Here is a 452,419-nt window from a genome sequence, read left to right as displayed (position 1 = left end):
AACAAATCACCACCCAGCAGGGTACCACCGCGAACACGGTACTTTTTTTCAAAACTCAGCATGGCCATGGTAGGGTCCTCCTGCTTCAGTGGATGAACAGGTGCTGCATTGAACGGGGCTCAATGGCAGCACCTGGACGGCAAGTCCTGGATCAGGACTTGGGCGCGGCGAGCGAAGCCACAGCAGTCGGCAGCGGCGAGTTTTGCGCCGATGCAGCGACTGGCTTTTTCGCGCCGTCGAGCCAGTTGAATTTGTTGGTGCTGAGCAAGATGAGGTGAATCATCGCGGCCAGGCCAAACAAGAAAATACCCTGCAGCACCATGGCACGCAAAGGGTCGTAAAGTCGCCAAATTCTCCACATGGTGAATCTCCTAAATGATGTGGGACATGAAGGTGTACACCGCAGCTTTCACCCCCTGACTCATGCTCTTGGCATCTTCTGCACCAGGCAGCAGATCGCGCCAGTGAACGCCGACCAGTTTGGCCAGTACGACGACCACAAACAGGCATCCGAATCCGATGAGGAAAATGGACCAGTAAGCGGGAGACTCATCCGCACGCGAATGGGCCTCGTTGAGGTGGGTTGTGTTGGGCATGACAGTGACTCCGTCAATCTATGGATGAAAAAACAGGCTCTGAATCAGAACCAGGGACGCCACGCCCAGACCAGGATGTGGGCCAGAACAGCAACTGCTGTAAAGCCTACGGTGCCTTGCATCCAGTAATGGTGGAACTCCTGGGCTTCCTCATCGGTGAGTCCGGAAATTGATGTCTTGGTGGACATGTTTGCTCCTTTTAAAGAGGCCTTGCGACCCGGGTTGCGCACAGCCCGCGCAGATGGGCATCCGCAGCCAAAGGCCACGACATCGGATCAGCGGCACCGCACGCGGCGGCACCTGCTGGTGTATTGGTTGGAGCGCGACTCATGCCGCTACCCCCAAGCCCAGTTCGCGGCTGGCCGCGTTCACATGGGCTTCGGTCACCTCGCTGTGGCCCTGGGCGTGCGAGAGTTGTTCGGCTTGGTCGCGCAATCGCTTGGCAGCGGAGATCTGCACCAGCACGGGCTGGCTTTGCACCACATCGCGCAGGCGCTGCTGGGCCTGGTCTTGCCAGCTGGCATTCGGAGCAACCACGCCACGCGCTTGTGTGGCTTCGACTTTGTCCATGTCGGTGCCCAACGGCAAGATGTGGAACAGCGCATCAAACAGCGCATTGCACACCTCCTGGATCACGTAGCTCGCACCGCTGTAGCCCATGAAGGGCGTGCCGGTGTGGCGGCGGATGATCGCGCCGGGAAAGGACGCGGGAATGAAAGCCGCGCGCATCGGGCTGCCGCCTGAGATTTCACTCAGGTACATGCGCTCGTTGTAGCTGCCGAACATGATCAGCGGCGTCTGGGTCTTGACCAGTTCACGCACGGTGGCGTTGTCGGTCTTGTTGCCTGCGGTGCGCGACACGCTGAAGCGGCAAGGCAAGCCCATTTCGTTTTCGAGGAAGTTTTTCAGGCCCCGTGAATAGGTCTCGCCCGCCACCACCGCAAAGCTGGCGGTGGCAAAAAAGTCTTGGGTAACCGAGCGCCACAGGTCCCACATGGGCTTCAAGGTGGTGTGCTTTTCACGCTCGATGAAGGGCTCGGGGTCCAGGTGCAACAACTCACCCAACTTGCGCAGGAAGTTGGTGGTGCTGTGCAAACCAATGGGCGCTTGCAAATAGGGACGCTCCAGCGCCTCACACAGCATGCGGCCAAATTCTCGGTACATGCAGATGTTCACATCGGCCTCAACCAAGCGCGACACATCGGCCAGGTGGCTGGTCAACGGGAAGACCATGTTGACGTCTGCGCCGATGCCTTGGACCAGACGGCGAATTTCGGCCAGGTCGCTCGGGCTGTTGAAGGTGCCGTAGCAAGGGCCAATGATGTTGACACGGGGCTTTTCGCCCACAGGACGTTCTTCAAAGGGTTTACGCGCAGGCACTTTGCGCAGGCCATATTCGCTCCACAGCCAGTACATGGCGCGGTTGGCGCATTGCCACTGGTCTTCGTCGATGGTGCGCGGCAAAAAGCGGGCGATGTTGGTGCCTTCGGGTGTAACGCCGCCACCGATCATCTCGGCAATCGAGCCGGTCACCACCACAGCAGGCAGTTCGGGGTCGAGCGTGGCGTGGGCGCGTTTCATCGCGCCTTCGGTGCCTTCGCGGCCCAATTGCTCTTCGGCCAGGCCCGTCACCACAATCGGCAACTCATGGGGTGGCAAGGCATCGGTGTAATGCAACACCGAAGTCACGGGCAGGTTTTCACAACCCACCGGGCCGTCGATCACCACTTGCAAACCCTTGATGGCGGTGAACACATACACCGCGCCCCAGTAACCGCCTGCGCGGTCGTGGTCAAGGATGAGTGGCGACTTGGGCTTGGCCACCGTGCTGGGAGGGGGAGACACCTGGTTCATGAGCCCATCTCCTCGGCTTTGCGCTTCTTCAAAAGCTTTTCAATCTGGCGGCGGGTTTCGGCCTTGAACTCGGGGCGGTCTTTGGGCACCGACTCCCACACGCCTGCAGCGTGACCTGCACCCACATCGCCAAAGAAATCTTTCATGGCGTCAAAGCGGGCCTGGTTGCCCATGGCCGCTTGCACCACTTGCACCAGCGAACCTGCTCCAGCGACACCCATCAAGGGACGTGCCGAAATCAGGTTGGTGAAGTACAGCGAAGGCACGCTGTTTTGCTTGGCGATTTGCACCACTGGGGTGGTGCCGATGGCCAGCTGCGGCCGGTATTCGTACATGGCGTTGAGATCTTGCTCCAGCGAGGCGCGCATTTGCACCTGCACGCCTTTGGCCTTGAGCCATTCGATGTCGTGCGCGTTCCACTCGGTGGCGGGACAGGCCGAGCCCACATAGCGCAGGTCGGCACCGCATTCGATCAGCAAGCGGCCTACCAACAGTTCCGAGCCTTCGTAGCCGCTCAAGGTGATGCGGCCAGAAATCGGCTTTTGCATCAACAGGCCACGCATTTGCGTGAGGGCCTGGTTGCGCGCCAGATCGATCTGCGACTGGGCGATGCCTGCGGCCTGGCCGATGTTTTGCAACCAGTCTTGTGTGCCTTCAAGGCCCACAGGGGCCGAACCCACCACAGGGCGGCCAGCGGCTTTGAACTCGCGCACGCTGGCGGTGTAGAACGGGTGGATGGCGGCGGCCACGCTGCAGTCGAGTGCGGCATACAACTCGCGCCATTCGCGGGTGGGTACCACTGGGCCTGCGGCCAAGCCCATGGGGGCCAGCATTTGGCCAATGATGACCGGGTCCGCCGGGAACATCTCGCCCAGCAGCGCCACCGTCGGTTTATCGCCCCGGCCTGCGCGGGGTGCGGCCACCGGGCCGCTCATGATTTCTTCGCGGGCGTATTTGAGCATCGCCCCGGCCAGTACGTCTTTGGCTTCGGCATGGGTGGGCACGCCAAAACCAGGCACGTCGATGCCGATGATGCGCACACCATTGATCTCTTTCGGCAAGAGCTGCAGCGGCACGCCGCTGGCGGTGGGCACACACAGGTTGATGATGACAACGGTGTCGACCTTCTCCGGATCGGCCTCGGCATGCACCGCATCGCGGATGTCTTCAAACAACTTGCCCGTGACCAGCGACTCCGAGTTGAATGGCACATAACCCACGCTGCGGCGCGCACCGTAAAAATGCGAGGTGAACGTGAGTCCGTACACGCAGCAGGCCGAGCCCGACAAAATGGTGGCGGTGCGCTTCATGCGCAAACCCACGCGCAGCGAGCCAAACGCTGGGCACATGCTTTGCGGCTGGTCGTGCGGGCCGGCATCGGGCTGGCGCGGGTAGTCGCGGGCGTATTGGTCGAGCACTTCGGATTTGCCCGCCTCTTTGGCGGCGGCCACCATGGCATCGGTGCCGGCGTGACAACCCAGGCCATCGCCTTGCAGGCCTGCGGGGTTCGCAGCTTGAGGGCTGGGGTGAATCGGGATGGTGCGTGTCATGGCTGTTACCTGTGGTGTGTCGGTGGCTGCGATCAAGCAGCGTCGTAGACGACTTCCAGCGAAGGCTTGATGTCTTCGTTTTTGCCCACCATGTCGAACACGGTGGCAGGTTCGAGGACCACGTTGCGACCGACCACGTCGGCGCTGAACAGACCCAGCAATTGGTCTTGTGTTTGGGGCTTGGGGCGCTGAGGCGGAGCCTCGGCCACGTTCTTGGCCAGTTCGGCAAACAGCGGGCCCCACTCGCCGTCAGGCCGGCCGATGATTTCGTAGCTGGCACTCTTGCGGCGGATGTCTTCGTTGGCCGGGATCGCGGCCAGCACAGGAATGCCGGCGTTGGTGGCAAAGGCCTGGGCTTCGCCCGTGCCGTCGTCCTTGTTGATGACCATGCCCGCAACACCGACGTTGCCGCCCAGCTTGCGGAAGTATTCGACTGCGCTGCACACGTTGTTGGCGACATACAGCGACTGCAAATCGTTGCTGGCGACGACGATGACTTTTTGGCACATGTCGCGGGCAATGGGCAGGCCAAAACCGCCGCACACCACGTCGCCCAAAAAGTCGAGCAACACGTAGTCAAAGCCCCAATCGTGGAAGCCCAGTTTTTCGAGGGTTTCAAAGCCGTGGATGATGCCGCGACCGCCGCAGCCGCGACCGACTTCAGGGCCACCGAGTTCCATGGCGAACACGCCATCGCGCTTGAAGCAGACATCGCCAATGCTCACGGCCTGGCCGGAGAGTTTGAGGCGGGATGAGGTTTCGATGATGGTGGGGCAAGCTTTGCCACCAAACAGCAAACTGGTGGTGTCGCTCTTGGGGTCGCAGCCAATCAGCAGCACTTTTTTGCCCTGCTGGGCCATCATGTAAGACAGGTTGGCGAGCGTGAAGCTTTTGCCAATGCCGCCTTTGCCGTAGATGGCAATGATTTGCGTCTCCTTGGTCACTTCGCTGGTGCTGACCGCGTCGGGTTCGACGTCGGCCTCGCGGCGCAACACTTCGACAAATTTGATGGGCTGGGTGGTCGCGGTATCTGTGTTCATGAGGAGGCACTCCAATCAAGGATCATCTTGAGACAGCTCGCATCTCCGAAGGCGGTCTCGTAGGCAGAACCAGCATGCGTCGATGGCTGGGTGTGGGTGATCAAACCGTCGAGCGACAAGCGGCCGGTGTGCACCAGCTCGTTGACGGCCAACAAGTCGGGGCGCTTCCACTCGGCGGCGATGCGCAGGCGCGCCTCGCGCATGAAGGCCGGGGCGTAAGCGAAAGACAGGTCGTGTTTGTAGAAACCGGCCAACACCAGCTCGCCACCGGGGCGCAGGCGTTGGATCAGGCTGTTGAGCAAGCTGCCATCGCCGCTCACGTCGTAAATCGTGCCGTAGTCGCGACGTGGGTCGTCTTGCGGTTGGATGACGGTGTAACCCTCAGCCCCGGCAGAGCGCTCGGCTTGGGTTTCCCACACAGTGGGTGCGGGCAGTCCTGCGGCCACCGTCAGGCGCGCTAGCAAACGGCCCATGACGCCATGGCCAATGATGAGCTCAGGTGGGGCAAACGGGTCTTGCTGCCCCCCTCCCGACACCGCGTGGTAAGCCGTGGCGGCCAGTGCCAGCAGCACCGATTGCGCACCCAGGTGTTCGGCCACAGGCACCACTTTTTGCTCGGTCACTACCAAGCGCGAAGCGGCACCGCCAAACAGGCTTTTGACGCCGGTAAAGCAGTTGGCCCCGGGGACAAAGACGCGCTGACCAGCCTGCACGCCGGTGTCTGAGGCGGCACGGACCACGCGGCCCACCGTTTCGTAACCGGGCACCAGCGGATAGCCCATACCTGGAAAGGGCGGCATGCTGCCGTCCCAAAGCATGCGCTCGGTGCCGGTGCTGATGCCACTGAATTCCACGGCTACTTCGAGCTGACCCGCCTGCAAATCGGGCAAATCCAGGGCCTGCAAGCTCAATTGCTTGGGGCTGTTGAAGACTACGGCTTGGGATTTCATGCTTGTATTCTTTGCTTTACATCATCATATGTCAAAGTTAATTGACACTATTCTGAGAAACCAAGGGTAAACACTGAGACTTACGCCCCACGAGGATGCGTGCGTGGATCGGCATGGCGTTGGGCACCAGCTCCACATGGGTGAAACCAGCCTCTTGCATCATGGTTTGCAGCTCTTGCGGGGTGCGAAGCCGCCCAGCACCCATGGCCAAGAGGTAAAAATGGAAGTACGCATCGACCGACGCACCAGGCTGACCGGCCTCCTCATCAGGCTGGGCCATGGGCTCGGCCAGGAGCATGGCCCCGCCCACCGGCAAGGCGGCATGGGCTTTTTGCAAAATCTGTCGCACCACCGCATCGGGGTGATCGTGCGCCACGCGCACCAGGGTGATCAGGTCGGCCCCCTCGGGCAAAGGGTCATCCAGGAAGCTTCCGGGGTGCAGACTCACACGGTCAGTCAAACCCTTGGCCTGCAGGCTCTCACGCGCCAGCGACAAAACAGGGGGCAGATCGAACATCTTGAACTGCAGGTGGGGTGCATGCGCGGCCAATTCGCTCACAAAGCGGCCCTTGCCCGCGCCCACATCGAGCACGCAACGGTGTTCGTCAAAAAAGTAGGAAGACAAGATCTCTTGGACCACAAAGCCTTGCGAGGCGGCCATGAGTTGCGAGTAGCGGGTGAATTTGTCCACCTCTGGTGCAGGCATGACCACAGCAGGTTTTTCGTGGGCATAGGGCCAGTACTCGGCCATGCCGCCGCTCCAGGCGTTGTTCAAAAACTGCACCGGGTCCTGCATGTCCTGGTAGAGCAGGTGGTTGTGCTCGATCATCTGGGCGATGCCCTCGTGCTGCGCCAAGGGCACACCCAAGGGACCCAAGCCAAAACGGCCTTGGCTGCGGTGCTCGAGCAACCCCAGCGCCACGGCAGAGAGCAGCAAGCGCTGCAACACCGCAGGCGCCAAGCCGGTGCGCTGTGCCAATTGGGTCAAGTCGGCCGGGGCTTGGTGCAAAGCGCGAAACAGGTCCAAGCGCACGCAACCCAACAGAACTTGGCTGTGCACAAAGCCTGCCATCAAATCGAACAACTTGCGGGTACGACGCTGCGTGAGCCAACGCGTGAATGGGTTGCCCAGTGACCAGCGGTACAGGCCGGGATGCGCGTACCAGCGCTCCAGTCGGGCTTGCCACGCATCCTTGAAGGAGGTGGCAGAAGAAGAAGGGGCCTGCAGGGCGGCCAGATCCAGCGGTTGGGACATCGGGGTTCCTTGGCTTTTTTCGGTCTGAGCGCTCAATGCGAGGCACTGACGCGGCGCGTGGCCACCTCAGGATGGGACTTGAAATAACCGTCGCACAAGGCCTTGGGCACCAAACGCTCGGCTTCGAGTTGCACCAACTGGCGCAACATGTCGCGGCATGAGCAAGGCGGAATCGAAGAAGCGGCTTGGTCAATCAGGTGGTCAAAGTGGGCAATGGCCCCCTCCAGTCCCAGCGCCTGGGCCGAGCTGGGGCGGGCATGCAGGGCGTCTTGCCCCGCAGGCTTGCCCAAAGTTGCGGCATCGGCGATCACGTCGCGGATGTCATCGGCCACTTGGTAGGCCTCACCCAAATATTGCCCCAAAGGCGCCCAGGGCTCGGGCTCATACCCGCAGCTGAGCGCGCCCGCACAAGTGGCCGAAACAAACAAAGCCCCGGTTTTGGCGCGTTGGTATTGACCGAGGTCGGCGCTGGTCTCGCACTCCCAGGCTTGCCCTGCCACGATGCCGTGGGGCAGACCCACACCCGTGGTCATGTTGTCCATCAGCGCGATCAATCGATCGGGACGCTGCGCGCCCGCTTGCAGAAGGACGCGGTAGGCCATGACGATCAAGCCGTCCCCCGCCAGCAACGCCAGCGGCTCGCTGAAGGCTTTGTGCACTGTGGGGCGGCCGCGCCGGGTGTCGGCGTTGTCAAAGGCCGGCATGTCGTCGTGCACCAATGAGGCGCAATGCATCAACTCCAGCGCCACGGCAGCAGCGTTGGTGAGCTGGGGCGCATCGTCACCACAAGCCGTGGCCACGGCCATGCAAAGCTGCGGGCGAATGCGGGCACCCCCCGAAAACACCGCATGCCGCATGGCGGCCACCAACCGGGAAGGCGCGCCCAAGCCAGCGGCTTGCTCAAAATGGGAGCTCAAAGCTTGTTCAGTGCGTATCAACAGACTCATGGGATCTCCGACAGGGAAGACTTGTCAACACAAGCTGACATGCATGAGTGTCAATATAACCCGATAATCAATACTGTCAACCTTTATTGACACACCAACACTTGGAAGGTGAAGCCATGGGAATTTGGTTGGAACTGGGCATTTTTGGCTTGGTCTTCGTGTTTGCCTTTTGGCAAATGCACGACGTGCGCAAGGCGCAGGAACTGACCCGCCAGCAGCGAGCAAGAGAAAAAGCGGCGCAAGAGGCCACGGATCAGGAGAAATTAGGCGATCTGGCGACAGGCGAGACCGACAATAAGTCGTGAGTCACAGGCCTGGACGTGTTGGTTTTGGGGCGCGCACATGCCCATCGACCACGGGGTGGGCTACCGTGCAGCGGTCTTAAGACGCTTATCCGGCGTTGAACTGGAGCGCAGCCAGGCTGGCGTAGAGCCCGCCTTTGGCTTGCAGTTCGGCGTGGGTGCCCTGCTCCATCAGACGCCCGCGCTCCAGCACCCAGATCACATCGGCGCGCTGCACCGTGGCCAGACGGTGAGCGATCACCAAAGTGGTACGACCGACCATGGCTTTATCCAGCGCCGCCTGCACCATCTTCTCGCTTTGCGCATCGAGCGCGCTGGTGGCTTCGTCCAGCAGCAAGAGTGGCGGGTTCTTCAAAATGGCCCGCGCAATCGCGATGCGTTGGCGCTGCCCACCGGACAAACGCACACCTCGGTCGCCCAAATACGTGTCAAACCCCTCAGGCAGCTCGCGGATGAACTCTTGCGCGTAAGCCGCTTCAGCAGCGGCATGCACGTCTTCCAGACTGGCATCAGGACGGCCGTAGCGGATGTTCTCGATCACCGTACCCGAAAAAATCACCGGTTCCTGCGGCACGATGGCCATGCGATTGCGCAAGTCGTGCAGGCCCATTTGGTCGATCGGCACACCGTCCAGCACGATGCGGCCCGACTGCGGGTCGTGAAAGCGCATCAGCAAATCGAACAAGGTGGTTTTGCCCGCGCCGCTCGGTCCGACAACGGCCACTGTCTGACCCGGATGAATCTGTCCACTGAGTTGATCCAGCGCCCAGGTGTCGGGGCGCGAGGGGTAATGAAAGCGCACCGATTCCAGCTGCAAAGACGAGCCGCCGTGTGGCCAAGGCGCTTGTTGCGGCTTGGGGGCGATCTTCAGATTCGACTCGGTGTGCAGCAACTCCATCAGGCGCTCGGTCGCGCCCGCTGCGCGCAACAAGTCGCCATAGACCTCGCCCAGCACCGCAAAAGCGCTGGCCAGCAAGATGACATAAAAGACCGTCTCGCCCAATTGGCCTGCTGTGCTGGTGCCCGCGCGCACAGCCAGTGTGCCCATGTACAAGCCCCAGAGCAAGACGGCGCTCGACGCCATGATGATGAAGCCCACCAGCACCGCGCGTGCGCGGATGCGGCCCAGAGCCGTGCCCAGAGCACGGGCTGTTGATTCCACGAAGCGGCGGGTTTCGCGGCCCTCGGCGGTGTAGCTTTGCACCACGCTGATGGCGTTGAGCACTTCGGAAGCGATCGCGCTCGAATCGGCCACCCGGTCTTGGTTGGCCCTCGACAGGCGGCGCACACGTCGGCCCAAGTAGACGCTCGGAAAAATCACCGCCGCCAGAACCGCCACCACCTGCAGCATCAGCACCGGGTTGGTCCAGACCAGCATGATCAAGGCTCCCGCACCCATGACCAGGTTGCGCAAGCCCATCGAGAAGGAAGAACCCACCACGGTTTGCACCAAGGTGGTGTCGTTGGTCAGGCGAGAGAGCACCTCGCCCGATTGCGTGGTTTCAAAAAATGCCGGGCTTTGCTTGAGCACATGGCCATAAACCGCGTTGCGCAGGTCGCCGGTGATGCGCTCACCCAGCCAACTCACCGTGTAATAGCGCCCCGCGGAGAACACCGCCAAAGCCGCTGCCACAATAAAGAGCTGCAAAAAATTGCCCGACAGCTGATCGGCCGTGGCGCCACTGGCCAGCCCTTGGTCAATCAACTGGCGCAAGACCCAAGGAAAAGCCAGCGTGGTGCCTGCCGCCAGCAGCAAAAACACAGCAGCAAAGCCCATGGCCACGCGATAAGGCTTTAAGAATGGAGCGAGACCGGTGAGTGATTTGGGGGTGGTGGCCATGTCAACAAAGGAAAAAACAGTCACATCAAGCATAACGTCAAAAGCAGTGCATCCATTTCGGCTGTTTTGGAGACGACAATCGGCTTTTGAAGAGAAACATTTCCCCATGAGCACCTTGCCCCCTTGCCCTCAATGCCATGACGAGTTCAGCTACGAAGATGGCAACCTGTTGATCTGCCCCAGTTGCGGCCATGAATGGAACCCCAGCGAGATGGCTGCCGCTGAAACGGCCAAAGTCTGGAAAGACGCCCACGGCAACGTGCTGCAGGACGGCGACAGCGTGACCTTGGTCAAGGATCTCAAGATCAAGGGCTCGTCTGCCGTGGTCAAGGTGGGCACCAAGGTCAAAAATATCCGATTGATCGAAGGTGACCACGACATCGACTGCAAAGTGGAGGGGTTCGGACCCATGCAGCTGAAAACCGAATTCGTCAAAAAAGCCTGATCCAGCGATGAGCGACGACAACCAGCTGTATTTGCCGGAAAGTTTCACAGCACTTTACGTGCCGCCGGGCAAAATAAAGCCCAGCATGGGCCACTGCGAGATGGCTGAGCGCTACGAGCTGTGCGAAGACCTCGCCAACTTGCTGACCGAAAAAGCCGCCAACATGCAGTTCACCCTGGGCATCACCGAGGAGCTGGTGTTGCAACAATGCGAGTTAGGCCTGCTCACCGAGCCATCCGTGGTGGCGCCTGTCGAAGCGCGCTGGGTGGTGTGCCGCTTGGCCGAACTGCTCAACTGGCCGATGGACCAACTGCTGCAAGCACCGCCACCCGGAAAGCCTGTCGCCTAAGTCCTGACAAAGCCCTAGCCCAAAGTCATGATGCACCCATGACCCCACCCTCAAACGATCTGCAGCGCCTGCTGACTGCACCCATCTTGCCCACACTGCTGCGCTTGTCTGCACCCAATGTGTTGGCGATGGTCATGACGGTGTTGGTGGGGATTGCCGAAACTTATTACGTGGGCCGCTTGGGCACAGCCCCTCTGGCGGCCATGGCGCTGGTCTTTCCGTTTGCCATGCTCACCCAAATGATGTCCGCCGGTGCCATGGGCGGTGGGGTGTCAGCGGCTATCAGCCGCGCATTGGGCGCCTCCGATCTGCCGCGTGCGCAAACCTTGTTGCAGCATGCCTTGTTGATTGGTGTGGGTTGTGGGTTGATTTACAGCGCCATCTTTTTAGTCTGGGGGCCAGGGCTTTACCAACTTTTGGGCGGGCGAGCGGCCGTTTTGCAAGAAGCCGTGGCCTATGCCCAAGTGCTGTTCAGTGGGGCTTTGTGGGTTTGGCTCATCAACACCTTGGCCTCGGTGCTGCGCGGCACCGGCAACATGCGCACACCCTCTATCGCGTTGATTGTCACGTCGGCCCTTCAAATCATTCTGGGCGGCGTGCTGTGCTTGGGTGCAGGGCCTGTGCCTGCCATGGGCATGGTGGGGGTAGCCTGGGGCCACATCATCGCCACGGCAGCCGGCGTGGCTTATTTCCTCTGGTACCTGATCACAGGTCAAGGGCGACTGACGATCAAGCTGCAGGCTTTTGAGATGCAAAGGTACGTGTTCGCCGACATCCTCAAAGTGGGCGCGATGGCCTGCTTATCTCCCGTGCAATCGGTGCTGGCGATTTTGATTTTTACCGGCTTACTGGCCCAACTGGGCACCGAAGCCTTGGCCGGTTACGGCATCGGTCAGCGCCTGGAGTTTTTGCTCATCCCCATCGCTTTTGGCATTGGTGTGGCCTCGGTGCCCATGGTGGGCATGGCCGTAGGCGCAGGCAAGGTGGATCGAGCACGGCGCGTGGCCTGGGTGGCCGGTGGCGTATCGGCTTTCAATTTGGCTTTGATTGGTGGCGTGGTCACGCTGGCCCCTGACCTGTGGGCGCGGCTGTTCACACAAGACGAGGTGGTGCTGGGTTTTGCTAGGCAATACCTGGTGACCGCTGGGCCAGCATTTCCATTTTTTGGTTTGGGTCTGACCTTGTACTTTGCTTCCCAAGGCGCTGGGCAGGTCATCGGACCGGTACTGGCGGGGACGGTGCGCCTGGTGCTGGTGGCGGGGGTGGGTTACTGGCTCACCCAGCACCAAGGTACAGCCGAACACTTTTATGGGCTGGTGGCCGTGGCCATGGTGCTTTATGGGGTGGTCACCGCAGCAGCCGTCAAAGTCACTCCTTGGGGTCGCCGCTGACGCAGCCCCATCGACCCACCCTTTGAGAGCGACGCCCTAGACGCAATGGGACGTGAAGACTAAAGCCTATCTGGCAACGATCAGACCGCTTTGTCCAGCCCCAATAAACGCACCGCATTGTCCTTCAAGATACCCGGCATCACCTCGGGCTTGAAGCCGGCAACCTCAAAGTCTTTCATCCAGCGCTCGGGCGTGATCAGTGGGTAATCGCTGCCAAACAGGACGCGGTCTTTGAGCAAGGTGTTGGCGTATTGCACCAATTGCTTAGGAAAGTACTTGGGACTCCAACCGGACAGATCGAGCCAGACATTGGGCTTGTGCGTGGCCAAGCTGAGCGCTTCGTCCTGCCATGGAAAGCTGGGATGCGCCATGACGATCTGGATATCGGGCCAGTCGATCGCCACATCTTCGAGCAGCATGGGATTGCTGTTTTGCAAGCGCAGGCCTCCGCCGCAACGCATGCCCGAGCCGATGCCACTGTGTCCGGTGTGAAAGATGGCGGGCAATTTGTAGTGGTTGATCACCTCGTAAATCGGCCATGCCATGCGGTCATAGGGCAAAAAGCCTTGCACCGTGGGGTGAAACTTGAAACCCTTGATGCCTTCTTCCTTGATCAAACGCTCGGCCTCGCGTGCGCCCATCTTGCCTTTGTGCGGATCGATGCTGGCGAAGGCAATCATCATGTCGCTGTTGTCGCGTGCGGCCTTGGCGATCTCTTCGTTTGGGATCCGGCGGCGGCCCAGTTGTGATTCGCTGTCCACCGTGAACATGACCAAGCCGATCTTGCGCTCGCGGTAATAGGCCACAGTCTCGTCGATGGTCGGGCGGCGGTTGCTGCCAAAGAACTTGTCAGCGGCGCGGTCGTATTCCTCGCCGTAATTGTCAAAAGGGTTCCAGCAGCTCACTTCGGCATGGGTGTGGATGTCAATCGCAATCAAGTCTTCGTGTTTCATGGTGTGTGTCTCTCCAGTGCAGTGTGTTGACGATAGCCGATGCTGCTCCAAAGGACAGTCACTTTCAGCCATTGGGCGCTTCTTGTAGGACGAACTAGGGTAACTACCAAGAAGAAAAGGGCAAATGCCTGCCCACAATATCGTTATCAATAATAACCTTCTTGACCTTTGGGTCAAGTCATTTGAGAGTCTCATCCGATGTCCCAGCAAAGCAATCCCATCCTTGACCGTGCCGCAGCAAATGGTGTTTCTCTGGAGATGCAAGGCGCTGTGGCTGTGGTGCGCCTGTGCCGCCCTGCCAAACGCAATGCGCTGAACGACGGACTGATCGAAGCGCTGCGCGATGTCTTCCAAAACTTGCCCCCCGAGGCGGGCGCGGCGGTCATTCATGGCGAAGGCGACCACTTCTGCGCAGGCCTCGATCTATCGGAATTGAAGGAGCGCGACGCCGGTGAAGGCATCCACCACTCCCGCAGCTGGCATGTGGCCCTGAACGCGGTTGAGCAAGGTCGTGTGCCCGTGGTCGCGGCGCTGCACGGCGCGGTGGTCGGTGGCGGTCTGGAACTGGCCAGCGCCTCGCACATCCGTGTGGCCGACGAAAGCACTTTTTACGCGCTCCCCGAAGGCACACGCGGCATCTTTGTGGGTGGCGGCGGTTCGGTACGCGTGCCCAAACTGATCGGCGCCGCCCGCATGACCGACATGATGCTGACAGGCCGTGTCTACAACGCGCAAGACGGCGAGCGCGTGGGCTTTGCCCAATACCTGGTGCCCGCCGGCACCGCTTTGACCAAAGCGATTGAGCTTGCCGCCCGCATTGCGACCAATGCACCCCTGACCAACTTTGCCTTGACGCACGCCCTGCCCCGCATAGCCGAACAACCTGCGGACCATGGCCTGTTCACCGAAGCGCTGATGGCCTCCATTGCCCAATCAGCTCCTGAAGCCAAGGCACGTGTCCGTGCCTTCCTGGAAGGCAAAGCGGCCAAGGTTCAAAAGAGCTGAGTCAGCATTCAAAGAAGAACAACGGAAACAAGCATGAACGCCCCTAAATTCCGCTCCCTGAAGTTCGGCGTGACCCGCGTCACGCTGCGCGATGGCGTGCCCGGCACGCATTACCTCAAAGCCGATCAGGAACTGCAGCCCTTTGCCGAGCGCATGACCGACCGCCTGCAACACTGGGCGAAAACCAAGCCAGACCACACATTCATGGCGCGCCGTGTCAAGCAAGCCGATGGCAGCACCGGCGACTGGAAACACATCACCTACGCGCAAGCCTGGCAGACTGCTCGCAGCATTGCGCAAGGCCTGATCAACCGAGGTCTGAACGCCGAGCGTCCCGTGGTCATCTTGAGCGAGAACAGCCTGGAACACGCCCTGCTGGCCTTGGGTGCCATGGTTGCGGGTGTGCCTTTTGTGCCCACCTCGCCGCCCTACTCGCTGGTCAGCGTCGACTACGACAAGCTCAAGCATGTGCTCAAAACCGTCACGCCGGGCATGGTGTTCGCCACCGATGCGCGCTACGCCAAAGCCATTGCCGCCACGGTGAGTGAGGACATGGAAGTGGTGATGTGTGATGGCGCTGTAGAGGGCCGCCAAGTCACAACCTTCGAGAGCCTGTGCGCCACCACCGCCACGCCTGCGGTGGACGCCGCCATTGCCGCCACCGGCCCCGACACCATCGTCAAGTTTTTGTTCACCAGCGGATCCACCAAGCTGCCCAAGGCGGTCATCAACACCCAGCGCCTGTGGTGCGCCAACCAGCAGCAGATGGCCCAGTCTATGCCCGTGCTGGCCGAAAAAGAACTGGTGCTGGTCGATTGGCTGCCCTGGAACCATACCTTCGGCGGCAACCACAACGTGGGCATGACGATCTACCACGGCGGCACGCTGTACATCGACGACGGCAAGCCCACACCTGCACTTATTGGCGAGACCTTGCGCAACCTGCGCGAGATTGCGCCCACGGTGTACTTCAACGTGCCCACCGGCTTTGAAGCGATCGCCCACGCGATGAAAACCGACGATCTGCTGCGCAAGACCTTGTTGTCGCGTGTGCAGATGTTCTTCTACGCCGGAGCCGCATTAGCCCAACCGATTTGGGACAGCCTGTACGAATCGCAAGAGCGCGAAGTTGGCGAACGCATCGTCATGGGCACGGGCTTGGGTATGACCGAATCCGGCCCGTTTGGCATCTTCGTGACCAACCCCTTTGTGCAAGCCGGTGACTTGGGCGTGCCTACACCCGGTCTGGAACTCAAGCTGGTGGACATGCAGGGTAAAACCGAGGTGCGCTACCGCGGCCCCAACATCACGCCTGGCTACTGGCGCAACCCGGAAGAAACCGCAGGATCGTTTGACGAAGAAGGCTTTTTCAAGACGGGCGACGCGGTCAAGTGGATCGATGAAACCGATGTGCATTTGGGCCTGAAGTTCGACGGCCGCATTGCCGAAGACTTCAAACTGGCCACGGGCACGTTTGTGAGTGTGGGACCCTTGCGCGGCAAGATCATTGCAGCCGGTGCCCCCTACATTCAGGATGCAGTACTGACTGGCATCAATATGAAAGAAGTCGGCGCGATGATCTTCCCAACACCCGCTGTACGTGCCCTCAGCGGCCTCCCCGCCGATATACCGCTGTCCGAGGTACTCGCTTCTGCCCCGGTACTGGCCAAGTTCCAGGAGATCGTCAACGAACTGGCAAAAACTGGCACAGGCAGCGCCAACCGCATTGCACGCCTGTGCCTGCTGAGCGAGCCGCCAACGATCGACAAAGGCGAGATCACCGACAAGGGCTCAATCAACCAGCGCTCGGTGCTCACCCACCGCGCAGACACCGTGGCAGCTTTGCACGCAGACACGCTGCACTACATCGTCAAACCCCAGGTTTGAATCGAAAGAAAGAATATTGATGGCTTCCAAAGGATTTTTCAACGCGTTTGCCGATGTGTGGATGCACGAAGGCGTGCGCACGCCCATGGTCGATTACTGCGGCGCACTGGGCCACATCTCGCCCACGGACCTCGGCATCAAAGCCGCCCGCGAAGCTTTGAAGCGCGCAGGCATTGCCCCCACCGAAATCGGCTCGGTGATCACCGGCAACATGGCGCCCGGAGACTTTGACCAGTTCTTTTTGCCCCGCCACATTGGCTTGTATGCCGGTGTGCCTCAGGACGTTCCCGCCATCATGACCCAGCGCATTTGCGGGACCGGCTTTGAGCTGTTCCGCCAAGCGGGCGAGCAGATCGAAGCGGGCGTTTGCGAGGCCGCGCTGGTGGTCGGCACCGAGAGCATGACACGCAACCCGATTGCCGCCTTTGACCACCGCACCGGCTTCAAATTGGGCGCGCCGGTGGGCTTCAAGGACTACATGTGGGAAGCCCTGAAAGACCCGGCCGCCGGCATCAACATGATCCAGACCGCCGAGAACTTGGCCAAAAAGTACAACATCACCCGTGAAGAGGTGGACCAGTTCGCGTCTGACTCGTTTGCCAAGGCCGTAGCCGCGCAAGCAGCGGGTTTCCACGCGGGCGAGATCGTGCCCGTGATCACCGAGAAGTTTGAACTCGACGGCTACAAAGCTCGTGGCATCAAGCTTCAAGGCAAGGTGACCGAAGTGTCTGCCGACACGCACCCCCGCATCTCGCCGCCTGAAGTGCTGGCCAAGCTCAAGTCCGTGTACGAAGGCGGCGTGCAGACCGGTGGCAACAGCTCGGCACTGGTCGATGCGGCAGCGGCCTGCGTGGTGACTTCTGGCGCATATGCCAAAACGACCAACAAAAAGCCGCTGGCCCGCGTGGTGGCGTCAGCCGCCGTGGGCGTGCCGCCCGAAATCATGGGCATTGGCCCAGCGCCAGCCATTCGCTTGCTGCTCGAGCGCACAGGCCTCAAGTTGTCCGACATTGGTCGCTTTGAGATCAACGAAGCGCAAGGCGCACAAACACTGGCCGTGGGCCGCGAGCTGGGCTTGGACTTGTCCAAGCTCAACGTCAACGGCGGCGCGATTGCGCTGGGTCACCCCTTGGCTGCCACTGGCGTGCGCCTGACCATCACACTGGCGCGTGAACTCCAGCGCTCGGGGCTGCGCTATGGCATCTCCAGCGCGTGCGTGGGTGGTGGCCAGGGCATTGCGCTGCTGATCGAGAACCCTGAAGGCCATTGAGCCGCTCCTACAAAACAAAAAGGAACTGACATGAACATCCAAGGACAAGCAGCTCTGGTCACCGGCGGTGGCTCCGGTTTGGGCGAGGCCACGGCCCGCGAATTGGCCCGTCTGGGCGCGAAGGTTGCGGTGCTCGACCTCAACATGGCCAACGCCGAGCGCGTGGCAGCCGACATTGGTGGCGTTGCGGTGCACTGCAATGTGAGCGATCCGGACAGCATGCAGCATGCCATCGAGACCGCTGCTGCCGTGCACGGCCCGGCCCGCATCCTGATGCAAATTGCGGGCATTGGCACCGCCAAACGTGTGGTCGGCAAAGACGGCAAGGCAGCGCCACTTGAAGAGTTTGCCAAGGTGATCAACGTCAACCTGATCGGCACCTACAACGCGGCGCGTTTGTTTGCCGAGGCCTGCAGCAAGTTGGACCCGATGGAAAAGGATGGTGAGAATGATGGCGCCCGTGGCGTCATGGTCTTCACCGCCTCGGTCGCAGCATTTGACGGGCAGGTTGGCCAGCAAGCCTACAGCGCCTCCAAGGCCGGTGTGGTCGGCATGACACTGCCCATGGCCCGCGACTTAGCGCAACACGGGATTCGTGTCTGCACCATCGCCCCCGGTCTGTTCTCGACGCCCTTGCTCAAGGGATTGCCCGAACCCGTGCAGCAATCACTGGCCGCCAGCATCCCCTTCCCGGCTCGTCTGGGCAAGCCCAGCGAATTTGCCGAACTCGCTTGCCACATCGTCAACAACGACCACCTGAACGGCGAAGTCATTCGTCTGGACGGCGCACTGCGCATGGCCCCCCGTTAAGAGATCCCCATGAGCAAAACAGTTGTCTACGAAGTACAAGTGATGTTCGGTGACTGCGATCCCGCAGGCATCGTGTTCTTCCCCAACTTCTCCAAATGGATGGACGCTTCATCGCTGAACTTCTTCGTCAAGTGCGGCGTGCTGCCTTGGCGCGAGCTGGTCAAGACGCGCGGCATCATCGGCACGCCGCTCTTGGAGATCAACACCAAGTTCATCCGCCCCGCCACCTATGGCGAAACCATTCAGGTGCACACCAGTGTTCAAGAGTGGCGAGACAAGGTTTTTGTACACAAGCACGTCGTGATGCGCGGCGACACGGTGCTGTGTGAAGGCACCGAGGTGCGTGCCTTTTGCATCAAGCACCCCGAAGACCCGGACCGCATCAAGGCCATTCCGGTGCCCGAGGACATCAAGGCTTTGTGCAGCTGATCGCAGGCGCTCCACCATGTACTACGAACCCGGTGTCACCCCCCATGGCTTGCCGCACGACCCGTTCAAGTCGTGCGTGATTCCGCGCCCGATCGGTTGGATCTCGACTGTAGACGCACAAGGCCGCCACAACCTGGCGCCTTACAGCCAGTTCCAGAACGTGACCTTTGATCCGCCCATCGTCATGTTCAGCGCCAACCAGACCACCCAAGGCGAGCGCAAGGACTCGGTGCGCAACGCCGAACAAACGGGTGAGTTCGTCTGGAACATGGCCACCTATACGCTGCGCGATGCGGTCAACATCTCGGCCGAAGAAGTGCCTCATGGCGTGGACGAGTTCGAGCGCGCAGGCCTCACCAAACTGCCCAGCCGTTTGGTCAAGCCCATGCGCGTCAAGGGCTCGCCCATCCAGTTCGAGTGCGTGTACTTGAACAGCCTGCGCTTTCCCGGCAAGCCCCCCATGGGCACAGCCGATGTGGTGTTTGGCCGCGTGGTGGCCATCCACATCGACGACGAAGTCATCAACGGCCAAGGCCTGATCGATGTGCTCAAAATCCAACCCCTGGCGCGCATGGGTTACTACGACTACACCTTTGTCGAAAACCAATTTCAGATGGTCATCCCAGGCAACAGCAAAGCTTTGCTCGCCGGACTGGAAGGCTCGGCAGACAAAGCCGCGAAGTCCTCTCAGCCATAAAAAATCCGCCCCATCAACCCCTTTCTTCAACCCGTTTTTTAACCACCCCAAAGAGGAGACAAGCATGACCAACCGTCGTGAATTCATTCAATCCACCATCGGTGCTGCCGTTCTGGGCAGCACCGCTTTCCAGCAAGCTTGGGCGCAAAGCGGCTTGCCCATTGAGCAAGTCAAAGTGCTCTACGGCTTCCCCCCTGGCAGCTCGGGCGACATCTGCGCGCGTCGCGTGGCAGAAAAATTTGGCGGCACACCCTACAGCAAGAACGCCGGCATCATTGACAGCAAGCCAGGCGCTGGCGGCCAGATTGCCCTGAACTTGCTGAAAAGCGCACCGGCCGACGGCTCGGTGTTGGCTATGACGCCGTTCTCGGCCATCTCGCTGTACCCCCACATCTTCAAAAACCTGCAATACAAGCCTTTTGAAGACTTCACCCCTGTGGGCACCGCCTCCATGATTCACCACGGTTTCGCCGTGGGTCCCATGGTGCCCGCCAGCGTCAAAAACGTGAAAGACTTCATCGCCTGGGCCAAAGCCAACCCCGCACAAGCCAGTTACGGCTCGCCCGCTGCAGGCTCCACGCCTCACTTCATCGGCGCGTTGCTCGGCCTGAATCAGAACTTCGAGTTCAAACATGTGCCCTACCGCGGCTCGGTGCCCGGTGTGACCGATGTGGTCGGCGGCCAGATTGCCTGCATGTTCACCCCACACGGCGACTTCATCGCCAACCACAAAGCCGGCAAGATGCGCATCTTGGCCACCTCGGGCAAAACCCGTTCGCCTTTTGTACCTGACGTGGCCACCTTTGCCGAGCAAGGCTTCCCCGAGTTGACCGTGGAAGAGTGGTTCGGTTTTTACGCGCCCGCCAAAACACCCGCCAACGTGATCCAAGCGGCCAACACGGCGATCAATGCTGCCCTGAAGGACAAGGGCGTGCAAGACGCTTTGACCGTGGTCGGTCTGATTCCGTTTGGCGGCTCTGCCGCTGACCAACTCAAGAGCTCCCAAGTGGAACTCGAGCGCTGGGGTCCGCTGATCAAGCGCATCGGCTTCAGCGTCGACTCCTGATCCAGCACACGGATACCGTGTTGTCCGGCGCCGCTTGACGGTAGCGCCGGATTTTTTCCATTGAGCACAAGACATTCATGAACGCCTACCAACCCCGCACCGACGACATGCAGTTTCTGCTGTCCCGCGTCTTGAACGCACCTGCTCAACTGCAATCTCTGCCCGCATTTGCCGAGGTGGACGCGGACCTGATGCAGCAAGTGCTGGATGAAGCGGGCAAGTTTGTGGGTGAAGTGATCGCCCCACTCAACCGCGACGGTGACGAAATCGGTGCCCAATGGAAAGACGGCGCGGTCACCATGCCGCCCGGTTTCAAAGCGGCCTACCAATCCTTTTGGCAGTCGGGCTGGCCTGCGTTGGCCTCCAGCACCGAAGACGGCGGCCAGGGCCTGCCCAGCGTGCTCGAAGCCATGCTCTATGAAATGCTTTCGGCTGCTAACCACGGCTGGACCATGGCACCCGGCCTGTTGCACGGTGCTTACGAGTGCATCAAGCACCACGCCAGCGATGAGCTGAAAGCACAGTATTTAGAGAAAGTGGCCACCGGCGAATGGCTGGCCACCATGTGCCTGACCGAGCCCCACGCCGGCTCTGACTTGGGCTTAGCCCGTACCAAAGCCGTGCCCCTGCCTGACGGGAACTACGCCGTCAGTGGCACCAAAATTTTCATCTCGGGCGGTGAACACGATCTGAGCGACAACATCGTGCACTTGGTGTTGGCACGCCTGCCCGATGCACCACCCGGCCCCAAAGGCCTGTCGCTGTTTTTGGTCCCCAAGTTTTACCCCGACGGCTCCCGCAGCCGTGTGCATTGCGACCGCATCGAAGAAAAAATGGGCCTGCACGGCAGCCCCACCTGCGTGATGCGTTTTGACGAAGCGGTCTCTTCCATAGTGGGCGAGCCCGGTAAGGGCTTGGGCGCGATGTTCGTGATGATGAATGCAGCCCGCCTGCATGTGGCTTTGCAAGGCATTGGCCTGCTGGACGCTGCTTGGCAGAAGGCCGATGCCTATGCACAAGAGCGCCGCCAGATGCGTGCCCCGGGCAAAGGTAAAACCGCCGGAGAAGCCGACCTGATTGGTGAGCACCCCGCCATGCGCCGCATTCTGGATACGCAGCGAGCCTGGGTCGATGCAGGTCGCGTGCTGGCTTACCGCACCGCGCTCGAACTCGATCTGATCAAACACAGTGCCGATGCCAACACCCAAGCCGCCGCACAGCGCTGGTGTGCGCTCGTCACGCCGGTCATGAAATCGGTGTTCACCCATCAGGCCTTTCACGGCGGCAGCGACTGTCTGCAGGTGTTCGGTGGCCACGGCTATGTGCGCGAATGGGGGATTGAGCAAATTGTGCGCGACGCCCGCGTGGCCATGATTTACGAAGGCACCAACGAGATTCAGGCCATTGATCTCTTGGTGCGCAAGGTGCTGGCCGATGGCGGCACCGGCATGAACGCGCTGCTGGACACCATCGCAGCGGACCTGCCCAAGTCAGCCCAAGCCAGCACACCCGCCCAAGCCCGCATCCAGACTCTGCGCGCCGTCACACAGCAAATTGTGCAGGCTGCGCCCAAAGACGCGGCGCTCGCCTACCGCGTGGCCGACGACTATTTGCGTGCCGTGGCGCTGGTGTTGATGGACTGGGCCTGGCTGCGCATCGAAGCAGGTGTGGACGCCGACACGCCCAACGCCGACACCCGCTGGCATGCTCCAGCCCAAGCCCTTCGCAGCTGGGCGCTGCCCGAGTTCCAGATGCGCAGCTTCATCATCGTGCAGCAGTGCGTGGCGGCATAATCGCGCCGAAACCACCGCGCCCACATGCGAACCCAACCGACAACGAAGACTCCTAGGCCAAAGGCCACCGAGACCGGCACATCTCTGCCCGATGCACCGGCCCAGCCCATGAGCGCCAAGACTCGCCGCGAGAGGCCGGCGTCCCCAAAGTCCACGACGCATGCGGTGGACACGGTGGACACGGCTTACCTGCAAACCCTGATGGGCTACAACGCCCGCCGTGCCGCGCTGAGCATCATCGAGCTGTTTCTGGAGCGCCTGGCCCCTTATGGTTTGAAGCCGGTGGATTTTTCGGTCATGTCCACCATCTGTCACAACCCGGGCGTGACCTCGCGCCAGTTGTGCGCCACGCTCAACCTCTTACCCCCCAACCTGGTGGGCCTGATCCAGTCACTGGAGTCACGCGGCCTGATCGAACGCAAACCGCACCCACATGACGGCCGCGCCGTGGGGCTGCACGCCACCCCCAAAGGTCATGACTTGATGGTGCAAGCCGAGCAAACGGCCACCGAGCTGGAAATCGAAAAAACAGCCAAGCTCACGCCGGCCCAGCGCAAAACACTGCTGGCTTTGCTGCAAAAAATTTACCTTTGAAATCTCTGTGCGAAAGTGCGGACTCGGCCTGATCAACCCCTTCTCAACGTCCTGTAGCCCACTCGGCCAGGAAAATGTCAATACGGCGATTTCGGGCCCGGCCTGATTCGGTGCTGTTGTCAGCGATCGGCTCGTGAGAACCGCGTCCATCGATACTCATTCGGCTGCTGTTCACCCCGCGTGACACCAAGTAATCGCGGGCACTTTGCGCCCGGTTCACCGAAAGGGGGTTGTTGACAGCATCGCTGCCCGTGCTGTCTGTATGCCCCACGATCCGCACCTCCATACTGGGTTGTTGGCTCAAGCCTTGTGCAAACTGGTCCAAAATTGGACGTAAATTTGACCGGATTTCAGTTCGACCTGAATCGAACGAGATATCACTGGGAATGCTGAGTTTGAGCTGATTGTCAGCGGTCTGCGTCACCACTGTGCCGGTTCCGGCGGTGGCTTGCTCCATGGCCCGCTTCTTGTCCTCCATGCTTTTGGACCAGACATAGCCGCCCAAGGCGCCCAAGCCAGCCCCAATGGCGGTGGACTTGGTGTCACGGCCCAATATTTGTCCGGCCACTGCACCAATCACGGCTCCTGTACCAGCCCCCTTTTGCTCTGACGTCATCGTTGAACATCCGGTGAGCAAGATGGCCAATGCGCAGGTCAAGGTGCCCACTGATTTGAATGAAGTCATCATGTTCATCTGGAAAATCCTTTCAATCGAGACGAACCACTCTAAGATCAAACTCGGCCCATGAACGTGCTGCAACGCACACATTTGTGCCCCATTTCATCCCCCCTTAACGGCTTCATCAATACGCCTGTTCGCGACAGCCAACCATCGTCAAGTTCTGGCAAGATCAAAAGAACTGATTTGGACACCTCCATCATGAACACCTCTGCATTGCCCCTTCTCTCTGAAAACGCCCTGTTGATCGGCCGACTCTGGCAACCCAACATCGGTCCGATCCTGGTCGCGGTCACGCCAGACAAAGTGCTGGATCTGTCCAGCCTGGCGCTCACCTGCAGCGAGTTGCTTGAACAAGACCATGTGGCAAACCGCGTCAGGCAATGCATCAGCTCAGGTCAGGCCAGCCCTCTGGCCAACACAGCAGCCGTGATGACCAACAGCAACGGAGCATCACGTGACCAAACCAAGCCCTGGTTTTTGGCACCGTGCGACCTGCAAGCGGTCAAGGCAGCAGGCGTGACCTTTGTCGCGAGCATGCTCGAACGCGTGATCGAAGAACAAGCTCGGGGAGACGCCAGCCGCGCGGAAGCCGTGCGCCAGGCGGTGGTGGCGGTCATTGGCGACAACCTGCGCAGCGTGGTGCCTGGCTCGCCCGAATCGGCTCGCCTCAAGGAGGTGTTGCTGGCTCAGGGCATGTGGTCGCAATACTTGGAGGTAGGCATTGGCCCGGACGCTGAAATCTTCACCAAGGCGCAACCCATGAGCGCGGTCGGCCCAGGGGCACTGGTTGGCCTGCACCCGGGCAGCCGGTGGAACAACCCCGAACCCGAAATCGTGCTGGCGGCCAATTCACGCGGCGAAGTGGTCGGTGCCACCTTGGGCAACGACGTGAACCTTCGCGACTTTGAGGGCCGAAGCGCCTTGCTGCTGGGCAAAGCCAAAGACAATAACGCCAGCTGCGCCATCGGCCCCTTCATCCGTCTGTTTGACGACCACTTCAACATTGATGATGTGCGCGAGTGTGATTTGAGCCTGAAAGTGCAAGGTCCCGAGGGCTTTGTGATGCAAGGCAGCAGCGCCCTGAGCCAGATCAGCCGCGACCCACTCGATTTGGTGGGTCAGGCCATGGGCAAGTACCACCAGTACCCGGACGGCATGCTGCTGTTTTTGGGCACCATGTTCGCCCCCACCCAAGACCGCCATGGTCCCGGCCAGGGCTTCACCCATGTGGTCGGCGATGTGGTCAGCATTTCCACCCCGAAGCTGGGCACCTTGGTCAACCAAGTCACCACCTCGGATCAGGCGCCGGCGTGGACCTATGGTGTGGGCGCACTGATGCACGATCTGGCCAAACGCCAAGTAAGTAATTGAAGCTTGGCGGGGCTGGCATAATTTTGAGTTTTCCACACCCCGGAGACCCACCAACGGCACCGGGCACTCTCAAACAGGATGTCCCTCATGAACACCACCCCCTCCGGCCTGCAATACGAAGACACCGTTGTCGGCGAAGGCGAAGTCGCCACAGCGGGCCAAGACGTTACCGTGCACTACACAGGCTGGCTATACAAGGACGGCCAACAAGGCGCCAAGTTCGATTCGAGCCGCGACCGCCGCGACCCCTTCGTATTCGGCTTGGGTGCAGGCATGGTCATCAAGGGCTGGGACGAAGGCGTGGCGGGCATGAAGGTGGGCGGTCAGCGCACCCTGATCATCCCGGCGGAATTGGGCTATGGCGCACGCGGCGCTGGCGGCGTGATCCCGCCCAATGCCACTTTGAAATTTGACGTTGAGTTGTTGGCTGTCGAATAACGCCCAGCGATGGCGTTGACTGTAGCCACCAGGCGACTCACGCCCATCGCGCTCACAGCTTGCGTCTGGATGGGCTTGAGCTCTGCATGGGCCCAAGCACCTCACATTGAACCCATTCCGAGGCCCAAAGCCTTGCCGGTCACGTCAACTCTGGCACGCAGTCTGGCCGCGTGGGATAAGGAGCAAGCTCAATTGGCCAAGGAATGTGCCAAAGACGTGGCGCAAATCAAGGCCCGCGAGAAAAATTCACCCGTCGCAGTGGAGTTCAATCTTCGCTACGAAGTGCTGCTTGATTCTTCGCGAATCTACGCCGTGGCCAGTCTGTTGAACATTTATTGCGGTGGTCCCTATCCTTCATTTGCCGAAAATGCGGTGGTATTTGACCTCACGACCGGCAAGCGATACGACCCGTTGAGGCTTTACGCCATTTCACGCAAAGGTCGCTATGGCGAGGAATTTCGTCCGGCCATTCGCAAAATGATCCGAGAGGCCTTGATCGCAGAGCGAAAGCCGATCAAAAAAGACGACGACTGCATACCCGTACTCCAGCAAGACGACATCCAGTTGATCGAAAAAGACACGATTGGGCTGGGTGTCCAGGGTTTGCACGTGATGTACGCAGGCGCCCATGTGGTCCGGGCCTGCTATGGGAACGTGGTGCTGCCCTATGAGCGCCTCCAGAAATTTCTGAACACCAAAGAAGCCAAAAGAATCCATTGGGTGCACTGAATTTTCAGAGAACCCCTCTTGAAAACAGGGATTGGCACCCCCAACTGCTTTAAATCATTGAAAAACGTCAAAAAATGTCTGAAACTTCCCAACCTATTCCCCAAGGCAACCCCGCCGAAGAGCCGTCAACAGCCGCTGAGTCAGTCCAGTCACTCGACCCTTTGGCCGATGCCCAAGCCGAGCTGGCCAACCTGAAGGCGCAAAACGCCGATCTGGCCGACCAGTACCTGCGCGCCCAGGCGGATGTGCAAAACGCCCGCCGCCGGGCCGACGACGAAATCGCCAAGGCTCGCAAATTTGCCGTGGAGGGTTTTGCAGACAGCCTTCTACCCGTGCTCGACAGCCTGGAAGCAGGTTTAGCCATCCCCAATGTGACGCTTGAGCAAATTCGCGAAGGCTCTGAGGCGACGCTGCGCCAGCTCAAAAGCGCACTGGAGCGCAACAAAGTGGTCGAAATTGCCCCCCCTGCGGGCACCAAGTTCGACCCGCACCACCACCAAGCGATCAGCGTGGTGCCTGCCGAGCAGGAACCCAACACCGTGGTCAGCGTGTTGCAAAAGGGTTATTCCATTGCCGACCGGGTGCTGCGCCCAGCTTTGGTGACGGTGACCGCCCCTAAATAAAACCTTTTTGGCGCAAGGGGACTTGAAAAACGTCCCAGCCGCCTCAACTGCCAAACATTGCACTTTTAACCAATTTCGGAGTATCAAAATGGGAAGAATCATCGGTATTGACTTGGGCACCACCAACTCGTGCGTGGCCATCATGGAAGGCAACACGACCAAAGTGATCGAAAACGCTGAAGGCGCTCGCACCACCCCGTCGATCATTGCGTACCAAGAAGACGGTGAAATCTTGGTCGGCGCATCCGCCAAGCGCCAAGCGGTCACCAACCCACGTAACACTTTGTACGCGGTCAAGCGCCTGATCGGCCGCAAGTTCGCCGAAAAAGAAGTCCAAAAAGACATCGACCTGATGCCTTACACCATCGCCAAAGCCGACAACGGCGACGCCTGGGTGGAAGTGCGCGGCAACAAATTGGCCCCGCCACAGATCAGCGCTGAAATTCTGCGCAAGATGAAGAAAACCGCCGAAGACTACCTCGGCGAAGAAGTGACCGAGGCCGTGATCACGGTGCCCGCTTACTTCAACGACGCACAGCGCCAAGCCACCAAAGACGCTGGTCGCATTGCCGGTTTGGACGTCAAGCGCATCATCAACGAGCCCACTGCTGCAGCCTTGGCTTTTGGCTTGGACAAGCAAGAAAAGGGCGACCGCAAGATCGCCGTGTATGACTTGGGTGGCGGCACATTCGACGTGTCCATCATCGAAATCGCGGACGTGGATGGCGAGAAGCAGTTCGAAGTGTTGTCCACCAACGGCGACACCTTCTTGGGCGGTGAAGACTTTGACCAGCGCATCATTGACCACATCATCACCGAGTTCAAGAAAGAATCCGGCGTGGATCTGGCCAAAGACGTTTTGGCCCTGCAGCGCCTGAAAGAAGCCGCTGAAAAGGCCAAGATCGAGTTGTCCAGCTCTGCGGCCACCGACGTCAATTTGCCGTACATCACGGCCGATGCCACAGGCCCAAAGCACCTGAACATCAAGCTGACCCGCGCCAAGCTGGAGCAGTTGGTGGAAGAGCTGATCGAGCGCACCATCGCCCCTTGCCGCATGGCCATCAAGGACGCGGGCGTGTCGGTCGGCGAGATCGACGACATCATCTTGGTCGGCGGCATGTCCCGCATGCCCAAGGTGCAAGAAAAGGTCAAAGAGTTCTTCGGCAAGGAGCCACGCAAGGACGTGAACCCTGACGAAGCCGTGGCCGTGGGCGCTGCGATTCAAGGTCAAGTGTTGTCTGGCGACCGCACCGACGTGTTGTTGCTCGACGTGACCCCCCTGTCTTTGGGCATCGAGACCATGGGTGGCGTGATGACCAAGATGATCACCAAGAACACGACCATCCCAACCAAGTTTGCACAGACCTTCTCGACTGCCGAAGACAACCAGCCGGCTGTGACGATCAAAGTGTTCCAGGGTGAGCGCGAAATTGCCAGCGGCAACAAGGCGCTGGGCGAGTTCAACCTGGAAGGCATTCCACCCGCAGCTCGCGGCACGCCCCAGATCGAAGTGTCTTTTGACATCGACGCCAACGGCATCTTGCATGTGGGTGCCAAAGACAAAGGCACAGGCAAAGAGAACAAGATCACGATCAAGGCCAACTCCGGTCTGTCCGAAGCCGAAATTCAGCAGATGGTGAAAGACGCTGAGCTGAACGCCGACGAAGACAAGAAAAAGCTGGAACTGGTGCAAGCGCGCAACGCTGGTGAAGCGGCTGTGCACAGCGTGAAAAAGAGCCTGACCGAGCACGGCGACAAAATCGAAGCGGCAGAAAAAGAAGCCATCGAAGCTGCCGCCAAGGAATTGGAAGAAGTTTTGAAGGGCGAAGACAAAGACGCCATCGAAGCCAAAACCGAAGCCCTGATGACCGCCAGCCAAAAGCTGGGCGAAAAGGTCTATGCCGACATGCAAGCGCAGCAAGCCGCTGCGGGTGCTGCCGCCGGCGGTGCAGAAGCCAAGCCACAAGACGACAATGTGGTGGACGCTGAAGTCAAGGAAGTCAAAAAGGGCTAACACCCCACTCTCTGCGGCCTGGCCGCAGTCCCGCCGCGCAAGCTGATTCAGATGCCTGAATCGCCTTCGCGGCGTTCTTGTTCTAACGGTTGGATTTGCCCCATGGCGACAAAACGAGATTTTTACGAAGTGCTGGGCGTTGCCAAAAACGCCTCGGACGAGGACATCAAAAAGGCTTATCGCAAACTGGCGATGAAGTACCACCCTGACCGCAACCAGGGTGAAGACGCCAAAGCGAAAGAAGCCGAGGGCAAATTCAAGGAGGTCAAAGAGGCCTACGAAATGCTGTCGGACGCACAAAAACGCGCGGCTTACGACCAGCACGGCCATGCCGGGGTTGACCCGAATATGCGCGGCGGTGCCGAGGGCTTTGGTGGCTTTGGTGATGCGTTTGGCGACATCTTCGGCGACATTTTTGGCGGCCAGGGACGTGGCGGTCGTGGCGGTGGACGCCAAGTCTTCCGTGGCGCTGACCTGAGCTATGCGATGGAAATCTCGCTCGAAGAAGCGGCCAACGGCAAGGACTCGCAGCTGCGTATCCCCAGCTGGGACGAATGCGACACCTGCCACGGCTCCGGGGCCAAACCGGGCACCAGCGCCAAAGCCTGCGGCACTTGCCACGGCCAAGGCCAAGTGCAAATGCGCCAAGGCTTTTTCAGCGTGCAGCAAACCTGCCCGCACTGCCGAGGCACGGGCAAGATCATCCCCGACCCTTGCGGCACTTGCCACGGGCAAGGCAAGGTCAAGAAACAAAAAACACTGGAAGTCAAAATTCCAGCCGGCATCGACGACGGCATGCGCATTCGCAGCGCGGGCAATGGCGAGCCGGGTACCAATGGCGGGCCACCGGGCGACTTGTTCATCGAGATCCGCCTGAAAAAGCACGACATCTTTGAGCGCGATGGTGACGACTTGCATTGCGCAGTGCCAATCAGCTTTTCCAAAGCGGCATTGGGTGGCGAGATCGAAGTGCCCACGCTGGGCGGCAAAGCGGCCATCGACATCCCCGAAGGCACCCAAACCGGCAAGCAGTTCCGCTTGCGTGGCAAGGGCATCAAGGGCGTGCGAGGCAGCTACCCGGGCGACCTGTATTGCCACATCACGGTGGAAACGCCGGTCAAGCTCACCGAGCACCAGAAAAAGTTGCTCAAGGAGTTTGAGGAGTCGCTCTCCAAAGGCGGTGGCAAACACCAGCCCAGTGGAGAGAGCTGGACCGACAAGCTCAAAGGCTTCTTCGGGGCTTGAATCTGCTTTAACCCGCTTGGCCGTGCGAGAGGAGCTGCGGTGGGTTCCTCATGGCGGGTACGCAAAAATCGTCACCCGCCGCAGCTCCTCTTCCACTTTGGTGGTTGTTTGACTCTGATCAATCTGGAGGCTTGGTTTTCGGCGCAGCATCTCACGCATGAGCGCCACCATCACCTTCCTCGGAGGAGCCGACACCGTCACCGGCTCCAAATACCTGCTCGAACACAACCAGAAACGTTTGCTGGTCGATTGCGGCTTGTTTCAGGGTTACAAACAACTGCGCCTGCGCAACTGGAATCCACTGCCTGCCAACCCCGCGCACATCGATGCCGTGGTGCTGACGCATGCGCACCTAGACCACAGCGGGTACTTGCCTTTGCTGGTCAAAAACGGTTTTCGAGGCCGGGTGCACGCCACTTCGGCCACCTGTGATCTGGCCAGCATCTTGCTACCCGACAGCGGGCACATCCAGGAAGAAGATGCGTTTTTTGCAAACCGACACGGCTTTTCCAAACATGCTCCGGCACTGCCGCTGTACACCAAGCAAGAGGCCATTCAGAGCCTCAAACAATTGCACGCAGAGCATCAAGGTCAGTGGTTTGAGCCGATTCGCGGCTGGAAGGCCCGTTTTCAGCCTGCAGGGCACATTCTGGGTGCGGCCAGTTTGCTGCTTGATGTGGCTGGGCGACGCATCCTCTTTTCTGGCGATTTGGGTCGCCCCGATGACCCGCTCATGAACCCACCCGAGCCGCCGCCACAGGCCGACACGGTCTTGATCGAATCCACTTATGGCGACCGTCAACACCCCAAGGAAAAGTTGTTTGAGGAACTCGGGCCGCTCCTGAAAAAATTGGCTGCGCGCGGCGGCGTTGCCGTGGTGCCGGTGTTTGCCGTGGGGCGGGCGCAGGCTGTGCTGCACACCATTGCGCAGCTCAAGGCTGCAGGAGAGATTCCCAAAGGCCTGCCGATTTTTCTGGACAGCCCGATGGCGATCCACACCACCGCTCTGTTTGAGCGCCACCCCGGGGAACACCGCCTGAACGCACAGGAAGTTCGCAACATGGACCATGTGGCCACCATGCTCGAAACACCGGAGCAGTCCAAATCACTGTTGCACCGGCATGGCCCCATGGTGATCTTGGCGGCCAGCGGCATGGCCACGGGTGGACGTGTGCTGCACCACCTGGCGCAATACGCGGGCGACCACCGCAACATGATCATCTTGACGGGTTATCAGGCACCAGGCACACGCGGGGCAGCCTTGGCCAGTGGCCGCAACACCATCCGCATCCATGCGCAGGATGTGGCGGTGCGGGCAGAAGTGGCACAAATTGAATCGGCCTCGGCCCATGCCGACGCCAACCAGCTGCTGAGTTGGCTGCACAAAATGCCCAGCGCTCCTGGGCAGGTGTATGTGGTGCACGGTGAGCGAGAAGCGTCCGACATGCTGCGCCAGCGCATCGAGCACGAGATCAAATGGCGCGCCCTGGTGCCCGAGCAGGGTTCAGTCTGGCCCCTTTGAAATCACTCAGAGAAAACGGTCGAGCAGCTTGCGCGAATGTTTGTCCATGGCCGCCAAGTCACGGATCATGAACTGCACCCCATTGGCGTCGTTGATCAGCAGCACTGTGCCCGTCAAACGCCGGATGTCTTCTTCACCCTTGAGCAAAAACTGCGTGCTGCCCCGGTCGGTGAGAACCGACCAAGTGCTGGGCGTGGCAAAACTGCTGACATCGGTTAATTGAAGGATCTCGGGCAAAAACTCCCGCTCGTTCAGGGCTTGAATGACCTGCGAATACAAAGCTGGCGCCAGCTGGTTCAGGGCATCGATCCAAAAGATCTCGTGACCATCGGCATCCATCAGCGCCACCCCTTCGTCAGGGGCAGACACCGGATAAGCCCGCAAGGCGGTCACCGAGGTATGGCGTGTGCCATCGGGCATCTGCAGCACCCAGCGGCCAAAGGCATCACGTTGCAAATCAAAGGGGTTCATGCGCTCACCTTCTTGTCCTCGTCGCTGCCACCCAACACCGCCTCAGCCTCGGCCTGCCTCTGCTGCGCTTCGTACAAGCGCCAGTAAGCACCTTGGGCTTCGATGAGCGCATCGTGCGTGCCCTCTTCCACCACCACACCTTTGTCCATGACCACCAGTCGATCGGCTTTGCGTAATGTGGACAAACGGTGCGCGATGGCGATGGTGGTGCGGCCACGAACCAAGTTATCCAGCGCACGCTGAATTTCTTTTTCAGTCTCGGTGTCCACCGCCGAGGTGGCCTCATCCAGAATGAGGATTCGCGGGTTGATCAGCAAGGCTCGGGCGATCGAGATACGCTGTCGCTCGCCCCCCGACAAACCCTGGCCTCGCTCACCCACCAGCGAGTCATAGCCTTGCGGCATGCGCAGGATGAACTCATGGGCATGCGCCGCGCGGGCAGCTGCCACAATTTCTTCGCGGGTCGCCTCAGGCTTGCCATAAGCGATGTTGTCGGCAATCGTGCCAAAGAACAAAAACGGCTCTTGCAGTACCAGGCCAATCTGGCGGCGGTAGTCAGCCACTTTGAGCTGGCGGATGTCTGTGCCATCGAGCTCGATGACGCCATCACACAGGTCATAAAAGCGGCAGATCAGGTTGACCAGCGTGCTCTTGCCCGATCCACTGTGGCCGACCAAACCGATCATCTGGCCTGGTTGGATGTCGAGGTTGAGCTGGCGAATCACCGCGCGGTTGCCATAGCGAAAGCCCGCATCACGCACCGTGATACGGCCTTGCACCTGAGACGGCAAAGCCACAGGGTTCACCGCTTCTGGAACGCTGGAGACGTGATCGAGAATGTCAAAAATCCGCTTGGCCCCCGCTGCTGCTTTTTGGGTGTTCGAGACAATCCGGCTCATGGCATCTAGTCGGCTGTAAAAGCGTCCGATGTAGGCCAAAAATGCGGTCAATACACCGACTGTGATCTGGTCATCCGACACCAGCCAAATGCCAAACCCCCAGACCACCAGCAAGCCAATTTCGGTCATCAGCGTCACGGTGGGCGAGAACAGCGACCAGACGCGGTTGAGCCGGTCGTTGACCTGCAAGTTGTGCTTGTTGGCGTCCTTGAAACGCTGGGCTTCGCGGTCTTCCTGCGCAAAGGCTTTAACCACTCGGATGCCGGGGATGGTGTCGGTCAGCACATTGGTCACCTCGGCCCAGACGCGGTCGATTTTCTCGAATCCGGTACGTAATTTTTCGCGCACCACATGAATCAACCAGCCAATGAAGGGTAGCGGCAACAAAGTCACCAACGCCAAGGTCGGGTTGATGGTGAACAAGATGATGGCCGTCATCAAAATCATCAGCACGTCGGTGGCAAAGTCCAGCAGGTGCAGTGACAAGAACACGTTGATGCGGTCGGTTTCACTGCCGATGCGTGCGATCAAATCACCCGTGCGACGCCCACCAAAATACTCCAGCGAGAGCTTGAGCAAATGTTCATAGGTGGTGGTGCGCAAATCGGAGCCGATACGCTCGGACACCAAGGCCAGGATGTAGGTCTTGGCCCAGCCCAGACCCCAGGCCAGCAGTGCCGAACCGAGCAAACCCAGCAAATAAAGCGATACCAGGCCAGGATCAATGGCCTTGCCGTTTTGGTAGGGGATGAGAATGTCATCCATCAAGGGCATGGTCAGATAAGGCGGCACCAAGGTGGCGGCAGTGGCCGCCAAGGTGAGTAAAAAGCCGGCCAAAAGCGAGCGTTGGTAGGGACGGGCAAAGCGCCAAAGCTTGAACAGTGTCCAAGTCGAAGGGGGGGCCAGATCCTCCCGGCCGCAGCTGGGGCAGTCTTCGTCTTCTTCGCTCATGACCGTCTGACAGACCGGACAGACAGAACCTGACAGCACGCTTTGAAGGGGGTTTCCCTGTTCGGCGTTGCCCCATTGGGCCAATTGGCTTTCGAACTGTGCAACCCATCGGGCCACAGCGGCCTGCAAGCCCAGGGTGAAACGCCACACCGCCAACTGACCTGCGGCATTGCTCATGGTCAAACAGCCCACGCCGGCATGGTCCGTGAGTTTCAGGACCAAACCCGGCTGCAAAGCCCAGCTGGACCAGTTTTTTTCGCCTTCGAGCCGGGATAAGACCCGCCGATCGGTCAAAATGATGGCACTTTTGGCAAATCGTAAGCTGCTGTCAAGGTCAACCTCCAGCCAGGCTGTTGCGTTTTCATCAGGTTGCAGACAAGAATGGACTTCAACCTGCCAAGCGTCAGGCAAAACCTGACGGGATACAGTGGCCAAAGAAGAAGTTGATGTCATTGAAAGATGAACCGGAAGCGACTCGAACGACCAAGGCGGCCGACGAGACAAAAAATACAACCATTGATGTCGCCCACGACTGCACCCGAACTGCCCATGTGTTTACAAAAATCCAGAGCAATCTACCAGCGCCATGATGGGCGGGTCATTGTATAGCCGACCTTTTCACGCATGAACGCCAAAAACATCCAATTTCTGCGCATGACCCATTTGCGCGGGCCCAACATCTGGACCTATCGTCCTGTCATGGAGGCGCTGGTCGACATCGGCGACCTGGAAGACGCCCCATCCAACACCTTGCCAGGCTTCAACGAACGTCTGACGGCCATGTTGCCGGGTCTCATCGAGCACCGCTGCAGCGTCGGTGAACGTGGCGGCTTTTTGCAGCGATTGGCGCAAGGCACTTGGGCAGGTCATGTGCTTGAACACGTGGCACTGGAACTGCAAACCCAGGCCGGTATGCAAACCGGCTTTGGCAAAGCCCGAGAAGCCGGTCCCCGGGGCGTCTACAAAGTTGTCATCCGCACCCGCCATGACGCCGTCAGCCGCAGTGCACTCGAAACCGCGCGCGACCTGATTTTGGCCGCCATTGAAGGCCACCCCTTTGACGTGCAGGCTGAAATCAACCGTCTCAAGCAGATGGTCGACAGCCTGTGCATTGGCCCCAGCACGGCCAGCATCGTGGACGCGGCGGGCGAAAGAGGCATTCCCGCTATCCGTCTGAACGATGGCAACCTGGTGCAACTGGGCCACGGCGCACAACAGCGCAGAATTTGGACAGCTGAAACCGACCGCACCAGCGCCATCGCAGAAGGCATTTCCAAAGACAAGGACCTGACCAAGCAACTGCTCAGCATGTGTGGCGTGCCCGTGCCCTCCGGCCAAATCGTGGACAGCCCAGCTGCTGCCTGGGCTGCTGCGCAGGACATTGGTTTGCCCGTGTGCGTTAAACCTACCGATGGCAACCATGCCCGTGGCGTTTCTCTGGAACTTTCCAAACAAGAGGACATCGAAGCCGCCTACGACATTGCCTTGGCAGAAGGCAGCGAAGTCATAGTAGAAAGCTTCATAAGGGGCGAAGAACACCGCCTGCTGGTGGTCGGCGACCATGTGGCAGCCGCCAACAAAGGAGAAACTGCCAGCGTGGTGGGCGATGGCGTCCACACCGTAGCCGAGCTCATCGAGTTGCAGATCAACTCAGACCCTCGCCGTGGCGAAGAAGAAGACTTTCCACTCGACACCATTCGACTTGACGAGCACACCACTTCGGTGCTGGAACTCAAACGCCAGGGCCTGACGGCCGACAGCGTGCCCGATAAAGGCCGCACCGTATTGATCATGCGCACAGGCAACATGGCCCTCGATGTGACCGATGAAGTTCACCCCGAAGTCGCTGCGCAAGCTGTGTTGGCCGCACGCGTAGTGGGCCTGGACATCGCCGGTGTCGATCTGGTGGCACAAAACATCTCCCAGCCATTGGCCGCTCAAGGGGGTGCCATTGTCGAAGTCAATGCTGGCCCCGGTTTGCTGATGCACCTCAAACCGGCTGTGGGGCAACCCCGTCCAGTGGGCCAAGCGATTGCCAACCATTTGTTCAAGACTGCTGAGACCGGCCGCATTCCGGTGGTGGGCCTGATGGGCGACGGCGACACCACCCGCCCGGCCAGACTGGTCGCTTGGCTGCTGCACCTCAAAGGTCTCTACACAGGCTTGGCCTGTGCGGATGGCTTATTCATGAACCAGCGCCAGCTGCAAAGCCAGGGTGGCATGGATTGGGACAACGCCCAACGTCTTTTGATCAGCCGCTCTGTTCAAACGGCCGTGTTCGAGAGCGATGTTCGGCATCTGTTGGCCGAAGGTTTGCCCTACGACCGCTGCCAGGTCGGCGTCGTCACACGCATGCCCAAGGCCCAAGGTCTGGATAACCTGTATCCAGGCAGTGACGAAAAAATGCCCACTTACGTGCGCACGCAAATCGACGTGGTCTTGCCCCATGGCACCGCTGTTCTCAATGCAGGCGATGCGCAAGTCGCGGAGCTCTCCAGTTACTGCGATGGCAGCGTGATCTTCTATGCCGACGACGAAAACAACACGACACTTGCAACGCACCGGGCCGAAGGCGGCCGCGTGGCATTCTGGCGTGACGGACAACTGGTCCTGAGCGAAGGTCAGCGCGAGTCGTTGGTGCTGTCGGCAAAACGTCCCGCCGTGGCACGTGTGTTGCAAGACGGCAAGCTGAGCACCAACGACATATTGATCGCCGCCAGCGTGGCATGGGCTTTGGACATCAGCACGGACTTGATTCGTGCCGGCGTCAAAAGCTTCGGCCAGAATACCTCTCACTAACACCCGACGAGCCCTTCGGCCTTACCGCATCACTGGAATACTGGTTCATGGAAGTGTCAAGAATTCGCGCACTGCGCGGCCCCAATTTGTGGAGCCGTCACACGGCCATTGAAGCCATCGTGACCTGCTCCGAGGCTGAACGAAGCCTGGCTGCCAATCACCCCATCGAACAGCGCCTTCGCCGTATCTTTCCTGAAGTCGGCCCCATCGAGGGCACCCGCCCGGGGCAAGCTCCTTCCATGGCGCATGCACTCGAAAAAGTGACCTTGGCCTTGCAAGCCCACGCGGGATGCCCTGTGACCTTCAGCCGGACCACGGCCACAGAAGAAACTGGCGTTTACCAAGTCGTGGTGCAGTACTCTGAAGAGTCCGTGGGACGCCTTGCGCTTGAGCTGGCAGAGCAGCTGTGCAATGCAGCCATGGCTTCACACGGCTTTGACTTGGAAAACGCGCTGTCTCAACTTCACGAACTGGACGAAGATGTTCGCTTAGGGCCCTCCACAGGCTCGATCGTGGACGCGGCAGTGGCTCGCGGAATTCCATTCCGACGCCTGACCGATGGCAGTTTGGTGCAGTTTGGCTGGGGCTCTCAGCAGCGACGCATCCAAGCAGCAGAGATCGATTCCACCAGTGCGATCGCCGAATCCATTGCGCAAGACAAAGATCTGACCAAAAAACTGCTGCATTCGGCGGGTGTGCCCGTTCCTTTGGGCCGTCCGGCTAAGTCCCCAGACGAAGCCTGGGCCATCGCACTGGACATCGGTCTGCCCGTAGTGGTCAAACCACAGGACGGCAACCAAGGCAAAGGCGTCACGGTCAACATCACCGAACGCACGGCTTTCGACAATGCCTATGCCACGGCGGTCCGATATGGCACCGTCATGGTTGAAAAGTTCTTGCCTGGCCACGATTACCGCCTGCTGGTGGTGGGCAACAAGCTGATCGCTGCAGCCCGCCGTGAGCCTCCGCTGGTGGTCGGTGACGGCAAGCACACGGTGCGTCAGCTGGTGGACCTGGTGAACGCCGACCCCCGCCGCGGGACGGGTCACTCCACCTCGCTGACCAAAATCCGTTTCGATGACATCGCCATTGGTCGTCTGCACGCCCAAGACCTGGAGCCCGAATCGGTTCCCGAAAAAGGCCGCCGCGTGATTTTGCGCAACAACGCCAACCTGTCGACTGGCGGCAGTGCTACGGATGTGACCGACGACGTCCATCCCGAAGTGGCCTCGCGGGTCGTGGAAGCAGCCCAAATGGTGGGCCTTGATATTTGCGGTGTGGATGTGGTCTGCGAATCCGTGCTGCGCCCCTTGGAAGAGCAAAACGGCGGCATCGTGGAAGTCAATGCAGCCCCGGGTTTGCGCATGCACATCAGCCCGTCTTACGGCAAGGGCCGTGACGTGGGCAATGCTGTGATCGACCAAATGTTTCCGGGCGGTGCCACTGGCCGCATTCCCGTGATTGCGGTCACCGGCACCAACGGCAAAACCACCACTGTTCGCCTGACGGCGCATCTGCTCAAGGCCCAAGGGCTGCGCGTCGGCATGACCAACACCGATGGCGTTTACGTCAATGGCCGCCAAACCGACTCGGGCGACTGCAGTGGCCCGCGCAGTGCCCGCAACGTGCTGATGCACCCCGATGTGGACGCGGCCGTATTTGAGACCGCCCGTGGTGGTCTGCTGCGCGAGGGTCTGGCCTTTGACCGCTGCAACGTGGCCATCGTGACCAATTTGGGCGGCGGTGACCACCTCGGCCTGAACTACATCACGACACTGGAAGATCTCTCCGTCCTCAAACGGGTGATCGTTCTCAACGTGGCTCAAAACGGCATGGCTGTGCTCAATGCCGCCGATCCGGCAGTGGCCTTCATGGCACCCCACTGCCCTGGCGATGTCACCTTTTTCGCACTCGATGGCAACCAGCCCGTACTGGCCACACACCGCGCCCAAGGCAAACGTGTGGTGTTCACCGAAGACGGCCACATCGTGGCCCAAAAAGGCAAACAAGTCTTCCGTATTCCGCTGTCCCAAGTGCCGATCACGCGTCAAGGCCAAATCGGCTTCCAGACCGAAAACGTCATGGCATCCATCGGCGCGGCCTGGGCTGTTGGCGTGCCATGGGAGGCCATCGCCCAAGGCGTGGCCACGTTCATCAGCGACATCCAGGGCGTGCCAGGCCGCTTCAATGTGTTTGACTACCGTGGTGCCACCCTCATTGCCGATTACGGCCACAATCCGGATGCCATACAGGCTCTGGTTCAAGCGGTGGACAACATGCCCGCCAAAAAACGCCTAGTGGTCATCAGCGGCGCAGGCGATCGGCGCGACCAAGACATCCGCGATCAGACCAAAATTCTGGGCCAAGCCTTTGATGAAGTCTTGCTCTACCAAGACGCCTGCCAGCGCGGCCGAGAAGACGGCGAAGTGATTGCTTTGCTGCGCGAAGGCTTGCAAGGCGCTGCGCGCACCACGCACGTCCAAGACATACAGGGCGAGTTCAACGCCATCGACACAGCGCTCTCACGTCTGTCACCCGGCGACTTGTGTCTGATCTTGATCGACCAGGTAGAGGAGGCATTGGCCTACATCACCGAGAAAGTCACAGCCTCAAGGGCCTGACTTGCCCTCCACCATCCTCAAGCCATGGGGTTAATGAAGAGGGCCAAAGCCACACTGGCCTTGAACACCCCTGCCCAAAGCCACCACCGCCACAAAGTCGGTGTGTGGCGCTCTACCAGCCGATAGAGCAGCCCCCCACACAGCAGTGACAACATCAGTGAGGTCAACATGCCCAGCGCGTTGGCCCACAAGGACTCAGGCCACAGCGCCGAGACCCCTGAACTCACAGCCAGGCTGACCCCAAAATGGATCAGGAAAACCGAATAAGACACCTTGGACAACCACTGCACCATCTGGAGCGCTCTTGAAAAACGCAGCGCCTCACCCGTGAACCAACGGACGGGTACAGCGATCAGAAAACAGGCGATGACCCAAGCCACCGCCAAGCGCCAGCGCGGCTCTAGCCACCAGGCCACCCCGCCCAACACCAACACCAATGCCCACACAAGCCACTGCTGGCCCGGGCCCAGCGGCAAACTGATGCGCCGCCTGGCCTCCCAAGCCAGCAGCCCCAGACCATAAGAACCAAAGAAATACACCCCGTAGTCATCCAAATCAGGGTGCAGGTTCCACCACCACAAGGATGCGCAGGTCAAGCCCAACCAAATGGCCCAACGCCAAGCCTGCACCGAAAATTGCGACTGTTGAGGGCCCAAGACCTTGACCACCGTCAGGCTGAGCAAGGTCATCACATACAGCTGCAAGTCAATGGCCACATACCAAATGCCCGCCGATAAGGCCTCCAAGTCCAACACGTGCTGTAAGAGCACGATGTGCGCTAAAGCCTGGCCCCAATCAGGGGGCGCAGACAAACTGGCATGCTCAAAATCGGGACGCACCCATTCAGTGACCAGCACTGTGAAGCTCAGCGCAGCCAGCAAGGGAATGGCCAGGCGCAAATAGCGCTGCCAAACCAGCTTCAAGGCCTCTGACAATTCCAGCGACGCGTATCGCGCCAAACTGCCTGCCGTGAGAAAACCCGCACACACAAAGAAGAACTGCACCGCCAAACGGCCGTGATCGTAAAGCCAGTTCACGATAGCCGGCCAGGCAACGGCGACCACATCCGACATGGGTCCGTAAAACGCCATGTGGTGCAACACGATCAACAAACAGCCAGCGGCCTTGATCGCATCGATCAAAAAAGAACGCCCCGAAGGGCGCTGTACTGTGATGGACAAGAGCGGCTCAGGCAACGGCCATCAAAGGGCCAGGCGTGCACGGGCCGCTTGGTACTGGGCCTTGAACTGGGCCACCAGATCGGCTGTGCTTTGCACCGACTGGATCGCACCAATACCCTGGCCGCAGCCCCAGATGTCTTTCCAGGCTTTTTTGGCGTCACCACCAAAGTTCATCTTGCTCGGATCGGACTCGGGCAGGTTCTCGGGGTCCAGACCCGCTGCACGGATGGAAGGCGCCAAGTAATTGCCGTGCACACCGGTGAACAGGTTGCTATAGACGATGTCGTCCGAGTTGCTGTCCACGATGGCTTGTTTGTACTCCTCGGCAGCACGAGCTTCAGTCGTGGCAATGAAAGCCGAGCCGATGTAGGCGAAATCCGCGCCCATGGCTTGGGCCGCCAAAATCGCATCACCCGTGGCAATCGAGCCCGACAAAGCCACCGGGCCGTCGAACCACTGGCGGATTTCCTGAATCAAGGCAAAGGGGCTTTTGACGCCAGCATGGCCGCCCGCACCTGCGGCCACGGCGATCAGGCCGTCTGCGCCCTTTTCGATGGCTTTATGCGCGTGCTTGTTGTTGATGATGTCGTGCAACACCACACCGCCGTAGCTGTGGGCTGCAGCATTGATTTCTTCGCGAGCACCCAGCGAGGTGATGATGATCGGCACCTTGTACTTAACGCACATGGCCATGTCGTGCTCGAGGCGGTCGTTGCTCTTGTGCACGATCTGATTGATGGCAAACGGTGCAGCCGGCTTGTCCGGATTGGCCTTGTTGTAGGCGGCCAGGGCTTCGGTAATTTCAATCAACCACTCTTCGAGTTGCGCTGCAGGGCGGGCGTTCAAAGCGGGCATGGAACCGACGATACCGGCCTTGCACTGCTCAATCACCAGCTTGGGGTTGCTGATGATGAACAGTGGCGAAGCGATGGCGGGGAAAGGTAAATTCGCGAGAACTGGGGGCAATTTAGACATAGGGTCTCCTCAGAATTATTGTTGGAATCAATTTCAGAAAGCGTCGAGCGCCATGGCCGTCACGCTGCCTGCGCCTTCAACGATACTGTCGCGCACGCCGGGAGCTTTGGACAGGATATGGTCGGCGTAGAAACGCGCGGTGGTGACTTTAGCGGCCATGAAGGCGGCATCTTGGGCTTGCGCTTCGGGTGTAAGGGCAACCAACAAGGCTCGGCCCATTTGCCAGCCAGCCATCAGATTACCGGCCAGCATGAGGTAAGGCACGCTGCCTGCGAACACGTCGTTGGGGTGAGCCTTGGTATTGCCCGCCACAAACTCGACAACGTCCACAAAGGCTTCGCGGGCGGCTTTGAGGCGTTTGGCCACAGCCTGTGCATCGGCATTGCCAGAAGCCGCCAGTTCACTTTCGGTCTGGGCCACTTGCCCAGCCAAGGCCTTGGCGGTCTGGCCACCGTCGCGGGCTGTCTTACGACCGACCAAGTCGTTGGCCTGGATGGCGGTGGTGCCTTCATAGATGGTCAGGATCTTGGCATCGCGGTAATACTGCGCAGCGCCCGTTTCTTCGATGAAGCCCATGCCGCCGTGCACCTGAACGCCCAAGCTGGTGACTTCCAGGCTCATCTCGGTGCTGTAGCCCTTGACCAGTGGCACCATGAATTCATAAAACGCTGCGTTTTGCTTGCGCACTTCGGCGTCAGGGTGGTGGTGCGAGGCGTCGTAGGCCGCAGCGGCGGTGGCCGCCATGGCACGGCAGCCTTCGGTGTAAGCGCGCATGGTCATCAGCATGCGACGCACGTCGGGGTGATGAATGATGGGGCCAGCGGCGGGCAAACTGCCGTCCACTGGACGGCTTTGCACGCGGTCACGGGCGTACTGCACGGCACGCTGGTAAGAGCGCTCGGCAATCGCGATGCCCTGCACACCCACGGCGTAGCGGGCGGCGTTCATCATGATGAACATGTATTCGAGGCCACGGTTTTCCTGACCCACCAAGAAACCTACACCACCACCGTTGTCACCGAACTGCAGCACCGCTGTGGGGCTGGCCTTAATGCCCATCTTGTGCTCGATGCTCACGCAGTGCACATCGTTGCGCGCGCCCAAAGAGCCATCACCATTGACCATGAACTTGGGCACCACAAAGAGGCTGATGCCTTTGACGCCTTCGGGTGCGCCCACCACACGGGCCAGCACCAGGTGCACGATGTTCTCGGCCATATCGTGCTCACCGTAAGTGATGTAGATCTTGGTGCCGAAGATTTTGTAAGTGCCATCGGGTTGGGGTTCGGCGCGTGTTCGCACGGCAGCCAAGTCTGATCCCGCTTGTGGCTCGGTCAGGTTCATGGTGCCGGTCCACTGGCCGGAGATCAACTTTTCCAAATAAGTGGCTTTGAGTTCGTCGGAGCCTGCAGTCAGCAACGCTTCGATCGCGCCGTCGGTGAGCAAGGGGCACAGGGCAAATGCCATGTTGGCCGAGTTGAGCATTTCGCCGCAAGCCGCGCCAATGGTTTTGGGCAAGCCCTGGCCGCCAAAGTCGGCCGGGTGCTGCAGGCCTTGCCAGCCACCTTCGGCGTATTGCTGGTACGCCTCTTTGAAGCCAGGCGTGGTGGTCACACCGCTACCATTGTGGAAGGATGGGTTTTTGTCGCCCTCCCAGTTCAAGGGCGAGATTACATCTTGGTTGAGCTTGGCGCATTCCTCCAGCACCGCTTGCGCGGTTTCCAAACCGGCGTCTTCAAAGCCGGGGATCTGCGCGATCTGGTCGATGCGCGCCAGATGCTCGATGTTGAAAAGCATGTCCTTGATGGGGGCGATGTAGCTCATGTCTTGTCTCCGATGCAGGGGCCGAGGAAGTAGGGGTCGGGTACAAAAAAGACCTCTCTCGGAGGCCTTTTTTGTTGTCGTCAAATCATCACAGTGCGTTGGTCAATTCAGGCACAGCGGCAAACAAATCGGCCTCGAGGCCAAAGTCTGCCACGCTGAAGATCGGGGCTTCAGGGTCCTTGTTGATCGCCACGATCACCTTGGAGTCCTTCATGCCTGCCAAGTGCTGGATAGCACCCGAGATGCCGCAAGCGACATACAACTGAGGCGCAACGATCTTGCCGGTCTGGCCCACTTGCAGGTCGTTGGCGGCGTAACCGGCATCCACGGCGGCGCGGCTGGCACCGATGGCGGCGCCCAGCTTGTCGGCCAGCGGTGTCATCACTTCATTGAACTTCTCCGAACTGCCCAAAGCGCGGCCACCAGAGACGATGATCTTGGCGGCGGTCAGCTCAGGGCGATCGTTCTTGGCGATTTCGCTGCGTGTGAAGCTGCTCTTGCCGCTGTCGGCCTGGGCGGTTGCACTTTCTACGACTGCTGCGCCACCGGTGACGGCTGCGGCGTCAAAGCCGGTGGTGCGCACAGTGATGACTTTCGTGCCGTCGGTGCTTTGCACCGTGGCCATCGCATTACCGGCATAGATGGGGCGCTCGAAAGTGTCAGCCGAGATGACTTGTGTAACATCGCTGATCTGACCGACGTCAAGCTTGGCAGCCACACGAGGAGCCACGTTTTTGCCCGCAGCGGTGGCTGGGAACAGGATGTGGCTGTAGTTGGCGGCGATGGCCAACACTTGCGCGGCAACGTTTTCGGCCAGGCCATGGGCCAGTGCTTCGCTGTCGGCATGGATGACTTTCGTCACACCAGCAATTTGAGCGGCGGCTTGCGCAGCGGCAGCGGCATGGAGGCCAGCCACCAGCACATGCACTTCACCACCGCATGCAGCAGCAGCGGTCACAGTGTTCAGGGTGGCCCCTTTGATGGAAGCGTTGTCGTGTTCTGCAATAACAAGGGAGGTCATGTTCTTAAGTCCTTAGATCACTTTGGCCACGTTCTTGAGCTTGTCCACCAGAGTGGCGACATCGGGCACCTTGATGCCCGCGCTGCGCTTGGCAGGTTCTGCCACTTTGAGGGTCTTGATACGTGGGGTCACATCGACACCCAGGTCTTCCGGCTTGAAGGTGTCCAACTGCTTTTTCTTGGCCTTCATGATGTTGGGCAAGGTCACGTAACGCGGCTCGTTCAGACGCAAGTCGGTGGTCACCACCGCAGGCAAACTGATGCTCAGCACTTCCAGGCCGCCATCGATCTCACGGGTCACTTGGGCTTTGCCATCCACGATTTCGACCTTGGAGGCGAAAGTGGCTTGAGGCAGGTCGGCCAAAGCGGCCAGCATCTGGCCAGTTTGGTTGCAGTCGTCGTCAATGGCTTGTTTGCCCAAGATGATCAGACCGGGTTGCTCTTTGTCCACCAAAGCCTTGAGCAGCTTGGCCACCGCCAAGGGCTGCAGGTCCATGTCAGCGGGGGTCTCGACCAGAATGCCTCGGTCGGCACCAATGGCCATGGCTGTGCGCAAGGTTTCTTGGCACTGGGCAACACCGCAAGAGACTGCGATCACTTCGGTGGCGAAGCCCTTTTCTTTCAGGCGCACGGCTTCTTCGACGGCGATCTCGTCAAAGGGGTTCATGCTCATTTTGACGTTGGCGATGTCCACGCCCGAACCATCGGACTTGACACGAACCTTGACGTTGTAGTCCACCACCCGTTTGACGGGAACGAGAATTTTCATGAAAGCTTCTCCATTGATATCAAAACCCAAGCACCTTGAAACGCCGTGATGTCGTTGACGTTACGTAAACGTCAATTGTGCATCAAAACCGCCAAACAGGCGCATCATAGGACCGAAAAAAGCACGACCGTTCGTATTTTAGACCGGTTTTTTGAAAACCTCACTGATTAGATGTATATCCTACCCCCGGGAATTCACCGACCAATCGGTAGGCAAATCAGGGTTAACATCGATTTTCATGAAGATCGTTCGATATTACGATTATGTTTTGTAACCAAATCAATGGAGCAATTGGATGAAGAAGACTTTGATTTCCGTGGCTGCAGCAGCCTTGGCCAGCTTCACTGGCTTGGCCCAGGCACAAACCGTTTTGACTGTTTCCAGCTGGGTTCCGCCCACACACGGTCTGTCGATGTCACAAAAAGAATGGTGCGACGACCTGGCGACCAAAACATCCAACCGTGTGCGTTGCAACATCCTTCCTCGCGCTGTCACCCCTGCACCCGGCACTTTTGACGCGGTCAAAAACGGTTTGGTCGACGTGTCCTTCACGGTTCACGGCTACACCCCCGGACGTTTTGTCCTGTCGCAAATGGCCGAATTCCCATTTTTGGGCGACCGCGCAGAGCCTTTGTCGGTGGCTTTCCACCGCATTGCCAGCAAGTACCCTGAGTTCACGGCCGAACACCAAGGCGTCAAGGTTTTGGGCTTTTTCACCCACGGACCTGGCATCGTTTTCAATAGGCGGATTCAAGTACGAGGTGCAACAAAGATGAACCCGGTGATGGGTGGCTGAGGATGTCAAGGCATCATGGCCACTCAAACCGCCAAGTCCAAGTTGCCAGATGTACAAGCACCTCAGCCGAGAAGAACGATACCAAATTCACAGCCTTTTGAAAGCCAAACAGACCATTAGCGAGATTGCCCGATCCCTGGGCAGGAACCGCAGCACCATCAGCCGCGAACTCAGCCGTGGTCGTGGCCAGCGTGGCTACCGCGCCGAACAAGCCTGCGCCAAGGCGTCTGAGCGAGCACAGCGCAGCCGTAATGCCCGCCGTGTAGATTCCAAGGTCTGGTCCGATGTGGATTTCTACCTGGGCATTCAATGGAGCCCCGAGCAGATTGCAGGCAAGGTGGCGGTCAGCCATGAGAGCGTCTATTTGCATGTCTATGCGAACAAGGCTGCCGGTGGTGATTTACACACGCACCTGCGCAGCCAAAAGCCCCGGCGCAAACGCCACCTGTGCGGGCGTGACAGGCGTGGCCAGATCCCGAACCGCCGCCCGATCAGCGAGAGACCAAGTCACATTGAAGATCGCAAGCAAGTGGGCCACTGGGAGGGAGATACCGTCATTGGCGCGGCTCACAAACAAGCCATCGTGACACTGGTAGAACGCAAGAGTGGCTTTGCTGTGCTGGCCAAAGTGCCCAACAAGTCTGCCGATTTGGTGGGCCGGGCCATTGAAGCCAAGCTCAAGCCCGTGAACTCACGGGTGAAGACCTTGACGGTGGACAACGGCAAGGAGTTTGCCGATCACCAGGCCATCGATCAGGCCCTTGGCATCCAGACTTACTTTGCCGATCCGTATTGCAGCTGGCAGCGCGGCAGCAACGAGAACTTCAATGGTTTGCTGCGCCAATACATTCCCAAAAAGCGGCGCATGGAAACTGTCACCGATGAGGAGTTGACTATGATCGAAAACAGATTGAATCACCGGCCCAGAAAGCGGCTCGGATTCAAGACGCCATACGAGGTGTTTCACGCCTCGTTGAACCGTGTTGCACTTCGTCCTTGAATCCACCATACCAAAAAACCCATCACCCGCGTGGAAGACCTCTCGGGCTTGAAGTTCCGAGTGGGCGGCGGCATGGTCAACGAAATCTCCAAGACACTGGACATGAACGTGACACTCAAGCCCGCGCCAGAATCTTATGAACTGTTGTCGAGCGGCGTGATGGATGGCACTTTGTTCCCTGCCGAGTCCACTGACTCGTTCAAGATCGACAAGATCATCAAGCACGCCACCCAGTTCCCGGGTGGCCTCTACAACACCAGCTTCGTCTTCATGATGAACCCGGCTAAATACAACAGCCTCTCGGCTATTGACAAAAAAATTGTGGACGAGTTGTCTGGTGAGGCCGTCGCGCAACGCTTTGGTAAAGCCTGGGACCGCGTGGACGATCTGGCTTTGACCAACATGCAGAAAAATGGCGTGAAGGTCATCAAGGCAGACAAAAGCTTTGTCAGTGGAGTCACCATTCGCGTCAACAAACTCGAGCGAGACTGGGCCCAAGCTGCCAAGGCCAAAGGTCTGAAGGATCCCTCGGGCACTTTGTCTGAATTCCGTGCTGAAATTGCCAAGTTGCAAAAGTAAAAATAAACCATTTGCACCTTGGTCAAATCACCAAGCGTGGTGAAACAACGGTACCTGCCAAAGCGCAGGTACCGTTTTTTTTAGGAGTGTTGTTTGAAAAAGTCTCTTGAAATCATCTGTGGAACTTTGGCAGGCTTAGCATTATTGGCCATCATGTTGCTGACGTTTCTGGACGTATCGGGCCGAAAATTGCTGTCTCACTCCATCACAGGGTCTTTGGAATTGACCGAATTGTTGATGGTGGTGGTTATTTTTGGTGCACTCCCCTTGGTCTCACTCAAAGGCGAGCACGTTGTATTTGACTCCCTAGACGCCATGTGGCCCGCTTGGTTCAAGCGCTTTCAGCGTGCATTGGTGGACCTCGTTTGCGCGGCTTTGCTAATGGGACTGGCCTACTTGATGTGGAACACAGGGGGTGAATTCGCGGTCACCGGAGAAACAACGGCTCAACTGAAAATCACCAAAGCCCCCTTCATTCAAGGCATGGGTTTGCTTTGCGGGCTGACCGCTTTGGTTCACCTGGTCATAGCATTCTGGCCATCTGACGAAGAATCGTCTGAAGGAGGCACACTGTGACCGAAGCACTGCTTGGATTCCTTGCCATCTTTGTGCTGGCCCTCATGCGCATGCCTCTGGCCTTTTCAATGGGCTTGGTAGGCATCGTGGGCATCGGGCTCACGCGAGGCTGGATGCCCGCACTGGCCAGTACCGCACAAGTTGTTCATGAGACCGGTTTTGCCTACACCCTGTCGGTGATTCCTTTGTTCATCCTCATGGGCAACTTCGTCGCCCGCGCAGGTTTGGCACATGAACTCTTTCATGCCGCCTACACCTTCATCGGCCACCGCAGAGGCGGCCTGGCACATGCCACCATTGCGGCTTGTGCTGGTTTTGGTGCCATTTGTGGCTCGTCCATTGCCACGGCCGCCACCATGAGCAAGGTGGCCTACCCGTCCATGAAAAAGATCGGGTACAGCGATGCCCTGTCCACGGGCGTGATTGCGGCAGGCGGAACGCTGGGCATCATGATTCCACCGTCCACCATCATGGTGATCTACGGCATCATCACCGAAACACACATTGGCAAACTGTTTGCGGCAGGCGTCATTCCGGGCATCCTGACAGCCATCTTGATGATGGTCGCCGTGGTCATCATGACCTCACGCGACCCTGAACATGCTCCCCCGGGTGAGAAATTCACCTGGACCCAGAGGTGGGCTGCTTTGCGCGGCATCTGGGGCGTTTTGCTGTTGGTGTTCGTGGTGCTGGGTGGCATTTATGGCGGATTCTTCACTGCCACAGAAGGTGCAGGCATGGGCGCGATGGGCGCGTTCCTTTTTGCCTTGGCACGCAAAGCGCTGAACAAAGAAGTACTGTTTCAAGTCCTCATCGAATCGGCCAGAACGACCGCCATGCTGTTTACTTTGCTGATCGCGGCGACTATTTTTGCAAATTTCGTGAACTACACCAGCTTGCCATTTGAGTTGAAGGACTGGATCACTGGCCTGGGTTTGTCGCCCATCATGATCGTGGGCGCCATGATGTTGATCTATGTGTTGCTGGGCACGGTGATGGAAGAACTCACCATGGTCTTGCTGACCATCCCCTTGTTCTTCCCGATCGTGGTGCAACTGGGTTTTGACCCCGTGTGGTTTGGCGTGTTGATCGTGATGGTCATCCAAATTGGGCTGATCTCGCCACCGGTAGGTATGAACTTGTTTGTGCTCAACACCTTGCTGCCCAAGGTCGGCTTGGGCACCATCTTCCGCGGCGTGTGGCCGCTGGTGCTGGTGCTGGTGATCACGCTGGGCATCTTGCTGGCTTTCCCAAGTTTGAGCTTGTGGCTGCCCTCCATGATGGACTGAGCACTCTGAGCATCAAACCCAAAAGGCACACCGCAGGGTGTGCTTTTTTTATGCCGACATGTGAACCACCCGTTGCGGAAACGGAATCTCGACGCCATGCGCCTGCAGCGTTTTGAGAATCGCCAGATGGATGTCTGACTTGAGATTCAGAGGCCCAGATCCTGAGTCATCAAACCAGTAGTTCACGGTGAACTCCAACCCATTGACGCCATAGGCCGACAAAGCCACCAAGGGCGCCGGTTCGGCCAACACTTTGGGGTGCGCCTGACAGGCCTGGAGCAGCCAGGCCATGACCTCATCCACAGGGGTGTTGTAGGCCACCGTCACGGTGGTCGACTGCGCGATCTTGGAATCGGACAGCGACAAGTTTTCTACCCGCTGGGTGATCAACATTTCATTGGGCACGATCGACTCGCGCCCGTTCGGCGACCGGATGACGGTGTAACGCGCCTTGATGTCGGTGATGCGGCCTTCAAAACCATCCACCTTGACGTTGTCCCCAATGCGCATGCTGCGCTCAGCCAGGATCACAAAACCGCTGACATAGTTGGCCGCGAGCTTTTGCAAGCCAAAGCCGATGCCCACGCCAACCGCGCCACCCAACACCGACAAAGCGGTCAAATCGATGCCCACCGATGACAGCGCCAAAAGCAGGCCCACAAACATGAGCAAGGCCCGCACCGTGTTGCTGATCACTTTGCGCAAAGACAAATCGCTGCCCGTGGCGGACTTGAGCAAGCGTGACTCCAAGGCCGCAGAAATCCAAAGGGTCACGATCAACACCAAGCCTGCGGTCAAAGCACCTTCTAGCAATGTGCGCACCGACAACATGGAGCCGCCCACCTTCCAGCGGATCTGGTCCAACTCATCCAGAATCAAGGGCAATACACCCGTGACCCAGAACACCACCGCCAACCAGGCGATCCAAGAAATCGTGCGCTCCAACACCCGCACAAACGGCGCTTCATTGAATGCCACCTGCAAGACTTTGACCCCCAAGCGGATCATGGCAAGCGAGATGCACACGGGTAACAAAATACCGAACATCGGGCTTGGCTGCGCATCGGTCAACAAGGTACGCGCCACAAAGGTCAATCCGAGCAAAAGGCTTGGAAACAAGACCCCATCGATCAAGCGCTTGCCCAGCAAAACCGACAAGGCCTGCTCTGCGAAAGCTTTTCGAATGGCCCAAACAATGCCCCAGGAAAGCACAATGCAAACGGCAAAAGCCAGCAGCACTTGAAGCGACTCGGCGCGGGCCAAGGCGCTCAACCAGGCCAAAGGGTCGGCAATGTTCAAAGATTTCAAACCCGCCATGAAGGTGTCCTTTTGTCGATGAAGGCCTGAACACCTTCCTGAGCCACGGAATCCATCATGTTGCAGGCCATGGTTTGGCCAGCCAATTGGTAGGCCGCTTCGATTCCCATTTCGCGCTGCTGATAAAACAAAGCTTTACCCAAACGCACGGCCTCACGCGGCTTGGACAAAATAGCTTGGACCAAGTCGTCCACCTGCGCATCCAATTCGGCAGCTGTGCACACCCGATTCACCAGCCCACGGCTTTTGGCCTCTGCGGCCGAGATAAACCCACCCGTCAGCAGCATCTCCATGGCCTGTTTGGCGTGCATGTTGCGCACCAGCGGCACGCTGGGCGTGGCACAAAACAAGCCCACATCGATGCCGTTCACACCAAAAGTGGCGCTGTCTGTTGACACCGCCAAATCGCACTGCGCCACCAACTGGCAACCTGCCGCCGTGGCCAGTCCCTGCACACGGGCAATCACAGGCACAGGCAGCTTTTGGATGCTCAGCATCATGCGGCTGCACTGGGCAAAGAGTTGCTGGTAGTAAGCCAGCTCAGGCTGGGCGCGCATTTCCTTGAGGTTATGTCCAGCGCAAAAGGCCTTGCCCGCAGCGCCCAGCACCACCACCCGGGCTTGCGCGTCTTGCGCCACTGCGTTCAGCGCTTGCTGCAGTGCGGTCAACATCGCCTCGCTCAGGGCATTGAAGCTGGCGGGGCTGTTCAACGTCAAGCGGTGCACACCACGCGCATCGCGCTCGTGCAGCAGCAAGTCTTGGGCATGGGGGGTGTTTGAATCGGTCATGGCTTCGATTGTGCCAAACCCTCACCACAAACCGATTTAAACGTCGGCCAGTACGCGCAAGTGCGCTTCCACACTGCGCCCCAGCGCACTCAAGTTGTAGCCGCCTTCCAGACAGCTGACGATGCGTCCTTTGGCGTGGCGCAGCGCCACCTCTTTGATGCGATGGGTAATCCAGGCGTAGTCTTGCTCGACCAGCCCCATCTGACCCATATCGTCTTCGCGGTGGGCGTCAAAACCTGCGCTGATGAAAATCAGCTCAGGCTTGTGCGCCTCCAAGCGCGGCAACCACATCATGTCCACCAACTCGCGGATGTCCATGCCCCGGGTGTAGGCTGGCACCGGCAAATTGACCAAGTTGGCCGCAGTCGATGTGGAGCCACCTTCCGGGTAAAAAGGGTGCTGAAAAAAGCTCACCATCAAGATGCGCTCGTCACCCGCCACGATGTCCTCGGTGCCATTGCCGTGGTGCACATCAAAGTCCACAATGGCGACCCTTTTGAGGCCATGGCGCTCGAGCGCATACTTGGCGGCAATGGCCACGTTGTTGAAAAAACAAAAACCCATGGCCTTGTCGCGGCAAGCGTGGTGCCCTGGTGGACGCACAGCGCAAAAAGCATTCTCCAGCTCGCCCGCCAGCACGGCGTCTGTGGCGTCGATGGCCGCGCCTGCCGAGAGCAAGGCCGCATCCCAAGTGTGGGCATTGATCATCGTGTCGGGGTCCAAAGAGGTGTGCGTTGGGCCGCCTGCGGCCATGTCCTCACGCAAAGCATCGCCCAAGCCACGCAAGGCCGCCACATGCATGCGCCCATGGGCCAGTTCAATGTCAGACAAGGACGCAGGCCTTGGCTCCCGACGCTGCAAAGCCATGTCCACGCCACTGATCAGCAAGCGGTCTTCGATGGCCCCAAGCCGCTCCGGGCATTCAGGGTGCCCTGCCCCCATCTCGTGTTTCCAGCAGGTGGGGTGTGTGAAATAACCTGTCGCGCCCATACGCCTTGTCTTCCTGCGAGGTCAGCAACTTGTCAGTGCTGTTGGTTTTATTGATGTCTGCAAAGCTCTGGGTTTCAGCTTATCACGCCAAACCGTCGCCACATCGGATCGAGCGGGACGGCTCCATTAAACTGGGCACAGCATGATTTCTCACCCACTTACCTCCAACGCGCACCCGCAGCCGCCCCTTCAAGCAGTTTTGACCTGTCTGATTTGCCTCATGCTGTCCCTGGCGTGGCATGGATCAGCCCAAGCGCAGGGGGCCAAGGCACCTGCCGACAGGCATGGACAACACACAGCCCAAAAACACAAAAAGAAAAACAGCAAGACGGCGTCCGTTCGCCATCAACGTGCGCCCAAAGCTGCAGCGGCTTCCGGCATCCCGCTGAATCAAAATCCCGAGCTGAGCGACTGGGCACAGGAAGCCGCCACGCGTCTACAACTTGACCCAGACTGGGTTGAAAAGACCCTTGCCCGGGCTCAACGCCTACCCTTGGTGGAGAAACTGGTACTGCCCCCCGCCAGCCCTGCGGCCAAGGACTGGGGCGCTTACCGAGCCCGCTTCATCGAACCCGTACGCATCGAGGCCGGACAGCGGTTCTGGCGTCAACACCAATCCACCCTGGCGCGGGCCGAGCGCGATTACGGCGTGCCAGCCGCCATCATTGTCGGCATCATTGGCGTGGAGACGCTCTACGGTAAAAACACCGGCAACTTCCGCGTGTTGGACGCACTGGGCACGCTGGCCTTTCATTTCCCCCAAGCCCATCCCAGAGCGGCAGAGCGCCAAGCCTTTTTTCGGACCGAGTTGGAGCAGTTTTTGTTGTTGACCTTTCGTAGCGGAGCAGACCCGCTGACCATCCGGGGCAGCTACGCCGGGGCCATGGGCCTGCCCCAGTTCATGCCCTCCAGCTGGGCCAAATTTGCAGTGGATTTTGATGGCGATGGCCGCATCGACCTGTTCGGCAGCACTGCAGACGCCATCGGCTCGGTGGCCAATTACTTCAAAGCATTCCAGTGGCGCGCTGGCATGCCCACACATTACCCCGTCACATTGACCCCGGGCCAGACCGATATGGACGCCCTGATGGCCCCCGACATCCTGCCCACCTTCAGCGTGGCCAGCTTTATGGCCAAAGGAGCAGCACTTGAAGGGGCGGCGCTCACGCACCCCGGTCCATTGGCACTGATCGAGCTACGAAACGGCCACAACGCACCAAGCTATGTGGCCGGCACCGAAAACTTTTACGCCATCACCCGTTATAACTGGTCCAGCTACTACGCCATGGCGGTGATCGAGCTGGCCGATGCGGTGGCACGAGAAGTAAAAAGCAAGCCTTAAGGGGTCATCACGCATGAACCCCCTGAACCCGAAAAAACTGCTCTTGACCAAGTGGACTGCGGTCAAGCCTGTGGCCAAGCAAAAGCACTATTTGGTCAGCCGAGTGATCCAGCCTGTCCTGCCCACCGATCCGATAGAAACCGTGGAAATCGAGGCGGTGATTTCAAAGGGCACCCAAGTGATCGCTTGGCGTGACTTACAAGACGACAGCGTGTGGCGGCAGGGTTGGGTTTGAATTTATGCAACCCCGTGCGCCTTCATCGCCTTGCCCACCTCCAGCGCTCCCTGCTCCGAACCTGAGCGCGGCACCGTCTCGCCTTGACGGTCCGTGACCTGAGTCATAGAGGCCAGCAGGCGCTCGGCGGTGTCAGGACCGGTGCCCAGGTGCACACCTTGTGTCAGCGTGATGTGGGCCACCTCAAAGCTGCCGGCGCCTGCGCAAATGATGGTGCGGTTGGGCGCATCGTCGCTGGCCATGACCAGCATGGCGGGCACCACGGCGCTGGGGTCCAGGGCTTGCAAAACAGCTTCGGGCATGAGGCCTTCGGTCATGCGGGTGGCGGCCGTTGGGGCCAGGCAGTTGACGCGGATATTGTTTTTTTCGCCCTCGATCGACAGGGTTTGCATCAGGCCCGCCAGTGCCATCTTGGCCGCACCGTAATTGGCCTGGCCAAAGTTGCCATACAGACCGCTGGATGAGGTGGTCATCACCACTCGGCCGTAGTTTTGCGCCTGCATGATGGGCCAGACGGCCTTGGTGCAGTGCACTGCACCCATGACGTGCACATCCATCACCAGCTTGAAGTCGGCCAGCTCCATCTTGGCAAAGCTTTTGTCGCGCAGGATGCCCGCGTTGTTGACCAAAATGTCCACCCGGCCCCAAGCATCCACCGCTTGTTGGACCATGGCCTTGACCGCCTCGAGGTCGGTGACCGATGCACCGTTGGCCATGGCCTCCCCACCCGCTGCGCGAATTTCATCGACCACGGCCTGCGCCGCCGACACCGAGCCGCCTACACCGTGCACATCACCGCCCAGGTCATTGACCAGCACTTTGGCCCCGCGTGCAGCCAGCGCCAGCGCGTGTTGTTTGCCCAAACCGCCGCCCGCGCCTGTCACGATGGCCACGCGGCCTTTGAAATCGATGCTCATGTGTTCTTCCTTGATTGAATGCGTGTGAATGGGTGACAGGGGGTGGCAGCACCTTCTGATAATCTGACCGCTGTCTGAAACCTTGCCCGACTTTAAAACAAGCAGCCCCGAAGCTGTGTTGCACGATTGACACCTGAGCCATGGAACTGAACCACGACATCATCACGACCCCGCCACTGGACTCCGCATCGGTGGTCTTGCTCCGCGACAGTGAACAAGGTCTGCAAGTGCTGCTGCTCAGGCGGCACCAAGCCTCTAATGTGCTGGGCGGTGCCCATGTGTTTCCGGGTGGAAAACTCGACCTAGCCGACCAAAGCCCCGCTTTGTTGGCCAAACTCAGTCAGGACGTGTCCACCTTGCACCAGCGACTGGCCGAGCCCGATTTGAGCAAAGAGCGTGCAGCAGGCTTGTTTGTGGCGGCCATTCGCGAGGCGTTTGAGGAATGCCGCATTTTGCTGGGCCAAACCAATACAGAAACGCCCGACCTGGACGCCCTGCAAAGCGCCTTGGCCAGTGGCCAAACCTGGTCGCAGGCTTTTCAGAACCTGTCGCTTCGCCTGCGCACCGATGCGCTGGTGCCCTGGACCCGCTGGATCACGCCCCGACAGGCCTCGGTGACCCACAAACGCTTTGACACACGTTTCTTCATGGCACGCGTGCCTGAAGGCCAAACCGCCGAACACGACAACCACGAGACGACCGAAACCCTGTGGATCACGCCGCGCGAGGCACTGATTCGGTATTGGGACCGCCATATCGAGTTAGCCCCGCCACAAATCATGGGGCTGGTGCAATTGGCCCGTCATACGGACACCCACAGTGCGCTGGCCGAGGCCCAGAGCCGACAGCCCCCCGTGGTGGAGCCCGAACCCTTCGAACAAGACGGCATCCGGACCATTTGTTACCCCGGTGACCCACGGCACTCGGTACAAGAAGCAGCCTTCCCCGGCCCAAGTCGCTTGATGTTCAAAAACAAACGCTTTGAGCCGGAAATGGGCTTAGCCGGATTGCTTGATTAAAATCCAGAGTATTACAATTTGTAACCTTTATGGATAAGTGTCTGCCTGTATGAACCAAGCTGCTGCCCCCACCTATCTTTCCGTCGCACGGGCCATGGAGTTCATTGGCGATATGAATGGGGTTTTGGCGCTTCTGAACACCTTGCACCAGACTTTGGGTGAGGATTTGCCCAAAATCCAAGCGATGCTGGAAAAAGACGACATGCACGGCGTCAACCGCCTGCTGCACCAGCTCAAAGGCTTCACACCAGTGTTTTGCGTGGACAGACTGGTGGAGCAGGTCGTCAGCGTGGAAAGCCTGAGCAAGCATGGCGATTCGGCCGAAATCCGCGCCGCCTACAGCCGCCTGGCGCCTCAACTGGAACAGCTGCGCACCGAAGTAGCCACTCACCTGAGCCTGAACCCTCAGGCCTGAGCGGCCAGCCACTGGTCGATCTTGGCCGGTTCGTGCAACAAACGCAGCTGATCGAAGGCATCTTGGGCCTCAGGGTACACCCGGCGCAAATAATTGAGCCATTGCTTGAGTCGCCCAGCCCGGTGGCGCGGCGCCACCCGCAGGGCAATGCCCTGCCAGAACAAGCGCATCAAACCCACGATCTGCGTCCAACTCACGGCAACTCGATCAGCGCCACTTGAAAGGGCGTCATGCTGCGCGATCGCCAAAGCCAGGCCCGGATCGGCCACCATGCCGCGGCCGATCATCAAGCGATCACAACCAGTCACCTCGCGGCAACGCAAAGCATCTGCCAACGTCCAAATTTCGCCATTGGCCACCATGGGCATGCGCACATGCTGGCGCAAGTCGGCAATGCGGTCCCAATACGCAGGTGGCCGGTAGCCATGGGCCTTGGTGCGCGCGTGCACCACCAAATCGCTGGCCCCGGCGGCTTCGATGGCCAAGGCACACTCTTCGGCGCGGCTGTCATCGTTGTAGCCCAGCCGCATCTTGGCCGACACCGGAATCTGCAAGGGCACCGCCCGGCGCACCGCCGCCACGATCTGCCCGACCAACTCCGGCTCGTCCAACAACACCGCACCGCCCCGGTGCTGGTTCACCGTCTTGGCAGGACAGCCAAAATTCAAATCAATGCCTGCGGGTTCCAGCTGGGCCAAGGCCGCAGCGTTCGCCGCCAAATAATCGGGGTCAGAACCCAATAACTGCACCCTGACCGGTACGCCCGCAACGGTGCGGCTTTTATTGAGTAATTCCGGCGCCACGCGAATGAATGCGCGTCGCGGCAGCACGGTATTGGTCACACGGATGAACTCTGACACGCACAAATCCACCCCACCCACCCGCGTGAGCATGTCGCGCAGAGTGTGATCCAGCAGCCCCTCCATGGGAGCCAGCAGGATGCGCGCCCCAACAGGCTGCTGGAGCATCAGCCCAGCTTGCGCTTGAGGCGCACTTCTTCCACTTTCACTCCGCCCAAGGGCACGGTGCGCGCGGTATTCATTTCGCGCTTGAAGCCAGCCAGGTCATGAAAGCGCAAAGTTTGCTCGTGCAGCAAAGGCAGCCAAACCGTGACGTCGGTGCAATCTTCGTCTTGCAGGCCTTCACGGGCTGCATCCCACAGGGCCAGACCAATGCCCTGACCAATGCGCTCGGGCGCTGCATAAATGGCCCAGATCTCGCCTGTGGTGTTTTTGGACTTGGGGTCGCGCGAGCGGTCAAAGCCCACAAAACCCACGATCTCACGGCCATCCACCGCCACCATGACTTGCGGCTCACCGTACTCGATGGCCTCTTTCCAGAACGACACGCGTTTGGGCATGGGCGTGGCGTCCCAATGGGTATCGGGCACCTGGCCCGCGTAGGCGGCGCGGCAGGCGCTGACATGCAACGCAGCCACAGCAGGCGCGTCTTGGAGGGTGGCAAATCGGACTTGAATATCGGACATGGCTTGAACAAATGAAGAAAAACAACGCCTCGGGGCCACTGGGCTTTAGGCGCAAAACCCAACATTGTCGCCGCATCGGTTATCTTCAGTGGATGAGGACGTTTCCAAGCAATCAGAATTACACCATTCCCCGGTCACCCGCACCCCTGGATCACCCCCCAACAACCCGCTTGCACCAACCCAAGGTCTGGTGGATTGAGGGTCTGTTCAAAGGCCTACTTTGGGCCGCAGCCGCCTTGTGTGCAAGCCCTTTGAGCGCACAAGCCCCGAACCCCAAGCGTTTTGCTGACGACATGGCCGAGCGCACCCGCGCCTGCACCGCCTGTCATGGCGAGCAAGGCCGTGCCGGTCCGGACGGTTATTACCCGCGCCTAGCGGGAAAACCGGCCGGTTACCTGCACAACCAGCTGCGCAATTTCGCGCAAGGTCGTCGCCATTATGAGCTGATGGCCCGCCTGGTCGACCCTCTGACCGACGCCTATTTGGGCGAGATGGCCCAGTACTTTGCCGACCTGAAACTGCCCTACCCCGCCCCCACCGCGAACAACGCCATCACACCCGAGCGCTTGGCCAAAGGCCAGCAACTGGTGACACAAGGCGACGCCACACGCGGCCTGCCCGCTTGCACCCAATGCCATGGTGTGCGACTGACCGGGGTGCAGCCCAATGTGCCTGGGCTGCTGGGCTTGCCACTGGACTATTTGAACGCCCAACTCGGCGCCTGGCAAACCGCGCAGCGCCGCGCCCATGCGCCTGACTGCATGGCCGAAATCGTCAAGCGCATGCCAGCACAGGACCTCATCGCGGTGTCGAGCTGGCTTGCCCGCCAGCCGCTGCCTGCTGACACCCGGCCCGCCGATCGCCCCCCAGCTGGCCCTGCTTTGCCTGAAGCTTTGCGCTGCGGCAGTGCACCGGAGTTGTCGGCTACCGCCGCCAAACCCCTGAACGGGGGCAAACCATGAAGCACTCCATACAAGGCATGCATCCGGTCAAACGCCTGGGCTGGGTCACACTGATCAGCTTGGCTGTGCTGGCCATGGGGGTGGTGTGGGACAACTGGGGCGACCTGGTTCTGCCCACCCCAACCACGGCCACCGAGGCAGCGCAGACGCCACAAGCCAGCTCAGCCCAAATCGAACAAGGCCGCTACCTGGCCCTGGCGGGTAACTGCATGGCCTGCCACACCACACGCGGCAGCGCCCCCTTTGCAGGCGGTCGGCGCATCGACACACCCTTTGGCGGTGTGTACAGCAGCAACCTCACGCCAGACCCCGAGACGGGCCTGGGGCGATGGACCGCGCAAGACTTCTGGCAAGCCATGCACCGTGGCCGCTCCCAAAACGGGCGTTTGCTGACCCCGGCTTTCCCCTACAACCACACCAGCGTCATCACCCGCCAAGACAGCGACGCGATCTTTGCTTGGCTGAACACCCTGGCCCCAGTGGTGCAGGCCCAGCCGGCTCACACACTGGTCTGGCCTGTGGGCACGCAACCCGCTCTGGCCGTATGGCGCAGCCTGTTTTTTGAACCCAGTCCGTTTCAAGCCGACAAATCGCAAAGCGTTGAATGGAACCGGGGGGCCTATTTGGTGCAAGGCTTGGGCCACTGCGCAGCCTGCCACAGCCCACGGAACACACTGGGCGCAAGCGGTGCGGTCAACGACTTGTCGGGCGGCCTCATGCCTGTAGCCAACTGGTACGCCCCCGATCTGACCCGTGACAGCGAAAGCGGCATGGCCAGCACACCCTTGCCCGAGATCGTGCGCCTGCTGCGCACTGGTGCGTCCAATTCAGCGCAAACCAGCGGCCCCATGGGTGAAGTGGTGCAGCACAGCCTGCAGCACCTCAACGAAAGCGACTTGCAAGCCATGGCGGTGTATTTGCAGTCACGCGCCCAAAGCACACCCCAACCAGCCGCTGCCAATGCGGAACCCGCCCGCATCAGCTTGCAAGTGGCCACACTGGGAAATGCTGTTTACGAGCGCCAATGCCTGCAGTGCCACGGCGAGCAAGGTGCGGGCGTCAAAACCGCATCGGGTGAGGTGGCTTACCCGGCCTTGGCGGGCAACCGCGCTGTGCTGCTGAAGGACCCCACCAACCTGGTGCAGCTGGTGCTCTACGGCGGCTACGGCCCCGCCACCGAAGGTCACCCCCGACCTTTTGGCATGCCGCCTGCAGTGCTGGACCTGCAAGACCGCGACATCGCGGCTGTGCTGACGCATCTGCGCACCCGCTGGGGCAATCAGGCCAGCGAGGTCACGCCTTTGCAAGTCAACCGGATCAGGGCAGCGCAAGGCGGTTGAAGTTCTAAAGCCTGTCATCTGCGGCACCCACTGAACATGATCATGCCGCTAGTATTTCGGCCATGCCTCAAAACCTCTACATCCTCACAGGCGCTTCACGTGGCATGGGTCTGGCCATGGCCGAGCAGTTGCTGCAAAAAGGCAACACCCTGCTTTGCATCTCGCGCCACGCCAATCCAGATCTGACCGCTGCCGCCCAAAAGGCCGATGCGACACTCACACAATGGACCCACGATCTGGCCGATGGTGAAGGCGCCAGCGTTCGCCTGCGCGAATGGCTGCACAACCAAAAACCTGCCCATTTCGCCAGCGCCAGCCTGATCAACAACGCGGGCGTCATCCCGCCCATCGCCCCGCTGCGCCAGTCCCAACCCGCCGACCTGGCCTTGGCCCTGCGCGTGGGCCTGGAAGCGCCCATGGCCTTGAGTGCCGCATTTTTGGGGGCCACGGAAAATTGGCCCCTGCCCCGCAAAGTGCTCAACATTTCATCAGGCTTGGGCCGCTTCCCCATGGCCTCGCAAGCGGGCTACTGCGCCGCCAAAGCAGGCATGGACCACTTTACCCGCTGCTTGGCGCTGGACGAGGCCCTTCACGCCAACGGTGCCAAGGTCTGCTCGCTCGCCCCCGGCGTGATCGACACCGACATGCAGGTGCAGCTGCGCGGTGCTGCAGGCGAGGCCTTTCCGGACCAATCGAAGTTTTTGCAACTCAAAGCGCAAGGCCAACTCAGCTCGCCAGCACAGGCAGCCGAACAGGTTCTGCGCTTTTTGGCCCGGCCCGACTTCGGGCGCGAACCCGTGGCCGACGTGCGGGGCTGAAAGGCCCAGGCTCATCTCATCGAACCCACTCGTCCCTTGTCAGGCCGCTGTAGCCATTGCGCTTGACACTGATTGGCGTTGCAACCCACCCCTATTTGTCAATTTTTTAAATCTGGAGATCTCCCATGAGCCGTGAAGTTGTTGTTGTCAGCGGTGTGCGCACCGCCATTGGTACCTTTGGCGGCAGCCTCAAGGACATCGCGCCCACCGAGCTGGCCGCGCAAGTCGTGCGCGAAGCCCTGTCCCGCGCAGGCACCTCAGGCCAAGACGTTGGCCATGTGGTGTTTGGCCATGTGGTCAACACCGAACCCAAAGACATGTATTTGTCACGCGTGGCGGCCATCAACGGCGGCTGCGCCGAAGGCACGCCCGCCTTCAACGTGAACCGCCTGTGCGGCTCGGGCCTGCAGGCCATCGTCAGCGCCAGCCAGTCCATCTTGCTGGGTGATTGCGACATCGCCATTGGTGGCGGCGCTGAAAACATGAGCCGCGCGCCATACGCCAGTCTGGCCACCCGTTTTGGCGCACGCATGGGCGACACCAAGATGATCGACATGATGATTGGTGCACTGCACGACCCCTTCCACAACATCCACATGGGCGTGACCGCCGAAAACGTGGCCGCCAAGTACGGCATCACCCGCGAGATGCAAGATGCCTTGGCCCTGGAAAGTCACAACCGCGCCGAGCGTGCCACCACCGAAGGCCGCTTCAAAGACCAGATCATGCCGGTCATGCTGAAAAGCAAAAAAGGCGACGTGGCCTACACCACCGACGAGCACTTCCGCCCTGGCTGCAAGCTCGAAGACATGGCCAAACTCAAGCCCGTTTTCCTGAAAGAAAACGGCACCGTGACCGCGGGCAACGCCTCGGGCATCAACGATGCGGCGGCTGCTGTGGTGCTGATGGAAGCCGGTGCTGCAAAGGCGCGTGGCGCCAAGCCCATGGCCCGCCTGGTGGGTTACGCCCACACTGGGCTGGACCCCAAGATCATGGGCGTGGGCCCGATCTCGGCCACACACGCGGTGCTCAAGAAAACCGGCCTGACGGTCAACGACCTGGACGTGATCGAGGCCAACGAAGCCTTTGCCGCCCAAGCCTGCGCCGTGACCCGCGAACTGGGTCTAGACCCCGCCAAGGTCAACCCCAATGGCTCGGGCATTTCGCTGGGCCACCCCATCGGCGCGACAGGTGCATTGATCACCGTAAAGGCTCTGTATGAGCTGCAGCGAGTGAATGGCCGCTACGCGCTGGTGACCATGTGCATCGGTGGCGGTCAGGGCATCGCGGCGATTTTTGAGCGCATGTGATGTTTCTCGGCTGATCAGAATGAAAAATGGGCATCCAGAGATGCCCATTTTTTTGGCGTGAAAAAGCCTGATGGATCAGGACTTGACCGCCGCCGTGACCACCACCTCGATCAAATAGGCCGGATTGGCCAGTGCTGCCTGAACCGTGGCTCGCGGTGGTGCACTGCCTGCCACCACCCAAGCGTCCCACACCTCGTTCATGGCGGCGATGTCGGTGATGTCTTTGAGGTAAATCTGGGTGCGCAAGATGCGGGTTTTGTCGCTGCCCGCCTCGGCCAGGCGCAGATCGATCTGCCGCAACACATCGGCCGTTTGGCTCCGGATGTCGCTTGCATCGCATTCGGGCACCATGCCTGCCAAGTACACCACGCCATTAAAAACAGCCGCCTCGCTGTAACGGGCCGCCACGTGCAGCCTCTGAAGGTCTTGGTTCATGCTTTTTTCTGGCCCAGTTTGGATTCGGTGCCCGCCAAGAGGCGTTGGATGTTTTCACGGTGACGCCATACCAGCAGCAAAGCCATGACAGCCAGGCTCAAGACTTCGGACGACGTCGCCTGCCAGGCCACGCCGTTGCCAAACAGGTAAAAAACGGGCGCGAACACCGCCGCCACCATGGAGGCAAGTGACACGTAGCGGCTGAAATACAAAACGATGGCAAAGCTAAGCACCGTGGCCAACGCCAACATGCCATTCACACCAATGACCACACCCACCGCCGTGGCCACACCCTTGCCACCCACAAAACCGAAAAACACCGGGTACAGGTGACCCAAAAATGCGGCCAGGCCCGCCAAGGCCGCAATGTCAGGGCCCAGACCGTGTTCGGGCCCCCAAGCCAACACCATCGCCACCGGCAGCCAGCCTTTGAAGGCGTCCAAAAACAAAGTCAAGATCGCAGCCTTTTTGCTGCCCGAGCGCAGCACATTGGTGGCGCCGGGGTTTTTGCTGCCGTAACTGCGAGGGTCGTTCAGGCCCATCAAACGGCTCACGATCACCGCAAAACTGAGCGAGCCCAACAAATAACTGGCCAACACCACGGCCACTGGAATCAAGGCATCCATCCACATCTCCCTATTTCTTGTTCGGGCGTCATTCTGCCAGTGCACAGTTCACGGGCTTGGCGTCCAGCAGTTGCACACACACCTGCGGGTCGATGCCCACCAGATAACCGCGCCTGCCGCCGTTGATGCAAATGCGCGGCAAAGCCAGGATTGTTTCTTCGATGAAGACCGGCATGGCCCTGCGTGTGGCAAAGGGCGAGGTGCCGCCGACCAGGTAACCGCTGTGGCGGTTGGCAACCTCCGGGGCGCAGGGCTCGACCGACTTCAAACCAATCTGCCGCGCCAGGTTTTTGGTCGACACCTTGCGGTTGCCGTGCATCAGCACCACCAGCGGTTTGGCATCCTGGTCTTGCATGATCAAGGTCTTAACCACACTGAAAGGGTCCATGCCCAACACCTGGGCGCTGTGCTGTGCGCCCCCGTGCTCTAGGTAATCGTAGGGGTGCTCGGTGAAACTCACACCCTGCTGGCGTAAGAGCGCCGTGGCCGGGGTTTCGCTGACTTTGTCTTTCTTGGCCATAGGCCTGGATCACAAGGCCGGATCGCGCATTTCCCACCGAATGGCGTCTATCGCTTTGAGCACTTCGGGCGACAACTCGGTCGACCAGGCTGCCAGGTCTTCGTTCAGTTGCGCAAGAGAGGTCACGCCGATGATGGTGCTGGCAACGCTCCAGCGGTGGTAGCAAAACGCAAGCGCCATCTGGGTAGGGGTCATGCCGTTGTCGCGGGCCAGCTGGTTGTAGCGGCGTGCGGCAGCCAAGGCTTCAGGGCGGCCCCAACGCTGCTTGCGCATGGAGTCATAACGGGCAATGCGGCCCCCATCGGGCACCAGAGGACCAGTCAAATCGTCATGGTCGTATTTGCCCGTGAGCAAGCCAAAGGCCAGCGGTGAATAAGCCAACATCGACACGTTCAGACGATAGCAAGTTTCGTCCAGCCCGTTGTCGTAGGTACGGCTCACCAGCGCATAGGGGTTTTGCACCGTGGCCACACGAGGCAGGCCATGCTGCTCGGCCAAACGCACAAACTCGTGCACGCCGTAAGGCGTTTCGTTGGACAACCCGATGTAACGCACCTTGCCTGCTTTCACCAATTTGGCCAAGGCTTCGAGCTGCTCGTGGATCGAGGTCACCGATTTATCTTTGGTGGGGTCAAAGTAGGTCATACCAAAAACCGGCACATGGCGCTCTGGCCAATGGATTTGGTACAGATCAATCACATCGGTTTGCAGACGGCGCAGGCTGGCATCACAGGAGTTCAGGATGTCTTGCCCAGTCATGCCTGAGCCTTCACGAATCCAGGGCATGCCCCGCGATGGCCCCGCCACCTTTGTGGCCAGCACCAGCTTTTCGCGGGCACCAGGGTTTTTGGCGAACCAGTTTCCAATGAAGGTCTCAGTTGCACCACAGGTATCGGCCGAAGCGGGCACGGCGTACATCTCGGCGGTATCGATGAAATTGATGCCCGCTTGCAGCGAGCGGTCCAGGATGGCGTGTGAATCGGCTTCACTCACCTGTTGGCCGAAGGTCATGGTGCCCAGGCAAATCGGGGTCACTTGCAGGTCGGATTGACCGAGTTGAACGAGTTTCATGGTGTGTCCTGTGTTGAATTCAAGCGCGCTGATGATCCTTGGACGGGTAATCAAGGCAATTGGTGGATTTTGTCACGCGTCAGCGTGCCTTGGACTGCAGCGCTGTCGCGCGCGCTTCTTCCTGCAGCCGAAGCACCCGCCGCTGCACCTTGCCGGTGGTGGTCATGGGCAGTTGGTCGATGAATTCGATCTCTTTGGGGTATTCGTAAGGTGCCAGCAAACCCTTCACATGGGCCTGCAGTTCGCGGCGCACCTCGTCGTCAAAGCTGGCCTGGCCCGCTCCGCTGGGCCTGCGGGTCAGCCAATCAGGCGACAGCACCACATAGGCCTTGACCACAGCACCCCGTTCGGCATCGGGCTTGGGCACCACCGCGGCGTTCTGTACGGCCGGGTGTTTGACCAGGCAGTTTTCGATCTCGCCGGGTCCGATGCGGTAACCCGCAGCCTTGAACATGTCGTCGGTCCGACCTTGGTACCAAAGGTAGCCGTCCTCGTCGCAGACTGCCATGTCGCCCGTGCGGCACCAGTCGCCGCTGTATTTGGCCTTTGTGGCCTTGTCGTTGTTCCAGTAGCCCAAAAAGAACACCGGGTCGGGATGACCGTGCACATCGAAGCGGTTCACTGCCACTTCACCGGGTGTGCCTGGCGGGCACAGCTGACCCGCCTCGTCGATGACCGCCACTTGGTGGCCGGGATAGCCCTTGCCCATGCTGCCGGGCCTGGCAGGCCACAAACGGGCGCAGTTGCCCACCACGTAATTGATCTCGGTTTGGCCAAACATTTCGTTCACCGTCACGCCCATTTGCGCTTGGCAGTAGCCAAAAACAGCGTCACCCACCGCCTCGCCCGCGCTCATCATGGCTTGGAGCTTGAGGCGGTAGCGGCCCCTCACCTCGGGTACAGCCTTCATCATGGCTTTGAGCGCGGTGGGGAACAAAAAGGTGTGCGTCACACCGTGGCTCTGCATGATCTCGAAAGCCGCTTCGGGGGAAAACCGCCCATTGAAAGCCACGATGGGCCGTCCAAAGTAAAGGCTGGGCAGCAAAGCGTCCATCAACCCGCCAGTCCAGGCCCAGTCGGCCGGTGACCAAAACACCGCTTTGGACGGGCGACTGGCATCCGCCGGATCAAAGCCAAACCAGTTTTGGCTGCACACAAACCCCGTGAGATTCCCGATCAGCGCCCGGTGCGGGATAAGCGCGCCCTTGGGGTTGCCGGTTGTGCCGCTTGTGTAGATCAACACCGCCGGGTCTTCGGCCAGGGTGCTCACGGCTTTGAAGGATTCGGCCTGGCAGGTCACTGCTTGCGCGTAATCTAAATCGGCCAGCGCTCCGGCCGCCCCCACACCGATCAGGCTTTGCAAGCCCGGGCAGTCGGGCCTGGCCTGCTGCAAGGCCTGGACCGTAGATTCGTCGCACACGGCCACACGGGCCTGGCTGTCGTTGATGCGAAAGGACAGCGCCTCCGGCCCGAACAGCATCGACAGCGGCATGGCCACCGCGCCCATTTGCAGCACCGCCATGTAGGCCACGGCTGTTTCAAAACGCTGGGGCAAGACAATCGCCACCCGATCACCGCGTTGCACGCCCTGCGCCTGCAAGACCCGGCTCAGGCGGTTGGCGGCGGTTTGCAGCTGGCCAAAAGTCCAACTGCGCCCCAAGCCCTGACCCGCCACATGCTCGCGGATGGCGATACGCCTGGCCGTGGCAGGCTTCGCCGCCCACTGGCCACAGCAAGCCTGTGCCATGTTGAAGCGCTGGGGCACTTTCCAGCCAAAGCCCTGGTGAATGGCGTGATAACGGTCGTAGGGGTCTGTATTGCCTTGGGCTGGGTTAGGGGCTTGGCGGTCCTGGTTGCGACTGACGCTCATCGTTTGTCTCCTTATGATCGAAAGTATGTACCAAGTTTTACGCGAATCTCAAAGCCACTGGGTGCCGCTGCGCGGCTGCCGTTACCACGTTCGACAATGGGGCACTGCCACACCGGGGGCCACACCACTGGTGTTGGCGCATGGTTGGATGGACGTGGCCGCCTCGTACCAATTCATGGTCGATGCCTTCAGCGAGGCTTTTGTCAGTCAGCGCCCCATCATCGCCATGGACTGGCGCGGCTACGGCCTGACCGAGACCCCGCCCACCGACAGCTACTGGTTCCCAGATTACCTGGCCGATCTGGACGCCCTGCTGGACACCCTCTACCCAGACCAGCCTGTCGACCTGGTGGGCCACAGCATGGGCGGCAACGTGGTCATGATGTACGCGGGCAGCCGCCCCGAGCGCATCCGCCGCCTGGTCAACCTCGAAGGCTTTGGCATGGCGGCTACCCAGCCTGTCCAAGCTCCCACCCGCATGGCCCAGTGGCTCGATGAGCTCAAAGCCCAACGTGGAGGGGACAACACGCTCAAGTCTTACCCGGACGCCGCGGGTGTGGCGGCCCGTCTGATGAAGACCAACGCTCGCCTCGGCCAAGACAAAGCCGACTGGCTGGCCCAAAACTGGGCCCAACCGGGCCCGGATGGCCAGTGGCGCATCCTGGGCGACTCGGCGCACAAGGTCATCAACCCGTATCTGTTCCACATTGAAGAGGCTTTGGCCATGTACCGCCGCATCAGCGCCCCGGTTCTGGTGGTGGAAGCTTCAGACGACTCGCTCAGTCAGTGGTGGAAAGGCAAATACACCTTGGCCGAGTTTCACGAGCGCCTGAAATCCTTGCCCGCCCTGCAACAAGCGGTGATACAGGACGCCGGACACATGCTGCACCACGACCAACCACAGGCCTTGGCGACCCTGCTTGAAAAGTTCATGGCCTGAGAGGCCCTAAAATCAGTTCGTTTTAGTTTTGACGACTGTTGGCCATGAACCTCATTTCCCTGACCCGCTTTGGCTTGGCTGCTGCCTTGTCGGTGCTGTTTTCTTCGGCGTATGCAGATTCAGCCAGCCGTTACTGCCCCGACTTTTTGGCTGTGAAAGGCGCACCTGAACCCACCCACAAGGGTGAATTCACGTTCTCGCCATACACCCACCACTTCAGCAACAACCCTGAACACAAAAAAGTGGTCCTGGTGGCGATTGACGAGCAACTACCCGGCGACCGCCTGTGCGGCATCAGCTTTTTTAGCAACTCGTTTGGACAACCGTCTGTGTACGTTTATGCCGGTCAGCAGTTCAACAACTTGTGGGGTATGCCCAAGCTTTACGCCAAAGTGACGGGCGGGATCATGTATGGCTATGTGTCCCCTTATGAGAACAAGGTTCCCCTCAACCACAACGGTTTTTCCCCGGCCATCATCCCGGCGGTGGGCTACAAACTGACCCCTCACGATTCGGTGCAGCTCAAGTTTTTGGGCACTGCCGCCCTCATGTTCTCTTACGGGCGTCAGTTTTAAGCCCCAACACAAGCGGGCGTGACGCCAACTCATGAGAAAATGTCCGGTTTACTGAACCGGATACTTTCCCCATGGACGCAGAACGCATCAACCAAATCGGCGCATCCCTCACAGACCTGACCGCTCGTACCCACGAGTTACGGGGGTATCTTTGACTACGATGCCAAATCTGAACGGCTGAGAACCGTCAACGCATCGCTCGAAGATCCTTCGGTCTGGAACGACCCCAAAAAAGCCCAAGAACTGGGCAAAGAGAAAAAAGCCCTCGACGGCGTGGTGGTGACCATCACCAACCTGACCAGCGAATTGGCCGACAACCTTGAACTCTTCGAAATGAGCAAGGAAGAAGGCGACGATGCGGGCCTGCAAACGATCGAAACTGAAGCCGCCAAACTGGCCAAGCTGGTGGAAGACCTCGAATTTCGCCGCATGTTCCGCCACGAGGCCGATCCGCTCAACTGCTTTGTCGACATCCAGGCTGGTGCAGGTGGCACAGAAGCTTGCGACTGGGCCAGCATGTTGCTGCGCCAGTACATCAAGTACGCCGAACGCAAAGGCTTCAAGGCTACGGTGGAAGACGAAACCCCGGGGGACACCGCAGGCATCAAGGGGGCAACCATCAAAATCGAAGGCGAATACGCGTTTGGCTTGCTTCGAACCGAAACCGGCGTGCACCGATTGGTGCGCAAGAGCCCATTCGACTCGTCGGGCGGCCGTCACACGTCTTTTGCATCTTTGTTTGTGTACCCCGAGATCGACGACTCGATCGAGATCAACATCAACCCGTCAGACGTGCGCACCGACACTTTCCGAGCCAGCGGCGCGGGCGGTCAGCACATCAACAAGACCGACTCGGCCGTGCGCCTGACGCACATCCCCACGGGTATCGTGGTGCAGTGCCAGGATGGGCGCAGCCAGCACAGCAACCGCGATGTTGCTTGGCAACGCCTGCGCTCACGCCTTTACGACTTCGAGATGCGCAAGCGTCTGGAAGAGCAGCAAAAGCTGGAAGACACCAAGACCGATGTGGGCTGGGGTCACCAGATTCGCAGCTATGTGCTGGACAACAGCCGCATCAAGGATTTGCGCACCAACGTCGAAATTTCGGCCACCCAAAAGGTGCTCGATGGCGACCTCGATGCGTTCATCGAAGCCTCACTGAAACAAGGCCTCTGAGCTGCTCAGACCTCAACGAAAACGGAGTTAGTGATGCGTGAAGGACAACCCACCGCGATTCACCGGGAGGCTTATGCCGCCCCGGCGTTCTGGATCGACACGGTCGATCTGACCTTTGATCTGGACCCGAACAAAACCCGCGTGCTGAACAAAATGCGCTTGCGCCGCAACCCCGACGTGGTGGCCCAGCCGCTGCGCCTGGATGGCGAAGACCTCAATTTGGCCCGCGTGTTGGTCAACGGCGGCGGCACCTCGTTCAAGATGGACGGCAATCAGCTGGTTCTGGAGAATTTGCCAGAAGGCCACGAGCCCTTCGATCTGGAAATCTTCACCACCTGTAACCCCGAAAAAAACACCCAGTTGATGGGCTTGTACGTCAGCCAGGGCACCTTCTTCACCCAGTGTGAGGCCGAGGGTTTTAGACGCATCACCTACTTCCTGGATCGTCCGGATGTGATGGCCAGCTACACCGTCACGCTGCGCGCTGACAAAGCCAAATACCCGGTGCTGCTCTCCAACGGCAACCTGGTGGAGCAAGGCGCATTGGAAGATGGACGTCACTTTGCCAAGTGGGTCGATCCGCACAAAAAACCCTGTTACCTGTTTGCCCTGGTGGCCGGTCAGCTGGTCGCACGCGAGCAACGCATCGTCAGCCGCAGTGGCACCGAGCATTTGCTGCAAGTCTTTGTGCGCCCCGGCGACCTGGACAAGACCGAGCACGCGATGAACTCCCTCATGGCCAGCGTGGCTTGGGACGAAGCGCGCTTTGGCCTGCCGCTGGACCTGGAGCGCTTCATGATCGTCGCCACCAGCGACTTCAACATGGGCGCGATGGAAAACAAAGGCCTGAATATCTTCAACACCAAATACGTGTTGGCGAACCCGGCCACCGCCACCGACATGGACTTCGGCAACATCGAAAGTGTTGTCGGCCACGAGTACTTCCACAACTGGACTGGTAACCGCATCACCTGCCGAGACTGGTTCCAGCTCTCGCTCAAAGAGGGCCTCACGGTCTTTCGCGACCAGGAGTTCAGCCAGGACATGGCGGGCGACACCAGCGCCCGTGCAGTCAAACGCATCGAAGATGTGCGCGTGCTGCGCACGGTGCAGTTTGCCGAGGACGCCGGCCCCATGGCCCACCCGGTACGCCCCGACAGCTATGTGGAAATCAACAACTTCTACACCGTCACCATCTACGAAAAAGGCTCCGAAGTCGTTCGCATGATGCAGACCCTGGTGGCCACGCCCTCTGACAGCTTAGGTCGCGACGGTTTTGCCAAGGGCATGAAGCTCTACTTTGAGCGCCATGACGGCCAGGCCGTGACCTGCGACGACTTTGCACAAGCCATTGCCGATGCCAACCCCGGCTCAGCGCTCGCCAACAACCTGAGCACTTTCAAGCACTGGTACAGCCAAGCGGGCACGCCGCGACTGCAAGCCACAGGCCAATACAACTCGGCCGAACGCAGCTACACCCTGACCCTCAGCCAAAGCTGCCCCGCGACCCCCGACCAGGATCGCAAAGCACCCTTCGTGATCCCGGTCACGCTGGGTCTGGTAAGTCGCGACGGCCATGCACTGTCCCTGCAAGTGGCCGGCTCTGCCGAAAGCGCGCTGCAGCAAACCCTGGTGCTGACCGAGGCCAGCGCCAGCTACACATTTGCCAACATCGACAGCGAGCCTGTTCCTTCATTGCTGCGAGGTTTCAGCGCCCCAGTGGTGCTCGAAGACGGGCTCAACACCGATGACCTGCTGATCTTGCTGGCCCACGACAGCGACCCCTTCAACCAATGGGAAGCAGGCCAGCGCCTGATGCTGCAAAGTGCACTCGAAGCCATTCAGCAAAACAAGGATCTGACGGGTATTCCCGTTTTGTCAGAGGAACTGGTGGCTGCTTTGCGCAACGTGCTGCGCCACCCCACACTGGACGCGGCCTTCAAGGATTTAGCGCTCACCCTGCCGTCTGAAAACTACATCGCCGACCAGCTCGACGTGGTCGACCCACAGCGCGTGCACTTCCTGCGCGAAACCATGCGCGTGCAATTGGCCACCGCCCTGCAAGCTGACTGGCAGTGGGCTTGGGATGCGCACAAACACAATGGGGCTTATTCCCCTGATGCCAAGTCCAGCGGGCGCCGTGCCCTCGCAGGCATGGCCATGACCATGCTGTGCGTGGCCGCCGTTCAAAGCGGCGACGCGGTGATGCCCGGCCGTGTTTACCAGCAGTTCAAGGATGCAGGCAACATGACCGACCGCTTCAACGCCTTGTCGGCGCTGGTCGTCAGCGGCCATGCCTTGGCACAAGATGCCTTGGACTTGTTCCACAAAATGTTCCAGCAAGAAGCCTTGGTAATCGACAAGTGGTTTGCCCTGCAAGCCGGTGCACCTGACCGAGCAGGCGACGTGTTGCCGCGTGTACGCCAACTCATGCAACATGCCGACTTCAGCCTGCGCAACCCCAACCGCGCTCGCAGCCTGATCTTCAGCTACTGCAGTGCCAACCCGGCAGGTTTCCACCGCGCCGACGCGGCAGGTTATGTGTACTGGAGCGAGCAGGTTCTGGCGCTCGACGCCATCAATCCGCAAGTGGCGGCACGCCTGGCTCGCGCCATGGACCGCTGGAGCCGATTGGCTGAGCCCTACCGCAGCGCCGCTCGCGTGGCGATCGAGCGCGTGGCGGCCAAGTCAGACCTCTCGAACGACGTGCGAGAAGTCATCGGCCGCGCCCTGAGCAGCACCTGAACCCAAGGAACGAACATGAGCAGCAAAATTTCCCTGTCCCGCTATTTGGTGGAGCAGCAACGCGACAAAGGCCACATTCCGGCTGACTTGCGCTTGCTGCTCGAAGTGGTGGCCCGCGCCTGCAAAAGCATCAGCCACGCTGTGAACAAAGGCGCGTTGGGTGGCGTACTGGGCACGGCCGAAAGCGAGAACGTGCAAGGCGAAGTGCAAAAGAAGTTGGACATCATCGCCAACGAGGTGCTGCTTGAAGCCAACGAATGGGGCGGACACCTCGCGGCCATGGCCTCTGAAGAGATGGACAGCATCTACCTGGTGCCCAACCGCTACCCGCAAGGCGAATACCTGCTGCTGTTTGATCCTTTGGATGGTTCGTCCAACATCGACGTCAACGTCAGCATCGGCACCATCTTCAGCGTGCTCAAAAAGACGGAGGGTGAGCAGGGCGTCACCGAAAAAGACTTTTTGCAACCTGGCAAACAGCAAGTGGCGGCTGGCTACTGCGTCTACGGCCCGCAAACCACTTTGGTACTCACCGTGGGCGACGGCGTGGCCATGTTCACCTTGGACCGCGAGCAAGGCTCCTTCGTGCTGACACAAGAAAATGTGCAAGTGCCCGCCGACACCAAAGAATTTGCCATCAACATGAGCAATATGCGCCACTGGGACGAGCCCGTGCGCCGCTACATCGATGAATGCCTGCAGGGCAAGGAAGGCCTGCGTGGCAAGGACTTCAACATGCGCTGGATCGCCAGCATGGTGGCCGACGTGCACCGCATCCTGACCCGTGGCGGCGTCTTCATGTACCCCTGGGACAAGCGCGAACCGCACAAACCCGGCAAGCTGCGCCTGTTGTACGAGGCCAACCCCATGAGCTGGCTGATCGAGCAAGCCGGTGGCGCAGCCACCAATGGCAAAGAACGTATTCTCGATTTACAACCCACCCAATTGCACGAGCGCGTGAGTGTGGTGCTGGGCTCCAAAAATGAAGTCGATCGCGTGACTCAATACCACGCCAAAGCTTAATCCTGGCCCTGCAGCTTTGCTGCTGCATGTCAGCCATCAAAAAGCCCCTGACACGCGAGTGTCAGGGGCTTTTTGACTTTCATGACCGCAAGCCATTGGCTTGCGTGGTGAATCATTCGTCGCTGTCTGGCGGAAAGCCATCGCCAACAGGCGCAGGAGCTGTAGCCGCCACAGACTCGGAAACCACGGCACGCAGGGTTTCACGCAACATTTTCTTCTCGGGCAAGCTCAATGCGCGTGCCAAGCGCTGGCGCATGCGCAGCAAGAGCTGGCGATCGACTTCCTGTGGAACGCCGCGGCTGACCTGCAGGGCATCACGCAGGTCTTCGCGCAGGTCTTCGGGCTCATCCGACCACCAGGCCGTAATGACTTCTTGCATCGACTTGCGCAGCTCTTCCACATCTTCCACGGCCAACCCCATGCCGGTCGGCAGCTTGCCTTGAAGCATGTCGGCCAGCGCCTGGGTGTTCACCACCACACGGCGATCGGCCTGAGCCAGCAATCGTGCCCAACCCGGATCGGTGCGCACCATTTGGGGCATATTGCGGGCTGATTCATCGGCCAGCAGGTGAACACTTAGACCGCTGAGTTGGGCCTCGTCGATAGTGGCCAAAAAACGTTCGTCGTCGCTGGCCACCAGCACATGGTCGCAGGCATGGTGCTCGGCCAGTTGCTTGAGGTCATGGCCCAAGGAGCGCAGCAAGGATGCACCACCGTCCGCATCATGGGTTTGCACCAAACGTACGATTTGATCGTCGATGATCAGCCCGTCAGAGCGGTCGCTGTACCAGTAGATGCGTCGCAAATCGACATCGAGTCCGGCATGCGCCAACGCTTGGGACAACAAATTGAGCAGGCCTTGGCGATTCACCGAATCGCCTGTGGTCCCCACAGCGCCCTGCTGGGCCATCCAGATCAGGAAACGGCCATCGATCAATGCCATACAGGTGCCGGATCGGTGCTCGCCAAAACGGCGATCAGACGGGGGATTTTGAGAAAAATAGTCACGCTTCATGGTGTCAACCTATATCGATAAAAAATAGCGCTGCTAAAAAGTGCAGCGTGAACCATTCTAAATGGCGGCGGTCTCTGTCTCGGTTATAAATGCCCTCTGTGTCCAGTCCTATATCTTTTGATCCCCGCAATGTTCCGGTTTGGCGTATCGACCACGATATGCCAGCTGTGCCGTCGGCCCATTTGTTGCCCGATGCCCTGCGAACCCGGTTTGAGCAACCTCCAGTCTGGCAACCCGAGGTCGAGCGGGAGACCTCCTTTTCCGCACGCGAACCCACTCCAGCTGCGGTGCTGGTGCCCATCGTCATGCGTGGGCCCAATTTTTCGCAGTCGACCGTATTGCTCACCCAGCGGGCAAACCACATGTCGACGCACTCCGGCCAAATCGCCTTTCCTGGCGGCAAAGTCGACCCGCAGGACACCAGCCGGCGTGCTACAGCCCTGCGTGAGGCCCATGAGGAGGTGGGTTTGGACTCCCGGCATGTGCAAGTGATTGGGGAATTGCCGGTGTATGTCACCGGCACCTCTTTTTGGGTCACTCCCGTCATTGCCTTGGTCAGTCCGGAGTTTGAGTTGAGACCCAACGCGGATGAGGTTCAGGATGTTTTCGAAGTCCCGCTTGATTTTTTGATGAATCCGGCCAACCACCGTCGCCATACCGTCGAGTGGCAAGGTGCCCGGCGTCAATGGTTTTCCATGCCTTACGAAGAGACCCGAACGGCGCCCAACGGTGACAGCGACTTGGTCGAGCGTTTCATTTGGGGTGCGACAGCCGCTATGCTTCGTAACTTCTACCGTTTTTTGGTCGTCAACCCCTCCCGATGAGGACGCCATGAGTTTTTTTGCAATCCTGTTGGCGCTGGTGCTGGAGCAGGCTCATCCATTGAACCCTGTGAATGCGATTTACACCGCCATCAAGCGTTGGGTCGCTTGGGTTGCCCGCACATTTGACGCGGGCGTGCGGCATCAGGCCTGGGTCACTTGGGGCATCACAGTGATCGGCCCGGCGCTTTTGACCATGCTTGTTCACTGGGCGCTCGAATGGGGACTGGGTTGGCTGTTTGCCATGGTCTGGAACGTGGCTTTGCTCTACATCACACTGGGCTTTCGCCAGTTCAGTCATCACTTCACCGCGATCCGCGAGGCCCTGGAGAACGGCGATGAAACCCAAGCCCGAGAACTTTTGGCGCAATGGCAACAGGTTCAAGTGGGTCAAATACCACGCAGCGAGATCGTGCGTCATGTGATCGAATTCTCGATGATCGCAGCCCACCGGCATGTTTTCGGGGTGTTCTTTTGGTATGCGGTCCTGTCCATCATTGGCTTGGGACCCGTGGGCGCTGTGGTTTACCGCCTCACTGAACTGGCGCAGCGCCGTTGGCAAGAACCCACCACAGATGGTTCCGTGGTGAGTGAGGCCTTGCGCTCCGTGGCCTTGCGGGCGTGGCAGGCCATGGATTGGTTGCCCTCGCGCATGACTGCTCTGGGGTTTGCCATTGTGGGCAGCTTTGAAGACGCTATGGATGGTTGGCGCAACCATGCACAAAACTTCCCGGAGGATAACGACGGTGTGATCCTAGCCGCCACGGCAGGTGCCATCAACATCCGCTTGGGCGGTGCCGCCTTGCAGGCAGCCAACGAGGAAGACGAACGCAGGGAAATGACAGGAGGCAGCAGCACACCAGGACGCATTCCCGAAGTGGCCCATTTCGCCCAGGTGGTGGGCTTGGTGTGGCGCACGGTGATCATGTGGCTGGTGCTGGTGGCCTTGTTGACGATGGCCAATTTGGTAGGCTGAGAGAGCACGGAGCACACCCAACCGTTCACCAGCGCTGCTGGCCCAACTCCTCAAAAAGCTGCGCGTAAATACGGTGACGGCGCACACTGATGGTGCCAGGGCGCTCAGCGGTTTCAACTTGCGCCAATACGGCGCAACCGGGTTCGTGCAAATGGGTGCAGTTGTAGAACTTGCAGCCACCCAAATGCTTTCGCAAATCGGGCATGCAGTCTGCCAAGCGGGTGGGCTCAATGTGGTGCAAGCCAAATTCTTGAAAGCCGGGTGAGTCGATCAAGGCCGTGCGTACAGCGCCAGTTTGAGCACCCTCTTGAGCAAGCCCGTCGAGTGCAGGCACCCAGTACCAACGCGTACTGGTCGTGGTGTGCTTGCCCGAGTTCAGCGCCTGCGAAATTTCCCCCGTCTCCACCTGCGCATCGGGCACCAAGCGGTTGATCAGTGTGCTTTTGCCGCTGCCCGACGGGCCCAGCACCAAGGTGGTCAGGCCTTGCAAATGCGCGCACAAAGCGGCCACGCCATCGTCGGCCACCGGGCTGCGTGGGCTCAGGCTGATGGGCATGACGCTGTAACCCATGGCGCGGTAGGGTGCCAGCCGTTCCCAGGCCTGCGCAAAGGGCTGGGCGAGGTCGCTTTTGTTGAGCGCGATGATGGGTGTGATGCGCTCGGCCTCGGCCGCCACCAAGGCGCGTGAGAGCTGGCTTTCCGAATACTCGGGGTCGGCCGCGATCAAGATCAGCACGCGGTCCAAATTGGCTGCAAAGGATTTGGTGCGGATTTCGTCTTGCCTGTAAAACAGGTTGCGGCGCTCCTGCAGCTTTTCGATGCTGCCCTCGTCACCTGCAATTTGCCACAGCACCTGATCGCCCACCACCACTTGGTTTTTCTTGCCCCGTGGGTGGCAAATCAGGCGCCGACCTTCGGGGGTCTCCACCAAACAATGGCGGCCATAGGTGGCCACCACCAAGCCCGGCTCCAAATCGTTGGCTTGGGGCAAGGCGGGTCGAGCTTTGGGTTTATTCATGCCGCTTCATGCCGGTAACAAGGCATCGGTTTGTGTGGCCGCTTCAAAATCCAATCGGCTCAAGCCGCGCACATCGTGCGTGTTCCAGCGCAACACACAACGTTTGTAGGTCAGCAACAGTTCCGGGTGGTGGTTGAGCTTTTCAGATAACCAGCCCACGCTGTTGACGAAGAGCAAAGCGTGTGAGTGCTGGGCAAATTCGAAGGTCTTTTCAATGGCGATGTTGTCGCCATCGCCCGACAATCGCCAGCCTGGAATCTGGCCCAGCGCCATGATCACCTCGGTGGGCTTGAGGGCCCTGACTTCTGGCGTGCTCATGCGGTTTTCATCCTCAGCAAACGCTCACTGGCGGGGGGGTGCGAGTAATAAAACTTCACATACCAAGGATCGGGCGTTAGGGTCGAGGCGTTATCTTGGTACAGCTTGAGCAGGGCCGAGGACAAGTCCTTACCTGGCGTTTGAGACACGGCATAGGCATCGGCCTCGAACTCTTGCTGGCGTGAGCGCCACGAGGACACGGGCGCAAAGAACAGCGTGAACACGGGCGTGACCAGCATGAACAGAACCAGCGCCAGCGCGTCGTTGCTGCCCGACAAATTGGGCATCACACCCAAGCCCGTGTAAAACCATACCTGCTGCGCCAGCCAACCGAGAAGGGCCAGACCCGCCAGCGTCATGGCAAAACTGGTCGCCATCATTTTGACAATATGCTTGTGCTTGAAATGACCCAACTCATGGGCCAGCACCGCTTCCATTTCAGCCGGGCTCAGTTGCTTGAGCAGGGTGTCAAAAAACACCACACGCTTGCTCGCCCCAAACCCTGTAAAAAACGCATTGGAATGCGCCGAGCGGCGGCTGCCATCCATCACAAAAAAACCTTTGGCGGTGAAACCTGCACGTTGCATCAGGCGCTGCACACGAGCCTTGAGCGACTCATCTTCCAGGGGCGTGAATTTATTGAACAAGGGCATGATCACATTGGGGGCAATCGCCATCAAAAACAGTTGCCAAACCACCAACACGCCCCAGGCCCACAGCCACCACCAAGCGCCTCCGGCTTGCATGAGCCAAAGCACCACCCACAAAAGCGGTAAGCCCAGCGCAAGGCCCAAGACCAACCCTTTGGCCATGTCCCCAAGCCACAAGGCAGGCGTGATTTTGTTGAAGCCAAAGCGTTGCTCCACGCCAAAGGTTTGCATCAGCGACAAGGGCATTCCGATGAGCCCCCCGACCAGCATGAAGCCCAACACCAGCGAGATTTGCTGCGGCATGCCCTGTCCCATCCAGCCTAGCAGCACCTGATTGAGCGCATCAAGCCCACCCAACAGAGTCCAGCCCAGCAGCACCGCGGCTTCCAGGGCGATGTCGATTTGCGACAGTCTTGCTTTGGCCAAGGTGTAGTCGGCCGCTTTTTGGTGGTCCGCCAAGGCCATGGTATCGGCGTAAGCCGCAGGCACGGCGCTGCGGTGGCGGGCCACATGCCGCACCTGGCGGGCGTTCAGCCAGAACTTGAGAGCCACATGGGCCAGCAAGGCCACCACCAGAGTCAGGGTCAAAGTCAGGGATGCATTCATGCCGCCATTGTAGGAGCCGCACCTTCTGTGCCGGTGGGAGGCCTTGATTCATGCCCGTGACAGAGGGGCTCCTGGCATCGGCGACAATCTATGCATGTCTGATGCCCATACCCACACCCCTGCTCATGAAGCTGCAGAGCTGCCCAAATCCGACCAGAACCTGGTCTGGATCGATTGCGAAATGACGGGACTGGACCCCGAAAAAGAACGCTTGCTGGAGATCGCCGTCATCGTGACGGGGCCCCACCTAACGCCCCGCATCGAAGGGCCTGTGCTGGTGATTCACCAAACCGACGAACTGCTCAACCAAATGGACAAGTGGAACAAGGGCACCCACGGCAAAAGTGGGCTGATCGACAAGGTCAAGGCCTCCACCACCAGCGAGGCTGATGCCGAAGAACAGATCCTGGCCTTTCTGAAAAAGTACGTACCCAAGAGTGCGTCCCCGCTGTGCGGCAACACCATCAGCCAGGACCGCCGCTTTCTGGTCAAGTTCATGCCCAAGCTGGAAGCGTTCTTCCACTACCGCAATCTGGACGTGAGCACCCTCAAAGAGCTGTCGCGTCGCTGGAAGCCTGAGGTCTACGCCAACTTCAAGAAGCAGCAAAAGCACACGGCCCTTGCCGATGTGCACGAATCCATCGACGAACTGGCGCATTACCGCGAGCATTTCATCCGTTTGTGATTTTTCAGGGAAAACCCTAGCGTTTTTTCTTTGGCCGTGCCATAATCGTAAGCTTGCTGCATTTCAGGTGTGGCAATTCATACATCTCCCTTCATGCCTTGACCCAACGATAGGGTCACTCTCAGCGGCCAGGCTCCAAGCCCAGCGCCACTCGCGAGCACCGTTTGATGGTTGATGTTTTTTCAACCTTGCGGTGCCTGCGGCCATCAGCAACAGTTTTCTGTTAGCGGCCGTTGTTCCGTGCGAGTTTTATACATACACATGACTGACACTTTGAACACAGTGCAGGACGACTTGTCGCCTGCCGAAATCACATCCACCCCCGCTGCGACCAACCTGGCCACTGAAATCATGGTCGCCGCAGCGGCCGAAATCACCTCCGATAAAGCGGCTGAAGTCACGACCGAATCAGCCGAAGAAGTTGAAACCATCGCCGACGTGCCCAACGGTTTCGTCGAGCTGGGCCTGGCCCCAGAACTGGTGCAAGCCGTGGCCGATCTGGGTTACACCCAGCCCACCGCTGTGCAATTGCGCGCCATTCCTCTGGCTCTGCCTACTGCTGGCGGCTCCAAAGATGGCAAGTCCAATGGCTACACCGACCTGATGGTCTCCAGCCAGACCGGTAGCGGCAAAACCGCCGCCTTCTTGCTGCCCGTGCTGCACACACTGATCCAGCAAATGGCCGAACAAGAAGCTGCTGAACGCGCCGAGTTCGATCAAGCCTGCGCCGACGCTGCCGCCAAGGGCGAGCCAGCACCTAAACGCTCCAAGCGCAAAGACCCCACAAACCCCCGCAACTTCAAGGCACCGACACCCGGCGCATTGATTCTGTGTCCCACACGTGAATTGGCCCAACAGGTGGCGCAAGACGCCATCGAGTTGGTCAAGCACACCCGTGGCCTGCGCGTGGCCAACGTGGTCGGCGGCATCCCTTACCAGCTGCAAATTGCCAAGCTGCAAAACGCCAACTTGGTGGTGGCCACGCCTGGCCGTTTGCTCGACCTGCAGCGCTCCATGCAAATCAAGCTGGACAAGGTTCAGTTTTTGGTGGTGGACGAAGCCGACCGCATGCTCGACCTGGGCTTCTCGGACGACTTGGCCGACATCAACGACATGACCAGCCAGCGCCGCCAGACCATGATGTTCAGTGCCACCTTTGCGCCGCGCATTCAACAACTGGCCATGCGCGTGATGCACGACGGTGGTTCTTCGGTTCAGAAAATCCAGATCGACAACCCCCAAGAAAAGCACAACAACATCAAACAGGTGCTGTTCTGGGCCGACAACGCCCAACACAAGCGCCAGATGCTCGACCACTGGTTGCGTGACGCCACGATCGACCAGGCCATCGTGTTCTCCAGCACCCAAATCGAGTGCGACGGCTTGGCCGCTGACCTGCAGCAAGACGGTTTCTCGGCTGTGGCCTTGCACGGCGCTTTGAGCCAAGGCATGCGCAACCGCCGCCTGATGGCGCTGCGCAATGGCCAAGTGCAAATTTTGGTCGCTACCGACGTGGCTGCGCGCGGCATCGACGTGCCCACCATCACCCACGTCTTCAACTTCGGCTTGCCGATGAAGGCCGAAGACTACACCCACCGCATTGGCCGCACAGGCCGCGCAGGCCGCGATGGCTTGGCCGTGACCTTTGCCGAAATGCGCGACCGCCGCAAGATTGGTGACATCGAGTCCTACACACGCCAGCCTTTCAAAGCCGAAGTGATTCCAGGCCTGGAGCCCAAAGCCCGCATGCCTGAAGCTCGCAAGCCCATGGGCCGTGGCGGTGACCGTTTCGGTGGCGAGCGCAACTACGCCAATGCAGGCGGTGGCTTCCGCGGTGGCCGTCCAGCTCCAGGTGGCCGCGACTTCGGCGGCAACCGTGATCGCGATGGCGGTGGTTTTGACAACCGCGCTCCACGTGGCAACTTCCGCGAAGAGCAGCCACGCTTCGAACAACGCGCCGAACCCCGTTTCGAACGCAAAGAAGGTGGACGTTTTGACGCCCCTCGTGGTGACCACCGTGGTGGTGACCGCTTTGAACAGCGTGGCGCACCTGCGCACCCATGGGACAAAGGCGACAGCCGCCCTGCCCCACGTCAAGATGGACGCCAGGACGGTCCTCGTCAAGGTGGCCGCTGGGAAGACCGTGGCGGCGACAACCGCAACGCAGCACGCCCCGCCCCTCGCGGCGCTGCTGGCGACAAGTTCGCCCGTGGCCCCAAGCAGTTTGGCGCCAGCAACTTCAAGCCCCACGCCGCAGGCGAAGGCCCTGCAGGCAAGCGTGGCGGCACTCGCGTGCTGAAAATCACGCGCGGTTGATCGTTTTCCTGGGTTCAACCCAGGACTTCAAGATCTCATTCGAAGGTCTTGCCCTCACCGGCAAGGCCTTTTTTTATGGCCGAGCGGAACGGATGCACGTTTTGAAGCGCCCATAAAAAAACCGCCCTGGGCGCAAACCCGGGCGGTTTTTTCGTATGGCCGAAAAGGCTTTACGCTTTGGCAGCGGGTGCTGCTTTGCGCTGAGGCAACTTTTCTTTGATACGTGCCGACTTGCCGCTGCGGTCACGCAGGTAGTACAGCTTGGCGCGGCGAACATCACCACGACGCTTGACTTCAATGCTGGCGATCACGGGGCTGTAGGTTTGGAACGTACGTTCCACGCCTTCGCCACTGGAGATCTTGCGCACGGTGAAGCCGCTGTTCAGACCACGGTTACGCTTGGCGATCACAACACCTTCGTAGGCCTGGACACGCTTGCGCGCGCCTTCCACCACGTTGACGCTGACGATCACGGTGTCGCCGGGGGCAAATTCAGGAATCACTTTACCCAAACGGGCAATTTCTTCCTGCTCAAGAGTTTGAATCAAATTCATTTTTTGAACTCCGTCCGATCATGCCTCGCTACACAAGGGGCGTTCTGTGCTGTAAAGGCCATGCTGGTGCATGACTGAGCCAGATCGCGGCGGGTAAAGGATCGAAAAGCCCTTGATTATAGCTTTTTCGGCCCCGTATCGCTGCTGACTTCGGACGAGCCATGCGCCAGCTGCTTCAAGAAGGTTTCGTCATGCCGACTCAGCTTGCCCGAAAGACGGGCTTGGTCCAACAATTCGGGTCGGTGCTTCGCAGTCAGACTCAGGCTCTGGTCACGACGCCAGCGCGCAATGTGCGCATGGTGACCCGACATCAATTCAGGCGGTACAGCCTGGCCCTGCCAAACCTCGGGGCGGGTGTAATGCGGGCTGTCCAGCAAGCCATCCAGCGCAGGATTGAAACTGTCCAACTGGTGGCTACCCTCATCGCCCAACACACCCGGTTGCAATCGGGCCACCGCATCTAGCAAGGCCATGGCGGCGATTTCACCGCCCGAGAGCACAAAGTCGCCCAAACTGATTTCCTGGTCCACATACCGGTCGATAAAGCGTTGGTCCACACCCTCATAGCGCCCACACAACAACACAGCACCCGCGCTGGCCGACCATTGCTCAACAGAGCCGTGGTTCATCGTCTGCCCAATCGGAGAAAACAGCACCAAAGGTGCTGGCGCCGTTTCCTGACGCTCAGCCCGAATGGCCGTGAGGCATTTGAACAAGGGCTCGGCCAACATGACCATGCCAGGACCACCGCCAAACGAGCGGTCGTCGACACGGCGGTAATTGCCTTCGGCATGGTCGCGGGGGTTCCACAAACGCACGTCGACCAACCCGCTTTCGTAGGCACGACGCGTGATGCCACTGGTCAAGAGCGGCGCAAACAGCTCGGGAAACAGGGTAATGATGTCAAAGCGCATGGGGCGGGCCCTCCACGGCCGGGGCGGCTCAGTAGTCGGGCTGCCAGTCGACCGTGATGCGCTTGCCTGGCAAGTCAACACCGTCGATGAAAGCTGCCACAAACGGGATCATGCGCTCGACAGGCTTGCCGCCTTCAGCTTCGGCAGCAGCTTCGATGACGAGAACGGTTTGCGGCCCGGTGGACATGAGGTCGCGCACCTGGCCCAGATCCACACCTTCGCGGTTGAACACCTGCAGGCCCATCAAATCAACCCAGTAATACTCGCCATCGGCGGCAGCCGGGAAGCTGGAGCGTGGCACAAAAATTCGGCCACCACGCAAGGATTCGGATGCGTTGCGATCATCAATGCCTTGGGCACGCGCCACCACGGTGTCGGAATGGTCTTTGACTTCGAGGATATTGAGCAGCAAAGGCTCGCGCCAGGCCTGTTGAGCAGAGGCTGCAGCCTCTTGGCCACGCTGGGGTTTCATGGGCCGATCGGGCGGCAACAGAAACCAGCTTTTGGCAGAAAAAAGCGCCTCGGGCGAGGCGCTGTGGGGCAAGACCTTGAACCAGCCTTTGATGCCCCATGCATCGGTGATGCGCCCGATTTCGATGGCGTCAGCCGGCAGTGCGGCTGTTTCCAAAGGCGGACGCATGACCTCAGCGAACCAATCAGGCAGCGGCTTTGCCGGCTTGACGGATCAGGCGTTCCACGGTGGGGGAAGCTTGGGCGCCAACGCCCTTCCAGTAGGTCAGGCGGTCTTGGGCAATGCGCAGACCTTCTTCGCCGCCTTTGGCTGTGGGGTTGTAGAAACCGATACGCTCGAGGAAGCGACCATCGCGACGCACGCGCTTGTCAGCAACGACGATGTTGAAGAAAGGACGTGCTTTAGAGCCGCCGCGGTTCAGACGAATAACAACCATGATTTATCCTTGGGTGGTTGGGTATCTTGGGAACAATTGCCCAGATGCCCGGTATCCTTCAGCGTTTGAGACACGCAACTGGCCACCCGGCCAGTGACACACTGAAAAGCCCACCATTATACAACGGGAGCCTTGCCTTGCCTCTGATACGCCCCAGCCGCGACGAAGATGTCGCCGCCATCACGGCCATTTACCGCCACCACGTCCTGACCGGCACCGGAACATTCGAGATTGATCCGCCCTCCGAGGCAGACATGGCCAGCCGGCGCGCCGATGTGCTGTCCAAGGGCTTGCCTTACCTGGTGGTCGAAGACGAAGGTCGCGTGATCGGTTTTGCCTATTGCAACTGGTTCAAGCCCCGCCCCGCTTACCGCTTTTCCGCCGAAGATTCTATTTATATGGCACCCGACGCCAACCGCAAGGGGATGGGCCGCGCCTTGCTGGCCGAGTTGTGCGCACAGGCCGAACGCGCAGGCGTACGCAAATTCCTGGCTGTGATCGGTGACTCGGCCAATGCCGGGTCCATCGGTGTACACACCGCCTTGGGCTTCAGCCACGTCGGCGTGCTCAAGTCCTGCGGCTGGAAATTCGACCGCTGGCTCGATGTCGTGATGATGGAAAAGCCTTTGGGCGCAGGTGACAGCAGCCCTCCGCAATAATCGCTCCATGAAAAACAAAACACTGGCGACTTGGTTGGCTTTCTGGACAGGCCCATTGGGTCTGCACCGTTTCTACTTGTACGGCTTGACGGACATGCTGGCCTGGCTGCTGCCCATCCCCACGGCGCTGGGTTTTTATGGCTTGGAGCGTGTGCAGCAGTTTGGCCAGGACGACACGCTCAGCTGGATGTTGATTCCTTTGCTGGGCTTCACCATCGCCGGCTGCGCCCTGAATGCCATCATTTATGGCCTGACGCCCATCGAAAAATGGAACGCCAAATTCAACCCTCAAGCCGATGCGCTGACGCCATCGGGTCGCACGCAATGGGGCACGATCATTGGCATCGTTGTGGCCTTGCTGCTGGGCACCACCGTCTTGATGTCCAGTCTGGTCTTCAGCTTCCAGCGCTACTTTGAGTACCAGATCGAAGCGGCCCGACTGATAAGCCAATAAAAAATGCCGCCCAACTGTTGCAGTTGGGCGGCATACATTGGGTCAAGCAAAAGGTCCCCGAATTCAACCGGCGGGTCACGCCATCAGTCGAAAATTTGAAAACTGAGCCAGTATGCGATCGCTGCCACAAAGGCGCTGGCCGGAATGGTCAGCACCCAGGCCCAAACAATATTGCCCGCCACACCCCATCGCACGGCGCTGGCACGCTGGGTAGAGCCCACGCCCACAATGGCACCGGTGATGGTGTGCGTGGTCGAGACCGGAATCCCCAGTGTAGTGGCCAAAAACAGCGTCATGGCTCCACCCGTTTCGGCGCAAAAGCCGCCTACCGGCTTGAGCTTGGTGATTTTCTGGCCCATCGTCTTGACAATGCGCCAGCCGCCAAACATGGTGCCCAAACCAATCGCGAGGTAACAGCTGACGATGACCCACCCCGGAGGCGAAGCGTCGGCCGTGGTGGCGTAGCCGGTCGCGATCAACAGCAACCAGATGATGCCGATGGTTTTTTGCGCATCGTTGCCGCCATGCCCCAGGCTGTAGGCCCCAGCCGACACCAACTGCAAGCGGCGGAACCATTTATCCACTCTCGATGGCCTGGAGCGTCTGAAAAGATGAGCGACCGCCACCATCATCAGGGAGCCCAGCAAAAAGCCGAGCAAAGGGGATACAAAAATAAAGGCCACGGTTTTCATGATGCCCGTCGAGATCAGGGCTCCGGCCCCAGCTTTAGCGATCACAGCACCCACAATCCCGCCAATCAAGGCATGCGAGGAGCTGCTGGGGATGCCGTAATACCAAGTGATCACGTTCCAGGTGATGGCCCCCACAAGTGCACCAAACACTACATGGGTATCGACTACGCCGGGCTGAACAATTCCTTTGCCCACTGTGGCGGCCACACTCAGGTGGAAGACAAAAATGGCAATGAAGTTGAAGAAGGCAGCAAACACCACGGCCTGCCCCGGTTTGAGCACGCCCGTGGACACCACGGTCGCGATCGAATTGGCGGCATCGTGGAAGCCGTTCATGAAGTCGAAAATGAGCGCCAGGGCGACCAGCAAGATCACCACCCACAAGGCGGCTTGTACGGTTTCCATGTTCAGGATTCCCCGTTCGGATCAGGAGTTTTCGAGGACGATGCCCTCGATTTGGTTGGCCACGTCTTCACACTTGTCGGTGATGGTTTCCAGTAGCTCGTAAATCGCCTTGAGCTTGATGATTTCGCGGACATCGGGTTCGTCACGGAACAATTTGCTCATCGCGCTGCGCATCACTCGGTCGGCATCGGACTCCAGGCGATCGATTTCTTCGCAGGTCTTCAAGGCCGCCTCGGCCACAGAGGGTTCGCCAATTTTGGCCAACAACTTGACTGCGTCCTGCACGCGCTCACAGCACTTGACCGACAAATCGGTCAGACGGGTGATTTCTTCGGTCATGTGACGCACGTCATACAGCGCCATGGTTTCGGCCGAGTCTTGAATCAAGTCGGCCACGTCATCCATCAAGTTGATGAGCGCGTGGATTTGCTCACGGTCAATCGGGGTGATGAAGGTGGTGTGGATCAGGCGGTTCACTTCCTGGGTCACGCGATCCGCGGCGTGCTCGGCGTTATCCACATCCCGGTTGTACTTTTCACGCAAGTGAACATCGTTGTAATTGGCCACCAAGTTGGAGAAGGCCCGAGCCGCTTCGACAATGCGGTCCGCGTGTTGATTAAAAAGTTCGAAGAAGTTACCTTCTTTGGGCAGCAATTTGCCAAACAGCATGGGAAAGCTCCTGATAACGGTACAAAGTCAAATGTGACAACGGTATGACAGTAACGAGTTTAACCGTACGAAATCTAGGAATTAAGGTCCAAGGCCTCAGGGGCTTCTGAAAATGAAATAGACCGCGCCCACCATGCACAAAGCCGCCCAGAGATAGTCCAGTTTGAAGGGCTCTTTGAGGTAAAAAATCGCAAAGGGTACAAACACAGTCAAGGTGATGACCTCTTGCATGATCTTGAGTTGCGCCACGCTGAATTGCGTGTAACCGATTCGGTTGGCTGGCACCTGGAACATGTATTCGAACAAGGCAATGCCCCAACTGACCAAGGCAGCGGCATACCACGGGGCGGTGGACATGTTGCGCAGGTGCCCATACCAGGCAAAGGTCATGAACACGTTGCTGGCCAGCAAGAGCAAGATGGTCTGCAGCGACACGGGCAAGCTGGTGAGAAAAGTCATCGACACTCCAAAGGCAAACGCTCGATGGCCTGGTCCGCCACGCGGGCAAGGTCTTCAGGGCCAACACGCTGCGGCCACACATCGGCCAAGGGAACCAGCACAAAAGCCCGCTCACGCCAGCGCGGATGGGGCACGGTCAGGCGGGGGCTGTGGATGCAGGCATCGCCGTAAAACAGCAGATCCAGGTCCAGGCTGCGCGGTGCGTTCACATAGGGACGCACACGGCCCGCCCGGTGCTCGATGGCTTGCAAAGCGTCCAGCACATCGGGTGCGGTTAAACCTGTGTCGATGCGGGCCACCGCGTTGATGAAGTCAGGCCCTTGGGCCTCATGGGGCGCTGTGCGGTAAAGCGCGGAACGGCCTGTGACTTGAATCTCTGGCCAACAGGCCAGTGCCTCAAAGGCCTGCAGCACAGCCGTGCGGGCGTCCCCCAGGTTAGCCCCCAAGGCCACATAAGCGGTGACGGGGTCTCTCAAGATCGCCCCTTGCTGTTCATTCAGATCACAGATTCAGGCGGCACTGCCGCCGTCGCCCGCCTGATCACCTGCAGCGCCGGGTTTGCGGCGACGACGGCGGCGTTTTTTGGCAGCCCCCTCATCGGCGCCTTCGGCCTCTGGTGAAGGGCGACTCTCGGCTGGCGCGGGTGAGCCCTCGGGTCGGGGGGCACGGCGCACGCGGGGCTTGGCCGCTTGCGAGGCCTGCTGCTCGACCTTGGCCGCTTGCACCAAGTCCTCACGCTCTGAATCGCTGGCCATGCTGAACTCTTGCCACCAGTCGGCCAAACGAATGTCCACTTCTTCGATGTCAGCACGCAATCGCAAAAAGTCAAAGCCTGCACGAAAACGTGGCTGCTCGACCAGGCCAAAGGGTGTGCTGCCCACGCGCTTTTCAAAGCGCGGCTGCATCATCCAGATCTCGCGCATGTCAGCCGCCAGCTTGCCGCGACCAGACACGTCGCCGATGCGTGCATCAAACACCTCGTCGATCGCGTCCTGCAAAGCCGGGTGCGGGTGTTCCTTGCGCGCCAAGCGTTTGGCCCAGCCTTCGCGCACGTCGGCCCACAACACACAGGCCAACAAGAAACTCGGAGCGACCGGCTTGCCCTCGCCCACGCGGCGGTCGGTATCGGCCAGCGCCACTTGCACAAAGGCGCTGTCCGCCCGCTCCACCACCACATCCAGCAAGGGGTAAATGCCGGTGGCCAAACCCAGCTTTTTCAGCTGCTCAATGGACGCCAGGGCGTGTCCGGTTTGCAGCAGCTTGAGCATCTCGTCAAACAAACGGCTTTGCGGCACATCGGCCAACAAGGTGGCCGACTGCGTCAGGGGCTTGGCGGTTTTGGCCTCCAGCTTGAACCCCAGCGGGCTGAGCTTGGCGGCAAAACGCACCGCGCGGATGATGCGTACCGGGTCTTCGCGGTAACGTGCCACCGGGTCGCCGATCATGCGCAACACACGCTTTTTCGAATCCTGAATGCCGCCGTGGTAGTCCACCACGATCTGCGACTCGGGGTCGTAGTACATGGCGTTCACGGTGAAGTCACGGCGCGTGGCGTCTTCGTCTTGCGGACCCCAAACGTTGTCGCGCAGCACACGGCCCGAGGAGTCCACGGCGTGTTGCATGCCTTCGAGCTGGCGTTTGCTGGTGCGCTCGTTGCCTTTGACCTGCTCTGCGGCCACGTTGTCCAGGTGCGCCCGGAAAGTGGACACCTCAATCACCTCGTTGTCGCGCCCTCGGCCGTAAACCACGTGCACGATGCGAAAGCGCCGCCCGATGATGAAAGCGCGTCGAAACAGGCCCTTGACCTGCTCGGGCGTGGCGTTGGTCGCCACATCAAAGTCTTTGGGGCGCAGGCCCAGCAGCAGGTCGCGCACAGCGCCGCCCACGATGTAGGCCTCAAACCCGGCTTGCTGCAAAGTGCGCGTCACATGGATCGCGCGTTCGTCCACCAAGTTGGGGTCGATGCCGTGCACCGATGCGGACACCTCGGTACGGCGGCCAAAGTGGGGCTTGCTGCTTTTGGGCGTTTTGCCCATCAGCTTGTCGATGAATTGTTTGATCATTCTTGAAAGAGGTCGAGGATGCGCCAGCCACGCTCTGTGGCCAGTTGACGCAACCGAGCGTCAGGGTTCGTTGCCACCGGATGGTGGGCTTTTTCCAGAAGCGGCAAGTCGTTCATGGAGTCCGAGTAGAACGTCATTTCCACGTCGCCCCAGCCCAAGCCTTTTTGGTTCAACCAATGCGCGACCCGAGTGACTTTACCCTCCCGAAAGGACGGTGTGCCCCGGATCTCGCCCGTGATCCAGCCACTGGCATCGCGTTCGAGGTCAACTGCGATCAACTCGCTCACGCCGAAGGCCTGGGCAATCGGGCGGGTCACAAACTCGTTGGTGGCGGTCACGATCAGGACCGTGTCGCCCGCGTGTTGGTGTGATCGTACCAGCGCCAGCGCCTCGGGCGTGATGCGCGGGCGGATCACTTCGTCCATATACCGGGCATGGGCCTGCGCCGCCTCGGTAGCACCACGTTCACGCGCGGCGCGGGTGGCAAAGCGCACGTAGTCATGAATATCGAGCGTGCCCGCTTGGTAGTGGGCATAAAACTCGTCGTTGCGCTGGCTGAACACCGCCGGGTCGGTCCAACCCATTTCGGTCGTGAACACCCCCCAGGTGTGGTCAGAGTCCAACGGCAGCAAGGTGTGGTCCAGGTCGAACAGGGCGAGTTTCATTCGTTCTCCAGCATCGCCCGCACCAAAGGGATGGTCAGGGCGCGTTGTGTTTGCAGTGCGTAGTGGTCCAAGTGATCCAGCAGCTGCATCAGGCTGCCCAAATCACGCGAAAAGCGCTTGAGCATGTAAGACATGACTTCGTCGCTCAAAAACAAGCCCCGGGCATCGGCTTCTTGGCGCAGCACGGCGCGGCGTTCGGGTTCGCCCAACACCTGCAGGGCGTCGATGTGGCCCCAGCCCAGGCGGCTGCGCAAATCGTCGCGCAGCTTCAGATCGGCCGGAGGCAAAGCCCCGGCGGCCAACACCCAGCGCGGTGTGCCACTGCGGGGCGTCAAGGCGTTGACAAACCAGTTGAAGGCGGTGTGCTGCTGCTCGGCGTTGTACAAGTGCACATCGTCCATCAGCACGGCGGCCCAATCGTCGTTGAACTCGGGCGGGTCCATGCTGTGGGCGTCCATCCAGCCCACCTGTGCGCCCTGCTCTTGCAGCGCATGGTGCACTGCGTGAAGTAAATGGGTTTTGCCCGAACCGCTCTCCCCCCACAAATAACTGGGCACAGGCGATCGACTGGACGAGGCCGTCCACAAACGCAGGTGGTTCAAGGCGGCTGCGTTGGGGCCAGCAAAAAAATTATCCAACGTGGGGATTGAGGCCAAGCCAATGTCCAAAGCCAGTTGCTTCATGCCTGATCGGGTCCTTGTTCCACCGCACCCGAGCCACTTTTACGGTACAGATCACTTTGCAGGTATTGCACACGCAAACGGCGCAAGCCCACCAACAAGACTGCACTGGCAGGCAAGGCGATCAGCACACCCACAAAACCCAGCACTTGGCCAAAAACCATCAGAGCCAAAATGACAGCCAGCGGGTGCAAGCCGATGCGCTCCCCCACCAAACGGGGCGTCAGCACAAAGCTCTCAATCAACTGACCTAAACCATAAACCACGGCCACCATGAGCAGGGCTTGCGATGGCGCCAACTGCAGCAAACCGGCCAACAGCGCCAGCACCAGGCCCAAACCAAAGCCCAGATAAGGCACAAACACAGCCAGCCCAGTGAACACCCCTATGGGCAGCGCAAGATCCAGACCGAACAAACTCAGGCCCAGCGAATAAAACACGGCCAACGCCAGCATCACCAACATCTGGCCACGCAGGTACTCGCCCAAGACCTCATCGCAATCACGCATGAAGCCATCAAATCGCTCACGCCAGGCCGGCGGCACCAGCTCGAGCACGCTGTTGACCAGCCGGGTCCAGTCATAAAGCATGTAGAACAATGCCACGGGCACCAGCACCGCATAACCTGCAAAGGCCAACGCCACGCTGCCACCGAGTTTGAGCGAGGACATGAGTGGAGCCCACCAGTCTTCGCGGTTCGCGCTCAGGTAAGCCACCAGTTGTTTTTTCAGGTCACCCAGATCCAGCGAGACATTCAGTCCCAGCTGGGCCAACAAGGGGTTGACGGCATCACCGAGGCGGTCAAGCAACAAGGGCAATTGCTGCTGCAACAAAGGCCATTCACGCACCAAAATTGGCACCAGCAACAAAAACAACCCCAAAAGGGCCAGCAGGGCCAGCGCCTCCACCAGCACCACGGCCAAAGCGCGCGGCAAACGCCCTCCGACAACACTCTCCAGCCTGAGCACCAAGGGGTGCAAAACATAGGCCATCACCGCCGCAATCACGAATGGCGCCAGCACCGGTGCAAGCAGCCAAAAAACAAGCACGGCAACCAAGGCCACGCCAAGCCAGGCAGCCAGTCGGGTCATCAAAAATGGAAGGGGGGCTTGCATGCGGTCTCTTGTTTTGCCGGGGTCAGGCCCAAGCGCTCAGGGCTAACCCTTAAAATAAGCCTTGATTTTAGTCTGCCAGCCCGTTTATTGGCCCTTATTCCTGTTCACACGCCCCATTCGGGCCAAAACCATGACTCAAACCCCTCTTTCCTACAAAGACGCTGGCGTCGACATCGTTGCGGGAGACGCGCTGGTCGAGCGCATCAAACCCCTGGCCAAGAAAACCATGCGCGAAGGCGTGCTGGCAGGTATCGGCGGTTTTGGTGCCCTGTTTGAAGTGCCCAAACGCTACAAAGAGCCCGTGCTGGTGAGCGGCACAGACGGCGTAGGCACCAAGCTCAAGCTGGCGTTTGAATGGAACATGCATGACAACGTAGGCATTGACCTGGTTGCCATGAGCGTCAACGACGTGCTGGTACAAGGCGCCGAGCCCCTGTTCTTCCTAGACTACTTTGCCTGCGGCAAGCTGGACGTGGACACGGCAGCAGCCGTGGTCGGCGGCATTGCCAAAGGCTGCGAGCTGTCGGGCTGCGCGCTGATTGGCGGCGAAACCGCCGAAATGCCCGGCATGTATCCCGCTGGCGAATACGACTTGGCAGGATTTGCGGTCGGTGCGGTCGAAAAATCGAAAATCCTCACCGGTCAGAACGTGAAAGCGGGTGATGTGGTGCTGGGCCTAGCGTCCAGCGGCGTGCACTCAAACGGTTTCAGTCTGGTGCGCAAATGTATCGAGCGCGCGGGCAGCAACGCTCCCGCCACGCTTGACGGCAAACCCTTCAAGCAAGCCTTGATGGAGCCCACCCGCCTTTACGTGCTCAATGTGTTGGCCGCATTGGCTGCTCACCCCATCAAGGCTCTGGCCCACATCACTGGCGGCGGCTTGCTCGAAAACATCCCCCGCGTGCTGCCCGACGGCCTGGCCGCCCACCTGCAAAAAGGCAGCTGGCCACAAACCGAGTTGTTTGCTTGGCTACAGGCCACTGCGGGCATTGACGACATCGAAATGAACCGCACCTTCAACAACGGCATAGGCATGGTGGTGGTCATTGATGCAGCCGAAGCCGAAGGCTGCGCGGCTACTCTGCGCGCTGCCGGGGAGCAGGTATTCACCATTGGCCGCATCGCGGCCCAAGGCGAAGGCGCTCAGGTGGTGGTGGCTTAAACAAGCTTTCAGTCCTTGATGCCTGCGACCGCTCGCTCTGGGTACCACCAGACCCCAGTGGCTCCAACGGTGGACATGGCATCAAAGGGCGGACAGCTCGGTCACCCGATTTTTCAGCGCCAAAGTGTCGGGCGCAGAAGGTTCAGCTTCCAGATACACCTGCAAATCTTGCAGCGCCTCATGCACATGCCCTAATTCGGCATGCACCAAGCCCCGGTCTCGCCTTTCGGTCCAGACCTCTGGCAATAAAACCACCAAGCGATCGAGCACTTGCAGCATGCGCGGCCAGTCCTCTTGTGATCGGAAGATTTCTTTCAGGTTGCGCAGCATTCTGGCCAACACATCCCGTGCCGGGCAAGCTTGCAAATACAAACCCAAGGGGGTTTCACCTTCGTCCAGATCTGCTGAAGCTGTCTGGTCAACAGGAGCTCGAAAAGGGCTCAATCTTTCTGACAAACTGTCCAGTCCCAAAGATACGCCCGTGAGCGGGTCCAGCACCACCAAACCATCTGTCAGTGTCACTTTGACCAAAAAGTGCCCCGGGAAGGAAATACCCTGCGCGTTCAGTCCAATGGCCTGGGCCAATTCGAGCCAAACCACCGCCAAAGAAATCGGGATGCCCCTGCGTGTTCTCAGGACCTCATTCAAGTAGCTGTTTTCGGGGGCGTAGAAATCATTGGCATTGGCCCCAAAACCCAAGTCTTGGTAGAAGACTTGGGTCAAAATGGCCAGTTGAGTGAGGTCGTCCGCATCCTCGGGTATCCGCGACTGAACCCTGCGCAACAAGCGGGCCACATCGTCCAGTACGTGTTGGACATCCAAACTGGGCTCTTCGTCCTGCGCCAAACTGGCAGCCGCCTCCAGCAAGGGGAAATGTTCATCGCTTTGCACGAGACTGGCAAAGTAACTGAGCGGGGTGGGCGATGACAAATTCAACAGCATGTCTGTTCCGGATACCCGTCAGCGTTTGAGAAAGGCTTTGAGCCGCAGTCCTGTGGCCCACAAAACCCCGAAATAAAGGACAGCCGAGCCCAGCAAAACAAGCCCCATCCAGCCGATGCGCAGCCAGGCCTCTTGTCGCATGGCCACCCAAGGCAAATGGTTCGCAGCGAACCACAGCAAGCCTGTCAACAAGCCCGTAGCTAAGAGCACCTGAAAGCCAAAGCGCCACCAACCGGGCTGCGGCTTGTAACTGCCCCGGCGCAGCAGGCCCACCAGTAGCCACAAGGCATTGACCAGCGCGCCCAAGCCAATGGACAGTGCCAGCCCAGCATGGGCCAGATAAGGCACCAACAGGACGTTGAAAATTTGGGTGAGCACCAGCACCACCACCGCGATGCGCACAGGGGTGCGGATGTCCTGACTGGCGTAGTACCCAGGGGCCAAGACCTTGATGGCCACCAGGCCCAGCAAGCCTACGCCGTAGCCCGTCAGGGCCAAAGTGGTTTGCTGTACATCACGGTCGGTAAAAGCACCATAGTGGTAGAGCACCGACACGAGCGGCTGCGAAAACACCAGCAAAGCTGCAGCACAAGGCAAAGCCAGCAGCAACACCAAACGCAAACCCCAGTCAAGCATGGCGGCATAACGCTCGCTGTCGCCCGTGGCTTTGGCCGCCGCCAGCTGCGGCATCAGCACCACGCCCAGCGCCACACCCAAGATCGCCGTTGGAAACTCCATCAATCGGTCGGCATAGGTCAACCAACTCACACTGCCCGGGGCCAAGTGCGAAGCGATCTGCGTGTTGATGAGCAAGGAAATTTGGGCCACACCCACGCCCAGCAAGGCCGGGCCCATCAGGCGCAGGATGTTCAAGGTGGCGGGGTTGGTCCAGGCTCTCTTCACGGCGCGGAGCCCCAAGCCCAAGCGGGGCAACAAACCCAACCGGGCCAAGGCCGGAATCTGCACCGCCAATTGCAAGGCGCCGCCCACCATCACACCCACAGGCAAGGCATAAATGGCCTCCACACCCTGCTTGGCCAACCAGGGCGACAACAACCAGGCTGCGGCGATCACACTCACGTTCAGCAGCACGGGCGTGGCCGCAGGCACGGCAAAACGCTTCCAGGTGTTCAAAATACCAGCCGACAAGGCCACCATGGACATGAAGGCGATGTAGGGGAACATCCAACGTGTCATATGGACCGCTGTGCCGTAACCCCGAGCGTCTTGCTGCAAGCCACTGGCCAGAGCCCACACCAACCAGGGGGAGGCCAGCACACCCAATACCGATAAAGCCAGCACCGACCAAGCCAAGGCTGTGGCCACGCTGTCGATCACTTCCTTGGTGGCCTCGTCGCCATGCTGGGCACGACTGGCAGCCAGCACCGGCACAAAGGCCTGACTGAACGCCCCCTCGGCAAAAAGGCGTCGAAACAGGTTAGGAATACGAAAAGCAACATTGAAGGCATCGGTCAAGGCGCTGGCCCCGAACATGGAGGCGATGAGCAACTCGCGCACCAAACCCGTGACCCGGGAGGCCAGGGTAAAAATCGACACGACAGAAGCAGATCTAAGGAGGCTCACAGTGAGCGAGTGTAGCGGCCACTGCCTTGCACGCAGGCAATGCCATGGCTGCGTGACGGATTGAAACTTAGCCCCAAGCTGGCGGTCTCCCGAAAGCGTCAAGCGCCGTTTTCGGGTCTGCTAGAATATTGGGTTCGCTGGACATCATCCTCAGACACTGAAAGAACTTATATATGGCATCCGCTAAACCCAAAAAGAAAAACCCCCGTCTTGCTTCCGGCCGTAAACGCGTCCGCCAAGACATCAAAATCAACGCTGCGAACTCTTCGCTGCGCTCCAAATACCGCACAGCTGTGAAAAACGTCGAAAAAGCCGTTGCAGCCGGCGACAAGACCAAAGCCACAGAGTTGTTTGCCAAGATGCAAGCCGTGGTGGACATCATTGCCGACAAGGGCATCTTCCACAAAAACAAGGCCGCTCGTGACAAAAGCCGCCTGAGCGCCAAAGTCAAGACTTTGGCTCTCGCCGCAGCCTGATCCGCTCCACCAGATCAACAGCCCGGCGAGGCTTAGTCCTCGCTGCCGTTTGAAACGGGTGCGCTGTCCGCGAAAACTGAACCGCCTTGGTGCAAACCAACGGCGGTTTTTTCATGGCTGGATCAAAAGTAGCTGAGTTTGAGATGTCGCCGGTTTCCTCATGGCTCGCTTCGCTCGCAAAAATCGGCATCTGGCAATACCCCAAACTCAGCTGGGTCCATCAGGGCATCTATCCTCCCAAGAACTCGGACCCCATAAAAAACCGCCCAAAGGCGGTTGTTTCTGCGGTCTTATTTTTTTAGGGGAAGGTCGGGCAACAAACAGGCTTCAGCCACTTGCAGGCCATTGTCGCGCGCGAAGTTCATCACGAAGTCCCAGGCCATGACATCGTGATCACGCAAGTCACGGTGCACGATCACGCATTTCACGTTACCCATGGTGGTCGGGATACACCAAGGCGAATAACTCAAGTGGCTGCCCGGAACAGCGCCGCCGGGGCGAAATTGGCTCATCACGCCTGCCAAACGTTCAGCCCAATCGCTGGGCCTGAATGTCTTTCCGTCCTCGGTGATGCCCTGGATGAAGACTTCTTTGGCAGTGTTGGAGACCATCGGATAGAAGGGGTGAAGTGAACACCAAAAGCACCGGGATCACCACTGCTTTCGTTAGACAGGTATTGTATCTTATATAAGACTTGTGGCTTGCGACAACTTGCATCTCCCAGTCGCACAAAGCCTCTAAAATAATCCCTCAACGGCCCTTTACCATTGGGCCGATTTTTATTTCAGGAGTTTACGCATGTCCGCTTTCATTGAAGCCGCCTCACCGCACACCATGAACACCTATGGCCGACTGCCGATCGCACTCAGCCATGGTCAGGGTTGCCGAGTCTGGGACATCAATGGCAAGCCATACCTCGATGCCCTCGCTGGCATCGCTGTGAACACCTTGGGCCACAACCATCCCGATCTGGTGCCTGCGTTGCAAGACCAGCTGGGCAAGATGATCCACAGCTGCAACTACTTCCATGTGCCCAACGCTGAAGTGCTGGCAGCCAAACTGGTTGAACTGTCGGGCATGACCAATGTGTTCTTCTGCTGCACGGGCCTTGAGGCCAACGAAGCTGCCATCAAGCTGGCGCGCAAGTTCGGTCACGACAAGGGCATCGACAAACCCGAGATCGTGGTTTACGAAAAAGCCTTTCATGGCCGCAGCATCGCCACACTGAGCGCCACCGCCAACGAGAAACTGAAAAAAGGCTTCGGCCCCATGCTCGAAGGCTTTGTGCGTGTGCCGGTCAACGACATTGAGGCCCTGAAAAAAGCGACCGAAGGCAACCCGAATGTGGTGGCCGTGTTCATGGAAACCATTCAAGGCGAAGGCGGTATCAACCCGATGCGCATCGAATACCTCAAGCAAGTGCGCGCCCTGTGCGACCAAAAAGACTGGCTGATGATGATCGACGAGGTTCAGTGTGGCATGGGCCGCACGGGCAAGTGGTTTGCACACCAGTGGGCAGGCATCGTGCCCGACGTCATGCCGCTGGCTAAGGGCCTGGGCTCGGGCGTGCCGATTGGCGCGGTGGTGGCAGGTCCCAAGGCCGCCCAGATATTTCAGCCCGGCAACCACGGCACCACCTTTGGCGGTAACCCACTGGCCATGCGCGCTGGTGTGGAGACCATTCGCATCATGGAAAAAGACGGATTGATGGCAAATGCCGCGCGCGTAGGTGACCATCTGCGCGCTGCACTTGAAAAAGCACTGGCGGGTGTTCACGGCGTGAAAGAAGTGCGCGGCCAAGGCCTGATGTTGGGCATTGAACTGGACCGCCCTTGCGGTGCCATTTGGACACGAGCCGCCGAAGCCGGTCTTTTGCTGAGCGTGACGGCCGACAGTGTGATCCGGTTGGTCCCGCCACTGGTCATGACCGAAGCCGAAGCCGACGAAGTGGTCGCCATTTTGGCGCCCCTGATCAAGACTTTTTTGGCAGAAACCCCATGAGCCTGACCCCACCTGTGCCCGTGCGGCACTACCTGCAGTTCACCGACCTCACGGCAGACGAGTACGCGCATGTGTTTGCACGCGCCGCCGAGATCAAGCGCAAGTTCAAGGCCTACGAAAAATACCATCCACTGGCCGATCGCACGCTGGCGATGATTTTCGAAAAAGCCAGCACCCGCACCCGCGTGAGCTTTGAGGCCGGCATGTACCAACTCGGCGGCTCGGTGGTGCACCTGACCACCGGCGACAGCCAGCTGGGCCGCTCCGAGCCCATCGAAGACAGCGCCCGCGTGATCAGCCGCATGACCGACATCGTCATGATCCGCACCTATGGCCAAGACAAGATTGAGCGCTTTGCCTCGCATTCGCGTGTGCCCGTCATCAACGGCCTGACCAACGAATTTCACCCTTGCCAGATCTTGGCCGACATCTTCACCTACATCGAGCACCGGGGCTCCATTCAGGGGAAAACTGTGGCTTGGGTCGGCGACGGTAACAACATGGCCAACACCTGGCTGCAAGCCGCCGAGTTGCTGGGCTTTACGGTGCACTTGAGCACGCCCAGTGGCTACGAGGTGGACCAGGCCGTGGCTGGTTTGCGCAGTGCCGACAGTTACAAAATCTTCAAAGACCCCGAAGACGCCTGCCGAGGTGCAGACCTGGTCACCACCGACGTGTGGACCAGCATGGGCTTTGAGGCTGAAAACGAAGCACGCAAGAAAGCCTTTGCCGACTGGTGCGTGGACGAAGCCATGATGCAAGTGGCCCAGCCCGACGCCCTGTTCATGCACTGCCTGCCCGCGCACCGTGGCGAGGAAGTCAGCGCCGAAGTCATCGACGGCCCGCAATCTGTCGTGTGGGACGAAGCCGAAAACCGCATGCATGTGCAAAAGGCACTCATGGAGTTTTTGCTCTTGGGCCGCGTGAACGCCTGACATGTCCGCCTGCACCACCTGCGGCGCTTGCTGCGTGAGCTTCCGGGTGGACTTTTCCGTGTACGAGTACGAAGAAGGCGGCGGCGATGTGCCCGCCGGGCTGGCCTCGCCCATCACCGAGCACACCTGCCGCATGCGCGGCACCGACCACAGCCCACCCCGCTGCGCCGCGCTCTATGGCAAAACCGGCGAAAAAGCCATTTGTGGCATTTACGAATGGCGGCCCTCGCCCTGCCGCGAGTTTGAAGAAGGCAGCCCCGCCTGCGAACAAGCGCGTCGCCGCCAAGGCCTGCCCGCACTGAACGCCTGAAGTCTTTTTGATGGGTGTTGGAAATAACCGACACCACGGTTTTTTGTGGGGTGCTACCTTCGCACACCATGAAAAAACTTTGGGATATTTCTCCGCCTGTTGACGCGCACAGCCCTGTGTTTCCGGGGGACACGCCTTACACCCAGCAATGGGCCGCCACGCTGTCGGACACCTGCCCCGTCAACGTGAGCGCCATCACGATGTCGCCGCATGTGGGCGCACACGCCGATGCGCCACTGCATTACGACCCGCAAGGCGCCTCCGTGGGCGCACTCGACCTGCTGCCTTTTTTGGGCCGCTGCCGCGTGATCCATGCGCTCAACGCCAGCTCGCTCATCACCCTTGCGCACTTACAGCACGCCCTGACCCATCTGCCCCCACGGGTGCTGGTGCGCACATACCGTCAGTTTCCGCTGACGCTTTTCGACACCCAGCTCACCGGCTTTGACCCCGCCTGCGTGCAACACCTGGCCGATCTGGGCGTGTTGCTGATCGGCACCGACAGCGCCAGCATTGACCCGGCTAACAGCAAGCAGCTGCCCAGCCACCAAGTCATACGCCAACGCGGCATGCGCGTGCTGGAAAACCTGCTGCTCGACGACGTGCCCGAAGGCGATTACGAGCTGATCGCCCTGCCCCTCAAACTCATGACTGCCGACGCCAGCCCGGTGCGTGCGGTCTTGCGCGAACTTTGAAAAACCATTCAGGAACAAACTGCCATGATGAACCTCACCCCCACCCTGCAAGACTGCGAACTGCTGGACGCGCAAGACCCGCTGCGCGCATTGCGCGACCAATTTGACCTGCCCCAAGGCGTGATTTATCTGGACGGCAACTCGCTGGGCGTGATGCCCAAAACCGCCCCAGCCCGAGTGGCTCATGCCGTCACCCACGAATGGGGGCAAGACCTGATCAAAAGCTGGAACAGCGCAGGCTGGTTCACCCTGCCCCAGCGCGTGGGCGACAAAATCGCCCGCGTCATCGGCGCTCAGCCCGGCGAAGTGGTGGCCGCCGACAGCACCTCCATCAACCTTTTCAAAGTGCTGGCCGCCGCGCTGCACATTGCCGCCGCCGACCACCCACATAAAAAGAAGATCGTCAGCGAACGCAGCAACTTCCCCACCGACCTCTACATCGCCGAAGCCCTGTGCAAAGAACGTGGTTTCACGCTGCAGCTGGTCGAGGCCGACGAAATCGCTGCCGCCCTGCAAGCCGATGTGGCTGTGCTGATGCTCACCCATGTGAACTACCGCACCGGCGCCATGCACGACATGCAAGCCGTCACCGCGCAGGCCCATGCCCAAGGCATCCTCACCGTGTGGGACCTGGCGCACAGCGCGGGCGCTGTGCCCGTTGACCTCAACGGTTCAGAGGCCGACTTTGCGGTGGGCTGTGGCTACAAATACTTGAACGGTGGACCCGGCGCACCCGCCTTTGTGTGGGTGCACCCCAAGCACACCGACCGCTTCTGGCAACCGCTGGCCGGGTGGTGGGGCCATGCAGCCCCCTTTGCGTTCACGCCCGATTACCAACCCGCCAAAGGCATCACCCGCTACCAGTGCGGCACTCAACCCATCCTGAGCCTGACGGCGTTCGACTGCGGCATGGACGCTTTTTTGAGCGCCGAAGCGCTGGGCGGCATGGCCGCGCTGCGCCAAAAATCATTGGCGCTCACGGGGCTCTTCATGCAGCTGGTGCGCACGCGCTTGCACGGCCACGGCTTTGGCATCGCTACACCGGCCGAAGAAGCCCTGCGCGGCTCGCAAGTGAGCCTGACCCGCGCGGACGGTGCCTACGCCATCGTGCAAGCCTTGATCGCACGCGGCGTGATTGGTGACTTCCGTGCGGGCGATGGCGGCTTGCACGCCGATATCTTGCGCTTTGGCTTCACACCGCTGTACATCGGCTATGCCGACGTCTGGCAGGCCGCCGAGCACCTGTGCCAGGTCATGCAAAGCGGCGAATGGCAAGACGCCCGCTTTGCCCAGAAAAACGCCGTGACCTGAAAGGCCTGAGATGAGTTCCTGCCCTTTCTCCTCCAACACAGCCAGCGCAAGCACAGCGGCCGGCGAGCGCATCGTGCACGAAGAAAAAGCCCAGCTCGACTTTGACGGTCGCATGAGCTACGGCGACTACTTGCAGCTCGACGCCATCTTGAATGCGCAACAACCGCTGTCGCCCGACCACAACGAGATGCTGTTCATCGTGCAACACCAAACCAGCGAACTCTGGATGAAGCTGATGCTGCACGAGCTGCAAGCGGCCATGCACAACATTGCGGCCGACGAACTGCCCGATGCGTTCAAGAAGCTCGCCCGCGTCAGCAAGATCATGGAGCAGTTGGTGCACGCCTGGGACGTGCTGGCCACCATGACGCCGCCCGAGTACAGCGCCATACGCCCCTATCTGGCTCAGTCCAGCGGCTTTCAGAGTTGGCAATACCGCTGCATCGAGTTTTCGATGGGCAACAAAAACGCCGCCATGCTGCAGCCCCACGCGCACCGCCCCGACCTCTCGGCCATCGTGCAGGCCGCCTACGAAGCACCGTCGTTGTACGACCAATGCTTGCGCCTATTGCAGCGGCATGGCCTAGATGTGCCGGGCACCCACACCGAGCGCGACTGGCGTCAGCCCTACCCGGCCAGCGCGGCGGTCGAAAACGCCTGGCTCGTGGTCTACCGCGACCCCAAACAACACTGGGACCTGTACCAACTGGGCGAGGAGCTCACCGATCTGGAAGACGCTTTTCGCTTGTGGCGCTTTCGGCATGTGACCACGGTGGAGCGCGTGATCGGCTTCAAGCGCGGCACAGGCGGCACCGGCGGCGTGAGCTATTTGCGCAAGATGCTCGACACCGTACTGTTCCCCGAAATTTGGACACTGCGCACACAACTGTGAACTGACTCACGCGGGGCAGTTCCTCGGGTGACCCACAGGGCAAGCCATTTGCACTAACATGCCTGATTCCCTCACTGGAGAGACACCGTGGAACTGAACATCAACGGCCAAAGCCGCACCTCGACCGCCGACCCGAGCATGCCCTTGCTCTGGGTGCTGCGCGATGAATTGAACCTCACCGGCACCAAATTCGGCTGCGGCATCGCCGCTTGCGGGGCTTGCACAGTCCATGTCGACGGCCAGCCCGTGCGCTCTTGCGTGATGCCGGTGTCTGCTGTTGCATCTCAAAAGATCAAAACCATCGAGTCCTTGGGCTCTGCAGAAAAACCCCACCCGCTGCAAGCGGCCTGGATTGCCGAACAAGTGCCCCAATGCGGTTACTGCCAAAGCGGCATGTTGATGGCAGCGGCCGCCCTGCTCGACAAAAACCCCAACCCCAGCGACGCCGACATTGACGCCGCCATGACCAATCTGTGCCGCTGCGGCACTTACCAGCGCGTGCGCGCCGCCATCCACCGCGCGGCTGACCAAATGAAGAAAGGCGGTGCCGCATGAAACGCCGCACCTGGTTACTCAGCGCGCTCGGCGCGACCGGCGCTTTGGTCGTCGGCTGGGGCGTGATGCCCGCTCGCTCGCGTTTGGGCTCACCCGAACTCATGCTCAAAACCCAAGGCGATGTCGCTTTGAACGGCTGGATCAAGATCGCTGCCGACGGCGCCGTGGTGCTGGCCATGCCCCGCAGCGAAATGGGCCAAGGCGTGCACACGGCGCTGGCCATGTTGGTGGCCGAAGAGCTGGACATGCCACTGAGCCGCGTGCGTCTGGAGCAAGCCGGGGCCGACACCATTTACGGCAACGTGGCCATGCTGGTGGCCAGCTTGCCGTTTCACCCGCTGGACAGCGAAGGCGAGCATAAACCCGTCAAGATCAAGATGGGCGAATGGCTGGTGGGCAAAGTCGCCCGCGAACTGGGCCTCAACGCCACCGGCGGCTCGTCTTCGATCACCGACCTGTGGGACCCTTTGCGCATGGCAGCTGCCACGGCGCGCGCCAGTCTGGTGCAGGCCGCATCGGCCGCATGGAAAGTACCCGCCAGCGAAATCACCGTGGCCCAGGGTGTGATGCAACACGCTTCGGGTCAATCGGCACACTACGGCCAGATGGTGAGCGCTGCTTCGGGCAGCACGCCCTCGGGCATCCAAACCAAATCGCGCGAAAAGTGGCAGCTCATCGGTCAAGCCGCGCTGCGCACCGACATCCCCTCCAAAGTCACAGGTCAAGCCACTTTCGGTCTGGACGTGCGTCTGCCCGGCATGCTGTTTGCCGCTGTGCAGATGTGCCCCATGCTGGGCGGCAGCGCTGCGTCCATGGACACCAAAGACGCCTTGGCGTTGAAAGGCGTGTCCAAAGTTGTGCCACTGGACGCCTGGGGCGGCGGCACGGCAGGCTTGGCCGTGGTGGGGCAAACCACCTGGCACGCACGCCAAGGTGTGCAGGCCGTCAAAGTGAAGTGGCAGGCCCCTGCCACGGGCGCAGTAGACACCCAGCGCATCCAGGCCGACTTGCTCAAGGCCCTGAACGAAGACAGCGGCTTCACATTCCACGAACAAGGCGTGCCCACCCAAGCCGAAAAAGCTGCCGCCAGCCGCATCGACGCGCTGTACCAAGCGCCCTATCTGGCCCACGCCACGATGGAGCCGATGAACTGCACGGCGCAAGTCAAAGATGGCAAGGTCGAGATTTGGGTGCCCACGCAAGTGCCGCAAATGGCCCGCGACATGGCCGCCAAAGTGGCCAAGATCGACAAAGACCAAGTCACCGTCCACGTCACCCAACTGGGCGGTGGTTTCGGTCGTCGCCTCGACGTCGACTTTATCGGCCAAGCCGTGCAAGTGGCGATGGCCTGCGGGGGCCAGCCCGTGCAGCTGAGCTGGTCGCGCGAAGAAGACATGAAACACGACTTTTACCGCCCCATGCACCTGGCCAAGTTCCAGGCTTCGCTGGACGACAAAGGCGAAGTCACCAGTTTGCGCATCAAGTCGGCCGGTGACGCCATCACCCCGCGCTGGATGGCGCGTGCAGCGCCCCACTTGTCGGGCCCCATCGACATGCCCGACAAAACCGCGTCCGAAGGCCTGTTCGATTTGCCCTACGGTTTTGCCAGCCAGCACATGAGCCATGTGGCCACGAAGTCTGGTGTACCCGTGGGTTTTTGGCGCTCGGTGGGCCATTCGCACAACGCCTTCTTTTCGGAAAGCTTCATCGACGAGCTGGCTCTGGCCACGAAACAAGACCCGCTGGCCTTCCGCTTGAAACTGCTGAAAGACGCACCGCGTTACGCCGCTGTTCTGCAGTTGGCGGCGGACAAAGCGGCTTGGGGAACGCCACTGCCCGCAGGCCGTGCGCGCGGCATCGCCTTGCACGAATCGTTTGGCTCCATCGTGGCGCAAGTGGCCGAAGTGTCCCTTGCCAACGGCCAGATCCGCGTGCACCGCGTGGTCTGCGCGATTGACTGCGGCACCGTGGTCAACCCCGGCACCGTGGCCCAGCAAATGGAAAGCAGCGTGGTCTACGGTTTGAGCGCAGCACTCTTCGGCAAGATCGACATCGTGGGCGGCGTGGTGCAACAAAGCAACTTCTCTGACGCCCCCATGCTCTCGCTCAGCCAGACCCCGGTGGTGGAAACCCACATCGTGTCCAGCACCCGCCACCCCGCAGGTGTGGGAGAACCGGCGGTGCCGCCATTGGCCCCTGCCGTGAGCAATGCACTTTTTGCCCTCACGGGCAAACGGCAGCGGGCTTTGCCGCTGACCGCCTGAGCTCAGCCCCCTCGCAAGGCCTTGAGGATTTTTTGGCCGCCACGGCCATTGGCCTCATGGCCCAGGCGCTGCTGCTCGGCGCGGATTGCCTGGCGCGATGCGTCGCCCAGCATGCCGTCGATGGGGCCGATGTCGTGGCCGCGCATCGTGAGCAAGCCTTGCAACTCGCGCCGCTCGGCGCGTGACAAGCCTGCGTCGTCGGTCGGCCAAGGCGTGGCAAATGGGCCACCGCCGCGCAAACGGTCGCTCAAGTGGGCAATCGCCAGTCCGTAACTTTCGGCGGCGTTGTAGCTGTAGAGCGCATCAAAGTTGCGCGTCACCAAAAACGCCGGGCCGTTGGCACCGGCCAGCGTCAGCAAGCCCACATTGCCCAAACTTTCTGGCAAGGCAGCGCCATCGATGCGGCGCACGCCACGGGCGGTCCATTCAGCCACCGGGCGCTTGCTGCGGCGGCCCTCGCCTGCCAACGAGATGCCTGCAGGCAACTTGACCTCAATGCCCCAAGGCAGGCCGCGTTGCCAGCCTGCTCGGGCCAAAAAGTTGGCGGTCGAGCCCAGCGCGTCCACACTGCTGTCCATCAGGTCGGCACGGCCATCGCCGTCAAAGTCCACCGCCAAGCGTTCGAAGGTGGTGGGCATGAACTGGGTGTGGCCAAAGGCCCCTGCCCACGAGCCCACCAAGCGCTCGGGCGCGATGTGCCCGGCTTGCAAAATGCGCAGCGCCGCAAAAAATTCGCCTCTGAAATAGCTTTGCCGCCGCCCGTGGCAAGACAGCGTGCCCAGCGCCTGCACCAGCGGGTATTTGCCAAAGGTCTGGCCAAAATTGCTCTCCACACCCCACACCGCGACCACCGTGACCGGGTCCACACCAAATCGCTCTTCGGCACGCTCCAGCGCCTGACGATGTTGGGCCAAACGCGCCGCACCATCGGCCGCGCGTTCTTCGTCCACCAGCGCCGACATGTAGTCCCAAATGGCGGTGCGAAATTCAGGCTGAAAATTCAGCTTCTCAATCACGCTGAAGTCCGCCTGCAGGCCTGCCGTATGACGCGCCCAGGTGGCGTCGCTCACCTTGCCCATGCGGGCAGCCGGGCGCAGCTCGGCCATGCAGGCCGACAAATCGGTGCTTTGCGCCCAAGCTGTGGGGGTGAGCCATGCGCTGGCCAGCATCGCGCTCATGGCGGCAGCCCGCACCAAGACCGTGATACGAGGGTTGGATGCACGTGGAGTCATGAAGAAAAGTCCCTGAAATTTGGTAGGCGTCTGAATGCGCGCCAGCGAATGTACAGCGTAAAAAGCACGGACAACAAAGGATGGAGATTCACCGATCCAGGGGTGCTCCGCCCCTATACAACCAAGGCACGTCCATCAAGCGCTCGCCCATCAGGCGCATCGACAAATTGCGCCCCCAAGCCACGGGGCCAGAGGCATGGAAGATGCGGCCGTTGCGAATCGCACGCGCCTGCACTCTCGCATTGCGCGCCCAGCGTTGCTCGGCATAGGCCTGCAAGCACTCGGGCACACTGCCAGTCTCTGCGCTCAGACATTGCCCCAAGACCTGCGCGTCTTCAATGGCCATGCCTGCGCCTTGGGCCAAATAGGGCCGCATGGGGTGCGCTGCATCGCCCAGCAAAGCCACGCATCCCTGAGCCATTTGGCTGGCAGCGCTCAAGGGCTCTCGGTCGTGCAGCGCCCATTGCCGCCAGGCGGGCACCGACGCCAACCGTTCGTGCAAATCAGCGCCCACCGCGCCCATGGCCTGCATGAGCGATTGGGTATGCCCAGCGTTGTCCCAAGCCTCGGCCTGCGTGGGTTTTTCGCCATGCACGATGGCCACCAGGTTGAGCCACTGCCCGCTGCGCACCGGGTAATGCACCACATGCAGTCGGGGGCCCATCCACACGGTCACTTGGTCGCTGCGCAATTGCGCAGGCAAATCGGCCTGGGCCACAAGCGCCCGATACGCCAGGTGCCCAGTAAAGCGGGCCGGAGCATCGCCCAACATTTGTTGACGCACCGCGCTCCACACGCCGTCTGCCCCAATCAAGGCGCTGGCCTTCAGGCTGAGGCCTTGCGCCGTGTTCACTCGCAAACCCGCTTCGCTGTCCTGCCAGCCTTGCACGGTCTGCCCCAGCAGCAGATCCACCCCAGCGTTCTGGGCTGCCCGGTGCAACAAGCCCTGCAAATCGGCCCGGTGGATGGTGGCGTAAGGCGCGCCATAAGTGGCATGCGCCCGCTGCCCCAAAGTCAGCGTGCCCAGCACCTGCCCGGTTTGGGCATCACGCGCTTGCAGCTTCCCAGGAAAAGCCGCCACCTCCGCCAGCGCCGCCCCCAAACCCCAGGCTTGCAAAATGCGCGTCACATTTGGCCCGATCTGGATGCCCGCGCCCACCTCGCTCAGCTGCGCTGCGCGCTCGATCAGCTGCACCGGCACGCCGCGCTGCGCACATGCCACTGCTGCCGCCAGCCCGCCAATACCGCCGCCCGCAATCACCACCTGTTTGTGCTCTTGGCTGTTCATGATGGGATTGTGCGGTAAGCCCAAGTTCCAAATCTCAAGCACTTGATCGAAGGCGGGTGGTGGTCGCGTTTGAAGTGGCCACGCACCGCGCTGTTTCAACGTCCATTCAGTGGATAAGACGGATCGTTGTAACCCGGCGTCGATGGATGGCCAGGCGCCACCAAGCTGTTGACCAAGGCTTCGTCTTCGGCGGTGATCTCTACATCCAGTGCCCCCGCATAGTCTTGCCACTGCGCCAGTGTGCGCGGCCCCGCAATGACAGCGCTGACATGGCGGTTGGTCAGCACCCAGGCGGTGGCAAAGTGCGCCAGCGACACGCCCTTGCGATCGCAATGCTGACGCAGCGTTTGCGCAATCTCCAGTGACTCTTCACGGAACTCGGTTTCCAAAATGCGCTTGTCACCCCGGGCGACGCGGCTGCCCTCTGCGGGTGTCTGCCCCGGGGCATATTTGCCCGTGAGAACCCCGCGCGCAATCGGGCTGTAGGGCACCACGCCCAGGCCGTAATGACCGCAAGCTTCCAGAATTTCCACCTCGGGCAAGCGGTTGAGCAGGTTGTAATAAGGCTGGCAGACCACGGGGCCGGGCATGTTCATCTGACGCGCCATGTTGACCATCTCTGCGATGCGCCAGCCTCTGAAATTGGACACGCCCCAGTAGCGGATCTTGCCGTCGCGCAGCAGGGCCTCGATGGCCCGCAAAGGCTCTTCCAAGTTCATGCCGTTGTAGTCGCGGTGCAGGTAATAAATGTCCAAGTGGTCGGTGTCCAGGCGTCTGAGGCTGTCCTCGCAAGCCCGCAACATCCAGCTGCGCGAGTACTGGCTTTCGTTGGGCGAAGACGACATGGCATTGCCCACCTTGCTGGCCAGCACCCAGCGGTGGCGTTGACCCTTGAGCACTTGGCCTACGATCTCTTCGGATTTGCCCAGCGTGTAAACGTCGGCGGTGTCGATGAAGTTGCAACCTTTTTCTTGCGCATCGGCCACGATGCTGCGTGCGTCTTCCAGCGGCGTCTGGTCACCAAACATCATGGTACCCAAGCACAGGCGAGACACTTTCAGGGGGCTTTTGCCCAAGGTGGTGAGTTTCATGTGGAGGTCTCCGAAAAAACAGGGAAAGCGAAACGCCCAGGGACTCTTGTCGCTTGGCTTAACGCACATGTTAGCCAAGCACTTGGCTTCACACTGTCCAAAACGGACACAGAAAAGCCCGGGCTATTGGGCCCGGGCTTGTGGGGCGACAGAGGCGTGGGGTCAGGTCACGGGCACAAACTGGTAGCCATTGCCCGAAGGCGTGATGGTGCCAAAGGCGGGGAAGGGAAAGTGGAAACCCCCGGCCATCATTTTTTCCTTGACCAACATGTCAAAGATGCGGCGGCGGCTTTGGCGGGCCATCTCGGGGTTCATGTCAAAAAGCACCGCCCAGTCGGGGTTGCGCGCAAACAAGGATGGGACGTTGGTGATGTCGGCCACATAGGCAAACGACTGGCCCTCGGATTTCACAGTGAACAGGGTGTGGCCCGGGGTGTGGCCAAAAGCCGCCACCGATTGGACACCAGGCGCGACCGCGCTGCCTGGCTCAAACTTGACCAATTGGTCTGAAGACAGGTTTCCCAGCGCCCGTTTGACCGCCGCAAAAGCGCCTTGCATGGGCGCAGGCGCGGCCGCGATGCGGGCCTCGTCCGTCCAGAATGCGTGTTCGGGCGCCGGCACATGCACGCGGGCATTGGGATAAACCAAGTTGCCGTTTTTGAAACGCAAACCATTGATGTGGTCGCCATGAAAGTGACTCAACACCACGTTGTTGATGTCTTCAGGCTTGAAGCCCGCAGCAGCCAAATTGCCCAGCAGTTTGCCGGTCGTGGGAGGACCGTTGTCGGCAAAGCCGGTGTCAAACAAATAGCGCTGGTTGCCATTGACCAGCAGGAACGGGGTGAAAGGAATGTCGATGTAATCGGTGGGCAGATTTTGTGTGGCCAACAGCGCCTTGATTTGGTCGAGCGGCACAGCGGGCACAAACTCCTGACCCAAAGGACGGCGTAATGCGCCATCGTTCAGGGCAATGATTTCCATAGTGCCAAGCTTCATACGCTTGAATCCCACCGAGGGCAATTCGGGCGCGCCGAACTGGGGGGTGTTTTGCGACCAGACGGAAGAAAAGGTCAGTGCGGTAGCACCGGCAATGCCTGTACCCAAAAAATGACGGCGGTTGAACATCTCGGTGTCTCCTGAAAAAATGAATTCTTAGAATACGCGGGCCGCCCTGTCCCATGACCCAAACTCCCATTGCCCACGATAGACGAAGGGGTATTGCAGCTCGCGACCTGGCGTAAAAAAGCCCCGCCAGCTTTCGCTGACGGGGCTCAAATCCACACAAGGAGGATCAGGCGGTCACACCCTTCGCATTCTCCACGTACTCGTCAATCTGGTTGAAGTTGAGGTACTTGTAGATCGCAGCGCCATCTTTGTTCACGATGCCCATGGCTTCGTGGTACTCGGCGACAGTGGGGATGTGGCCCAGCTTGGACGCAATGGCTGCCAACTCGGCACTGGCCAAAAACACGTTGGTGTTCTTGCCCAAGCGGTTGGGGAAGTTGCGGGTCGAGGTGGAGACCACGGTTGCACCTTCGCGCACTTGGGCTTGGTTGCCCATGCACAGCGAGCAGCCGGGCATCTCGGTGCGGGCACCGGCGGCGCCAAAGTTGGCGTAATGGCCTTCCTTGATCAGCTCGCTCTCGTCCATCTTGGTCGGTGGGGCGACCCACAGCTTGACGGGGATGTCGCGGCTGCCGCCGAGCAGCTTGGCGGCTGCGCGGAAGTGGCCAATGTTGGTCATGCACGAACCAATAAACGCTTCGTCGATCTTGGTGCCCGCCACGTCGGACAAGAACTTCGCATCGTCCGGGTCATTGGGGCAGCACAGGATCGGCTCTTTGATCTCGTTCATGTCGATTTCAATGACATGCGCGTACTCAGCGTCTTTGTCGGCTTCGAGCAGGTTGGGCGCGGCCAACCAAGCTTCGACTTTCTCGATGCGGCGCGCCAGCGTGCGGGCGTCGGCGTAACCGTCGGCGATCATGTTCTTCATGAGCACCACGTTGGACTTCAGGTATTCCTCGACCGGCTCTTTGTTGAGCTTGATCGTGCAACCGGCGGCCGAACGCTCGGCGGACGCGTCGGACAACTCAAACGCTTGCTCAACCTTCAGGTTAGGCAGGCCTTCGATTTCCAAAATACGGCCCGAGAACTCGTTGATCTTGCCGGACTTGGCCACGGTGAGCAGGCCCTTCTTGATGGCGTACAGCGGAATCGCGTGCACCAAATCACGCAGGGTCACGCCGGGTTGCATCTCGCCTTTGAAGCGGACCAACACGGACTCGGGCATGTCCAAAGGCATGACGCCCGTGGCCGCACCAAAGGCGACCAAGCCCGAACCTGCGGGGAAGGAAATGCCGATGGGGAAGCGGGTGTGCGAATCGCCACCGGTGCCCACGGTGTCGGGCAAGAGCAAGCGGTTGAGCCAGCTGTGGATCACGCCGTCACCGGGACGCAAGGCCACGCCGCCACGGTTGCTGATGAAAGCAGGCAATTCGCGGTGCGTCTTCACGTCCACCGACTTGGGGTAAGCGGCGGTGTGGCAGAAGGACTGCATCACCATGTCGGCGCTGAAGCCCAAGCAAGCCAAGTCTTTCAACTCGTCGCGGGTCATCGGGCCGGTGGTGTCTTGTGAACCCACGGTGGTCATCTTGGGTTCGCAGTACGTGCCGGGGCGAACGCCTTGGCCTTCGGGCAAACCGACCGCACGACCGACCATCTTTTGGGCCAGTGTGAAGCCGGCTTTGGTTGCCACGGGTGGCGTAGGCAGGCGGAACACGGTGGACGCAGGCAAGCCCAAGAACTCACGCGCCTTGGCGGTGAGCGAGCGGCCGATGATCAGGTTGATGCGGCCGCCGGCGCGCACTTCGTCAAACAGCACATCGCTCTTGAGTTTGAACTCGGTCACGGTGGCGCCGTTTTTCAGGATCTTGCCGTCGTAGGGCAGGATGTCGATCACGTCGCCCATTTCCAGCTTGGACACATCGACTTCGATCGGCAACGCGCCGGAGTCTTCTTGGGTGTTGAAGAAGATGGGGGCGATCTTGCCGCCCAAGGTCACACCACCGAAGCGCTTGTTGGGCACAAATGGGATGTCTTGGCCGGTGGCCCAGATCACGCTGTTGGTGGCCGATTTGCGGCTGGAGCCGGTGCCGACCACGTCGCCCACATAAGCGACCAAGTGACCGTTTTTCTTCAGGTCTTCGATGAACTGCATCGGGCCGCGCTTGCCGTCTTCTTCGGGCTTGAACGCTGCGCCTTCGCGGGTGTTCTTGAGCATGGCCAAGTAGTGCAGAGGGATGTCGGGGCGGCTCCAGGCGTCGGGCGCAGGCGACAAGTCGTCGGTGTTGGTCTCGCCGGGCACCTTGAAGACGGTGACGGTGATCTTTTTCTCGACTTCGGGGCGGGTGGTGAACCACTCGGCCTCGGCCCAGCTTTGCATGACTTCTTTGGCCTTGGCGTTACCGGCCTTGGCTTTTTCAGCGACGTCGTTGAAGAAGTCGAACATCAGCAAGGTTTTCTTCAGGGCTTCAGCGGCCACGGCGGCGACTTCGGCGCTGTCGAGCAACTCGATCAAGGGGTGCACGTTGTAGCCGCCCACCATGGTGCCGAGCAGCTCGGTGGCTTTGGACTTGGAAATCAGGGCAACGCTCAAGTCACCGTGAGCCACTGCCGCCAAGAAAGAGGCCTTGACCTTGGCGGCGTCGTCCACGCCCGGTGGCACGCGGTGCGTGAGCAGGTCCATCAAGAAGGCGTCTTCGCCTGCGGGCGGGTTCTTGATCAGCTCGATCAAATCGGCCACTTGCTTGGCATCAAGAGGCAGAGGCGGGATGCCCAATGCAGCGCGTTCGGCTGCGTGTTCACGGTACGCTTTCAACATGGTTTTTTCTCCGGTCAGTCAAAGTTTCAAGATTTATCGCCCCATGCCGGTCGTGTCGATCAGGCTGGGCGGGGGGTTGGTTTTCATGTTCTCGGCAAAGGCGATCTGCTCGGCATTGGCACACTCATCGGCCAGTCGACGACCTTTGTTCTGGTCCATCAGCATGGACTTGTTGGCCAGTTGAAGCCAGACAGCGCCTGCCTTGCGGTCTTCCAAACGGATAGCGCCCGTGGTGGTGACCACGGGGTGCATGCGGTAGCGAAAACCTTTACCGTGCAAATAGAAGTAGCCCGGCTGCGACGCATCGGCTTCCAGACGGACACTGGCACCCAACTCGCAAGGCAATTGACCTTTGTGCACCCGATCGGCGATGGCCAATTCATCGGGCCCCATCACGGCGTCAGGCTCACTTCGCGCAGCTTCCTGCACCTTGGATTTTTGAGGTGCTTTGGTCGAAGTCTTTGGCTTGGCTTGTGGGGTTTTGGATGAGGCCACTGGCGCTTGAGACCACACAGGAAAAGTCAACACCGACACCAACAGGGCAAGCGCTATTTTTCTCATCTCGATTTCCTTTGCACGAATGGTCTTCATCATGAAACAGATCATGCTGGCTTGCCAGCACCCGAAAAGAAAAGCTGAACGGCGCAAGGCAAACGGCAACCGGTCTGGTGTGCACGTTCGATCAATTGCCAGAAGAACCGGTAGCTGGCCCGGTCGTGCAGTTGACCTGCATGGCTGATGGGAGCCCATTGGGCAGCCTGGGCGGCCAAAATGATTTCGCTGGCCTGCTCTATTTGCGCCTCACTCGGCGCCATGGCCTTCAAGATCGGTCGAATCTGGTCGGGGTGAATGCTCCACATGCGGGTGTAACCCAGCTCGCGGGCGGCTTTTTGGGCAGCCATGCGGATCGCATCGAGATTTTTGAATTCGGTCACCACACAGTGCGAGGGAACTTTGCCGTGGGCATGGCAAGCACTGGCAATGTCAAGCTTGGCGCGCAGCACCAAGGGGTGTGTGAACTGCCCCTCAATGCCCATGCCCTCAGCAGGAATAGCCCCGCCATGCGCAGACACAAAGTCCATCAGGCCAAAGCTAATCGACTGCACACGCGGATGCGCTGCAATGTCAAAGGCACGGTGCACAGCAGCAGGGGACTCGATCAGCACATGCAAAGGCAGATCTTGGGCGCCAGCGTGGAGCAAGGCCTGCTCGGCCATTTGCACATCGGCGACAGACTCGACCTTGGGCACCATGATGTGCGTCAAGCGCTTAGCCGCTCGGCCTGCAATGGTGGCCATATCGACCTGAAAACTGGGGTGATCAACAGGGTGCACCCGCACACCCACTCGGGCTTCAGGTGCAGAACCAAGGGCCAACTCAGTGACCAACGCGGCATGATCTGACTCGCCGCCCACAGGTGCGCCGTCTTCACAGTCGAGGGTCACATCAAAGACACAAGCGCCAAACTCTTGCGTCATGTCAGCTTGCAACTGCAAGCTTTTGCGCATCCTCGCGTCGACACCGCTGTAATGGTCACAAACCGGCAGCTGAAAGCTTCCGGCCTGAGCTCCCAACAGAACGTCGCGAGGATGGCTCACTTGGACTTCTCAGCCTGAATCAGATCAGGTGCGCCACGCCAGCTTGCTCGTCGGTCAACTCTTTCAGAGTCTTGTCGATGCAGCCTTGGCTGAACGCGTCGATTTCCAGACCTTCAACCACTTTGTACTGGCCGTTTTCGCAGGTGACGGGGAAGCCGAACATGACATCTTTAGGAATGCCGTACCAGCCTTGCGATGGGATACCCATGGTGACCCACTTGCCGTTGGTGCCCAGGGCCCAGTCGCGCATGTGGTCGATGGCGGCGTTGGCTGCCGATGCAGCCGAAGACAGACCACGGGCCTCGATGATGGCCGCGCCACGCTTGCCCACAGTGGGCAAGAACACGTTGGCGTTCCACTCTTGGTCGTTGATCATGGCCTTGACCGACTCGCCCTTGATGGTGGCGAAACGGTAGTCGGCGTACATGGTGGGCGAGTGGTTGCCCCACACGCACAGTTTTTCGATGTCAGCCACGGCCTTGCCAGTCTTGGCTGCGATTTGCGACGCGGCGCGGTTGTGGTCCAGACGCAGCATGGCGGTGAAGTTGCCGGGTTTGAGGTCCGGTGCGGCCTTCATGGCGATGTAAGCGTTGGTGTTGGCGGGGTTGCCCACAACCAGCACTTTGACGTCGCGCGAAGCGACAGCGTTCAGGGCCTTGCCCTGTGCAGTGAAGATGGCGCCATTGATGGCGAGCAACTCAGCACGCTCCATGCCAGGGCCGCGTGGACGCGAACCGACGAGCAGTGCGTAGTCCACGTCTTTGAACGCGGTCATTGGGTCGCCATGGGCTTCCATGCCCACCAACAATGGGAATGCGCAGTCTTCGAGCTCCATCATCACGCCCTTGAGCGCTTTTTGTGGGCCTTCGACAGGCACTTCGAGCAATTGCAGGATGACGGGCTGGTCTTTGCCCAGCATTTCGCCAGAGGCGATGCGGAACAACAATGCGTAACCAATTTGACCTGCTGCGCCGGTAACGGCAACGCGGACGGGCTTTTTGCTCATGGTGGAAAACTCCGAAGTGTTGAAAACAAGCGTTGCGGTCCGCTGCCAACATCCATGTCGGCAAGGCCGTCCGGCGCACCGGACCCGCGCTGGCGGTCTTTGTTCAAACAAATCCACAAGTGCAAGCAAACAGCTTTCGAGTGTACCCGCGAAAACCCTGATTCGTCAATTTGTCTTATGTCTTATATAAGATATGATGGCGCTCCTGACATGCACCTGACCCGCATGCCCTGCCCGTCCTCATGAACCACTCATTGCCATCGACCGACGCCCCCGCTGCTGCCGCCGAATCCCCGGCCGCCACCCCCGCGTTCAGCCCGCTTTACCAGCAAATCAAGGGCTTGATCCTGCAAAGCCTGCAGGCCAGCGAATGGAAGCCTGGAGAATCCATTCCCAGTGAGATGGAACTGGCCGCACGTTACCGGGTCAGCCAAGGCACCGTGCGCAAAGCCATTGACGAGCTGGCCAGCGGCCACCTGCTCATTCGCAAGCAAGGCAAAGGCACATTTGTCGCCACCCACGCCGAACACCAGGTGCAGTACCGATTTTTGAAACTGGTGCCCGATCAGGGCGACTTGAACACCGAAGGCCCCGCCCAGCGGGAGATCATCGACTGCAAACGCTTACGTGCCTCGGCCGAGATCGCCCGAGCCTTGGCTTTGCGATCTGGCGACACTGTTTTGCAAGTCAGAAGGGTTCTTTCGTTTGCAAAAGTTCCCACCATCCTCGAAGACCTGTGGTTGCCCGGCACCCCATTCAAGGGGCTCACGGCTGAGCGCCTGGCCGACTACCACGGCCCCATGTACGCCTTGTTTGAAACCGAGTTCGGCGTGCGCATGGTCAGGGCAGAAGAAAAGATCCGGGCCGTGTTACCCGACAAGGCTCAAAGGGAATTGCTGCAACTGCCTCCCAACACGCCTTTGCTCAGTGTGGAGCGCATTGCTTACACCTACAACAACACCCCGATGGAGCTGCGGCGCGGCTTCTACCGCACCGACACCCACCATTACCACAATGATTTGAACTGACCTGAGCTCACCTGCGACGTCTTGTAGAAGACTGTCGCTGAAATGCTCACGTCAGTTTGGTGCGTTGCAATAGAATCCGGTGGTTAGCCTCACATGTCAAGAACGCGTTACACCCAGAAAGTACCCAAATGACCGAACTCGCCCGCAAGCGGCCTGAATTCCGCAACATCAACGCCCTGAAAGACTTGCCTTCGTACCGCCTGCCGGCTGCTGGCATCGTCTCCATCCTGCACCGCATCAGCGGTTTCTTGATGTTTTTGCTCATGCCCCTGTTCATCTGGCTTTTTGACAACTCCATCACCTCCGAAATTTCGTTTGCCAAGCTCTCTGCCGCTTTTGGCATTGGCATCGGTTTTGTGCCCGGCTGGTTCTTCAAGTTGTTGGCCCTGGCCCTGATCTGGGCTTACTTGCACCACTTCATCGCCGGTGTGCGCCACATCTATATGGATGCTTTCCATGCCGTGACCAAAGAATTCGGCAAGTCCTCTGCCGTGGCCACCTTGGTTCTGAGCCTGGGCTTGACCGCCGTGCTGGGTGCCAAGCTGTTTGGCCTGTACTGATTTCTCCGCCTCTCACTCAAAACAACAAGGAAACTGACCTATGTCGTCCGTGAATTACGGCTCAAAACGCATCGTGACCGGTGCTGGCTACGGCTTTCGTGATTGGCTGGCCCAACGTGTGACCGCTGTCCTGATGGCCCTTTTCACCGTGGTCTTGCTGGCCCAGGTGATCTTCACCTCCGGCCCCATCGGCTACGAAGAGTGGGCAGGCATTTTTGCCTCCCAGTGGATGAAGGTCCTGACCTTCTCCGTGATCATTGCCTTGCTTTACCACGTCTGGGTGGGCATGCGTGACATCTGGATGGACTACATCAAGCCACTGGCCTTGCGCCTGGCCTTGCACGTCTTCACCCTCGTCTGGCTGGTCGGCTGTGCCGGCTGGGCTGTTCAGGCCCTGTGGCGCCTGTGATGCGTCAGCCCTCGCCTGTCATTGCGCTGAAACCACACCAACCAAGATAAACCATGAGCTATACCAAAGACAAAGTTACCACCCGCAAGTTTGACGTCGTGATCGTCGGCGCCGGTGGTTCGGGCATGCGCGCCTCGCTGCAACTGGCCCGTGCTGGCCTCAATGTGGCTGTCCTGTCCAAAGTGTTCCCGACACGTTCACACACCGTGGCAGCCCAAGGCGGCATCGGCGCCTCACTGGGCAACATGTCCGACGACAACTGGCACTACCACTTCTACGACACCATCAAGGGCTCCGACTGGCTCGGTGACCAAGATGCGATCGAATTCATGTGCCGCGAAGCACCCAAGGTCGTCTATGACCTGGAGCACATGGGCATGCCGTTTGACCGCAACCCCGACGGCACGATTTACCAGCGCCCCTTTGGCGGCCACACCGCCAACTACGGCGAAAAGCCTGTTCAACGCGCTTGCGCTGCGGCTGACCGCACCGGTCACGCCATGCTGCACACCCTGTACCAGCAAAACGTCGCGGCCAAAACCAGCTTCTTCGTCGAGTGGATGGCCCTTGACCTGATCCGCGACGCCGAAGGCGACGTGGTGGGCGTGACCGCACTGGAGATGGAAACCGGCGACCTGCACGTCTTGCATGCCAAGACCGTGCTGATGGCCACCGGCGGCGCAGGCCGCATTTATGCCGCTTCAACCAACGCTTTCATCAACACCGGTGATGGCCTGGGCATGGCAGCGCGCGCTGGTATTCCTTTGGAAGACATGGAGTTCTGGCAATTCCACCCCACCGGCGTGGCTGGAGCTGGCGTGCTATTGACCGAAGGCTGCCGTGGCGAAGGCGCCATCTTGCTCAACAGCAATGGCGAGCGCTTCATGGAGCGCTATGCGCCCACCTTGAAAGACTTGGCACCGCGTGACTTCGTGTCCCGCTGCATGGACCAGGAAATCAAGGAAGGCCGTGGCTGCGGTCCCAACAAAGACCATGTGCTGCTCAAGCTGGACCACTTGGGATCTGAAACCATCCACAAGCGTCTGCCCTCGGTGTACGAAATCGGCGTCAACTTCGCCAACGTCGACATCACCAAAGAGCCAATCCCGGTGGTGCCCACCATCCACTACCAGATGGGCGGCATCCCCACCAACATCAACGGCCAAGTCGTGACGCAAAACGCCACCGACCACAACGCCGTGGTCAACGGTTTGTATGCCGTGGGCGAATGCTCTTGCGTGTCGGTGCATGGCGCCAACCGCCTGGGCACCAACTCGCTGCTCGACTTGTTGGTATTCGGCCGCGCAGCTGGCAACCACATCGTCGACTTCGCCTCCAAGACCAAGTCGCACAAGCCATTGCCCGCTGATGCCGCTGATTACACATTGGGTCGACTGAACAAGCTTGAAGGCCGTGGTGGTGAATACGCCCAAGACGTGGCCAACGACATGCGTGCAGCGATGCAGCAACACGCTGGCGTTTTCCGCACTCAGGCCTCCATGGACGAAGGCGTGCAAAAGATCGCCGCCATCCGCGAGCGCGTCAATGCCATCGGCTTGAAGGACACCTCCAAAGTGTTCAACACCGCCCGCATCGAAGCCCTGGAAGTGGACAACCTGATCGAGAGCGCGCAAGCGACCATGGTGTCTGCTGCTGCACGCCGCGAGTGCCGCGGTGCCCACACTGTGAGCGACTACGAGCGCCCAGTGGATGACGCCGTGGCCCCATTGGGTCGCGACGACGCCAACTGGATGAAGCACACCCTGTGGCACAGCGCTTCCAACAGCCTGACCTACAAGCCCGTCAAGCTCAAGCCCCTCACCGTGGATTCCGTGCCACCCAAGGTTCGTACTTTCTAAAGACAGTCTGGACCGCTCACCTTCAGTGGCGGTCCATCACCCGAATACACCAGGAGTTCTTTCATGACCCTACGCACTTTTCAGATCTACCGCTACGATCCCGATAAGGACGCCAAGCCTTACATGCAAACCATCCAGGTCGAACTGGACGGTAACGAACGCATGCTGCTCGACGCTCTGATGAAGCTCAAGGCCGTGGACCCCAGCATCTCTTTCCGCCGCTCTTGCCGCGAAGGCGTGTGCGGTTCGGACGCGATGAACATCAACGGCAAAAACGGTCTGGCGTGTCTCACCAACATGAACACCTTGCCCGGCACCATCGTGTTGAAACCCCTGCCCGGACTGCCCGTGATCCGCGACGTGATCGTGGACATGACCCAGTTCTTCAAGCAATACCACTCGATCAAGCCCTACCTGATCAACAGCACCATCCCACCCGAGACAGAGCGCCTGCAAAGCCCGGAAGAGCGTGACGAGCTGAACGGTCTGTACGAGTGCATCTTGTGCGCCAGCTGCTCGACCAGCTGCCCCAGCTTCTGGTGGAACCCCGATAAGTTCGTGGGCCCCGCCGGTTTGCTGCAGGCCTACCGCTTCATCGCCGACAGCCGCGACGAAGCCACCGCAGAGCGACTGGACAACCTGGAAGACCCCTACCGTCTGTTCCGCTGCCACACCATCATGAACTGCGTCGATGTCTGCCCCAAGGGTCTGAACCCCACCAAGGCGATTGGCAAGATCAAAGAGATGATGATTCGCCGCGCTGTCTGATGACCGTCACCCCCATCCTGGAAGACGCGTCACTGGTCGGCGCAGACCGTCAAGCGCCTTTGAGCGAGCGGTCGCTGAGCAAGCTGCGCTGGCGCAGCCGACGCGGATTGCTCGAGAACGATTTGTTCATCGAGCGCTTTTTCAACCGTCATGCCACAGACCTGACCGTTGGACAAGCCCGGGGCATGTATGTGCTGATGGACCTGTCAGACAACGATCTCATGGACTTGCTGCTGCGCCGCACGGAACTGCAGACCGAGATCAGCACAGAAGAAGTGCGCGAAGTCCTGAACATGCTGAGAGCCTGAGCCTGCCAAGGCTCAAAACCGGAAACCAAGAGGAAACCCACCATGAAACTCGCCGATAACAAAGCCACCCTGTCGTTCTCCAATGGCAGCCCCAGCATCGAGATGCCCGTTTACTCTGGCAACATCGGTCCAGACGTGATCGACATCCGCAAGCTGTACGGCCAAAGCGGCATGTTCACCTACGACCCGGGTTTCCTGTCCACTGCTTCGTGCCAATCGGCCATCACTTACATCGATGGCGACAAAGGCGAATTGCTTTACCGTGGCTACCCCATTGAGCAGTTGGCCAACAAGGCCGACTACCTCGACACCTGCTACCTGCTGCTGAACGGCGAATTGCCCGTGGGCCAGCAAAGCAAGGACTTCCACAAGCTGGTCAACCAGCACACCATGGTCAACGAGCAGATGCAGTTTTTCCTGCGCGGCTTCCGTCGTGACGCTCACCCCATGGCTGTTCTGACTGGCCTGATCGGCGCTTTGTCTGCCTTCTATCACGACAGCACCGACATCAATAACCCAGAGCACCGCCACATTGCAGCGATCCGCCTGATCGCCAAGATGCCTACCCTGGTGGCCATGGCCTACAAATACGGTGTGGGTCAGCCTTACATGTACCCACGCAACGACCTGTCCTACGCTGGCAACTTCCTGCGCATGATGTTTGGCACGCCTTGCGAAGACTACAAGGTCAACCCCGTGCTCGAGCGCGCCATGGACCGCATCTTCACGTTGCACGCTGACCACGAGCAAAACGCTTCGACCTCCACCGTGCGTCTGTGCGGCTCGTCCGGCACCAACCCGTTTGCAGCCATTGCTGCCGGTGTGGCTTGCTTGTGGGGCCCTGCCCACGGCGGCGCCAACGAGGCTTGCCTGAACATGCTGGAAGACATCCAGAAAATGGGCGGCATCGCCAAAGTCGGCGAGTTCATGGAGAAGGTCAAGGACAAGAACTCCGGCGTCAAGCTGATGGGCTTCGGTCACCGCGTCTACAAGAACTACGACCCCCGCGCCAAGTTGATGCAAGAAACTTGCGACGAAGTATTAAAGGAACTCGGCCTGGAAAATGATCCTTTGTTCAAGCTGGCCAAGGCCCTGGAAAAGATCGCACTGGAAGACGATTACTTCGTCAGCCGCAAGCTCTACCCCAACGTGGACTTCTACTCCGGCATCGTGCAACGCGCCATCGGCATTCCCGTGAACCTGTTCACCGGCGTGTTCGCACTGGCCCGCACCGTCGGCTGGATCGCCCAGTTGAACGAAATGATCAGCGATCCCGAGTACAAAATCGGTCGCCCTCGTCAGCTGTTCACCGGCTCTCCACGCCGCGATGTGCAGCGTTGATCGGTTGACAACCGAACACGGAAAGCCCGCCTTGTGCGGGCTTTTTTCATGAGGAAAACCACCACTTGGGCGGTTGGAGCCCAGGGCTGTCAGGCCGATTTTCTGGCGCGAAGCGACTGATGAGGCCTGATAGCCACAGGCCCCGGCCGTTGAAGTCCCCCCAGAGACCCCTGGACCAGGACAGACAGCCCTGAATCAGCCTGCTCTCCGCATAAAATGGCAGGCTGCACAGCAAGGAAGCACCATGGCACGCACGCTCTACGACAAGATCTGGGACGAACACGTCGTCCACACCGAAGAAGACGGCACATCCGTCCTCTACATTGACCGCCACTTGGTGCACGAAGTCACCAGCCCACAAGCGTTTGAGGGTCTGCGCCAAGCCGGCCGTAAAGTCTGGCGCGTCAGCTCCATCGTGGCCACGGCCGACCACAACACCCCCACCACCGGCTGGGAGTTAGGCTACGACGGCATCACCGACCCCATCAGCAAAGAGCAAATCACCACGCTCGACGCGAACATGAAGGAAACCGGCTCAGCTGCCTTTTTCCCCTTCCTGTCCAAACGCCAGGGCATCGTGCACGTCATTGGCCCTGAAAACGGCGCCACTCTGCCCGGTATGACCGTCGTTTGCGGCGACTCACACACCTCCACCCACGGCGCGTTTGGCGCCCTGGCCCACGGCATCGGCACCTCCGAAGTCGAGCACGTCATGGCCACGCAAACCCTCTTGGCAAAAAAAGCCAAGAACATGCTGATCAAAGTCGAGGGCAACCTGGCCAAAGGCATCACCGGCAAAGACATCGTGCTGGCCATCATCGGAAAAATCGGCACGGCTGGCGGCACCGGCTACACCATCGAATTTGCAGGCTCGGCGATCCGAAGCCTCTCTATGGAAGGCCGCATGACGGTCTGCAACATGGCCATCGAAGGCGGCGCACGTGCGGGCCTGGTCGCGGTCGACGAGAAAACCATCGAGTATGTCAAAGGCCGTTTGCTCTCGCCCACGGGTGTGGAGTGGGACCAGGCCGTAGCCTACTGGAAGACCCTGCAGTCCGACCCCGGTGCGCACTTTGACGCCGTGGTAGAGCTGGACGCCAGCGCCATCGTGCCCCAAGTCACTTGGGGCACATCGCCCGAAATGGTGCTGGGCATTGACGGCCAAACGCCCGACCCCGACAAAGAAAAAGACGACGTCAAACGCGACGCCATTGAGCGCGCCCTGACCTATATGGGCTTGCAGCCCGGTAAGGCACTGGCCGACATCACCATCGACAAGGTCTTCATCGGCTCGTGCACCAACAGCCGCATCGAAGACATGCGCGAAGCCGCTGCCGTCGTCAAAAAACTTGGCCAAAAAGTGGCCAAGAACGTCAAGCTGGCGATGGTCGTGCCTGGTTCGGGTCTGGTCAAAGTGCAAGCCGAACAAGAAGGCCTGCATGAGATCTTCAAGGCCGCAGGCTTTGAGTGGCGCGAGCCCGGCTGCTCCATGTGCTTGGCCATGAACGCTGACAGGCTGGAACCAGGCGAGCGTTGCGCATCGACGTCCAACCGCAACTTCGAAGGGCGTCAGGGAGCGGGTGGCCGCACCCACTTGGTCAGCCCCGCCATGGCCGCAGCTGCAGCCATCCACGGCCACTTTGTTGACATCCGCAAATTCGCCTGAAGCGACCGAGGAATCACACCATGCAGAAATTCACTCTCCTCAAAGGCATCGTGGCCCCGATGGACCGCGCCAACGTGGACACCGATGCCATCATCCCCAAGCAATTCCTCAAATCGATCCGCAAGACCGGCTTTGGCCCCAACCTGTTCGATGAATGGCGCTACCTGGATGTCGGCCAGCCCGGCGTGCCCGAGTCCGACCGCAAACCCAACCCCGACTTCGTGCTGAACCAGCCGCGCTACAAAGGCGCCAAAGTCCTGCTGGCGCGCAAGAACTTCGGTTGCGGGTCTTCCCGTGAACACGCCCCTTGGGCCATCGACCAATATGGCTTCCGTTGCGTGATCGCACCCAGCTTTGCCGACATCTTCTTCAACAACTGCTTCAAAAACGGCCTGCTGCCCATCGTGCTGCCAGAAGCCGCCGTGGACCTGCTGTTCAGCGAAGTGGCCGCCTTCCCCGGTTACGAACTCACGGTGGACCTAGAGCGTCAAGTGGTAGTTCGCCCCCAAGGTGAAGAGATCCCGTTTGAGGTGCAGGCTTTTCGCAAGTACTGCTTGCTCAATGGTTTGGACGACATCGGCCTGACCCTGCGCCATGCCGACAAGATCAAGGCTTTTGAGGCCGAGCGCTTGGCCACCAAGCCCTGGCTCGCGCACACCGCTGTCAACGCATAAGAAGACCACAGGAACACCCATGAAAATCGCAGTCCTCCCCGGTGATGGTATCGGCACAGAAATCGTCGCCGAAGCCGTCAAAGTCTTGAACACGCTCGACTTGAAATTCGAGATGGAAACCGCTCTGGTTGGCGGTGCCGCTTACGACGCCTTTGGCCACCCCCTGCCAGAAGCCACACTCAAGCTGGCGATGGACTCGGACGCCGTGCTGTTTGGCGCCGTGGGCGACTGGAAATATGACAAGCTCGACCGCCCGCTGCGTCCTGAGCAAGCAATCCTAGGCCTGCGCAAGAACATGGGCCTGTTCGCCAACTTCCGTCCTGCGATTTGCTACGAGCAATTGGTAGGTGCGTCCAGCCTCAAGCCAGAGCTGATTTCGGGTCTGGACATCCTGATCATCCGCGAGCTCACAGGCGACATTTACTTCGGTCAGCCACGTGGCCGCCGCATCGCCACCGACGGCCACTTCCCCGGCGCCGAAGAAGCCTTCGACACCATGCGCTACTCCAAGCCTGAGATCGAGCGCATCGCACATGTGGCCTTCCAAGCCGCCCGCAAGCGCAAAGCCGCAGGCAAAGAGGGCCGCGTGACCAGCGTGGACAAAGCCAACGTGCTCGAGACCTTCCAGTTCTGGAAAGACGTCGTCACCGAAGTCGGCCAGCAATACCCCGATATCGCGCTGGACCACATGTACGTGGACAACGCCGCCATGCAACTGGTCAAAGAGCCCAAGCGTTTTGACGTGGTGGTCACCGGCAACATGTTCGGCGACATCCTAAGTGACGAAGCCTCCATGCTCACCGGCTCGATCGGCATGCTGCCCTCAGCCAGCCTGAACACGAAAAACCAAGGCTTGTACGAACCCAGCCACGGCAGCGCCCCTGACATCGCGGGCAAAGGCGTGGCCAACCCACTGGCCACCATCTTGTCAGCCGCCATGATGCTGCGATTCAGCCTGAACCAAGGCGAAGCTGCCGAGCGCATTGAAGCGGCTGTGCAGAAAGTGCTGGCCCAAGGCCTGCGCACCGGCGACATCTGGAGCGAAGGCACCACCAAAGTAGGCACCCGAGAAATGGGTGACGCGGTGGTCAAGGCGCTGGGCTGAGCACCCAAAGGATGCTGTCAGGAAGCCCTAAGGCAGCATCCATTACAATTTCGTCCATGTTCCACGCCCGCCTGTTCACCTTGAACCTGATCACTGCTGCTGCAGTGGCTGCTGGCGCGCGTGCAACTTCCACAAAAACCACGACCATTAAGGGCTGATCCAGCCTGGTTCGTCGTGCGCCCCCCCCGGCCAGACGAGCCGGGCAAACAGTCTGGTCTGACACTGTTTTAAAAACTGAAAGGGCGTTGAAATGAGCAAGTTAGTAGGTTTGGTCGGCTGGCGCGGCATGGTCGGCTCGGTGTTGATGGACCGCATGATTCAGGAAAAAGACTTTGACCTGATCGAGCCATTGTTCTTCTCCACATCGAACGCGGGTGGCAAAGCCCCCTCGATGGCCAAGAACGAAACCACGCTGCAAGACGCTTTCAACCTCGAGCAGCTCAAGCGCTGCGAGATCATCATCACCGCCCAAGGCGGCGATTACACCTCTGAAGTCTTCCCAAAGCTGCGTGCAGCCGGCTGGAATGGGCACTGGATCGATGCAGCATCGACCCTGCGCATGGAAAAAGACGCTGTGATCATCCTCGATCCGGTCAACATGCCCGTCATCAAAAACGCGCTGGCCAACGGCGGCAACAACTGGGTGGGCGGCAACTGCACCGTCTCGTGCATGTTGATGGGTGTGGGCGCTTTGTACAAAGCGGGACTCGTCGAGTGGATGAGCACCCAAACTTACCAAGCGGCATCCGGTGGAGGAGCGCAACACATGCGCGAGCTGCTGACTCAATACGGCACCCTGAACGCTGAAGTCAAAGCCCTGCTGGACGACCCCAAGAGCGCGATTTTGGAGATCGACCGCATGGTGGTGGCCAAGCAGCGCGCCCTGACCGCATCTGAAACCGCCAACTTTGGCGTGCCGCTGGGCGGCTCGCTGATCCCCTGGATCGACAAGGACCTGGGCAACGGCATGTCCAAGGAAGAATGGAAGGGCATGGCCGAAACCAACAAGATTTTGGGTATGGGCGAAGGCTTCAACTCTGCCGCCATCCCAGTCGACGGTTTCTGCGTGCGCGTGGGTGCCATGCGCTGCCACAGCCAGGCCCTGACCTTCAAGCTCAAAAAAGACGTGCCCGTGGCCGACATCGAGGCCATGATCGCCGCTGACAACGAGTGGGTCAAAGTGGTGCCCAACACCCGCGAAGCCACTGTGAAAGACCTGACCCCTGTGGCCGTGACCGGCACCATGACGATCCCAGTGGGTCGCGTGCGCAAGCTGGCCATGGGCCCGGAATACGTGGGCGCGTTCACCATCGGCGACCAGCTGCTGTGGGGAGCTGCCGAGCCTTTGCGACGCATGCTGCGCATTTTGCTGGATGCTTGATGCCCATCACACCAACGGCCCACTGATCCCATGACCAGAAAGCACCGCGCCACGCTCTTTACTCCCGTACTGGCCAGGTCTTGGACGGTGGCATCGGTGCTGGCCTGCGCCAGTTTATCTGTCAAGGCCTTGTCTTTGGGCCAGGTGTCCGTGGAGTCAGGCTTGGGCCAGCCCCTTCGGGCGGCCGTTGAAATCACACAATACAAAGTCGAAGACCTGCGCAAGCTCAAGGTGCAACTGGCAGAGCCTGCCAGTTTTGCACAAGCGGGTATGGCTTTTCATCCAGCCCTGAGCGGCCTGCAGACCCGTCTGGAGTTCCGCGGTGATGGCAAGCCCTACATCGCCTTGACTGGGACAAACCCGGTCAATGAGCACTTCATTGATGTCATCGTGGAGGCCCAATGGCCCACTGGTCGTCTGGCCATCAATTACACGCTGTTGGTGTCCCCAGCGGGGGCCGTCAAGACCAGCGCCGAAAATGTCCGCAGTGATGCCGCCATCACTGCCCCTGTGGTTTCGCCCCAAGCCTTGGCCGCCAACGTGCTCCCGGTGGCGGACAGCAGCGCGTCGGCAGAAGTCATCAGGGTGCAAGCGGGTGACACGGCTTCGAAGTTGGCCTTGCCTCGCATGCCCCAAGGTGTGTCTCTGGACCAAATGCTGTTGGCCATGGTGCGAGCCAACCCGGAGGCTTTCATTGAAAGCAATGTGAACTTGTTGCGCGAAGGGGCTCAAGTGCGCATGCCCCTTGCTGAAGAAGCCGCCCAGGTTCCGGCCGAAGAAGCGCGACAAACCGTGATCGCCCAGACTGTGGACTTTGCAGCCTACGCACGCCGCTTGGCCCAATCCGCCCTGAAAGCTCAAAACAACCCCAGCCGGGAAATGACGGGCAAGCTCGGCCCTGCACTGCTACCCACGCCGCCCTCGCAGCCTGAACGCGATCAACTGACTCTAAGCCCGAGCGAAGTCACCGTGCGCAGCGCCGAAGCCCAAATGGCAGTGGAGCGCGAAATTCAGAACAAAACCGAACAACTGGCTGCACTCAAAAAGAACTTGGAAGCCTTGAAGTCCTTGTCTGCTGCATCCGATGCCAAAGCGGCATCACCGATGGAGACACCGACCTTGCAGCCCAGCTTGCCAGTAGCCGTCGCAGAGCTCCCTGCCACTTCCTGGCTGGATCAGATGCGCCACAGCCCCTCTATTGGGGTATGGGCTGCAGCCCTATTGGCAGGGATGGTGGGTTTGGCATGGTGGGCCAGACGGCGCCCCAGCAAGTCAGACAATTTATTTGGAATCCAGCCGACCGTGACCCCGACGTGGTCACCCACTCAGTCGCACGAAAAAGTCACGCCCTTGTCACCACTACCCTCTGGCTTACCTCCTCAATTTGCGAACTTGGACTTGAACCTGACACCCGCAGCTGACGCTCCAGACACGCCTCCTGCGCCATCCCCACAGGGCCCACGGACGTGAGACTCGCGCTGGGCATTTGCTACTCGGGCACCCATTACCAAGGCTGGCAAAGCCAGGCCACGGGCCTGACGATTCAGGACAAGCTCGAAAAAGCCTTGGCGCAGTTTGGCGATGTACCCCGCGTGAGCACTTTGTGTGCGGGCCGCACCGATGCCGGGGTGCACGGCCTCATGCAAGTGGTGCACTTCGACACCCACTTGGAGCGCGACACGCACTCCTGGGTGCGTGGTACCAACCGGTATTTGCCCTCCGACATCGCGGTGCAATGGGCGCAGGTCGTGCCCGAGACTTTCCATTGCCGCGCCAGCGCCACGGGCAGGCGCTATATCTATGTGGTGCTGGACTCGATCGTTCGCCCCAGCCTGGAGGCAGGCCGCGTGGGTTGGGTGTACCGCCCACTGGATGAAGCCAGCATGCGCGAAGCCAGCCAGCATCTGCTGGGCGAGCACGACTTCTCATCGTTTAGGGCCAGCAGCTGCCAAGCTCTGTCGCCCGTCAAGACACTGCGGCACATCCGCATTGCCAAGCACGGCGCATATTGGCGCTTCGAGTTTGAGGGCAACGCTTTTTTGCACCACATGATCCGCAACATCATGGGATGCTTGGTGACAATTGGCCAAGGCAACCAGTCGGCCGACTGGTTGCGCGAAGTGCTGCTGGCCAAAAGCCGCGATGCGGCGGCGCCCACGTTTTCGCCCGACGGTCTGTACTTTGCTGGGCCGATTTACAGCCCTGAATGGGGCTTGCCCGACACCACCCCCGCTTTTGATTGGTTGCCATGAGCCTAGCCAACACACCAACAAACATGGCCCCGCAGCAGCGCACCCGCATCAAGATGTGCGGCTTCACCCGCGAAGCCGACGTGCTGGCGGCCTGCGCCTTGGGTGCCGATGCCATCGGTTTTGTGCTCTACCCGCCCAGCCCACGCAGCGTGAGCATTGAACGCGCAGCCGAGCTGTCCCGTCTGCTGCCCTCTTTTGTGGTGCCCGTGCTGCTGTTTGTCAACGACACGCCCGAGCGCATTGCAGCCGCTAGCGCAGCTGTGCCAGGCGCTTTGTTGCAGTTTCATGGCGACGAATCGGCTGAGTTTTGCGAAGCCATGACCCAGCGCACCGGCCGCCCGCACCTCAAAGCCGCCCGAATCCCCCTGACCGAGGTCCATGACTTCGACTTGCTAGAATTTGCCCTAGTTCATCACTCAGCCCAAGCCATCTTGCTCGACGCCCATGTCGACGGATACGGCGGCGGCGGAAAAACATTCCATTGGTCACTCCTGCCACCAAACGTCAATGCTCACCTCGTTTTGTCTGGTGGACTCACACCTGCAAACGTGGGCGATGGCATTCGGGCACTGTGCACGCACGGCCTGTCTCTGGCCGTTGACGTGAGCTCAGGCATCGAAGCGGGCAAAGGCCTGAAAGATGCCGACAAAATGCGGCAGTTTGTCCTGGCGGTGCGCACCGCAGACAACGACTTCTCCCTATAAAGCATTCCACAGGCTTGTTTCGGCCCACTTTGCAGCGTCTTTCTTCTCTGCAAGCACCGATCGGCCTCGCCCTCAACCAAGGCCAACACCATGTTCGACTACCAACAACCCGACGTCAAAGGTCATTTCGGCATTTATGGCGGCAGTTTCGTCAGCGAAACCCTGACCCATGCCATCAACGAGCTGAAAGACGCTTACGCCAAGTACCAGCACGACCCAGCCTTCATCGCCGAGTTCAAATCCGAGCTGGCGCACTTTGTGGGCCGCCCATCCCCGATCTACCACGCTGCTCGCATGAGCCGTGAAATGGGCGGTGCGCAGATCTTCTTGAAGCGCGAAGACCTCAACCACACCGGCGCGCACAAGATCAACAACACCATCGGCCAGGCCATGCTGGCCAAGCGCATGGGCAAGCCGCGCATCATTGCCGAAACCGGCGCGGGCCAACACGGCGTGGCCACCGCCACCATTTGCGCCCGTTACGGGCTGGAATGCGTGGTGTACATGGGCAGCGAAGACGTCAAGCGCCAAAGTCCCAACGTTTACCGTATGAAGCTCTTGGGCGCGACCGTGGTGCCCGTAGAGTCGGGCAGCAAAACTTTGAAAGACGCGCTGAATGAGGCCATGCGCGACTGGGTGGCCAATGTGGACAACACCTTCTACATCATCGGCACTGTGGCGGGCCCGCACCCCTACCCCATGATGGTGCGCGACTTCCAGAGCGTGATCGGCGAAGAGTGCCTCACGCAAATGCCCGAGATGTTCAAAACATTGAAGATGGCCGAACAGCAGCCTGATGCGGTCATCGCCTGCGTGGGCGGTGGAAGCAACGCCATGGGCATCTTCTACCCCTACATTGCCCACGAAAACACCCGCCTGATCGGTGTGGAAGCCGCAGGCGAAGGCATGGATTCGGGCAAACATTCGTGCTCGCTGCAGCTGGGCAGCCCAGGCGTGCTGCACGGCAACCGCACCTACATCCTGCAAGACGAAAACGGTCAAATCACTGAAACGCACAGCGTGAGCGCGGGTCTGGACTACCCCGGCGTCGGCCCTGAGCATGCATTCCTCAAAGACATTGGCCGTGCCGAATACGTGGGCATCACTGACAAGGAGGCCCTCGAGGCCTTCCACTACCTGTGCCGCACCGAGGGCATCATCCCTGCGCTCGAATCCAGCCACGCCGTGGCCTACGCCATGAAACTGGCCAAAACCATGCGCCCTGACCAGTCCATATTGATCAACTTGTCGGGCCGTGGCGACAAGGACATCGGCACCGTGGCCGACTTGTCGAACGCCGACTTTTTCTGCCGCCCCAGCTGCCAAGGCCAGTCGGTCAAAGGTGGCGAGCAGCCCTTGAATTTTGTGAAGTGAAGCAGACATGAGCCGCATTGACGCCACCCTCTCCGCCCTCAAAACCCAAGGTCGCAAAGCCCTGATCCCTTATGTCACCGCAGGTTTCCCCCAAAAAACCTCTACCGTGCCCTTGATGCACGCCATGGCAGAGGCCGGAGCCGACATCATCGAGCTGGGGGTGCCGTTTTCTGACCCGTCAGCCGACGGGCCCGTGATCCAGAAGGCCGGTGACAAAGCGCTGGCTCTGGGCATTGGCACCGTGCAGGTGCTGGCCATGGTGCGCGAGTTCCGCCAGACCAACACCACCACCCCGGTGGTGCTGATGGGCTACGCCAATCCGGTGGAGCGTTATGACCAAAAGCACGGCGCAGACAGCTTCATCCGCGACGCTTCGGCCGCCGGAGTGGACGGTGTGCTGATCGTGGACTACCCGCCCGAAGAATGCGTGGAATTTGCCGCCAAGCTGCGTGCCCACAGCATGGACCTGATCTTCTTGCTGGCCCCCACCAGCACCGACGAGCGCATGCAACAAGTGGCTCAAGTGGCCAGCGGCTATGTGTATTACGTGTCGCTCAAGGGCGTCACCGGCTCTGGCACCCTCGACACCGACGCGGTCGAAGCCATGTTGCCCCGCATCCGCCAGCACGTGAGCGTGCCAGTCGGCGTGGGTTTCGGCATCCGTGACGCAGAAACCGCCAAGGCCATCAGCCGAGTGGCCGATGCGGTGGTCATTGGCTCGCGCCTGATCCAGCTGATCGACGCAGCGCCTGCTGACCGCATCAACGACGTGGCACGAGAATTCCTCTCGGGCATCCGGCAAGCGCTGGACACCTGAGCGCACGGGCCTGCCCCGCCTGCTGGACGCAGGCCCTTGCCACCTTCGCCATGTGAAATGAGCCCAAGCCCGTTTCAACGATAATTCGCCGCTGAAGGAGAACCCTCATGAGTTGGCTCGAAAAACTGCTCCCCCCAAAAATCCAGCACACCGACCCGGCTGACCGTCGCTCAGTGCCTGAAGGTTTGTGGGTCAAGTGCCCCAGCTGCGAGACGGTGCTGTACAAAACCGACCTGGAAGAAAACCAGAACGTTTGCCCCGGCTGCTCGCACCACCTGCGCATCGGTGCCCGCGCCCGCCTGAACGCTTTTCTGGACGGCGAGGGCCGCTACGAAATCGGCCAGGAAGTGGTTCCAGTGGACGCTTTGAAGTTCAAGGACAGCCGCAAATACCCCGAACGCCTGAAAGAGGCCATGAACAACACAGGCGAAACCGACGCACTGGTGGTCATGGGTGGGGCTGTGCACAACATCGAATTGGTGGCGGCCTGCTTTGAATTTGACTTCATGGGTGGCTCAATGGGCTCGGTCGTCGGCGAGCGCTTTGTGCGCGGCGTGGAAACTGCCATTGCGCAAAAAGTGCCTTTTGTCTGCTTCACCGCCACCGGTGGTGCCCGCATGCAAGAAGGTCTGCTCTCGCTCATGCAAATGGCCAAGACCAACGCTGCCTTGACTCGCCTGGCCAAGAAAGGCCTACCCTACATCAGCGTACTGACCGACCCGACCATGGGTGGGGTGTCCGCAGGCTTTGCCTTTTTGGGTGACGTGGTGATCGCCGAGCCCAAAGCCCTGATCGGCTTTGCAGGCCCCCGGGTGATCGAAAGCACCGTGCGCGTGACACTGCCAGAAGGTTTCCAACGTGCAGAGTTCCTGCAAGCCAAGGGGGCGGTGGACTTCATTTGCGACCGCCGTGAACTGCGCAAAACCATCGCCAGCACACTGGCCATGCTCCAGCGCCAGCCAGCCGATGCCGTGAGCTGACCCGCCCTGCGCGCCCAAAACAAAGGCCCTCTTCGGAGGGCCTTTGTTTCAACTCAATTAAATCCGATCAGTACATCCAGCTCATCTGCAACTGGGCCAACACCATGCCTACCAATTGAAGCACCACCAGCAAGGCGATGGGCGACAAGTCCACGCCACCGATCAGGGGAACCACACGCTGGAAAGGCCTCAAAAACGGCTGACTCAAGCGCGCCACCAGGCTGTACATGGGTGAGCCAGGGTTCACCCAAGACATCACCGCCAACACCAACACCAGCGCACTCAGGGCCGAGACCACCAGCTGGACCATGCCCACCAGACTGACCAGCGGCAGCAAAGCCAAAGCACCCTGCCCGCCCGCGACAAGCCACAGCAGCAGGTACTGCACCAGCTTGATCAGGAAAGCCCCCACCAAACTCGACAAATCCCAAGCCGACCATGGCGGGATCACTCGGCGCAGCGGCAAAAGCAACCAGTCGGTGACCGCAAACACGAACTGGCCCAAAGGCTGGTGAAAAGAAATGCGTTGCCACTGCATCAAAAAACGCAGTAAACAAGTGCCTGCAATCAGGCCTGCTACCACGTCCAACACCAAGCTCACCATCTGGAACAACATCGTTTTTTCTCCTGCTCGTGCGATGATACCCAGATGACTGAACGCGATGCCCCATCCCCCGAAGCCCTGACGGAATTGCCCTTGTTCCCCTTGGGTACCGTGCTGTTTCCCGGCGCTTTGCTGCCGCTGCAGCTGTTTGAATTGCGCTATTTGCAGATGATTGGCGAATGCGAGCGTCAGGGCACAGGTTTTGGCGTGGTCACGCTGACCCAAGGCCGCGAAGTACACCGTCCCGGCACAGCGGCCGAGCAGTTTGAGGCCTTGGGCACCCGGGTTCAGATCGAGCGCATCGAGCGGCCTCAGCCCGGTTTAGTTATGGTTTGGTGCCGTGGTGTCGAAAAGTTCCGCATCGAAGCCACGCAGCAGCGCAGCGACGGCCTGTGGCTGGGACGGTTGCAAGCCTTGCCGCCCGAGCCTGCCGTTCAGGTACCCGACGACCTCCAACACTTGTCTGCGCAAATGCACGAAGTGCTGACCCAGCTGAGCGCTCAGCCCAGCGAGGTGCCCCACTGGGCCGAGGCTTGGCGGCTGCAGGACTGCAGCTGGCTGTCCCACCGCTGGGGCGAGTTGCTGCCCTTGCCTTTGCAAATGAAATACCGCCTCTTTGCGCTGCAAGAGCCCTTGATGCGGCTGGAGTTGATCGGTGACATGGTGGTGGCCCCTGCCAAAGCCACAGATCCAGAACCTGATCAGAGGCCTCCCACAAGCTCTTAAAATAGAAGGCTTTGCGCCTTGGCGCAGAAACAGTTCCTCCGAAACCACGGTTCAGGTGCCCAGCGCACCCAACCCAACCACCGCCTGCCATGTCCGACACGAACGCCAACGCCACAGCCGCACCAGCCCCAGAAGATGAAAACCAGCTGATCGCCGAGCGCCGCGAAAAACTCAAAGCCATGCGCCAGTCGCAGGGCGACGGCAAAGGCGTGGCCTTCCCCAACGACTTCAAGCCAGAGCACCACGCCGCCAACCTGCACCAGGCCCACGGCGAAAAAGCCGCTGAAGAACTGAATGGCGAAGGCATGTCCAAGACTACCGCGAAGGTGGCAGGTCGCATGATGCTCAAGCGCGTCATGGGCAAGGCCAGCTTTGCCACCCTGCAAGACGCCACCGGCCGCATCCAGGTCTATGTGACGCGTGACGACGTGGGTGAAGACCTGTACGCCCTGTTCAAACACTGGGACCTGGGCGACATCGTGGGTGTGGAAGGCCATTTGTTCAAGACCCGCACAGGCGAGTTGTCTATCCACGCCACCAGCATCCGCATGCTCACCAAGAGCCTGCGTCCCATGCCAGACAAATTCCACGGCATTGCTGACCAAGAAGTTAAGTACCGCCAGCGCTACGTGGACCTGATGACCGACGAAGCCGCCCGCAAGCGCTTTGTGGTCCGAAGCAAGGCCGTGAGCGGCATTCGCGAATTCATGGTCCAGCACGGCTTTTTGGAAGTCGAAACGCCCATGCTGCACCCCATTCCCGGTGGTGCCAACGCCAAACCTTTTGTGACGCACCACAACGCGCTGGACCAAGAGATGTTCTTGCGCATCGCGCCCGAGCTCTACCTCAAACGCCTGCTGGTGGGCGGCTTTGAGCGCGTGTTCGAAATCAACCGCAACTTCCGCAACGAAGGCATCTCGGTGCGCCACAACCCCGAGTTCACCATGATGGAGTTCTACGCGGCGTACTGGAACTACCAGGACCTGATGGGCTTCACCGAAAGCCTGATCCGCAACGCGGCCATGACCGCTGCAGGCACCCTGGACTTGACCTACAACGGAAAGCCGGTCGACCTGAACAAGCCTTTCGCACGCATGACCATCCGCGAAGCCATCGTCAAACACACCGAAGCCGGTGACAACGTGGACAACGCCGAGTGGCTGATCAACGCGCTGAAAAAGCTCGGCATGAACGAAGAGAAAAACAAGCTGTCCACCCGCAGCTTGGCCAGCCTGCAGGTGTTCTACTTTGAAGAAACTGTGGAAGACAAGCTCTGGGAGCCCACCTTCATCATGGAACACCCCACTGAAATCTCACCGCTGGCCCGCGCCAACGACACCCGCCCTGAAGTGACCGAGCGCTTTGAGCTCTACATCACCGGCCGCGAGTTCGGCAACGGCTTCAGCGAGTTGAATGATGCCGAAGACCAGGCCGCACGATTCCAAGCCCAAGTGGCCGCCAAAGACGACGGCGATGACGAAGCCATGTACTTCGACCACGATTTTGTGCGTGCCCTCGAATACGGCATGCCGCCCGCAGGCGGCTGCGGCATTGGCATCGACCGCCTAATGATGCTGCTCACCGACAGCGCGAGCATCCGCGACGTGATCCTGTTCCCTGCTCTGCGCCACGTGCAGGAATAAGCGGGACACACCGTCACAAAAAACCCGGCCAAGGCCGGGTTTTTTGTTGGACAAGTCAGTTCATAGGCGTCGGTCGGACGGCAAACGCGGTGCGTCCTCGACTACCTCGCGCACCTCCACGTCGACCACCTGGTCATCACGGGCATATGGCGCACCATGCCCTCTTGAATGCTCAAAGCCTTCGCTGCTTGAAGCGCTAAAGCCACCCTGCCTGAAGTTTTGTCGCATGGCACTGAACTGCTGCCAGACCATCACCACCTGAGGCTTGCGGCCTGTCAACAGCCAACGAACCGTTGCATACAGGACATAGCAGAGCAAACCAAAAAGCAAGACAGCCAGGAAAACCAGGCCGAGCAAGCCCATGATGATGCGTGCAATCCAGTTCATTCAGGTGTCCTGTTCAGTTCAAGGCAAGCGGTCGAGCGCCTGGATGTAGTCGGCCGAGCGCACCAGCTCGTCCCAAGGGCGGGCAGGCGATCGGGGCAAGAGGTCCAAGCGCCGCTCTTCGCTGATTTCGCTGGGTGTCCAATGGCCTTTGAGTTGGGCTTCGGCCAGCTGGTCAAGCAGCTCGTCCAGTTCTGCGCCGCCGTTCACTGCCGAACGGTTGCAAAGCAGGGCCAGGTCGCAACCGGCTTGGAGTGCGGTGATCACCGCTTCGGTGTAGCTGAGGGTGCGGCCATCCATCTGGCGGGCGGCGGCCATCGACAGGTCGTCGGTGCAGACCACGCCCTGAAAGCCCAGCTGGGCGCGTAAGATGTCTTGCAGCCAGCGTGGCGAAAAGCCTGCCGGGCGACTGTCGACCTTGCTGTAAATCACATGCGCAGGCATGACGGCCGTGAGCACACTGCCCAGCCAACGGTACGGCTGCGCGTCATCGGCCAGGATGGCTTTGAGGCTGCGCTTGTCGACGGGCAGTGCCACATGCGAGTCGGCCTTGACGGCGCCGTGTCCGGGAAAATGTTTGCCGCAGTTGCCCATGCCCGCTTGCAGCAGGCCCTGCATCAGGCTGCGGGCCAGCAGGCTCACCACGCGCGGGTCACGGGCGAAGGCACGGTCGCCAATGACGCCGCTCTCACCATGGTCCAGATCGAGCACGGGCGTGAAGCTGAAATCGACGCCACAGGCGCGCAACTCGCTGGCCAAGACAAAACCCGCCGATGTGGCCGCTTCGCAGGCCTTGAGCACGCCCGAACCGGGCTGGCCCTTGTCGTCTTGTGACCAGAGTTCACCCAATACGCGCATGGGCGGCAAATGGGTGAAGCCGTCGGTGCGAAAGCGTTGCACGCGCCCACCTTCATGGTCGACCGCGATCAAAAGGTCAGAACGGATGCTTTTGATGTCGGCACACAAGTCGGTGAGTTGCGCACGGCTGTGCCAGTTGCGACCAAACAAAATCATGCCGCCCACGAGCGGGTGCGCCAAGCGAAGGCGGTCCACGTCGGTCAAAGTGGTGCCAGCAATGTCAATGATCAAGGGGGCGTGCAGTGTCATGGGGACTCCATTCAATGTGGGGCGCCTGCGCGGCAAATCAAGGGTGCGGTGGGTCTTGGGTTTCGACCACGCAAAAACTGGCGGCGTATTCGGACTCGTCTGTCACGGTGATGTGGGCGCTGAGTTTTTTGGCTTCAAACCATTCTTTGAGCACGCCATGCAGCACGATGACCGGCTGACCGCTGGGCAGTTTGCCCACTTCGCACAGCCGCCAGGTCATGGGCATGCGCATGCCCAGACCAATGGCTTTGCTGAAGGCTTCTTTGGCCGAAAAACGGGTGGCCAAGTAGCGCACACCGCGCTCGGGCCAACGGGCGCTTCGGGCCTTCCAAGTGGCCATTTCGGCATCGCTCAACACTTTGGCGGCAAAGCGCTCGCCGTGCTTGTCCAGGCTGGCCCGGATGCGGCGGATGTCGCAGATGTCGGTGCCGATGCCGTAGATCATTTTTGCAGGCAGGCCAAATAGGCTTGCACCGTGGCGGCGTAACCCAGCTCGAGGGCATCGGCCATGAAGGCGTGGCCGATCGAGACTTCTTGCAGGCCTTTGACGGCCGTCACAAAGGCGGGCAAGTTGTCACGGTTCAGGTCGTGCCCAGCGTTCACGCCCAGGCCAGCTTGCAAAGCCGCCACGGCGGCATCGGCATAACGCTGCAACTGCAACGAGTTTTCGGGCGTGCCCCAGCTGGCGGCATAAGGCTCGGTGTAGAGCTCCACACGGTCAGCACCCACGGCGCGGGCAGCGGCCATTTGTTCAGGGATCGGGTCCATGAACAGACTCACGCGCACACCCAGCGCCTTGCATTCGTCGATCAGGGGTTTCAGGCGCTCAGCGTCTTGCGGAAAAGTCCAACCGTGGTCACTGGTGAACTGGCCTTCACTGTCGGGCACAAAGGTCACTTGGTGCGGACGCACAACGCGCACATGATCCATCAGATTGTGAAACGGGTTGCCTTCGATGTTGAACTCGCGGTCTGGCCAGGCCTTCATCAAGGTGGTGAGCTCGGGAACGTCGCTGGCGCGGATGTGGCGCTCATCGGGTCGGGGGTGGATGGTGATGCCCTGCGCACCCGCTTGCAGGCAAAGCTCGGCCGCACGGGTGACGCTGGGGATGCCCAGGTGACGCGAGTTGCGCAGCAAGGCGACTTTGTTGACGTTGACCGACAAGGCCACGCGTTGGATGGTGTTCATAAAGTTTGCAAGTCCAGCATCATTTGGCGGGTGCGCAAAGCGCCCACACCGCAATGGTAGTTGAGCAAGAGGCGCAAGGGACGCTGCAACTGCACCAGCAGGTCGGCGCATTCGCGCAGCAAAGCGGCCAAGGGACTGGGAGACGCCAGCGCCGCGTGCAGCGCCAGCCATTGTTCGCCGCGCAAGGCATGGCGTGGGTCTTCGCTGACCCACTGCAGCCCCGCCTCGGGCACCAAGGCGTAACTGTCGGTTGGCGACAAAGGCTTGAGGGTCAGAGTCTGCAGGTTCAAGGCGGGTAACAGGCCCATTTCGCGCAGCAGAAGCAACTCAAAGCCGCGCAAGGCCCACTGCAGCGCATCGGGGTCGCCACTGGCCAACAGGCGCACCGCGGCGGCATACACCTCAAACAAAGCGGGGTGCGGGTCGTCTCGGGCCGTCAGCCGCATCAGCAGTTCATTGAGGTAATAACCCGACAGCAGGGCCTCGCCCGTGGGCATGACGTGCCCACCCACCCATTCGGCCGATTTGAGGGTGCGAATATCGCCGTCGCCCCCAAACGCCAGCGACAAAGGCTGCAAAGGCAGTAGTACCGGACGAAAACTCGAGGTCGGGCGTTTGGCCCCCTTGGCCACCAAAGCCACCCGTCCATGGTGACGGGTAAAGACTTCGAGGATCAGACTGGTTTCGCTCCAGTCGTAGCGGTGCAGCACATAGGCTGGCTCGTCTGCGATCCGCTTGGTGGCCATTGAAGGGTGATTACTCGTAGCCGAAGCTGCGCACGCGCGCTTCGTCGTCGGCCCAGCCCGAACGCACTTTGACCCACAGCTCAATGAACACCTTGGCGTCCAACAGCTTTTCCAGCTCGACACGGGTTTCGGTCCCGATGCGCTTGAGCTTTTCGCCCTTGTCACCAATCACCATGGCTTTGTGGCCTTCGCGCTCCACCACGATGGTGGCCGCAATGCGCAGCATGCGTTTGGATGTGCGACCGGCCTCTTCTTCGAACTTGTCGATCACCACAGTCGAGGTATAGGGCAGCTCATCGCCTGTCAGACGGAAAAGTTTTTCGCGCACCATTTCGCTGGCAAGGAACTTCTCACTGCGGTCGGTGAGTTCATCTTCCGCATGCCACCAAGGCTGCTCAGGCAGGTATTTTTCGCAAATGCCCAAAAGACGCTCAATGTCTTTAGGTTGCTTGGCCGACATGGGCACAAATTCGGTGAAAGCGTGGCGCTCTTGCATGCTTTGCAGCCAAGGCGCGATGTCGCCACGGCGGTGCACGTTATCGAGCTTGTTGGCCACCAACAAGACGGGAATACCGGGTTTGAGCAAGGCCAAGACTTTGGCGTCTGCCGTGGTAAAGCTGCCCGCCTCGACCACAAACAACACCAAATCCACATCGCTCACTGCACCAACCACAGTCTTGTTGAGCGACTTGTTGAGCGCGGTGCCGTGGATAGTCTGGAAACCGGGCGTGTCCACAAAGACGTACTGCGCCGCGCCTTGGGTGCGGATACCCGTGATGCGGTGGCGTGTGGTTTGGGCTTTGCGCGAGGTGATGCTGATTTTTTGGCCCACCAAGGCATTGAGCAAGGTGGACTTGCCCACGTTGGGCTTGCCCACAATGGCCACCAGGCCGCAGCGCTGGCCTTCCACCGGCACAGGCGCAGGGGCGGCAGCGACCGGGGGCAAGGCGGCGTCTTCGGACGCGTCGCGTGGCTGAATGGTCACGCCCGCGATTTGAACGGGGCGGCGCATGGTTTGCTCTTGCGGCGTGCGTTCAGTATCAGGCGTTTTTTTATCGGTGCTCATGCGGCGCTTTCAGATTTCAGGGTCTGCAGCATGGCGGCTGCCGCTGCTTGTTCGGCCGCGCGGCGCGATGCGCCCGAGCCTTGTTGGGTTTGGCGCAGTTCGGTCACCTCGCAAGAGACCTCAAACTGCTGGCGGTGCGCCGCGCCGGAAGTGCCGACCACGGTGTATTTGGGCAGCGCTAGCTTGCGCCCTTGCAGCCATTCTTGCAGCTCGGTCTTGGGGTCTTTGCCCACGGCCTGCATGTCGGGTTTGATGTCGACCTGGGCAAACAGGCGCTCGACCAAGGCCTGTGCGTCCTTGTAGCCACCGTCCAGGTACACAGCACCAATGATCGCTTCCAGGGCATCGGCCAGGATGGACGGACGGTTTTGACCACCCGAGCGCATCTCACCTTCACCCAATCGCATCACGGCAGGTAAATCCAGGGTTTTGGCCAGTTGGTGCAGCGTGTCTTGCTTGACCAGGTTGGCCCGTACACGCGACAAATCGCCTTCGGGCAAATTGGCCAGTTGGGTGTAGAGCAAATGCGCAACCGAGAGGTTCAGCACCGAATCGCCCAAAAACTCCAGGCGTTCGTTGTGGTCGGCACTGAAGCTGCGGTGCGTGACCGCTTGCTGCAGCAAACTGCTCTGGCGAAAGGCGTAGCCCAGCCGGATTTGTAATTCTGACAATGCAGGGGAAGTTGCCACGCCCACCTCAATCAAAAGCGCCAATGCGCTTGAGGTTGCCGAAGTTCATCCACACGAAAAAGGCTTTGCCCACGATGTTGGCGTCTGGAACAAAACCAAAATAGCGCGAGTCCAGTGAGTTATCCCGGTTGTCGCCCATCATGAAATAGTGGCCTGCGGGCACCTTGCAGGTCACGCCTTCGACGGTGTAGTTGCAGTTTTCGCGTCCGGCAAACTGATCGGCGCCAGGAACAAAAGCCGGACGATCATCGTCCTGCAGCGTTTGGTGCGGCTTGGCACCCAAGGTTTCACGGCGGTGCTTGTGGTAGCGCATGGTGGACTCGTCAAAAAAGTCCGGAAGCACTTCGGTAGGCACCGGTTTGCCGTTGATCGTTAGGCTTTTGTTCAAGTAAGCGACCTCGTCCCCGGGCAAACCCACCACGCGCTTGATGTAGTCCACGCTGGGCTTTGGTGGGTAACGGAACACCATCACATCACCGCGCTGCACGGGCGTGCCTTCTGTGATTTTGGTATTGGCCACAGGCAAGCGGACGCCGTAATGGAATTTGTTCACCAAGATCAGGTCGCCAATGTGCAGCGTCGGGATCATGGAACCCGATGGGATCTTGAAGGGCTCGAACAAAAACGAGCGCAAGATGAAGACCACAACGATCACCGGGAACAACCCCGCTGTCCAATCCAACCACCAAGGCTGCATGAGCAACTTTTCGCGGCTTTCACGGATGTCGGTGTCGACCTTGTCGATGCCCATTTTGGTCAACTCGGCACGGCGCTGGGCCGTTTCAGCTTCGAGCTGCAGCACCGCTTTTTGGCGCTGCGGCAGGAACACGAAGCGCTCGGCCAGCCAATAAATGCCCGTGACCACGGTGGCCAAAAGCAAAAGCAGCGCAAAGTTGCCCTCGATGAAACCCAAATACCAGCCACCGGCATACCCGACAAAAGCGGCCAACACCAAAGACGTTAAAAACTGCATCAATCTTCCACCTGCAAAATCGCCAAGAACGCCTCTTGAGGCACCTCGACCGAGCCAATCTGTTTCATGCGCTTTTTACCCGCTTTTTGCTTTTCGAGCAGTTTGCGTTTGCGCGAAATATCGCCACCGTAGCACTTAGCGAGCACGTTTTTGCGCAAAGCCTTGATGCTTTCACGGGCAATGATGTTGGCACCAATGGCCGCCTGAATCGCCACGTCAAACATCTGGCGGCTGATGATCTCGCGCATCTTGGCCACAACTGCGCGACCACGGTACTGCGACTGCGAGCGGTGCACGATGATGGACAGTGCATCAACCTTCTCACCGTTGAGCAAGATATCGACTTTCACCACGTCTGAAGCCCGGAATTCCTTGAACTCGTAATCCATGGAGGCATAACCCCGGCTGACCGATTTGAGCTTGTCAAAGAAGTCCAGCACGATCTCGCCCAGCGGCATTTCATAGGTCAGCATGACCTGACGGCCGTGGTAAGCCATGTTCATCTGCACGCCACGTTTTTGGTTGGCCAGTGTCATCACCGGACCCACATAGTCTTGCGGCATGTACAAATGCACTGTGACGATGGGTTCGCGGATTTCCTGCAGCTTACCTTGGTCGGGCATCTTGGAGGGGTTTTCCACCATGACGACTTCGCCACCCGGCTGGACCACTTGATAAACCACGCTGGGTGCCGTGGTGATCAGGTCTTGGTCAAATTCGCGTTCCAGGCGCTCTTGCACGATTTCCATGTGCAACAAGCCAAGGAAACCGCAGCGGAAACCGAAACCCAGCGCTTGCGAGACTTCCGGCTCGTAATGCAAGGACGCATCGTTGAGCTTGAGCTTTTCCAGCGCGTCGCGCAGGCCGTCATATTGGTTGGCTTCGGTCGGGTACAAACCGGCAAACACTTGGGGTTGTATCTCTTTGAAACCAGGCAAGGCCTCGGTGGCTGGCCCGAGGTTGTTGGGCAGCTTCTTTTCCAAGGTGACCGTGTCGCCCACCTTGGCGGCCTGCAACTCTTTGATGCCCGCAATGATGTAACCCACTTCGCCCGCTTTGAGCGATTCGCGTGGCTGGTTGGCGGGGGTGAACACACCCAGGCTACCGGCTTCGTACACCGCGTTGCTGGCCATCATGCGGATGCGCTCATTCTTGTGCAATTGGCCGTCGACCACACGCACCAGCATGACCACACCCACATAACTGTCGAACCAGCTGTCGATGATCATGGCGCGCAGCGGCGCATCGGGGTTGCCCTTGGGCGGCGGAATGCGAGCGACCACGGCTTCGAGGATTTCCTCAATGCCCATGCCGGTCTTGGCCGAGCACGGAATCGCATCGGTCGCGTCAATGCCAATCACGTCTTCCACTTCGGCACGCGCGTTGTCGGGATCGGCATTGGGCAGATCCATCTTGTTGAGCACCGGCACCACTTCCACACCCAGGTCAAGCGCGGTGTAGCAGTTGGCCACGGTTTGGGCTTCCACACCCTGGCTGGCATCGACCACCAGCAAGGCGCCTTCGCAGGCCGACAAGGAACGCGAGACTTCGTAAGAGAAGTCCACATGGCCGGGCGTGTCGATCAAGTTGAGGTTGTAAACCTGCCCATCTTTGGCCTTGTATTGCAGCGCAGCAGTTTGTGCCTTGATGGTAATGCCACGTTCTTTCTCGATGTCCATCGAGTCTAGAACCTGTGCCTCCATATCGCGGGCTTCCAATCCGCCGCAGCGTTGAATCAAGCGATCGGCCAGCGTAGATTTGCCATGGTCAATGTGGGCAATGATCGAAAAATTTCTGATGTGATTCATCAAACAACGTCTGCAAGTATTTGTGGATCAAGGATCCGTAAAAGAAAAAAGGGCGCGTCTGGTGGTGACACGCCCTGAACCAACAATCATTGGCAACTGCGATAGTTGGGACTTCATTGTAGGCAAATTGGCCCACGCGCACAGCCCCAAAAACACGTTCAGCAGGTCGTTGTTGCCGTGCAACATGAAATTTATCCACAAGTTATTCACAAAAAATCTAACATCTTGTTGAACAACTTGTGGGCCATCTGTGGATCACCGGTGGACTGCTTCGTGGAATCTCGCATCGTGAACTCAGCCCTGCGCTATATGCCATCAATCATGGGTCAAGACGTCTTATTTTAGCCAAATTCGTTATGAGAGATGAGCAAAGTTAGTTGGCACAAACTTTAAAAAATTTTCTCAATGAACTCAAAAATTTCCTAAAAAACTTGTTCCGACCTCTCCACGGCCCCCAAATCCCTACAGCTCACTGAGGACTCTTGACAAGTCCAAGCATCATTGAAGTGGGCGAATCAGCACGTACTGTGCGCCGTCTCCGCGGCGAATCAAAACACTGGCTGGACGCGTCTTGTCCACCCGGGACATGATCGACTCAAACTCCTTGAGGGACGTGACTTCCGTGTTGGCGATCGCCAATATCAAATCTCCCTCACGAATCCCGGCCCTTGCGGCAGCATCTGCAACGGCGTCGACACGCACGCCACCACGCACCCTTAAGTCCCGTTTCTGCGCCTCGGTCAAGTCACTGACCGTCAATCCCCAATGCTGAGCACTGGCCGATGGCACTTTCTTTTCCGGGGTTGCCGAAGCCACTTTCTCAGCCTCCACCTCGGCCACCGTGATATTCAAGTCCCTGAGGCCGCCACGGCGGAATACCGTGATGCCTACTTTGCTGCCGGGTTTGGTGTTGCCCACGGCACGGGGCAAATCGGCTGGTTTGTCGATGGGTTTTCCATCAAAGCGCGTGATGATGTCTCCTGCCTCAAGTCCTGCTTTTTCTGCAGGCGATCCTTCTTCAACGCCCCGAACCAGCACGCCCTGCGCCTTACCCAAACCAATCGTTTCGGCCACCTCCTTGGTCACAGGCGCAATCTGGACACCAATTCGACCCCGACTCACGCGGCCATTGCTGCGCAGCTGCTCGCTGACACGCATCGCCTCGTCCATCGGAATCGCAAACGAGATCCCCATGAAGCCGCCGGAGCGGGAATAGATCTGGCTGTTGATGCCCACCACTTCACCGCGCATGTTGATGAGGGGACCGCCCGAGTTACCCGGGTTGATGGCCACATCGGTCTGGATGAAAGACAAATAGTCGCCCGTGTCGCGTTGCTTGGCGCTCACAATGCCTGCCGTGACCGTGTTCTCCAACCCGAAGGGCGAACCAATCGCCATGACCCATTCCCCGACGCGCAAGCGGCTGACATCCCCCACCTTCACGGCGGGCAAGCCAGTGGCCTGAATTTTGACCACCGCTACATCCGTGCGCTTGTCAGCGCCCACAATGCGGGCCTTGAATTCACGCTTGTCGGTCAGGGTCACCATCACCTCATCAGCCCCATCCACCACATGGGCGTTGGTCATGATGAAGCCGTCCGAGCTGAGGATGAAACCAGAGCCCACGCCACGAGGCTGTGCTTCCTCCTGAGGTCTTTGCTGACGAGGGGCCTGTCTGGGCGCATTGGGCATGGGCACCCCGAAAAAGCGTCTGAAGAGTTCTTGCATTTCCTCATCGGGTGTCGAGGCACCCGGCGCGCTAGCGCGGACTTTTTCGAGCGTTCGAATGTTGACCACGGAGGGCCCCACCTGCTCCACCAGATCAGTGAAGTCGGGCAAACCGCGTACGGCAGCGCTCTGTGTTTGGGCCATTGCGGCTGCTGTTGGCAGCCCTGCCAGCCCTGCAACCATGCCGCTGGCCAGCGCCATCGATGCAGCTGTCTTAATCCAATGTTGCTTCAGCACAAATGTCTCCTTGTGGTGTTCAATCCCGATGACCGACAAACTGGGAGATGCGGTCGAAAAAGACCAATTCAAGCCACACCGATCATGCTAAGTCATCGGCGTCTCGGCGGCACGCGATATCTTTGGCCGCGAATATACAGCGCATCTAAATCCGTGCCACTTTGTGGGCATCGCGACTTCGCTCAGCCATGCACAGGCCAATGGTCGACTGCTTCGTCCTTGTCCATCTTGCAAGCGAACCCAAAGCAACAGGCTGCTCCCCAAGTCCAAGCCCACTGACAACTCAAGACCTTGGTCTTCCCCACTCTCTGTTTGCCAGAACCAGGCATCACCACTCCAGAACAAAAGCCCGCCTGTCAACGCTTGCCGAGGTATCAGGACCCCAGATGCGCCCACACAGAGCCCCCAAAAAATCCAAGCCTCAAATACCCTTGCACTAGACGACTGCGCCAGCCACTGCCAAATGAGCAAACCCACCGCGCAAGACACGGCCATGCCCAGCCAAGCAACACGTCCCCAAACAAAACGCCCCACCGGGAAAGCCACAGGTGGGGCGTTGTGCATGATGGTGACTCGGATCTCAGATCCGTTTGAACACCAAAGAGCCGTTGGTGCCACCGAAACCGAAGTTGTTCTTCAGGGCCACATCAATTTTCATATCACGTGCCGTGTTGGCACAGTAGTCCAGATCGCACTCGGGGTCAGGGTTCACCAAGTTGATGGTGGGCGGCACTTTTTGGTGGTGCAGCGCCAGCACAGTGAACACGCTCTCGATGCCACCCGCACCACCCAACAAATGACCCGTCATGGACTTTGTCGAGCTGACCACGGTTTTGTAAGCGTGGTCGCCCAAGGCCGCCTTGATGGCATTGGTTTCGTTGATGTCACCCAACGGCGTGGAGGTGCCGTGAGCATTCAGGTAATCGATCTGGTCAGCGTTGACACCGGCATTTCGCATGGCGTTGAGCATGGCGCGGCGGGGGCCATCCATGCTGGGCGCGGTCATGTGACCCGCATCAGCGCTCATGCCATAACCACCCAGCTCGGCGTAAATTTTGGCGCCCCGTGCTTTGGCGTGTTCGTACTCTTCGAGCACCATGACACCTGCACCCTCACCCAACACAAAACCATCACGGTCCTTGTCCCAGGGGCGAGAGGCCGCTGTGGGGTCGTCGTTGCGCGTCGACAAGGCACGCATAGCAGCAAAGCCACCCACGCCCAGTGGCGATACCGTGCCTTCGGAACCACCGGCAATCATCACGTCTGCGTCGCCGTACTCGATCAGACGACCGGCTTCACCAATGCTGTGCAAGCCCGTAGTGCAAGCGGTCACAACGGCCAGGTTGGGCCCTTTGAAACCACTGCGCATCGACACGTGACCTGAGATCATGTTGATGATCGAGGCAGGCACGAAAAAAGGGGAAATTCTGCGCGCACCGCGAGCGGTGTATTCGATGTGGGTTTCTTCAATCAGCGGCAAGCCACCAATTCCAGAACCAATCACCACACCGATGCGGCAAGCCTCTTCTTCATCCAGAGCATCGCCAGTGGCCAAACCTGAATCCTGAATGGCTTGAGAGGCCGCGGCAATGCCGTAATGAATGAACCGGTCCATGGTCCGCGCTTCTTTGGCGCTGATGTAGGACTCGAGGTCAAAGTTTTTGACTTCACCCACGATTCGGCAAGACATCGCCGACGCATCAAAACGGGTGATGGGGCCAATGCCGGATTGGCCGGCAAGCAGGTTGGACCATGCGTCGGCAACCGTGTTGCCCACGGGGCTGACGCATCCCAAACCCGTGACAACAACGCGGCGCCGGGTCATCGTCGATCAGGCCTTCTTGCTTTGGGCGTAGTCGATCGCAGCCTGCACCGTAGTGATCTTTTCTGCGTCTTCGTCAGGAATCTCGATGCCGAACTCGTCTTCGAGTGCCATCACCAGTTCCACCGTGTCGAGGGAGTCGGCACCCAGATCGGCCACAAAGGCTTTTTCATTGGTGACTTGTGACTCTTCAACGCCGAGTTGTTCGGCAATGATTTTCTTGACACGTGCTTCGATATCGCTCATGGGGTCCCTCTGAGGGTTGTGAAAAATGAAGATTTTACCTGTCCGGAAGGGGGTTCCGAAAATCAGGCCATGAACATGCCACCATTGACATGCAATTCTTGTCCGGTGACATAGCCAGCATGCGTTCCAGCCAAGTAGGCGACCGCGTGGGCGATGTCATCGGGTTTGCCCAAATGGCCCAGTGGTATCTGGCCCAACAAGGCTTTTTGTTGCTCTTCAGGAAGGCTGGCGGTCATGTCGGTTTCGATGAAACCGGGGGCCACACAGTTGACGGTGATGTTGCGGCTGCCCAACTCGCGGGCCAGCGCACGGGTCATGCCCGCCACGCCTGCCTTGGCGGCGGCGTAGTTGGCCTGCCCAGGGTTGCCCGACGCGCCCACCACGCTGGTGATGCTGATGATGCGGCCGTAGCGTTGCTTCATCATGGGGCGGATCACGGCGCGACTCATGCGGAACACGGCCTTGAGATTGGTGTCGAGCACCGCATCCCAATCATCGTCCTTCATGCGCATGGCCAAAGTGTCACGTGTGATGCCAGCGTTGTTGACCAGCACCTGCAGGCCGCCATGCTCTTTGACGATGGCGTCGATCAGGGCTTCTCCAGCTGCGGCGTCATTCACGTTCAGATTGGCACCCCGGCTGCCTGGGAAAGCCGACAACGCCTGGCTGATCTTGGCCGCGCCATCATCGCTGGTGGCGGTGCCAATGACCACATAGCCTTGTTGGGCCAGGTGCAGGGCAATCGCAGCACCAATACCGCGCGAGGCGCCGGTGACCAGTGCGATTTGTTTTGGTGCTTCGCTCATGCCAAGATTCCTTTCACTTCGGCCAAGGTGGCGGGGTCATACAGCGCCACGCCGGTCAATTCAGCATCAATGCGCTTGGTCATTCCGGCCAGCACCTTGCCGGGGCCGCATTCAACCAAGGTGCTCACGCCACGGGCCTTGATGGCCTGAACGCACTCGACCCAGCGCACCGGGCCAAAAGCTTGGCGATACAACGCATCGCGGATGCGGTCGGCATCGATTTCGATGGCCACATCGATGTTGTTGAGTACCGGGATCTGGGGCACGCCCAGAGTCAAGGTGGCCAGTTTCTCGCGCAGCTTTTCAGCAGCGGGCTTCATCAGGCTCGAATGGAACGGGGCGGACACGGGCAAGAGCAGCGCACGCTTGGCGCCCATGCCCTTGAGCACTTCGCAGGCTTTGTCCACTGCTGCCTTGCTGCCTGCGATCACGGTTTGCGCCGCGTCGTTGAAGTTCACGGCTTCGACCACTTCGGGGCTTCCTGCGGCGAATGTGGCTTGGGCCTCTTTGCAGCCCTCAATGACTTTGTCGGAGGCCAGGCCCAAAATCGCGGCCATCGCGCCCACGCCCACCGGCACGGCTTCTTGCATGGCGGCGGCGCGCAGGCGCACCAGCGGCGCGGCTTGTGCCAGCGTCAGCACGTCAGAAGCCACGAGGGCGCTGTACTCGCCCAGCGAGTGACCTGCCACCACGGACGGCTTGGAACCGCCCTCGGACAGCCAAGCGCGGTAAGCGGCCACAGCCGACACAAGCATCACAGGCTGTGTGTTGGTGGTCATGGCCAACGCTTCTTTGGGGCCTTCGTGGATCAATTTGGCCACGTCTTCGCCCAAGGCGTCAGAGGCTTCTTGGAGAGTTTCAAGAACAACAGGGTGATCGCCCCAAGCGTCCAACATGCCTACCGATTGGGAACCTTGGCCAGGAAAAACAAAAGCAAATGTGGTCATGAGCAAATTTTGTATCTAGAAAGAAACAGGGTGAGCGTGCCGCGCATCACTGACCCGGGCCTGTCAAATCAATAACGCAAGAGGACCGAGCCCCAGGTGAAGCCACCGCCCACGCCTTCGAGCATGAGGGTTTGGCCTCGCTGGATACGGCCATCGCGCACGGCAGTGTCCAGCGCCAGCGGAATGGATGCGGCCGAAGTGTTGCCGTGTTGGTCCACCGTGACCACTACCTTGTCGGCTCCAAGTTTGAGCTTTTTGGCAGTGCTTTGCATGATGCGGATGTTGGCCTGGTGCGGGATCAACCAATCGATGTCGGCATCGGTCATATTGGCTTTGGCCAGACTGGCGCGGGCCGTGTCTTCAAGCACGCCTACCGCCAGTTTGAACACGGCCTGACCGTCCATCTTGAGTACCGGATCACCCAAAATAGCTCCCCGGTTCACGTGCCCGGGCACGCACAAAATATCCTTGTATTTGCCATCAGCGTGCAAATCGGTGGCCAAAATGCCGGGCTGCTCAGACGCTTCTAGGATGACCGCGCCAGCACCGTCGCCAAACAACACACAGGTCGTTCGATCCTTGAAGTCGAGGATGCGGCTGAAAATCTCTGAACCAATGACCAAAGCACGCTTGGCGGAGCCGGACTGGATCATCGAGTCGGCAATGGTCAATGCATAAATGAAGCCGCTACACACGGCCTGAACATCAAACGCGGGACAGCCTGATGCGCCCAGTTTGTGTTGAACCATGGTCGCAACCGACGGGAACACCATATCGGGAGTCGAGGTGGCCACGATGATCAGGTCGATGTCTGCCGCGACCAAGCCCGACGCGACCAGCGCCTGTCGGGCTGCTTCGGTGGCCAGATCGCTGCAGCCTTGCTCATCGGCCGCAAAGTAACGGGCACGGATACCTGTTCGCTCCACGATCCAGTCGTCAGAGGTTTCAACCCCCTGCTGCGCCAGCTCAGCTGCGAGGTCGGCGTTGCTCAGGCGTCTGGCAGGCAGGTAGCTGCCGGTGCCCAAAATGCGTGAATAAATTCTCATAAAGATGTGACCGCGGGTTCAGATCGCTCGGCCTGCGCGCCCATCAACAATGGTGCGGCATGCGCAATGCGGTCCCGAACGCGGTCCAGCAATTGGTTTCGAGCTGCATCATAAGCCCGGATCAAGGCATTCTCAAAAGCCACCTCGTCGGCCGAGCCATGGCTTTTGAAAACCAAGCCTCGCAAGCCCAACAGGGCTGCGCCGTTGTAGCGGCGGTGATCAACGCGGTTTTTAAACGCAGTTAAAACCGGATAAGCCAATAAAGCGGCGGCTTTCGTGAAAATATTGCGAGAAAACTCAGCCTTCAAAAAGCCGCCAACCATCGTTGCCAAGCCTTCGCTGGCCTTCAAGGCCACATTGCCGACAAAACCATCACAGACCACGATGTCCACCGTGCCCTTGAAAATATCGTTGCCTTCAACGTTTCCGTGGAAATTTAGATCGCCAGAATTAGCGGCAGATCGCAACAGTTCACCCGCTTTTTTGATGATTTCATTGCCTTTAATGGCCTCTTCGCCGATATTAAGCAGGCCCACCGAAGGCTGATCCTTGTCTTGCAGGACCGAAACCAAAGCCGAACCCATGACCGCAAACTGCAACAAATGCTCGGGCGTGCAATCGACATTGGCCCCCAAATCCAGCATGGTGGTGCCGCCGCCTTTGAAATTGGGCATCTGGCCGGCAATGGCCGGACGGTCAATGCCATCCATGGTTTTGAGCACATAACGCGCAATGGCCATCAAAGCACCCGTGTTACCCGCCGAAACTGCCGCTGCGGCCTTGCCATCGCGCACCTGCTCGATGGCCACCCGCATGGAAGAATCTTTCTTTTTGCGTAAAGCCACTTCCAGGGGATCATCCATCTCGACCACTTCAGTGGCTGTCACCACTTCGGCCCGAGGGTCGGCAAATCCCGACAGCGCCTCAGCACGCCCCACCAGCAACAAGCGCGCATCGGGGTGACTGACCAGAAAATGGCGACAAGCCGCCAGCGTAACGCGAGGGCCGTGGTCGCCCCCCATGCAATCGACTGCCAGGGTGATCGGGATGGGCGAGGTCATGGAATCCTAGAGCTCAAAACCGTTTAAAAATCCAAAGCCATAAAAACAAAAGCCCGAGGCTACTGGCAAAGTAGCGCCGGGCCTATTGAGGCTTGGGGCTGACGCCGATCAGGCTTCAGATTTGTTTTTCAACACTTGACGACCACGGTAAAAGCCATTGGGGCTGATGTGGTGACGCAGGTGTGTTTCGCCTGTTGTGGGCTCGACGGCGATGCCGGGCACGTTCAAAGCGTTGTGCGAACGGTGCATACCGCGCTTGGAAGGCGACTTTTTGTTTTGCTGAACAGCCATGATGGCTCCTTGGAAGCTTGGAGGCCGCGCAAATGAAGACGCAGCGTCTGGTTAATGAGAATGTCACCCAGCTCAACCGGGCGAAGCCATTGATTATAGCCTAAGACAAAACCCAAGGAAAGGGGCTCCCCCTCGCTCAACTGGACTTGTTCGTTTTCAGGCCCGCTAAAACCCCAAATGGGTTCGGCCGCTCTGCGGCTTCTTCAAACTCCGGGTCCACTGCTGACATGGGTACAGCTTGTGGGCAAACATCATGCAAGGGCACCAGGGGCAAAGACAAAATCAACTCATCCTCGATCAGCGCCAAAGCGTCGAAGTCACGGCTCAAGACCAAAATATCCTCTTCGGCCTCATCGTCCAATGCAGCAGCGGTGGCCTCGTCGGCTACAAAACGGAACGAGCGCTCGGCCTCTACAGTCTCCAGCACCGGGGTCAGGCAGCGCTGGCATTGCATGGGCAGTTGCACCGAGGCACGCAAATCCAACCAAATTTGGTCTGCGCCGCCCGATTGAGTCTGCGTTCGACCTGTCAATTGCCAAAGCACGGCACCTGCCACCAGTGTGTCACCGTGCTGCTCCTCGGCCAAACGGGACCAATCGGCCAGTGCGCCCTCGCCTTGCAGATGGCAGGCATCGCGGGCAAAAGCCAGCACATCCAAATGTTGGGGGTCTAATTTTTTTTCCATGGCTGCAGTGTAAGAGAATCACTCATCTGAATTGACTGGGAATTGCACTTTGACACCGACAGCAGATGCTTCGACCGCCCTTCCACGTTCCGTCGTCTTGGGCTCAACCTCGCGCTACCGCCGGGAATTGATGGAACGCCTTCGTGTGCCTTTCTCGGTCGCGGCACCCCATGTGGACGAAACACCTTTGCCCGGCGAAGCGCCGAAGGCTTTGGCGCTTAGGCTGGCTTTGGCCAAAGCCAAGGCCGTGGCTGCCCTGCACCCCGAAGCGGTGGTAATTGGCTCAGATCAGGTCGCAGATTGGGCGGGCCAACCGCTGGGCAAACCCGGCGAACACGAGCGTGCCGTCGCTCAACTGCGCCAAATGCGAGGCCAGACGGTAATTTTCCAGACCGCATTGGCCGTGGTCTGCTTGGCCACGGGCTTTGAAAAAGTGGATTTGGCCGAGGTGCGCGTGGTCTTTCGCGATTTGAGCGACGACGAGATCGAGGCTTATTTGAGGGCTGAGCAACCCTACGACTGCGCGGGCAGCGCCAAAAGCGAGGGCTTGGGCATTGCCCTCCTCGAATCCATCGACAACGACGATCCAACCGCCCTGATTGGGCTGCCACTGATCCGCACTGCACGTTTGCTGCGCCAAGCTGGAGTGAAATTGCTGTGAACGCTTCCAAACCGCTCAAAGGCCGCTTGTTGTTGGTGCCCACGCCACTGGATTTTGGCTGTAGCGAACAAGCCCCTATCACCGATGTGCTGCCCACCAGCACCTTGGCCACGGCTTCCCAAATCCAGCATTGGGTGTGCGAAAACGCCAAAAGCACCCGGGCATTTTTGAAGCGCGTGGGTGAAACCCACCCTTTGATCGCGCCCTTGGCCGAACAAACCATCACCGAATTGCCACGCCATGTGCATAAAAAAGGCGACCACCAATCGGGTTTTGATGGCAAACCTTTGTTGGCTGCAGCGCTGCAAGGGCAGGATGTGGGATTGATCAGCGAAGCGGGCATGCCTGCCGTCGCCGACCCCGGCAGCTCGGTGGTGCGGGCCGCGCACGATCTGGGCATCAGCGTGGTCCCGTTGGTGGGTCCCGTGTCTTTGCTGCTGGCCTTGGCCGCAAGTGGTCTGAATGGCCAAAACTTCGCTTTCGTGGGATACCTACCGCAAGACGCCGCAGAACGCTCGGCTCGTCTGAAGCAACTGGAATCTCTGGCCCTCAAAACCGGGCAGACCCAGTTGTGGATTGAGACACCCTACCGCAACGCGGCCATGCTGAGCGGCTTGCTTCAAAGTCTGAACGCCAATACGCGTCTGGCCATCGCCAGCGGCTTGACGCTGCCATCGGCCAGCATCCAAAGCCATACCGTCGCCCAATGGAAAAAGGGCCTCAAAGGCCCTGATGGTCACACGCCCGCGGTTTACGCCATCGGGCCTTGAGGTTTGCCTCGGCCTTGCGCCTCAGCGCAGACCTGTGGTGTTGCGCAAGGCGCGGACCGAACCCTCACCGATCGCAGCACCAAAGCGCTTGACCAAGCGCTCGGCCACATTTTCACGCTGCGTGTAATCGATCACATCCGGCGCTTTGACCACTTCGCGGGCAACGCCGTCCAGACTGCCCAAGCTGTCGGCCAAGCCCAAATCCACTGCCTGTTGGCCACTCCAAAACAAGCCACTGAACATCTCAGGGGTTTCCTTCAGGCGATCGCCGCGGCCTTTTTTGACCACTTCGATGAACTGTGTGTGGATTTGGTCCAGCATCGCTTGGGCGTGCTTGCGTTGCGGCTCGGTTTGGGGGCTGAACGGGTCCAGAAAACCCTTGTTGGCACCCGCCGTCATCAAGCGACGCTCCACCCCCAGCTTGTTCATCAGCTCGGTGAAGCCAAAGCCATCCATCAGCACGCCGATGCTGCCCACAATGCTGGCTTTATCCACATAAATTTGGTCTGTGGCTGCTGCAATGTAGTAAGCGGCTGACGCGCAGGACTCCTCCACCACGGCATAAATCGGCTTGTTGTGCAAAGCTCGCAGACGAACGATCTCATCATTGATGAGACCCGCCTGCACGGGACTACCGCCTGGGGAATTGATCAGCAAAACCAAGGCTTGCGAGCCCGAATCTTCCAAGGCCAAACGCATGGACGACATGACGTTTTCGGCGCTGGCTTCGGTCTCTGACCCGATCTCGCCCACGATGGACACCATGGCCGTGTGCGGCATGCTGGGGTTGCTTGTGGGCGAGCTGTAACTGAACAGCTGCCAAAACACCACCGCCAAAAACACCAACCAAGCCACACGAAGTCCCACCTTCCAGCGGCGGGCTGATTTCTGTTCGTTCAAATTGGCAAAAGCCAATCGCTCCAGAGTCTGACGCGACCAACCCTCATCAATGGGCGGGGTGGCTTTAACGGATTCACTGGATGACGGGACGGACACTGGGTCCTGAGGGTCTTGCATGTTCAAAATTCAAGGGGTTTCAAGTTGTAGGCAGTATGCCAGTGAACCACGCCGTCACGTTCTGAAAGGTCTATTTTGACGAGTCCACCGCGGCAGGGTCCGCCAGAACATGCGCCAGTATCCGGTTGGTACGTGGCGCCATGCGTGGCACACATCAACCAACGCCCGGTATCGTCATAAAAGCGATCAGGCTGGTAATCCATCTCCATGGCGACATGGGTGCAACGGTTCAGGTAGGCATGCACCTGACCTTGGTATCGGATGGCAAAGGCGCGGCAAGTCTGACCTGCATAGACGATGTCAAAAGGCACAGCACGCCCTCCGTTGACCAAGTCGGCGGTGTTGCACAAAGGGATCATGGGCTCCATGGTCGCTCCGGGTTTCAGGCGTGTTGCAATAACCAGTCGTGCAATTCGCGCACGCTGTGGGCCACGTGGCGCGGGTTCAGGACATGAAAGGCGTCAGGCTCATGCGCGCCGTAACTCACACCCACACTGGCGCACCCGGCATTCAGCGCCATTTGCAGGTCGTGCGTGGTGTCGCCAATCATCAAAGTGCGCTCGGGCTCTGCGCCAAATTCGCGCATCAACTCGTGCAGCATCAAGGGGTTGGGCTTGCCCGCCGTCTCATCGGCCGTGCGCGAGCCATCGAACACGCCGCGCAGCTCCACCGCCTGCAAAGCCTCGTTCAGGCCAGAACGGCTTTTACCAGTGGCCACCGTCAGCCAGTGGTGCCGGGCTTTGAGGGCGTCCAGCAAATCCAGCACACCTTCGAACAGGCTGATATCGTGCTGGTGCTGCAGGTAATGGTGCCGGTAGCGCTCCCCCAAGGCCGGGTATTTGTCTTTAGGGACATCAGGAGCGGCATGGGCCAAGGCAGGCATGAGTGCCATGCCAATCACATACGATGCGGCCTCTCGGGTGGGCTCTTGCCCACCCACATCGACCACCGCCCTTTGGATGCAACGGGTGATGAGGGCGGTGGAATCGAACAAGGTGCCATCCCAGTCGAAAGCGATCAGGTCAAACTGACGGGGTCTTGAGTTGGGCATGGTCTACATACGCTTTCAATTCGGGGGGTAAATCGGCTTGGAGCGCCACGCGTTCGGCAGTCACCGGATGATTGAACTGCAAGCGCCAGGCGTGCAAAAACATCCGTTTCAGGCCTGGGTTGGCTCCCGTTTTTTGCAATAGGCGATTCCAGTCGAAATCGCCGTATTTGTCGTCCCCCGCAATCGGGTGTCCTTGCGAAGCCAGATGCACGCGGATCTGGTGGGTGCGCCCTGTCTTGATGGTCACCTCCAGCAAAGAAGCGCCAGACAAGCGCTGTGCAACCTTGACCAAAGTGATCGAGCGCATGCCGTCCGGGTCTTCCGGGGTGGTCACGCGCACCCGCCGCTCTCCATCGGGCAGCAAAAACTTGTGTAAAGGCTGGTCAATCACCTTGAGCTTGGCAGGCCAATCGCCTTTGACAAGCGCCAAATAGGTCTTGCCGGTCTCCCGTTCACGGAACTGGTCTTGCAGATGCTTCAACGCGCTGCGCTTTTTGGCCACCAGCAAAATGCCACTGGTGTCGCGGTCCAACCGATGCACCAACTCCAAGAGCTTGGCCTGCGGGCGGGCCTGGCGCAGCTGCTCAATCACCCCAAAGCTCACGCCTGAGCCGCCATGCACCGCCACCCCAGCCGGTTTGTCGATGGCCATCAGGCTGTCGTCCTCAAAAAGGGTGGGGAATTCGCGCCCCGGCGCTGGGCGCTCGGCCTTTTCGGCCACTTTGTCGGAGACGCGCACAGGCGGCAGACGCACCTCGTCGCCATTTTCGACACGGGTCTCGGCCGAAGCACGGCCCTTGTTGATGCGCACTTCGCCGCTGCGAATGATGCGGTAGACGTGGGTTTTGGGCACACCCTTCAAGTGACGCATCAAAAAGTTGTCCAATCGCTGACCGGCCGACTCTTCGTCCACCAACAACCATTTGACGGCGGGCGTCGCAGCGGTGGACTTGGGCCCTATAATGTGATTCACTGGCAATTGGCTGTAAGTGGTTGATTCAAATGGAAATGAATTCCTGCAGATCTGGAGTTTAGTCCACCACCACCGCGCCAAACCAGATGGTCGATGCCACCCTCGGCACGATTTTGCAGACTGAAGGCCAACGCCGACAGTGGCAAAACGCCCCGGAGGTTGGGCCGACGCCCAGAAACCCAGATACGGAATACCCCAAGTTCAGCAGCCCCTCAATGGCTGTTGGACGGATCAAAGCGAGATGGTTGTGTTGTTCGGAACTTTGCTGATGTGCTTGGAGTGGCTCACGAAGCCACTCAACACCGTCACGCCCTGTGCCCGACAGTTTGTCTTGGACACCGGGGGAAGCCCCCGGCAGTGGACGAATCTCTGCACGCCTTTTGCCTCGCCCCATCCACGCGCCACGATCCCCATTCCTGTGCTCACACGCAGCTGAATGGCGGTCAACTTCGGCAATTCCCTTCGTTTCAGGCGTCAGCTCCGGCAACGGAGGCTTTGAGATCTCAAAAATCCAAGGCCAGTTGTGTAAACAGGTTCCAGACTGCAGACATGTTTCTGCTTTGGGACCAAGCTGATAAGAGAAGGAACGCATCATGAAACGGATGCTGATCAACGCCACGCAAGCTGAAGAGCGCCGCCTGGCCATCGTCGATGGACAAAAACTCCTCGACTACGAAATCGAAATCGAAGGCCGCGAACAGCGCAAGGGCAACATCTACCAAGCGGTGGTGACCCGAGTCGAGCCTTCGCTCGAAGCCTGTTTTGTGGACTACGGCGAAGACCGCCATGGCTTTTTGCCCTTCAAGGAAATCTCGCGCCAATACTTTGCTGAAGGCGTATCCGTCAGCCAAGCCCGCATTCAAGACGTCATCAAAGAAGGCCAGTCCCTCTTGGTGCAGGTCGAAAAAGAAGAGCGTGGCAACAAAGGCGCAGCCCTGACCACTTTCGTCAGCTTGGCTGGCCGCTACGTGGTGCTCATGCCCAACAACCCACGCGGTGGCGGTGTCAGCCGCCGCATCGAGGGCGACGACCGCGCTGAGCTCAAAGAGGCGATGGACCAGCTGGAATACCCCAAGGGCATGTCCATCATTGCCCGCACGGCAGGCATTGGTCGCTCCGCACCCGAGCTGCAATGGGACCTGAACTACCTGCTCAAACTCTGGACCGCCATCGATGGCGCGTCCAAAGGCGGCAAGGGCGCTTTCCTGATTTACCAAGAATCGTCGCTGGTCATCCGCGCGATTCGAGACTATTTCAACAACGACATCGGCGACATCCTGATCGACACCGACGACATCTACGACCAGGCTCAGCAGTTCATGAGCCACGTGATGCCCGAGTTCGCCCCGCGTGTGAAGCGCTACCGCGACGACGCGCCGCTGTTCAGCCGCTTCCAGATCGAGCACCAGATCGAATCGGCCTATGCCCGTACCGTGCAACTGCCTTCGGGCGGCGCCATCGTCATCGACCACACCGAAGCTTTGGTGTCGGTGGACGTGAACTCGGCCCGCGCCATCAAGGGCGGCGATATCGAAGAAACCGCGACCCGCACCAACTTGGAAGCCGCTGACGAAGTGGCACGCCAGATGCGTTTACGTGACTTGGGTGGTCTGATCGTGATCGACTTCATCGACATGGAAGAGTCGAAGAACCGCCGCGAAGTGGAAAACCGCCTGCGCGATGCGCTGCGCCAAGACCGCGCCCGCGTGCAGTTCGGCACCATCAGCAAGTTCGGCCTCATGGAAATGAGCCGCCAGCGCCTGAAGCCTGCACTGTCCGAAGGTGCATCTATCCCTTGCCCACGTTGCGGTGGCGCTGGCCACATCCGCGACACCGAGAGCTCGGCACTGCAGATCCTGCGGATCATCCAGGAAGAGTCCATGAAGGACAATAGCGCCGCTGTGCACGCCCAAGTGCCTGTCGAAGTGGCGTCTTTCCTGCTCAACGAAAAGCGTTCCGAGATTGCCAAGATCGAATTGCAGCAACGCATCAACGTGCTGCTGGTGCCCAACAAGTCGCTGGAAACCCCGCACTACAAGCTCGAGCGCTTGAAGCACGACGACCCGCGCCTGGACCGCATCGAAGCCAGCTACAAGATGGCCGAAGAGATCGAAGACGCGACCACCGTGACGCGCCGTTCGCAAGAGCCCACCAACAAGCAAACGCCCGTCATCAAGGGGGTGCTGCCCGATGCGCCCGCGCCGATTGCACCGGTTAAGCCCGAAATGCCCGTGGCCGCCGCCAAGACTGCTCGCAAGGCCCCAACAGCGCCCGTGGCAGCTCCTGCAGCCCCAGCCGCCACAGGTGGTTTCTTTGGCTGGCTGAAAAACTTGTTCGGTGGCGGTGCCACTGAAGCAACGACAGCAACTGTTGCCCATAAAGATGAAAAAGCCCGCGAAGGCCGCAACGGTGAGCGCCGTGAGGGTGGCCGCGAAGGTCGTGATGGCGAGCGCCGTGATGGTCGTCGTGGCGGACGCGATGGCCGCCGTGGTGAACGCAGCGAAGGTGCGACCGGTGAAATACGCGCCCCCCGCGAAGGTGGTCGTCGTGGTGAAAGCCGTGGCGAAGGACGTGCTGAAGGTCGCAACGAATTGCGCGAAGGCGAAGCACGTCCCGCACGCGGCGAGCGTGCTGAGCGCCCTGCTGGCGATCGCCCTCCTCGCGAAGGCCGCCGTGAGGGGCGTGGCGAGAACCGCACCGAAGGCCGCAGCGATGCACAGCCAGAGTTGAGCGCCGATGGCACCGAAGTGCGCAACGAGCGTGCCCCCCGCGGTGAAGGCCGCCGTGAACGCGGCGAGCGCAGCGGTGAAGGCCGACGCGAGCGTGGTGAACGCGGTGGTGAACGTCGTCCAGCAGAAGCCGCTGTCAGCGACGCCCAAGGCTCCGCGACCGAAGTGATCGCCACTGAAGGCCAAGAAGCCAATGCGATTCAAGAAGGCGCACCCTCGGAGAACAACGGCGAACGCCGTGAGCGCCGCTCACGTGACCGTTATGGCCGTGACCGCCGCGAACGTGCAGGCGAACCCCGCCAGGACAACGTGGGCGAGGAAGCTCAAGGCAACCTGAATGCAGACACAGCCACTGTGCCCGCCGCAGAAGCCACTGTTGAAGACCGCCCCGCGCCACGCTCCTACTTCGAACGTGCACAGCAAGCCGCTACAGCACCTGTTGCTGCAGCAGCCGAACCTGCAGCAGCCCGCGCCGAGGCCACGCAGGCCCAAGTGATCGCTGCCCCGATTGCGCCTGCGCCCGTTGAGGCGGCCCCAGCAGCCCCTGTGGCTGTCATGCCAACTGCGGCACCCGCTGCAGCGCCCACAGTGGCAACACGCACGGGCCTGCCTTCGGTGACGAACTACACATTGGAAATCGACAGCCTGCAACAAGTGGCCCAAGGCTCTGGCCTGATTTGGGTGAACTCCGACGCAGCCAAAGTAGCAGCCGTTCAGGCCGCTATTGCTGCTGAACCTCAACCGGTGCGCGTGCCTCGCGAGCGTCCGCCGGCTGTGGTGCTGGATGAAGGCCCACTGGTTTTGGTAGAAACACGCAAAGACCTAAAGCAGCTGAACGTGCCGTTCTGACCCTCCAGGTCAAGCGTCCATGGCGCTCAAGGAAAACCGGGCCATTCGCCCGGTTTTTTTTCGTCCAATCAAAGCGTTATTGGCTTCGAGGAACAGCATTAGCTAGAAAGGCGTGGACTGCAGAGTTGACTTTCTTGTCGCACGCAGAGCATCCCTTGCCATTAGGGTCGCTCCTTCGGTGTGAAGGACACTTGGTCAGTCAACCCGAATATGACCCAAAAAACACCGGGCAGATAAAGCCAAGCCTTTTAGGACTCTCAGGACTGCGCCACCATGGCGGCCTGCTTCCAGGCAGCCATAGCCGCCGCTGGCTCCTGACGCTGTTCGGCCAGTTCGGCCAAAGCGCACCAAGCTTTGCGCTTCAGTGCAGGCGCTTGCAAACCCTTGACAGCCTGCGACAACAGTCCTTGCGCCTTACCCCATAACTGGTGACGCACACACAGCATGCCGGCCAGATACTGCCATCGCGGATCTTGGGGGTGGGCCTGCTGTGCGGCCTCGACCCGAGCCAACCACTGGCGAGCATCACTGGTCTGTACGTCTGCCAAAGAAACTTCCAAGGCTTGCACCATCCGCGACAACTGATCAGATGTCCAGTTAGACGATGGAGACTGCAAAGGTTCCCACAGAGGTTTTAGCCACTGACGCGCCGTAGCCGCTGTTCCGCCTACCGCAAGCAGGCGAATTGCTGCCTCTGCGGCCAAATCGGGCATCTCTCGCTGGGCCACGCTCAAGCCCATCCACAGACGCTGTACGCCATCTGCATCGTGCGTATGTGACAGCCACTCCAGAATCAAGCTGCGCACCAGACTGTTGGCGGTCGCCGGTGAGAAGGCGCGGTGTTTAGCCAGCAACAGTGTGGTGTCCAAAGCCTGCGCAGGTTGCCCCGCCAAGCGGGCTGCCTTGAGCTGTAGCCGCATCGCCACCATACGGCGTGCCGTCGCGGGTGGCAAAGACTGCAAAAGCTTCAAACTCCCGGCCGCATCACGGTCATCCAACAACCAACGTGCCGCACGCAATTGGGTGCCTTCGATCAAAGCCTGACGATCTGCAGTCAGTCCGCCTCTTGCCGTTTCCAAGGCAGACTGTCCATGGTGTTGTCGCAGATTTCGGTCTTGCAAGGCGTGGGCCGACTCGGCCGCCATGACGTGGGCCAAGGTGCGCAAAGAAACTGAATGGTCCAACTCCAGACCTGCATCGCGCAACAACGCTTCCTTTTCAAGCGCCAATTGCGCGGCCTTACGGGCCCTTAAAAAACGACCCGCCATGAATTGACTGATGGATTCGAGCATCGCCGCATGGGCCGCCCGTTCTTTTTGCTGCAGGCGCCAACTCCTGGCTTGCCGAGGCAAGGACAACAAGGCGGACAAGGCCTGCTGGGCCAACACCACCACCAACACGACAAGGCCCAACACCAGTAAGACCAAATTGAGCGACAAATCAATCCGGTAAGGCGCGAGGAAAAAGGTCACAGTGCCCTGGTTGTTCCCCGCCAGCCATGCAGCCGCTGCAGCCAAAGCAAACAAACTGATGAGCCAAAGTGCTGCACGCATGGGGCTTACCTTCCAGCGGCAGCCGTGGCCAGGGCCGTCAAAGACCCCTCCAGGCGTGGCGTTTCACTGGCTTTCAACTGGGCAGCTGATTGATCCAACAACTGAAGCATCTGGGTAGTCTTGCGAGAAGTTGCATCGGCATAACGTCGCACAATCACAGCCGCAGAGGCCAAGTCGGCACGCGCTGCATCTTTTTGACGTGCCAGTAACCCCAGCCGTGCGTTGAGCAATTTGAGTTTGAGGTTTTCACGCAGGAAAAACCCCTGCTCTGGTGTCAACAGCGCCGCCTCGGGTGATTCAATTCGGCTCACTCGAACCAAGCCCTTGAGCTGATCGGCAAACTGGTTCAGACCGGCCATCCACCAAGACGGCTCAGGGGTCTGTCCTTGCGCCAATGAACGGTTCATGGCCGCCGCAGGCAACTCTTGATTGGCCAAAGCCAAACCATCGACCAACGCCACGCCTTCGTCCAGTTTGATCAACAAACCCGGCAAATCGAACAGCTGAACTGTGCTCAATCGCTCCAAGTCCTTTTCGAGTGCTCGCAGCACTGGTGCCAGACGAGGCTGCGCGGCCCGCTGGACACGCATCTGCGCCGATTTGAGTGCAGCAAGCAAAGGCTCAGCACTGCCCGTCAATTGCGCCTGCTGCTGCGCCATGCGCAAAGCTGCCTCAATGTCCACCACCAGGTTTTCATCGCGTGAGCGCGACAGGCTTTGCATCAATTCTTCCAACTGTCCCCGCTGCAAAGCCACCTCACCCAGACGGGCCTCTAGCAAAGCCAAGCGGGCGGCACTGTCTTTCACCGTTTCTTGGGCCTGCTTGGCCCACGCTTTGGCTTCGAGAGATTGCTGACCCGCGTCAGCGCTTTGCTGCGCCAGTTGCTCTTGGATGCGCGCCAGCTTTTGCCAGAGTAAAACGGATACCAGCAAAGCCAGACACGCCAATGCAATGGGCAACCAACGAGCCCATGCGAGCCGCGCCGACCTGAGTTTGGCGGAAGTAGCGTTGGGATCAGGAGAAGAGGTCATGCCAGCGATTTTATAGACTTGGCTTGCGCATCCACGCTCGCTGGCACCAGATCCACCCGCCCCCAGCCCAACTGCTGCAAGCGCTGCGCAATGCGCGGGTGGGTGGCCAGCGCCCGCGCCTGCGCCAAAGACAAGTCGGGACAGGCCTGCAAGAGATGCTGCGCCGCCTCGGAACTGCTGAACAGCCAAGCGCTACCGTCACCTGCAGCTTGCTGCGCCAGGCTTTGCTGCACAGGGGTCAACACTGGTGCTTGGCGCACATAGGCCACGGCTTGCAAGACCTCAAGGCCCGAGCTTTCGAGCTGCAGCGCCAGCCAGTCGCGCCCGGCGAGTTGCCCCTGAGCATCGGCCCCGCGTACGATCAAAACCGAAGGCTTGGACGGGCAAGAGGAGACAGCTGCCTGAACCCGATGCGCGATCAAGGCCCAAAGTGCTTCCGAATCGAATTGAGGAGCGTCTTCATGGGGCGAATCGATCAGGTCTTCAGGCCAACCTGCCGCCAGCAATGCGGCGCGGGTGCCTGGGCCAGTCGACCAAGCGCGGGAACTGGGCATCGGCAAGCCCGCAGGCCGTGCCGCCATGAAAAAACGCACCGCATTGGCGCTGACAAACATCAGTGCCAAATGACCAGACACCGCCTGCCAAGTCTTCGCCAGGGCCAAGGGGTCGGGCAAGGCGGCAATCTCGATCAGGGGCAAGGTCTCACAAGGCACACCCCGGGCCTGCAAGGCGTCTGCCCAAGCAAGGGCCTCACGCCCTGGTCGGGTCACGATCACCCGCCAAGGGGCAGCGGAAGCAGAAGTAGCAGACGCCAGCGCCATGTCAGCGCCCGGCCTCAATGCGCTCCGCCGTCGCGCAAAGCTTGCGCCACGCTCAGACCCAGCGCCTCAGCGGCCTGCAGGCCATCGGTGCTGGCTTGCGCGTCGGCCGTGACCAAGGTGGTCGCGCCTTCCGGGTCACCCCAAGCCGCTTGCAGCTTGAGTACACCGTCCTCAATGGTCGCGTGCGCGGCCAATGGCATGGAGCAGCTGCCGCCCATGGCGCGGCTCACCGCCCGCTCGGCCGCCACGCGGCGCCAAGAAGGCGCATCGGCCAGCTGGGCCAGCAGGGCGCGCAAATCGGCCCGGTCACTGCGGATTTCAATGCCCAAAGCGCCCTGCCCTGCGGCGGGCAGCATTTGATCGGTTTCAAAAATGTGGCGAATCCGCTCGCTCATCTCCAGACGCTTGAGGCCAGCTGCGGCCAGCACAATGCCCGCGTACTGGCCTTCGTCGAGTTTGCGCAGGCGCGTGTCCAAGTTGCCGCGCAGGGGCTCGATTTTCAAATCGGGGCGCAAGGCCCGCAGCAACACGGTGCGGCGCAAGCTCGATGTTCCCACCACAGCGCCTTGCGGCAAGTCCTCCAAACGAGCGTATTGCGACGAAACCCAAGCATCCCTCGGGTCTTCGCGCTCCATCACACAGGCCAGCTCAAAGCCTTCAGGCATGTCCATGGGCACATCTTTGAGCGAGTGAACGGCGATGTCGGCATGGCCTTCCTGCAGCGCGACTTCGAGCTCCTTGACGAACAAGCCCTTGCCACCCACCTTGGACAGGCTGCGGTCCAGGATTTGGTCGCCTTGAGTGGTCATGCCGAGTAACTTGACCGTGCAGCCCAGCCCCTCGAGCAAGGATTTGACATGTTCGGCTTGCCACAAAGCCAAACGGCTCTCACGGGTGGCGATGACGATAGAGGGCTTTGTGGTCTCGGTCACAACAAGTTTCCTGAAAAAATTTTGACCCCATCAAAATGAAGTCAACTTGTAATTTTGTCTCTCAGTGCGATGCTAGCATGATGTCAAGGAAAATTGACACTTCCACCACGACCACCTTACCGAGCACACGATGAAACAGGCCGCCTCAGACAACGCCTTGCCCGACCCAGCCCCAAAGAGCAGCACAACACGCGAAAAACGCGACAGCGAACGCCCCTTGGTCGAAGACATTCGCTTGTTGGGCCGCATTTTGGGCGATGTGATCCGGGTGCAAGAAGGTTTGGAGGCTTATGAGCTGGTCGAGCAAATCCGCAAGCTCTCGGTGGCATTCCGGCGCGACGCTGACCACGAAGCCGACAAGGCCCTGAAAAAACTGCTCAAAAGCCTGCCGGGCGACCGCGCTGTGAGCGTGATCCGCGCCTTCACCTACTTTTCACACTTGGCCAACCTGGCCGAAGACCGTCACCATATTCGCCGTCGCGCCATCCACGAGCGCGCGGGCCACACACAGGAAGGCAGCATCGACGTGGCGCTGCAGCGCCTGCGCTGGGCGGGCATCACGCCCAAAAGCATCTCGGACATGCTGGCCACCAGCTATGTCTCGCCCGTGCTCACGGCCCACCCCACCGAAGTTCAGCGCCAAAGCATTCTGGACGCCGAGCGTGACATCGCCCACTTGCTGACCGAGCGCGACGCCATCAAAGCCCGTGCCGCCGCCGTGAACGCGACCAAAGACGCGCTCAGTCCCAAAGAGCTGGCCGCCAACGAGTTGCAAATGCGTGCCCGCGTGATGCAACTGTGGCAAACCCGCTTGCTGCGCTTCACCAAACTCACGGTGGCCGACGAGATCGAAAACGCGCTGAGCTATTACGAAGCCACGTTTTTGCGCGAAATCCCCAAGCTCTACGCCGAGCTGGAACACGCCTTACCCGGCCAACCCATCGCGAGCTTCCTGCGCATGGGCCAGTGGATCGGTGGCGACCGCGACGGCAACCCCAACGTGACCGCCCCCACGCTGGAACACGCGCTGACCCGCCAAAGCGATGTGGCCCTGCGCCACTACCTGACCGAGGTGCATTTTTTGGGCAGCGAGCTGTCGCTGTCGGCCATGCTGGTCCCCTTTGGCCCCGAGATGCTGGCCCTGGCCGAGCGCTCACCAGACACCAATGAACACCGCCAAGACGAGCCCTACCGCAGGGCCCTTACCGGCATTTACGCACGCTTGGCTGCCACTCTGAAAGCACTGACCGGCGGTGATGCCGCCCGCCACGCCGTGTCCCCCCAAAACCCTTATGTCAGCGCCGAAGATTTTCTGGCTGATTTGCGCATCATTGAAGTGTCTTTGCGCAGCCACCACGCCGAAGCCGTGGCCGCACAGCGCCTGCACCCGCTGATACGTGCGGTGGAGGTTTTTGGCTTTCATCTGGCCACGGTGGACCTGCGCCAGAGTTCGGACCAACACGAAGAAGTCGTGACCGAGCTGCTGGCCACTGCGCGTGTGGAAAAGAAGTACAGCCAACTCGACGAGCACGCCAAGCAAGCGCTACTGCTGGGCCTTTTGAACGACGCCCGCCCGCTGCGCGTGCCCGGTGCCAACTACAGCGCACACACACTCTCGGAACTGGCCATTTTTGAAACCGCACAACGCATGCTGCGCAGTTTCGGTCGGCAGGCCATTCGCCACTACATCATCAGCCACACCGAAACCGTGAGCGATTTGCTGGAAGTGCTGCTGCTGCAAAAAGAAATGGGGCTGCTGCGCGGCACGCTGGACGCGCAAGCACAAAACGACCTGATCGTGGTGCCCCTGTTCGAGACCATCGAGGACCTGCGCAACGCCGCGCCCATCATGCGCGACTTCTACGCCCTGCCCGGCGTGGCGACGCTGATCCAGCGCTCGGGTGGCGAGCAAGACATCATGCTGGGTTATTCGGACAGCAACAAAGACGGCGGCATCTTCACCAGCAACTGGGAGCTGTACCGTGCCGAAATCGCCTTGGTCGACCTCTTTGACAAACTCCAAGGCAGCCACGGCATCACCTTGCGCATGTTCCACGGCCGAGGCGGCACGGTGGGCCGGGGTGGCGGTCCCAGCTACCAGGCCATCTTGGCGCAGCCCCCAGGCACCGTGCGCGGGCAAATTCGACTGACAGAGCAAGGCGAAGTCATTGGCTCCAAATACGCCAACCCCGAGATCGGCCGCCGCAACCTCGAAACCCTGGTGGCTGCTACTTTGGAGGCCACGCTGCTGCAGCCCACCAAACCCGCTACCCGGGCCTTTCTGGACGCAGCGGCCGAGCTGTCAGAGGCCAGTATGGGCGCCTACCGTGCCCTGGTCTACGAGACTCCTGGCTTCACCGATTACTTTTTTGGGGCCACCCCACTCAAAGAACTGACTCAGCTGAACATAGGCTCACGCCCCGCCTCGCGCAGAGCGCTTGAAAAAATCGAAGACCTACGCGCTATTCCGTGGGGCTTCAGCTGGGGCCAGTGCCGCCTGACCCTGCCCGGTTGGCTGGGTTTTGGATCGGCAGTGGCGGCCTTTCTGGACAAGCCAGACGCGGCCGAGCGCAAAGCCGCGCTGGCCTTGCTGCAAAAGATGTACCGCCAGTGGCCGTTCTTTCGCACCCTGTTGTCCAATATGGACATGGTGCTGGCCAAGAGTGACTTGGCCCTGGCCTCGCGCTATTCAGAACTGGTGAGCGACAACCGCCTGCGAAAGAAGATTTTTGCGGCTATCGAAGCAGAATGGCACCGCACCGCCGATGCACTCACGCAGATCACTGGCGAGAAAAACCGCCTGGCCAGCAACCCCGCGCTCGACCGATCGATCCGCCACCGCTTCCCCTACATCGACCCGCTGCACCACCTGCAAGTCGAGCTGATCCGCCGTTACCGGGCTGGCCTGGCCGACGAACGGGTGCAACGCGGCATCCACATCTCGATCAACGGGATCGCAGCGGGGCTGCGCAACACGGGTTGAACTCAGGGGTTCCCCGTCGGTTTTCGGCTGGCGGCTGCCCGCCCGATAAAATCATCCACCTATGACAAACCAACTCGACAAAAAATCCCAAGCCTGGTCCGCGCTCTTTTCTGAACCCATGAGCGAGTTGGTCAAGCGCTACACCGCCAGCGTGTTCTTTGACAAACGCCTTTGGCAAGCCGACATCACCGGCAGCCTGGCTCACGCCGAGATGCTGGCCGCACAAAACATCATCGGTGCCAGCGACCTGGCCGACATCCAGCGCGGCATGGCCCAAATCACGCAAGAGATCGAATCTGGCGCGTTTGAGTGGAAGCTTGACCTCGAAGACGTGCACCTGAACATTGAAGCGCGCCTGACCCAGTTGGTGGGCGATGCGGGCAAACGCCTGCACACCGGCCGCAGCCGCAACGACCAAGTGGCCACCGACGTGCGCCTGTGGTTGCGCAGCGAGATGGACCTGATCATCGATTTGCTGGTGGACCTGCAAAAGTCGCTGGTCGATGTGGCCGAGCAAAACGTCGAAGTCATCATGCCGGGCTTTACCCACCTGCAAGTGGCCCAGCCCGTGAGCTTTGCGCACCACCTGCTGGCCTATGTCGAGATGTTCAGCCGCGACGCCGAGCGCATGAGCGACGTGCGCCGCCGCACCAACCGCCTGCCTTTGGGCAGCGCCGCACTGGCCGGCACCACCTACCCACTGGACCGCGAACGCGTGGCCCGCACTTTGGGCATGGTCGATGAGCAAGGCAACGCGCAGGTTTGCCAAAACAGCCTGGACGGTGTGAGCGACCGTGACTTCGCGATCGAGTTCACCGCCGCAGCCAGCCTGTGCATGGTGCACATCAGCCGCTTCTCTGAAGAGCTGATTTTGTGGATGAGCCAGAACTTCGGCTTTGTGCGCATTGCCGACCGCTTCACCACCGGCTCGTCCATCATGCCGCAGAAGAAAAACCCCGATGTGCCCGAGCTGGCACGCGGCAAAACCGGCCGCGTGGTCGGTCACCTGATGGGCCTGATCACCCTGATGAAGGGCCAGCCCCTGGCCTACAACAAAGACAACCAGGAAGACAAAGAGCCGCTGTTCGACACGGTGGACACGCTCAAAGACACCCTGCGCATCTTCAGTGAAATGGTGGGCGGCCAGGTCAACCCCGCCACGGGCCAGAAAGAAGGCGGCATCACCGTGAACGCGGCCGCGATGGAAGCCGCCGTGAAAAAAGGCTACGCCACCGCGACCGATTTGGCCGACTACTTGGTCAAAAAAGGCCTGCCGTTTCGCGATGCCCACGAAGTGGTGGCCCACGCCGTCAAGACGGCCCAAGGTCTGGGCGTGGACCTGTCAGAGCTGCCGCTGGAAACCCTGCAAAAGTTCGACAACCGCATCGAAGCCGATGTGTTTGGCCCACTCAGCCTGCAAGGCTCGCTGAATGCCCGCAACACATTGGGCGGCACAGCGCCTGCGCAAGTGCGCTTGCAGATTGCACGGCACCGCGCTCGCTGGGCCTGAACTTCCAGCCGCTGCCTTCAGCCAAGCATCCGCCCCCTGATCAGCCCCCTGCTGAACCCGGGGGCGGCACATCACGCCCCAGCATCCGCTGCCCCAGCCACTTGAGGCCTTCGCCCACGTTCATGCGGCGACTGAGCTGCTGGGCCACGGGATGGGCTTCACCCGCTTGCAGGGGCAGGCCAATGTCAAATGAAAAGACATAGTCGGGCTCCTGGCCCATCCGCAGGTCGGTCACGACCAGGTTATCGCTGTGGCGCTGCACCTTGAAAAAACCGTCGGTAAACCGCGCCAAGCGCTGCAGCTGCGGGTGATGGGCATGTTGCGAGGCCAGCGCCCCGCCGCGCTCGTGCGCCTCAAACCGAATGGCCCGGCCGCCATCCATCAGTGCGTAAAAACCTTCGTGAAAGCGCTCGCCGTCGAGCGCCACCACACGCCACACCAAGGTGCTCAAGGGCGCGGGCGTGACCAGCAAGTGCTGACTGGGCAAGCCTTGCGCCTGAAGCGACTGACGAGCGTGCTGCGTCACGCCCCATTGCGCCAGTGCGCTCCAAGCCAGGTAGGCGGTGCTGAAAGCCAAGGCCCAGCCATTGATGCGCAAAGCCCGACCCACTGTTTTGACGCGCAACGCCGCCACCACACCTGCCAGCAAGGGCAGTGAATAAACCGGGTCAATGATGAACATGCTGCCCAAGCCGTAGGCCTCATCGGTGAACGGCTGAAACACCTGGGTGCCGTAAATCGTCATCAAGTCCAGCAAAGGGTGCGTGACCAGCGCCAGCATGATCGCCCACCACCAACGGCCATAAAGCTGGGGCTGACGGTGCAAACGACTCACCCCCCACGCCATCGGGAAGGCAAAGAGCGTGAGCAAAAGCAATGCATGGCTCTCGGCGCGATGCCGAATCATGTTCAAGATAGGGTCGCCGTGGTCTATCAGCACATCCAGATCGGGCAGCAGACCCGCCACGCCGCCCCAAAGAGCTGACTTCCACAGCGCGGTGCGCCGCCCCATCACGGCCACGCCAATCGAGGCGCCCAAAAGTACTTGTGTGACGGAATCCATGGTGCAGGCTTGAGGCGTGTGAATTGACGAAGGTCAACACGATAACGGCTTTTGCATGCCCTCAGCCCTTACAGGCCGTTGCACGGGCCGTTGGTGCCTGACCAGAAAGATCTACACCTGCGCCGGATCGCCCCACCTTTGACCTGCATCAGACAAACCTGCGTCAGCCACTTTTAAAAAGGAAGGCTCCAAACACGAGGAGACAGGTCATGACACCAGCACGCTATACCCGCAGCATCCCCACACTGGACGCGGTGCCCAGCACCTTGCTCGTGCCCTTGGTGGCCAGGGCACGTGGGGGCTCGATTTTTCCGTGGCTGGAGCCGCACGACGCACAGGCCAAGCAGGTGCTGAAAAACAGCCACAAGCTGGTAGACCCGTTGCTGCAAGACCGCACCTCGGTGCTCAACGTGCTCTGGCGCACCCGTCTGATCAAGCAAATTGGCGATGCGTTCTTCCAGCAGCACCCCGAGGCGTTGGGCATCAACCTGGGCGCGGGTTTGTCGGATTATTTTCAGTGGCTGGACAACGGCCACAACCACTGGCTGGATGTCGATCTGGAGCCCGTGGTGGCCATGCGCCATGTGCTGCTCAGCCGGCAATCGGATACGGCGCAAAACGGCCACATCGATCTGAGCCAACCGGGCTGGTGGCAACACCTGCCTTTCATCGTGCGCGAGGCCAATGAACCGCTGCTGTTGGTCTGCGAAGGAGTGCTGATGTACCTCACGCCCAAGCAGGTCAAGGCCGTGCTGCAGGAAATTGGCGAGAACGCACATGAAGGCTCACAACTGGTGTGTGACTTCATGACGCCCCTAGGCATTGGCCAGGCCCGCTTGGCTCCCAGCGTGTCGGGCACCGGGGCCGAGTTTTTATGGGGTGCCCACAACGGGCTAGAGGTGGCCAGACAGCACCCCCGCCTGGAGCTTTTGGCCCAACACACCGTGGCCGAGGCCTATGGCCCCGCTTGCTGCTGGGCCGAGATGTGCATCAGCCCCTGGACAGGCGGGCCCCAGTACGGCTTGGCGCACCTGCAAATCTCCGAGCCTTGAAACGGGGCCTTTACCCTGAATCGCCCCCCTGGCCTGCAGCCCACAGGCTTGGCCTGATAATGCGGCCTTACTTTGCGCAGCCTTGTTCACTTCAACGCCATGACCACCACCGCAACACCCGCCGCCGCCCCCTCCCAGATGCCCTGGACCGACTCGCTCCACACGGGGGACGCCCGCATGGACGAAACGCACCAAGAGTTTGTGGACATGATCAACCAAATTTTGGCCACCCCTGAAGACCAGCAACTGCCGGTTTACAAAGCGTTTTTGAATCACACGGTGGAACACTTCGCGCAAGAAGAGCGCTGGATGCTGGCCACCGGGTTTTCGGTCGACAACTGCCACGCAGAACACCACGCCACCATTTTGGAAACAATGCGTGTGGTCGAAGCGCACTACCTGGACAGTGACACCACCATCATCACCCGCATGGCCGAAGCGCTGGCCGAGTGGTTCCCCGGTCACGCCAACAGCATGGACGCGGGCCTGGCCGCGCACCTGAAATCGGTGGGTTTTGACAGCGTGACCGAAACCCTGGCCGACCCTTCCGCCATCAAAAACGTGACCATGTCGGGCTGCGGCAGCGTCAGCTGCAGCTGATGCAGGCGGGGCCAAGCCAGCGGCCCCAAGAAATTTCAAACCCGCTGTCCCAAGTTTCACAGCCCCCAAGCCGTTGGGCGGCTAGGATACCTGTTGATTTGAACAATTGACATCCTTTCGGAGACTGCCCCATGCCCGTGATCACCAACATCGAAGACCTGCGCGTTTTGGCCGAAAAACGCGTGCCGCGCATGTTTTATGACTACGCCGACAGCGGCTCATGGACCGAGGGCACCTACCGCGCCAACGAAGACGACTTCCAAAAGATCAAGCTGCGCCAGCGCGTGGCGGTGAACATGGAAAACCGCACCACCGCCACCAAGATGGTCGGCATCGACACCAAAATGCCCGTGTGCATTGCCCCCGTGGGCCTCACGGGCATGCAGCACGCCGACGGCGAAATGCACGCGGCCATGGCGGCGAAAAAATTCGGCATCCCCTTCACGCTGTCGACCATGAGCATCTGCTCGATTGAAGACATCGCAGCCCACACCCAAGCGCCGTTTTGGTTTCAGCTCTACATGATGCGCGACCGCGAGGCCATGGCCCGCATGATCGACCGCTGCAAGGCCGCCAACGTGAGCGCCATGGTGCTCACGCTCGATTTGCAGGTGATTGGCCAGCGCCACAAAGACCTGAAAAACGGCCTGACCGCGCCACCCCGCCCGACCATTGCCAACATCATCAACCTCATGACCAAGCCGCGCTGGTGCTTGGGCATGGCGGGTACGAAACGCCACACCTTTGGCAACCTGGTGGGCCACGTCAAGGCCGTGACCAACATGAAGTCGCTGGCCTCGTGGACCAACGAACAGTTTGACCCGACGCTCAACTGGGAAGACATCGCCTGGGTCAAGAAGCAATGGGGCGGCAAGCTGATCTTGAAAGGCATCATGGACGTGGAAGACGCCAAACTGGCGGTGGCCAGCGGTGCCGATGCCATCGTGGTGAGCAACCACGGCGGTCGCCAGCTCGACGGCGCACCCAGCAGCATCGAAGCCCTGCCCGCCATCGTGGCGGCCGTGGGCGACCAAATCGAAGTCTGGATGGACGGCGGCATTCGCAGCGGCCAGGACGTTTTGAAGGCCTGGGCGCTGGGCGCAAAAGGCACCATGATCGGCCGCGCCATGGCTTATGGCCTGGGCGCCATGGGTGAAGAAGGTGTGACCAAGGCCCTGCAAATCATCCACAAAGAACTGGACGTGACCATGGCCTTTTGCGGCCACACCAACATCCAGAACGTGAACACCAACATCCTGCTGCCAGGCACCTTTCCGAAGGCCTGATCCGCCGTCGCTCGCGCTATGCTTGCAGGGTGACCATCGCCCCGACAACGCACCCTGTGCGCCGCATCGCCCACCTCGACATGGACGCGTTTTACGCGTCCTGCGAGCTGCTGCGTTACCCGCAGCTCAAGGGCTTGCCGGTGGTCATTGGCGGCGGCCGCCGCAAAGAAGACGACCTGCTGGGCAAGCTGCAAGCGGCATATCCAGAAGGCGAATGGACCGAAGAGACCTTTGCAGAGCGGCTGGACCGCATCCCGGTGGACTTTTTTCCGCGCATCGAGGGCTACACCGGGCGCGGCGTCATCACCACCGCCACCTATGCGGCGCGGCAGTTTGGCATTGGCTCGGCCATGGGCCTGATGAAAGCGGCCAAGCTCTGCCCGCAGGCCCTCTTGTTGCCGGTGGACTTTGAGCGCTACCGGCACTTTTCACGCACCTTCAAAAGCATCATTTTGGATATCGCCCCCGTCATGCAGGACCGGGGCGTGGACGAGGTCTACATCGACTTCACCGACGTGCCAGGCGGCCAGCGAGAAGGCGGGAGGGTGCTGGCGCGCTTGATCCAGAAAAGCATTTATGAAGCCACGGGCCTGACCTGCTCAATCGGCGTGGCGCCCAACAAACTCATCGCCAAGATGGCCAGCGAGTTCAACAAGCCCAACGGCATCTCCATCGTGCACGAGGCCGACCTGCAAACCCTGATCTGGCCGCTGGCTTGCCGCAAGATCAACGGCGTGGGCCCCAAGGCCGACGAAAAGCTCAAGGGCTTTGGCATCCACACCATTGGCGAGCTGGCCGCACGCGAGCCGCACTGGCTGGTGGAAAACTTTGGCAAAAGCTACGGCGCCTGGCTGCATGAAGCCGCCTGGGGCCGGGATAACCGCCCGCTCGAAACCGAAAGCGAACCCGTCAGCATGAGCCGCGAAACGACGTTTGAGCGCGACCTGCACGCCGTGCGCGACCGCGAAGAATTGGGCGCGGTGTTCACCCGCCTGTGCCAACAAGTGGCCGCCGATTTGCAACGCAAAGGCTACGAGGGCAAGACCATCGGCATCAAGCTGCGGTACGACAACTTTCAGGCCGTCACCCGCGACCAGACCCTGACCGAGTACACCGCCGATGCCAAACACATCCGCCAAGTGGCGGGGCAATGCCTCAAGCGGGTGGACCTGTCACGCCGCCTGCGGCTGCTGGGGGTGCGGGTGGGGTCACTGGTCAAGACCGTGACAGCGCAGCCCCCCATCGCCGCTTACAGTGAAACACCCGATCAAGACCCTCCTCAAGTGAATGACCATGGACAAACTCAGCTGCTTTTCCCTCTCGACTGAAAACCACATCGCCCACCTGGTGATGAACCGCCCCGAGGCGATGAACACCATGCACCCGACCTTTTGGCGCGAACTGCACGAGGTGCTGACCGACATCCACAAAGCGGGCACCGCTCGGGCGCTGGTCATCTCCAGCACCGGCAAACACTTCAGCGCGGGCATGGACCTGCAGACCTTTGGCAGCGCTATTCATATGGACGACACCAGCGCCGAAGGCCGCTCTGCGGTGTACGACCTGCTGACCGACATGCAGCACACCTTCACCTTATTTGAAGAGCTTCGCATCCCGGTGATTGCGGCCATCCACGGTGGTTGCATTGGCAGTGGTTTGGACATGGTCACCGCCTGCTGCATGCGCTACGCCTCGGCCGATGCCTTCTTCTGCATCCAGGAAATCAACATCGGCTTGGTGGCAGACGTGGGCACCTTGCAGCGCCTGCCCAAGCTGCTGCCCATGGCGCTCGTCAAAGAACTGGCCTACACCGGCCGCCGCATGAGCGCCGACAAGGCCCTGACCCACGGCCTGGTGAACGAGGTGCTCCCCACCCACGAAGCCACCGTGGCCGCCGCCTTGCAAGCGGCCAAAGAAATCGCCAGCAAACCACCCGTGGCCATCTGGGGCACCAAGCAAGTGCTGCACTACGCCCGCGACCACAGCACCGAAGACAGCCTGCGCCACATGGGCTGGCTGCAAGGCGCGATCTGGAGCAACGCCAACGTGCGCGAAGCCATCAGCGCTTTCCAGCAAAAACGCGAGGCAAACTTCGCACCGCTGCCAGCGCTCAAGGGGTTTCGGGAATTTGGCTGACAAGCGCCCATGAAAATCTTCCACAACACCCACCACGCCGAGCACGCAGGCCGCCAGGAAATGTTCCGGGGCCGCTTGGTCGATTGCCACGAGGTGCCCGACCGTTTGCGCTATGTGCTGGATGAACTGCAACGCCGCCCGGTGGGGCAGTTGCTGACACCCGATGCAGCGCTGAATGTGGATGCCGCCATGGCCCGCGTTCATGCGCCGGACTATTTGGATTTTTTGGCCCATGCCTGGGACGACTGGGTGGCGCTGGACCCGGCCAATGCGGCGGTGGACGCCCTGCCCTCGGTCTGGCCGCTGGCCTCCAAACACGGCTTTCGCAACGACGCGCCGCCGCTCAACTTTGCGGCGCGGCTGGGGCAGTACGCGTTCGACTCGGGCACGCCCTTGATGGCGGGCAGCTGGGCCGCTGCACGCGGGGGCGCGGCTTGCGCACTGGCTGCAGCGCAGGCGGTGCTGGGTGGTGAGCGATTCGCCATGGCCTTGACGCGTCCGCCAGGCCACCACGCAGGCCCCAACTACATGGGCGGTTATTGCTTCATCAACAACGCCGCTGTGGCTGCGCAGGCCCTGCGCGACGGCGGGCTGCAGCGCGTGGCCGTGCTCGATGTGGATTACCACCACGGCAACGGCACGCAGACTTGTTTTTACGAGCGCAGCGATGTGTTCACCGCATCCATCCACGGCGATCCGCGCACCGAATACCCCTTCTTTTTGGGTCATGCCGACGAGCGCGGGCACGACGCGGGCGAAGGCTTCAACCTGAACCTGCCGCTTCCGCGTGGCACCGGGTTTGACGGTTGGTGGGCCGCGCTGAAAACCGCTTTGCAGGCGGTGGCTGACTTTGCGCCGCAAGCGCTGGTGGTGCCGCTTGGGCTGGACACGTTTGAGGGCGACCCGATCTCAGGCTTCAAGCTTCGCAATGCCGATTACCTGCAGCTGGGCCGCGCCATCGCGCAACTGGGGCTGCCCACGGTGCTGACCTTTGAAGGGGGTTACGCCGTGGCCGAGGTGGGGGTGAACACGGTCAATGTGTTGCAAGGTCTAAAGGCCTGAACTCGTCAGCTCCTGTTGGTTAACTTTAGTATACTTTTTAAGTATTGATAAAAGCTTCGAAAGATCCGACATGTCCTATCGGCCCCGCTTGTTAATTGGCTTGTTTTTGTCATTGTTGCTGCACACAGCACCTGGCTGGTCGCAATCGAAAAACCTGGCCCCAGGTTTTACCCGGCTGCCAGATCAAGCCAAAGTGGTGATCATGCCCGCCGATGTCGAGCTTTTTTCGATCAGCGCAGGCGGGGTACAAGAACCACGCGCCGACTGGACCGAACAAGCGCAAAAAAACCTGCAACAAGAATTGCTCAACCAACGCAGCAACTTGGCCCGCCAAGTCAGCCCGCTCAAGGCTGAATTGCACGACCCCATGGCCGAACTCAGCGGCCTGCACGGGTCAGTGGCCCAATCGATTTTCATGCACCACATTCAGGGCATCTCCAAGCTGCCCACCAAGAACGGCGAACTGCGCTGGACTTTGGGCGAAGCCGTCAAAGACTTGCGTGACCAAAGTCAAGCCGATTACGCCTTGTTCGTCTGGATTCGTGACACCTACGCCAGCGCCGAACGCAAGGCGGCCATGTTTGCCATGGCGCTGCTGGGAGTGGGCCTGACTGGCGGCACGCAAGTAGGTTATGCCTCTTTGGTGAATCTGAAAGATGGTCAGGTGGTTTGGTTCAACGGCTTGAACCGCGCCAGCGGTGATTTACGCGAAGCCAAGTCTGCTGAAGAAACCGTGCAGATGCTGCTGAAAAACTTTCCGCGGAACCCCTGAAATGGTGCCGCCGCACATGCACCGACGCGGGTTTTTGCGGGCCAGCTGCTGCCAAGGTTTAGGGCTCACAGCTTTGCTGGCCAGCAGCGCTGGCTGGGCTCAAAACACAACCACTGAAGCGACCAAACCAGACAACTGGGAATCGCTGTTGGGCAGCCGGTTTAGCCGCCCGCCCATTGACACCGACGAAGGCGGCCTGTGGGCCATGATGGACCGAGAAGAAACCCGCTTGCGCCGCAGCTCGCAGGTGGTGCGCGATGCACAGCTGCAAGACTACTTGCGCAACATGGTCTGCCGCTTGGTTGGGGACCATTGCCCAGACATCCGGGTGCACATTGTTCGCACGCCTTACTTCAATGCCACCATGGCACCCAACGGCATGATGCAAATCTGGAGTGGCCTGCTGCTGCGTGTGGACAACGAGGCGCAGTTAGCCGCCGTTGTGGGCCACGAAATCGGCCACTATCTGGAACGCCATTCGCTCGAACGCCTGCGCGACTTCAAATCGCGCGCAGCCTTTGGCCAATTCATGGGTCTGTTTGGGGCTGTGGGCGCTTTGGCGCAATTGGGCGTTCTGGCTGGGGCTTTTGCTTTTTCCAGAGAACACGAAACACGCGCAGATGCGATTGGCATGCGCTTGCTCAAACGGGCAGGCTACCGCGCTCAAGAAGCCGCATTGGTTTGGGACAACCTGCTGGGAGAGTTGCAAATTCGCGGCGGCGAAGACGTCGGTCGGCGCAGCCCCATGATGGCCACACACCCTCCCGCAGCCACACGGCGCGACGACCTGCTGAAGTTGGCCGGAGACGACTCGGGCGCGACCCATGCCGAGAACTTGGCCAAAGTTTTGGCCCCGCATCGCTTGGATTGGATGCACGACGAAATCCGGCGCGGCCAGCACGAAGAAAGCCTGGTGCTTTTTGGGCGCATGTTGAAAAACAACGAGCGCGATGCGCAGGCTTGGTATGCGCGTGGTGAGATTTACCGCCAACGCGGACAAGCTCAAGACTTGCCATTGGCCCTGCAACATTTACAGCAAGCGCTTCAAGTGGGCGAAGCCCCCCCGGTCACACACCGCTCCTTGGGTTTGCTGCATCAACAGCAAGCCCAAAAACCCGAAGCCTTGGCTTCATTCATCAAATACCTGGAACTTGCACCCGAAACGCCCGATGCGGCCTTGGTGCGCAGCTACATCACGGAACTCCAATCATGAAAAAATTCGCCACCCGTACGCTGACCCTGACATTGATTTGGCTGTTAAGCGCTTGCACCACCGTCACCCAAGTTGAAGGGGAGCAGCGCCTGGGCAACCGACTGAGTGTGAAACTGACCGATGCTTGGAACAAATTTTCCCAGCCCTCCAGCGTGCCCTACGAGGTCTGGACCCAAGAAGGCATCATGCTGGACCAATTGCGCATTTGGGCCGCCATCAAAGCCGACCAAGCTCTGATCCACAAGCCCGCATCGGACGGCCAAAAAGCGGCCAAAGTGCCCGTCTTTAAAACCGACTTGCGGCCAGACCAATGGGTGGGCTTGCTGGAGACCGCTTACGCATCCGATGGCTCGGTGGTCACGATAGACAAGGTCGAGCCCAGCACTTGGGCAGGGGCCAAGGCGGTACGGTTCGAGTTCTCCATGACGCGCAAATTCGACGACCTGAACTTCCGGGGTGTCGGTTGGGCCACCGTACAAGACAAACAGTTTTTTGCCGCCGTCTTTACAGCCCCTCGCCTGCACTTTTACCAGCAGCTCATGCCCAAAGCAGAAGCCGTCATCAAGTCCGCCCGCTTCATACCTTAAAGCCACTGCTCACTGCCGCGCTGACCCAGCCACCAACCATTTAGTGACTCCCACAGCACTACCCCAGACAAAAAACAGAGAACTTTCAGTTACGATCCAAGCTCACTTTCTGAGTACCAAATGGGTCTTAACTGGAACGAAATCAAATCCAGGGCATTGCTTTTCAGCAAGACCTGGGCCGATGCCTGCAACGAAGACAGCCAGGCCAAGCCCTTTTGGATCGATTTCTTTGAAATCTTTGGCATCACCAACAAACGCGTTGCCACCTTCGAGCTGAACGTCAAAAAGCTCGGCGGTGCGCAGGGCTTTGTGGATTTGTTTTGGCCCGGCGTGCTGTTGGTGGAGCACAAGTCTCGCGGCAAAAACCTGGACGACGCGGTGGACCAAGCCATTGGCTACCTGCACAACCTGCCCGAGCGCGACCTGCCCCAGCTGGTGGTGGTCTGCGACTTTGCCCGCTTTCGGGTGCGGCGCCTGGCCACGGGCGAGACGGTCGAATTTGAACTGCAGCACCTGCACAAACACGTCAAGCTCTTTGGCCTGCTGGCGGGCTACAAGGTGCAAGACATTCGGGCAGAAGACCCGGTCAACATCAAAGCGGCTGAGCGCATGGGCCGCCTGCACGACGCCCTGAAAGCAAGCGGCTACAGCGGCCACGCGCTGGAAGTGCTGCTGGTGCGCCTCCTGTTTTGCCTGTTTGCCGACGACACCGGCATCTTTCAGCCCGCGCAATCGTTCCGCGACTTTGTCGAAGAACGCACCGCGCCCGACGGCTCGGACCTGGGGCCGCGCCTGGGGCAACTGTTTCAAGTGCTCAACACGCACGAGGGCCAACGCAGCCCCAACATTGACGAGCAGCTGGGCAAGTTTGCGTACATCAACGGCAAGCTGTTTGAAGAAACCCTGCCCATGGCCGACTTCAGCACCGCCATGCGCGAAGCCCTGCTGGACGCCTGTGCGCTCGACTGGTCGGCCATCAGCCCCGCCATCTTTGGCAGCCTGTTCCAAAGCATCATGGACGAAAAGGCCCGCCGCAACCTGGGGGCGCACTACACGTCTGAGGCCAACATCCTCAAGCTCATCAAGCCGCTGTTTCTGGACGAACTGCACACCGAGTTTGAACGCGTCAAGGGCAACCGCAACAAGCTGTTTGAGTTTCACAAAAAGCTGCGGCAACTGACGTTTTTTGACCCGGCTTGCGGGTGCGGCAACTTCTTGGTCATCAGCTACCGCGAACTGCGCGAGCTGGAGCTCAAGGTGCTTCGAGCAGACCACGAACTCAGCGCCCACAAAGGGCAGCTGACGGTGGACGTGCATGCCCTGATTGGCGTGAACGTGGACCAGTTTTACGGCATCGAGATCGAAGAGTTTCCGGCGCAAATTGCGCAAGTGGCCCTGTGGCTGGTGGACCACCAGATGAACCTGCGCGTGAGCGAGGAGTTTGGCCTGTACTTTGTGCGCATCCCGCTCAAAAGCACACCCGGCATCCGCCACGCCAACGCGTTGCGGCTGGACTGGAGCGAGGTGCTGCCTGCGGAGCGGTGCAACTACTTGCTGGGCAATCCGCCGTTCTTGGGCAAGACCTACCAAAGCAAAGAGCAAAAAGCCGACTTGGCTGCGGTGATGCAAGGCATTCATGGCGCAGGCGATTTGGACTTTGTGTGCGGCTGGTATGTGCTGGCCGCGCAATACATGAAAAGCACGGGCACGCAAGCCGCGTTTGTATCGACCAACAGCATCACCCAAGGCGAACAAGTGGCCGTGCTCTGGGGCGAGATGCAGCGCCTGGGAATGCACACCCAATTTGCGCACCGCACATTTCAGTGGAGCAACGAGGCCAGCGGCAAAGCCGCTGTGCATTGCGTGATCGTGGGCTTTGGCCCCGAGGATCATGCGGTCAAAACCATCTACGAATACGAAGACATCAAAGGCCTGCCGCATGCGGTGCCCGTCAAGCGCATCAATGCGTATTTGGTGGATGCGCCGGATGTGTTGCTGAACAAGCGCCGCACACCCATTTGCCCAGTACCTGAGATGACCAATGGCAGCAAACCAACCGATGGTGGGCATTTGCTGCTAGACGAAGCCGAAAAAGAACGTCTGATCAGGGAGGAGCCACAAGCCGAGAAATGGATACGCCCCTTCTTAGGTGCGGAAGAGTTCATCAACAAAACAGCGCGTTGGTGTCTGTGGTTGGTTGGCTGCCCACCAAAAGAACTGCGGCTGATGCCAGAAGTGATGAAGCGAGTTCAATTGGTCAAGGTGATGCGCCTTGCCAGCACTAAAGCATCAACTGTTATGTTATCCAGCACACCTTCATTATTCGGAGAAATTCGCTCAACCAAGGGTAGCTATCTTTTAGTGCCACGAGTTAGTTCGGAGAAGAGAACATACATCCCCATTGGATTCATTGATCAACAAGTTATTGCTAGCGATGCAGTACAAGTTGTTTTAGATGCAGGTTTGTTTGAATTTGGAATTACGACCAGCGCCATGCACAACGCTTTCATGCGCTTCACCTGCGGGCGGCTTGAAAGTCGGTTCCGCTACTCCAACACCATCGTCTACAACAACTACCCCTGGCCCGGCTTCGCTGGCGAACCACTCAGCGACAAACACCGCAACGCCATCGAACAAGCCGCGCAATGCGTGCTCGATGCCCGCGCCCAATTTGCAGACGCCTCACTGGCCGACCTGTACGACCCACTGACCATGCCCCCGGCCCTGCTCAAGGCCCACCAAAAACTAGACACCGCCGTAGACGCCGCCTACCAACCCAGCGGCGGCAAAAAGTCCTACGCTTCCGACGCCGAACGCGTGGCCTTCCTCTTCGAGCTGTACCAGAGCATCACCAGCTTGCTGCCTGCAGCAGCCACCAAGAAAACACGAAAAACCAAAGCTACAGAGAGTTGATAAATGTTGGGAAATATCCGAAGGATGCATTTATGCGATGACCTGCATAAAAAATTTAATTTATTGAAATCAATATTTTCAAAGGCGGATTCAAGTACGAGGTGCAACAAAGATGAACCCGGTGATGGGTGGCTGAGGATGTCAAGGCATCATGGCCACTCAAACCGCCAAGTCCAAGTTGCCAGATGTACAAGCACCTCAGCCGAGAAGAACGATACCAAATTCACAGCCTTTTGAAAGCCAAACAGACCATTAGCGAGATTGCCCGATCCCTGGGCAGGAACCGCAGCACCATCAGCCGCGAACTCAGCCGTGGTCGTGGCCAGCGTGGCTACCGCGCCGAACAAGCCTGCGCCAAGGCGTCTGAGCGAGCACAGCGCAGCCGTAATGCCCGCCGTGTAGATTCCAAGGTCTGGTCCGATGTGGATTTCTACCTGGGCATTCAATGGAGCCCCGAGCAGATTGCAGGCAAGGTGGCGGTCAGCCATGAGAGCGTCTATTTGCATGTCTATGCGAACAAGGCTGCCGGTGGTGATTTACACACGCACCTGCGCAGCCAAAAGCCCCGGCGCAAACGCCACCTGTGCGGGCGTGACAGGCGTGGCCAGATCCCGAACCGCCGCCCGATCAGCGAGAGACCAAGTCACATTGAAGATCGCAAGCAAGTGGGCCACTGGGAGGGAGATACCGTCATTGGCGCGGCTCACAAACAAGCCATCGTGACACTGGTAGAACGCAAGAGTGGCTTTGCTGTGCTGGCCAAAGTGCCCAACAAGTCTGCCGATTTGGTGGGCCGGGCCATTGAAGCCAAGCTCAAGCCCGTGAACTCACGGGTGAAGACCTTGACGGTGGACAACGGCAAGGAGTTTGCCGATCACCAGGCCATCGATCAGGCCCTTGGCATCCAGACTTACTTTGCCGATCCGTATTGCAGCTGGCAGCGCGGCAGCAACGAGAACTTCAATGGTTTGCTGCGCCAATACATTCCCAAAAAGCGGCGCATGGAAACTGTCACCGATGAGGAGTTGACTATGATCGAAAACAGATTGAATCACCGGCCCAGAAAGCGGCTCGGATTCAAGACGCCATACGAGGTGTTTCACGCCTCGTTGAACCGTGTTGCACTTCGTCCTTGAATCCACCAAATCATTAAAAAGGAAATTCAATGGGAAAAGAAAGAACACTACGCGTGGGTGGCTTGAATATCCGAGTGCACACCAAGCATGCTGCCGATGAATATGCCGCACTCTGGAAAGCACTCCACAGACTTCGTCTGCCCACAACTCGGGGCGTCAACGCGATCATGATTGGCAGCGTTGATTCACTGGTTGATGCGCCTGATTCACCGTTAATAGGTTCCCTCTACCGCTTCACCAACATCAACCCCGATGATCCATGGTTTGATATTGACGAACACAAAGAAGCAGATGCCAACGATGTTGCAGAGGTAAAAATCCCAACAAATCTAAAGCCAAACTTGAAGGAGTACCCGTACCTCTTTGACATAAAAAAACACAAGTTGTTTTTCAAGTCAGGAGGGCATGACGGCGGCATCTCATCTTTGCTTGTGCAAAAGATGCTTCAAAACCTCAGCGGACGACCAAATATCGTTCGTAGGTTTGGCGGTGTCGACCTTACAGTCATGACAGAACATGGTGTCTTGGAACGACTATTACAGTGGCCTGAGATACGCCAGATTGAACTCGTTCTAGAGCGACCTAACCCCACCGACTTCGATGATGACCAGAGCTTCTATGAGCGCCTGAACCGACGAAGCTTGAAAAAAGAAGTCACTACTTTTGTCAAGGCTAATGAAGAAAAAACCATCACGCCTGACGAAGAGATGCAGAAGATGTTCAAGATTGCCGTAAACAACGGCAAGTACACCCAAAAAGGAAAGAATGCAGAGGGCGTCATTGAGACTGCCTCCTCTGTGAAATATCCACTCAAAGAGTCCACCACTTACGACCCCGATGTCACAACCGAACGGGATGCGTTCATTCAGGTAGCTCGCCGCTTGGCTGCTTGAGCAATGTCTAGCAGTCACAAAGCCAAAACCGATCTCGATATTGCTAAGCTGGCTTGGACGAACATGGGCGGCATCGCAGCAATTTGGAAGTCCTTTGACTTTCGGATTGCTCTTGCTGTCAGCCTTTTGTGCTGGCCGGCTTGGCTTGCGCCTGATTGGTGGAAAAATTCCATTTCTGTGCTGCCAAGTTTGCTGGGTTTTACCTTGGGTGGATTCGCAATTTTTCTTGGCTTTGGTAGTGACCAGTTCAAAGAGTTGATTGCACGAAAAGACGAAGCGAAGTCGGAATATCTGAGCGTTAGTTCAACATTCCTGTTCATCGTCGCAGTCCAAGTTTTTGGATTGCTATACGCCATCATCTGTGAGTCTCTTTGGGTTCCAACGCCTTCATGGCTCAAGCAAGTCAGCCCAATCCTGCCTTACCTAAATTACATGGCCTGGTTTGTCGGCTATTTCCTTTACGTGCTGGGGATTGTGCTGAGCTTAAGGGCAGCAATACGAATCTTCAGAGTTAGCCGCTGGTACAACAGCTTCCTAGTCACCAACTCCGAAAAAAACGGTGACATTCAAAATTAGTCTAAAACTATGTGTGCCGGTACCTGGCTGAAACTTGAAGACTGGATGACTTGAACACCAACAACTGAGCGACAAGTTGCCAAACTGAACATCTATCGATCAGGATGTCACTGGCCCCGCTTTAGCTAATACAAAAACTTTATGTGGCCGTCAAAGGCTCCATGCGCACCACGGCACGCGCTCCCACGGCACTGGCAAAGCGTTGGACTGTCCGCATGGATGGCGTGCCCCGGCCACTCTCGATGCGAGCTACCACGCTTTGGGTCGTGCCCATGCGTGCAGCCACATCGCCTTGCGTCAGGCCCGCTTTCGTGCGTGCAGCAATCAGTTCACGGGCCAGCTCAAACTCGGGCGCTTGTGCGTCATAGGCTTGGCGAACGACGGGGTTGGCCAGCAATTGTGCTTTTACGTCTTTCAGGCTTTTCACGTCGATTCCTCCAAGCGTTTCAATGCGGTTTCAATCGCGCTTTGTGTTGTTAGCTTACCGCGCCCATTTTCCAGCAATTGCAATCGCAAATTCAAATATGTTTACCCAAATCATCCGCTGCTCGGTAGCCCCCCACCCCCTTCACATACGCCAGCAACTCCACAAAAAACGGATGCCTGCAAAGCGTGGACGAATCGCCCACCAGCAGCAGCTTGCGCCGTGCGCGGGTCATGCCCACGTTCATGCGGCGGATGTCAGACAGGAAGCCGATCTCGCCTTGGGGGTTGCTGCGCGTCAACGTGATGGCAATGATGTCGCGCTCTTGGCCCTGAAACGAGTCGACGGTGCCCACGCTGAGCCTGCGTTGCAGCAGCAAACCGTTCAGCACTTCGCTGTCTTCGATGGCGTCTTTTAAATAGTTGATTTGGGCGCGGTACGGTGCAATGACGCCGATGCTCAGCGGCGTGTGTTGGTGTTCGTCGTGTTCGGCGGCGTCGTAGGGCGCCAGCAGCTGCGCCAGGCGCGCCAGCAGCAAGTGGGCTTCTTCGGGGTTGGCTGTTGAGCGGCTCTCAGGTATGGCCACTTCTTGGTAACCACAGCCCGCCGTGTCGATGAATTCCACCGGCAGGTCGGGCGCAAAACGCAGGTCATAAGCCTCCAGGCCCGCGTGGCGCACGCTGGCGTGCGGCACCAGTTGGCCGCCATAAAACTTCTCAGAACTGAAGCCCATGATCTGCTCGTGCATGCGGTATTGCGTGGTGAGCATGCGGGCCGTGTTGGGTTGGCGCTGGATGCACTTTTCAAACAAGGTTTCGCGCAGGCCTTCGCAGGCGGCTTGTTCGCTTTTCACGGTGGGCGGCAGCTGGTGGTGGTCGCCCGCCAATACAATGCGCTGGCCCTTGGCAATGGGTATCCAGCAACCCGGCTCCAGGGCCTGGGCGGCTTCGTCAATGAAGACGGTCTCAAAGCTCAGGTGGCGCATGTGGCGGTGGCTGGCACCCACCAGCGTGCAGGTGATGACCTGCACCGATTCGAGCACGTCTTCGGTCATGAAGCGCTCCAAATCGTCGGCAGCCTGGCGCAGCGTGCGCGCTTCTTCACGAAGCTGTTGGCGGTGCTGTCGCCCCTCAAATCCAAAATTGCGAACGCCTTCTTTGGTCAGTTCACTGGCCGTGTCTCGGAGCTGCTCAGCGGTTTGGCGCATCGCGTGCATCTTGGCGTAGCTGGGGTGGGCCATCACCCCGGCGTCGAGCGTGTGCTTGAGCAGCAGCTCCGACACGCGGCTGGGGTTGCCCATGCGGATCACGTTCACACCGCGCTCGGCCAGCTTTTCGGTCAGCAGGTCCACGGCGGTGTTGGAGGGGGCACACACCAGCACGCGCCGCTCACGCCGGATGGTTTCCAAAATGACTTGCACCAGCGTGGTGGTTTTGCCTGTGCCGGGCGGGCCGTGGATGATGGCCACGTCTTGCGCCGAGATCACATGGCGCACCGCCACCAGCTGCGAGTCGTTGAGCGCACTGGGGTAAAACAGGTCGTCGGCTTTGGGCTCGCGGTAGCTGGCCTGCCGCACGCCCAGCAGCACGTCGCGCAGTTCGGCCAAGCGGTTGCCGTGTGCGCCGATGACGTCGTTCATGGCCTGGTGCATCTCGCGGTAGCTGACCTCGTCAAAGGTCAGGTCAATGCCGAGGGTGCTTCCGTTTTGGGTGCTGCCGTTGAGTGTGCTGGCGTTTTGTACCCAATCGGGCAGCTCTTCTTTGGTGGTGGCCAGCACCAGCTTGTTGCGCCGCACGCTGGTCACCACGCCGCTCAACACAGGTCGGTCAGGCCCCGAGTAGCCAGGCGCATTGCTGAACACACAAGCGTTTTTGCCCACCTGAAACAAGTGCAGGTCTTGCCGATGCGCCGGCCGCTCCAGCTCCAGCACCACCTTGCCCCCAAAACCAATGTCTTCTTGGGTGATGGTGACGGGGTACCAAGTCAGGCCACGCCGACGCCGCTCTTTGATGCTGGCACTGGCGTTTTTAAGCTTGAACTGCGCCTGGTCTTCCTTTTGCTCCAGTTGCATGAGGGCGCGGACATGGCGCAACTCATGTTGGACATCCCGTTCGAGAGCGCAAGGGGCGGTGGGGGTGGGGTCTTGGTCAGCCAAAGGTAAATGGGAAGGCACAAGGACTTTAGTTGGTGAGTGCTGACCAGTTGCTCAGGGGCTGCACGACTTGGTAGAGAGGCTCGTCGATGTCAAGGCACATCGCCCGCCTGCGCAGATGCGGGCAAGCCAAAGACCCGGTCGAAGCACCAGGTGAACGCGATGGCATAAAAGAAAAAGAACGCCAACAGGCCCAAGTTGGCCACCAAAGCAGCAGTGGGCGAGATGTCGAGCCAAAGCGACATGACGGGCAAAAGGATGATGACCAAGCCGCCTTCAAAACCGGCCCCGTGGGCCAGCCGCCTGACAAAGGAGCGGCCGCGCACGGATTGGCGAGACTCCCAGCGCTCAAAGAGCCAGTTGAAGACGTAATTCCACGTCAGCGCAATGCTCGACAACACAACCGCCAGGCCCAAAGTGGAGGCAGGCGACTTGTCAAAAGCCAAGCTCAACACGGGCCCGACCACGGCGATGGCAATGGCCTCGTACAAAAGGGCCTGGAGAACGCGGCGGGTGGTGGGGGTCATGTTGGGGAACGAGGTGAATGCGTTCACTGCCGCGCCGTGCGCACGTTGGGCGGCAACTTGCCCGGTGCGCTGGTGCGCCAGGGGTTGATGTCCAGCCCGCCACGCCGGGTATAGCGGGCGTAGACCGTCAGCTGGGTGGGTTTGCAGCGCGTCCAGATGTCCATGAAGATGCGTTCGACGCATTGCTCATGGAACTCGTTGTGGTTGCGAAAACTCACGATGTATTGCAACAAGCCCGCTTGCTCGATCTGCGGGCCGCTGTAGCTGATTTGCACGCTGCCCCAGTCGGGCTGGCCTGTGACCAGGCAATTGCTTTTGAGCAAGTGGCTGACCAGGGTTTCGGTCACGGGCAGTTCTTCGGCGTTGGCGCTCAAGAGGTCCGGCGCGGGTTCGTAACGCGTGCACTCAATGTCCATGCGGTCCAGGTTCAAGCCGTCGAGTTCGTGCACGGGTTCGGCGTCAAAGTGCTCCTGCAGCAGCAGCTTCACGCCCACACTGGCCTGCACCGCGCCGCCGTGCCAGATGGCGGCGCTGATGTCGCGGCGGATCATGTCGCGCACCAGGTCGGCGCTTTCAAGACGCGTGTTGTTGAAGCTGTTCAGGTACAGCTTGAAGGATTTGCTCTCCACGATGTGCGTGCTTTCGGCGGGCACGGTGATGTGCGCCAGCGCCACCTGCGGCTTGCCTTTGGTGTTGAGCCAAGACAGCTCAAACGCGGTCCACAAGTCGGCCCCAAAGAACACGGGCTGGCCGGTGACGCCGATCTCGGCGCGTTTGGTGGCACGGGGAATGGGGAACAGCAAACCCGCGTCGTACTGGTCCACATAGGCGCTGGATTTGCCCAGCTGAGACTGCTCGGGGGTGTGTTCTGGAGAGTTCATGCCTGCACCTTGCGACGGAAAACGAGACGGTCTGGCTCGGACACTTGGGGGTCGTAGGCGTAGCCTTCCAGATCAAAATCCAGCAGCCCTTCGGGATGGGTGATCTTGTTTTGGATGGCATAGCGCGCCATCAAGCCCCGCGCACGCTTGGCGTTGAAGCTGATGATTTTGTATTTGCCACCCTTGAAGTCTTCAAACACGCATTCGATGACCCGCGCCTTGAGGGTTTTGCGGTCGACCGACTTGAAGTACTCCTGCGAGGCCAAGTTGACGATGACCGGGGTTTTGTCTTTGGCCAGCTGGGCGTTCAGGTACTCGGCAATTTGCGGACCCCAAAACTTGTACAGGTTGCTGCCTTTTTCTGTTTGCAGCGTGGTGCCCATTTCAAGGCGGTAGGGTTGCATCCAGTCCAGCGGGCGCAGCACGCCGTACAAGCCACTCAAAATGCCCACATGGGTTTGCGCCCAGTCCAGGTCTTGCGCTGACAAGGTCTTGGCGTCCAGGCCTTCGTACACATCGCCATTAAAAGCCAGCACGGCTTGCTTGGCGTTTTTGGCGGTGAACTTGGGCGTCCAGGCTTCGTAGCGCGCCACGTTCAGGGCCGACAGCGCGTCCGACAAGTCCATCAGCTCGGCGATTTGTTGGGGCGACTTTTGGCGCAGCACCTCAATGAGGGCCTGCGATTGCGGCACGAACTGGGGCAGCGTGTGCGGCATGCCTGCGGCGGGTGTTTCGTAGTCCAGAGATTTGGCGGGTGACAATAAGAACAACATGCTCGACATCCTTTACTTGGACGATTATCTCGCCATCGTCAACAAGCCCGCCGGCTGGTTGGTGCATCGCACCCCGCTGGACAAGGGTGAAACCCGCTTTGTGCTGCAAACCCTGCGCGACCAAATTGGGCAACACGTCTGGCCCGTGCATCGGCTGGACAAAGGCACCAGCGGCGTGCTGCTGTTTGCGCTGGATGCCGACACGGCCCGCACCCTCGGCCAAGCCTTTGAAAGCGGCGAGGGTCTGCAAAAAACCTACTGCGCCGTGGTACGGGGCTGGCCAGCCGATTCGGGCCTGATCGACCACCCTTTGAAGCGCATGCCCGACGACATGCGCACCGAGCGCACAGAAGTGCAGCCCGCCCAAAGCCGCTTTGCCACACTGCGCCATTTCGAGCTGCCGCTGCCCCATTCCCAACCGCAGCAAGGCTTTGCCAGCACCCGCTGCGCCGAAGTGGCTTTGGAGCCGCTGACAGGCCGCCGCCACCAGCTGCGCCGCCACATGAAGCACATCGCCCACCCGATCATTGGCGATGCCACACACGGCAAGGGGCCGCTGAACCGGGCGGTGGCTGAGTTGCTGGGGCTGCAGCGGCTGTGGCTGCATGCGGAAAGTCTGGAATTGCCTCACCCGGTCAGCGGGCAGCTGTTGCGTTTGGCAGCGCCCCTGCCAGGCGATTGGGGAGTTTGGGATGCTTTTGCCACGCGGGCATCCGGCTGAATTCAGAAAACCTTCGCGACGAGGGCATCGCCCCTACAAAGGGAATGTCCCCTGGGTGGGGGTGGTTGTCACTCAACGGATAAGCGTCGTCGCGGTTTTCCATAAGATTCAGGCTTTGGTCGCTTTGGCGCCCCCACCTACCTACCCTTCCGACGCCCACACATGAGCCTGCTTTTCACGCCCTTCACCTTTGATGCGCCATCCGGCCCACTCACTTTGCCCAACCGCATCGTGATCGCGCCCATGTGCCAGTACTCGGCCGACCACGGCCAAGCCACCGATTGGCACCTGACGCACTGGACCAACTTGCTCAACAGCGGCGCGGGCCTGTTCACCATCGAAGCCACCGCCGTGTCGGCCGTGGGCCGCATCAGCCCCGGCTGCTTGGGCTTGTGGGACGACGCGACGCAAGCGGCGCTGGGTGACAAACTGGAACGCGCCCGCCGCTTAGCACCCGCCATGCCGGTGTGCATCCAGATCAGCCATGCGGGCCGCAAGGCATCCAGCGCTTGCCCCTGGGACGGCGGCATGCTGATCGCTCCGGAAAACGGCGGCTGGCAAACCGTGGCCCCGAGCGCCCTGCCGCACTTGCCGCAAGAAGCTGCGCCGACCGAGCTGAGCTTGGCCGACATCGCGCAAATCAAGGCCGACTTCGTGAACACCGCCAAGCGCAGCCACGAGCTGGGCATTGAGGCGGTGGAGCTGCACGCCGCCCACGGCTACTTGTTGCACCAGTTTTTATCGCCCTTGTCCAACCAGCGCACCGACGCTTATGGCGGCAGTTTTGAAAACCGCATTCGCTTTCCGCTGGAAGTCTTCAAAGCGGTGCGCGAAGCTTTTGGTGGCACGCTGGGCATGCGCATTTCGGGGACCGACTGGGTGGACGGCGGCTGGACGGTCGAAGAAACCGCCGAACTGTCCAAGCAGCTCAAGCAAGCCGGGGCGCAGTTTGTGCACATCTCGTCGGGCGGTGTTTCGCCTTTGCAAAAAATTGCTTTGGGGCCAGAGTACCAAGTGCACCTGGCCAAAGCCGTCAAAGCCGCCTCAGACCTGACCACCATCGCCGTGGGCCTGATCACCGAGCCGGCGCAGGCCGAAGCCGTGCTGCAACGCGGCGATGCCGATCTGGTGGCGCTGGCCCGCTCCTTCATGTACAAACCGCGCTGGGGCTGGGAAGCCGCCGTGGCCTTGGACGGCACCGTGGATGCACAACACCAGTACTGGCGCAGCCTGCCCCGCGAAGCCAAAAACATTTTCAAAGACGCCAAAATTGGCATGCGCTGATTTTTTTAAACCCACCCACAAAAAGAGACTCACATGACAACACGTCGCAAATTTTCCAAACTGCTGGCCCTGGCCACCCTGTGTGCCCCGTTGGCCTTGATGGCGCAAGCCTTCCCCAGCAAGCCCATCACCTTGGTCGTGCCCGTGCCACCTGGCGGTTTGGTCGACACCTCGGCTCGCCTGATTTCCGAGCCACTGGGCCGCTTGATCGGCCAGTCCATCGTGGTGGAAAACAAGGGCGGCGCCAGCGGCAACTTGGCTTATCAGCAAGTGGCACGTGCGCCCAAAGACGGCCACACGCTGCTGGTGTCGTACTCGGGTTACCACGTCGCCAACCCGATTCTCATGACCAAGCTGCCTTGGGAGCTGAAGGACCTGACGCCCGTGGGTCTGATCACCGTGGCCACCAACGTGGTGGCTGTGCACCCCTCGGTGCCGGTGAACAACATGAAAGAGTTCATTGCCTACGTGAAACAAAACCCGGGCAAGCTGAACTACGCATCACAGGGCAATGGCTCGGTCTCGCACATCGGCACCGAAATCTTCAAACAGCAAACCGGCGTGAGCTTGGTGCATGTGCCTTACAAAGGTTCGGGCCAAGCCATTGCCGACGTGCTGGCAGGCCAGGTGCAGGTCTTCATGACCACACCGCCCTCGGTGATGCAACACATCCAGGCGGGCAAGCTCAAGGCCCTGGCCGTCACCGGTAAAAAGCGCCACGCGGGCATGCCCCAAGTGCCCACCATGGCCGAAGCGGGTTACCCCAACTTTGACCTCGAATCGTGGGTGGCTTTGTACGCCCCAGCGGGCACGCCACCTGCCGTGGTGACCCAGCTAGCCGATGCCGTCAAGCGCAGCCTGGACCTGCCTGAGAGCAAACAACGCGCAGACCAAGCGGGCATTGAGGTGCGCTTTGTGGCCCCCGCCGAGATGACCAAGATCTTGGACCGCGACATCGCCGACTGGACACAAGCCATCAAGGCCGCCAACATCAAGCTGGACTGATCGCCAGACGTCAAAAAGCCGGAGTGGGCCTTGCGGCCTGCTCCGGCTTTTTTGTTGGCGGATGGATGCGCCTTACTTCAGATCACCCGCCAAGCTGGCCAGGGAGTCCGCTGCGATTTCAATATGCGATGGGTAGTGCGTGTGGTCGCAGCCCATTTTGACGCCAGCGCCAGCCTTGACAGCAGCGCACATGACGGGCGTCAGCTCAAAGCGCACAAAGTGCACCGCTGAGGTTTTTTCTTCGGTCTCGCGGTCCAGGTCTTCGTCGGCAATGGCATACACGCGACCATGGCCCTCGACCTCGACAAACATCCGGTCTTCAACACCGATCAGCTTGGCCAGCTCGCGCTTGCGTTCGTTGATGTCGGTGTACTCGATCATCATGGTGGCTTTCCAGTTGCTGCCATCCGGCACCAGCGGGGCATAGGCCTCGATCTCTTGCAGGATGCCTTCTTCTTCGAAGACTTTTTCGATACGCAGCATCTCCTGAATTTGATAGCGGATCGTGGTTTCGCTCTCGAACTGCATGTTGATGTGCTCGCCCAGCTGAACGCTGCGCAGCTTGCGGTGCGCGATCACATCGGGTTTGTGGACCTTGCGCCACTTGGTGTAAGCCTCGAGAGACATCAGGGTCTCGGGCGTGATTTTTCCGGTCAGTTGCATGGCAGTGTTCCTTATTTGAGACCGTAGGCTTTGCGCACCAAGGTCAAGGGGTGATTCAATTCTGGAGCGCCGAGGCCGTTGACCTCAAAGCCCTGGGCAATGTGGTGGCCGCCCAGCGGGCAGTCGGAGCTGATGAAGTCGGGCTTGGAGCCGTCCTTCATGGTGGCCATGGCTTTGAACACGGGCTTGCCGATCTTCATCGCCATGTCGTGTGAGCCTTTTTTGACGCCATAGGTGCCAGCATGGCCAGAGCAACGCTCGATGGTGTTGATCTCGGTGTCCGGGATCATCTTGAGCATTTCTTCGGTCTTCTTGCCGATGTTTTGCACCCGGCCGTGACAAGGAATTTGGTAGCTCACATTGCCCAGTTTTTGCGGGAACTCGGTCTTGAGCAAGCCGTCGCGCTTGCGGGCCATGAAGTATTCGAACGGGTCCCACATGGCGTCTTTGACCAACTGGGTGTCGGCGCAGTCGGGGAACATCAGCGGAATCTCTTGCTTGAACATCAGCGCGCAGCTGGGCACCGCCGCCATGATGGCGTAGCCGTCTTTGGCGTATTGGGCCAGCACCGGGATGTTGGCTTCTTTGGAGTCCTTGACGGAGTCCAAGTCGCCCAACTCCAGCTTGGGCATGCCGCAGCATTTTTCTTTCTCGACCAGCACATACGGGATGTCGTTGTGGTCGAGGATCTTCAGCAGATCATGGCCGATGCCCGGCTCGTTGTAGTTGATGTAGCAAGTGGAAAAGATCGCCACTTTGCCCGGTGTTTTCTCGCCGTCCACCACTTTGACCGACTGGGCATCCGGGGCGCTGGAGCGGAATTTTTTAGTGGCCAATGAGGGCAACCAAGCGTTTTTGTCCACGCCCGCCACGCTTTCCATGACGCTGCGTGCCGCTTCGGTTTTGTTGATGGCGTTGATGGCTTGCACCACGATCGGGATGCCTGCAAAAGAGCCGTGCGTGTCGGTCGAGGCCAAAAACTTTTCGGCAGCGCCCACTTCGCCTTTTTTGAACTTGATGGCCTTGGCCCGCAGCATGGTGTGCGGGAAGTCCAGATTCCACTCATGAGGCGGGGTGTAGGGGCACTTGGTCATGTAGCACAGGTCGCACATGAAGCACTGGTCCACCACTTTCCAGTAGTCCTTCTTGTCCACACCATCGACTTCCATGGTGCTGCTCTCGTCCACCAGGTCGAACAAGGTGGGGAAAGAGCCGCACAAGCTCACACAACGACGGCAGCCATGGCAAATGTCAAAAATGCGCTCGAGTTCGTCGAAGCATTTTTCTTCGTTGTAAAAATCGGGGCTCTCCCAGCCGAGGGCGTGTCGTGTGGGGGCTTCGAGGTTGCCTTCTTTGGCCATGTTGTGCTCCTTTGGGATTTTTATGGGGTTTTTCTGAAGACTCTGCGGCCAGAACCCTGAGAAAAACCCGCTGCACTTTTCAGCGCAGCGGGCTGAAGAAACTGGGGGAATCAATCCACCAATTCGTTCAAAGCTTTCTGGTAGCGGTTGGCGTGTGAACGCTCAGCCTTGGCCAGTGTCTCGAACCAGTCAGCGACTTCGTCGAAGCCTTCTTCGCGGGCGGTCTTGGCCATGCCAGGGTACATGTCGGTGTACTCGTGGGTTTCGCCAGCCACAGCCGAAGCCAGGTTGTCACGTGTCGAGCCAATGGGCATGCCGGTGGCTGGGTCGCCGGATTGCTCCAGGAATTCCAGGTGACCGTGGGCGTGACCTGTCTCACCTTCAGCGGTGGAACGGAACAGGGCTGCCACATCGTTCTGACCTTCAACGTCAGCTTTGTTCGCGAAGTACAAATAGCGACGGTTGGCCTGGGATTCGCCTGCGAAGGCGTCCTTCAGGCATTGTTCCGTGCGCGAGCCTTTGAGTGCTGCCATGGATATCTCCTTGTGGGTTTTGAGTAGATTGCCCTGGCAGAATCGCCAGAGACGGCTTAGGTTAACCCTGTACCGATCAGTCTGCCCAATAGATTGATGCAATTGCCACGATTGCTCGATGCTATTGAACAATCCAATTGATAAATATCAACTAATTACCTATCTCCCCGCTCATGGACAAGCCGGCCAGCTGGCGACAAACCCGAACAGCCCGCCCGCCAGGGCCAAGGGAAGGCCTGAAGGGCTGGGTAAAATCATTGTTTTGGGGCCTCACAGGGTCCCGCACGGCATCTGCTGAGCTGCCGTTTTCTTTTTTGAAAAGACCTCCCCATGAGCAACGCCCCCGCCACCCCGGCCCATCAGCCTGGCCTTGAGAGCCTGTCCAAATCGTTCGAACCTGCCGCGCTGGAAGCACACTGGGGCCCGGAATGGGAAAAACGCGGCTACGGCGTAGCCGGTTTCCGGGGCACCCAAGCGCCTGTGGCGGACGCCCCGGCCTTCGCCATCCAACTGCCCCCACCCAACGTGACGGGCACGCTGCACATGGGCCACGCTTTCAACCAGACCATCATGGACTCGTTGACCCGCTACCACCGCATGTCTGGGTTCAACACCGCCTGGATTCCAGGCACCGACCACGCGGGCATTGCCACGCAGATCGTGGTGGAGCGCCAGCTGCAGGCCAAAGGCATCAGCCGCCACGACATGGGCCCCACACCTGCCGAAGCGCGCAAAAACTTTGTGAGCAAGGTCTGGGAGTGGAAAGAAGAGTCCGGCAGCACCATCACCAGCCAGATGCGCCGCATGGGCGACAGCGTGGACTGGAGCCGCGAATACTTCACGATGGGCCCCAAGCTGTCCAAGACCGTGACCGAAACCTTTGTGCAGTTGTATGAGCAAGGTCTGATTGAACGTGACAAACGCTTAGTGAACTGGGACCCGGTGCTGATGAGCGCGGTGTCTGACCTGGAAGTCGAGAGCGAGGAAGAAGACGGCTCCATGTGGCACATCCGCTACGACTTGGCCGATGGTTCCGGCAGTCTCACGGTAGCCACCACCCGCCCCGAAACCCTGCTGGGCGACGTGGCTGTGATGGTGCATCCCGAGGACGAGCGCTACAGCGCATTGATCGGGAAACAGGTCAACCTACCCCTGTGCGGCCGTACCATCCCTGTGATTGCGGATGAGTACGTGGACAAAGATTTCGGAACGGGTGTCGTCAAGGTCACACCTGCACACGACCAAAATGACTATGCGGTGGCAATTCGTCACAAACTGCCCATGGTTTGCGTGCTGACACTTGATGCAAAGATCGTTCACAAAGATGCGCAACTCCAGCAAATTCATGACAGTTTGAGGAGCACACTCAGCCGTGCGTATGACTTGCATGAAGCTAGAAATTTCATTCCAGCTCATCTGCAAGGCCTCGACCGCTTCGCAGCACGTAAGCAAATCGTCGCCGACCTAGAAACCGCTGGCCAGTTGGTTGAAGTTAAAAAACACAAACTCATGGTGCCTCGTTGCAGCCGCACCGGTCAGGTGATCGAGCCTATGCTGACCGACCAATGGTTCATTCGTATGAACAAGGTCGGCAAAGGTGACGCGACGGGCAAGAGCATTGCGCAAAAAGCCATCGACGCAGTGCAATCTGGCGAAGTGAGCTTTGTGCCCGAGAACTGGGTCAACACCTACAACCAGTGGATGAACAACATCCAGGACTGGTGCATCTCGCGCCAGCTCTGGTGGGGCCACCAGATTCCGGCTTGGTACGACGAAGACGGCAATGTCTATGTGGCGCGCAACGAAGCCGAAGCGCAAGCCAAGGCCCCAGGCAAGACACTCAAGCGTGACGAGGACGTGCTGGACACTTGGTACTCCAGCGCACTGGTCCCATTCAGCACACTGGGTTGGAGCAGCGACGCAGCTGGCGAGCGTGCCGGGACCGGACGCAGCGACATTGCGAGCGAAGCGAGTGGGAGCAAGACCGGTTCCGGCACGCTCGCCAGCGGAACCCAAGACTACGACCTCTACCTCCCCAGCAGCGTCCTGGTCACAGGCTACGACATCATCTTCTTCTGGGTCGCCCGGATGATCATGATGACCACCCACTTCACAGGCAAAGTGCCCTTCAAGCACGTTTACATCCACGGCCTGGTGCTCGACGCCCAAGGCAAGAAGATGAGCAAGTCCGAAGGCAACGTGCTCGACCCGGTGGACCTGATCGACGGCATCACCCTGGAGCCATTGCTCGACAAGCGCACCCAAGGCCTGCGCAAGCCCGAGACCGCCCCCAAGGTGCGCAAGCAAACCGAGAAAGAATTTCCCGAAGGTATTCCGGCCTACGGTGCCGACGCGCTGCGCTTCACCTTCGCAGCACTCGCCAGCTTGGGCCGCAGCATCAACTTTGACTCCAAGCGATGCGAGGGTTACCGCAACTTCTGCAACAAGCTGTGGAACGCCACCCGCTTTGTGCTGATGAACTGCGAAGGCCAAGACTGCGGCCTGAAAAAGCACACCAAAGCCGAATGCCAACCCGGTGGCCCAGCGCACGGTTACATGAACTTCAGCCAAGCCGACCGCTGGATCAGCTCTCAGCTGCAGCGCGTCGAAGCCGACGTGGCCAAAGGTTTTGCCGAGTACCGCTTGGACAACGTGGCCAACACGATCTACGACTTTGTGTGGAACGAGTTCTGCGACTGGTACCTGGAAATTGCCAAGGTGCAGATCAACACCGGCAACGAGGCGCAGCAACGCGCCACGCGCCGCACCCTGATCCGCACGCTCGAGACCATCATGCGTTTGGCACACCCCATCATTCCTTTCATCACCGAAGAGCTTTGGCAAAAAGTGTCGGTGGTCGCGGGCCTTCCGGGTGAGTCGGTCAGCATCGCGGCTTACCCCGTGAGCCAACCCGATCGCATCGACACAGCCGCCGAAGCCCATGTGGCCAAGCTCAAAACGCTGGTGGACGCCTGCCGCAACCTGCGCGGTGAGATGAATGTCTCGCCCGCCACCCGCATGCCCCTGTATGTGCTGGGCGACACGGCCTTCATGCAAAGCGTTGCGCCCGTATTGCAATCGCTGGCCAAGCTGAGCGAGGTCAAAGTGTTTGACACCGAAACCGAATGGGCAGCTGCTGCGCAAGCTGCGCCCGTGGCTGTGGTGGGCGAAGCGCGCCTGTGCCTGTTCATCGAAGTCGATGCGGCCGCAGAAAAAATTCGCCTGACCAAAGAAGCCGCCCGCTTGGAAGGCGAAATCACCAAGGCCAACGCCAAACTCGGCAACGAGGCCTTTGTGGCCAAAGCCCCGCCTGCCGTGCTGGACGAAACCAAGAAACGCGTGGCTGACTTTGGTGCCACACTCGACAAAATCCGCCAGCAGCTGCAACGCTTGGGCTAAAACCCAGCTTGGACAAGGAATCGACCATGAGCCACAACGTCATCCGCAAAGCCGTGTTCCCCGTCGCTGGCCTGGGCACGCGCTTTTTGCCCGCCACCAAAGCCGCGCCCAAAGAGATGCTGCCGGTGGTCGACAAGCCGCTGATTCAGTACGCGGTAGAAGAAGCCTATGCCGCAGGTGTGCGCCACATGATCTTTGTGACGGGTCGCAGCAAGCGCGCCATCGAAGACCACTTTGACACCGCTTACGAGCTCGAAAACGAACTCGAAACCGCGCACAAAGACGAGTTGTTGGCCTTGGTGCGCTCGGTACAACCGGACGACATGGTCTGTGCCTATGTGCGCCAAAACCGCATGCTCGGCTTGGGCCACGCGGTGCTCTGCGCCGAGCCTTTGGTGGGCAATGAGCCTTTTGCCGTGCTGCTGGCCGACGATTTGATGGTCAACCAGGGTCCATCCATCTTGTCCCAAATGGTTGACGCTTACACCAAGCAAGGCCGCTCGGTGCTGGCGGTGCAAGAAGTGCCACTTGACCAAGTCAAACGCTACGGCATCGTGGCGGGTGAACCTGCTGGCCGCCAATTGATTCGCGTCGAACAGATTGTGGAAAAACCCAGCCCCGACAAAGCCCCATCGCGCATGGGCGTGGCGGGTCGCTACATCCTGACGCCGGGCATCTTTGACGAGATCCGCAACCAGCCCACCGGCGTGGGTGGCGAGATCCAGCTCACCGATGCGATAGCCCGCTTGATGCAACGCGAAGCGGTCTATGCCTTCCAGTACGAAGGCAAGCGCTACGACTGCGGCAGCAAAGAAGGCTTCCTGGAAGCCACGGTGGAGCTGGCTTTGCAACACCCGCAGGTGGGTGCGTCGTTCCGCGAATACCTCAAAGGCCTGAGCCTCTGATCACGTTCAGCGGCGTTTGAGGGCAAACACAAACGCCGTGTCGGTTTTTTCTTGCAGCACCAAATCGTTGCCCGTCTGGCGCGCAAAGGCTTCAAAGTCGCGCCAAGCCCCAGGGTCGGTGGCGGTCACTTTGAGCACCTGACCGCTGCTCATCTCGTTCAGGGCCTTCTTGGCCTTCAAGATCGGCAAGGGGCAATTCAGGCCGCTGGTGTCAATTTCTTTGTCGATGTGCATCATGTGGCCTGGTTTTGTTCTTGGCTTTGCGCGGCACGCTCTTCCCATGTCATGAACTTCGGCTCGATGCCAATGGTGCGCAGCCAGTCGCCCAAAGCGTAGCCGGTGCCTGCGGGCCAGCAAATCAGATCCTTGAAATCAAACATCTTGTATTCGGCCAACTCGGGCGACAAGCGCACCTCACCTTCGGCCACGGCGTGGTAAGCAATGATCACTTGGTTCATGCGCTGAAAGTCGTACACGCCAATCAACTTGAGGGCCGACACCTTGAGGTTGGTTTCTTCGGCAATCTCGCGTGTGATGCCTTCTTCGGGCGTTTCGCCCGCCTCCATGAAACCGGTGATCAGCGCAAAACGCCGACCCGGCCAGGCCGCATTGCGGGCCAGCAAAATTTGGTCCCCCACCTGCACAATGCCCGCCAGCACAGGCGTCGGGTTGTTCCAGTGGGTGAAGTCGCAGGCGGTGCAACGCAGGCGCATCGTCTCGCCCCCGTCTTCCATTTGCGAGAGCCAGGCCAAAGGACTGGCGCACATCGGACAAAAACGGTATTCAGCCATGGTTCAAGCCTTGTCAAAGTTCAGCCGTTCAGGCCGGGAACACGCCAGTGGAGAGATAACGGTCACCGCGATCGCAGACGATGAACACGATGGTGGCGTTTTGCGCGGTCTTGGCCACTTGCTGGGCCACCCAGCAAGCACCCGCTGCAGAGATACCCGCAAAGATGCCTTCGCTGCGTGCCATCTGGCGGCAGGTTTCCTCGGCATCGTTTTGACTCACATACACCAGCTCATCCACATGGCTGGGGTCGTAAATTTTGGGCAAGTACTCTTGTGGCCACTTGCGGATGCCCGGAATGCGCGAGCCCTCGCTGGGCTGTGCGCCAATGATGCGGATGGCCGGGTTCTTTTCTTTCAGGTAACGCGAGACACCCGTGATGGTGCCCGTGGTGCCCATGGCGCTGACAAAGTGGGTGACCTTGCCGCCGGTCTGCTCCCAGATCTCGGGGCCGGTGGTTTCGTAATGGATGCGCGGGTTGTCGGCGTTGGCAAACTGGTCCAGGATGCGGCCCTTGCCCTGCGCCGCCATGTTGTCGGCCAAGTCACGGGCGTATTCCATGCCGCCGCTCTTGGGCGTGAGGATCAATTCCGCACCAAAGGCCTTCATGGTCTGGGCGCGCTCAATGGACAAGTCCTCGGGCATGATCAAAATCATGCGGTAACCCTTGATGGCCGCGGCCATGGCCAGCGCAATGCCGGTGTTGCCCGAGGTGGCCTCGATCAGGGTGTCCCCGGGTTTGATCTCGCCGCGCTCTTCGGCCCGGCGGATCATCGACAAAGCCGGTCGGTCCTTCACGGAGCCCGCCGGGTTGTTGCCCTCCAGCTTGCCCAAAATCACATTGCCACGCGCGGCAGACTCGGCTGCCCCCAGGCGTTGCAAAGCCACCAAAGGTGTTTTGCCGATCGCATCTTCAATGGTTGGATAAATCATCCCAATAATGTGCCATAATTCGGGTCTTCACAAATACCGCCCGGGTGGTGAAATTGGTAGACTCAGGGGACTCAAAATCCCCCGCCGCAAGGCGTGCCGGTTCGAGTCCGGCCCCGGGCACCATCTCTGGAAATCCAGCAACCATGCGGTTTCCAAACGAAACAAGGCCAACCTTCACGGGTTGGCCTTTTTTTGTGCTCATGTAGGCTCTGGGCCTAGGCTATGGCGTCCATCTGCTTCAGTCAACCTTACCGATGCCCCCACACTTTCATATGAGTGAGCGGGCTGCCTTCCATGCTCTTTCCCAACCAAACCCCACCGTACCCCACTCCATCGACTCTGAGCAGGTAACGCAATCGATTGGAAGTGTCTTCTGAATTTAAAGTAAGGCAGCAATAAGTGCTGGCAAAACTATTCACTCAATCGTTGTTGACCCAGTTTGCAAATAAACTTAAAACTGATGACTCTTCTTTGGTTGATGCCGCAACAAGCAAGCGCTCTTTTTTCGGGTCGACTCCAATAAACTGGCCCCCATACCCCCTCATCCAAAAAACCTCACTATTTGCCCCTTTCATTCCAGTCCAGAATTGATGTCCATAACTGGCGTACTGGCTATGGTTGTAAATGCGAATCCCCTTTGTAATTGCTTGTTGCATGTAGTCCTGCAGGCAGTGGCCTGCGCGGCCTTTATATATGTCAAGGCTGTAAAGTGCTAATCGAAGCCAATCGTCAGGAGAAGCATAAAAAAACCCATGGGCTAAAGGGCGGTTGTCCTTATCCAAGTTCCAAGCGGTTGTCCGCGCCAACCCGGCGGCTGGAACTAGCGTTTCCTCGTACCACTGCTGAAAAGGGCGTTTAGTGGCCTTTTCAACAAGAATCGACAAGGCTGCGGTGTCTAAATTTTTGTAATCAAACTCATCGCCCGGAGCCAAGACACCAAACAAGCGCCGCTTGGCATCTTTGTATTTCAGCAATGTTTCAAGATAGCTTATTTGCTGGATTCTAAATGCCGCATCTACACCCGGAAAAACATTGCCGTTCTCCCCTGAAGAGTTGGCACCACTGGACATGTTGAGAACATGCCGGATGGAAGCGCGACCATATGCAGTGTCGGCGAGTTCGGGGACATAGTCACCAAGTTTGTCATCAAGGTTCTTGATGTGGCTACTGCAAAATGCGTGTCCAACCATCAGACTGGTGAGAGACTTGGCCATAGAGTAGCTTATGACAAAGCTGTCGTCATAGACTCCATATTGGGTATGCCGATAAACCACTTGACCCTTATCGATGAGCGTGAGAGTGACTCGGTTGGGCATATTAGCCACCGCATCTGCTTGCTGCAAAAGTGCGGGAGGCAGGGTTTGCCCGCTGGCTTTTTGGAGTTCACGTACCTTGCTTGCTGGCGGATGCAGCGATTTATTCCAGTACTCCTTGAAGGCACCCGAATAAACCCAATAGGGCGACATGACTGAGCCTTGTGGAATCGTGTAAGGGGAGATAACCTGACCAACTGATCCGGTGGCACAAAAAGCCAATGCCAATGAGGTCAGAATTTTTCCGAGATGGAATTTATTAAATGGCAAAGTTAATGTCCTTTAATAAGAAACAAAATGGATCATCGCAAATACCTTTACTAGCCATATGACATCCCCATCCAGGGACGCAAATTGCGGTCTGATCGGAATAAGCCCAATGACATGAACGATAGTACAAGTGTTGCAGACGTAATTGGCTTTGACAACTACCGCCAGATCACCCGACTTGCAGTAATTCTTAGTTCACTGACCTTGCAGCTTTTTTGACTACCCCTATACAGTTGGGGATCAATCGATCCCCGCACTCCAGCGGTCGTTCCAGTTGCGCTCGATTTGCCTGCGGTCGCGCTTGGTGGGGCGGCCTTGCTCGATGCTGAGCGCGGGCTCCCGAGCCAGGCGGTTTTGCTCTGCCGCTTTTTGCCGGGCTGCGATGCTTTCGGTCGTTTCTGTGTACAGCAGCTGCGCCACCGGCGCCGGGCCACGCACGCCGCTCAAGGCCTGCACCACCACGGTGCGCTCCACAGCACCCTGGCGCAAACACACCGTGTCGCCGGGTTTGACTTCTTTGGACGGCTTGGCATCTTGGCCATTGACCTGCACACGGTTCTTGCCAATTTCATCGCTGGCCAGGCTGCGGGTTTTGTAGAACCGGGCCGCCCACAGCCATTTGTCGATGCGCAATGAAATCATCATGCCGCCGCAAACAAAGCGCCCTGCGGGCTCAAGCCATCGCGCACATGCGGATAACGCAACTTGATCCGCAGCTCCTGCTTCATTCGCATGTTGTCCAGACGCCGGGATTCGCTCATGAAACTCAGCAGCATCAGGGGCAAAGCCGTGTTGGCGTCGTTGCGGGAGATGCGCGGCGGTTTGGGCAAGCCATACAGACTGGCAGCCAGCTCAAAATAGTCGCCCATTTTTAAATCGGTGTCGTCGGTGACATTGACCACGCGCTGAGGCTTGCCGCGCCACAAAGCGGCGGCGCAAGCACGAGCCAAGTCGTTGGCATGGATGTGGTTGGTGTACACATCCTCTTTGGCCACCAGCACAGGCGTGCCTTTGAGCAAGCGCTCGCGGGGTGTGCCGCCTTCGCGGTCGGGGGCGTAAATGCCGGGGATGCGCAACACGCTCACCCGCACGCCGCTGCGCCCCAAAAAACGCATCAGGCGTTCTGCATCCACTCGGCGCTGGGCGCGGGGGGTGTGGGGGTTCACGGTACGGGTTTCGTTCACCCGCTGGCCACCACAATCGCCATAAACGCCCGTGGTAGAGCCATAGACCAGCGCCTGGGGCGGCGTGCGCAAACGCAAGGCCCGCACCAAGGCCAAGCTGCGTGGGTCGCGTTCGGATTCACCCCGGCGGTCGGTGGGGGGCGGGGCCAGATGGATCACCCTATGGGCAATACCTGCCAGACGCTGCAGGCTGGATGCATCGTCCAAATTGCCCAGCAAGGGGGTGATGCCGCAAGCGCGCAGCAAACGCACCCGCTCGGGTGAAGAAGTCAGGGCCATCAAACGCACGCGCTGGCTTTGGGGTGCACCCAATTGGCCCGCCGTGCGCAAGCCCACATCGCCACAGCCCACGATCAAAACACGCTGGCGACGGAATCGGGCGGGCAGCGCGCCCAAGGGGGTCTGGTTTGAAGGCAAAATCAGGGGTTCCGGGTCATATTCACGCCCTCTAGGATACCCAAAAGATGAGCTTTCAAATTTCTGTGCAGCCCAGTGGCCGCAATTTCACCGCCGACACCAACGAAACGCTGCTGACCGCTGGCATCCGCCAAGGGATCGGCCTGCCTTATGGCTGCAAGGACGGCGCTTGTGGTTCTTGCAAATGCAAAAAGATCTCGGGCACCGTGGTGCATGGCCCGCACCAAGCCAAAGCCCTGAGCGACGAGGAAGAAGCCCAAGGCCTGGTGCTGACCTGCTGCGCCACCGCACAAAGCGATGTGGTACTCGAATCGAAGCAGGTGACGGCTGAAGGCGGCCTGCCCGTCAAGAAGATGCCGGTGCGTGTGGTGAGTCTGGAGAAAAAATCGCACGACGTGATCGTGTTGAAACTGCAACTGCCCGCCAACGACGTGATGAAATTCCACGCCGGTCAGTACATCGAATTTTTGTTGCGTGACGGCTCGCGCCGCAGCTACAGCATGGCCAATGCGCCGCACACCTTGGAGGTGGCACCGCCCACGGTGGAGCTGCACATCCGCCACATGCCCGGCGGCAAGTTCACCGACCCGGTGTTCACCACCATGAAAGAAAAAGACATCCTGCGTGCCGAAGGCCCGTATGGCAGCTTTTACCTGCGCGAGGACAGCGACAAGCCCATCGTGCTGCTGGCTTCGGGCACCGGTTTTGCCCCCATCAAGGCGCTGATCGAGCACATGCAGCACCGCGGCATCACCCGCCCCGCCACGCTGTACTGGGGTGGTCGTCGCCCTTCTGACCTGTACATGGCCGATTGGGTGGAGGCCCGCTTGGCCGAGATGCCCAACTTGCGCTATGTGCCCGTCATCTCCAACGCCGAAGCCGAAGACCATTGGACAGGACGCACCGGCTTTGTGCACCAGGCCGTGTTGCAGGACTTCCCGGATTTGTCGGTCCACCAGGTCTATGCCTGCGGCGCGCCCATCGTGGTGGATTCGGCCAAGCGCGACTACGTGGCGCAAGGCGGTTTGCCCGAAGAAGAGTTCTACGCCGACTCTTTCACGTCTGAGGCGGACAAGGCCAAGGCCTGACACGACTATTTCCGGAGAACTCCATGACTTTGATCACCCGCCGTCAATTCACCGCCGCATCCCTGGCCCTCTCAGCACCCGCTTGGGCGCAAGGCAAGCCGATCCGCATCATCGTGCCCTATGCACCCGGTGGCCCCATCGACGTCACGGCGCGGGCTCTGGCCGAGCGCGTGAAAGACAGCTTGGGCACCGTCATCATTGAAAACCGCCCCGGCGCGGGTGGCAACCTGGGTGCTGACTTGGTGGCCAAAGCCGCGCCCGATGGTCTGACGATCGGCATCGCGGCCACGGCCACACACGCCATCAACCCCTGGTTGTTTGCCAAGATGCCCTACGACGCCAGCCGCGACTTTGCGCCCATCACACAAATGCTGCGCGTGCCCAATGTGCTGGTGATGAACGCCGAGACCGCGCAGCGTCTGAAGATCAACACCCTGGCCGATTTGGTGGCGTATGCCAAAGCCAACCCCGCCAAACTGAACTTTGGCTCCGGTGGCAACGGCAGTGCAGGTCACCTGGCGGGCGAGATGTTCAAGCGGGCTGCAGGCATTTTTGCGGTGCATATTCCGTACAACGGTGGCAACCCCGCACAACTGGCTTTGTTGTCAGGGCAAGTCGACTTCAACTTCGACAACTTGGCCACCGCTGCGGCCAACATCAAGGCGGGTCGCCTCAAGGCGCTGGCCGTGACCACCGCCCAGCGCAGCAACGCCCTGCCCGATATTGCGAGCATGAGCGAAACCTTGAAAGATTTTTCGATCGACACTTGGTGGGGTCTGGTGGCGCCTGCGGCCACGCCCCGTGATGTGGTGGACCGTTTGAACAAGGCTTTTGTGGCCGCGCTGCAAGCACCTGAAACCAAAACTCGCTTTGCCCAGCTGATGGCCGAACCCGTGGGCAACACGCCCGAGCAGTTTGGGGCCTTCATGAAAACAGAACTGACGCGCTATGAAAGCGTGGTCAAGGCCAGTGGCGCTCGGGTGGATTGAAAGCGATCCGACGCGGAATGCAAAAAGCCCGGCATGCCGGGCTTTTTGCTGAGCTCTTACAAACTCACTCGCCCAGATAGGCTGCGCGCACCTTGGGGTCTTCGAGCATGTCTTTGCCCACACCGGTCATGGTGATGAGGCCGGAGTCCATCACATAACCACGGTCAGCAATCGCCAGCGCACGGCTGGCGTTTTGCTCCACCAGCAACACCGTCACGCCTTGGGCGTACACATCACGCACCACCTCAAAGATTTTGTCGACCATGATGGGTGACAAGCCCATGGAGGGTTCGTCCAGCAGCAAGACTTTGGGACGGCTCATCAGGGCACGCCCCATGGCCAGCATCTGCTGCTCGCCACCCGACATGGTGCCCGCCAGCTGGTCTTTGCGTTCACGCAGACGCGGGAAGATGGTGAACATCTTCTCGATGTCGTCCGCAATGCCCGCCGTGTCTGAGCGGATGTACGCGCCCATTTGCAGGTTTTCGGTGATGGTCATGCGGGTGAACACGCCACGGCCTTCCGGCACCATGGCCAGGCCTTGCTTGACCAAATCCCAGGGGCCTTGGCCCTTGATGCTTTTGCCCAGGTACTCGATGTCACCGACTTGCAAAGGCAAGGTGCCGGTGATGGCTTTCATGGTGGTGGTTTTGCCCGCACCGTTGGAGCCGATCAAGGAGACCAGCTCACCTTCGCGGACTTCGAGGCTCACGCCCTTCACGGCCTGAATGCCGCCGTAGCCGACTTGCAGGTCTTTGACTTTCAAAAGGATGTCGGCCATCTCAGTGTCCTCCCGTGCCCAGATAGGCTTCAATCACTTTTTCATTCTTCTGAACATCGGCAGGCGTGCCTTCGGCGATCTGCTTGCCGTAGTCGAGCACCGTGACGCGGTCACACAAGCCCATGACGAGCTTCACATCGTGCTCGATCAACAAGATGGTGCGGTTGTCTTTGCGGATCTGGTCGATCAACTCGCGCAGTTGCACTTTCTCGGTGGCGTTCATGCCGGCTGCAGGCTCGTCGAGCGCAATGAGTTGCGGGTCGGTCGCCAAAGCACGGGCAATCTCCAGGCGACGCTGGTCACCATACGACAAGGTGCGGGCCTTGAAGTCGGCGTATTTGCCGATGCCCACATAGTCGAGCAATTCTTGCGCACGCTGGGCAATCGCAGCCTCTTCGGCCTTGAAACCGGGTGTGCGGAAAATCGCGCCCAGCAAGCCCGAATGGGTGCGCACATGGCGGCCCACCATCACGTTTTCGAGGGCCGTCATTTCCGCAAACAAGCGGATGTTCTGGAACGTGCGGGCAATGCCCGCCTTGGCCACTTCGTGCACGGCCGTGGGCTGGTAGGGCTTGCCTGCCAGCTCAAAAGTGCCGCTGTCAGGCGTGTACAAGCCCGTGATGACGTTGAAAAACGTGGTCTTGCCTGCGCCGTTGGGGCCGATCAGGCCATAGACCTGACCGCGTTGGATCGTCATGCCCACATCGGTGAGGGCTTGCAGACCCCCAAATCGCTTGGAAATACCTGAGACGTTGAGAACGGTGTCTTTGTTGGCTGTTGGATTCATGTTCTGCTCCTTCATTTCGTCTTGAGCGAATTGCCATGCTCAGGCGAAGGCCACAGCCCACGGGGACGCATCAACATGATGACGATCATGGCCAGCGCCACCAGCAACTGACGCATGATGGACGCATCCAAACGCCCACCGGTCATCTCCTGCAGTGGTCCAGCGACATAACGCAGCACTTCGGGCAAAGCCGACAGCAAGATCGCACCCAAAATCACGCCCGGCAAATAGCCCAAACCACCGAGCACCACCATGGCGACGATCATCACCGACTCCATCAGACTGAAGGACTCGGGCGAGATAAAGCCCTGGAAACCAGCGAACATCGCACCCGAGACGCCACCAAAAGTAGCGCCCATGCCAAAAGCCAAGAGCTTGAGGTTGCGGGTGTTCAGGCCCATGGCCTTGGCGGCGATTTCGTCTTCACGAATGGCCATCCAGGCGCGTCCAATGCGGGACACTTCCAAGCGGTGCGAAACGACAATGGCCACCAGCACCAAGCTGAGGAACAGATAGTAGTAAAGCGAGACCGAGGCAATTTCAAAATCGCCGATCATCAATTTCTTGCCCAGGTTCAGACCAAAAATCGAGATAGGGTCAATCTGGTCCAGACCCTTGGGTCCGTTGGTGATGTTGACGGGGTGGTCCAGGTTGTTCATGAACACGCGGATGATCTCGCCAAAACCCAAGGTCACGATGGCCAGGTAGTCACCGCGCAACTTGAGCGTAGGCGCACCCAGCAACATGCCAAAAATACCCGCCAGCGCAGCGCCCACGGGCACGATCAGCCAGATCGGCATGTGCATACCCGTGGGGTAAGCCGCTGCGATCCACGCAAAGGTGTTGGTCAGGTGTGGCGATGACAGCAGGCCGTACATGTAGGCCCCCACCGCAAAAAAGGCCACATAACCCAAGTCCAGCAGACCGGCATAGCCCACCACGATGTTCAGACCAATGGCCAACAAGATGTAGAGCAAGGCCATGTCGGCGATGCGCACCCAGGCGTTGCCAAAGATTTGCAGAATCAAGGGCAAGGCGATGAGCGCTGCACCGATCAGGATGGTTTGAAGTGTTTTGTTGTTTTTCATGTTCGCCTCCATCAAGCGCGATCGGCCACGCGTTCACCCATGAGGCCCGATGGGCGCAGGGTCAACACGACGATCAAGACAATGAACGCAAAAATATCGGTGTAGTGGCTGCCCAGCACACCGCCCGTGAGGTGACCGATGTAACCGGAGCCAATGGCTTCGATCAGGCCCAGCAAGATGCCGCCAATGACCGCCCCCGACAAATTGCCAATGCCGCCAAACACCGCGGCAGTGAAGGCTTTGAGGCCCGGCAAGAAGCCCATGGCATGTTGCGCGGTGCCGTAGTTGGATGCGTACATGACGCCCGCAATGGCCGCCAAAATGGCGCCGATCACAAAGGTCGCCGAAATCACCATGTCGGGCTTGACGCCCATCAAAGCCGCCACACGCGGATTCTCAGACGTGGCGCGCATGGCGCGGCCCAAGCGTGTGTAATTGACCAACCACATCAAGACGGCCAGGGACACGGCCGTGACGCCCAAGATCATGATTTGAGTGGGTGTAATGACCACGCCCCCCATGTTGATGGGGGTACTGGACAGCAGCGTGGGATAGGCCTTGTAGTTAGGCTTCCAGATGATCATCGCCAAGGTCTGCAGCAAGATGCTCATGCCAATGGCCGTGATCAGGGGGGCCAGTTTGGGGCTGTTGCGCAAAGGCCGGTAAGCGATTTTTTCGATCGAAAAATTCAAGACCACCGCCACCACACAGGCGATCAGCGTGGCCAGAATCAGGATGACCCATCCTGGTGCACCCGGCATGGCGTCACGCATCATGCCGATGGCAGACCAGCTCGTCAAAGCGCCCACCATCAGCACTTCTCCGTGCGCAAAGTTAATGAGGTTGATGATGCCGTAGACCATGGTGTAGCCCAAGGCCACCAAGGCGTACATACTGCCCATGACCAGGCCGTTGATGACCTGCTGGAAAAAGACGTCCATTGATTTCTCCGTGTTTTGACCTGCGCTTAGCGGGTCTTAGCTTCGGTTGTTGTTTTAGGATCAAGAATCACCTTTTGGGTGAGCCCTGACAACTAGCAAAAACCCCGCCAGATTCATGCAACACCGGGCGGGGTGGCGGGATTGTAGTGAAAGAAAGGATCGCGCCAGTATTCATTGCCGTCGGGACTTACCCTGTGGCTTCATTTTTCTTTCGCAGTTCTTCCAGTTTGTCGGCAATTTTGATCTCCAGACCCCGGCGAACCGGTTTGTAAAAGCCGGGCTCAGGCATGCCGTCGGGCAGGTAATGCTCGCCTGCGGCAAAACCATCTTCCTCGTCGTGGGCGTATCGATAGCCCTTGCCGTAGTCCAAATCTTTCATCAGTTTCGTGGGGGCATTGCGCAAATGCATGGGAACCGGGCGGGTGCCGTCTTTTTTGACCCAAGCCTTGGCCTGGTTGAAGGCTTTGTAGGCGGCATTGGATTTGGGGGCTACAGCCAAGTAAATCACACACTGCGCCAGCGTCAACTCACCCTCAGGGCTGCCCAAGCGCTCGTACACCTCGGCGGCGTCGAGCGCCATGCGCAGCGCTCGCGGGTCGGCCAGGCCAATGTCTTCGCTGGCCATGCGGATCAAACGCCTGGCCATGTAGCGCGGGTCTGCACCGCCGTCGAGCATGCGCACGAACCAATACAGGGCGGCATCCGGGTCAGAACCGCGCACCGATTTGTGCAAGGCGCTGATGGTGTCGTAGAACTGCTCGCCACCTTTGTCGTAGCGGCGCATGCGCTCGCCCAACACCCGCATCAGCCAGGTGTCGGTCACCGGGTCGATATTTTCTTGTTGGGCCGCCATGGCCAGTGTTTCCAGGGTGTTGAGCAAACGGCGGGCATCGCCGTCGGCATAGGCCAGCAGGCGGGCCAAGGCCTCGGCTTCGATGGCGGGTATCGCGTTGATGGCCTGCGCCCGCAGCACAATGCTTTGCAGGTCCTCCTCGTTCAGGGGCTGCAACACATACACCGCGGCCCGCGACAGCAAAGCTGAATTCACCTCAAAAGAGGGGTTCTCGGTGGTAGCCCCAATGAAGGTGAACAGGCCGCTTTCCACATGCGGCAAAAACGCATCTTGTTGGCTTTTGTTGAAGCGGTGCACCTCGTCCACAAACATGATGGTGCGCTGGGGATGCAAGCCTGTGCGGGCGGCTTCGGCTTTTTCCACCGCTTCACGGATGTCCTTGACACCACCGAGCACGGCGCTGATGCTCAAAAATTGGGCGTCAAACGCATCGGCCATCAGACGGGCGATGGTGGTTTTGCCCACGCCAGGTGGCCCCCACAAAATGCAGCTGTGCGGCTGGCCGGACTCAAATGCCAGACGCAAGGCCATGCCCTCACCCAACAAATGCTGCTGACCAATCACCTCACCCAGGTGGCGCGGGCGCAAGCGCTCGGCCAGGGGGGCGTGGGTCGACAAACTGGCGGCTTTCATCGGCACCCAAAGCGCATCAAGGGCGAATCACGTCCGTGCCCGCCGGGGCTTTGAACACAAAGGTGCTGGCGGGCAAGACCGGATTGAGCTCAAAACCCGAAAAAGTCAGCACAGAGCGCTGGCCCAGACTGTCTTGGACATCCAGCACGGCCAGTTCAGGGCCTGAAGCGCTGGAACGCAAACCCACCAACACCGCGCGAATTTGTCCATCTGGGGATTGGGGCGTCGCCCGTACCCACTGCAGGCCGCCCTGATCGGGCTCTGCACTGAACTTGAAATCGGCTTTGAGGGTCTGCAAATCCGAAGCGGCTGTCAGCAAGGCTGCGGGGGTCGAGCCCAGCACCTGAGACTGCGCACGGGCCGTGACCTGGTTCAGATCCACATCGTGCAACCACAAGGTCTGGCCGTCGGCGACCAAGGTTTGAACAAAGGGCTTGCGGTAGTCAAAGCGAAACTTGCCTGGCCGCTGGAACTCAAAACGACCACTCGATGTTTTCGCACGCGAGGTCTGACCAGGACGACTGGGGGAGGTCACCACCTGGGTGAAATCGGCCCGACCGCTGCGGGCCTGCTTCATGAACTGGGCCAGCAGGTCCACGCTGTCGGCCTGCGCTGGCAGGGCCAAGCCCCCCACAGCAGCGGCCAACAAAACCCCGACCCAGCAACCCAGCACCGTGCGGCGCTGCCCAACATTGTTTGTCATTCGATTCACTCTGCCCGTGCGGGCACCAAAATTTCACGCTGACCACTGCCGCTCATGGCGCTGACCAGACCGGCTTTTTCCATGTCTTCCACCAAACGGGCAGCGCGGTTGTAGCCAATCTTGAGGTGGCGCTGCACCAGCGAGATGCTGGCTTTGCGGTTTTTCAAGACCACCTCAACGGCTTGGTCGTACATCGGGTCTTTCTCGTCGTTGTCACCCTCGCCCAGCATGCCGCCGTCATCGTCCACCGTGCCGCCTTCGAGCACGCCTTCGATGTAATCGGGCTCGCCCTGGCTCTTGAGGTAGCTGACCACGCGGTGCACTTCTTCGTCACTGACAAAAGCGCCGTGCACGCGGATAGGGAAACCCGTGCCCGAAGGCATATAGAGCATGTCGCCCATGCCCAGAAGGGCCTCGGCACCCATTTGGTCCAGGATGGTGCGGCTGTCGATCTTGCTCGACACCTGAAACGCGATGCGGGTCGGTATGTTGGCCTTGATCAAGCCCGTGATCACGTCCACGCTGGGGCGTTGGGTGGCCAAAATCAGGTGGATACCGGCAGCGCGGGCCTTTTGGGCCAGGCGAGCAATCAGCTCTTCGATCTTCTTGCCCACCACCATCATCAGGTCGGCTAACTCGTCGATCACCACCACGATGTGCGGCAAGCGCTTGAGTGGCTCCGGATCGTCGGGCGTGAGGCTGAAAGGGTTGTAGATGAACTCTTCGCGGGCCGTGGCTTCGTCGATTTTCTGGTTGTATCCGGCCAGGTTGCGCACGCCCATCTTGCTCATGAGTTTGTAGCGCTTTTCCATCTCGGCCACGCACCAGTTGAGGCCGTGCGCTGCCTGGCGCATGTCGGTCACCACAGGTGCCAACAGGTGCGGGATGCCTTCGTAGACCGACATTTCCAACATCTTGGGGTCGATCATCAACAAGCGCACATCGCGGGCTTCGGCTTTGTAAAGCAGCGACAAAATCATGGCGTTGATACCGACCGACTTGCCCGAGCCCGTGGTACCGGCCACCAAGACGTGGGGCATCTTGGCCAGATCGGCCACCACAGGGTTGCCAATGATGTCCTTGCCCAGCCCCATGGTCAGCATGGACTTGGCTTCGTTGTAGACCTGCGAGCCGAGGATTTCGCTCAGCTTGATCGACTGGCGCTTGGCATTGGGCAACTCCAGCGCCATGAAATTTTTGCCGGGAATCGTCTCGATCACGCGGATCGACACCAGGCTGAGCGAACGCGCCAAGTCTTTAGCGAGGTTCACCACCTGCGAGCCCTTCACGCCAGTCGCCGGCTCGATTTCGTAACGCGTGATCACCGGGCCGGGGGCTGCAGCCACCACACGCACCTCGACACCAAAATCCTTGAGCTTTTTCTCGATCAATCGGCTGGTCATTTCCAGCGTCTCGGGTGAGACCGTTTCTTGCCGGATGGACAAGCTGTCGAGCAGATCGACTTGCGGCAGTTTGCTGTCAGGCAGCTCGTTGAACAGGGGTTTTTGGCGCTCCTTGACCACCCGCTCACTGCGCGGCACTTCCAGGACAGTCGGTTCGATGACCCGGGGGGCCGGGGGTGGCATGGGCAACGGCACGGGCTCCAGATCAAGTTGACCTTCGGGTGCTGTCGTCAAAGGGTTCAGATCCCATTGCGGCTCAACGGCCTGCAAAGGTGTGGTTTGCTCGCGCTCACGCAAGGCTTTTTGGCCCAAGGCCAGATCCTCTTCAATTTCCCGCTTCACGTGGCGCGATTGGATCAAACCGTCAATGCGGGCACCAATCGACTCGGCCAACTGGCCCCATGAAAAACGAAACACCATGGCGACACCCGCCACCACCAAGGCAATGCCCACCAATGCAGCGCCGGTAAAACCCAGCCAGCGAACGCTGGCAGTGCCCACCAAATACCCCAGAACGCCACCGCTGTGGCCCGGCAAATTGGCCTCAAGTCGGTAAAGGCGGGCCCACTCCATGCTGGCGCTCGCTGCCACCAACACCAACAAACCCAGCCAGAAAGTCCATCGGCTGCGCATGACACCCAACGCATCGGCCGACTGCTCGTCATCGGAAGGTCCACGCATCCACCGAGCCAGCCCCACCAGCCAAGCACGACCAGCCGCAGCCAAACACCACCAAGCGGAATACCCCAATCCAAAGTAAGCCAGATCGGCCAACCAGGCCCCCACGGGCCCCACCCAGTTGCGCACGCCCTGACCACTGCCCGATGTGGACCAAGCGGGATCGGAGGCGTGGTAACTCAACAAAGCCAACAGGCACAGCAGCAACAAAGCGCCGCCCATCAACAAAACGATTTCCTGGGCAAATCGTGCCCAAAAAGTCTGAGGTGCCTCCAGCGCCTTGTCCCGGGCTGTCGGATTGGTCAGTGTGTGCAGGGAATAGGTCATAAATTAAGCCTCAAGCTTACCCGATCGAGCCCCATCCAGACCGCAAGTCTCTGAGGTCTAAGCCCTCTTTGCCCTTTGCCTTTGACGGTTTCTTACAATCTGACGATCCGGTGCACTGCACTGACTTTTCTTTTAACCGTCTGCCACCCCGATTGCTCAACATGTCTGCCACTGTCAAACACGCCCAAGTCCTGATTCTCGGCTCCGGCCCTGCCGGTTACACCGCCGCCGTTTACGCCGCCCGCGCCAACCTCAAACCCCTGCTGATCACCGGCATGGCCCAAGGCGGCCAGCTGATGACCACCACCGAGGTGGACAACTGGCCCGCCGACGTGCATGGCGTGCAAGGCCCCGACTTGATGCAGCGCTTTCAGGAGCATGCCGAGCGCTTCAACACCGAAATCGTGTTTGACCACATCCACACCGTCAAGTTGGAGCAACGCCCCTTCACCCTGATCGGTGACAGCGGCACCTACACCTGCGACAGCCTGATCATCGCCACCGGCGCGTCGGCCAAATACCTGGGCCTGCCTTCCGAGACAGCCTTCATGGGCCGCGGCGTGAGCGGCTGCGCCACCTGCGACGGCTTCTTCTACCGCGACCAGCTGTGCTGCGTGGTGGGCGGCGGCAACACGGCCGTCGAAGAAGCCCTGTACCTGTCCAACATCGCCAGCAAGGTCTATTTGATCCACCGCCGCGACAAGTTCAAGGCCGAGCCCATCCTGGTTGACAAACTCATGGACAAAGTCGCCGCAGGCAAGATCGTGCTCAAAACCTTCCAAACACTGGAAGAAGTATTGGGCGATAACACTGGCGTGACTGGCGTGCGCCTGAAAAGCACCAAAGACGGCAGCCTTCACGACGTGGAACTCAAAGGCTGCTTCATCGCCATTGGCCACGCCCCCAACACCGACATCTTTCAGGGCCAACTGACCCTTGAAAACGGCTACATCGTGACCCAAAGCGGCTTGAAAGGCTTTGCAACCCAAACCTCCGTGCCCGGCGTGTTTGCCGCTGGCGACGTGCAAGACCACGTGTACCGCCAGGCCATCACCAGCGCTGGTACAGGTTGCATGGCTGCGCTCGATGCGCAGCGTTTTCTGGAACAGAACAACGGCTGAGGTCCTGCAGACCTGAGTTTTCTTGCCAACGGATTGCAAATGGGCGCAGGGTGTGCCTGGCGGGGTGATGTGGCAAAGCGAAGCGCCTCTGAACCCCGGCAGGCACACCCTGCGCCCACCCACCAAGGGTAAAACTCACTAGGCTTCAAGGCTTACAACAAAAAACCCCCGCTTTCTGGCTATAATCTGAGGCTTTGCTGGATCTGCCTGGATTGTCATTCGGGATCACGGAGCCAGCGATCTGGGATACCGCCACCCATCTTGGCGAGGTGAGGCTGGAGCGCCAGGCCCCATGCAAATCTGCATGAGACCCATCGGCACCGGCTGTTTTCAAAGTATCGGAGTGTCCACATGGCACGCGTTTGCGACGTAACGGGCAAAGGCCCAATGACGGGAAACAACGTTTCCCACGCCAACAACAAAACCAAGCGCCGGTTCCTGCCGAACCTGCAATACCGTCGTTTCTGGGTTGAAACAGAAAACCGTTGGGTGCGTCTGCGCGTTTCCAGCGCCGCTCTGCGCCTGATCGACAAAAACGGCATCGATGCCGTGCTCGCAGACCTGCGCGCACGCGGTCAAGCCTAAACCCAGAACATTAGGAGTCATACACCATGGCAACCAAAGGCGGACGCGAAAAAATCAAGCTGGAATCCACAGCTGGCACTGGTCACTTCTACACGACCAGCAAAAACAAGAAAACAATGCCCGAGAAAATGTCGATCATGAAGTTCGACCCCAAAGCTCGCAAGCACGTTGAATACAAGGAAATCAAGCTGAAGTGATTCGGCCTGAGCCTCTCGCAAAAAACCCGCCTCTGGCGGGTTTTTTCATGGGCGAAAACTTGTGAAAAGACCTGCCTTGTATGGCAAGCGCCGAAACCAAGGACACTGACCTGCAAAGGCCCATCGGGTCAAAGAGTTCGATCCCTCACATCACACGGCCTCAACACCGACAAACACCCACCTTGGACCCCAAAAGCAAACAGGGCCCGAAGGCCCTGTTTGCATGGGTACTGAAACCGATCAGGCTGTCTGGCGGACTGCACGCAATTTGACAGAAAAGTCACGCAAGGCAGCGATGCCACTTTCTTCAGCCCGGCGACACCAGGCTTGCAAGTCAGCGGCCAATTGCTCGCGCGAGTGCGAGGTGTTCAGCCAAATCTGGCTGAGCTCTTCGCGCATTTGCACCATCTTGTCGAGCACCGGACTGGCAGCACGGGCTTGCTTGAGCTGGTCTTGGGCGGCTGCGGGCACCTTGGCGCTGTCGCGGTGCAACCAACGCTGAGCGGCTTGGATCACATTGGCATCGAGCTTCAATTTGCCAGCTTCTTGCTGCATCACGGTGCGCACATTGCGGGCATAGCCCGCCATCACTTCGTAACGGTTGGCGATCAACGCTTCCAGGGTCTTTTCATCGGCCACGGGACGGATGTCACCATAAGCCAGGCGTGGAGGTGTCTTTTTCACAGTCGCCAGCCCCAGAGTTTCGAGCGTGCGGATGTACAACCAGCCGATGTCGAACTCGTAAGGCTTGACCGACAACTTGGCCGATGTGGGGTAAGTGTGGTGGTTGTTGTGCAACTCTTCGCCACCAATCAGGATGCCCCAAGGGGAGATGTTGGTGCTGGCGTCGTGCGCCTCAAAGTTGCGGTAGCCCCAGTAATGCGCTGCACCGTTGATGATGCCGGCGGCCGTGATCGGAATCCAGGCCATTTGCACCGCCCACACCGTCAGGCCCAAAAAGCCAAACAGGGCCACATCGATGATCATCATCAGGGCCACGCCTTGCCAAGAAAAGCGGGTGTACAGGTTGCGCTCGATCCAGTCGTCAGGGGTGCCGTGGCCGTAACGTTGCAGGGTTTCCTTGTTCTTGGATTCCTTGCGGTACAACTCAGCGCCTGTGAACAACACTGTTTTGATGCCGTGCACATGGGGGCTGTGCGGGTCTTCGGCTTGCTCGCACTTGGCGTGGTGCTTGCGGTGAATCGCGGCCCACTCCTTGGTCACCTGACCGGTGGTCAGCCACAGCCAGAAACGGAAAAAGTGCGAGGGAATAGCGTGCAGATCCAAGGCGCGGTGCGCTTGGTGACGGTGCAAGAAAATCGTGACACTGGCGATGGTGATGTGGGTCAAGCCCAAGGTGACCAACACCATTTGCCACCACGACAAATCGAACAGGCCGTGGCCCATCCAATGAATGATGGCATCCAGAAAAGCCCAATCAGGCAACAACATGAGTTCGTCTTTCTACTGACGCCTGATTTCAGGCAATTTGTCGATTTTAAGTTTTCCTGCCCCAAAAGGACAGCTGTTTCGACCGGATTCAAAAAGAATGAATCAGAAAATTTACTTTCTGACCCATGCCGCGGCGAAAAACCCATCCGTGGCATGGCGATGGGGCCACAGTCTCAGGAATGTGCCTGCTGGCGCTGCATCGGGGTGGGCATCGCCCGATGGGGCCGGTGAGCACAGACTTGCTGCGTGGGGCACTTTGAGCCTGTCGAGCTCTTGCGCCACGTTCAGGGGGACAAAGTCCGGGTTGGCGGCGCTGAAGGCTTGCGCGATCAGCTCGTTTTCTTCAGGCAAGACGCTGCAGGTGGCATACACCAAACGACCGCCCGACTTGACCATGCGCGAGGCGCTTTGCAAGATGGCCAATTGTTTCTCAGTCAACTCTTGCACAGCTTGGGGCTTTTGCCGCCATTTCAAGTCGGGGTTGCGGCGCAAGGTGCCCAGGCCCGAGCAGGGTGCGTCGACCAGCACGCGGTCGATCTTGCCCGACAGGCGCTTGACGCGGTCATCGCGCTCATGGGCAATGGCTGCCGGGTGCACATTGGACAAGCCGCTTCGCGCCATGCGAGGCTTGAGCGCATCAAGGCGGTGGCCCGACACGTCAAACGCATACAAACGGCCCGTGCTGCGCATGGCTGCGCCCAGCGCCAGCGTCTTGCCGCCTGCGCCCGCGCAAAAGTCCACCACCATCTCACCCCGGTGCGCGTCCACCAGCAAAGCCAGCAGCTGCGAGCCTTCGTCCTGCACCTCAATGGCGCCGCGGGTGAAGGCATCGGTTTTTTGCAAAGCAGGTTTGCCTTGCAAGCGCAGACCCCAAGGCGAATAAGGGGTAGGTTCGGAGGCAATGCCCGCTTGCGCCAGCTCTTTTTGAATATCGCTGCGTTTGGCCTGAAACATGTTGACCCGCAAATCCAGCGTGCCTGCTTGTTGCAGGTTCTCAGCCAAGGCCCAGAAATCCTCACCCAACTGCGCTTGGAGGGCTTGTGCCATCCACTCGGGCAGGTTGTGGCGGTGCGGGGCCATCAAGGCATCGGCGGGAATGGCATCGCAGGTGGCCAGCCACTTCTTCTCTGTGTCGTTCAGGGCTGAGGCCAAGAAGTCGCGTGGGCCGAAAAAGCCCAAAATCGCCAGCTTGCGCTCTTTGGCGCCCGAACCGGAGCGGGCCAATTGCTCAAACAACAATTTTTTGCGCAGCACCGCAAAAGCGGTTTCAGCCAAGGTGGCCCGTTCACGGGGGCCGAGGGAGCGGTGTTCACGAAAGTAGCGCGACACGACGGCGTCGGCAGGGTGTTCAAATTGGAGGACCAGCCTGACCAAATCGGCGCAGGCGTCTAAAAGGGCTTTTGGATGCATAGGGGTGTATTGTCCCATCCCCGACCCTTGTGACAGTTACACATCAGGAAATCCATGTCCGAAAAATTGCCGCCTCTGATTGAAACGCCCAAAGGCCTGTACCGCCATTACAAGGGCGGCCAATACCGCGTGCTGGGCACCGTGCGCCACAGCGAAGACCTTGAGCCCATGACCCTCTACCAAGCGCTGTATGGCGAACAAGGCCTGTGGGTCAGGCCTGCGGCCATGTTTGCCGACGTGGCCGAATTCAATGGCAAGGTTCAACCGCGCTTTGAACGCATCGGCGATTGAGCCAAAAACTGAGCGACCGCCTGCGGATAGATCAAGTGCTCTTGGCTGAGCACACGCGCTGCCAAGGTGTCGGCGGTATCGCCCGCTAGCACCGGCACCACGGCCTGCGCCAAGATGCTGCCATGGTCCAACTCGGCCGTGACCTGGTGCACCGTGGCCCCGGCAAAGCGGCAACCGGCATCGATGGCGCGCTGGTGGGTGTTCAAGCCGGGAAAAGCGGGCAACAAAGACGGGTGGATATTGAGCAATCGCCCTTTGTAGTGCGCCACAAAACCGGGGGTCAGGATGCGCATGAAGCCCGCCAGCACGACCAAATCAGGCGCATGTCGGTCAATTTCGGCCATCAAGGCGGCATCGAAGTCTTCGCGACTGGCAAAGGCCTTGTGGTCAAGGACCTGGGTCGGTATGCCGTGATCCTTGGCAAAGTCCAAGCCTTGGGCATCGGCCCGGTTGCTCAGCACGGCGGCCACTTGGGCGTTCAGGCGATCGGTCCAACGGCCCTGCTCCGCAGCACGCACGATGGCCGCCATGTTGGAGCCAGAGCCCGAAATCAGAATGACGATGTTTCTCATGAAGGGCTGAATTATCCCTTCAGACCCAAGTCAACCCAGCATTTGTCGCACCAAGGACAAGCCGAATCGGCCTGCGCGTGATAAAAAGCACGGTCGTTTGATTTTGAGAGAAAACCCCATGGATTTGGCATTCACCCCCGAAGAGCTCGCGTTCCGCGACGAGATCCGCACTTGGGTCAAGGCAAACTTGCCCGCTGACATTTCACAAAAAGTGCACAACGCCATGCGCCTGACCCGCGAGGACATGCAGCGCTGGGCCAAAATTTTGGGCAAAAAAGGCTGGCTGGGCTGGGGCTGGCCCACGCAGTTTGGCGGCCCTGGCTGGACCGCCGTGCAAAAGCATTTGTTCGAAGAAGAATGCGCTTTGGCGGGTGCCCCCCGCGTGGTGCCTTTTGGCCCCGTGATGGTGGCCCCGGTGATCATGGCTTTTGGCAATGCCGAACAGCAGCAGCGCTTTTTGCCCGGCATCGCCAGCGGCGAAGTTTGGTGGAGCCAAGGCTACAGCGAGCCGGGTTCTGGCTCGGACCTGGCCTCGCTCAAAACCCGCGCCGAGCGCGTGGGTGACAAATACATCGTGAACGGCCAAAAAACCTGGACCACCTTGGGCCAATATGGCGAGTGGATCTTCTGCTTGGTACGCACCAGCACCGAAGGCAAGCCTCAAACCGGCATTTCTTTCTTGCTGATCGACATGAAGTCGCCCGGCATCACCGTGCGCCCCATCAAACTGTTGGATGGCGAATGCGAAGTCAACGAAGTCTGGTTTGACAACGTCGAAGTGCCCGCTGAAAACCTGATTGGCGAAGAAAACAAGGGCTGGAACTACGCCAAGCACCTGCTGGCCCACGAGCGCACCAACATCGCCGACGTGAACCGCGCCAAGCGCGAACTCGAGCGCTTGAAGCGCATCGCCAAAGCCGAGGGCGTGTACGACGACATGCGCTTCCGTGACGAAATCGCCAAGCTCGAAGTGGACATCGTGGCCCTCGAAATGCTGGTGCTGCGCGTGTTATCCGCCGAAAAGTCGGGCAAAAACTCACTCGACATCGCAGGTCTGCTCAAGATCAAGGGCAGCGAAATTCAGCAGCGCTACACCGAGTTGATGATGCAAGCGGCGGGTCCTTTTGCCCTGCCCTTCATCTTCGAAGCCATGGACGCCGGCTGGCAAGGCAACTTCCCGGGCGGCGTGGTGGCCAACGCGCCATTGGCGGCCAACTACTTCAACATGCGCAAGACCACCATTTACGGTGGCAGCAACGAAGTGCAACGCAACATCGTCGCTCAGACAGTTCTGGGTTAAGGAGACACACATGGATTTCGATTTTTCTGACGACCAAGAGCAACTGCGCGACGCGGTGCGCAAATGGGTGGACAAAGGCTATGACTTTGACCGCCGCCGCGCCATCGTGGCTGCGGGTGGCTTTGACCGTGCCGCTTATGGCGAGATGGCCGAACTGGGCCTGACAGGCCTGTATGTGAGCGAAGACCACGGCGGCATGGGCATGGGACCCACCGAAGCCATGGTCACCATGGAAGAACTCGGCCGCGGCATCGTGCTCGAGCCCTTGACCCAAACCCTGATTTGCAGCGCCACACTGCAAACCCACGCGCCTGCGGCCCTGCAAGCCGCTTGGCTGCCGCGCATGGCCGCAGGCGAAGCCATCGTGGTGCTGGCGCAGCAAGAGCGCGGTGCCCGTTACCAGCTGGACCGCTGCGCAACAGTTGCCAGCGAAGCGGGCGGTGCATGGGCTGTCAGCGGCACCAAGAGCGTGGTGGCCGTGGGTGACCAAGCCGACGCTTTTGTGGTGCCTGCCACCGTGAATGGCCAAATCGCTTTGTTTTTGGTCGAGCGCAGCGCCAGCGGGGTGAATACCCAGGCTTACATCACCCAAGACGGCTCACGCGCCGCCGAAGTGGTGTTGAACAAGGCCGCCGCCCAGCTGATCACGCTGAACGGCTTGACCGCTTTGGAAGAAGCCGTGGACATCGGCATCGCCTGCACCTGCGCCGAAGCCGTGGGCGTGATGGACAAGACCTTGGCGATCACCGTGGACTACATGAACACCCGCAAGCAGTTCGGTGTGAACATCGCCAGTTTCCAGGCCCTGCGCCACCGCGTGGCCGACATGAAGATGCAGCTGGAGTTGGGCCGCTCGATGAGCTACTACGCCAGCTTGAAGTTGCACGCGCCTGCCGACGAACGCCGCCGCGCCTTGGCCCGCGCCAAGTACCAGCTGGGTGTGTCCATGCGCTTCATCGGCCAGCAGGCGGTGCAACTGCATGGCGGCATTGCCGTGACCGACGAATACATCGCCAGCCACTACTTCAAGAAATTGACGCAGCTGGACATGACGTTTGGCGACACCCTGCACCAGCTGGGCGAAGTGTCGGCACGCATGCAAGAGACGGCAGGCGTGTTCGCCTAAAGGGATCAACGGACCAGAGCAAGGTGGGAGGGCGGCGCGGGTCAGGCGATGTGGCAAAGCGAAGCGCCTCTGAGCCCGAAACGCGCCGCCCTTGCGCCTTGCGGCGCAACACCAAAATCCTTTACCCCAACAACAAGGCCCCACAAGGGGCCTTTTTTCATACTCACTCCACCTCGCGCACCCGCACAAAAGAGGCAAACCGAGGCAAGCCCGATGGTGTGCGTTCGCGGTAGCGGTAAGTCACCCATGACCCCACAGGTGGTGGGTCTCGGCGCAAGGCATCGCTCAGACCCGAGCCCAGGGCAAAACGCTGACCCGAAGTCATTTGAACCAGCAAAGCCCCGGTCATGCCCACCAAACGCCCCTTGCCCGGCTGATGACCCACCACCAGTCCCTCTTCATCCAATTCGGGCTTGAGTTTGAACAGCGCATCGGTACGGCCCGCCTGCCACCGGGCATCGGAGCGGTGCAGCATCAAGCCCTCGCCACCTTGGCGCACCGTGTCTTGCAAGAGCGCTTGCAAAGCGCGCACGTCTTTCACTTCGCGCTGCGCTACCGGCACCAGCCAGGGCTGCTGCGCTTGGGCCAGCGTGGATTGCACCAAAGCCACACGCTGCGCAAACGGGGCCACATGGCCAGGCACGTCGAACACCAGATATTTAACCGCCCGCCAGGCCTCATCGTCGGGCTCAGCCTGGCGCACCACACCAGAAAGCCGGTCAAACATCCCGCGCCCCATCCACAACTCGCCGTCGAGCGCCATCCGGGGCAAGGCGGACAAGAACCAAGCGGGTGCAGCCATCACCCGACCACTGCGAAAGCGCAAGACCTGCCCATCCCAAACCGCCCGCACGCCATCGAATTTTTCACTCACCCAAAAACCTTGTGGCGAACGCCCTGGGGGCCAGGGCATGGCCAGCTGAACGGTGCTCGACTCCCCGGAAGAAAAAGGGCCCAAAGACTTGGCCCAAACGCTGGGCATCAGCCAAGGCGACAAAAGCACGGCCCACACGCTGGCACGGCGGCTCGGGTTGGGGAGAAATTTCAAAGGCTGGCGCATGCTGGGTCTCCCTGAGGACTCCAACCCCCTGAAGGTGCCTTGGCAGCACAGGGAGGTAGGGTCTTTTGTTTTCAGGAAGTGATGATGCGACGCTTTACTGTTCTGCGCAAGCCGCCTCGCCTGGCCACCCTCAGACCATCAAACGCGAGCTCTTGGGCACATGCGCCATCAAGAACGCCATTTGGTCGCTCAGAATGCGGCGGTTGCGCAGGATGAAGTCTTCCCACAGGCTGGGCACATAGGGCGCATACAGCAGTGGCATGTTGGCTTGCTCTGGCGTGCGGCTGCTTTTGCGGTGGTTACAAGAACGGCAAGCGGTCACCACGTTCATCCAGTGGTCGGGGCCTTTTTGACTCACGGGAACAATGTGCTCACGGGTGAGCACCGATTCGTGGAAGTGCCCGCCGCAATATGCACAGACGTTGCGGTCGCGCACAAACAATTTGGGATTGGTCAAGCCCGATACGAGGTCAAACGGGTTGATACGGGGCACGCCCTGGGTGCCAATGATGCTGTTGACGGTGATGATGGATTGCTGGCCGGTGAGCGCGTTGTGCCCTCCGTGGAACACAGCCACTTGCTGGCCCGCCTCCCAGCGCACCTCGTCGGCGGCGTAATGGGTGACCGCCTGCTCCAGCGTGATCCACGATTGCGGCAAGCCTTGGGCCGAGAGTTTCAAAACCTTCACAGACGCCTCCATCCAACAGTTTAAAAAACCACTGACACGAAAAGTTCCGTCTCGATCGGTCCTCAAGCCTTGGGGTGCAAGGATGAAGTGATCGTGCTCAGTCACAATATACCCTCTTACATTGACAAATCCGTGAAAGCTGGAACCAGGCCCAGCGCACAGGCAGGACATGAGCAGCGACATGAAGGTTTTCCGAGGCTTCCACCACCCCGACTTGGCTCCCGCCTGCGCCCTGACCATTGGCAACTTTGACGGTGTGCACCGTGGCCATCAGGCCATGCTGGCCCTGTTGCGCAGCGAAGCGGCGCACCGCGGTGTGCCCAGCTGCGTCATGACCTTTGAGCCGCACCCGCGTGACTACTTTGCCAAGGCCCTGAACAAGCCCGATCTGGCCCCGGCCCGCATCGCCACTTTGCGCGACAAACTGCAAGAACTCGAGCGCTGCGGCGTGGACCAGGTGGTGGTGCTGCCCTTTGACGCTCGGCTGGCCAGTCAGTCGCCCCAAGACTTCATTGAGCAGGTGCTGGTGCGCGGCCTGGGCGTGCGCTATGTGCTGGTGGGGGATGATTTCCGCTTTGGGGCCAAACGCGCGGGCGACTACGCCATGCTCGACGCTGCTGGGCAAAACCTGGGCTTTGACGTGGCCCGCATGAACAGCTACGAGGTGCGCGGTCTGCGCGTGTCCAGCTCGGCCGTGCGCGATGCGCTGGCCCAAGGCGACCTGCCCGCGGTGCACGCCCTGCTGGGCCGCCCCTACAGCATCAGCGGCCATGTGGTGCACGGGCGCAAGCTGGGCCGCGAATTGGCCGCCTCAGCCCAAGGCGCGGGCGACGGCTTTCGGACCCTGAATTTGCGTTTCTCGCACTGGAAGCCTGCGGCCAGCGGCATCTTTGTGGTCGAGGTGCACGGCCTGGCCGATCAGCCCTTGAAGGGCGTGGCCAATCTGGGCATCCGCCCCTCACTCGACCCGAACGACGTCAACGGCGGACGCGTGCTGCTGGAGACCCACGCCTTCGACTGGCCCGCCCAGCTGGGGGCTGAGGGGGGCTACGGTAAAATCATCCGGGTGGACTTGCTGCATAAATTACACGACGAACTCAAATACGACGGTCTGGACGCCCTGACAAAGGGGATCGCCAAAGACTGCGACGACGCACAGGCGTGGTTTGCGTTGCGCCATGGTGAAACCAGCCGCCAAACCACGCGCGACCGAATTTGACGCTCTGGCCCTCGTTTGCCGCCTTCGACAGGCTCAGGGCGAACGACTTCAACGGCCCACCCCCTTAAATCTCTCCGAACGGCCCACCGATCGGGCTGAGCTTGTCGAAGCCCTCTCGACTTGACGCACCATGACCGACAAAACCCAGAACCCCGACACCCACATCAACATGATGGACACCCCCTTCCCCATGCGCGGCGACCTGCCCAAGCGTGAGCCGGGCTGGGTCAAAGACTGGAACGAAGGCGGTTTGTACAAAAAACTGCGCGCTGCCCGCCAGGGTGCCCCGCTGTTCGTGCTGCACGACGGCCCGCCCTACGCCAACGGCAAGCTGCACATCGGCCATGCGCTCAACAAAGTGCTCAAAGACATGATCGTCAAGTCCAAGCAACTCGCTGGCTTTGACGCGCAATACATCCCCGGCTGGGACTGCCACGGCCTGCCGATCGAAAACGCGATTGAAAAACTGCACGGCCGCAAGCTCAGCCGAGACGACATGCAGGCCAAGAGCCGTGCCTTCGCCACCGAACAAATTGACCAACAACGCGAAGACTTCAAACGCCTGGGCGTGCTGGGCGACTGGGAGCGCCCTTACCGCACCATGGACTTCGCCAACGAAGCCGGTGAAATCCGCGCCTTCAAACGCGTGATCGAGCGCGGTTTTGTCTACCGTGGCCTCAAGCCCGTTTACTGGTGCTTTGACTGCGGCTCGTCGCTCGCCGAATTCGAGATCGAATACCAGGACAAACAAAGCGACACGCTAGACGTGGCCTTTGAAACGGATGACGCGGCCCAACTGGCCGCCGCCTTTGGCCTCGCTTCCTTGCCCGCTGGGCAAAGCGGCTTTGCCGTGATCTGGACCACCACCGCCTGGACCATCCCCGCCAACCAGGCCCTGAACGCCCACCCCGAGCTGACCTATGCGCTGGTGCAAACCGACAAGGGCTGCCTGGTGTTGGCCGAGTCGTTGGTGGACAAATGCCTTGAGCGCTTTGGTCTGCAAGGCGGCACCGTGCTTGCCACGGCCAAAGGCACGGCCCTGGGCGGCCTGAATTTCCGCCACCCATTGCACGACGTGGATGCAGGCTACAAGCGCCTGTCACCCGTTTATTTGGCCGAATACGTCAGCGACAGCGATGGCACGGGCCTGGTGCACTCCTCACCCGCCTATGGCGTGGACGACTTCAACTCCTGCATCGCCAATGGCCTCAAGTACGACGACATCCTGAACCCGGTGCAAGGCAACGGCACCTACGCCGAAGACTTCCCGCTGTTTGGTGGTCTGCACATTTGGAAAGCCATCCCTGTGGTGCTGGACGCGCTGCGCAACGCGGGCCGCTTGCTGTCCACCGTGACCATCACCCACAGCTACCCGCACTGCTGGCGTCACAAAACGCCTGTCATCTACCGCGCTGCCGCTCAGTGGTTTGTGCGCATGGACGACGGCGTTGGTGTGTTCACCTCCGACAAAGCGCCCAAGACCTTGCGCCAGCTGGCACTGGACGCCATCGAGCACACCCAGTTCTACCCTGAGAACGGCAAGACCCGCTTGCGCGACATGATCGCCAACCGCCCCGACTGGTGCATCTCGCGCCAGCGTTCATGGGGCGTGCCCGTGCCTTTCTTCCTGCACAAGGACAGCGGTGAGTTGCACCCCCGCACCATGGCCATCCTGGACCAAGCCGCGGACATCGTCGAAAAAGGCGGCATCGAAGCCTGGAGCCGCGTGACGGTGGAAGAGATTTTGGGTGCGGCCGATGCGCCCAGCTACACCAAGAGCACCGACATTCTGGAAGTCTGGTTCGACTCCGGCTCCACCTTCCAGCATGTGCTGCGCACCAGCCACAAAGACGCTTACGGCGTGGCGCCTTTCCATGCCGAGGGCCCTGAAGCCGATCTCTATCTGGAAGGCCACGACCAGCACCGCGGCTGGTTCCACAGCTCGCTGCTGCTGGGCTGCGCACTGTACGACCGAGCGCCTTACCGGGGCCTGCTCACGCACGGCTTTGCCACCGACGGCCAAGGCCGCAAGATGAGCAAGTCGCTGGGCAACACCGTCGAGCCGCAAACCATCACTTCCAAAATGGGCGCCGAAATCGTGCGCCTGTGGGTGGCCAGCACCGACTATTCGGGCGACCTGAACATCGACGACAAAATCCTGGCCCGCGTGGTGGACTCGTACCGGCGCGTGCGCAACACGCTGCGCTTCTTGATGGCCAACGTGAGCGACTTCAACCCCGCAACAGACACCGTGCCCGACGACCAGCTGCTCGAAATCGACCGCTTTGCGCTGGCCCGAGCAGCGCAGCTCCAAGCCGACATCCGCGCCCACTTCGACATGTACGAATTCCACCCCGTGGTCTCCAAGCTGCAGATTTATTGCTCGGAAGACCTGGGCGCGTTTTACCTGGACGTGCTGAAAGACCGTCTGTACACCACCGCGCCCAAGAGCTTGGCACGCCGCAGCGCACAGACGGCGCTGTACCGCATCACGCACGGCATGCTGCGCTGGATGGCGCCTTTCTTGTCATTCACTGCCGAAGAGGCCTGGACGACTTTCGGCACATCGGAATCCATCTTCCTGGAAACCTTCAGCGACTTCGGCACGGCCGATGAGCAGTTGCTGGCCAAGTGGGGCCGCATCCGCGAAATCCGCGATCTGGTGAACAAAGACATCGAAAACCTGCGCACTGCAGGCCAAGTGGGCGCATCGCTGCAAGCCGAAATCACCTTGACCGCACCGGCCGCTGACCACGCCCTGCTGGCCAGCTTGGGCGCGGACATCAAGTTCGTGTTCATCACCTCCAAAGTGACTTTGCAGACTGGCGACTCACTGGCGGTTCAAGTGACCGCCAGCCAAGCCACCAAATGCGAGCGCTGCTGGCACTACGCCGACGACGTGGGCCACAACGCCGACCACCCCACCATTTGCGGGCGCTGCGTCAGCAACCTGCACGGCGCTGGCGAAACCCGCCTCGTCGCCTGATCGAACCACACCCAGACAAGGCAGCCCATGGCCAGCAGCAAAAAGATCGGCAAAAGCTACGCCAGCAAAAGCCAAGGCATGGCGCTTTGGCTGGGCATCGCCCTCTTGGTTTTGGTGCTCGACCAGTTCACCAAAGTGCTGGTGCTGGGGGCCTTCCAGCTGGGCGACAGCACACCGGTCACCTCGTTTTTCAACCTGGTGCGGGTGCACAACCACGGCGCGGCCTTCTCGTTTTTAGCCGGTGCAGGCGGCTGGCAGCGCTGGTTTTTCACAGGCATTGGTGTGGCAGCGGCCATCTTCATGGTCTGGATGCTGCGTTCTCATGCGGGTCAAAAGCTCTTCAGCCTCGCCATCGCGCTCATCTTGGGTGGCGCGATTGGCAACGTGATCGACCGTCTGCTGCACGGGTATGTGGTCGACTTTCTGGACTTTTATTGGGGTGCCTGGCACTTCCCGGCCTTCAACGTGGCCGATGCCGGTATCAGCGTGGGCGCAGCGCTGCTGATCTTGGACGAAATCCTGCGCGTGCGGCGCGGGCGCTGAAGCAAGCGGTTTTGCCCAGGGAGTCCACCATGCGCCGCTTTCTCACTGCATTGATTGGCTTTTTTGTCCTTTCGGCCCAAGCAGGCATTCCTGATGAATACTCGCCTGTCGTGGTCGAGGCCCCTTTCTCCTTAAGGGAGCGGGTGTTCGACCTCACGCCTGCGATTGAATCTTCCAAGAAAACCGGCAAGCCCTTGTTCATCTACTTCGGCGCGACAGACTGCCCACCTTGCCTCCAATACAAGAAATTTCTGACCAGCCATCGATCTGAACTCAAAACTGCATTCTCAGAATTTGTGGTGGTGGACATCCGCACCTGGCTGCGTGGTCCCACCATGCATGTGAAGGTAGATGACAAACGCCTGACTTTTAACCAGTTTAAAGCTCTGGTGGGCGATACCTCCAAGACCTTGATTTTTCCTTCTTTCTGGATGCTTTCACCAGAACTCAAACCACTCAAAGAACTGCCATCGGGCATCAAGGATTATTTGAACGTCAATCAGCATCTGGAAATTTTGAAAATCCAGACGCCTTGAATCCCACCCCCATTCATTTGGACAGACACTCTGAGTGTCCATGAATGGCGCCTGATTCCCCCACCACAATGGGTCAAAGGTGTTGTAAGCTTTATATTTTCACGATTTGAAAAACGGAGACACCTATGCCAGGATTGTTGCCCCACATTGACCCAGACGGTCTGCTCGAATTTTCAGTGGTCTACACCGACCGCGCCTTGAACCACATGTCCAAACGCTTCGGCGGCGTGATGACCGATATTTCGCGCATGCTTAAAAACGTCTATGGCGCCCATTCGGTCGCGCTGGTACCCGGCAGCGGCACCTTCGGCATGGAGTCGGTGGCTCGCCAATTTGCCACCAATCAGCATGTGATGGTCATTCGCAACGGCTGGTTCAGCTTTCGCTGGACCCAGATCTTTGACATGGGCCAGATCCCCAAAAGCCACAGCGTGCTCAAAGCCCGGCGCATCACAGAGGGCCCTCAAGCTGCTTGGGCTCCAGCCCCCATTGCTGAAGTGACCGCCGCGATTGCCGCTGAAAAACCTGCTTTGGTGTTTGCCCCGCATGTGGAGACTGCCGCTGGAATGATCCTGCCAGACGGCTACCTCAAGGCCGTGGCCGACGCGGTGCACGCTGTGGGCGGCTTGCTGGTGTTGGACTGCATCGCCTCTGGCGCCATGTGGGTAGACATGAAGGCTACGGGCGTGGATGTGTTGATCAGCGCTCCACAAAAAGGCTGGAGCAGTTCACCCTGCTGCGCCATGGTCATGATGAGCGAACGCGCCCGCCAAGCCATTGACAACACCACCAGCACCACCTTCGCCATGGACCTGAAAAAATGGCTGCAAGTGATGGAAACCTACGAAGGCGGTGGCCACATGTACCACACCACCTTGCCCACCGATGCGCTGCTGCGCCTGCAAGAGGCCATGCTGGAAACCGAAGCCTATGGTTTTGCCAAGGTGCGCGAAGAACAAATGGCACTGGGTCGCCAAGTGCGCTCGTTGCTTCTGGAGCACGGCTTCCCCAGCGTGGCAGCGCCCGGCTTTGAAGCACCAGGCGTGGTGGTGAGCTACACCACAGACCCGGACATCCAGAGCAGCAAAAAATTCATCGCACTGGGCCTGCAAACCGCCGCAGGCGTGCCACTGCAGTGCGATGAGCCTGCTGACTTCCGCACCTTCCGCATGGGTCTTTTCGGCTTGGACAAATGGCATCAAGTGCCCCGCACCCTGCATATCTTGCGCAGTGCGCTGGAAACCATCGCGCCCAAGGCCAAGCTGGCTGCCTGATTCAGGTCAGTTGCCCAACAAAAAAACCGCTGTCCTGAGGACAGCGGTTTTTTTCATTCTGGACCCCTGCTGGACAGCGCCAGCGCCATCACAAAGTGATGATGGAGCAGCCTGTGGTTTTGCGGCCTTCCAAGGCGATGTGAGCGTCTTGGATCTTGGCCAGCGGAAAGGTCTGGTCGATGTGGATCTTCACCTTGCCACTGATTACAGCTTCAAACAGATCATCGGCCATCTCTTGCGTGTTTTCACGCGTGGTGATGTGGCTGAACAAGGTCTGGCGCGTCACGTAAATGGAGCCTTTGGGGCCGAGGATGCCGGGGGCAAACGGCGCCACGGCTCCCGATGCATTGCCAAAGCTGGCCATCAGGCCAAACGGCGCCAAGCAGTCGAGTGACTTGTCCCAAGTGTCTTTGCCCACCGAGTCGTAAACCACTTTGACGCCCTTGCCACCTGTGATTTCTTTGACCTTGGCTTGGAAGTCTTCGGTCGAGTAGTTGATGCAAAACTCTGCGCCGTTGGCCAAAGCCAGCGCGCACTTGGCATCGCTGCCGGCCGTGCCGATCAGGCGCAGGCCCAGCGCCTTAGCCCATTGGCTGGCGATCAGGCCCACGCCACCAGCAGCCGCGTGAAACAGCACAAAGTCTCCGGCTTTCAGACCGCCTTGCGGCAGCGTGCGCTTGAGGAGGTATTGCGCTGTCAAGCCCTTGAGCATCATGGCCGCACCGGTCTCAAATGAGATGGCATCGGGCAACTTGCACACGCACTTGGCGGGCATCACACGCACTTCGCAGTAGCTGCCAGGCGGCTGGCTCGCATAAGCAGCGCGATCACCAACTTTCAGGTGCGTGACACCCTCGCCCACGGCTTCCACAACGCCAGATGCTTCCATGCCCAACTTGAGCGGCATAGGCAGCTGGTACAGACCGCTGCGCTGGTACACGTCGATGAAGTTCAGACCAATCGCCTTGTGCCGGATACGGATCTCGCCAGGGCCGGGTTCACCCACCGTGACATCGACCAGTTTCATGACATCGGGACCGCCGTGTTGGTCGATCTGGACTTGAAGGCTCATGGAATTCTCCTGAAAGTGTGAAAGCGAACGATGCGTGACTTTGCCACGAATCACGTCCCAGTGTTCGGCGTGGGGACAGGTCGGCGACAGCGGGAAAACCCGAATGCCGATACAGTGCCGCATGTCCCAAAAACTCTCTCCCGGCACCGCCCTGATGCTGACCGTGCCTCCACTGCTGTGGGCTGGCAATGCGGTCATCGGCCGACTGGTCAACAACCTGGTGCCTCCCATCACTCTGAACCTCTTGCGCTGGGCTGTAGCCTTCGTGATCCTCTTGCCACTGGCGGCCTGGGTTTTGCGACGTGGCAGTGGGCTTTGGTCACACTGGCGGCGTTTTGCGCTGCTCAGCTTGCTGGGCGTGGGCTGCTACAACGCGCTGCAATACCTGGCGCTGCAAACCTCCACGCCGCTGAACGTGACCTTGGTGGCCGCCAGTGGCCCGGTATGGATGCTGGCCATCGGAGCGCTGTTTTTTCAGGCCCCGGTGCGCCGAGCCCAAATGTATGGCGCAGCGCTGTCGATCCTGGGTGTGCTGGTGGTGCTGTCGCGGGGGGACTGGGCGCAGCTTCTGGCGGTCCGACTGGTGATCGGTGATCTGTTCATCTTGCTGGCCACCGCCTGCTGGTCTTGGTACAGCTGGTTGCTCAGCCGCAGGGACGAGCCCGAAGCCATCCGCAACGACTGGGCCGCCTTCTTGTTGGCCCAGGTGGTTTTTGGATTGGCATGGTCAAGCCTCTTTGCCGGCATGGAATGGGGCCTGACCGATGCCCACATCACTTGGGGCTGGCCACTGCTGAGTGCGCTGGCTTTTGTGTCTATCGGCCCAGCCGTGCTGGCTTACCGCTGCTGGGGCCTGGGCATTCAGCAAGCAGGACCCGCAGTGGCCGGCTTTTTTGCCAACCTCACGCCGCTGTTCGCAGCCATCTTTTCGGCGGCATTTTTAGGCGAATTACCGCAACTGTTTCACGCGCTGGCCTTTGCCCTGATCATTGGCGGGATCTGGGTGTCATCCCGTCAGTAAAAGCAAGCTGATATTCGCGAGCAGGGGCGCGCTCCCACACCGCTTCGACTGCAGCAAGCACAACGGTTTTTGCGGGAGACTGCCCCTGCGGCCGAATGCCTGAAGAGCGCTCGGCACAAGGGCGCAGAGATCTTAGAACGTGCCTGAATAAGACCCGCCATCGGCCAACACGTTCTGGCCCGTCATGTAGGCCGCATGCTGGCTGCACAAGAATGCGCAAATCGCACCGAACTCTTGCGGGTTGCCGTAGCGGCCTGCAGGAATTTGCGCTTGCTGGATCACGCGCAGCTCTTCCACCGTTTTGCCTTGTTTTTGCGCCATGGCGGGCAGCGTGGCGCGGATGCGGTCGGTGTCGAATTTGCCGGGCAACAGGTTATTGATGGTCACGCCTTTGGCGGCAATGGCGCTGCGCGAGGCCCCGGCCACAAAACCCGTCAGGCCACTGCGCGCGCCGTTGGACAGGCCGAGTACGTCGATGGGCGCTTTGACGGCGCTGCTGGTGATGTTGACGATGCGGCCAAAGCCGCGTGCGGCCATGCGGTCCACCGTGGCTTTGATGAGTTCAATCGGGGTGAGCATGTTGCCGTCGATGGCCTTGAGCCAGGCCTCGCGGTCCCAATCGCGGAAGTCGCCGGGCGGTGGGCCGCCTGCGTTAGTGACCACGATGTCGTAGTCCTTGCCGGGGCCGCCTGCCACGTTCCAGATGGCGTCGCGTCCGGCTTCGGTGGTGATGTCCACGGCCACGCCGATCAACTGCACCTTGCCACCGGTTTCAAGGCGCAAGTCATCCACCGCTTTGTTCAGCACCTCGGCGCCGCGTGCCACCATGACCACGTTCACGCCTTCCAGCGCCAGCGCACGTGCACATCCCCAGCCCAAGCCCTTGCTCGCGCCACCGACCAAAGCCCATTTGCCTGCAATACCCAAATCCATGTCAATCTCCTGAAGTTGATGTTGTGCGACCCACTGGCCGCGTGACCCAAAACACACCGCTCAGGACCAAGGCGGTCCCGGCAATGATCCAGATGTTAAAAGGTTCGTCCAGCAGCCACACACCCATCAGCAGGGTGGACATGGGGCCAATCATGCCGGTTTGTGCCGTGAGACCCGGACCGATGCGTTCAATCGCCATCATGACCAAGAGCACCGGCAGCACAGTGCAAGCCATGGCGTTCAGCAAAGACAGCCACAACACCGGGTCGGGCACCTGTGCACTGGCGATGGGCCTGAGCAACACAAACTGGAGGATGCAGAAAAAACACGCCACAGTGGTGGCCAGGCCTGCCAAACGCAAAGCACCCAAGCGTTGCACCATCTGACCGCTGTAGGTCAGATAAAGGGCGTAAGTCACGGCACTCAAAAAGACCAAAAAAGCCCCTAGCGCAGCATGCGTTCCAGCCAAGGTCACCTCGTGGCCGAACACCAGCAGCACCCCGGCATAACTGATCGCCATGGCCACGCCTTGACGGTGTGTGATGCGTTTTTTGAACAGGAACCAACTCAACACCAGGACCAAGGTGGGGTTGAGATAAAGGATCAATCGCTCCAGCGAAGCGCTGATGTACTCCAGCCCCCAAAAGTCGAGAAAGCTGGACAAGTAATACCCACAAAAGCCCAGACCCACCACGCCCAACCAGTCACGCCGGGTCAAGGCCGCTTTGCCACGCCCGGCCCACCAAGCCATGAGCACAAACCAAGGCAGTGCAAACAGCATGCGGTACATGACCAGCGTCACCGCATCCACGCCATAGCGGTAAGCCAGCTTGACGATGATGGCCTTGCCGCTGAAGGCGATGGAGCCCGCCACAGCCAAGAGCAGGCCGGACGTCATGTTGGAAAATTTGAAGAAAGGCATGGTTCAACGCCCCGTGCGGGCTTTGACCCAGACCCACAACGCATCCGAAGCGGCTTCTGGTGTGGTGGCGTGGTTGGCTTGCACCACAAGGTATTGGCTGTCTGAGTGCACCGGTAACTTTTGATAAATCGCAGCAGAACCCGAAGCGTACAGCGGATCTTGGGTGCCAATGGCCCAGAACACCGCAACAGGTTTGCGAAAGCTTTGAGCGCTGAGCGCCATATTGCCCCAGCCTTGCGGATCAAAATAACTCCACAGCGCAGCGGCAGGTGCCTTGATGGCCCGCCGCTGACCTTGGTTGATGTCGGTCATCTCTACCAAAGCATCGCCTTGACCGGATGCCACCGCTTCACGTGCAACATCCATGCCGCGACGAACTTCAGGGATCGGATAAAAGTTTTCAGGAACATGGCCCGGTGCCATGGGCAGCACCGCGTCCACATCGCCCACTTGTGCCATGTACGCCAACGAGGCGTTGGCACCAAAGCTTTGTCCACCCACGGCAACCCACTGCACGCCCGCTTGTCTGAAATCACTCACCGCTTGACGAATTTGCGCAACAGCTTCGGCATATGGCTTGTCATACAGACGCCCACGAGACCAAGGCATCTCCAGCAACTTGACCTGGCAAGCGGGTTCGAGCTTTTGCACCACGGGTTTGAGGTACGGCGATTGGGGCGTGCCCCATTTGCCATGCATCAACACCACGCCGCAAGAAACCGGGGCGGCCCATGTAGGACTGACGGACAAGAGACCTGCAAAGACGAGCGCCAGTACCGTTGCGATGCGGTGCATCAAAAGCCCACAGCTTGGCCGTCGCGGCGTGGATCGCTGGCAGCCTGGTAACCCTGCACCGCCGGATCACCCATGCGCCAGATGAACTGGCCTGCGCCAAAGTCTTGGTAAGAGTCGTTGATGATATCGAGCTGGTGACCACGGGCAATCAACTCTTGCACGGTGGTGCCGTTCATCGCGGCTTCGACGTTGATGTTCAGGCCCGTGTTGAAACGCCAGCGTGGTGCGTCGCAAGCCGCTTGAGGGTTCTGGCCGTAGTCCAGCATGCGCACAAGGGTTTGCATATGACCCTGGGGCTGCATGTTGCCGCCCATCACGCCATAGCTCATCACAGGCTGACCGTCTTTGGTGACAAAGGCCGGGATGATGGTCTGGAAGGGACGCTTGCCGGGCAAGACCAGGTTGGCAGGGTTTTGGCCCTGCAGGTCGGTGCTGAAACCATGGCCCCGGTTTTGCAGGCTGATACCGTAGGTAGGTTCCACCACACCCGAACCAAAGCCCATGAAGTTGCTCTGGATGAAGCTGATCATCATGCCGTTTTCATCGGCAGCCGTCAGATAAATCGTGCCGCCCTTGACCGGGTTGCCAGCCTTGAAATCTTGCGCCTTTTTCATGTCGATCAGTTTGGCGCGGCTGGCAAGATAAGCCGGGTCCAGCATTTGCTCGGGCGGCAGCTCCATGAAGCGCGGATCGGCCACGTAGCGGTATGTGTCGGCAAAGGCGAGCTTCATGGCTTCGATCTGCAGATGCTGGGAATCGGCGCTGTCGACCTTGTGACTGGCCATGTCAAAGTTCGACAAGATGCCCAATGCGATCAAGGCGGCGATGCCTTGGCCGTTGGGCGGGATCTCGTGCAGGGTGTAGCCCCGGTAGTCTTGCGCCATGGGCTTGACCCATTCGGGCTTGAAGTCGGCCAGGTCTTTGGCGGTGATGCTGCCGCCGTTTTCCTTGGCAAACTTTTCAATGGCTTGGGCAATCTCGCCGCCATACAGCGCTTGGCCTTTTGTGGCGGCAATCGCTTTGAGGCCACGCGCAGCATTTTTGAACTGGAACAACTCGCCCACTTGTGGCGCACGGCCCCAAGGCAAAAAGCTTTGCGCAAAGCCCGGCTGCGATTGCAGCTCGGGCGTGGCAGCGGCCCACTTTTGCTGCACCACCACGGGAATCAAATAACCCCGCTCAGCCAACTCAATGGCCGGCTCCAGCAAGTCGGCAAAAGGCAGCTTGCCAAAACGCTCACTCAGCGCCACCCAGCCGGCCACCGCGCCGGGCACAGTGACCGAGTCAAAGCCGCGCTTGGGCGGTGTTTTGGTCTCGGCGCCATATTTGCGGTGAAAGTATTCGGGTGTCCAGGTGGCGGGGGCTGGGCCAGAAGAATTCAGGCCGTGCAGTTCTTTGCCGTCCCACAAAATGGCGAAAGCGTCAGACCCCAAACCGCAGCTCACGGGTTCGGTCAAGGTGATCACCGCAGCAGCAGCAATGGCCGCGTCGACCGCGTTGCCGCCCTTGAGCATCATGCGCAAGCCCGCTTGTGCAGCCAGCGGGTGCGAGGTCGAGACCACATTGCGCGCAAACAGCGGCAAGCGGGTGCTGGTGTAGGGAAACTGGTAGTCGAAATTCATGTCATTCCAATGTGATCTTGCGCTCTGTGATGATCTTTTTCCACTTGGCCGACTCTTTGGCCAGCATGGTGGTGAACTGGGCTGGTGTGCCACCCACAGGCTCAATGCCGAAGCGTTGCAGCTTGTCGATGACTTCCGGGTCCTGCAGCACTTGGTTGGCGGCCGTATTGACGCGGCTTACCACTTCGGGAGGCAAGCCTTTGGGGCCAAAAAGACCAAACCAGGTGTTGGACTCATAGCCGGGCAAAACATCGGCAATGGGTTGTACGCCGGGCGCCAAGGCGGTGGGTTTGAGGGTGGTCACGCCCAAGGCACGCAAGCGGCCATCACGCACGTGTGGCAGCCCGGTGGGCAAGCTGTCAAACATGACATCGACCTTGCCGCTGACCAGATCGGGAATGGCCAAGGCTGTGCCCTTGTAAGGAATATGAACAACAAACAAATTGGCCTGCGCCTTGAACAGCTCGGCTGACAACTGGACGATGGTGCCATTGCCGCTTGATGCGTAGTTCAGCCGGCCCGGATTCTTTTTGGCGTAATCGATCCATTCTTTGACCGTTTTGGCCGGAGAGCTGTTGGGCACCAGCATGATGCTGGGTGCATTACCCACTTGGCTGATGGGCGTGAAGTCGCGCACCGCGTCGTAGGGCATTCGCGGGTTCAGGTTGGGACCAATCGAATGTGTACTGGAGGTCGACAGCAGCAAGGTGTAGCCATCGGGGCTGGCCTTGGCGGCCAAGTCAGAGCCCAAGGTGCCGCCGGCACCAGGACGGTTTTCCACCACCAAGGTGGTGCCCATCTTCTCACTCAGCTTTTGAGACAGCGTGCGGGCAAACAAGTCGGTCGCGCCGCCGGCCGGAAAGGGGACGATCAAACGGACCGGCTTGCTCGGGTAACTTTGTGCTTGTACCCCTCCAAAAGCGAACGCCACAGTCGCTGCAGCGCACAGGCTGCGAAGCCAATATCTTCTTTGCATGAAAGCTCTCCTCTAAGGGCCAGATTGCCCATCTATGATGAAGTGATTTTCTCAGACGTCGCCCAGCAGCGCTGCGCTCAAGTGACATGCCCACGAACCTTCTGTGCGATTGGCAGGGCACCAAAGACAACGGCCTCCGAAGAGGCCGTTGTCAACAGTCAAATCAAGCGCTTCAATCTTCGACGAAAGCCTCTTCGCGTTTGGACTTGATGGACGGCAAGGTCACGATGACCAGCAGCAACAAAGCTGCCGCCAGCAAACCTGCCGACAAAGGACGCGTGACGAACACACTCCAGTCACCACGCGACAAGAGCATGGCACGGCGCAGGTTTTCTTCCATCATCGGGCCCAGGATGAAGCCCAACAGCAAAGGCGCTGGCTCCATGCCGAGTTTGATGAAGATGTAGCCAATCACGCCAAACATCGCCACCATCCAGATGTCCCAGGTGTTGTTGTTGGTCGAGTACACACCGATCGCGCAGAACAACACGATGGCCGGGAACAACCAACGGTAAGGCACCGACAGCAACTTGATCCAGATGCCGATCAAGGGCAGGTTCAAGATGATCAGCATCGCATTGCCGATCCACATCGAAGCGATCAGGCCCCAGAACAACTCGGGGTTGCTGGTCATCACCTGAGGGCCGGGTTGGATGTTGTGGATGGTCATCGCACCGACCATCAAAGCCATCACGGCGTTGGGCGGAATACCCAGCGTCAGCAAGGGGATGAAGGAAGTTTGCGAGGCCGAGTTGTTGGCCGACTCAGGAGAGGCCACACCACGGATGTTGCCTTGACCGAAAGGCACTTCACCAGGGCGGAGCTTGGTTTTCTTCTCGATGGTGTAAGCCGCAAAAGCCGCCAACAATGCACCGCCACCGGGCAAGATGCCCAGCGCCGAACCCAAAGCGGTACCACGCAGGACGGCAGGCACCATGTTCTTGAAGTCTTCCATCGTGGGCATCAGGCCGGTCACTTTGGCCGTGAACACTTCGCGGTCTTCCTCGGGCTTGGACAGGTTGGAGATGATTTCGCCGTAACCGAACACACCCATGGCGATCACGATGAAGCCCACGCCGTCGGTCAACTCAGGGATGTCGAAGCTGAATCGGGCCACACCCGAGTTCACATCGGTACCGATCAAGCCCATCAGCAGACCCAGCACGATCATGCCGACCGCCTTGATGAGGGAGCCAGAAGCCAAGACCACCGCACCGATCAGACCCAGGACCATGAGCGAGAAGTATTCGGCAGGACCAAACTTGAAGGCCACTTCGGTCAAGGGCGCGGCAAAAGCCGCCAGGATCAAAGTGCCCACGCAACCTGCGAAGAACGAACCCAAACCGGCCGCGGCCAGGGCTGGACCCGCACGGCCTTTGCGGGCCATCTGGTAGCCGTCAATCATGGTCACCACCGATGAAGCTTCACCGGGCAGGTTGACCAAAATCGCGGTGGTCGAGCCACCGTATTGGGCACCATAGTAAATACCGGCCAACATGATCAGCGCGGCCACTGGGGGCAATGCATAGGTGGCTGGCAAAAGCATCGCGATGGTGGCCACAGGACCCACACCGGGCAACACACCGATCAGGGTGCCCAAGAGGCAACCCACAAAAGCGTAAATCAGGTTTTGAAAGGTGAAAGCCACCCCAAAACCGAGGGCGAGGTTGTCAAACAGTTCCATGAATTATTTCTCCTCAACCGGTGATGAATGTGGGCCAAACCGGGAACTGCAATTTGAGCAGCATCACGAATGCACCATAACTGCCGATGGACAGTACCGTGGCCAAAGTCAAAACTTCTTTGAGCTTGAAAGTGTCACCTGCCAAGCTGACCACCAAGGTCGTGCCAAAAATCGCCACGATCAAGCCCATGGCCGGCACGCCGAAGCTGGGCAGACCACCCAACAAAATACCGAACAACACGTTGCCGGCGATGATGAAGATCAGGGGTTTCCAGGCCCAAGAGCCGATCTTGTCCCCGTCTTGTGTTTCCACCGTCAAGGCTTTGAACATGACGAAGGCCCCAATCAAGGCCAGCAAGATGCCCAGGAGGAGCGGAAAGTAGCCCGGCCCCATGCGGGCACCCGTGCCCACGTTGTAGTTGGTTGCCCCATACGCGAAGGCCGAGCCTGCAACGGTGTAGAACAAACCGGAAAAAAAGTCTTTTTGACTCTTGATGTTCACGAGATATCTCCTCTGCTTTGAGTTGGTCTGATTCTGCGCGAACATACCCAGACGATGAATGTGGGTTACACCTATGCAGGCAGACATTCGACCTCATGGTTTACCCTTGCTTTTAACCCCAGACACCCCCAATGGGCGGGCGCGCACTCATTTGGTGAGGGGCTTGAACACCTTGAGCCACTTGGATGCGGGCAAGCCCCACTGGTCTTCGATGGCGCTGGCTGCTTGCAGCAAGGCATCCCTGGAGGGACGGCTGGGGGTGCGCTGCGCCAACACAATGGCGTTGCCCTCTCGCGTGGGCTTGAAGGCCCAGACCGCATCTTCGCCAAAGGCGGCGCAGATTTTCTCCACGCTTTCGGCGTAACTGGAAGAGCGGCCAAACAGGTTGACGGTCATACAGCCTTGCTCCGTCAGCAGTTCGCGGCAATGGCGGTAAAAGTCGGGGGTATCCAACACCGGGGCGGCGGCCTCTTCGTCGTACAAATCGACCTGCAGCGCGTCCACGGTGCCGCGCCACTCCTCCTTCTGGATTTCCAGCGACGCGTCGGCCAGCACGACGCGCAAGCGTTCGTCGTCAGGCGGCAAACGGAACCAACCCCTGCAAGCGTGCAACACACCGGGATTGAGCTCCACGGCGGTGCAGGTCATCTTGAGTTTTTTGTAGCAAAACTTGGTGATGGTGCCCGCGCCCAGCCCCAGCTGCATAGCATGTGCCCCTTTGACTTCGGTGTGCGGAAAAAACAGCAACCAGCCGAACATGCGTTGCACATATTCCAGCTCAATGTCAAAGGGCCGGTCCAGAAACATCGAGCCTTGAATCCACTCGGTGCCCAGATGCAAATAACGGATCTCGCCGTCTTCGGAGAAATTGACTTCGGGCAAGTCGAGGACAGGAGAGGATTTTTTTCGGGTCATGGGGCGTGATGGTACAGAGCAGCAAGTTGGGGCAACACGCGGCAGGCATTGGAACTGGTTGCTGCGGCAAGATCGGCCAGCGACACACCCCGCAACTGTGCCAGCACCTGCGCGATGCGCGGCAATTCTTCCGGGCTGTTGCGGCCCTGGACTGCGCCTTGGGCGCGTTGCTCGGCGGTTTGGTAGAGCCAGTGCGGCGGGATGTCAGGGGCATCGGTCTCCAGCACCAGCGCGCTCAGAGGCAGCTCGCAAGCCAGGCGGCGCAGCTGCAAAGAGCGCTCGTAGGTCAAGGTGCCGCCAAAGCCGAGCGCAAAACCCAGGCCCACAAAAGCCTGAGCCTGTTGGGTGCTGCCGTTGAAGGCGTGCGCGATGCCAGAAAGCACCGGACACTGACGCAAGCCTTTGAGCAAAAGGTCAGCTGAGCGCCGCACATGCAAGATCACGGGCAAGCCATGCTTTTGGGCCAGCTTCAGTTGCGCGGTATAAAAAAACCATTGGCGCGCGCGCATCTCGGGCGTGCACAACTCGGGTACAAAAAAGTCCAGCCCGATCTCCCCCACGGCCACCAGCCTCGGGTCGCCTGCGCGCTCGCTCAAGGCCTGGTCCAGCGCCAGCAAATCGGCTTCTTGGGCCTGCGGCACATACAAAGGGTGGATACCCAAGGCGTAGGCATCGCCATGCCGCTCGGCCAGCTGTGCCACATCGGCCCAGTGGGCTGCATGCACCGCCGGGATCACGCAGCGTGTCACCCCCACCTGGCGGGCCGCTTCGCGCACCGCATCGCGGTCGGCGTCAAACTCGGCCGCGTCCAGGTGGCAGTGGGTGTCGATCCACATTCAAAATTCACACAGGCGCTTGCAACACGCCCTTGACCAGGTGCAATTGCCGGTCGCAGCGGGCGGCCAGGGCCTGGTCATGCGTGACCACCACAAAGGCGGTGCCACGCTCGCGGGCCAGTTGCAGCATCAAGGCAAACACGCCGTCTGCGGTTTCGCGGTCCAGGTTGCCCGTGGGCTCGTCAGCCAACACACAGGCCGGGTCGTTCACCAAAGCGCGGGCCAGCGCCACACGCTGGCGCTCGCCGCCCGACAACTCGGCAGGCCTGTGGTGCAGGCGCTCGCCCAGGCCCACGCGTTGCAGCCAGCCCATGGCCACCGCAGCCGCTTCGGCGCGGTCTTGCCGGCGAATCCACAGCGGCATGGCCACGTTGTCCAGCGCGCTGAACTCGGGCAGCAGGTGGTGGAACTGGTAAACAAAACCTAAATAACGGTTGCGCCACTGGCCTTGCTCGGCGGCGCTCAAGCTGGACAACAACTGACCCTTGAGCTGCACCGAGCCTTGGGTCGCCGCATCGAGACCGCCGAGCAAATGCAGCAAGGTGCTTTTGCCAGAGCCCGAAGCGCCCACAATGGCCAAGGTTTCTCCAGCATGAACCTGCAGGTCCACGCCTTGCAGCACGGTCACGTCCAAGCGCCCTTCGGTGAAGCGCTTGGTCAGGCCTTGAGCCTGCAGCACGGCGCCTACGTTTTTCATGTCACTCATAACGCAGCGCCTCCGCCGGATTGACCTGGCTGGCACGCCAGCTGGGGTAGAGCGTGGCCACAAAAGCCAAGACCAAAGAAATGATGGCCACGGGCAGGATGTCGCTGGCCAGCGGTTCGCTGGGCATGCGGCTGATCAGGTAAATGTCACGCGGCAAAAAGCTGGCGTTGAACAGCGTTTCCAAAGCGGGCACGATCACGTCGATGTTGAAAGCCACCAGCAAGCCCAAGAGCAAGCCACTCATGGTGCCGATCACGCCTACCGTGGCCCCTTGCACCACAAAAATGCCCATGATGCTGCGCGGGCTGGCCCCCAAGGTGCGCAAGATCGCGATGTCGGCGCGTTTGTCCGTCACCGTCATGACCAGCGTGCTGACCAAATTGAAAGCCGCCACCGCCACGATGAGCGTGAGGATGATGAACATCATGCGTTTTTCGACCTGCACGGCGGCAAACCAGGTCTTGTTTTGCTGGGTCCAGTCGCGCACAAAGAATTGCGGGCCCAACTCCAGTTGCAGGTCGCGCGCCACTTCACGCGCCTGATGCAGGTCGCGCAATTTGAGGCGCACGCCGCTCGGGCCTTCTAGGCGGAACATAAGGGCCGCGTCTTCGACGTGCATCAGCGCCAGCGCCGAGTCGTATTCGTAGTGCCCGGAAGAAAACGTGCCCACCACGCCCATTTGTTTCATGCGCGGCACCACACCCGCAGGTGTGACCTGGCCAGACGGCGACACGAGGGTGACTGGGTCGCCGTTTTGCAAACCCAGGTTGTTGGCCAGATCGCGGCCCAGTACCAGGCTGAATTCGCCCGGCCGCAGGCGCTGCAGAACTCCGGCTTGCGTGTCGTTCGACAAATCGCTGACCTCAGGCTCCAGCGACGGGTCGATGCCGCGCACCAGCACGCCCTTCATGTCCTCACCCCGCGCCAGCAGGGCTTGCGCGGTGATGAAGGGCGCTGCACCCAAGACCTGCGGATGCGCCTTCAAGCGGGTCAGCAAAGCGGGCAACTGGTCCACCGCGGCGCCATCTGCGGCATAGACCTCGATGTGAGAGACCACGCCCAACATGCGGTCGCGCACCTCTTTCTGAAAGCCGTTCATCACGCTCAGCACGATGATGAGCGCCGCCACCCCCAGGCCAATGCCCATCATGGATACACCCGAAATGAAAGAAATGAAGCCGTTTCGCCGCGTGGCACGGCCTGCGCGCGTGTAGCGCCAGCCCAGCACCAGCTCGTAGGGGATGTTTTTGAAAAAAGCCATAAGCCGCTATTGTGACCAATTGATCAAAGCCAAGAATCTCTCGGCCCAAGTCGATAGCTGGTGGTGTTTGCATTCAAAAGTCACCGCCGAGACGGCAGCAACGGAACAGCGGAGCTGAAATAGTGTCTTATCAGTTTTAAAGTCAAGCTTGGAGAGTTTATGAAAACAAGTGTCACCACATCCATCACCTTGACAGCAGCCATGCTGCTGAGTGCTTGTCAGACGACCCCCGTCAAAACGGCCGAACCACCCACCTCACCCGAGGTGGTGGGCGAATTCCGCAAGGGCACAGGCTATCTGAATGGCTATCTGGACCGCAAGGAACTGCCAGACAGCTTGACCTTGGTGCCACCACCACCTGCAGCAGGCTCAGCCCGACATTCGGCCGATGTGCAGCAGCACCAGCAAACCCTCGCCCTGCGCAACACCCCTCGCTGGGAATACGCTTTCAAGGACGTGAACCTGAAATTTCCCGAAGCGGCCGGGGTGTTCTCTTGCGCACTGGACATGCCCATCTCGCAAGAGGCCACGCCCCACCTGAACATGTTGCTGCGCCGCAGCCTGTTGGACGCGGGTTTTGCCACCTACAAAGCCAAAGACCATTACCAACGCAAGCGACCTTTTGCCGAGCTGGGTGGAACCACCTGTTCGCCTAAAGAAGAACCCCATTTATCCAAAGACGGCTCTTACCCCTCGGGCCATGCCGCCCTGGGATGGGCGTGGGGCTTGATCCTGACCAGCGTGGCACCCGACAAGACAGATGCACTGCTGCAACGCGGCCACGCCTTTGGAGACAGCCGCATGGTCTGCGGGGTGCACTGGCAAAGTGACATCGAAGCCGGTCGCGTGGTCGGCGCTGCTGCCGTGGCCCGCCTGCAAGCCAACCCGGTTTTCCAGGCCCAAGCCCAACTGGCCAAGGCCGAGATTGCCGCCGCCAGGGCCAAAGGCCTGAAGTCAGACCGGCAAGATTGCGCCGCCGAAGCTGCGGCACTCAAGCGCTAAGCCATCAGGGCCTGCGTTGTCCTGAAGCTCAGGCGCAGGCCTTGTCCAGCGCCTGGTCGATGTCCCACAAGATGTCGTCCAGATTTTCCAGGCCCACCGAAATGCGCACCATGTCGGGCGGCACGCCCGCGGCCAGTTGCTGCGCTTCGTCGAGCTGGCGGTGTGTGGTGCTGGCCGGGTGGCTGATCAGGGTGCGGGTGTCGCCGATGTTGACCAAGTGGCTCATGAACTGGGCCGACTCGATGAAGGTCACGCCTTGCGCCAAGCCGCCTTTCACACCAAACGACAGCAGGCCTGACGCGCCGCGCATTTGACGCTGCATCAGGGCGTGCTGCGGGTGGTCGCTCAAGCCGGGGTAGTTGACCCAGGCCACACGCGGGTCGGCCTGCAAAAACTTCGCCACGCCCAGCGCGTTGTCGCAGTGCTTTTGCATGCGCAGCGGCAGGGTTTCAACGCCTTGCAGAATTTGCCAGGCGCTCATGGGGCTGAGGGCCGCGCCAAACACGCGCAAGCTTTCCATGCGGCAGCGCATGGTGAAGCCAAAGTCGCCAAAGGTCTCGTAAAACTTCACGCCGTGGTAGCCCTTGGACGGCTCGGTCATGCCCGGAAACTTGCCATTGTCCCAAGGGAATTTGCCGCCTTCGACCACCACACCGCCCAGCGTGGTACCGTGGCCCGCCAGGTATTTGGTGGCCGAATGCACCACGATGTCGGCCCCCAGCGCCAGCGGATTGCACAGCAGCGGACTGGGCACGGTGTTGTCGATGATGAGCGGCACGCCGTGCGCGTGGGCCACCTCGGCCACGGCGGCGATGTCCAGCACCACCATGCTCGGGTTACCCAGACTTTCGGCATACACCGCACGCGTGTTGGGGCGCATGGCGGCGGCAAAGGCTTCGGGCTTTGTCGCGTCCACAAAGGTGGTCTCGATGCCGAATTTGGCCAGGCTCACGGCCAGTAGGGTGACCGAGCCGCCGTACAAAGCCCCAGCGGCCACCACATGGTCGCCCGACTGCAAGATGGTCATGAGCGCCATGGTTTCGGCCGCCATGCCCGAGGCACTGGCCACCGCAGCGCGCCCGCCTTCGAGTGCGGCCACACGTTCTTCGAGCACGGCCACCGTGGGGTTGCTCAGGCGCGAATAGACATTGCCAAAGGTCTGCAGGTTGAACAGCGATGCCGCGTGCTCGGCACTGTCAAACACAAAGCTGCTGGTTTGGTAAATCGGCAAAGCGCGTGCGCCAGTGGCCGCATCGGGAATTTGCCCGGCGTGGATGGCCAGGGTTTCGGGGTGGAATTGGCGGTCGGTCATGGTGTTCGGTATGAAAAGTTGGCTTGAATTGGTAGGAGCCCACTCCCGTGGGCGATGGCTTGTTTCACACCAAGCGCCGCGCCGAGATGATCCCGGTGTTCACGCCCACCCAGTTGAGCCCGCCAAACAGCCGGGCATGCTCGATCTTCACGCACCGGTTGCTCACCGAATCCAAACCCGCTTGCCGGGCCAGCACGTCGGCTTCAGGGTTGGCCACGCCGAGTTGCTGCCACAGGCAACGCGCGCCGATCTGCACCGCTTGCTCGGCAATGGGCAGCACATCCTCGCTGCGGCGAAACACATCGACCATGTCCACTTTAAAAGGGATGCCGCTGAGGCTTGCGTAACAGGTTTCGCCCAAGATTTCCTGGCCTGCATAGCGCGGGTTCACGGGAACAATCTTGAAGCCGTGCGACTGCATGTACTTGGCTGCAAAGTAGCTCGGTCGATGCCACTCAGCCGACAGGCCCACCACAGCGATGGTGGTGTACGTTTTGAGGATGCGCCGCAGCGCGTGCAAATCGTTGTGCATGAGGTGATTCTTTCTCAGATCAATAACGTGCTTGGCCGCAGCGTTTCATTTGCCGTGATGCCCAGGTGGCCATGAGCGACAGCACGCCGCACACCACCATCACGCCCAGGTAATGCCCGCTGTGATCAAAAACAGCACCCGCCAGCACCGGCCCCAGCAAATTGCCCAAAGCCGCGCCGCTGTAGAGCGTTCCCACCACGCTGGCCACCGAGCGACCGCCAAAGTAATCCATGCAAATCGCGGGCAAAAGCGACACGATGCTTCCGTAGCTCAGGCCAAACCAAAGCGCAAACACCACCAGCATGGCCTGGCCGCCTGCCGCCCCCCACAGCGCATACGACGCACCCATGGACAGCTGCATCAGCACCAGCGTCTGCGCGCGGCCCAGCCGGTCGACCAGCAGGCCAATGGCAAAGCGCCCGACCAGACTGCCCACCCCAATCAGACCCACCAAACCGACAGCAAAGGCCTCGCCCAGGCCCATATCGCGCGCCGAGGCCGACACATGGGCAAAAGGAATGAACATCACGGGCGAAGCCAGCACGGTGGCCAGGTAAAGCCAGCGGAAGGTGGGGCTGCGCAAGGTCTCGCGCAAGGTCAGGCCAGAGGCGGAGCCCCCCGCACTGGACACACTGGGCGCACCGGGGGCGGCCTGTGCCGCAGGGGCGCGGCGCAGCAGACCCGCCGCCAACAAACCCAGCACCAACACCCCCAAGGCCAGCAACTGCATGGCTTCACGCCAGGGCATGGGACCAATCGCCATGGCCACCAGCACCGGCACCAGCAAGGTGCCTGCGCCCACGCCCGAACTGGCAATGCCCCCGGCCAAGCCGCGGCGGGTGGTGAACCAAGGTTGCACGCTGGCAATGGAGGGCGTGTAAACCAGCGCAATGCCCAGGCCCACCAGCAAGCCGTAACTCAGGTAAACCGCCAGCAAGGATGTGGCCCAACTGGTGGCCAACAAGCCCAGGGCAATGAGTGTCATGCCCGCCGAGCAGACGATGCGCGGTCCAAAGCGGTCAGCCAGCATGCCGCCGCCTGCGCCCAGCACAAAGTAAACAAAGCCAGACAGACCAAAAATCCAAGACACATCGGCCCGCTGCGCCGAAAACTCGGCCGCAAACGACTCAAAAAACGCCGCAAACGAATACGACACCCCAAAGATCAGCGCCAGGCACCCAAAGGTGGCCCACACCACCACCCAGGCATAAGGGGTCTCTTTCATTTGGTCTCCGTTTTTTTGAGGTGGCTGTCATTGTGCCTTTGATGTTCAGCGCCTGGGTCAATTGAATGACAGTGACTCCGCGCACGGGGAGCGCTCTCGCAACAAGCCAGCATGCCCTCAGGAATGAGCGGATTCAAATCCAGCCTGCACCTTGCCCATGGTGTTTACCCATAATGAACCCTCTACTGCCCTGAAGGCTCCTCCCATGAACGCCACAGAACGTGACCAGTTGCAGCAATTCTTGAGCGCTTTGCGCCAGACCCGTGCCGACCCGAAAGACGCCACGGCAGATGACCTGATACGAGAAGCGGTGCGTGCGCAAGCCGACGCCCCCTATTTGCTGGTGCAGCGGGCCATGGGTCTGGGCTTGGCGCTGGATGCGGCCCAAACCCGCATTCAGCAATTGGAGGCGCAATGCACTCAGCAGTTGGATCAATTGGCCCAGCTGAAAAGAAGCTCGCCTGCAACAGGGCCTGAAACAGCCCCCAACAGCTCTTGGATGTCGAGTGCCCAAGCTTGGGGGCGTGGGGCAGAAACGCCCACACAGCACCTGCCTGCCAAAGCCCCCGCAGCCACCAGCGCCTGGGGCGGCGGCATGATGGCCCAAATGGCAACCACCGCAGCGGGCGTGGTGGCTGGCGGCTTGCTGTTTCAGGGCGTGCAAAGCCTCATGGGGCAACACCAACCCACACCCGAGTCCAACGCTGCATCCCCTTCGAGCAACGCCACAGATGAAGCCTTGCCCGGTCAGGTCTCGCCACAGGCCTCGGCTGACGATGCAGGCGACTTTTCTTGGGACGCTGGCGAAGACTGGGCTTAACGCGCTGACCTGTTGCTGCATCTTGCAGCCACCGCAGACCTCCAAGTTCAGCGGTTAAAGGTCATTGGGTGGCCTGCGACAATCACGGACCATGCACCTGATCATTCCCTTCGCTGCCAGCCAGGCCCTCATCGGCCCCGAGGTTTGGGCTGGATTGCAGCTGCCCCATTTGCAAACACTGCTGACCTTGCTGCAACGCCAGCAAGTGCTGCAAGACCCTGAATCCTCAGCGCTGCATCTGCCGCACGAACGCCTGCAAGCCCAAGCCTTGGGTTGGCCCCTGGAGGCACCCACCCTGCCCTGGGCAGCCTGGCATCGGGCGCAGCAAGGCCAGCAGAGCACCGAGCCCCAAGCCTGGATGACGCCTTGCCACTGGCAAATCGGTATGGACCAGGTGGTGATGGCTGACCCAGCGCATTTGCACCTCTCAGACGAAGAGTCCCAGCAACTGCTGCAGGCCATGCAGCCGTTTTTGCAAGAAGACGGCCTGCAAGTGACTTGGCACAGCGCCCTGCTCTGGCATGCCCAAGGTGCGCTGCTGGCCGACCTGCCCACCGCATCGCTCGATCGAGTGATTGGCCAAAACGTGAAAGACTGGATGCCCCAGCATCCCGCCGCCCGTCCTCTGCAGCGCCTGCAAAGCGAGATGCAGATGCTGCTCTACAACCACCCTGTGAACGACGCCCGCGACGCCCGCAGGCAGCACACCGTGAATGCCTTTTGGCTGCACGGCGCAGGCACGCTCCCTGCCACCACACCAGCCGCCGACCCGCCCATGACCGCGGCGGTGACCGTGTCGGACACCCTGCGGGCCAGCGCATTGCATGGCGACTTGCAGACCTGGCGGCAAGCTTGGCAGCAACTCGATGCCACGGCCGTGGCCGACTTGTTGCAACACCTCAAGGCCACAGGACAAGGCACGCTCAGCCTGTGCAGCGAACACACCGCCCACACCTACACCGCTGCGCCTGCCGCTTGGCACCAAAAAATCACACGGCTGTTCCACAAACCTTCCCCTGCAGCGGCACTCCAAGCCCTCATCACACGCTAATCCCCCATGAATTTGCTCACCCGAGATGTGCCCCCCCGCAGCGCCTGGGCGCTGGAACAAGCGGGCATCCACCCCCTGCTGGCTCGCCTGTATGCCGCTCGCGGCGTGCTGTCCAAAGACGAACTCGACGATGCGCTCAACCTGCTGCTGCCACCGGCCAGCATGTTGGGGACGCAAGAAGCGGCCAAGCTGCTGGCCGACGCCATGGCGCAAAACAAGCGCCTGTGCATCGTGGCCGATTACGACTGCGACGGCGCCACCGCCTGCGCTGTGGGCGTGCGCGGGCTGCGCATGCTGGGCGCCCAGAACGTGAGCTACTTGGTGCCAGACCGGGTGGTCGATGGTTACGGCCTGACACCCCCGATTGCCGAGCGTGTGCACGCGCAAGGCGCGGATGTCTTGATCACCGTGGACAACGGCATCGCCAGCGTGGCGGGCGTGCAGGCTGCGCAAGCACTGGGCCTGCAGGTGCTGGTGACCGACCACCATTTGCCGGGCAGCGAATTGCCCACAGCGGAGGTGATCGTCAACCCCAACCAGCCTGGCTGCAGCTTCACCAGCAAGTCCATCGCCGGTGTGGGCGTGATGTTTTACGTGCTGCTGGCCCTGCGCGCCGAACTGCGCCAGCGCGGTATGTTCGACGCAACCAACCAACCGAGATTGGACGCCCTGCTGCCCCTGGTGGCTTTGGGCACCGTGGCCGACGTGGTCAAGCTCGACCCCAACAACCGCCGCCTGGTGGCGCAAGGCCTGCGCCGCGTGCGTGCAGGTGCCCTGCCCCCGGGCATGTCGGCGCTCATGCGGGCGGCCAGCCGCGAGACCGCCAAGGCCACCACCTTTGACTTTGGTTTTGCCTTGGGGCCGCGCATCAACGCCGCAGGCCGCCTGGCCGACATGACGCTGGGCATCGAATGCCTGTTAACCGACGACGCAGGGCGCGCCGACGAGCTGGCCAAGCAGCTGGATGCGATCAACCGCGAGCGCCGCGTGATCGAGGGCGACATGCGCGAGATGGCCATGGAGATGGCCGAGTCGCTGTTTGACGAAGGCGATGAGCCGCCGCCTGCCATTTGTGTGTTTGACCCGGATTTTCACGAAGGCGTGGTGGGCATCGTGGCCTCGCGCATCAAGGACAAGCTGCACCGCCCCACTTTTGTGTTCGCGGCCAGCAGCGCACCGGGCAAGGAGCACCAACTCAAAGGCTCAGGCCGCTCCATCGCAGGCTTTCATTTGCGCGACGCGCTCGATCTGGTGGCCAAGCGTGCCCCGGGCGTGCTGCTGCGTTTTGGCGGGCACGCCATGGCGGCGGGTTGCACCATTGCCGAAGAGCACCTCGATGTGTTCGAAGAGACGCTCAACCAAGTGGCCATGGAATGGCTGGATGCCGCCACGCTGCAACGCCGCCTGGAAACCGACGGGCCGCTGCCTGCCGAATACCGCCGGGTCGATTTGGTGGACATGCTGCACCACGAGGTCTGGGGCCAGGGCTTTGCACCGCCGGTGTTTTGCGAAGAGATCGAGATCGTGTCGCAGCGGCTGGTAGGCGAGAAGCACCTCTCACTCAAGATGAAACACCAAGGCCAGCCGGTGGACGGCATCTGGTTTGGCCGCACCGAGCCGCTGCCCTCAAAAGTGAAACTCGCCTACCGGCTGGACGCCGACGAGTGGCAGGGCCAAAAGCGGGTGCGCTTTTTGGTGGAAGGCGCGGAGGTTTGAACCTCAGTGCTTGGTCGCAACCTTGCCTTGCAAGGCGTTGAGCACGGGAGCAGACACCAGGCCCGACACATCACCGCCGAGCTTGGCGATTTCGCGCACCAGCGTGCTGCTGATGTGCTGCACATGGGCGCTGGTGTGCAGGAACACCGTATCAATTTCCGGGGCCAAGTGGCGGTTCATGCCCGACATTTGCGTTTCGTAGTCGTAGTCGGTCACGGAACGCAGGCCACGCACGATCACATGGGCGTTTTGCGACTGCACAAACTCGACGATCAGGCCGTCAAAGGGCAGGGCCTTCACATTCGGACAATCGGCCAGTGCGGCTTGGGCCAGCGCCAGCCGCTCATCCAAGGTGAACATTGTGTTTTTGTGGTGCGCACGGGCCACGGCAATGATGACCTGGTCAAACATTTGGGCAGCACGGCGGATCGCGTCTTCATGGCCCAGCGTCAGCGGGTCAAAGGTGCCCGAATACACGGCGATCACAGGGGTATTGGCAGATCGGCTCATGGCGTGGCTCCTTCAGCAGGAATGGCAATAGAGGTGGGCGCAGATTCAGGGCTGACCCGTTGCAACAAATGGGCGTGCACCGCACCCGCTTTGAGGTGGCGTTCGCACTGTAGCCCCAAAGCCGTCAATGCCTCAGTGGGCCAAGCCACAGGCGCTTCCAGGTAAATCCAGCCGCCCACGGGCACGGCACGGGCCGCCGCTTTGAGCGCGGGCTCAAACCAAGGGCCGTCAAAAGGCGGGTCGATGAAAACAAGGTCCACACTGCCCGCTGGCAAACGACCCAAAGTGCTCACTGCGTCGCCGCGCTGCACACTCAACATGCTGGCTTTCAGGCGGGTGGCGTTGTCTTGCAAATCGCGCACCAACACGGCATCTTGCTCGACCATCAGCACATGGGCCGCACCGCGCGAAGCGGCCTCAAGCCCCAGCACGCCAGTGCCCGAAAAAGCGTCCACGCAGCGCCAGCCGCTCAGGTCCTGGCCCAACCAGTTGAACAGGGTTTCGCGCACACGGTCGGGTGTGGGGCGCAAGCCCGGTTTATCGATCACTTTCAGTCGGGTCCGACGCCACTGCCCGCCGATGATGCGGATCTCATGCGAAGACGGGCCTTTGGGCACCGGGTTCTTCGGTTTTTTCTCGGCGGCATGACGGGCTGCGCCGGTCAGTGGGGGTCGTTTGGATGGGGCTGGTGACATAGCTTGTGAGTGTAAAGGCCTGAGGGCTTGAACCCCGTCTTGTCCTTCAGGGCTGGCCACCCACCACCACCGTGACCATGCGCTCAGGCTGCAAGACCCTCGCCATGGCGCGTTGAATATCTGAGGCAGTCACTCGCTCGATTTGCTGCGTCCATGTGTTCAGGTAATTGAGCGGCAAACGGTTCCATGCGATGTTGGCCACGTTGTCCAGCAACTTGCGGTTGCTGTCGATGCGCAGCGCAAAACCGCCCACCAAGTTGGATTTGGCCGCTTGCAGCTCGGCCTCGGTCGGGCCTTGGCGCACAAAGTTTTGCACCACCTCTTGGGACACAGCAACAGCCTGAGCAGCTTGATCAGGACGTGTCTGCAAGCCCACCATGAAAGCGCCCGCATGCAGGCCCGGCGAAAAACCGCTGTAGACGCTGTAGCTCAGCCCGCGTTTTTCGCGGACCTGCTCGGTCAGGCGCGAGACAAAGCCTCCTCCGCCCAAGATGTGGTTGCCCACCAGTAAAGCAAAAAAGTCGGGGTCGGTGCGTTTGTAGCCGGGCTGGCCGATCAGCACATGGGCCTGGGCCGAGTCAAAGGGCAAGTTCAGGTTTTGTGCAACAGCCAGAGGGGCCACTTCGGGCACCGACGGCAAGCTGGGGCAGCCCGATTCGCGGGGCCACTGCGCCAGCAAGCGCTGCACCATGGCGTCAGCTTGGGCGCGGGTCAACGCCCCCACCACGCTCACCGTAGCGCGGCAAGCCCGCAAAGCTTGGGCATGCAGGTTTTTCAGGTCTTGCACGCCGATGCGAGAAAGGGTCTCGGGCGTGGCCCGAAAACCGTAGGGGTGCGCGCCATACACCGCCTCTGCAAAACGGTGCTGCACCACCGTGCCGGGTTTGGTCAGCGATTCGCGGATGGACGCGCTGATGCGTTCGCGGTCACGCAGCCACATGGCTTCAGGAAAAGCCGGGTGCGCCATTTGACGTGCGGCCAGGGCCACGGCTTTGTCCAGCAGGTCCGGATAGCTCAGGCTGCGCAGGCCAAAACTCATGCGGTCACCGCCCGCACTGCCTCCAAAGCTCGCCCCCAAGTCGGCCCAGGCTTCGCCGATCTGGTTTTCATCCATCGCTTGGGGGTAAGGGCCTTGGCCCTGCCCTTGCACTTTCGGTTCGGCGCGGGTGCCGTTCGCCATTTGCCCCGCCATGACCGAGGCCAGGCCCGCCTGCGCGGCCGGGTCGCGGCGGCTGCCCGCGTCGATGTCGATCTGCACATCGACCATGGGAATGGCGTGGCTCTCGACCAAGAACACGCGCGCGCCGCTGGGCTGGGTCCAGTGCTGGATGGGCAAGGACGCGTGCGCCCAACCCACCGCGCCCCAGCAGGCCAGCAGCAAAGCTGATCGCCGCAAAGCCCGTGCAGTCATGGACAAGGGTGAAATCAAAAACATGGGGTATGGGACTTTCATGGGATGAGCGCGGTTCAATGCCGAGCACCTGGCGCGGCGCGGCGTGCACGGGGCTGGCCCGACAAAGGCTGAGGCAGCAAGGTGGCCACAGTGAGGTTGTCATCGCCAAAATACTTTTGGGCCACGGCCTGCACTTGGGCCGGCGTGACTTGCCGCAAGCGGGCAATCAGCTGTGCGCCGTAATCGGGCGGCAGGCCCAGCGTCCAGGCCACACCCAGCTCGCGTGCTTGGTTGAACACCGAATCGAGCTTGTAAATTTCGCTGGCCACCCATTGGGTTTTCACGCGCTGCAGCTCAGCGTCGTTCACGCCCTCGGTGGCCACGCGTTGAACCTGGGCGCGCAAGGCAGCTTCGAGTGCTTGCGGCGTTTGTCCTTTGGCAGGCACGCCCTCTAGGTAAAAGAACTGCGGCCCCCGACCCATGAGGCCGTTGTAGGCCCCTGCACTGTCGGCCAGGCGGTTTTCGCCTTGGGTCAATGCACGGTCCAGGCGCGCGCCACTGTAACCATCGAGCACGGCGGCCAGCACCGTCAAAGCCAAGGCATCGTCGTGCTCGGGCGAGGCCGCCAGGCTGGACAGGCGCGGCACTTTGAAGGCCAGGGCCACATAGGACTGTTCCGCCGGAGCTTTGAATTCGAGGCGGCGCAGGCCTTGCTGCGCGGGCTCGTCCCGGGGTTTGCGCTCAGGCACGGCGCGGGTCGGGATGCTGCCGTAATACTTCTCGGCCAGAGCCTTGACTTGCAGCGGGTCGACATCGCCCGCCACCACCACCACCGCGTTGGCGGGGGTGTACCACTTGCGGTAAAAGTCGCGGGCGTCTTGTGGTGTCATGGCCTCCAGATCGCTCATCCAGCCCACGATGGGGCGGCGGTAGGGCGAGGCCGACAAGGCGGTGGCCGAGAGCATTTCGTGCAACTGCGCGCGGGGGTTGTCGTCGGTGCGCAGGCGGCGCTCTTCTTTCACCACCTCCAGCTCTTTGGCGAATTCGGCATCGGGCCACTGGTTGTTGGCAAAGCGGTCCGACTCCAGACGCATCACGGCTTCGAGTTGGTTGGATGGGATTTGCTGGTAATACCCGGTGTAATCCTTGGCGGTGAAGGCGTTTTCTCGCCCACCCAAAGCGGCCACACGGCGCGAGAACTCCCCCACAGCCAAAGTGGGCGTGCCTTTGAACAGCATGTGCTCGAGCACATGGGCCACACCGCTGGTGCCGTCCACCTCGTCCATGGAGCCCACCCGCAGCCACACCATGTGCACCGCGGTGGGAGCGCGGCGGTCGGGTTTCACCCACAGGCTCATGCCGTTGGCCAAGGTGAAGGTGTGCACCTGGGCCGCACTGGAGGCTGAGGCCTGCCCAGTGGGTTGTGCGGCCGCTTGACCTTGCGGGGCCTGCGCCGTGGCGCTGAAGCTGCTGGCCATCAAGGCTGTTGCCAGCGAAAGTCCCAAGAGAAAGTTCGGTTTCATAGAATGCATGATCCTTGAAATCCACGCCATGTTCAGTTTCTTCAAAAAAAAATCCCCCCCGCCTGAGGTGCAATCGCCTGCCGTGACGCCTGCGCTCCCTGTGGCGCAGCCTGTGGCCACTTCGCCTGCACCCACATCCTCACCCACGCAGGCTGAACCCGCGCCCGCTCCGGCTGCCCGCCAAGGCTGGATGGACCGCCTCAAAGCAGGCCTGCGCAAAACGGGCTCCAGCATCACCACCGTCTTCACCGGCACGCGCATCGACGACGAACTCTATGAAGAGCTGGAAACCGCGCTGCTGGTGGCTGACACCGGCGTCAAAGCCACCGAGCATTTGCTGCAAGACCTCAAGCGCCGCGTGAAAGAGACCAAAGCCACCGAGCCTTCGCAGGTCAAAACCTTGTTGGCCGACGCCATCACCGACCTGCTGACGCCCCTGCAAAAGCCCTTGAGCGTCGGCGACCACCACCCCACCGTGATCATGGTCGCTGGCGTGAACGGCGCAGGCAAAACCACCTCGATTGGCAAACTGACCAAGCACCTGGCCGATGAGGGCCTGAGTGTGCTGCTGGCAGCCGCCGACACCTTCCGCGCTGCGGCCAAAGAGCAATTGGCCGTCTGGGCCGACCGCAACACGGTCGAGATCGTCAGCCAACAAGGCGGCGACCCGGCCGCCGTGAGCTTTGATGCGGTGAGCGCTGGCCGCGCCCGGGGCCGCGATGTGGTCTTGGTAGACACGGCAGGCCGCCTGCCCACCCAAACGCACCTGATGGAGGAGCTCAAAAAGATCAAACGCGTGGTGCAAAAGGCCGATGGCACCGCACCGCACGAGGTGTTGCTGGTCATTGACGGCAACACCGGACAAAACGCCCTGGCACAGGTCAAGGCCTTTGACGACACGCTGGGCCTCACGGGCCTGATCGTCACCAAGCTGGACGGTACCGCCAAAGGCGGGGTGCTGTGCGCCATTGCCCGCGAAAAGCCGATTCCGGTGTACTTCATTGGCGTGGGCGAAAAGCTGGAAGACCTGGAAACCTTCAACGCCCGCGAGTTTGCGCAAGCCCTGCTGAGCTGACACTCCTCCCTGCGCCGTACCCCAACGCACAGACGCGGCCATACGCCGTCTGCAAAATCAGGGAAAACCCGAACATCGACGCCACCCTTGACGCCGTCCTTTAGCACTCTTCACCAGAGAGTGCTAATATTGGGGTATTCTGAAAGGAGTTCTGGTATGAACATTCAAACTGGTTCCCCCGCCACAGCCATCGCGCTGAGCAACCCTTGGGCGGTCGTGCCCTCGCTCGGCCACTTGGACGCCTACATCTCTGCGGTCAACCGCATGCCCATGCTCACCCTAGAGGAAGAGCAAGAGGCCGCCCGCCAACTCAAAGCCAACGACGACCTCGAAGCCGCTCGCAAGCTGGTGCTGTCGCACCTGCGCTTGGTGGTGTCGGTGTCGCGCCAATACCTGGGTTACGGCCTGCCGCACGGCGACCTGATCCAAGAAGGCAATGTGGGCCTGATGAAGGCCGTCAAGCGCTTTGACCCCGAGCAAGGTGTGCGTCTGGTCAGCTATGCGCTGCACTGGATCAAGGCCGAGATACACGAGTACATCCTGAAAAACTGGCGCATGGTCAAGGTGGCCACCACCAAGGCCCAGCGCAAGTTGTTTTTCAACCTGCGGTCCATGAAGCAAGGCTACAAAGCGGATGCCGAAGCAGGGACGCACCGCGACACCTTGACCCCCGACCAAGTCGATTCGATGGCCAACAGCCTGAACGTCAAGCGCGAAGAAGTGCGCGAGATGGAAATGCGCATGTCTGGCGGCGATGTGCTGCTGGACCCGGCCCCATCGGACGACGGCGAACAGGCCTTTGGCCCCATTGCCTACTTGGCCGATGTGAACCACGAGCCCACCGCGATGATCGAAGCGCACCAGCGCGATGTGATGGCCAGTGACGGCTTGGCCAGTGCCTTGAATGTGTTGGACGAGCGCAGCCGCCGCATCGTGGAAGAGCGCTGGCTCAAGGTCAACGACAACGGCTCGGGCGGCATGACGCTGCACGACTTGGCCGACGAATACGGTGTCAGCGCCGAGCGCATCCGCCAGATCGAAGTCGCGGCCATGAAGAAGATGAAAAAGGCGCTGGTCGAGTTCGTTTGATCACAGGCCTTGTGGGCCCCCTTGGATTCAGATACCCGGTTTTGACCGGGTATTTTTTTACCCGCATTGCGCTAAAGTCACTGCAGTTTTGTTTTGAAAGCATCCACCATGACCGTTCGCACCTCCTCTGGTTTTTCTCGCCGCCATGTGGCCCAAGCTATTGGCGCTGCTTTGGCTTTGGGACTGACGCCTTCATGGGCCAACCCACCTTCCACGGGGACATGGCCCACACAAACCGTGCGCTTGGTGGTGGGTTTCCCGGCAGGCTCCAGCCCCGACCTGACCGCCCGCGCACTGGCCGAACCTTTGTCCAAGGCCTTGGGCCAAAACGTCATCGTCGAAAACAAGGTGGGTGCTGGCGGCAACATCGCCGCTGACTTCGTGGCCAAGTCCACGGACGGCCACACTCTGGGCCTAATGATCAACGGCAACATGACGATAGCCCGCATCCTGAACCCCAAGGTGCCTTACGACCCCCTCAAGGACCTTGCGCCCATCAGCCTGATCGGCAAGGCGCCCTTGGTGCTGACTGTTCCAGCCAACGCGTCTGGCCAGACGGCTGCCGAGTGGCTGAGCCAGGCCCAAAAGGCAGGCGACAAGCTCAGTTACGCATCGCCCGGTGTCGGCACCGTGGCGCACTTGGGCATGGAGCTGCTCAAAACAAAAGCCGGCATTGCCCCTGTGCATGTGCCTTACCCCGGCAACCCGCAAATCATCACCGCCATGCTGGGTGGCCAAGTGCAACTGGCCTTGTTGCCACCGGCCATGGCTGCGGCCCAGGTGCGCGGGGGCAAATTGCGGGCCATTGGGGCTTCAAGCACCGGACGCAGCCCGGTGGCCGCCGAAGTGCCCAGCCTGGGTGAGATCGGTGTGAAGGATTACCAGTTGGAAATTTGGAACGCGGTGGCCGCCCCCGCCTCGATGCCTGCGACTGTGGCCATCAAGTTATCGTCCGTGGTCAGCGAGATCGTGCGTGCGCCCGAGATGCGTGCACGTCTGTTCCAACAAGGCTGGCAAGTGGTGGGCTCATCGCCAGAGGGCTTGCGCAACCGGATTCAGTCAGACACAAAAGCCCTGGGGGACATCATCCGCAGCCAGAAGATCGAGCTGAATTGAAGTTCTGAATCGGCCTTTGGCGTTGCGGGTTCAGCCCCAAGCCCTGAGGCCTGGACTCACTTGCCGCTGAGCAAAATCTTCACATCCGCAGCCAGCGCCTCGGCGCCGCTGGCGTGGCGGTTGTAGAGGCGAATGCGCCCTTGCGGGTCAAAGGTGAAGCTGCCCGCCGAGTGGTCCATGGTGTAGCTGGTGGGGGTTTTGCCTTCGACCTTTTTGTAATAGATCTTGAAGTCCTTGGTCACCTTGGGCAGCTGCTCAGCCGTGGGATGCAAGCCCACAAAGTCCGGCCCAAAATTGGCCATGTAGGCCTTGAGCAACTCCGGCGTGTCGCGCTCAGGGTCTACGGTGATGAAGACGCCCTGGAGCTTGGCACCGTCAGCGCCCAAGAGCTGTTTGGCCTGGGCCATTTCCTGCAATGCGGTCGGGCAGACGTCGGGGCATTGGGTGTAACCAAAAAACACCACTACGGCCTTGCCCGCGAAGTCCTTTAAGGTGCGCACCTGGCCGTCCTGGTCGCTCAACTCCCAGCCCTGGGCATAGTCGGCACCGGTGATGTCCACGCCACGGAAAGACGGCTTGTCTTCGCCACAGCCGCTCAAGCCCCATACCGCGCTGGCCACACCCAAGGCCAGTGCCGCTCTTGTCCATACTCTGCGTTGCAACATGCCTGGGGCCTTAAAAAATGTAGTGGTCCAGCAGCAAAGCGGCAAACAAGGCGCTCAGGTGGATCAAAGAAAAACGGAAGGTCTTGCGGGCCAATTCATCCGAATAGGCGCGGTACAGGGCCACCGCATAAGCGATGAAACCGATGCTCAGCACGACTGCAGCAAGCAAGTAAAGCCAGGAACTCATGCCGTAGACAAAGGGCATCAGACAGGACGCCATCAGCACGATGGTGTAGAGCAAGATCTGCAGACGGGTGAACTCGTTGCCGTGTGTCACGGGCAACATGGGCAAGCCCGACTTGCGGTAGTCCTCGACCCGGTAAAGGGCCAGCGCCCAAAAGTGCGGTGGCGTCCACAAGAAGATGATCAGGAACAAGATCAGCGCCTCAGGTCCCACTTGTCCGGTCATCGCGGCCCAACCCAACACCGGGGGCATGGCCCCGCTGGCCCCACCAATCACGATGTTCTGGGGCGTGAGGGGCTTCAAAATCACCGTGTAAATGATGGCGTAGCCCACAAAGGTGGCAAAGGTGAGCCACATGGTGAGCGGGTTGACCAGGAGGTACAACACCGCAGAGCCCAAAGCACAAAGCACCGCCGAAAACAGCAATGCCTGCTGGTCACTCAGCTCACCCTTGGCGGTAGGCCGCCAGGCGGTGCGCTTCATTTTGGCGTCGATGGTTTTTTCAACCAAGCAGTTGAAGGCCGCAGCAGCGCCCGCCACCAACCAGATGCCGATGCAGGCCAACAGGCCCAGCTTCAACTCGGCCAGGCTGGGCACACCGGGCACGGCCAGCACCATGCCGATCAAGGCACAGAAAACGATCAATTGAACCACGCGCGGTTTGGTCAGCGCGTAGTACTGTTGCCAGGCAGTCAAAGGCAAACGGGCGGTGGCGACGGTCATTCGGCAAGCTTTTTGGAAAGGGGAACAGGCCCTGAATTATCAGCCCGGCTGACACTCAAGGCCCAGGTCAGGGTCAAGGCCATGGCAGCGGCCCCGCCAGTGTGCATCACGGCGGCCAACAAGGGCCAGCCCAGCACCACATTGCTCAAGCCGGTGGCGAACTGCAAGGCACACAGACCCAGCAGCCAACGCCCAGCCACAGCCAAACCCGGCTGCACACGCAAACGCCAGCCCACCCACAGCAGCACCGCCAACACCAGCCAAGCGGCCGAGCGGTGTACAAAATGGATCGATGCCAGCGCTGAGAAAGGCAAAAGCTCACCGCTTGGGGTGTAACCCAGCTCACGCCAGAGGCCAAAGCCTTGCCAATTCATCTCGGGCACCCACTGGCCATGGCAGGTGGGGAAATCAGGGCACGCCAATACGGCGTAATTGGTGCTGACCCAGCCACCCAAGGCAATTTGCAGCCACAGCAAGATAAAGCCTGCCCACAAACCTGCCCGCAATGGCGACGGCAAGGGCCGCGTGCCTGCACCGTCATAGCGAACGGCTTGAGCCATCAACAAAACCAACAAACCAATGCCGCCCATCAGGTGCAAGGTGACGATGGCTGGAAACAGTTTCATGGTCACCGTGAGTGCACCGAATGCCCCTTGCATGCAGACCCACACCAAGGTCAAGGTGGGCAACCAAGGACTGACTTCTCGGCTGAGACGGCGCAGCCACCAGGTCATGGCGGCCAAGGTCAGGATCAGGACGCCGACCCCCGTGGCCAAATAACGGTGAACCATTTCGATCCAAGCCTTGCTCTTGGTCACTGGCCCCGTGGGCATGGCGGTTTCAGCGGCCTTGATTTCTGCTTTGGCACCGATGGGGGTGGCGCTGCCGTAACAACCCGGCCAATCCGGGCAACCCAAGCCGGAGTCAGTCAGCCGGGTAAAGGCCCCGAACAGCACCAGATCGAAGGTCAGGAACAAAGTGATCAGGGTCAGAGTCTTCAATCGCCCCGATGGCGAGGCACTGCGTTGTCGCCACAGCCACCAGCCCAGGGGCAATGCCGCCACCGCCAGGCCCACGGCCAAGAGCTCCAAAATGGGCTCCAGGTTGTACAGGTCAACTTCGGTCATGCCTCAGCGCCCCGCATTGTCCCAAGACGAGGAAGCCTTGAGCAAACGTTCCAGGTCGCGCTTGGCTTTGGAGGCTCCGGGCACATCCATGTTGGCCGGGAAACGCATCATGAAGTTGCCCATCGGATCAATCACGTACAAATGGTCTTGCAACTGCTGACCTTGGGCGGGGCTGATCCAGCTTTGCACCGTGGGCAAATCCAAGCGCAGCACGTGCGCCATGTTCAAAGCGGGCAAGAGGCCGGGGGCCACGGGCCTGTCGTCGGTGACCAACCAGACGCGATCCAGGCGGTCTTTATCCCTGCCCAGAATTTCACGCAGCTGGCGCTGGAAATACAGGTTTTGCTGACAACGCTCTTCGCAAGCGCCTGACGCCACGGTCACGAGTAACCACTGGCCTTTGAGGCTGGCCAGCGTGACCGACTCCCCCTGAAGGTTTTTGGCGCTGACCTGAGGCATGTCCTTTTGCGGCTGAATCAGCTCGCCATAGACACGACGGCCCTCGGGACGGATCACGTAGTACGTAAAGTACGAGGCGATGACCGGGGAAGCACAGACCAACATCATGAGGATCATCTTCCAGCGGCCCATGCGGGTGCGTTGGGCATCGGCTTGCACCACGGCACCGGGGCTCGGCATGTCGTGCACAGTGAAGGCCAGGGGGCTGTCAGGCAGGTCGTTTTTGGCGGCGGGGTTGGACAATTTGGAACCAGACATAAAGTAAAGCGATCAGGCCACTGAGGCCAAACCATTGGAAAGCGTATCCGTGGTGCTTTTCGACACCACTGGCCACCACAGGCCATTCGCGCAGCAGCCCCTCGGAGGGTCCGCCAGACTGCAGCAATGTGACTTCGAGCAGTCTCAAAGCCGTTTCTTGTCGGTAAGCAGTCAAGTCGAGATTTTGCCGTATTGGGCCTGTTTCGGCACCGCCAAAGTCATAGAGCCTTGATGGCCATGGGGCCAAATGGCCTTGCACTTGGACCAAGCCTTCAGGTGTCTGCACAGGTGGCAGTGCGGCACGGTCGGTGAAAGAGCGCTGCGCCCAACCGCGCTGCACCACCAAGACCTCCTTCGTGCCCTCAATCTGCAAAGGGGTCAGCACAAAAAAACCGGGTTTGGCATTCATCTGCCGGTTGTCCAGGTAAACGGTGTAAGAAGGCAACCAACGCCCTGTCACCACCAAACTGCGGTGGATCAACTCGGTTCGTTGAGCCACACCTTCAGGCCCCCCACTCAGGGTCCTGCCATCCAGCGCATCCTTGCTCGCCTGCTGCGTGCGCGCGTCCTGCAAAGCGGTTTTCTCACTGGCGCGGCCGAGTTGCCACAGCCCCAATGAAAAAGTGACGGACACACCCACCGCTGCCACCGCCAGCATCAGCCATCTTTTCCAGTGAGGGGATTTGTCAGTCATTGGATAATGTGCCCATGAAAATTCTTGTCGCCATCGCGTTTGTTGCTATTTTGCTCAGTCTGGGCTCGGCCCTGATGTACATGATGCGAGGCAGCACCCCGCCCGCTGAGGGCCAAGCGCCCCCCAAAGGCAATATGGCCACCGCTCTGGCCTTCCGTGTCGGCTTTTCCATTGTCCTCTTCATCTGCGTGCTGGTGGCCTGGAAAATGGGCTGGATCCAACCTACAGGTATTCCCCCAGGGGCTTGATTGATTTTTCGATATTTTTGACTCGCGACACTCGATTTGATTTGGTATTTTCTCGTCATCTATCCCCAACAAAAAAGCGCCCTTGGGCGCTTTTTTGTTGGGGCCAAGGGCAGGCTTACATCCAATACACAAGGATGTACAAACCCAGCCAGACCACGTCCACGAAGTGCCAGTACCAAGCTGCACCCTCAAAACCGAAGTGACGGTCTTTGGTGAAGTGGCCTTTTTGCAAGCGCAAAGTGATGAACAAGAGCATCAACATGCCCACGAACACGTGGAAGCCATGGAAACCCGTCAGCATGTAGAAGGTGGAGCCATAAATGCCGGATGACAACTTGAGGTTCAGATCACCCCAAGCATGGGCGTATTCATAACCTTGAACGAACAAGAAAACCAAGCCCAAAATCACCGTCATCCACATGAACATGATGGTTTTGCTGCGATTACCCACTTGCAGTGCATGGTGAGCAATGGTCAGAGTCACGCCCGATGTCAACAACAAGGCAGTGTTGATGGTCGGCAACCAAAAGGGGCCCATGGTTTGGAAGGGCTCAACGAAACCGGCAGGCGATGTGGTTGCACCAGGCACCACGCTGGGCCAAGCGGCTTTGAAATCAGGCCAAAGCAATGCGTTTTCCAAGCTGCCGAGCGCCGGAATCGAATGTGAACGGGCCCACCAGAGCGCGGTGAAGAAAGCGCCAAAGAACATCACCTCAGAGAAGATGAACCAGGTCATGCTCCAGCGGTAGGACAGGTCGATTTTGCGACCGTACATGCCGGTTTCGCTTTCGTGCACGGCCTCAGAGAACCACTGGTACAGGACAATCAACCACCAGGCCATGCCGAAGAACAGGCAATACATGCCCCATTCGGCGCCGTTGATCCATTGCCCTGCGCCCAAGATGACGAAGAACAAGCCAATGGCCGACATGACCGGGTGGCGTGACTCGTGTGGGACATAGTAGTAAGGCGTGCTGCCGTGTGCTGCTGAACTCATGGGGACTCCTGCTCTCTCTTCTATCGAAATCTTATTTTGGTGGTTAAAGGCCTGTGGGCTGAACCACGACCCAGTTGACCAGGGCAATCAGCCCCAGAACAAACAACAATGCCGCACCAATGGCCACACCTATGATGTGGAACGGGTTGAGCTTTTCAATGTCTTGTTGGTAGTCGGCACTCTTTCGGAGGCCGACAAAGGACCAAAGAACCGCCTGAATGGTGCGCAACCAGGACGTTTTGGACACAGGCATCTCAGGCGTGGTCATGATCCCCAACCTGTCTTGGCTGGCAAGGGCTGGACCGCAGCCGCCAAAGGTGCGGTCGGGGCAGCCGGTGTCTTACCGCCCACCTCAAAGAAGGTATAGGACAGCGTGATGGTGGTCACGTCATTGGACAACTTGGGGTCGATCACAAAGGCGACAGGCCAAGACTTCTTTTCACCTGGCTCAAGGGTGTACTGGTTGAAACAGAAACACTCAAGCTTATTGAAGTGGTTGGCCGCATTGCGTGGCGCGTAGCTGGGAATGGCCTGAGCAGCCATTCGCCGATTTTGCACATTCTGGAACTCGTACATCACCGTGCTGAGTTCGCCAGGATGGACCTGCATGGAGCGCTTCTCGGGCTTGAACTCCCAAGGGCCACGCACATTGGCATCGAACTCGACAGTGATGGTGCGGGTGGTGTCGACTTGGCTGTTGCGCAATACCTCAGCCGCTTTGCCCGCCTTGGCGTTTCCCGGGACCTGGGTCTCGGAAATCGACAGGATGTTGATGCCCGTGATGTCGCATATCGCCTTGTAAATAGGCACCAACGCATAACCGAAGCAGAACATGCCCGCGGTCACCACCGCCAGCTTGCCCACCATCTTCAGGTTTTCACCGCGCAGGTTCATCATGCTCTTTCAGGGGTTGAGGATCATCAACTTGGCCACAAACCCGAGCAGCACGGCCAATGCCACCGAGGCCAGGATCAGGCCCAGGCGCACATTGCTTTTTCTTTGTTCAGGTGTCATGGCCATGGCAATCAACCAATCACGCGGGTCGCAGTTGCGTCCAGCTTGGGTGGGTTTTCAAAGGTGTGGAATGGGGCAGGCGAAGGCACTTCCCACTCCAGGCCTTCGGCGGCTTCCCAAGGCTTTTGAGGTGCTTTTTCACCTTTGCCCATCATGCAAGGCAGCACAACGAACAAGAAGAAGTAAACCTGGGCAAAACCGAAGAAGAATGCGCCCACCGAAGCGATCATGTTGAAGTCGGTGAACTGCATGGGGTAGTCGGCGTAGCGACGGGGCATGCCAGCCAGACCCAAGAAGTGCATCGGGAAGAAGGTGATGTTGAAGGAAATCAGCGACCACCAGAAGTGGATCTTGCCGCGTGTTTCGTTGTACATCACACCCGTCCACTTGGGAATCCAGTAATAGACGCCGGCAAACAGTGCAAACAAGGAACCGGCCACCAACACATAGTGGAAGTGGGCCACCACATAGTAGGTGTCCTGCAACTGGATGTCGATTGGGGCCATGGCCAGAATCAGACCGGTGAAACCACCCATGGTGAACACGAAGATGAAGCCCACCGCGAACAGCATGGGGGTTTCAAACGTCATGGAGCCACGCCACATGGTGGCGATCCAGTTGAAGATCTTCACGGCGGTGGGCACCGCGATCAGCATCGTGGCATACATGAAGAACAGCTGACCTGTGACCGGCATGCCGGTGGTGAACATGTGGTGGGCCCACACGATGAACGACAAGATGGCGATGGACGATGTGGCATACACCATGGAGGCGTAACCGAACAACTTCTTGCGTGCGAATGCAGGCACGATCTGGCTGATGATGCCGAAAGCCGGCAAGATCATGATGTACACCTCGGGGTGACCGAAGAACCAGAAGATGTGCTGGTACATCACCGGGTCACCACCACCAGCGGGGTTGAAGAAGCTGGTGCCGAAATGACGGTCTGTCAGGGTCATGGTGATTGCGCCAGCCAACACGGGCATCACGGCAATCAGCAAGTAAGCGGTGATCAACCATGTCCAGGCGAACATGGGCATTTTCATCAAGGTCATGCCAGGGGCGCGCATGTTCAAGATGGTCACAATGATGTTGATCGAACCCATGATGGACGAAGCACCCAGGATGTGCATGGCAAAAATACCAGCGTCCATCGATGGACCCATTTGCAGGGTCAGCGGTGCATAGAGCGTCCAGCCGGCTGCAGGTGCGCCGCCAGGCATGAAGAACGAACCCACCAGCATGCCAGCGGCAGGAATCATCAGCCAGAAGCTGAAGTTGTTCATGCGGGCAAAGGCCATGTCAGACGCACCGATTTGCAGCGGCAGCATCCAGTTCGCAAAGCCGACGAACGCAGGCATGATCGCGCCGAACACCATGATGATGCCGTGCATGGTGGTGAACTGGTTAAACAACTCAGGGTTCACAATTTGGAGACCCGGCTGGAACAGCTCGGCGCGGATACCCAGCGCCAAGACGCCGCCGACCATGAGCATGGCAAAGCTGAACAACAGGTACAAGGTACCGATGTCTTTGTGGTTGGTGGCATACACCCAGCGACGCCAGCCCGCAGGCGCGTGACCGTGGTCGTCATGGGCGTGATCGTGATGGTCTAGAACGGCACTCATCTTGATTTCCTTTGATTGCTATACGGTACGGCTTATTTGCGAGCGGCTAAAACTTCAGCCGGCTGCACGATTTGCCCGGTCTTATTGGACCAGTTGTTTTTGGTGTAAGTGATCACAGCAGCGATTTCGGTGTCGGACAACTGCTTCCATGCGGGCATGGCGCCGTTGTTTTGGCCATTCAGGAGAACTGCGATTTGCTTGGACTTGTCGGCATCGAGCACCACCGCAGAGCCATCCACGGCCTTGATGGCACCGGCACCTTTACCGTTGGCTTGGTGGCAGGCAGCACAGTTGGCAGCGTAAACCTTTTCGCCACGCTTGGACAAATCGTCCAGCGCCCAGACTTTGGCCGGATCATCGGCTTTGGCGGCTTGTTTTTTCTTCTCGGTGTCCACCCATGCAGCGTAATCGGCAGCTGACAGGACTTTCACGTGGATAGGCATGTAGGCGTGCTCTTTGCCGCACAACTCAGCACACTGACCGTAGAAGTCACCTGTTTTCTCGGCGCGGAACCAAGTGTCGCGGACAAAACCGGGGATCGCATCTTGTTTGATGCCGAAGGCGGGCACCATGAAGGCGTGGATCACGTCATTGGCGGTGGTGATCACGCGGACCTTTTGGCCCACCGGCACCACCAAGGGGTTGTCCACTTTGAGCAGATAGTTGTCACCTTGTGGCTTGCCAGCATCGGACATCGCACGCTGCGATGAATCCAGCGTAGAGATATAACTCAGGCCTTCACCTTCGCCTTTGATGTAGTCATAGCCCCATTTCCACTGGTAGCCTGTGACCTTCACCGTCAGGTCGGCGTTGGTGGTGTCTTTCTGGGCCACAAGCACTTTGGTCGCAGGCAAGGCCATCAAGATCACAATCAGGAAAGGCACAGCCGTCCAAATCACTTCGACGGTGATGGACTCGGTAAAGGTGGCAGGTTTGTGACCCACCGATTTGCGGTGCTTCCAGATGGAATAGAACATGACCGCAAACACAGCCACAAACACCACTGTGCAGATGATCAGCATCATCCAGTGCAGCCATTGCTGCTCTTCGGCGATTTTGGTGGCAGCTGGATGCAAATTGAGCTGGTTGACCGCAGGGCCGCCTGGCAAGTCATTGACAGCGTGGGCTGCCGTAGCCACCCAAGCGCCTGCGAAAATGCCCGCGCGGGATAGCAGCGAAGCCAATTGATTGGAAATATTCTTCATGGTTCTCACTAACTTCCAAGACTCTGTTGAACTCACACCAATGACAAACCAGGCCAAGCCCTGTTCATCGCCAGACATCACGCTGAACGCAACGCCCTTCTGATTTCTCGCGCCAAAACCTGACGCAACTCGGGACGCACAAAGCGCCCCACCTCGATCGAGCGGCCCTGGCCTGACAACTCGATCAGGCTGTGGTCGCCGGATTTGGGCTCCACCCTCACCCATTGACGCGAAAACTCCGCACGTTCACGACGCCCGGCGGACTCTTTTTCCACCACCAAGCGGGTGCCCTGCAATGAAATCCACTCGCCATCGGTCGCATGCCGGGCATAGGCCAAAAAGGCCAAACCGACCAGCGTGATTTCCAGACCTGCGAATGCAAGCACCAAAGTGGCCCCTTGCACCCAAAAGAACACACCAATGCCCAAAGACACGACACACAAAGACAAGTAAAGCCACCCCAATTGGGCAGGCGTTACCGAACAATTGCGTCGCAACTGCCACTGAATGGCCGGTCCGGACTCTTGTGCAAACTGGTAAGCTGGATTTGACACGCGTCAACTTTCAATAACCTAACACTCTTGAGGCACGCATTCTGGCTAAAACCGGGCGGATTTTACCCGAGTTAACAGGGGGTTTTGATTCAACTCAAACTTTGTCGGATATCCGGGTGCCGCTTCGCAACATGTGGCGCATCTGATCCAGACCGATTTCGGTTTGGGCACTCACAGCCACACGTGGCCGGGGCTTGAGTGCATGGCCATACACAATCTCGAAACTGAGCGACAAACGGCCACCCTCTTCAGGCCGGGCCAATGACATCAACACCTGATCGAGCTGTGCACGCCAGAGGCGCCCCCGCAAACCCGAAAAGCGCTTGACATGCAGATTACGCCCCCAGCCCCGCAAGTCTTCCAGCATGCGCTGCGGTGACTCATAGGTCAAGGTGATGCGCTCCATGTCCATGACCGGCTCGGCAAACCCCGCCTCGACCAGCATGTCACCCCAATCGTGCATGTCGGTGAACTCGTGGGCGGGCTCGGACCAGCCCTGCCTGGCATAGGCATCGCGCAACTCCCGCAGACTGTCTGGCCCCAAACACGAAAACATCAAAAAGCCATCCACCGCCAGGGTGTTGTGCCAGTTTTTCAGCATTTTTTGAGGGTGGGGACACGTGTGGAGCAGCATGTTGGCCCACAACATCTGGGTCTGAGCATCCGGTGGCAAGCCCAACTCGATGCGGGGCCCCAACCAACGCTCGATCTGCCACCACCGCCCCTGAACCGCCTTTTGCACCTCCAGAGCCTCACCCACCCGCTCGCTGGAAAGCCATGCTTGGGCTTTGGGGTAGCGCTTTTGCAACGCCCGCTGCGCCAACAAACCACCTCGCAAAGGTTCCCAATGAACCCAGCGGTCGGGCTGCAGCTTGATGAAATCCAAGCGCTCCTGCATGCGAGAGGCCACTTCTTCATGCAACCAGGGCGAGACTTTACCCACCGGGTGCGCCAACCAACGGGCAGCGGCGACGGGGTCCAGAGAAGGGGGGCGTTCAGGTGCAGACATGGCCAAGGCTAAAAAGATGTCTCCCCGCTTCAGGCCCACGACAGGTTGGCCTTGTGGGCAGGGGGGTGGGGGCAGTATATTGATTTCATGTGGTTCAAATGGTTCCAAGGGATAGGCTCAAGGCTCGGGTCATCGCGCCCGGACTTGGCTTGGGCTTGGCTGCCCAGCCGCTGCGCCATCTGCCAAAGTTGGCCCCAGTCGCCACTGTGCGAGGCCTGCATCAGCCGCTTTGCCCAACCCCAACACCGCTGCCCCAGTTGCGCCCTGCCCTTGCCCCACCCTGCTCGACGCTGCGGCGCTTGCCTGAAATCACCGCCCCCACTGGACCTGTGCCTGACGGCCACCGCCTACACCTGGCCTTGGGTGGACCTGATCGCACGCTACAAATTTCAGCAGCAACCCGGCTGGGCCGGACCTTTGGCCACCCTGATGCTGAGCACCCCTTGGGCCGAAGACACGCTGGACGCGGCCGACTGGGTGCTGCCGATTCCGCTGTCCGCCCAGCGCCTGGCTGAACGCGGCTACAACCAGTCCTGGCTGCTGGCACGCCAGCTCAGCCCGAACAAAGCCGACGCCCGTTTGCTGCTGCGCACCCGTGACACGCCCTCGCAGCGCACCTTGCCGCGGACCGAGCGGCTGGCCAACTTGGTAGGGGCTTTTGCGGTAGAGCCTTTGCGGGCCCCACAGTTACGCGGCAAGAAGGTGGTGCTGATCGACGACGTGATGACCAGCGGTGCATCCTTGCACACGGCAGCGCGGGTGCTGCGCGAGGCAGGGGCGGCGCAGGTCAGCGCCCTGGTGCTGGCACGCACCGAGGCAGGGGGCGACGCCTGAAGGCCAAGGCACAATACCGGCCATGTTCCATATCGTCCTGGTTGAGCCTGAAATCCCGCCGAACACCGGCAACGTCATCCGCCTGGCGGCCAACACCGGCTGCACACTGCATCTGGTCGAACCATTGGGTTTTTCGATGGACGACAAGCACATGCGCCGCGCAGGCCTGGATTACCACGAGTACGCCGATTTGCGCCGCCATGCGGACTGGGCTTCATTTCTGGCACAAGAAAAACCCGACCCCGAGCGCATGTTTGCCCTGACCACGCGCGGCAGCCGCGCCGCCCACGGCGTGGCTTTTGCGCCAGGCGACTGGTTGGTGTTTGGTTCAGAAACGCGGGGTCTGTCACCCGAGTTGCGCGAAAAATTCGCACCAGCACAACGCATCAAGCTGCCCATGCGCGAAGGCCAACGCAGCCTGAACTTGTCGAACGCGGTGGCAGTCACCGTGTTCGAGGCCTGGCGACAAAACGGCTTTGCTGGGACCAGCCCGGCACCAAACCTTCCGACTCAGGCGTAAATACGCACCAGCGACTCGGCCGCACACACCGGTTTGTCGCTGCCCTCGCGCTCGACTGTCACGTTCCACTGCAGCTGCAGACCATTGCCCTCAATGGGCGTGGCCGAATGCAAATGCAGGTGCGCCCGCAAACGGCTGCCCACGGGCACCGGCGCCATGAAACGGACTTTGTTCAGGCCGTAATTGACACCCATGCTTTTGGCACTGATCTGAATGGTTTTGTCAAAGAACTGCGACAGCAAAGACAAGGTCAAAAAACCATGCGCGATGGGCGCACCAAAGGGGCCTTGCTTGGCCCTCTCCACGTCGACGTGGATCCACTGGTGATCACCTGTGGCCTCGGCGAACTGGTTGACCTGTTGTTGGGTGATGGTCACCCATTCGGTGGCGGCCACATCCTGGCCGACACAAGCGGCCAATTCGGCCAAGTTTGCAAATGTTTTCATGGCCCTGACTTTATTCACCTGTGCGCCTTCCAGGTGTCGATGACGTGACACAGTCCGATTCACCCCATCGGGCTCAGGCAGGAGGTGCTGCCTCCTTGGCGCACATCTGCCGAAGCTCTTCACGCAAACGGGCCAATTCGGCACGGTAGTTTTCGGCATCGCCGTAATCGGCAAAGCCGTGGTAGTGCGCATGCGCCTGCATTCTGCGTCGGGCGTGCTTGATGGGGCACCAGTATTTTTCGGTCAGTGCCACCACCTCTCGGCCATAAGCCATCAGGCCGTTGCCATAGGAGCAGTACGCGCAGTTGATTTTCTCCAACCAATTCAAATAGGCCAGGTGCGTGCGGTCGTACACAAAATACCCCGAGCGCTTGACCCGGGGAATGCCACACAAAGGGAAACACACCCATTGGTAGAGCGTGATGAAGGCGTCCAGCATCAGCATGGGCAACAGCACCGGGTAAATGAAGGGCACGCACAGCACATGCCGCCAATCGGCCGTGAGCACATAACCGAGCAAACCGGCCTTGAAGCGCTTTTGTTGTGCCAACACCTCTTTTTCAAAGCGCACCTTGTGCTCTTCAAAATCGGCTTGCCACTGCTGGCGACGGCTTTTGGCTTCTTGCTCAATGGCCGCTTCCAGTTGCTGGATACGGTCCAGAAATTCCTGAATTTGGGGGTTCATGGGGTTTCCTTCATCAGGCGTGGGCAGACATTGAGCGGCATCGTGGGCTGGCATTGACGGCGGTCAACACTTGCATGGCTGAGTGCTCACAAACTGGGCGATGACCATGGCAGCTCAGCAACCACTCGACCACCTTACCACCGCCCACGGGCTGACAACAGCTGAGGCCCGCACACGGTTGGCCAAAGAGGGACCCAACGAGGTGACGAAAGGCGCGCGTCGCTCCGTGTGGCGACGCTTGGCCGACACATTGCGCCAGCCCATGTTCGCATTGCTGGTCACTGCGGCGCTGTTGTACATACTGCTGGGCGACCTGACCGAAGGACTGACGCTGTCGGTGTTTGTGTTGGCCGTGCTGGTGCTCAGCTTTTACCAAGAAGGCCGCTCCGAGGCAGCCATCGAAGCCCTGCGACAGCTCACGCAAGCGCAAGCCCTTGTGCTGAGGGATGGACAAATGCAACAGGTTCCGGCCAGCGAAGTCGTGGTTGGGGACTGCTTGCTGCTGTCGGAAGGCGACCGTGTGGCCGCAGACGGCTGGCTGCTGCAGGCCAACAACCTGCAATTGGACGAATCCCTGTTGACTGGGGAATCGGTGACCGTAGACAAGCACCCCTTGGAGCCGCTGCCGGGCAGCGATTTGTCCATCAAACCCCCAACAGCCTCCTGTGTGCATGGCGGCACATTTGTGGTGCGCGGCAGCGGGCAACTGCGGGTTACCGCCACCGGCGTGCGCAGCCAGATCGGACAGATTGGCGTGGCCTTGAATCAGGTACACGAAGCCGACACGCCCTTACAGCAACAAACCGCACGACTGGTCCGGGTGCTGGCCAGTCTGGTGGGCGTACTGTGCGTGGTGATGGTGCTGACCCTGGGCTGGCGCAACGGTCAATGGGTGCCGGCTTTGCTGTCGGGCATCGCGTTGGCCATGGCCATCCTGCCCGAAGAATATTCCGTGGTCCTCACGCTGTTTCCGGCCATGGGAGCGCGTCGCCTGACGCGTGAAGGCGTGCTCACCCGGCACATCAATGCGATCGAAACCCTGGGCGCGATCAGCGTGCTGTGCACCGACAAAACCGGCACCCTGACGCAAAACCGCATGACCGTGACGGCGCTGGCCGTGCCCGTTACGGTAGGCAGCGCTGAGCCGGACGACACCCTGCTCTGGCACACACCAGCCCCAGGCCAAGCCACCGCTTCACCGACTCTCGCGCTGCCCCTGCCAGAAGCTTTTCACCCCTTGATTGAACACGCGATTTTGGCCAGTGCCCCCACGCCCTTTGACCCTATGGAAACCGCCTTCCACGCCATGGGACAGCACCATTTGAATGGGGGAAATCGGGCATTCGGCTCAGGCCAACTGGTGCACAGCTACGCACTGAGCCCCAGCCTCAAAGCCATGTCGCATGTCTGGCAGTTCGCAGCAGGCGACCCGCATGTGGTCTCGGCCAAAGGAGCGCCCGAAGCCATCATGGATCTGTGTCACCTGAGTCCAGACGCTCGGCAGCACTGGCTGGCTGGTGTGGCGGACATGGCCAGACAAGGTTTGCGCGTGCTGGCGGTGGCACACAGCCGATTCGATGGCCAAAGCTATCCTGACACCCCCGACGACTTTGACTTTGTGTGGCTGGGCCTGATTGGGCTGACCGACCCCTTGCGCCCCGAAATTCCCCAAGCTGTGGCCGACTGCCAATCGGCAGGCATTCAGGTCATCGTGATCACGGGCGACTTTCCAGCCACCGCGCAAGAGATCGCCAGACAGGCCGGACTGCCAGATGGGCAAACTTTGACGGGGGAAGCCATGGAGGGCTTGGATGGTGTGGCTTTGGGCCAGCGGCTGCGGCAGGTCACGGTCTGCGCCCGCATCTCGCCGCACCAGAAGCTGCGCATCGTGCAGGCGCTGCAAGCCCAAGGCCAGGTGGTGGCCATGACAGGCGATGGCGTGAACGACGCCCCGGCCCTGAAAGCCGCACACGTGGGCATCGCCATGGGCGCCCGCGGCACCGACGTGGCGCGGGAAGCGGCCGACCTGGTGCTGGTGGACGACAACTTCGCCTCCATCGTTCGAGGGATCCGTTTAGGCCGTCGCATTTTTGGCAATCTGCAAAAGTCCATGCAATACATCTTTGCCATCCACATCCCCATCGCGGGCATGGCCCTGGTGCCCATGCTCATGGGTTGGCCACCGCTGATGCTGCCCCTGCATGTGGCCTTGCTGGAATTGGTGATTGACCCGGCCTGCTCCCTCGCGTTCGAGAACGAGCCCGCACCAGAGAAGGTGATGCAGCAGCCACCCCGCGATACCCGTGCCGCCCTGTTTGGCGCTCAGGCCATCGGCCTCGCCTTGGGGCAAGGACTTTGCGTGTTGGCCTGCGTGGGATTGACCTTTTACCTGGCAAAGCACTGGCCAAGCGCAAGCGCGGCGGCTTGGTCCATGCCGTGGACAGCGCCGCATGACTCGGCGCCTTTCGCGGCAGCTTTGAGCGAAGCACAAACCAGAGCCATGCTGTTCGTCACACTGATCACCGGCAATGCCGCTTTGATCCTGTCCAACCGTGCAGGCGCGTGGCAGTTTTGGCGCAGCCTGCGCACCCCCAATGCCGTCGCCTACGCGGTGATCGCACTGGCCGGTTTTTTTCTGGCTGTGGCCATCCATTGGCCTTGGCTCGCAGGCCCTCTTCAATTTGAGCCGCTGCCGCTTTGGCCCCTGCTCATGGCTCTCGCATCGGGTTTGCTCAGTGGTGTTGGGATTTCGGTTTTGCATGGGGTCATGAGCGCATGGCAGCGACAACCCAAGGGCCATCGCTGATTCGTCACACGCACTCGGACTGGCTTTGCAGCTAAGCGGCAGGCCAGCGTAAGGACACGAGCAAGCCGCCTAAGTCCTTGCTGCGCCCCAGCGTCACCTGCAAGCTGTAGCGCTGCGCCAGACGCCGCACAATCGACCACCCCAAGCCACTGCCATCCGCACCATGGCCTGGGACCCGAAAGAAACGCTCACCCAAGCGATCCAGATCTGCAGAGTTCAAACCCGGGCCGCTGTCCTCCACCCACAGGCACGGAACAGGCGAAGCCTCCCAGCGCACTCGGACATGGGCTCGCTCGGGGCTGTAACGCTGGGCGTTGTCCACCAGATTGCCCACCAGCACCCCAACCAAACCGGGTGGCATGCGCAAGTGCAATGAATCGGGCGCATCCAGGCTCATGATTTGCTCTCGGGCCAGCGCCTGCGGCCCCAGATCAGCCAAAGTGGCCCGCGTTTCCATGACAGCATCGCAGACCGAGTTGCCCTGTGTGACATCGTCAGCATCCAGCCGCGCGAGTTGCAAAAGCTGCGTCACCAGCCGCGAGGCGCGATCACACCCCCGCAACACGGCATCCAGAGCCATCGTGCGGTCACGGTCGGAATCGGCCCCTCTCGCGACTTGCGCCTGCATGCGTATGGCCGCTATGGGCGTACGCAGTTCGTGCGCGGCATCGGCCGTGAAACGACGCTCCCCCTCCATGAGTTGGGCCATTTGCAAGAACCAACGATTCAAGGCCTTCACCAGCGGCAACACCTCTGCAGAAACCACTTCGGTCAAAGGCTGTCGGTCATCGGCTTGGCGCAGCGAAACCGACTGACTCAGTTGCCGCAGTGGCGCAAAGGACTTGAAAATCGCACCCCAAATCAACAAGGCCAAGACAGGCAAAGCCAGCAGCATGGGCACAATGGCCGACTTCAGTCCTGCCTTCAAAATATCGCTGCGGGCCGATTGCAACTCAGCCACCATCACACGGACATCAGGCTCACGCCCAGGGGTGACAAAGACACGCCAGGCTTGACGATCGAGCCATTGATCGGAGATGCCATTTGGGTCCCAGGGTGCCAAAGAAGCGACCGGAGCCGCCGCCGAGCGAAAGATCAGTTCTTTGCCATGCCAGACCTGAAAAGCAACGCGCGGCTGGTATTTGTGCAACATCGGTGCCATGGTGAAGTCGCCATCGTGCCCATCGCTGGCCTGCGCAGCCAGCACCGCAGCGGTTTGGGCCAGATGGGCGTCCAGCAGTTCATTGAGTTCATGCTCAGTCTTGAACCACGTGATGACCAGCACCAAGGCCCATACCAGGCCCGTGGCCAACAAGAGGCTGAGCGTCAGACGCCACTGAAGGGAAGCGGGTCGAGCGGTGTTCATGCCTTGACTTGCCGGGGCAGCATATAACCTACGCCGCGCAAAGTTTCGATCACATCCGCGCGAAGCTTTTTGCGCAGGTTGTAAATATGAACCTCAACAGTGTTGCTGCTCACCTCGGTACCCCATTGGTACAAGTGCTGCTCAATCTGCGCACGCGTGAGTACCCGGCCTGCATGGCGCATGAAGATCAGAAGCACGTCGTATTCACGAGCCGACAACTCGACCCCTCTGTCACCAAGCCACACCTGACGCGAGGCCGGGTCCAGGCGCAAGTCCCCTGCTTCCAGGGTGGGCTCTGCGACGCCATGGGCTCGGCGCACCAGTGCCCGCAAACGTGCGGCCAACTCCATCAAATCCACAGGCTTGACCAAGTAATCATCGGCACCGGTGTCCAGTCCAGCAATGCGATCGGGCACACCGTCGCGCGCCGTCAAAATCAGCACCGGGGTGATCATTTTTTGTCGCCGCACCGCCGCCAGGCACTGCATGCCATCCTGACGCGGCAAGCCCAGATCGAGCACACAAGCTTCGTAGACCCCGGTCAAAAGCTCACGCTCGGCTGCAACACCGTCGCGCACCCAGTCCACCGAAAAGTCCTGCTGCTGCAGACCCGCTTTCAGGCCAGAACCCAGAAGCTCATCGTCTTCAGCCAATAAAACACGCATGTGAACAACCTAAAAAAGGAGGGGGATAAAGAATCAATCATTGCCGTCTTCATCGTGGCCCAATTGTGCCTTGCTGGATACTGGTTACATCCATATGGTGGCACCAGCAACCAGCATCTGCCAAACCCATCAAGTGATGACCTCCATCAGCCTAAAGTGATCACTGTTCTTTTAAAACGCCTCACTCCATCGAGCTTCATGAACAGTACATGCGCGGCTTAAAGATCTCAAATAAAGCGTTCTTCAAGAATTCAAGAAAGAACATGACTGGCAACCTGTGACCGCAGCCACATCCAAAGTTCTCTCAAAGTGTGTGTCATCAAACTTTCAACAAAGCACCAGACACTGTCATTTTTATGCCCTCGGCTTGCTATCAATGACATCCAACGTCCCATTGCCCGAAAAACAACTTCTCCAATTGCGCGAAGACTTGCTGGACAGCCTTGACGAAGAACTGGAGTTGGAGCTCGACGACCGCTGGGAAGCAGGGACCGCAGCCAACGATGCCCAGACGGGTGAACGCATCCGGTATTTCAGGGAGCTGTTGCGTCTGCAATCCGAGCTGGTGATGCTGCAAGACTGGGTGGTCAAAACGGGCCACCGCATGGTCATCCTCTTTGAGGGCCGCGACGCCGCCGGCAAAGGCGGTGTGATCAAACGCATCACGCAACGTCTCAATCCCCGGGTTTGCCGCGTGGCCGCCTTGCCTGCGCCCAACGACCGCGAGAAAACACAGTGGTACTTTCAACGCTACATCTCACATTTGCCAGCAGCGGGCGAAATCGTGCTGTTTGACCGCAGTTGGTACAACCGCGCGGGGGTTGAAAAAGTCATGGGCTTTTGCAACGACCAAGAGTACGAGGAGTTCTTCCGTTCGGTGCCCGAGTTCGAAAAAATGCTGGTGCGCAGTGGCATTCAGCTGGTCAAGTACTGGTTCTCCATCACCGATGACGAGCAGCACGCCCGCTTTTTAGGTCGCATCCACGACCCGCTCAAGCAGTGGAAGCTCAGCCCCATGGACCTGGAAAGCCGCCGCCGCTGGGAAGATTACACCCGCGCCAAAGAAACCATGATCGAGCGCACCCACATCCCCGAAGCACCTTGGTGGGTAGTGCAAGCGGTCGACAAGAAAAAAGCACGACTCAACTGTATCGATCACTTGCTCAACCAAGTGCCTTACCACGAGGTGGAGCACGCGCAAGTGGAACTACCTGGACGGGTGCGCAATCCGGACTACATCCGACACCCGGTACCTGCTGAGATGATCGTGCCTGAAAAATATTGAAACAGGACAACACATTGACCAGGCCCGCTTTGACGGGCATGTTTCAATTGAGTTTGTGTCAACAGGTCGGATGGCCAATGTGCTGATCCAAAGACCTGTTAAGCCAACTGACGCACCAAGGCCTGGCCCATTTGAATTTGCACGCCCGGCGCGATGCCCTCGGCCAAGGCAAAACCTTTGGGCACAAACACCAAAATGGTGGAGCCGTGCTCAAACCAGCCCATTTCCTGGCCCTTGACATAGGCCGCAGCACAGGGCATTTCGTTCGGGCCTTTGTAGCGCAGGTTGAGCAAGACATCAACCGCATGAAAGCGCATGCTGGCCACCAATACAGCTGCCACGGGCACGATCAAGAAAGGAACGCCCTCTTGCGTTTGCATGTGCAAGACCGCCCGTTCGTTTTTGCAAAACAGCTCTTGTACACGCGCCAATGCCACTGGGTTCACATTCCAAGTGTCACCCGAGATGTAAGTCACATGCTGGAGCTGCACGTCGTGCGGTGCATGGAATCGGTGGTACATGCTGCTGGTCAGGCGCAAGGTGATGTAGGTGCCCCCTTCCAGCGCGGCAGGCCAATGCTGACAGCGCGCGGATGTGCCCAGCAAAGTTTCCAACTGATAAGGGAAACCTTTGGCCTGAAAAACCTGGCCTTGCGTGATGGTGCCGCACGCGCCCACGATGGCATCGCATGGCGAAGTCATGAGCATGGGGTCCAGGTTGACCACCCGAGCCCCAGGCTTGAGCTCACGCGTGAAGCACGCATGCAAGCTGTCAAATTGGGTGTGCTTGGCATCACTCAAATCCAGATCACTGAACAAGCGCCAAACCGCCATGGACGACTTGACCACCCAAGGGTGTCGGATCTGGCTCCACCAGCCCATGAACCGGGTCAGAGTGATGCGCGGGATGCGGTTGGTGAGCAAGAAATTCAGGTCTTCTTGCAGCATCCAGCTTTGAAAAAGTCGGCGAATCTTCATCATGTTGTCACTCAATTTGAATAAAAAGAAATTTCATTGACACAAGGAAACTGCTGTGAACTCCACTTGGATCAGTTTGGGCGTACTGGCCACTTTGGCCCCAAGCCTGCATCGGCGCATTCAACTCTCGCGCGCCAAGCACCGCTCGCTGGCAGGTCACTCGCGCATGGCCAAACGGCTGGCGCGCTGGCTGCCGGGTTACGGCTTCGACGAGACTGAATTTTTCGGCTGCGACGGTGCACCCACAGACATTCAGGTGCAACGCCGTGCGGCATTTTTTGCCTTGGGCCAAACGTTGCAAACGCGCCACCGCCTGAGCATCGAAGCCACCGCGGCGGCACGCGAGAACATCTCTGACATGCAATTCATCGCGGCCTACCGCGTGCCCTTCCAGTTCAGCCCGGTGGTCCGCGAGCACCTGAAGGTCGGCTCGTTCTTGCAATCGGCCCATGGCGTGCAGGTCACCGATCTGGACGGTCAGGTTTTTTACGACCTCACCGGCTCTTATGGCGTGAACGTGTTTGGCGCTGACTTTTACAAACGCACCATGGCCGAGGGCATGGCACGCACCCAAGCGTTGGGCCCCGTGCTGGGTTCTTACCACCCGGTGGTGGCCGACAACGCCAATCGTCTCAAAGCCATTTCTGGCCTGGACGAGGTGTCGTTTCACATGTCGGGCACCGAAGCCGTGATGCAAGCCGTTCGCCTGGCCCGTTACCACACACGTCGCAAAAACATCGTGCGTTTTTGTGGGGCTTACCACGGCTGGTGGGAAGACGTTCAACCCGGCCCTGGCAACCCGATGCCTCCGCGCGAAACCTACACCTTGAGCGACATGAACGAGCGCAGCTTGCAAGTTTTGCGCACCCGCAAGGACATCGCTTGCGTGCTGATCAACCCCTTGCAGGCGCTGCACACCAACACGAACGCACCGGGCGACTCGACCCTGGTGGACAGCAGCCGTCGCGCCGCTTATGACCGCGAGGCTTACACCGCTTGGCTCAAGGCCTTGCGACAGGTCTGCACAGAACGCGGCATTGCATTGATATTTGACGAAGTCTTTTTGGGCTTCCGATTGGCCGCAGGGGGCGCGCAGGCTTACTTTGGCGTTCAGGCGGACATGGTCACTTATGGCAAAACCCTGGGCGGTGGATTTCCTGTCGGTGTGGTGTGCGGCAAGCGCGAATGGATGCGCCGCTTCAATGAAAAACGACCGGCTGATATTTGCTTTGCGCGTGGCACATTCAACGCACACCCTGCGGTGATGGGGGCGATGTCGGTCTTTCTTGAACAACTGGAAACCCCCGAAATCAAGGCCATTTACGCAGGCTTGGACGAACGCTGGAATGCCCGCGCCACCCAATTCAACAGCACCATGCAAAAGCATGAACTGCCCTTGCAAGCAGCCAACATGTCGAGCGTCTGGACTCTCTTTTACACCCAGCCCAGTCGGTACAACTGGATGCTGCAGTACTACCTCAGGCTGCATGGATTGGCGCTCAGTTGGGTGGGGACGGGTCGTTTGATCTTCAGTCTCAACTACAGCGACGCCGACTTTGAAGCGGTGCTTCAAAAGTTTGTATTGGCAGCTCAAGACATGCAGCGAGATGGCTGGTGGTGGCATGCCCCAGAGATGACCAACAAATCCATCCGCCGCAGCATCCTGAAAGAAACACTGTTTCGCTGAAGCCAAACCCCGGTTCACCATGGCAGAGTGAACCGGGGTTTTCAGCCATCAGCGACCGGTGCGGAAAGTGTTGTCGGCGAAGCGCTCACCTCGCAGCAACTGCCAAGGCGCCCGGTGATACAGGTAAATGTCGTGAAACGGATCGGTGATGATCTTGGTCATCCAGACCAGTCCGGTTTGCACGTCGTGCAAAAAAAACAAATGCACCGTGCGGAACAGCAAAGCCGCCGCACCCAAATACAGCCAGGCAAAACCCACAGCCCGCAAAAATTCAAACCAGGTTTCGTGCACAGGCAGCAAGCCCATGAAGCCAGGATTCATGTAAATGGCCAATGGCAAAAGAGCCCAGACACTCAACAACACCACCTTGCGGCGCAAGTTGTAGCCCACCTTGATCTCTTCCTTAAAATCATTGGTGGCTTCGTTGACGTGGTCATAGCCCAAGGGCTCAAAGAAGAAGTGACCGGCTTGCCGCGAAGTCATGGAAACCATCCAAGCGAGCAATGCGGCCATGGCCGGATCGATCCACAGCATCCCGTAAGCGACCACAAAAGCCATGGCACTGAGCAAGTGCAAGGACTGGTTGATGCGGCAATGGTGGTAGTAACGGTGATCGTCCCAACGCTGCACTTCCAAAGCTTTCAAGAAATCTTTCACAGAAACCCCTCTAGTTGAATGTGTGAAGATCATCATCAATTCGTGTGAAAAAACAGTGACATGGCTTTTGTCATCAAACTGTTAAAACCTGCGTTCACGATAGCGTCATGCTTGAATCAGACAACGCGTCCTTTTTTGTCGAAAATTTTGTACCCGCCAATGCCCCGCTGCGCATTGCGGTAGTGACTGAGACCTGGCCACCCGAGGTCAACGGCGTTGCACTGACTCTTTCACGGCTCATCCAAGAGCTGAGCCTGCGCCAACACACGATCCAACTCATTCGCCCCAGGCAAGACCGCCACGAAACCGAAAGCCATCGGGAAGGCTGGAGTGAACTGCTGATCAAGGGCATGCCCATACCGCGCTACCCACAGCTCAAGCTGGGGTTTCCCAGCAAAAAGTCACTCATCAAGGCCTGGAGTTTGCAGCGGCCTGATTTGGTCCACATTGCCACCGAAGGCCCCCTGGGTTGGTCGGCCCTGCAAGCGGCCCGGGTTTTGCGCCTGCCCGTCACTTCCGACTTCAGAACCAATTTTCAAAGCTACAGCAAACACTATGGCGTCGGTTGGCTGCAAAAACCCATCGTGGCTTACTTGCGCAAATTTCACAACCGCACCTTGTGCACCATGGTGCCAACGCAAGCCATGCACGATCAACTCAAGGTCCTGGGCTTTCACAATCTCCAAGTGGTCGCACGGGGTGTGGACACCCAGCTTTTTAACCCCGAAAAACGAAGCACCAGTTTGCGCAAGCAATGGGAAGTCGATGACAAGACCTTGGTCATCTTGTCGGTGGGGCGCTTGGCGGCAGAAAAAAATCTCGACTTGACGGTAAAAACTTACCAAGCCTTGAAGCAAAAAAACCGGTCAGTCAAACTGGTTTTTTGTGGTGATGGTCCCTACCGGGCCAAACTCCAGATCGATTGCCCGGATGCCATTTTCATGGGCATGGCGACGCACGCGCAATTGGCCGTGGCTTACGCCAGTGCAGATCTGTTCATGTTCCCCAGCCTCACCGAAACCTTTGGCAACGTGACCTTGGAAGCTCTGGCCAGCGGCACCCCGGTCCTGGCGTTTGACTGCGCCGCTGCCAAAGAAGTCATTTCAGATGAACGCAATGGCTGGCTTGTACAAGACGAAGATGCACAACGCTTTGTCCTGCGAGCCTTGGCTATCACACAAAAAGCCTCGACCTTGCAAGAGGCTCGCTTGAATGCAGAAGACAGCATTCGAAAATGGGAATGGTCCAGCATTGCCACCGAGGTGGAAAACATGTTCCGAAGGGTGCTGACGGGCGTTCTAACTGAGCGTTAAATCCTGCTTAACTGACCTGCGGCGCCATGGCAAAACAGCCATCCACAAGGGCAATGACAGGCACAGCATCATGGCCAATAGGGGCCAATCCCAGGTCAGCAGCAGGCTGTACAAGCCCAGCATCACCAACACACTCAGGTTTTCGTTGAACCCTTGGACAGCAATAGAACGCCCTGGTGGCATGATCTTGAGGCCACGGTGTTGCAACAAGGCATTCATGGGCACAAGCAACATGCCCCCCGCCCAGCCTGCCGCCAGCATCATGGGCACAGCCAGCCACACGCTTTGTGTCACGGCCAAAGCGGGCATCAAACAGGCCAGCACCACAGCCCATACCCTCTGCCTTCGGGCACGAAAGATGCGGCAAGTGAGCGCCGCCATGACTGCGCCACCGATGACCCCCAATGCCACCAAACCCTGCAAATACGCCCCGGCTTGCAAAGTCAAATCTGCCTGCGTCTGCGCCCACACCAGGACCATGAACTGCAGCACGGCGCCCACACCCCAGCTGAAAGTGGTGACACGCAAAGAAACGCCCCCCAATGGGTCTCGCCACAGGTTCACGTGGTTGACCCAAAAAGCAGACCAACGCATATCCGCCCAAGACCACGCCAATTGCGCAGGCGAGCGCAAGGCATACATTCCAAAGTTCAGGACTGCAGACAACACATACAAGAGGCAGATCACACCCAAACCAAAACCGATTTGGGTTTCAATCAGCCATTCGGTTGTGGTCCAACCAAAGACACTTTGAGGTCCATCAGCCTCCCAAGACCCTGAGTCCATCAGCCAACCGCCCAACACCACACCCCATAAAACGGACAGCACCACCGACACTTCCAGAAAGGCGTTGGCCTTGACCAGATTCGCTGGAGGCACAGTTTCAGTGAGCAAGCCATATTTCGCCGGGGCATAGACAGAGGCCGCAAAGCCTGTCAGTGCGAAGGCCAGCAGAGGGCTGAAACCTGTCCACAACAAGACGACCGACAACAACTTGAGCAAATTCATCGCCAACATGACATGGCGCTTTTGAAAAGCATCGGAAACAGGTCCCACGACGCTGGCCAACACCACATAAGACAAAGTGAAGACCATTTTCAGCAGGGGTGCCCACCATGCGGGATAGCCTTGCTCCTGCAAAAAGAAAATGCCCAGCAACAAAAAGGCGTTGTCGGCCAGCCCGCTGAAAAACTGGGCCAGGATCAAAAAAGCAAAGCCCTTAGGCATTCATGAATTCAGGAGCGACTTGCACTTCGGTCTGTATGTCGAAATCCATCAGCTGCGCCAAATGATTGCGCCTGCCCACTCCTTGGTAGGCCACACCCAATTCGCTCAGGGCTTCTGGGTTGTAGAGGTTTCTGCCGTCCAAAATGAAGGGTTTGCGCATCAGGGCCTTCATGGCCTCGAAATCCGGGTTGTGGAAATTCTTCCACTCGGTCAACACCATCAAGGCATCGGCGCCCTCCAAGGCCTGCATGTCTGAGGTCGCCAATTCAAACCGCTCCAGCAGATGAAGCTCTTGACTCAAATCGGAACGCAAAGCCTGCAGCGCATGAACGCCTGCCACAGGGTCAAAGGCACTGACGTGTGCACCACGCAACAGCAATTGACGAATCACGACGCGGCTGGGTGCCTCGCGCATGTCATCCGTGTTGGGCTTGAAGGCCAAGCCCCAAACCGCAATTTTTCGACCTGCCAAATCATGGCCCATGTGCTGCGTCAATCGTTCGACCAAAATTGTTTTCTGTCGCTCATTGACCATCTCCGTGGCACTGACCACTGCCATGCTGTGCCCATGGGACTTGGCGGTGTTGACCAAAGCCTGCGTGTCCTTGGGAAAGCAACTGCCCCCATAACCACAACCCGCATACAAAAAGCTGTGCCCAATTCGACTGTCAGCCCCAATGCCTCGACGAATGTGATCCACATCCGCTCCCAGCACATCGGCCAAGTTGGCCATTTCATTCATGAATGAGATGCGAGCAGCCAACATGGCATTGGCCGCATATTTGGTCAACTCGGCACTGCGCACATCCATCCAGACGGTACGGGCATGATGGCGGTTGAAGCTGGCATACAGATCACCCATCATGCGGCGGCTGCGGGCATGGTGCAGGCCCTCATCGACGCCCACCACAATCCGGTCGGGTCGCATGAAGTCATCAATGGCGGCCCCTTCTTTGAGGAACTCCGGGTTGGACACCACATCAAACAATTCTGGCGACATGCCCCTGTGAACCAACTCATGCGAAATCGCAGCACGCACTTTGTCAGCCGTTCCCACGGGCACCGTGGATTTATTGACCACCAGCTTGAACCCCTTCAGGTTGCGCCCAATGGTGGCCGCCACAGACAAGACGTGCCCCAAGTCGGCTGAACCATCTTCGGCCGGTGGCGTGCCCACGGCGATGAAAAGGATGTCGCCATGCTCGATCGCCTCACAGGCATCGCTGGTGAAGCGAATGCGTCCATCGGCCCGATTGCGAGTGAGCAGCTCTTTGAGTCCTGGCTCGTAAATGGGTACGTCCCCTTCTTGCAAGGCTCGGATTTTTTCTTCATCCTTGTCCAGGCAAACCACCTTGAACCCTAGGTCAGACAAGCAAGCGCCTGTGACCAAACCAACATAACCCGAACCGATGACTGTGACACGCATGGCAAACCTCCAAGTTTGCATGTCATGTTCCACCTCCATCGTGAATCAAGCGTGTCATTTTCATGAAGAAATCACGACACATTTTGGGTCTTTAAAGAGACTTTAAAAGTGATCACTGCGTATGCACGCAGCATGAGCAAGGGTCAGCTAAAGTCGGCCACAACACGGCTTTGTGGAAAAACCAATTTAAAAGTCGAGCCCTGACCCAACACGCTTTCGATGCGCAGCTCGCCGCCATGGCGTTGCATGACGTGCTTGGTGATGGCGAGACCCAAGCCGGTGCCACCGGTTTCTCTGGACCGGCTGCGGTCCACCCGATAGAACCGCTCGGACAAACGCGGCAAATGCTCGGCTGCAATGCCGGGGCCTGAATCCTTGACGGTGAACATCAAGCCCTCGGGGGTGCTGGACCAGTGAATCTGTATGCGCCCTCCCAATGGGGTGTACCGGATCGCGTTGCTCACCAAGTTGGAGACCGCACTCAACAACTCCGAACGCGCACCCAGCAAATACACATCCGGCACCGGAGAAAATTCCAATTGGTGCACAGCGCCCTCGCCTTTGTTGGCCATCCAATCCGAAAATGCCTGGGCTTCGGTCGTCACTTGCAGCATCAAAGCAGCCAATGAAACTTTTTCTTGCGTGCTGGGCAACTGGCTGCCTTCGAGTTGCGACAGCATCAACAAATCGGCCACCAAGGACTGCATGCGATCCGATTGCGCCGACATGAGTTGCAGGTAGTGCTGAGTGGCCTGCGCATCCATGGGAATGGACTGCAGGGTTTCCACAAACCCACTGAGCACCGTCAATGGCGTGCGGATTTCATGCGACACGTTGGCCACAAAATCGCGGCGCATGGCATCGGCCTGAGCAACTGCCGTGATGTCACGGCTCAACAGCAACGAGCGCCCTTCACCATAGGCATGCAATTGCACCGACAGTTTTTGGCGGTTCAAAGCTGAGCTGGCACGGCCTTCAATGACCACCTCCGAGACATGATCATCTTGCGCAAAGTACCGCGCAAACACGGGGTCGCGCACCAAATGCACGATGTGTTGCATGCGGTCTCTTTGCGCATCCAGGCCCAGATGCGCCGCAGCAGTGTCGTTACACCATTCGATGCGCGCTTCCTCGTCCAACAAGATCACGCCATTGGGCGAGGCTTGAATCGCCTGCAAGAAATCTTGCAGCTGTTTTTGGTGCACAGCGGCCAACTTTTCCTGTTGCCGCAGCATCCGCTGCACGCGCACCGAAATCTCACGCCAAACACCATGCCATGGCGGGTCTTGGTGCAAAGTTGGCGCACTCAGCCAGCGCTCAAGTCGGTCCAACTTCCACAGCAGCGTGGCGCCATAGATGAACAAAGCAATGAGCGCACCCAGCAAAGCCCCCAAGGCACCGCCTAAAAACCAGCCGGGAGCTCCCGCCAAGCCCACCAGGAAGAGCATTTCGAGAAGCCAAAAAAACATGCGTCACCTGACTTCAAACGGAAGGAGTGGGGGTGAAACGGTAGCCTGCACCGCGCACGGTCTCGATCATGCTGCCCGCCTCGCCCAGCGATTCGCGCAGACGTTTGACGTGCACATCCACCGTGCGCTCTTCGATGTAAACGTGGTCGCCCCAAACCTTGTCAAGCAAAGATCCTCGGCTGTGCACACGCTCAGGGTGGCGCATCAGATAATGCAAGAGTTTGAACTCGGTGGGGCCCACCTTGAGTGGCTTGTCGACCAGACTGACCCGGTGCGTGTCGGCATCGAGTTGCAAGTCGCCCATTTTGACCACGCCCCCCGAAGACTCGGGCACCCGGCGACGCAACACGGCGCGGATGCGTGCCAGCAGCTCACGGGGTGAAAACGGTTTGACGATGTAATCGTCAGCGCCCGCATCCAGCCCTGCTACCCGGTCGGCCTCGTCACCGCGCGCCGTGAGCATCAGGATGGGCACAGGCTTGGTGCGTGCCGATGCACGCCACTTGCGGGCCAGCGCCAAGCCACTCTCGCCTGGCAGCATCCAGTCCAGCAAAATCGCGTCGGGCAGGATTTCGTCGAGTTCGCGCTGCGCAGTTTCGGCATCGATGGCCCACACCGGCTGAAAGCCGTTGTGCCGAAGATTCACCGCAATCAGCTCGGCGATGGCCGGTTCGTCCTCGACAATCAAGATCCGAGGGATGTTTCTCATTGCACCGCTTTTTCAATCTCGGTCAAAGCGGTGTGACGAACGTCAGCACCTTTGACGACATAAATAACAAACTCGGCGATGTTCTTGGCATGGTCGCCAATGCGTTCGATGGCCTTGGCCACAAACAGCAGGTCCAAGCTGGCCGAAATCGTGCGTGGGTCCTCCATCATGTAAGTGACCAGCTTGCGCACAAAGCCGTTGAACTCGGCGTCGATCAAGTCGTCTTCTTTCAAGATGACCAGCGCCGTGTTCACATCCAGGCGGGCAAAGGCATCAAGCGCTTTGCGCAGCAAGCCGGTGGCCAGGTCGGCCGCCACACGCAACTCGGAAGATGGCAAGTTACGCGGACTGCCTTGATCCAGGATCAGCTTGACCATGCGGGCAATTCGCTCAGCTTCATCGCCGGCACGCTCCAGGTTACCGGTGATCTTGGAAATCGCCATCAGCAAACGCAAATCACGGGCCGTGGGCTGACGGCGCGCGATGATCGATGCCAATTCGGCATCAATCTCAACTTCGAGTGCGTTGACCTGCTTTTCAGTGGCCACCACTTGGTCAGCCACTTCGGAGCTGAACTGGGCCAAGGCATACACAGCGTGGCGTGTTTGCGACTCGACCAGACCACCCAGTTCCAGAACACGGGAAGAAACGCCGGTGAGTTCGGCATCGAATTGGCTTGAAATGTGTTTGTCCATGGGGTACTCCTGTTCAGCCGAAACGGCCGGTGATGTAGTCTTCGGTTTCCTGCTTGGCAGGCTTCATGAAGATTTGTTCGGTCTGGCCAAACTCCACCAGTTCGCCCAAATACATGTAAGCCGTGAAGTCGGACACACGAGCGGCTTGCTGCATGTTGTGCGTCACGATGGCCACGGTGTATTCCTTTTTCAATTCGCTCACCAACTCTTCGACTTTGGCGGTCGAAATCGGATCCAAAGCCGATGTGGGTTCGTCCAGCAAAATGACTTTGGGTTTGACGGCTACGGTGCGGGCAATGCACAAACGCTGCTGTTGACCACCCGAGAGCGACAGACCGCTTTGACCCAGCTTGTCCTTGACTTCGTTCCAAATCGCGGCCTTGGTCAGAGCCGACTCGACACGGTCGTCCATGTCGGAGCGGCTGAGGTTTTCATAAAGGCGCACACCGAAAGCAATGTTGTCGTAAATCGACATGGGAAACGGCGTGGGCTTTTGGAACACCATGCCAATTTGGGCACGCAGCAAGTTCAGGTCCTGGCCTTTGTCCAGGATGTTCTGACCATAAAACTTGATCTCGCCTTCGGCACGCTGACCGGGGTACAGGCTGTACATGCGGTTGAGCGTGCGCAGCAAAGTGGACTTACCGCAGCCCGAGGGGCCGATGAAGGCCGTCACGCGGTGCTCAGCGATGTCGAGGTTGACGTTTTTCAGGCCTTTGAATTTGCCGTAATAAAAGTCCAGATTTCGAACTTCGAGGGCGTTTTGAGTCGGTTTCTTGTCAGGCATGAGAATTCCTGTAAATGCAAAGAGAAAAGCAGTGGTTTTCGGAACCGTCAGCCTCAGGCTGATTTTTTGTCCCTGAAAAACACGCGGGCCAAGATGTTCAAAATCAGAACCGTCAAGGTGATCAAGAGTGCCCCACCCCAAGCCAGGCGAATCCAGTTGTCATAGGGGCTCATCGCGAACTGGAAAATCACCACTGGCAAATTGGCCATGGGCTTGCTCATGTCATCGTTGTAGAACTGGTTGCTCAATGCGGTGAACAACAAGGGCGCTGTTTCACCACTGATACGGGCAATGGCCAGCAAAACACCGGTGATCACACCGCTCTTGGCCGCGCGCAGCGTCACCGACAAAGACACTTTCCAACGCGGCGCGCCCAGGGCGAAAGCCGCCTCACGCAAGCTACCAGGCACCAGGCGGAGCATGTTTTCAGTGGTTCGCATGACCACTGGTACAGCAATCAGCGCCAGCGCTAGGCTGCCTGCGTAGCCAGAAAATCCGCCCAAGGTAGCCACGGCGATGGCATAAACAAACAAACCGATCACGATCGAGGGTGCCGACAACATGATGTCGGTCACAAAACGGGTGAGTTCGGCTGTTTTGCTTTGATCGCCGTATTCAGTCAGGTAAATGCCCGCCAAGATGCCCACGGGCGTCGCCACCAACACAGAAAGGCCGACCATCATCAAACTGCCCACGATGGCATTGCGCAAGCCCCCACCCTCGGTGCCTGGCGCAGGTGTGTCCTTGGTCAAGATGTTCCAGTCCAGTGCGGCAAAGCCGTTGGAAAACAAAACCACCAAAATCCAGAGCAACACGGTCAAGCCCAATGCCATGGCCAGCATGGAGCTGACCATGCCCAAAGCGTTGGCCACTCGGCGCTGTCGGTACAGTGCGTGATTCATGTTCATCGCCATGTCAGAACCCCTTGGCTTTTTCAGCCCGATTGATCATGATTTTGGCCAAGGCCAACACCACAAACGTGATCACAAACAACAAAAATCCCAGAGCAAACAGAGAAGACATGTGGAAGTCGGCGGCTTCGCCGAATTCGTTGGCCAAGGTCGACGCGATGGACGTGCCAGGAGAAAACAGCGAGGTCGGCATGCGGTTGGCGTTGCCGATCACAAAGGTCACAGCCATGGTCTCGCCAAGCGCCCGACCCAGACCCAACATGATCCCGCCGATGACCCCTTTTTGGGTGTAAGGCAACACGATTTTGCGCACCACCTCCCAAGTGGTGCAGCCCAAACCATAGGCCGACTCCCGCAGGATGGGCGGCGTGATTTCGAACACGTCACGCATCACCGCAGCCACAAAAGGCAGCACCATGAAGGCCAGCACAATGCCCGCCGCCAAAATACCCATGCCGTTCGTGGCCCCCCCAAACAGGAATCCGATGATGGGCATGCCGCCCAGCACATCACGCAGCGGCACCTGGATGTAGTCGGCAAACAAGGGCGCAAACACAAACAGGCCAAACATGCCGTAAATGATGGAGGGCACCGCTGCCAACAATTCAATGGCCGTACCCAAAGGACGACGCAGCCAAACGGGGCAGGTCTCGGTCAAGAAAACCGCAATGCCAAAAGCCAAAGGCACCGCCACCAACATGGCAATGCCAGCGCTGGCCAGTGTGCCCGCGATGGCAATCGCCGCTCCAAACTCTTCATTGATGATGTCCCACTCGACATACCAAATGAAACGCGCACCGAATTTGGCAAACGTCGGCCAAGCGTTGATGAACAAAGAAACAATGATCCCGGCCAAGGCCACCAGAACCAACAGGGAGAACAACTGCGTCAGGCGGTGAAACAACACGTCTTGCAGCCGCTGGCGCTTCACCACAGCCATCAAATGGCTGCTGTTGTCCGCGCTGGAGAGGGGGGTTTGCATGTCTTGACCCATCAAACAAAGTGCATCAAATTAAACAAGAAATCCGTCGGTCGCTGAATCACAACCGACGGATGACAGACCAGAGCCTGGATTACTTCTGGATTTGTGACCAGACTCGTGAACGGATCTGATCGGTCAAGCTGTCAGGCAATGGCACGTAGTCGAGATCGGCAGCCATTTTTTTGCCATTTTTGAAAGACCAGTCGAAGAACTTGAGGGCTTCGGCCGAGGCAGCTTTGTCAGCTGGGGCTTTGTACATCAAGATAAAAGAGGCCGTGCTGACAGGCCAGCTGTTGTCACCTTTGGCATTGACCATGGAGACGCCCATGCCCGGCACGCTGAACCAATCGGCACCAGCTGCGGCGGCGGCGAATGTTGCATCATCAGGGCTGACGTATTTGCCATTGGCGTTTTGGATTTGCATGAAATTCATGTTGTTCTTTTTGACGTAAGCGTATTCCACGTAACCCAAAGAACCCTTGACACGGTTCACGTTGGCCGCGACACCTTCGTTGCCTTTGCCACCGACCGAGGTTGGCGCTGGCCACTTCACTGCAGCACCCTTGCCCACGGAGTCAGCCCAATCTTTGCTGACTGCGGTCAGGTAGTCGGTCCAGTTGAAGGTGGTGCCGGATCCGTCAGCGCGGTGCACCACGGTGATGATCTCGTTGGGCAGGGTTTTGCCGGGGTTCAATGCGGCGAACTTGGGATCGTTCCACTTGCTGATTTTGCCCATGAACATCTCGGCCAACACTGGGCCTGTGACGCGCAATTCGCCAGGCTTGAAACCGTCCAAGTTGATCACAGGCACAGTGCCGCCGATGATGGCGGGAAACTGAACCATGCCGTCTTTGTCCAAGTCAGCGCCCGGAACTGGGGCGTCTGTGGCACCGAAAGTCACAGTCTTGGCGCGGATTTGGCGAATGCCGCCGGAAGAACCGATGGACTGGTAGTTCATGCCCGTGCCAGTGGCGGCCTTGTAGCCTTCAGCCCACTTGGCGTAGATTGGGAAGGGGAAAGTCGCGCCCGCACCGGTGATGTCGGCGGCAAAGCTGGCAACTGCGACGGCGCTCAGGCCAATGGCAGCCACAAAAGATTTCAATTTCAACATATCAACTCCTGGTTGAGGGTGTAAGTTCATGACCCACAAGATGGTTTTCTTGAGGACTGATGTCACTTTAGCGGCGAATTGTGACAGTCTTGTGTCAAATAGTCAGGTTTTTTTCCGGTTATTCTTCATCCAAATCAAATCCCGACTTCACGATGCACAACCCAAATTTGTCACCGCTGGCTTTGACAACACGCAGGCAAATGGCGCTGGGCTTGGGCTTGGGGGCTTTGTTGCCTTGGGCCAGGGCTCAAGCTCAAAGCCCCACCGAGGCAGCTCTGGAAGCCATGGCACCCGCCATGCCCCGAGTCGGCGATGTGCTGAGCGTACCGCCCATCCGTTTGCTCAATGGCCAGGACTTCCAGCACGAGCGCCAGCCCTTGCTGCTTTACTGGTGGTCCAGCACCTGCCCCTTTTGCGCCTTGCAAAGCCCCAGCATGCAGGCGCTGTGGCAGTCGCAAAAAAGCCGAGGCCTGCGCATGCTGGCCTTGTCCATCGACAAAAAGCCCGAAGACGCTCAGGCTTACCTGCAAAAACGCGGTTACACCTTTCCGGCAGCTTGGGCCAGCCCCGAATGGCGCAAACAGTTTCCCAAACCCAAGGGCTTGCCCATCACGCTCTTGATAGACAGACAGCACAAAGTGCTGTTGGCGGAAAAGGGCCAAATGTTCGCCGAGGATGTCGAGGCCATCGCCCGGCTGCTGTGAACATTGGGCCCTTGGGCTTTACAGCCCGATCACACCACCATCCTTGCGCGTGATCACGATCGTGGCCGAACGTGGGCGGCCTTGCACACCATAACCCTGGTTGCCAGGCCAGACGCTTTGTGGGGCTTCGCCCGAAGCCAATGGCTTGGACAACTCGCCGGGGTGCTGGATGTTGACGAACAAAGTGCGGCCATCAGCGGTTTCCGTGATGCCGGTCACTTCCGCCCCCTTAGGGGCCACCAAGAAGCGGCGCAGTTTGGCATCACCCAAAGCGGCGCCCACAAAAGTCTCTTGGGTGCCGGTTTGCTCAACACCACCGACCACCATTTTGTTTTTCACGGTGACTTTGCCGCCGTCGCCCACTTGGCCAGGAATAGCAGCCAGCATCATGCAGTTGCTTTCGTCGGTCATGGCGCCATCGTCGGTTTGAATCCAGCAAATGCCCGTGGCTTTGCTGAACCACAGGCCGTCAGGCGATGAGAACGCGTTTTTGGCGCTCAAGCCGGACAAGTTGGCATCGCCCGAGTCTTCTTCTGCACCGAACAGGAAGATGTCCCAAGCAAAAGCTTTGGACGTGGATTTTTGACCTGCTTCGTTGAATCGGATGATGTGGCCGTGCGGGTTGCCGGTGCCTTTTTTGCCATCCAAGTCCATGTAGGCGCGGGGGTTGGCCGGGTCCACCTTGGTGGGGGTGCGGCTGGCAGCGTTGTTGTTGGTCAGGGCGAAATACACCTCGCCGTTACGGTAGTTGACAGCACCCCACTCTGGACGGTCCATCTTGGTGGCGCCAACAGCATCGGCTGCATGGCGTGCGTTGACGAATACATCGGCCTGGTTGGCAAATTTGTAGGCACTGTAGCTGGCAATGCGTGGATCGGCGATGGTCAACTCCAGCCATTGGCCTTGGCCCGTGGCATCAAAACGCGCTGCGTAGAGTTTGCCCTCACCCAGATACTTGTCGCCGGCCACCAAACCGCCGCCCACATCACGCGGGTCCCAAACAGCGGTGGAGACAAATTTGTAGATGTACTCGTTGCGGGCGTCACAGCCCATGTAAAAGGCCAAAGGCTCGCCCGCCTTGGGCAGGCTGCAAACGGCGGCTTCGTGGGCAAAACGGCCCATGGCCACGCGCTTGGCGGGCGTGGAATTGGGGGCCAACGGATCGATTTCGACGTTGTAGCCAAAGGTATTGGCTTCGTTACGGAAGTCACGCTCGGCATTGGCACCCGTGGCGGCCAAGTTCCAACGGGCAAAACGGTCGTCGGTGGCCGACACGGTGTGCCAGCCTTGGCTGATGGCTTTTTGCACACCGGCAGCAGGGGCTGCAGCAGCGACGCCATAACGACGGCGTGCCGCCACCTCTTTGGGGGACAGGCCAGTGCCTGTGCCCATGGCCTGGAAGTAAAACGCCCAGTTTTCTTCGCAGCCCAAATAAGTGCCCCAGGGTGTTTTGCCGTGGCCGCAATTGTTCAAAGTGCCGCGCGACATAGAACCTGCCGTGTCCCAACGGGTCACCATGAAATTGCGGATGTTGTCGATTTCAGCGCGGGGGCCGCTGATGCGGGCCGGTGTTTGGGCCGTGATGCGGCGGTTCAAAGGCGAGTCTTGCTTGATGCGCCAGCCTTGTGGGGTTTTGACAATCTCCACCACCGAAACGCCGTGGTGGTTGATTTCCTTGAGCACTTCCAACTCGGGGCGCGAACCCAAATCCCAGTCACCAAATTGCGTGAATTTTTTACCACTCACACCGTTGGAAGTTTGGCCGTTGGGGTGCATGAAGTGGGCATCGGCAGAGCTTTCGTGGTTCACACACAGCACGGCGCGGCCCGTTTCTTTCTCGGAGTAACGGCCATTGGCATCGATGTAATAAATGTCCATGCCGTCGTGGTGATCACCAATTCGGCGGGACCAGTCATCGGATTCAACGCCCTTGTTGGAGTAAGCAGGCAGGGCTGAATCGAGCGCATCGCCTGTGGCGTGCAAAACCGTGTACTGGTAGCCGGGCGGCAAGATCACGTTGTCCAGCAGACTTTTGTCCACCGATGGGAAGCCCAGCGCCGCAGGTGCTGTGGCCGTACCCGAAACCATGCTGGCACAACCGGGCAGCATGGCCAGACCCGCCAGACCCAAACCACCGCGCAGCAAACCGCGGCGCGCAGGGTTTTGCAGTGATTGGGCCAAAACATCCTGAAAGTGAGGGTTGTTCGATGTGTTGAAGATGGGATCGTGATCGTGGTGAGACATGAAAACTCCTTAAAAGTGATCTTATTGAAAAGGTTTTTTGTGACTTTTTGATGTCAATAAATCCCATTGCTGCAAGAGCAGCACATACAAAAAGGCGCTGGGTGGCCAACTTGTCATGGTTTAGTCACACAAACGTGGCAAAGTCCACTCATTGACAATTCCAGAACCATCGAAGGATCAAACATGAAAGTCGGTATCAACGGAATGGGCCGCATTGGTCGTTTGGCCCTGCGTGCGGCCATGGGCGCTGCAGAGCGCCAATCGGACGACCCGCGCGCGGGCAACCGCCTGGAGGTGGTGCACCTGAACGAGCTCAAGGGCGGTGCTGCGGCCACCGCCCATTTGCTGGCGTTTGACAGCGTGCAGGGCAAATGGCGCGAGCGCATCGAAGCAGATGGCGACAGCCAGATCCGCATCGGTGATCGCACCCTGGGCTTTTCCTCGCACGCCAACCCGGCCGACATTCCTTGGGGCGACATGGGTGTGGACTTGGTGCTCGAATGCACCGGCAAGTTTTTGACGCCTGAAACCATTCAGGGCCATTTGGACCGGGGGGCCAAGCGCGTGATCGTGGCCGCGCCCGTCAAAGTGGGCGATGTGCTAAACATCGTGGTGGGCATCAACCACACGCTTTACAACCCGGCCAAAGACCGCATCGTGACAGCCGCATCCTGCACCACCAACTGCCTAGCCCCCGTGGTCAAAGTCGTGCACGAAGCCATCGGCATCAAACACGGCCAAATCACCACCATCCACGATCCGACCAACACCAACTTGGTGGTGGACGCGCCGCACAAAGACCTGCGCCGCGCCCGCAGCGCCATGATGAGCCTGGCCCCCACCACCACCGGCAGCGCCACCGCGATTGCCCTGATCTACCCCGAACTCAAAGGCAAGCTCAACGGCCACGCGGTGCGTGCCCCGGTGCTCAACGCTTCGCTGACCGACTGCGTGTTCGAGATGAAGCGCGAAACCAGCGCCGAAGAAGTCAACGCCTTGTTTGCGACTGCAGCGCAAGGCCCCTTAGCGGGCATCTTGGGTTATGAGGAGCGCCCCTTGGTCAGCGCCGATTACGCCCGCGACACGCGAAGCAGCATCGTGGACGCGCTGTCGACCCTGGTGACCGACGGCACACTGCTCAAAATCTACGCTTGGTACGACAACGAGATGGGCTACGCCTGCCGCATGGTGGACCTGGCTTGCCACATGAACGACGTCGGCATTTGAGATGAACGCCGCTGAAAGAAATTACGGTATCGTCACCGCGGCCTATTGGGGCTTTACCCTGACCGACGGCGCTTTGCGCATGTTGGTGTTGCTGCACTTTTACAAGCTGGGCTACTCACCGTTCACGCTGGCGTTTTTGTTCTTGCTGTACGAAGCCGCTGGGGTGCTGGCCAACCTGGTGGGCGGCTGGCTGGCCACGCGCTATGGCATTGCCCGCATGCTCACCGTGGGCTTGGTCACGCAGATCATCGGATTTGGTTTGCTGTCGGCGCTGCAGCCGGACTGGACAGCGGCCCTGTCGGTAGCCTGGGTGGTGTTGGCGCAAGGGGTGTGCGGCGTGGCCAAAGACCTGACCAAAACCGCCAGCAAATCGGCCATCAAAATCACGCAAGCGCAGGCCAAAGACACAGGCAATGGCCAATTGTTCAAGTGGGTGGCCTGGTTCACGGGCAGCAAAAACGCCATGAAAGGCTTTGGTTTTTTCTTGGGCGGCGTGCTGCTGGAAACGCTGGGCTTTCAAGGCTCGCTTTGGGCCATGGCCGCTGTGCTGGCGGTGGTGTTGCTCGGCGTGGTCACCAGCTTGCCACCCATGATGGGCAAGAGCAAGGCCTCGGGATCAGCGCGTGAGCTGTTCGCCAAAAACCCGGGCATCAACGCTTTGGCCGCTGCCCGCGTGGCCTTGTTTGGAGCGCGTGATGTGTGGTTTGTGGTGGGCGTGCCGGTGTTTTTGTATTCGGTGGGCTGGACCTTCACCATGGTGGGCGGCTTTTTGGCGGCCTGGACCATTGGCTACGGCCTGGTGCAAGCGCTGGCCCCCCAACTGGTGCGCCGCAGCGCAGATGGCCTGAGCCATGAGGTGCCCGCAGCGCGCTGGTGGTCGGCCGTGCTGGCGGTCATTCCGCTGGGCATTGCGGCAGCCGTGTGGCTGCAAGCGCCTCAACTGCAGTGGTGGGTGGTCGGCGGCTTGGGTCTGTTTGGCTTTGCCTTTGCCATCAACTCGTCGGTGCACAGCTACCTGATCCTGGCCTATGCCGGCTCGGAAAAAGCTGCCGAAGACGTGGGCTTTTATTACGCGGCTAACGCATTGGGGCGCTTCATGGGCACTCTGCTGTCGGGATTGCTTTACCAATGGGGCGGCCTGATGTACGCGCTGTTGGGTTCGGCACTGATGCTGGCCGTTTGCTGGCTGGCCACGCTGCGCTTACCGGTCAGTCCAACCATGGGCTTACAGACCCACACCCCAACGGAAAAGACCACTCCATGAGCCCCGTTTCACTTTTCAGCGTCATGGACGAGGACTTGGCCGTCAAGGCCTTGGCGGCTTTGGCGCAAAGCTCGCGCCTGAAGGTGTTTCGCGCCATCGTGGGCACGGGCCCTGAGGGCATTCAACCTGGGCAGTTGTCAGCAGCGCTGGACATTCCCGCCAACACACTGTCGTTTCATCTCAAGGAACTGCACCACGCAGCTTTGATCAGTGTGCAACGCGAAGGCCGATTTTTACGCTACCGCGCCGACCTGGGTGCCATGCAAAGCCTGATGGACTTTTTGACAGCGCACTGCTGCCAAGGTGTGCCCTGCGGCGATACGCTCAACCTCACTTGCGAACCAGGCCGTTGCTGAGCGGCGACTTCACATTTTCAGGAGAATTTCCATGGCTTCGTTCAACATCCTTTTCATTTGCACCGGCAACTCGTCGCGCAGCATCATGGCCGAGGCCATCATGAACCACCTGGCACCACAACGATTTGTGGCCTACAGCGCTGGCAGCCAGCCTGCGGGGCACATCAAACCCGGCGCAGCCGATTGTTTGGCGCGCAACCAACTAAGCACCCAAGGCTTGCGCAGCAAATCATGGGACGAATTTGCTGCGCCCGGGGCCCCAGTCATGGATTTTGTGATCACGGTGTGTGACAACGCCTCGGGCGAGGTTTGCCCCGTGTGGCCAGGTCAACCCATGACCGCGCACTGGGGCGTGGAAGATCCCGGTCATGCCACCGACACTGAAGAGGAAAAAGCCAAAGCCTTTTGGGATGCTTTCATGAAGTTGCACCGCCGCATTTCGATCTTGCTCAGCCTGCCCATGGACAAACTGGACCGTTTGTCTTTGCACAAAGAATTGCAAAAAATCGGCCAAGAGTAAAGCCCAAAACGGGTTCGAAGCTGCTGCCCAATTTCAGCGCCAAGTTCTGAGTTCACAATAGATCATGGGTATTTTTGAGCGCTTCTTGTCGATTTGGGTGGCTTTGGGCATTGCGGCCGGGGTGGGTGTGGGCCTGCTGGTACCCGGCCTGTTTCAAGCCGTGGCTAAGGTTGAGGTTGCACACGTCAACCTGGTGGTGGCGGTGTTTATCTGGGTGATGATTTTCCCGATGATGGTGCAAATAGACTGGAGCGCCGTGAAGAACGTGGGCCAAAAGCCTCAAGGCCTGCTGCTCACACTGGTGGTCAACTGGCTCATCAAGCCCTTCACCATGGCAGCTTTGGGGGTGCTGTTTTTTCAATACCTCTTTGCCCCTTGGGTCGATCCGCAATCGGCCAACGCATACATAGCCGGGATGATCTTGCTGGGCGTGGCCCCATGCACGGCCATGGTGTTTGTGTGGAGCCAACTGGTCAAGGGTGACGCCAATTACACCTTGGTGCAGGTCTCGGTGAACGATCTCATCATGGTGGTAGCGTTCGCGCCCATTGCAGCATTTTTGCTGGGGATAACCAATGTCACGGTGCCTTGGGAAACTCTGGTGCTTTCCACCGTGCTGTATGTGGTGTTGCCTTTGGCCGCAGGCATGCTGTGCCGCCGCCTGTGGCTCGCAAGCGAGCCTGAACACTTGCACAAGCGCATGGCCCAACTCAAGCCCTGGTCGGTCTCGGGCTTGATCGCCACTGTGGTCTTGTTATTTGGCTTTCAGGCCCAAACCATCATCGATAAACCGTTGGTGATCGCCATGATTGCCGTGCCCCTCGTGCTGCAGACCTACGGCATTTTCTTCATCGCCTGGTGGGGCGCGCGCTGGCTCAAATTGCCTCACAACGTGGCCGGACCCGCTTGCCTGATCGGCACCTCCAACTTTTTCGAACTCGCGGTGGCCGTAGCCATCTCACTGTTTGGCCTGAATTCGGGTGCAGCCTTGGCCACCGTAGTGGGCGTGCTGGTGGAAGTGCCCGTGATGCTGACGCTGGTGACTTTGATCAACCGCTGGGCACCGTTCAAGGGCGCGCAGACCTGAACCTGCGCAAGCCCCACAAGGCCCAACGTCCTCACCAGATTGGTTTTCTCGTCATCCTATTTTCACAATTCGGTCACATAATCAAAGTTTTGTATTTCCGCGCCCCATGCACAATAAATCCCTGTACGCCGCCATTGATCTGGGCTCCAACAGTTTTCGCCTCGAAATTGGTCAGATGGATGCGGGCCAACTGCGGCGCGTGGAATACATCAAGGAAACCGTGCGTCAAGGCAATGGGCTGGATGCCGATCGCAACCTGACTGATGAGGCGATGGTTCGGGGCTGGGAATGCTTGGCCCGATTTGGTGAACGCATTGCCGGCTTTAAACCCAGTCAAGTGCGTGCCGTGGCCACCCAAACCTTGCGTGAGGCCCGTAACCGCGATGTTTTCATGGCCAAGGCCAAGCGGATTCTGGGCTTCCCGATCGAGGTGATTGCCGGGCGCGAAGAAGCCCGTCTCATCTACCTTGGTGTGTCTCACCTGCTCCCTCAATCGAATGAGCGCAGACTGGTTGTCGACATTGGGGGGCGCTCAACCGAGATGATTTTGGGGCACAACGAGACAGCCAACACATTGGAGTCTTACCGCGTTGGAAGCGTGGGGTGGTCGATGAAATACTTCCCTGATGGACTCTGGACCTCACAGGCATTCAAAGCTGCAGAAATTGGGGCCATGGCGGTGCTTGACGAAGCCCCCATTTTGTTCAACCGCCAGCACTGGGACAAGTGTTACGGCTCTTCAGGGACTGTAGGCGCGGTTTCTGAGGTCTTGACCCAGGCCGGCTGGCCCGAGGGACGTGTCACACGAGATGGGCTGTCTTGGCTCAAAGAACGTCTCATCAAAGCTCAAAAAATAGACAACCTGCGCTTGGAAGGTGTCAAAGAAGAGCGCAAGCCAGTGATTGGTGGCGGACTGGCGGTTTTGCAAGCGGTGTTTGATTTGTTGCAAATCGATGAGATGCATGCCGCGCAAGGGGCTTTGCGCCACGGCGCACTCTACGATCTGATCGACCGCGAAAGCCCCCAGGATGTCAGATCATCCATGGTGGACTGGCTGGCCCAACGCTTTGGCACCGACGCACACCAGGCCGGTCGAGTCTCGCGAACAGCCCAGGGCCTCTTGCAAGACATGCTCACTTCGGAAACCGATGTACCCAAAATCGAAAGCCAACGCCATTTGCAAAAACTGCACTGGGCCTGCCAGCTTCACGAGACCGGCATGCGCATCTCGCACAGCGATTACCACAAGCATGGCGCATACATTCTGGACAACACGGATCTACCCGGCTTCACGTTGGACGAACTGCACCGCTTGAGCCAGCTGGTCTTGGGTCACCGGGGCAAACTGCGGAAGCTGGAAACAGACTTGGTAGACATCCGCTTTGTCCAACAACTCATGGCGCTGCGTCTGGCTGTCATTTTGTGCCATGCACGGCGCGATCCTGATTTATCCGGTTTGCACATTCAATTCGATACAGATCGCCGAACTGCCACTTTGCAAATGGACGGTGAATGGGCTGACCTTTGGCCACAGTCGGCGCACCTGTTGCGCGAAGAAAAAAACGCTTGGCAAAAGACCGATTGGTTTTTGCAAGTTCTTTCCAACTGAGATTCTCCAGGCCCTGAAGGCCAATAACTTGCCCAATTAAAATCAACGGTATAAACTGTATATCCCGTTAATTTAAAAATTGCGCCATCATGAGCACCACCACAGTCGCCAAATCTCCCATTAAAACTGCGGCCCCCAAGCCCAGCCCTAAAAAAACGGCCGCCAAGACTAAACCAGTCCATGCGCCTGGCCAAAGTACAGCACCAAACCGGGCTAAAAACGCCACGCCTGCGCCAAAACGCAAACCCGTCCAATCGGCAAAGACGGCTGTCAAACAGCCAGCCGTGCCAGTTACCGGCAAGATGAGTCAAACCCAAACGGCTCAACCCAAAGCCCTGGATAAAAAAGCCTCTGACTTGCCCAGTAAAACCATTAAAGAGAAAAAGGTCAAAGTCGTTCGCGACAGCTTCACCTTGCCCAAGACCGAGTTGCTGCAAATCGGCGAGATGAAAAAACGTGCGATGACCTTGGGTGTTGAAGTCAAAAAGAGCGAACTGATCCGTGCTGGCCTTCAGGCATTGGCTGGAATGGCCGACACCGCTTTCAAAAAGGCCATGGCCAACGTGCCCACCATCAAGACCGGACGCCCAAGCAAAGACTGAGGGCGGTATCCAACTGCCTGATCACAAACGCTCAGGACACGTCACAGCCAGCAGCACGCTTTGCGCCTGACCTTCGCGGATGCGGTGGCGCAGCCACCAAACCGCTCCTTTGCGAATGGCGCATGCGGCCTCGGGCATGCCCAGCAATTGCGCCACCATGCCGCCCAGTGCCGGCTGGTGGCCTACCAGCAAGACTGGGTAACGCGCGTCGGGCCAACCCGAGGTTTCCAGCACATCGGCCACGCTGGCACCTGGGGACAGGGCGTCGCGAACTTTGTATTTGCGGCCCAGGGCTTGCACCGTTTGCTCTGACCTCACAGCCGGGCTGCAAAGCACGCGGGTGCCTTGTGGCAACTGGGCATCTAGCCAAGTGGCCATGCGTTCGGCCTGTTTGCGTCCGCGAGGCGTCAAAGCCCTGGTCATGTCATCTTCACCGGGCTCGGCTTCATGGGCTTCTGCATGCCGCCACACGATCAAGTCCATGGCACTCACTCCTGCTCGGTTGCTGCACTGTAGCGCTGCATCAGCGCTTGCTGGGCACCAGGCCCCGGTGCCGTCAGGCCCACGCGGTGATACTGGCCATTCGGGGAAAGATCCCAAGCGTCACGGCCATCGTGCAGATAGGCGATCAAGCATTCGTCAATGATGCGCTGGCGCAGCAACGGGTCGGTCACGGGCCAAGCCAATTCGATGCGACGCGTCATATTGCGGCTCATCCAGTCGGCGCTCGACAAATACAGCGATTCGTCTTGATCTGCGCAGAAATAAAACACCCGTGAGTGCTCCAAAAACCGACCAATGACCGAGCGCACGCGAATGTTGTCGCTCAAGCCAACCACCCCGGCGGGGAGCATGCAGGCCCCGCGAACAATCAAATCGATCTTCGCCCCCTTTTTTCCAGCCTCCAACAGGGCTTCCATCAGGGGCTGATCGGTCAAGGCATTCATCTTGATGACGATGCGCCCAGTTGCACCACGCGCAGCCGCGTTGCCCACTGCCTCGATGAGGGTTTGCATCTGAGCATGCAAGTTAAAAGGCGCCACCAACAAACGCTTCATTTTGGGCAAGCGGCTTTGGCTGGCCAAATGTCCGAACAACTGATCCATGTCGGCGGTAATCTCTGCATTGGCCGTGAGGTAGCTGATGTCGGTGTACAGCGCGGCGGTGCGGCGGTTGTAATTGCCGGTGGACAGATGGCCATAGCGGCGCAGCACGCGGCCTTCGCGGCGGGTGACGAGCAGCATTTTGGCGTGCGTCTTCAGGCCCACGATGCCATAGACCACTTGCGCGCCAATCGATTCAAGTTGCTCGGCCCAGTTGATGTTGGCCTCTTCGTCAAATCGGGCTTTGAGCTCCACCACCGCCGTCACTTCTTTGCCCCGGCGCACCGCCTCGCGCAGCAAATCCATCATGGTGGTGTCGCTGCCTGCGCGGTAAATGGTTTGCTTGATGGCCAGCACATTCGGATCCATCACGGCTTCTCGCAAAAAGGCCAATACACCGTCGAAACTTTCAAAGGGTTGGTGGATCACCACATCACCCTCTTTGAGCCGATTGAACACCGAGCCGTGTTGCGGCAGTTGCACCGGAAAGCTGGCTTTGAAGGGCGGAAAAAGCAAGTCCGGCGCAGGCACCAGATCGATCAACTGCATCAAGCGCACCAAGTTCACCGGACCATTGACCCGGAACACCGACGCCTCGGGCAGGCGAAACTCTTTGCGCAAAAACTCTGCCAATCGGGGCGCACAGTTGGACGAGACTTCCAGGCGAACCGCCTGGCCATAGTGACGGTGCTGCAGCCCTTGACGCAGGGCCATGCGCAAATTGGCGATTTCATCTTCATCCACCGCCAGGTCCGAATGACGCGTGACCCTGAACTGCGAGAACTGTCCGACCTCACGACCCGGAAACAACTCGGCCAGATGGGCGCGGATCACGCTGGACAACAGCACAAAAGCCTTGGTGCCTTCACACACGCGGTCCGGCAAGGCGATCACCCGTGGCAAGACACGTGGCACCTTGACGATGGCGATTTCATTGGCACGCCCGAAAGCATCCTTGCCCGACAACTGAACAATGAAGTTGAGCGATTTGTTGGCCACTTGAGGAAAAGGATGGGCTGGATCCAGACCCACGGGCACCAGCAGCGGCTGCACCTCGCGCTGGAAGTAGCTGCGCACCCAGCGGCGTTGCTCGGCATTGCGCTCACCATGCGACAACAAGCGGTAACCATGACGCTGCAAAGTGGGCAGCAAATCGTCGTTGTACAGCGCGTATTGACGCGTCACCATGGCGTTGGTTTTGTCGGCAATGGCCGCCAAGCTGTCTGGGGTGTATTGGCCGGACTTGATCTCCTGCAAGCTGCCCATCACATGAGGCTCAGCACGCACCTCAAAGAACTCGTCCAGGTTGGAGGACACAATGCACAGATAGCGCAAGCGTTCGAGTACCGGAACTTCGGGACGATGCGCCCAGTCGAGGACACGCTCATTGAACGCCAAAATACTCAGGTCCCGGTCCAAAAAATCCGAAGCATGGTCTGCCGACGTGGTCTGTGAAAGTGATTTGTCCATGGCACACATTTGAGTCATTTCAAATGAGTCTAAGAAGCCATCAAGTCAGTTTGATGACAAGGATGTGAATCTGCGTCATGGTTTTCCCTCGGCCTTGATGGGCATCAAGTAGGTTCTGAATAAAGCCACCGTCTGGGGCCAGCCAAAGGCTTCAGCCCTCAGCCTGGCCTCTTCGCGAGGCAACTTCAAAGCCTGCACAGTGGCTTCGGCCAAATTGTGGTCCAGCACACCCCCTTTGGGCGATCCTTGATCAGCACCCAAGACTTGCAGGGGCCCATCCACCGGATACGCGGCGACCGGCGTGCCGCAGGCCATGGCTTCGAGCATGACAAGGCCAAAGGTTTCATTGCGCGAAGGGAATACAAACACATCCGCAGCCGCATAAACCCGCGCCAATTGCGGACGCGGCAAGACCCCCATCCAAACCACATCAGGATAAGTCGCCTGCAACTGCGCAGCCAAAGGGCCCTCTCCACACACGATGCGCGTTCCCGACCAGGGCATGCTCAAAAAGGCATCGATGTTTTTTTCATACGAGACACGCCCCACATACAAAGCCCAAGGGCGCGGCAGATGCGCCAGCTCGGGCAAAGCCACCGCCTGAGGCTGGTACGAAAACAAGGACAAATCCACCCCATGGGTCCAGGGTTTCAACGACTGGAAACCTCTGGCTTGCAACATGCGCAAAACGCCTTGGGTCGGCACCATCACCCCCGAAGAGGGCCGGTGAAAGCGCCGAAACAAGGCGTAGCCCAGGAACAAAGGCACACGCAAAGCCGCTCGAAGGATTTCCGGAAACTTGGTATGAAAAGCGGTGGTGAAACGCCAACCCCTTTTGAGACAGTGCTTGCGAGCAGCCCAACCCAACGGCCCTTCGGTGGCGATGTGTACAGCATCGGGCGACAGACTGTCGAGCATCTCGGCCAAGGCTTTGTAAGGGCGCACCGCCAAATCAATGCCCGCATAACCTGGGCAAGGTCGACTTTTGAACAAACCAGGATGCAGCACACTGACCTGGACACCCATTGGGCCCAAAGCCTCCACCAATTCATGCAAAGTGGTCACCACCCCATTGACCTGAGGGTGCCAGGCGTCGGTGATCAGTGCCAACTTCATGCAGGCACCGCCTGCGCGGGTAAGGCGTTCACCACCACCGCTTGACCGGCCCAGTGGATGATTTCCAGACGACCATCGGCGTGTTCGACCAAGGCGGTGCGGCTTTCTACCCAATCACCGTCGTTGCAGTACAAGGTGCCGTTCACATCGCGAATTTCGGCGTGGTGAATGTGGCCACACACCACACCATCAAAACCCCGGCGTTTGGCCTCTTGCGCTACAGCCACTTCAAAGTCACTGATGAAATTGACGGCCTTCTTGACCTTGAGTTTGAGGTAGGCCGACAAGGACCAATACTCCAAGCCGATGCGGGCCCTGAAGCTGTTGAGGTGACGGTTGAGCCGCAAAGTGAATTCGTACAACCAATCGCCCACATAGGCCAACCACTTGGCGCACTGGATCACACCGTCAAAATGGTCACCATGCACGACCCACAACTTGAGCCCTTTGGCCGTGGTGTGGGACGTATCGTGCACCACCTCGACACCGCCAAAAGCATGCCCCACAAAATGTCGCGCAAACTCATCGTGGTTGCCCGGCACATAAATGACGCGACACCCTTTGCGCGCTCGGCGTAACAATTTTTGAACCACATCGTTGTGGCTTTGAGGCCAAAACCAACGCCTGCGCAATTGCCAACCGTCCACGATGTCACCCACCAAATACAACACATCACTGGGGTGGTGCTTCAAAAAATCAAGCAAAGCTTCTGCCTGAAAGCCAGGTGTGCCAATGTGCAGGTCGGAAATGAAAATTGCCCGCAAACGGGGTCGGTCTGCGGGCATATTGTCTTCATCGGAATCGTCCATCTCCCTCATCAACGGGGGCAGCAGAGCAGGCAATGCCTGAGCCAAGCTGTCATCGACACCCGCATACGAGGTTTTGAACAGGGCACCAACCGGCGAATTTGGAACGGCTGTTGTCATACGGCCCCCATGGAAAAGTGCTTGCGATAGCGCATGGGCAAATCGGCCGTGCGCATCATCATCGGCAGATCAGCCGTATTGAAATCCGGGTCCCAAGCCGGCGCGCCCAACACCTTGGCGCCCAGTCGCAAATAACCTTTGATGAGCGCCGGTGGTTCAATTTGCAAGCCATGGTTCAACTCTTCCACAGGCAAAGCCAGGCGTGGCCGCACATGGAACTGAATATCTGCCAAATGGGTTTGGCGCAACTGGTGCCAGATGCTGGCAGCGACATCGCCTGTTACCAAACCGTTGTGCAGCATGGGGATGCTGGCACAACCGATCATGGTGTCCAGACGGTTACGGTCCATGAACTCAAACAAGGCCCCCCACAAGGCCATGATGACGCCGCCATGGCGGTGATCTGCGTGCACGCAACTGCGGCCCAACTCGACCATGCGGTTGCGCAGATCGCGCAGTCGGGTCAGATCAAATTCGGTGTCGCTGTAGGTGCTGCCTGCACGCTTGGCCTGTGCGGGCGTAAGCACCCGGTAGGTACCAATGACCTGACCAGAAGCGCTGTCTCGGACCAAGAGGTGTTCGCAATAGTCGTCAAATAAATCGATGTCATGCCCTGGCACTTTTTTGGGCAAACGCGCACCCAGTTCAGTGGCAAAAACCTGATACCTCAGTCGTTGGGCTTCCCGAACTTCGTCGAGATGCTGCGCCCAGCTGACTTCAATGGTGCTTTGCACACGCCGAGGCAAAAAGTCCAAACCGGTACCAGCTGATCCCGGATGAAGTGACCCCCTGGGCAATTGAACAGGGGACAGCGCGAAGGTGGGGTTGGGTAACTCTTTCATGACTTCAGCTCCTTTTGATCCTGAATGTCATGGTCGTCTTCATGCATGTCAAAGACGTGTCTTTTTTATTAAATTTGAGTGACGTTGTTACTCGCCACGCAATCCATCAAATGCTTCAAATGATCCAAGGCATCTTGGCGTGTGTCTTCAAACCAACCAGACTTTTTACCCAGATCATCCCAGACGCGCAGCTTCACGGCATCGGCGAAAAAAGTCTCCGCTTCAAAAGCCCCGCACTCTTCTGGCGCCATGGGCCCACCTTGCAAACTCAGGCTTCGCACGGAATCGGGAGACAACTTTCGGGCATATGTCTCTCGTGTGCTGACCAAATAGCGCTTGGCCTGCACATGCAAACGCACTGGCTCAGAAACAGCGGAACCAAACAAAGGCAGCAGGACCTGCGCACCGATCATTTCATGCATATCATCTTGACCGCGAAGGGTTGGTGTGCCCTCCAGATTCACCCACAAATGGCCTACATCGTGCAACCAACTGGCCAGCTGCAAAGCTTCACTGGCCCCTGACTTTTCAGCCAACCGTCCGCATTGCCAGGCGTGCATCAACTGGGTAACCGACTCACCCGCATAGACCATGTCTCCGCCCTGCTCATACAGCGCCAAAAGTGTGTTCATCATTTTTTGCATGGCGAGACTGTGGATCGGATACGTGTCAAGAGCATGACAAAACAGGTGCGACATGGGAATGACACATTTCCTTCATCACATCGTCACAGGCACTTTGCAAGATGCCTTCTATGTCAAATGAAGAATCTGCCATCCGCGTCATCAATGCCTGCAAATCCTTTCGCAAGGATCGGCAAGCGCTTCAAGCCATCGATCTGCGCATCAAAAAGGGCGAGTGTGTGGGCTTGCTGGGTGCCTCGGGTTCGGGCAAGTCCACGTTGCTGCGGAGTCTGTGCGGACTCGAGCGGCTCGATGGTGTGGACAGTGAAATCCATTTGTGGGGCGAGAGCCTGCAGAAATCGGGCAAGCTGAGCCCGAATGTGCGGCAACTGCGCACCCACATTGGCATCATCTTCCAGCAGTTCAATTTGGTCGGCCGCATGGATGTGCTGACCAACGTGATGACGGGGCTTTTGCCCCACATTCCCCTGCACAGAAGTTTGCTCGGCTGGTTCACACCCGAAGAAAAATTCAAAGCACTCAAAGCCTTGCACTCGGTGGGCCTGTCAGAACAGGCCATGCAACGGGCATCGACGCTCTCTGGTGGCCAACAGCAGCGTGCTGCCATTGCCCGTGCCTTGGTGCAAGGCGCTCGCATTTTGCTGGCGGATGAACCTGTGGCTTCGCTCGATCCCGAATCCACCCGCAGGGTGATGGATTTGCTGCGGCAGCTGCAACGAGATCAGGACATGACCTTGGTCATCAGTTTGCACAACGTGAACCTGGCGCGTCAGTACTGCGATCGCATCATCGCCTTGCGCGAAGGTCGCCTGGTCTACGACGGCCCCCCTTTGGGTCTGGACAACCAACGTTTGCGCGAGCTGTACGGCACGCATTCGGATGAGTTGTTCATGGACCACCCACCCGAAACCCCGGATCCCCTTTTCAACCCGACGCTCCAACTTCTGGCGCATTGATTTTTCCAACCTGAGGACTCACCATGAAACTTGCCCGCATTCTGGCCACCGGCCTGATTTCCCTGAGCGCTATCGGCGCCTATGCTCAAGACATCAGTTTTGGCATCATTGCCACCGACTCGGCTTCGGCGCAGCGTGAGCGCTGGGAGCCCTTCTTCCGCGACATGGAGAAAAAGACGGGCCTGAAAATCCAGTCGTTTTACGCCCCAGATTACGCCGGTGTGATTGAGGCCATGCGCTTCAACAAGATCCAGGTGGCCTGGTACGGCAACAAAGCCGCCATGGAAGCGGTGGACCGCGCCAACGGCGAAGTCTTTGCGCAACTGATGTACGCGGACGGCAGCTTCGGTTACCACGCCTTGTTGATCACCCACAAGGACAGCCCTTACAAAACACTGGACGATGTGATCGCCAACGGCAAGAACATCAATTTCGGTATTGGCGACCCCAATTCGACATCGGGCTTTTTAGTGCCCTCTTATTACATTTTTGCCCAGCGCAACATCGAAGCGCGCAACACTTTCAAGACGGTGCGCAACGCCAGCCATGGCGCCAACATCCAAGCCACTTTGGCCAAGCAAGTCGATGTGGCGACCAACAACACCGAAGACATGGGCAAGCTCGAAAGTGCCAAGCCTGATTTGTTCAGCCAGTTGCGCGTGATCTGGAAAAGCCCCTTGATCCCGAGCGACCCGTTTGTGTGGCGCAAGGACATGGACCCGGCCGTCAAAACCAAGATCAAAAATTTTGTTCTGAACTACGCCAAGAACGATCCGGCAGAAAAAGCCGTGCTCAAGAACATCTACAACTACGGTGGCTTTCGCGAATCCAGCAACGACCAACTGATCCCGATCCGTCAACTGGAGTTGTTCAAGGACCGCCGCAAGGTGGAGGGCGATGACAAATTGGCCGCAGCGGACAAAGCCAAACAGTTGGCAGATATTGACAAGCAACTGGCCGCCTTGAAGAAATAAGCATGTCCACCATGTCCACCGCCATGCCCAGCTCAGATCTGGAAAAACTGCAACAACTGGCCTCGCACAAAAAGAGCCAGGGCCTGAGCTACTTGGTCTGGCTGGTGGCTGCGGGCATTTTGGCCTGGGCGTGGCAGGGGGCAGAGATCCGCCCCCTGGCATTGATTCGGGACGCGGCCAATATGCGCACTTTTGCCGCGGACTTCTTTCCGCCCGATTTCAAAGACTGGCAGATGTATTTGCGTGAGATGGTCATCACACTGCACATCGCCCTTTGGGGAACGGTACTGGCCATCATTGCCGCTGTGCCCATGGGTTTACTGTCGGCCGCCAATGTGGCTCCAGCTTGGGTTTACCAACCCGTTCGCCGCTTGATGGATGCCTGCAGGGCCACCAATGAGATGGTGTTCGCCATGCTGTTCATTGTGGCCGTAGGCCTGGGGCCTTTTGCCGGGGTACTGGCCTTGTTTGTACACACCACAGGCACATTGTCCAAGCTGTTTTCCGAAGCAGTCGAAGCCATCGACCCACGGCCGGTGGAAGGCATACGTGCTACGGGCGCCCACAAACTGGCTGAGATTGCTTACGGCGTGATTCCCCAGGTGATGCCACTTTGGCTGTCGTATTCGCTTTACCGTTTTGAATCGAATGTGCGTTCGGCCTCTGTGGTTGGAATGGTCGGTGCTGGCGGCATTGGCGTGATCTTGTTTGAAGTGATTCGCAGCTTTGAATACGCCCAGACCTGCGCCGTCTTGTTGATGTTGATCGTCACCGTCTCTCTCATTGACATGGGTTCATCATGGCTTCGACAGCGATTCATTTGACCTGGTTCAACCCGGTTCAGCTCGCATGGGGCCCGGACCTGTTGCACACCCACCCACCTGAAAAACCTTTTTTTGTCCTGGCTGACCCACACGCCGTCTCATTGGTCATGGAAGCCCATTTGAAAAGGCACTGGGGTGAGTTGTGCTTGGGCTGGATTTGGCAGCGTTCGCCACAAAGCAGCATCACAGCGGCACTGCAGGTCTGCCAGCAACTGTGGCCTTTGTGGGCCACACAACCCGACGCCGCTTTGCTGGCCATCGGTGGCGGCACTACATTGGATTTGGCCAAACTGGCCCGCTTTGATCTGTATGACCTGGCGCTGGCCCCATCGGTTTGGCGAGCCAACAAGCTGCCAGCCGTTCACAGGCGTCACACCTTGTGGTGTGCTCCCACCACTTCGGGCACAGGCAGTGAGGTCACGCCTTGGGCCACCTTGTGGGACCTCGATGCACAGCCTGCCGTCAAGCGCTCGTGGTCTAACAGCCAAGGCTTTGCAGATCAGGCCTGGATTGACCCCAACTTGACCCTGACATGTCCGGAAGGCTTAACCCGTGACACCGCTTTGGACACTCTGGCGCACGCGCTGGAATCGATCTGGAACCACCACGCCAACGCGATCACGCGCCCTTTGGCGGTACGTTCAGCGCGCATCGTTTTGCAGACATTGCCGCCACTGATGAACAAACCACAAGACCAGGATTTGCGCGGACAGATGAGCCAGGCGTCCTTGTTGGCCGGCTTGGCGATGTCACAAACACAGACGGCTTTGGCCCACGCCTTGTCTTATGACTTGACCCTGCACGAAAACCTGCCCCATGGTCACGCCTGTGCGGTGTGGTTGCCCATGGTGCTGGACATCGCAGCGGCCATCAGTCCTCAAGTGCAGGGCGACCTGGTAGAGATTTTTGACTGTCGCTGGGACCAAGCCAGCGAACGGCTGTCAGCCTGGCTCCAAAACTTGGCCATTGTGCCGCGTGATCTGCGCAGCAGTCCGGCAGGCCTTCATCAACTTCAGCAGGCTTTGGGCTCAGCCCGAGGTCGCAACTTTGTGGGAAGCACAGCATGAGCAACGATGTGATCATTGTGGGCAGTGGCATCGTGGGCCTGGCCTGCGCATGGGCTGCTTTGCAACAAGGCAAAAGCGTGCGCGTGATCGACCGCGATCCATTTTGTGTGGGTGCCTCGATCCGCAACTTTGGTTTTGTCACCGTCACAGGGCAAGGCCGGGGCGACACCTGGCGTCGCGCCCGCAGGTCACGCGATGTATGGGCCTCGCTGGCCCCAAAAGCGGGCATCGCGATTGAGCACGAGGGCCTGTATGTGCTGGCCCAAAGACAACAGGCCAAAATGGTTTTGCAGGAATTGTGCAACCAACCCGAGGGCCAGGATCTCCAATGGCTTGAAGGTCAAGCCCTGCAAGACCAAGCCCCACAATTTTCCATGAGCCATTTGCAGGGAGCGCTTTACAGCCCTCACGAGTTGCGCATTGAAGCGCGCAGCGCCATTGAAAAACTTCGCTTGTGGCTGGCCACACAAGGCGTCGTTTTTCAGATGGGTCATCATGTACAAGAGGTCATCTCTGGTGCCGTCTTCACCAACGGTCAATGGCTGCAGGCCGAGCGCATCATGGTCTGCCCTGGTCCGGACATGCGCAGCTTGTTTCCACAGGCCTTCAGCGAAAACAACACCCAGCTGTGTCAGCTGCAAATGCTGCGGGTTCAGCCGCCGCCAGGCTACCGGCTCGGGGCTGGGGTGATGAGCGATTTGAGTTTGGTGCGCTACCGGGGCTACAGCGAATTGCCGGGTGCCCAATTGCTACTGGATCAATTGCGTGTGGAAGCCCCTCAGGAATTGGCCCATGGCATTCACCTGATCGTGGTGCAAAGCCAGGACGGCTCGCTGGTGGTGGGTGATTCGCACCACTATGGTCAGGCCATGCGGCCTTTTGCTTCGCGCGAAGTGGAAGACCTGATCCTTTATGAAATGCAGCGTCTGCTGTGCTTGGGCCACTACCAGGTGACAGAGCGCTGGACAGGCATTTACCCCAGCGCTCAGCAAGACAGCATGGTCCGCGAAGTTTCGCCTGGCGTGCAACTGGTCAGCGTGACCAGCGGCACGGGCATGAGCACATCTTTTGGATTGGCCGAAGAGATCGTTCGCAACTGGAGCACCCCATGAACACAGACACTGACAAGAAAATCCAGGGCATCGTGCTCGACTGGGCAGGCACCATTGTTGACTTTGGCAGTCTTGCACCCATGGGCGCTTTTGTCGAGTTGTTTGGTCGCCACCAAATTGACATCACCATCGCAGAGGCCCGAGTGCCCATGGGTCTGCCTAAAATTGACCACATCGTGGCTTTGGCATCTCTGCCCAAAGTAGCGCACCAGTGGAGAAGCCACTACGGTCGATCATTTCAGTTCAAAGATGCACAGAATTTACTGTTGGAATTCGAACCCATGAGTGCGCATGCGGCCTTAGAGCGCAGTGACTTCATTCCAGGATTTATGTCCGCTTACCGTGAATTGACTGCTCAGGGCATTGGCTTTGCCACCACCACCGGCTACACGCGGAAAATCATGAACCCCTTGATTGAAAGAGCGGCCGCACAAGGTTTTCATCCCGCCTTGGTGGTTTGCTGTGACGATGTCTTGCGCAGTCGCCCAGATCCAATGGGCGTTGAAAATTGTCTTGCTGCGATGCATTTGAGTGGCCAAGCCCATCAGGTCATCAAAGTCGATGACACCGCGCCAGGTTTGGCCGAGGGACTTGCGGCTGGTTGCTGGACCGTCGGCGTCGCAGCCAGTGGGAATGCACTGGGTTGGTCACACGCTGAGTGGCTCAACGCAAGCGCATCGGAACGACTGCAGGCCTTGGTGCCAGCTGTGGCGAAATTACAAACCGCAGGTGCACACGAAGTGATTGACAGCGTGGCAGATTTGCCAGATGCCATCTCCCGCATTGAACTGCGTATCGCGCAAGGCCAGACACCTTGATCTGACATGTCGCCCAAGCCGTCACATGCGCAAGCTTTTCTGAGCCATCTCCAGGGCAGTCAACTCGATTGGTTGATCAACTTTGTCCAAACTTCCAAGTCAGAGCCCCCTGCGCATTGGCTGCCCTGGTCAAGTGATGGTCATCTTTTGGGTTGGGTATCGCCAGAGCGTGCCGAGCAAATGGTGGTTCATTTGCCAGGATGCGTCCTTCGCGAGCGCCAATTAGATTGGCAGTCGAATGCCAAAAATGCCATGCAAAGAAGCCAGACCTTGCAAAATTTTTTGCAGATACAGGCTGATCGCGGGCGATTGGAAGGTTGGCGAGACGAATATTTCAATTACTGGCTCAAACCGAGCACACCGCCTTTGGTCACAGACGTGCCTTGGCTCTGTGTTGAGCGTGCAGGTTTTCGCCATCTGGGCTTGATGAGCCATGCCGTCCACATCAATGGCTTTTGTACTGACGGGCGATTGTGGTGTGCTCAACGTTCACAGACCAAAGCCACAGATCCCGGGCTGTGGGACAACCTGACCGCAGGGGGTTTGACCGCTGGTGAAGACGCCATCCGGACTGTGCGCAGGGAGCTCAAAGAAGAAGCTGGCTGGAACTGGAGCCCTCGCCAAAATTTGCATGGGTCTGGGTCAGTGAGGACTCGAAGGTTGGAGCCCCAAGGATGGCATGACGAAGTTTTGCTTGTTTACAACCTCGAGATCCCAGATACATTTCAGCCCATCAACCAAGATGGTGAAGTCCAAGCATTTGCCTGCTGGGGTCCCGATCAAGTGGTGTCTGGCATACAAGCCGGTCAGTTCACAGCCGATGCTGCCCACGCGTTGTGCCGAGGATTGGGGCTGACCCGCAACGGGTGAAGTGGCCAGTGTTCAAAGACTTTTGGGCATGTAATGGTCAGGCCCAAAAGTCAACGAACCCTTGACAGTGGATCAGAGCATCATGCTCAACTGAAACACCGAATTGGGTGCCCGGGGCATGACTGGCGGCGGCAAGGGCTTGAGGCGAAATTGACCCAACATGGACGTGACGCGAGCGTCACGCGGCATGAATGGAACCGCCACATCGTCCAAGGTCTGCGACGCCAGCGTCTCTTGCAGATGTCGTTGAATTTCTGACTCGAGCGATTTCATTGGATGAGCGTCGTCGGCGTAAATCTCGTCGAAGCTGTGCACCACCTCAAAGTGTTTGACCACATCCCACAAGCTGATGTCTTCGGGGTTGCCTCGGATCTGGTAACCACCACCGGGGCCACGGTGCGCGCGGATCAACCCTGCTTCACGCAGCTCTTTGAGTATCGACTCTGTGTAGGAGGAAGACAGCCCCAGACCCGAAGCGATCTCTTCGGTCGTCACAGGCTCCACGGCTGAACGAGAAGTGATGAAAACCGCAATGTCTACGGCTTTGGCTGTTTTCTTCAGGATCATGATTCGCTCCTTATTTGAATGGGTATTGTATGGTTTAAACCATATAAATCCACTCATATCCTATTTTATTTCTCAAAAAATCCATTTACACCCTAAAATATCTATTCAATACATAAACAAACCAATGAACAACACCCTTGCCTCTCGTCCGGCGCTTTACCGCATTGGCGCAGTCTCCAAGCTCAGCGGCGTGCCTGTTCCCACCTTGCGGGTTTGGCAAACGCGTTACAACGCGTTCACGCCTGCCACCAGTCAAGGACAACACAGGCTCTACGACGAGGACGACCTGCGCAAGGCTGCATTACTGAAATCTCTGACTGGCCAGGGTCATGGCATCAGCTTGATCGCAGGACTGAGCACCACTCAGCTGCAGCAGTTGTTGCAAACCGGCGCTGACTTGGCGCTCGCGCCAGCACAAGCACCACGATCATCCAACAACCAGCATGGCACTTGGCTGCTGATCGGACAACCGCTGGCAGAGCGCTTGCAATCCGAACACTTCCGGTCAGCGAATCCAATGCAGGCACTGCACATTCAAGCGGTGTGGGCCGATCTGAACGAAGCACTGAGCAGCCCAAAAACCGCCTCAAGCGATGTGCTGATGGTGTCGGTGAACAACCTCAGTGTGGACAGCGCGCAGCAAATCCTGGACCTGTCCTCGCGTCACAACGCACGCCAGACGGTTGTGCTGTACGGCTTTGGACAAATGAAAGCCATTGACAGCCTGGCGCGCGCGGGCTGCTCGGTGCACCGCGATCCCTTGAACGATGCGGAGTTGGCCGACATCGTGCGCAGCACACGACCACCGCTGTCTGATGCTTCATGGCGACTGCCCCTTCTGAATGACCCGGTTCCGCCACGTCAATTCTCAGATGCAGTGCTGCAACGCGTGGCCAATATTCCGAGCCAAGTGCTGTGCGAATGTCCCAGGCACGTGGCCGAATTGATTGGCCAGTTGGGTCGCTTTGAAGCGTACAGCCTGGACTGTTTGCAGCAAAGCCCCAAAGACAGCGAACTGCACACACAGCTCAACAGGATGGCTGGAACTGCCCGCGCCTTGTTTGAAAAGGCGTTGCAAATGGTGGCTGACCACGAAGGCATCTCCTTGCAAGAGCGCCCCTGAAACCACACCGCCGAACTGCGCATGAAACGGCACGTGGCCGCCACCTTGCTGGGCGTGATCGGATTTTTGATCATGGACAGCTACATCGACTGGGTTCGCCAAGACCAAGGCACCTTGCTGGAGATCAACGGTCAAAAAATCGATATGCAAGGCTGGATGGCCGAGCATTGGCGGCAGTGGCGTCAAGACTGCCGAAGGGCACATGCCGAGCCCACCCACACAGCCACAGCCCATGCCGTGCTGCAAACCATCCAGCAGCACAGCCTTCCGGACTCCTTGGAGGCCCATCTGCTGCAACTCCACCTTGAGGCGGACTGGGCCATTGCAGAGGTCGAATTCAAAACACTCAACCCCAGCATCGTGGTGCTGCGCCAGCGCGGCAGTGACTGGCTGATACAAGACAGTGCCGTGTGGAGTGGCTCCACCGCCCCTTGGCACGCGGGCGATTTTGTACGCCGGTATTTGCTACAACAAACCCCTGAACTGCCGCGCACCCTGATCGACTGTGTGCCGATTGAGGCGCGTCGCTATGCCGCCATGCACCAAGGGCAACGGTCATGACGTACCGCGTCGTTTGGTTCAAACGCGACTTGCGCCTGCACGACCACACGGCGCTGGCACATGCTGCAGCGCGTGGACCCGTGATGTGCCTCTACATTGTGGAGCCGGGCCTTTGGGCGCAGCCCGATGCGGCTTTGCAGCACTTTGAATTCGTGCGCGAATCTTTGACCGAGCTGCACCACGACCTGCAAGCGCTGGGCGGCAGCTTGCAGGTACGCGTGGGGCCTGCGGTGCAGGTGCTGGCCGCACTGCACACGCAAGCGCCGTTTGCAGAATTGGTGGCGCACGAAGAAACAGGCAACGCCTTCACCTACGAGCGTGACCTGCAAGTGGGTGCGTGGTGCCGCAGTGCGGGTGTGGGCTGGACAGAGTTTGCACAGTTTGGCGTGGTGCGCCGCCTCAAAAGCCGCAACACCTGGCAAGCGCGCTGGGAAGCGCACATGGCCGCGCCGCAAGCGGTCTTGCCCGCGCTGCAATTTTTCAAGCCTGCTCAAAGCCATGACCCCGAAAGCATGCGCGCTCCTCTTGGCTTGCAGCACAACCCCGCCCAGCGCCAGCGCGGTGGCCGCCGCTTAGGGCTGGAGACCCTGCACAGTTTTCTGGATGCAAGGGCCCTGTCGTATCGGGGCGGCATCTCTTCGCCGCTGTCATCGCCCACGGCCTGTTCGCGCATCTCGACTTACTTGGCCTATGGCTGTATCAGCATGCGCGAGGTGGTGCAAAGCACCCGCGCCGCGCTCGACGCCCTGCCGCCCCACGCCAGCAGGCACCGCGCAGGTCTGGTCGGTTTCATCAGCCGCTTGTATTGGCATTGCCACTTCATTCAAAAGTTAGAGAGCGAGCCCGAAATCGAGTGGCGCAACATGCACCGGGGATACGACGGCCTGCGGGAAGACGGCTGGAACGACGCGCACTTTGCAGCCCTCACTTCGGCCCGCACCGGCTGGCCCATGGTGGACGCTTGTGTGGTCATGCTTTATGAAACGGGTTGGCTCAACTTTCGCATGCGGGCCATGCTGGTGTCGGTGGCGGCCTATCCGCTGTGGCTGGATTGGCGGCCCGTGGGCCACTGGCTGGCCACGCAGTTTTTGGACTACGAACCCGGCATCCACTGGAGCCAGCTGCAAATGCAGTCGGGCACCACCGGCATCAACACCACACGGGTGTACAACCCGATCAAACAAGCACAAGACCACGACCCCAAAGGCATCTTTGTGCGCCGCTGGCTGCCGCACATGCGTCGTGTGCCCGACACCTGGCTGTTCGAGCCTTGGCTGATGCCGCCCGAGGTACAGCGCCACTGCGGCCTGACGGTGGGCAGCGGGCCTGATGCCGACATTCCCCTGCCCGTGGTGGATTTGGCCGAAGCCACGCGCACCTCCAAAGCCGCGCTGCACGCGCGCCGCGCCGAGCCCGGTGTGAAAGCGGGCAAAAAAGCCATCATCGACAAACACGCCTCGCGCAAACATGGCACGGGCCAGCAACGTGACGTGTTCACCCGCGACTCGGACTCCCCCAAGACCAGCCGCAGAAAGTCGGCCAAGTCCTCCTCAAGCAACACCACACCCAGCAAGCAACTGGGCTTTGATTTTTAAGCCATGCGCAGCACCCTTTTCTGGTTTCGAAACGACTTGCGCCTGCACGATCAACGCGCACTCCAACAAGCCATAGCCCACGCCCAGACGCACCAACAAGCCCTGCTGCTGGTCTATGTGCACGAACCCGTGCAAGACGAGCCCACCGCCTGGGGCTTTCGCCGCATGGGCGCGCACCGCAGGCGCTTTGTGGCCGACACGCTGCAAGACCTGCAAAACGCCTTGGCTGCTTTGGGTCAGCGCCTGGTGTTGCTGCACGGCCCCGTGGCCGAAGTGTTGCCCGCATGCGCCCGACTGGTCCAAGCCGACACCGTGTTTTGCGAAGACATCGCCGCGCCCGAAGAAGAAGCCCAAGTGCAAACGCTGATCAACGAGGGCCTCACCGTCACAACCTTGTGGCAATCCAGCCTGATCGAACCCGACGCCCTGCCCTTTGCAGCCGAAGAGATGCCGCAGGTCTTCACCGAGTTTCGTCAGCGCATCGAATCAAAAGGGCTCAAACCCTTGACGCCCTTGCCAGCGCCCACCCAGCTGTCTGCGCCACCGGATGACAACCTGAACACTTTGCCTGGCTGGACCGACAACGCCTTCACGCTGCTGCAAGCCCACACTGAAGTCGATGCTCACGCAAGATCGAACTTTCCGTACACCCAAACCGCCTACCGGGGCGGCGAAACCAGCGCCCTGGCCCACCTGCACAGCTACCTCACGCCGCCTTGGCCCGACCGCTACAAACAAACCCGCAACGCCCTGCAAGGGGCGCACACCAGCAGCCACTGGTCACCCTGGTTGGCCACGGGCGCGGTGTCGGCCCGCCGCATTTGGGCTGACCTGCATGCCTATGAGCAAACACACGGCAGCAACGACGGCACCTATTGGCTGTGGTTTGAGCTGCTGTGGCGCGACAACTTTCGCATGCTGCACCTGCAACACGGCCCGCAACTTTATGCCGCACGGGGCTTGTCCAACTTGCCAAAGCCTTCGCACTTTCCCAAAGACTTCCAGCGCTGGTGCAACGGTCAAACCGGTGAGCCCATCGTCGATGCCGGCATGCGTGAGTTGGCCGCCACCGGTTTCACCTCCAACCGCATGCGCCAGATCGTGGCGAGTTTCTTGGTGCACGACCTGTCATGCGACTGGCGCGCCGGTGCGGCCTGGTTCGAATCGCAGCTGGTGGACTTTGATGTGAGCAGCAACCAGGGCAATTGGTTGTATGTCAGTGGCCGGGGCACCGACCCGCGTGTGGGCAGGCGCTTCAACCCCGTCAAGCAAGCGCAAGACCACGACGCGCAAGGCCGGTATCGGCAAGTCTGGCTGGGCTGATAATCTTCAACATGTACGGAATTCAATCTTGGGGAGACACCCTTCGCCTGCTGGTCGAACTGTCGGCCACCGCTGCCTTCGCCCTCTCGGGCCTGATGGAGGCTGCGCGCAAGCGGCTAGACGCGGTGGGTGTGTGCGTGGTGGCTTTTTTGGCGGCATTCGGTGGCGGTACGCTGCGCGACTTGCTGCTCGACCAGCGTCCCTTCTTTTGGGTGCAACACACCGAAATGCTCTGGGGCGTGCTGGCCCTGTGTGTGTTGGCCATGGTGTTCATGCGCCAGCGCCATTTTGAAGTGACTGAAAAAGCCATCCTCTGGCCCGACGCGCTGGGCCTGGGCCTGTTCACCGCGACCGGCGTGCACCAGGCACTGCAAGCGAACATGCCGCCTGTGGTAGCGGTGCTCATGGGCCTGATCACCGGCGTGTTTGGCGGCGTGCTGCGCGACATGGTGTGCAACGAAATCCCGACAGCTTTTAAAGACCACCGCCCCTACGCGGTCTGCGCGTTTGCGGGCGGCTGGACTTATGTGGGCTTGTGGTTCACCGACACGCCAGGCTGGGTGGCCCTGCTCGGCTGCCTGGTGGTCACGGTGGGTTTGCGCGCACTGGCACTTTGGCGCAACTGGCAACTGCCCGCTTGGCGGGCTTGAACCGTTTGCCATCCAAGGTGCTCAACACCATCCAGCGTGTAGTCCAGCCCTTTGCGAACACCCACTGCGCAGTCTGGATCCCGGCTTAAGGCCGGGATGACAAAGCGCAAGGCTTGGTAGATCAAGATTTCGTGTCTAGAGTTTCCGGACCTGCGTAGATCGAGCCTCCCACGCGCAAGGCAGAATGTTCACGCTTGGACTGCAGTACCGGGTAGAGCATCTGGTGGTACCAACGCTCTTGACCAAACAACTTGTCGTCGATCAATCCCACACGTGCTGGGTATTGGCGGGTGATGTGGGCGCTGCCAAAAATGATGTCCCACAAAAACAGCAAATTGCCAAAGTTGCCTTTGTAATGGCCAACGCCATCGTCGTTGGTGATGGCGTGGTGTGCCCAATGTGTGGCCGGAGTCGAAATGGTGCGCTCCAACACCCACATGAGCGGATGCAAAGCGCGGATCCGATACAAGGGCTCGTCCCATCGCCACGCACAATGCGCGCCCAAAATCACCAACAGTTTGACGGCAATGTACAACGCATAGACCATGCCACCAAAACCCAAATACAATAAAGCACCCGCAAACCACAAACCGGGCATCATCAGGTAATAGAAAAAGTTGTTGCGGAAAGTGACCCGAATGCTCATGTACTCGGCCGAGTGATGCGCCCGGTGCAAGGGCCACAACAAAGGTGAATGCGACAACCGATGCCACCAATACTGCGTCATGTCATCGGCCACCAACAAAATCCCCACCATGCCCCACCAAGGCAAATCGGCCAACGCGTTTTTGTAGTCGGGAAACCATGCGTGCCCCAGCTTCGACGTGACAAAAATCGCCAAGGGCTGGGTGACCGCCAGCACGCTCAGGAACATGAACACTTCCAACTTGGTGTCGTTGGCCGTGGCGGTGACGGTGTTTTTGTACCGTCGACTGACATACTCCATCAGTGCAAAACCCAAAATGGTGCAAAGCACCAAACTGTTTTGCCATTGTGTTGCGTTCATTGACTGTCTCCATGTGTTCATTCCCATGAACCAAAAAGTGGTCACAGGTTGGTTTGAAGATAACCACGGCACAGCCAAACCGCCATTGGTGGATTCCCCTTGTCTTCGCACCGCAGACCTTGGCAAGGGGCGGCGGACAACACCGGGCTCGGGGCGTCAACCGAGATCCATGGCACAAGGACGGCACTGGTATTTCAACTTGATCGGGCCGTATCCTTAAAATCGGCTCCACAAAGCTTTCTGCACAGCAAGGGGCAAGTCCACGGCCACAGCCCAATCAGCCAATCAGCCCATATGCAACAAACGCCCCCAACCGCAACAGCCATCGAGCCGAGACACTTTCCATGCTGAGCGGCATCCTCTTTTCTCTGGCGGCCGGACTCATGTGGGGCCTCGTGTTTGTCGGCCCGCTCATGCTGCCCGAATACCCCGCCGCGCTGCATACCTTTGGTCGCTACCTGGCTTTTGGTCTGATCGCCCTGCCCTTGGCCTTTGTGGACCGCGCTGAAATCAAACGCCTGACCCGCGCAGACTGGCTGGCCGCGTTGAAACTCGCGGCCATTGGGAACGTGCTGTATTACCTGTTTTTGTCCAGCGCCATCCAGCGTGCAGGCGGCGCGCTGCCCACCATGATCATCGGCACGCTGCCAGTGGTGATCGCGGTCGCAGCCAACTTGCTCAACCACCAGCGCGACGGGCGTTTTCCGTGGCTGAAACTGGCCCCACCTTTGGCGCTGATTTTGCTGGGCATTGCGTGTGTCAACCATGTGGAGTGGACCGCCTTGCTGCAAAACCCGCAGGCCGACACGGGCCGCTACATCGCCGGAGCCGCGCTGGCCTTGGGCGCGGTGGTTTGCTGGACCTGGTATCCCCTCAAAAACGCCGACTGGTTGCGCGGCCACCCCGACCGCAACGCCCGCGTGTGGGCCACCGCACAAGGCCTGGCCACGCTGCCCCTGGCCTTGCTGGGTTACGCCGCGTTCTGGGTGTGGAGCAGCGCCACCAACAACCCGCTGCCCATGCCCCTGGGGCCGCGCCCCCTGGAATTCATCTGCCTCATGATGGCGATTGCGCTGTTCGCCTCGTGGTTGGGCACCCTGTGCTGGAACGCTGCCAGCCAGCGCCTGCCCACCGCTTTAGCAGGCCAGCTCATCGTGTTCGAAACCCTGGCCGCATTGACCTACGCATTCTGGCTGCGCGGCCAGTGGCCCGAACCCCTCACGCTGGCGGGCATTGCGCTGCTGGTGGCCGGGGTGATTGGCGGGGTGCGGGTCAAAGCGGTGTGATGTAAAAAAACGCAGCCGCCCAGTAACCCAGGCGATGCGTTTTTTCTTGCAAACCCTCTCGGGCTTGCGGCTCATGCGGCTCAATACACCGGCTGATGCTGCTTCAAGCTGGCAATCACTTCCGCAGTCAGCACAAAGCCCGCCCCATACTTAGCCGCCAGTTCAGCGCAGCGCTTGGCAAACGCCTCCACGCCTTGGCCATAGATGAACTGCAACGCGCCACCCGTCCAAGCCGGAAAGCCGATGCCGAAGATCGAGCCGATGTTGCCGTCGTGCACCGAGGTCAGCACGCCTTCTTGCAGGCAGCGGGCGGTCTCCACGGCTTGGCGGTACAGCAGGCGGTCTTTGATGTCTTGCTGGCTATAGGCCACGTCGGCTTTTTCAAAGCGGGTTTTCAGTTCAGGCCACAGCACTTTCTTTTGGCCAGCGGGGTAGTCGTAAAAACCACCGCCTGCGGCGCGGCCGGGGCGCTTGAGTTCTTTGACCATGCGCTCCACAAACAACTCGCCGGGTGTGGCGGTGTGCGTTTTGCCTTCTTTGGCAAAGTCTTCACGGGTTTGGTCCAGCACATGCACCGACAGCGACAGCGCCGTTTCGTCGAGCACCGCCAGCGGGCCGACGGGCATGCCCACTTGCATGGCCAGGTTTTCGATCACGGGGGCGGGGATGCCCTCGCCCAGCATGGCCGCGCCTTCCATCACAAAGGTGCCAAAGGTGCGGCTGGTGTAAAAGCCGCGCGAATCGTTCACCACAATCGGCAGCTTGCCCAGCGCCTGCACGTAGTCGTATGCGCGGGCGATGGTTTCGTCGTCGGTCTGTGCGCCGCGAATGATCTCCACCAGCTGCATCTTGTCGACGGGGCTGAAGAAATGGATGCCGACAAATTTGTTCGCGTTGGCGCTGGCCGTGGCCAGGCCGCTGATGGGCAAGGTGGAGGTGTTGCTGGCAAAGAAACCACCCTCAGCCAACATGGGCTCGGCCTCTTGCGTGACGCGGGCTTTGAGTTCGCGGTTTTCAAACACGGCCTCGATGATCAGGTCGCAGCCTTTCAGGTCAGCGGCGCTGGCCGTGGGCTGGATCAGTGACAACAAAGCCGCTTGTTTGTCCGCCGTCATGCGGCCTTTGTCCACGCGCTTTTGCGTGAGCTTGTGGCTATAGGCCTTGCCTTTTTCAGCGGCTTCAATGCTCACGTCTTTGAGCACCGAGGCGATGCCCCGGCTGGCTTGTGAATACGCAATGCCCGAGCCCATCATGCCCGCACCCAAAATGCCCACCCTTTGCGGCTTGTAGCGCGGCGCAGCCTTGGGGCGGCTTTGGCCGCCCTTGATGCTGTTCATGTTGAAGAAGAAGGTGTTGATCATGTTGCGTGCCACCTGGCTGGTCATGAGCCCAGCGAGGTAACGGCTTTCGATGCGCATGGCGGTGTCAAAGTCCACCATCGCGCCTTCGACCATGGCGGCCAGCGCCGCTTCGGGTGCGGGGTACAGGCCGCGTGTTTTTTGCTTGAGCACCGCCGGGGCCACGCTCAGCATGCCCGCGATCTTGGGGTTGCTCGGCGTGCCGCCGGGCATTTTGTAGTCCTTGCGGTCCCACAGGTGCTGGGCCGCTTCGGGCTGGCCTTGGGCTGCCGCGATGTGCGCCAGAGCGCGGGGGCGCAGTTGGTCGTCGCTGGCCACCAGTTCGTGCACCAAGCCCAACTTTTGGGCTTCTTCGGGGCCAAAGAGTTTGCTTTCCAGCACATAAGGCTGCGCGGCCAGCAGGCCCAGCTGGCGTGTCATCTTGGTGATGCCGCCAGCGCCGGGAATCAGGCCCAACGTGACTTCAGGCAGACCGAATTGTGTTTTGGGGTTGGCCGTGGCGATGCGGTGGTGGCCGATCAAAGCCACTTCCCAGCCGCCGCCCAGCGCCGCGCCATTGAGGCAGCTGACCACCGGCACGCCCAGTGTCTCAATGGTGCGAAAGCTTTTCTTCATGCTTTCGATCTCGGCATAGACGCGCACACCGTCAGAGGCTTGCGAGCGCATCAAGCCTTTCAGGTCGGCCCCTGCAAAAAAGGTGGACTTGGCCGAAGCCAGGATGACGCCCTGGATGCTGGCCTTGTCTTTGAGCACCTGCTCGGCCGCCTGGGCCAAATCGGCCTGCCATTGCGGGCACATGGTGTTGACCGGTGAGCCCTGCTCGTCAAAGGTGATGGTGGCGATACCGTCCGCCAGTTCGTAGCGCAGTGTTTTCAAAATCATGATGGTGTCTCCCCGATCAAACGCGTTCAACGATGGTGGCGATGCCCATGCCGCCGCCCACACACAAAGTGGCCAAGCCATAACGCAGTTTTCTGCGGTGCAGCTCATCGATCAGGATGCCCAAAATCATCGCGCCCGTGGCCCCCAGCGGGTGACCCATGGCGATCGCGCCGCCGTTGACGTTGACCTTGTCGTGCGACACGCCCATCTCTTGCATGAACTTCATGGGCACGGCGGCAAACGCTTCGTTGATCTCGAACAAATCGATCTGGTCAATCGTCAGGCCCGCCTTGGCCAGCGCCTTGCGGGCGGCGGGCATGGGGCCGGTGAGCATGATGGTTGGGTCAGCGCCCGACAGGGCCACCGACACGATGCGCGCACGCGGCGTCAGGCCGTGGGTTTTGCCAGCGGCCTCTGACCCGATCAGCACAGCCGCGGCACCATCCACGATGCCCGACGAGTTGCCCGCGTGGTGCACATGGTGGATGCGCTCGACCTGCGGGTAGCGCTGCAAGGCCACCGCGTCAAAACCCATCGCGCCCAGTTGCTCAAACGAGGCTTTGAGGCCGCCCAGTGTTTCCACCGTGGTGCTGGGCTTGATGAATTCGTCTTTGGCCAGGATCACCTGACCCAGTTTGTCTTTGACCGGCACAACCGAGCCATCGAAGTAACCCGCCGAACGTGCCGCCGTGGCGCGCTTTTGCGATTCGACCGCGAAGGCGTCGACATCGTGGCGGCTGAAGCCGCTCATGGTGGCGATCAGGTCAGCGCCAATGCCTTGCGGCACAAACAGTGTGGCACTGTTGGTCTCAGGGTCTTGCGCCCAAGCGCCGCCGTCCGAGCCAATCGGCACGCGGCTCATGCTCTCAACGCCGCCCGCAACGACCAAATCTTCCCAGCCGCTGCGCACTTTCATGGCAGCCATGTTGACGGCCTCTAAACCCGAGGCGCAAAAGCGGTTGAGCTGCACGCCCGAGCAGCGCCAGTCCCAGCCTGCCGCCAGTGCCGCCACTTTGGGGATCACCGAGCCCTGCTCGCCAATGGGCGAGACCACGCCCATGACCACGTCGTCCACCGCAGCGGTGTCGAATTGGTTGCGGCTTTGCAGCTCACGCAACACGCCTGAGAGCAAGCTGATGGGCTTGACTTCGTGCAGGCTGCCGTCTTTTTTGCCTTTGCCACGCGGTGTGCGTATGGCGTCATAAACAAATGCTTCGCTCATGAATGTCTCCTGGTGGTCATCAGGGGTTTGCCCTGTGTTGCGGGGTTCGGCATTCAGTATAGACTTTTACCAAGCAAACGCTTTGTATAAATATTCACTCTTCAGTCCAACAGGTGACACACATGATCGAACGCACCCTTTTTACCGCCGACCACGAAGCCTTCCGCGACAGCTTTCGCCGCTTCATGGACAAAGAAATCGCCCCCCACCACGACGCCTGGGAAGAACAGGGCTTCGTGGACCGCGCTGTGTGGAACAAAGCCGGTGACAACGGCTTTTTGTGCATGACGCTGCCCGAAGCCTATGGCGGCTCTCAGGCTGACAAGTTGTATTCGGTGGTGCAGATGGAGGAACTCGCACGCGCCGGTTTCAGCGGCATTGGCTACGGCCTGCACAGCGAGATCGTGGCCCCTTACATCCTGCATTACGGCACCGAAGCGCAAAAGCAAAAGTACCTGCCCAAGCTGGCCAGCGGCGAGATGGTGGGCGCCATTGCCATGAGCGAACCGGCGGCGGGATCTGACTTGCAGGGCGTGAAAACCACGGCACTCTTGCAGCCCGATGGCACTTACCTGATCAACGGCAGCAAGACCTTCATCACCAACGGCTGGCACGCCGATCTGGTCATCCTCGTGGCCAAGACCGACCCGGCGGCAGGCGCCAAAGGCACCAGCTTGTTCTTGATCGAGCGCGGGATGCCCGGCTTTGAAAAAGGCAAGCGTTTGAAAAAATTGGGCCTCAAGGCGCAAGACACCTCCGAGCTGTTCTTTGACAACGTCAAGGTCAGCGCCGACCAGCTGCTGGGCGGCGCGGCCATGCAGGGCAAGGGCTTCATTTGCCTGATGGAGCAGCTGCCTTGGGAGCGCCTGCAAATCGCCATCGGCGGCATTGCCGCAGCGCAAGCGGCCATCGACTGGACGGTGCAGTACGTGAAAGACCGCAAGGTGTTTGGCCAAGCCGTGGGCAACTACCAAAACACCCGCTACACCCTGGCCGAGCTGCAAACCGAGGTGCAAGTCGCCCGCGTGTTTGTGGACAAATGCAGCGAGCTTCTGCTGCAAGACAAGCTCGACACGGCAACGGCCAGCATGGCCAAGTACTGGTGCTCAGACCTGCAATGCAAGGTGATGGACGAGTGCGTCCAGCTGCACGGCGGCTACGGCTACATGTGGGAATACCCCATCACCCGGGCCTACGCCGACGCCCGCGTGCAACGCATCTACGGCGGCACCAACGAGATCATGAAAGAAGTGATCTCGCGCAGCATGGGTTTGGCGGGGCGCTGAATGCCCACCATCCCTGCCCCCTTGTGGCAGCCATGCTCTCTGTGGGAGCGACGCCCTCGTCGCGAAGGGTTTCTGCCATGACCGAGCTGGCCGAGCCCAAACGCGCACGCGGTCGTCCCCGCAAAACCGAGGACGAGCGCGACGACGGCAACCGCCGACAAGCGCTGATCTCGGCGGCCGCGCAGCTGTTTCACCGCAAGGGTTACGACGCCACCAGCACCCGAGAAATTGCGGCGCTGGTGGGCATGCAGCCGGGCTCGCCGTTTTATCACTTCGGCAACAAACAAGACCTATTGCTGGCGGTGATGGTCGAAGGAATGAAGCAGGCCAGCCAGCGCCAAGAAGCTGCCTGGTCGGGTCTGGCCGAAGACATGCCCCCACGCGAACAACTGCGTGCCCTGATCCGCAACCAGTTCGATGTGCTGCTCGGGCCTGACAGTGATTTCATTCCGGTGATGCTGTACGAATGGCGGTCCCTGAGTGCCGAGCAGCGCCAGACCATCACGCAAATCAAGGACGACTACGAAGCCGCCTGGACGCCCGTGCTGCAAGCGCTGCACGCCAGTGGCCAATTGCAGGCCCCGGTGCAGCTGGCACGTTTGATGATTTTTGGCGCGCTCAACTGGGCGGTGCAGTGGTACCAACCGCCAACCTCAAAAGCCGTGAAACGTACTGCCAAAACAACACCTCAAAGCCCCGCACGCGCATCGCTGGACGATTTGACCGATGCCGCACTGGCCTTGTTTTTGAGAGATCCCAAATGACTACCACCACGCCTTACCGTTCGGTCTTTGCCCCCGGCCTGCTCTCGGGCCAAGTGATCTTGGTCACCGGCGGCGGCTCGGGCATTGGCCGCTGCACCGCACACGAACTGGCCAGCCTGGGCGCGCATGTGGTGCTGGTGGGCCGCAACCCCGACAAGCTGAGCACCACCGCGCAAGAGATCACGGGTGACGGTGGGCAAGCCACGTGGCACAGCTGCGACATCCGGCGCGAGGGCGATGTCCAAGCCATGGTCGCGCAGTTGGTTCAGCAGCACGGGCGCATCCATGGCCTGGTCAACAACGCGGGTGGGCAATACATCTCGCCCCTGGCCAAGACCAGCGCCAAAGGCTGGCAAGCGGTCATCGACACCAACCTCACGGGTGGCTTTTTGGTGGCACGCGAATGCTTCAAACAAAGCATGCAGCAGCACGGCGGCGCGGTGGTCAACATCGTGGCCGACATGTGGGGCTCGATGCCGGGCATGGGCCACAGCGGCGCAGCACGCGCGGGCATGGTCAGCTTCACCGAAACCGCCGCGCTCGAATGGGCAGCGCAAGGCGTGCGTGTGAACGCCGTGGCACCGGGCTACATCGCCAGCAGCGGCATGGACCACTACCCGCCCGAGGCGGGTCCGATGCTGCGCGAAATGCGCAACACCGTGCCGCAAGGCCGCTTTGGCACCGAGGCCGAAACGTCGGCCGCCATTGTGTTTTTGCTCTCACCCGCCGCCAGTTTTGTGAGCGGCACGGTGCTGCGTGTGGACGGTGCCCGCCCGCAAATGCGCATGGGCTGGCAGCAAGCCGTGGCCAGGCCCGATGTGCAAGAACGCGATGCCGTCAAACCCTTTGACGGCTTTCACCGCGCCGTGACCCCCAAGGTATTCCAATGAATTTCGAATCGACCTGGAACCCGCACAGCCCCGTGGCCCAGCAGCGTCGTGAAGCCGCGCTGGCCCGTTTGGCGCAGTGGCAGGCCCTGCAAGACCGCGCAGCGCTGGCCTCGGCCCAATCCAAACCAGTCTTCGACAAACGCGGGCAGTTGCTGCCGCGTGAACGCGTGGCCTTGCTGCTCGACCCGGGCGCACCCTTCTTGCCGTTGTGCGCCTTGGCAGGCTTCATGCAAGACACACCCGACCCCGCCAAATCGGTGCCCGGCGGCGGCATGATCGCGGGCATTGGGTTCATCAGCGGTGTGCGCTGCATGGTGGTGGCCAGCGACTCGGGCATCGAAGCCGGGGCCATCCAGGCGCGTGGCCTTGAAAAGATCTTGCGCGTGCAAGAGCTGGCCCTTGAAAACAAACTGCCTTTTGTGCACCTGGTCGAAAGCGCCGGGGCCAACCTGATGCAGTACAAAGTCGAGGGCTTTGTGTTGGGGGGCAGCTTGTTTCGAAACCTGGCGCGTCTGTCGGCGGCGGGCCTGCCGGTGCTCACGGTGCAGCATGGCTCGGGCACCGCAGGCGGGGCCTACATGCCGGGGTTGAGTGACACCGTGATCATGGTGCGCGGACGGTCGCGGGCCTTTCTGGCGGGGCCGCCTCTGCTCAAAGCCGCCACGGGCGAAGTGGCCACCGAAGAAGAGCTGGGCGGGGCCGAGATGCACACCAGCGTGTCGGGCCTGGGCGAATACCTGTGCGAAGACGACCGCCACGCGCTGGGCACGGCCCGAGATGTGGTGGCCCGTTGGGACTGGGCTGCACACAGCAAGCAAAGGCAAGCCAAGCCCCCGCGCCTGGACGCCGAAGAGCTGCTGGGCCTGATGCCCGCCCACCACCGCGAACCCATCGACATGCGCGAGGTCATCTTGCGCTTGGTGGACGACTCGGATTTTCTGGAATTCAAACCGCTGTTCGGCGCGGCCACGGTGTGTGCGCAGGCGCGCATTGGCGGTCATGCAGTCGGCATCATCAGCAACAACGGGCCGATCGATGTGGCCGGGGCCAACAAGGCCACGCACTTCATCCAGTGGATGTGCCAGCTGGGCCACCCCATCGTGTATTTGCAAAACACCACCGGCTACATGGTGGGCAAAGACAGTGAACAAGGCGGCATGATCAAGCACGGCTCCAAGATGATCCAGGCCGTGACCAACGCCACCGTGCCGCAAATCACCATCCAGTGCGGGGCCTCGTTTGGGGCGGGCAACTACGGCATGTGCGGCCGGGGTTATGCGCCGCGCTTTTTGTTCAGCTGGCCGGGGGCCAAGACAGCCGTGATGGGCGGTGAACAAGCTGCCCGCACCATGCAGATCGTGGCCGAAGCGGGCATGGCCCGCAAAGGCATCACGCCCGACCCCGACAAGATGCAGGCCCAGTTCGACAAGATCGTGGCCTTGTTTGAAGCGCAGGCCGATGCGTTTTACACCAGCGGCTTGGTGCTGGATGACGGCGTGATCGACCCACGCGACACCCGCAGCGTGCTGAGCTTTTGCCTGGACACCTGCTTGGAAGCCGCAGCCCGTCAACCCCGCGCCACCACCTTTGGCGTAGCCCGCATGTGAGGCCCAGCACATGGCCACCGAACTGAAACACCTGCTGCCCATGACGGCCGCCTTGCAGTTGGGCGAAGGTCTGAAATCAGCCGGCCTGACGCTGAGCCTGTCCGCATGGCAACGCGCCCTTGGGGCAGACTTTGAACAGCTGGGTTTGATGGACCGGGGCCGCCGCTTGAGTGGGGTGCTGGGGCAATTTTTGCCCAACGATTTTCGGCAAGCGGCGCCGCTCTTGGTTCAGACCATGGGGCGGCCGATGGGACTGGACCCGCGCGGTGAACCTGTGTCCCCTGGCGATGTGGCCAGCAGCTTTTATCACTTGCCCCACAGCATGTACATCGCCGAGCATGGCTTGGGCCACTTGCCCGAAGCCATGCAAGCGCAGCACGCGCTGACCCAACGCTTCACGGCGGAATTCAGCCTGCGTCCATTTTTACAAGCGCACACACAAGCCACCTTGGCGCACTTGTCTGAGTGGGCCAGCGACCCCAGCGCCCATGTGCGCCGTGCCGTGAGTGAAGCCACACGGCCCCGCTTGCCCTGGGCCGCACGATTGCCGGACTTTGTGCGCGACCCGTCACCGGTGCTGCCTCTGCTGACCCGATTGCGTGACGACAGCTCATCCTATGTGCGCCGCTCGGTGGCCAACCACCTGAATGACATCGGCAAAGACCACCCGGACTTGCTCACGGGCACGGCCCGCCAATGGCTGGACGATGCGCCGGTGCCCGCCTCGCGGCAGGCCTTGCTGCGCCATGCACTGCGCACCGCCATCAAGCGCGGGGATGTGCAGGCGCTGGCCTTGTTCGGCCACGGGCAAGCGTCGGTGCTGCAGATTCAGAGCGCCAACATCACCCCCTCCAAAGCCCGCATCGGTGACAGCGTCACGCTGCATTGCTCCCTGCACAACCCCAGTGCGCAGGCGGCCAGCGCCCTGGCCGATTGGCGCGTGTTTTACGTCAAGGCCAACGGCACGCTCAGCCCCAAGGTGTTCAAAGGCAGCACCGTGCAGATCGATGCGCACGGCCATGGCGTGCTGGAAAAAACACTGTCGCTGCGCCAAATGAGCACCCGCACCCACCACCCAGGCCGCCACACCGTCGAGATCGTCCTCAATGGACACGCGCACAGCATTGGCCACTTCGATCTGCACCCCTGAACCCACCCCACGGAGACACACCATGCAATACACACACGAACACCGCGAGATCCAGAACACGCTCAAGCGTTTCATCGAAGCCGAGATCAACCCCCATGTGGACGAGTGGGAAGCGGCAGAGATTTTTCCGGCGCACGAGGTCTTCAAGAAGATGGGCAACTTGGGCCTGCTGGGGCTGACCAAGCCCGAGGCCTTTGGCGGCGCGGGGTTGGATTATTCGTACAGCATGGCCATGGCCGAGGCGCTGGGCCACATCGATTGCGGCGGCATTCCCATGGCCATTGGTGTGCAGACCGACATGGCCACGCCCGCCTTGGCGCGTTTTGGCAGCGACGAATTGCGGGCGCAGTTTTTGGCCCCCGCGATTGCGGGCGACATGGTGGGCTGCATTGGCGTGAGCGAGCCGGGTGCGGGCAGCGATGTGGCGGGCATCAAGACCGTGGCGCGCAAGGATGGCGATGACTATGTGATCAGCGGCCAGAAGATGTGGATCACCAACAGCCTGCAGGCCGACTGGATGTGCATGCTGGTCAATACCGGCGAAGGACCAATCCATAAAAACAAAAGCCTGGTCATGGTGCCCATGCGCGAAAACGGCAAGCTTTTGCCCGGCATCGAGGTGGGAAAAAAGATCAAAAAAATCGGCATGAACAGCAGCGACACCGGCCTGATTTATTTCGACGAAGTGCGCGTGCCCCAGCGCTACCGCATCGGGGCCGAGGGCCAGGGCTTCATCTACCAGATGCAGCAGTTCCAGGAAGAGCGCCTGTGGTGCGCGGCCAGTACGCTGCAGTCGCTGACCAACTGCATCCAGTGGACGGTGGAATGGGCGCAAGAGCGCAAGCTGTTTGGATCAACCTTGGCCGACCAGCAGTGGGTGCAGTTCAAGCTGGCCGAACTCAAGGCCGAGGTGGAAAGCCTGCGCGCATTGACCTACCAGTCTTGTGAACACTACATCGCCGGTGAAGACGTGACCGAATGGGCCACCATGGCCAAGCTCAAAGCGGGCCGCTTGAACCGCACCGTGCCCGACACCTGTTTGCAGTTTTGGGGTGGTATGGGCTTCACCTGGGAAAACAAAGTCTCGCGCATGTACCGCGACGGGCGTCTGGCCTCGATTGGCGGCGGGGCCGACGAGGTCATGCTGGGCATCCTGGCCAAGATGATGGGCATTGCCAAACGGCCGCAAAAATGAGCCCGCCCATGAATACACCCGTCACTTTGCAGATCACGCGCGAAGGCGCGGTCGAAACCTGGACGATGAACGACCCGGCCACGCGCAACGCCCTGAGCGATGCGGTGGTGGACGGCTTGCTGCAAGCCTGTGCGCGGGCTTCAGATGACGCCACGCTGCGCATCGTGGTGCTGACCGGCGCGGGCGGTGCTTTTTGCGCAGGTGGCAGTCTGGGCGGCTTTGCCAGCCTGATCGGTCAGCCTTTGCAAGAGGGTAAAACCGATCCGCTGCTGGCTATGAACAAAAGTTTTGGTGACCTGCTGCACGCCCTCTCTGCCCTGCCCCAGTTGCTGGTGTGCCGAGTGGATGGTGCGGCCATGGGTGGCGGTTTTGGCCTGGTGTGCTGCGCTGACCATGTGGTGGCCACAGTTCGCTCGGTCTTGGGCACGCCCGAAGTCACGCTGGGCCTGCCGCCTGCGCAGATTGCGCCTTTTGTGTGGCAACGCCTGGGCGAAAGCGCCGCACGCCAATGCCTGCTGCAAGGCCTGAGCTACACCGCAGCGCAAGCCCTGCAAGTGGGTTTGGTGAACGAAGTCATCGAAGAGGACAGCGATGCAGCGTGGCAACAAACACTGACGCGCCTCATGCGTGCTGCACCCGGCGCGGTGGCCAGCACCAAACAACTGCTGCGGCAACTGCGCGGCCCTGTGCCCGATTTGCGCGATGCCGCTGCACAAGCATTTGCCCAAGGCCTGCGCAGCGCTGAAGCCGCGCAAGGTCTGGCCGCATTCGCACGCAAACAGCCTGCGCCTTGGACACTTTCTGGCAAGGACCCTGCATGACATCCACTTTGCCCAACACCGTAAACGGCCAAGTCACCCGCCTGCTGATCGCCAACCGGGGCGAGATCGCCCGCCGCGTGATCCGCACGGCCCGCCACATGGGCATTCAGACGGTGGCCGTTTATTCCGACGCCGACCGCGATGCGCTGCATGTGCACGAAGCCGATACCGCCGTCGCATTGGGCGGAACGCTGTCCGCTGACTCGTATTTGCGCATCGACAAACTGCTGGCGGCCGCGCAGGCCACTAGGGCGGACGCGGTGCACCCCGGTTATGGCTTTTTGAGCGAGAACGCCGAGTTTGCGCAAGCGGTGATCGACGCGGGCCTGACTTGGGTGGGGCCACCGCCTGCGGCCATCCGGGCGCTGGGCAGCAAATCGGCTGCCAAAGCGCTGGCCATGACGCACGGCGTGCCCTGCCTGCCGGGCTACTTTGGCACAGACCAGAGTGATGCCACATTCACCGCACAAGCGCAGCAGCTGGGCTTGCCGCTCATGGTGAAAGCCGTGGCCGGGGGCGGCGGGCGCGGCATGCGCCTGGTCACCGACATGGCGCAACTACTGCCCGCCTTGCACAGCGCCCGCTCTGAAGCACTGGCCGGGTTTGGCAACGGCGACTTGTTGATGGAGCGCGCCTTGCTGCGCCCCCGTCACATCGAGGTGCAGGTCATGGCCGACACGCATGGTCACTGCATCCACCTGGGCGAGCGCGATTGCTCGGTGCAACGCCGCCACCAAAAGATCATCGAAGAGTCACCCAGTCCGGCGGTGAACCCTGCGCTGCGCGCGCAACTCGGCAAGGCAGCCATTGCACTGGCGCAATCGGCGGGCTATGTGGGCGCGGGCACGGTGGAGTTTTTGCTGGATGAAGCGCAGGTCGACAAGCCCTTTTATTTGATGGAGATGAACACCCGCTTGCAGGTGGAACACCCGGTCACCGAAATGCTGACGGGGCTGGACCTGGTGGAATGGCAACTTCGCATCGCACGCGGCGAGACGCTGCCTCTGGCGCAAGCCGATGTGCGCTTGCAAGGCCACGCGATTGAAGTGCGCTTGTGCGCCGAAGACGAACACTTCACGCCGCAAACCGGCACGGTGCAGACCTTTGCAGCGCCCGAAGGCTTGCGCTTTGACCATGCGCTGCATGTGGGTGCGGTGGTCACGCCGCACTACGATTCGATGCTGGGCAAGCTGATCGCGCACGCGCCCACACGCAGCGAAGCCATCGCCAAGTTGTGCGCAGGCCTTAACCAGACCACGCTGTTGGGCTTGCCCACCAACCGGGCGTTTTTAGCCGCTTGTTTGCAACACCCCACGTTTGCAGCAGGCGAGGCCTTGATTCCGTTTTTGGCCGAACAAGCCGATGCTGTGCGCGAGCGCCTGGAGGCCACAAGCGACGCACGCACCGTGGCCGTGTTGGCTGTGCTCTACGCCATCCAAGCGCCCGCCGCCGAGATGCCCAGCCCGTTCCTGCGGCCTGTGCGTATGGGTTTGGGTGATGAGGTCTTGTCGCTGAGCTTGCAGGAGCTGGGGCAAGGACAAGTGCGCGTACAAATGGGCGACACCATGCGCGAGGCACACCTACAACGCAGTGGCGATCTGCTGCACATCACGCTGAACGGTCGCCGCTGGCAAGCCCGCGCAGTGGCGTGCACGGGTAAAGTCCAGCGCTGGCATGTGCAACTGCAAGGCCCCGAATGTGTGGAGCTGTGGCTCAGCGACCAAAGCCACAGCGCACCCAGCACAGGCGCCAGCGCACAAGCGGCGCAGTCACTGCGGGCCCCCTTCAACGGCAAGTTGATTGCGCTGCATGTGCAAGAAGGGCAAGAAGTCCAACAAGGCGATGCTGTGCTGGTCATCGAGTCGATGAAGCTCGAACACATTTTGTGCGCCCCCCGCGATGCGGTGGTGCACTGCCTCTCGGCCAGCGTGGGCCAGCAAGTGGGCCCCGGCCAAGTGCTGGTGCAATGGAAGGACGCCGCATGAGCACCGCTGGATTCACCACCGATTTCACAAAGGAAGACCTGCATAGCCTGCACACCACGGTGGAGCGTTTTGCCAAACAAGCCATCGCCCCACATGTGCCAGCCTGGGAAGAAGCCGGTCAATTTGACCGCAGCCTCTACAAGCAAGCCGCCGAGCTGGGCCTGCTGGGCTTGGGCTACCCCGAACACCTGGGCGGCACACCCGCGCCCTGGCGTGCGCGCAACCTGCTGTCGCAAACCCTGGCGCGTTATGGCGGCAGCGGCGGCGTGATGGCCAGCCTGTTTTCTCACAACATCGGCTTGCCGCCCGTGATGGCGCATGGCAGCGCCGAGTTGCAAGCCGAAGTGGTGCCACCCGTGTTGCGCGGCGAGCGCATCGCGGCGCTGGCCATCACCGAGCCAGGTGGCGGCTCGGACGTGGCTAGCCTGCGCACCACCGCCCGCGCCGATGGGGCCGACTATGTGATCGACGGCGAAAAAATTTTCATCACCTCGGGCCTGCGTGCCGACTGGATCACGCTGGCCGTGCGCACCCACCCGGCCAGCAAGGGAGCCAGCGGCATCTCCATGGTCATGGTACCGGGTGACACGCTCGGCATCACGCGCACACGCTTGCACAAGATGGGCTGGCACAGCTCGGACACCGCGCAACTGCACTTTGATGGCGTGCGGGTGCCACAGCGTTACCGGCTGGGCGAAGAAGGTGCAGGTTTCAAGATGATCATGGGCAACTTCAATGGCGAGCGCCTGGCCATGTCGGCCATGGCTTTGGGCTTTGCGCAGGCTTGTTTTGACGAAGCGCTGGACTGGGCACGCCAACGCCAGACCTTTGGCGCAGCCCTGATCGAGCGGCAGGCGATTCGCCACAAGTTGATGGACATGCAGATGCGCATCTCATCCACACAAGCTTGGGTGGATGCCGTGACGCAGCAAGCCGATGCAGGCCAAACCGGTGCCGAGTGGGTGGCGCAGGTGTGCCTGCTGAAAAACCACGCCACCCAAACCATGCAGTTTTGCGCCGATGCCGCCGTGCAACTGCTGGGCGGCATGGGCTACATGCGCGGGACGGTGAGCGAGCGGGTGTACCGCGAAGTCAAGGTGATGATGATCGGCGGCGGGGCCGAGGAGATCATGAAAGAGTTGGCGGCCAAACAGCTGGGAATTTGAGGGCCAAGCTCAATCAAAAATTTCGTGCAGCCAAGACTTCTTGCGTTTGTAGTGGTCGCGGTCACCATAGCCATAACGCCCATCGCCGTAGCCCTGCGGGCGCTGCATGCCAGGCGCTGACTGGTGAGTCTGCTGAACTGGCGCTGCCGCCACAGGAGGCGCAGCCGCAGCGCGGTCCAGCAGTTTGTCCAGCTCACCACGGTCGAGCCAGATGCCTCGGCAAGCCGGGCAGTAATCGATCTCCACGCCCTGTCGTTCGGCCATGACAAGGGGTGTATCGGTGCACGCAGGACATTTCATGGTGATTCCTTTGGATTTGGACAAACTCAACATAGGGATAAGACCTTCAACCATTTCCCTGCACCGTATGAAAGACCACACCTTGAAGCCAAAGTGGGCCAGAGCCCGCCTAAGTGCCCTTCGGTGCAGGTGAAATGTGGCCCCACTCTAAGCTCAACATGGATCACGTAAAAGCAGATAATGGCTGATCAACCCTCTCTAAAAATCTGCTCATGCGCACCACCTTCAACTACAAGCACCTGTACTACTTCTGGGTCGTGGCCAAGGAGGGTGGCATTACCCGTGCGGCCGACAAGCTGGACATGGCGGTGCAAACCGTGAGCGCCCAAGTGCGGGAGCTGGAGCGGTCCCTGGGCTACGCCTTGCTCAAGCCCGCTGGGCGCGGCCTGGTGCTGACAGACGCCGGGCTGGCTGCGATGCAGCAAGCCGACCAGATTTTTCAGTTGGGCGAAAATCTGCCCGCGCTGGTGCGCGATGCAGTAAGTTCACCCACCGTGCGGCTGGCTGCCGGCATCTCGGACGGCTTGCCCAAACTGGTGGTGCGGCGCTTGATGCAGCCTGTGATGAGCGAGCCTCATTTGCGTTTGCTTTGCCACGAGGGCGAGTTTGATGAGCTGCTGGGTGACTTGGCCCTGCACCGTTTGGACGTGGTCCTGTCGGACCGCCCCGCACCGGGCAACGCCAACATCAAGCTCTACAACCATGCTCTGGGCACGTCTCCAGTGTCTTGGTACGGCACGGCTGCCTTGGTCAAGTCGGCCAAAAAGAAGTTTCCAGCCAGCCTGGCCGAAATGCCGGTGCTGCTGCCCACCGGCCACACCGCCGTGCGCGCCCGACTGGACCACTGGTTTGAACAGCACGGCATCCGCCCGCGCATCGTGGGCGAATTCGAAGACAGCGCTTTGCTCAAGACCTTTGGTGAAAGCGGCATGGGGGTGTTCCCAGCCGCCGAATGGGTGCACGACGAGTTGCTGGCGCACTACGACGTGCAGCGCTTGGGGCCCTGCGAAGGCGTGAAGGAAAACTTTTTCGCGATCGGCACCGAAAAGAAGGTGCAACACCCCCTGGTGCAGCGGCTTTTACAGGCCAGCGACGCGGCCGCTTAAAACGCCACAGTTTTAAACGGCTCAGCTTCCGACGTGAAAAAGCCCCCACGGCTTATGACCCTGGAGGCTTGTTCAGAGGCTTGCCCAGAAGAGCAGCGCGTCAGGCTTTGGCTGAGCGCACACTCAACAACATGGTCACGGCCAGGATACCGACCACCACACCCAACGAGATGCCCACAGGGATCTTGAACACATCGATCAGGCACATCTTGGTGCCGATGAAGACCAGAATCACGGCCAAACCGTAGTTGAGCAGGTGGAACTTATTGGCCACTGCCGCCAGCAAGAAGTACATGGCACGCAAACCCAGGATCGCGAATACGTTGCTGGTCAGCACAATGAAAGGGTCCGAGGTGATCGCGAAGATGGCCGGGATCGAGTCCACCGCAAAGATCACATCGGTCAAGGCGATCAAGCAGATCACCATGAACAGGGGCGTGGCAATCTTCTTGCCGTTTTCGATGGTCCAGAAATTTTCACCGTCGTAGTTTTGACTCACAGGCAAGACTTTGCGCAGCATCTTGAGTGCTGGGTTGTCTTCCAAATCAGGCTCCTTGCCCGCAGCCCACCACATCTTCACACCCGTGAGGATCAGGAAAGCGCCGAACACATAAAGCACCCAGTGGAACTCGGCCAGCAACCAGCCGCCCACCAAAATCATGATGGTGCGCAACACGATGGCACCGATGATGCCGATCATCAACACGCGCTTTTGGAAATTCGTGGGGACGGCGAAGTATGTGAAGATCATCAGGAAGACAAAGATGTTGTCCACCGCCAATGATTTCTCAATCAGGTAACCGGTGAGGAACTCCAGCGACTTGGTATTCGCCATCTCCACCGATCCTGTCGTGTCTTTGATGGCCCACCAGAACAAGCCGTTGAACAGGAAGCTCAGCGCAATCCAGATCAGCGACCAATTGAGCGCTTCCTTGACACCAATGTCGTGCGCACCTTGCTTTTTGAGCACCACAAAATCGACGAACAGCGACACCAGAACGATGGCCACAAAGGTGGCCCAGAGCCACAGGGGGGCAACGGTTTCCATGAAATACCTCTTTGTTATTGAAGACACACATCAGCCGGACCGACCTCGCAACTGGCGTCGATAAAGACGGTCGCCACTTGCGCTACAGGTCCTTTTGAAGGCCTCTATTTTTACTGAATAAATTGGTTTTTAATTCTTAAAAAACAGGAGTGTCAGGCTGAATTTTCTTGCTGTTTCCTGAAACCACACACAGGCAACATGGCGCATCGACCCCATGGACAAGTCATGCCTGTATTCAACAACTTATGGACTTCCCTTCAAAAGGCATTGCCCAGCCGGGAATCCTTGGCCCAACACACTTGGTTGCGCCCGGTTGCACATCACCTGCTCCAACCACATCTGTGGCGGTTGCAGCATGAATCGGTCGCACGGGGCGTGGCGATTGGCACCTTTTGGGCGTTCGTGATTCCCTTGGGGCAGACTTTTGTTGCCGCAGCCCATTGCACCTGGTGGCGTGGCAATATTCCAGCAGCGGCCGTCATGACCATGTTGACCAACCCACTGACTTTTGGTTTTTGGCTCTGGCTGGCCTATCCGGTCGGTCATTTTTTCATGGGAGAGACTCTGCCCGCACCAGCCTTACCCGATTCAAGTTGGACCAGCAGTTTGCAAGAAGTGGGGGGGCCGGTGTTGTTGGGCATGGGCATTTTCGGTGTGGGCGGTGGCGCGCTGTCTTATGTCTTGGTGAAACTCGGCTGGCGCCTGCGCGTGGCAGTCAGACGCCACCGTTCCAACTCGGGGGTTTGAGGGTTGCGCGACCAAAAAAAACCGCCAGACCCTTGCGGGCGCTGGCGGTTTTTTAGCAGCAGACGCTGCCGGTTTTACTTCTTGTCGCTGAAATAAGCCGAAGTCACTTTCCAGCGGCCGTCGGTGATTTGCGACATGCGCGAGGCGTTGCTGCCCAAACGCTTGGTGGCGGTGAAGGTCATCTCGCCAGTGCCGAAGATATCGGGTGGGATCACCATGGTGTCCATGGCCTTGATGATGCTCTCGGTGGTCACATTGGCACCGGATTTCTCAACCGCGCGCAAGAACGAATCAATGGCGTTGTAACCGTAGACCGAGAACACGGTTGGATCTTCGTTGAACTTGGTCTTGTACTTGTTGGCCCAGAAACGGATGGGCTGTGCGGCCTCGTCCAGGTAAGGGTGCTGGGTCGACATGGTGGCGTAAAAGCCATTCATGGCGGGGCCGCCCAATTTGTGGATCAAGTCGGTGTAGGCCGCGCTCGAACCCAGGAAGGTCGGGTTGAAGCCCAAGCGGCGCGCTGTGGCGACACCACCAATGGTTTCGCGGATGATGGTGCCCATGACCACGAAGTCGCACTTGGACGAGGCCAATTTTTGCATCTGCGAAGCAAAGTCGGTCGCGCCACGCTTGTAGGTGGTGACTTCAGCAAACTGCATGCCCATGGTCTTCAGACCCGCTTCGGCACCACGGAACACTTCCAAGCCGAATTCATCGTCCTGGTGCATGGCGCAAATTTGCTTGGCGTTCTTTTCTTTCACCAGGATCGGGACACCCAAACGCATCTGGTCGTAGTAGGTCGCAGCAAACGAATACTTGAGCTTGTGGAAGGGCTCGTACATCTCGCGCGCAGCGGTGACGGGGAAGAAGTTCATCACGTTCTTCTGGAACTGCACCGGCATGGCGGCCATGTTTTGCGCCGTGCCGATGTGACCGATCATGGCGAAGATTTTGTCCTGGTTGACCAGCTTTTGCGCGGCCAGCACGGCGCGGCGGGGGTCATAGGCCGAGTCTTCGACCAGCAGCTTGAACTTGCGGCCATTGATGCCGCCTTGCTCGTTGGCTTCGTCCACGCGCAGCATCATGCCCAGGCGCACTTGCTTGCCAAAGCCGGCCAAGGGGCCGGACAAGTCCTGGATGGAGCCAAGCGTGATTTCGGTTTTGGACACGCCTTGCGTCTGAGCCATGGCCGCGCCAGCGGTCAAGGCCATCGCGGCGGCGATCAGGCTGAGTTTGAGTTTCATGGTGCAGGTCTCCTGTTGTAGAAAAGGGTGAGGAAAATCAGCGGTACATCGCCTCGATTTGCGGCGCATATTTCTTTTCGACCAGTTTACGCTTGAGCTTCATGGTCGGGGTGAGTTCTTCGTCTTCGGCGCTCAATTGGGTGTCCAGCAGCCAGAATTTCTTGATCTGCTCGACGCGGGCGAACTTCTTGTTGACACGGTCCAGCTCAGCTTGGATCAGACCTTGCACCTCGGCGCTGTGCGTGAGGCTGGCGTAGTTGGAGAAAGGCACATCGTTGTCCTGTGCGTATTTCTCGACGTTCTCCTGGTCGATCATGACGATCACGGTGAGGTATGGGCGCTTGTCGCCAATGACCACCGCGTCGGTGACGTAGGGCGAGAATTTCAATTCGTTTTCCAACTCGCTGGGGGTGATGTTTTTGCCGCCAGCCGTGATGATGATGTCTTTCATCCGGTCCGTGATGCGGAAAAACCCTTCCTCGTCGACCACGCCCACGTCACCCGTGTGCAGCCAGCCATCGGCATCGATGGTCTCGGCGGTTTTTTCGGGCAGGTTCAGGTAGCCCATGAACACGTTGGGGCCGCGCACCAAAATCTCGCTGGTCACAGGGTCCAGGCGCATTTCGTTGTACTCGGCCGCCGGGCCAATGGAGCCGGGCTTGATGCGGTCGGCGGGCACGCCCGTGGCCGCACCACAGGTCTCGGTCATGCCCCAGACCTCCAGCATGGGCAAACCCAACGCCAAATACCAACGCACCAGTTCGGGGGAAATGGGCGCAGCGCCCGTGACCAAAAAGCGCGCGCGGTGAATGCCGATCATCTTGCGCACATTGTTCAGCGCCAGCATTCGGGCCACATGAAAACGCAGCTTGAGGCTGGCGGGCACCGACTTTTTCGCCAACACCAAATCGGCCACCTGCTGGCCCACACCAATCGCCCAAGCGTAGGTGGCTTGCTGCAAGCCACCAGCTTCCTTGAGCGCGATCATCACGCCCGAGTAAAACTTTTCCCAAACGCGGGGCACGGCCGTGAACACGGTGGGTGCGATTTCGCGCACGTTTTCGGGCACGGTTTCGGGGTTCTCGACAAAGTTGAGCTTGGCTCCGGTGTACATCGAGAAATACTCGCCACCCATGCGCTCGGCGATGTGGCACAGCGGCAAAAAACACATGCATTCGTCACGCTCGTCGCGGGCAATCAGCGTGTTGTAGCCGCGCACGGTGTAGACCAAGCCGTGGTGGCTGTGCATGCCGCCTTTGGGTTTGCCGGTGGTGCCCGAGGTGTAGACCAAGATGGCCAGCTCTTCGGGCTTGCAAGCCGCGCTGCGTTGCATGAGCATGTCCGGGTGGCTTTGGGCGTGTTCGCGGCCCATGGCTTGCAGCTGCTTCAAGCTGATGACCATCGGGTCGTGGAAGTCGCGCAGACCGTCCATGTCGAACACCACGATCTTTTGCAACAAGGGCAAGGTGTCACGCACGGCCAGCGCCTTGTCGAGCTGCTCGTCGTCTTCGACAAACAACACACGGGTGCCCGAGTCTTCGCACAGGTAATGCACTTGCTCGGCCGCATCGGTCGGGTAGATGCCGTTGGACACGCCACCGGCGCTGAGGGTGGCCAGGTCGCACAGCACCCATTCGATGTTGGTGTTGGACAAGATGGAGGCGGTGTGCCGCGACTCAAAGCCCAGCGCCATCAGGCCGTGGCCGATCTCGCGCACAGCCTGCGCCGTCTCGTTCCAGGTCCAGCTGCGCCAAATGCCCAAGTCTTTTTGACGCATCCAGACATTGGGGCCGCGCGCGGCGACTGCGTTCCAGAAAATGGCGGGGATGGTCTCGCCCGCCATGACGACATTTTTTTGCGGCGCAATGCCGGAGGTGTCCCAGAGTTGGCTCATGTTTTATCTCCAGGTTTTCTTCTTTTTCCAACGGCGGTCGGCGCGTACGCCCTCTTCCTTCATGCCCAAGTAGAACTCCTTGATGTCCTCTTTTTCACGCAAACGGGCGCAGGTGTCTTCCATCACAATGCGGCCGTTTTCCAGCACATAACCGTAGTCCGAGGCATTGAGCGCCATATTGGCGTTTTGCTCGACCAATAAGATGGTGGTGCCGCGTTCGCGGTTGATGCGCACCACGATCTCGAAGATTTCCTTGGTCAGTTTCGGACTCAGGCCCAAGCTGGGTTCGTCCAGCAAGATCAGGTCGGGGTTGGCCATCAGCGCACGGCTGATCGCCAACATCTGTTGCTGTCCGCCCGAAAGCAAGCCCGCGTCTTGCGCCGCGCGCTCGCGCAAGATGGGGAAGTAGTTGTACACAGCTTCCATGTCGCGCGATACGCCATCGCGGTCCTTGCGGGTGTAAGCGCCCATGAGCAGGTTGTCACGGATGGACAGCAGCGGGAACACTTCGCGCCCTTCGGGCACATGCATGAGGCCTCGCTGCACGATGATCGCCGGGTCTTGTGCGGTGATGCTTTGGCCCTTGAACTCGATCGAGCCCTTGCGCGGGTCGATGATGCCGCTGATGGTTTTCAAGATGGTGGTCTTGCCCGCGCCGTTGGAGCCGAGCACGGTAGCGATCTCGCCGCGCCGCACCTGCAAGCTCACGCCGCGAATCGCTTTGATCGGGCCGTAAGCGCTCTCGACATTGAGGAGCTTGAGCATGACGTTGTCATCGGCTGCCTCGGGCGTCGTGTTCAGGGTCTGGGTGGCTGCGCTCATGGGGCACCTCCGGGCACGTAGTTTTCACGTCGCAGGCTGGACACATCGTCCACGGAGCCCAAATAGGCTTCGATGACGCCGGGGTCGCTTTGCACCTGGCTGGGCGTGCCGGTGGCGAGTTCTTCGCCTTGGCTCATGGCCAGCACGCGGTCCGACACTTTGGAGACCAGGCTCATGTCGTGCTCGACCATGAGCACGGTGATGCCCAGCTCGTTTTTGATGTCCGAGATCCAGAACGCCATGTCTTCGGTTTCCTCGACGTTCAGGCCCGAAGAGGGCTCGTCCAGCAGCAGCAACTTGGGCTCGGTGCACAGGGCGCGGGCCAGCTCGACCACTTTGCGCACGCCATAAGGCAAGCCCGCCACCATCGAGTCGCGGTGGTGTTGCAGGTCCAGAAAATCAATGACTTCCTCGACTTTTTCACGGGCTTCGATTTCGCCCGCGCGGGTTTTACCCGTGAAGAACATTTCGCTCCACAGCCCCGTCTTGCGGTGCGTGTGGCGGCCGATCAAGAGGTTTTGCAGCACGGTGGCGTGCTCGAACAGCTCGATGTTCTGAAAGGTGCGGGCAATGCCCAGCCCGGCGATCTGGTGCGGCGGCTGGTCGGTCAGGCGCAGCGTGCCTTGCGGCCCGGCGTAGTCGATCACGCCCGTGGTGGGCGTGTAGATGCGGCTGATCAGGTTGAACACGGTGGTCTTGCCTGCGCCGTTGGGGCCGATCAGGGTGAAGACCTCGCCGCGCTTGACGTCGAAGCTGACCTTGTTGACGGCCAGCACGCCACCAAAGCGCACGCTCAAGTCTTGAGCGGATAAAAGGATGTCTGCGTTCATTTCAGGCGGTCCGACTTCTGGAACGATTTTTGGCGCTTGAACAGGCCACGGCGGTAAAACGGAAACAGCTGGAACCAAGTGCGCACCTTGAGCCAGCGGCCATACAGGCCCATGGGCTCAAACAACACAAAGGCGATCAGCACCATGCCATAGACCGTGCCCTGCAGACCAGCAGCGCCGCCGATGGCTGCAGGCAAAAAGTCTTTGCCCAAAGAGATCAGCTGCGGCATGACGATCAAGAAAATCGCACCCAAGAATGCCCCGTGGATCGAGCCCAAGCCGCCGATCACCACCATCAAGAGCAAGTCAATCGACTGGATGATGCTGAACTGCTCGGGCGAAAGGAACTGGATTTTGTGTGCGTACAAAGCGCCGCCAATGCCCGCCAGCGCGGCCGACAAGGCAAAAGACAGGGTCTTGTAGCGCGCCAGATGAATACCCATGCTTTGGGCTGAAATTTCAGAGTCGCGGATGGCCACAAAGGCACGGCCGGTGGACGAACGCAGCAAGTTCACGATGGCCAGCGTGGCCCCCACGGTGACCAGCAAGCACAGGAAGTAAAACTCTTCGGTGCTGTCCAGTGTCCAGCCGCCCAGTTTCGGGTAGCTGACCATCAAGCCCGCATTGCCACCCGTCATGCTTTCCCAGCGCGCCATGCCCTCTTCGACGATGAAGCCAAAAGCCAAGGTGGCCATGCCCAGGTAAATGCCTTTGACGCGCAGCGCTGGCAAACCCACGATGATGCCCACAATGGCCGAGAACAAGCCCGCGCAGACCAGCGCCAGCGGAAATGGCACCCCGGCATTGACCATGACGGCCTGGGTGTAAGCCCCCACACCCAAAAATGCGGCGTGGCCCAGAGAAAACAAGCCGGTAAAGCCCGCCAGCAGCATCAGGCCCAGGCCCACCACGGCATAAATCAGCACAAAGGTAAGCTGCGCCAGCCAGTACTCGGCCACCACCCATGGGGCGGCCACGAGGAACAGACCGAGCAGGCTGTACCAGAACACATGGCCGCCGTGCTTGGCCAGCTTCACGTCCTGGTTGTAATCGGTTTTAAAAATAAAGCGCATGCCGGAGCCTCAAACTTTCTTGCGCAGTTGCTCGCCGAACAAGCCATTGGGCTTGAGCACCAGCATGAGCAACACAACGATGTAAGGGGCGATGTCCTTGAAGCCTTCGGGCAAGTAAAAGCCAGAAAGCGACTCGACGATGCCGATCACCAGACCGCCCACAATCGCGCCGGGCAAGCTGCCAAAGCCACCCACCACCGCGGCGGGGAAAGCCTTCAGGCCGATGAAGCCCATGTTGGCGTGCACAAAAGTGATGGGTGCCAAGAGCAAGCCCGCCACCGCAGCCACCGCAGCAGCCAGGCCCCAGACCAGACCGTTGATCTGCTTGACCGGGATGCCCATGTAATAAGCGGCCAGCTGGTTTTGCGAGGCCGCCTGCATGGCGATGCCCAGTTTGCTGTACTTGAACATGGCAAACAGGCCCAAGCACAAAATGCCGGTGGCGCCGATCACCACCAGTTGCTCAGCCGCGATCACCAAACCACCCAAGCGCAAAACTTCGCCCGCGTAGGGCACAGGCAGGGTGTGGGTGTCGGTGCCCACGTCAGGAATCATGGTGATCAGGCCGCGCAGCACATAGCCCACGCCAATGGTCAGCATGACGATGGAAAAGGCGGGTTGCCCCAAGATGGGGCGAATGACCAAGCGCTCGACCAACACGCCAAAAACACCCATGGCCACGATGGCAGCAGGCACGCCGATCCAGAAGGGAAAGCCCAGCAGCGTCATGGCGGCCAGGCCCGAAAAGGCCCCCACCATCATCAGGTCGCCCTGGGCAAAGCTCACCGTTTCGGTGGCCTTGTAAATCAGCACGAAACCCAGGGCAATGAGTCCGTAAATACAGCCCTGGGCCACACCGCTGATCAGCAGTTGCAGCAATTGCACGCCTGTCTCCTCTTGGTTCTGTCTAGCCAAGTTCGCTGAGCTTGGTGGGGCACTGCTTCAGCACCGCGCAAAGCATTTGCGAACGACCGTGCGATTGTGCATGTCTTACACGAGACTTTCCCTAGGGGTTGTCCCCCATTACGGTCAATACACAAGGCTTCAATATCGACCCATGACGCAATCCATTCGCATCGGTTCGGGCCTGGGTTTTTATGGCGACAACTGGGAACCCGTGGTGGCCAGCATCGAGCGCGGCCAAGTCCAATTCATCGCCAGCGACCACCTGGCCGAACTCACCTTGGCCATCTTGCAAAAAGACCGCCAACGCGACCCCGCCTTGGGCTATGCCCGCGATGTGGTGCCCATGCTGCTGCGCCTGTGGCCCCTGATGCAACCGCGCGGTGTCCGGTTCGTTTGCAATGCCGGCGGACTCAACCCCATGGGCGCCGCGCAGGCGGTGCAAACGGCGCTCGCGGCCAAGGGTTGGCACCCGCGCATTGCGGTGGTCAGTGGCGACGATGTGCTGACACAACTGCAAACACCTGACAGCCGCTTTGAGCACCTGATGAACGGCGCCAATGTGACCCCCGTGCGCGATCGACTGGTGTTTGGCAATGCTTATTTGGGTGCACAACCCATTGTGGAGGCGCTGGACCAAGGGGCCGACATCGTGATCACCGGGCGCGTGGCCGACGCGGCACTCTTTCTGGGGCCGCTGGTGCATGGCCTAGGCTGGAAGCTCCATGATGCGGCCACGCCCGAAGACTTCAACCGCCTGGCCCAAGGCCTGACAGTGGGGCATTTGCTCGAATGCTCGGGCCAAGGCAGCGGCGGCAATTTCGGCAGCCAAGGCGATTGGCAAAACATCCCGGATCTGGCACACATCGGTTACCCCATTGCCGAGGTTTGGCAAGACGGCACGGCCTTCATCACCAAGGCCCCCGACACCGGCGGGCTGGTCAACTTTGACACCGTACGTCAGCAACTGCTGTACGAGGTGCACAACCCACACGCGTACTTTTCGCCCGATGTGGTGCTCGACATGGGCCAGATCCATTTGCACGACGAAGGCCAGCACCGCGTGCGTTTGACCGGCGCACAAGGCCGCGCGCCGACCGATCAGCTCAAGGTGGTGGCGGGCTTTCGGGATGGCTTCAAGGCCGAGATCACTTGGGGCTTTTCCTGGCCCGACGCCTGGGACAAAGTGCAAGCGGCCGAGGCCATGGTCCGCAGCCAACTGAAAGAGCGAAACATGCCCTTTGACGAGCTGTTTGTGGAATACCCCGGCCTGAACTCGGCGCACGGTCCACTGGCCCCACTGCCCCCTGCGGCCGAGCTGAACGCACGCGCCGAGATCTGGGTACGCATGGTGCTGCGCACCCCCGTCAAAGCGGTGGCCGATGGGTTCGGGCGGCTTTTCCCCTGGATGGCGCTGAGCGGCCCAGCCTACACCTGCGGCTTTCAGGGCTTGAACAACACCAGCGAATTGCTGGGCATCTGGCCCACGCTGATCCCACGCAACCGGGTGCAAGCCCGCCTTCAGATGCTGGAGCCGAGCGCATGAACACCACACCCCTGATCCAAATTCCGCTGGCCCGCATCGCCCACGCCCGCAGCGGCGACAAGGCCGACTGGGTGGACTTTGGCCTGTTTGCATGGAACGAGGCGGGTTACCGCATCATCGAGCGCGAAGTCACAGCAGCCAAAGTGCAAGCGCACTTTGCGCCCTGGCTGCCGGGGCAGGTGGATGCCTGGCCATTGCCCAACATCTTCGCTCTGAAGTTGGTGCTGCACGGCGCGCTGCAAGGTGGCGGAGCTCGCAACTTGCGCCTGGACAATTTGGGCAAAGCCATGGGTGCAGCGCTCTTGCGCCTAGAGATCGGGGTCAGTGGCGAAGAACTCGAACACGCACAAAAAAGCCCCCGAAGGGGCTGGTGGCCAGAGGCCGCACCTCGGACCTGAGCCAGGGCGCTTTGTAACCCCGGGCTTGATCCGGGGTCCTTGCCTTAAACGCGCTCGATGATCAGCGCGATGCCCTGACCCACGCCAATGCACATGGTGCACAGCGCGTAGCGGCCAGCGGTTTGCTGCAAGCGGTTGATGGCGGTGGTGGCCAAGCGGGCACCCGATGCACCCAGAGGGTGGCCCAGCGCAATCGCGCCGCCCCAGGCGTTCACGCGGGCGTCGTCGTCTTTCAGGCCCAACATGCGCATCACGGCCAAGCCTTGTGCGGCAAAAGCTTCGTTCAGTTCGATCACGTCCATGTGGTCGATGGTCAAACCGGTTTGGGCCAACACCTTGAGCGTGGCAGGCGCAGGGCCGATGCCCATGACGCGCGGGGCCACACCGGCCGTGGCCATGCCCACGATGCGGGCTTTGGGGGTCAGGCCGTTTTTGGCGGCCGTGGCTTCGTCGGCCAGCAGCAGTGCGCAAGCGCCGTCGTTCACACCCGAAGCATTGCCTGCGGTCACGGTGCCGTCAGGGCGCACCACACCTTTGAGTTTGGCCAGCGCTTCGAGGCTGGTTTCGCGCGGGTGCTCATCGGTGTCCACTAGAACAGCATCGCCCTTTTTCTGGGGGATGGTCACACCCACAATTTCTCGCGCCAGGTGACCCGCCTTGATGGCAGCCACCGCACGCAGCTGGCTGTTGTAGGCCATCAGGTCTTGCGCTTCGCGCTCGATCTTGTAGTCGGTGGCCACGTTTTCAGCCGTCTCGGGCATGGAGTCCACGCCGTACTGCGCCTTCATCAGTTTGTTGATGAAGCGCCAGCCGATGGTGGTGTCGTACACCGCGTTGTTGCGGCTGAAGGCGGTTTCGGCCTTGGGCATCACAAACGGGGCGCGGCTCATGCTTTCCACGCCACCAGCAATCATCAAACCCGCTTCACCGGCCTTGATGGCGCGCGCTGCGGTGCCGATGGCATCCAAACCTGAGCCGCACAAGCGATTGATGGTGGCACCGGGCACGTCGATGGGCAAACCGGCCAACAGACTGCTCATGTGGGCCACGTTGCGGTTGTCTTCACCGGCCTGGTTGGCGCAGCCGTAAAGCACATCGGTCACAGCAGCCCAGTCGACATTGGGGTTGCGCGCCATCAGGGCGCGCAGGGGCACAGCGCCCAGGTCATCGGTGCGCACGCTGCTCAAAGCGCCGCCGTAACGGCCAAAGGGGGTACGGATCGCGTCGCAAATGTAGGCTTGGTTCATGTTTTCAGTCTCCAGATTGATGTTGCATGCATTTTATTGCATGCCTGAGTGTTTGATGGGATTCATTCTAGGTGTCGAATCCGCAAACGGCGTGTGCGGCGCTGCCCGGGCTCAGAGGCGCTTCGCTTTGCCACATCGCCCGAGCAGCGCCGCACACGCCCCTTGCTCAGTCTTTGAGCTTGATCTGTACCGCCCCCACGCTGGTGTGTTGGGTTCAGGGGCTGGAGTGATGTGGCAAAGCGAAGCGCCTCTGAACCCCGGTCCCTGAGCCCAACAGACCATCCTACGAAGGACGACATGATGGACAATCCACCCCATGCTGATTCAACCTTCACAAGCCGACGTGCGGCGCTTTTTTTGCGGCGTCTATGCCAAGGCCAAAACCACTGCAACGCTTGAGCCTATGGAAATACTCGTCAGCCAGTGGATTGACGAGCACCCCGAATACCACGTCGAGCTGGCCGATGTGGATGCCGCATTGGCCAAGATGCACCAAGCCGACCCCCACAGAGAAAATCCTTTTTTGCATTTATCGATGCACTTGTCGATCAGCGAACAATGCAGCATTGACCAACCTCGTGGCATCCGCCAGGCTGTGGAATTGCTGACCCACAGACTCAACTCACTGCACGATGCACACCATCAGGCCATGGAATGCCTGGGTCGCATGGTGCATGAAAGTCAGCGCTCGGGCCGCATGCCCGATGGCGAGGCGTATATCGCCTGCGTGCAACGTCACGCCACGCAGGACTGATCAGTCCACCGCGTGCAACCAGCGCCGCTGAGCCAAACGCACCGCATCTGGGTAAACAGCTTGGCCACGGGAGCCGTTGTAACGCCCCAGGCCCATGAACAGGTCACCGCCCTCGCGGTCAAGGTAATGCCTCAAGATCACGCAACCAAATCTCAAATTGGTTTGCATGTGAAACAAGCGGCTTGCATCGCCATCCCCAATCGAACGGGGCCAAAAAGGCATGACCTGCATATAGCCAAGCGCCCCCGCAGAAGAAACCGCGTGCTTTCGAAAAGCACTTTCAACCTGAATGAGGCCCAGCACCAATGACAGCGACAATCCGGCTCGACGGGCTTCGTACCAGAGTGTTTGGAGGAACTCTTGACGTTCAGTAGGGTGACTTTTGAATCGCCCTAAAAGAGGGCTCATATCGCCAAGCCAGTCGGCATAGGCTTGGTGATCCGCCGTGGTGACCAACACTGGATCGGGCGGTGCCGCATTGGCCACGGCGGCGCTCAAAGCCGTTCGCACGGCATGGGACATGCGCTCCTCTACCTGTGCACCCGCTTGCGCTGGTTGCACGATCCATGAACCGAGACCACTGCCGATCAATACAGCCTTCGCCAAATGCCCTAAAGCCCCGCGACGAGAGCTCAGTTCAAACCGATGGGGAATGACCTCCGACATGCCCCAAACACATCAAGCGGCCATGCGCAAACGGATGTGGGCCAAGATATCCGCCACCGCCACCTTGGTCGCTTCGGCGTCGCGGCGGTGCTGGTACTCGACTTGGCCGTCTTTGAGGCCTTTATCGCCAATGGTGACGCGGTGCGGGACACCGATCAACTCCCAGTCGGCAAACATCGCGCCGGGGCGCTCACCGCGGTCGTCCAGAATGACGTCAACACCCTCTGCTAACAATGCGGTGTAAATGCGCTCTGCCTCCAGCTTGACCGCTTCGCTGCGGTCCATACCGATGGGGCAAACCACCACGGTGAAGGGGGCAATCGCGTCGGGCCAGATGATGCCGCGCTCGTCGTGGTTTTGCTCGATGGCCGCTGCGGGCAGGCGCGTGACGCCGATGCCGTAGCAGCCCATCTCCAGAAACTGCGGCTTGCCGTTTTCATCCAAAAAGGTGGCGTTCATGGCCTTGGAGTATTTGGTGCCCAGGTAGAACACATGGCCCACTTCGATGCCGCGCTCGATGGCCAGCTCACCCTGGCCGTCAGGCGACTTGTCGCCTGCGACCACGTTGCGGATGTCCGCCACCAAAGCGGGCTCGGGCAGGTCGCGGCCCCAGTTCACGCCGGTGATGTGGAAGTCCTCTTCGTTGGCGCCGCAGATCCAGTCGGCCATCACGGCCACATCGCGGTCGGCCACCAAGTGCACGGGCTTCTTTAAATTCAGCGGGCCCAAGTAACCCGGCTTGCAGCCGAAGTGGTCCTCGATCTCGCTCAGTGTGGCAAATCGGAAACCGCCTTCCATGCCCGGCAGCTTGCCGACTTTGACTTCGTTCATGTCGTGGTCGCCGCGCAGCAGCAAGAGCCAAACTTGGGATTTGACGATCTCGCCCTGCTCGTTCAGGGTGTCGGTGGCCAGCACCAGCGACTTGACGGTGGTGGACAAGGCCACATTCAGCAAGGCGGCCACGTCTTCACAGGTGCTCTTGCCTGGGGTGGGGGTCTTGCTCAGCGCTTGGGTGGCTGCGCCGCGTGGCTGGCTCGGGGCCAGCGCTTCGGCTTTTTCGATGTTGGCCGCGTAGCTGCTGCTGGGGCAGTACACGATGGCGTCTTCACCGGTGGCGGCAATCACCTGGAACTCTTCGGACAAATCGCCGCCGATGGCACCGCTGTCGGCGGCCACAGCGCGGTAGGTCAAACCAAAGCGGTCAAAGATCTTGCGGTAAGCCCCGGCCATGACTTGGTAGCTGGCCTTGGCGCTCGCCACGTCGCGGTCGAAGCTGTAGGCATCTTTCATGATGAACTCACGCCCACGCATCAGGCCAAAACGCGGACGACGCTCGTCGCGGAATTTGGTCTGGATTTGGTAGAAGTTTTTAGGCAACTGCTTGTAGCTGCGCACTTCCTGGCGCACCACGTCGGTCACGACTTCTTCGCTGGTCGGCTGGATCACGAAATCGCGGCCGTGGCGGTCCTTGATGCGCAAGAGTTCTGGGCCCATCTTGTCAAAGCGGCCGGTCTCTTGCCAGAGTTCAGCAGGCTGCACCACGGGCATGGTCATCTCAATGGCGCCTGCGCGGTTCATCTCTTCGCGCACGATGGCCTCGACCTTGCGGATCACGCGCAAGCCCATGGGCATGTAGTTGTAGATGCCAGCACCCAGCTTCTTGATCATGCCGGCGCGGGTCATCAGCTTGTGGCTGACAACTTCTGCATCAGCAGGGGCTTCTTTGAGGGTGGAAATGAGGAACTGGGAGGCTTTCATCGCGGCGGGCTAACTCAGCAGGGGGATCAGGGAAACATCCAAGAGCAAGCACCGGTGCGGCGTGCATAATGGACACAATTTAAAAATTTGAGGTTGATTATGCTTGACCGTGAAGGCTTTAGGCCGAACGTCGGCATCATTCTGCTCAACCAGAAAAACCAGGTTTTCTGGGGCAAGCGCATCCGCACCCACAGCTGGCAGTTTCCGCAGGGTGGCATTGACCGGGGTGAAAGCCCTGAACAAGCCATGTTCCGTGAACTGCACGAAGAAGTGGGGCTCCAACCGGAGCATGTGCGCATCGTGGCCCGAACCCGTGACTGGTTGCGCTATGAGGTGCCAGACCGCTTCATCCGACGGGATGCACGCGGTTTTTACAAGGGCCAGAAGCAAATCTGGTACCTGCTGCAGATGGTCACGCACGACCACCATTTGAATCTGCGCGCCACCGACCATCCCGAATTTGACGCTTGGCGCTGGAACGACTACTGGGTGCCGCTGGATGTGGTGGTGGAGTTCAAACGGGGTGTGTACGAGATGGCGCTGACCGAATTGGCGCGTTTTCTACCCCGCCAAGAGCGCCAAAACCGCTATTTGCGCGCAGGGAGTCGCGGTCCACGTGAAGGCATGGATACGGAAAACAGCACCACGGAGGTGCAGGCACCGCCGCACATGGAACTGCCTCCAGGCGCCAGCTTCGATCCCAATCCGCAAGGATGAACACGGGGTGAACAGACAGCAAAAAGCCCACTTCGTGTGGGCTTTTTTGCGATGCATCCGCCAACGGTCTGACCGATTCAAGGACTCAGGATCAGGTTGTCGCGGTGCACCATTTCAGGCTCTGCGGTATAGCCCAACAATGCCTCGTATTCGTGTGAAGGTTTGCGACACAACAAACGTGCTTCAGCGCTGGCATAGTTGGCAAGCCCTCTGGCAATTTCTGCACCCTGCTCGTCACGAATGGCGATGACATCGCCGCGAGAAAAATCGCCCGACACACCCGTCATACCAATGGGCAGCAAGCTCTTGCCTTCTGTCAACACTTTGTGGGCCGCACCGGCGTCCACCGTCACCGAGCCGCGCAACTGCAAGTGATCGGCCATCCATTGCTTTCGCGCTTGTTGCTTGGCCGTTTGAGCGACCAACAAGGTGCCCATGTTGTCGCCCTGACACAAACGCAGCAAAGCATCGGGTTCACGCCCCCAAGCAATCACCGTGGAAGCACCTGAACCGGCTGCGCGCTTGGCCGCCAAAATTTTGGTGATCATGCCACCCTTGCCGATGCTCGAGCCTGCACCACCGGCCATCGCCTCGAGCACCGGATCACCGGCACGGGCCTCGTGCACAAACGTGGCTGCAGGGTCTTTGCGCGGGTCGGCGGTGTACAGGCCTTTTTGGTCGGTCAAGATCACCAAGATATCGGCTTCGATCAGGTTCGCCACCAAAGCGCCCAAGGTGTCGTTGTCACCAAACTTGATCTCATCGTTGACGACCGTGTCGTTTTCGTTGATGACCGGCAGCACGCGGTGCTGCAACAAGGTGAGCAAGGTCGAGCGGGCGTTGAGGTAACGCTCACGGTCGGCCAAATCTGCATGCGTGAGCAGGACCTGGGCACTGCCCATGCCGTTTTCACGCAGCTTGGTTTCGTACATTTGCGCCAAACCCATTTGACCCACAGCGGCGGCCGCTTGCAGCGCAGGCACTTCGCTGGGGCGGGTGGTCCAGCCGAGGCGCTTCATGCCTTCGGCAATCGCGCCACTGGAGACCATGACCACTTCTTTGCCCTGAGCACTGAGCAGTGCCATTTGGCGGCACCACTCGCCAATCGCGCCCTCGTCCAGTCCGCGCCCTTCGTTCGTCACCAGGCTGGAGCCGACTTTGACGACGATGCGGCGCGCATCGCGCAAGAGGGTGGAAACGGCGGCAGAGGTCATGCTGAGGTGTTGGCTTGGCGTTGAAACAGCGCTTGACAGGGACCGGGGTGTACGTGTCAGTCGGCGTCCGAGGGCAGCGGCTTGAATCGCGGGTCATCGGCATCCGGCTCTTGCGGCTTGTCCTGCTCTTTGAAGCGGGGGTCGATGTCCACCACGCCTTGCTCGATGATTTGCTGGGCGCGGATGTGCTTGTAGATCTCTTTGATCAGCGGCTCGCAGCCCTCGCGGGTCAAGGCCGAGATCTGGAAAACCGGGCCTTTGTAACGCATGCGCTTGATGAAGTCCTTGACACGGGCCTCGCGCTCTTCGGCGGGCACCATGTCCAGCTTGTTGAGCACCAACCAGCGCGGCTTGTTGTACAAGCCCGGATCGTATTTTTTGAGCTCGGCCACAATGGCCTTGGCTTGCTGCACCGGGTCGACGTTCTCGTCAAACGGTGCAAAGTCGACCACATGCAGCAGCAAACGGGTGCGCTGCAGATGGCGCAAAAACAAATGGCCCAGGCCAGCACCTTCCGAGGCGCCTTCGATCAGCCCCGGCACATCGGCCACCACAAAGCTCTGCTCCGGGCCCACACGGACCACGCCCAAATTGGGGTGCAAAGTGGTGAAAGGGTAATCGGCGATTTTGGGGCGGGCGTTGGAGACCGCCGCGATAAAGGTGGACTTGCCCGCGTTGGGCATGCCCAGCAGACCGACGTCGGCCAGCACCTTCAATTCGAGCTTGAGCTCTTTCTTTTCACCCAACCAGCCAGGCGTTTTTTGACGCGGCGCGCGGTTGATCGCGCTTTTGAAGCGCATGTTGCCAAAGCCACCGTCCCCGCCCTTGGCGATCATGATGGTTTCACCCGGCACCAGCAGCTCGTAAAGCACTTCGCCGGTCTCAGCGTCGGTGATGATGGTGCCAACAGGCATTTTCAGCGTCACATCGTCGCCCGCTGCGCCGAACATGTCCGAACCCATACCGTGCTGACCGCGCTTGGCTTCGTGGCGGCGCGAGTAGCGGTAATCGACCAGCGTGTTCAGGTTGATGTCGGCATAAGCGAACACATGCCCGCCGCGTCCACCATCGCCCCCGTTGGGGCCGCCGAATTCTTTGTATTTTTCATGGCGGAACGAGACGCAGCCGTTCCCGCCGTCACCCGCGGAGATGTCTATATAGGCTTCGTCAACGAACTTCATGAGATTTCCAGTGTAGCTTGAGGCCCCACCGTCAATGCACAACAGGGCCAGAAAAGCGAAGAGCCCCGGCTTGCGGGGCTCCTCTTCGCCATGGGCGCGACAGGCTTAAACTGCCGGAGTCACGTTGACCATGTGCTTGCTGAGCTCACCTTTGGTCGAGAACGACACGTGGCCGTCCACCAGGGCAAACAAAGTGTGGTCTTTGCCGATGCCGACATTGTTGCCAGCATGGAACTTGGTGCCACGTTGACGAACGATGATCGAGCCAGCGCTGATCAATTCACCACCGAAAGCCTTGACGCCGAGCATTTTTGGCTTGGAATCACGACCGTTGCGCGTAGAGCCGCCGCCTTTTTTCTGTGCCATGACCTATTCTCCTCAGGCAGCGATCGCGCCGATTTGCAGTTCAGTGAACTGCTGGCGGTGACCCTGACGTTTCTGATAGTGCTTACGACGGCGCATCTTGAAGATGTGCACTTTGTCGTGCTTGCCATGTGCCAAAACAGTGGCTTTGACTGTGGCGCCGGACACCAGGGGCGTGCCGATCTTCAGGTCTGCGCCGTTGCCGACTGCGAGAACTTGATCAATCACGATTTCCTGGCCAACGTCCGCAGCAATCTGTTCTACTTTAATTTTTTCGCCAGCGACAACACGATACTGTTTGCCACCGGTTTTTATGACCGCGTACATATTAGACCTCTTGAATGGAAGTTTCCAAGGGCTGATCCCCAAGGAACCGACGATTTTAGCACGATCTCATACGAATAGGCAACCGCCTAGGCTGTCACCTCATCTCATGCCCGGAACCGATCGACCCGGTCCCTATAATGCGTGAAGTTACAAAACCAGCCCGTTAACTGCCCTCACCACCCCGGTCGTGCCGGGACACTCAGCCGGATCCTCCATTTGTCTGCCTCTGAACACAGCACAGCCGCCGTCCTGGAACTGGTCGCCCCAGACATGGCCGAAGTCGACCGGGTGATCGCCCATCGGCTCGATTCTGGTGTGCCCTTGGTGGGTCAGGTGGCGCGTTACATCATCTCTGCTGGCGGCAAACGCCTGCGTCCGGTCCTTTTGCTGTTGACTTGCGGCGCATTGGGTTACACCGGCAGCCAACGCCACAACTTGGCAGCTGTCGTCGAATTCATCCACACCGCCACTTTGCTGCACGACGATGTCGTGGACGAATCCACCTTGCGGCGCGGACGCCCCACCGCCAATGAAAGCTTCGGCAACCCTGCCAGCGTGTTGGTGGGTGACTTTTTGTATTCCCGCGCTTTTCAGATGATGGTCGATGCGGACAGCATGCGGGTCATGCAAACCTTGGCTGACGCCACCAACGTGATCGCTGAGGGCGAAGTTCTGCAACTCATGAACATGCATGACGCCTCGCTCGACGAAGAAGGCTATTTGCGCGTCATCCGATCCAAAACAGCCAAACTGTTTGAGGCCAGCGCTCGCCTCGGGGCGATTTTGGCGGGCAGTCCCGCTGCCACCGAGGCCGCTTGCGCCCAGTACGGCCAGGCCTTGGGCACGGCGTTTCAGGTGATCGACGATGTGCTCGATTACGACGGCAATGCCGCAGAAATGGGTAAAAACTTGGGCGATGATCTGCGCGAAGGCAAAGCCACCCTGCCCCTTATTTTGGCCATGCAGCGCGGCAATGAAGCCCAAAGGCAAACGGTGCGCGAAGCAATTGAAACGGGCAGTGTGGAGCGCTTGGCCGATATCGTGACCATCGTGCGCGAAACCGGCGCACTGGAAGCCACACGCAATGCGGCGGCATCCGAGGCCCAACGCGCCATCGATGCGGCCATGCAGCTACCGGACAACACACACCGTCAAGCCATGGTGGTGCTGGCCTCTCAGCTTCTCAACCGCAGGACCTGATGGTCTCTTCCCACGCCCGATCTCGCATGTCTGGCTCATCGCCTGACTGATCGACTGACCCATGAAAATCAACCAAGTCAACGCTTTGGCAGTTTTGAGCTGGTTTTGTCTCTGGGGTGTAGGGGCGAATGCCACACCCAAGTGGGAGTCCATCGCCCTCAACGACCAAGGTACGTTTTACATAGACACCAAGTCCATCTCAGAAGAAGACGGCCGTAAAAAAGTGTGGAGCGTCTTGGATTACAAGAAACAACAACTCACCGGTGACGGCAAACCCTACCTGTCCTTACAGTCGCAGGTTGAAATCAATTGCAAGAAGAAGATGGCTCGTGTTTTGCACATGACCTATTACTCCGGTCCCATGCAAGCAGGGAAAACGGTGTACCGCCAAGGCATGCTGCATGAATGGATGGTCATCGACCCATCCTCACCCATTCACAAAATTGCGCGAAAAATTTGCTGACCAAGTCCTTGACGGGCTCGGTGTCAATGGCCGGTGTCGCGCAATCGGATCACTTCTTCGCGCAGATCATGGGCCCATGTGCGGCGATCGCGCCCATTGGCATGCTGCAGATCACCAAAATGGACCACGGCCGTGATGCCAGGTGCTTTGAGCGTGCGCCACATGGAACCAATCAAGGTGTCATCACCTATATAACAAGGCGCGAAAGTGATTTCACGGCTTTGATTGTCTATAAATTGAAGCGACATGGGCTGGACAGGCGCCTGGGCTTGAATCGCTGCCTGGATCAAATTGGCGTGAAAAGGGAGCAAATCACGCCCGTCACTGGTCGTGCCCTCCGGGAAAATGGCCACCACATCGCCCTCTTGCATGGCGTTGGCCATGTCTTTGACCATGCGCAAAGCGTCTTTGCGGCTCGTGCGCTCAATGTAAAGCGTTCCAGCCCCTGTGGCCAACATGCCGACCAGCGGCCACTCGCGGATGTCGGATTTGGAGACGAAACGGCAGTGCCTGGCCGCGTGAATGACCAAGATGTCCAGCCAGGAGATGTGATTGGCCACCATGAGTGCCGGACCGTTGACCACCGGTTGGCCCAGCACCCGCAAATGGAGGCCCCACAGCGCTAAGAATTGCAGCGCCCAGGCTTGAACACGCATCTCGCGCTGCTCGGGTGTGAGTTGTGGAAAGCGCACATAAATGGTCCACATGCCCACAAGCACATGCCAAAGACCGCGCAAAAATTTCCAAACAGCGAGCAAGGACCTCATGCTGGTGTTGCGCTCTGCGCTCAAGCAGCTTCGAACGCCACTTGCCCACCCACCACCGTGGCCCGCACGCGACCAGGCAGCTCGTAACCCGAGAACGGGGTGCTCTTGCCCTGGCTGCGCAGCGAAGCTTCGCTGACCAGCCAATGCCCTTCAGTGGACAGCAAGCACACATCGGCCACGCCACCCACGGCCAGATGACCGACCGAGTCTTGCAAGCTGCCCAAGGTGCCGCCTAGCACGCGGGAAGGGTCGGCCGTGATGCGCGAAAGCACTTGGGTCACGGGCAATCCAGCTTCCTGACCCCATTTGAGCGCCAAACTCCACAGCAGTTCCATGCCCGTAGCGCCGGGTTCGGCTTCGGCAAACGGCAAGGCCTTGGCATCGGCGTCCACCGGGGTGTGGTCCGACACCAGCGCATCGATCGTGCCGTCGGCCAAGCCAGCCCGCAGGGCGTCGCGGTCGCGCTGCTGACGCAGCACGGGCGTGAGGCGCGCACGGCTGTCAAAGTAACCCATATCGGCGTCGGTCAGGTGCAGCGAGTTGATGCTCACATCGGCCGTCACCGGCAAACCTTCGGCCTTGGCCTTGCGGATCAAGTCGACCCCTTGGGCGCTGCTGATGCGGCACAAGTGCACGCGGGTGCGGGTGCTGCGCACCAGTTCAAAAATCGTGTGCAGGGCAATGGTTTCGGCGGCCACAGACACGCCCGACAGGCCCATGCGCGTGGCCAGCGGACCGCTGGCGGCCACGCCTTTGCCCAGGTGCAGCTCTTGCGGGCGCAACCAAACGGTGAAGCCAAAGGTGCTGGCGTATTGCAAGGCGCGTTGCAGCACTTGGGTGCTGGGAATCGGCACCTCGGCCTGAGAAAAACCCACACACCCTGCGGCCGTGAGCTGGCCCATTTCGGTCAGCACATCGCCCTTGAGACCCACGGTGAGTGCGCCCAAAGGCAGCACGCGGGCCTGGTGCAGTTTTTCGGCGCGGTAGCGCAACATTTCAACGAGGCCTGGTTCGTCCAGCACCGGCTCGGTGTCGGGCGAGCAGACCAGACTGGTGACACCACCGGCCACAGCGGCGGCCATTTCGCTTTCGAGCATACCCGCGTGTTCTTGCCCGGGCTCGCGCAAGCGCGCTGCCAGATCCACCAAGCCGGGGGCCACGATGCAGCCTTTGGCTTCGATCACGCGGTTGGGCTTGAAGTCGGCTGGCGCTTGACCCACTGCCACGATGCGGCCCGCAGCGATGGCCACATCGGCGGTTTGGTCAAAGCCGCTGGCAGGGTCGATGACGCGGCCGTTTTGAATCAGGATCTTCATGTTCTTGTCCTTATGCCTCGTTGCCCGCGACGATGCTCATCACCGCCATGCGCACGGCGATGCCAAAGGTCACCTGCGGCAGGATCACACTTTGCTGGCCGTCGACCACGGCCGAGTCGATCTCGACGCCGCGGTTGATCGGACCGGGGTGCATGACGATGGCGTCGGGTTTGGCCAGTTGCAGTTTTTCGGGTGTGAGGCCAAAGCTCTCGAAGTATTCCTGGCTGGAAGGCAGCAGCGCGCCGCTCATGCGCTCGTTTTGCAGACGCAGCATGATGACCACATCGCAATCCTTGATGCCCTCTTCGAGGTTGTTGAACACCCGCACGCCCATCTGGGCCATGTCGGCAGGCACCAAAGTCTTGGGGCCGACCACACGCACTTCGGCGCAGCCCAAGGTGGTGAGGGCGTGGATGTCCGAGCGTGCCACGCGCGAGTGCAGCACATCGCCCACGATGGCCACCGTGAGGTTGGCAAAGTCTTTTTTGTAGTGCCGGATGGTGTACATGTCCAGCAGCGCCTGCGTGGGGTGGGCGTGACGCCCGTCACCCGCATTGACCACATGCACATGAGGCGCAACATGTTGCGCAATCAAATACGGCGCGCCCGACTCGCTGTGGCGCACCACAAAGATGTCGGCGGCCATGGCGCTCAGGTTGGCGATGGTGTCGAGCAAGGACTCGCCTTTGCTGGCCGACGAACGCGCAATGTCGAGCGTGTAGACATCAGCCGACAAGCGGGTGGCCGCGATGTCAAAAGTGGTGCGGGTGCGGGTGCTGTTCTCGAAGAACAAGTTGAACACGCTCTTGCCGCGCAAGAGGGGCACCTTTTTGACTTCGCGGTCGCTCACGCTGACAAAACTCGACGCGGTGTCGAGGATGTGCGTCAGGATGTCCTTGGACAGGCCTTCGGTGGAGAGCAGGTGGATCAGCTCGCCGTTTTTGTTCAGTTGGGGGTTGTTGCGTTTGTAGAGCATGTTGTCCTTGACGGGTTCAGGCTTTGTTCTGCACTTCAAAACTGAAGACGCCCGCCGCGTCGCGGGCCAGCGCCAACGATTGCGTCTCGGGCAGGGCCACACGGGCGGCTGCGTAATCGGCCTGCACAGGCAGCTGACGCCCACCGCGGTCCACCAGCACAGCCAGCTGCACACGCGCAGGGCGACCGTAGTCAAAAATTTCGTTGAGCACCGCACGGATGGTGCGGCCGGTGTAGAGCACGTCGTCAAGGATGAGGATGTCGGCGCCATCGACCTCAAACGGCAAGCTGGTCTGCCCGCCCGCCGACAGGCCACGCTGGGCAAAGTCATCGCGGTGCATGACCGAAGACACCTGGCCCGATTCACCGGACAAACCCAGGTCGCGCTGCAGGCGCTCAGCCAGCCAGGCACCGCCCGAAGTGATGCCCACCAATCGGGTGTTGGCCTGACACAGGCTGCGCACGCCGCGCAGCAGTTCCTGGTACAGGGCCTCTGCATTCAAAGCCAAAGCACTCATGGCAGGCTCCTTAAAAATTGTTCAAGAATGATCGCGGCCGCGGCCGCATCAGCGTCTTTGGCCCCGTAAGAATGGGCTTCGGTCGTGGTGTAACGCTCGTCCACCTCGTACACCGACAAGCCAAAACGGCCACGCAACTGGCGGCCAAACTTGCGGGCGCGCAAGGTGTTTTCGTGCTCGCCGCCATCGGGGTGGGTCGGCACGCCAATCACCAGCGCGTCGGGCTGCCATTCCTTGATGCGTTTGGCGATGTGTTCAAACCGGGCGTCACCCTCGGCGGCGATGGTGCCTTGCGGCGTGGCCGACTTCATCACCCGGTTGCCCACGGCCACGCCGGTGCGTTTGAGGCCATAGTCAAAGGCCAGAAAACTCTGGTGTTGGGCCGGAACGGTATTTTCGGGGGTGCTGTTCATGCGTGCCCCGCATCAGGCGAGAGCATCCAGCTTTTGAGGCCCAGCAAGTCCAAGGCACGGTCGTAGCGCTCGGCCATGGGCACCTCAAAAATCACATCGACCGAGGCAGGCACGGTGAGCCAGGTGTTTTCGCCCAGCTCCGATTCGAGCTGGCCTTCGCCCCAAGAGGCATAGCCCAGCGTTACCAGCACGCGGCGCGGTCCAGCGCCAGAAGACAAGGCTTCGAGCACATCGCGCGAGGTGGTCATTTCGAGCCCGCCAGGCACGGTGAGCGTAGAGGCGTAGACCGAGCCTTCTTGTTCGGTCTTGTCCGTGCTCAGCGGGTCGTTCGAGGACGCGCGCAAGGGGTCGTGCAGCACAAAGCCGCGTTCGGTCTGCACCGGCCCGCCCTGGCCCACGGGGTTTTGCATCAGGTCTTCGCGGCGCAAGGGCAGCTCCACCTTGTCAAACAAGAGGCGCATGCTGATGTCGGAGGGTTTGTTGATGATCAGGCCCATGGCCCCCCGGGCGCTGTGTTCGCACATGTAAATGACGCTGCGGGCAAATGTCTCGTCCTCCAACCCGGGCATGGCGATCAGAAAATGATGCTTGAGGTCAATAGAGGCAGAATCAGCGGTCATGCACCGATTTTAGCGGCCTCGATTCTGCGGATGGGGTCACGGCTGCATTGTTTGACTCAAACCGGCATACCCCGATGGAAACCCCTTTTTCTTGTGGCCTGGTCTGGCTGCGCCGCGACCTGCGCGTGACCGACAACGCTGCGCTGTCGCAAGCCTTGAAGCATTGCCAGCGGGTGCATGTGGTGTTCGTGTTCGACACCGAAATTCTGGACGCCCTGCCCCGCGCCGACCGCCGGGTCGAGTTCATCCGCGAGTCGCTGGTCGAAGTCGATGCCCGTCTGCGGGAAATGTCAGGTCACCCGCAGGCGGGCCTGATCGTGCGTCACGGGGTGGCCAAAGACAAAATCGTCAAACTGGCCCAGCACCTGCAAGCCCAAGCGGTGTTTGCCAACCACGACGACGAACCGCTGGCGCTCGCGCGCGACATCCAGGTGCGCGGCCACCTGGCCGACCACGGCATCGTGCTGCACACCTTCAAGGACCATGTGGTGTTTGAACGCAACGAGGTGCTGACCCAGATGGCCAAGCCCTTCAGCGTGTTCACGCCCTACAAAAACGCTTGGCTGAAAAAAATCACCCCCGAAGACCTGCAGGCTTTCGAGGTGGCACCAATGGCGGATCGCCTGGCCCCACGCCCCGATGACTTGGCGCATCCGGTGCCGAGCCTGCAAGACATGGGATTTGAGCCCACCAACCTGCAAGCCCTGAAAATCCCCACCGGCGAGTCGGGCGCACAAGCCTTGCTGCAAGACTTTTTGACCCGCATTGACCAGTATGAAGACACGCGCAACTTCCCGGCCGTCAAAGGCCCCAGTTATTTGAGCGTGCATTTGCGCTTTGGCACGGTGTCGATCCGCCAGCTGGCCCGCGAGGCGCACCCCCGCATGCTGGCAGGCAGCGAGGGGGCCAGTGTGTGGCTGTCTGAGTTGATTTGGCGCGACTTCTATGTGCAGGTGCTGCACAACTTTGCGCATGTGGGTCAGGGCAAAAGCTTCAAGCCCGACTACGACGCCATCCGCTGGGAACACGGCCCCCACGCCCACAAGTTGTTTGACGCCTGGTGCGAGGCCCGCACCGGCTACCCGCTGGTGGACGCGGCCATGCGCCAGATCAACCAGACGGGCTATATGCACAACCGTCTGCGCATGGTGGTGGCGAGCTTTTTGGTGAAGGATTTGGGCATCGACTGGCGCTGGGGCGAAAAGTACTTTGCCACCCACCTGAACGACTTCGATTTATCGGCCAACAACGGTGGTTGGCAGTGGGCAAGCTCCAGCGGCTGCGATGCTCAACCGTATTTCAGAATCTTCAACCCCATCAGTCAAAGCGAGAAGTTCGATCCCGAGGGCAAATTCATCCGCCGCTACGTGCCCGAATTGGCGGAATTACCGACCAAGGCATTGCATGCCCCTTGGTTGGCCAAACCCTTGGAATTGCAAGCGGCAGGGGTGGTGATCGGCAAAACCTACCCTGCCCCCATCGTCGACCACGCCGAAGCTCGCGAGAAGACGCTGGCCCGGTATGCGGTGGTCAAGAAAAGCGCGGCCTGATCAGATGGCGACCATCTCGAAGTCTTCCTTGCGGGCCGCACATTCGGGGCAAGTCCAGTTCATGGGCACGTCTTCCCATTTGGTGCCGGGGGCGATGCCGTGCTCGGGGTCACCTGCGGCTTCGTCGTAGATCCAGCCGCAAATCAGGCACATCCAAGTTTTGTGTTCCATCACAGTGTCGCAATCAGAGAGTCGAATAGAATGATTTGATTGTATCGGCCCATTCCAAACACGCCCGGCTGCGGGCGTCATGGCCCTGACATTTGACCTTCAATGACCGATCCCAAGCCCGCCATCGCTGACATCGACCAACTTCCAGATGACGAAGAGTCGGTCTCTTTGGCCTGTGTGTTGTCCTTCAATGCCAACGATCCCAGCGGTGCGGGCGGCTTGAGCAGTGACGCGGTGGCCATGGCTTCGGTGGGCGCGCACTGCATGCCAATTTGCACCGGCACTTATGTGCGCGACACCAGCAGCATCACCGACTTTTTTGCACTCGCCGACGAAGCCGTGCACGACCAGGCCCGAGCCGTGGCCGAAGATGTACCGGTGCAGGTCATCAAAGTGGGCTTTGTCGGCACCCCCGAGAGTCTGGCGGTGATTGCCGAGCTGTCAGACGACTACGACGGCGTGCCGGTCGTGGCCTACATGCCCAACCTGTCGTGGTGGGAAGAAGACAAGATCGACGCCTATTTGGACGCTTTTCGCGAATTGCTGCTGCCGCAAACCAGTGTGCTGGTCGGCCACCACAGCACGCTTCGCCGTTGGTTGCTGCCCGACTGGAGCGGCGAGCGCAACCCCGGGCCCCGCGACATCGCCAAAGCCGCGGCCGAGCTGGGCGTTCCCTACACCCTGGTGACCGGCCTGCCCTTGCCCGAGCAACACATCGACAACGTGCTGGCCTCGCCCGAGACCGTGCTGGCCCACGAAAAGTTTGAACGCATCGAGGCGGTGTTTGCGGGTGCGGGTGACACACTCACTGCAGCCCTAGCCGCCTTGCTGGCCACTGGCATGGACCTGCCCGAAGCCACCAGCGAAGCGCTGCATTACCTGGACCGGTGCCTGGACGAAGGGTTTCGGCCCGGCATGGGCCAGGTCATTCCGGACCGCCTGTTCTGGGCGCTGCCCGAAGGCGAAGAAACCGACGATGATGGCCCCGAAGTGCATCCGGGGGCCGATTATTTTGAAGTGCCTTTCAACGAAACCAAACACTGAAGCCAGAGACAAAACCATGACCGACCGCAACCAAACCCTTTTTGACCGCGCAGCCCAAGTGATCCCCGGTGGCGTGAACTCGCCCGTGCGCGCTTTTCGCGCCGTGGGCGGCACACCCCGCTTTGTACAGCGTGCCCAGGGCGCCTATTTTTGGGACGCCAACGGCCAAAAATACATCGACTACATCGGCTCTTGGGGCCCGATGATCCTGGGCCACGGCCACCCTGCTGTGCTCGAAGCGGTGCAAAAAGCCGCCCTCGACGGCTTCTCTTTTGGCGCCCCCACCGAGCGCGAGATCGAGCTGGCCGAAGAAATCCTGAAACACGTGCCGTCCATGGAAATGGTGCGTTTGGTCAGTTCGGGCACCGAAGCGGGCATGAGCGCGCTGCGCCTGGCGCGTGGTGCCACCGGTCGCACCAAGTTCATCAAATTCGAAGGCTGTTACCACGGCCACGCCGATGCGCTGCTGGTCAAAGCCGGCTCGGGCCTGGCCACCTTTGGCAACCCCACCAGCGCCGGTGTGCCACCCGAAGTGGTGCGCGACACCTTGGTGCTCGAGTACAACAACATCCAGCAGCTGGAAGAAGCTTTTGCCCTGCACGGCAAGGAACTCGCTTGCGTGATGATCGAGCCCATTGCAGGCAACATGAACTTTGTGCGCGCCAGCGTGCCCTTCATGACGCGCTGCCGCGAGCTGTGCACCGAGCACGGCGCGCTGCTGGTGTTTGACGAGGTGATGTCGGGTTTCCGCGTGGCTTTGGGCAGCGCGCAAAGCGTGTATGCCAAAGCCATCCCCGGCTTCAAGCCAGACATGACGGTGCTGGGCAAGGTGATTGGCGGCGGCATGCCGCTGGCCGCTTTTGGCGGTCCGCGTGAGATCATGTCCAAATTAGCCCCCACCGGCCCCGTCTACCAGGCGGGCACCTTGAGCGGCAACCCCGTGGCCACCGCTTGTGGCTTGGCCACGCTGCGCGAGATCGCCAAACCAGGCTTCTGGGATGCATTGAGTGCCAGAACCCAAAGTCTGGTGGATGGTCTCAAAGGTGCTGCGGCCAGCGCGGGCGTGCCTTTCAGCGCCGATTGCCAAGGCGGCATGTTTGGCTTTTTCTTGCTGCCCGAGTTGGCGCAAAACTACGCCCAAGTCATGACCAGCGACAGCCCCAAGTTCAACAAGCTGTTCCATGGCCTGCTGGACGGCGGTGTCTACATCGCCCCCGCGTTGTACGAAGCCGGTTTCGTGAGCGCAGCCCACACCGAAGCCGACATCGCCGAGACGGTGCGGGTGGCGGGTGAGGTGTTCAAAACTCTTTGAGCTGAACGCTACAGACTGAAATTTCTCATTCACCCCGGACGCGATCCGGGGCCCATCGGCACAAAGCTGGCTCTTGCCTCGGTATTGAGTTCGGTATTGAGCAACAACAACAAACCCATGAACTGCTCACGCTGGGCGGCGTTGAACGGACTCAACAGGGTTTCATAGGCTTGCTGGACTGGCTGACTCGCTTGACGAAGCAACTCGGCACCCTCGGGTGTCAGGCGCACAGCCATTTGCCTGCGGTTGTCGGGCGACATCGCACGTTGGCAAAACCCGCGGTCCTCCAGCCCCTTGATCACCCGCAGCACGGTGACTTTGTCAAAAGCCAAAGCCCGCGCCAAACTCGATTGGTCAATGCCCGGATGGTCTTGCATCACGCGCAGCACGCCGTACTGCGCAGGCGTCAAAGCCAAATCGGCACAAGCTCTCTCAAAAATCGAAGCCGAAATCTGGTGCGCTCTGCGCAGCAAAAAGCCCGGACGCTGATAAAGATCTTCAGTAACCATGTGTCAGGGATTCTATGGATGAGCGGCATGGGCCGCTTCGACAATAATCGTTGGCATACTAACGCATGGAGATCCTGCCAATGAACCCGTCACGCCGACACGTCTCAGCCCTTTTGGGTGCCGGACTTTGTATGGGAGCCGCATCTCCTTTGACCTGGGCCCAAAGCGCGGCCAACCAAGGCCCGCTCAAACTGATCGTGCCTTTCACTCCCGGCACAGGCATTGACCTGATCGCCCGCACACTCGGACCCAAGTTGTCTCAACGCCTGAACCGCCCTGTCGTGGTCGAGAACCGCGTGGGCGCCTCAGGCAACATCGGCACCGAAGCGGTGGTGCGGTCAGCGCCAGACGGCTCCACCCTGTTGGTGAGTGTCAACACCTTGGTGATGAACCGCGCCCTCTACCCGGGTTTGAGTTTTGACGCTGTGAAAGACCTCACTGCGGTGTCGCAAACCAGCTGGGGGCAACTCTTGCTGGTCACCCCGGCGCAGTCAGGCTACAAGACCGCTGCAGAGTTTGTGGCTGCGCTGCGCAATCAACCGGGACGGCTCAATTACGCATCGCCCGGGGTGGGCACGCCACACCACCTGTCGATGGAATTGTTCAAAAACACCGCCCAGGTTTTTTTGACCCACATCCCTTACCGCGGCACCGGCCCGGCGGTGACCGACCTGCTCGGCGGTCAAGTGGACGCCATGTTTTTACCCATCCACGTGGCTTTGCCGCACATCCGCTCGGGTCGCCTGACGGCGCTGGGCATCGGCAGCGACAAGCGCCACGCCTTGCTGCCCGATTTGCCCACTCTAGCCGAAGCCAAGGCGGGCAATGTGAACGTGGACATGTGGTACGGCATCTTTGCCCCCAAAGGCACACCAGCTGACATCGTCAACCTTTACAACCGCGAGATCAACCAACTGCTGAGCGGCGACGACGTCAAAAAAGCTTTTGTCTCGCAGGGCATGGACCCCAGCGGCAGCACCCCACAAGCCTTTGCCCAACTGGTTGAGCGCGATGCCGAGCGCTGGGCGCGCCTCATCAAAGACCAGGGCATCAAGGCCGATTGATTCCGCTCGACTGAACCGGCATTTGCGTGCCACAGGCCCCGCTGGACGGGGCCTATTTCATCCTGCGGGCGTCATCAAATCCGAGTTCATCGGGTCGTAGGGGTACAACCAGTTGTTGCGTGAAGCGGCGATGTTGCGGTCCTTGAAGGCTTGCTTCATTTGCTGCGCATCTGCAATGTGGTACAGATCGCCCATTTCAGTGGACTCTCGCACCACCCGCGCTGCGCGGGGCGCGCGGTGGTTTTGAAAGATCTGCAAAGCTTGCGCCATGGGCATGTCGAGCGCCAAGGCGCGGCTCAGCACAGCCGCGTCTTCGATGGCCATCGCAGCGCCCTGAGCCATGTAGGGCAATGTAGGGTGTACCGCGTCACCCAACAAAGCCACGCGGTCGGTGCACCAGTTCATCACCGGCTTGCGGTTGTTCAGGGCCCAGCGGAAGCATTGGTCCCGGTCCACGTTGTCAATGGCGGCACGCACAATCGGGTGCCAGCCGGCGTAGTCTTGGTCCAACTCTTCCCAAGGCTGGCGAGAGGTCCAGGACTCTTCTTCCCAAGGACGCTCAACGCAGCCCACAAAATTGAGCACCTGGCCTGCGCGCATGTAATACATCACGGCATGGTTTTGAGGGCCGCACCAAATCGACGAGACCACAGGGGGCCGCAGTTCGGGCGCAATGCGTTCGATGGGGATGGCCAGACGCCAAGCCACCTGCCCGGTGAACACCGGAGGTTCGGCATCGACCACATGCTTGCGCACCACCGATTTGATGCCGTCCGAACCCACCACCAGATTGGCCCTGACCTGGCGACCGTCAGCGAAGACGATCGAGGCGCTGTGCTCGTCTTCCAGCACTTCGATCGCCCTGTAGCCCAGCTGCAAAGCCTGCGGGTCCAATTGCTCCACCACTTCCAGCAAGGCAGCATGCAAGTCAACCCTGTGGATTTGGTAATAAGGGTGACCATGGCGCTGGGCATGGTCTTCGCCCAGCTTGATCTCGTGCAGCAACTCGCCTGAGTCGAAGCGCCGAAACTCAAACGCGGTGGGTTTGACGGCTTGGGCTTCGAGGCGGTCTTTCAGGCCCAGGTGGTAGAGCACTTTGACGGCGTTGGCACTCATTTGCACCGCCGCGCCGATTTCACCCACATGAGGGGCCTGCTCGTAGATGCGCACCCGGTGCCCATCGCGCAACAAACAAGCCGCAGCCGTCAAGCCGCCAATTCCCCCGCCGACCAGTGCAATGTCCATGGTTTGATTCCCGAAATTATCGTTAGCATGCTACCAGAATGCCATCATCCCCGATCGCCCCATGGCTTCATCGGGGAGCCCGCATCCAGCCAAGGCCAAACAACGCGCCAACCCAAAGCGCTCAAAGTCACGGTCGAAGGTGACCCTGCGCAAGCCTGCGGCCTCGGCCGTTGCGGCAAAAGACAAATTTATCCACAGGCGGCTTGGCAAAGGGGTAGAGGCTCTCCCCATCAGGCACACCCCTGTGCGCCCTTGCACCAGGCCTGAGCTGACCCAGCAAACCAGCGATAATCTGACCTTGCATTCACGTCCGGACCGGGCGATTGCCCAGCCAACGAGAACCCCCATGAAAAAGAACTTCCCCCTTCAAGCCGAGGGCAAGCACCCTGAACGCGTGCTCGAAGCCGTCAAGCACGAGATCCGCAAATACTTCAAGCGCGAACGCAACCGCGACGTGCCCAAGGGCGCAGACTTTTGGGACTTCGACTGCAAAGTGGGCGTGAACGCCGAAACCGCAGTAGTGGTGCGCGTGAGTGCCGTGATCGAAGCGGTGGACGCCGCCGCCAAAGCGGGCGCGACATCGGTGTATGTGGAGATTTTGAGCAAGCACGGCGTGCGGGTACTCAAGGCGCGTGACGACCACGAAGGTGGCGAAGACCATTTTGGCGATCTGCCCAACAACTGAAGCGCTAATCAGCGCCCGCGCCAGCACAGCGGGCTTGGCCTGAGTGCCCCATCAAGTCGGGCATGTTCCAGTCGGGCATGCCCCACTCAGCCACCCCCAGTGAGCCTGCACACAACCTTGGGGCGATTTCACTGGGATGCGTTGGCCTGTGCCGCAGCGGCCGCCCGCAACTTGTCTTTCTTGCTCAAACGTGCCCCCTTGATGCCCCCATTGCCGGGCGATGGCGGTGGTGGGGTTTCGGTCTGCTCAAAGCCTGGAATTTGCTCTAAAGGGAATACCAGGCTTTCGCGTTTTTGGATCAACTGCCAGTGCGCGAGCGCAGCGGCGGTGACAAAACTCACCGCGTCGCCATGGGCACCCGCCCTGCCGGTGCGGCCGATGCGGTGGGTGTAATCGGTGGCCGAGCGCGGCAGGTCGTAGTTGACGACCACGGGCAGCATGGCGATGTCGATGCCGCGTGAGGCCAGGTCGGTGGTGACCACCACATCCCAGCGGCCCGCCTTGAATTCGCCGAGCACCTCTTGCCGTGCCCCCTGGCTCATCTCGCCATGAAAAGGCGTGGCAAACACACCCGCCTTGTAGAGCTTGTTCGCCACATGCTCGCAGGCGTAGCGCGTGGCCACAAACACCAGCACTTGCTTCCAGCCGTTTTCGGTGATCAGGTGGCGCAGCAAACTGGTGCGGCTTTTCTCGTCCACCGCAATGGCACGCTGGGTGATGTCGGGCTTGTGGCCTTCAAAGGCCTCGACCGTGATGCGCACAGGGTCTTGCAGCAATTTGGCCGCCAACACCTCCACCTCGGGTGCAAACGTGGCCGAAAACAGCAGCGTTTGGCGCTTGGCAGGCAGCATCGCCAGCACACGTTGCAACTCGTCCGCAAAACCCAAATCCAGCAAGCGGTCGGCTTCGTCCAACACCAAATGCTGCACATCGGCCAGGCGCAAAGCGTTTTGGTCGATCAGGTCGAGCAAACGGCCCGGCGTGGCCACCACGATGTCGGCACCACCGCGCAGCGCCATCATTTGCGGATTGACCGACACGCCGCCAAACACGGTGTTCACCTTGAGCGACTGCGGAAGCTTGTAGGCCAAGTTGGCCAACACATCGCCCACCTGCACCGCCAGCTCGCGCGTGGGCACCAACACCAAGGTGCGCACGGGGCGGCGAAAGTTGGTCTGGCGCGGCGCGGCCAGCAAGTGCTGCAACAGCGGCAGCGCAAAGGCCAGCGTCTTGCCAGAACCGGTGGGCGCGGTGGCCCACACGTCAGCCGACTTCAGCACCGACGGAATCGCCTCGGCCTGGATGGGGGTGGGGGCATAGAGGCCCATGTCACTCACGGCGCGCAAAAGCGCGGGGGTCAAGCCGAGTTGGTCAAAGTTCAAAATGGTCCGATCAATGGCGCGAATCAATGGCGGAAGTGGCGCACGCCGGTGAACACCATCGCCACGCCATGCTCGTTGGCCGCGTCAATGACTTCTTGGTCGCGCATCGAGCCACCGGGCTGGGCCACGCAGGTCGCGCCAGCGTCCACCACCACGTCGAGGCCGTCACGGAAGGGGAAGAAGGCGTCGCTGGCGACCACGGTGTTTTGCAGGCTCAGCTTCGCGGCTTCGGCCTTGATGCTGGCGATGCGGGCGGAGTCGAGGCGGCTCATTTGGCCAGCGCCCACGCCCATGGTCATGCCGTTTTTGCAGAACACAATGGCGTTGGATTTGACGAACTTGGCCACTTTCCAGGCGAAGAGCAAATCGTGCAGTTCTTCAGGGGTGGGTTGCTTGACGGTGACGATCTTGAGGTCAGCCAAAGCCAACTCGTGGTTGTCAGCGCTTTGCAGCAAGAGGCCAGAGCCGACGCGCTTCGTTTCGAGCGCGTTGCGCACATTGCCGTAGTTGGCAGGCAAAGCAATTTTCATCAAGCGCACATTCACTTTGCTCTTGAACACTTCCAGTGCTTCGGCGCTGAAGTCAGGCGCCATCAGCACTTCGACGAATTGTTTGCTCACTGCTTCGGCAGCCGCTTTGTCCACGGGTCGGTTGAAGGCAATGATGCCGCCAAACGCGCTGGTGGGGTCGGTTTGGAAGGCTTTGCTGTAGGCTTCAAGCGGGTTCGCGCCCACGGCCACGCCGCAGGGGTTGGCGTGTTTGACGATGACGCAAGCCGCGAACTGTGAAGGGTCGCCGTTGGCTCCCGTGTCAAAGCTCTTCACACATTCCCAAGCCGCATCAGCATCGGCGATGTTGTTGTAGCTGAGTTCTTTGCCTTGCAGCTGCACGCCAGTGGCGAGCGAGCCAGCGGCAGGTGCCAAGTCGCGGTACCAAGCGGCTTGCTGGTGGCTGTTTTCGCCGTAGCGCAGGTCTTGCACTTTGATGTATTGCTCGTTGAACTGGCCGCTGAATTGGGCGCGCTCGGGCACGTAGTCTTCGCTCAGTTTTTCGGCTTCAAAGTTCACGCTCGACAGGTAGTTGCTGATCGCGCCGTCGTATTGGCTGATGCGGTTGAACGCGGCCACCGACAAGGCAAAGCGCAGTTTATCGCTGAGTTTGCCGTTGGCTTTCAACTCGGCCATCACGTCGGCGTATTGGCTGGCGTCGGTGACGATGCCCACGTCTTTCCAATTCTTGGCGGCAGAGCGGACCATGGCGGGGCCGCCGATGTCGATGTTCTCAATCGCGTCGGCCAAGGTGCAGCCGGGCTTGGCCACGGTGGCTTCAAACGGATAGAGATTGACGATCAACAAATCAATCGTGTCAATATTGTGTGCCTTCAAAGCCGCCATGTGCTCAGGCGTGTCGCGGCGCGCCAGCAGGCCACCGTGCACTTTGGGGTGCAGGGTCTTGACGCGGCCGTCCAGCATTTCAGGGAACTGGGTGACTTCGGCCACTTCGGTCACGGGCAAGCCTTGTTCGGCCAGCAGTTTGGCAGTGCCGCCGGTGGAGATCAGGCTCACGCCCAGGGCGTGCAGTTCTTTGGCCAGATCGACGATACCGGTTTTGTCAGAGACGGAGATGAGGGCTCTCATGGGGGCTTTCTTCAAAATTCAGGGGTGTTCAAAGCGAGGCCGGGATAAAGGGCTCCGGCAGTCTTCAAAGGAATTGGCGGGGCCAAACTCCTCAATGTTCATTTCAACAAATCGTGCTCGAGCAATTTCTTTCGCAGGGTGTTGCGGTTCAGGCCCAGCCATTCGGCTGCACGTGACTGGTTCTGTCCAGACTGTGTCATCACCACATCGAGCAGCGGCTTCTCGACCAGCTTGACCAGCATGTCGTAAAGACCTGTGGGGTCGGTGCCATCCAGGTCGCGGAAGTAAATGTCCAGGTTGTCCCGGATGCAGTGTTCAATGGATTGGGGTTCGCTCATGGCGTGGTCTCTAAATCGGTGCAGGCCTCAGGGCGCAAGGCTTGGCGTTGGGGCAAACGCTCCATCTGATCAGCCAGGCCGTCCAGATAAGCGGCCACGGCGGCCAGTTGTTCTGCTGCAGTTTCCAAGGTGTTCATGTGTTCGCGGAAGGCGTCGCCACCGGGCAGCGTGCGCACATACCAGCCGATGTGTTTGCGGGCCGAGCGCACGCCGGTGTATTCGCCATACAAGCCATAGTGGTCTTGCAAGTGCTCCAGCAAGGCGCGGCGCACTTCGACCACCAGCGGCGGGGCCAGGTGTTCGCCCGTGGCCAGAAAGTGGCCGATCTCGCGGAAGATCCATGGGCTGCCCTGGGCAGCACGGCCGATCATCACGGCGTCTGCGCCAGTGGACCGCAACACGTCACGGGCTTTTTCGGGCGAATCCACGTCGCCATTGGCCACCACCGGGATCTTGAGGGCCGCTTTGACTGCGGCCACAGTGTCGTATTCGGCCAGGCCTTTGTAACCTTGCTCCCGGGTGCGTCCGTGCACGGTGACCATTTGCACCCCGGCGCGCTCAGCCGCAAGGGCCAGGCTCAGGGCATTCTTTTCAGCGTCACACCAACCCGTGCGCATCTTGAGTGTGACGGGCACGCCGTGGGGCAAGGCCGCCTCGACCACGGCAGAAATGATCTCCAGCGCCAGCGGCTCGTCTTGCATCAAGGCCGAGCCAGCCCATTTGTTGCAGACTTTTTTGGCCGGACAGCCCATGTTGATGTCGATGATCTGAGCGCCCCGGTCAATGTTGTAGCGCGCAGCGTCGGCCATCATCTGCGCTTCGGTGCCTGCAATTTGTACCGCAATCGGGCCGGGCTCGCCGTCGTGGTTGGCGCGGCGCGAGGTTTTGAGCGAAGCCCACAAATCAGGCCGCGAGGTCACCATTTCGCTCACTGCATAGCCTGCCCCAAACTGCCGACACAGTTGGCGAAATGGCCGATCCGTCACCCCCGCCATGGGGGCGACAAACAAGTTGTTCGGCAATAGGTAGGGGCCAATCTGCATGACTGGTGGTCGGAATTTGGTGGGGGAGCCTGAAAAGGAGACACGATTGTAATTGCTTAATATTTCAGCAACTGACAAGGAAATGTGCTAGGCGAGATGACGTCCAAGTCAGCTGTTTTCATGCTTGGAAGGGCAGAGGTAAACTGACCGCATGGAACTTTGGCTCAATCAATGGCTGCAATGGCTGACCTTGCCTCAACACGGTCTGAGCACGGTGTTTGTGGTGGCTTTCGTCTCAGCGACCTTGTTGCCCATGGGCTCAGAACCCGCCGTCTTTGGTTTGGTCAAACTCAATCCTGATTTGTTTTGGCAAGCCATTGTGGTGGCCACAGCAGGCAACACCTTGGGTGGCATGTTCAGCTGGTGGATGGGCTGGGGAGCGCACCAAGCTGTGGACCGCTGGAAACAGTCCAGCACCCATGTACAGGCCCTCAAATGGCTTGAAAAGTTGGGGCCTAAAGCCTGTTTATTGTCCTGGCTGCCCGTTGTGGGCGACCCGATTTGTGCAGTAGCGGGCTGGTTGAAAATGCCATTTTGGTCCTGCGCCCTTTACATGGCGATTGGCAAATTTGGTCGCTACCTGTTCATGACGGGGGCCTTGCTCTGGTTTTTTCCATCTTCCTGAACATGACCAAAACTCTCTTGACAGGATTCATGCTGGTGCTTGTGGCCGCGGGGGTCGGGATCGGCTTGGCCTGGGCACCCGATCGGTCTGTGGACACTTTGAAAACACGGTGGGCCGATGCACCATCAAGATTTATGGACCTGCAGGGGATGCAAGTCCACCTGCGCGACGAAGGCCCGCGTGATGACCCCGAGCCCATCGTGCTGATCCACGGCACATCGGCCAGTCTGCACACCTGGGATGGCTGGACAGCGGCACTCAAAGGCGAGCGGCGTGTGATCCGCATGGACTTGCCGGGCTTTGGCCTCACCGGCCCCGCGCCCGATGGCAACTACAGCATGACCCGCTACGCCGACTTCATCGCCGCTCTGCTGGACCAGCTGGGCGTGCGCCGTGCGGTGCTGGCGGGCAATTCACTGGGCGGCGGCGTGGCCTGGCGCACGGCTGTGCAGCACCCCGAGCGGGTCAGCCGCCTGGTGCTGGTGGACTCAAGCGGCTACCCGCTGCAGTCGACCTCGGTGCCGCTGGGCTTTCGGCTGGCACAAATCGAATGTCTCAAACCCGTGATGAGCCGACTCTTGCCGAGGGGCATGATCGAGTCCAGCGTGCGCAACGTCTACGCCGACCCAGGCAAGGTCACACCCGAGTTGGTGGACCGCTATTACGAACTGACGCTGCGCGCAGGCAACCGAGAGAGCCTGACCCAGCGCATGAAGTTGCGCGAGACCGATGCACAAGCTGCCGAACTGATCAAAACCATCGGACAGCCCACGCTGATTTTGTGGGGTGCGCAGGACCGGCTCATCCCCGAGCCTTCAGGTCAGCGCTTTCACCAAGACATCGTGGGCAGCCAATACGTGGTGTTCGACGGCCTGGGCCATGTGCCTCAAGAAGAAGACCCACAGCGCAGCGTGGCTGAGGTGCTGAAGTTTCTGGCGTCCAAGCGCTGAGCCTGCGCCTTGGCCCCACAAAAAAACCGCGCCATGGCGCGGTTTTTTGTTGGCTACCATGAACAGATCAAGAGCTGAACAAAAAGTTCATCACGTCACCGTCTTTCACGACGTATTCCTTGCCTTCGGCGCGCATCTTGCCCGCGTCTTTGGCACCCTGCTCACCCTTGAAAGAGATGAAATCGTCAAACGCGATGGTTTGGGCGCGGATGTAGCCTTTTTCGAAATCGGTGTGGATCACGCCAGCGGCCTGCGGGCCGGTGTCGCCCACACGAATGGTCCAGGCGCGCACTTCTTTCACACCTGCGGTGAAATAAGTCTGCAGGCCCAACAAGCTGTAAGCCGAGCGGATCAGGCGGTTCAAACCCGGTTCGTCTTGACCAATTTCCTTCAAAAACTCCAGGCGGTCCGCGTCGTCCATCTCGGACAACTCGGCTTCGATCTTGGCGCAAATGGCCACCACGGGCGCGTTTTGCTTGGCGGCAAAGGCCTTGAGGCGGTCGAGAAAGGGGTTGTTCTCAAAACCGTCTTCCGACACGTTGGCCACGAACATCGCAGGCTTGGCGGTGATGAAGAAGAACTGCTTGAGTTCGATACGCTCTTCTTTGCTGAAGTCGATGGTGCGCACCGGCTGGGTGTCGTTCAAGGCGGCCTGGCACTTTTCAAGGATCGCCATTTGTTTGACGGCTTCTTTGTCGCCAGAGCGGGCGATTTTGCTCACGCGGTGGATGGCTTTTTCAACCGCAGCCAAGTCGGCCAGGCACAGCTCGGTCTGGATGACCTCGATGTCGGCAATCGGGTCGACCTTGTTGGCGACGTGGATCACGTTGTCGTCTTCAAAGCAGCGCACCACGTTGACGATGGCGTCGGTCTCGCGGATGTGTGCCAAAAACTTGTTGCCCAGGCCTTCGCCCGTGCTGGCACCCGCCACCAAACCGGCGATGTCCACAAACTCCACAATGGCGGGCACGATGCGCTCGGGCTCGACGATTGCAGACAACTGCTGTAAACGCGGGTCGGGCACCTCGACCACGCCGGTGTTGGGCTCGATGGTGCAAAAGGGGTAGTTCTCAGCGGCAATGCCAGCTTTGGTCAGGGCGTTGAAAAGAGTGGATTTGCCCACATTGGGCAAACCCACGATGCCGCATTTGAGGCTCATGGAAGGCTTTCGGTGATTCGGGGGAGGATTCTGAAATCAACCCGAGATTTTAACGGCACAGCCCCAAGGCCCCGGCACAGCCCCAAAGTCCCCGGTGGCCCAGCGCGATGGGCCGCCTCCTTACAATGCGGGCATGGCTCTTTCCCCTGACATTTGCATCCGTGGCGCTGGCATCGTGGGCCGCACTTTGGCTTTGCTGCTGGCCCGCGAGCGGCTGAACGTGGCCCTGGTCGAGTCACCCCAGCCCAACACGGCCCCCGACGTGCGCGCCTATTCGCTCAACGGCGCGGCCAAGGCCTTGTTGCAAGACCTGCGCTGCTGGCCCGAGGCGCCCGCCATCACGCCCGTGCACCAGATGCAGGTTTGGGGCGACGATGGCGGCCAGCTCCACTTTGGTGCACGCGAACAAGGCGTGGGTGAGCTCAACTGGATGGTGGATGTGCCCGTGCTGCAGGCGCTGCTGACCCAGGCTGTGCAGTTCCAGCCCCAGATTCAAGTGGTGCAGGCCCCGGTGGCCGCGCCGCTGACGGTGGTGTGTGAAGGCCGCGCCAGCCAGACCCGTGCCGAGCTGGGCGTGGGCTTTGACATCAAGCATTACGAACAACACGCCTTGGCCACCCGGCTGATGTGCGAGCGAGCGCACGAGGGCATCGCCCGGCAATGGTTTGGCTGGAGCCCCGCACCCGGCCTGTCGCAACCGCAAGCCGAAGTGCTGGCCTTGCTGCCCTTGGGGGGCGAAGGCGGGCGCGAAGTCGCGCTGGTCTGGTCGGTGCACCCGCTGCGGGCGCAAGAACTCATGGGCCTGAGCGCCGAAGACTTTGCCGCTGCACTGGCCCAGGCCTGCGGCCACGCCTTGGGCGGCATGCAGCTGTCGGCCGAGCGTGCGGTGTGGCCGCTGCAATTGGCCCGTGCCGAGCGCTGGATCGGCCCCATGCCGGGCCAAAACAAACAAGCCTTTGCCCTGGCGGGCGATGCCGCCCACACCCTGCACCCGCTCGCTGGCCAAGGCCTGAACGTGGGCTTGGGCGATGCGGCCGAACTGGTGCGCGTGATCCGTGCCAAGGAATTTTGGCGGCCCCTCTACGACCCCAAACTGCTGCGCCGTTACGAACGCGCACGCCAAGCCGATGTGCAGGCCATGGGCCTGGTGACCGATGGCCTTCAGCGCTTGTTTGCCCAACCCGGACCGGTGTGGCAAAACCTGCGCAACTGGGGCATGCGCGGCTTTGACCGCAGCGGCCCACTCAAACACTGGATGACGCAACGCGCCATGGGCCAGAGCACCCCGCCTGACCCTGCCAAGGCCACACGCTGATTCGTTTTTGTCTTTATTGATCCCGAAAGCCCTCTTCATGAAGTTCTCTCTCTCCAAACTGGTCCTGATCGTGGCCAGCACCGCTTTGTCGCTGGGCAGCGTGATGGCGCAAGAAGCGGCCATCCGCAAAAACCTGAGCGAACGACTGCCCAACCTGCCCAAAATCGACGAGGTGAGCAAAACCCCGATGAACGGCTTGTTTGAAATCCGCATGGGCAACGAGGTGATGTACAGCGATGCTGCAGGCAACTTTCTGATCCAGGGCGCGCTCATCGACGTGAAACAAAAGCGCAACCTGACCGAAGAGCGCATGGACAAACTCTCGGCCATTCCCCTTGACCAACTGCCCCTGAAAACCGCCTTCACCCAGGTGCGCGGCGATGGCAAACGCAAGCTGGCTGTGTTCGCGGACCCCAACTGCGGCTACTGCAAACGCTTTGAAAAAGACCTGCAAAAGCTGGACAACGTGACCATTTACCACTTCCTCTACCCCATTCTGGGCGAGGACTCCAAGACCAAATCCAAAAACATCTGGTGCGCCAAAGACAAGGCCAAAACCTGGAACGACTGGATGATCAACGGCACCACACCGCCCACGGCCAACTGCGACGCCTCGGCGGTGGACTCGATCGTGGCCTTTGGCCAGAAAAACCGCATCACCGGCACACCATTGATCTTGTTTGCCGATGGCACCCGCGTGCCCGGTGCCGTGCCCATGGCCCAAGTTGAAAAAATGCTCGCCGAGATCAAATGACGACACCCCTCTCCCCCCCCATGACCGAAGACCCAACCTGGCGGCTGATCCGTCGCCTGGGCTATGCCGGGCTGATTCCTTTTGTGTTTTTGGCCCTGTGCCTGTGGCTGGTCGGCCCTGATCTGCACCCCTATGTGGCCCTGTCCATGCAAAGCTATGGCGCGGTGATCGTGTCGTTCTTGGGGGGTATCCACTGGGGTGTGGGCTTTCGCAATGCTTTGATCAGCCCTCATGCACCGCGCATCCACTTCACCTGGGGCGTGGCGCCTTCTTTGCTGGCCTGGGTGGGCGTGATGATGCCCGCCTTCGCGGGCTTGCCCCTGCTGGGCTTTGTGCTGATCGGCTGCTATGTGATGGACCGCCGCACTTGGCCCGCTGCTGGCTTAGCGCCGTGGCTGCCCATGCGCCTGCAACTGACCATCGTGGCCAGCTTGAGCTGCTTTTTGGCAGCAGGTGCAACCTGAGTCACAACACACATGACCGCCATCCACTACACCGTTGAAGCCGCCGACCTGCATGCGCATCTGTTCAAGGTCACGCTGACTGTTCCTCAACCAGCGGCGCAGCAAACCGTGTCGCTGCCGGTGTGGATTCCGGGCAGTTATTTGGTGCGCGAGTTCTCCAAAAACCTGCAAAACCTGAGCGCCAAACAAGGCAAGCGCAGCGTGCCCACCCAGCAGCAGGACAAGTGCAGCTGGACCATCGCCTGCAAGAGTGATCAGCCCCTGGTGCTGAGCTACGAGGTCTATGCCTTTGACAACTCGGTGCGCACCGCCTGGCTGGACAGCCAACGCGGTTTCTTCAATGGCACCAGCCTGTGCCTGCGGGTGCACGGACAAGAACAGGCGCCGCACCATTTGCAACTGACCCCCGTCAAAAGCCAGCCCGCTTGGCAGGCCGCCACAGGGCTCACGCCGGTCAAAACCGACAAAAAAGGCTTTGGCCTGTACCAAGCCGCCAACTACGACGAACTGGTGGACTGCCCGGTGGAGCTGGGTGCGTTCTGGAGTGGCAGCTTCAACGCCTGCGGCGTGCCGCACCGCTTTGTGGTGGCGGGGGCGCTGCCCTCTTTTGACGGCGAGCGTCTGCTGGCCGACACACAAAAGATCTGCGAGGCGGCCATCCACTTTTGGCACGGGCCAGGCAACGCTGCCGGCAAAAAAGCGCCACACAAAAATTACCTGTTCATGCTCAACGCGGTGCACGACGGCTATGGCGGGCTGGAACACCGCAACAGCACCGCCTTGATCTGTAAGCGCGATGATTTGCCGCGCCAAAACGGCCTGTCTTCCAGCCCCCGCAAAACAGAGGGCTACACCACGCTGCTGGGCCTGATCAGCCACGAATACTTTCACACCTGGAACGTCAAGCAACTGCGCCCCGATGCCTTTGCCCGCTACGACTACAGCCAGGAAAACTACACACAACTGCTGTGGTTCTTTGAAGGCTTCACCAGCTATTACGACGACATCTTGCTGCGCCGAGCAGGGCTGCTGGACGACGCCACTTACATCGAGTTGCTGAGCAAGACCCTCTTGCAGGTGCAGCAAACGCCCGGACGCCATGTGCAAAGCGTGGCGCAGTCCAGCTTTGACGCCTGGGTCAAGTACTACCGCCAGGACGAAAACACCGCCAACGCCACCGTGAGTTACTACACCAAGGGTTCGCTGGTGGCGCTGTGCCTGGACCTGACGCTGCGCCGCGAATTCAAAGCCGAAGGTCACACGCTCGACACCGTGATGCGCGGCCTGTGGAAGCGCTGCAAGGCTGGCCCCATGCGCGAGCAGGACTTGCTGGACGAATTGCAGGCCGTGACCGGCCGCAGCTGGGCGGGCGAGATCCAGCGCTGGGCGCACAGCACACAAGAGCTACCGCTGCGCGAGCTGCTCACGGGGCATGGCATCGCGGTAGAGGCAGAGACCTCGGGCATGGCGCAGCGCCTGGGCCTGCGCGTGCTTGAGGCCGCAGGCAGTGTGCAGGTCAAAGTGGTGCTGCGCGGCGGCGCGGGCGAGGCCGCTGGCCTGGCTGCGGGTGATGAATGGCTGGGCGTGGACGTCGGCGGCAAGGGGCAAGGCGGCAGCTGGCGTTTGGGCAAACTCGACGAGCTGAGCGCCTTGCTGGGCAAAGAGCGCCAATTGACCGCTCTGGTCTCACGCGACAAACGCCTGCTGCGCTTGCCGCTCACGGTGCCTGCGCAAGCCAGCCACTGGCAGTTGCGGGTGCCCAAAGACCGCGCGGCCGATCAGTGGCCTGCGGTCTGACTCACTTGCCGCGCAAATCCACCACGCGCTTGGCTTTGCCCTGGCTGCGCTCGACGCCGCCCTCAGCCTTGAGCTCGATCGCCACGCTCGAGCCAATGTAGACCTTGATATCGTGCTGCAGCTGCTTGGCAGCCGCACGTGCTTGCGCGCTGTCGGGTGACACGCCGGGCTTGGTTTCGATCAGCACTTTGAGGTCGTCCATCGGACCTTCGCGGGTCAGCACACACTGGTAGTGCGGGGCCAACTCGGCACGCTTCAAGATCAATTCTTCGATCTGGCTGGGGAACACGTTCACGCCTCGGATGATCATCATGTCGTCGCTGCGGCCGGTGATCTTTTCCATGCGGCGCATGCTCGGACGGGCTGTGCCCGGCAACAAGCGTGTGAGGTCGCGCGTGCGGTAACGGATGATGGGCAGCGCCTCTTTGGTGAGGCTGGTGAACACCAACTCGCCCATCTCGCCATCGGCCACAGGCTCGCCGGTTTCGGGGTGGATGATCTCGGGGTAAAAATGGTCTTCCCAGATGGTCGGGCCGTCTTTGGTCTCAATGCACTCGCTGGCCACGCCGGGCCCCATCACTTCAGACAGGCCGTAAATGTCCACCGCGTCAATGGCCATGCGTTTTTCGATGGCGGCACGCATGTCATTGGTCCAAGGCTCAGCGCCGAAGATGCCGATGCGCAGCGAACTGGTTTTGGGGTCGATGCCTTGGCGCTCAAACTCATCGGCGATCGCTAGCATGTAGCTGGGTGTGACCATGATGATGTTGGACTTGAAATCCTGGATCAGCTGCACCTGGCGCTCGGTCTGGCCACCGCCAAAAGGCACCACCGTGAGGCCCAGTTTTTCAGCGCCGTAGTGTGCGCCCATGCCGCCGGTGAACAGGCCGTAGCCATAGCTCACATGCACCATGTCCCCGGGCTTGGCACCGCCTGCGCGGATGCTGCGGGCCACCACGGTGGACCAGGTGTCGATGTCCTTGAGCGTGTAGCCCACCACGGTAGGTTTTCCAGTGGTGCCGCTGGAGGCGTGGATGCGGGCGCAGTTCTCGCGGGGCACGGCGAACATGCCAAAAGGGTAGCTGTCGCGCAAGTCGGACTTGGTCGTGAACGGGAACTTGGCGATGTCGGCCAGCGTTTTGCAATCGTCCGGGTGCACGCCAGCCGCGTCGAATTTGGCTCGGTACACGGGCGAGTTGGCATAGGCGTGCTGCAGCGTTTGCTGCAGGCGCTTGAGCTGCAGGCTGCGCATTTCGTCGATGCTGGCCTTTTCAATCGGCTCCAGGGGGAAGGCTTTTTGACTCATTCAAATCTCCACTTTTTCAGCGAGGGACAGGGCTGAAAACCTGTCCCCCAATTCATTGACTTATTCGGGGATGACGGTGCCCGGGATCTGCGCGCTCTTGCCACGGAACATGGCGATCACTTCACCGTTTTGGTTCGTGACTTTCATGTCGTAGATGCCGTGGCGTCCGCTCAGGGTCTGCTCAAGGCCTTCGCAGGTCAGCACATCGCCCAACTTGCCAGGCTTCAAAAACTCGATGCTGCAGCCCGCAGCCACGGCGTTCTTGTTGTAACTGTTGCAGGCGAAGGCAAAGGTCGAATCGGCCAAGGTAAAGATGAAACCGCCATGGCAAATTTGGTGGCCATTCAGGTGCAAGGCTTTGACCACCATGCGCATCACGGCGCGGCCAGGCTCACAGACCAGCAGTTCCATGCCCATGGTGTCTTTGGAAGCCACGTCCACCGCGAACATGGTCTCGCCCACTTTGTGGGCCAGTGCTTGGGGGTCGCTCATCATTCACCTTTGAATTGGGGGGCGCGTTTTTGCAAAAAGGCGTTCACGCCTTCCATGTAGTCGTGCGTTTTGCCCAACGCCGATTGCGTATCGCGCTCCACATTCAGGTGCGCATCCAGCGAACGGGTGCCCGCGTCGCGCAGCAGGTGGCGCGTAGCGACCAAGGCCTTGGTGGGCATGACGGCCAACTTGTCGGCCAGCGTCAGGGCTGCGGCCAGGCAGTCGTCGGCCACATCCCAGATCAGGCCCCACTCCTTGGCTTTGTCGGCGCTCAGTTTGTCACCGGTCATGGCCAAGGCCATGGCGCGGGGCAGACCCAGGCGCTCGACCAGCAACCAGCTGCCACCCGCGTCGGGAATCAAGCCAATTTTGCTGAAAGCCTGCACAAAACTGGCGGAAGGCGCAGCGATCGCGATGTCACACGCCATGGCCACAGAAGCACCAGCGCCTGCGGCTACACCGTTGACGGCGCAGATCACCGGCATGCGCAGCGATTGCAAGCGGCGCGTGGTGGGGTTGAAGGCGTCATTGATCACCGGGCCGGGATCGGCGCGTTCCAGCAAGCCTGGGCCGGGCGTGAAATCGAGCTCTGACAAATCCAGCCCGGCGCAAAAGCCACGGCCCGCACCGGTCAGCACCAAGGCACGCACAGTGGGGTTGGCTTCGGCCCGGTCCAATGCCACCCACAGGGCTTGGTGCATTTCGCGCGTGAAGCTGTTGAGCGCTTGGGGGCGGTTGAGGGTGACCAGCGCCACAGCGCCTCGCACTTCGTACAACACCGATTCGGTCGATTCCGTCATATCGTATCTCCTGGATGCGTGAATGTACCATTAGCCGACCGCTCGGTTGGTTAATGTTTTCCCGTACTACAGCGCCTCACTTGACAGCAGGAACTCAGCCCCTTTGGTTATAGTGAAGTGGTCAATCCTTATCTTTCTGGAGAAGTTCTTGAGCTACGAAAACATCGAAGTCCGCACCGAAGGCGGCAAAGTTGGCATCATCACCCTCAACCGCCCCAAAGCCCTGAACGCCTTGAACGGTGCGCTGATGGACGAACTGGGCGCCGCCCTCAAGGCCTTTGATGCAGACGAGTCCATTGGCTGCATGGTCATCACCGGCAGCGAAAAAGCCTTTGCCGCAGGCGCTGACATCTCGGCCATGGCCAAATTCAACTTCCATGAGGTCTACAAAAACGATTTCATCACCCGCAACTGGGAAACCATCCGCAGCATCCGCAAGCCTGTGATCGCTGCGGTGAGCGGGTTTGCGCTGGGTGGCGGTTGCGAGCTGGCCATGATGTGCGATTTCATCATCGCTGCCGACAACGCCAAGTTCGGCCAACCCGAAATCAAGATCGGCATCATCCCCGGCGCAGGCGGGACGCAGCGCCTGCCGCGTGCCATGGGCAAGTCCAAAGCCATGGACTTGGTGCTCACGGGCCGCATGATGGACGCGGCAGAAGCCGAACGCGGCGGTCTGGTCAGCCGCGTGGTGCCGCTGGACAAACTGATGGACGAAGCCCTGGGCGCAGCCCTGATGATCTGTGGCTACGGCCAACTGGCCACCATGGCCGCCAAAGAAAGTGTCAACCGCGCATTCGAAAGTGGCCTGAGCGACGGCGTGATGTTCGAGCGCCGCCTGTTCCACGGCTTGTTCGCCACTGCGGACCAAAAGGAAGGCATGGATGCGTTTTTGAACAAACGCGCACCCCACTTTGTGAACGGTTAAAAAAGGTGCTCCGATAACACCCCGGCCCGCCATGCCTGCATGGCGGGCTTTTTCATGGGCTGAGGCCACACGACTTATGACGCCTTGCGCATCACGCCCATCTCGCGGCCAAACCCTGCAACCCATGGCTCCCGTGGTCACCCAAATCGACCGCATCGAAAAGTCCATGGCTACTGAAGCCTTGGCCGGGTGTCTTCTTCAGACAAAAGCACGCCAAAACAGCCGCTTGAGCCATCAACGCAGAAAATGGGTGCAATGCCTTGGGTGAGTCCGTCGACGTTTTGGCCTGAACGCCAGAAACCAAAAAGCCCACAGTCGCAAAACTGTGGGCTTTGAATTTGGTGGAGATAGGTGGACTTGAACCACCGACATCAGCATTATGAATGCTGCGCTCTAACCAACTGAGCTATATCTCCGGATAGGCTACGCTTTGAAACAACTTGTCTGAAAGCTGCTGACCAAGGTCATCAAGCCAAAAATTATACACAAAATTTAGCCTGATCATCGCAAGTCAGCGCAACAATCGGCACATGACCATCCCCAATACCCTCGACACATCCGCCATCAAGCAAGCTGCCCAAATGATTTGGGCGGCTTGGCAAAAGGAACAGGTCCTGAACGCCCTGCCCGAAGCCTACAGACCGTTGACCACCGCTCAAGGCTACGCCGTTCAGGCGCAACTGCCCTTCGTATCCGATCGCACCGTGGTGGGCTGGAAGATCGCTGCCACCAGCAGCAATGGACAAGCCCACATCAACGTCAGCAGCCCTCTGGCAGGGCGTTTGCTGTCGGGCCAAGTGTTCTCAAGCGGCGCCAGCGTGCCCTCCAAAGGCAATCGCATGCGGGTAGCAGAGCCTGAATTTGCCTTCACCATGGGGCAAGACCTGACACCACAAACAGCCCCTTTCAGCTTGGCGCAAGTGATGGCCGCCGTGGCCACGCTGCACCCAGCCATCGAAGTGCCGGACTCGCGGCTTGAGCCTTTTACCCAAGCTGGAGAAGCCCAATTGCTGGCCGACAATGCCTGCGCACGCCATTTCGTCCTGGGCCCACCCGCACCCGAGGGGTGGCGTAACAGCGACTTGAGCCAGCATGAAGTGCAGGCCCAAGTGCTGCACGGTGAACATATTCGATACAGCCGCACAGGATCAGGCGCGTGGGTCCTGGGAGACCCGCGCACCGCCTTGACCTGGCTGGCAAACCAACTGTCGAGTCTGGGCATCACACTTCAAAAAGGGCATGTGGTGACCACAGGCACTTGCATGGTCCCACTGGCGCTGGAGCCCGGGGACAGGGCATGGGCCGACTTTGGAGATCTGGGACAAGTCAGCATGCATTTTGGGATCTGAAGCCATGGGGCTGATTCAGCCTTGTGACTATGGCCCACCAACATGCCTCGCTGAACAACGATGCATTCAAGGAGCCCCAGAGAATGAACGCCTCTTGGGTCAATCGGCACAATTCAAGGCTGCGGCCAGCACGACGCCATGAGTCAAAACAACGACAAAGCACCCATCACAGAGTCACCCAAATGACTGGTCCGTCACGCCAGGTCAGCCCGGCCTGGGTCACACTCGCAGTGGTTTGGCCCTTGGCCTGAATTTCTTGACCTTCACGCTCTTTTTAATGGAGTCTCCCATGCTGAAATTTTTCTTCAACGCTGCCCCCAACCCCATGAAGATCGCCCTGCTGCTTGAAGAGTTGAGGCTGCCTTTTGAGGCCGTGCCGGTGGACACACGCAAGGGCGAGCAATTTGCACCAGCGTTCTTGGCCGTCAACCCCAACGCCAAAGTGCCCGCCATCACCGACGGCGACGTGACCGTGTTCGACAGTAACGCTATCTTGTTGTACTTGGCCGACCGTGAACAAAAATTCATGCCCAGCATCGCACAGGGCAAGGAGCGTGGCGCAGCGCTGTCCTGGTTGCTCTTCATCGCCAGCGGCATTGGGCCGTTTTCTGGCCAGTCGGTGCACTTTCGCCACGCTGCGCCCGAGCCCAAAGCGTACGCCCTGAACCGCTACGACTTTGAAGCCCACCGCCACTGGACCGTGCTCGAAAAGCACCTGGCACACAACACCTACATGCTGGGCGAGCACTACAGCATCGTCGACATGGCCTTGTGGGGCTGGGCCCGCATGCTGCCTTATGTGCTGGGCACGGGTGATGCCACCTGGACGCAATACCCCCACATCAAACGCGTGCTCGATTTGGTGAACTCGCGTCCAGCCGCACAACGTGCCGAAGCCTTCAAGGCGAAATACACCTTCAAGACAGAGATGGACGCGGATGCCAAGAAGTTCATGTTCCCGCAAAACGAACGCTTGAACAAAGCCTGAGGTCGGCCTTGAACCTCACGGGTGGATGGCACTGGCATTGGCGTGCTTGGCGTTCTCAAAAACGTTGGGCACCCGCTGCTGCTCAAATTGAGGATTGGCTGCTGGCACAGGCCATGCCACGCCAACAGCTGGTGCTGATCGGTGGCAGTGCAGGCTGGATGCTGCCCACCGCTTGGCTGACCCAATTCAAGGAAGTGCACGCCTGGGACATCGACCCCTTGGCTGCACCTTTGTTGCGTTGGCGTCATGGAGCCGGTTTCAAGCGTGCTGGCACACGCTTGAACCTGCACACAGGCGATGGCTTGGCGCAACTGAGTGAGTTGACTCAAACCATGCCAAATGCCTTCTTCTGGTTTGACAACGTCCTGGGACAATTGCGTTTCACTGATCCATCGCCAGATGCTGTGGTTCAGCGCTTGAAAAATTTGCAACGTCAGCTCAAGCGCGTTGCATGGGGCAGTCTTCATGACCGGATGTCAGGGCCCCACACCCGTGGCACGCACTTTCCGATGGCCCATCACAGTGGTGCCGGATTGGCCATGGAAACCGCAGAAGGACAAGCTTGGTTGAGAAAAATGGGCGCCATCAGTCCTTGGCTAGACCACTTGACCGAAGGTGTCTTGCCCAAAGGCACCCCAGTGCAATACACCGCGTGGCCATTCAAAGCCGGGTATGCGCATTGGCTCGAAATGGGTTGGACTGAGCCGTCTTAATTTCGCAAATCCAGCGCCCAATACTGCCCCACCAGATCGTGTCCAAACGAATGGTGTTTCTCTTCGGACAGCAACACAAAACCCGAGGTTTGGTAGATGTGCTTGGCAGCATGCAGGATGTCGTTGGTCCACAAAGTCAGTGTTTGGTAGCCCCTCGCTTTGGCAAAAGCGATGCATTCCTGCGTCAGGCGTCGGCCCAGGCCCGTGCCGCGCATCTCGGGCTCCACATAGAGCAAGCGCAGCTTGGCCTCCGAGTCCGACACCATGACCACAAACGCCGAACCCACCACCCGGCCTTCGCACTCGGCGATCCAGGCGTTTTCTTTTTCAGGGTCCAGATTCTTGACATACTGCGCGGCGATCTCGGCCACCAGGGCCTCGAACGTGCCATCCCAGCCGTATTCCTGAGCGTACAAAATGCCTTGTCGGTGGGCCACCCAACCGATGTCACCGACTTGCAGGCCACGCAAAACGATGTGAGGCGTCATGTCTTTTCACGGCCTTCATAACGCTGCCCCAGTGCCAGCAATTGAGGCGTTTCAATGACCGCGTTCAGGCCGTCGAAGTCCAGCATCTGTTCTTGCCAGGGGCGCGTGGTTTGGTGCGCGTGCAAGCTGGCGTAATAGCCTTGCAGCGTGTGCAGCACGGCCCGCGCCGTGCCCCCCGGAAAGATCACGATCTTGAAACCGCGCTCGCCCAACTCGGCCGCGCTTTGCACCGGCGTCTTGCCACCTTCGACCATGTTGGCCAACAAGGGCACACGCTGGGCAAACTGGGCGCAAGCGCGGTTCATTTGTTCATCAGACCGGAGCGCCTCAATGAAGATCGCATCCACACCACATTCGAGGTAACGCTCGGCCCGCTCCAGTGCGGCATCCAAGCCTTCCACGGCGACTGCATCGGTGCGGGCCAGGATCAGGGTGTTTTTATCGTGGCGAGCATCCAAAGCGGCACGCAGCTTGCCCTGCATCTCGGCCACAGGCACCACGCCTTTGCCGTCCAAGTGGCCGCAGCGTTTGGGAAAAGTCTGGTCTTCGATCTGGACCATCGCGGCCCCGGCGCGCTCAAAGTCTCGCACCGTGCGCTGCGTGTTGAGCGCGTTGCCAAAGCCGGTGTCGGCGTCCACGATGACGGGAATGTTCACCCGGTCGGTGATGTGGGCCAGCGTCTGCGCCACTTCGGTGGCGGTGGTCAGGCCAATATCGGAGCGGCCGAGGCGCGTGTAGGCGATCGATGCACCCGACAAATAGAGCGCCTCAAAACCCGCCTGCTGCGCCACCAGCGCGGTGAGTGCGTCGTACACACCGGGGGCGAGCAAAGCCTGAGTTTGTTGCAGGCGCTGCGCCAAATTGTGCGGCTGGTTCATGGTGCCGAATCTTTCAAAAGTTGTTGTGCCGTGTGCGCGGCGATGTGCCCGCCCGCCATAGCGCTGAGCAAGCCGTTGCCCGACAAATAGCCCCACACCGCTTGTCCCGAAACGCCCCGCGCCGCGCCACCTGCGGCCAACAGATTCGGCAAGGGCGCGCCATCTTGACGCAGCACGCGAGTCTGTGCGTCGATGTCCAGGCCGCCCTGGGTGTGGAACAAGGCACCGGTGACCTTGATGGCGTGGAAAGGGGCTTGCAGTGCGCGCTTGAACGTGCGGCCAGTTGCCGGGTCGGTGCCGGACCGCACTGAACTCAAAGTGGCTTGTAAGACTTCGGGTGGGCAGCCGATCAGCTGCGCCAGTTCGTTGGCATCAGCTGCGTGCTGCACCGCGCCCGCGCCTTGTGCAGACACAAAATCCGGAAAAGCTTGCGCAAAACTCAGCAGCGCATCGTCGAACACATTCCACGACACCCCGCCCGGCTGCGCCAGCACATGCACCGCCGCCTCCGAGTAGCCTTGGGTCTCGTCATGAAAGCGCTGGCCTTGGGCGTTGATCTGCACACCGCCTTCCATCATCAGCGCCCACGAGATCAAAGCGCCTTGCGGAATGGCCCAGGAGCCATGGCCTTGGTAAGCACCCAGATCAGCCAGGCGTGCACCCAGTTGTTGGCCCCAAGTGATGGCGCTGCCGTCATTGCCCACATGGCCGGCATAGGTGGCTTCGGCCATCTCGGGCAGCAGGTCTTTCACCATGGCCGTGGCACCGCCAAATCCGTTGCAAGCCAGCAGCACCGTATCGCAGCGGATGCGCTCGGTCTGGCCATCCGGCCGCACAAAACCCACGCCATGGATGCGCTGCGTGTCATCCGCCCACAGCTCGGTCACTTGCGCTTGTGTGAGCACCACCACCCCCGCGGCATCGGCTGCGGCTTGCAGGCGGCTCATCAGTCCGGCGCCGGTTTTTTCCGGCACAGCGTGCATGCGGTGCGCGCTGTGGCCGGGGTACAAAAAGTTGTCCAGCACTTGCCAGGGCAGGCCGTGGTGTTGGGCCAGAGCGTCCATGGCGGGGCCGATGTTTTGGGCATAGGCCTGCACCAGGTGTGGTGCAGCTTGGCCATGCGCCTTGACCTGGATGTCGGCAGCAAAAGCTTCCACACTGTCGCTGATGCCTTGGGCCTGTTGCGCTTGCGTACAAGGCGCAGGCACAAAGCCCGAAGACAAAGCGGTGGAACCCGCTGCAAACGCATCGCGTTCCAACACCACACAGTCCACACCCAGGCGCTGCAAGGCCAGCGCTGCCGTGAGACCGCAAGCGCCAGCGCCCACAATCACCACCGGCGTGTGGTCTTCGGCCTGTAATTCAGAAGCCGGAAGAATGTGTGCCCGTGTGTGTGCCAGCGAGGCGGTCATGGCTTCAGCCCAGTTGCTTCAAAAAAGTGACGCTGTCCATCACCTCGCCCACCGATGCCATGTCGGAGAGGGCCGCCTGGTGCGCGGCTTCGCTGAACGCGGCGCAACCGTCGGACAAGACAATGACGTGGTAGTCGCGCACATGCGCATCGCGCACCGTGCTGGCCACGCCGCCGTTGGTCACGATGCCGCAGACCACCAGCGTGTCGATGCCCGATTTTTTCAGCACCCAGTCGAGCTGTGTGTTGAAGAAGGCCGAATACGCCACCTTGAACACCGATACATCGACCAAAGGGGCCAACACATCCACATTGGCTTGCCCACGACTGCCCGGCGCGAAGTCGCCCTTGCGCAAAAACGGGCGGCGCTCTTTCAGGTGCGCCGAAATCATGGGCTCGCCCTGCGCATCGGGCCACAGGGTGAACAGGCTGGACGTGACCAAACCTCCGTGCGCCTTGATGGCACGTGCCACCGGGGCCATGCGCTCGGGCAGTTTCACGGCTTCGGCGCTCAGGGTGTTGCCACGGGCATAGGCACCGTCGGGGGCCAAAAAATCGTTTTGCAGATCGACGATGACCATGCCCAGTTTGGCGTTATTCAAGTTCATGCTGTGCGCTCCACCAAGAGGTTGCCCAGTTTGTCGACCCGACCTTCAAAGCCCGGCTCCAACCAGACGGTGGTGTCAGGCTGCTCCAAAATCGCCGGGCCTTGCACCACGGTGCCCACGGGCAGGCTCAAGCGCTCGTAGCGCTGCGCTGTCCACCATTGGCCCTGGTGGTAAACCTGCTGCTGGCCCACCGGGGTGGTGCTGCCCTCGCCTTGCGGGGCCAACACCGCCAAGTCGAACTTGGGGCGCCGGCCGATGCGGGCATAACGCAGGTTCATCACGCGGATCACCGGACCTTGCAGCACGCGGCCAAAGGCGTGCTGGTAAGCCGCTTCAAACGCGGCCAGCAAACCGGCCGCATTCAACGCTTCGCGCTTTACGGGCACTTGCAGCGTGTGGGTCTGGCCCATATAGAGCATGTCAAAGCTGATGGCCTCGTCCACGCGCACAAAGTTCACACCGGCAGAATCCAAACGCACCTGGCAGGCTTCGGCCAGGCTATCTACGCGCTGCAGCAAAGCAGGCCAAGCCACATCGGCCAGAGCCACGTTCAGGGTTTGCACCGCGTCGTGGCGCATGTCTGCCATCACACAGCCCAAGGCCGAAGTCACGCCCGGGTAACGCGGCACGATGCCGGTGGTCACGCCCACCTCGCGCATCATGGCGCACACATGCAGACCGCCACCGCCGCCAAAGGGCATGTAGGCAAACTGGCGCGGATCGTGCCCGCGCTCGATCGACACCACACGGATGGCACCGGCCATGCGTGCATTCGCCACCGTCAAAATCGCTTCGGCTGCGGCCAAGGCTGTCAAGCCCAAAGGAGCGGCCACATGCTGGGTGATGGCTTGCTCGGACAAACCTGCGTTGAGTGCCTGCAACAAGCCGCCACCCAAAGGCCGGTCGGCCGCGATACGGCCCAGCAGCACGTTGGCGTCGGTCAAGGTGGGGCGGGTGTTGCCGCGCCCATAACAGGCCGGGCCGGGAATGCTGCCGGCCGACTCGGGGCCGACTTGCAGCATGCCGCCCGCATCGACCGAGGCGATGGAGCCGCCCCCGGCGCCGATGGTCTCGATCTGGATCATGGGCGAGCGCACCACCAAACCAAACTCGATGGAGGTTTGCGCGGCCAGCGCCGCCTCGCCACCGGCTACCAGGGACACGTCAAACGAAGTGCCGCCGATGTCACCGGTGATGACGTTTTCAAAGCCCGAAGCGCGGGCGATTTCGGCGCAGGCCATCACGCCAGCCGCCGGGCCTGACAGCGCGGTGCGCACCGGCACATCACAAGCGGTCTGGCGCGACATCACACCGCCGTTGCTTTGCACGATCAGCAATTCCCCGCCAAAGCCCTGGGCACGCAAGTCGCCATCGAGCCGCTGCAAATAACTGCCCACCACAGGCTGCAAAGCCGCATTGAGGGTGGCCGTGGAGCAGCGCTCGAACTCGCGGATTTCAGGCAGCACTTCGCTGGCCGCTGTCACATAGCTGTTGGGCCAGATCTCGCGCACGGCCGCCACTGCGGCTTGTTCGTTGCCGGGGTTGGCATAGGCGTGCACAAAGAACACACACACGGCCTCGCAGCCCTCGGCCAGCAGGGCGCGGGCTTGCTCGCGCACCTGATCCAAATTCACCGGGGTGTGCAACTGACCGTCGGCCAGCACACGCTCGTCCACTTCCAGACGCCAAGCACGCGGCACCACGGGCGTGTAGCTGCCGCGCAGGCCCCAGGTTTGCGGGCGGTCGCGGCGGCGCATCTCCAGCACATCGCGAAAGCCGCGTGTGGTGATGATGCCGGTGCGGGCGATCTTGCGTTCCAACAAAGCGTTGGTGCCCACGGTGGTGCCGTGCACGATGGTGGCGATGTCTTTGGCCCCCTCGGCACCGGTAACCCCGGTCACTTTGGCGATGCCGTTCATGAAGCCCCGGGCTTCTTCACCCCGGGTCGAGGGCACTTTGACAATGCGGGCCTGGCCGGTTTTTTCGTCCAGCACAAACAGGTCGGTGAACGTACCGCCCACGTCCACGCCCACCACCCAATGCGGTTGGTTCAATGTTGACTCGCTCATGCTTGTTCCTTGGTGTAACCGAGTGCCGCGTCATTGGTGCGGTCTTTTTCTGTGCGCTCAGCGGGAGTGCCCCAGCCGCCACCTCCAGGTGTTTGCAGGCGCACGCGGTCGCCTTTTTTCAGATGGATGCCCAGCATCTTGGAGACCATGGGCGGGGTCTTCCACTCGCCGTTTTGGCAATACTCAAACACGTTGGGCAAAGCGGGTTTTCCACCGTGAATCCCTTTGGGAGCCGACTTGCCGCGCTCGCCAAAGATGAAAGCCTCGGCGCTGTCTTCGAGCAATTCGATTTCGTAAATCGCGCCCAAGCCACCCCGGTGCTGGCCATCGCCACCCGAGCCCGGGCGCAAGGCCCACTGGGTGAAGCGCACTGGGTAGGCCGCTTCCAGGATTTCCATGGGCGGGATCGTGGCCGTGGAGATCGGCGCGTTGCCGTGCGACAGGCCATCGCCATCCGAATGGCCGCCGTGTCCACCGCCAAAAAAGCTGAACATCACCCAGCGCTGGCCTTTGCGCTTGTCGTCGGTGCGGTGCCCGGCAATCGACAAAGCGTTGATGGTGCCGTAGGCATGGGCCACCGCCCGCTGTGGGTCGGCCAGGGCCGTGGCGCTGAAGATCACATCGATCATGCGCAAAATCGTTTCGGTGTAACCGCCCACTGGACGGGGCCGAGAGGCGCTGATGACCAAGCCGTCAGGGATCACAAAATCCACCGCATCGAGCACACCCGCGTTGGCGGGCACATCGGGGAACACATGCTTCAAAGCCACATAACAAGCCGCCACCGCCGTAGCGCGTGAGATGTTCACCGGGCCTGCGCACTGCGCCGAGGTGCGGGAAAAGTCCAGCGTCAGCCGATCGCCAGCCACGGTCATGTCCAGCGCAATCGTCAGCAGCTCGTCTTTCACGCCGTCGTTGTCCAGCACGTCTTCAAAGCTGTAGCGGCCATCGGGCAAGCTGCCGATGTGCGAGCGCATCAGGCGCACGGCGCGGGTGCGCAGCTCCACCAGGGCCTGCGCCACTTTGGCGTCGCCGTATTCATCGAGCAGACCGTCCAAGCGGCGCGCACCCAATTCGAGCGCGGCCAACTGGCCGTTCAGGTCGCCCCACAGGCTGTCGGGCAGGCGGGTGTTGGCACGCAAGATGGCCAGCACATCGTCGTCGAGCACACCAGCGCGCAAGATGCGCACCGGCGGAATCTGCACGGCCTCTTGCCAGCACTCGGTCGCGGCCGGGTTGTAGTTGCCGGGCACCGCACCGCCCACGTCGTGCCAATGCGCGGCCGAGGCCAAAAAGCAATACAGCTGCCCGTTGCGAAAGCAAGGCTTGACCAGCTTGAAGTCGTTGGCGTGTGTGCCGCCTTCGTAGGGGTCGTTGAACAGCCACACGTCGCCCGGCTGCATGCCGCCGCGCTCAGCGGCCACGCGCATGGCGGCGCGCACCGCAAAAGCCATGGCGCCTACAAACACGGGCAGGCCCGACTTGCCCTGGATCAGGGTGTCGCCGGTGATGGCGTCGTACAGACCGTGGCAGGCATCGTGCGCCTCGGCAATGATGGGGTTGAAGGCGCTGCGGTACAGCGTCGCGTCCATCTCGTCGGCGATTTGTTCCAGGCGGCCGCGCAGCACGGCCAAAGTCACGGGGTCCATGACCGGGTCCATCACAGGTTCAATCGGGTTCATGCGGGCTTTCTTTGTTTGAGCAGGGGCAACAAGCCACCGGCATCGACCATGTCCATCAAAAAATCAGGGATAGCGGCGCAAGCCAAGCGTTGGCCATTGGCGCGAACCACCCAAGGCTTGTCGCCTTCCAACGTCACGCCCACGCGCTCACCCTCTTCGATCTTGTCGGCCTCGGGGCAGGTCAGCAGCAACAAACCCAAGTTGAAAGCGTTGCGGAAATACAGGCCGCTGTACGACGGTGCAATCACCGCCGCCAGGCCCAGGTGCCGCAACACGCCTGCGGCTTGTTCGCGTGAAGAGCCGATGCCAAAGTTGGCTCCGGCCACGATCACATCACCCTCTTTCACACCCGAAGCGAAGTCACTGCGCACCGCCTCCAAACAATGCCAGCCAATCACTTCCAGCCCGTGCTTCATGTAGGCGCCGGGGGCCAGCGCATCGGTGTCCACATCGGGCCCCACACGCCAAACGCGTGCGTTTTGGAAACTGCGCTTGTTCATGCCAGCACCTCGCGTGCGTCGCTGATGCGTCCACGCAAAGCCGAAGCGGCCACGGTGTAGGGCGAGGCCAAATACACATTCACGCTGGCCGGACCCATACGGCCCTTGAAATTGCGGGCGGTGGTGGAGATCACGGTGGAGCCTTCTGGGAACGTCGCGCCATAACCTGCACACGCGCCGCAGCTGTTGGGCAGCACGGTGGCCCCAGCGTCCAGCAAGGTTTGCATCACACCTTCTTGTGTGGCCTGGGCTTGTTCACGAGCGCTGGCGGGTGCCACCATGAGCTGCACACCCGCAGCCACGCGCTGGCCCTTGAGCACCGAAGCGGCAGCACGCAGGTCTTCGAGCTTGGCCCCGGTGCAGGCGCCGATGTAGGCGATATTCGGCTGCACATCGGCAAACTCACCAACATCTCGCGTGTTGGCCGGGCTGTGCGGCGCAGCCACTTGCGGGCTGAGGGTGCTCGCATCAAAGCTGTGCTGTTCAAACTCGGCGTCTTCATCGGTACACCATTGCTCGGCCCCAGCCAAATGCTCAGGAGCCACGCCCATGCTGCGCAAATACTGCAAGGTGGTCTCGTCGGCAGCAATCAGCCCCGCCTGCGCGCCCATCTCGGCGCTCATGTTGGACAGCGTCATGCGCTCGGCCATGCTCAGTGCTTGCACAGCAGGTCCGGCAAATTCCACCGCTTGGTATTGGCCACCGTTCATGCCAAAACGCCCCACCATGTGCAGCATCATGTCCTTGGCCGACACACCGCGCTGCAGACGGCCTGACCAATGCATGCGCAAGGTGCGCGGCACCTGCACCCAAATTTCACCGGTGACGCACACGCCCAGCATCTCGGTCGCGCCGATGCCAAACATGTAGCTGCCAAAGGCACCGCCCGTGGGCGAATGCGAGTCGCCACCCACGCAAAACATGCCGGGCTTCAAATGCCCGCGCTCGGGCAGCACCACATGGCAAATGCCCTCGCTGTCGATCACATGCGGCAGTTGCCATTGTTTGGCCGTGTCGCGCGCGATCTGCACGATTTGCTGCGCGTCCGCGTCTTGTGCGGGCACATAGTGGTCCAACACCAGCACCACTTTGTTGGTGTCCCAAATCTCAGCGCCCAGCTCGTCGAGCATGGGTTTCAAGCGGCGCGGGCCGGATGAGTCATGGAACATGGCCAGGTCCACCTTGCAGGTGACCACCTCGCCCACGGCCACGTGGGCACGGCCTGCAGCGCGGGCGATGAGTTTTTGCGCCAAGGTTTCAGAGACAGCGGCGCTCATTCGGGTTTCGCTCCGGCGTACTGCACCACCTTGCGCCAGCGCACGATCTCGCTGTCAACAAAGCGGGCGAATTCTTCCGGGCTGTTGCCCACAGGCGTGGCCCCCTCGTGCTCGATGCGGCGCTTGACCTCGGGCGATTGCACGGCCGCACGGGCTGCATCGGCCAACTTTTTGGCCACATCGGGGCTCATTCGGCTCGGGCCAAACAGGCCAAACCAGGCGCTGGACTCATAACCCGGCAGGCTCTCGCCAATGGCGGGCACATCGGGGAAAGCTGCCAGGCGCTTGGGGCTGGTCACCCCCAAGGCCTTGAGTTTGCCCGCCTTGATATGCGACTGCACATTACCCACCGCCGCAAACATCAGTTCCACCTGACCGGCCAGCACGTCTTGCACCGCAGGGGCCGTACCCCGGTAAGGGATGTTGACGATGAACACCCCCGCCTGCATCTTGAACGCATCGCCCGCCATGTGCAGGGACGAGCCCAAAGCGCCAATGGCAAAGTTCAGCTGACCCGGCTTGGCCTTGGCCAGCTTGACCAGCTCAGCCGCATTGTTGGCAGGTACTTTGGGGTGGGCGACCAGAATCGATGGCGAAGTCGACACCATGGTCAAGGGCGTGAAATCTTTCACCGGGTCGAACGGCAAACTGGGGTAGAGCGAGGCATTGATGGCATGGCTGGTGAAGCTCATGAGCAGCGTGTTGCCATCGGGCGCGGCCTTGGCCACAGCGTCGGCGGCCAGGTTGCCACCTGCGCCAGGTTTGTTCTCGACCACCACGGTGCGGCCCAGTTGCGTGCCCATCACCTGTGCCAATGTGCGGGCCATGGTGTCGGTGGTACCGCCCGCGGGCGCGCCCACCAATATTTTGATGGGCGGCTGCGGTTGGGCATGGGCCCAACCGGCCAGCCCGAAACAGGCCAACGCCGCGCTCATGACCAAGGCGCGTCGTGCCGTCGCTGGTGTGTTTTTGGTTTGAGGTGTGCGTGCCATGGGATGTCCTCTGTGTCAAAAAATGCGGTTCAAACCACCGGCTTCAGTGCCCGGCGTGCATTGCCTTGGCCTGGTGCTGCGCTCACATGCCCAAATAGGCTTGCCTGAGCGTGTCACTGGCCAACAACTCGGCCGGTGTGCCGGTGAAGCGGATCTCGCCGTTTTCCATCACGTACGCACGATCGGCGATGTCCAAGGACTGGCCCACGTTTTGCTCCACCAGCAAGATGGCCAAGCCACTGCTGCGCAACTGCGAGATCAGTCCAAACAACTCTTCCACCAACAGCGGGGACAAACCCAGCGAGGGCTCGTCCAGAATCAACAAGCGCGGCTCGGCCATCAGGCCCCGGCCAATCGCCAACATCTGCTGCTCCCCGCCACTCAACGTACCGGCCAGCTGCGCCACGCGCTCTTTCAATCGCGGAAAGGTTTCATAAACCTTGTCCAGGTTTTGCAGCTTGCGCTCACGGCCTCGGGTGAAGGCCCCCAGCTCCAGGTTCTCGTGCACGCTCAGATTGGGGAAGACCTTGCGGCCTTCGGGCACCTGAATCAAACCGTGCTTGACCACCTGGCGCGAATGCAGACCGGTGATGTCCTGACCGTCAAAGCCCACTTGCCCCGCACGCGTGGCCACCAGGCCGCTGAGCGTGTGGTTGAGAGTGGTCTTGCCAGCGCCATTGCTGCCCAAAAGCGCCACCAACTCACCGGGCATGACCTGCAGGTCCACACCTCGCAAGACCTCGACCACGCCGTAGCCCGATTTGAGGCCCTGCACATTCAACAAAGCGCTCATGCCTGAACCTCCTGCGCTGTTTTGGCTTGGGCCGCGTTCTTTTGCAAACGCTCGGCCGTGCCGTGGCCCAGATAAGCCTCGACCACGGCTTTGTTGTTCGTCACTTCAGCGGGTGAGCCTTGGGCAATCAGCTGCCCTTGCGCCAGCACCCACACCTCTTGCGCCAAGCTCATCACCGCTTGCATGACGTGCTCGATCATCAGCACCGTCACGCCGCTTTGGGCAATGCCCTGCACCACCGGGATCATCTCGGCGATTTCTTGCGGGTTCAGGCCTGCCAGCACCTCGTCCAGCAGCAGCAAGCGAGGGCGCGTGGCCAATGCCCGGGCCAGCTCCAGGCGCTTGCGCCCCGCCACCGTCAGGTCGCTGGCCAACTTATCGAGTTGCGGTGTCAGGCCCACTTGTTGCGCCACCGACTCGGCAAATTCAAGCGCCTGCGCACGGCGTGGCAAATGCAGGTGCGCGCCCACCGCGATGTTCTCGCGCACCGTTTGCGCCGCAAAAGGCTGCACGATCTGGAAAGTGCGCGTCAGGCCCATGCGGGCATTGATGTGCGGCGGCTGGCCGGTGATGTCCTGACCTGCAAACACCACACGGCCCGTGTCGGGAATGAGGAAGCCCGACATGAGCGCAAACAAAGTGGTTTTGCCAGCGCCATTGGGACCGATCAAGGCGCTGAGGCGCCCCTCGGTCACCGACAGGCTCACGTTTTGCACGGCCTTCAAGCCGCCAAAAGACTTGCCCACGCCCTCGATCTGCAGCAGCGTGCTCATGATTTGTCTCCGTCAGACTTTTGACCGCGCAGCCACTGCAGCGGCGTGATGGTGCCCAACCCGGCAATGCCGCGCGGCAAGAACATCACGATCACAATCAGCACCACGCCATAAATGACCATGTTGATGCCCGGCAACTGACCAAACAGGTTGCGTGTGACGTCTGCCAGGATGTGCAGGCTCACCGCCCCCAAGAGCGGCCCCCACAGCGTGCCCATGCCACCCACGATCGCACCCACCAGAGCCTCGACCGAGGTGTGTGCCCCAAAGGCAATGCCGGGATCGATGTACTGGAACACCTGGACATAAAACGCCCCGGCTGCGCCCATCAGTCCGCCCGACAAAATGGTCGCGATCAGCTTGACACTGAAGGGGTTCACGCCAATGGCGCGCGCCGCGTCTTCGTTGTCGCGCACCGCCTGCAGGTAAGCGCCAAAGCGCGAGTGACGCAGCCAAGCGGTGATGCACAGCGCCAGCGTGACCAGACCCAGCATGAGCCAGATGAAGCCGGCGCGGCTGCCAAACTGCATGTTGGCCGCCGACTCTTTGAGCGGCAGCATCAGGCCCACGCCAGCGCCCGTGAAGGGCACCGAGGTGGCCAGAATTCGGAACACTTCAGCAAAGGCCAGCGTGACCAGCGCAAAGTAAGAACCCTTGAGGCCATAACGGAACGAGGCCGCGCCCACAAAAGCGCCCACCCCCGCTGCAAAAGCCATGGCCAGCGGCAAAGCCACCCAGGGGCTCAGGCCCCACTGCATTTGGGCAATCGCCTGCACATAAGCGCCAGTGCCAAAAAACAAAGCATGGCCAAACGAAAACTGCCCGCCAAAACCGCCCAGCACGTTCCAGGCTTGCGAGAGCAAGCAGGCGTACAAAGACGTCATGACAAAGTTGAGCATCACGCCCGAATCGGTGAACAAGGGCACCGCCCCCACCAGCAGCACAAACAGTGCGATGTTGCGAAAGTCTTTCATGCCTTCGCTCCAAAAAATCCTTGCGGTCTGAGCAACAGCACCGCAATGAAAATCACAAAAATACCCACCTGGCCCAGCGATTCACCCAGCAGCAAACCGCCCAATGACTCAACCACGCCAATGAGCAAACCGCCCAGCAAAGCCCCGGCAAAACTGCCCATACCGCCCAGCACCACGATGGTGAAGGCCACCAGCACAAAACCGTTGCCCACCTGCGGGTTGACGTAATAGGCCGGCATCAAAAAGCAGGCCGCAGCGCCCAGGCTGGCCAGACCCAAACCAAAGCACATGGCGTACACATGGTCCACATCGATGCCCATCAAGCGGGCACCTTGTTTTTCTTTGGACACCGCACGAATGGCACGCCCCAAATCGGTTTTCTGCACGATCAGCAGCAACACCGCCGACACGACCAAGGCACCGGCAAAGGACACCAGCTTGGGCAGCGCGATGAAGGCCGGGCCAATCTCGACGGTGGTCAAGGTGTAGGCCGTTTCAATGGTGCGCGTGTCGGACTTGAAGAACAAGAGCGCCAGGTTTTCGAGCACGATGGAGATGCCCAGCGTGACGAGCAGGATGTTTTCATCCTTGCCGTGGCTGGCGCGGTTGATGACGCCGCGCTGCAGCGCGTAGCCCAGCACAAACATGGCGGGCACCATGATGGGCAGGGCCATGTAGGGATCGACCCCGAAGTGTTGCTTCAGCATGTAAACGCCATACAGCGCCACCATCAATGACGCGCCGTGCGCGAAATTGATGATGTGCAGCACGCCATAAATGAGCGTGAGGCCCAGCGCGATCAGCGCATACACGGCACCGGTGGTGATGCCGTTGAGCACCGAAGGAAACAGGATGTTGAAGTCCAGCATCGGGGTCTTTCAGGTCAGCGCAGCTCAGCCCTTGAGCGGGAAAACAGGCTCAACTTCGCGGTAGTCGCGTGGCACGATCACCTTGATGTCGCCTTTGTAAACCTGGGTCATCAAAGGCTGTGCACCCATGTTCTGGCCATTCACAAACTGTGTGGGACCATAGGGCATGATGTGGTTTTGGAACTTGCTCGAAGCCAGCGCGTCGATGATGGCGGCGCGGTCGGGCGACTTGGCGCGCTCGATCGCATCGGCCAGCAGCATCATGGCGGTGTAGGTCATGAACACTTCGTAGCTGAAGAACTGGCCCTGCGCTTCCACGCGCTTGCGCAACTCGGCCGAGCGCTTGTCTTTGGGGTTGAACCAGTGGTTGCAGTCGATGATGCCGTTGGCCGCTTCTGGGAATTCCTTGACGAACTTGTAGCTCGACGCCGCACCACCCAGCACCGAGTAGATGGCCTTGGGTGTGATTTTTTGCTGCTGCAAAGTGCGCACCAGCAAAGCGTATTCGTTGTAGTAGTTGGCCGGGATCAGGATGTCGGGGTTGACCTGCTTGATGCGCAGCGCAATGTTGTTGAAGTCACGCGTGGGGTTGGCGTGCTTGATGATTTCCTTGACTTCGTAACCGTAGCCAGGCAGCTCTTTGGCCAGCAAGTTGGCGGTGCCGGTGCCAAACAACGATTCTTCGTGCACGATCATCACGGTGCGGGCGGGCTTGCCGGCAGCGGTGTTCAGGGCGTGCAAGCTGGCCACAGCCACTTCGGCGCATTTTTTGTAGCCAGGGCCGAATCGGAATGTGTTTTTCAGGCCGCGCTCGACGATCTGGTCGGCCACGCCGACGTCGACCACATGGGGCAAGTTGTATTTGGCAGCCGCTTGTGTGGTGGCCAGGCAAATGGCCGAGGCGAAGGCACCGACCACGGCGCTCACGCCCGCTTCGTTCATCTTTTCGATCTCGGCTGTGCCCGCTTGGGGGCTGGACTGCGCATCGCCCAGCATGGCTTCGATTTTGGCGCCGCCCAGCGACTTGATGCCGCCGGCCTTGTTGATGTCTTCAATGGCCATCAAGGCGCCCATGCGGCACTGCTGGCCCGAGTAAGCCAAAGCACCAGTCACAGGGTGCAAAACACCCACTTTGATGGGTTTGGGCTGTGCCCCGCCCACCAGTGGAAAGGCGAGAGCCGAGGCCGCAGCAGCGGACTGGCCCATGAAAGTGCGACGTGAGGTCATGAGAACATCCTTGAGAAAGTTAATGGAAGTTGGCGGACAGCTCTTGGCTTACCCACACCTTGGCATCGATGCTGCCAACGCGGGATAACTGCATCTGGTATTCGTACCGGTCCGGTCGGTACAAGCCATGCAGCCATTGGACGGGACGGTCGTCCTCGTCATAAATCAAACGCCGGACCGCCAACAAGGCCGACCCAACGGAAACATCCAGATGCTGGGCCATGCCCACATCGGCCAAGCGGGCCGAGATGGTTTGTTCAGCCCGGCCCACTTTGACGCCCGACTCTTCGAGCAGCACCAAAATGGGTTTTTGGGCCAGCTCTCGCTTGCCAAAGCCAGCAGAAATCGAATCTGGCACCCAAGTGGTGATGTGCGACAGAGGACCCTCGGGTGTGCTGCGCACGCGTTCGGCTTTTTGCACCATGGTCATGGCGGGCAACTTCAATGCTGCAGCGACATCTACGGGTGCCCTCATGCGCTCCACGCTCAGCACCTTGACTTTGGTGCGCATGCCCATGGTGACCAGGTTCTCGAGCAAACCCGTCAGGCGGGCCTGCTGGCCTGTGGCCATGGTCGAGGCCTGCATCTGCACCTCTTGCGCACGCGCCGCAATGGGCCGTGTGCCGCGCCCAGGCTCGCGCTGAATCAGGCCTTCTTCGGCCAATTGCGACAAGGCTCGGCGCACGGTGACACGCGCCACACCAAACTGCCCCATCAAGGCCAACTCACCGGGCAAACCGTCGTCAAAACGGCCCTCGCGCAATTGCTCACGCAGCACCAAATAGATCTGGTGGTACTTGGGCAAAGGCAGATGGGCATCCATGACCGTGATCGTGGAACAGTCCCATTGTCCTGTCAATAGGACATTCAGGTCTTATGCACAGGACATTTCATCAGGGATTTCCCTTGGTTGTGGGGAATGCGTGCCGAGAATCGCGCGATCGCAGAATTTTCCTGTCACTGCGAGGAGCGCAGCATCGTGGCAGTCTGTGTCACGCGTAGCGCACCCGCAAATCCCGCTTGAGCAGTTTGCCGCTGGGGTTTTTGGGCAGCGCATCGGTGAAGACCACGCGCTTAGGCGTCTTGAAGCCCGCCATGTGTTGGGCGCAGTGCGCGATCACGGCAGATTCGTCCAGCGCCTGCCCAGCCTTGACCACGATCACCGCCGTCACCGCCTCCACCCACTTGGGGTCAGGCAAACCAATCACCGCCACTTCGCTCACTTGCGGCAGGCGGTAAATCATTTCCTCGACTTCGCGGCTGGCCACGTTTTCACCGCCGGACTTGATCATGTCTTTCTTGCGGTCCACCACGGTGATGTAACCCTCTTCGTCGATGAGCCCCAAGTCTCCGCTGTGGAACCAGTCACCCTCAAAAGAAGCTTGGGTGCGCTCGTCGTCATGAAAGTAACCCAGCATCAAATGCGGCGAGCGGTGCACGATCTCGCCCACCTCGCCCACAGCGACGTCCTGCATGGCGTCATTCACCACACGGGTTTCGACGTTGCGCACCGCCTTGCCACATGAACCCAGCTTGCGCAGCTGATCCTCTGGGCCGAGCAAGGTGGCCAGGGGTGCGATTTCAGTCTGGCCATACAGGTTCCATAAGCGCACCTTGGGCAAGCGCGAGGCCAATTCTTTGAGCACCTCCACCGGCATGATGGAGGCACCGTAGTAGCCCTTGGCCAGTTGGGCGAGTTTGCCCGCATCCATCAGCGGCGAGCGCAGCAGCGCAATCCACACCGTGGGCGGTGCAAAGAAGCTGGTGATGCCGAATTTTTCGAGCATGGGCAAGAGGTTGTCGGGCGTGGGTTTGGAGGTGATGACGTTGGTGCTGCCCATGTAAACGGCCGGGCCAAAAAACACATCGAGCTGGGCGCAGTGGTACAGCGGCAGCGCATGCAGGGCCACGTCGGCCTCGGCAATTTCGGCGTCGATCACGCAGCTGACGTATTGCCACATCACCGCGTCATGTGTGAGCTGTGCGCCTTTGGGGCTCGACTCGGTGCCGCTGGTGTACACGATTTGCGCCACGTCGTAACTGCCCAATTGCACCTCGGGCAATGCATCGGTGCAAGACGCCAGCACATCAAAGTTGTGCATGCCCGCCACAGGCTGGCTCGGGTCTTCGGAGGGCAGCCAGATGAACTGCTCAACTTTGGTGTCGAGTTTGGCGGCAGACTGCGCCAGCTCGGCCAAGCCGCTGTCGGTGGCCAGGGTTTGGGCACCCGCGTGACGCAAGATGTAAGCGACCTCTTCGGCCTTGAGCATGAAGTTGATCGGCACCATGACCGCGCCCCGGCGGGCCAGTGCAAAGCGCAGCGCCGCAAAACCGTGCGAGTTGCGCGCCAGCACCGCCACCTTGTCGCCCTCGGCCACGCCGATGCGGGCCAGGCCTGCGGCCAGGCGCGTGACCAGCGCATCGAACTCGGCATAGGTCCAGGTGGTGGCCCCGCACACGATGCCGGTTTTGGCAGGCAATCGGATCGCGGTGCGGCGCAAAGCATCGGCAATGGTCTGGCGGCGAACAGCGGGGTGAACGGCGGTGGACATGGTGGCGGTCATCGTGAAGGCTCCTGCATCGATATGATCGGAGCATTGAACACCAGACCCGCGAGAATTCCATTGGCACTACCCCCAGCACCCCCCCGAAAACTGTCACATACGCGAACCGTGGTGTACCAAGGCTATGACCGCGAAGATGGCTTGTGGGACATCGAAGCCCAACTGACGGACGTCAAGACCTTCGGCTTCCAGGTGCCCAACGAACGGCTTTTTCCTGGCGATGAGCCCATCCATAACCTGAAAATCCGCGTCACGCTCAACAACCAAATGGTCATCCAGGACATCGCCACCTCGATGGACGACATCCCCCACACCGAATGCACCGGCGCGCCACACAACATGCACAAACTCATCGGCTGCACCATGGGCCCGGGCTGGCGCAAGGTCATCAACCAACATGTGGGCGGCACCGACGGCTGCACTCACCTGCGCGAAATGTTGTTCAACATGGCCACGGCCGCTTACCAAACCCTGCCCTCAGGCCAATGGCAGCGCCGCGAACTGGCGGGCCAGCCCCACCCCGAAATGACCCAAGCGCCCTATTTTCTGGGCCAGTGCCACAGCTGGGCCTATGACAGCCCGACGGTGCAAAGGGCGTATCCGATGTTTTTCAAACCCAAGGCGGCTGAAAGCACGGACAACTGAGCAAACGCTCGCCTGCGATAATCGCCCACTTCCAAAGCGCATCTGCGCTTTTCTTTTTCACAGCCTCTGGATCTACACCATGAACCGCTGCACTTTGGCCCTTGAGGGGCGTGCTTTGCTTTGCCTTGACTTCATCACCTCCCTGAACGCCGCGGAGGCCGCATGAGCAAGAAGGTCTTCATCAAAACGTTTGGCTGCCAGATGAACGAGTACGACTCGGACAAGATGGCCGATGTGCTGGGCGCAGCGCAAGGCTATGAGCCCACACAGGACGTGGACGAGGCCGATCTGATTTTATTCAACACCTGCTCGGTGCGCGAGAAGGCGCAAGAAAAGGTCTTCAGCGACTTGGGGCGTGTGCAGCACCTCAAAGCCAAGGGCGTGCTGATTGGCGTGGGTGGCTGCGTGGCCAGCCAGGAAGGCGCCGAGATCATCAAGCGTGCGCCTTATGTGGACGTGGTGTTTGGCCCGCAAACCCTGCACCGCCTGCCCGAGTTGCTGGCCGAGCGCGAGCGCAAGCAGCGCCCGCAGGTGGACATCAGCTTTCCCGAGATTGAAAAGTTCGACCACCTGCCCCCCGCCAAGGTGGAAGGCGCCACCGCCTTTGTGTCGATCATGGAAGGTTGCAGCAAATACTGCAGCTATTGCGTGGTGCCTTACACCCGGGGCGAAGAAGTCTCGCGCCCGTTTGACGATGTGCTGGTCGAAGTGGCGGGCTTGGCCGCGCAGGGCGTGAAAGAGATCACATTGCTGGGCCAGAACGTGAACGCTTACCGGGGCAAGATGGGCGGCAACACCATCACAAACAGCACAAGCGCTGTGGAAATCGCCGACTTTGCCTTGCTGCTGGAATACGTGGCCGACATGCCGGGCATCGAGCGCATCCGTTACGTGACCAGCCACCCCAACGAGTTCACGCAGCGCCTGATCGACGCTTACGAAAAGATCCCCAAGCTGGTGAGCCACCTGCACTTGCCCGTGCAGCACGGCTCTGACCGCATCTTGATGGCCATGAAGCGCGGCTACACCGCCATGGAATACAAGAGCACGATCCGCAAGCTGCGGGCGATCCGCCCCGACATGTCGCTCAGCAGCGACTTCATCGTGGGCTTCCCCGGCGAGACCGAGGACGACTTCAACAAGATGATGAAGCTGATCACCGATGTGGGCTTTGACACGAGTTTCAGCTTCATCTTCAGCCCTCGCCCCGGCACGCCAGCGGCCAACCTGCACGACGACACACCGCACGCCGAAAAATTGCGCCGTCTGCACCACCTGCAAGCAACCATCGAAGAAAACGTTCAGCGCATTGGCGAAAGCCGCGTGGGCACGGTGCAGCGCATTTTGGTGGAGCGCCCTTCACGCAAGGACGCCACCGAGCTGGCCGGCCGCACCGAGTGCAACCGGGTGGTCAACTTCCCCGGCGGCCCGAACATGGACCGCCTGATCGGTCAGATGGCGGATGTGCGCATCACCCAAGGCCTGTCGCACTCGCTGCGCGGGGAGTTGGTCATCCGCGATTGATGCGTCCATGTCGGATTTGAAAGTGCCGACCAACGGGGGATCAAGAGTCGCGCCCGACTTCGCGGATGTAGCGACGGTAGTCGCCGTGCGGGATGGGCGTGCAGCCATCGGTCGGGCGGTTGTACACATAGGTCTGCACACGCTTGCCTTGCAGCGGGCCGCTGAGCACGGTCACTTCTTCGCGCCAGTATTGCGAGGCGGCGCGGTCGCCGGGCACCACGCCTTCCACCCCATCCAGACGGGCCAGGTGCGCGTCATCCGCTTCGTAGACTTCGCCTGAAACCGAACCATCGCCCGGCAGCAGGCCGGGATATCGCCCCACATCGACCAAGCGACCGGACACCTGAGCCGTCCCGATAAAGCGAGCACCGTGCATTTCGGTCTCGAGACGCAAACCAGGCATCAGGGTGCCGTAGATGAAAAGAAGCTGTGTCATGGGCCCGATTTTGCGACAGCGGCCACCCCCTGTCTGGCCCCAACTTGACACAGCGCATGCTGTCGCCTGTTGGCAGGTAGGCCCTGCGCAGAGGTTTAAACTGACTGACAGATGGATGCGGTTTTAAACGACCTGCCCACACACCGATCAGACGCGGACACCAGTCGTCCAGAGGCCCCCATGAAAGCAGAACAAAACGAACTCATCACCCGCATTGGCCCGGGCACGCCCTGCGGCGCGGTGATGCGCCACTATTGGCAGCCCGTCGCCCTGGTGGACGAATTCAATCCCACGCTCGACCCGCGCATGGCGATTCGCCCGGTCAAAGCCGTGCGCATTCTGGGCCAAGACCTGGTGCTGTTTCGCAACGCGCAGGGCGAATATGGACTGCTCGACCGCGACTGCCCGCACCGAGGCGCAGACCTGGCCTTTGGCCGCAACGAAGGCGATGGCCTGCGCTGCCCCTTTCACGGCTGGAAGTTCGATGTGACTGGCCAATGCATCGAAACGCCCGCAGAGCCCACCGGCAGCACGCTGTGCAACCGTGTGCGCCAGCGCAGCTACCCGATCATCGAGCGCAGCGGCATTCTGTTTGGCTGGTTCGGCCCCGAAGGCCAGACCCCGCCGCCGCTGCCGGGCATCGACGCTTTCAGCGCCCCGGCCACCCACACCTTTGCCTTCAAAGGGCTGTGGCATTGCAACTGGCTGCAGGCGTTTGAGGTGGGCATTGACCCGGCGCACGCATCCTACCTGCACCGCTTTTTTAATGACGAGTCGCTCGAAGGCAGCTATGGCCGCCAGTTTCGGGGCGCGAGCGCGGGCGATGTGCAAGGCGAACGCTGGCCCATGACGCGGGTGATGCGCGAACTGGACCAGCCCGAGATCTCGTTTGAACCCACCGACGCGGGCATGCGCCTAACAGCCCTGCGCCCGATCAACGAGGCGCTGACGCATGTGCGGGTAACCAACTCGCTGTTCCCACACACTTTTGTCATTCCGCTGTCTGAAACCATGACCATCACGCAGATGCATGTGCCGGTAGACGACACGCACACCTATTGGTATTCGGTGTTCACCAGCTTTGCCGGGCCGGTGGACAAAGAGGCCATGCGCAAGCAGCGCCTGCCCTCGGTCACCCTGCCCGACTACATCCCCAAGGCAGGCAAACACAACCATTGGGGCTTCAACCCCGAAGAGCAAGTGGCGCGCACTTACCTCGGCATGGGCGAAGACGACATCAATGTGCACGACCAGTGGGCCTGCGAGAGCATGGGCGCGATTCAGGACCGCACCCGCGAACACCTGGGCACGAGTGACAAGGTCATCATGGCCAACCGCCGCATCTTGCTCAAAGCCATCGAGACGGTGCAGGCCGGGGGCGTGCCACCCGGCTTTGCGCAGGGCGCCGTCGCCAGCCAGCGCATGGGCCCCGACACGGTGGACGGCATCGCGCCCAGCGGGCAATGGCTGCAGTGGTGGCGCGAAGCGTGCGACGCCAAACGCAGCGGTGCGCCGTGGGATGCCGCCTTGCCGGCGGATATGCCAGTCTCAACAGACACGAGCGCGGCATGAGCTTCGCTGAACGCTGCGGCCTGCACAGCCGCGAACGCCAAGCGGCTTGTGAGCAATTGCTGCGGCAGGTCGAAGCTTCGGGCATCGAGCTGATTCGCCTGGGCTGGTGTGACCTGCACGGCGTGGTGCGTGGCAAAACCCTCGTGGCCTCGCAGCTGCGCCAAGCGCTGGCCAATGGCATCGGCATGGTCAGCACCTTGCTGCTCAAAGACAGCTCGGACCGCACCGCCTTCAAGGTGTTCGAGTCGGGCATCGAAGACACCCTGCCAGGCTTTGCCGGGGCCAGCAATTTCACGCTCATGCCCGACCCGGCCAGCTGGCATGTGCTGCCCTGGGCCGACAAAACCGGCTGGCTGCAGTGCCAGCCCTACTTTGCCGACGGGCGCATCGTGCCGCTCGATTCGCGCCATGTGATGCAGCAAGCCGTGCAGCGCCTGGCCGAGCGCGGCTGGGAAATGCGCTGCGGGCTGGAAGTTGAATTTCACATCTACCGCCTCAAAGACCCGCTGCATGGCCACGATCTGGACCCGGATCGTGCCGCATGGCCCGGCCCCGCGCCCGAAGTCAGCTTGATCCACCCAGGCTACAACCTGCTGACCGAAGGCTGGATGGACCGGGCCGAAGAGCCCCTGCGCATCGTGCAGCGCACCGCGCAAGCGCTGGGCCTGCCGCTGATCTCTCTCGAAATCGAACTCGGCCCCAGCCAGGTGGAGGCGGTGTTTGACGTGAGCGATGCGCTGACGGCCGCCGACCACATGGTGCTGTTTCGCAACGCCACGCGCCAGGCCCTGCGCCGCGCCGGTTACCACGCCACCTACATGTGCCGCCCGCCGTTTGAACACATCATGTCCAGCGGCTGGCACCTGCACCAATCGGTCTGCGAGTTGGCCACGGGCCGCAATGTGTTCATGCGCGACACGCCCGAGCCCGGCAGCAGTGCGCGCGATGCAAAGCAGGTGCTGAGCGATGCGGGCGCAGGCTGGTTGGCCGGTTTGCTGGGTCACGCACCTGCACTCACCGCCCTGTGCACGTCCACCAGCAATGGCTATGGGCGCTTTCGGCCCAACGCGATGGCGCCGCAGTCGATTTTGTGGGGCCGCGACAACCGGGGTGCGATGCTGCGCGTGATCGGTGCGCCCGGCGACAAGGCCACCCGCATTGAAAACCGCCTGGGCGAACCAGCGGCCAACCCTTATCTGTACATGGCCTCGCAAATCCACGCGGGGCTTGACGGGGTGGACGCGCAGCTGCAGGCACCGCCAGCCACCGAAACGCCTTATGCCTCGGGGGAAGCCTCCATCCCGACGACTTTGGCCGATGCAGTGCAAGCGCTGCAGCAAGATGCAGCCTTGTGCCAGGCCATGGGCCAGCCCTTTGTGGATTACTACAGCACCATCAAGCGGGCCGAGCACCACCGCCTGGTGCAAGCCGAAGATGCGACGGAGTTTCACAAGCGCGAATACTTCAGCCGAATTTAAAACCCCTGAAAAGCGCGTTTGCGCGCGATGCACCGATGATCACAATCCACCTGCAACCCCACGACCCCACCCAAGCCGCGCACAGCCTGCAAGTGCAGACCGGACAAAGCCTGATGCAAGCGGCTGTGGATGCCAACCTGAATGGCATCCAAGCCGATTGCGGCGGGCTGCTGACCTGCGCCACCTGCCATGTGGTGGTTCAAGGCGATTGGCAGTCCAAGCTGCCAGCCATGGGCAGCGACGAAGACGGCATGCTGGCCTTCACCGCCCAAACGCGCGTGGCGGGCAGCCGCCTGTCGTGCCAGATCATGTTGACGCCAGAACTGGACGGCCTGCAGGTCACGCTGCCTGCAAGCCAGTACTGAATCAGCGCGGCATGCCGGGGAAGCCCCCGCCGCCGCCCATCATGCCTTTCATGGCACCCATGCGCTTCATCATTTTCATCATGCCGCCGCCAGACATTTTTTTCATCATGTCCTGCATTTGTTCAAATTCCTTGAGCATGCGGTTGACGTCTTGCACCTGAACACCTGCGCCCGCAGCAATGCGGCGCTTGCGTGTGGCTTTGATGAGTTCTGGTTTTTTGCGCTCTTGCGGCGTCATGCTGTGGATGATGCCTTGCTTGCGGCCAATGTCTTTTTCCACCTTGTCCATGTCCATTGAGCCAGCTTTGGCCGTCAGTTGACTGGGCAATTTGTCCATCAGGCTCGACAAGCCCCCCATTTGCTTCATCTGCTGAATCTGCGCCAAAAAGTCGTTCAGATCAAAGCCGCCGCCACTCTTGACCTTGGCGGCCAACTTTTGCGCGGCCTCCATGTCCACACCCGCGGTGACCTGCTCGACCAGGGCCACGATGTCGCCCATGCCCAGGACACGCCCGGCGTGACGCTCGGCATCGAACACTTCCAGGCCATCAATCTTCTCGCTGGTGCCCGCAAACTTGATCGGCACGCCGGTGATCTGGCGCACCGACAGGGCCGCGCCACCGCGTGAGTCACCGTCCAGTTTGGTCAGCACAATGCCCGTGAGCGGCAAAGCGTCGCTGAAAGCCTTGGCGGTGTTGGCTGCGTCCTGGCCCTGCATGGCATCCACCACAAACAGCGTTTCGACGGGTTTCAATTCGGCATGCAAGGCTTTGATCTCGGCCATCAAGGCCTCGTCAATCGCCAGACGACCGGCGGTGTCGACCAGCAACACATCAAAGAAGTGTTTGCGGGCGTAATCAATGGCGGCACGGGCGATGTCGATCGGCTTTTGGTCGGGCGTGCTGGGGAACCACTCGGCCCCAGCTTGTGCGGTCACGGTCTTGAGCTGCTCAATCGCCGCAGGGCGGTACACGTCGCCCGAGACGGTGAGCACTTTCTTTTTGCGCTTTTCAATCAGGTGCTTGGCCAGCTTGGCGGTGGTGGTGGTTTTACCGGCACCTTGCAAACCAGCCATCAAGATCACAGCAGGCGGCTGCGCGGCCAGGTTGATGTCCGACACGCCCTCGCCCATCGTGGCGGCCAGCTCGCGGTTGACCACGCCGACCAGGGCTTGGCCTGGCTTGAGCGAGCCCATGACCTCCTGGCCCAGCGCCTTGTCTTTCACGCGGGCGATGAAATCGCGCACCACCGGCAAGGCCACATCGGCCTCCAGCAGGGCCATGCGCACCTCGCGCAGCATGTCGGCCACGTTCGATTCGGTGATGCGGGCCTGTCCGCTGAGGGTCTTGACGAGGCGTGAAAGTTTGTCGGTCAGGGCGGAGGCCATGGGGGGAATCCAGAAATTTCAGGTCCAGCATGTTGGCGCCGCCCCACTGGCTGCGCCTGAAAGGCTAAACTCGGTGTCATGATTTTAGCGAGTCCCCCATTTTGGATGCTGCCAGCCACCGTGCTGGCGGCTGTGGCCTACGGCCTGCCAGCTTTGGCGGGAGAGCGCCTGCACCACTCACATGCGCGTCGCCTGCTTTGGCTGGCTTGGGCCGCACATGCCGTGGCTTTGTTGAGCTTGCTGGTCGGCCCAGTCCACTTTGGGTTTGCACCCGCGATTTCGGTGACCGCTTGGCTGGTGGTGAGCGCGTACATATTAGAGAGCCAGTTTTTCCCTAAATTCAAAGCACGATGGGCCATGGGCAGTTTGGGCGCAGTCGCCGTCGTTTTGGCCTGGTTTTTCCCTGGCACCCCGCTGTCCGCACAAGCTTCTGCCTGGCTGCCTTTGCATTGGGCTTTGGGTTTGTCCGCTTATGGCATGTTTGGGGCGGCCGTGGTGCACGGCTGGATGATGACCCGCGCAGAAAGGGATATTCGTCAAGCCCACGACGCCAGCAGTGGGGTACCCCTCTTGACGCTGGAGCGCCTGACCTTCCGCTTTGTGCTGGCTGGTTTCGTTTTGCTGACCGCCACCTTGGTCGCTGGCGTCTTATTTGGTGATGCGCTTTATGGCCAAGGACAAGGCCACTGGCGCTGGGACCACAAAACCATTTTTGCTGTGTTGTCCTGGCTCACCTTTGCCGTCTTGTTGGTGGGACGCAGCCAATGGGGCTGGCGGGGCCGCAGGGCTGTGCGGGTGCTCTACATTGGCGCGGGTTTGTTGCTCCTGTCTTACGCAGGTTCGCGTTTTGTCATGGAAGTCTTGCTGAGGCGCATGGGATGAAATACCTGTTTTTGCTGTTGGTGGTTTTGCTGGTCATCTGGGCGATCAAACGTGGCAAGGCGGCAAAGCAGGACCAACCGCCTTCCACCCCAGAGGCTTCGGCCCCCTCGGAAATGGTCACCTGCGCTCATTGCGGCATTCATTTGCCGCAAGAAGAAGCGGTCTCAGGCCAAAAAGGGCTTTACTGCAGCACAGAGCATCGGTCTGCTGCGCAAGACCGCAACCCTGGCTGAGGTCACGGCTTTCATGCGGGTGCCTGATTCAGACAACACCTCGCGTGCCACTTGGCAAGAAGGCTGGCACGCCCAAGCGCAACGGCTGGCATCACCCAATTTTGGTCCACGCCCTGCAGGGGTCTGCATTGACCTGATCGTGCTCCACTCCATCAGCCTGCCCCCCGGCCAGTACGGCGGCGATGCCGTGCAGCGCTTGTTCACCAACCAACTCGATTGGGACGCACACCCCTACTTCCAGAGCATTCGAGGGCTGGAAGTCTCCTCGCACTTCTACATTCGCCGTGATGGCACGCTGTGGCAGTTTGTCAGCTGCGATGACCGCGCATGGCATGCCGGACAGTCCCACTACAGGGGGCGACCCAACTGCAACGACGACTCGATCGGCATTGAGCTGGAAGGCCTGGAAGGCGAGACCTTCGAAGAGGCCCAATACCAACAACTGGCCGATTTGTGCCGGGACATCCGTCGCCACTACCCCATCGCGCACATGGCGGGCCATGAGCACATCGCACCGGGACGAAAAATGGACCCAGGGCCGGGCTTCCAATGGCCACATCTGAAAAAACTGTTGGATTTTCCGCCTCAGGTGTTTCCCTGATTCGTGCTCGCCCACAACGGCGAAAAAATATTTTGACGGCTTCAACTCCCTCAGCAAGTTGACCGATATTTAGAGATCGCGAGACAACTGCGCTCACGTGCCCCCCTTCAATCAAGGCCTTCAAAAACAAAATGGCTTGGCAAGCCGCATCAATCCTGAATCAGCCACCTGAAAACCTTTAAAAACAAGCCTTCCAGGGCTTTTTTTCAGCAAGTGAAAGATGGCAGCTGCAACGCTGGTCCATGAATTTATTTACCCACTTCCAAACAGACTCACAAAACAGACCGGTACACTACCTGTAGTGGCTTGTGCAGATGCCAGACACCAGATATAGTGTCTCTTACAAATTTTCACAATTAACCAAGACGCCAGTTCATGCGCCTTGTACCGAAGCCCAAGATCACCAAAATTCAAAGAAATAACCATGCAAACAGACCTGAATATCGCCTCCCCATCACAAGCCCTTCTGCGCCAGCCTGAAGCAGGACAAAACAGCCTCCCGAGCTTGCAGGCACTTGCCAATTACCAGATCATTCGCCGCAACGGCGCCGTGGTTCCCTTTGAACCAAACAAGATCGCCGTGGCCCTGATGAAAGCCTTCTTGGCTGTCCACGGCACACAGGGCGCAGCGTCCGCCAGCGTGCGAGAAGTGGTCGAAGACTTGACCCAAAACGTGGTTCGCGCTTTGGTCCGCTCACGTCCCGGCGGTGGCACTTTCCACATCGAAGACGTTCAAGACCAAGTGGAGTTGGGCCTGATGCGCAGCAGCAACCACGAAGTTGCACGCGCTTACGTGCTTTACCGTGAGCGCCGCACCCAAGAGCGTGCGCAACAACACCAGCAAGTGACCCCCACACCTGCAGAGCCACGTCTGCACGTGATCGATGGTGGTCAACGCGTCGCACTGGACATTGATTACCTCAAATCGCTGATGGTCAACGCCTGCGCCGGCTTGGGCAAGGACGTGAGTCCCGAACCCATCGTGACTGAAACCATGCGCAACCTGTACGACGGCGTGCCCATGGAAGAGGTTTACAAAGCCTCCATCCTGGCATCACGCACCCTGATCGAAAAAGACCCGGACTACACCTACGTCACCGCACGTTTGTTGATGCACACCATCGCCAAGGAAATTTTGGGTAAAGAAGTCCCCCAAAGCCAAATGGCCGAGGAATACATCAACTACTTCCCGCAATTCATCAAAAAAGGCGTGGACAACGACCTGCTGGATGAAAAACTCCTTCAATTCGACCTGAAGCAATTGGCCGCTGCGTTGAAGCCCGAACGTGATCTGCAGTTCGATTACCTGGGTCTGCAAACCTTGTACGACCGCTATTTCCTGCACGTGCGCAAAACCCGCATCGAGATGCCGCAAGCCTTCTTCATGCGCGTGGCCATGGGCTTGTCGCTCAACGAGATCAACCGCGAAGCTCGTGCCATTGAGTTCTACGAGATTCTGTCTTCGTTCGACTTCATGTCGTCTACGCCCACCCTGTTCAACAGCGGTACTTTGCGCTCGCAGCTGTCGAGCTGCTACCTGACCACCGTGCCCGACGATCTGGGCGGCATCTATGACGCCATCAAGGAAAATGCCTTGCTGTCTAAATTTGCAGGCGGTTTGGGCAACGACTGGACACCTGTGCGCGCTTTGGGCGCCCACATCAAAGGCACCAACGGTGAATCGCAAGGTGTGGTGCCCTTCCTGAAAGTGGTCAACGACACTGCCGTGGCGGTCAACCAAGGCGGCAAGCGCAAGGGCGCTGTGTGTGCCTACCTGGAAACATGGCACCTGGACATTGAAGAATTCCTGGAGCTGCGCAAGAACACAGGCGACGACCGCCGCCGCACCCACGACATGAACACGGCCAACTGGATCCCTGACCTGTTCATGCGCCGTGTCATGGAAAAAGGCAGCTGGACCTTGTTCTCGCCCTCCGATGTGCCCGACTTGCACGACCTGTTCGGCCTGGCATTCGAAAAAGCCTATGTGGCTTACGAGCAAAAGGCCGAGCGTGGCGAGATCAAGCCCAGCAAAACCGTGCCGGCGACCGACCTGTGGCGCAAGATGCTGTCGATGCTGTTTGAAACCGGCCACCCTTGGATCACTTTCAAAGACCCTTGCAACGTGCGCTCGCCGCAGCAGCACGTTGGCGTGGTGCACTCGTCCAACCTGTGCACCGAGATCACACTGAACACCAGCGAGACCGAAACAGCTGTCTGCAACTTAGGTTCCGTGAACCTGTCACGTCACCTGAAAGATGGCGCGAACGGCAAAGTCCTGGACCACGACAAGCTGAAGAAAACCATCACGATCGCCATGCGCATGCTGGACAACGTGATTGACATCAATTACTACGCGGTCAAGAAGGCCCGCGACTCCAACATGCGCCACCGTCCTGTGGGCCTTGGCTTGATGGGCTTCCAAGACTCGCTGTACGAGATGCGCACGCCATACGCTTCTCAGGCCGCCGTGGAATTCGCAGACCAGTCGATGGAAGCGATTTGCTACTACGCTTATTGGGCCTCCACCGAATTGGCTAAAGAACGTGGCCAGTACGCCAGCTATAAGGGCTCTTTGTGGGACCAAGGCATCTTGCCTTTGGACACGCTCAAGCTGCTGGAGCGAGAGCGCGGTGGTTATGTCGAAGTGGACCGCTCGTCCACCCTGGATTGGGACACGCTTCGCGAGAAAATTGCCGCTGATGGCATGCGCAACTCCAATTGCGTGGCCATTGCGCCCACCGCCACCATCTCCAACATCATCGGCGTGGACGCGTCGATCGAGCCTTGCTTTGGCAACCTGTCGGTCAAGTCGAACTTGTCTGGTGAATTCACCGTGATCAACGGGTACTTGGTGCGTGACTTGAAGCGCTTGGGCCTGTGGGACGACGTCATGGTCATGGACCTGAAACACTTCGACGGCTCGCTGCGTCCCATCGACCGTGTGCCGCAAGAAATCAAAGCACTCTACGCCACCGCATTTGAAGTGGAAACCACTTGGTTGGTGGAAGCTGCAGCGCGTCGTCAGAAGTGGATCGACCAAGCCCAGTCGCTCAACATTTACATGGCCGGTGCATCGGGCAAAAAGCTCGACGACACTTACAAACTGGCTTGGTTGCGTGGCCTGAAAACCACGTACTACCTGCGCACATCCAGCGCCACGCAAGTTGAAAAATCCACAGTCAATTCGGGCTCACACAACGCGGTGTCGTCCTCGGGTTCGCCCGCCAGTGGCGCAAGCGCCATGGATGCCGCTGCAGCCGCCGCGCAAGTTCAAATGAATACGTCACCTGCCACCGACGTCAAATTCTGCGCGATCGACGACCCTGGTTGTGAAGCCTGTCAGTGATTTGAAAAGCATTGCACTTTGCTGTGACAAGCCAAGTGCGATGCAATTGAACAACACTTCACGGTCGTGCACATCGAAAAAGTGAATCGCTTCTTTGAATTTTGTGCGCTTGCTTTCATAATTTGAGAACTGGAATTTTTTATGTTGTCCTGGGACGAACAAGTCAAACCTGCATCGCCAACCGCGATGCCCTCCTTCACTGGCGCTGATGCAACCGCAGCGTCTGCCGCTGCATCCCCTGCAGCCGCTCCCCGCCGCATGAGTGCGGCCGACAAACGCATCATCAACGGCCAGACCGACGTCAACCAGCTGGTGCCTTTCAAATACAAATGGGCTTGGGAGAAATACCTGGCCACCTGCGCCAACCACTGGATGCCGCAGGAGGTGAACATGAACCGCGACATCGCCTTGTGGAAGGACCCCAACGGTCTGACCGAAGACGAGCGTCGCATGGTCAAACGCAACCTGGGCTTCTTTGTCACCGCAGACTCTTTGGCGGCCAACAACATCACCTTGGGCACTTACCGTCACATCACAGCCCCCGAGTGCCGTCAGTTTTTGTTGCGCCAAGCCTTCGAAGAAGCGATTCACACCCACGCTTACCAATACATCACCGAGTCATTGGGCTTGGACGAGAGTGAGATTTTCAACGCCTACAACGAAGTCAAATCCATCCGCGACAAGGATGAATTTCTGATCCCGTTCATCAACGTGATCATGGACCCACACTTCAAGACGGGCACTCAAGAAACCGACCAGACTTTGCTGAAGTCCTTGATTGTGTTTGCTTGTTTGATGGAAGGTCTTTTCTTCTATGTTGGCTTCACACAAATTCTGGCACTGGGCCGTCAAAACAAGATGACCGGTGCCGCCGAACAGTACCAGTACATCCTGCGCGACGAATCCATGCACTGCAACTTCGGTATTGACATGATCAATACCATCAAGCATGAAAACCCCCAGTTGTGGACTGCGGAATTCAAAGCAGAAATCAAAGAGCTGTTCCTCCACGCCGTGGAATTGGAATACCGTTATGCCGAAGACACCATGCCGCGTGGCGTGCTGGGCATGAATGCATCCATGTTCAAAGGCTATTTGCGTTACATCGCCAACCGCCGTGCCACCCAGATTGGTTTAGAGGCACTCTTCCCCAACGAAGAGAACCCCTTCCCCTGGATGAGCGAAATGATTGACCTGAAGAAAGAACGCAATTTCTTTGAAACCCGGGTCATCGAGTATCAAACTGGCGGGGCTTTGTCCTGGGACTGATCTTCTGAACACCCCTTCAATGCAACCCCTCTTCAAGCCACAGTCTGCAATGCCTTCGGGTGTTGTGAGCTGTGGCTTTCCCGCGTTCATGGTGTTGGGGATTTCCTCAGCACCATGGATCGCTTTGTGCAATCCAACAAGCACCAAGCGTTCCCTTTCCGTTGAGTTCTCAACTTGATCAAGGAGAAAATCATGGCAACTGCAAAAAAAGTAGCGGCAAAAAAAGCTGCTCCCGCAAAGAAGGCCGTCGCGGCCAAGAAACCTGCAGCTAAAAAAGTAGCCGCAGCCAAGAAGCCCGCTGCTAAAAAAGCCGCTCCAGCTAAAAAAGCTGTTGCAGCCAAAAAGCCAGCAGCTAAAAAAGTAGCCGCTAAGAAGCCAGCAGCTAAAAAAGCCGCTCCAGCCAAAAAAGCTGTTGCAGCCAAAAAGCCAGCAGCTAAAAAAGTAGCCGCTAAAAAGCCAGCAGCCAAAAAAGCCGCTCCAGCTAAAAAAGCAGCGCCTAAAAAAGCAGCCGCTAAAAAGCCAGCAGCCAAAAAAGCCGCTCCAGCTAAAAAAGCAGCCGCCAAGAAAACTGCTGCCAAGAAACCAGCTGCTAAGAAACCAGCTGTGAAAAAGGCCGCTAAAAAGCCTGCTGCAAAGAAGGCATCTAAAGCACCCGCTGCCCCCGCTGCACAGACAACGCTGAATCCTCAAGCTGCATGGCCGTTTCCTTCGGCCGCCAAGCCCTGATTCGAACGTTAGACGCTCGTAGCGCAAAGCCCAATACTGGCAACAGTGTTGGGCTTTTTTATTCTCGATGCTCAGCAGCCGTTCAGGCCTTGGCGTTCAGAAAACCAAATTCAGGGGTAAAAGCTGAACAACCTGTAACCGGATGGGAAGAGGCCGGATTCCGGCAAGAGGTGCAACTGCCCCTCCCAAGTTTGTCCAGGTGTCAGAAAACTGGGTGCCCCCTGTTGCGACACCAGCAAAACCCGCCGCACCAAGACTTTGTCCTGAGCATCCAACAAGGTCAATTCCAGCGTGGGCGTCTGCACAACTTGCGCCGTCACATTTCGAACCGACCAACTTAGCCCAAAACCATCGTCCAGTGGTGACAGACTGGAGCTTTCGATGAGCACGCCATCCTTGATCTGCAAAGGCAAAATTTCACACCCCAGCACGCGGCACACTGCGTTCAGGCATTTGCCAACAGCCGGATCCGTGCTGGCCAGCACATGTCGCTCGATCCAGAGCCACTGAAGTCCAAATGCCATCAACAAAAGGAAAACTGCAAAGATGGCTAGCCAAGGTCGAGACGCGCGCTTGTCTGTTTTCGGGTCCGCCTGATCCGATGCATCCAAGGAACTCGCCGGCAACAACCCCTCGGCTGACGACAGAGGCTGCGGCTTGAAGCTGGCCAGCGCCTCTTCAAAAGCAGCCACCGCTGTCGCGGCTGAAGCCAAAGGCGATCGGTCTTCTTGTTTGAGGAACCCGTCAATGGGCATCCTCTGACCTCCGGACTCGGAAACCAGGTCATGCGATGCATCTGGACTGGCGTCAGGCCAGTCGAGAACCAAGCCCGTACTGTCAAAGGCCTGTTGGCATTGCCCGCAGCGCAGCCAACCTTGGGCTATTTTGAGTTGATCGGGCACCACCTTGTAGGTCGCGCCACATGCAGGGCAACGGGTGATCCAGCTCATGCAATGCCCGTGATCATGGCCAGCCTGGGCACTGCACAGGTCAGGAGGAGATGGCGGGCGAGGTCGCCGTCATGAGGATCCAGCCGTCTTCACTGTCGGCCACTTCAAGCTGGATCCAAGGTGCATAAGCAGCCTTCAACTCATCGGCTTGACGCTCCAAGATGCCCGCCAACACCAAGGCACCAGATGGGGCCACATAAGAACACAGCAGTGGGGCCAAGACCTTGAGCGGTGTGGCCAGAATATTGGCCAGAACCGTTTGGTAAAGCCCCTGCGCCTTCTCAGGCAAACCTGCCACCAGGTTCACGCCATTGGCTTCGGCGTTCAAAACCGTGGACGTCACAGCCGCTTCATCGATGTCCACCGCGTCGATGTCGGACGCACCATACTTGGCCGCACCGATGGCCAAAATACCAGAACCACAGCCGTAATCGAGCACACGCTGGCCCTGCACGCCGTGCTGCGCAATCCAGCGCAAGCACATTCTGGTCGTCGGGTGGGTGCCCGTTCCAAAAGCCAGCCCAGGGTCAAGTCGAATGATTTGTCTGGCCTGGGCAGGCGGTTCGTGCCAAGTGGGGACGATCCAAAAATCGGGGGTGATCTCAACGGGAGAAAACTGGGATTGGGTCAAACGAACCCAGTCCTGGTCGGCCACAGGCTGCACACCCAAAATGCGGCAACCTTCGAAAAAGTCCTGCGCAGACAAGAGATGGACAGCTTCTTGCGCTTGGGCCTCTTGCGCAAACAAAGCCACCATGCGCGAACGCTGCCAACCGTCTTTGGGCGGCGGCATGCCGGGCTCGCCAAACAGCGCCTGCTCTGCAGGGGTCTGGGCATCGGCGTCTTCGACCGACACACTCAAGGCATCCAAGGCATCGAGTGAATCGCTCAGGACATCGACCCGATCTTCCGGGCACAGCAGGCTCAGTTCAAACATACAGTTTCAGCGCTTGTGCTGGCTCAGCCAGTGTTCCAAATAATGAATATTGGTGCCGCCTTGCATGAACTTGGCGTCCACCATCAGTTCGCGGTGCAAAGGCACGTTGGTACTGATGCCTTCAATCACCGTCTCGTTCAAGGCGGTTTGCATGCGGGCCAAGGCCTGCTCACGGGTGTCGCCATGCACGATCAGCTTGCCAATCATCGAGTCATAGTTCGGCGGCACAAAGTAGTTGTTGTACACATGCGAATCGACTCGAACGCCAGGCCCACCAGGCATGTGCCACGAGGTGACGCGTCCAGGCGAAGGCGTGAATTTGAACGGATCTTCGGCGTTGATGCGACACTCAATCGCATGGCCCCGGATTTCGATCTGACGCTGGGTGAAGGGCAATTTTTCGCCTGCAGCCACCATGATCTGGGTTTTGACGATGTCGACACCTGTGACCCACTCGGTCACCGGGTGCTCCACCTGCACGCGTGTGTTCATTTCGATGAAGTAGAACTCGCCGTTTTCAAACAAAAACTCGAACGTTCCCGCACCGCGGTAGCCGATCTTCTTGCAAGCAGCTACGCAACGCTCACCGATCTTGTCGATCAGTTTGCGGGGAATACCAGGCGCCGGCGCTTCTTCGATGACTTTTTGATGACGGCGCTGCATGGAGCAGTCGCGTTCACCCAAATACACCGCATTCTTGAACTTGTCGGCCAGAATCTGGATCTCGATGTGCCGTGGGTTCTGCAGGAACTTTTCCATGTAGACCGCCGGATTGCCAAACGCTGCCCCGGCTTCGGCCTTGGTCATTTGCACCGCGTTGATGAGCGCTGCCTCGGTGTGAACCACACGCATGCCACGACCACCACCGCCGCCTGCGGCTTTGATGATGACCGGGTAACCCACGGCTTTGGCAATGCGGCGGATTTGCACCGGGTCATCGGGCAATTCGCCCTCAGATCCAGGCACACAAGGTACGCCCGCGCGGATCATGGCCTGCTTGGCCGAAACCTTGTCGCCCATGATGCGGATCGACTCGGGCGTGGGGCCAATGAACTGGAAACCGCTTTTCTCAACCCGCTCGGCGAAGTCGGCGTTTTCACTCAAAAAACCATAACCGGGGTGAATCGCCTCGGCGTCCGTCACTTCGGCAGCGGAGATGATGGCGGGCATGTTGAGGTAGCTCAGCGGGGAAGCCGCCGGGCCAATACAAACGGCTTCTTCGGCCAATTTGACGTATTTGGCTTCTTTGTCGGCTTCCGAATAGACCATCACGGCCTTGACGCCCAGTTCGCGACAAGCGCGTTGGATGCGCAAGGCGATTTCGCCTCGGTTGGCGACCAGGATTTTCTTGAACATGAAATCCCCGATGCGTTATTCGACGATGAAAAGAGGCTGACCGTATTCCACGGCCTGACCGTTTTCACACAGGATTTGCGTCACGGTGCCGGACTTGTCGGACTCGATCTCGTTGAGGATCTTCATGGCTTCAATGATGCACAGGGTGTCACCCTCTTTGACCACTGAGCCGATCTGAATAAAAGGGGCTGCGCCCGGGCTGGACGAGCGGTAGAACGTGCCCACCATAGGCGACTTGACCGCGTGCCCCGCTGGCGCAGCCACAGGGGCAGGTGCCTCCACCGGAGCAGCAGGAGCCGCCACCACCGGGGCTGCTGCAACGGCTGCAGCTTGCTGCATCACAACCGGTTGGGCTACGCCCATGCTCTTGACGATGCGCACCTTGCCTTCGGCTTCGGTGATTTCCAGCTCCGACACGTTCGAGTCAGAGACCAAGTCAATCAGTGTTTTCAGTTTGCGCAAGTCCATAGATCCTCCATTGCTTCAAGCACAGGTAATGGATCGAATTTACACCAAATTTCAGTAAAACCCCTCGAAATCGTCTTTTCCGGTCAGAATTTGAACGGTTTTGATCTACCGACCAGCGTGGCGAGCGGCGAAAATCGTGTGCGTCATGCGCGAGGGCGCCTCAAACGCGAACATCACGCCATTGGGCGAGATCGTCCGATGTCAATTGGCCCATCTTCTGCCGCCAAATGCTGCCATCTCCTTTGAAAAAAACTGTAAATGGCAAACCGCCAGCCGCATTGCCCAGTGACTTGGCCAACTCCGTACCCGCCAAACCCGCCATGCCAACAGGGAAACCCAAGGGCTGCCGACCCAGAAAACGGCGGACAGCACTGGGTTGGTCAATGGCCAAAGCCAGCACTTGATGACCGTTGCCTTTGTTTTCTTGCCAAAAGGTCTCAATCATCGGCAACTCGTCGATGCAAGGCGGGCACCAAGTTGCCCAAAAGTTCAAGAGCAGAGGTTTGCCCTGAAAACCCGCCATGGCCAAGACCTCGCCCGAGGGCGTCTCGAATTGCTGGCCCCAAAAAGGGTGGCTCGCGGCCTGGACCACGTCCCTCGGTTCAAAACGCCACAAGGCCACGCCGACCCCAGCAACAGCGGCCGCAGCTCCGGCCCCCCAAATCAAGTGGCGTCTGGAGGGGTTTGCAGTGGATGGATTCATGTTCGAATTGTCTTTCATGCCGCCAGCAGGCGCTCCAAAGCCGCCAAATCCCCCCGGGGTGAACGGCCTTGCGCATCGGGCAGCAAAGCACCCCGCAAATCGTCCAGGTCGTAAATGCGCAGGTGCACACCCACATCCTCATTCAAAGCTTCACAAAAACTGTGCAGGCTGAGCACCTCCACATCGTCTCCATGCAGGCCACGCACGGTTTGCACATCGTAGCGCTGGTTTTGGTTGATCAGGGCAATTTCTGCCGATTTGGGGTCATCACAAAACAAGGCCAAGTCCACGTCGCACAGGCGTGTGGCCCAACCTTGCCAGACGGCCCCGCCCAAATGCGGGCGAAATTCGGCCAAGCGCTGCATCCAGACACGCGCCAATTCGCGCAAGGCCCGCAATTGAGCCGGTTGTGTGTCGGCGCAAAACAAGTCGATGTAGTCACGAACTTCGCGCTCCACCACGTCGTTGGTGGGCAAGGCGGTTCGAGTGGGCAAGCCCAACTCTTTGAGGGCGCGGTGTTTGGCGGGTCCAAATGCCAGCCCCTCTTCGACCACCAAACGGGCGGCGGTCGCGGCAATTTCAAGGGCAAGGTCGTTCATGGGCACCGATTGTGCCGGACCCCAGAAAACACCTGAGACCCAAGCCTCTCAAAGCTGAGCCTGTGGCCCTCTAAAATCTCACCCCATGCATATACATATCTTGGGCATTTGTGGCACCTTTATGGGCGGCTTGGCCGCGTTGGCGCGCGAAGCCGGGCATCGGGTGACCGGCTGCGATGCAGGCGTTTACCCCCCCATGAGCGACCAACTGCGGGCTTTGGGCATTGATCTCATCGAAGGCTTTGGCTCCGATCAGATGGACTTGAAGCCCGACTTGTACGTGATCGGCAATGTGGTGAGCCGTGCGCGTCTGGCCGACGGCAGCCCCAAGTTCCCCTTGATGGAAGCCATTTTGGACTCCGGCGCGCCTTACACCAGTGGACCTCAATGGTTGGCCGAACACGTACTGCAAGGCCGCCATGTGCTGGCGGTCGCTGGCACCCACGGCAAAACCACCACCACCTCGATGCTGGCCTGGGTGCTAGAGCAAGCCGGTTTGCAACCAGGCTTTCTGGTCGGCGGCGTGCCTCTGAACTTTGGCGTCTCAGCCCGGCTGGGGGGCGGCCCATACTTTGTGATCGAAGCCGACGAATACGACACGGCCTTCTTCGACAAGCGCAGCAAGTTCGTGCACTACCGTCCGCGCACCGCCATCCTCAATAACCTCGAGTTCGACCACGCCGATATCTTTGACAACTTGGCCGCCATTGAGCGGCAGTTCCACCACTTGGTGCGCACTGTGCCCGGGACAGGGCGCGTGGTGGTCAATGGCCTGGAAGAGAGCCTCACCCGCGTGTTGGGCCAAGGCTGCTGGAGCGACATGCGCACCTTTGGCAGCACGGTGAGCGACTTTGTTGCCGAAGGCGAACCCTCGAACTTCAAAGTGCTGCAAGCAGGAAAACCTGTGGCCGAGGTGAAATGGGGGCTTGGCGGCGTGCACAACCAGCTCAACGCCTTGGCGGCTATCGCCGCCGCCGAGCATGTGGGTGTGGCACCGGCTACGGCAGCAAACGCCTTGGCCACTTTTGAAAACGTGAAACGCCGCATGGAGGTTCGCGGCACGGTGAACGGCATCACCGTCTACGACGATTTTGCTCACCACCCCACGGCCATTCGCACCACCGTCAACGGCCTGCGCCGCCAAGTGGGCAAGGCGCGCATCCTCGGCATTTTTGAGCCACGCAGCAACACCATGAAGCTGGGCGCCATGAAAACCCAGCTGCCTTGGAGCCTCGAAGAAGCCGATCTGGCGTTTTGCCATTCAGGTGGTTTGGACTGGGATGCCGCCACTGCCCTTGCGCCCATGGGCCCCAAAGCGCATGTGGGTGCCAACATTGACGAGGTCATCGCTCAAGTGCTCGCCCAAGTGCAACCCGGCGACCACCTGCTGTGCATGAGCAACGGCGGCTTTGGCGGAATTCACGCCAAACTGCTGCAAGCGCTGCAAGCGCTGCAAACGACCTGAACACCCTGTTGGGGGGGGCGGGTCCCTGCTCGCGAATGTTGGCTGCAGACAGTTCAAACATTAGGCCGCAGGGGCAGCTTCCTGCAAAGCCCCCAAACGCCGAATGCGATGGCTCAGCGGGCGCGGCGCGCCTTCACCGCGGCTGACAACACCTGCAACACGCCTTCACTGTCGTCCCAACCGATGCAGGCGTCGGTGATGCTCTGGCCGTAGGTCAGGTTCGCCACGTCGTGCTGGCCGGGCGTGAACTTCTGGGCACCGTCTTTCAGGTGGCTTTCGACCATGACGCCGAAGACTTGGCGCGAGCCACCGCTGATCTGCGCCGCGATATCCTTGGCCACATCGATCTGACGCTCGTGCTTTTTGCTGCTGTTGGCGTGGCTGCAGTCCACCATCAAAGTGGCGGGCAGCTTGGCGGCTTCGAGTTCTTTGCAGGCTGCGGCCACGCTTTCGGCGTCGTAGTTGGGGGCTTTGCCGCCGCGCAAAATCACGTGGCAGTCCTGGTTGCCTTGGGTCTGCACGATGGCGACTTGGCCATTTTTGTGCACCGACAAAAAGTGGTGGCCACGGGCTGCGGCCTGGATCGCGTCGGTCGCGATCTTGATGTTGCCGTCCGTGCCATTCTTGAAACCGATGGGTGCCGACAGGCCAGAGGCCAGTTCGCGGTGCACCTGGCTTTCGGTGGTGCGCGCGCCGATGGCACCCCAGCTGATCAGGTCACCGATGTACTGGGGCGAGATCACGTCCAGAAACTCGCTGCCTGCAGGCAGGCCTTGGCGGTTGATCTCGATCAGCAGCTGGCGTGCGATGCGCAGGCCTTCGTCGATGCGGTAGCTCTCGTCCAAATAGGGGTCGTTGATCAGGCCCTTCCAGCCCACGGTGGTGCGGGGCTTTTCGAAGTACACACGCATCACGATTTCCAGCGTGTCGGCGTATTTTTCACGCAAGGGCTTGAGGCGGCGGGCGTAATCCAAAGCGGCAGCAGGGTCGTGGATCGAGCAGGGGCCGATGATGACCAGCAGACGGTCGTCTTGGCCATGCACGATCTTGGCGATCGATTGGCGGGTTTGGGAGATCAGGGTCTCCGTCGCCGTGCCGGCGATCGGGAAAAAACGGATCAAATGTTCTGGAGGCGGGAGCACGGTGATGTCCTTGATGCGTTCGTCGTCGGTCTGGCCGGTGCGATCTGCAGCATTCGGATACCAGCTGTCGGGGGCGGTGGTTTTGGCGTTCATCGTGGGCTCCTAGAGATTGAAAAAAGGTGAAAAAAAACCGCCGGGCTTTGGGGCTCCGGCGGTGTGTGTCGAGATGTTCGGGTGCTTATGCGCTCGCCTCTCGTCCGCCGGGGACTGAGAACCAAAAATAAAAAAAGTAAAAAGCGATTCGCGAAGACATGGGGTTCAATGTATCACAGCTGAATGACAGTTCCTGACAGGTCGATCCGGGGACAAACCCGGAGGGCCTTTGGGGGCTTCAGGCTGTGCCCCCCACGGTCAGGCCATCGATGCGCAGCGTAGGCTGACCCACCCCCACCGGCACGCTCTGGCCTTCCTTGCCGCAGGTGCCCACGCCAGAATCCAGCTTCATGTCGTTGCCAATCATGCTGATCTTCTTGAGCGACTCAGGGCCGCTGCCAATCAAGGTCGCGCCTTTGACGGGGTATTGGATCTTGCCGTTCTCCACCCAATACGCCTGGCTGGCCGAGAACACAAACTTGCCGCTGGTGATGTCCACCTGGCCGCCCGCGAAGTTGGTAGCGTACAGGCCTTTTTTGATGCTGGCCACGATTTCTTCGGCGCTCTTGTCGCCGCCCAGCATGTAGGTGTTGGTCATGCGCGGCATGGGCACATGGGCGTAGCTTTCGCGGCGGCCGTTGCCGGTGGGCTTGACACCCATCAGGCGGGCGTTCATCGCGTCCTGAATGTAGCCGCGCAAGATGCCGTCTTCGATCAGCACATTCTTCTGGCTGGCGTGGCCTTCATCGTCCACATTCAATGAACCCCGACGATCGGCAATCGTCCCGTCGTCGAGCACCGTGACGCCTTTGGCAGCCACGCGTTGGCCAATACGACCACTGAAAGCACTGGAGCCCTTGCGGTTGAAATCACCTTCCAGACCGTGGCCCACGGCTTCATGCAGCAGAACACCGGGCCAACCATTGCCCAGCACCACCGTCATCTCGCCTGCGGGTGCAGGGCGGGCTTCAAGGTTGATGAGCGCGGCCGACACGGCTTCTTGCACATAGCTCTCGACCATGCCATCGTCAAAGTAAGCCAGGCCAAAGCGGCCACCGCCGCCCGCACTGCCCACTTCGCGGCGGCCGTTTTGCTCGGCGATCACCGTGACCGACAGGCGGATCAAAGGACGAACATCGGCAGCCAAGGTGCCGTCGGCGCGGGCGACCATCACCACGTCGTATTCGGTGGCCAGGCCCGCCATGACCTGCACCACACGCGGGTCTTTGGCTCGGGCGATCGTCTCGACGCGGCCCAGCAAGTTCACCTTGGCCGTGCTGTCCAACGTGGACATCGGGTCCAAAGCGGGGTAGAGCGAACGGCTGGCCGAAATTTTGCGCGCAGGCACTTTGATGCGCTTGTTTTGCGCGGCCGAGGCAATGGAGCGCACCGTCAAGGCGGCGTCCATCAAAGACGCTTCGGAAATGTCGTCCGAGTAGGCGAAAGCGGTTTTTTCACCCGACACGGCCCGCACGCCCACGCCTTGGTCGATGCTGAAGCTGCCGGTCTTGACGATGCCCTCTTCCAAGCTCCAGCCCTCAGAGCGGGTGTACTGGAAGTACAAATCGGCGTCATCGACCGCATGCGCCTTGATGGCATTGAGCGCTTGGCTCAGATGCGTTTCGTTCAGACCAAACGGGTCAAGCAGCAGGGACTTAGACGTGGCCAAGCGTTCGATGGTGGGTTCGCGTGAAATCATGGTGATCATTGTAGGGACTGATCAAGACCCCTGCCTACAGCGGACAGAAGACAAGGCCAGCGGCCAGCTGAGACCTCAGCGCTGACGCATGAGTTGGAGCAAGGCCGCATCGTCTAGATCGGCCCAACCTTGGTCAAGGGCTTGTGCAAACAAGTCCCTCGCCACGCGCCCCAAAGGCGGATCAAACGCCACTTCATCTGCCGCCTGCACGGCCAAGCCCGTGTCTTTGGCCAGCAAAGTGACGTGGGCACGGGGCTCAAAATCACCCGCCAAAGCCCGGCGCATCCGGTCCGAGCCGATCCAGCTTTGCCCGCTGGATGCTTCGATCACCGACAAGGTGTCTGCCGGGTCCAACCCCAAGCGTTCGGCCAAAGCCATGGCTTCGGCCGCGCCCACCAGATTCACGGCGGCCAGCAAATTGTTCACCAGCTTGGTGCGTGCGCCATCGCCAGCGCGCGTGCCCACACGAAACACCTGCCGGCTCAAGGCATTGAGCAAATCCTGGTGACGAAGCCATACGGGCTCAGGGCAGGCCACCATCAAACTCATGCTGCCGTCCTGCGCGCGCAAAGGACCGCCAGACATCGGGGCATCGATGCAATCGATGCCGCTTTGTGCCAGCCGTTCAGCCTGGTTTTCAACTGTAGCGGGCCCCAATGTTGGGCACAGCATGACCGTCTGCCCAGGTTTCATGGCCTGTACAGCACCGCCATCTCCCCAGAGCACGGCCTCTGTCTGGGCTGCATCCACGACAACCACCAGCAAGACGCCGGTGTCGCTCAATTGTTGCGCCGCTTGCTCGGCCGACACACAAGCTTTTGCACCCAGAGAAACCGCATGTTGCTGGGCTTTGGCGTCCGTGTCATGGACGGCCACCGACCAGCCCAATTGGCGCAAACGTGCAAGCATGCCTGCACCCATGTTGCCGGCACCCACGATGCAGACGGGTGTCAGAAGGCTCATGTTTGCACCAACTGCTTGGCTTTGGCGATCGACATGAGGATGCCCAACGCCAGACCCAAGGTGACCATGGCTGTGCCACCGTAACTGATGAAGGGCAAAGGCACCCCCACCACAGGCAAGATGCCGCTGACCATACCCATGTTCACAAAAGCGTAAGTGAAGAAAATCATGGCCATGCTGCCCGCCAGCAAACGGCTGAACAAGGTGGGCGCCTCGGCAGCGATGACCAGGGCTCGGTAGACCAAGAAAAAGAACCAAAAAATCAGGAACAAGCCCCCCACAAAACCGAACTCTTCGCCATAAGCCGCAAAAATGAAGTCGGTGGTGCGCTCGGGAATGAATTCGAGGTGGGTTTGGGTCCCTTGCATGAAGCCTTTGCCCCAAAAGCCGCCCGAGCCGATGGCGATCATGCCTTGGATGATGTGAAAGCCCTTGCCCAAAGGGTCACGCGCCGGATCAAGCAAGGTGCACACGCGCTGGCGCTGGTACTCGTGCAGCACACGCCAGTCCACGCCGTCGGCACACAAGGTGGGCTCCATGATCACCAGGACCACGATGCCCAAAACACCCAACACAATGGGCGGCAAAATCCAGCGCCACTGGAGTCCCGCAAAGAAAATCACCGCCAAACCCGCTGCCAGGACCAGCAAGGAGGTGCCCAAGTCAGGCTGCTTCATGATCAGTCCGACTGGAATGCCCAAGATCAGCAAAGCCACCGCAAAGTCAAAGGGCCTGAGTTGGCCTTCGCGTTTTTGAAACCAAGCCGCCAGCATCAAGGGCAAGGCAATCTTCAAAATTTCACTGGGCTGGATCACCACCCCCAGATTGATCCATCGCCGAGACCCTTTTTTGGTGATGCCAAAAATGGCCACCGCCACCAGCAAAATCACCCCCACGGTGTAAATGGGCACAGCCCAGGTCATCAGTTTTTGGGGTGGTATTTGGGCCACCACAAACATGATGAAGCCAGCAATGAGCATGTTGCGGCCATGGTCCACAAAGCGGGTGCCATGGTCATAGCCCGATGAAAACATGATCAGCAATCCGGCACAGGCGAGCATGAACACGGCAAAGGCCAAAGGGCCATCGAAGCCCTTGAGCAAATACATCGTGCGCTGCCACAGCGTCGGCTTTTGAATGACTGAACCCATGGATAGGATTATCTCAGGCCAACGCGGTCAAGACATTCCCAGACGGGCGAAGCCCCAGGTCAATGGCTGCGACCGCTGCGGAACATACCGTGGGTTTTGCGGTTGAGCACCCCCTGCGCAGCCAGTTTGTTCAGGGAAGGGCTGGCGTGCGCGTGGGTGATGGCCATACCCAAAGCGTCAGCCGCATCCTGACGCGGCAACACCGGCAGTTGCAGCAAGCGTTTGACCATTTCTTGAACCTGCGACTTGGCGGCCCGCCCGTGCCCCGTGACCGACTGCTTCATCTGCAAGGCGGTGTATTCGGCCACCGGCAAATCGCAGGACACCAAAGCCGTGACACAACAGCCCCTCGCCTGCCCCAGCAGCAAGGTCGCTTGCGGGTTGACGTTCACAAAAACGATCTCGACCGAAGCCACATCGGGTTGGTAGCGGGCATGGATTTCACGCACACCGTCGTAAATCACCTTCAGACGAGCTGGCAAGTTGCCCATATCACCCCGCGTGGTCTCGATCACGCCGCTGGCGACGTACTGCAGTCGCGAGCCGGTCATATCCAAAACGCCGAAGCCTGTGGTTTGCAACCCCGGGTCGATACCCAGGATGCGCACGGTTTGCGGCGCGGCCGTGGTCAAAGTGCTCATGGCAGCTCCACGCTGGCCATGCGGGCCATGATCGTTTCAGCCCGGCTGGCCAGGTAAGCCGATTGAGCTTTTTGTTCGAAATACCGGGGGCGGGGCAGCATGACGGCCAGCCGCGCTGCCTCCCAATTGTTCAGGCGGGCAGCGCTTTTCCTGAAGTAATGCTGCGCCGCGGCCTCGGCCCCAAAAACACCTTCACCCCACTCCACACTGTTGAGGTAAATTTCCAAAATGCGCTGTTTGGACAAGAAGGCCTCCAGCGTCAGGGTGATCAGCATCTCTTGGCCTTTGCGCAGCAAGGTGCGTTCGCCGGACAAAAACAGGTTCTTCGCCAGTTGCTGGGTGATGGTCGAGCCGCCCACAATTTTTACAGGGGGTGTCTTGGCATCGGGGCGGCGCTGGGCACGCTGCTCGGCCAAGGCTTTGGCCTTGGCATTTTTCTCCCAAGCTTTTTCGAGGGACTCCCACCAGACCCCGCCATGCTGGGCGAATACCGTGTCTTCCGAAGCGATCACCGCACGCTGCAAACTGGGTGAAATGTTTTGCCGATCCACCCACGCCTGCCGCCAGGGCAAGCGTCCCTGCCGGGTCACGATTTGCCAGATTTGCGAGCGCTCAAAACTGGTGGATTCCGGCGCCAGCACGCCCATGCTGACGATGCGCAGCGCAAAAAACAGCTGCAAACACAAGCCCGCCAACACAACCAACCCACACCAACGACCAAAAGCACGCATCAATATCCTTTGTCTTCAGGGTTCAGGGAACTTGCCAAATCGCTCAGGGCGGCGAGGCTTCAGGCGTCAACATGCGCATGTCCAGCGTGCCCTCTTTGGAAAACTGAAAGCGCGTGACCACCACAATCTGATCGGCCTGCCGCCGCATGTTAGCGCTGAACACCTCAAAAGGTGCAGCACTGCGCACAATCGCCACCGCTCTCTGGTCTAGCAGGGGCTGGCCCGAAGTACGCGCCACCTCGGTCTGCACCAAACGCCCTCGGGCATCCACGGTGATCGCCATGGTCAACTGCCCATAGAGTTTTTGCCCGCCCACTTGCGGAAAATTGAGCGTGCCTCGCGTCTCAATGGTGCGTCGCAACTTGTCGTAGTACAGGGCGTACACCGCTTCACGGGTGGCGGGACTGATGAAGCGTTTGCGGGGCCCCCCTTGTGTTGTTTGCACTTTTTGCTCGATCTGGGCCAACTCTCGGGTCAGCTGGCGCTGACGCTCTTGCCGGGCCTGACGCTCGGGCGCTTGAGTCGTTTCACCGGCTGAGTCTTGCGTCAAGGCCGACAACTCCTGCTTGAGCTGGGTGAGCAAACGCATTTGCTGCAATTGGAGGGCTTCAATTTGTCGCTGCATCGCGCCGATGTCGGTGCCCGACTCATCGAGGACAGAAGGCGGCAAGGGAGAGCTCGCGCGTGTATCTGTCGGAATTTTTCCACCACCCGACAGGTGCACTTGGGCGATAGCCTGGGCACGCTCAGGCGGCAGGTCGCTGCGGGCGTTCACGAGCACGACCTCCAACACGGTGTCTTCAAAAACCCGGTTGAAACTGACCGGATCGGCAAAACGCCAAGCGATCAATGACGCATGCAACAACAGCGAAAAACCCAAAGTCCACCACAGGGTGTAGCGGTTAACCGCCAGTTTCAACCGGGGAAACAGCCCGACCCTCCGAAACTGAGCGCTTTCAGGCCCCATCGCTTTGGGTGTTGTCGTTCAAATCGACCGCAATGGTCAGGGGACCTGCCGCCATGGCTTCGTCCTCCTCCGCGTCATCCGTCTCCTGACCGTCGGCAGCCACGGGCGCATCCAGATGCGCCACCACCGTGCCGCCCACGTCCAGCGCCATCAGATCCAGAGCACCCAGCTTCACGCGCACCCGCGCACCGCGCATCAGGCCTTGTGCGCCCATCACGCTGAACATCAAGGGCAAGGTGTCAGCCCGCACCAACCAAGTGCCGCCACCCATCTCTTTGACCAAGCTGGCTTCCAACTCTTCGATGCCTTGCTGCTGCACATGGCGCAGCGTCCAGTAGCGCTCCATGCTGGACTGCACACTGTTGTAGGCGCTGTAGGCCGCATCAAAACCGCTGATGATGGAAAACAATTCAGCGTCTTTGGGCTTGAAGGGCGCGGCCAACGCAGCGGTCGCGCCATGCTTGGCACACGCGATGATTTGCCACTGGTTGACCAAGTCGGTGTAACGGCGCAAGGGAGAGGTGCTCCAGGCATAGCTGGGCACGCCAATGCCGGCGTGCGGCAGCGCCTTGGTGCCCATGCGCACCTTGACGCCAGGGGCCATGCTGGCTTGGCTGCGGTAAATGCCGGGCACACCCAGTTGGGCCATCCACTGGCCCCAAGTGCTGTTGGCCAAAATCATAGCCTCGGCCACCATCAAGTCGAGTGGAGCACCGCGCTTTCGGGTGCCAATTTGCACGGTCTCTTCCCCTGTCGGGGGTATGTCATTGCTGGGGCGATCAAGCTTGAAGCTGTAGTCAGGTCGGTTGAAGTTCTCAGGTTTGCCACGCACCACTTCACGCCGAGCCTTGAGGGTTTGCGCCAGGCGCCAGAAAAAGCCCAGCGTGGCGCGGCTCACGGGCACATCGGCGTGGTCACTTTGGTCTTCGCCTTCCAGCCATTCGCGGGTAATGCGCTCGTCCAGCTGGTCGTGGCGCAGGTTGACCAAAATCGGCACCCGTTCCAGCCGTGTCACCGTGCTTTGCACCTCGAGTGTGTCTTCGCTGAAGGTCACATACAACGACACCGCCGGGCAGTCTCGACCCTCCATCAAGGTATAGGCCTGCACCACGCTGTCGGGCAGCATGGTGATTTTGTAACCCGGCATGTAAACAGTGGACAAACGGGCGCGCCCCAGTTGGTCGATGGCGCTGCCTGGCGTCAAAGCCAGGCCCGGAGCGGCGATGTGAATGCCCACCGTGACCGAGCCACTGCCCAGACCTTGCAGTGACAAGGCGTCGTCGATTTCAGTGGTGTGCGAGTCGTCAATTGAAAAGGCTTGCACTGGCGCCAGTGGCAAGTCGTCCACGATGGCGGGCGCCTGCAAAGCCGGAAAACCCGTGCCTTTGGGGAACAGATCAAACAAGAAACGCTGCCAATGAAAATCCCAAGCCGAAGCAATGGCCCCGGCGTTTTGCAGCAGGTCCAAAGGCGCGGTCTGGCTGGCTTTGCTGGCCTCCACCACGGCTTTGTACTCGGGGGTGTTTTTGTCGGGACGGAACAGGATCTTGTACAGCTGTTCGCGGATCGGTGCGGGGCACGTGCCTGCCATCAGCTCGGCTGACCAAGCCTCGATCTGCGCCTGAACCTGCTTTTTCTTTTCAATGGCGATCAAGGCCTGTTGCACGATCTCGGCAGGCGCTTTGCGGTAGCGGCCCTTGCCGCCCCGGCGGAAATAATGCGGTGCTTCGTGCAGGCGCAGCAATGCCGCCACCTGCTGCACGGTGCCTGCCCCATCGCTGAAATAGTCTTTGGCCAAGTCAGCAAAGCCAAATTCCTCGTCGGAGGCGAATTCGTAAGCCAACTCCAGCTCGATGGTTTGACTCAAGGCCGCAGCCTCACTCAGCAAGCTCGCAGGCGCTGGCTTGTCAAACTTGAGCAGCATTTGCGCCGCCTTGACTTTGACCCGTTTGCCCGAGTCGAGTTCCACCTGCGCAGAGGCCTCGGCCTCGGACAGGATGCGTCCGGCCATGAATTTGCCGGCTTCTTCAAATAATGCGTACATCGGGTGATTTTCCCACGCCCCGTCGCCATGAAAGGCTCAGTCCATCAGGCCAGGTGAAGAAATTCCCAGATTTCAGGCAGGTACAGGTCGAAATCACTCAAGGCGTGGTCACTCCCCTCGATCAAGCGAACTTGACCGCCACCGTGGCGGGCCAACATTTCGCGCCAATCGAGCACCTCATCGCCTTTAGCAATCACAGCCAGGGTTTGAGGCGCTGGGCCTGTGACCAAGGTGGGGGGCTGAGCTTCCAAGTCGAACAGCTCTTGCACAAAAGACGCTTCAAAAAATACTTTTTGCGAAGGGTCGTGCCAAGCCGGGTGTTCGCCAATGTACTTGGCCAAATCCCGCCCCGGGTAAACGGCTGGATTGAGCAGCACCGCAGGACAGCTCCAAGCGCTTGACAGCCATGCAGCATAAAAGCCCCCTAAGGAGGAGCCGACGATGGCGGTACGCGCCATTGGCCATCGGGCCACACCGGCTTGCAGCAGGGCCATAGCCTGCCGGGGAGATGCGGGCAATTGGGGGCACCACCAAGTCACACCGGGATGCTGGTTTTGCACGATGTCGGCCATTTTGCGGGCCTTGACCGAATCGGGCGAAGACCGAAAGCCGTGCAAATACAGCAGGTGCGTCGTGCGCGGCATCACCAAGCCGGTTGCAGGGCGGCAAAACCGCGAGGTGCTTGCGAGTCCTTCTCAAAAGTGACGACCTCGTAAGCGTCGGGCTGGGACAACAATTCGCGCAGCAAGCGGTTGTTCATGGCATGGCCCGAGCGGAATGCGCTGTACGCGGCCAACAGCGGTTTGCCCAGAATGTACAAATCGCCCATCGCGTCGAGGATCTTGTGTTTGACGAACTCATCGTCATAACGCAGGCCATCGTTGTTCAGGACTTTGTAATCATCCATCACGATGGCGTTGTCCAAGCCGCCACCCAAAGCCAAGCCATTGGCCCGCAACATCTCCACATCTTTGGTGAAACCAAAGGTACGGGCTCGGGCAATGTCGCGGGCGTAAATCCCGCTTGACATGTCAAACACCACCTGCTGTCCGGTCGAGTCCACGGCAGGGTGCCGGAAATCGATCTCGAACGTGAGTTTGTAGCCGTGATAAGGCTCCAGACGCGCCCACTTGATGTTCTCGCCCTCGCCTTCAGACACCTCGACGGGCTTGAGCACGCGCACAAATCGCTTGGGCGAAGACTGTTCGACCACGCCTGCGCTTTGCAGCAAAAAGACAAATGAAGAAGCCGACCCATCGAGGATGGGCACTTCTTCGGCGGTGATGTCCACGTATAAATTGTCGATACCCAAACCCGCGCAGGCCGACATCAGGTGTTCCACCGTCAGCACTTTGGCTTGGCCCGCCGAAATGGTGGAGGCCAAACGGGTGTCTGTCACTGCCTCGGCGTTGACCGGAATGTCCACAGGCTCGGCCAAGTCGATGCGGCGAAACACAATGCCAGTGTCTGGCGCGGCGGGGCGCAGGGTCAGCTCGACACGCTGACCGCTGTGCAATCCCACGCCGACGGCTTTGGTCAAGGTTTTGAGGGTGCGTTGAGCGAGCATGCGCGTATTTTAGTTGGCGAGAGATTTGGGAGTGTGGGAAAGGATTAGGCGTGCAGTCAACAAGGACCGCCACGATAGATACTCAGTCTCGGTGGGTTGCCCGGTGCTGGCGGGCGATATTGAGGCGCGAAGCGACGACGAGCCCGACGGCACCGGGCAACCCACCGAGACGGCCAAACGTCAACGGCCCTCTTCAGTGACCCACCCGGTCATAGCCACACACAAAAAGGGGCCAGACAGGCCTTCGCCCATCTGACCCCAAAGCACCAGAAATAACCGTCAGATCAGCAGATCAGTCCGCTTGCTTGCGCAAGAACGCTGGAATCTCGATGTCGTCCATGCCCGCATTGGCCATGCCGTCCACACGCGCTGCCGCATGGGTGCGGTTGCTGCGCCAGTAGGCAGGCACATTCAAACCACTGTTGTTCAAGGGCGCTGCAGCGCTGCCAGCCGTGGCGACCGCGTCCTGACCACCCATGGTGAAAGGCACGTTGTCGGTGCCGGTGCGCAGCACTTGCAACGGAGGCGCGGTGCGGCGTGCACCGGCTTTGGACAAGCCTGTGGCCACCACCGTCACACGGATCTCGTCGCCCAAGCTTTCATCGTAGGCGGTGCCGTAAATCACATGCGCGTTTTCAGAGGCGTAAGCACGGATGGTGTTCATCGCCTGCTTGGACTCGGACAGCTTGAGCGAACCCTTGGCGGCGCTGATCAGCACCAGCACGCCCTTGGCACCCGACAGGTCGACACCTTCGAGCAGCGGGCAAGCCACGGCTTGCTCGGCTGCGATGCGGGCGCGGTCAGGACCGCTGGCCGCGGCTGTGCCCATCATGGCTTTGCCGGGCTCGCCCATCACGGTGCGCACGTCTTCAAAGTCGACGTTCACATGGCCTGGCACATTGATGATCTCGGCAATGCCGCCCACGGCGTTTTTCAACACGTCATTGGCGTGGGCGAAAGCCTCGTCTTGGGTCATGTCTTCGCCACCGGGCAACTCCAGCAGTTTTTCGTTCAACACGACGATCAGCGAATCCACATTGGCTTCGAGTTCCTGCATGCCAATGTCGGCATTGGACATGCGGCGGCCACCTTCAAATTCGAATGGCTTGGTCACCACACCCACGGTCAAGATGCCCATCTCTTTGGCAATGCGTGCGATCACAGGTGCAGCGCCTGTGCCTGTGCCGCCGCCCATGCCCGCAGTGATGAACAACATGTGCGCGCCTTCGATGGCGGCGCGGATGTCGGCTTCTGCGCTCTCAGCGGCTTCGCGGCCTTTTTCAGGCTTGCTGCCAGCGCCCAGACCGGTTTGGCCCAACTGGATGAAGCGGTGTGCTGCGCTGCGGGCCAAGGCCTGTGCGTCGGTGTTGGCGCACACGAACTCGACGCCCTGAACTTGGCGCTCGATCATGTGTTCGACAGCGTTGCCGCCGCCGCCGCCGACACCGATCACTTTGATCTGGGTGCCTTGGTTGAACTCTTCTGTCTGGATCATTTCAATGGTCATGGTGCTACTCCTAAATTTGTTTGCAGTTGCCGAGGTTTTTTATCTAAATACTTTTTTGGGAACATGGGGTGTCAACATCGACACGGTCGTGAGACCGGCGGGCTGCCCCTGGCCAAATATCGTTTTTGCCAACTCATCAGAAGTTCCCCACGATGAAGTCTTTGAAACGGCCAAAGGCGTTGTTCACCGAACTTTTCTTTTGTGTCACTTTGTACCCACGCAGACGGGCCATGCGGGCTTCTTCCAAGAGGCCCATCACGGTGGCGGCGCGAGGTTGGCTGACCATGTCGGCCAACCCACCTGAATATTTGGGCAATCCACGGCGCACGGGCTTGAGGAAAATGTCCTCGCCCAGTTCCACCATGCCGGGCATCACGGCGCTACCGCCAGTGAGGACAATGCCGGACGACAGCACTTCTTCGTAACCCGACTCTCGGATCACTTGGTGCACCAGCGAGAAGATCTCTTCGATGCGCGGCTCAATCACACCCGCCAAAGCCTGTCGGCTGAGCATGCGTGGGCCACGGTCGCCCAGGCCTGGTACTTCGACTTGCGCATCGGGGTCGGCCAGCAATTGCTTGGCGTAACCGCTTTCAACCTTGATGTCTTCGGCATCCTTGGTGGGGGTGCGCAAGGCCATCGCGATGTCGCTGGTGATCAGGTCGCCTGCAATCGGGATCACGGCAGTGTGGCGGATCGAACCGTTGGCAAAAATCGCCACATCGGTGGTGCCAGCGCCAATGTCCACACACACCACACCCAGCTCGCGCTCGTCTTCTGACAACACGGCCAAGCTGGACGATTGCGGGTTGAGCAGCAACTGATCGACTTCAAGGCCGCAACGACGCACACACTTGATGATGTTTTCGGCGGCGCTTTGCGCGCCGGTCACGATGTGCACCTTCGCTTCCAGGCGCATGCCACTCATGCCGATCGGTTCTTTGACTTCTTGACCGTCGATCACGAATTCTTGGGGTGCCACCAGCAGCAAACGTTGATCGCTGGAGATGTTGATGGCCCGCGCTGTTTCCATCACGCGGGCCAGATCGGCCTGTGTGACTTCCTTGTCCTTGATGGCCACCATGCCGCTGGAATTGATGCCCCGAATGTGGCTACCGGTGATGCCCACATTGACGCGGGTGATCTTGCAGTCGGCCATCAACTCGGCTTCTTTGAGCGCTTGCTGGATGCTTTGCACCGTGGCGTCGATGTTGACGACCACCCCCCGCTTGAGGCCATTGCCAGGGGCAATGCCCAGACCTGCGATCTTGAGCTCGCCGTCGGGCATCACCTCAGCCACCACCGCCATCACTTTGGAGGTGCCGATGTCCAATCCCACCACCAGATCTTTGTACTCTTTTGCCATTTGAATCACCGTTTCCGTTTCATTCTTTTGTCTTGACCCGTCAAAGCTTTTTCTTGCCGTCTGCTTCCAGGGTGGTGACACCCCGCAGACGCAAGGCATAGCCATCCTTGTGACGCAAATCCGCCCCGGCCAAAGCGGTCGGCGTGCGGCCATAACGGGCTGTCACTTGCGACAGCGTCCTGAAAAACACTTTCAACTGGGCCGTGATCTCAGCCTCCGTGCCCCGACCCAACTCCAGCAGTGCACCGCTGTCGGTGACCACACGCCAGCTGCCCCGGGGGGTCAATTCCAGTTGTTCAATGCCCATGTCCACAGCCTCGAACATCGGCAACAAATGGCGGTACATCTGCACCACGCTCTGTGACTGCGCATCCGGACCTTTGAGGCGCGGCAGTTTGTCCACATCCACGTCTTCGACATTGGCCTCAAAAACGCGGCTTTGTTGGTTCACCATCTTGTTTGCACTGTCATCGCCCCACAACGCCATGGGTTCGTGCTCCATCAGCACCGCCTTCAATCGATTGGGGAAATCACGGTGCACCACAGCCTCACGGACCCAGGGCACGGCCTCGAAGGCATCGCGTGTGCGTTTCAGATCCATGGTGAAAAAATTACCGCTGAGCTGCGGCATGACGTTGGCGCGCAGGGTCACGGCGTTGTTGCGCGTGACCTCACCCTGCACCGTGATTGCCTCAATTGCAAACGCTGGATGGCGCAGCAACCACCATGCTCCGCCGCCCAGCACCAGCAACACGAACACCGCTGTCAGCAAAGCTGCAGCCATGTTCATGAGCCGGATGTCCAGGGGCAAAGCCGTCGTCGTTTTCACCCGCGCACCTCCTGCACATGGTCCAGCGTGGCGGAAGCGAGCAACTGGCAGCACAAGGCCTCATAGCTGATGCCTGCAGCTTTCGCTGACATGGGCACCAGCGAGTGACCGGTCATGCCTGGCGAGGTGTTGATCTCCAGCAGGTAAGGCTGCCGTGTGATGGCATCGATCATCACATCCAGACGCCCCCATCCCCTGCAGCCAAGAACTTGGTAAGCCTTGATGACCAACGCCTCGATGGCAGCTTCTTCTGCTGCGGGCAGGCCACTTGGCACCAGGTACTGGGTGTCGTCGGTGAAATACTTGTTTTGGTAGTCGTAGTTGCCCTCGGGGGCCACGATGCGGATCACCGGCAAGGCCTTGGCTGTTTGTGCTTCCCCCAGCACAGGGCAAGTGACCTCATCACCCACAATGCACTGTTCGCACAAAATGTCAGCATCGCACTGGGCGGCTGCCGCAAGCGCCGCAGGCAGGTCCTCGGCCCGCACCACTTTGGTCACGCCGATCGATGACCCCTCCCGTGCAGGCTTGACGATCATGGGCAAGCTCAATGCCCGAACCAACCCATCCAGCGACACATGACCCAGCTCCTCACGGCGCACCAGCACATAAGTGGGCGTAGGCAAGCCTTCGGCCAACCAGACACGCTTGGTCATGGTCTTGTCCATGGCAATACTCGAAGCCATCACGCCCGAACCGGTATAGGGGATGCCCAGCAACTCCAAGGCACCCTGCACCGTGCCATCTTCGCCATAACGGCCATGCAGGGCGATAAAGCAACGTGCGAAGCCTTCGCGTTTGAGTTCACTCAAGTCGCGCTCGGCCGGATCAAACGCATGGGCATCCACGCCCGAAGCCCGCAAGGCGGCCAAAACCCCCTGCCCCGACATCAAAGACACTTCGCGCTCAGCCGATTGTCCGCCCATGAGCACCGCCACTTTGCCCAAAGACATGGCCCCTACGCTCCCCACTGCGTGTGGTTCGCTGCCCCCCAAGGGGGCCTTCGCAACTTGGGACGGCCCGGCGTTGCTCAATGCATTCATGCGGCACCTCCCATATCGACCACTTGCGCGGGCACGGCCCCGATGGAGCCTGCACCCATGCAAATCACCACATCGCCGTCGCGGGCGTTGCCAAGCACGGCTTGCGGCATGTCGGCAATCGCGTCCACAAAGACGGGTTCGACCTTGCCTGCCACGCGCAGCGCGCGCGCCAGCGAACGGCCATCCGCGGCCACGATGGGGGCTTCGCCTGCCGCATAGACCTCAGACAGCAGCACGCTGTCACAGCCCTGGCCAATGACTTTCACGAAATCTTCAAAACAATCACGTGTTCGGCTGTAGCGGTGTGGCTGGAACGCCAACACCAAGCGTCGCCCGGGGAATGCGCCACGGGCTGCTGCCAGCGTGGCCGCCATCTCGACAGGGTGGTGCCCGTAATCGTCAATGACCGTGAAGCGGCCTTGGCCGTCGGCCGTGGCCACCTCGCCATAGCGCTGAAAGCGGCGACCGACACCCTTGAACTGGGCAAGAGCGCGTTGCACAGCGGCATCTTCAACCCCCAGCTCTACGGCCACGGAAATGGCGGCCAAGGCATTGAGCACATTGTGCAAGCCAGGCAAATTCAACACGATGGGCATATCCGGCAAGGTCACGCCGTTGCGCCTTTGCACCGTGAAGTGCATTTGCCCGTTTTGGGCACGCACGTCCACCGCACGCACCTGAGCGCCCTCGTTCAGGCCATAGGTGGTGACCGGGCGAGCGATGTCGTCCAAGATGGACTGAACCCCCGGGTCGTCCGAGCAGACGATGGCCGTGCCGTAAAAAGGCATGCGGTGCAAGAACTCGACAAAGGCCGCCTTGAGCTTGGCCAAGTCGTGGCCATAGGTTTCCATGTGGTCAGCGTCGATGTTGGTCACCACAGCCATCACCGGCAGCAGGTTCAGGAAAGACGCGTCAGATTCATCGGCCTCGACCACAATGTAGTCGCCTGTACCCAGTTTGGCATTGGCGCCAGCACTGTTCAATCGGCCGCCAATCACAAAGGTTGGGTCCAGTCCGGCCTCGGCCAACACACTGGCCACCAGGCTGGTGGTGGTGGTTTTGCCGTGTGTGCCCGCAATGGCCACACCCTGCTTCATGCGCATCAGCTCTGCCAGCATGACAGCTCGCGGCACGATAGGAATATGGCGCGCCCGAGCAGCCAGCACCTCGGGGTTGTCGGCTTTCACGGCGGTCGAGGTGACCACGGCATCGGCGTCTTGGACGTTGTCCGCGCTGTGACCCACATGGGTGACGATGCCCAAAGCCGCCAACCGCTGCAGTGTGGTGCTGTCGGACAAATCGGAGCCAGAAATCTGGTAACCCAAATTGAGCAAGACTTCGGCGATGCCGCTCATGCCTGAGCCGCCGACACCGATGAAATGAATTTTTCGGATGGCGTGCTTCATGTCGCCAACTCCTCACAAGCCATCACAACCTCCCTGGTCGCATTTGTTTTTTTCTGTGCGTGGGCTTTTTGTGCCACGTCTTGCAATGTGTCACGGCTCAAGGCCGTCAGGCGCTCGGCCAAGTTTTGTGCGGTCAACTCGGCCTGCGGTACCAGCCAGCCACCACCCGAGGCCACCAAGAACTGCGCATTGGTGGTCTGGTGGTCGTCAACAGCAAATGGGAATGGCACGAACAAGGCGGCCACGCCCACTGCGGCCAACTCGGTCACGGTGCTGGCGCCTGCACGACAGATCACAAGATCGGCCTGCGCAAAGGCGCTGGCCGTGTCATCGATGAACGGGGTCAATTCGGCTTGCACACCTGCGTTCGCGTAGTTGGCCCGCAGCGCGTCAATTTGCTTGGCGCCGCTTTGGTGAATGACTTGCGGGCGTACGGCTTCTGGCATCAAGGCCAAAGCTTGCGGCACGATGTCGTTCAACGCCTTGGCTCCCAGGCTTCCGCCCACCACCAGCACACGCAAAGGGCCACTGCGTCCGGCAAAGCGTCCAGCGGGCGTGGCTTGTTCAGTGAAAGCGCGGCGCAGGGGATTGCCCACCCATTGACCTGTTTTGAAGACGCCAGGGAATGCGGTGAACACCCGATCGGCCAATTGCGCCAGCACCTTGTTGGCCAGTCCCGCCACCGAGTTTTGCTCGTGCAGAACCAAAGGCTTGCCCCATAAGCTGGCCATCATGCCGCCCGGGAAAGTGATGTAACCGCCCAGCCCCAGCACCACGTCGGGCTTGACGCGGCGTACCACTTGCAGGCTTTGCCAGAAAGCCCTCAGCAGCTTGAGTGGCAAGAATGCCAGTGTGGTCAGCCCCTTGCCGCGCACACCCCCAAAGGCCACCGCCTCAAAGGCAAAACCGCGCGGCGGCACCAGCTGGCTTTCCATGCTGTCTGGCACGCCCAACCAGTGCACGCGCCAGCCCGCCTCACGCAAAGCCTCGGCCACAGCCAGGCCCGGGAAAATGTGTCCCCCCGTGCCGCCCGCCATGACCAGTGCGCATTTTTGCGTCATGCACGGCCTCCGCGCATCATCTGTTTGTTTTCGGCGTCGATGCGCAGCACCACCGCGATGGCAATCAGGTTCATCATGATGGCCGAACCGCCGTAACTCATCAAAGGCAGTGTCAGACCCTTGGTGGGCAAAGCACCCAAATTCACACCCATGTTGATGAAGGCCTGAAAACCAATCCAAATGCCCACGCCTTGGGCAACCAAACCCGAAAAAACTTTGTCCAACGCAATGGCTTGCCTACCGATCACCATGATGCGTCGGCTGAGCCACAAAAACAGGCAGATCACCAGGCTCACTCCCACCAAACCGAACTCTTCACCGATCACTGCCAACAAAAAGTCGGTGTGGGCCTCTGGCAGCCAGTGCAGTTTTTCCACACTGCCACCCAAACCCACGCCCCACACTTCACCGCGACCAATGGCGATCAGTGAATGCGAGAGCTGGTAACCCTTGCCCAAAGCGTGCTCAGCACTGAAGGGGTCCAGATAAGCAAAGATGCGGTCCCTGCGCCAAGGGGATGCGGCAATCATCACCACAAACGCACCCACCAGCACCGCAAAAATCAGGAAGAACATGCGGGCATTGACACCGCCCAGAAACAGGATGCCCATGGCAATGATGGCGATCACCATGAAGGCCCCCATGTCAGGCTCGGCCAGCAAAAACACCCCAGCCAAAGCCACAGCCGCCCCCATGGGCAAGACCGCACGGAAGAAACGCTCTTTCACTTCCATCTTGCGCACCATGTAATCGGCCGCATAAATGATGGTGGCAAATTTCGCCAATTCGGAGGGCTGAAAATTCATGATGCCAAAGGAAATCCAGCGCCGCGCCCCGTTGACCCCTTTGCCAATGAAGGGAATCAACACCAAGGCCAGCAACACCAGTGACAACACAAACAAGGGTCTGGCCACTTTTTCCCAAGTCTCGGTGGGCACCTGAAAAGCCAACAAGGCCATGACACTGCCCACCAACATGGAAATCACGTGCCGCGTCAAAAAATGGGTTTGTGTGTATCGCGAGAAACGGGGGTTGTCCGGCATGGCGATCGAGGCCGAATACACCATGACCATGCCCCACATGAGCAAGGCGACCACCACCCAGACGAGCGCCTGGTCCACGCTTTGCAAACGGGTGCCTGAACCCGCACCGTTGCGGGCGAAATCGTAGCTGCCCAAATTGACTGGCAAACCCTGTCCGCCTGCAGCCTGAGCGCCCGATGCGCGACCCGTGATCACCTGGCCCCAACGGGAGAAGCCTGCCTGCAGGCGTTGCGAGAACGACAACACTTCGCTCACAGCGCACCCTCCATGGCCACACCCGCCGCTTCGGCCAAGCTGGCCACGGCTTGGACAAACACCTCGGCCCGGTGGCCATAGTTGTCAAACATGTCAAAGCTGGCGCAAGCGGGCGACATCAAAACCGCATCCCCACTGCGTGCCATGGCCGCAGCTTGCGCAACGGCCGCAGGCATGTCGGCGGCATCGTGCAGTGGCACATCCGTGCCCAGCAACGCTTCGCGGATGACGGCTGCATCGCGGCCGATCAAGACCACGCCACGGGCAAAGCGCTTGACGGGATCGGCCAATGGGAAGAAGTCCTGGCCTTTGCCATCACCGCCCAAGATGACCACCACGCGGCGGTCAGCGCCCAAGCCTTGCAAAGCGGCCACTGTGGCGCCCACGTTGGTGCCCTTGCTGTCGTCAAAAAATTCCACCTCGTTGATGATCGCGACCGGCTCCACCCGGTGCGGCTCACCCCTGTATTCACGCAGGCCATACAGCATGGGGCCCAGGGCGCAACCCGCGCTGCTGGCCAGCGCCAAGGCAGCGAGTGCATTGACCGCGTTGTGGCGTCCCCGAATGCGCAAGGCGTCGGCAGGCATCAGGCGCTGGATGTGCAACTCTTCTGCCGCGTCTTTGCGGCGGCGGCGTGTTTCATCGGCTTCCAAGGCGCGCACCAACCAAGTCATGCCATGCGTGACTTCGATGCCGAAGTCACCAGGGCGCTGGGGCATGTCACCACCAAACAGCACACAGGCGCGTTCAACTGGCTTTTGCAACTTGACACGCACAGGCTCGGGCCGCATGGCCATGACCTGCGCGTCTTCGCGGTTGAGCACCATCAGGGCCTGCACACCAAAAATGCGGGCTTTGGCGGTGGCATAGGCAGCCATGCTGCCATGCCAGTCCAGGTGGTCTTGTGAGATGTTCAGCACCGTGGCGGCCGTCGGCTCAAAACCTTCGCTGCTGTCGAGCTGGAAGCTGGACAACTCCAAGACCCAAACCTGCGGCAACGCCTGTGCCATGGGGTCCTGCACGGTGGGAGGAAGGGGCAGAGGCCGTTCAACCTCGGTCTCGTCGTCCAGGCTTATCAGCTCTTGGTCTGTATCGCCTGTATCGCCTGTATCGCCTGTATCGGTCGCCTCGCTTGCGGGCTCATCCTGCGCTTGCGCTGGGGTGGTTTTTTCTTGGGCGCTTGTCACCGGCGGCGGCTCACTGACCTGATCTTGGTTTTCAAGCTCAGCGGCAGCATGTTCAGCAGCCTCTTGCTCGACCTGCACATGTGCTTGCGCCTTCGCTTCGGTCAAGGTATCCAGCAGCGTGGGGCCAATGTTGCCCGCCACTTTCACGGTTTTGCCCGCACGCGCCACCAGTTGCCCGGTGAGCGATGTGACCGTGGTCTTGCCGTTGGTGCCGGTGATGGCCAGCAGCTGTGGGGCATAGCCAAACCGTTCTTTCAGTTCCTGCAAACCAGCAGCGAACAAGCTCAGCTCGCCCCCTTGCCACAGCCCCATGGAACGGGCTGCTTCCACCACCGGAGCCACCACCTCAGGGGCCAAACCGGGGCTGCGGAACACCGCACGCACCGATGTGCCCTCGACCAAACTGGCCACAAAAGGCCCCGACACAAATCGCACAGCAGGCCACTCGGCCTGCAAAGCAGCCAACTGCGGTGGCGTGTCACGGGTGTCGGCCACGGTCACGTCAGCTCCGGCATGCGCGCACCAACGGGCCATCGCCAGGCCCGATGCACCCAAACCGAGAATCAGAACGTGTTGACCTTGGAGCTGCATGGCTTACCTCAGCTTCAGGGTCGACAAGCCGACCAGACACAGCAGCATGGTGATGATCCAGAAACGCACAACCACTTGCGTTTCCTTCCAGCCGCTCTTTTCAAAATGGTGGTGCAAAGGCGCCATCTTCAGGATGCGTCGACCTTCACCGTATTTTTTCTTGGTGTACTTGAAATAGGTCACCTGCGCCATCACCGACAAGGCCTCCACCACAAAGATGCCGCCCATGATGGCCAGCACGATTTCGGCGCGCACGATGACGGCGATGGTGCCCAGTGCGGCACCCAGTGCCAACGCGCCCACATCGCCCATAAACACTTGAGCAGGGTGCGTGTTGAACCACAAGAAGGCGAGGCCAGCGCCCGCCATGGCGGCGCAGAAAATCAGCAACTCGCCCGATCCTGGGATGTGCGGGAAGAACAGGTATTTGGAATACACCGAGCTGCCCGTCACGTAGGCAAACACACCCAGTGCCGAGCCCACCATGACCACCGGCATGATGGCCAAGCCATCCAAACCGTCCGTGAGGTTGACCGCATTGCTGGAGCCCACAATCACCAGATAGGTCAGGATCACAAAACCCAGCACGCCCAGCGGGTAGTTGACTTCTTTGAAGAAGGGCACCTGCAAACCCGCCTTGGGTGGCAAGTTCACATCAAAGCCGGACATGACCCACTGACCAAACAAATCCAACACACGCACATTTGAGCTTTCTGAAATGCTGAACACCAAGTACAGCGCGGCTAGCAAGCCAATGACCGATTGCCAAAAATACTTTTCGCGTGAACGCATGCCCTCGGGGTCTTTGTTGACCACCTTGCGCCAGTCGTCCACCCAGCCAATGGCTCCAAAGCCCAGGGTCACGATCAACACGATCCAGACAAAACGGTTGGACAGGTCAAACCACAGCAAAGTGGAGATGGCGATCGACAACAAAATGAGCACACCGCCCATGGTGGGGGTGCCGCTTTTGGACAGGTGCGATTCCATGCCGTAGCCACGAATCGGCTGACCAATCTTGAGCGAGGTCAAGCGGCGGATGACCCAAGGGCCTGCGGCCAGGCCGATCAGGAGCGCCGTCATCGCGGCCATCACCGCACGGAAGGTGATGTATTGGAAGACACGCAAAAACCCCCATTCGGGGGACAAACTTTGCAACCATTGGGCCAGGCTAAGCAGCATGGGGCTCCCCTTTTTTATCTTTGTTTTGACTGTTCTTGTCGTCGCTGTGCGACTGCAGCGCTTGCACCACGCGCTCCATCTTCATGAACCGCGAGCCTTTGACGACCACGCTGCGGAACTCGCTCAGCGGCACCGTCACCGCTGTCAGCAAACTGTCCATGTCTTCGAAGTGCCGAGCGGCACCAAAGGCCTGAGCACTGTGCAGGCACAAATCGCCCAGGGTGTAAAAAGCCTCGATGCCGCGATCGGCCGCATACGTTCCCACCTCGGCGTGGAACTCAGGGCCTTGGTTGCCCACTTCGCCCATGTCGCCCAACACCAGCAAACGCGGCGCAGGCAATTCGGCCAAGACATCGATGGCGGCGCGTACCGAGTCGGGGTTGGCGTTGTAGGTGTCGTCGATCACGGTGATGTCGAGGTCACCGCTGTGCAGCACCAGGGCTCGCGAACGCCCCTTCACGGGCTCAAAAGCCATCAGACCCTGGACCACGGCAGCCAAAGGTACGCCTGCGGCCAAAGCGCAGGCCGTTGCAGCCAAAGCGTTTTTGACGTTGTGTCGCCCTGCAATGTGCAAGCGAACGGGCGCAGTGCCCTCGGGGGTTTTGAGGGTGAACTGCCAAGCATCCGACTGCCAGACCACCACTGCGGCCCGCACATCGGCGTCTGCGTCAGACGTCATGGCAAAGCAGCGCTGCGAGCGTCCAGCCGACAAGCCCTGCCAGATGGGGGTGTAGACATCGTCGGCTGGAAACACCGCAACGCCTTCGGGCGGCAAGGCCTGCAACACAGCCCCGTTTTCATACGCCACGGCTTCCACCGTGCCCATGAACTCCTGGTGCTCGCGCTGTGCGTTGTTGACCAGGGCCACGGTGGGTTGGGCCAACTTGGACAAGTAGGCGATCTCGCCGGGATGGTTCATGCCCAACTCGACCACAGCGATGCGGTGGTGGGCACGCAAATTGAACAAGGTCAGGGGGACGCCAATGTCGTTGTTCAGGTTGCCCTGGGTGGACAAGGCGTCGTCTCCCGCATGGGCACGCAAAATGGACGCAATCATTTGCGTCACAGTGGTTTTGCCATTGCTGCCGGTCACGGCGATCAGCGGCAAATTGAACTGTGCACGCCAGCCAGCCGCCAGCTCACCCAAAGCGATGCGCGCATCGGGCACCACCAGCGCTGGCAAGCCGTGCGACAGCGCATGTGCTTCGCCTGAAGCTTCACACACCACCGCCACCGCGCCTTGCGCTTTGGCTTGGGCGATGAAGCCGTTGCCATCAAAGCGCTCACCGCGCAAGGCTACAAACAGGTCACCCGCTTGCAGGCTGCGGCTGTCGGTGTGCACCCGGTCGACCACCACACCTTGCACATTCACGCCGCGCACTTGGCTCAGCCAACTCATGGCGAGACTCAAACTCAGCTTCATGGACGACACCGGAGCGTTCATGCGAGCACCCCCTGGCGCTTTGCAGCGCGTTGCTGCAAAGCCCTGCGGGCCTGCGCCACATCCGAAAACGGGTGGCGCGCGCCCATGATCTCTTGATCGCTTTCATGGCCTTTGCCGGCCACCAACACGACGTCTTGCGCGGCAGCCAGTGTCACTGCTTCACCAATGGCCAAGGCACGGTCAAGTTGAGTGCGGGCCGATGCCGGACGACTCAGACCTTGGACCATCGCCGCCACAATCGCCTCAGGCGATTCGGTACGGGGGTTGTCGCTGGTCAGCACCACTTGGTCGGCACCAGTTTCGGCGGCAGCCGCCATCAAGGGGCGCTTGCTGGCATCGCGGTCACCGCCACAACCCAGCACACACCACAGGCGACCGCCCCGCAGCATCGCTTGCGAACGCAGCGCGGACAAGGCCTGGGTGATGGCGTCGGGCGTGTGGGCATAGTCCACGACCACCAGCGGGCTTTTCAGATCGGCTTGGGCACCCGACAGCTCAAAAGTCACGCGCTCCATGCGGCCGGGCACCGCCGTCAGCTGCGCACAGGCCTGCACCGCTTGCGCCAAATCAAAGCCCAGGGCGCGCAAACTGCCGATCACACCCAGCAGGTTGTCCATGTTGTAGTCGCCGATCAACCCAGTGCGCAGGGTCTGCACGGCTTGGCCTTCGATGACCTCAAAGGCCAAACCCTGGTCGCTGGCTAAGGCACGCGCTTGCAGGCGAGCAGGGCCGCGCCGCGAGCAGGTCCAAAGGTCGAGCGGGCCGCCTTGCAACTGCTGGGCCAGCAAAGCGCCTTGCGCATCGTCGATGTTGATGATGGCCGACTGCAAACCGGGCCAAGCAAACAAAGCGGCCTTGGCCGACCAGTAACGGGCCATGTCGCCGTGGTAGTCCAGGTGGTCCTGGGTGAAATTGGTGAAGACGGCCACTCGGATGTAGGTGCCGTCCAAGCGGTGCTCGGCCAGACCGATGGAGGAGGCTTCGATGGCGCAGTGCGTCACGCCGCCACTCGCGAACTGCCGGAACTGGCGTTGCAACAGCACCGGGTCAGGTGTGGTCATGCCCGTGCTGACCAAGTCGGGCAAGCGGCCTACGCCGAGGGTGCCCACCAAACCGCAGGATTGCTGCAGTACGGGTGAAGACAGCGCCTGCGCCAGCCACCAGGCCGTCGATGTTTTGCCATTGGTACCCGTGACCGCCAGCACTTTCAAGGCCTGGCTGGGGTGTTCGTAATAGGCGTCGGCGAGCAAGCCCGTCTGCGCCTTGAGCCCAGACATGACGGCCAGCTTTGGGGCAACCTTGTCCTGGAGATCCTGAAGCCAGGGCGCATGGTCCTGCGCCTCCATCAGGCAGGCTGCGGCCCCCTGCGCCAGCGCTGCAGCCAGGAAACGCCGCCCATCGGTGGCCGCACCAGGCCAGGCAATGAAGCCGTCGCCCGCCTTGACCAATCGGCTGTCGGTGCGCAGCTCTCCCGTCACGTG

The 452,419-nt window shown here is 59.8% G+C and carries 440 protein-coding genes and 2 tRNA genes (2 of these 442 running past the window's edge); 193 read left to right on the top strand and 249 right to left on the bottom strand.

The features are described from left to right. The 10 genes from pufL to ACZ5SR_RS06130 form a co-directional block, all read right to left on the bottom strand. Nucleotides 1-68, bottom strand: partial view of a photosynthetic reaction center subunit L gene (pufL, locus tag ACZ5SR_RS06175; RefSeq protein ID WP_464450683.1) — the 5' end (the start) only. 769 nt of this gene lie to the left of the window's left edge; only the first 68 of its 837 coding nucleotides appear in the window; it begins with the start codon at nt 66-68; the stop codon falls past the left edge of the window. 83 nt (nt 69-151) lie between these two features. Then, nucleotides 152-361 carry a light-harvesting antenna LH1, alpha subunit gene (gene pufA, locus ACZ5SR_RS06170; RefSeq protein WP_053168888.1) on the bottom strand — a complete coding sequence of 70 codons (210 nt, stop codon included), beginning with the start codon at nt 359-361 and terminating at the stop codon, nt 152-154. Between the two features lie 10 nt (nt 362-371). Beyond that, nucleotides 372-596: a hypothetical protein gene (locus tag ACZ5SR_RS06165; protein WP_090140171.1), complete on the bottom strand. Its 225-nt coding sequence runs from the start codon at nt 594-596 to the stop codon at nt 372-374. 44 nt (nt 597-640) lie between these two features. After that, on the bottom strand, nt 641-784 hold the full coding sequence (gene pufB / locus ACZ5SR_RS06160) for a light-harvesting antenna LH1, beta subunit (protein WP_019425952.1): 144 nt from the start codon (nt 782-784) through the stop codon (nt 641-643). A 139-nt stretch (nt 785-923) separates the two neighbouring features. After that, nucleotides 924-2,450: a chlorophyllide a reductase subunit Z gene (gene bchZ / locus ACZ5SR_RS06155; RefSeq protein WP_464450682.1), complete on the bottom strand. Its 1,527-nt coding sequence runs from the start codon at nt 2,448-2,450 to the stop codon at nt 924-926. Continuing rightward, nucleotides 2,447-4,000 (bottom strand): chlorophyllide a reductase subunit Y, encoded by a 1,554-nt coding sequence (bchY, locus tag ACZ5SR_RS06150; protein ID WP_464450681.1) that lies wholly within the window; start codon nt 3,998-4,000, stop codon nt 2,447-2,449. Before bchY ends, bchZ begins: the two co-directional genes overlap by 4 nt. Nucleotides 4,001-4,032: 32 nt before the next feature. Further along, a complete protein-coding gene (locus ACZ5SR_RS06145) occupies nt 4,033-5,040 on the bottom strand; it encodes a chlorophyllide a reductase iron protein subunit X (RefSeq protein ID WP_464450680.1) in 1,008 nt (335 codons plus the stop codon). Then, nucleotides 5,037-5,990 carry a chlorophyll synthesis pathway protein BchC gene (gene bchC, locus ACZ5SR_RS06140; RefSeq protein ID WP_464450679.1) on the bottom strand — a complete coding sequence of 318 codons (954 nt, stop codon included), beginning with the start codon at nt 5,988-5,990 and terminating at the stop codon, nt 5,037-5,039. Before bchC ends, ACZ5SR_RS06145 begins: the two co-directional genes overlap by 4 nt. Nucleotides 5,991-6,027: 37 nt before the next feature. Next, the gene (locus ACZ5SR_RS06135) at nt 6,028-7,245 is read right to left on the bottom strand and encodes a methyltransferase (RefSeq protein ID WP_464450678.1); all 1,218 of its coding nucleotides are present in this window, start codon (nt 7,243-7,245) and stop codon (nt 6,028-6,030) included. Between the two features lie 32 nt (nt 7,246-7,277). Then, entirely contained in the window at nt 7,278-8,192 is a 915-nt protein-coding gene (locus ACZ5SR_RS06130; protein WP_464450677.1) for a polyprenyl synthetase family protein, read from the bottom strand. A gap of 116 nt (nt 8,193-8,308) precedes the next feature. Here ACZ5SR_RS06130 and ACZ5SR_RS06125 point away from each other — a divergent pair, with 116 nt between their 5' ends. Beyond that, entirely contained in the window at nt 8,309-8,497 is a 189-nt protein-coding gene (locus ACZ5SR_RS06125; RefSeq protein WP_464450676.1) for a hypothetical protein, read from the top strand. 85 nt (nt 8,498-8,582) lie between these two features. On the opposite strand, the gene ACZ5SR_RS06120 is transcribed toward ACZ5SR_RS06125, so the two are convergent. Further along, on the bottom strand, nt 8,583-10,334 hold the full coding sequence (locus ACZ5SR_RS06120) for an ABC transporter transmembrane domain-containing protein (RefSeq protein ID WP_464450675.1): 1,752 nt from the start codon (nt 10,332-10,334) through the stop codon (nt 8,583-8,585). A gap of 106 nt (nt 10,335-10,440) precedes the next feature. On the opposite strand from ACZ5SR_RS06120, the gene ACZ5SR_RS06115 reads away from it, so the two are divergent. Genes ACZ5SR_RS06115 through ACZ5SR_RS06105 form a run of 3 tightly spaced genes read left to right on the top strand, consistent with a single transcriptional unit; the run spans nt 10,441 to nt 12,519 of the window. Further along, the gene (locus ACZ5SR_RS06115; protein WP_464450674.1) at nt 10,441-10,779 is read left to right on the top strand and encodes a zinc ribbon domain-containing protein YjdM; all 339 of its coding nucleotides are present in this window, start codon (nt 10,441-10,443) and stop codon (nt 10,777-10,779) included. Between the two features lie 7 nt (nt 10,780-10,786). Beyond that, entirely contained in the window at nt 10,787-11,128 is a 342-nt protein-coding gene (locus tag ACZ5SR_RS06110) for an ATPase with chaperone activity (protein WP_464450673.1), read from the top strand. A 38-nt stretch (nt 11,129-11,166) separates the two neighbouring features. After that, nucleotides 11,167-12,519 carry an MATE family efflux transporter gene (locus ACZ5SR_RS06105; protein ID WP_464450672.1) on the top strand — a complete coding sequence of 451 codons (1,353 nt, stop codon included), beginning with the start codon at nt 11,167-11,169 and terminating at the stop codon, nt 12,517-12,519. 80 nt (nt 12,520-12,599) lie between these two features. On the opposite strand, the gene ACZ5SR_RS06100 is transcribed toward ACZ5SR_RS06105, so the two are convergent. Further along, nucleotides 12,600-13,472: an amidohydrolase family protein gene (locus ACZ5SR_RS06100; protein WP_464450671.1), complete on the bottom strand. Its 873-nt coding sequence runs from the start codon at nt 13,470-13,472 to the stop codon at nt 12,600-12,602. A 198-nt stretch (nt 13,473-13,670) separates the two neighbouring features. Here ACZ5SR_RS06100 and ACZ5SR_RS06095 point away from each other — a divergent pair, with 198 nt between their 5' ends. The 9 genes from ACZ5SR_RS06095 (at nt 13,671) to ACZ5SR_RS06055 (ending at nt 23,023) form a co-directional block, all read left to right on the top strand. Then, nucleotides 13,671-14,477, top strand: coding sequence for a crotonase/enoyl-CoA hydratase family protein (locus ACZ5SR_RS06095; protein ID WP_464450670.1), 807 nt, complete (start codon nt 13,671-13,673; stop codon nt 14,475-14,477). Nucleotides 14,478-14,510: 33 nt separating this feature from the next. Continuing rightward, on the top strand, nt 14,511-16,364 hold the full coding sequence (locus ACZ5SR_RS06090) for a feruloyl-CoA synthase (RefSeq protein ID WP_464450669.1): 1,854 nt from the start codon (nt 14,511-14,513) through the stop codon (nt 16,362-16,364). Nucleotides 16,365-16,383: 19 nt separating this feature from the next. After that, complete coding sequence (locus tag ACZ5SR_RS06085; RefSeq protein ID WP_464450668.1) at nt 16,384-17,634, top strand: thiolase family protein; 1,251 nt, start codon at nt 16,384-16,386, stop codon at nt 17,632-17,634. A gap of 30 nt (nt 17,635-17,664) precedes the next feature. Further along, nucleotides 17,665-18,444, top strand: coding sequence for an SDR family NAD(P)-dependent oxidoreductase (locus ACZ5SR_RS06080; protein ID WP_464450667.1), 780 nt, complete (start codon nt 17,665-17,667; stop codon nt 18,442-18,444). A 9-nt stretch (nt 18,445-18,453) separates the two neighbouring features. Next, nucleotides 18,454-18,873 carry an acyl-CoA thioesterase gene (locus ACZ5SR_RS06075; RefSeq protein ID WP_464450666.1) on the top strand — a complete coding sequence of 140 codons (420 nt, stop codon included), beginning with the start codon at nt 18,454-18,456 and terminating at the stop codon, nt 18,871-18,873. 16 nt (nt 18,874-18,889) lie between these two features. Further along, nucleotides 18,890-19,570, top strand: coding sequence for a flavin reductase family protein (locus ACZ5SR_RS06070; RefSeq protein ID WP_464450665.1), 681 nt, complete (start codon nt 18,890-18,892; stop codon nt 19,568-19,570). A 64-nt stretch (nt 19,571-19,634) separates the two neighbouring features. Further along, nucleotides 19,635-20,636, top strand: coding sequence for a Bug family tripartite tricarboxylate transporter substrate binding protein (locus tag ACZ5SR_RS06065; protein WP_464450664.1), 1,002 nt, complete (start codon nt 19,635-19,637; stop codon nt 20,634-20,636). Nucleotides 20,637-20,713: 77 nt separating this feature from the next. Then, complete coding sequence (locus ACZ5SR_RS06060; protein WP_464450663.1) at nt 20,714-22,429, top strand: acyl-CoA dehydrogenase family protein; 1,716 nt, start codon at nt 20,714-20,716, stop codon at nt 22,427-22,429. 108 nt (nt 22,430-22,537) lie between these two features. Continuing rightward, nucleotides 22,538-23,023: a MarR family winged helix-turn-helix transcriptional regulator gene (locus tag ACZ5SR_RS06055; protein WP_464450662.1), complete on the top strand. Its 486-nt coding sequence runs from the start codon at nt 22,538-22,540 to the stop codon at nt 23,021-23,023. A gap of 43 nt (nt 23,024-23,066) precedes the next feature. Here ACZ5SR_RS06055 and ACZ5SR_RS06050 read toward each other — a convergent pair whose 3' ends face one another. Beyond that, a complete protein-coding gene (locus ACZ5SR_RS06050) occupies nt 23,067-23,717 on the bottom strand; it encodes a YiaD family glycine zipper/OmpA-like lipoprotein (protein WP_464450661.1) in 651 nt (216 codons plus the stop codon). Between the two features lie 186 nt (nt 23,718-23,903). Here ACZ5SR_RS06050 and ACZ5SR_RS06045 point away from each other — a divergent pair, with 186 nt between their 5' ends. The 7 genes from ACZ5SR_RS06045 (at nt 23,904) to ACZ5SR_RS06015 (ending at nt 31,647) form a co-directional block, all read left to right on the top strand. Next, the gene (locus ACZ5SR_RS06045; RefSeq protein WP_464450660.1) at nt 23,904-25,076 is read left to right on the top strand and encodes a fumarylacetoacetate hydrolase family protein; all 1,173 of its coding nucleotides are present in this window, start codon (nt 23,904-23,906) and stop codon (nt 25,074-25,076) included. A gap of 87 nt (nt 25,077-25,163) precedes the next feature. Beyond that, on the top strand, nt 25,164-25,514 hold the full coding sequence (locus ACZ5SR_RS06040) for an FKBP-type peptidyl-prolyl cis-trans isomerase (protein ID WP_464450659.1): 351 nt from the start codon (nt 25,164-25,166) through the stop codon (nt 25,512-25,514). A 9-nt stretch (nt 25,515-25,523) separates the two neighbouring features. Then, nucleotides 25,524-26,243 (top strand): hypothetical protein, encoded by a 720-nt coding sequence (locus ACZ5SR_RS06035; RefSeq protein ID WP_464450658.1) that lies wholly within the window; start codon nt 25,524-25,526, stop codon nt 26,241-26,243. A gap of 74 nt (nt 26,244-26,317) precedes the next feature. Beyond that, the gene (gene grpE / locus ACZ5SR_RS06030) at nt 26,318-26,866 is read left to right on the top strand and encodes a nucleotide exchange factor GrpE (protein ID WP_464450657.1); all 549 of its coding nucleotides are present in this window, start codon (nt 26,318-26,320) and stop codon (nt 26,864-26,866) included. An 88-nt stretch (nt 26,867-26,954) separates the two neighbouring features. Beyond that, nucleotides 26,955-28,880 (top strand): molecular chaperone DnaK, encoded by a 1,926-nt coding sequence (gene dnaK, locus ACZ5SR_RS06025; RefSeq protein ID WP_464450656.1) that lies wholly within the window; start codon nt 26,955-26,957, stop codon nt 28,878-28,880. Between the two features lie 102 nt (nt 28,881-28,982). Then, entirely contained in the window at nt 28,983-30,125 is a 1,143-nt protein-coding gene (gene dnaJ, locus ACZ5SR_RS06020; RefSeq protein WP_464450655.1) for a molecular chaperone DnaJ, read from the top strand. A gap of 157 nt (nt 30,126-30,282) precedes the next feature. Then, nucleotides 30,283-31,647: an MBL fold metallo-hydrolase RNA specificity domain-containing protein gene (locus ACZ5SR_RS06015; protein WP_464450654.1), complete on the top strand. Its 1,365-nt coding sequence runs from the start codon at nt 30,283-30,285 to the stop codon at nt 31,645-31,647. Between the two features lie 6 nt (nt 31,648-31,653). Here ACZ5SR_RS06015 and ACZ5SR_RS06010 read toward each other — a convergent pair whose 3' ends face one another. After that, on the bottom strand, nt 31,654-32,118 hold the full coding sequence (locus ACZ5SR_RS06010) for a cyanophycin metabolism-associated DUF1854 family protein (protein ID WP_464450653.1): 465 nt from the start codon (nt 32,116-32,118) through the stop codon (nt 31,654-31,656). Further along, nucleotides 32,115-34,421, bottom strand: a complete 2,307-nt coding sequence (locus ACZ5SR_RS06005) for a cyanophycin metabolism-associated ABC transporter (RefSeq protein WP_464450652.1) — start codon at nt 34,419-34,421, stop codon at nt 32,115-32,117. The genes ACZ5SR_RS06010 and ACZ5SR_RS06005 overlap by 4 nt, the downstream gene beginning before the upstream one ends. Here ACZ5SR_RS06005 and ACZ5SR_RS06000 point away from each other — a divergent pair. The 3 genes from ACZ5SR_RS06000 to cphA are packed head-to-tail and all read left to right on the top strand — an operon-like array spanning nt 34,415 to nt 39,388. After that, nucleotides 34,415-34,558, top strand: a complete 144-nt coding sequence (locus ACZ5SR_RS06000; protein ID WP_464450651.1) for a hypothetical protein — start codon at nt 34,415-34,417, stop codon at nt 34,556-34,558. The genes ACZ5SR_RS06005 and ACZ5SR_RS06000 overlap by 7 nt on opposite strands. A 34-nt stretch (nt 34,559-34,592) precedes the next feature. Continuing rightward, nucleotides 34,593-36,767, top strand: coding sequence for a cyanophycin synthetase (locus ACZ5SR_RS05995; RefSeq protein ID WP_464450650.1), 2,175 nt, complete (start codon nt 34,593-34,595; stop codon nt 36,765-36,767). Nucleotides 36,768-36,814: 47 nt separating this feature from the next. Next, complete coding sequence (cphA, locus tag ACZ5SR_RS05990; protein WP_464450649.1) at nt 36,815-39,388, top strand: cyanophycin synthetase; 2,574 nt, start codon at nt 36,815-36,817, stop codon at nt 39,386-39,388. Nucleotides 39,389-39,405: 17 nt separating this feature from the next. On the opposite strand, the gene ACZ5SR_RS05985 is transcribed toward cphA, so the two are convergent. The 5 genes from ACZ5SR_RS05985 to ACZ5SR_RS05965 form a co-directional block, all read right to left on the bottom strand. After that, the gene (locus tag ACZ5SR_RS05985; RefSeq protein ID WP_464450648.1) at nt 39,406-40,569 is read right to left on the bottom strand and encodes an acyltransferase family protein; all 1,164 of its coding nucleotides are present in this window, start codon (nt 40,567-40,569) and stop codon (nt 39,406-39,408) included. Between the two features lie 21 nt (nt 40,570-40,590). Next, on the bottom strand, nt 40,591-41,544 hold the full coding sequence (locus tag ACZ5SR_RS05980; RefSeq protein ID WP_464450647.1) for an NAD(P)H-dependent flavin oxidoreductase: 954 nt from the start codon (nt 41,542-41,544) through the stop codon (nt 40,591-40,593). 33 nt (nt 41,545-41,577) lie between these two features. Continuing rightward, nucleotides 41,578-43,368 carry an acyl-CoA dehydrogenase gene (locus ACZ5SR_RS05975; RefSeq protein ID WP_464450646.1) on the bottom strand — a complete coding sequence of 597 codons (1,791 nt, stop codon included), beginning with the start codon at nt 43,366-43,368 and terminating at the stop codon, nt 41,578-41,580. An 88-nt stretch (nt 43,369-43,456) separates the two neighbouring features. After that, entirely contained in the window at nt 43,457-44,389 is a 933-nt protein-coding gene (locus ACZ5SR_RS05970; RefSeq protein WP_464450645.1) for an electron transfer flavoprotein subunit alpha/FixB family protein, read from the bottom strand. A gap of 12 nt (nt 44,390-44,401) precedes the next feature. Continuing rightward, nucleotides 44,402-45,157 carry an electron transfer flavoprotein subunit beta/FixA family protein gene (locus tag ACZ5SR_RS05965; protein WP_464450644.1) on the bottom strand — a complete coding sequence of 252 codons (756 nt, stop codon included), beginning with the start codon at nt 45,155-45,157 and terminating at the stop codon, nt 44,402-44,404. A gap of 295 nt (nt 45,158-45,452) precedes the next feature. On the opposite strand from ACZ5SR_RS05965, the gene ACZ5SR_RS05960 reads away from it, so the two are divergent. From ACZ5SR_RS05960 to ACZ5SR_RS05940, 5 genes are all read left to right on the top strand, one after another. Continuing rightward, nucleotides 45,453-45,953, top strand: a complete 501-nt coding sequence (locus ACZ5SR_RS05960; RefSeq protein WP_464450643.1) for a type 2 periplasmic-binding domain-containing protein — start codon at nt 45,453-45,455, stop codon at nt 45,951-45,953. Nucleotides 45,954-46,002: 49 nt separating this feature from the next. Next, the gene (locus ACZ5SR_RS05955; RefSeq protein WP_464448415.1) at nt 46,003-46,953 is read left to right on the top strand and encodes an IS30 family transposase; all 951 of its coding nucleotides are present in this window, start codon (nt 46,003-46,005) and stop codon (nt 46,951-46,953) included. Next, nucleotides 46,954-47,532, top strand: a complete 579-nt coding sequence (dctP, locus tag ACZ5SR_RS05950; RefSeq protein WP_464451022.1) for a TRAP transporter substrate-binding protein DctP — start codon at nt 46,954-46,956, stop codon at nt 47,530-47,532. Between the two features lie 93 nt (nt 47,533-47,625). Next, complete coding sequence (locus ACZ5SR_RS05945) at nt 47,626-48,108, top strand: TRAP transporter small permease (RefSeq protein ID WP_464450642.1); 483 nt, start codon at nt 47,626-47,628, stop codon at nt 48,106-48,108. Continuing rightward, a complete protein-coding gene (locus ACZ5SR_RS05940; RefSeq protein ID WP_464450641.1) occupies nt 48,105-49,397 on the top strand; it encodes a TRAP transporter large permease in 1,293 nt (430 codons plus the stop codon). The genes ACZ5SR_RS05945 and ACZ5SR_RS05940 overlap by 4 nt, the downstream gene beginning before the upstream one ends. 48 nt (nt 49,398-49,445) lie before the next feature. On the opposite strand, the gene ACZ5SR_RS05935 is transcribed toward ACZ5SR_RS05940, so the two are convergent. The 3 genes from ACZ5SR_RS05935 to ACZ5SR_RS05925 are packed head-to-tail and all read right to left on the bottom strand — an operon-like array spanning nt 49,446 to nt 52,492. Further along, nucleotides 49,446-50,714, bottom strand: coding sequence for a mechanosensitive ion channel family protein (locus tag ACZ5SR_RS05935; RefSeq protein WP_464450640.1), 1,269 nt, complete (start codon nt 50,712-50,714; stop codon nt 49,446-49,448). Beyond that, the gene (locus tag ACZ5SR_RS05930; RefSeq protein WP_464450639.1) at nt 50,702-51,502 is read right to left on the bottom strand and encodes an enoyl-CoA hydratase; all 801 of its coding nucleotides are present in this window, start codon (nt 51,500-51,502) and stop codon (nt 50,702-50,704) included. Before ACZ5SR_RS05930 ends, ACZ5SR_RS05935 begins: the two co-directional genes overlap by 13 nt. Before the next feature lie 36 nt (nt 51,503-51,538). Then, complete coding sequence (locus ACZ5SR_RS05925; protein ID WP_464450638.1) at nt 51,539-52,492, bottom strand: histone deacetylase family protein; 954 nt, start codon at nt 52,490-52,492, stop codon at nt 51,539-51,541. 220 nt (nt 52,493-52,712) lie between these two features. On the opposite strand from ACZ5SR_RS05925, the gene mltB reads away from it, so the two are divergent. Both mltB and ACZ5SR_RS05915 read left to right on the top strand, forming a co-directional pair. After that, a complete protein-coding gene (gene mltB / locus ACZ5SR_RS05920) occupies nt 52,713-53,834 on the top strand; it encodes a lytic murein transglycosylase B (RefSeq protein WP_464450637.1) in 1,122 nt (373 codons plus the stop codon). Nucleotides 53,835-53,847: 13 nt separating this feature from the next. Next, nucleotides 53,848-54,069 carry a TIGR02450 family Trp-rich protein gene (locus ACZ5SR_RS05915; RefSeq protein WP_464450636.1) on the top strand — a complete coding sequence of 74 codons (222 nt, stop codon included), beginning with the start codon at nt 53,848-53,850 and terminating at the stop codon, nt 54,067-54,069. Between the two features lie 2 nt (nt 54,070-54,071). Here ACZ5SR_RS05915 and ACZ5SR_RS05910 read toward each other — a convergent pair whose 3' ends face one another. After that, complete coding sequence (locus ACZ5SR_RS05910) at nt 54,072-54,986, bottom strand: SDR family NAD(P)-dependent oxidoreductase (protein WP_464450635.1); 915 nt, start codon at nt 54,984-54,986, stop codon at nt 54,072-54,074. 140 nt (nt 54,987-55,126) lie between these two features. Between ACZ5SR_RS05910 and ACZ5SR_RS05905 the strand changes: the two genes are divergently transcribed. Both ACZ5SR_RS05905 and ACZ5SR_RS05900 read left to right on the top strand, forming a co-directional pair. Further along, nucleotides 55,127-56,005: an NUDIX hydrolase gene (locus ACZ5SR_RS05905; protein ID WP_464450634.1), complete on the top strand. Its 879-nt coding sequence runs from the start codon at nt 55,127-55,129 to the stop codon at nt 56,003-56,005. A 49-nt stretch (nt 56,006-56,054) separates the two neighbouring features. Next, complete coding sequence (locus tag ACZ5SR_RS05900; RefSeq protein WP_464450633.1) at nt 56,055-56,420, top strand: Hpt domain-containing protein; 366 nt, start codon at nt 56,055-56,057, stop codon at nt 56,418-56,420. Here ACZ5SR_RS05900 and ACZ5SR_RS05895 read toward each other — a convergent pair. Together ACZ5SR_RS05895 and ACZ5SR_RS05890 are read right to left on the bottom strand one after the other, a co-directional pair. After that, nucleotides 56,411-57,388: a tRNA dihydrouridine synthase gene (locus tag ACZ5SR_RS05895; protein ID WP_464450632.1), complete on the bottom strand. Its 978-nt coding sequence runs from the start codon at nt 57,386-57,388 to the stop codon at nt 56,411-56,413. The genes ACZ5SR_RS05900 and ACZ5SR_RS05895 overlap by 10 nt on opposite strands. Beyond that, on the bottom strand, nt 57,388-57,906 hold the full coding sequence (locus ACZ5SR_RS05890) for an N-acetyltransferase family protein (protein ID WP_464450631.1): 519 nt from the start codon (nt 57,904-57,906) through the stop codon (nt 57,388-57,390). The genes ACZ5SR_RS05895 and ACZ5SR_RS05890 overlap by 1 nt, the downstream gene beginning before the upstream one ends. A gap of 170 nt (nt 57,907-58,076) precedes the next feature. Between ACZ5SR_RS05890 and ACZ5SR_RS05885 the strand changes: the two genes are divergently transcribed. The 4 genes from ACZ5SR_RS05885 (at nt 58,077) to bktB (ending at nt 62,336) form a co-directional block, all read left to right on the top strand. Beyond that, nucleotides 58,077-58,868, top strand: a complete 792-nt coding sequence (locus tag ACZ5SR_RS05885; protein WP_464450630.1) for a c-type cytochrome — start codon at nt 58,077-58,079, stop codon at nt 58,866-58,868. Beyond that, complete coding sequence (locus ACZ5SR_RS05880) at nt 58,865-60,208, top strand: c-type cytochrome (RefSeq protein ID WP_464450629.1); 1,344 nt, start codon at nt 58,865-58,867, stop codon at nt 60,206-60,208. The genes ACZ5SR_RS05885 and ACZ5SR_RS05880 overlap by 4 nt, the downstream gene beginning before the upstream one ends. A gap of 62 nt (nt 60,209-60,270) precedes the next feature. Continuing rightward, nucleotides 60,271-61,026 carry an SDR family NAD(P)-dependent oxidoreductase gene (locus ACZ5SR_RS05875; protein WP_464450628.1) on the top strand — a complete coding sequence of 252 codons (756 nt, stop codon included), beginning with the start codon at nt 60,271-60,273 and terminating at the stop codon, nt 61,024-61,026. A gap of 125 nt (nt 61,027-61,151) precedes the next feature. Next, nucleotides 61,152-62,336, top strand: coding sequence for a beta-ketothiolase BktB (bktB, locus tag ACZ5SR_RS05870; RefSeq protein WP_464450627.1), 1,185 nt, complete (start codon nt 61,152-61,154; stop codon nt 62,334-62,336). Nucleotides 62,337-62,411: 75 nt separating this feature from the next. Here the strand turns inward: bktB and ACZ5SR_RS05865 are convergent, their stop codons facing one another. From ACZ5SR_RS05865 to ACZ5SR_RS05845, 5 genes are all read right to left on the bottom strand, one after another. After that, the gene (locus tag ACZ5SR_RS05865; protein WP_464450626.1) at nt 62,412-62,771 is read right to left on the bottom strand and encodes a RidA family protein; all 360 of its coding nucleotides are present in this window, start codon (nt 62,769-62,771) and stop codon (nt 62,412-62,414) included. Further along, entirely contained in the window at nt 62,768-63,397 is a 630-nt protein-coding gene (plsY, locus tag ACZ5SR_RS05860; RefSeq protein WP_464450625.1) for a glycerol-3-phosphate 1-O-acyltransferase PlsY, read from the bottom strand. Before plsY ends, ACZ5SR_RS05865 begins: the two co-directional genes overlap by 4 nt. Before the next feature lie 28 nt (nt 63,398-63,425). Continuing rightward, nucleotides 63,426-63,917 (bottom strand): aminoacyl-tRNA deacylase, encoded by a 492-nt coding sequence (locus tag ACZ5SR_RS05855; RefSeq protein ID WP_464450624.1) that lies wholly within the window; start codon nt 63,915-63,917, stop codon nt 63,426-63,428. A gap of 9 nt (nt 63,918-63,926) precedes the next feature. After that, the gene (locus ACZ5SR_RS05850) at nt 63,927-64,988 is read right to left on the bottom strand and encodes an aldo/keto reductase (protein WP_464450623.1); all 1,062 of its coding nucleotides are present in this window, start codon (nt 64,986-64,988) and stop codon (nt 63,927-63,929) included. A 79-nt stretch (nt 64,989-65,067) separates the two neighbouring features. Then, nucleotides 65,068-66,858, bottom strand: a complete 1,791-nt coding sequence (locus tag ACZ5SR_RS05845) for an acyl-CoA synthetase (protein ID WP_464450622.1) — start codon at nt 66,856-66,858, stop codon at nt 65,068-65,070. Between the two features lie 25 nt (nt 66,859-66,883). On the opposite strand from ACZ5SR_RS05845, the gene ACZ5SR_RS05840 reads away from it, so the two are divergent. The 5 genes from ACZ5SR_RS05840 (at nt 66,884) to ACZ5SR_RS05820 (ending at nt 73,317) form a co-directional block, all read left to right on the top strand. Then, nucleotides 66,884-67,798 (top strand): alpha/beta fold hydrolase, encoded by a 915-nt coding sequence (locus ACZ5SR_RS05840; RefSeq protein ID WP_464450621.1) that lies wholly within the window; start codon nt 66,884-66,886, stop codon nt 67,796-67,798. Between the two features lie 44 nt (nt 67,799-67,842). Next, on the top strand, nt 67,843-68,373 hold the full coding sequence (locus tag ACZ5SR_RS05835) for a hypothetical protein (protein WP_464450620.1): 531 nt from the start codon (nt 67,843-67,845) through the stop codon (nt 68,371-68,373). A 71-nt stretch (nt 68,374-68,444) separates the two neighbouring features. Next, a protein-coding gene (prfB, locus tag ACZ5SR_RS05830) for a peptide chain release factor 2 (RefSeq protein ID WP_464450619.1) occupies nt 68,445-69,549 on the top strand; the annotation gives its coding sequence in 2 pieces (ribosomal slippage) (nt 68,445-68,525 and nt 68,527-69,549; 1,104 coding nt in all). A gap of 33 nt (nt 69,550-69,582) precedes the next feature. Further along, complete coding sequence (pepN, locus tag ACZ5SR_RS05825; protein WP_464450618.1) at nt 69,583-72,294, top strand: aminopeptidase N; 2,712 nt, start codon at nt 69,583-69,585, stop codon at nt 72,292-72,294. A gap of 15 nt (nt 72,295-72,309) precedes the next feature. Further along, a complete protein-coding gene (locus ACZ5SR_RS05820; RefSeq protein ID WP_464450617.1) occupies nt 72,310-73,317 on the top strand; it encodes a class 1 fructose-bisphosphatase in 1,008 nt (335 codons plus the stop codon). Between the two features lie 112 nt (nt 73,318-73,429). On the opposite strand, the gene ACZ5SR_RS05815 is transcribed toward ACZ5SR_RS05820, so the two are convergent. Further along, complete coding sequence (locus tag ACZ5SR_RS05815) at nt 73,430-74,260, bottom strand: hypothetical protein (protein ID WP_464450616.1); 831 nt, start codon at nt 74,258-74,260, stop codon at nt 73,430-73,432. Nucleotides 74,261-74,421: 161 nt separating this feature from the next. Here ACZ5SR_RS05815 and ACZ5SR_RS05810 point away from each other — a divergent pair, with 161 nt between their 5' ends. Together ACZ5SR_RS05810 and ACZ5SR_RS05805 are read left to right on the top strand one after the other, a co-directional pair. Further along, entirely contained in the window at nt 74,422-75,156 is a 735-nt protein-coding gene (locus ACZ5SR_RS05810) for a CoA pyrophosphatase (RefSeq protein ID WP_464450615.1), read from the top strand. A 7-nt stretch (nt 75,157-75,163) separates the two neighbouring features. Then, entirely contained in the window at nt 75,164-76,129 is a 966-nt protein-coding gene (locus ACZ5SR_RS05805; protein WP_464450614.1) for a CobD/CbiB family protein, read from the top strand. Nucleotides 76,130-76,154: 25 nt separating this feature from the next. Here the strand turns inward: ACZ5SR_RS05805 and rsgA are convergent, their stop codons facing one another. The 3 genes from rsgA to ACZ5SR_RS05790 are packed head-to-tail and all read right to left on the bottom strand — an operon-like array spanning nt 76,155 to nt 78,721. After that, a complete protein-coding gene (rsgA, locus tag ACZ5SR_RS05800) occupies nt 76,155-77,147 on the bottom strand; it encodes a ribosome small subunit-dependent GTPase A (RefSeq protein ID WP_464450613.1) in 993 nt (330 codons plus the stop codon). Between the two features lie 6 nt (nt 77,148-77,153). Continuing rightward, the gene (locus ACZ5SR_RS05795) at nt 77,154-77,465 is read right to left on the bottom strand and encodes a 4a-hydroxytetrahydrobiopterin dehydratase (RefSeq protein ID WP_464450612.1); all 312 of its coding nucleotides are present in this window, start codon (nt 77,463-77,465) and stop codon (nt 77,154-77,156) included. Further along, complete coding sequence (locus tag ACZ5SR_RS05790; protein ID WP_464450611.1) at nt 77,462-78,721, bottom strand: M48 family metallopeptidase; 1,260 nt, start codon at nt 78,719-78,721, stop codon at nt 77,462-77,464. The genes ACZ5SR_RS05795 and ACZ5SR_RS05790 overlap by 4 nt, the downstream gene beginning before the upstream one ends. Nucleotides 78,722-78,815: 94 nt before the next feature. Between ACZ5SR_RS05790 and orn the strand changes: the two genes are divergently transcribed. Continuing rightward, a complete protein-coding gene (gene orn / locus ACZ5SR_RS05785) occupies nt 78,816-79,406 on the top strand; it encodes an oligoribonuclease (RefSeq protein ID WP_464450610.1) in 591 nt (196 codons plus the stop codon). Between the two features lie 261 nt (nt 79,407-79,667). Then, complete coding sequence (locus ACZ5SR_RS05780) at nt 79,668-81,722, top strand: DEAD/DEAH box helicase (protein ID WP_464450609.1); 2,055 nt, start codon at nt 79,668-79,670, stop codon at nt 81,720-81,722. 170 nt (nt 81,723-81,892) lie between these two features. Here ACZ5SR_RS05780 and rplS read toward each other — a convergent pair whose 3' ends face one another. From rplS to rpsP, 4 genes are all read right to left on the bottom strand, one after another. Continuing rightward, nucleotides 81,893-82,276 (bottom strand): 50S ribosomal protein L19, encoded by a 384-nt coding sequence (gene rplS, locus ACZ5SR_RS05775; protein WP_291916532.1) that lies wholly within the window; start codon nt 82,274-82,276, stop codon nt 81,893-81,895. Nucleotides 82,277-82,392: 116 nt separating this feature from the next. Further along, nucleotides 82,393-83,190 carry a tRNA (guanosine(37)-N1)-methyltransferase TrmD gene (gene trmD, locus ACZ5SR_RS05770; protein WP_464450608.1) on the bottom strand — a complete coding sequence of 266 codons (798 nt, stop codon included), beginning with the start codon at nt 83,188-83,190 and terminating at the stop codon, nt 82,393-82,395. A 28-nt stretch (nt 83,191-83,218) separates the two neighbouring features. Continuing rightward, complete coding sequence (gene rimM, locus ACZ5SR_RS05765; protein ID WP_464450607.1) at nt 83,219-83,830, bottom strand: ribosome maturation factor RimM; 612 nt, start codon at nt 83,828-83,830, stop codon at nt 83,219-83,221. A 16-nt stretch (nt 83,831-83,846) separates the two neighbouring features. Continuing rightward, nucleotides 83,847-84,098 (bottom strand): 30S ribosomal protein S16, encoded by a 252-nt coding sequence (gene rpsP, locus ACZ5SR_RS05760; protein ID WP_090045429.1) that lies wholly within the window; start codon nt 84,096-84,098, stop codon nt 83,847-83,849. Nucleotides 84,099-84,235: 137 nt separating this feature from the next. Between rpsP and ACZ5SR_RS05755 the strand changes: the two genes are divergently transcribed. Together ACZ5SR_RS05755 and ACZ5SR_RS05750 are read left to right on the top strand one after the other, a co-directional pair. Then, a complete protein-coding gene (locus ACZ5SR_RS05755; protein WP_464450606.1) occupies nt 84,236-84,757 on the top strand; it encodes an N-acetyltransferase family protein in 522 nt (173 codons plus the stop codon). A 7-nt stretch (nt 84,758-84,764) separates the two neighbouring features. Further along, the gene (locus ACZ5SR_RS05750; RefSeq protein WP_464450605.1) at nt 84,765-85,211 is read left to right on the top strand and encodes a TM2 domain-containing protein; all 447 of its coding nucleotides are present in this window, start codon (nt 84,765-84,767) and stop codon (nt 85,209-85,211) included. 83 nt (nt 85,212-85,294) lie between these two features. On the opposite strand, the gene ACZ5SR_RS05745 is transcribed toward ACZ5SR_RS05750, so the two are convergent. From ACZ5SR_RS05745 to ACZ5SR_RS05710, 8 genes are all read right to left on the bottom strand, one after another. Then, a complete protein-coding gene (locus ACZ5SR_RS05745) occupies nt 85,295-86,308 on the bottom strand; it encodes an anion permease (protein ID WP_464450604.1) in 1,014 nt (337 codons plus the stop codon). 21 nt (nt 86,309-86,329) lie between these two features. Next, complete coding sequence (locus ACZ5SR_RS05740; protein ID WP_100119936.1) at nt 86,330-86,977, bottom strand: DUF47 domain-containing protein; 648 nt, start codon at nt 86,975-86,977, stop codon at nt 86,330-86,332. Between the two features lie 96 nt (nt 86,978-87,073). Further along, on the bottom strand, nt 87,074-87,436 hold the full coding sequence (locus ACZ5SR_RS05735; RefSeq protein ID WP_464450603.1) for a DMT family protein: 363 nt from the start codon (nt 87,434-87,436) through the stop codon (nt 87,074-87,076). Next, a complete protein-coding gene (folK, locus tag ACZ5SR_RS05730) occupies nt 87,433-87,912 on the bottom strand; it encodes a 2-amino-4-hydroxy-6-hydroxymethyldihydropteridine diphosphokinase (RefSeq protein WP_464450602.1) in 480 nt (159 codons plus the stop codon). The genes ACZ5SR_RS05735 and folK overlap by 4 nt, the downstream gene beginning before the upstream one ends. A 33-nt stretch (nt 87,913-87,945) precedes the next feature. Beyond that, nucleotides 87,946-89,499 (bottom strand): polynucleotide adenylyltransferase PcnB, encoded by a 1,554-nt coding sequence (gene pcnB, locus ACZ5SR_RS05725; protein ID WP_464450601.1) that lies wholly within the window; start codon nt 89,497-89,499, stop codon nt 87,946-87,948. Further along, the gene (locus tag ACZ5SR_RS05720; RefSeq protein WP_464450600.1) at nt 89,496-90,164 is read right to left on the bottom strand and encodes a histidinol-phosphatase; all 669 of its coding nucleotides are present in this window, start codon (nt 90,162-90,164) and stop codon (nt 89,496-89,498) included. Before ACZ5SR_RS05720 ends, pcnB begins: the two co-directional genes overlap by 4 nt. Continuing rightward, a complete protein-coding gene (hda, locus tag ACZ5SR_RS05715; RefSeq protein WP_464450599.1) occupies nt 90,161-90,847 on the bottom strand; it encodes a DnaA regulatory inactivator Hda in 687 nt (228 codons plus the stop codon). The genes ACZ5SR_RS05720 and hda overlap by 4 nt, the downstream gene beginning before the upstream one ends. Further along, on the bottom strand, nt 90,844-91,959 hold the full coding sequence (locus tag ACZ5SR_RS05710) for an AI-2E family transporter (RefSeq protein WP_464450598.1): 1,116 nt from the start codon (nt 91,957-91,959) through the stop codon (nt 90,844-90,846). Before ACZ5SR_RS05710 ends, hda begins: the two co-directional genes overlap by 4 nt. Before the next feature lie 130 nt (nt 91,960-92,089). On the opposite strand from ACZ5SR_RS05710, the gene purM reads away from it, so the two are divergent. Then, nucleotides 92,090-93,121 carry a phosphoribosylformylglycinamidine cyclo-ligase gene (gene purM / locus ACZ5SR_RS05705; RefSeq protein WP_464450597.1) on the top strand — a complete coding sequence of 344 codons (1,032 nt, stop codon included), beginning with the start codon at nt 92,090-92,092 and terminating at the stop codon, nt 93,119-93,121. Between the two features lie 81 nt (nt 93,122-93,202). Here purM and ACZ5SR_RS05700 read toward each other — a convergent pair whose 3' ends face one another. Together ACZ5SR_RS05700 and murJ are read right to left on the bottom strand one after the other, a co-directional pair. Then, a complete protein-coding gene (locus tag ACZ5SR_RS05700; RefSeq protein WP_464450596.1) occupies nt 93,203-94,063 on the bottom strand; it encodes a SirB1 family protein in 861 nt (286 codons plus the stop codon). 18 nt (nt 94,064-94,081) lie between these two features. Continuing rightward, nucleotides 94,082-95,647, bottom strand: coding sequence for a murein biosynthesis integral membrane protein MurJ (murJ, locus tag ACZ5SR_RS05695; protein ID WP_464450595.1), 1,566 nt, complete (start codon nt 95,645-95,647; stop codon nt 94,082-94,084). 173 nt (nt 95,648-95,820) lie between these two features. Between murJ and rpsT the strand changes: the two genes are divergently transcribed. Further along, on the top strand, nt 95,821-96,123 hold the full coding sequence (gene rpsT / locus ACZ5SR_RS05690) for a 30S ribosomal protein S20 (RefSeq protein ID WP_464450594.1): 303 nt from the start codon (nt 95,821-95,823) through the stop codon (nt 96,121-96,123). Nucleotides 96,124-96,413: 290 nt separating this feature from the next. Here rpsT and ACZ5SR_RS05685 read toward each other — a convergent pair whose 3' ends face one another. Continuing rightward, complete coding sequence (locus ACZ5SR_RS05685; protein ID WP_464450593.1) at nt 96,414-96,734, bottom strand: DUF3579 domain-containing protein; 321 nt, start codon at nt 96,732-96,734, stop codon at nt 96,414-96,416. Between the two features lie 187 nt (nt 96,735-96,921). On the opposite strand from ACZ5SR_RS05685, the gene ACZ5SR_RS05680 reads away from it, so the two are divergent. From ACZ5SR_RS05680 to ACZ5SR_RS05645, 8 genes are all read left to right on the top strand, one after another. Beyond that, nucleotides 96,922-98,124, top strand: a complete 1,203-nt coding sequence (locus ACZ5SR_RS05680) for an acetylornithine/succinylornithine family transaminase (protein ID WP_464450592.1) — start codon at nt 96,922-96,924, stop codon at nt 98,122-98,124. Then, nucleotides 98,121-99,059 carry an ornithine carbamoyltransferase gene (gene argF / locus ACZ5SR_RS05675; protein ID WP_464450591.1) on the top strand — a complete coding sequence of 313 codons (939 nt, stop codon included), beginning with the start codon at nt 98,121-98,123 and terminating at the stop codon, nt 99,057-99,059. The genes ACZ5SR_RS05680 and argF overlap by 4 nt, the downstream gene beginning before the upstream one ends. Before the next feature lies 1 nt (nt 99,060). Then, on the top strand, nt 99,061-99,369 hold the full coding sequence (locus ACZ5SR_RS05670; protein ID WP_464450590.1) for a YkgJ family cysteine cluster protein: 309 nt from the start codon (nt 99,061-99,063) through the stop codon (nt 99,367-99,369). 68 nt (nt 99,370-99,437) lie between these two features. Then, the gene (kynB, locus tag ACZ5SR_RS05665; RefSeq protein ID WP_464450589.1) at nt 99,438-100,064 is read left to right on the top strand and encodes an arylformamidase; all 627 of its coding nucleotides are present in this window, start codon (nt 99,438-99,440) and stop codon (nt 100,062-100,064) included. A gap of 24 nt (nt 100,065-100,088) precedes the next feature. Further along, nucleotides 100,089-101,375, top strand: a complete 1,287-nt coding sequence (kynU, locus tag ACZ5SR_RS05660; RefSeq protein WP_464450588.1) for a kynureninase — start codon at nt 100,089-100,091, stop codon at nt 101,373-101,375. A gap of 10 nt (nt 101,376-101,385) precedes the next feature. Continuing rightward, nucleotides 101,386-102,267, top strand: a complete 882-nt coding sequence (gene kynA / locus ACZ5SR_RS05655) for a tryptophan 2,3-dioxygenase (RefSeq protein WP_464450587.1) — start codon at nt 101,386-101,388, stop codon at nt 102,265-102,267. 87 nt (nt 102,268-102,354) lie between these two features. Beyond that, nucleotides 102,355-102,822, top strand: a complete 468-nt coding sequence (locus ACZ5SR_RS05650) for a (2Fe-2S)-binding protein (RefSeq protein WP_464450586.1) — start codon at nt 102,355-102,357, stop codon at nt 102,820-102,822. Further along, nucleotides 102,819-105,086 carry a xanthine dehydrogenase family protein molybdopterin-binding subunit gene (locus ACZ5SR_RS05645; protein WP_464450585.1) on the top strand — a complete coding sequence of 756 codons (2,268 nt, stop codon included), beginning with the start codon at nt 102,819-102,821 and terminating at the stop codon, nt 105,084-105,086. The genes ACZ5SR_RS05650 and ACZ5SR_RS05645 overlap by 4 nt, the downstream gene beginning before the upstream one ends. Before the next feature lie 2 nt (nt 105,087-105,088). Here the strand turns inward: ACZ5SR_RS05645 and ACZ5SR_RS05640 are convergent, their stop codons facing one another. The 8 genes from ACZ5SR_RS05640 to ACZ5SR_RS05605 form a co-directional block, all read right to left on the bottom strand. After that, entirely contained in the window at nt 105,089-106,318 is a 1,230-nt protein-coding gene (locus ACZ5SR_RS05640; RefSeq protein WP_464450584.1) for a lytic murein transglycosylase, read from the bottom strand. A gap of 88 nt (nt 106,319-106,406) precedes the next feature. Continuing rightward, nucleotides 106,407-107,606: an FAD-dependent monooxygenase gene (locus tag ACZ5SR_RS05635; protein ID WP_464450583.1), complete on the bottom strand. Its 1,200-nt coding sequence runs from the start codon at nt 107,604-107,606 to the stop codon at nt 106,407-106,409. A 95-nt stretch (nt 107,607-107,701) separates the two neighbouring features. Next, nucleotides 107,702-108,697, bottom strand: a complete 996-nt coding sequence (locus tag ACZ5SR_RS05630) for an aldo/keto reductase (protein WP_464450582.1) — start codon at nt 108,695-108,697, stop codon at nt 107,702-107,704. Nucleotides 108,698-108,859: 162 nt separating this feature from the next. Further along, complete coding sequence (locus ACZ5SR_RS05625; protein ID WP_464450581.1) at nt 108,860-109,822, bottom strand: MBL fold metallo-hydrolase; 963 nt, start codon at nt 109,820-109,822, stop codon at nt 108,860-108,862. Between the two features lie 166 nt (nt 109,823-109,988). Further along, nucleotides 109,989-112,580 carry a bifunctional aconitate hydratase 2/2-methylisocitrate dehydratase gene (acnB, locus tag ACZ5SR_RS05620; RefSeq protein WP_464450580.1) on the bottom strand — a complete coding sequence of 864 codons (2,592 nt, stop codon included), beginning with the start codon at nt 112,578-112,580 and terminating at the stop codon, nt 109,989-109,991. A gap of 33 nt (nt 112,581-112,613) precedes the next feature. Then, a complete protein-coding gene (locus ACZ5SR_RS05615; RefSeq protein ID WP_464450579.1) occupies nt 112,614-113,174 on the bottom strand; it encodes a hypothetical protein in 561 nt (186 codons plus the stop codon). Nucleotides 113,175-113,182: 8 nt separating this feature from the next. After that, entirely contained in the window at nt 113,183-114,178 is a 996-nt protein-coding gene (locus ACZ5SR_RS05610) for an HpcH/HpaI aldolase/citrate lyase family protein (protein WP_464450578.1), read from the bottom strand. 19 nt (nt 114,179-114,197) lie between these two features. Next, nucleotides 114,198-115,184, bottom strand: a complete 987-nt coding sequence (locus ACZ5SR_RS05605) for a malate dehydrogenase (RefSeq protein ID WP_464450577.1) — start codon at nt 115,182-115,184, stop codon at nt 114,198-114,200. Between the two features lie 242 nt (nt 115,185-115,426). Here ACZ5SR_RS05605 and ACZ5SR_RS05600 point away from each other — a divergent pair, with 242 nt between their 5' ends. The 17 genes from ACZ5SR_RS05600 (at nt 115,427) to accD (ending at nt 132,410) form a co-directional block, all read left to right on the top strand. Continuing rightward, nucleotides 115,427-116,212 carry a GntR family transcriptional regulator gene (locus ACZ5SR_RS05600; RefSeq protein WP_464450576.1) on the top strand — a complete coding sequence of 262 codons (786 nt, stop codon included), beginning with the start codon at nt 115,427-115,429 and terminating at the stop codon, nt 116,210-116,212. A gap of 128 nt (nt 116,213-116,340) precedes the next feature. After that, the gene (sdhC, locus tag ACZ5SR_RS05595; RefSeq protein WP_291915921.1) at nt 116,341-116,772 is read left to right on the top strand and encodes a succinate dehydrogenase, cytochrome b556 subunit; all 432 of its coding nucleotides are present in this window, start codon (nt 116,341-116,343) and stop codon (nt 116,770-116,772) included. A 40-nt stretch (nt 116,773-116,812) separates the two neighbouring features. Then, complete coding sequence (gene sdhD / locus ACZ5SR_RS05590; RefSeq protein WP_062405624.1) at nt 116,813-117,181, top strand: succinate dehydrogenase, hydrophobic membrane anchor protein; 369 nt, start codon at nt 116,813-116,815, stop codon at nt 117,179-117,181. Nucleotides 117,182-117,234: 53 nt separating this feature from the next. Further along, a complete protein-coding gene (gene sdhA, locus ACZ5SR_RS05585) occupies nt 117,235-119,040 on the top strand; it encodes a succinate dehydrogenase flavoprotein subunit (RefSeq protein WP_464450575.1) in 1,806 nt (601 codons plus the stop codon). 63 nt (nt 119,041-119,103) lie between these two features. Further along, entirely contained in the window at nt 119,104-119,808 is a 705-nt protein-coding gene (locus ACZ5SR_RS05580) for a succinate dehydrogenase iron-sulfur subunit (protein WP_062405628.1), read from the top strand. Continuing rightward, on the top strand, nt 119,808-120,116 hold the full coding sequence (locus ACZ5SR_RS05575) for an FAD assembly factor SdhE (protein ID WP_464450574.1): 309 nt from the start codon (nt 119,808-119,810) through the stop codon (nt 120,114-120,116). Before ACZ5SR_RS05580 ends, ACZ5SR_RS05575 begins: the two co-directional genes overlap by 1 nt. 42 nt (nt 120,117-120,158) lie before the next feature. Then, nucleotides 120,159-121,457 carry a citrate synthase gene (gltA, locus tag ACZ5SR_RS05570; RefSeq protein ID WP_464450573.1) on the top strand — a complete coding sequence of 433 codons (1,299 nt, stop codon included), beginning with the start codon at nt 120,159-120,161 and terminating at the stop codon, nt 121,455-121,457. Nucleotides 121,458-121,701: 244 nt separating this feature from the next. After that, nucleotides 121,702-123,123, top strand: a complete 1,422-nt coding sequence (gene leuC / locus ACZ5SR_RS05565) for a 3-isopropylmalate dehydratase large subunit (protein WP_464450572.1) — start codon at nt 121,702-121,704, stop codon at nt 123,121-123,123. Nucleotides 123,124-123,143: 20 nt separating this feature from the next. Beyond that, nucleotides 123,144-123,797, top strand: coding sequence for a 3-isopropylmalate dehydratase small subunit (gene leuD, locus ACZ5SR_RS05560; RefSeq protein ID WP_464450571.1), 654 nt, complete (start codon nt 123,144-123,146; stop codon nt 123,795-123,797). 19 nt (nt 123,798-123,816) lie between these two features. Further along, the gene (gene leuB, locus ACZ5SR_RS05555) at nt 123,817-124,902 is read left to right on the top strand and encodes a 3-isopropylmalate dehydrogenase (RefSeq protein ID WP_464450570.1); all 1,086 of its coding nucleotides are present in this window, start codon (nt 123,817-123,819) and stop codon (nt 124,900-124,902) included. Nucleotides 124,903-125,152: 250 nt separating this feature from the next. Further along, a complete protein-coding gene (gene asd / locus ACZ5SR_RS05550; protein WP_464450569.1) occupies nt 125,153-126,283 on the top strand; it encodes an aspartate-semialdehyde dehydrogenase in 1,131 nt (376 codons plus the stop codon). A gap of 30 nt (nt 126,284-126,313) precedes the next feature. Continuing rightward, a complete protein-coding gene (locus ACZ5SR_RS05545) occupies nt 126,314-127,753 on the top strand; it encodes a type IV pilus assembly protein FimV (RefSeq protein ID WP_464450568.1) in 1,440 nt (479 codons plus the stop codon). Further along, complete coding sequence (gene truA / locus ACZ5SR_RS05540) at nt 127,750-128,535, top strand: tRNA pseudouridine(38-40) synthase TruA (RefSeq protein WP_464450567.1); 786 nt, start codon at nt 127,750-127,752, stop codon at nt 128,533-128,535. The genes ACZ5SR_RS05545 and truA overlap by 4 nt, the downstream gene beginning before the upstream one ends. Beyond that, nucleotides 128,532-129,239, top strand: coding sequence for a phosphoribosylanthranilate isomerase (locus ACZ5SR_RS05535; protein ID WP_464450566.1), 708 nt, complete (start codon nt 128,532-128,534; stop codon nt 129,237-129,239). Before truA ends, ACZ5SR_RS05535 begins: the two co-directional genes overlap by 4 nt. A gap of 90 nt (nt 129,240-129,329) precedes the next feature. Further along, complete coding sequence (gene trpB, locus ACZ5SR_RS05530; RefSeq protein WP_464450565.1) at nt 129,330-130,613, top strand: tryptophan synthase subunit beta; 1,284 nt, start codon at nt 129,330-129,332, stop codon at nt 130,611-130,613. 7 nt (nt 130,614-130,620) lie between these two features. Then, a complete protein-coding gene (gene trpA, locus ACZ5SR_RS05525; protein WP_464450564.1) occupies nt 130,621-131,430 on the top strand; it encodes a tryptophan synthase subunit alpha in 810 nt (269 codons plus the stop codon). A 107-nt stretch (nt 131,431-131,537) separates the two neighbouring features. Beyond that, a complete protein-coding gene (gene accD / locus ACZ5SR_RS05520) occupies nt 131,538-132,410 on the top strand; it encodes an acetyl-CoA carboxylase, carboxyltransferase subunit beta (protein WP_464450563.1) in 873 nt (290 codons plus the stop codon). Nucleotides 132,411-132,477: 67 nt separating this feature from the next. Here accD and ACZ5SR_RS05515 read toward each other — a convergent pair whose 3' ends face one another. Next, nucleotides 132,478-133,026, bottom strand: a complete 549-nt coding sequence (locus ACZ5SR_RS05515) for a YggT family protein (RefSeq protein ID WP_464450562.1) — start codon at nt 133,024-133,026, stop codon at nt 132,478-132,480. 33 nt (nt 133,027-133,059) lie between these two features. On the opposite strand from ACZ5SR_RS05515, the gene ACZ5SR_RS05510 reads away from it, so the two are divergent. Together ACZ5SR_RS05510 and lysS are read left to right on the top strand one after the other, a co-directional pair. After that, on the top strand, nt 133,060-133,740 hold the full coding sequence (locus ACZ5SR_RS05510; protein WP_464450561.1) for an LON peptidase substrate-binding domain-containing protein: 681 nt from the start codon (nt 133,060-133,062) through the stop codon (nt 133,738-133,740). A gap of 89 nt (nt 133,741-133,829) precedes the next feature. Next, on the top strand, nt 133,830-135,383 hold the full coding sequence (gene lysS, locus ACZ5SR_RS05505; protein ID WP_464450560.1) for a lysine--tRNA ligase: 1,554 nt from the start codon (nt 133,830-133,832) through the stop codon (nt 135,381-135,383). A gap of 60 nt (nt 135,384-135,443) precedes the next feature. On the opposite strand, the gene ACZ5SR_RS05500 is transcribed toward lysS, so the two are convergent. From ACZ5SR_RS05500 to ACZ5SR_RS05410, 19 genes are all read right to left on the bottom strand, one after another. Then, nucleotides 135,444-135,770: a hypothetical protein gene (locus tag ACZ5SR_RS05500; protein WP_464450559.1), complete on the bottom strand. Its 327-nt coding sequence runs from the start codon at nt 135,768-135,770 to the stop codon at nt 135,444-135,446. Nucleotides 135,771-135,788: 18 nt separating this feature from the next. Then, on the bottom strand, nt 135,789-136,874 hold the full coding sequence (gene nagZ, locus ACZ5SR_RS05495; protein WP_464450558.1) for a beta-N-acetylhexosaminidase: 1,086 nt from the start codon (nt 136,872-136,874) through the stop codon (nt 135,789-135,791). A 37-nt stretch (nt 136,875-136,911) separates the two neighbouring features. Next, nucleotides 136,912-137,319, bottom strand: a complete 408-nt coding sequence (gene acpS, locus ACZ5SR_RS05490) for a holo-ACP synthase (protein ID WP_464450557.1) — start codon at nt 137,317-137,319, stop codon at nt 136,912-136,914. After that, nucleotides 137,316-138,062: a pyridoxine 5'-phosphate synthase gene (locus ACZ5SR_RS05485; RefSeq protein WP_464450556.1), complete on the bottom strand. Its 747-nt coding sequence runs from the start codon at nt 138,060-138,062 to the stop codon at nt 137,316-137,318. The genes acpS and ACZ5SR_RS05485 overlap by 4 nt, the downstream gene beginning before the upstream one ends. After that, the gene (gene recO, locus ACZ5SR_RS05480; protein ID WP_464450555.1) at nt 138,059-138,808 is read right to left on the bottom strand and encodes a DNA repair protein RecO; all 750 of its coding nucleotides are present in this window, start codon (nt 138,806-138,808) and stop codon (nt 138,059-138,061) included. The genes ACZ5SR_RS05485 and recO overlap by 4 nt, the downstream gene beginning before the upstream one ends. Before the next feature lie 10 nt (nt 138,809-138,818). Then, nucleotides 138,819-139,874 carry a GTPase Era gene (gene era / locus ACZ5SR_RS05475; protein WP_464450554.1) on the bottom strand — a complete coding sequence of 352 codons (1,056 nt, stop codon included), beginning with the start codon at nt 139,872-139,874 and terminating at the stop codon, nt 138,819-138,821. Further along, nucleotides 139,871-140,563 (bottom strand): ribonuclease III, encoded by a 693-nt coding sequence (rnc, locus tag ACZ5SR_RS05470; RefSeq protein ID WP_464450553.1) that lies wholly within the window; start codon nt 140,561-140,563, stop codon nt 139,871-139,873. The genes era and rnc overlap by 4 nt, the downstream gene beginning before the upstream one ends. A gap of 7 nt (nt 140,564-140,570) precedes the next feature. After that, nucleotides 140,571-141,536, bottom strand: coding sequence for a signal peptidase I (gene lepB, locus ACZ5SR_RS05465; protein ID WP_464450552.1), 966 nt, complete (start codon nt 141,534-141,536; stop codon nt 140,571-140,573). Further along, on the bottom strand, nt 141,536-143,344 hold the full coding sequence (gene lepA / locus ACZ5SR_RS05460) for a translation elongation factor 4 (RefSeq protein ID WP_464450551.1): 1,809 nt from the start codon (nt 143,342-143,344) through the stop codon (nt 141,536-141,538). Before lepA ends, lepB begins: the two co-directional genes overlap by 1 nt. Nucleotides 143,345-143,371: 27 nt before the next feature. After that, nucleotides 143,372-143,530: a hypothetical protein gene (locus tag ACZ5SR_RS05455; RefSeq protein WP_464450550.1), complete on the bottom strand. Its 159-nt coding sequence runs from the start codon at nt 143,528-143,530 to the stop codon at nt 143,372-143,374. A gap of 312 nt (nt 143,531-143,842) precedes the next feature. Further along, on the bottom strand, nt 143,843-145,273 hold the full coding sequence (locus ACZ5SR_RS05450) for a DegQ family serine endoprotease (protein ID WP_464451021.1): 1,431 nt from the start codon (nt 145,271-145,273) through the stop codon (nt 143,843-143,845). 616 nt (nt 145,274-145,889) lie between these two features. Continuing rightward, nucleotides 145,890-147,134, bottom strand: a complete 1,245-nt coding sequence (gene fabF / locus ACZ5SR_RS05445) for a beta-ketoacyl-ACP synthase II (protein WP_464450549.1) — start codon at nt 147,132-147,134, stop codon at nt 145,890-145,892. A gap of 6 nt (nt 147,135-147,140) precedes the next feature. Next, on the bottom strand, nt 147,141-147,377 hold the full coding sequence (acpP, locus tag ACZ5SR_RS05440; protein ID WP_019427049.1) for an acyl carrier protein: 237 nt from the start codon (nt 147,375-147,377) through the stop codon (nt 147,141-147,143). Between the two features lie 62 nt (nt 147,378-147,439). After that, nucleotides 147,440-148,183: a 3-oxoacyl-ACP reductase FabG gene (fabG, locus tag ACZ5SR_RS05435; RefSeq protein WP_464450548.1), complete on the bottom strand. Its 744-nt coding sequence runs from the start codon at nt 148,181-148,183 to the stop codon at nt 147,440-147,442. Continuing rightward, nucleotides 148,180-149,130: an ACP S-malonyltransferase gene (gene fabD, locus ACZ5SR_RS05430; RefSeq protein ID WP_464450547.1), complete on the bottom strand. Its 951-nt coding sequence runs from the start codon at nt 149,128-149,130 to the stop codon at nt 148,180-148,182. The genes fabG and fabD overlap by 4 nt, the downstream gene beginning before the upstream one ends. A gap of 68 nt (nt 149,131-149,198) precedes the next feature. Next, the gene (locus tag ACZ5SR_RS05425; protein WP_464450546.1) at nt 149,199-150,176 is read right to left on the bottom strand and encodes a beta-ketoacyl-ACP synthase III; all 978 of its coding nucleotides are present in this window, start codon (nt 150,174-150,176) and stop codon (nt 149,199-149,201) included. Then, on the bottom strand, nt 150,173-151,237 hold the full coding sequence (plsX, locus tag ACZ5SR_RS05420) for a phosphate acyltransferase PlsX (protein WP_464450545.1): 1,065 nt from the start codon (nt 151,235-151,237) through the stop codon (nt 150,173-150,175). Before plsX ends, ACZ5SR_RS05425 begins: the two co-directional genes overlap by 4 nt. A 108-nt stretch (nt 151,238-151,345) precedes the next feature. After that, a complete protein-coding gene (gene rpmF / locus ACZ5SR_RS05415; protein WP_005794249.1) occupies nt 151,346-151,528 on the bottom strand; it encodes a 50S ribosomal protein L32 in 183 nt (60 codons plus the stop codon). A 136-nt stretch (nt 151,529-151,664) separates the two neighbouring features. Continuing rightward, nucleotides 151,665-152,213, bottom strand: coding sequence for a YceD family protein (locus ACZ5SR_RS05410; protein WP_464450544.1), 549 nt, complete (start codon nt 152,211-152,213; stop codon nt 151,665-151,667). 49 nt (nt 152,214-152,262) lie between these two features. Between ACZ5SR_RS05410 and ACZ5SR_RS05405 the strand changes: the two genes are divergently transcribed. Beyond that, the gene (locus ACZ5SR_RS05405) at nt 152,263-152,874 is read left to right on the top strand and encodes a Maf family nucleotide pyrophosphatase (RefSeq protein ID WP_464450543.1); all 612 of its coding nucleotides are present in this window, start codon (nt 152,263-152,265) and stop codon (nt 152,872-152,874) included. After that, nucleotides 152,871-153,644: an SAM-dependent methyltransferase gene (locus ACZ5SR_RS05400; protein ID WP_464450542.1), complete on the top strand. Its 774-nt coding sequence runs from the start codon at nt 152,871-152,873 to the stop codon at nt 153,642-153,644. The genes ACZ5SR_RS05405 and ACZ5SR_RS05400 overlap by 4 nt, the downstream gene beginning before the upstream one ends. 21 nt (nt 153,645-153,665) lie before the next feature. Here the strand turns inward: ACZ5SR_RS05400 and ACZ5SR_RS05395 are convergent, their stop codons facing one another. From ACZ5SR_RS05395 to ACZ5SR_RS05380, 4 genes are read right to left on the bottom strand one after another with little or no spacing between them, the layout of a single operon-like run. Then, the gene (locus ACZ5SR_RS05395) at nt 153,666-154,661 is read right to left on the bottom strand and encodes a S49 family peptidase (RefSeq protein ID WP_464450541.1); all 996 of its coding nucleotides are present in this window, start codon (nt 154,659-154,661) and stop codon (nt 153,666-153,668) included. 2 nt (nt 154,662-154,663) lie between these two features. Continuing rightward, nucleotides 154,664-155,029, bottom strand: a complete 366-nt coding sequence (locus ACZ5SR_RS05390; RefSeq protein ID WP_464450540.1) for a Rieske (2Fe-2S) protein — start codon at nt 155,027-155,029, stop codon at nt 154,664-154,666. 14 nt (nt 155,030-155,043) lie between these two features. Then, on the bottom strand, nt 155,044-155,712 hold the full coding sequence (locus tag ACZ5SR_RS05385; RefSeq protein ID WP_464450539.1) for an HAD family hydrolase: 669 nt from the start codon (nt 155,710-155,712) through the stop codon (nt 155,044-155,046). Continuing rightward, complete coding sequence (locus ACZ5SR_RS05380) at nt 155,684-156,685, bottom strand: RluA family pseudouridine synthase (protein ID WP_464450538.1); 1,002 nt, start codon at nt 156,683-156,685, stop codon at nt 155,684-155,686. The genes ACZ5SR_RS05385 and ACZ5SR_RS05380 overlap by 29 nt, the downstream gene beginning before the upstream one ends. 593 nt (nt 156,686-157,278) lie before the next feature. Here ACZ5SR_RS05380 and ACZ5SR_RS05375 point away from each other — a divergent pair. Continuing rightward, on the top strand, nt 157,279-160,263 hold the full coding sequence (locus tag ACZ5SR_RS05375) for an Rne/Rng family ribonuclease (RefSeq protein ID WP_464450537.1): 2,985 nt from the start codon (nt 157,279-157,281) through the stop codon (nt 160,261-160,263). A 257-nt stretch (nt 160,264-160,520) separates the two neighbouring features. Here the strand turns inward: ACZ5SR_RS05375 and ACZ5SR_RS05370 are convergent, their stop codons facing one another. From ACZ5SR_RS05370 to hemC, 4 genes are read right to left on the bottom strand one after another with little or no spacing between them, the layout of a single operon-like run. Beyond that, entirely contained in the window at nt 160,521-161,816 is a 1,296-nt protein-coding gene (locus ACZ5SR_RS05370) for a heme biosynthesis HemY N-terminal domain-containing protein (protein ID WP_464450536.1), read from the bottom strand. Nucleotides 161,817-161,821: 5 nt separating this feature from the next. Further along, nucleotides 161,822-162,847, bottom strand: a complete 1,026-nt coding sequence (locus ACZ5SR_RS05365; RefSeq protein WP_464450535.1) for a uroporphyrinogen-III C-methyltransferase — start codon at nt 162,845-162,847, stop codon at nt 161,822-161,824. After that, the gene (locus ACZ5SR_RS05360; protein WP_464450534.1) at nt 162,844-163,668 is read right to left on the bottom strand and encodes a uroporphyrinogen-III synthase; all 825 of its coding nucleotides are present in this window, start codon (nt 163,666-163,668) and stop codon (nt 162,844-162,846) included. Before ACZ5SR_RS05360 ends, ACZ5SR_RS05365 begins: the two co-directional genes overlap by 4 nt. A 14-nt stretch (nt 163,669-163,682) precedes the next feature. Further along, nucleotides 163,683-164,600 carry a hydroxymethylbilane synthase gene (hemC, locus tag ACZ5SR_RS05355; RefSeq protein ID WP_464450533.1) on the bottom strand — a complete coding sequence of 306 codons (918 nt, stop codon included), beginning with the start codon at nt 164,598-164,600 and terminating at the stop codon, nt 163,683-163,685. Nucleotides 164,601-164,730: 130 nt separating this feature from the next. Here hemC and ppc point away from each other — a divergent pair, with 130 nt between their 5' ends. Both ppc and argH read left to right on the top strand, forming a co-directional pair. Then, nucleotides 164,731-167,583, top strand: coding sequence for a phosphoenolpyruvate carboxylase (gene ppc, locus ACZ5SR_RS05350; protein ID WP_464450532.1), 2,853 nt, complete (start codon nt 164,731-164,733; stop codon nt 167,581-167,583). 61 nt (nt 167,584-167,644) lie between these two features. Further along, nucleotides 167,645-169,093 (top strand): argininosuccinate lyase, encoded by a 1,449-nt coding sequence (argH, locus tag ACZ5SR_RS05345; protein ID WP_464450531.1) that lies wholly within the window; start codon nt 167,645-167,647, stop codon nt 169,091-169,093. 40 nt (nt 169,094-169,133) lie between these two features. Here the strand turns inward: argH and ACZ5SR_RS05340 are convergent, their stop codons facing one another. Beyond that, the gene (locus ACZ5SR_RS05340) at nt 169,134-170,156 is read right to left on the bottom strand and encodes a metal-dependent hydrolase (RefSeq protein WP_464450530.1); all 1,023 of its coding nucleotides are present in this window, start codon (nt 170,154-170,156) and stop codon (nt 169,134-169,136) included. A gap of 209 nt (nt 170,157-170,365) precedes the next feature. Here ACZ5SR_RS05340 and ACZ5SR_RS05335 point away from each other — a divergent pair, with 209 nt between their 5' ends. The 13 genes from ACZ5SR_RS05335 (at nt 170,366) to ACZ5SR_RS05275 (ending at nt 184,382) form a co-directional block, all read left to right on the top strand. Further along, the gene (locus ACZ5SR_RS05335) at nt 170,366-171,208 is read left to right on the top strand and encodes a class I SAM-dependent methyltransferase (RefSeq protein WP_464450529.1); all 843 of its coding nucleotides are present in this window, start codon (nt 170,366-170,368) and stop codon (nt 171,206-171,208) included. Nucleotides 171,209-171,307: 99 nt separating this feature from the next. Further along, on the top strand, nt 171,308-171,808 hold the full coding sequence (locus ACZ5SR_RS05330; protein ID WP_464450528.1) for a bacteriohemerythrin: 501 nt from the start codon (nt 171,308-171,310) through the stop codon (nt 171,806-171,808). A 131-nt stretch (nt 171,809-171,939) separates the two neighbouring features. Beyond that, nucleotides 171,940-173,094 (top strand): alpha-hydroxy acid oxidase, encoded by a 1,155-nt coding sequence (locus ACZ5SR_RS05325; protein ID WP_464450527.1) that lies wholly within the window; start codon nt 171,940-171,942, stop codon nt 173,092-173,094. 80 nt (nt 173,095-173,174) lie between these two features. Next, complete coding sequence (gene dinB, locus ACZ5SR_RS05320; RefSeq protein ID WP_464451020.1) at nt 173,175-174,422, top strand: DNA polymerase IV; 1,248 nt, start codon at nt 173,175-173,177, stop codon at nt 174,420-174,422. Beyond that, complete coding sequence (locus ACZ5SR_RS05315; protein WP_464450526.1) at nt 174,388-175,230, top strand: enoyl-CoA hydratase-related protein; 843 nt, start codon at nt 174,388-174,390, stop codon at nt 175,228-175,230. The genes dinB and ACZ5SR_RS05315 overlap by 35 nt, the downstream gene beginning before the upstream one ends. A 9-nt stretch (nt 175,231-175,239) precedes the next feature. After that, nucleotides 175,240-176,292, top strand: a complete 1,053-nt coding sequence (locus ACZ5SR_RS05310) for a histone deacetylase family protein (protein ID WP_464450525.1) — start codon at nt 175,240-175,242, stop codon at nt 176,290-176,292. 70 nt (nt 176,293-176,362) lie between these two features. Next, complete coding sequence (locus ACZ5SR_RS05305; RefSeq protein ID WP_464450524.1) at nt 176,363-177,064, top strand: hypothetical protein; 702 nt, start codon at nt 176,363-176,365, stop codon at nt 177,062-177,064. A 1-nt stretch (nt 177,065) separates the two neighbouring features. Further along, entirely contained in the window at nt 177,066-178,277 is a 1,212-nt protein-coding gene (locus tag ACZ5SR_RS05300; RefSeq protein WP_464451148.1) for a M48 family metallopeptidase, read from the top strand. After that, on the top strand, nt 178,274-178,864 hold the full coding sequence (locus ACZ5SR_RS05295) for a hypothetical protein (protein ID WP_464450522.1): 591 nt from the start codon (nt 178,274-178,276) through the stop codon (nt 178,862-178,864). The genes ACZ5SR_RS05300 and ACZ5SR_RS05295 overlap by 4 nt, the downstream gene beginning before the upstream one ends. A 120-nt stretch (nt 178,865-178,984) precedes the next feature. Further along, nucleotides 178,985-181,777 carry a DNA methyltransferase gene (locus ACZ5SR_RS05290; RefSeq protein ID WP_464450521.1) on the top strand — a complete coding sequence of 931 codons (2,793 nt, stop codon included), beginning with the start codon at nt 178,985-178,987 and terminating at the stop codon, nt 181,775-181,777. A 185-nt stretch (nt 181,778-181,962) separates the two neighbouring features. Beyond that, the gene (locus ACZ5SR_RS05285; RefSeq protein ID WP_464448415.1) at nt 181,963-182,913 is read left to right on the top strand and encodes an IS30 family transposase; all 951 of its coding nucleotides are present in this window, start codon (nt 181,963-181,965) and stop codon (nt 182,911-182,913) included. 29 nt (nt 182,914-182,942) lie between these two features. After that, complete coding sequence (locus tag ACZ5SR_RS05280; protein ID WP_464450520.1) at nt 182,943-183,806, top strand: DUF4747 family protein; 864 nt, start codon at nt 182,943-182,945, stop codon at nt 183,804-183,806. A gap of 3 nt (nt 183,807-183,809) precedes the next feature. Then, the gene (locus ACZ5SR_RS05275; protein ID WP_464450519.1) at nt 183,810-184,382 is read left to right on the top strand and encodes a hypothetical protein; all 573 of its coding nucleotides are present in this window, start codon (nt 183,810-183,812) and stop codon (nt 184,380-184,382) included. Between the two features lie 139 nt (nt 184,383-184,521). Here ACZ5SR_RS05275 and ACZ5SR_RS05270 read toward each other — a convergent pair whose 3' ends face one another. The 5 genes from ACZ5SR_RS05270 to yaaA form a co-directional block, all read right to left on the bottom strand. Beyond that, nucleotides 184,522-184,809, bottom strand: coding sequence for a helix-turn-helix domain-containing protein (locus ACZ5SR_RS05270; protein ID WP_464450518.1), 288 nt, complete (start codon nt 184,807-184,809; stop codon nt 184,522-184,524). Nucleotides 184,810-184,900: 91 nt separating this feature from the next. After that, nucleotides 184,901-186,877, bottom strand: coding sequence for an IGHMBP2 family helicase (locus ACZ5SR_RS05265; protein WP_464451147.1), 1,977 nt, complete (start codon nt 186,875-186,877; stop codon nt 184,901-184,903). A 173-nt stretch (nt 186,878-187,050) separates the two neighbouring features. Beyond that, nucleotides 187,051-187,485: a PACE efflux transporter gene (locus ACZ5SR_RS05260; RefSeq protein ID WP_464450516.1), complete on the bottom strand. Its 435-nt coding sequence runs from the start codon at nt 187,483-187,485 to the stop codon at nt 187,051-187,053. Between the two features lie 23 nt (nt 187,486-187,508). Then, nucleotides 187,509-188,366 carry an NADPH-dependent 7-cyano-7-deazaguanine reductase QueF gene (gene queF, locus ACZ5SR_RS05255; protein ID WP_464450515.1) on the bottom strand — a complete coding sequence of 286 codons (858 nt, stop codon included), beginning with the start codon at nt 188,364-188,366 and terminating at the stop codon, nt 187,509-187,511. Next, nucleotides 188,363-189,139: a peroxide stress protein YaaA gene (gene yaaA, locus ACZ5SR_RS05250; RefSeq protein WP_464450514.1), complete on the bottom strand. Its 777-nt coding sequence runs from the start codon at nt 189,137-189,139 to the stop codon at nt 188,363-188,365. The genes queF and yaaA overlap by 4 nt, the downstream gene beginning before the upstream one ends. On the opposite strand from yaaA, the gene ACZ5SR_RS05245 reads away from it, so the two are divergent. The 3 genes from ACZ5SR_RS05245 (at nt 189,138) to ACZ5SR_RS05235 (ending at nt 192,149) form a co-directional block, all read left to right on the top strand. Then, nucleotides 189,138-189,860, top strand: coding sequence for a pseudouridine synthase (locus ACZ5SR_RS05245; RefSeq protein ID WP_464450513.1), 723 nt, complete (start codon nt 189,138-189,140; stop codon nt 189,858-189,860). The genes yaaA and ACZ5SR_RS05245 overlap by 2 nt on opposite strands. A gap of 162 nt (nt 189,861-190,022) precedes the next feature. After that, nucleotides 190,023-191,144 carry an NADH:flavin oxidoreductase/NADH oxidase gene (locus ACZ5SR_RS05240; protein ID WP_464450512.1) on the top strand — a complete coding sequence of 374 codons (1,122 nt, stop codon included), beginning with the start codon at nt 190,023-190,025 and terminating at the stop codon, nt 191,142-191,144. 33 nt (nt 191,145-191,177) lie between these two features. After that, on the top strand, nt 191,178-192,149 hold the full coding sequence (locus tag ACZ5SR_RS05235; RefSeq protein ID WP_464450511.1) for a Bug family tripartite tricarboxylate transporter substrate binding protein: 972 nt from the start codon (nt 191,178-191,180) through the stop codon (nt 192,147-192,149). 72 nt (nt 192,150-192,221) lie between these two features. Here ACZ5SR_RS05235 and ACZ5SR_RS05230 read toward each other — a convergent pair whose 3' ends face one another. From ACZ5SR_RS05230 to ACZ5SR_RS05220, 3 genes are all read right to left on the bottom strand, one after another. Beyond that, nucleotides 192,222-192,812: a DUF3501 family protein gene (locus ACZ5SR_RS05230; RefSeq protein ID WP_464450510.1), complete on the bottom strand. Its 591-nt coding sequence runs from the start codon at nt 192,810-192,812 to the stop codon at nt 192,222-192,224. An 11-nt stretch (nt 192,813-192,823) separates the two neighbouring features. Then, nucleotides 192,824-194,173 carry a (Fe-S)-binding protein gene (locus ACZ5SR_RS05225; RefSeq protein WP_464450509.1) on the bottom strand — a complete coding sequence of 450 codons (1,350 nt, stop codon included), beginning with the start codon at nt 194,171-194,173 and terminating at the stop codon, nt 192,824-192,826. A 110-nt stretch (nt 194,174-194,283) separates the two neighbouring features. Then, nucleotides 194,284-194,706 (bottom strand): rubrerythrin family protein, encoded by a 423-nt coding sequence (locus ACZ5SR_RS05220; RefSeq protein WP_089953128.1) that lies wholly within the window; start codon nt 194,704-194,706, stop codon nt 194,284-194,286. A gap of 330 nt (nt 194,707-195,036) precedes the next feature. On the opposite strand from ACZ5SR_RS05220, the gene ACZ5SR_RS05215 reads away from it, so the two are divergent. Continuing rightward, complete coding sequence (locus ACZ5SR_RS05215; protein WP_464450508.1) at nt 195,037-198,105, top strand: valine--tRNA ligase; 3,069 nt, start codon at nt 195,037-195,039, stop codon at nt 198,103-198,105. A gap of 26 nt (nt 198,106-198,131) precedes the next feature. Then, entirely contained in the window at nt 198,132-199,010 is an 879-nt protein-coding gene (galU, locus tag ACZ5SR_RS05210) for a UTP--glucose-1-phosphate uridylyltransferase GalU (protein ID WP_464450507.1), read from the top strand. A 6-nt stretch (nt 199,011-199,016) separates the two neighbouring features. On the opposite strand, the gene ACZ5SR_RS05205 is transcribed toward galU, so the two are convergent. Genes ACZ5SR_RS05205 through cysM form a run of 3 tightly spaced genes read right to left on the bottom strand, consistent with a single transcriptional unit; the run spans nt 199,017 to nt 200,732 of the window. Beyond that, the gene (locus ACZ5SR_RS05205) at nt 199,017-199,244 is read right to left on the bottom strand and encodes a sulfurtransferase TusA family protein (protein WP_464450506.1); all 228 of its coding nucleotides are present in this window, start codon (nt 199,242-199,244) and stop codon (nt 199,017-199,019) included. Beyond that, complete coding sequence (locus ACZ5SR_RS05200; protein WP_464450505.1) at nt 199,244-199,801, bottom strand: NUDIX domain-containing protein; 558 nt, start codon at nt 199,799-199,801, stop codon at nt 199,244-199,246. Before ACZ5SR_RS05200 ends, ACZ5SR_RS05205 begins: the two co-directional genes overlap by 1 nt. Before the next feature lie 28 nt (nt 199,802-199,829). After that, nucleotides 199,830-200,732, bottom strand: coding sequence for a cysteine synthase CysM (cysM, locus tag ACZ5SR_RS05195; RefSeq protein WP_464450504.1), 903 nt, complete (start codon nt 200,730-200,732; stop codon nt 199,830-199,832). A 38-nt stretch (nt 200,733-200,770) separates the two neighbouring features. Between cysM and ACZ5SR_RS05190 the strand changes: the two genes are divergently transcribed. Then, nucleotides 200,771-200,855: transfer RNA gene (locus tag ACZ5SR_RS05190), tRNA-Leu, on the top strand. 296 nt (nt 200,856-201,151) lie between these two features. Here ACZ5SR_RS05190 and ACZ5SR_RS05185 read toward each other — a convergent pair. The 3 genes from ACZ5SR_RS05185 to ACZ5SR_RS05175 all read right to left on the bottom strand — a co-directional run bounded on the left by ACZ5SR_RS05185 (nt 201,152) and on the right by ACZ5SR_RS05175 (nt 203,916). Then, the gene (locus ACZ5SR_RS05185; protein WP_464450503.1) at nt 201,152-202,315 is read right to left on the bottom strand and encodes a serine hydrolase domain-containing protein; all 1,164 of its coding nucleotides are present in this window, start codon (nt 202,313-202,315) and stop codon (nt 201,152-201,154) included. Between the two features lie 240 nt (nt 202,316-202,555). Continuing rightward, the gene (locus tag ACZ5SR_RS05180; protein ID WP_464451019.1) at nt 202,556-202,957 is read right to left on the bottom strand and encodes an RNA-binding S4 domain-containing protein; all 402 of its coding nucleotides are present in this window, start codon (nt 202,955-202,957) and stop codon (nt 202,556-202,558) included. Further along, nucleotides 202,957-203,916 carry an SDR family oxidoreductase gene (locus ACZ5SR_RS05175; protein ID WP_464450502.1) on the bottom strand — a complete coding sequence of 320 codons (960 nt, stop codon included), beginning with the start codon at nt 203,914-203,916 and terminating at the stop codon, nt 202,957-202,959. The genes ACZ5SR_RS05180 and ACZ5SR_RS05175 overlap by 1 nt, the downstream gene beginning before the upstream one ends. A 47-nt stretch (nt 203,917-203,963) precedes the next feature. Between ACZ5SR_RS05175 and ACZ5SR_RS05170 the strand changes: the two genes are divergently transcribed. Both ACZ5SR_RS05170 and ACZ5SR_RS05165 read left to right on the top strand, forming a co-directional pair. Further along, on the top strand, nt 203,964-205,004 hold the full coding sequence (locus ACZ5SR_RS05170) for a CDP-6-deoxy-delta-3,4-glucoseen reductase (protein ID WP_464450501.1): 1,041 nt from the start codon (nt 203,964-203,966) through the stop codon (nt 205,002-205,004). Between the two features lie 23 nt (nt 205,005-205,027). Then, the gene (locus tag ACZ5SR_RS05165; protein ID WP_464450500.1) at nt 205,028-205,993 is read left to right on the top strand and encodes a Bug family tripartite tricarboxylate transporter substrate binding protein; all 966 of its coding nucleotides are present in this window, start codon (nt 205,028-205,030) and stop codon (nt 205,991-205,993) included. Between the two features lie 64 nt (nt 205,994-206,057). Here the strand turns inward: ACZ5SR_RS05165 and ACZ5SR_RS05160 are convergent, their stop codons facing one another. From ACZ5SR_RS05160 to ACZ5SR_RS05130, 7 genes are all read right to left on the bottom strand, one after another. Then, entirely contained in the window at nt 206,058-206,774 is a 717-nt protein-coding gene (locus ACZ5SR_RS05160) for an ABC transporter ATP-binding protein (protein WP_464450499.1), read from the bottom strand. 1 nt (nt 206,775) lies between these two features. Then, the gene (locus ACZ5SR_RS05155) at nt 206,776-207,561 is read right to left on the bottom strand and encodes an ABC transporter ATP-binding protein (RefSeq protein WP_464450498.1); all 786 of its coding nucleotides are present in this window, start codon (nt 207,559-207,561) and stop codon (nt 206,776-206,778) included. A gap of 11 nt (nt 207,562-207,572) precedes the next feature. Beyond that, complete coding sequence (locus tag ACZ5SR_RS05150) at nt 207,573-208,649, bottom strand: branched-chain amino acid ABC transporter permease (protein WP_464450497.1); 1,077 nt, start codon at nt 208,647-208,649, stop codon at nt 207,573-207,575. 11 nt (nt 208,650-208,660) lie between these two features. Then, entirely contained in the window at nt 208,661-209,590 is a 930-nt protein-coding gene (locus tag ACZ5SR_RS05145; RefSeq protein WP_464450496.1) for a branched-chain amino acid ABC transporter permease, read from the bottom strand. Nucleotides 209,591-209,777: 187 nt separating this feature from the next. Continuing rightward, the gene (locus ACZ5SR_RS05140; RefSeq protein WP_464450495.1) at nt 209,778-211,076 is read right to left on the bottom strand and encodes a replication-associated recombination protein A; all 1,299 of its coding nucleotides are present in this window, start codon (nt 211,074-211,076) and stop codon (nt 209,778-209,780) included. Nucleotides 211,077-211,092: 16 nt separating this feature from the next. After that, nucleotides 211,093-211,779, bottom strand: a complete 687-nt coding sequence (lolA, locus tag ACZ5SR_RS05135) for an outer membrane lipoprotein periplasmic chaperone LolA (RefSeq protein WP_464450494.1) — start codon at nt 211,777-211,779, stop codon at nt 211,093-211,095. A 5-nt stretch (nt 211,780-211,784) separates the two neighbouring features. Then, nucleotides 211,785-214,187, bottom strand: a complete 2,403-nt coding sequence (locus ACZ5SR_RS05130) for a DNA translocase FtsK (protein ID WP_464450493.1) — start codon at nt 214,185-214,187, stop codon at nt 211,785-211,787. A 161-nt stretch (nt 214,188-214,348) separates the two neighbouring features. Here ACZ5SR_RS05130 and trxB point away from each other — a divergent pair, with 161 nt between their 5' ends. The 3 genes from trxB (at nt 214,349) to rpmG (ending at nt 216,090) form a co-directional block, all read left to right on the top strand. After that, nucleotides 214,349-215,308 carry a thioredoxin-disulfide reductase gene (gene trxB, locus ACZ5SR_RS05125; RefSeq protein WP_464450492.1) on the top strand — a complete coding sequence of 320 codons (960 nt, stop codon included), beginning with the start codon at nt 214,349-214,351 and terminating at the stop codon, nt 215,306-215,308. Nucleotides 215,309-215,659: 351 nt separating this feature from the next. Next, complete coding sequence (gene rpmB, locus ACZ5SR_RS05120; protein ID WP_026039317.1) at nt 215,660-215,893, top strand: 50S ribosomal protein L28; 234 nt, start codon at nt 215,660-215,662, stop codon at nt 215,891-215,893. A gap of 26 nt (nt 215,894-215,919) precedes the next feature. Further along, entirely contained in the window at nt 215,920-216,090 is a 171-nt protein-coding gene (rpmG, locus tag ACZ5SR_RS05115) for a 50S ribosomal protein L33 (protein ID WP_006298735.1), read from the top strand. Nucleotides 216,091-216,330: 240 nt separating this feature from the next. On the opposite strand, the gene ACZ5SR_RS05110 is transcribed toward rpmG, so the two are convergent. Further along, the gene (locus ACZ5SR_RS05110; RefSeq protein ID WP_464450491.1) at nt 216,331-217,542 is read right to left on the bottom strand and encodes a DesA family fatty acid desaturase; all 1,212 of its coding nucleotides are present in this window, start codon (nt 217,540-217,542) and stop codon (nt 216,331-216,333) included. 111 nt (nt 217,543-217,653) lie between these two features. Then, nucleotides 217,654-218,952, bottom strand: coding sequence for an RsmB/NOP family class I SAM-dependent RNA methyltransferase (locus tag ACZ5SR_RS05105; protein ID WP_464450490.1), 1,299 nt, complete (start codon nt 218,950-218,952; stop codon nt 217,654-217,656). 54 nt (nt 218,953-219,006) lie between these two features. Between ACZ5SR_RS05105 and ACZ5SR_RS05100 the strand changes: the two genes are divergently transcribed. Beyond that, nucleotides 219,007-219,243, top strand: coding sequence for a DUF1653 domain-containing protein (locus tag ACZ5SR_RS05100; protein WP_100171990.1), 237 nt, complete (start codon nt 219,007-219,009; stop codon nt 219,241-219,243). Here the strand turns inward: ACZ5SR_RS05100 and purN are convergent. Further along, the gene (gene purN, locus ACZ5SR_RS05095) at nt 219,213-219,815 is read right to left on the bottom strand and encodes a phosphoribosylglycinamide formyltransferase (protein WP_464450489.1); all 603 of its coding nucleotides are present in this window, start codon (nt 219,813-219,815) and stop codon (nt 219,213-219,215) included. The genes ACZ5SR_RS05100 and purN overlap by 31 nt on opposite strands. Before the next feature lie 118 nt (nt 219,816-219,933). Between purN and ACZ5SR_RS05090 the strand changes: the two genes are divergently transcribed. Beyond that, entirely contained in the window at nt 219,934-221,115 is a 1,182-nt protein-coding gene (locus tag ACZ5SR_RS05090) for an acyl-CoA dehydrogenase family protein (RefSeq protein ID WP_464450488.1), read from the top strand. 10 nt (nt 221,116-221,125) lie between these two features. Then, nucleotides 221,126-222,241 (top strand): acyl-CoA dehydrogenase family protein, encoded by a 1,116-nt coding sequence (locus ACZ5SR_RS05085; RefSeq protein ID WP_464450487.1) that lies wholly within the window; start codon nt 221,126-221,128, stop codon nt 222,239-222,241. Nucleotides 222,242-222,404: 163 nt separating this feature from the next. On the opposite strand, the gene ACZ5SR_RS05080 is transcribed toward ACZ5SR_RS05085, so the two are convergent. Beyond that, nucleotides 222,405-223,301 carry a DNA ligase gene (locus ACZ5SR_RS05080; protein WP_464450486.1) on the bottom strand — a complete coding sequence of 299 codons (897 nt, stop codon included), beginning with the start codon at nt 223,299-223,301 and terminating at the stop codon, nt 222,405-222,407. Nucleotides 223,302-223,431: 130 nt separating this feature from the next. Next, nucleotides 223,432-223,989, bottom strand: coding sequence for an HNH endonuclease (locus ACZ5SR_RS05075; RefSeq protein ID WP_464450485.1), 558 nt, complete (start codon nt 223,987-223,989; stop codon nt 223,432-223,434). A gap of 181 nt (nt 223,990-224,170) precedes the next feature. Between ACZ5SR_RS05075 and ACZ5SR_RS05070 the strand changes: the two genes are divergently transcribed. The 5 genes from ACZ5SR_RS05070 to ACZ5SR_RS05050 all read left to right on the top strand — a co-directional run bounded on the left by ACZ5SR_RS05070 (nt 224,171) and on the right by ACZ5SR_RS05050 (nt 230,547). Further along, a complete protein-coding gene (locus ACZ5SR_RS05070) occupies nt 224,171-225,208 on the top strand; it encodes a bifunctional riboflavin kinase/FAD synthetase (protein ID WP_464451018.1) in 1,038 nt (345 codons plus the stop codon). Nucleotides 225,209-225,338: 130 nt separating this feature from the next. After that, entirely contained in the window at nt 225,339-228,194 is a 2,856-nt protein-coding gene (gene ileS / locus ACZ5SR_RS05065) for an isoleucine--tRNA ligase (protein ID WP_464450484.1), read from the top strand. A gap of 27 nt (nt 228,195-228,221) precedes the next feature. Further along, the gene (gene lspA, locus ACZ5SR_RS05060; protein ID WP_464450483.1) at nt 228,222-228,737 is read left to right on the top strand and encodes a signal peptidase II; all 516 of its coding nucleotides are present in this window, start codon (nt 228,222-228,224) and stop codon (nt 228,735-228,737) included. Nucleotides 228,738-228,766: 29 nt separating this feature from the next. Continuing rightward, nucleotides 228,767-229,273 (top strand): thioredoxin family protein, encoded by a 507-nt coding sequence (locus ACZ5SR_RS05055; RefSeq protein WP_464450482.1) that lies wholly within the window; start codon nt 228,767-228,769, stop codon nt 229,271-229,273. Nucleotides 229,274-229,398: 125 nt separating this feature from the next. Further along, a complete protein-coding gene (locus ACZ5SR_RS05050; protein WP_464450481.1) occupies nt 229,399-230,547 on the top strand; it encodes an aminotransferase class V-fold PLP-dependent enzyme in 1,149 nt (382 codons plus the stop codon). Nucleotides 230,548-230,635: 88 nt separating this feature from the next. Here ACZ5SR_RS05050 and ACZ5SR_RS05045 read toward each other — a convergent pair whose 3' ends face one another. After that, nucleotides 230,636-231,619: a quinone oxidoreductase family protein gene (locus tag ACZ5SR_RS05045; RefSeq protein WP_464450480.1), complete on the bottom strand. Its 984-nt coding sequence runs from the start codon at nt 231,617-231,619 to the stop codon at nt 230,636-230,638. 121 nt (nt 231,620-231,740) lie between these two features. On the opposite strand from ACZ5SR_RS05045, the gene ACZ5SR_RS05040 reads away from it, so the two are divergent. Further along, complete coding sequence (locus ACZ5SR_RS05040) at nt 231,741-232,640, top strand: DMT family transporter (RefSeq protein WP_464450479.1); 900 nt, start codon at nt 231,741-231,743, stop codon at nt 232,638-232,640. A gap of 132 nt (nt 232,641-232,772) precedes the next feature. On the opposite strand, the gene ACZ5SR_RS05035 is transcribed toward ACZ5SR_RS05040, so the two are convergent. From ACZ5SR_RS05035 to ACZ5SR_RS04985, 11 genes are all read right to left on the bottom strand, one after another. Further along, a complete protein-coding gene (locus tag ACZ5SR_RS05035; protein WP_464450478.1) occupies nt 232,773-233,573 on the bottom strand; it encodes an SDR family oxidoreductase in 801 nt (266 codons plus the stop codon). Nucleotide 233,574: 1 nt separating this feature from the next. Then, entirely contained in the window at nt 233,575-234,495 is a 921-nt protein-coding gene (locus ACZ5SR_RS05030; protein WP_464450477.1) for a DMT family transporter, read from the bottom strand. Between the two features lie 3 nt (nt 234,496-234,498). Next, on the bottom strand, nt 234,499-235,290 hold the full coding sequence (locus tag ACZ5SR_RS05025) for an alpha/beta hydrolase (protein WP_464450476.1): 792 nt from the start codon (nt 235,288-235,290) through the stop codon (nt 234,499-234,501). Continuing rightward, nucleotides 235,290-236,912 carry a gamma-glutamyltransferase family protein gene (locus tag ACZ5SR_RS05020; RefSeq protein ID WP_464450475.1) on the bottom strand — a complete coding sequence of 541 codons (1,623 nt, stop codon included), beginning with the start codon at nt 236,910-236,912 and terminating at the stop codon, nt 235,290-235,292. The genes ACZ5SR_RS05025 and ACZ5SR_RS05020 overlap by 1 nt, the downstream gene beginning before the upstream one ends. Nucleotide 236,913: 1 nt before the next feature. Further along, nucleotides 236,914-237,888 (bottom strand): Bug family tripartite tricarboxylate transporter substrate binding protein, encoded by a 975-nt coding sequence (locus tag ACZ5SR_RS05015; protein ID WP_464450474.1) that lies wholly within the window; start codon nt 237,886-237,888, stop codon nt 236,914-236,916. A 172-nt stretch (nt 237,889-238,060) separates the two neighbouring features. Then, a complete protein-coding gene (locus ACZ5SR_RS05010) occupies nt 238,061-239,572 on the bottom strand; it encodes a tripartite tricarboxylate transporter permease (protein WP_464450473.1) in 1,512 nt (503 codons plus the stop codon). 13 nt (nt 239,573-239,585) lie between these two features. Next, complete coding sequence (locus tag ACZ5SR_RS05005) at nt 239,586-240,074, bottom strand: tripartite tricarboxylate transporter TctB family protein (RefSeq protein WP_464450472.1); 489 nt, start codon at nt 240,072-240,074, stop codon at nt 239,586-239,588. A 147-nt stretch (nt 240,075-240,221) separates the two neighbouring features. Further along, entirely contained in the window at nt 240,222-240,989 is a 768-nt protein-coding gene (locus ACZ5SR_RS05000) for a class I SAM-dependent methyltransferase (protein ID WP_464450471.1), read from the bottom strand. Next, on the bottom strand, nt 240,986-241,825 hold the full coding sequence (locus ACZ5SR_RS04995; RefSeq protein ID WP_464450470.1) for a TatD family hydrolase: 840 nt from the start codon (nt 241,823-241,825) through the stop codon (nt 240,986-240,988). Before ACZ5SR_RS04995 ends, ACZ5SR_RS05000 begins: the two co-directional genes overlap by 4 nt. A 7-nt stretch (nt 241,826-241,832) precedes the next feature. Continuing rightward, on the bottom strand, nt 241,833-242,522 hold the full coding sequence (lolD, locus tag ACZ5SR_RS04990; RefSeq protein ID WP_464450469.1) for a lipoprotein-releasing ABC transporter ATP-binding protein LolD: 690 nt from the start codon (nt 242,520-242,522) through the stop codon (nt 241,833-241,835). 1 nt (nt 242,523) lies between these two features. Further along, nucleotides 242,524-243,792, bottom strand: a complete 1,269-nt coding sequence (locus tag ACZ5SR_RS04985) for a lipoprotein-releasing ABC transporter permease subunit (protein ID WP_464450468.1) — start codon at nt 243,790-243,792, stop codon at nt 242,524-242,526. Nucleotides 243,793-243,951: 159 nt separating this feature from the next. Here ACZ5SR_RS04985 and ACZ5SR_RS04980 point away from each other — a divergent pair, with 159 nt between their 5' ends. Then, nucleotides 243,952-244,794 carry an acid phosphatase gene (locus ACZ5SR_RS04980; protein WP_464450467.1) on the top strand — a complete coding sequence of 281 codons (843 nt, stop codon included), beginning with the start codon at nt 243,952-243,954 and terminating at the stop codon, nt 244,792-244,794. Between the two features lie 28 nt (nt 244,795-244,822). On the opposite strand, the gene ACZ5SR_RS04975 is transcribed toward ACZ5SR_RS04980, so the two are convergent. The 3 genes from ACZ5SR_RS04975 to ACZ5SR_RS04965 form a co-directional block, all read right to left on the bottom strand. Then, on the bottom strand, nt 244,823-246,106 hold the full coding sequence (locus ACZ5SR_RS04975) for an O-acetylhomoserine aminocarboxypropyltransferase/cysteine synthase family protein (protein ID WP_464450466.1): 1,284 nt from the start codon (nt 246,104-246,106) through the stop codon (nt 244,823-244,825). 64 nt (nt 246,107-246,170) lie between these two features. Further along, nucleotides 246,171-246,638, bottom strand: a complete 468-nt coding sequence (locus ACZ5SR_RS04970) for a CoA-binding protein (protein WP_464450465.1) — start codon at nt 246,636-246,638, stop codon at nt 246,171-246,173. 19 nt (nt 246,639-246,657) lie between these two features. After that, entirely contained in the window at nt 246,658-247,863 is a 1,206-nt protein-coding gene (locus tag ACZ5SR_RS04965) for an MFS transporter (RefSeq protein ID WP_464451146.1), read from the bottom strand. 205 nt (nt 247,864-248,068) lie between these two features. On the opposite strand from ACZ5SR_RS04965, the gene ACZ5SR_RS04960 reads away from it, so the two are divergent. From ACZ5SR_RS04960 to recJ, 3 genes are all read left to right on the top strand, one after another. Further along, nucleotides 248,069-248,683, top strand: coding sequence for a DUF2076 domain-containing protein (locus ACZ5SR_RS04960; RefSeq protein WP_464450463.1), 615 nt, complete (start codon nt 248,069-248,071; stop codon nt 248,681-248,683). A 91-nt stretch (nt 248,684-248,774) separates the two neighbouring features. Continuing rightward, entirely contained in the window at nt 248,775-249,734 is a 960-nt protein-coding gene (locus tag ACZ5SR_RS04955) for a hypothetical protein (RefSeq protein WP_464450462.1), read from the top strand. Between the two features lie 6 nt (nt 249,735-249,740). Continuing rightward, nucleotides 249,741-251,450: a single-stranded-DNA-specific exonuclease RecJ gene (gene recJ / locus ACZ5SR_RS04950; protein ID WP_464450461.1), complete on the top strand. Its 1,710-nt coding sequence runs from the start codon at nt 249,741-249,743 to the stop codon at nt 251,448-251,450. Nucleotides 251,451-251,453: 3 nt separating this feature from the next. On the opposite strand, the gene coaD is transcribed toward recJ, so the two are convergent. Genes coaD through ACZ5SR_RS04930 form a run of 4 tightly spaced genes read right to left on the bottom strand, consistent with a single transcriptional unit; the run spans nt 251,454 to nt 255,571 of the window. Beyond that, nucleotides 251,454-251,960, bottom strand: coding sequence for a pantetheine-phosphate adenylyltransferase (gene coaD, locus ACZ5SR_RS04945; protein ID WP_464450460.1), 507 nt, complete (start codon nt 251,958-251,960; stop codon nt 251,454-251,456). After that, a complete protein-coding gene (gene rsmD / locus ACZ5SR_RS04940) occupies nt 251,957-252,655 on the bottom strand; it encodes a 16S rRNA (guanine(966)-N(2))-methyltransferase RsmD (protein WP_464450459.1) in 699 nt (232 codons plus the stop codon). The genes coaD and rsmD overlap by 4 nt, the downstream gene beginning before the upstream one ends. Before the next feature lie 46 nt (nt 252,656-252,701). Then, entirely contained in the window at nt 252,702-254,108 is a 1,407-nt protein-coding gene (locus ACZ5SR_RS04935) for a M16 family metallopeptidase (protein ID WP_464450458.1), read from the bottom strand. A gap of 14 nt (nt 254,109-254,122) precedes the next feature. Further along, nucleotides 254,123-255,571, bottom strand: coding sequence for a M16 family metallopeptidase (locus ACZ5SR_RS04930; RefSeq protein ID WP_464450457.1), 1,449 nt, complete (start codon nt 255,569-255,571; stop codon nt 254,123-254,125). Between the two features lie 28 nt (nt 255,572-255,599). Here ACZ5SR_RS04930 and ftsY point away from each other — a divergent pair, with 28 nt between their 5' ends. From ftsY to ACZ5SR_RS04915, 3 genes are all read left to right on the top strand, one after another. After that, entirely contained in the window at nt 255,600-256,646 is a 1,047-nt protein-coding gene (ftsY, locus tag ACZ5SR_RS04925; protein ID WP_464450456.1) for a signal recognition particle-docking protein FtsY, read from the top strand. 156 nt (nt 256,647-256,802) lie between these two features. Continuing rightward, nucleotides 256,803-257,735, top strand: a complete 933-nt coding sequence (gene rpoH, locus ACZ5SR_RS04920; RefSeq protein WP_464450455.1) for an RNA polymerase sigma factor RpoH — start codon at nt 256,803-256,805, stop codon at nt 257,733-257,735. 108 nt (nt 257,736-257,843) lie between these two features. Beyond that, a complete protein-coding gene (locus ACZ5SR_RS04915) occupies nt 257,844-258,851 on the top strand; it encodes a Bug family tripartite tricarboxylate transporter substrate binding protein (RefSeq protein ID WP_464450454.1) in 1,008 nt (335 codons plus the stop codon). 56 nt (nt 258,852-258,907) lie between these two features. Here the strand turns inward: ACZ5SR_RS04915 and ACZ5SR_RS04910 are convergent, their stop codons facing one another. From ACZ5SR_RS04910 to ACZ5SR_RS04890, 5 genes are read right to left on the bottom strand one after another with little or no spacing between them, the layout of a single operon-like run. After that, complete coding sequence (locus ACZ5SR_RS04910) at nt 258,908-259,516, bottom strand: SCO family protein (protein WP_464450453.1); 609 nt, start codon at nt 259,514-259,516, stop codon at nt 258,908-258,910. A gap of 10 nt (nt 259,517-259,526) precedes the next feature. Beyond that, on the bottom strand, nt 259,527-260,423 hold the full coding sequence (gene cyoE / locus ACZ5SR_RS04905) for a heme o synthase (RefSeq protein ID WP_464450452.1): 897 nt from the start codon (nt 260,421-260,423) through the stop codon (nt 259,527-259,529). Further along, complete coding sequence (locus ACZ5SR_RS04900; protein WP_464450451.1) at nt 260,420-261,550, bottom strand: COX15/CtaA family protein; 1,131 nt, start codon at nt 261,548-261,550, stop codon at nt 260,420-260,422. Before ACZ5SR_RS04900 ends, cyoE begins: the two co-directional genes overlap by 4 nt. 3 nt (nt 261,551-261,553) lie before the next feature. Further along, entirely contained in the window at nt 261,554-262,267 is a 714-nt protein-coding gene (locus ACZ5SR_RS04895; protein ID WP_464450450.1) for an SCO family protein, read from the bottom strand. After that, a complete protein-coding gene (locus ACZ5SR_RS04890) occupies nt 262,218-262,961 on the bottom strand; it encodes an SURF1 family protein (protein WP_464450449.1) in 744 nt (247 codons plus the stop codon). The genes ACZ5SR_RS04895 and ACZ5SR_RS04890 overlap by 50 nt, the downstream gene beginning before the upstream one ends. A 14-nt stretch (nt 262,962-262,975) precedes the next feature. Between ACZ5SR_RS04890 and ACZ5SR_RS04885 the strand changes: the two genes are divergently transcribed. Continuing rightward, nucleotides 262,976-263,209, top strand: a complete 234-nt coding sequence (locus ACZ5SR_RS04885) for a twin transmembrane helix small protein (RefSeq protein ID WP_464450448.1) — start codon at nt 262,976-262,978, stop codon at nt 263,207-263,209. Between the two features lie 115 nt (nt 263,210-263,324). Here ACZ5SR_RS04885 and ACZ5SR_RS04880 read toward each other — a convergent pair whose 3' ends face one another. The 8 genes from ACZ5SR_RS04880 to ACZ5SR_RS04845 form a co-directional block, all read right to left on the bottom strand. Further along, nucleotides 263,325-264,206, bottom strand: coding sequence for a cytochrome c oxidase subunit 3 (locus tag ACZ5SR_RS04880; protein WP_464450447.1), 882 nt, complete (start codon nt 264,204-264,206; stop codon nt 263,325-263,327). Nucleotides 264,207-264,249: 43 nt separating this feature from the next. Then, nucleotides 264,250-264,474, bottom strand: coding sequence for a DUF2970 domain-containing protein (locus tag ACZ5SR_RS04875; protein WP_464450446.1), 225 nt, complete (start codon nt 264,472-264,474; stop codon nt 264,250-264,252). Next, on the bottom strand, nt 264,471-265,100 hold the full coding sequence (locus ACZ5SR_RS04870) for a cytochrome c oxidase assembly protein (protein ID WP_464450445.1): 630 nt from the start codon (nt 265,098-265,100) through the stop codon (nt 264,471-264,473). Before ACZ5SR_RS04870 ends, ACZ5SR_RS04875 begins: the two co-directional genes overlap by 4 nt. A 9-nt stretch (nt 265,101-265,109) precedes the next feature. After that, entirely contained in the window at nt 265,110-265,226 is a 117-nt protein-coding gene (locus ACZ5SR_RS04865) for a cytochrome oxidase small assembly protein (protein WP_464450444.1), read from the bottom strand. A 5-nt stretch (nt 265,227-265,231) separates the two neighbouring features. Further along, nucleotides 265,232-266,848, bottom strand: coding sequence for a cytochrome c oxidase subunit I (ctaD, locus tag ACZ5SR_RS04860; protein ID WP_464450443.1), 1,617 nt, complete (start codon nt 266,846-266,848; stop codon nt 265,232-265,234). Nucleotides 266,849-266,880: 32 nt separating this feature from the next. Continuing rightward, the gene (coxB, locus tag ACZ5SR_RS04855; protein ID WP_464450442.1) at nt 266,881-268,053 is read right to left on the bottom strand and encodes a cytochrome c oxidase subunit II; all 1,173 of its coding nucleotides are present in this window, start codon (nt 268,051-268,053) and stop codon (nt 266,881-266,883) included. A gap of 77 nt (nt 268,054-268,130) precedes the next feature. Next, nucleotides 268,131-268,607 (bottom strand): DUF2244 domain-containing protein, encoded by a 477-nt coding sequence (locus ACZ5SR_RS04850; protein ID WP_464450441.1) that lies wholly within the window; start codon nt 268,605-268,607, stop codon nt 268,131-268,133. A 94-nt stretch (nt 268,608-268,701) separates the two neighbouring features. Further along, nucleotides 268,702-269,616 carry a class I SAM-dependent methyltransferase gene (locus ACZ5SR_RS04845; protein ID WP_464450440.1) on the bottom strand — a complete coding sequence of 305 codons (915 nt, stop codon included), beginning with the start codon at nt 269,614-269,616 and terminating at the stop codon, nt 268,702-268,704. Nucleotides 269,617-269,703: 87 nt separating this feature from the next. Here ACZ5SR_RS04845 and ACZ5SR_RS04840 point away from each other — a divergent pair, with 87 nt between their 5' ends. Continuing rightward, on the top strand, nt 269,704-270,450 hold the full coding sequence (locus ACZ5SR_RS04840) for a ComF family protein (RefSeq protein ID WP_464450439.1): 747 nt from the start codon (nt 269,704-269,706) through the stop codon (nt 270,448-270,450). A gap of 22 nt (nt 270,451-270,472) precedes the next feature. After that, a complete protein-coding gene (trmL, locus tag ACZ5SR_RS04835) occupies nt 270,473-270,970 on the top strand; it encodes a tRNA (uridine(34)/cytosine(34)/5-carboxymethylaminomethyluridine(34)-2'-O)-methyltransferase TrmL (RefSeq protein WP_464450438.1) in 498 nt (165 codons plus the stop codon). On the opposite strand, the gene ACZ5SR_RS04830 is transcribed toward trmL, so the two are convergent. Further along, nucleotides 270,961-271,416 (bottom strand): MaoC family dehydratase, encoded by a 456-nt coding sequence (locus ACZ5SR_RS04830; protein ID WP_464450437.1) that lies wholly within the window; start codon nt 271,414-271,416, stop codon nt 270,961-270,963. The genes trmL and ACZ5SR_RS04830 overlap by 10 nt on opposite strands. Before the next feature lie 73 nt (nt 271,417-271,489). Further along, nucleotides 271,490-272,101 carry a hypothetical protein gene (locus ACZ5SR_RS04825; protein WP_464450436.1) on the bottom strand — a complete coding sequence of 204 codons (612 nt, stop codon included), beginning with the start codon at nt 272,099-272,101 and terminating at the stop codon, nt 271,490-271,492. Between the two features lie 106 nt (nt 272,102-272,207). On the opposite strand from ACZ5SR_RS04825, the gene ACZ5SR_RS04820 reads away from it, so the two are divergent. Beyond that, nucleotides 272,208-274,907, top strand: a complete 2,700-nt coding sequence (locus ACZ5SR_RS04820; RefSeq protein WP_464450435.1) for a cation-translocating P-type ATPase — start codon at nt 272,208-272,210, stop codon at nt 274,905-274,907. Nucleotides 274,908-274,938: 31 nt separating this feature from the next. Here the strand turns inward: ACZ5SR_RS04820 and ACZ5SR_RS04815 are convergent, their stop codons facing one another. Next, nucleotides 274,939-276,273: a histidine kinase dimerization/phospho-acceptor domain-containing protein gene (locus ACZ5SR_RS04815; RefSeq protein WP_464450434.1), complete on the bottom strand. Its 1,335-nt coding sequence runs from the start codon at nt 276,271-276,273 to the stop codon at nt 274,939-274,941. Then, nucleotides 276,270-276,938 (bottom strand): winged helix-turn-helix domain-containing protein, encoded by a 669-nt coding sequence (locus tag ACZ5SR_RS04810; RefSeq protein WP_464450433.1) that lies wholly within the window; start codon nt 276,936-276,938, stop codon nt 276,270-276,272. Before ACZ5SR_RS04810 ends, ACZ5SR_RS04815 begins: the two co-directional genes overlap by 4 nt. Before the next feature lie 376 nt (nt 276,939-277,314). On the opposite strand from ACZ5SR_RS04810, the gene ppk2 reads away from it, so the two are divergent. Next, nucleotides 277,315-278,223, top strand: a complete 909-nt coding sequence (ppk2, locus tag ACZ5SR_RS04805) for a polyphosphate kinase 2 (protein ID WP_464450432.1) — start codon at nt 277,315-277,317, stop codon at nt 278,221-278,223. Nucleotides 278,224-278,321: 98 nt separating this feature from the next. Here ppk2 and asd (ACZ5SR_RS04800) read toward each other — a convergent pair whose 3' ends face one another. Further along, entirely contained in the window at nt 278,322-279,203 is an 882-nt protein-coding gene (gene asd / locus ACZ5SR_RS04800; RefSeq protein WP_464450431.1) for an archaetidylserine decarboxylase, read from the bottom strand. 52 nt (nt 279,204-279,255) lie between these two features. Between asd (ACZ5SR_RS04800) and ACZ5SR_RS04795 the strand changes: the two genes are divergently transcribed. After that, a complete protein-coding gene (locus ACZ5SR_RS04795) occupies nt 279,256-280,887 on the top strand; it encodes an aminotransferase class III-fold pyridoxal phosphate-dependent enzyme (RefSeq protein ID WP_464450430.1) in 1,632 nt (543 codons plus the stop codon). Between the two features lie 48 nt (nt 280,888-280,935). Here the strand turns inward: ACZ5SR_RS04795 and ACZ5SR_RS04790 are convergent, their stop codons facing one another. Continuing rightward, on the bottom strand, nt 280,936-281,544 hold the full coding sequence (locus ACZ5SR_RS04790) for a hypothetical protein (RefSeq protein WP_464450429.1): 609 nt from the start codon (nt 281,542-281,544) through the stop codon (nt 280,936-280,938). A 107-nt stretch (nt 281,545-281,651) separates the two neighbouring features. Here ACZ5SR_RS04790 and ACZ5SR_RS04785 point away from each other — a divergent pair, with 107 nt between their 5' ends. Further along, nucleotides 281,652-282,857 carry a glycosyltransferase family 4 protein gene (locus ACZ5SR_RS04785; protein WP_464450428.1) on the top strand — a complete coding sequence of 402 codons (1,206 nt, stop codon included), beginning with the start codon at nt 281,652-281,654 and terminating at the stop codon, nt 282,855-282,857. Here ACZ5SR_RS04785 and lplT read toward each other — a convergent pair. The 9 genes from lplT to pstS all read right to left on the bottom strand — a co-directional run bounded on the left by lplT (nt 282,843) and on the right by pstS (nt 292,174). Then, a complete protein-coding gene (lplT, locus tag ACZ5SR_RS04780) occupies nt 282,843-284,084 on the bottom strand; it encodes a lysophospholipid transporter LplT (protein WP_464450427.1) in 1,242 nt (413 codons plus the stop codon). The two genes, ACZ5SR_RS04785 and lplT, sit on opposite strands and share 15 nt — an antisense overlap. Beyond that, on the bottom strand, nt 284,077-285,510 hold the full coding sequence (locus ACZ5SR_RS04775; RefSeq protein WP_464450426.1) for a UDP-glucose dehydrogenase family protein: 1,434 nt from the start codon (nt 285,508-285,510) through the stop codon (nt 284,077-284,079). Before ACZ5SR_RS04775 ends, lplT begins: the two co-directional genes overlap by 8 nt. A 143-nt stretch (nt 285,511-285,653) precedes the next feature. Continuing rightward, nucleotides 285,654-286,979: a phosphate regulon sensor histidine kinase PhoR gene (phoR, locus tag ACZ5SR_RS04770; RefSeq protein ID WP_464450425.1), complete on the bottom strand. Its 1,326-nt coding sequence runs from the start codon at nt 286,977-286,979 to the stop codon at nt 285,654-285,656. A 13-nt stretch (nt 286,980-286,992) separates the two neighbouring features. After that, entirely contained in the window at nt 286,993-287,688 is a 696-nt protein-coding gene (phoB, locus tag ACZ5SR_RS04765; protein WP_464450424.1) for a phosphate regulon transcriptional regulator PhoB, read from the bottom strand. Further along, complete coding sequence (gene phoU / locus ACZ5SR_RS04760) at nt 287,685-288,383, bottom strand: phosphate signaling complex protein PhoU (protein WP_464450423.1); 699 nt, start codon at nt 288,381-288,383, stop codon at nt 287,685-287,687. Before phoU ends, phoB begins: the two co-directional genes overlap by 4 nt. Nucleotides 288,384-288,396: 13 nt before the next feature. Then, nucleotides 288,397-289,170 (bottom strand): phosphate ABC transporter ATP-binding protein PstB, encoded by a 774-nt coding sequence (gene pstB, locus ACZ5SR_RS04755; protein ID WP_464450422.1) that lies wholly within the window; start codon nt 289,168-289,170, stop codon nt 288,397-288,399. Nucleotides 289,171-289,223: 53 nt separating this feature from the next. After that, nucleotides 289,224-290,078, bottom strand: a complete 855-nt coding sequence (pstA, locus tag ACZ5SR_RS04750) for a phosphate ABC transporter permease PstA (RefSeq protein WP_464450421.1) — start codon at nt 290,076-290,078, stop codon at nt 289,224-289,226. Between the two features lie 7 nt (nt 290,079-290,085). Then, nucleotides 290,086-291,063, bottom strand: coding sequence for a phosphate ABC transporter permease subunit PstC (gene pstC / locus ACZ5SR_RS04745; RefSeq protein ID WP_464450420.1), 978 nt, complete (start codon nt 291,061-291,063; stop codon nt 290,086-290,088). 91 nt (nt 291,064-291,154) lie between these two features. Then, complete coding sequence (pstS, locus tag ACZ5SR_RS04740; protein ID WP_464450419.1) at nt 291,155-292,174, bottom strand: phosphate ABC transporter substrate-binding protein PstS; 1,020 nt, start codon at nt 292,172-292,174, stop codon at nt 291,155-291,157. A 152-nt stretch (nt 292,175-292,326) separates the two neighbouring features. On the opposite strand from pstS, the gene ACZ5SR_RS04735 reads away from it, so the two are divergent. Then, nucleotides 292,327-292,878 (top strand): TlpA family protein disulfide reductase, encoded by a 552-nt coding sequence (locus tag ACZ5SR_RS04735; RefSeq protein ID WP_464450418.1) that lies wholly within the window; start codon nt 292,327-292,329, stop codon nt 292,876-292,878. An 18-nt stretch (nt 292,879-292,896) separates the two neighbouring features. On the opposite strand, the gene ACZ5SR_RS04730 is transcribed toward ACZ5SR_RS04735, so the two are convergent. Beyond that, on the bottom strand, nt 292,897-295,122 hold the full coding sequence (locus ACZ5SR_RS04730) for a PhoX family protein (protein ID WP_464450417.1): 2,226 nt from the start codon (nt 295,120-295,122) through the stop codon (nt 292,897-292,899). A gap of 183 nt (nt 295,123-295,305) precedes the next feature. Between ACZ5SR_RS04730 and ACZ5SR_RS04725 the strand changes: the two genes are divergently transcribed. The 7 genes from ACZ5SR_RS04725 (at nt 295,306) to ACZ5SR_RS04695 (ending at nt 301,787) form a co-directional block, all read left to right on the top strand. Further along, nucleotides 295,306-296,349 carry an ArsJ-associated glyceraldehyde-3-phosphate dehydrogenase gene (locus tag ACZ5SR_RS04725; protein WP_464450416.1) on the top strand — a complete coding sequence of 348 codons (1,044 nt, stop codon included), beginning with the start codon at nt 295,306-295,308 and terminating at the stop codon, nt 296,347-296,349. A 1-nt stretch (nt 296,350) separates the two neighbouring features. Further along, complete coding sequence (gene arsJ / locus ACZ5SR_RS04720; protein ID WP_464450415.1) at nt 296,351-297,613, top strand: organoarsenical effux MFS transporter ArsJ; 1,263 nt, start codon at nt 296,351-296,353, stop codon at nt 297,611-297,613. Between the two features lie 23 nt (nt 297,614-297,636). Further along, nucleotides 297,637-297,969: an ArsR/SmtB family transcription factor gene (locus ACZ5SR_RS04715; RefSeq protein ID WP_464451017.1), complete on the top strand. Its 333-nt coding sequence runs from the start codon at nt 297,637-297,639 to the stop codon at nt 297,967-297,969. A 31-nt stretch (nt 297,970-298,000) separates the two neighbouring features. Next, nucleotides 298,001-298,489 carry an arsenate reductase ArsC gene (locus tag ACZ5SR_RS04710; RefSeq protein ID WP_464450414.1) on the top strand — a complete coding sequence of 163 codons (489 nt, stop codon included), beginning with the start codon at nt 298,001-298,003 and terminating at the stop codon, nt 298,487-298,489. A 64-nt stretch (nt 298,490-298,553) separates the two neighbouring features. Continuing rightward, a complete protein-coding gene (gene arsB, locus ACZ5SR_RS04705; protein WP_464450413.1) occupies nt 298,554-299,576 on the top strand; it encodes an ACR3 family arsenite efflux transporter in 1,023 nt (340 codons plus the stop codon). Nucleotides 299,577-299,682: 106 nt separating this feature from the next. Next, nucleotides 299,683-301,185 carry a Ppx/GppA phosphatase family protein gene (locus ACZ5SR_RS04700; RefSeq protein WP_464450412.1) on the top strand — a complete coding sequence of 501 codons (1,503 nt, stop codon included), beginning with the start codon at nt 299,683-299,685 and terminating at the stop codon, nt 301,183-301,185. 89 nt (nt 301,186-301,274) lie between these two features. Further along, nucleotides 301,275-301,787 (top strand): hypothetical protein, encoded by a 513-nt coding sequence (locus ACZ5SR_RS04695; protein WP_464450411.1) that lies wholly within the window; start codon nt 301,275-301,277, stop codon nt 301,785-301,787. A 21-nt stretch (nt 301,788-301,808) separates the two neighbouring features. On the opposite strand, the gene ACZ5SR_RS04690 is transcribed toward ACZ5SR_RS04695, so the two are convergent. From ACZ5SR_RS04690 to ACZ5SR_RS04665, 6 genes are all read right to left on the bottom strand, one after another. Next, complete coding sequence (locus ACZ5SR_RS04690) at nt 301,809-302,270, bottom strand: SixA phosphatase family protein (protein WP_464450410.1); 462 nt, start codon at nt 302,268-302,270, stop codon at nt 301,809-301,811. Between the two features lie 5 nt (nt 302,271-302,275). Beyond that, a complete protein-coding gene (gene ppk1, locus ACZ5SR_RS04685) occupies nt 302,276-304,360 on the bottom strand; it encodes a polyphosphate kinase 1 (protein ID WP_464450409.1) in 2,085 nt (694 codons plus the stop codon). A 75-nt stretch (nt 304,361-304,435) separates the two neighbouring features. Then, entirely contained in the window at nt 304,436-305,476 is a 1,041-nt protein-coding gene (locus ACZ5SR_RS04680; protein ID WP_464450408.1) for a glycosyltransferase family 4 protein, read from the bottom strand. After that, nucleotides 305,473-306,285 (bottom strand): UDP-2,3-diacylglucosamine diphosphatase, encoded by an 813-nt coding sequence (locus ACZ5SR_RS04675; protein WP_464450407.1) that lies wholly within the window; start codon nt 306,283-306,285, stop codon nt 305,473-305,475. Before ACZ5SR_RS04675 ends, ACZ5SR_RS04680 begins: the two co-directional genes overlap by 4 nt. Before the next feature lie 113 nt (nt 306,286-306,398). After that, complete coding sequence (locus ACZ5SR_RS04670; protein ID WP_464450406.1) at nt 306,399-307,244, bottom strand: GNAT family N-acetyltransferase; 846 nt, start codon at nt 307,242-307,244, stop codon at nt 306,399-306,401. 68 nt (nt 307,245-307,312) lie between these two features. Continuing rightward, nucleotides 307,313-307,942: an HD domain-containing protein gene (locus ACZ5SR_RS04665; protein ID WP_464450405.1), complete on the bottom strand. Its 630-nt coding sequence runs from the start codon at nt 307,940-307,942 to the stop codon at nt 307,313-307,315. A 56-nt stretch (nt 307,943-307,998) separates the two neighbouring features. Between ACZ5SR_RS04665 and phnC the strand changes: the two genes are divergently transcribed. The 7 genes from phnC (at nt 307,999) to ACZ5SR_RS04630 (ending at nt 314,509) form a co-directional block, all read left to right on the top strand. Next, complete coding sequence (gene phnC, locus ACZ5SR_RS04660; protein WP_464450404.1) at nt 307,999-308,844, top strand: phosphonate ABC transporter ATP-binding protein; 846 nt, start codon at nt 307,999-308,001, stop codon at nt 308,842-308,844. A gap of 23 nt (nt 308,845-308,867) precedes the next feature. Further along, nucleotides 308,868-309,818, top strand: a complete 951-nt coding sequence (gene phnD / locus ACZ5SR_RS04655) for a phosphonate ABC transporter substrate-binding protein (RefSeq protein ID WP_464450403.1) — start codon at nt 308,868-308,870, stop codon at nt 309,816-309,818. Between the two features lie 11 nt (nt 309,819-309,829). After that, nucleotides 309,830-310,642, top strand: a complete 813-nt coding sequence (gene phnE, locus ACZ5SR_RS04650) for a phosphonate ABC transporter, permease protein PhnE (protein WP_464451016.1) — start codon at nt 309,830-309,832, stop codon at nt 310,640-310,642. 107 nt (nt 310,643-310,749) lie between these two features. Further along, a complete protein-coding gene (locus ACZ5SR_RS04645; RefSeq protein ID WP_464451145.1) occupies nt 310,750-311,709 on the top strand; it encodes an iron-containing alcohol dehydrogenase in 960 nt (319 codons plus the stop codon). Next, on the top strand, nt 311,706-312,821 hold the full coding sequence (locus ACZ5SR_RS04640) for a TIGR03364 family FAD-dependent oxidoreductase (protein ID WP_464450401.1): 1,116 nt from the start codon (nt 311,706-311,708) through the stop codon (nt 312,819-312,821). Before ACZ5SR_RS04645 ends, ACZ5SR_RS04640 begins: the two co-directional genes overlap by 4 nt. Next, nucleotides 312,818-313,639: a phosphonoacetaldehyde hydrolase gene (gene phnX, locus ACZ5SR_RS04635; RefSeq protein ID WP_464450400.1), complete on the top strand. Its 822-nt coding sequence runs from the start codon at nt 312,818-312,820 to the stop codon at nt 313,637-313,639. Before ACZ5SR_RS04640 ends, phnX begins: the two co-directional genes overlap by 4 nt. Nucleotides 313,640-313,819: 180 nt before the next feature. Then, nucleotides 313,820-314,509 carry an NUDIX hydrolase gene (locus ACZ5SR_RS04630; RefSeq protein ID WP_464450399.1) on the top strand — a complete coding sequence of 230 codons (690 nt, stop codon included), beginning with the start codon at nt 313,820-313,822 and terminating at the stop codon, nt 314,507-314,509. 72 nt (nt 314,510-314,581) lie between these two features. Here ACZ5SR_RS04630 and ACZ5SR_RS04625 read toward each other — a convergent pair whose 3' ends face one another. Beyond that, entirely contained in the window at nt 314,582-315,076 is a 495-nt protein-coding gene (locus ACZ5SR_RS04625) for an RrF2 family transcriptional regulator (RefSeq protein WP_464450398.1), read from the bottom strand. Nucleotides 315,077-315,200: 124 nt separating this feature from the next. Between ACZ5SR_RS04625 and ACZ5SR_RS04620 the strand changes: the two genes are divergently transcribed. From ACZ5SR_RS04620 to ACZ5SR_RS04600, 5 genes are read left to right on the top strand one after another with little or no spacing between them, the layout of a single operon-like run. Next, nucleotides 315,201-316,199 carry a MerR family transcriptional regulator gene (locus tag ACZ5SR_RS04620; RefSeq protein ID WP_464450397.1) on the top strand — a complete coding sequence of 333 codons (999 nt, stop codon included), beginning with the start codon at nt 315,201-315,203 and terminating at the stop codon, nt 316,197-316,199. A 21-nt stretch (nt 316,200-316,220) separates the two neighbouring features. Further along, a complete protein-coding gene (locus ACZ5SR_RS04615; RefSeq protein WP_464450396.1) occupies nt 316,221-316,760 on the top strand; it encodes a hypothetical protein in 540 nt (179 codons plus the stop codon). Continuing rightward, on the top strand, nt 316,757-318,355 hold the full coding sequence (locus ACZ5SR_RS04610; RefSeq protein WP_464450395.1) for an FAD-binding domain-containing protein: 1,599 nt from the start codon (nt 316,757-316,759) through the stop codon (nt 318,353-318,355). Before ACZ5SR_RS04615 ends, ACZ5SR_RS04610 begins: the two co-directional genes overlap by 4 nt. A 3-nt stretch (nt 318,356-318,358) precedes the next feature. Next, entirely contained in the window at nt 318,359-319,678 is a 1,320-nt protein-coding gene (locus ACZ5SR_RS04605; RefSeq protein WP_464450394.1) for a DASH family cryptochrome, read from the top strand. A gap of 11 nt (nt 319,679-319,689) precedes the next feature. Then, nucleotides 319,690-320,328 carry a trimeric intracellular cation channel family protein gene (locus ACZ5SR_RS04600; protein ID WP_464450393.1) on the top strand — a complete coding sequence of 213 codons (639 nt, stop codon included), beginning with the start codon at nt 319,690-319,692 and terminating at the stop codon, nt 320,326-320,328. A 121-nt stretch (nt 320,329-320,449) separates the two neighbouring features. Here ACZ5SR_RS04600 and ACZ5SR_RS04595 read toward each other — a convergent pair whose 3' ends face one another. Then, nucleotides 320,450-321,334, bottom strand: coding sequence for a sterol desaturase family protein (locus tag ACZ5SR_RS04595; RefSeq protein WP_464450392.1), 885 nt, complete (start codon nt 321,332-321,334; stop codon nt 320,450-320,452). Nucleotides 321,335-321,678: 344 nt separating this feature from the next. Between ACZ5SR_RS04595 and ACZ5SR_RS04590 the strand changes: the two genes are divergently transcribed. Further along, nucleotides 321,679-322,620 (top strand): DMT family transporter, encoded by a 942-nt coding sequence (locus tag ACZ5SR_RS04590; RefSeq protein WP_464450391.1) that lies wholly within the window; start codon nt 321,679-321,681, stop codon nt 322,618-322,620. 80 nt (nt 322,621-322,700) lie between these two features. Here the strand turns inward: ACZ5SR_RS04590 and ACZ5SR_RS04585 are convergent, their stop codons facing one another. Further along, nucleotides 322,701-324,854, bottom strand: coding sequence for a 3-hydroxyacyl-CoA dehydrogenase NAD-binding domain-containing protein (locus ACZ5SR_RS04585; RefSeq protein WP_464451015.1), 2,154 nt, complete (start codon nt 324,852-324,854; stop codon nt 322,701-322,703). A gap of 22 nt (nt 324,855-324,876) precedes the next feature. Continuing rightward, a complete protein-coding gene (locus tag ACZ5SR_RS04580) occupies nt 324,877-326,082 on the bottom strand; it encodes an acetyl-CoA C-acetyltransferase (protein WP_464450390.1) in 1,206 nt (401 codons plus the stop codon). A gap of 122 nt (nt 326,083-326,204) precedes the next feature. Between ACZ5SR_RS04580 and ACZ5SR_RS04575 the strand changes: the two genes are divergently transcribed. The 9 genes from ACZ5SR_RS04575 to ACZ5SR_RS04535 all read left to right on the top strand — a co-directional run bounded on the left by ACZ5SR_RS04575 (nt 326,205) and on the right by ACZ5SR_RS04535 (nt 336,946). After that, complete coding sequence (locus ACZ5SR_RS04575) at nt 326,205-327,368, top strand: acyl-CoA dehydrogenase family protein (protein ID WP_464450389.1); 1,164 nt, start codon at nt 326,205-326,207, stop codon at nt 327,366-327,368. A gap of 77 nt (nt 327,369-327,445) precedes the next feature. Next, on the top strand, nt 327,446-328,132 hold the full coding sequence (locus tag ACZ5SR_RS04570) for a TetR/AcrR family transcriptional regulator (protein WP_464450388.1): 687 nt from the start codon (nt 327,446-327,448) through the stop codon (nt 328,130-328,132). Further along, nucleotides 328,129-329,022, top strand: coding sequence for an SDR family oxidoreductase (locus ACZ5SR_RS04565; RefSeq protein ID WP_464450387.1), 894 nt, complete (start codon nt 328,129-328,131; stop codon nt 329,020-329,022). The genes ACZ5SR_RS04570 and ACZ5SR_RS04565 overlap by 4 nt, the downstream gene beginning before the upstream one ends. Further along, nucleotides 329,019-330,629, top strand: a complete 1,611-nt coding sequence (locus tag ACZ5SR_RS04560; protein WP_464450386.1) for an acyl-CoA carboxylase subunit beta — start codon at nt 329,019-329,021, stop codon at nt 330,627-330,629. Before ACZ5SR_RS04565 ends, ACZ5SR_RS04560 begins: the two co-directional genes overlap by 4 nt. 10 nt (nt 330,630-330,639) lie before the next feature. Further along, nucleotides 330,640-331,779, top strand: a complete 1,140-nt coding sequence (locus ACZ5SR_RS04555; RefSeq protein WP_464450385.1) for a DNA alkylation repair protein — start codon at nt 330,640-330,642, stop codon at nt 331,777-331,779. 22 nt (nt 331,780-331,801) lie between these two features. Further along, complete coding sequence (locus ACZ5SR_RS04550; RefSeq protein ID WP_464450384.1) at nt 331,802-332,974, top strand: acyl-CoA dehydrogenase family protein; 1,173 nt, start codon at nt 331,802-331,804, stop codon at nt 332,972-332,974. An 8-nt stretch (nt 332,975-332,982) separates the two neighbouring features. Then, the gene (locus ACZ5SR_RS04545; protein WP_464450383.1) at nt 332,983-333,795 is read left to right on the top strand and encodes an enoyl-CoA hydratase/isomerase family protein; all 813 of its coding nucleotides are present in this window, start codon (nt 332,983-332,985) and stop codon (nt 333,793-333,795) included. Then, entirely contained in the window at nt 333,792-335,780 is a 1,989-nt protein-coding gene (locus ACZ5SR_RS04540; RefSeq protein WP_464450382.1) for an acetyl/propionyl/methylcrotonyl-CoA carboxylase subunit alpha, read from the top strand. Before ACZ5SR_RS04545 ends, ACZ5SR_RS04540 begins: the two co-directional genes overlap by 4 nt. Then, nucleotides 335,777-336,946 carry an acyl-CoA dehydrogenase family protein gene (locus ACZ5SR_RS04535; protein ID WP_464450381.1) on the top strand — a complete coding sequence of 390 codons (1,170 nt, stop codon included), beginning with the start codon at nt 335,777-335,779 and terminating at the stop codon, nt 336,944-336,946. The genes ACZ5SR_RS04540 and ACZ5SR_RS04535 overlap by 4 nt, the downstream gene beginning before the upstream one ends. 9 nt (nt 336,947-336,955) lie before the next feature. On the opposite strand, the gene ACZ5SR_RS04530 is transcribed toward ACZ5SR_RS04535, so the two are convergent. Further along, nucleotides 336,956-337,246, bottom strand: coding sequence for a TFIIB-type zinc ribbon-containing protein (locus ACZ5SR_RS04530; protein WP_464450380.1), 291 nt, complete (start codon nt 337,244-337,246; stop codon nt 336,956-336,958). A 212-nt stretch (nt 337,247-337,458) separates the two neighbouring features. Between ACZ5SR_RS04530 and ACZ5SR_RS04525 the strand changes: the two genes are divergently transcribed. After that, on the top strand, nt 337,459-338,352 hold the full coding sequence (locus tag ACZ5SR_RS04525) for a LysR family transcriptional regulator (protein ID WP_464450379.1): 894 nt from the start codon (nt 337,459-337,461) through the stop codon (nt 338,350-338,352). A 100-nt stretch (nt 338,353-338,452) separates the two neighbouring features. Here the strand turns inward: ACZ5SR_RS04525 and ACZ5SR_RS04520 are convergent, their stop codons facing one another. Next, a complete protein-coding gene (locus tag ACZ5SR_RS04520; protein ID WP_464450378.1) occupies nt 338,453-339,400 on the bottom strand; it encodes a TerC family protein in 948 nt (315 codons plus the stop codon). Between the two features lie 225 nt (nt 339,401-339,625). Between ACZ5SR_RS04520 and ACZ5SR_RS04515 the strand changes: the two genes are divergently transcribed. Continuing rightward, nucleotides 339,626-340,147 carry a DUF2062 domain-containing protein gene (locus tag ACZ5SR_RS04515; RefSeq protein WP_464451144.1) on the top strand — a complete coding sequence of 174 codons (522 nt, stop codon included), beginning with the start codon at nt 339,626-339,628 and terminating at the stop codon, nt 340,145-340,147. 74 nt (nt 340,148-340,221) lie between these two features. Here ACZ5SR_RS04515 and ACZ5SR_RS04510 read toward each other — a convergent pair whose 3' ends face one another. From ACZ5SR_RS04510 to ACZ5SR_RS04485, 6 genes are read right to left on the bottom strand one after another with little or no spacing between them, the layout of a single operon-like run. Further along, complete coding sequence (locus tag ACZ5SR_RS04510; RefSeq protein ID WP_464450376.1) at nt 340,222-341,391, bottom strand: ABC transporter substrate-binding protein; 1,170 nt, start codon at nt 341,389-341,391, stop codon at nt 340,222-340,224. Nucleotides 341,392-341,428: 37 nt separating this feature from the next. After that, nucleotides 341,429-343,285 carry an AMP-dependent synthetase/ligase gene (locus ACZ5SR_RS04505; RefSeq protein ID WP_464450375.1) on the bottom strand — a complete coding sequence of 619 codons (1,857 nt, stop codon included), beginning with the start codon at nt 343,283-343,285 and terminating at the stop codon, nt 341,429-341,431. Nucleotides 343,286-343,288: 3 nt separating this feature from the next. Continuing rightward, on the bottom strand, nt 343,289-344,107 hold the full coding sequence (locus tag ACZ5SR_RS04500; RefSeq protein ID WP_464450374.1) for an ABC transporter ATP-binding protein: 819 nt from the start codon (nt 344,105-344,107) through the stop codon (nt 343,289-343,291). Continuing rightward, nucleotides 344,104-344,937, bottom strand: coding sequence for an ABC transporter ATP-binding protein (locus tag ACZ5SR_RS04495; protein WP_464450373.1), 834 nt, complete (start codon nt 344,935-344,937; stop codon nt 344,104-344,106). The genes ACZ5SR_RS04500 and ACZ5SR_RS04495 overlap by 4 nt, the downstream gene beginning before the upstream one ends. Then, the gene (locus ACZ5SR_RS04490; RefSeq protein WP_464450372.1) at nt 344,934-346,010 is read right to left on the bottom strand and encodes a branched-chain amino acid ABC transporter permease; all 1,077 of its coding nucleotides are present in this window, start codon (nt 346,008-346,010) and stop codon (nt 344,934-344,936) included. The genes ACZ5SR_RS04495 and ACZ5SR_RS04490 overlap by 4 nt, the downstream gene beginning before the upstream one ends. Before the next feature lie 9 nt (nt 346,011-346,019). Continuing rightward, complete coding sequence (locus tag ACZ5SR_RS04485; RefSeq protein ID WP_464450371.1) at nt 346,020-346,895, bottom strand: branched-chain amino acid ABC transporter permease; 876 nt, start codon at nt 346,893-346,895, stop codon at nt 346,020-346,022. Between the two features lie 172 nt (nt 346,896-347,067). On the opposite strand from ACZ5SR_RS04485, the gene ACZ5SR_RS04480 reads away from it, so the two are divergent. Both ACZ5SR_RS04480 and ACZ5SR_RS04475 read left to right on the top strand, forming a co-directional pair. Then, on the top strand, nt 347,068-348,459 hold the full coding sequence (locus tag ACZ5SR_RS04480) for an acyclic terpene utilization AtuA family protein (RefSeq protein WP_464450370.1): 1,392 nt from the start codon (nt 347,068-347,070) through the stop codon (nt 348,457-348,459). Further along, nucleotides 348,456-348,857, top strand: a complete 402-nt coding sequence (locus ACZ5SR_RS04475) for an AtuA-related protein (RefSeq protein WP_464450369.1) — start codon at nt 348,456-348,458, stop codon at nt 348,855-348,857. The genes ACZ5SR_RS04480 and ACZ5SR_RS04475 overlap by 4 nt, the downstream gene beginning before the upstream one ends. A gap of 44 nt (nt 348,858-348,901) precedes the next feature. Here the strand turns inward: ACZ5SR_RS04475 and pcaF are convergent, their stop codons facing one another. Beyond that, nucleotides 348,902-350,104, bottom strand: a complete 1,203-nt coding sequence (gene pcaF / locus ACZ5SR_RS04470) for a 3-oxoadipyl-CoA thiolase (RefSeq protein ID WP_464450368.1) — start codon at nt 350,102-350,104, stop codon at nt 348,902-348,904. 319 nt (nt 350,105-350,423) lie between these two features. Here pcaF and ACZ5SR_RS04465 point away from each other — a divergent pair, with 319 nt between their 5' ends. Further along, nucleotides 350,424-350,858 (top strand): DUF1841 family protein, encoded by a 435-nt coding sequence (locus ACZ5SR_RS04465; RefSeq protein ID WP_464451014.1) that lies wholly within the window; start codon nt 350,424-350,426, stop codon nt 350,856-350,858. Here the strand turns inward: ACZ5SR_RS04465 and ACZ5SR_RS04460 are convergent, their stop codons facing one another. Then, complete coding sequence (locus tag ACZ5SR_RS04460; RefSeq protein WP_464450367.1) at nt 350,859-351,524, bottom strand: lytic transglycosylase domain-containing protein; 666 nt, start codon at nt 351,522-351,524, stop codon at nt 350,859-350,861. 12 nt (nt 351,525-351,536) lie between these two features. Then, entirely contained in the window at nt 351,537-353,282 is a 1,746-nt protein-coding gene (locus ACZ5SR_RS04455) for a proline--tRNA ligase (RefSeq protein ID WP_464450366.1), read from the bottom strand. Nucleotides 353,283-353,381: 99 nt separating this feature from the next. Here ACZ5SR_RS04455 and ACZ5SR_RS04450 point away from each other — a divergent pair, with 99 nt between their 5' ends. Then, nucleotides 353,382-353,999 (top strand): RNA pyrophosphohydrolase, encoded by a 618-nt coding sequence (locus ACZ5SR_RS04450; RefSeq protein WP_464450365.1) that lies wholly within the window; start codon nt 353,382-353,384, stop codon nt 353,997-353,999. Between the two features lie 77 nt (nt 354,000-354,076). Here the strand turns inward: ACZ5SR_RS04450 and proB are convergent, their stop codons facing one another. From proB to rplU, 4 genes are all read right to left on the bottom strand, one after another. After that, nucleotides 354,077-355,213: a glutamate 5-kinase gene (proB, locus tag ACZ5SR_RS04445; RefSeq protein ID WP_464450364.1), complete on the bottom strand. Its 1,137-nt coding sequence runs from the start codon at nt 355,211-355,213 to the stop codon at nt 354,077-354,079. A 56-nt stretch (nt 355,214-355,269) separates the two neighbouring features. After that, a complete protein-coding gene (gene cgtA / locus ACZ5SR_RS04440; protein WP_464450363.1) occupies nt 355,270-356,394 on the bottom strand; it encodes an Obg family GTPase CgtA in 1,125 nt (374 codons plus the stop codon). 105 nt (nt 356,395-356,499) lie between these two features. Then, entirely contained in the window at nt 356,500-356,760 is a 261-nt protein-coding gene (gene rpmA / locus ACZ5SR_RS04435; protein WP_019430604.1) for a 50S ribosomal protein L27, read from the bottom strand. Between the two features lie 12 nt (nt 356,761-356,772). Then, nucleotides 356,773-357,084: a 50S ribosomal protein L21 gene (gene rplU, locus ACZ5SR_RS04430; RefSeq protein ID WP_090141645.1), complete on the bottom strand. Its 312-nt coding sequence runs from the start codon at nt 357,082-357,084 to the stop codon at nt 356,773-356,775. Between the two features lie 216 nt (nt 357,085-357,300). Between rplU and ACZ5SR_RS04425 the strand changes: the two genes are divergently transcribed. Together ACZ5SR_RS04425 and ACZ5SR_RS04420 are read left to right on the top strand one after the other, a co-directional pair. Then, entirely contained in the window at nt 357,301-358,284 is a 984-nt protein-coding gene (locus ACZ5SR_RS04425; RefSeq protein ID WP_464450362.1) for a polyprenyl synthetase family protein, read from the top strand. A 61-nt stretch (nt 358,285-358,345) separates the two neighbouring features. Then, nucleotides 358,346-358,747 carry a surface-adhesin E family protein gene (locus tag ACZ5SR_RS04420; protein WP_464450361.1) on the top strand — a complete coding sequence of 134 codons (402 nt, stop codon included), beginning with the start codon at nt 358,346-358,348 and terminating at the stop codon, nt 358,745-358,747. A 23-nt stretch (nt 358,748-358,770) separates the two neighbouring features. On the opposite strand, the gene ACZ5SR_RS04415 is transcribed toward ACZ5SR_RS04420, so the two are convergent. The 6 genes from ACZ5SR_RS04415 to ACZ5SR_RS04390 are packed head-to-tail and all read right to left on the bottom strand — an operon-like array spanning nt 358,771 to nt 363,356. Beyond that, entirely contained in the window at nt 358,771-359,514 is a 744-nt protein-coding gene (locus ACZ5SR_RS04415) for a lysophospholipid acyltransferase family protein (RefSeq protein WP_464450360.1), read from the bottom strand. Nucleotides 359,515-359,534: 20 nt separating this feature from the next. Next, nucleotides 359,535-360,830, bottom strand: coding sequence for a dihydroorotase (locus ACZ5SR_RS04410; RefSeq protein WP_464450359.1), 1,296 nt, complete (start codon nt 360,828-360,830; stop codon nt 359,535-359,537). Between the two features lie 10 nt (nt 360,831-360,840). Continuing rightward, the gene (locus tag ACZ5SR_RS04405) at nt 360,841-361,806 is read right to left on the bottom strand and encodes an aspartate carbamoyltransferase catalytic subunit (protein WP_464450358.1); all 966 of its coding nucleotides are present in this window, start codon (nt 361,804-361,806) and stop codon (nt 360,841-360,843) included. A 16-nt stretch (nt 361,807-361,822) separates the two neighbouring features. Next, entirely contained in the window at nt 361,823-362,323 is a 501-nt protein-coding gene (pyrR, locus tag ACZ5SR_RS04400) for a bifunctional pyr operon transcriptional regulator/uracil phosphoribosyltransferase PyrR (RefSeq protein ID WP_464450357.1), read from the bottom strand. Then, on the bottom strand, nt 362,320-362,736 hold the full coding sequence (ruvX, locus tag ACZ5SR_RS04395; RefSeq protein WP_464450356.1) for a Holliday junction resolvase RuvX: 417 nt from the start codon (nt 362,734-362,736) through the stop codon (nt 362,320-362,322). Before ruvX ends, pyrR begins: the two co-directional genes overlap by 4 nt. Beyond that, nucleotides 362,733-363,356 carry a YqgE/AlgH family protein gene (locus tag ACZ5SR_RS04390; RefSeq protein WP_464450355.1) on the bottom strand — a complete coding sequence of 208 codons (624 nt, stop codon included), beginning with the start codon at nt 363,354-363,356 and terminating at the stop codon, nt 362,733-362,735. Before ACZ5SR_RS04390 ends, ruvX begins: the two co-directional genes overlap by 4 nt. A 74-nt stretch (nt 363,357-363,430) precedes the next feature. Between ACZ5SR_RS04390 and ACZ5SR_RS04385 the strand changes: the two genes are divergently transcribed. Continuing rightward, on the top strand, nt 363,431-364,906 hold the full coding sequence (locus ACZ5SR_RS04385; RefSeq protein ID WP_464450354.1) for a cryptochrome/photolyase family protein: 1,476 nt from the start codon (nt 363,431-363,433) through the stop codon (nt 364,904-364,906). Here the strand turns inward: ACZ5SR_RS04385 and ACZ5SR_RS04380 are convergent, their stop codons facing one another. Then, entirely contained in the window at nt 364,907-365,077 is a 171-nt protein-coding gene (locus tag ACZ5SR_RS04380; protein WP_090045047.1) for a rubredoxin, read from the bottom strand. Between the two features lie 102 nt (nt 365,078-365,179). Between ACZ5SR_RS04380 and thiD the strand changes: the two genes are divergently transcribed. Both thiD and hemL read left to right on the top strand, forming a co-directional pair. After that, on the top strand, nt 365,180-366,121 hold the full coding sequence (gene thiD, locus ACZ5SR_RS04375) for a bifunctional hydroxymethylpyrimidine kinase/phosphomethylpyrimidine kinase (protein ID WP_464450353.1): 942 nt from the start codon (nt 365,180-365,182) through the stop codon (nt 366,119-366,121). A gap of 16 nt (nt 366,122-366,137) precedes the next feature. Continuing rightward, entirely contained in the window at nt 366,138-367,433 is a 1,296-nt protein-coding gene (gene hemL, locus ACZ5SR_RS04370; RefSeq protein WP_464450352.1) for a glutamate-1-semialdehyde 2,1-aminomutase, read from the top strand. A gap of 29 nt (nt 367,434-367,462) precedes the next feature. Here the strand turns inward: hemL and ACZ5SR_RS04365 are convergent, their stop codons facing one another. Next, on the bottom strand, nt 367,463-367,942 hold the full coding sequence (locus tag ACZ5SR_RS04365) for a MarR family winged helix-turn-helix transcriptional regulator (RefSeq protein ID WP_464450351.1): 480 nt from the start codon (nt 367,940-367,942) through the stop codon (nt 367,463-367,465). 131 nt (nt 367,943-368,073) lie between these two features. Here ACZ5SR_RS04365 and ACZ5SR_RS04360 point away from each other — a divergent pair, with 131 nt between their 5' ends. Continuing rightward, complete coding sequence (locus ACZ5SR_RS04360) at nt 368,074-369,006, top strand: tripartite tricarboxylate transporter substrate binding protein (RefSeq protein WP_464450350.1); 933 nt, start codon at nt 368,074-368,076, stop codon at nt 369,004-369,006. 57 nt (nt 369,007-369,063) lie between these two features. On the opposite strand, the gene ACZ5SR_RS04355 is transcribed toward ACZ5SR_RS04360, so the two are convergent. After that, nucleotides 369,064-370,251, bottom strand: a complete 1,188-nt coding sequence (locus ACZ5SR_RS04355; protein WP_464450349.1) for an FAD-dependent monooxygenase — start codon at nt 370,249-370,251, stop codon at nt 369,064-369,066. Nucleotides 370,252-370,597: 346 nt separating this feature from the next. Between ACZ5SR_RS04355 and ACZ5SR_RS04350 the strand changes: the two genes are divergently transcribed. Further along, on the top strand, nt 370,598-370,936 hold the full coding sequence (locus ACZ5SR_RS04350; RefSeq protein WP_464450348.1) for a DUF6172 family protein: 339 nt from the start codon (nt 370,598-370,600) through the stop codon (nt 370,934-370,936). 128 nt (nt 370,937-371,064) lie between these two features. On the opposite strand, the gene ACZ5SR_RS04345 is transcribed toward ACZ5SR_RS04350, so the two are convergent. The 4 genes from ACZ5SR_RS04345 to dusB all read right to left on the bottom strand — a co-directional run bounded on the left by ACZ5SR_RS04345 (nt 371,065) and on the right by dusB (nt 375,336). Continuing rightward, nucleotides 371,065-372,318: a DEAD/DEAH box helicase gene (locus ACZ5SR_RS04345; RefSeq protein WP_464450347.1), complete on the bottom strand. Its 1,254-nt coding sequence runs from the start codon at nt 372,316-372,318 to the stop codon at nt 371,065-371,067. Between the two features lie 23 nt (nt 372,319-372,341). After that, nucleotides 372,342-373,955, bottom strand: coding sequence for a bifunctional phosphoribosylaminoimidazolecarboxamide formyltransferase/IMP cyclohydrolase (gene purH / locus ACZ5SR_RS04340; protein WP_464450346.1), 1,614 nt, complete (start codon nt 373,953-373,955; stop codon nt 372,342-372,344). 98 nt (nt 373,956-374,053) lie between these two features. Continuing rightward, entirely contained in the window at nt 374,054-374,293 is a 240-nt protein-coding gene (locus tag ACZ5SR_RS04335) for a Fis family transcriptional regulator (protein ID WP_464450345.1), read from the bottom strand. Beyond that, entirely contained in the window at nt 374,290-375,336 is a 1,047-nt protein-coding gene (gene dusB, locus ACZ5SR_RS04330; protein ID WP_464450344.1) for a tRNA dihydrouridine synthase DusB, read from the bottom strand. The genes ACZ5SR_RS04335 and dusB overlap by 4 nt, the downstream gene beginning before the upstream one ends. A gap of 151 nt (nt 375,337-375,487) precedes the next feature. Here dusB and ACZ5SR_RS04325 point away from each other — a divergent pair, with 151 nt between their 5' ends. Then, nucleotides 375,488-375,961, top strand: coding sequence for a YqaA family protein (locus ACZ5SR_RS04325; protein ID WP_464450343.1), 474 nt, complete (start codon nt 375,488-375,490; stop codon nt 375,959-375,961). 2 nt (nt 375,962-375,963) lie between these two features. Further along, complete coding sequence (locus tag ACZ5SR_RS04320; RefSeq protein ID WP_464450342.1) at nt 375,964-376,911, top strand: alpha/beta fold hydrolase; 948 nt, start codon at nt 375,964-375,966, stop codon at nt 376,909-376,911. 67 nt (nt 376,912-376,978) lie between these two features. Here ACZ5SR_RS04320 and ychF read toward each other — a convergent pair whose 3' ends face one another. Further along, on the bottom strand, nt 376,979-378,070 hold the full coding sequence (ychF, locus tag ACZ5SR_RS04315) for a redox-regulated ATPase YchF (protein ID WP_464450340.1): 1,092 nt from the start codon (nt 378,068-378,070) through the stop codon (nt 376,979-376,981). 133 nt (nt 378,071-378,203) lie between these two features. Between ychF and ACZ5SR_RS04310 the strand changes: the two genes are divergently transcribed. The 4 genes from ACZ5SR_RS04310 to ACZ5SR_RS04295 are packed head-to-tail and all read left to right on the top strand — an operon-like array spanning nt 378,204 to nt 382,400. Further along, complete coding sequence (locus tag ACZ5SR_RS04310) at nt 378,204-379,385, top strand: FAD-dependent monooxygenase (protein ID WP_464450339.1); 1,182 nt, start codon at nt 378,204-378,206, stop codon at nt 379,383-379,385. 37 nt (nt 379,386-379,422) lie between these two features. Next, nucleotides 379,423-380,139, top strand: coding sequence for a DsbC family protein (locus ACZ5SR_RS04305; RefSeq protein WP_464450338.1), 717 nt, complete (start codon nt 379,423-379,425; stop codon nt 380,137-380,139). 20 nt (nt 380,140-380,159) lie between these two features. Further along, nucleotides 380,160-380,603, top strand: a complete 444-nt coding sequence (locus ACZ5SR_RS04300; RefSeq protein WP_464450337.1) for a DUF3429 domain-containing protein — start codon at nt 380,160-380,162, stop codon at nt 380,601-380,603. Nucleotides 380,604-380,615: 12 nt separating this feature from the next. Continuing rightward, nucleotides 380,616-382,400 (top strand): M61 family metallopeptidase, encoded by a 1,785-nt coding sequence (locus ACZ5SR_RS04295; protein ID WP_464450336.1) that lies wholly within the window; start codon nt 380,616-380,618, stop codon nt 382,398-382,400. Nucleotide 382,401: 1 nt separating this feature from the next. Here ACZ5SR_RS04295 and paaK read toward each other — a convergent pair whose 3' ends face one another. The 3 genes from paaK to ACZ5SR_RS04280 are packed head-to-tail and all read right to left on the bottom strand — an operon-like array spanning nt 382,402 to nt 384,998. Beyond that, nucleotides 382,402-383,706: a phenylacetate--CoA ligase PaaK gene (gene paaK / locus ACZ5SR_RS04290; RefSeq protein WP_464450335.1), complete on the bottom strand. Its 1,305-nt coding sequence runs from the start codon at nt 383,704-383,706 to the stop codon at nt 382,402-382,404. 60 nt (nt 383,707-383,766) lie between these two features. Further along, nucleotides 383,767-384,198: a hydroxyphenylacetyl-CoA thioesterase PaaI gene (gene paaI, locus ACZ5SR_RS04285; RefSeq protein WP_464450334.1), complete on the bottom strand. Its 432-nt coding sequence runs from the start codon at nt 384,196-384,198 to the stop codon at nt 383,767-383,769. Beyond that, the gene (locus tag ACZ5SR_RS04280; protein WP_464450333.1) at nt 384,198-384,998 is read right to left on the bottom strand and encodes an enoyl-CoA hydratase-related protein; all 801 of its coding nucleotides are present in this window, start codon (nt 384,996-384,998) and stop codon (nt 384,198-384,200) included. The genes paaI and ACZ5SR_RS04280 overlap by 1 nt, the downstream gene beginning before the upstream one ends. A gap of 148 nt (nt 384,999-385,146) precedes the next feature. Here ACZ5SR_RS04280 and ACZ5SR_RS04275 point away from each other — a divergent pair, with 148 nt between their 5' ends. Continuing rightward, entirely contained in the window at nt 385,147-385,926 is a 780-nt protein-coding gene (locus ACZ5SR_RS04275; protein WP_464450332.1) for an enoyl-CoA hydratase, read from the top strand. A 339-nt stretch (nt 385,927-386,265) separates the two neighbouring features. Here ACZ5SR_RS04275 and ACZ5SR_RS04270 read toward each other — a convergent pair. Continuing rightward, nucleotides 386,266-386,342 (bottom strand) — tRNA-Met (locus ACZ5SR_RS04270). Nucleotides 386,343-386,456: 114 nt separating this feature from the next. Between ACZ5SR_RS04270 and ACZ5SR_RS04265 the strand changes: the two genes are divergently transcribed. The 3 genes from ACZ5SR_RS04265 to ACZ5SR_RS04255 all read left to right on the top strand — a co-directional run bounded on the left by ACZ5SR_RS04265 (nt 386,457) and on the right by ACZ5SR_RS04255 (nt 388,976). Next, the gene (locus ACZ5SR_RS04265) at nt 386,457-387,275 is read left to right on the top strand and encodes a 2-keto-4-pentenoate hydratase (protein ID WP_464450331.1); all 819 of its coding nucleotides are present in this window, start codon (nt 386,457-386,459) and stop codon (nt 387,273-387,275) included. A 289-nt stretch (nt 387,276-387,564) separates the two neighbouring features. After that, entirely contained in the window at nt 387,565-388,263 is a 699-nt protein-coding gene (locus tag ACZ5SR_RS04260; protein ID WP_464450330.1) for a glutathione S-transferase family protein, read from the top strand. 113 nt (nt 388,264-388,376) lie between these two features. Further along, a complete protein-coding gene (locus ACZ5SR_RS04255) occupies nt 388,377-388,976 on the top strand; it encodes a hypothetical protein (protein WP_464450329.1) in 600 nt (199 codons plus the stop codon). Here ACZ5SR_RS04255 and ACZ5SR_RS04250 read toward each other — a convergent pair. From ACZ5SR_RS04250 to ACZ5SR_RS04175, 16 genes are all read right to left on the bottom strand, one after another. Continuing rightward, nucleotides 388,973-389,464 (bottom strand): GNAT family N-acetyltransferase, encoded by a 492-nt coding sequence (locus ACZ5SR_RS04250; RefSeq protein WP_464450328.1) that lies wholly within the window; start codon nt 389,462-389,464, stop codon nt 388,973-388,975. The genes ACZ5SR_RS04255 and ACZ5SR_RS04250 overlap by 4 nt on opposite strands. Continuing rightward, the gene (locus ACZ5SR_RS04245; RefSeq protein WP_464450327.1) at nt 389,461-390,342 is read right to left on the bottom strand and encodes an isocitrate lyase/PEP mutase family protein; all 882 of its coding nucleotides are present in this window, start codon (nt 390,340-390,342) and stop codon (nt 389,461-389,463) included. The genes ACZ5SR_RS04250 and ACZ5SR_RS04245 overlap by 4 nt, the downstream gene beginning before the upstream one ends. Beyond that, nucleotides 390,339-391,754: an FAD-dependent oxidoreductase gene (locus ACZ5SR_RS04240; protein ID WP_464450326.1), complete on the bottom strand. Its 1,416-nt coding sequence runs from the start codon at nt 391,752-391,754 to the stop codon at nt 390,339-390,341. The genes ACZ5SR_RS04245 and ACZ5SR_RS04240 overlap by 4 nt, the downstream gene beginning before the upstream one ends. A gap of 4 nt (nt 391,755-391,758) precedes the next feature. Beyond that, nucleotides 391,759-392,361: a cysteine hydrolase family protein gene (locus ACZ5SR_RS04235; RefSeq protein WP_464450325.1), complete on the bottom strand. Its 603-nt coding sequence runs from the start codon at nt 392,359-392,361 to the stop codon at nt 391,759-391,761. Next, nucleotides 392,358-394,430, bottom strand: a complete 2,073-nt coding sequence (locus ACZ5SR_RS04230) for a hydantoinase/oxoprolinase family protein (protein ID WP_464450324.1) — start codon at nt 394,428-394,430, stop codon at nt 392,358-392,360. Before ACZ5SR_RS04230 ends, ACZ5SR_RS04235 begins: the two co-directional genes overlap by 4 nt. Beyond that, nucleotides 394,427-396,091, bottom strand: coding sequence for a hydantoinase B/oxoprolinase family protein (locus ACZ5SR_RS04225; RefSeq protein ID WP_464451013.1), 1,665 nt, complete (start codon nt 396,089-396,091; stop codon nt 394,427-394,429). Before ACZ5SR_RS04225 ends, ACZ5SR_RS04230 begins: the two co-directional genes overlap by 4 nt. A 17-nt stretch (nt 396,092-396,108) precedes the next feature. Continuing rightward, entirely contained in the window at nt 396,109-396,612 is a 504-nt protein-coding gene (locus tag ACZ5SR_RS04220) for a LeuD/DmdB family oxidoreductase small subunit (protein WP_464450323.1), read from the bottom strand. After that, nucleotides 396,609-397,889: a 3-isopropylmalate dehydratase large subunit gene (locus ACZ5SR_RS04215; protein ID WP_464450322.1), complete on the bottom strand. Its 1,281-nt coding sequence runs from the start codon at nt 397,887-397,889 to the stop codon at nt 396,609-396,611. The genes ACZ5SR_RS04220 and ACZ5SR_RS04215 overlap by 4 nt, the downstream gene beginning before the upstream one ends. Then, nucleotides 397,886-398,824, bottom strand: a complete 939-nt coding sequence (locus tag ACZ5SR_RS04210) for a Bug family tripartite tricarboxylate transporter substrate binding protein (protein ID WP_464451012.1) — start codon at nt 398,822-398,824, stop codon at nt 397,886-397,888. The genes ACZ5SR_RS04215 and ACZ5SR_RS04210 overlap by 4 nt, the downstream gene beginning before the upstream one ends. A 139-nt stretch (nt 398,825-398,963) precedes the next feature. Beyond that, nucleotides 398,964-399,674, bottom strand: a complete 711-nt coding sequence (locus tag ACZ5SR_RS04205; RefSeq protein ID WP_464450321.1) for an ABC transporter ATP-binding protein — start codon at nt 399,672-399,674, stop codon at nt 398,964-398,966. Further along, complete coding sequence (locus ACZ5SR_RS04200; protein WP_464450320.1) at nt 399,671-400,447, bottom strand: ABC transporter ATP-binding protein; 777 nt, start codon at nt 400,445-400,447, stop codon at nt 399,671-399,673. Before ACZ5SR_RS04200 ends, ACZ5SR_RS04205 begins: the two co-directional genes overlap by 4 nt. Continuing rightward, nucleotides 400,444-401,421, bottom strand: a complete 978-nt coding sequence (locus ACZ5SR_RS04195; RefSeq protein ID WP_464450319.1) for a branched-chain amino acid ABC transporter permease — start codon at nt 401,419-401,421, stop codon at nt 400,444-400,446. Before ACZ5SR_RS04195 ends, ACZ5SR_RS04200 begins: the two co-directional genes overlap by 4 nt. After that, complete coding sequence (locus ACZ5SR_RS04190; protein WP_053170744.1) at nt 401,418-402,290, bottom strand: branched-chain amino acid ABC transporter permease; 873 nt, start codon at nt 402,288-402,290, stop codon at nt 401,418-401,420. Before ACZ5SR_RS04190 ends, ACZ5SR_RS04195 begins: the two co-directional genes overlap by 4 nt. 24 nt (nt 402,291-402,314) lie before the next feature. After that, entirely contained in the window at nt 402,315-403,517 is a 1,203-nt protein-coding gene (locus ACZ5SR_RS04185) for an ABC transporter substrate-binding protein (RefSeq protein ID WP_464450318.1), read from the bottom strand. 19 nt (nt 403,518-403,536) lie between these two features. Then, on the bottom strand, nt 403,537-404,340 hold the full coding sequence (locus tag ACZ5SR_RS04180; protein ID WP_464450317.1) for a GntR family transcriptional regulator: 804 nt from the start codon (nt 404,338-404,340) through the stop codon (nt 403,537-403,539). Nucleotides 404,341-404,509: 169 nt separating this feature from the next. Continuing rightward, nucleotides 404,510-406,081, bottom strand: a complete 1,572-nt coding sequence (locus ACZ5SR_RS04175; protein WP_464450316.1) for an acyl-CoA synthetase — start codon at nt 406,079-406,081, stop codon at nt 404,510-404,512. Between the two features lie 108 nt (nt 406,082-406,189). Here ACZ5SR_RS04175 and ACZ5SR_RS04170 point away from each other — a divergent pair, with 108 nt between their 5' ends. Further along, entirely contained in the window at nt 406,190-406,726 is a 537-nt protein-coding gene (locus ACZ5SR_RS04170) for a DUF2889 domain-containing protein (RefSeq protein ID WP_464451143.1), read from the top strand. Nucleotides 406,727-406,888: 162 nt separating this feature from the next. Then, the gene (miaB, locus tag ACZ5SR_RS04165) at nt 406,889-408,250 is read left to right on the top strand and encodes a tRNA (N6-isopentenyl adenosine(37)-C2)-methylthiotransferase MiaB (protein WP_464450314.1); all 1,362 of its coding nucleotides are present in this window, start codon (nt 406,889-406,891) and stop codon (nt 408,248-408,250) included. 40 nt (nt 408,251-408,290) lie between these two features. Here miaB and ACZ5SR_RS04160 read toward each other — a convergent pair whose 3' ends face one another. Further along, on the bottom strand, nt 408,291-408,686 hold the full coding sequence (locus ACZ5SR_RS04160; protein ID WP_464450313.1) for a gamma-glutamylcyclotransferase family protein: 396 nt from the start codon (nt 408,684-408,686) through the stop codon (nt 408,291-408,293). Between the two features lie 180 nt (nt 408,687-408,866). Between ACZ5SR_RS04160 and ACZ5SR_RS04155 the strand changes: the two genes are divergently transcribed. From ACZ5SR_RS04155 to ACZ5SR_RS04145, 3 genes are read left to right on the top strand one after another with little or no spacing between them, the layout of a single operon-like run. Next, nucleotides 408,867-410,258: a Rieske 2Fe-2S domain-containing protein gene (locus ACZ5SR_RS04155; protein ID WP_464450312.1), complete on the top strand. Its 1,392-nt coding sequence runs from the start codon at nt 408,867-408,869 to the stop codon at nt 410,256-410,258. After that, on the top strand, nt 410,255-411,736 hold the full coding sequence (locus ACZ5SR_RS04150; RefSeq protein WP_464450311.1) for a glutamine synthetase family protein: 1,482 nt from the start codon (nt 410,255-410,257) through the stop codon (nt 411,734-411,736). Before ACZ5SR_RS04155 ends, ACZ5SR_RS04150 begins: the two co-directional genes overlap by 4 nt. Nucleotides 411,737-411,771: 35 nt before the next feature. Continuing rightward, nucleotides 411,772-412,101 carry a 2Fe-2S iron-sulfur cluster-binding protein gene (locus ACZ5SR_RS04145; RefSeq protein ID WP_464450310.1) on the top strand — a complete coding sequence of 110 codons (330 nt, stop codon included), beginning with the start codon at nt 411,772-411,774 and terminating at the stop codon, nt 412,099-412,101. A gap of 1 nt (nt 412,102) precedes the next feature. On the opposite strand, the gene ffh is transcribed toward ACZ5SR_RS04145, so the two are convergent. After that, complete coding sequence (gene ffh / locus ACZ5SR_RS04140) at nt 412,103-413,488, bottom strand: signal recognition particle protein (protein ID WP_464450309.1); 1,386 nt, start codon at nt 413,486-413,488, stop codon at nt 412,103-412,105. A 105-nt stretch (nt 413,489-413,593) separates the two neighbouring features. On the opposite strand from ffh, the gene ACZ5SR_RS04135 reads away from it, so the two are divergent. The 6 genes from ACZ5SR_RS04135 (at nt 413,594) to ACZ5SR_RS04110 (ending at nt 420,548) form a co-directional block, all read left to right on the top strand. Then, nucleotides 413,594-414,370 carry a cytochrome C assembly family protein gene (locus ACZ5SR_RS04135; protein ID WP_464450308.1) on the top strand — a complete coding sequence of 259 codons (777 nt, stop codon included), beginning with the start codon at nt 413,594-413,596 and terminating at the stop codon, nt 414,368-414,370. Beyond that, nucleotides 414,367-414,603, top strand: coding sequence for a PP0621 family protein (locus tag ACZ5SR_RS04130; RefSeq protein WP_464450307.1), 237 nt, complete (start codon nt 414,367-414,369; stop codon nt 414,601-414,603). Before ACZ5SR_RS04135 ends, ACZ5SR_RS04130 begins: the two co-directional genes overlap by 4 nt. 13 nt (nt 414,604-414,616) lie before the next feature. Beyond that, nucleotides 414,617-415,204 carry a 1,6-anhydro-N-acetylmuramyl-L-alanine amidase AmpD gene (gene ampD, locus ACZ5SR_RS04125; protein WP_464450306.1) on the top strand — a complete coding sequence of 196 codons (588 nt, stop codon included), beginning with the start codon at nt 414,617-414,619 and terminating at the stop codon, nt 415,202-415,204. A gap of 424 nt (nt 415,205-415,628) precedes the next feature. Then, nucleotides 415,629-418,553 (top strand): ribonucleoside-diphosphate reductase subunit alpha, encoded by a 2,925-nt coding sequence (locus tag ACZ5SR_RS04120; RefSeq protein WP_464450305.1) that lies wholly within the window; start codon nt 415,629-415,631, stop codon nt 418,551-418,553. A gap of 141 nt (nt 418,554-418,694) precedes the next feature. Beyond that, entirely contained in the window at nt 418,695-419,822 is a 1,128-nt protein-coding gene (locus ACZ5SR_RS04115) for a ribonucleotide-diphosphate reductase subunit beta (RefSeq protein ID WP_464450304.1), read from the top strand. Between the two features lie 192 nt (nt 419,823-420,014). Then, entirely contained in the window at nt 420,015-420,548 is a 534-nt protein-coding gene (locus tag ACZ5SR_RS04110; protein WP_464450303.1) for a histone H1-like DNA-binding protein, read from the top strand. 110 nt (nt 420,549-420,658) lie between these two features. On the opposite strand, the gene ACZ5SR_RS04105 is transcribed toward ACZ5SR_RS04110, so the two are convergent. The 6 genes from ACZ5SR_RS04105 to ACZ5SR_RS04080 all read right to left on the bottom strand — a co-directional run bounded on the left by ACZ5SR_RS04105 (nt 420,659) and on the right by ACZ5SR_RS04080 (nt 425,561). After that, nucleotides 420,659-421,498, bottom strand: a complete 840-nt coding sequence (locus ACZ5SR_RS04105) for a zinc-ribbon and DUF3426 domain-containing protein (RefSeq protein ID WP_464450302.1) — start codon at nt 421,496-421,498, stop codon at nt 420,659-420,661. Nucleotides 421,499-421,538: 40 nt separating this feature from the next. Further along, nucleotides 421,539-422,435 carry a 50S ribosomal protein L11 methyltransferase gene (gene prmA / locus ACZ5SR_RS04100; RefSeq protein ID WP_464450301.1) on the bottom strand — a complete coding sequence of 299 codons (897 nt, stop codon included), beginning with the start codon at nt 422,433-422,435 and terminating at the stop codon, nt 421,539-421,541. Nucleotides 422,436-422,441: 6 nt separating this feature from the next. Beyond that, nucleotides 422,442-423,791, bottom strand: coding sequence for an acetyl-CoA carboxylase biotin carboxylase subunit (gene accC, locus ACZ5SR_RS04095; RefSeq protein ID WP_464450300.1), 1,350 nt, complete (start codon nt 423,789-423,791; stop codon nt 422,442-422,444). A gap of 15 nt (nt 423,792-423,806) precedes the next feature. Then, nucleotides 423,807-424,259, bottom strand: a complete 453-nt coding sequence (accB, locus tag ACZ5SR_RS04090) for an acetyl-CoA carboxylase biotin carboxyl carrier protein (RefSeq protein ID WP_464450299.1) — start codon at nt 424,257-424,259, stop codon at nt 423,807-423,809. 160 nt (nt 424,260-424,419) lie between these two features. Beyond that, entirely contained in the window at nt 424,420-424,962 is a 543-nt protein-coding gene (locus tag ACZ5SR_RS04085; RefSeq protein WP_464450298.1) for a TlpA disulfide reductase family protein, read from the bottom strand. Between the two features lie 14 nt (nt 424,963-424,976). After that, nucleotides 424,977-425,561 (bottom strand): hypothetical protein, encoded by a 585-nt coding sequence (locus ACZ5SR_RS04080; protein ID WP_464450297.1) that lies wholly within the window; start codon nt 425,559-425,561, stop codon nt 424,977-424,979. 85 nt (nt 425,562-425,646) lie between these two features. On the opposite strand from ACZ5SR_RS04080, the gene mpl reads away from it, so the two are divergent. Continuing rightward, a complete protein-coding gene (mpl, locus tag ACZ5SR_RS04075) occupies nt 425,647-427,026 on the top strand; it encodes a UDP-N-acetylmuramate:L-alanyl-gamma-D-glutamyl-meso-diaminopimelate ligase (RefSeq protein ID WP_464450296.1) in 1,380 nt (459 codons plus the stop codon). A 113-nt stretch (nt 427,027-427,139) separates the two neighbouring features. Here the strand turns inward: mpl and ACZ5SR_RS04070 are convergent, their stop codons facing one another. From ACZ5SR_RS04070 to ACZ5SR_RS03970, 21 genes are all read right to left on the bottom strand, one after another. Next, nucleotides 427,140-428,261 (bottom strand): 3-deoxy-7-phosphoheptulonate synthase, encoded by a 1,122-nt coding sequence (locus ACZ5SR_RS04070; protein ID WP_464450295.1) that lies wholly within the window; start codon nt 428,259-428,261, stop codon nt 427,140-427,142. A gap of 238 nt (nt 428,262-428,499) precedes the next feature. Beyond that, nucleotides 428,500-429,960, bottom strand: coding sequence for a metalloprotease TldD (gene tldD, locus ACZ5SR_RS04065; RefSeq protein WP_464450294.1), 1,461 nt, complete (start codon nt 429,958-429,960; stop codon nt 428,500-428,502). A 75-nt stretch (nt 429,961-430,035) separates the two neighbouring features. Next, nucleotides 430,036-430,923 (bottom strand): NAD(P)-dependent oxidoreductase, encoded by an 888-nt coding sequence (locus ACZ5SR_RS04060; protein WP_464450293.1) that lies wholly within the window; start codon nt 430,921-430,923, stop codon nt 430,036-430,038. Further along, nucleotides 430,920-432,074, bottom strand: a complete 1,155-nt coding sequence (rodA, locus tag ACZ5SR_RS04055; RefSeq protein WP_464450292.1) for a rod shape-determining protein RodA — start codon at nt 432,072-432,074, stop codon at nt 430,920-430,922. Before rodA ends, ACZ5SR_RS04060 begins: the two co-directional genes overlap by 4 nt. Nucleotides 432,075-432,133: 59 nt before the next feature. Then, the gene (ruvC, locus tag ACZ5SR_RS04050) at nt 432,134-432,682 is read right to left on the bottom strand and encodes a crossover junction endodeoxyribonuclease RuvC (RefSeq protein WP_464451011.1); all 549 of its coding nucleotides are present in this window, start codon (nt 432,680-432,682) and stop codon (nt 432,134-432,136) included. 29 nt (nt 432,683-432,711) lie between these two features. Then, nucleotides 432,712-433,446 carry a monofunctional biosynthetic peptidoglycan transglycosylase gene (mtgA, locus tag ACZ5SR_RS04045; RefSeq protein ID WP_464450291.1) on the bottom strand — a complete coding sequence of 245 codons (735 nt, stop codon included), beginning with the start codon at nt 433,444-433,446 and terminating at the stop codon, nt 432,712-432,714. Between the two features lie 43 nt (nt 433,447-433,489). Next, nucleotides 433,490-434,365 (bottom strand): energy transducer TonB, encoded by an 876-nt coding sequence (locus ACZ5SR_RS04040; RefSeq protein WP_464450290.1) that lies wholly within the window; start codon nt 434,363-434,365, stop codon nt 433,490-433,492. 37 nt (nt 434,366-434,402) lie between these two features. Beyond that, nucleotides 434,403-436,457 (bottom strand): ribonuclease catalytic domain-containing protein, encoded by a 2,055-nt coding sequence (locus tag ACZ5SR_RS04035; protein ID WP_464450289.1) that lies wholly within the window; start codon nt 436,455-436,457, stop codon nt 434,403-434,405. Nucleotides 436,458-436,501: 44 nt separating this feature from the next. Next, on the bottom strand, nt 436,502-437,101 hold the full coding sequence (locus tag ACZ5SR_RS04030) for a YqiA/YcfP family alpha/beta fold hydrolase (RefSeq protein WP_464450288.1): 600 nt from the start codon (nt 437,099-437,101) through the stop codon (nt 436,502-436,504). Beyond that, nucleotides 437,101-438,024, bottom strand: coding sequence for a UDP-3-O-acyl-N-acetylglucosamine deacetylase (gene lpxC / locus ACZ5SR_RS04025; RefSeq protein ID WP_464450287.1), 924 nt, complete (start codon nt 438,022-438,024; stop codon nt 437,101-437,103). Before lpxC ends, ACZ5SR_RS04030 begins: the two co-directional genes overlap by 1 nt. A gap of 292 nt (nt 438,025-438,316) precedes the next feature. Next, nucleotides 438,317-439,531 carry a cell division protein FtsZ gene (ftsZ, locus tag ACZ5SR_RS04020; RefSeq protein WP_464450286.1) on the bottom strand — a complete coding sequence of 405 codons (1,215 nt, stop codon included), beginning with the start codon at nt 439,529-439,531 and terminating at the stop codon, nt 438,317-438,319. A 136-nt stretch (nt 439,532-439,667) separates the two neighbouring features. Next, nucleotides 439,668-440,897, bottom strand: a complete 1,230-nt coding sequence (gene ftsA, locus ACZ5SR_RS04015; RefSeq protein WP_464450285.1) for a cell division protein FtsA — start codon at nt 440,895-440,897, stop codon at nt 439,668-439,670. Between the two features lie 40 nt (nt 440,898-440,937). Then, nucleotides 440,938-441,726, bottom strand: coding sequence for a cell division protein FtsQ/DivIB (locus ACZ5SR_RS04010; RefSeq protein WP_464450284.1), 789 nt, complete (start codon nt 441,724-441,726; stop codon nt 440,938-440,940). Beyond that, nucleotides 441,723-442,679 carry a D-alanine--D-alanine ligase gene (locus ACZ5SR_RS04005; RefSeq protein ID WP_464450283.1) on the bottom strand — a complete coding sequence of 319 codons (957 nt, stop codon included), beginning with the start codon at nt 442,677-442,679 and terminating at the stop codon, nt 441,723-441,725. Before ACZ5SR_RS04005 ends, ACZ5SR_RS04010 begins: the two co-directional genes overlap by 4 nt. 86 nt (nt 442,680-442,765) lie before the next feature. Then, nucleotides 442,766-444,175 carry a UDP-N-acetylmuramate--L-alanine ligase gene (gene murC, locus ACZ5SR_RS04000; protein ID WP_464450282.1) on the bottom strand — a complete coding sequence of 470 codons (1,410 nt, stop codon included), beginning with the start codon at nt 444,173-444,175 and terminating at the stop codon, nt 442,766-442,768. Next, complete coding sequence (murG, locus tag ACZ5SR_RS03995) at nt 444,172-445,236, bottom strand: undecaprenyldiphospho-muramoylpentapeptide beta-N-acetylglucosaminyltransferase (protein WP_464450281.1); 1,065 nt, start codon at nt 445,234-445,236, stop codon at nt 444,172-444,174. The genes murC and murG overlap by 4 nt, the downstream gene beginning before the upstream one ends. Continuing rightward, nucleotides 445,233-446,525, bottom strand: coding sequence for a putative lipid II flippase FtsW (gene ftsW, locus ACZ5SR_RS03990; RefSeq protein ID WP_464451010.1), 1,293 nt, complete (start codon nt 446,523-446,525; stop codon nt 445,233-445,235). Before ftsW ends, murG begins: the two co-directional genes overlap by 4 nt. Before the next feature lie 5 nt (nt 446,526-446,530). Then, nucleotides 446,531-448,312 carry a UDP-N-acetylmuramoyl-L-alanine--D-glutamate ligase gene (murD, locus tag ACZ5SR_RS03985; RefSeq protein ID WP_464450280.1) on the bottom strand — a complete coding sequence of 594 codons (1,782 nt, stop codon included), beginning with the start codon at nt 448,310-448,312 and terminating at the stop codon, nt 446,531-446,533. 3 nt (nt 448,313-448,315) lie between these two features. Continuing rightward, nucleotides 448,316-449,494, bottom strand: a complete 1,179-nt coding sequence (gene mraY, locus ACZ5SR_RS03980) for a phospho-N-acetylmuramoyl-pentapeptide-transferase (protein ID WP_464450279.1) — start codon at nt 449,492-449,494, stop codon at nt 448,316-448,318. Next, nucleotides 449,484-450,938 carry a UDP-N-acetylmuramoyl-tripeptide--D-alanyl-D-alanine ligase gene (locus ACZ5SR_RS03975; protein WP_464450278.1) on the bottom strand — a complete coding sequence of 485 codons (1,455 nt, stop codon included), beginning with the start codon at nt 450,936-450,938 and terminating at the stop codon, nt 449,484-449,486. The genes mraY and ACZ5SR_RS03975 overlap by 11 nt, the downstream gene beginning before the upstream one ends. Beyond that, a protein-coding gene (locus ACZ5SR_RS03970; RefSeq protein WP_464450277.1) for a UDP-N-acetylmuramoyl-L-alanyl-D-glutamate--2,6-diaminopimelate ligase crosses the window boundary here: on the bottom strand, nt 450,935-452,419 show its 3' portion. 48 nt of this gene lie beyond the right edge of the window; 1,485 of the gene's 1,533 nt are visible here — the last part of the coding sequence; its start codon lies off the right edge, out of view; it ends in the stop codon at nt 450,935-450,937. Before ACZ5SR_RS03970 ends, ACZ5SR_RS03975 begins: the two co-directional genes overlap by 4 nt.

The sequence above is a fragment of the Limnohabitans sp. TEGF002 genome (genome assembly GCF_055395845.1).
The sequence above is the reverse complement of the archived record's forward strand: the minus strand, read 5'-3'. Positions and strand labels throughout refer to the sequence as shown.

Coding starts and splice junctions, on each gene's coding strand:
- ACZ5SR_RS04870 (WP_464450445.1), bottom strand. CDS start 265,100: ATGAACCTGCGCGGTGAAAACCTGAAGATGGTGGGCAAGCTGGCGGTG.
- ACZ5SR_RS04240 (WP_464450326.1), bottom strand. CDS start 391,754: ATGACCGCCTCGCTGGCACACACACGGGCACACATTCTTCCGGCTTCT.
- arsJ (WP_464450415.1), top strand. CDS start 296,351: ATGAACGCCGCTGAAAGAAATTACGGTATCGTCACCGCGGCCTATTGG.
- yaaA (WP_464450514.1), bottom strand. CDS start 189,139: ATGTTGTTCTTATTGTCACCCGCCAAATCTCTGGACTACGAAACACCC.
- ACZ5SR_RS05030 (WP_464450477.1), bottom strand. CDS start 234,495: ATGCCTTTCTTCAAATTTTCCAACATGACGTCCGGCCTGCTCTTGGCT.
- ACZ5SR_RS05455 (WP_464450550.1), bottom strand. CDS start 143,530: ATGTTGCACGGCAACAACGACCTGCTGAACGTGTTTTTGGGGCTGTGC.
- ACZ5SR_RS04480 (WP_464450370.1), top strand. CDS start 347,068: ATGACGCAATCCATTCGCATCGGTTCGGGCCTGGGTTTTTATGGCGAC.
- argH (WP_464450531.1), top strand. CDS start 167,645: ATGACAAACCAACTCGACAAAAAATCCCAAGCCTGGTCCGCGCTCTTT.
- ACZ5SR_RS04405 (WP_464450358.1), bottom strand. CDS start 361,806: ATGCTCTACAAACGCAACAACCCCCAACTGAACAAAAACGGCGAGCTG.
- ACZ5SR_RS04600 (WP_464450393.1), top strand. CDS start 319,690: ATGTACGGAATTCAATCTTGGGGAGACACCCTTCGCCTGCTGGTCGAA.
- trxB (WP_464450492.1), top strand. CDS start 214,349: ATGTCTGCCACTGTCAAACACGCCCAAGTCCTGATTCTCGGCTCCGGC.
- dusB (WP_464450344.1), bottom strand. CDS start 375,336: ATGCAGATTGGCCCCTACCTATTGCCGAACAACTTGTTTGTCGCCCCC.
- ACZ5SR_RS05265 (WP_464451147.1), bottom strand. CDS start 186,877: ATGCAACTGGAGCAAAAGGAAGACCAGGCGCAGTTCAAGCTTAAAAAC.
- ACZ5SR_RS04320 (WP_464450342.1), top strand. CDS start 375,964: ATGACCAAAACTCTCTTGACAGGATTCATGCTGGTGCTTGTGGCCGCG.
- ACZ5SR_RS05130 (WP_464450493.1), bottom strand. CDS start 214,187: ATGACCTATTCCCTGCACACACTGACCAATCCGACAGCCCGGGACAAG.
- recJ (WP_464450461.1), top strand. CDS start 249,741: ATGAATTTGCTCACCCGAGATGTGCCCCCCCGCAGCGCCTGGGCGCTG.
- ACZ5SR_RS04365 (WP_464450351.1), bottom strand. CDS start 367,942: ATGGTTACTGAAGATCTTTATCAGCGTCCGGGCTTTTTGCTGCGCAGA.
- dnaK (WP_464450656.1), top strand. CDS start 26,955: ATGGGAAGAATCATCGGTATTGACTTGGGCACCACCAACTCGTGCGTG.
- ACZ5SR_RS04475 (WP_464450369.1), top strand. CDS start 348,456: ATGAACACCACACCCCTGATCCAAATTCCGCTGGCCCGCATCGCCCAC.
- ACZ5SR_RS05845 (WP_464450622.1), bottom strand. CDS start 66,858: ATGAGCGTCAGTCGCAACCAGGACCGCCAAGCCCCTAACCCAGCCCAA.
- sdhC (WP_291915921.1), top strand. CDS start 116,341: ATGACCGAACTCGCCCGCAAGCGGCCTGAATTCCGCAACATCAACGCC.
- ACZ5SR_RS04670 (WP_464450406.1), bottom strand. CDS start 307,244: ATGAAAGAGTTACCCAACCCCACCTTCGCGCTGTCCCCTGTTCAATTG.
- ACZ5SR_RS05200 (WP_464450505.1), bottom strand. CDS start 199,801: ATGGCTGAATACCGTTTTTGTCCGATGTGCGCCAGTCCTTTGGCCTGG.
- trmL (WP_464450438.1), top strand. CDS start 270,473: ATGTTCCATATCGTCCTGGTTGAGCCTGAAATCCCGCCGAACACCGGC.
- ACZ5SR_RS05305 (WP_464450524.1), top strand. CDS start 176,363: ATGTCCTATCGGCCCCGCTTGTTAATTGGCTTGTTTTTGTCATTGTTG.
- ACZ5SR_RS04115 (WP_464450304.1), top strand. CDS start 418,695: ATGTTGTCCTGGGACGAACAAGTCAAACCTGCATCGCCAACCGCGATG.
- ACZ5SR_RS06015 (WP_464450654.1), top strand. CDS start 30,283: ATGAGCGCCACCATCACCTTCCTCGGAGGAGCCGACACCGTCACCGGC.
- thiD (WP_464450353.1), top strand. CDS start 365,180: ATGACCGATCCCAAGCCCGCCATCGCTGACATCGACCAACTTCCAGAT.
- ACZ5SR_RS05900 (WP_464450633.1), top strand. CDS start 56,055: ATGAACCAAGCTGCTGCCCCCACCTATCTTTCCGTCGCACGGGCCATG.
- ACZ5SR_RS05795 (WP_464450612.1), bottom strand. CDS start 77,465: ATGAGCACGCCAGAAGTCAGGGCCCTCAAGCCCACCGAGGTGATCATG.
- asd (WP_464450569.1), top strand. CDS start 125,153: ATGAGCAAGTTAGTAGGTTTGGTCGGCTGGCGCGGCATGGTCGGCTCG.
- ACZ5SR_RS04555 (WP_464450385.1), top strand. CDS start 330,640: ATGGCCACCGAACTGAAACACCTGCTGCCCATGACGGCCGCCTTGCAG.
- ACZ5SR_RS04840 (WP_464450439.1), top strand. CDS start 269,704: ATGTGGTTCAAATGGTTCCAAGGGATAGGCTCAAGGCTCGGGTCATCG.
- ACZ5SR_RS04985 (WP_464450468.1), bottom strand. CDS start 243,792: ATGGCTTTTTTCAAAAACATCCCCTACGAGCTGGTGCTGGGCTGGCGC.
- ACZ5SR_RS04070 (WP_464450295.1), bottom strand. CDS start 428,261: ATGAACGCCAAAACCACCGCCCCCGACAGCTGGTATCCGAATGCTGCA.
- ACZ5SR_RS05720 (WP_464450600.1), bottom strand. CDS start 90,164: ATGAAACTCGCCCTGTTCGACCTGGACCACACCTTGCTGCCGTTGGAC.
- purM (WP_464450597.1), top strand. CDS start 92,090: ATGACTCAAACCCCTCTTTCCTACAAAGACGCTGGCGTCGACATCGTT.
- ACZ5SR_RS05805 (WP_464450614.1), top strand. CDS start 75,164: ATGAGTTTTTTTGCAATCCTGTTGGCGCTGGTGCTGGAGCAGGCTCAT.
- ACZ5SR_RS04335 (WP_464450345.1), bottom strand. CDS start 374,293: ATGAGCGAACCCCAATCCATTGAACACTGCATCCGGGACAACCTGGAC.
- ACZ5SR_RS05580 (WP_062405628.1), top strand. CDS start 119,104: ATGACCCTACGCACTTTTCAGATCTACCGCTACGATCCCGATAAGGAC.
- lpxC (WP_464450287.1), bottom strand. CDS start 438,024: ATGCTCGCTCAACGCACCCTCAAAACCTTGACCAAAGCCGTCGGCGTG.
- ACZ5SR_RS04325 (WP_464450343.1), top strand. CDS start 375,488: ATGGAACTTTGGCTCAATCAATGGCTGCAATGGCTGACCTTGCCTCAA.
- asd (WP_464450431.1), bottom strand. CDS start 279,203: ATGATGAAGATTCGCCGACTTTTTCAAAGCTGGATGCTGCAAGAAGAC.
- murC (WP_464450282.1), bottom strand. CDS start 444,175: ATGAAGCACGCCATCCGAAAAATTCATTTCATCGGTGTCGGCGGCTCA.
- ACZ5SR_RS04700 (WP_464450412.1), top strand. CDS start 299,683: ATGCACAATAAATCCCTGTACGCCGCCATTGATCTGGGCTCCAACAGT.
- ACZ5SR_RS04160 (WP_464450313.1), bottom strand. CDS start 408,686: ATGACACAGCTTCTTTTCATCTACGGCACCCTGATGCCTGGTTTGCGT.
- rplU (WP_090141645.1), bottom strand. CDS start 357,084: ATGTACGCGGTCATAAAAACCGGTGGCAAACAGTATCGTGTTGTCGCT.
- ACZ5SR_RS04205 (WP_464450321.1), bottom strand. CDS start 399,674: ATGAGCGCTTTGTTGAATGTGCAGGGCCTCAAATCGGGCTACGGCGTG.
- proB (WP_464450364.1), bottom strand. CDS start 355,213: ATGACCTCTGCCGCCGTTTCCACCCTCTTGCGCGATGCGCGCCGCATC.
- phoU (WP_464450423.1), bottom strand. CDS start 288,383: ATGGACAAACACATTTCAAGCCAATTCGATGCCGAACTCACCGGCGTT.
- grpE (WP_464450657.1), top strand. CDS start 26,318: ATGTCTGAAACTTCCCAACCTATTCCCCAAGGCAACCCCGCCGAAGAG.
- ACZ5SR_RS05680 (WP_464450592.1), top strand. CDS start 96,922: ATGTCCGCTTTCATTGAAGCCGCCTCACCGCACACCATGAACACCTAT.
- leuB (WP_464450570.1), top strand. CDS start 123,817: ATGAAAATCGCAGTCCTCCCCGGTGATGGTATCGGCACAGAAATCGTC.
- bchC (WP_464450679.1), bottom strand. CDS start 5,990: ATGAAATCCCAAGCCGTAGTCTTCAACAGCCCCAAGCAATTGAGCTTG.
- ACZ5SR_RS04085 (WP_464450298.1), bottom strand. CDS start 424,962: ATGAATCCATCCACTGCAAACCCCTCCAGACGCCACTTGATTTGGGGG.
- ACZ5SR_RS05815 (WP_464450616.1), bottom strand. CDS start 74,260: ATGGCATTGATCGATGGCCGTTTCCTGATCTGGATGGCCCAGCAGGGC.
- phoB (WP_464450424.1), bottom strand. CDS start 287,688: ATGAGAAACATCCCTCGGATCTTGATTGTCGAGGACGAACCGGCCATC.
- ACZ5SR_RS05975 (WP_464450646.1), bottom strand. CDS start 43,368: ATGAGCTACATCGCCCCCATCAAGGACATGCTTTTCAACATCGAGCAT.
- ACZ5SR_RS04730 (WP_464450417.1), bottom strand. CDS start 295,122: ATGTCTCACCACGATCACGATCCCATCTTCAACACATCGAACAACCCT.
- ACZ5SR_RS05710 (WP_464450598.1), bottom strand. CDS start 91,959: ATGCAAGCCCCCCTTCCATTTTTGATGACCCGACTGGCTGCCTGGCTT.
- ACZ5SR_RS05290 (WP_464450521.1), top strand. CDS start 178,985: ATGGGTCTTAACTGGAACGAAATCAAATCCAGGGCATTGCTTTTCAGC.
- ACZ5SR_RS05450 (WP_464451021.1), bottom strand. CDS start 145,273: ATGGCGCTGGCCAGCGGCATGGTTGCAGGGCTGGCAGGGCTGCCAACA.
- mltB (WP_464450637.1), top strand. CDS start 52,713: ATGCTGTCCCTGGCGTGGCATGGATCAGCCCAAGCGCAGGGGGCCAAG.
- mtgA (WP_464450291.1), bottom strand. CDS start 433,446: ATGCGTGCTTTTGGTCGTTGGTGTGGGTTGGTTGTGTTGGCGGGCTTG.
- ACZ5SR_RS04415 (WP_464450360.1), bottom strand. CDS start 359,514: ATGAGGTCCTTGCTCGCTGTTTGGAAATTTTTGCGCGGTCTTTGGCAT.
- ACZ5SR_RS05880 (WP_464450629.1), top strand. CDS start 58,865: ATGAAGCACTCCATACAAGGCATGCATCCGGTCAAACGCCTGGGCTGG.
- ACZ5SR_RS04535 (WP_464450381.1), top strand. CDS start 335,777: ATGAGCACCGCTGGATTCACCACCGATTTCACAAAGGAAGACCTGCAT.
- leuC (WP_464450572.1), top strand. CDS start 121,702: ATGGCACGCACGCTCTACGACAAGATCTGGGACGAACACGTCGTCCAC.
- ACZ5SR_RS05410 (WP_464450544.1), bottom strand. CDS start 152,213: ATGGAAAAAAAATTAGACCCCCAACATTTGGATGTGCTGGCTTTTGCC.
- ACZ5SR_RS06040 (WP_464450659.1), top strand. CDS start 25,164: ATGAACACCACCCCCTCCGGCCTGCAATACGAAGACACCGTTGTCGGC.
- ACZ5SR_RS04530 (WP_464450380.1), bottom strand. CDS start 337,246: ATGAAATGTCCTGCGTGCACCGATACACCCCTTGTCATGGCCGAACGA.
- ACZ5SR_RS05425 (WP_464450546.1), bottom strand. CDS start 150,176: ATGAGAATTTATTCACGCATTTTGGGCACCGGCAGCTACCTGCCTGCC.
- fabD (WP_464450547.1), bottom strand. CDS start 149,130: ATGACCACATTTGCTTTTGTTTTTCCTGGCCAAGGTTCCCAATCGGTA.
- mpl (WP_464450296.1), top strand. CDS start 425,647: ATGCATATACATATCTTGGGCATTTGTGGCACCTTTATGGGCGGCTTG.
- ftsZ (WP_464450286.1), bottom strand. CDS start 439,531: ATGACCATTGAAATGATCCAGACAGAAGAGTTCAACCAAGGCACCCAG.
- ACZ5SR_RS05635 (WP_464450583.1), bottom strand. CDS start 107,606: ATGAACAGCCAAGAGCACAAACAGGTGGTGATTGCGGGCGGCGGTATT.
- ACZ5SR_RS05600 (WP_464450576.1), top strand. CDS start 115,427: ATGAACCACTCATTGCCATCGACCGACGCCCCCGCTGCTGCCGCCGAA.
- ACZ5SR_RS04825 (WP_464450436.1), bottom strand. CDS start 272,101: ATGAACCCCCAAATTCAGGAATTTCTGGACCGTATCCAGCAACTGGAA.
- ACZ5SR_RS04710 (WP_464450414.1), top strand. CDS start 298,001: ATGGCTTCGTTCAACATCCTTTTCATTTGCACCGGCAACTCGTCGCGC.
- ACZ5SR_RS05700 (WP_464450596.1), bottom strand. CDS start 94,063: ATGCTGTTGAATTTGTCATCGCCCACCCCGCTCAGTTACTTTGCCAGT.
- ACZ5SR_RS04185 (WP_464450318.1), bottom strand. CDS start 403,517: ATGACCTCACGTCGCACTTTCATGGGCCAGTCCGCTGCTGCGGCCTCG.
- ACZ5SR_RS04355 (WP_464450349.1), bottom strand. CDS start 370,251: ATGGACATTGCACTGGTCGGCGGGGGAATTGGCGGCTTGACGGCTGCG.
- ACZ5SR_RS05300 (WP_464451148.1), top strand. CDS start 177,066: ATGGTGCCGCCGCACATGCACCGACGCGGGTTTTTGCGGGCCAGCTGC.
- ACZ5SR_RS05360 (WP_464450534.1), bottom strand. CDS start 163,668: ATGGCGCTGGCGTCTGCTACTTCTGCTTCCGCTGCCCCTTGGCGGGTG.
- acpP (WP_019427049.1), bottom strand. CDS start 147,377: ATGAGCGATATCGAAGCACGTGTCAAGAAAATCATTGCCGAACAACTC.
- dinB (WP_464451020.1), top strand. CDS start 173,175: ATGGACGCGTTTTACGCGTCCTGCGAGCTGCTGCGTTACCCGCAGCTC.
- ACZ5SR_RS04775 (WP_464450426.1), bottom strand. CDS start 285,510: ATGCGTGTCACAGTCATCGGTTCGGGTTATGTTGGTTTGGTCACAGGC.
- ACZ5SR_RS04525 (WP_464450379.1), top strand. CDS start 337,459: ATGCGCACCACCTTCAACTACAAGCACCTGTACTACTTCTGGGTCGTG.
- ACZ5SR_RS06075 (WP_464450666.1), top strand. CDS start 18,454: ATGAGCAAAACAGTTGTCTACGAAGTACAAGTGATGTTCGGTGACTGC.
- rpoH (WP_464450455.1), top strand. CDS start 256,803: ATGAACATTCAAACTGGTTCCCCCGCCACAGCCATCGCGCTGAGCAAC.
- ACZ5SR_RS06110 (WP_464450673.1), top strand. CDS start 10,787: ATGAGCGACGACAACCAGCTGTATTTGCCGGAAAGTTTCACAGCACTT.
- pstS (WP_464450419.1), bottom strand. CDS start 292,174: ATGTTGAAATTGAAATCTTTTGTGGCTGCCATTGGCCTGAGCGCCGTC.
- ACZ5SR_RS04695 (WP_464450411.1), top strand. CDS start 301,275: ATGAGCACCACCACAGTCGCCAAATCTCCCATTAAAACTGCGGCCCCC.
- ACZ5SR_RS04900 (WP_464450451.1), bottom strand. CDS start 261,550: ATGACCGAAGTTGACCTGTACAACCTGGAGCCCATTTTGGAGCTCTTG.
- ACZ5SR_RS04995 (WP_464450470.1), bottom strand. CDS start 241,825: ATGTGGATCGACACCCACTGCCACCTGGACGCGGCCGAGTTTGACGCC.
- ACZ5SR_RS05335 (WP_464450529.1), top strand. CDS start 170,366: ATGACACCAGCACGCTATACCCGCAGCATCCCCACACTGGACGCGGTG.
- ACZ5SR_RS04080 (WP_464450297.1), bottom strand. CDS start 425,561: ATGAACGACCTTGCCCTTGAAATTGCCGCGACCGCCGCCCGTTTGGTG.
- prmA (WP_464450301.1), bottom strand. CDS start 422,435: ATGTTTGAACTGAGCCTGCTGTGCCCGGAAGATCGGGTCGATGTCCTG.
- ACZ5SR_RS04595 (WP_464450392.1), bottom strand. CDS start 321,334: ATGAACGCAACACAATGGCAAAACAGTTTGGTGCTTTGCACCATTTTG.
- rimM (WP_464450607.1), bottom strand. CDS start 83,830: ATGCGTCCGCCTTTGGAAACAGCCGCACTGCCGGCTGACGCCATCGAA.
- miaB (WP_464450314.1), top strand. CDS start 406,889: ATGAGCAAGAAGGTCTTCATCAAAACGTTTGGCTGCCAGATGAACGAG.
- ACZ5SR_RS05630 (WP_464450582.1), bottom strand. CDS start 108,697: ATGAAACTCACCACCTTGGGCAAAAGCCCCCTGAAAGTGTCTCGCCTG.
- ACZ5SR_RS05855 (WP_464450624.1), bottom strand. CDS start 63,917: ATGGCCAAGAAAGACAAAGTCAGCGAAACCCCGGCCACGGCGCTCTTA.
- cgtA (WP_464450363.1), bottom strand. CDS start 356,394: ATGAAGTTCGTTGACGAAGCCTATATAGACATCTCCGCGGGTGACGGC.
- recO (WP_464450555.1), bottom strand. CDS start 138,808: ATGGCCACCAAGCGGATCGCAGACGAGCCAGCCTATGTGCTGCACCGC.
- ACZ5SR_RS04550 (WP_464450384.1), top strand. CDS start 331,802: ATGCAATACACACACGAACACCGCGAGATCCAGAACACGCTCAAGCGT.
- ACZ5SR_RS04960 (WP_464450463.1), top strand. CDS start 248,069: ATGAACGCCACAGAACGTGACCAGTTGCAGCAATTCTTGAGCGCTTTG.
- ACZ5SR_RS04910 (WP_464450453.1), bottom strand. CDS start 259,516: ATGTTGCAACGCAGAGTATGGACAAGAGCGGCACTGGCCTTGGGTGTG.
- cphA (WP_464450649.1), top strand. CDS start 36,815: ATGGAAGTGTCAAGAATTCGCGCACTGCGCGGCCCCAATTTGTGGAGC.
- trmD (WP_464450608.1), bottom strand. CDS start 83,190: ATGCGCTTTGACATCATTACCCTGTTTCCCGAGCTGTTTGCGCCGCTC.
- ACZ5SR_RS05875 (WP_464450628.1), top strand. CDS start 60,271: ATGCCTCAAAACCTCTACATCCTCACAGGCGCTTCACGTGGCATGGGT.
- ACZ5SR_RS05895 (WP_464450632.1), bottom strand. CDS start 57,388: ATGCTCCAGCAGCCTGTTGGGGCGCGCATCCTGCTGGCTCCCATGGAG.
- ACZ5SR_RS05025 (WP_464450476.1), bottom strand. CDS start 235,290: ATGCACCGCATCGCAACGGTACTGGCGCTCGTCTTTGCAGGTCTCTTG.
- ACZ5SR_RS04455 (WP_464450366.1), bottom strand. CDS start 353,282: ATGAAAGCCTCCCAGTTCCTCATTTCCACCCTCAAAGAAGCCCCTGCT.
- ACZ5SR_RS04385 (WP_464450354.1), top strand. CDS start 363,431: ATGGAAACCCCTTTTTCTTGTGGCCTGGTCTGGCTGCGCCGCGACCTG.
- ACZ5SR_RS05375 (WP_464450537.1), top strand. CDS start 157,279: ATGAAACGGATGCTGATCAACGCCACGCAAGCTGAAGAGCGCCGCCTG.
- ACZ5SR_RS06065 (WP_464450664.1), top strand. CDS start 19,635: ATGACCAACCGTCGTGAATTCATTCAATCCACCATCGGTGCTGCCGTT.
- ACZ5SR_RS04250 (WP_464450328.1), bottom strand. CDS start 389,464: ATGACGCCTCACATCGTTTTGCGTGGCCTGCAAGTCGGTGACATCGGT.
- ACZ5SR_RS05965 (WP_464450644.1), bottom strand. CDS start 45,157: ATGAAAATTCTCGTTCCCGTCAAACGGGTGGTGGACTACAACGTCAAG.
- ACZ5SR_RS04575 (WP_464450389.1), top strand. CDS start 326,205: ATGATCGAACGCACCCTTTTTACCGCCGACCACGAAGCCTTCCGCGAC.
- ACZ5SR_RS06115 (WP_464450674.1), top strand. CDS start 10,441: ATGAGCACCTTGCCCCCTTGCCCTCAATGCCATGACGAGTTCAGCTAC.
- ACZ5SR_RS04005 (WP_464450283.1), bottom strand. CDS start 442,679: ATGTCTTTGGGCAAAGTGGCGGTGCTCATGGGCGGACAATCGGCTGAG.
- phnX (WP_464450400.1), top strand. CDS start 312,818: ATGAACACAGACACTGACAAGAAAATCCAGGGCATCGTGCTCGACTGG.
- ACZ5SR_RS05745 (WP_464450604.1), bottom strand. CDS start 86,308: ATGGAAACCGTACAAGCCGCCTTGTGGGTGGTGATCTTGCTGGTCGCC.
- ACZ5SR_RS05160 (WP_464450499.1), bottom strand. CDS start 206,774: ATGGCCGACATCCTTTTGAAAGTCAAAGACCTGCAAGTCGGCTACGGC.
- ACZ5SR_RS06055 (WP_464450662.1), top strand. CDS start 22,538: ATGAGCGCCAAGACTCGCCGCGAGAGGCCGGCGTCCCCAAAGTCCACG.
- ACZ5SR_RS05010 (WP_464450473.1), bottom strand. CDS start 239,572: ATGGAACTGTTTGACAACCTCGCCCTCGGTTTTGGGGTGGCTTTCACC.
- ACZ5SR_RS04885 (WP_464450448.1), top strand. CDS start 262,976: ATGAAAATTCTTGTCGCCATCGCGTTTGTTGCTATTTTGCTCAGTCTG.
- ACZ5SR_RS05935 (WP_464450640.1), bottom strand. CDS start 50,714: ATGGCGGGTTTGAAATCTTTGAACATTGCCGACCCTTTGGCCTGGTTG.
- accD (WP_464450563.1), top strand. CDS start 131,538: ATGAGTTGGCTCGAAAAACTGCTCCCCCCAAAAATCCAGCACACCGAC.
- ACZ5SR_RS05615 (WP_464450579.1), bottom strand. CDS start 113,174: ATGATGAAGACCATTCGTGCAAAGGAAATCGAGATGAGAAAAATAGCG.
- ACZ5SR_RS04665 (WP_464450405.1), bottom strand. CDS start 307,942: ATGTCGCACCTGTTTTGTCATGCTCTTGACACGTATCCGATCCACAGT.
- lolA (WP_464450494.1), bottom strand. CDS start 211,779: ATGACAAACAATGTTGGGCAGCGCCGCACGGTGCTGGGTTGCTGGGTC.
- ACZ5SR_RS05020 (WP_464450475.1), bottom strand. CDS start 236,912: ATGAATTTCGACTACCAGTTTCCCTACACCAGCACCCGCTTGCCGCTG.
- ACZ5SR_RS04520 (WP_464450378.1), bottom strand. CDS start 339,400: ATGGAAACCGTTGCCCCCCTGTGGCTCTGGGCCACCTTTGTGGCCATC.
- accB (WP_464450299.1), bottom strand. CDS start 424,259: ATGGACTTGCGCAAACTGAAAACACTGATTGACTTGGTCTCTGACTCG.
- ACZ5SR_RS05750 (WP_464450605.1), top strand. CDS start 84,765: ATGAAAAACAAAACACTGGCGACTTGGTTGGCTTTCTGGACAGGCCCA.
- ACZ5SR_RS06100 (WP_464450671.1), bottom strand. CDS start 13,472: ATGAAACACGAAGACTTGATTGCGATTGACATCCACACCCATGCCGAA.
- ACZ5SR_RS04260 (WP_464450330.1), top strand. CDS start 387,565: ATGCTGAAATTTTTCTTCAACGCTGCCCCCAACCCCATGAAGATCGCC.
- pepN (WP_464450618.1), top strand. CDS start 69,583: ATGCGTGAAGGACAACCCACCGCGATTCACCGGGAGGCTTATGCCGCC.
- ACZ5SR_RS04970 (WP_464450465.1), bottom strand. CDS start 246,638: ATGCACAACGATTTGCACGCGCTGCGGCGCATCCTCAAAACGTACACC.
- ACZ5SR_RS05090 (WP_464450488.1), top strand. CDS start 219,934: ATGGATTTGGCATTCACCCCCGAAGAGCTCGCGTTCCGCGACGAGATC.
- ACZ5SR_RS04230 (WP_464450324.1), bottom strand. CDS start 394,430: ATGAGCGAGTCAACATTGAACCAACCGCATTGGGTGGTGGGCGTGGAC.
- ACZ5SR_RS04570 (WP_464450388.1), top strand. CDS start 327,446: ATGACCGAGCTGGCCGAGCCCAAACGCGCACGCGGTCGTCCCCGCAAA.
- ACZ5SR_RS05605 (WP_464450577.1), bottom strand. CDS start 115,184: ATGAGCAAAAAGCCCGTCCGCGTTGCCGTTACCGGCGCAGCAGGTCAA.
- ACZ5SR_RS05045 (WP_464450480.1), bottom strand. CDS start 231,619: ATGAGCCTTCAAGTCCAGATCGACCAACACGGCGGTCCCGATGTCATG.
- rsgA (WP_464450613.1), bottom strand. CDS start 77,147: ATGAATAAACCCAAAGCTCGACCCGCCTTGCCCCAAGCCAACGATTTG.
- ACZ5SR_RS05040 (WP_464450479.1), top strand. CDS start 231,741: ATGTCCCAAAAACTCTCTCCCGGCACCGCCCTGATGCTGACCGTGCCT.
- leuD (WP_464450571.1), top strand. CDS start 123,144: ATGCAGAAATTCACTCTCCTCAAAGGCATCGTGGCCCCGATGGACCGC.
- ACZ5SR_RS05500 (WP_464450559.1), bottom strand. CDS start 135,770: ATGAACTGGATTGCACGCATCATCATGGGCTTGCTCGGCCTGGTTTTC.
- ACZ5SR_RS05110 (WP_464450491.1), bottom strand. CDS start 217,542: ATGTTGTTGCCTGATTGGGCTTTTCTGGATGCCATCATTCATTGGATG.
- purH (WP_464450346.1), bottom strand. CDS start 373,955: ATGAGAGCCCTCATCTCCGTCTCTGACAAAACCGGTATCGTCGATCTG.
- ACZ5SR_RS05180 (WP_464451019.1), bottom strand. CDS start 202,957: ATGATTTCATTGCGCATCGACAAATGGCTGTGGGCGGCCCGGTTCTAC.
- ACZ5SR_RS04255 (WP_464450329.1), top strand. CDS start 388,377: ATGCCACGCCAACAGCTGGTGCTGATCGGTGGCAGTGCAGGCTGGATG.
- ACZ5SR_RS05295 (WP_464450522.1), top strand. CDS start 178,274: ATGAAAAAATTCGCCACCCGTACGCTGACCCTGACATTGATTTGGCTG.
- ACZ5SR_RS04580 (WP_464450390.1), bottom strand. CDS start 326,082: ATGAGCGAAGCATTTGTTTATGACGCCATACGCACACCGCGTGGCAAA.
- ACZ5SR_RS04545 (WP_464450383.1), top strand. CDS start 332,983: ATGAATACACCCGTCACTTTGCAGATCACGCGCGAAGGCGCGGTCGAA.
- queF (WP_464450515.1), bottom strand. CDS start 188,366: ATGAACTCTCCAGAACACACCCCCGAGCAGTCTCAGCTGGGCAAATCC.
- ACZ5SR_RS04035 (WP_464450289.1), bottom strand. CDS start 436,457: ATGTACGCATTATTTGAAGAAGCCGGCAAATTCATGGCCGGACGCATC.
- ACZ5SR_RS05960 (WP_464450643.1), top strand. CDS start 45,453: ATGAAGAAGACTTTGATTTCCGTGGCTGCAGCAGCCTTGGCCAGCTTC.
- ACZ5SR_RS05740 (WP_100119936.1), bottom strand. CDS start 86,977: ATGCTGTTTGGCAAATTGCTGCCCAAAGAAGGTAACTTCTTCGAACTT.
- ACZ5SR_RS04735 (WP_464450418.1), top strand. CDS start 292,327: ATGCACAACCCAAATTTGTCACCGCTGGCTTTGACAACACGCAGGCAA.
- ACZ5SR_RS05280 (WP_464450520.1), top strand. CDS start 182,943: ATGGGAAAAGAAAGAACACTACGCGTGGGTGGCTTGAATATCCGAGTG.
- pyrR (WP_464450357.1), bottom strand. CDS start 362,323: ATGAGTGCTTTGGCTTTGAATGCAGAGGCCCTGTACCAGGAACTGCTG.
- fabF (WP_464450549.1), bottom strand. CDS start 147,134: ATGACCCGGCGCCGCGTTGTTGTCACGGGTTTGGGATGCGTCAGCCCC.
- ACZ5SR_RS05905 (WP_464450634.1), top strand. CDS start 55,127: ATGGAACTGAACCACGACATCATCACGACCCCGCCACTGGACTCCGCA.
- ACZ5SR_RS06070 (WP_464450665.1), top strand. CDS start 18,890: ATGTACTACGAACCCGGTGTCACCCCCCATGGCTTGCCGCACGACCCG.
- ACZ5SR_RS05310 (WP_464450525.1), top strand. CDS start 175,240: ATGAAAATCTTCCACAACACCCACCACGCCGAGCACGCAGGCCGCCAG.
- ACZ5SR_RS05230 (WP_464450510.1), bottom strand. CDS start 192,812: ATGCAACTGACCGGAAAAATCACGCCCGAGACCCTGATGTCTCTCGAG.
- ACZ5SR_RS04875 (WP_464450446.1), bottom strand. CDS start 264,474: ATGACCACGCCTGAGATGCCTGTGTCCAAAACGTCCTGGTTGCGCACC.
- ACZ5SR_RS05980 (WP_464450647.1), bottom strand. CDS start 41,544: ATGTCTAAATTGCCCCCAGTTCTCGCGAATTTACCTTTCCCCGCCATC.
- ACZ5SR_RS05140 (WP_464450495.1), bottom strand. CDS start 211,076: ATGAAAGCCGCCAGTTTGTCGACCCACGCCCCCCTGGCCGAGCGCTTG.
- ACZ5SR_RS04120 (WP_464450305.1), top strand. CDS start 415,629: ATGCAAACAGACCTGAATATCGCCTCCCCATCACAAGCCCTTCTGCGC.
- ACZ5SR_RS05235 (WP_464450511.1), top strand. CDS start 191,178: ATGACAACACGTCGCAAATTTTCCAAACTGCTGGCCCTGGCCACCCTG.
- ACZ5SR_RS04915 (WP_464450454.1), top strand. CDS start 257,844: ATGACCGTTCGCACCTCCTCTGGTTTTTCTCGCCGCCATGTGGCCCAA.
- ACZ5SR_RS04965 (WP_464451146.1), bottom strand. CDS start 247,863: ATGAAAGAGACCCCTTATGCCTGGGTGGTGGTGTGGGCCACCTTTGGG.
- rpsP (WP_090045429.1), bottom strand. CDS start 84,098: ATGGTTGTTATTCGTCTGAACCGCGGCGGCTCTAAAGCACGTCCTTTC.
- ACZ5SR_RS04540 (WP_464450382.1), top strand. CDS start 333,792: ATGACATCCACTTTGCCCAACACCGTAAACGGCCAAGTCACCCGCCTG.
- ACZ5SR_RS04690 (WP_464450410.1), bottom strand. CDS start 302,270: ATGGACTTGATCGTGTGGCGGCATGCAGAAGCCCATGAAGCCGAGCCC.
- pcaF (WP_464450368.1), bottom strand. CDS start 350,104: ATGAACCAAGCCTACATTTGCGACGCGATCCGTACCCCCTTTGGCCGT.
- ACZ5SR_RS05245 (WP_464450513.1), top strand. CDS start 189,138: ATGCTCGACATCCTTTACTTGGACGATTATCTCGCCATCGTCAACAAG.
- ACZ5SR_RS04305 (WP_464450338.1), top strand. CDS start 379,423: ATGAAGTTCTCTCTCTCCAAACTGGTCCTGATCGTGGCCAGCACCGCT.
- rpsT (WP_464450594.1), top strand. CDS start 95,821: ATGGCATCCGCTAAACCCAAAAAGAAAAACCCCCGTCTTGCTTCCGGC.
- ACZ5SR_RS05575 (WP_464450574.1), top strand. CDS start 119,808: ATGACCGTCACCCCCATCCTGGAAGACGCGTCACTGGTCGGCGCAGAC.
- ACZ5SR_RS04150 (WP_464450311.1), top strand. CDS start 410,255: ATGAGCTTCGCTGAACGCTGCGGCCTGCACAGCCGCGAACGCCAAGCG.
- ACZ5SR_RS04510 (WP_464450376.1), bottom strand. CDS start 341,391: ATGAAACTCAAACTCAGCCTGATCGCCGCCGCGATGGCCTTGACCGCT.
- ACZ5SR_RS05820 (WP_464450617.1), top strand. CDS start 72,310: ATGAGCAGCAAAATTTCCCTGTCCCGCTATTTGGTGGAGCAGCAACGC.
- argF (WP_464450591.1), top strand. CDS start 98,121: ATGAGCCTGACCCCACCTGTGCCCGTGCGGCACTACCTGCAGTTCACC.
- ACZ5SR_RS04225 (WP_464451013.1), bottom strand. CDS start 396,091: ATGGACCCGGTCATGGACCCCGTGACTTTGGCCGTGCTGCGCGGCCGC.
- ACZ5SR_RS04935 (WP_464450458.1), bottom strand. CDS start 254,108: ATGAAAGTCCCATACCCCATGTTTTTGATTTCACCCTTGTCCATGACT.
- ACZ5SR_RS05385 (WP_464450539.1), bottom strand. CDS start 155,712: ATGCCCAACTCAAGACCCCGTCAGTTTGACCTGATCGCTTTCGACTGG.
- rpmF (WP_005794249.1), bottom strand. CDS start 151,528: ATGGCTGTTCAGCAAAACAAAAAGTCGCCTTCCAAGCGCGGTATGCAC.
- ACZ5SR_RS04360 (WP_464450350.1), top strand. CDS start 368,074: ATGGGAGCCGCATCTCCTTTGACCTGGGCCCAAAGCGCGGCCAACCAA.
- ACZ5SR_RS05315 (WP_464450526.1), top strand. CDS start 174,388: ATGGACAAACTCAGCTGCTTTTCCCTCTCGACTGAAAACCACATCGCC.
- ACZ5SR_RS06125 (WP_464450676.1), top strand. CDS start 8,309: ATGGGAATTTGGTTGGAACTGGGCATTTTTGGCTTGGTCTTCGTGTTT.
- ACZ5SR_RS04420 (WP_464450361.1), top strand. CDS start 358,346: ATGAAAATCAACCAAGTCAACGCTTTGGCAGTTTTGAGCTGGTTTTGT.
- cyoE (WP_464450452.1), bottom strand. CDS start 260,423: ATGACCGTCGCCACCGCCCGTTTGCCTTTGACTGCCTGGCAACAGTAC.
- ychF (WP_464450340.1), bottom strand. CDS start 378,070: ATGAGCCTCAAATGCGGCATCGTGGGTTTGCCCAATGTGGGCAAATCC.
- ACZ5SR_RS04975 (WP_464450466.1), bottom strand. CDS start 246,106: ATGACCGACCGCCAATTCCACCCCGAAACCCTGGCCATCCACGCCGGG.
- ACZ5SR_RS04200 (WP_464450320.1), bottom strand. CDS start 400,447: ATGAGCACGCTGCTGCAGATCGAGGGCGTGGGCAAGTCTTTTGGCGGC.
- ACZ5SR_RS04175 (WP_464450316.1), bottom strand. CDS start 406,081: ATGACCGCCACCATGTCCACCGCCGTTCACCCCGCTGTTCGCCGCCAG.
- murG (WP_464450281.1), bottom strand. CDS start 445,236: ATGACGCAAAAATGCGCACTGGTCATGGCGGGCGGCACGGGGGGACAC.
- murD (WP_464450280.1), bottom strand. CDS start 448,312: ATGCAGCTCCAAGGTCAACACGTTCTGATTCTCGGTTTGGGTGCATCG.
- pstB (WP_464450422.1), bottom strand. CDS start 289,170: ATGCCTGACAAGAAACCGACTCAAAACGCCCTCGAAGTTCGAAATCTG.
- ACZ5SR_RS04610 (WP_464450395.1), top strand. CDS start 316,757: ATGACGTACCGCGTCGTTTGGTTCAAACGCGACTTGCGCCTGCACGAC.
- ACZ5SR_RS04890 (WP_464450449.1), bottom strand. CDS start 262,961: ATGACTGACAAATCCCCTCACTGGAAAAGATGGCTGATGCTGGCGGTG.
- bktB (WP_464450627.1), top strand. CDS start 61,152: ATGAGCCGTGAAGTTGTTGTTGTCAGCGGTGTGCGCACCGCCATTGGT.
- ACZ5SR_RS04210 (WP_464451012.1), bottom strand. CDS start 398,824: ATGAGCGCGGCGTTGGCCTGTTTCGGGCTGGCCGGTTGGGCCCATGCC.
- ACZ5SR_RS04955 (WP_464450462.1), top strand. CDS start 248,775: ATGCACCTGATCATTCCCTTCGCTGCCAGCCAGGCCCTCATCGGCCCC.
- ppc (WP_464450532.1), top strand. CDS start 164,731: ATGAAACAGGCCGCCTCAGACAACGCCTTGCCCGACCCAGCCCCAAAG.
- ACZ5SR_RS04105 (WP_464450302.1), bottom strand. CDS start 421,498: ATGAGCTGGATCACCCGTTGCCCTGCATGTGGCGCGACCTACAAGGTG.
- ACZ5SR_RS04110 (WP_464450303.1), top strand. CDS start 420,015: ATGGCAACTGCAAAAAAAGTAGCGGCAAAAAAAGCTGCTCCCGCAAAG.
- trpA (WP_464450564.1), top strand. CDS start 130,621: ATGAGCCGCATTGACGCCACCCTCTCCGCCCTCAAAACCCAAGGTCGC.
- ACZ5SR_RS05545 (WP_464450568.1), top strand. CDS start 126,314: ATGACCAGAAAGCACCGCGCCACGCTCTTTACTCCCGTACTGGCCAGG.
- ACZ5SR_RS05105 (WP_464450490.1), bottom strand. CDS start 218,952: ATGCATCCAAAAGCCCTTTTAGACGCCTGCGCCGATTTGGTCAGGCTG.
- ACZ5SR_RS04725 (WP_464450416.1), top strand. CDS start 295,306: ATGAAAGTCGGTATCAACGGAATGGGCCGCATTGGTCGTTTGGCCCTG.
- pstA (WP_464450421.1), bottom strand. CDS start 290,078: ATGAACATGAATCACGCACTGTACCGACAGCGCCGAGTGGCCAACGCT.
- ACZ5SR_RS05155 (WP_464450498.1), bottom strand. CDS start 207,561: ATGAATCCAACAGCCAACAAAGACACCGTTCTCAACGTCTCAGGTATT.
- rplS (WP_291916532.1), bottom strand. CDS start 82,276: ATGAATTTGATTCAAACTCTTGAGCAGGAAGAAATTGCCCGTTTGGGT.
- ACZ5SR_RS06050 (WP_464450661.1), bottom strand. CDS start 23,717: ATGAACATGATGACTTCATTCAAATCAGTGGGCACCTTGACCTGCGCA.
- ACZ5SR_RS04515 (WP_464451144.1), top strand. CDS start 339,626: ATGCCTGTATTCAACAACTTATGGACTTCCCTTCAAAAGGCATTGCCC.
- ACZ5SR_RS04190 (WP_053170744.1), bottom strand. CDS start 402,290: ATGCTGGACTTCAACATCCTGTTTCCTTCGGTGCTCAACGGCATCACC.
- pcnB (WP_464450601.1), bottom strand. CDS start 89,499: ATGATCAAACAATTCATCGACAAGCTGATGGGCAAAACGCCCAAAAGC.
- ACZ5SR_RS05955 (WP_464448415.1), top strand. CDS start 46,003: ATGTACAAGCACCTCAGCCGAGAAGAACGATACCAAATTCACAGCCTT.
- fabG (WP_464450548.1), bottom strand. CDS start 148,183: ATGAGCGAAGCACCAAAACAAATCGCACTGGTCACCGGCGCCTCGCGC.
- ACZ5SR_RS05685 (WP_464450593.1), bottom strand. CDS start 96,734: ATGGTCTCCAACACTGCCAAAGAAGTCTTCATCCAGGGCATCACCGAG.
- plsX (WP_464450545.1), bottom strand. CDS start 151,237: ATGACCTCGCCCATCCCGATCACCCTGGCAGTCGATTGCATGGGGGGC.
- ACZ5SR_RS05535 (WP_464450566.1), top strand. CDS start 128,532: ATGAGCCTAGCCAACACACCAACAAACATGGCCCCGCAGCAGCGCACC.
- ACZ5SR_RS04245 (WP_464450327.1), bottom strand. CDS start 390,342: ATGAACCAGCCGCACAATTTGGCGCAGCGCCTGCAACAAACTCAGGCT.
- lplT (WP_464450427.1), bottom strand. CDS start 284,084: ATGCCTAAGGGCTTTGCTTTTTTGATCCTGGCCCAGTTTTTCAGCGGG.
- ACZ5SR_RS06130 (WP_464450677.1), bottom strand. CDS start 8,192: ATGAGTCTGTTGATACGCACTGAACAAGCTTTGAGCTCCCATTTTGAG.
- gltA (WP_464450573.1), top strand. CDS start 120,159: ATGAAACTCGCCGATAACAAAGCCACCCTGTCGTTCTCCAATGGCAGC.
- ACZ5SR_RS04500 (WP_464450374.1), bottom strand. CDS start 344,107: ATGAGCGCAGCCACCCAGACCCTGAACACGACGCCCGAGGCAGCCGAT.
- ACZ5SR_RS04810 (WP_464450433.1), bottom strand. CDS start 276,938: ATGCGTGTTTTATTGGCTGAAGACGATGAGCTTCTGGGTTCTGGCCTG.
- ACZ5SR_RS05170 (WP_464450501.1), top strand. CDS start 203,964: ATGAGCTTTCAAATTTCTGTGCAGCCCAGTGGCCGCAATTTCACCGCC.
- lspA (WP_464450483.1), top strand. CDS start 228,222: ATGGCCAGCAGCAAAAAGATCGGCAAAAGCTACGCCAGCAAAAGCCAA.
- nagZ (WP_464450558.1), bottom strand. CDS start 136,874: ATGACACTGCACGCCCCCTTGATCATTGACATTGCTGGCACCACTTTG.
- ACZ5SR_RS04630 (WP_464450399.1), top strand. CDS start 313,820: ATGGTGGTTCATTTGCCAGGATGCGTCCTTCGCGAGCGCCAATTAGAT.
- ACZ5SR_RS05205 (WP_464450506.1), bottom strand. CDS start 199,244: ATGCACATCGACAAAGAAATTGACACCAGCGGCCTGAATTGCCCCTTG.
- coxB (WP_464450442.1), bottom strand. CDS start 268,053: ATGAAGAATATTTCCAATCAATTGGCTTCGCTGCTATCCCGCGCGGGC.
- plsY (WP_464450625.1), bottom strand. CDS start 63,397: ATGGATGCCTTGATTCCAGTGGCCGTGGTGTTGGCCAGTTATTTGTTG.
- ACZ5SR_RS04880 (WP_464450447.1), bottom strand. CDS start 264,206: ATGAGTTCAGCAGCACACGGCAGCACGCCTTACTACTATGTCCCACAC.
- coaD (WP_464450460.1), bottom strand. CDS start 251,960: ATGAGCCGATCTGCCAATACCCCTGTGATCGCCGTGTATTCGGGCACC.
- ACZ5SR_RS04130 (WP_464450307.1), top strand. CDS start 414,367: ATGAAATACCTGTTTTTGCTGTTGGTGGTTTTGCTGGTCATCTGGGCG.
- ACZ5SR_RS04865 (WP_464450444.1), bottom strand. CDS start 265,226: ATGGCCATGACACCTGAACAAAGAAAAAGCAATGTGCGCCTGGGCCTG.
- rodA (WP_464450292.1), bottom strand. CDS start 432,074: ATGGGTTCAGTCATTCAAAAGCCGACGCTGTGGCAGCGCACGATGTAT.
- arsB (WP_464450413.1), top strand. CDS start 298,554: ATGGGTATTTTTGAGCGCTTCTTGTCGATTTGGGTGGCTTTGGGCATT.
- ACZ5SR_RS05050 (WP_464450481.1), top strand. CDS start 229,399: ATGCCAGGATTGTTGCCCCACATTGACCCAGACGGTCTGCTCGAATTT.
- ACZ5SR_RS04300 (WP_464450337.1), top strand. CDS start 380,160: ATGACCGAAGACCCAACCTGGCGGCTGATCCGTCGCCTGGGCTATGCC.
- ppk1 (WP_464450409.1), bottom strand. CDS start 304,360: ATGGACAAATCACTTTCACAGACCACGTCGGCAGACCATGCTTCGGAT.
- mraY (WP_464450279.1), bottom strand. CDS start 449,494: ATGCTGCTTAGCCTGGCCCAATGGTTGCAAAGTTTGTCCCCCGAATGG.
- ACZ5SR_RS04830 (WP_464450437.1), bottom strand. CDS start 271,416: ATGAAAACATTTGCAAACTTGGCCGAATTGGCCGCTTGTGTCGGCCAG.
- lolD (WP_464450469.1), bottom strand. CDS start 242,522: ATGAAAAACGTAGGCGCCGTGCTGCAGGCTCAAGGCCTGACCAAGCGC.
- rsmD (WP_464450459.1), bottom strand. CDS start 252,655: ATGTCACCAGCCCCATCCAAACGACCCCCACTGACCGGCGCAGCCCGT.
- ACZ5SR_RS05080 (WP_464450486.1), bottom strand. CDS start 223,301: ATGCGCCAGCCTTTGAAATTTCTCCCCAACCCGAGCCGCCGTGCCAGC.
- ACZ5SR_RS06090 (WP_464450669.1), top strand. CDS start 14,511: ATGAACGCCCCTAAATTCCGCTCCCTGAAGTTCGGCGTGACCCGCGTC.
- hda (WP_464450599.1), bottom strand. CDS start 90,847: ATGAAGCAACTGGCTTTGGACATTGGCTTGGCCTCAATCCCCACGTTG.
- dnaJ (WP_464450655.1), top strand. CDS start 28,983: ATGGCGACAAAACGAGATTTTTACGAAGTGCTGGGCGTTGCCAAAAAC.
- phnC (WP_464450404.1), top strand. CDS start 307,999: ATGTCAAATGAAGAATCTGCCATCCGCGTCATCAATGCCTGCAAATCC.
- ACZ5SR_RS04640 (WP_464450401.1), top strand. CDS start 311,706: ATGAGCAACGATGTGATCATTGTGGGCAGTGGCATCGTGGGCCTGGCC.
- phnE (WP_464451016.1), top strand. CDS start 309,830: ATGTCCACCGCCATGCCCAGCTCAGATCTGGAAAAACTGCAACAACTG.
- ACZ5SR_RS04030 (WP_464450288.1), bottom strand. CDS start 437,101: ATGCCGCGCACGACGCACCTGCTGTATTTGCACGGCTTTCGGTCTTCG.
- ACZ5SR_RS04565 (WP_464450387.1), top strand. CDS start 328,129: ATGACTACCACCACGCCTTACCGTTCGGTCTTTGCCCCCGGCCTGCTC.
- ACZ5SR_RS05000 (WP_464450471.1), bottom strand. CDS start 240,989: ATGACCCGAAAAAAATCCTCTCCTGTCCTCGACTTGCCCGAAGTCAAT.
- ACZ5SR_RS06135 (WP_464450678.1), bottom strand. CDS start 7,245: ATGTCCCAACCGCTGGATCTGGCCGCCCTGCAGGCCCCTTCTTCTTCT.
- ACZ5SR_RS04605 (WP_464450394.1), top strand. CDS start 318,359: ATGCGCAGCACCCTTTTCTGGTTTCGAAACGACTTGCGCCTGCACGAT.
- ACZ5SR_RS04505 (WP_464450375.1), bottom strand. CDS start 343,285: ATGAGCCAACTCTGGGACACCTCCGGCATTGCGCCGCAAAAAAATGTC.
- ACZ5SR_RS05260 (WP_464450516.1), bottom strand. CDS start 187,485: ATGACCCCCACCACCCGCCGCGTTCTCCAGGCCCTTTTGTACGAGGCC.
- ACZ5SR_RS04220 (WP_464450323.1), bottom strand. CDS start 396,612: ATGAACAAGCGCAGTTTCCAAAACGCACGCGTTTGGCGTGTGGGGCCC.
- kynU (WP_464450588.1), top strand. CDS start 100,089: ATGATGAACCTCACCCCCACCCTGCAAGACTGCGAACTGCTGGACGCG.
- ACZ5SR_RS06080 (WP_464450667.1), top strand. CDS start 17,665: ATGAACATCCAAGGACAAGCAGCTCTGGTCACCGGCGGTGGCTCCGGT.
- ACZ5SR_RS04410 (WP_464450359.1), bottom strand. CDS start 360,830: ATGAAGATCCTGATTCAAAACGGCCGCGTCATCGACCCTGCCAGCGGC.
- orn (WP_464450610.1), top strand. CDS start 78,816: ATGTCTGATGCCCATACCCACACCCCTGCTCATGAAGCTGCAGAGCTG.
- rpmA (WP_019430604.1), bottom strand. CDS start 356,760: ATGGCACAGAAAAAAGGCGGCGGCTCTACGCGCAACGGTCGTGATTCC.
- ACZ5SR_RS05340 (WP_464450530.1), bottom strand. CDS start 170,156: ATGGATTCCGTCACACAAGTACTTTTGGGCGCCTCGATTGGCGTGGCC.
- ACZ5SR_RS05915 (WP_464450636.1), top strand. CDS start 53,848: ATGAACCCCCTGAACCCGAAAAAACTGCTCTTGACCAAGTGGACTGCG.
- ACZ5SR_RS04145 (WP_464450310.1), top strand. CDS start 411,772: ATGATCACAATCCACCTGCAACCCCACGACCCCACCCAAGCCGCGCAC.
- ACZ5SR_RS06145 (WP_464450680.1), bottom strand. CDS start 5,040: ATGAACACAGATACCGCGACCACCCAGCCCATCAAATTTGTCGAAGTG.
- ACZ5SR_RS05100 (WP_100171990.1), top strand. CDS start 219,007: ATGTCCGAAAAATTGCCGCCTCTGATTGAAACGCCCAAAGGCCTGTAC.
- ACZ5SR_RS04350 (WP_464450348.1), top strand. CDS start 370,598: ATGAAAAAGAACTTCCCCCTTCAAGCCGAGGGCAAGCACCCTGAACGC.
- ACZ5SR_RS06000 (WP_464450651.1), top strand. CDS start 34,415: ATGTCATTGAAAGATGAACCGGAAGCGACTCGAACGACCAAGGCGGCC.
- ACZ5SR_RS04390 (WP_464450355.1), bottom strand. CDS start 363,356: ATGACCGCTGATTCTGCCTCTATTGACCTCAAGCATCATTTTCTGATC.
- rpmB (WP_026039317.1), top strand. CDS start 215,660: ATGGCACGCGTTTGCGACGTAACGGGCAAAGGCCCAATGACGGGAAAC.
- ACZ5SR_RS04280 (WP_464450333.1), bottom strand. CDS start 384,998: ATGACGGAATCGACCGAATCGGTGTTGTACGAAGTGCGAGGCGCTGTG.
- ACZ5SR_RS04490 (WP_464450372.1), bottom strand. CDS start 346,010: ATGCGCTTTATTTTTAAAACCGATTACAACCAGGACGTGAAGCTGGCC.
- ACZ5SR_RS04215 (WP_464450322.1), bottom strand. CDS start 397,889: ATGAGCGCCGCTGTCTCTGAAACCTTGGCGCAAAAACTCATCGCCCGC.
- ACZ5SR_RS06165 (WP_090140171.1), bottom strand. CDS start 596: ATGCCCAACACAACCCACCTCAACGAGGCCCATTCGCGTGCGGATGAG.
- ACZ5SR_RS04895 (WP_464450450.1), bottom strand. CDS start 262,267: ATGTCTGGTTCCAAATTGTCCAACCCCGCCGCCAAAAACGACCTGCCT.
- pufA (WP_053168888.1), bottom strand. CDS start 361: ATGTGGAGAATTTGGCGACTTTACGACCCTTTGCGTGCCATGGTGCTG.
- phoR (WP_464450425.1), bottom strand. CDS start 286,979: ATGTTTTTTTGGCTTCTCGAAATGCTCTTCCTGGTGGGCTTGGCGGGA.
- ACZ5SR_RS05365 (WP_464450535.1), bottom strand. CDS start 162,847: ATGACCTCTTCTCCTGATCCCAACGCTACTTCCGCCAAACTCAGGTCG.
- ffh (WP_464450309.1), bottom strand. CDS start 413,488: ATGGCCTCCGCCCTGACCGACAAACTTTCACGCCTCGTCAAGACCCTC.
- ACZ5SR_RS05165 (WP_464450500.1), top strand. CDS start 205,028: ATGACTTTGATCACCCGCCGTCAATTCACCGCCGCATCCCTGGCCCTC.
- tldD (WP_464450294.1), bottom strand. CDS start 429,960: ATGATTTCACGCGAACCCACCATCGAACGCTTGGCCACGTCTAAGTCC.
- ACZ5SR_RS05015 (WP_464450474.1), bottom strand. CDS start 237,888: ATGCAAAGAAGATATTGGCTTCGCAGCCTGTGCGCTGCAGCGACTGTG.
- kynA (WP_464450587.1), top strand. CDS start 101,386: ATGAGTTCCTGCCCTTTCTCCTCCAACACAGCCAGCGCAAGCACAGCG.
- ACZ5SR_RS05145 (WP_464450496.1), bottom strand. CDS start 209,590: ATGGACGTCTTTTTCCAGCAGGTCATCAACGGCCTGGTCATGGGCAGT.
- ACZ5SR_RS04295 (WP_464450336.1), top strand. CDS start 380,616: ATGACCGCCATCCACTACACCGTTGAAGCCGCCGACCTGCATGCGCAT.
- ACZ5SR_RS06095 (WP_464450670.1), top strand. CDS start 13,671: ATGTCCCAGCAAAGCAATCCCATCCTTGACCGTGCCGCAGCAAATGGT.
- ACZ5SR_RS05890 (WP_464450631.1), bottom strand. CDS start 57,906: ATGTCCGATATTCAAGTCCGATTTGCCACCCTCCAAGACGCGCCTGCT.
- kynB (WP_464450589.1), top strand. CDS start 99,438: ATGAAAAAACTTTGGGATATTTCTCCGCCTGTTGACGCGCACAGCCCT.
- ACZ5SR_RS05285 (WP_464448415.1), top strand. CDS start 181,963: ATGTACAAGCACCTCAGCCGAGAAGAACGATACCAAATTCACAGCCTT.
- acnB (WP_464450580.1), bottom strand. CDS start 112,580: ATGTTGAAAGCGTACCGTGAACACGCAGCCGAACGCGCTGCATTGGGC.
- ACZ5SR_RS05810 (WP_464450615.1), top strand. CDS start 74,422: ATGCCCTCTGTGTCCAGTCCTATATCTTTTGATCCCCGCAATGTTCCG.
- ACZ5SR_RS04495 (WP_464450373.1), bottom strand. CDS start 344,937: ATGAACGCAGACATCCTTTTATCCGCTCAAGACTTGAGCGTGCGCTTT.
- ACZ5SR_RS04235 (WP_464450325.1), bottom strand. CDS start 392,361: ATGAACTTGAATAACGCCAAACTGGGCATGGTCATCGTCGATCTGCAA.
- lepA (WP_464450551.1), bottom strand. CDS start 143,344: ATGAATCACATCAGAAATTTTTCGATCATTGCCCACATTGACCATGGC.
- ACZ5SR_RS05930 (WP_464450639.1), bottom strand. CDS start 51,502: ATGACCGATTCAAACACCCCCCATGCCCAAGACTTGCTGCTGCACGAG.
- ACZ5SR_RS05840 (WP_464450621.1), top strand. CDS start 66,884: ATGTACCAAGTTTTACGCGAATCTCAAAGCCACTGGGTGCCGCTGCGC.
- ACZ5SR_RS05085 (WP_464450487.1), top strand. CDS start 221,126: ATGGATTTCGATTTTTCTGACGACCAAGAGCAACTGCGCGACGCGGTG.
- ACZ5SR_RS04310 (WP_464450339.1), top strand. CDS start 378,204: ATGGCTCTTTCCCCTGACATTTGCATCCGTGGCGCTGGCATCGTGGGC.
- bchZ (WP_464450682.1), bottom strand. CDS start 2,450: ATGAACCAGGTGTCTCCCCCTCCCAGCACGGTGGCCAAGCCCAAGTCG.
- ACZ5SR_RS05035 (WP_464450478.1), bottom strand. CDS start 233,573: ATGGATTTGGGTATTGCAGGCAAATGGGCTTTGGTCGGTGGCGCGAGC.
- ACZ5SR_RS05670 (WP_464450590.1), top strand. CDS start 99,061: ATGTCCGCCTGCACCACCTGCGGCGCTTGCTGCGTGAGCTTCCGGGTG.
- ACZ5SR_RS04930 (WP_464450457.1), bottom strand. CDS start 255,571: ATGAAACCGAACTTTCTCTTGGGACTTTCGCTGGCAACAGCCTTGATG.
- ACZ5SR_RS04845 (WP_464450440.1), bottom strand. CDS start 269,616: ATGTCTGCACCTGAACGCCCCCCTTCTCTGGACCCCGTCGCCGCTGCC.
- ACZ5SR_RS05510 (WP_464450561.1), top strand. CDS start 133,060: ATGACTGAACGCGATGCCCCATCCCCCGAAGCCCTGACGGAATTGCCC.
- ACZ5SR_RS04460 (WP_464450367.1), bottom strand. CDS start 351,524: ATGTCGGAGGTCATTCCCCATCGGTTTGAACTGAGCTCTCGTCGCGGG.
- ACZ5SR_RS04380 (WP_090045047.1), bottom strand. CDS start 365,077: ATGGAACACAAAACTTGGATGTGCCTGATTTGCGGCTGGATCTACGAC.
- ACZ5SR_RS04680 (WP_464450408.1), bottom strand. CDS start 305,476: ATGAAGTTGGCACTGATCACCGACGCCTGGCACCCTCAGGTCAATGGG.
- galU (WP_464450507.1), top strand. CDS start 198,132: ATGAGCCACAACGTCATCCGCAAAGCCGTGTTCCCCGTCGCTGGCCTG.
- ACZ5SR_RS05215 (WP_464450508.1), top strand. CDS start 195,037: ATGAGCAACGCCCCCGCCACCCCGGCCCATCAGCCTGGCCTTGAGAGC.
- ACZ5SR_RS05225 (WP_464450509.1), bottom strand. CDS start 194,173: ATGGCCAAAGAAGGCAACCTCGAAGCCCCCACACGACACGCCCTCGGC.
- accC (WP_464450300.1), bottom strand. CDS start 423,791: ATGTTCAAGAAAATCCTGGTCGCCAACCGAGGCGAAATCGCCTTGCGC.
- ACZ5SR_RS05645 (WP_464450585.1), top strand. CDS start 102,819: ATGAAACGCCGCACCTGGTTACTCAGCGCGCTCGGCGCGACCGGCGCT.
- ACZ5SR_RS05055 (WP_464450482.1), top strand. CDS start 228,767: ATGCGCCGCTTTCTCACTGCATTGATTGGCTTTTTTGTCCTTTCGGCC.
- ACZ5SR_RS06045 (WP_464450660.1), top strand. CDS start 23,904: ATGAACACCTCTGCATTGCCCCTTCTCTCTGAAAACGCCCTGTTGATC.
- ACZ5SR_RS04450 (WP_464450365.1), top strand. CDS start 353,382: ATGCTTGACCGTGAAGGCTTTAGGCCGAACGTCGGCATCATTCTGCTC.
- ACZ5SR_RS05275 (WP_464450519.1), top strand. CDS start 183,810: ATGTCTAGCAGTCACAAAGCCAAAACCGATCTCGATATTGCTAAGCTG.
- paaI (WP_464450334.1), bottom strand. CDS start 384,198: ATGAGCGACCCCCAAGCACTGGCCCACAAAGTGGGCGAGACCATGTTC.
- ACZ5SR_RS05780 (WP_464450609.1), top strand. CDS start 79,668: ATGACTGACACTTTGAACACAGTGCAGGACGACTTGTCGCCTGCCGAA.
- lepB (WP_464450552.1), bottom strand. CDS start 141,536: ATGCAGTTTTTAACGTCTTTGGTGTTGGCCGCTTTTGTCGGGTATGCC.
- ACZ5SR_RS04265 (WP_464450331.1), top strand. CDS start 386,457: ATGACCATCCCCAATACCCTCGACACATCCGCCATCAAGCAAGCTGCC.
- ACZ5SR_RS05835 (WP_464450620.1), top strand. CDS start 67,843: ATGAACCTCATTTCCCTGACCCGCTTTGGCTTGGCTGCTGCCTTGTCG.
- ACZ5SR_RS06060 (WP_464450663.1), top strand. CDS start 20,714: ATGAACGCCTACCAACCCCGCACCGACGACATGCAGTTTCTGCTGTCC.
- ACZ5SR_RS04785 (WP_464450428.1), top strand. CDS start 281,652: ATGCTTGAATCAGACAACGCGTCCTTTTTTGTCGAAAATTTTGTACCC.
- ACZ5SR_RS04060 (WP_464450293.1), bottom strand. CDS start 430,923: ATGAGCCTTCTGACACCCGTCTGCATCGTGGGTGCCGGCAACATGGGT.
- ACZ5SR_RS05370 (WP_464450536.1), bottom strand. CDS start 161,816: ATGCGTGCAGCACTTTGGCTCATCAGTTTGTTTGCTTTGGCTGCAGCG.
- ACZ5SR_RS04715 (WP_464451017.1), top strand. CDS start 297,637: ATGGACGAGGACTTGGCCGTCAAGGCCTTGGCGGCTTTGGCGCAAAGC.
- sdhA (WP_464450575.1), top strand. CDS start 117,235: ATGAGCTATACCAAAGACAAAGTTACCACCCGCAAGTTTGACGTCGTG.
- ACZ5SR_RS03975 (WP_464450278.1), bottom strand. CDS start 450,938: ATGAACGCTCCGGTGTCGTCCATGAAGCTGAGTTTGAGTCTCGCCATG.
- ACZ5SR_RS05240 (WP_464450512.1), top strand. CDS start 190,023: ATGAGCCTGCTTTTCACGCCCTTCACCTTTGATGCGCCATCCGGCCCA.
- ACZ5SR_RS06010 (WP_464450653.1), bottom strand. CDS start 32,118: ATGAACCCCTTTGATTTGCAACGTGATGCCTTTGGCCGCTGGGTGCTG.
- purN (WP_464450489.1), bottom strand. CDS start 219,815: ATGAGAAACATCGTCATTCTGATTTCGGGCTCTGGCTCCAACATGGCG.
- ACZ5SR_RS05910 (WP_464450635.1), bottom strand. CDS start 54,986: ATGAGCATCGATTTCAAAGGCCGCGTGGCCATCGTGACAGGCGCGGGC.
- ACZ5SR_RS06120 (WP_464450675.1), bottom strand. CDS start 10,334: ATGGCCACCACCCCCAAATCACTCACCGGTCTCGCTCCATTCTTAAAG.
- ACZ5SR_RS04645 (WP_464451145.1), top strand. CDS start 310,750: ATGGAAGCCCATTTGAAAAGGCACTGGGGTGAGTTGTGCTTGGGCTGG.
- ACZ5SR_RS04980 (WP_464450467.1), top strand. CDS start 243,952: ATGAAAACAAGTGTCACCACATCCATCACCTTGACAGCAGCCATGCTG.
- rpmG (WP_006298735.1), top strand. CDS start 215,920: ATGGCAACCAAAGGCGGACGCGAAAAAATCAAGCTGGAATCCACAGCT.
- ACZ5SR_RS04625 (WP_464450398.1), bottom strand. CDS start 315,076: ATGATCCTGAAGAAAACAGCCAAAGCCGTAGACATTGCGGTTTTCATC.
- ACZ5SR_RS06085 (WP_464450668.1), top strand. CDS start 16,384: ATGGCTTCCAAAGGATTTTTCAACGCGTTTGCCGATGTGTGGATGCAC.
- ACZ5SR_RS05865 (WP_464450626.1), bottom strand. CDS start 62,771: ATGAACCAAGACCTTCAGAGGCTGCACGTGGCGGCCCGTTACAGCGAG.
- ACZ5SR_RS05485 (WP_464450556.1), bottom strand. CDS start 138,062: ATGAACACCATCCAACGCGTGGCCTTGTCGGTCAACGTCAACAAAGTC.
- ACZ5SR_RS05625 (WP_464450581.1), bottom strand. CDS start 109,822: ATGTTCAACCGCCGTCATTTTTTGGGTACAGGCATTGCCGGTGCTACC.
- ampD (WP_464450306.1), top strand. CDS start 414,617: ATGCGGGTGCCTGATTCAGACAACACCTCGCGTGCCACTTGGCAAGAA.
- ACZ5SR_RS04820 (WP_464450435.1), top strand. CDS start 272,208: ATGGCAGCTCAGCAACCACTCGACCACCTTACCACCGCCCACGGGCTG.
- ACZ5SR_RS05850 (WP_464450623.1), bottom strand. CDS start 64,988: ATGAAACTCGTTCAACTCGGTCAATCCGACCTGCAAGTGACCCCGATT.
- ACZ5SR_RS05395 (WP_464450541.1), bottom strand. CDS start 154,661: ATGCAAGACCCTCAGGACCCAGTGTCCGTCCCGTCATCCAGTGAATCC.
- ileS (WP_464450484.1), top strand. CDS start 225,339: ATGACCGACAAAACCCAGAACCCCGACACCCACATCAACATGATGGAC.
- pufB (WP_019425952.1), bottom strand. CDS start 784: ATGTCCACCAAGACATCAATTTCCGGACTCACCGATGAGGAAGCCCAG.
- sdhD (WP_062405624.1), top strand. CDS start 116,813: ATGTCGTCCGTGAATTACGGCTCAAAACGCATCGTGACCGGTGCTGGC.
- ACZ5SR_RS06035 (WP_464450658.1), top strand. CDS start 25,524: ATGGCGTTGACTGTAGCCACCAGGCGACTCACGCCCATCGCGCTCACA.
- bchY (WP_464450681.1), bottom strand. CDS start 4,000: ATGACACGCACCATCCCGATTCACCCCAGCCCTCAAGCTGCGAACCCC.
- hemL (WP_464450352.1), top strand. CDS start 366,138: ATGACCGACCGCAACCAAACCCTTTTTGACCGCGCAGCCCAAGTGATC.
- ACZ5SR_RS04615 (WP_464450396.1), top strand. CDS start 316,221: ATGAAACGGCACGTGGCCGCCACCTTGCTGGGCGTGATCGGATTTTTG.
- trpB (WP_464450565.1), top strand. CDS start 129,330: ATGTTCGACTACCAACAACCCGACGTCAAAGGTCATTTCGGCATTTAT.
- ACZ5SR_RS04815 (WP_464450434.1), bottom strand. CDS start 276,273: ATGAACACCGCTCGACCCGCTTCCCTTCAGTGGCGTCTGACGCTCAGC.
- ACZ5SR_RS05925 (WP_464450638.1), bottom strand. CDS start 52,492: ATGGGCGCGACAGGTTATTTCACACACCCCACCTGCTGGAAACACGAG.
- ftsY (WP_464450456.1), top strand. CDS start 255,600: ATGTTCAGTTTCTTCAAAAAAAAATCCCCCCCGCCTGAGGTGCAATCG.
- ACZ5SR_RS04675 (WP_464450407.1), bottom strand. CDS start 306,285: ATGGACGATTCCGATGAAGACAATATGCCCGCAGACCGACCCCGTTTG.
- ACZ5SR_RS05220 (WP_089953128.1), bottom strand. CDS start 194,706: ATGGCAGCACTCAAAGGCTCGCGCACGGAACAATGCCTGAAGGACGCC.
- ACZ5SR_RS05995 (WP_464450650.1), top strand. CDS start 34,593: ATGAACGCCAAAAACATCCAATTTCTGCGCATGACCCATTTGCGCGGG.
- ACZ5SR_RS05070 (WP_464451018.1), top strand. CDS start 224,171: ATGAAGGTTTTCCGAGGCTTCCACCACCCCGACTTGGCTCCCGCCTGC.
- ACZ5SR_RS05640 (WP_464450584.1), bottom strand. CDS start 106,318: ATGACTCCACGTGCATCCAACCCTCGTATCACGGTCTTGGTGCGGGCT.
- ctaD (WP_464450443.1), bottom strand. CDS start 266,848: ATGAGTGCCGTTCTAGACCATCACGATCACGCCCATGACGACCACGGT.
- ACZ5SR_RS05735 (WP_464450603.1), bottom strand. CDS start 87,436: ATGACTTTTCTCACCAGCTTGCCCGTGTCGCTGCAGACCATCTTGCTC.
- ACZ5SR_RS04620 (WP_464450397.1), top strand. CDS start 315,201: ATGAACAACACCCTTGCCTCTCGTCCGGCGCTTTACCGCATTGGCGCA.
- ACZ5SR_RS05150 (WP_464450497.1), bottom strand. CDS start 208,649: ATGAAAAACAACAAAACACTTCAAACCATCCTGATCGGTGCAGCGCTC.
- ACZ5SR_RS06105 (WP_464450672.1), top strand. CDS start 11,167: ATGACCCCACCCTCAAACGATCTGCAGCGCCTGCTGACTGCACCCATC.
- ACZ5SR_RS05790 (WP_464450611.1), bottom strand. CDS start 78,721: ATGAATGCATCCCTGACTTTGACCCTGACTCTGGTGGTGGCCTTGCTG.
- ACZ5SR_RS05330 (WP_464450528.1), top strand. CDS start 171,308: ATGACCACCACCGCAACACCCGCCGCCGCCCCCTCCCAGATGCCCTGG.
- lysS (WP_464450560.1), top strand. CDS start 133,830: ATGTCCGACACGAACGCCAACGCCACAGCCGCACCAGCCCCAGAAGAT.
- ACZ5SR_RS04135 (WP_464450308.1), top strand. CDS start 413,594: ATGCTGCCAGCCACCGTGCTGGCGGCTGTGGCCTACGGCCTGCCAGCT.
- ruvX (WP_464450356.1), bottom strand. CDS start 362,736: ATGAACAGCACCCCCGAAAATACCGTTCCGGCCCAACACCAGAGTTTT.
- ACZ5SR_RS05325 (WP_464450527.1), top strand. CDS start 171,940: ATGCCCGTGATCACCAACATCGAAGACCTGCGCGTTTTGGCCGAAAAA.
- ftsA (WP_464450285.1), bottom strand. CDS start 440,897: ATGGCAAAAGAGTACAAAGATCTGGTGGTGGGATTGGACATCGGCACC.
- pstC (WP_464450420.1), bottom strand. CDS start 291,063: ATGCAAACCCCCCTCTCCAGCGCGGACAACAGCAGCCATTTGATGGCT.
- ACZ5SR_RS05390 (WP_464450540.1), bottom strand. CDS start 155,029: ATGGAGCCCATGATCCCTTTGTGCAACACCGCCGACTTGGTCAACGGA.
- ACZ5SR_RS05970 (WP_464450645.1), bottom strand. CDS start 44,389: ATGACCTCCCTTGTTATTGCAGAACACGACAACGCTTCCATCAAAGGG.
- ACZ5SR_RS04180 (WP_464450317.1), bottom strand. CDS start 404,340: ATGGATGCCCATCTGCCTTTGCCCAAGTACCACCAGATCTATTTGGTG.
- ACZ5SR_RS04195 (WP_464450319.1), bottom strand. CDS start 401,421: ATGAAAGACTTTCGCAACATCGCACTGTTTGTGCTGCTGGTGGGGGCG.
- ACZ5SR_RS04155 (WP_464450312.1), top strand. CDS start 408,867: ATGAAAGCAGAACAAAACGAACTCATCACCCGCATTGGCCCGGGCACG.
- ACZ5SR_RS06005 (WP_464450652.1), bottom strand. CDS start 34,421: ATGACATCAACTTCTTCTTTGGCCACTGTATCCCGTCAGGTTTTGCCT.
- ACZ5SR_RS04590 (WP_464450391.1), top strand. CDS start 321,679: ATGCTGAGCGGCATCCTCTTTTCTCTGGCGGCCGGACTCATGTGGGGC.
- era (WP_464450554.1), bottom strand. CDS start 139,874: ATGAGCACCGATAAAAAAACGCCTGATACTGAACGCACGCCGCAAGAG.
- paaK (WP_464450335.1), bottom strand. CDS start 383,706: ATGAGTCAAAAAGCCTTCCCCCTGGAGCCGATTGAAAAGGCCAGCATC.
- ACZ5SR_RS05515 (WP_464450562.1), bottom strand. CDS start 133,026: ATGTTGTTCCAGATGGTGAGCTTGGTGTTGGACGTGGTAGCAGGCCTG.
- ACZ5SR_RS04560 (WP_464450386.1), top strand. CDS start 329,019: ATGAATTTCGAATCGACCTGGAACCCGCACAGCCCCGTGGCCCAGCAG.
- phnD (WP_464450403.1), top strand. CDS start 308,868: ATGAAACTTGCCCGCATTCTGGCCACCGGCCTGATTTCCCTGAGCGCT.
- ppk2 (WP_464450432.1), top strand. CDS start 277,315: ATGACATCCAACGTCCCATTGCCCGAAAAACAACTTCTCCAATTGCGC.
- cysM (WP_464450504.1), bottom strand. CDS start 200,732: ATGATTTATCCAACCATTGAAGATGCGATCGGCAAAACACCTTTGGTG.
- acpS (WP_464450557.1), bottom strand. CDS start 137,319: ATGATCTACGGCATCGGCACCGACATCTGCGACATCCGCCGCATCCGG.